440 protein-coding genes, 10 tRNA genes, 1 pseudogene and 2 riboswitches (2 of these 453 cut by a window edge) are annotated in these 461,373 nt (G+C 35.1%); of the genes and pseudogenes, 201 read left to right on the plus strand and 250 right to left on the minus strand.

The window, feature by feature from the left end; genetic code table 11:
• From CEY12_RS12975 to CEY12_RS12990, 4 genes are all read right to left on the minus strand, one after another.
• Window positions 1–556, minus strand: partial view of an RNA polymerase sigma factor gene (locus CEY12_RS12975; RefSeq protein ID WP_089028087.1) — the 5' portion only. The gene continues 35 nt to the left of window position 1, outside the view; only the first 556 of its 591 coding nucleotides appear in the window; its start codon is at window positions 554–556; the stop codon falls past the left edge of the window.
• Between the two features lie 198 nt (window positions 557–754).
• Complete coding sequence (locus CEY12_RS12980; protein WP_172821036.1) at window positions 755–1,246, minus strand: hypothetical protein; 492 nt, start codon at window positions 1,244–1,246, stop codon at window positions 755–757.
• A gap of 84 nt (window positions 1,247–1,330) precedes the next feature.
• A complete protein-coding gene (gene metK / locus CEY12_RS12985) occupies window positions 1,331–2,611 on the minus strand; it encodes a methionine adenosyltransferase (protein ID WP_089028088.1) in 1,281 nt (426 codons plus the stop codon).
• A 236-nt stretch (window positions 2,612–2,847) separates the two neighbouring features.
• The gene (locus CEY12_RS12990; protein WP_089028089.1) at window positions 2,848–3,798 is read right to left on the minus strand and encodes a LysR substrate-binding domain-containing protein; all 951 of its coding nucleotides are present in this window, start codon (window positions 3,796–3,798) and stop codon (window positions 2,848–2,850) included.
• 119 nt (window positions 3,799–3,917) lie between these two features.
• Between CEY12_RS12990 and CEY12_RS12995 the strand changes: the two genes are divergently transcribed.
• The 5 genes from CEY12_RS12995 (at window position 3,918) to CEY12_RS13015 (ending at window position 8,177) form a co-directional block, all read left to right on the plus strand.
• Window positions 3,918–5,405, plus strand: a complete 1,488-nt coding sequence (locus CEY12_RS12995; protein ID WP_089028090.1) for a catalase — start codon at window positions 3,918–3,920, stop codon at window positions 5,403–5,405.
• A 106-nt stretch (window positions 5,406–5,511) separates the two neighbouring features.
• The gene (locus CEY12_RS13000; RefSeq protein WP_089028091.1) at window positions 5,512–6,279 is read left to right on the plus strand and encodes an enoyl-CoA hydratase-related protein; all 768 of its coding nucleotides are present in this window, start codon (window positions 5,512–5,514) and stop codon (window positions 6,277–6,279) included.
• 44 nt (window positions 6,280–6,323) lie between these two features.
• Window positions 6,324–6,764, plus strand: a complete 441-nt coding sequence (locus CEY12_RS13005; protein ID WP_089028092.1) for a deoxycytidylate deaminase — start codon at window positions 6,324–6,326, stop codon at window positions 6,762–6,764.
• Window positions 6,751–7,662: a site-specific tyrosine recombinase XerD gene (xerD, locus tag CEY12_RS13010; protein ID WP_089028093.1), complete on the plus strand. Its 912-nt coding sequence runs from the start codon at window positions 6,751–6,753 to the stop codon at window positions 7,660–7,662. Before CEY12_RS13005 ends, xerD begins: the two co-directional genes overlap by 14 nt.
• Window positions 7,662–8,177, plus strand: coding sequence for an NUDIX hydrolase (locus CEY12_RS13015; RefSeq protein ID WP_089028094.1), 516 nt, complete (start codon window positions 7,662–7,664; stop codon window positions 8,175–8,177). The genes xerD and CEY12_RS13015 overlap by 1 nt, the downstream gene beginning before the upstream one ends.
• Before the next feature lie 136 nt (window positions 8,178–8,313).
• On the opposite strand, the gene CEY12_RS13020 is transcribed toward CEY12_RS13015, so the two are convergent.
• The 9 genes from CEY12_RS13020 to CEY12_RS13060 all read right to left on the minus strand — a co-directional run bounded on the left by CEY12_RS13020 (window position 8,314) and on the right by CEY12_RS13060 (window position 18,380).
• Window positions 8,314–8,772, minus strand: a complete 459-nt coding sequence (locus CEY12_RS13020; protein WP_089028095.1) for a heme-binding domain-containing protein — start codon at window positions 8,770–8,772, stop codon at window positions 8,314–8,316.
• Window positions 8,773–8,777: 5 nt separating this feature from the next.
• Entirely contained in the window at window positions 8,778–10,505 is a 1,728-nt protein-coding gene (locus CEY12_RS13025; protein ID WP_089028096.1) for an Ig-like domain-containing protein, read from the minus strand.
• A gap of 25 nt (window positions 10,506–10,530) precedes the next feature.
• On the minus strand, window positions 10,531–11,793 hold the full coding sequence (locus CEY12_RS13030; protein WP_089028097.1) for a serine hydrolase domain-containing protein: 1,263 nt from the start codon (window positions 11,791–11,793) through the stop codon (window positions 10,531–10,533).
• Between the two features lie 434 nt (window positions 11,794–12,227).
• Entirely contained in the window at window positions 12,228–13,154 is a 927-nt protein-coding gene (locus tag CEY12_RS13035) for a 2-hydroxyacid dehydrogenase (RefSeq protein ID WP_089028098.1), read from the minus strand.
• Window positions 13,155–13,223: 69 nt separating this feature from the next.
• A complete protein-coding gene (locus tag CEY12_RS13040; protein WP_089028099.1) occupies window positions 13,224–13,616 on the minus strand; it encodes a GxxExxY protein in 393 nt (130 codons plus the stop codon).
• Window positions 13,617–13,717: 101 nt separating this feature from the next.
• The gene (locus CEY12_RS13045) at window positions 13,718–14,242 is read right to left on the minus strand and encodes an acyl-CoA thioesterase (RefSeq protein ID WP_089028100.1); all 525 of its coding nucleotides are present in this window, start codon (window positions 14,240–14,242) and stop codon (window positions 13,718–13,720) included.
• Complete coding sequence (locus CEY12_RS13050) at window positions 14,227–14,979, minus strand: hypothetical protein (RefSeq protein WP_089028101.1); 753 nt, start codon at window positions 14,977–14,979, stop codon at window positions 14,227–14,229. Before CEY12_RS13050 ends, CEY12_RS13045 begins: the two co-directional genes overlap by 16 nt.
• Window positions 14,980–15,130: 151 nt before the next feature.
• On the minus strand, window positions 15,131–17,203 hold the full coding sequence (locus CEY12_RS13055) for a TonB-dependent receptor (protein WP_228409695.1): 2,073 nt from the start codon (window positions 17,201–17,203) through the stop codon (window positions 15,131–15,133).
• Window positions 17,204–17,615: 412 nt separating this feature from the next.
• Window positions 17,616–18,380 (minus strand): WG repeat-containing protein, encoded by a 765-nt coding sequence (locus tag CEY12_RS13060; protein WP_089028103.1) that lies wholly within the window; start codon window positions 18,378–18,380, stop codon window positions 17,616–17,618.
• Window positions 18,381–18,826: 446 nt separating this feature from the next.
• Between CEY12_RS13060 and CEY12_RS13065 the strand changes: the two genes are divergently transcribed.
• The 3 genes from CEY12_RS13065 to CEY12_RS13075 all read left to right on the plus strand — a co-directional run bounded on the left by CEY12_RS13065 (window position 18,827) and on the right by CEY12_RS13075 (window position 25,169).
• A complete protein-coding gene (locus CEY12_RS13065) occupies window positions 18,827–21,607 on the plus strand; it encodes a bifunctional aconitate hydratase 2/2-methylisocitrate dehydratase (RefSeq protein ID WP_089028104.1) in 2,781 nt (926 codons plus the stop codon).
• Between the two features lie 324 nt (window positions 21,608–21,931).
• Window positions 21,932–24,199: an aconitate hydratase gene (locus CEY12_RS13070; protein ID WP_089028105.1), complete on the plus strand. Its 2,268-nt coding sequence runs from the start codon at window positions 21,932–21,934 to the stop codon at window positions 24,197–24,199.
• A 130-nt stretch (window positions 24,200–24,329) separates the two neighbouring features.
• Window positions 24,330–25,169, plus strand: coding sequence for a DUF5694 domain-containing protein (locus CEY12_RS13075; RefSeq protein WP_089028106.1), 840 nt, complete (start codon window positions 24,330–24,332; stop codon window positions 25,167–25,169).
• Window positions 25,170–25,256: 87 nt separating this feature from the next.
• Here the strand turns inward: CEY12_RS13075 and CEY12_RS13080 are convergent, their stop codons facing one another.
• Window positions 25,257–28,001: a TonB-dependent receptor plug domain-containing protein gene (locus tag CEY12_RS13080; RefSeq protein WP_089028107.1), complete on the minus strand. Its 2,745-nt coding sequence runs from the start codon at window positions 27,999–28,001 to the stop codon at window positions 25,257–25,259.
• Window positions 28,002–28,306: 305 nt separating this feature from the next.
• Window positions 28,307–28,407, minus strand: a riboswitch (SAM-I-IV-variant riboswitch).
• Between the two features lie 199 nt (window positions 28,408–28,606).
• Here CEY12_RS13080 and CEY12_RS13085 point away from each other — a divergent pair.
• Window positions 28,607–30,829, plus strand: coding sequence for an outer membrane beta-barrel family protein (locus CEY12_RS13085; RefSeq protein WP_089028108.1), 2,223 nt, complete (start codon window positions 28,607–28,609; stop codon window positions 30,827–30,829).
• A 204-nt stretch (window positions 30,830–31,033) separates the two neighbouring features.
• Here the strand turns inward: CEY12_RS13085 and CEY12_RS13090 are convergent, their stop codons facing one another.
• The 11 genes from CEY12_RS13090 to CEY12_RS13140 form a co-directional block, all read right to left on the minus strand.
• Complete coding sequence (locus CEY12_RS13090) at window positions 31,034–31,744, minus strand: HesA/MoeB/ThiF family protein (RefSeq protein ID WP_089029873.1); 711 nt, start codon at window positions 31,742–31,744, stop codon at window positions 31,034–31,036.
• A 9-nt stretch (window positions 31,745–31,753) separates the two neighbouring features.
• Entirely contained in the window at window positions 31,754–32,872 is a 1,119-nt protein-coding gene (thiH, locus tag CEY12_RS13095) for a 2-iminoacetate synthase ThiH (protein WP_089028109.1), read from the minus strand.
• A gap of 13 nt (window positions 32,873–32,885) precedes the next feature.
• The gene (locus CEY12_RS13100) at window positions 32,886–33,659 is read right to left on the minus strand and encodes a thiazole synthase (protein WP_089028110.1); all 774 of its coding nucleotides are present in this window, start codon (window positions 33,657–33,659) and stop codon (window positions 32,886–32,888) included.
• Window positions 33,656–34,276, minus strand: a complete 621-nt coding sequence (thiE, locus tag CEY12_RS13105) for a thiamine phosphate synthase (protein ID WP_317043920.1) — start codon at window positions 34,274–34,276, stop codon at window positions 33,656–33,658. Before thiE ends, CEY12_RS13100 begins: the two co-directional genes overlap by 4 nt.
• A 3-nt stretch (window positions 34,277–34,279) precedes the next feature.
• Complete coding sequence (locus CEY12_RS13110) at window positions 34,280–34,885, minus strand: thiamine phosphate synthase (RefSeq protein WP_089028111.1); 606 nt, start codon at window positions 34,883–34,885, stop codon at window positions 34,280–34,282.
• Window positions 34,882–36,693 carry a phosphomethylpyrimidine synthase ThiC gene (gene thiC, locus CEY12_RS13115; protein WP_089028112.1) on the minus strand — a complete coding sequence of 604 codons (1,812 nt, stop codon included), beginning with the start codon at window positions 36,691–36,693 and terminating at the stop codon, window positions 34,882–34,884. Before thiC ends, CEY12_RS13110 begins: the two co-directional genes overlap by 4 nt.
• A 25-nt stretch (window positions 36,694–36,718) precedes the next feature.
• Complete coding sequence (gene thiS / locus CEY12_RS13120; protein ID WP_089028113.1) at window positions 36,719–36,925, minus strand: sulfur carrier protein ThiS; 207 nt, start codon at window positions 36,923–36,925, stop codon at window positions 36,719–36,721.
• A gap of 64 nt (window positions 36,926–36,989) precedes the next feature.
• Window positions 36,990–37,087: riboswitch (TPP riboswitch) on the minus strand.
• A 114-nt stretch (window positions 37,088–37,201) separates the two neighbouring features.
• On the minus strand, window positions 37,202–37,882 hold the full coding sequence (locus tag CEY12_RS13125) for an RluA family pseudouridine synthase (protein WP_089028114.1): 681 nt from the start codon (window positions 37,880–37,882) through the stop codon (window positions 37,202–37,204).
• Window positions 37,883–37,888: 6 nt separating this feature from the next.
• Window positions 37,889–38,212 carry a hypothetical protein gene (locus CEY12_RS13130; RefSeq protein WP_089028115.1) on the minus strand — a complete coding sequence of 108 codons (324 nt, stop codon included), beginning with the start codon at window positions 38,210–38,212 and terminating at the stop codon, window positions 37,889–37,891.
• On the minus strand, window positions 38,212–39,027 hold the full coding sequence (gene panB / locus CEY12_RS13135; protein ID WP_089028116.1) for a 3-methyl-2-oxobutanoate hydroxymethyltransferase: 816 nt from the start codon (window positions 39,025–39,027) through the stop codon (window positions 38,212–38,214). Before panB ends, CEY12_RS13130 begins: the two co-directional genes overlap by 1 nt.
• A gap of 60 nt (window positions 39,028–39,087) precedes the next feature.
• Complete coding sequence (locus tag CEY12_RS13140) at window positions 39,088–39,801, minus strand: Crp/Fnr family transcriptional regulator (protein ID WP_089028117.1); 714 nt, start codon at window positions 39,799–39,801, stop codon at window positions 39,088–39,090.
• A gap of 90 nt (window positions 39,802–39,891) precedes the next feature.
• Between CEY12_RS13140 and CEY12_RS13145 the strand changes: the two genes are divergently transcribed.
• From CEY12_RS13145 to CEY12_RS13180, 8 genes are all read left to right on the plus strand, one after another.
• Entirely contained in the window at window positions 39,892–42,270 is a 2,379-nt protein-coding gene (locus CEY12_RS13145) for a heavy metal translocating P-type ATPase (RefSeq protein WP_089029875.1), read from the plus strand.
• A gap of 109 nt (window positions 42,271–42,379) precedes the next feature.
• Window positions 42,380–42,604, plus strand: coding sequence for a cbb3-type cytochrome oxidase assembly protein CcoS (gene ccoS / locus CEY12_RS13150; protein WP_089028118.1), 225 nt, complete (start codon window positions 42,380–42,382; stop codon window positions 42,602–42,604).
• A gap of 5 nt (window positions 42,605–42,609) precedes the next feature.
• Window positions 42,610–44,871, plus strand: a complete 2,262-nt coding sequence (gene ccoN / locus CEY12_RS13155; protein ID WP_089028119.1) for a cytochrome-c oxidase, cbb3-type subunit I — start codon at window positions 42,610–42,612, stop codon at window positions 44,869–44,871.
• Between the two features lie 16 nt (window positions 44,872–44,887).
• The gene (locus CEY12_RS13160; protein ID WP_089028120.1) at window positions 44,888–45,085 is read left to right on the plus strand and encodes a cbb3-type cytochrome oxidase subunit 3; all 198 of its coding nucleotides are present in this window, start codon (window positions 44,888–44,890) and stop codon (window positions 45,083–45,085) included.
• Between the two features lie 9 nt (window positions 45,086–45,094).
• Window positions 45,095–45,976, plus strand: a complete 882-nt coding sequence (locus CEY12_RS13165) for a cbb3-type cytochrome c oxidase N-terminal domain-containing protein (protein WP_089028121.1) — start codon at window positions 45,095–45,097, stop codon at window positions 45,974–45,976.
• A 93-nt stretch (window positions 45,977–46,069) separates the two neighbouring features.
• Window positions 46,070–47,524: a cytochrome c oxidase accessory protein CcoG gene (ccoG, locus tag CEY12_RS13170; RefSeq protein ID WP_089028122.1), complete on the plus strand. Its 1,455-nt coding sequence runs from the start codon at window positions 46,070–46,072 to the stop codon at window positions 47,522–47,524.
• Between the two features lie 88 nt (window positions 47,525–47,612).
• Window positions 47,613–48,065: a FixH family protein gene (locus tag CEY12_RS13175; protein ID WP_089028123.1), complete on the plus strand. Its 453-nt coding sequence runs from the start codon at window positions 47,613–47,615 to the stop codon at window positions 48,063–48,065.
• The gene (locus CEY12_RS13180; RefSeq protein ID WP_089028124.1) at window positions 48,056–48,784 is read left to right on the plus strand and encodes a sulfite exporter TauE/SafE family protein; all 729 of its coding nucleotides are present in this window, start codon (window positions 48,056–48,058) and stop codon (window positions 48,782–48,784) included. The genes CEY12_RS13175 and CEY12_RS13180 overlap by 10 nt, the downstream gene beginning before the upstream one ends.
• A 455-nt stretch (window positions 48,785–49,239) precedes the next feature.
• Here the strand turns inward: CEY12_RS13180 and CEY12_RS22285 are convergent, their stop codons facing one another.
• Window positions 49,240–49,722 carry a helix-turn-helix domain-containing protein gene (locus tag CEY12_RS22285; protein WP_157676817.1) on the minus strand — a complete coding sequence of 161 codons (483 nt, stop codon included), beginning with the start codon at window positions 49,720–49,722 and terminating at the stop codon, window positions 49,240–49,242.
• A gap of 611 nt (window positions 49,723–50,333) precedes the next feature.
• On the opposite strand from CEY12_RS22285, the gene CEY12_RS13190 reads away from it, so the two are divergent.
• Entirely contained in the window at window positions 50,334–51,782 is a 1,449-nt protein-coding gene (locus tag CEY12_RS13190) for a hypothetical protein (protein ID WP_089028126.1), read from the plus strand.
• Window positions 51,783–52,399: 617 nt separating this feature from the next.
• Here CEY12_RS13190 and CEY12_RS13195 read toward each other — a convergent pair.
• From CEY12_RS13195 to CEY12_RS13255, 13 genes are all read right to left on the minus strand, one after another.
• Complete coding sequence (locus CEY12_RS13195; protein WP_089028127.1) at window positions 52,400–54,613, minus strand: peptidase domain-containing ABC transporter; 2,214 nt, start codon at window positions 54,611–54,613, stop codon at window positions 52,400–52,402.
• Entirely contained in the window at window positions 54,600–55,907 is a 1,308-nt protein-coding gene (locus CEY12_RS13200) for a radical SAM/SPASM domain-containing protein (RefSeq protein WP_089028128.1), read from the minus strand. The genes CEY12_RS13195 and CEY12_RS13200 overlap by 14 nt, the downstream gene beginning before the upstream one ends.
• A gap of 47 nt (window positions 55,908–55,954) precedes the next feature.
• On the minus strand, window positions 55,955–56,167 hold the full coding sequence (locus CEY12_RS13205) for a hypothetical protein (RefSeq protein ID WP_157676818.1): 213 nt from the start codon (window positions 56,165–56,167) through the stop codon (window positions 55,955–55,957).
• Window positions 56,168–56,275: 108 nt separating this feature from the next.
• Entirely contained in the window at window positions 56,276–58,366 is a 2,091-nt protein-coding gene (locus tag CEY12_RS13210; protein ID WP_317043921.1) for an outer membrane beta-barrel protein, read from the minus strand.
• A 565-nt stretch (window positions 58,367–58,931) separates the two neighbouring features.
• Window positions 58,932–60,200, minus strand: coding sequence for a serine--tRNA ligase (serS, locus tag CEY12_RS13215; RefSeq protein ID WP_089028131.1), 1,269 nt, complete (start codon window positions 60,198–60,200; stop codon window positions 58,932–58,934).
• A 72-nt stretch (window positions 60,201–60,272) separates the two neighbouring features.
• On the minus strand, window positions 60,273–60,779 hold the full coding sequence (locus CEY12_RS13220) for a hypothetical protein (RefSeq protein WP_089028132.1): 507 nt from the start codon (window positions 60,777–60,779) through the stop codon (window positions 60,273–60,275).
• A 24-nt stretch (window positions 60,780–60,803) separates the two neighbouring features.
• Window positions 60,804–62,063, minus strand: coding sequence for a polysaccharide biosynthesis C-terminal domain-containing protein (locus CEY12_RS13225; RefSeq protein WP_089028133.1), 1,260 nt, complete (start codon window positions 62,061–62,063; stop codon window positions 60,804–60,806).
• A gap of 4 nt (window positions 62,064–62,067) precedes the next feature.
• Window positions 62,068–63,198: a glycosyltransferase gene (locus CEY12_RS13230; RefSeq protein ID WP_089028134.1), complete on the minus strand. Its 1,131-nt coding sequence runs from the start codon at window positions 63,196–63,198 to the stop codon at window positions 62,068–62,070.
• Between the two features lie 135 nt (window positions 63,199–63,333).
• Window positions 63,334–63,822: a hypothetical protein gene (locus tag CEY12_RS13235; RefSeq protein WP_089028135.1), complete on the minus strand. Its 489-nt coding sequence runs from the start codon at window positions 63,820–63,822 to the stop codon at window positions 63,334–63,336.
• A gap of 113 nt (window positions 63,823–63,935) precedes the next feature.
• A complete protein-coding gene (locus tag CEY12_RS13240; RefSeq protein ID WP_089028136.1) occupies window positions 63,936–64,721 on the minus strand; it encodes a (Fe-S)-binding protein in 786 nt (261 codons plus the stop codon).
• Between the two features lie 80 nt (window positions 64,722–64,801).
• A complete protein-coding gene (locus tag CEY12_RS13245) occupies window positions 64,802–66,130 on the minus strand; it encodes a (Fe-S)-binding protein (RefSeq protein ID WP_089028137.1) in 1,329 nt (442 codons plus the stop codon).
• An 11-nt stretch (window positions 66,131–66,141) separates the two neighbouring features.
• Complete coding sequence (locus tag CEY12_RS13250; RefSeq protein WP_089028138.1) at window positions 66,142–67,092, minus strand: MlaD family protein; 951 nt, start codon at window positions 67,090–67,092, stop codon at window positions 66,142–66,144.
• Between the two features lie 130 nt (window positions 67,093–67,222).
• Window positions 67,223–69,373 (minus strand): SurA N-terminal domain-containing protein, encoded by a 2,151-nt coding sequence (locus CEY12_RS13255; protein WP_089028139.1) that lies wholly within the window; start codon window positions 69,371–69,373, stop codon window positions 67,223–67,225.
• Between the two features lie 258 nt (window positions 69,374–69,631).
• Between CEY12_RS13255 and lon the strand changes: the two genes are divergently transcribed.
• Together lon and CEY12_RS13265 are read left to right on the plus strand one after the other, a co-directional pair.
• Window positions 69,632–72,037, plus strand: coding sequence for an endopeptidase La (gene lon / locus CEY12_RS13260; protein WP_089028140.1), 2,406 nt, complete (start codon window positions 69,632–69,634; stop codon window positions 72,035–72,037).
• Between the two features lie 208 nt (window positions 72,038–72,245).
• The gene (locus CEY12_RS13265; protein ID WP_089028141.1) at window positions 72,246–73,358 is read left to right on the plus strand and encodes an AI-2E family transporter; all 1,113 of its coding nucleotides are present in this window, start codon (window positions 72,246–72,248) and stop codon (window positions 73,356–73,358) included.
• A 41-nt stretch (window positions 73,359–73,399) separates the two neighbouring features.
• On the opposite strand, the gene CEY12_RS13270 is transcribed toward CEY12_RS13265, so the two are convergent.
• The gene (locus tag CEY12_RS13270; protein ID WP_089028142.1) at window positions 73,400–73,654 is read right to left on the minus strand and encodes a hypothetical protein; all 255 of its coding nucleotides are present in this window, start codon (window positions 73,652–73,654) and stop codon (window positions 73,400–73,402) included.
• Window positions 73,655–73,806: 152 nt separating this feature from the next.
• Here CEY12_RS13270 and CEY12_RS13275 point away from each other — a divergent pair, with 152 nt between their 5' ends.
• Complete coding sequence (locus CEY12_RS13275; protein WP_089028143.1) at window positions 73,807–74,184, plus strand: MauE/DoxX family redox-associated membrane protein; 378 nt, start codon at window positions 73,807–73,809, stop codon at window positions 74,182–74,184.
• A 34-nt stretch (window positions 74,185–74,218) separates the two neighbouring features.
• On the opposite strand, the gene CEY12_RS13280 is transcribed toward CEY12_RS13275, so the two are convergent.
• On the minus strand, window positions 74,219–75,577 hold the full coding sequence (locus tag CEY12_RS13280; RefSeq protein ID WP_089028144.1) for an acyl-CoA dehydrogenase family protein: 1,359 nt from the start codon (window positions 75,575–75,577) through the stop codon (window positions 74,219–74,221).
• Window positions 75,578–75,782: 205 nt separating this feature from the next.
• Between CEY12_RS13280 and CEY12_RS13285 the strand changes: the two genes are divergently transcribed.
• Window positions 75,783–76,694 carry a DUF4349 domain-containing protein gene (locus CEY12_RS13285; protein WP_089028145.1) on the plus strand — a complete coding sequence of 304 codons (912 nt, stop codon included), beginning with the start codon at window positions 75,783–75,785 and terminating at the stop codon, window positions 76,692–76,694.
• Between the two features lie 89 nt (window positions 76,695–76,783).
• Here the strand turns inward: CEY12_RS13285 and CEY12_RS13290 are convergent, their stop codons facing one another.
• The gene (locus CEY12_RS13290) at window positions 76,784–78,523 is read right to left on the minus strand and encodes a T9SS type A sorting domain-containing protein (RefSeq protein ID WP_089028146.1); all 1,740 of its coding nucleotides are present in this window, start codon (window positions 78,521–78,523) and stop codon (window positions 76,784–76,786) included.
• A 350-nt stretch (window positions 78,524–78,873) separates the two neighbouring features.
• Here CEY12_RS13290 and pgi point away from each other — a divergent pair, with 350 nt between their 5' ends.
• The 7 genes from pgi to CEY12_RS13325 are packed head-to-tail and all read left to right on the plus strand — an operon-like array spanning window position 78,874 to window position 85,682.
• Window positions 78,874–80,514: a glucose-6-phosphate isomerase gene (gene pgi, locus CEY12_RS13295; protein ID WP_089028147.1), complete on the plus strand. Its 1,641-nt coding sequence runs from the start codon at window positions 78,874–78,876 to the stop codon at window positions 80,512–80,514.
• A gap of 29 nt (window positions 80,515–80,543) precedes the next feature.
• A complete protein-coding gene (locus CEY12_RS13300) occupies window positions 80,544–81,428 on the plus strand; it encodes a bifunctional 5,10-methylenetetrahydrofolate dehydrogenase/5,10-methenyltetrahydrofolate cyclohydrolase (RefSeq protein ID WP_089028148.1) in 885 nt (294 codons plus the stop codon).
• A gap of 6 nt (window positions 81,429–81,434) precedes the next feature.
• Window positions 81,435–82,064 carry a 7-carboxy-7-deazaguanine synthase QueE gene (locus CEY12_RS13305; protein ID WP_089028149.1) on the plus strand — a complete coding sequence of 210 codons (630 nt, stop codon included), beginning with the start codon at window positions 81,435–81,437 and terminating at the stop codon, window positions 82,062–82,064.
• A gap of 43 nt (window positions 82,065–82,107) precedes the next feature.
• Window positions 82,108–83,478, plus strand: a complete 1,371-nt coding sequence (locus tag CEY12_RS13310) for an exopolysaccharide biosynthesis polyprenyl glycosylphosphotransferase (protein WP_089028150.1) — start codon at window positions 82,108–82,110, stop codon at window positions 83,476–83,478.
• A gap of 35 nt (window positions 83,479–83,513) precedes the next feature.
• Complete coding sequence (locus CEY12_RS13315; protein ID WP_089028151.1) at window positions 83,514–84,266, plus strand: MlaE family ABC transporter permease; 753 nt, start codon at window positions 83,514–83,516, stop codon at window positions 84,264–84,266.
• The gene (locus CEY12_RS13320) at window positions 84,266–85,081 is read left to right on the plus strand and encodes an ABC transporter ATP-binding protein (RefSeq protein ID WP_089028152.1); all 816 of its coding nucleotides are present in this window, start codon (window positions 84,266–84,268) and stop codon (window positions 85,079–85,081) included. The genes CEY12_RS13315 and CEY12_RS13320 overlap by 1 nt, the downstream gene beginning before the upstream one ends.
• Entirely contained in the window at window positions 85,065–85,682 is a 618-nt protein-coding gene (locus tag CEY12_RS13325; protein ID WP_089028153.1) for an outer membrane beta-barrel protein, read from the plus strand. Before CEY12_RS13320 ends, CEY12_RS13325 begins: the two co-directional genes overlap by 17 nt.
• 38 nt (window positions 85,683–85,720) lie before the next feature.
• Here CEY12_RS13325 and CEY12_RS13330 read toward each other — a convergent pair whose 3' ends face one another.
• Both CEY12_RS13330 and CEY12_RS13335 read right to left on the minus strand, forming a co-directional pair.
• Entirely contained in the window at window positions 85,721–86,032 is a 312-nt protein-coding gene (locus tag CEY12_RS13330) for a DUF1049 domain-containing protein (protein WP_089028154.1), read from the minus strand.
• 65 nt (window positions 86,033–86,097) lie between these two features.
• Window positions 86,098–86,904 carry a M48 family metallopeptidase gene (locus CEY12_RS13335; protein WP_089028155.1) on the minus strand — a complete coding sequence of 269 codons (807 nt, stop codon included), beginning with the start codon at window positions 86,902–86,904 and terminating at the stop codon, window positions 86,098–86,100.
• Window positions 86,905–87,010: 106 nt separating this feature from the next.
• Here CEY12_RS13335 and CEY12_RS13340 point away from each other — a divergent pair, with 106 nt between their 5' ends.
• Window positions 87,011–87,550: a DUF4251 domain-containing protein gene (locus CEY12_RS13340; protein ID WP_089028156.1), complete on the plus strand. Its 540-nt coding sequence runs from the start codon at window positions 87,011–87,013 to the stop codon at window positions 87,548–87,550.
• Here the strand turns inward: CEY12_RS13340 and meaB are convergent.
• A complete protein-coding gene (gene meaB / locus CEY12_RS13345) occupies window positions 87,547–88,542 on the minus strand; it encodes a methylmalonyl Co-A mutase-associated GTPase MeaB (protein ID WP_089029876.1) in 996 nt (331 codons plus the stop codon). The two genes, CEY12_RS13340 and meaB, sit on opposite strands and share 4 nt — an antisense overlap.
• A 140-nt stretch (window positions 88,543–88,682) precedes the next feature.
• Between meaB and CEY12_RS13350 the strand changes: the two genes are divergently transcribed.
• Both CEY12_RS13350 and CEY12_RS13355 read left to right on the plus strand, forming a co-directional pair.
• Window positions 88,683–88,976 carry a c-type cytochrome gene (locus CEY12_RS13350; protein WP_089028157.1) on the plus strand — a complete coding sequence of 98 codons (294 nt, stop codon included), beginning with the start codon at window positions 88,683–88,685 and terminating at the stop codon, window positions 88,974–88,976.
• A 19-nt stretch (window positions 88,977–88,995) separates the two neighbouring features.
• Window positions 88,996–89,283 (plus strand): cytochrome C, encoded by a 288-nt coding sequence (locus tag CEY12_RS13355; RefSeq protein ID WP_089028158.1) that lies wholly within the window; start codon window positions 88,996–88,998, stop codon window positions 89,281–89,283.
• A 51-nt stretch (window positions 89,284–89,334) separates the two neighbouring features.
• Here the strand turns inward: CEY12_RS13355 and CEY12_RS13360 are convergent, their stop codons facing one another.
• The 6 genes from CEY12_RS13360 to CEY12_RS13385 all read right to left on the minus strand — a co-directional run bounded on the left by CEY12_RS13360 (window position 89,335) and on the right by CEY12_RS13385 (window position 96,402).
• Window positions 89,335–90,162, minus strand: a complete 828-nt coding sequence (locus tag CEY12_RS13360) for a GLPGLI family protein (protein ID WP_089028159.1) — start codon at window positions 90,160–90,162, stop codon at window positions 89,335–89,337.
• The gene (locus tag CEY12_RS13365) at window positions 90,152–91,321 is read right to left on the minus strand and encodes a hypothetical protein (RefSeq protein WP_089028160.1); all 1,170 of its coding nucleotides are present in this window, start codon (window positions 91,319–91,321) and stop codon (window positions 90,152–90,154) included. Before CEY12_RS13365 ends, CEY12_RS13360 begins: the two co-directional genes overlap by 11 nt.
• 102 nt (window positions 91,322–91,423) lie before the next feature.
• A complete protein-coding gene (locus tag CEY12_RS13370; protein ID WP_089028161.1) occupies window positions 91,424–91,693 on the minus strand; it encodes a class I lanthipeptide in 270 nt (89 codons plus the stop codon).
• A gap of 171 nt (window positions 91,694–91,864) precedes the next feature.
• Window positions 91,865–92,113, minus strand: a complete 249-nt coding sequence (locus CEY12_RS13375) for a class I lanthipeptide (RefSeq protein WP_089028162.1) — start codon at window positions 92,111–92,113, stop codon at window positions 91,865–91,867.
• Between the two features lie 22 nt (window positions 92,114–92,135).
• Entirely contained in the window at window positions 92,136–95,207 is a 3,072-nt protein-coding gene (locus CEY12_RS13380; RefSeq protein ID WP_089028163.1) for a lantibiotic dehydratase, read from the minus strand.
• A 4-nt stretch (window positions 95,208–95,211) separates the two neighbouring features.
• A complete protein-coding gene (locus CEY12_RS13385) occupies window positions 95,212–96,402 on the minus strand; it encodes a lanthionine synthetase LanC family protein (RefSeq protein ID WP_089028164.1) in 1,191 nt (396 codons plus the stop codon).
• A gap of 77 nt (window positions 96,403–96,479) precedes the next feature.
• Between CEY12_RS13385 and CEY12_RS13390 the strand changes: the two genes are divergently transcribed.
• On the plus strand, window positions 96,480–96,734 hold the full coding sequence (locus tag CEY12_RS13390) for a class I lanthipeptide (protein ID WP_089028165.1): 255 nt from the start codon (window positions 96,480–96,482) through the stop codon (window positions 96,732–96,734).
• A 144-nt stretch (window positions 96,735–96,878) separates the two neighbouring features.
• Here CEY12_RS13390 and CEY12_RS13395 read toward each other — a convergent pair whose 3' ends face one another.
• The 12 genes from CEY12_RS13395 to CEY12_RS13450 form a co-directional block, all read right to left on the minus strand.
• Window positions 96,879–97,874, minus strand: coding sequence for an enolase C-terminal domain-like protein (locus CEY12_RS13395; RefSeq protein WP_089028166.1), 996 nt, complete (start codon window positions 97,872–97,874; stop codon window positions 96,879–96,881).
• A 24-nt stretch (window positions 97,875–97,898) separates the two neighbouring features.
• Complete coding sequence (locus CEY12_RS13400) at window positions 97,899–98,414, minus strand: hypothetical protein (RefSeq protein WP_089028167.1); 516 nt, start codon at window positions 98,412–98,414, stop codon at window positions 97,899–97,901.
• Complete coding sequence (prfH, locus tag CEY12_RS13405; protein WP_089028168.1) at window positions 98,401–99,099, minus strand: peptide chain release factor H; 699 nt, start codon at window positions 99,097–99,099, stop codon at window positions 98,401–98,403. The genes CEY12_RS13400 and prfH overlap by 14 nt, the downstream gene beginning before the upstream one ends.
• 1 nt (window position 99,100) lies before the next feature.
• Complete coding sequence (locus CEY12_RS13410) at window positions 99,101–99,646, minus strand: hypothetical protein (protein WP_089028169.1); 546 nt, start codon at window positions 99,644–99,646, stop codon at window positions 99,101–99,103.
• A 79-nt stretch (window positions 99,647–99,725) separates the two neighbouring features.
• Complete coding sequence (locus tag CEY12_RS13415) at window positions 99,726–101,117, minus strand: RtcB family protein (protein WP_089029877.1); 1,392 nt, start codon at window positions 101,115–101,117, stop codon at window positions 99,726–99,728.
• 26 nt (window positions 101,118–101,143) lie between these two features.
• A complete protein-coding gene (locus tag CEY12_RS13420; RefSeq protein WP_089028170.1) occupies window positions 101,144–101,881 on the minus strand; it encodes a hypothetical protein in 738 nt (245 codons plus the stop codon).
• Window positions 101,882–102,330: 449 nt separating this feature from the next.
• Entirely contained in the window at window positions 102,331–104,454 is a 2,124-nt protein-coding gene (scpA, locus tag CEY12_RS13425) for a methylmalonyl-CoA mutase (protein ID WP_089028171.1), read from the minus strand.
• Between the two features lie 142 nt (window positions 104,455–104,596).
• Entirely contained in the window at window positions 104,597–107,590 is a 2,994-nt protein-coding gene (locus CEY12_RS13430; RefSeq protein WP_089028172.1) for a reprolysin-like metallopeptidase, read from the minus strand.
• Between the two features lie 184 nt (window positions 107,591–107,774).
• Window positions 107,775–109,877 (minus strand): prolyl oligopeptidase family serine peptidase, encoded by a 2,103-nt coding sequence (locus CEY12_RS13435; protein WP_089028173.1) that lies wholly within the window; start codon window positions 109,875–109,877, stop codon window positions 107,775–107,777.
• Window positions 109,878–109,970: 93 nt separating this feature from the next.
• On the minus strand, window positions 109,971–110,642 hold the full coding sequence (locus CEY12_RS13440) for a hypothetical protein (RefSeq protein WP_089028174.1): 672 nt from the start codon (window positions 110,640–110,642) through the stop codon (window positions 109,971–109,973).
• A gap of 95 nt (window positions 110,643–110,737) precedes the next feature.
• Window positions 110,738–111,823, minus strand: a complete 1,086-nt coding sequence (gene prfA / locus CEY12_RS13445) for a peptide chain release factor 1 (RefSeq protein ID WP_089028175.1) — start codon at window positions 111,821–111,823, stop codon at window positions 110,738–110,740.
• Between the two features lie 162 nt (window positions 111,824–111,985).
• Window positions 111,986–114,826: an alpha-amylase family glycosyl hydrolase gene (locus tag CEY12_RS13450; RefSeq protein ID WP_089028176.1), complete on the minus strand. Its 2,841-nt coding sequence runs from the start codon at window positions 114,824–114,826 to the stop codon at window positions 111,986–111,988.
• A gap of 230 nt (window positions 114,827–115,056) precedes the next feature.
• On the opposite strand from CEY12_RS13450, the gene CEY12_RS13455 reads away from it, so the two are divergent.
• Window positions 115,057–116,097 carry an alpha/beta fold hydrolase gene (locus CEY12_RS13455; protein ID WP_228409696.1) on the plus strand — a complete coding sequence of 347 codons (1,041 nt, stop codon included), beginning with the start codon at window positions 115,057–115,059 and terminating at the stop codon, window positions 116,095–116,097.
• A gap of 175 nt (window positions 116,098–116,272) precedes the next feature.
• Here CEY12_RS13455 and CEY12_RS13460 read toward each other — a convergent pair whose 3' ends face one another.
• A complete protein-coding gene (locus CEY12_RS13460; RefSeq protein WP_089028177.1) occupies window positions 116,273–118,336 on the minus strand; it encodes a T9SS type A sorting domain-containing protein in 2,064 nt (687 codons plus the stop codon).
• Window positions 118,337–118,486: 150 nt separating this feature from the next.
• Here CEY12_RS13460 and CEY12_RS13465 point away from each other — a divergent pair, with 150 nt between their 5' ends.
• Window positions 118,487–119,359, plus strand: a complete 873-nt coding sequence (locus CEY12_RS13465; RefSeq protein WP_089028178.1) for a helix-turn-helix domain-containing protein — start codon at window positions 118,487–118,489, stop codon at window positions 119,357–119,359.
• 92 nt (window positions 119,360–119,451) lie between these two features.
• Here CEY12_RS13465 and CEY12_RS13470 read toward each other — a convergent pair whose 3' ends face one another.
• The gene (locus CEY12_RS13470) at window positions 119,452–119,730 is read right to left on the minus strand and encodes a hypothetical protein (RefSeq protein ID WP_089028179.1); all 279 of its coding nucleotides are present in this window, start codon (window positions 119,728–119,730) and stop codon (window positions 119,452–119,454) included.
• Between the two features lie 95 nt (window positions 119,731–119,825).
• A complete protein-coding gene (locus CEY12_RS13475) occupies window positions 119,826–121,433 on the minus strand; it encodes a fumarate hydratase (protein ID WP_089028180.1) in 1,608 nt (535 codons plus the stop codon).
• A gap of 137 nt (window positions 121,434–121,570) precedes the next feature.
• On the opposite strand from CEY12_RS13475, the gene fumC reads away from it, so the two are divergent.
• Both fumC and CEY12_RS22290 read left to right on the plus strand, forming a co-directional pair.
• Entirely contained in the window at window positions 121,571–122,965 is a 1,395-nt protein-coding gene (gene fumC / locus CEY12_RS13480; protein WP_089028181.1) for a class II fumarate hydratase, read from the plus strand.
• A gap of 129 nt (window positions 122,966–123,094) precedes the next feature.
• Entirely contained in the window at window positions 123,095–123,238 is a 144-nt protein-coding gene (locus CEY12_RS22290; RefSeq protein WP_157676819.1) for a bacteriocin-like protein, read from the plus strand.
• A gap of 141 nt (window positions 123,239–123,379) precedes the next feature.
• Here CEY12_RS22290 and CEY12_RS13485 read toward each other — a convergent pair whose 3' ends face one another.
• From CEY12_RS13485 to CEY12_RS13540, 12 genes are all read right to left on the minus strand, one after another.
• Window positions 123,380–124,417 carry an outer membrane beta-barrel protein gene (locus tag CEY12_RS13485; protein WP_089028182.1) on the minus strand — a complete coding sequence of 346 codons (1,038 nt, stop codon included), beginning with the start codon at window positions 124,415–124,417 and terminating at the stop codon, window positions 123,380–123,382.
• 28 nt (window positions 124,418–124,445) lie between these two features.
• Window positions 124,446–125,060 (minus strand): hypothetical protein, encoded by a 615-nt coding sequence (locus CEY12_RS13490; RefSeq protein WP_089028183.1) that lies wholly within the window; start codon window positions 125,058–125,060, stop codon window positions 124,446–124,448.
• The gene (locus CEY12_RS13495; RefSeq protein ID WP_089028184.1) at window positions 125,047–125,607 is read right to left on the minus strand and encodes an RNA polymerase sigma factor; all 561 of its coding nucleotides are present in this window, start codon (window positions 125,605–125,607) and stop codon (window positions 125,047–125,049) included. The genes CEY12_RS13490 and CEY12_RS13495 overlap by 14 nt, the downstream gene beginning before the upstream one ends.
• Window positions 125,608–125,721: 114 nt before the next feature.
• Window positions 125,722–126,657, minus strand: coding sequence for a Dyp-type peroxidase (locus tag CEY12_RS13500; RefSeq protein WP_089028185.1), 936 nt, complete (start codon window positions 126,655–126,657; stop codon window positions 125,722–125,724).
• 23 nt (window positions 126,658–126,680) lie between these two features.
• Entirely contained in the window at window positions 126,681–127,388 is a 708-nt protein-coding gene (locus CEY12_RS13505) for an ABC transporter ATP-binding protein (RefSeq protein WP_089028186.1), read from the minus strand.
• Window positions 127,389–127,392: 4 nt separating this feature from the next.
• Entirely contained in the window at window positions 127,393–128,859 is a 1,467-nt protein-coding gene (locus tag CEY12_RS13510; RefSeq protein WP_089028187.1) for a DUF5687 family protein, read from the minus strand.
• 51 nt (window positions 128,860–128,910) lie between these two features.
• Window positions 128,911–130,560, minus strand: a complete 1,650-nt coding sequence (locus CEY12_RS13515) for a DNA repair protein RecN (protein ID WP_089028188.1) — start codon at window positions 130,558–130,560, stop codon at window positions 128,911–128,913.
• A gap of 73 nt (window positions 130,561–130,633) precedes the next feature.
• Window positions 130,634–131,539: a DUF4835 family protein gene (locus CEY12_RS13520; protein WP_089028189.1), complete on the minus strand. Its 906-nt coding sequence runs from the start codon at window positions 131,537–131,539 to the stop codon at window positions 130,634–130,636.
• Window positions 131,540–131,575: 36 nt separating this feature from the next.
• On the minus strand, window positions 131,576–132,781 hold the full coding sequence (gene coaBC / locus CEY12_RS13525; RefSeq protein WP_089028190.1) for a bifunctional phosphopantothenoylcysteine decarboxylase/phosphopantothenate--cysteine ligase CoaBC: 1,206 nt from the start codon (window positions 132,779–132,781) through the stop codon (window positions 131,576–131,578).
• A 122-nt stretch (window positions 132,782–132,903) separates the two neighbouring features.
• The gene (locus CEY12_RS13530; protein WP_034681463.1) at window positions 132,904–133,227 is read right to left on the minus strand and encodes a DNA-directed RNA polymerase subunit omega; all 324 of its coding nucleotides are present in this window, start codon (window positions 133,225–133,227) and stop codon (window positions 132,904–132,906) included.
• A 41-nt stretch (window positions 133,228–133,268) separates the two neighbouring features.
• Window positions 133,269–134,264: an outer membrane protein assembly factor BamD gene (locus CEY12_RS13535; protein ID WP_089028191.1), complete on the minus strand. Its 996-nt coding sequence runs from the start codon at window positions 134,262–134,264 to the stop codon at window positions 133,269–133,271.
• 98 nt (window positions 134,265–134,362) lie between these two features.
• Window positions 134,363–134,992: a TetR/AcrR family transcriptional regulator gene (locus CEY12_RS13540; RefSeq protein ID WP_089028192.1), complete on the minus strand. Its 630-nt coding sequence runs from the start codon at window positions 134,990–134,992 to the stop codon at window positions 134,363–134,365.
• 97 nt (window positions 134,993–135,089) lie between these two features.
• Here CEY12_RS13540 and CEY12_RS22870 point away from each other — a divergent pair.
• From CEY12_RS22870 to CEY12_RS13560, 4 genes and pseudogenes are all read left to right on the plus strand, one after another.
• Window positions 135,090–135,715, plus strand: a pseudogene (locus CEY12_RS22870) (TatD family hydrolase).
• Window positions 135,708–136,433, plus strand: coding sequence for a ThiF family adenylyltransferase (locus CEY12_RS13550; protein WP_089028193.1), 726 nt, complete (start codon window positions 135,708–135,710; stop codon window positions 136,431–136,433). The pseudogene CEY12_RS22870 and the gene CEY12_RS13550 overlap by 8 nt, the downstream one beginning before the upstream one ends.
• A complete protein-coding gene (gene rnpA, locus CEY12_RS13555) occupies window positions 136,433–136,804 on the plus strand; it encodes a ribonuclease P protein component (RefSeq protein WP_089028194.1) in 372 nt (123 codons plus the stop codon). The genes CEY12_RS13550 and rnpA overlap by 1 nt, the downstream gene beginning before the upstream one ends.
• Window positions 136,805–136,926: 122 nt before the next feature.
• A complete protein-coding gene (locus CEY12_RS13560) occupies window positions 136,927–137,535 on the plus strand; it encodes a DUF4126 domain-containing protein (protein ID WP_089028195.1) in 609 nt (202 codons plus the stop codon).
• A 71-nt stretch (window positions 137,536–137,606) separates the two neighbouring features.
• On the opposite strand, the gene CEY12_RS13565 is transcribed toward CEY12_RS13560, so the two are convergent.
• The 12 genes from CEY12_RS13565 to CEY12_RS13620 all read right to left on the minus strand — a co-directional run bounded on the left by CEY12_RS13565 (window position 137,607) and on the right by CEY12_RS13620 (window position 151,611).
• Window positions 137,607–139,568, minus strand: coding sequence for a hypothetical protein (locus tag CEY12_RS13565; protein WP_089028196.1), 1,962 nt, complete (start codon window positions 139,566–139,568; stop codon window positions 137,607–137,609).
• A gap of 1 nt (window position 139,569) precedes the next feature.
• Window positions 139,570–140,121, minus strand: coding sequence for an LptE family protein (locus tag CEY12_RS13570; protein WP_089028197.1), 552 nt, complete (start codon window positions 140,119–140,121; stop codon window positions 139,570–139,572).
• On the minus strand, window positions 140,111–140,809 hold the full coding sequence (locus tag CEY12_RS13575) for a DUF4013 domain-containing protein (RefSeq protein WP_089028198.1): 699 nt from the start codon (window positions 140,807–140,809) through the stop codon (window positions 140,111–140,113). The genes CEY12_RS13570 and CEY12_RS13575 overlap by 11 nt, the downstream gene beginning before the upstream one ends.
• A 2-nt stretch (window positions 140,810–140,811) precedes the next feature.
• Window positions 140,812–142,098, minus strand: coding sequence for a sigma-54 interaction domain-containing protein (locus CEY12_RS13580; RefSeq protein ID WP_089028199.1), 1,287 nt, complete (start codon window positions 142,096–142,098; stop codon window positions 140,812–140,814).
• A 98-nt stretch (window positions 142,099–142,196) separates the two neighbouring features.
• A complete protein-coding gene (locus CEY12_RS13585; protein ID WP_157676820.1) occupies window positions 142,197–142,619 on the minus strand; it encodes a hypothetical protein in 423 nt (140 codons plus the stop codon).
• Window positions 142,620–142,685: 66 nt separating this feature from the next.
• The gene (gene miaB, locus CEY12_RS13590; protein ID WP_089028201.1) at window positions 142,686–144,122 is read right to left on the minus strand and encodes a tRNA (N6-isopentenyl adenosine(37)-C2)-methylthiotransferase MiaB; all 1,437 of its coding nucleotides are present in this window, start codon (window positions 144,120–144,122) and stop codon (window positions 142,686–142,688) included.
• Between the two features lie 123 nt (window positions 144,123–144,245).
• Entirely contained in the window at window positions 144,246–144,974 is a 729-nt protein-coding gene (locus CEY12_RS13595) for a hypothetical protein (RefSeq protein WP_089028202.1), read from the minus strand.
• A 165-nt stretch (window positions 144,975–145,139) separates the two neighbouring features.
• Window positions 145,140–146,873: a thiamine pyrophosphate-dependent enzyme gene (locus CEY12_RS13600; RefSeq protein WP_089028203.1), complete on the minus strand. Its 1,734-nt coding sequence runs from the start codon at window positions 146,871–146,873 to the stop codon at window positions 145,140–145,142.
• Between the two features lie 204 nt (window positions 146,874–147,077).
• Entirely contained in the window at window positions 147,078–148,277 is a 1,200-nt protein-coding gene (lysA, locus tag CEY12_RS13605; RefSeq protein ID WP_172821038.1) for a diaminopimelate decarboxylase, read from the minus strand.
• A 215-nt stretch (window positions 148,278–148,492) separates the two neighbouring features.
• Window positions 148,493–149,716: a PolC-type DNA polymerase III gene (locus CEY12_RS13610; protein ID WP_089028205.1), complete on the minus strand. Its 1,224-nt coding sequence runs from the start codon at window positions 149,714–149,716 to the stop codon at window positions 148,493–148,495.
• Window positions 149,717–150,052 (minus strand): hypothetical protein, encoded by a 336-nt coding sequence (locus CEY12_RS13615; protein ID WP_157676821.1) that lies wholly within the window; start codon window positions 150,050–150,052, stop codon window positions 149,717–149,719. It abuts the gene before it with no gap.
• A 32-nt stretch (window positions 150,053–150,084) separates the two neighbouring features.
• Window positions 150,085–151,611: a helicase HerA-like domain-containing protein gene (locus tag CEY12_RS13620; protein WP_089028207.1), complete on the minus strand. Its 1,527-nt coding sequence runs from the start codon at window positions 151,609–151,611 to the stop codon at window positions 150,085–150,087.
• Window positions 151,612–152,012: 401 nt separating this feature from the next.
• Here CEY12_RS13620 and CEY12_RS13625 point away from each other — a divergent pair, with 401 nt between their 5' ends.
• The 3 genes from CEY12_RS13625 to CEY12_RS13635 are packed head-to-tail and all read left to right on the plus strand — an operon-like array spanning window position 152,013 to window position 154,131.
• On the plus strand, window positions 152,013–153,422 hold the full coding sequence (locus tag CEY12_RS13625; protein ID WP_089028208.1) for an MBL fold metallo-hydrolase: 1,410 nt from the start codon (window positions 152,013–152,015) through the stop codon (window positions 153,420–153,422).
• Window positions 153,423–153,429: 7 nt separating this feature from the next.
• Window positions 153,430–153,813 (plus strand): rhodanese-like domain-containing protein, encoded by a 384-nt coding sequence (locus CEY12_RS13630; RefSeq protein ID WP_089028209.1) that lies wholly within the window; start codon window positions 153,430–153,432, stop codon window positions 153,811–153,813.
• Window positions 153,814–153,831: 18 nt separating this feature from the next.
• The gene (locus CEY12_RS13635; protein ID WP_089028210.1) at window positions 153,832–154,131 is read left to right on the plus strand and encodes a thioredoxin family protein; all 300 of its coding nucleotides are present in this window, start codon (window positions 153,832–153,834) and stop codon (window positions 154,129–154,131) included.
• Between the two features lie 40 nt (window positions 154,132–154,171).
• Here the strand turns inward: CEY12_RS13635 and CEY12_RS13640 are convergent, their stop codons facing one another.
• Window positions 154,172–154,924, minus strand: a complete 753-nt coding sequence (locus tag CEY12_RS13640; protein ID WP_089028211.1) for a nitrilase-related carbon-nitrogen hydrolase — start codon at window positions 154,922–154,924, stop codon at window positions 154,172–154,174.
• Window positions 154,925–155,026: 102 nt separating this feature from the next.
• Here CEY12_RS13640 and CEY12_RS13645 point away from each other — a divergent pair, with 102 nt between their 5' ends.
• The 9 genes from CEY12_RS13645 to CEY12_RS13685 all read left to right on the plus strand — a co-directional run bounded on the left by CEY12_RS13645 (window position 155,027) and on the right by CEY12_RS13685 (window position 166,686).
• Entirely contained in the window at window positions 155,027–155,467 is a 441-nt protein-coding gene (locus tag CEY12_RS13645) for a DUF6646 family protein (protein ID WP_089028212.1), read from the plus strand.
• Between the two features lie 103 nt (window positions 155,468–155,570).
• Complete coding sequence (rseP, locus tag CEY12_RS13650) at window positions 155,571–156,920, plus strand: RIP metalloprotease RseP (protein ID WP_089028213.1); 1,350 nt, start codon at window positions 155,571–155,573, stop codon at window positions 156,918–156,920.
• An 80-nt stretch (window positions 156,921–157,000) separates the two neighbouring features.
• Window positions 157,001–157,077, plus strand: a tRNA-Asn gene (locus CEY12_RS13655).
• A gap of 194 nt (window positions 157,078–157,271) precedes the next feature.
• Window positions 157,272–160,451, plus strand: a complete 3,180-nt coding sequence (locus CEY12_RS13660) for a S41 family peptidase (RefSeq protein WP_089028214.1) — start codon at window positions 157,272–157,274, stop codon at window positions 160,449–160,451.
• An 85-nt stretch (window positions 160,452–160,536) separates the two neighbouring features.
• Entirely contained in the window at window positions 160,537–161,256 is a 720-nt protein-coding gene (locus CEY12_RS13665; protein WP_089028215.1) for an AAA family ATPase, read from the plus strand.
• A gap of 135 nt (window positions 161,257–161,391) precedes the next feature.
• A tRNA-Asn gene (locus tag CEY12_RS13670) sits at window positions 161,392–161,465 on the plus strand.
• A 232-nt stretch (window positions 161,466–161,697) separates the two neighbouring features.
• Complete coding sequence (locus CEY12_RS13675) at window positions 161,698–163,071, plus strand: hypothetical protein (protein WP_089028216.1); 1,374 nt, start codon at window positions 161,698–161,700, stop codon at window positions 163,069–163,071.
• A gap of 14 nt (window positions 163,072–163,085) precedes the next feature.
• The gene (locus CEY12_RS13680) at window positions 163,086–163,658 is read left to right on the plus strand and encodes a hypothetical protein (protein ID WP_157676822.1); all 573 of its coding nucleotides are present in this window, start codon (window positions 163,086–163,088) and stop codon (window positions 163,656–163,658) included.
• A 490-nt stretch (window positions 163,659–164,148) separates the two neighbouring features.
• The gene (locus CEY12_RS13685; RefSeq protein WP_228409697.1) at window positions 164,149–166,686 is read left to right on the plus strand and encodes a DUF5686 family protein; all 2,538 of its coding nucleotides are present in this window, start codon (window positions 164,149–164,151) and stop codon (window positions 166,684–166,686) included.
• An 81-nt stretch (window positions 166,687–166,767) separates the two neighbouring features.
• Here the strand turns inward: CEY12_RS13685 and CEY12_RS22295 are convergent, their stop codons facing one another.
• From CEY12_RS22295 to rplU, 5 genes are all read right to left on the minus strand, one after another.
• Complete coding sequence (locus CEY12_RS22295; RefSeq protein WP_157676823.1) at window positions 166,768–166,935, minus strand: bacteriocin-like protein; 168 nt, start codon at window positions 166,933–166,935, stop codon at window positions 166,768–166,770.
• A gap of 131 nt (window positions 166,936–167,066) precedes the next feature.
• Window positions 167,067–167,234, minus strand: a complete 168-nt coding sequence (locus CEY12_RS22300; protein WP_157676824.1) for a bacteriocin-like protein — start codon at window positions 167,232–167,234, stop codon at window positions 167,067–167,069.
• A gap of 34 nt (window positions 167,235–167,268) precedes the next feature.
• A complete protein-coding gene (locus CEY12_RS22305; RefSeq protein WP_157676825.1) occupies window positions 167,269–167,433 on the minus strand; it encodes a bacteriocin-like protein in 165 nt (54 codons plus the stop codon).
• 187 nt (window positions 167,434–167,620) lie between these two features.
• Window positions 167,621–167,878: a 50S ribosomal protein L27 gene (rpmA, locus tag CEY12_RS13695; RefSeq protein ID WP_007842221.1), complete on the minus strand. Its 258-nt coding sequence runs from the start codon at window positions 167,876–167,878 to the stop codon at window positions 167,621–167,623.
• 18 nt (window positions 167,879–167,896) lie between these two features.
• Complete coding sequence (rplU, locus tag CEY12_RS13700) at window positions 167,897–168,475, minus strand: 50S ribosomal protein L21 (protein WP_089028220.1); 579 nt, start codon at window positions 168,473–168,475, stop codon at window positions 167,897–167,899.
• Between the two features lie 182 nt (window positions 168,476–168,657).
• On the opposite strand from rplU, the gene CEY12_RS13705 reads away from it, so the two are divergent.
• The 6 genes from CEY12_RS13705 to CEY12_RS13730 all read left to right on the plus strand — a co-directional run bounded on the left by CEY12_RS13705 (window position 168,658) and on the right by CEY12_RS13730 (window position 176,198).
• Window positions 168,658–169,539, plus strand: coding sequence for a metalloprotease (locus tag CEY12_RS13705; RefSeq protein WP_089028221.1), 882 nt, complete (start codon window positions 168,658–168,660; stop codon window positions 169,537–169,539).
• A 113-nt stretch (window positions 169,540–169,652) separates the two neighbouring features.
• Window positions 169,653–170,741, plus strand: coding sequence for an acyltransferase family protein (locus CEY12_RS13710; protein ID WP_089028222.1), 1,089 nt, complete (start codon window positions 169,653–169,655; stop codon window positions 170,739–170,741).
• Between the two features lie 63 nt (window positions 170,742–170,804).
• The gene (locus CEY12_RS13715) at window positions 170,805–171,383 is read left to right on the plus strand and encodes a tRNA-(ms[2]io[6]A)-hydroxylase (protein ID WP_089028223.1); all 579 of its coding nucleotides are present in this window, start codon (window positions 170,805–170,807) and stop codon (window positions 171,381–171,383) included.
• Between the two features lie 19 nt (window positions 171,384–171,402).
• Window positions 171,403–172,020: a DUF502 domain-containing protein gene (locus CEY12_RS13720; RefSeq protein ID WP_089028224.1), complete on the plus strand. Its 618-nt coding sequence runs from the start codon at window positions 171,403–171,405 to the stop codon at window positions 172,018–172,020.
• Window positions 172,021–172,110: 90 nt separating this feature from the next.
• Window positions 172,111–173,487, plus strand: a complete 1,377-nt coding sequence (locus CEY12_RS13725; protein ID WP_089028225.1) for a tryptophanase — start codon at window positions 172,111–172,113, stop codon at window positions 173,485–173,487.
• A 275-nt stretch (window positions 173,488–173,762) separates the two neighbouring features.
• The gene (locus CEY12_RS13730; RefSeq protein ID WP_089029879.1) at window positions 173,763–176,198 is read left to right on the plus strand and encodes a TonB-dependent receptor plug domain-containing protein; all 2,436 of its coding nucleotides are present in this window, start codon (window positions 173,763–173,765) and stop codon (window positions 176,196–176,198) included.
• Between the two features lie 42 nt (window positions 176,199–176,240).
• On the opposite strand, the gene CEY12_RS13735 is transcribed toward CEY12_RS13730, so the two are convergent.
• The gene (locus tag CEY12_RS13735) at window positions 176,241–177,458 is read right to left on the minus strand and encodes a PQQ-dependent sugar dehydrogenase (protein WP_089028226.1); all 1,218 of its coding nucleotides are present in this window, start codon (window positions 177,456–177,458) and stop codon (window positions 176,241–176,243) included.
• Window positions 177,459–177,567: 109 nt separating this feature from the next.
• On the opposite strand from CEY12_RS13735, the gene CEY12_RS13740 reads away from it, so the two are divergent.
• The 3 genes from CEY12_RS13740 to uvrB are packed head-to-tail and all read left to right on the plus strand — an operon-like array spanning window position 177,568 to window position 181,435.
• Complete coding sequence (locus CEY12_RS13740; protein WP_089028227.1) at window positions 177,568–177,939, plus strand: BlaI/MecI/CopY family transcriptional regulator; 372 nt, start codon at window positions 177,568–177,570, stop codon at window positions 177,937–177,939.
• 2 nt (window positions 177,940–177,941) lie between these two features.
• A complete protein-coding gene (locus tag CEY12_RS13745; RefSeq protein ID WP_089028228.1) occupies window positions 177,942–179,390 on the plus strand; it encodes a M56 family metallopeptidase in 1,449 nt (482 codons plus the stop codon).
• Between the two features lie 53 nt (window positions 179,391–179,443).
• Complete coding sequence (gene uvrB / locus CEY12_RS13750; protein WP_089028229.1) at window positions 179,444–181,435, plus strand: excinuclease ABC subunit UvrB; 1,992 nt, start codon at window positions 179,444–179,446, stop codon at window positions 181,433–181,435.
• A gap of 425 nt (window positions 181,436–181,860) precedes the next feature.
• Here the strand turns inward: uvrB and CEY12_RS13760 are convergent, their stop codons facing one another.
• The 7 genes from CEY12_RS13760 to CEY12_RS13790 form a co-directional block, all read right to left on the minus strand.
• Window positions 181,861–182,433: an outer membrane beta-barrel protein gene (locus CEY12_RS13760; RefSeq protein WP_089028231.1), complete on the minus strand. Its 573-nt coding sequence runs from the start codon at window positions 182,431–182,433 to the stop codon at window positions 181,861–181,863.
• A complete protein-coding gene (locus CEY12_RS13765; RefSeq protein ID WP_089028232.1) occupies window positions 182,420–183,622 on the minus strand; it encodes a hypothetical protein in 1,203 nt (400 codons plus the stop codon). The genes CEY12_RS13760 and CEY12_RS13765 overlap by 14 nt, the downstream gene beginning before the upstream one ends.
• A 503-nt stretch (window positions 183,623–184,125) precedes the next feature.
• Complete coding sequence (locus CEY12_RS13770; protein WP_089028233.1) at window positions 184,126–184,605, minus strand: cupin domain-containing protein; 480 nt, start codon at window positions 184,603–184,605, stop codon at window positions 184,126–184,128.
• A gap of 9 nt (window positions 184,606–184,614) precedes the next feature.
• Window positions 184,615–184,860, minus strand: coding sequence for a DUF3820 family protein (locus tag CEY12_RS13775; protein WP_089029880.1), 246 nt, complete (start codon window positions 184,858–184,860; stop codon window positions 184,615–184,617).
• A gap of 12 nt (window positions 184,861–184,872) precedes the next feature.
• Window positions 184,873–185,964, minus strand: coding sequence for an AI-2E family transporter (locus tag CEY12_RS13780; RefSeq protein WP_089028234.1), 1,092 nt, complete (start codon window positions 185,962–185,964; stop codon window positions 184,873–184,875).
• A gap of 2 nt (window positions 185,965–185,966) precedes the next feature.
• A complete protein-coding gene (locus tag CEY12_RS13785) occupies window positions 185,967–186,692 on the minus strand; it encodes a beta-carotene 15,15'-monooxygenase (RefSeq protein ID WP_089028235.1) in 726 nt (241 codons plus the stop codon).
• A gap of 71 nt (window positions 186,693–186,763) precedes the next feature.
• Entirely contained in the window at window positions 186,764–187,486 is a 723-nt protein-coding gene (locus CEY12_RS13790; RefSeq protein ID WP_089028236.1) for a hypothetical protein, read from the minus strand.
• A gap of 48 nt (window positions 187,487–187,534) precedes the next feature.
• Here CEY12_RS13790 and CEY12_RS13795 point away from each other — a divergent pair, with 48 nt between their 5' ends.
• Together CEY12_RS13795 and CEY12_RS13800 are read left to right on the plus strand one after the other, a co-directional pair.
• Entirely contained in the window at window positions 187,535–188,512 is a 978-nt protein-coding gene (locus tag CEY12_RS13795) for an aminodeoxychorismate synthase component I (protein WP_089028237.1), read from the plus strand.
• Window positions 188,496–189,122 (plus strand): aminotransferase class IV, encoded by a 627-nt coding sequence (locus tag CEY12_RS13800; RefSeq protein WP_089028238.1) that lies wholly within the window; start codon window positions 188,496–188,498, stop codon window positions 189,120–189,122. The genes CEY12_RS13795 and CEY12_RS13800 overlap by 17 nt, the downstream gene beginning before the upstream one ends.
• On the opposite strand, the gene menD is transcribed toward CEY12_RS13800, so the two are convergent.
• Window positions 189,119–190,795, minus strand: coding sequence for a 2-succinyl-5-enolpyruvyl-6-hydroxy-3-cyclohexene-1-carboxylic-acid synthase (gene menD / locus CEY12_RS13805; protein ID WP_089028239.1), 1,677 nt, complete (start codon window positions 190,793–190,795; stop codon window positions 189,119–189,121). The genes CEY12_RS13800 and menD overlap by 4 nt on opposite strands.
• 86 nt (window positions 190,796–190,881) lie before the next feature.
• Between menD and CEY12_RS13810 the strand changes: the two genes are divergently transcribed.
• Both CEY12_RS13810 and CEY12_RS22875 read left to right on the plus strand, forming a co-directional pair.
• Complete coding sequence (locus tag CEY12_RS13810) at window positions 190,882–191,832, plus strand: isopenicillin N synthase family dioxygenase (RefSeq protein WP_089028240.1); 951 nt, start codon at window positions 190,882–190,884, stop codon at window positions 191,830–191,832.
• 74 nt (window positions 191,833–191,906) lie between these two features.
• The gene (locus CEY12_RS22875) at window positions 191,907–192,062 is read left to right on the plus strand and encodes a bacteriocin-like protein (protein ID WP_410493850.1); all 156 of its coding nucleotides are present in this window, start codon (window positions 191,907–191,909) and stop codon (window positions 192,060–192,062) included.
• A gap of 57 nt (window positions 192,063–192,119) precedes the next feature.
• Here CEY12_RS22875 and CEY12_RS13815 read toward each other — a convergent pair whose 3' ends face one another.
• A complete protein-coding gene (locus tag CEY12_RS13815) occupies window positions 192,120–193,166 on the minus strand; it encodes a PA0069 family radical SAM protein (RefSeq protein WP_089028241.1) in 1,047 nt (348 codons plus the stop codon).
• A gap of 121 nt (window positions 193,167–193,287) precedes the next feature.
• Entirely contained in the window at window positions 193,288–193,482 is a 195-nt protein-coding gene (locus CEY12_RS13820; protein WP_089028242.1) for a hypothetical protein, read from the minus strand.
• A 173-nt stretch (window positions 193,483–193,655) separates the two neighbouring features.
• Between CEY12_RS13820 and CEY12_RS13825 the strand changes: the two genes are divergently transcribed.
• Window positions 193,656–194,006 (plus strand): hypothetical protein, encoded by a 351-nt coding sequence (locus CEY12_RS13825; protein ID WP_089028243.1) that lies wholly within the window; start codon window positions 193,656–193,658, stop codon window positions 194,004–194,006.
• Window positions 194,007–194,024: 18 nt separating this feature from the next.
• Here the strand turns inward: CEY12_RS13825 and CEY12_RS22640 are convergent, their stop codons facing one another.
• The 3 genes from CEY12_RS22640 to CEY12_RS13835 are packed head-to-tail and all read right to left on the minus strand — an operon-like array spanning window position 194,025 to window position 197,509.
• Window positions 194,025–195,323 carry a hypothetical protein gene (locus CEY12_RS22640; RefSeq protein ID WP_228409698.1) on the minus strand — a complete coding sequence of 433 codons (1,299 nt, stop codon included), beginning with the start codon at window positions 195,321–195,323 and terminating at the stop codon, window positions 194,025–194,027.
• 8 nt (window positions 195,324–195,331) lie between these two features.
• Window positions 195,332–196,675, minus strand: coding sequence for a hypothetical protein (locus CEY12_RS22645; RefSeq protein WP_228409699.1), 1,344 nt, complete (start codon window positions 196,673–196,675; stop codon window positions 195,332–195,334).
• A 36-nt stretch (window positions 196,676–196,711) separates the two neighbouring features.
• Window positions 196,712–197,509 carry a DUF2797 domain-containing protein gene (locus tag CEY12_RS13835; RefSeq protein ID WP_089028244.1) on the minus strand — a complete coding sequence of 266 codons (798 nt, stop codon included), beginning with the start codon at window positions 197,507–197,509 and terminating at the stop codon, window positions 196,712–196,714.
• Window positions 197,510–197,598: 89 nt separating this feature from the next.
• Between CEY12_RS13835 and CEY12_RS13840 the strand changes: the two genes are divergently transcribed.
• The 10 genes from CEY12_RS13840 (at window position 197,599) to msrA (ending at window position 213,533) form a co-directional block, all read left to right on the plus strand.
• Complete coding sequence (locus CEY12_RS13840) at window positions 197,599–198,621, plus strand: GDP-mannose 4,6-dehydratase (RefSeq protein ID WP_089028245.1); 1,023 nt, start codon at window positions 197,599–197,601, stop codon at window positions 198,619–198,621.
• Window positions 198,622–198,764: 143 nt separating this feature from the next.
• The gene (locus tag CEY12_RS13845) at window positions 198,765–198,986 is read left to right on the plus strand and encodes a DUF2795 domain-containing protein (protein WP_027382805.1); all 222 of its coding nucleotides are present in this window, start codon (window positions 198,765–198,767) and stop codon (window positions 198,984–198,986) included.
• Between the two features lie 116 nt (window positions 198,987–199,102).
• Window positions 199,103–202,174 carry a preprotein translocase subunit SecA gene (gene secA, locus CEY12_RS13850; RefSeq protein ID WP_089028246.1) on the plus strand — a complete coding sequence of 1,024 codons (3,072 nt, stop codon included), beginning with the start codon at window positions 199,103–199,105 and terminating at the stop codon, window positions 202,172–202,174.
• Between the two features lie 335 nt (window positions 202,175–202,509).
• Complete coding sequence (locus CEY12_RS13855) at window positions 202,510–204,690, plus strand: TonB-dependent siderophore receptor (protein WP_089028247.1); 2,181 nt, start codon at window positions 202,510–202,512, stop codon at window positions 204,688–204,690.
• Between the two features lie 36 nt (window positions 204,691–204,726).
• Entirely contained in the window at window positions 204,727–206,934 is a 2,208-nt protein-coding gene (locus tag CEY12_RS13860; RefSeq protein WP_089028248.1) for a TonB-dependent siderophore receptor, read from the plus strand.
• A 42-nt stretch (window positions 206,935–206,976) separates the two neighbouring features.
• A complete protein-coding gene (locus tag CEY12_RS13865) occupies window positions 206,977–208,179 on the plus strand; it encodes a PepSY-associated TM helix domain-containing protein (RefSeq protein ID WP_089028249.1) in 1,203 nt (400 codons plus the stop codon).
• The gene (locus tag CEY12_RS13870; protein WP_089029881.1) at window positions 208,179–210,296 is read left to right on the plus strand and encodes a TonB-dependent receptor; all 2,118 of its coding nucleotides are present in this window, start codon (window positions 208,179–208,181) and stop codon (window positions 210,294–210,296) included. Before CEY12_RS13865 ends, CEY12_RS13870 begins: the two co-directional genes overlap by 1 nt.
• 50 nt (window positions 210,297–210,346) lie before the next feature.
• On the plus strand, window positions 210,347–211,558 hold the full coding sequence (locus CEY12_RS13875) for a PepSY-associated TM helix domain-containing protein (RefSeq protein WP_089028250.1): 1,212 nt from the start codon (window positions 210,347–210,349) through the stop codon (window positions 211,556–211,558).
• A gap of 86 nt (window positions 211,559–211,644) precedes the next feature.
• Window positions 211,645–212,613, plus strand: coding sequence for an ROK family protein (locus CEY12_RS13880; RefSeq protein WP_089028251.1), 969 nt, complete (start codon window positions 211,645–211,647; stop codon window positions 212,611–212,613).
• A gap of 365 nt (window positions 212,614–212,978) precedes the next feature.
• Window positions 212,979–213,533, plus strand: a complete 555-nt coding sequence (gene msrA, locus CEY12_RS13885; protein WP_089028252.1) for a peptide-methionine (S)-S-oxide reductase MsrA — start codon at window positions 212,979–212,981, stop codon at window positions 213,531–213,533.
• A 106-nt stretch (window positions 213,534–213,639) separates the two neighbouring features.
• Here the strand turns inward: msrA and CEY12_RS13890 are convergent, their stop codons facing one another.
• Window positions 213,640–215,406: a RagB/SusD family nutrient uptake outer membrane protein gene (locus tag CEY12_RS13890; protein ID WP_089028253.1), complete on the minus strand. Its 1,767-nt coding sequence runs from the start codon at window positions 215,404–215,406 to the stop codon at window positions 213,640–213,642.
• Window positions 215,407–215,424: 18 nt separating this feature from the next.
• Complete coding sequence (locus CEY12_RS13895) at window positions 215,425–218,469, minus strand: SusC/RagA family TonB-linked outer membrane protein (protein WP_089028254.1); 3,045 nt, start codon at window positions 218,467–218,469, stop codon at window positions 215,425–215,427.
• 325 nt (window positions 218,470–218,794) lie between these two features.
• Here CEY12_RS13895 and CEY12_RS13900 point away from each other — a divergent pair, with 325 nt between their 5' ends.
• A complete protein-coding gene (locus tag CEY12_RS13900; protein ID WP_089028255.1) occupies window positions 218,795–219,862 on the plus strand; it encodes a phosphatidylinositol-specific phospholipase C1-like protein in 1,068 nt (355 codons plus the stop codon).
• 86 nt (window positions 219,863–219,948) lie between these two features.
• Here the strand turns inward: CEY12_RS13900 and CEY12_RS13905 are convergent, their stop codons facing one another.
• Together CEY12_RS13905 and CEY12_RS13910 are read right to left on the minus strand one after the other, a co-directional pair.
• Window positions 219,949–221,745 carry a metallophosphoesterase family protein gene (locus CEY12_RS13905; protein WP_089028256.1) on the minus strand — a complete coding sequence of 599 codons (1,797 nt, stop codon included), beginning with the start codon at window positions 221,743–221,745 and terminating at the stop codon, window positions 219,949–219,951.
• 75 nt (window positions 221,746–221,820) lie between these two features.
• The gene (locus CEY12_RS13910; RefSeq protein ID WP_089028257.1) at window positions 221,821–222,660 is read right to left on the minus strand and encodes a hypothetical protein; all 840 of its coding nucleotides are present in this window, start codon (window positions 222,658–222,660) and stop codon (window positions 221,821–221,823) included.
• 384 nt (window positions 222,661–223,044) lie between these two features.
• Here CEY12_RS13910 and CEY12_RS13915 point away from each other — a divergent pair, with 384 nt between their 5' ends.
• The 10 genes from CEY12_RS13915 (at window position 223,045) to CEY12_RS13960 (ending at window position 230,520) form a co-directional block, all read left to right on the plus strand.
• On the plus strand, window positions 223,045–223,245 hold the full coding sequence (locus tag CEY12_RS13915; protein WP_157676826.1) for a hypothetical protein: 201 nt from the start codon (window positions 223,045–223,047) through the stop codon (window positions 223,243–223,245).
• A 66-nt stretch (window positions 223,246–223,311) separates the two neighbouring features.
• A complete protein-coding gene (locus CEY12_RS13920) occupies window positions 223,312–224,943 on the plus strand; it encodes a tetratricopeptide repeat-containing sensor histidine kinase (RefSeq protein WP_089028259.1) in 1,632 nt (543 codons plus the stop codon).
• A 14-nt stretch (window positions 224,944–224,957) separates the two neighbouring features.
• Complete coding sequence (locus CEY12_RS13925) at window positions 224,958–225,623, plus strand: response regulator (RefSeq protein ID WP_089028260.1); 666 nt, start codon at window positions 224,958–224,960, stop codon at window positions 225,621–225,623.
• A gap of 137 nt (window positions 225,624–225,760) precedes the next feature.
• The gene (locus tag CEY12_RS13930) at window positions 225,761–226,099 is read left to right on the plus strand and encodes a YegP family protein (protein WP_089028261.1); all 339 of its coding nucleotides are present in this window, start codon (window positions 225,761–225,763) and stop codon (window positions 226,097–226,099) included.
• A 5-nt stretch (window positions 226,100–226,104) separates the two neighbouring features.
• Window positions 226,105–227,175: a type I restriction endonuclease gene (locus CEY12_RS13935; RefSeq protein WP_089028262.1), complete on the plus strand. Its 1,071-nt coding sequence runs from the start codon at window positions 226,105–226,107 to the stop codon at window positions 227,173–227,175.
• A 10-nt stretch (window positions 227,176–227,185) separates the two neighbouring features.
• Window positions 227,186–227,488, plus strand: coding sequence for a hypothetical protein (locus CEY12_RS13940; protein WP_089028263.1), 303 nt, complete (start codon window positions 227,186–227,188; stop codon window positions 227,486–227,488).
• A gap of 27 nt (window positions 227,489–227,515) precedes the next feature.
• Window positions 227,516–227,878 (plus strand): DUF6804 family protein, encoded by a 363-nt coding sequence (locus tag CEY12_RS13945; protein ID WP_089028264.1) that lies wholly within the window; start codon window positions 227,516–227,518, stop codon window positions 227,876–227,878.
• A gap of 6 nt (window positions 227,879–227,884) precedes the next feature.
• On the plus strand, window positions 227,885–228,292 hold the full coding sequence (locus CEY12_RS13950; protein ID WP_089028265.1) for a hypothetical protein: 408 nt from the start codon (window positions 227,885–227,887) through the stop codon (window positions 228,290–228,292).
• Window positions 228,293–228,297: 5 nt separating this feature from the next.
• Entirely contained in the window at window positions 228,298–229,626 is a 1,329-nt protein-coding gene (locus tag CEY12_RS13955) for a beta-carotene 15,15'-monooxygenase (RefSeq protein ID WP_172821039.1), read from the plus strand.
• Between the two features lie 132 nt (window positions 229,627–229,758).
• Window positions 229,759–230,520 (plus strand): hypothetical protein, encoded by a 762-nt coding sequence (locus CEY12_RS13960; protein WP_228409700.1) that lies wholly within the window; start codon window positions 229,759–229,761, stop codon window positions 230,518–230,520.
• Between the two features lie 49 nt (window positions 230,521–230,569).
• Here the strand turns inward: CEY12_RS13960 and CEY12_RS13965 are convergent, their stop codons facing one another.
• From CEY12_RS13965 to CEY12_RS13975, 3 genes are read right to left on the minus strand one after another with little or no spacing between them, the layout of a single operon-like run.
• Window positions 230,570–231,019, minus strand: a complete 450-nt coding sequence (locus CEY12_RS13965) for a GNAT family N-acetyltransferase (RefSeq protein WP_089028267.1) — start codon at window positions 231,017–231,019, stop codon at window positions 230,570–230,572.
• Complete coding sequence (gene yihA, locus CEY12_RS13970) at window positions 231,012–231,635, minus strand: ribosome biogenesis GTP-binding protein YihA/YsxC (protein ID WP_089028268.1); 624 nt, start codon at window positions 231,633–231,635, stop codon at window positions 231,012–231,014. The genes CEY12_RS13965 and yihA overlap by 8 nt, the downstream gene beginning before the upstream one ends.
• 57 nt (window positions 231,636–231,692) lie before the next feature.
• Window positions 231,693–232,454, minus strand: a complete 762-nt coding sequence (locus CEY12_RS13975) for an alpha/beta fold hydrolase (protein ID WP_089028269.1) — start codon at window positions 232,452–232,454, stop codon at window positions 231,693–231,695.
• Window positions 232,455–232,726: 272 nt separating this feature from the next.
• On the opposite strand from CEY12_RS13975, the gene mraZ reads away from it, so the two are divergent.
• The 18 genes from mraZ (at window position 232,727) to CEY12_RS14065 (ending at window position 252,913) form a co-directional block, all read left to right on the plus strand.
• Entirely contained in the window at window positions 232,727–233,185 is a 459-nt protein-coding gene (gene mraZ, locus CEY12_RS13980; protein ID WP_089028270.1) for a division/cell wall cluster transcriptional repressor MraZ, read from the plus strand.
• 36 nt (window positions 233,186–233,221) lie between these two features.
• Complete coding sequence (rsmH, locus tag CEY12_RS13985) at window positions 233,222–234,115, plus strand: 16S rRNA (cytosine(1402)-N(4))-methyltransferase RsmH (protein WP_089028271.1); 894 nt, start codon at window positions 233,222–233,224, stop codon at window positions 234,113–234,115.
• Between the two features lie 71 nt (window positions 234,116–234,186).
• Window positions 234,187–234,552 carry an FtsL-like putative cell division protein gene (locus CEY12_RS13990; RefSeq protein WP_089028272.1) on the plus strand — a complete coding sequence of 122 codons (366 nt, stop codon included), beginning with the start codon at window positions 234,187–234,189 and terminating at the stop codon, window positions 234,550–234,552.
• Complete coding sequence (locus CEY12_RS13995) at window positions 234,536–236,527, plus strand: penicillin-binding transpeptidase domain-containing protein (protein WP_089028273.1); 1,992 nt, start codon at window positions 234,536–234,538, stop codon at window positions 236,525–236,527. Before CEY12_RS13990 ends, CEY12_RS13995 begins: the two co-directional genes overlap by 17 nt.
• An 18-nt stretch (window positions 236,528–236,545) precedes the next feature.
• Window positions 236,546–238,006 (plus strand): UDP-N-acetylmuramoyl-L-alanyl-D-glutamate--2,6-diaminopimelate ligase, encoded by a 1,461-nt coding sequence (locus tag CEY12_RS14000; protein ID WP_089028274.1) that lies wholly within the window; start codon window positions 236,546–236,548, stop codon window positions 238,004–238,006.
• A 46-nt stretch (window positions 238,007–238,052) separates the two neighbouring features.
• A complete protein-coding gene (locus CEY12_RS14005) occupies window positions 238,053–238,424 on the plus strand; it encodes a four helix bundle protein (RefSeq protein WP_089028275.1) in 372 nt (123 codons plus the stop codon).
• A 45-nt stretch (window positions 238,425–238,469) separates the two neighbouring features.
• Entirely contained in the window at window positions 238,470–239,711 is a 1,242-nt protein-coding gene (gene mraY / locus CEY12_RS14010; RefSeq protein WP_089028276.1) for a phospho-N-acetylmuramoyl-pentapeptide-transferase, read from the plus strand.
• Window positions 239,712–239,801: 90 nt separating this feature from the next.
• A complete protein-coding gene (gene murD / locus CEY12_RS14015; RefSeq protein WP_089029883.1) occupies window positions 239,802–241,127 on the plus strand; it encodes a UDP-N-acetylmuramoyl-L-alanine--D-glutamate ligase in 1,326 nt (441 codons plus the stop codon).
• A 92-nt stretch (window positions 241,128–241,219) separates the two neighbouring features.
• Window positions 241,220–242,458, plus strand: coding sequence for an FtsW/RodA/SpoVE family cell cycle protein (locus tag CEY12_RS14020; protein ID WP_089028277.1), 1,239 nt, complete (start codon window positions 241,220–241,222; stop codon window positions 242,456–242,458).
• A 47-nt stretch (window positions 242,459–242,505) separates the two neighbouring features.
• Complete coding sequence (murG, locus tag CEY12_RS14025; protein WP_089028278.1) at window positions 242,506–243,606, plus strand: undecaprenyldiphospho-muramoylpentapeptide beta-N-acetylglucosaminyltransferase; 1,101 nt, start codon at window positions 242,506–242,508, stop codon at window positions 243,604–243,606.
• 15 nt (window positions 243,607–243,621) lie between these two features.
• On the plus strand, window positions 243,622–244,098 hold the full coding sequence (locus CEY12_RS14030; protein ID WP_089028279.1) for a hypothetical protein: 477 nt from the start codon (window positions 243,622–243,624) through the stop codon (window positions 244,096–244,098).
• An 11-nt stretch (window positions 244,099–244,109) separates the two neighbouring features.
• The gene (gene murC / locus CEY12_RS14035) at window positions 244,110–245,474 is read left to right on the plus strand and encodes a UDP-N-acetylmuramate--L-alanine ligase (protein ID WP_089028280.1); all 1,365 of its coding nucleotides are present in this window, start codon (window positions 244,110–244,112) and stop codon (window positions 245,472–245,474) included.
• Window positions 245,475–245,548: 74 nt separating this feature from the next.
• The gene (locus CEY12_RS14040; RefSeq protein WP_089028281.1) at window positions 245,549–246,508 is read left to right on the plus strand and encodes a cell division protein FtsQ/DivIB; all 960 of its coding nucleotides are present in this window, start codon (window positions 245,549–245,551) and stop codon (window positions 246,506–246,508) included.
• Between the two features lie 22 nt (window positions 246,509–246,530).
• On the plus strand, window positions 246,531–247,913 hold the full coding sequence (ftsA, locus tag CEY12_RS14045) for a cell division protein FtsA (RefSeq protein ID WP_089028282.1): 1,383 nt from the start codon (window positions 246,531–246,533) through the stop codon (window positions 247,911–247,913).
• A 78-nt stretch (window positions 247,914–247,991) separates the two neighbouring features.
• Window positions 247,992–249,908 carry a cell division protein FtsZ gene (gene ftsZ, locus CEY12_RS14050; protein WP_089029884.1) on the plus strand — a complete coding sequence of 639 codons (1,917 nt, stop codon included), beginning with the start codon at window positions 247,992–247,994 and terminating at the stop codon, window positions 249,906–249,908.
• A gap of 95 nt (window positions 249,909–250,003) precedes the next feature.
• Entirely contained in the window at window positions 250,004–250,450 is a 447-nt protein-coding gene (locus CEY12_RS14055) for a GatB/YqeY domain-containing protein (RefSeq protein ID WP_089028283.1), read from the plus strand.
• Between the two features lie 428 nt (window positions 250,451–250,878).
• The gene (locus CEY12_RS14060; RefSeq protein ID WP_089028284.1) at window positions 250,879–251,289 is read left to right on the plus strand and encodes a BrxA/BrxB family bacilliredoxin; all 411 of its coding nucleotides are present in this window, start codon (window positions 250,879–250,881) and stop codon (window positions 251,287–251,289) included.
• A 106-nt stretch (window positions 251,290–251,395) separates the two neighbouring features.
• A complete protein-coding gene (locus CEY12_RS14065) occupies window positions 251,396–252,913 on the plus strand; it encodes a GH3 auxin-responsive promoter family protein (RefSeq protein ID WP_089028285.1) in 1,518 nt (505 codons plus the stop codon).
• A gap of 40 nt (window positions 252,914–252,953) precedes the next feature.
• Here the strand turns inward: CEY12_RS14065 and CEY12_RS14070 are convergent, their stop codons facing one another.
• The 10 genes from CEY12_RS14070 to CEY12_RS14115 form a co-directional block, all read right to left on the minus strand.
• Window positions 252,954–253,334 (minus strand): hypothetical protein, encoded by a 381-nt coding sequence (locus CEY12_RS14070; protein ID WP_089028286.1) that lies wholly within the window; start codon window positions 253,332–253,334, stop codon window positions 252,954–252,956.
• A gap of 57 nt (window positions 253,335–253,391) precedes the next feature.
• Entirely contained in the window at window positions 253,392–253,736 is a 345-nt protein-coding gene (locus tag CEY12_RS14075) for a hypothetical protein (protein ID WP_089028287.1), read from the minus strand.
• Window positions 253,737–253,740: 4 nt separating this feature from the next.
• Complete coding sequence (locus CEY12_RS14080) at window positions 253,741–254,706, minus strand: endonuclease/exonuclease/phosphatase family protein (protein ID WP_089028288.1); 966 nt, start codon at window positions 254,704–254,706, stop codon at window positions 253,741–253,743.
• A gap of 74 nt (window positions 254,707–254,780) precedes the next feature.
• Window positions 254,781–255,770, minus strand: coding sequence for an endonuclease/exonuclease/phosphatase family protein (locus tag CEY12_RS14085; RefSeq protein WP_089028289.1), 990 nt, complete (start codon window positions 255,768–255,770; stop codon window positions 254,781–254,783).
• Between the two features lie 9 nt (window positions 255,771–255,779).
• Window positions 255,780–256,514, minus strand: a complete 735-nt coding sequence (locus tag CEY12_RS14090; protein WP_089028290.1) for a rhomboid family intramembrane serine protease — start codon at window positions 256,512–256,514, stop codon at window positions 255,780–255,782.
• Window positions 256,515–256,516: 2 nt separating this feature from the next.
• A complete protein-coding gene (mutL, locus tag CEY12_RS14095; protein ID WP_089028291.1) occupies window positions 256,517–258,298 on the minus strand; it encodes a DNA mismatch repair endonuclease MutL in 1,782 nt (593 codons plus the stop codon).
• Between the two features lie 245 nt (window positions 258,299–258,543).
• Window positions 258,544–259,371 carry a YoaK family protein gene (locus CEY12_RS14100; RefSeq protein WP_089028292.1) on the minus strand — a complete coding sequence of 276 codons (828 nt, stop codon included), beginning with the start codon at window positions 259,369–259,371 and terminating at the stop codon, window positions 258,544–258,546.
• 33 nt (window positions 259,372–259,404) lie between these two features.
• On the minus strand, window positions 259,405–259,899 hold the full coding sequence (locus CEY12_RS14105) for a hypothetical protein (RefSeq protein WP_089028293.1): 495 nt from the start codon (window positions 259,897–259,899) through the stop codon (window positions 259,405–259,407).
• Between the two features lie 477 nt (window positions 259,900–260,376).
• Complete coding sequence (locus CEY12_RS14110) at window positions 260,377–261,780, minus strand: sensor histidine kinase (protein WP_089028294.1); 1,404 nt, start codon at window positions 261,778–261,780, stop codon at window positions 260,377–260,379.
• 3 nt (window positions 261,781–261,783) lie between these two features.
• Complete coding sequence (locus CEY12_RS14115; protein ID WP_089028295.1) at window positions 261,784–262,494, minus strand: response regulator transcription factor; 711 nt, start codon at window positions 262,492–262,494, stop codon at window positions 261,784–261,786.
• Window positions 262,495–262,662: 168 nt separating this feature from the next.
• On the opposite strand from CEY12_RS14115, the gene CEY12_RS14120 reads away from it, so the two are divergent.
• From CEY12_RS14120 to CEY12_RS14145, 6 genes are all read left to right on the plus strand, one after another.
• Complete coding sequence (locus CEY12_RS14120; RefSeq protein WP_089028296.1) at window positions 262,663–263,235, plus strand: helix-turn-helix domain-containing protein; 573 nt, start codon at window positions 262,663–262,665, stop codon at window positions 263,233–263,235.
• A 351-nt stretch (window positions 263,236–263,586) separates the two neighbouring features.
• Window positions 263,587–266,412: a TonB-dependent receptor gene (locus CEY12_RS14125; protein WP_089028297.1), complete on the plus strand. Its 2,826-nt coding sequence runs from the start codon at window positions 263,587–263,589 to the stop codon at window positions 266,410–266,412.
• Window positions 266,413–266,422: 10 nt separating this feature from the next.
• Window positions 266,423–267,721 carry a DUF5690 family protein gene (locus tag CEY12_RS14130; RefSeq protein ID WP_089028298.1) on the plus strand — a complete coding sequence of 433 codons (1,299 nt, stop codon included), beginning with the start codon at window positions 266,423–266,425 and terminating at the stop codon, window positions 267,719–267,721.
• A gap of 12 nt (window positions 267,722–267,733) precedes the next feature.
• Entirely contained in the window at window positions 267,734–268,888 is a 1,155-nt protein-coding gene (locus CEY12_RS14135) for a TIGR03364 family FAD-dependent oxidoreductase (protein WP_089028299.1), read from the plus strand.
• Between the two features lie 5 nt (window positions 268,889–268,893).
• Window positions 268,894–269,562: an HAD-IA family hydrolase gene (locus tag CEY12_RS14140; protein WP_089028300.1), complete on the plus strand. Its 669-nt coding sequence runs from the start codon at window positions 268,894–268,896 to the stop codon at window positions 269,560–269,562.
• A gap of 170 nt (window positions 269,563–269,732) precedes the next feature.
• Complete coding sequence (locus CEY12_RS14145; RefSeq protein ID WP_089028301.1) at window positions 269,733–271,586, plus strand: LamG-like jellyroll fold domain-containing protein; 1,854 nt, start codon at window positions 269,733–269,735, stop codon at window positions 271,584–271,586.
• Between the two features lie 85 nt (window positions 271,587–271,671).
• Here CEY12_RS14145 and CEY12_RS14150 read toward each other — a convergent pair whose 3' ends face one another.
• From CEY12_RS14150 to CEY12_RS14170, 5 genes are all read right to left on the minus strand, one after another.
• Window positions 271,672–272,154 carry a GNAT family N-acetyltransferase gene (locus tag CEY12_RS14150; protein WP_089028302.1) on the minus strand — a complete coding sequence of 161 codons (483 nt, stop codon included), beginning with the start codon at window positions 272,152–272,154 and terminating at the stop codon, window positions 271,672–271,674.
• 12 nt (window positions 272,155–272,166) lie between these two features.
• Window positions 272,167–273,582, minus strand: coding sequence for a PLP-dependent aminotransferase family protein (locus CEY12_RS14155; RefSeq protein ID WP_089028303.1), 1,416 nt, complete (start codon window positions 273,580–273,582; stop codon window positions 272,167–272,169).
• A 42-nt stretch (window positions 273,583–273,624) separates the two neighbouring features.
• Window positions 273,625–273,990 carry a hypothetical protein gene (locus tag CEY12_RS14160; protein WP_089028304.1) on the minus strand — a complete coding sequence of 122 codons (366 nt, stop codon included), beginning with the start codon at window positions 273,988–273,990 and terminating at the stop codon, window positions 273,625–273,627.
• A gap of 124 nt (window positions 273,991–274,114) precedes the next feature.
• A complete protein-coding gene (locus tag CEY12_RS14165; protein ID WP_089028305.1) occupies window positions 274,115–274,816 on the minus strand; it encodes a LytR/AlgR family response regulator transcription factor in 702 nt (233 codons plus the stop codon).
• Window positions 274,809–275,891 (minus strand): sensor histidine kinase, encoded by a 1,083-nt coding sequence (locus CEY12_RS14170; protein ID WP_228409701.1) that lies wholly within the window; start codon window positions 275,889–275,891, stop codon window positions 274,809–274,811. The genes CEY12_RS14165 and CEY12_RS14170 overlap by 8 nt, the downstream gene beginning before the upstream one ends.
• 164 nt (window positions 275,892–276,055) lie before the next feature.
• On the opposite strand from CEY12_RS14170, the gene CEY12_RS14175 reads away from it, so the two are divergent.
• Together CEY12_RS14175 and CEY12_RS14180 are read left to right on the plus strand one after the other, a co-directional pair.
• The gene (locus CEY12_RS14175; protein WP_089028306.1) at window positions 276,056–277,165 is read left to right on the plus strand and encodes an acyltransferase family protein; all 1,110 of its coding nucleotides are present in this window, start codon (window positions 276,056–276,058) and stop codon (window positions 277,163–277,165) included.
• A 60-nt stretch (window positions 277,166–277,225) separates the two neighbouring features.
• Window positions 277,226–277,606 (plus strand): helix-turn-helix domain-containing protein, encoded by a 381-nt coding sequence (locus tag CEY12_RS14180; RefSeq protein ID WP_089028307.1) that lies wholly within the window; start codon window positions 277,226–277,228, stop codon window positions 277,604–277,606.
• Between the two features lie 105 nt (window positions 277,607–277,711).
• Here CEY12_RS14180 and CEY12_RS14185 read toward each other — a convergent pair whose 3' ends face one another.
• Window positions 277,712–277,882 carry a hypothetical protein gene (locus CEY12_RS14185; protein WP_317043924.1) on the minus strand — a complete coding sequence of 57 codons (171 nt, stop codon included), beginning with the start codon at window positions 277,880–277,882 and terminating at the stop codon, window positions 277,712–277,714.
• 259 nt (window positions 277,883–278,141) lie between these two features.
• Between CEY12_RS14185 and CEY12_RS14190 the strand changes: the two genes are divergently transcribed.
• Window positions 278,142–278,753 carry a hypothetical protein gene (locus CEY12_RS14190; RefSeq protein ID WP_089028309.1) on the plus strand — a complete coding sequence of 204 codons (612 nt, stop codon included), beginning with the start codon at window positions 278,142–278,144 and terminating at the stop codon, window positions 278,751–278,753.
• Window positions 278,754–278,906: 153 nt separating this feature from the next.
• On the opposite strand, the gene CEY12_RS14195 is transcribed toward CEY12_RS14190, so the two are convergent.
• The gene (locus CEY12_RS14195; RefSeq protein ID WP_089028310.1) at window positions 278,907–279,875 is read right to left on the minus strand and encodes a GlxA family transcriptional regulator; all 969 of its coding nucleotides are present in this window, start codon (window positions 279,873–279,875) and stop codon (window positions 278,907–278,909) included.
• Window positions 279,876–280,008: 133 nt separating this feature from the next.
• On the opposite strand from CEY12_RS14195, the gene CEY12_RS14200 reads away from it, so the two are divergent.
• Genes CEY12_RS14200 through CEY12_RS14215 form a run of 4 tightly spaced genes read left to right on the plus strand, consistent with a single transcriptional unit; the run spans window position 280,009 to window position 281,799 of the window.
• Window positions 280,009–280,434 (plus strand): SRPBCC family protein, encoded by a 426-nt coding sequence (locus CEY12_RS14200; protein ID WP_089028311.1) that lies wholly within the window; start codon window positions 280,009–280,011, stop codon window positions 280,432–280,434.
• Window positions 280,435–280,447: 13 nt separating this feature from the next.
• A complete protein-coding gene (locus CEY12_RS14205; RefSeq protein WP_089028312.1) occupies window positions 280,448–280,873 on the plus strand; it encodes a DoxX family protein in 426 nt (141 codons plus the stop codon).
• A 56-nt stretch (window positions 280,874–280,929) separates the two neighbouring features.
• Window positions 280,930–281,379 carry an SRPBCC family protein gene (locus CEY12_RS14210; protein ID WP_089028313.1) on the plus strand — a complete coding sequence of 150 codons (450 nt, stop codon included), beginning with the start codon at window positions 280,930–280,932 and terminating at the stop codon, window positions 281,377–281,379.
• A gap of 9 nt (window positions 281,380–281,388) precedes the next feature.
• Window positions 281,389–281,799 (plus strand): VOC family protein, encoded by a 411-nt coding sequence (locus CEY12_RS14215; protein WP_089028314.1) that lies wholly within the window; start codon window positions 281,389–281,391, stop codon window positions 281,797–281,799.
• A 129-nt stretch (window positions 281,800–281,928) separates the two neighbouring features.
• On the opposite strand, the gene CEY12_RS14220 is transcribed toward CEY12_RS14215, so the two are convergent.
• From CEY12_RS14220 to CEY12_RS14245, 6 genes are all read right to left on the minus strand, one after another.
• Window positions 281,929–282,012: transfer RNA gene (locus CEY12_RS14220), tRNA-Leu, on the minus strand.
• Between the two features lie 6 nt (window positions 282,013–282,018).
• Window positions 282,019–282,094 (minus strand) — tRNA-Gly (locus CEY12_RS14225).
• Window positions 282,095–282,102: 8 nt separating this feature from the next.
• A tRNA-Leu gene (locus CEY12_RS14230) sits at window positions 282,103–282,184 on the minus strand.
• Window positions 282,185–282,309: 125 nt separating this feature from the next.
• Window positions 282,310–282,393: transfer RNA gene (locus tag CEY12_RS14235), tRNA-Leu, on the minus strand.
• 6 nt (window positions 282,394–282,399) lie between these two features.
• A tRNA-Gly gene (locus CEY12_RS14240) sits at window positions 282,400–282,475 on the minus strand.
• Between the two features lie 9 nt (window positions 282,476–282,484).
• A tRNA-Leu gene (locus CEY12_RS14245) sits at window positions 282,485–282,566 on the minus strand.
• Window positions 282,567–282,744: 178 nt separating this feature from the next.
• Between CEY12_RS14245 and CEY12_RS14250 the strand changes: the two genes are divergently transcribed.
• From CEY12_RS14250 to CEY12_RS14265, 4 genes are all read left to right on the plus strand, one after another.
• Window positions 282,745–283,122, plus strand: a complete 378-nt coding sequence (locus tag CEY12_RS14250) for a DUF3127 domain-containing protein (protein ID WP_089029886.1) — start codon at window positions 282,745–282,747, stop codon at window positions 283,120–283,122.
• Window positions 283,123–283,183: 61 nt separating this feature from the next.
• The gene (gene aat / locus CEY12_RS14255) at window positions 283,184–283,825 is read left to right on the plus strand and encodes a leucyl/phenylalanyl-tRNA--protein transferase (RefSeq protein ID WP_089028315.1); all 642 of its coding nucleotides are present in this window, start codon (window positions 283,184–283,186) and stop codon (window positions 283,823–283,825) included.
• A 2-nt stretch (window positions 283,826–283,827) separates the two neighbouring features.
• On the plus strand, window positions 283,828–284,721 hold the full coding sequence (locus CEY12_RS14260) for a DMT family transporter (RefSeq protein ID WP_089028316.1): 894 nt from the start codon (window positions 283,828–283,830) through the stop codon (window positions 284,719–284,721).
• Window positions 284,722–284,822: 101 nt separating this feature from the next.
• Window positions 284,823–285,275, plus strand: coding sequence for a cupin domain-containing protein (locus CEY12_RS14265; protein WP_089028317.1), 453 nt, complete (start codon window positions 284,823–284,825; stop codon window positions 285,273–285,275).
• Between the two features lie 119 nt (window positions 285,276–285,394).
• Here CEY12_RS14265 and CEY12_RS14270 read toward each other — a convergent pair whose 3' ends face one another.
• From CEY12_RS14270 to CEY12_RS14305, 8 genes are all read right to left on the minus strand, one after another.
• Window positions 285,395–285,976, minus strand: coding sequence for a Crp/Fnr family transcriptional regulator (locus CEY12_RS14270; RefSeq protein WP_157676827.1), 582 nt, complete (start codon window positions 285,974–285,976; stop codon window positions 285,395–285,397).
• A 118-nt stretch (window positions 285,977–286,094) separates the two neighbouring features.
• Window positions 286,095–287,474, minus strand: a complete 1,380-nt coding sequence (locus CEY12_RS14275; RefSeq protein ID WP_089029887.1) for a tetratricopeptide repeat protein — start codon at window positions 287,472–287,474, stop codon at window positions 286,095–286,097.
• Between the two features lie 209 nt (window positions 287,475–287,683).
• A complete protein-coding gene (locus CEY12_RS14280; RefSeq protein ID WP_089028319.1) occupies window positions 287,684–288,655 on the minus strand; it encodes a zinc-binding alcohol dehydrogenase family protein in 972 nt (323 codons plus the stop codon).
• A gap of 62 nt (window positions 288,656–288,717) precedes the next feature.
• Window positions 288,718–289,305, minus strand: a complete 588-nt coding sequence (locus CEY12_RS14285) for a Crp/Fnr family transcriptional regulator (RefSeq protein WP_089028320.1) — start codon at window positions 289,303–289,305, stop codon at window positions 288,718–288,720.
• Between the two features lie 52 nt (window positions 289,306–289,357).
• Window positions 289,358–290,740, minus strand: coding sequence for a phosphoglucosamine mutase (gene glmM, locus CEY12_RS14290; protein ID WP_089028321.1), 1,383 nt, complete (start codon window positions 290,738–290,740; stop codon window positions 289,358–289,360).
• Window positions 290,741–290,981: 241 nt separating this feature from the next.
• The gene (gene feoB, locus CEY12_RS14295; RefSeq protein WP_089028322.1) at window positions 290,982–293,015 is read right to left on the minus strand and encodes a ferrous iron transport protein B; all 2,034 of its coding nucleotides are present in this window, start codon (window positions 293,013–293,015) and stop codon (window positions 290,982–290,984) included.
• Window positions 293,015–293,287: a ferrous iron transport protein A gene (locus CEY12_RS14300; protein WP_089028323.1), complete on the minus strand. Its 273-nt coding sequence runs from the start codon at window positions 293,285–293,287 to the stop codon at window positions 293,015–293,017. Before CEY12_RS14300 ends, feoB begins: the two co-directional genes overlap by 1 nt.
• 116 nt (window positions 293,288–293,403) lie before the next feature.
• Window positions 293,404–294,309: a GLPGLI family protein gene (locus CEY12_RS14305; RefSeq protein WP_089028324.1), complete on the minus strand. Its 906-nt coding sequence runs from the start codon at window positions 294,307–294,309 to the stop codon at window positions 293,404–293,406.
• Between the two features lie 228 nt (window positions 294,310–294,537).
• On the opposite strand from CEY12_RS14305, the gene CEY12_RS14310 reads away from it, so the two are divergent.
• Window positions 294,538–295,032 (plus strand): DinB family protein, encoded by a 495-nt coding sequence (locus CEY12_RS14310; protein ID WP_089028325.1) that lies wholly within the window; start codon window positions 294,538–294,540, stop codon window positions 295,030–295,032.
• Window positions 295,033–295,089: 57 nt separating this feature from the next.
• Here CEY12_RS14310 and CEY12_RS14315 read toward each other — a convergent pair whose 3' ends face one another.
• The gene (locus CEY12_RS14315) at window positions 295,090–297,774 is read right to left on the minus strand and encodes a carboxypeptidase-like regulatory domain-containing protein (protein WP_089029888.1); all 2,685 of its coding nucleotides are present in this window, start codon (window positions 297,772–297,774) and stop codon (window positions 295,090–295,092) included.
• A 335-nt stretch (window positions 297,775–298,109) separates the two neighbouring features.
• Between CEY12_RS14315 and CEY12_RS14320 the strand changes: the two genes are divergently transcribed.
• Both CEY12_RS14320 and CEY12_RS14325 read left to right on the plus strand, forming a co-directional pair.
• A complete protein-coding gene (locus tag CEY12_RS14320; protein ID WP_089028326.1) occupies window positions 298,110–298,991 on the plus strand; it encodes a cupin-like domain-containing protein in 882 nt (293 codons plus the stop codon).
• Between the two features lie 339 nt (window positions 298,992–299,330).
• Window positions 299,331–300,212 (plus strand): cupin-like domain-containing protein, encoded by an 882-nt coding sequence (locus tag CEY12_RS14325; RefSeq protein ID WP_089028327.1) that lies wholly within the window; start codon window positions 299,331–299,333, stop codon window positions 300,210–300,212.
• 32 nt (window positions 300,213–300,244) lie between these two features.
• Here CEY12_RS14325 and CEY12_RS14330 read toward each other — a convergent pair whose 3' ends face one another.
• The 15 genes from CEY12_RS14330 to CEY12_RS14400 all read right to left on the minus strand — a co-directional run bounded on the left by CEY12_RS14330 (window position 300,245) and on the right by CEY12_RS14400 (window position 311,984).
• Window positions 300,245–301,969 (minus strand): hypothetical protein, encoded by a 1,725-nt coding sequence (locus CEY12_RS14330; RefSeq protein ID WP_089028328.1) that lies wholly within the window; start codon window positions 301,967–301,969, stop codon window positions 300,245–300,247.
• Window positions 301,970–302,132: 163 nt separating this feature from the next.
• Entirely contained in the window at window positions 302,133–302,870 is a 738-nt protein-coding gene (locus CEY12_RS14335) for a metallophosphoesterase family protein (RefSeq protein ID WP_089028329.1), read from the minus strand.
• A 2-nt stretch (window positions 302,871–302,872) separates the two neighbouring features.
• Window positions 302,873–303,415, minus strand: coding sequence for an RNA 2'-phosphotransferase (locus CEY12_RS14340; protein ID WP_089028330.1), 543 nt, complete (start codon window positions 303,413–303,415; stop codon window positions 302,873–302,875).
• A gap of 6 nt (window positions 303,416–303,421) precedes the next feature.
• Entirely contained in the window at window positions 303,422–304,363 is a 942-nt protein-coding gene (locus CEY12_RS14345) for an ADP-ribosylglycohydrolase family protein (protein WP_089028331.1), read from the minus strand.
• Entirely contained in the window at window positions 304,363–305,049 is a 687-nt protein-coding gene (locus tag CEY12_RS14350; RefSeq protein ID WP_089028332.1) for an SIR2 family NAD-dependent protein deacylase, read from the minus strand. Before CEY12_RS14350 ends, CEY12_RS14345 begins: the two co-directional genes overlap by 1 nt.
• Entirely contained in the window at window positions 305,046–305,567 is a 522-nt protein-coding gene (locus tag CEY12_RS14355) for an O-acetyl-ADP-ribose deacetylase (protein WP_089028333.1), read from the minus strand. The genes CEY12_RS14350 and CEY12_RS14355 overlap by 4 nt, the downstream gene beginning before the upstream one ends.
• Window positions 305,551–306,198 carry a DUF4291 domain-containing protein gene (locus CEY12_RS14360; RefSeq protein WP_089028334.1) on the minus strand — a complete coding sequence of 216 codons (648 nt, stop codon included), beginning with the start codon at window positions 306,196–306,198 and terminating at the stop codon, window positions 305,551–305,553. The genes CEY12_RS14355 and CEY12_RS14360 overlap by 17 nt, the downstream gene beginning before the upstream one ends.
• Window positions 306,195–307,010: a TIGR02452 family protein gene (locus tag CEY12_RS14365; protein WP_089028335.1), complete on the minus strand. Its 816-nt coding sequence runs from the start codon at window positions 307,008–307,010 to the stop codon at window positions 306,195–306,197. Before CEY12_RS14365 ends, CEY12_RS14360 begins: the two co-directional genes overlap by 4 nt.
• Window positions 307,000–307,386, minus strand: a complete 387-nt coding sequence (locus CEY12_RS14370; RefSeq protein WP_089028336.1) for an ADP-ribosylation/crystallin J1 — start codon at window positions 307,384–307,386, stop codon at window positions 307,000–307,002. The genes CEY12_RS14365 and CEY12_RS14370 overlap by 11 nt, the downstream gene beginning before the upstream one ends.
• Before the next feature lie 69 nt (window positions 307,387–307,455).
• Window positions 307,456–307,923: a macro domain-containing protein gene (locus tag CEY12_RS14375; protein ID WP_089029889.1), complete on the minus strand. Its 468-nt coding sequence runs from the start codon at window positions 307,921–307,923 to the stop codon at window positions 307,456–307,458.
• A 7-nt stretch (window positions 307,924–307,930) separates the two neighbouring features.
• Window positions 307,931–308,839 (minus strand): NAD(+)/NADH kinase, encoded by a 909-nt coding sequence (locus CEY12_RS14380; protein WP_089028337.1) that lies wholly within the window; start codon window positions 308,837–308,839, stop codon window positions 307,931–307,933.
• Window positions 308,840–308,919: 80 nt separating this feature from the next.
• Window positions 308,920–309,894: an SPFH domain-containing protein gene (locus tag CEY12_RS14385; protein WP_228409702.1), complete on the minus strand. Its 975-nt coding sequence runs from the start codon at window positions 309,892–309,894 to the stop codon at window positions 308,920–308,922.
• Window positions 309,895–310,007: 113 nt separating this feature from the next.
• On the minus strand, window positions 310,008–310,559 hold the full coding sequence (locus CEY12_RS14390; protein ID WP_089028339.1) for a 2OG-Fe(II) oxygenase: 552 nt from the start codon (window positions 310,557–310,559) through the stop codon (window positions 310,008–310,010).
• A 27-nt stretch (window positions 310,560–310,586) separates the two neighbouring features.
• Window positions 310,587–311,129 (minus strand): NADAR family protein, encoded by a 543-nt coding sequence (locus tag CEY12_RS14395; protein ID WP_089028340.1) that lies wholly within the window; start codon window positions 311,127–311,129, stop codon window positions 310,587–310,589.
• A 177-nt stretch (window positions 311,130–311,306) separates the two neighbouring features.
• Window positions 311,307–311,984, minus strand: coding sequence for an NUDIX hydrolase (locus CEY12_RS14400; protein ID WP_089028341.1), 678 nt, complete (start codon window positions 311,982–311,984; stop codon window positions 311,307–311,309).
• A gap of 134 nt (window positions 311,985–312,118) precedes the next feature.
• Here CEY12_RS14400 and CEY12_RS14405 point away from each other — a divergent pair, with 134 nt between their 5' ends.
• Window positions 312,119–312,757, plus strand: a complete 639-nt coding sequence (locus CEY12_RS14405) for a DUF1579 domain-containing protein (protein WP_089028342.1) — start codon at window positions 312,119–312,121, stop codon at window positions 312,755–312,757.
• A 40-nt stretch (window positions 312,758–312,797) separates the two neighbouring features.
• On the opposite strand, the gene CEY12_RS14410 is transcribed toward CEY12_RS14405, so the two are convergent.
• Both CEY12_RS14410 and CEY12_RS14415 read right to left on the minus strand, forming a co-directional pair.
• Window positions 312,798–313,946, minus strand: a complete 1,149-nt coding sequence (locus tag CEY12_RS14410) for a hypothetical protein (protein WP_157676828.1) — start codon at window positions 313,944–313,946, stop codon at window positions 312,798–312,800.
• Window positions 313,947–313,959: 13 nt separating this feature from the next.
• Window positions 313,960–314,412: a T9SS type A sorting domain-containing protein gene (locus tag CEY12_RS14415; RefSeq protein WP_089028344.1), complete on the minus strand. Its 453-nt coding sequence runs from the start codon at window positions 314,410–314,412 to the stop codon at window positions 313,960–313,962.
• Between the two features lie 200 nt (window positions 314,413–314,612).
• On the opposite strand from CEY12_RS14415, the gene CEY12_RS14420 reads away from it, so the two are divergent.
• A complete protein-coding gene (locus CEY12_RS14420) occupies window positions 314,613–314,828 on the plus strand; it encodes a hypothetical protein (RefSeq protein ID WP_089028345.1) in 216 nt (71 codons plus the stop codon).
• A gap of 38 nt (window positions 314,829–314,866) precedes the next feature.
• Here the strand turns inward: CEY12_RS14420 and lepA are convergent, their stop codons facing one another.
• The 6 genes from lepA to CEY12_RS14450 all read right to left on the minus strand — a co-directional run bounded on the left by lepA (window position 314,867) and on the right by CEY12_RS14450 (window position 320,613).
• Window positions 314,867–316,663, minus strand: a complete 1,797-nt coding sequence (gene lepA, locus CEY12_RS14425; RefSeq protein WP_089028346.1) for a translation elongation factor 4 — start codon at window positions 316,661–316,663, stop codon at window positions 314,867–314,869.
• Between the two features lie 80 nt (window positions 316,664–316,743).
• Entirely contained in the window at window positions 316,744–317,763 is a 1,020-nt protein-coding gene (locus CEY12_RS14430) for a hypothetical protein (RefSeq protein ID WP_089028347.1), read from the minus strand.
• 97 nt (window positions 317,764–317,860) lie between these two features.
• Window positions 317,861–318,892 carry a hypothetical protein gene (locus CEY12_RS14435; protein WP_089028348.1) on the minus strand — a complete coding sequence of 344 codons (1,032 nt, stop codon included), beginning with the start codon at window positions 318,890–318,892 and terminating at the stop codon, window positions 317,861–317,863.
• Between the two features lie 95 nt (window positions 318,893–318,987).
• Window positions 318,988–319,500 (minus strand): hypothetical protein, encoded by a 513-nt coding sequence (locus CEY12_RS14440; protein ID WP_089028349.1) that lies wholly within the window; start codon window positions 319,498–319,500, stop codon window positions 318,988–318,990.
• Window positions 319,501–319,508: 8 nt separating this feature from the next.
• Complete coding sequence (locus CEY12_RS14445; protein ID WP_089028350.1) at window positions 319,509–320,045, minus strand: hypothetical protein; 537 nt, start codon at window positions 320,043–320,045, stop codon at window positions 319,509–319,511.
• A gap of 10 nt (window positions 320,046–320,055) precedes the next feature.
• Entirely contained in the window at window positions 320,056–320,613 is a 558-nt protein-coding gene (locus CEY12_RS14450; protein WP_089028351.1) for an RNA polymerase sigma factor, read from the minus strand.
• Between the two features lie 95 nt (window positions 320,614–320,708).
• Between CEY12_RS14450 and CEY12_RS14455 the strand changes: the two genes are divergently transcribed.
• The 4 genes from CEY12_RS14455 (at window position 320,709) to CEY12_RS14470 (ending at window position 325,230) form a co-directional block, all read left to right on the plus strand.
• On the plus strand, window positions 320,709–321,458 hold the full coding sequence (locus CEY12_RS14455; protein ID WP_089028352.1) for a Rossmann-like and DUF2520 domain-containing protein: 750 nt from the start codon (window positions 320,709–320,711) through the stop codon (window positions 321,456–321,458).
• Entirely contained in the window at window positions 321,448–321,966 is a 519-nt protein-coding gene (locus CEY12_RS14460) for a KdsC family phosphatase (protein WP_089028353.1), read from the plus strand. The genes CEY12_RS14455 and CEY12_RS14460 overlap by 11 nt, the downstream gene beginning before the upstream one ends.
• 8 nt (window positions 321,967–321,974) lie before the next feature.
• Complete coding sequence (locus tag CEY12_RS14465) at window positions 321,975–322,529, plus strand: Maf family protein (protein ID WP_089028354.1); 555 nt, start codon at window positions 321,975–321,977, stop codon at window positions 322,527–322,529.
• An 85-nt stretch (window positions 322,530–322,614) separates the two neighbouring features.
• Window positions 322,615–325,230, plus strand: a complete 2,616-nt coding sequence (locus CEY12_RS14470; protein ID WP_228409703.1) for a tetratricopeptide repeat protein — start codon at window positions 322,615–322,617, stop codon at window positions 325,228–325,230.
• A 16-nt stretch (window positions 325,231–325,246) separates the two neighbouring features.
• Here the strand turns inward: CEY12_RS14470 and tsaB are convergent, their stop codons facing one another.
• The 7 genes from tsaB to rpiB form a co-directional block, all read right to left on the minus strand.
• Window positions 325,247–325,927, minus strand: coding sequence for a tRNA (adenosine(37)-N6)-threonylcarbamoyltransferase complex dimerization subunit type 1 TsaB (gene tsaB, locus CEY12_RS14475; RefSeq protein ID WP_089028355.1), 681 nt, complete (start codon window positions 325,925–325,927; stop codon window positions 325,247–325,249).
• A gap of 79 nt (window positions 325,928–326,006) precedes the next feature.
• On the minus strand, window positions 326,007–326,756 hold the full coding sequence (locus CEY12_RS14480) for an SDR family NAD(P)-dependent oxidoreductase (protein ID WP_089028356.1): 750 nt from the start codon (window positions 326,754–326,756) through the stop codon (window positions 326,007–326,009).
• 83 nt (window positions 326,757–326,839) lie between these two features.
• A complete protein-coding gene (locus tag CEY12_RS14485; protein ID WP_089028357.1) occupies window positions 326,840–327,211 on the minus strand; it encodes a YraN family protein in 372 nt (123 codons plus the stop codon).
• Between the two features lie 30 nt (window positions 327,212–327,241).
• A complete protein-coding gene (locus CEY12_RS14490) occupies window positions 327,242–328,171 on the minus strand; it encodes an LD-carboxypeptidase (protein WP_089028358.1) in 930 nt (309 codons plus the stop codon).
• The gene (locus CEY12_RS14495; RefSeq protein ID WP_089028359.1) at window positions 328,168–328,854 is read right to left on the minus strand and encodes a LysE family translocator; all 687 of its coding nucleotides are present in this window, start codon (window positions 328,852–328,854) and stop codon (window positions 328,168–328,170) included. The genes CEY12_RS14490 and CEY12_RS14495 overlap by 4 nt, the downstream gene beginning before the upstream one ends.
• Window positions 328,855–328,920: 66 nt before the next feature.
• Window positions 328,921–331,071, minus strand: a complete 2,151-nt coding sequence (gene rnr / locus CEY12_RS14500; RefSeq protein ID WP_089028360.1) for a ribonuclease R — start codon at window positions 331,069–331,071, stop codon at window positions 328,921–328,923.
• Window positions 331,072–331,319: 248 nt separating this feature from the next.
• Window positions 331,320–331,754 carry a ribose 5-phosphate isomerase B gene (gene rpiB, locus CEY12_RS14505; protein WP_089028361.1) on the minus strand — a complete coding sequence of 145 codons (435 nt, stop codon included), beginning with the start codon at window positions 331,752–331,754 and terminating at the stop codon, window positions 331,320–331,322.
• Window positions 331,755–332,305: 551 nt separating this feature from the next.
• Here rpiB and CEY12_RS14510 point away from each other — a divergent pair.
• A complete protein-coding gene (locus CEY12_RS14510) occupies window positions 332,306–333,496 on the plus strand; it encodes a phosphoglycerate kinase (RefSeq protein WP_089028362.1) in 1,191 nt (396 codons plus the stop codon).
• 67 nt (window positions 333,497–333,563) lie between these two features.
• Here CEY12_RS14510 and CEY12_RS14515 read toward each other — a convergent pair whose 3' ends face one another.
• From CEY12_RS14515 to CEY12_RS14545, 7 genes are all read right to left on the minus strand, one after another.
• Entirely contained in the window at window positions 333,564–334,445 is an 882-nt protein-coding gene (locus tag CEY12_RS14515; RefSeq protein WP_089028363.1) for a C1 family peptidase, read from the minus strand.
• 834 nt (window positions 334,446–335,279) lie between these two features.
• Window positions 335,280–336,101: a class I SAM-dependent methyltransferase gene (locus tag CEY12_RS14520; RefSeq protein ID WP_089028364.1), complete on the minus strand. Its 822-nt coding sequence runs from the start codon at window positions 336,099–336,101 to the stop codon at window positions 335,280–335,282.
• Window positions 336,102–336,213: 112 nt separating this feature from the next.
• Window positions 336,214–338,076, minus strand: coding sequence for a tRNA uridine-5-carboxymethylaminomethyl(34) synthesis enzyme MnmG (gene mnmG, locus CEY12_RS14525; protein WP_089028365.1), 1,863 nt, complete (start codon window positions 338,074–338,076; stop codon window positions 336,214–336,216).
• A 179-nt stretch (window positions 338,077–338,255) separates the two neighbouring features.
• Complete coding sequence (gene ybeY / locus CEY12_RS14530) at window positions 338,256–338,666, minus strand: rRNA maturation RNase YbeY (RefSeq protein ID WP_089028366.1); 411 nt, start codon at window positions 338,664–338,666, stop codon at window positions 338,256–338,258.
• A gap of 4 nt (window positions 338,667–338,670) precedes the next feature.
• A complete protein-coding gene (locus CEY12_RS14535; RefSeq protein ID WP_089028367.1) occupies window positions 338,671–340,827 on the minus strand; it encodes a patatin-like phospholipase family protein in 2,157 nt (718 codons plus the stop codon).
• Between the two features lie 4 nt (window positions 340,828–340,831).
• Complete coding sequence (locus CEY12_RS14540; protein WP_089028368.1) at window positions 340,832–343,279, minus strand: bifunctional UDP-N-acetylmuramoyl-tripeptide:D-alanyl-D-alanine ligase/alanine racemase; 2,448 nt, start codon at window positions 343,277–343,279, stop codon at window positions 340,832–340,834.
• Between the two features lie 139 nt (window positions 343,280–343,418).
• Entirely contained in the window at window positions 343,419–344,009 is a 591-nt protein-coding gene (locus tag CEY12_RS14545) for a thymidine kinase (protein WP_089028369.1), read from the minus strand.
• 61 nt (window positions 344,010–344,070) lie between these two features.
• Between CEY12_RS14545 and CEY12_RS14550 the strand changes: the two genes are divergently transcribed.
• The 4 genes from CEY12_RS14550 to fabG all read left to right on the plus strand — a co-directional run bounded on the left by CEY12_RS14550 (window position 344,071) and on the right by fabG (window position 348,563).
• Entirely contained in the window at window positions 344,071–345,486 is a 1,416-nt protein-coding gene (locus CEY12_RS14550; protein ID WP_089028370.1) for a hypothetical protein, read from the plus strand.
• 8 nt (window positions 345,487–345,494) lie between these two features.
• The gene (gene rsmI / locus CEY12_RS14555) at window positions 345,495–346,169 is read left to right on the plus strand and encodes a 16S rRNA (cytidine(1402)-2'-O)-methyltransferase (RefSeq protein ID WP_089028371.1); all 675 of its coding nucleotides are present in this window, start codon (window positions 345,495–345,497) and stop codon (window positions 346,167–346,169) included.
• Window positions 346,170–347,648 carry a WG repeat-containing protein gene (locus CEY12_RS14560; protein WP_089028372.1) on the plus strand — a complete coding sequence of 493 codons (1,479 nt, stop codon included), beginning with the start codon at window positions 346,170–346,172 and terminating at the stop codon, window positions 347,646–347,648.
• Window positions 347,649–347,819: 171 nt separating this feature from the next.
• A complete protein-coding gene (gene fabG / locus CEY12_RS14565) occupies window positions 347,820–348,563 on the plus strand; it encodes a 3-oxoacyl-[acyl-carrier-protein] reductase (RefSeq protein WP_089028373.1) in 744 nt (247 codons plus the stop codon).
• A 57-nt stretch (window positions 348,564–348,620) separates the two neighbouring features.
• Here fabG and CEY12_RS14570 read toward each other — a convergent pair whose 3' ends face one another.
• Window positions 348,621–349,661 carry a GMP reductase gene (locus CEY12_RS14570; RefSeq protein WP_089028374.1) on the minus strand — a complete coding sequence of 347 codons (1,041 nt, stop codon included), beginning with the start codon at window positions 349,659–349,661 and terminating at the stop codon, window positions 348,621–348,623.
• A gap of 59 nt (window positions 349,662–349,720) precedes the next feature.
• On the opposite strand from CEY12_RS14570, the gene CEY12_RS14575 reads away from it, so the two are divergent.
• From CEY12_RS14575 to CEY12_RS14585, 3 genes are read left to right on the plus strand one after another with little or no spacing between them, the layout of a single operon-like run.
• Window positions 349,721–350,467: a prolipoprotein diacylglyceryl transferase gene (locus CEY12_RS14575; RefSeq protein ID WP_089028375.1), complete on the plus strand. Its 747-nt coding sequence runs from the start codon at window positions 349,721–349,723 to the stop codon at window positions 350,465–350,467.
• 10 nt (window positions 350,468–350,477) lie between these two features.
• Window positions 350,478–350,708, plus strand: a complete 231-nt coding sequence (locus CEY12_RS14580) for a hypothetical protein (protein WP_089028376.1) — start codon at window positions 350,478–350,480, stop codon at window positions 350,706–350,708.
• A 15-nt stretch (window positions 350,709–350,723) separates the two neighbouring features.
• The gene (locus tag CEY12_RS14585) at window positions 350,724–352,127 is read left to right on the plus strand and encodes a radical SAM protein (protein WP_089028377.1); all 1,404 of its coding nucleotides are present in this window, start codon (window positions 350,724–350,726) and stop codon (window positions 352,125–352,127) included.
• Between the two features lie 63 nt (window positions 352,128–352,190).
• Here CEY12_RS14585 and CEY12_RS14590 read toward each other — a convergent pair whose 3' ends face one another.
• Complete coding sequence (locus CEY12_RS14590; RefSeq protein ID WP_089028378.1) at window positions 352,191–352,853, minus strand: GNAT family N-acetyltransferase; 663 nt, start codon at window positions 352,851–352,853, stop codon at window positions 352,191–352,193.
• The gene (gene surE / locus CEY12_RS14595) at window positions 352,853–353,623 is read right to left on the minus strand and encodes a 5'/3'-nucleotidase SurE (protein ID WP_089028379.1); all 771 of its coding nucleotides are present in this window, start codon (window positions 353,621–353,623) and stop codon (window positions 352,853–352,855) included. The genes CEY12_RS14590 and surE overlap by 1 nt, the downstream gene beginning before the upstream one ends.
• Window positions 353,624–353,768: 145 nt before the next feature.
• Between surE and CEY12_RS14600 the strand changes: the two genes are divergently transcribed.
• Entirely contained in the window at window positions 353,769–355,898 is a 2,130-nt protein-coding gene (locus tag CEY12_RS14600) for a carboxy terminal-processing peptidase (RefSeq protein WP_089028380.1), read from the plus strand.
• A 148-nt stretch (window positions 355,899–356,046) separates the two neighbouring features.
• Here CEY12_RS14600 and CEY12_RS14605 read toward each other — a convergent pair whose 3' ends face one another.
• Window positions 356,047–356,550 carry a superoxide dismutase family protein gene (locus CEY12_RS14605; RefSeq protein WP_089028381.1) on the minus strand — a complete coding sequence of 168 codons (504 nt, stop codon included), beginning with the start codon at window positions 356,548–356,550 and terminating at the stop codon, window positions 356,047–356,049.
• A 153-nt stretch (window positions 356,551–356,703) separates the two neighbouring features.
• Here CEY12_RS14605 and CEY12_RS14610 point away from each other — a divergent pair, with 153 nt between their 5' ends.
• From CEY12_RS14610 to CEY12_RS14650, 9 genes are all read left to right on the plus strand, one after another.
• Window positions 356,704–357,606, plus strand: a complete 903-nt coding sequence (locus CEY12_RS14610; RefSeq protein WP_089028382.1) for a GyrI-like domain-containing protein — start codon at window positions 356,704–356,706, stop codon at window positions 357,604–357,606.
• Between the two features lie 93 nt (window positions 357,607–357,699).
• Window positions 357,700–359,943 (plus strand): TonB-dependent receptor, encoded by a 2,244-nt coding sequence (locus tag CEY12_RS14615; RefSeq protein WP_089028383.1) that lies wholly within the window; start codon window positions 357,700–357,702, stop codon window positions 359,941–359,943.
• A gap of 93 nt (window positions 359,944–360,036) precedes the next feature.
• Entirely contained in the window at window positions 360,037–360,687 is a 651-nt protein-coding gene (locus CEY12_RS14620) for a hypothetical protein (RefSeq protein WP_089028384.1), read from the plus strand.
• Between the two features lie 140 nt (window positions 360,688–360,827).
• The gene (locus CEY12_RS14625) at window positions 360,828–362,162 is read left to right on the plus strand and encodes a 2TM domain-containing protein (RefSeq protein ID WP_089028385.1); all 1,335 of its coding nucleotides are present in this window, start codon (window positions 360,828–360,830) and stop codon (window positions 362,160–362,162) included.
• Window positions 362,146–362,445 (plus strand): 2TM domain-containing protein, encoded by a 300-nt coding sequence (locus tag CEY12_RS14630; RefSeq protein WP_089028386.1) that lies wholly within the window; start codon window positions 362,146–362,148, stop codon window positions 362,443–362,445. The genes CEY12_RS14625 and CEY12_RS14630 overlap by 17 nt, the downstream gene beginning before the upstream one ends.
• A gap of 148 nt (window positions 362,446–362,593) precedes the next feature.
• Complete coding sequence (locus CEY12_RS14635; protein ID WP_089028387.1) at window positions 362,594–363,157, plus strand: methyltransferase family protein; 564 nt, start codon at window positions 362,594–362,596, stop codon at window positions 363,155–363,157.
• A 185-nt stretch (window positions 363,158–363,342) separates the two neighbouring features.
• Complete coding sequence (locus CEY12_RS14640) at window positions 363,343–363,642, plus strand: 2TM domain-containing protein (protein WP_089028388.1); 300 nt, start codon at window positions 363,343–363,345, stop codon at window positions 363,640–363,642.
• Window positions 363,626–363,922 carry a 2TM domain-containing protein gene (locus CEY12_RS14645; protein ID WP_089028389.1) on the plus strand — a complete coding sequence of 99 codons (297 nt, stop codon included), beginning with the start codon at window positions 363,626–363,628 and terminating at the stop codon, window positions 363,920–363,922. The genes CEY12_RS14640 and CEY12_RS14645 overlap by 17 nt, the downstream gene beginning before the upstream one ends.
• 64 nt (window positions 363,923–363,986) lie before the next feature.
• Entirely contained in the window at window positions 363,987–364,730 is a 744-nt protein-coding gene (locus tag CEY12_RS14650; protein ID WP_089028390.1) for a LytR/AlgR family response regulator transcription factor, read from the plus strand.
• Window positions 364,731–364,793: 63 nt separating this feature from the next.
• Here the strand turns inward: CEY12_RS14650 and CEY12_RS14655 are convergent, their stop codons facing one another.
• Window positions 364,794–365,690 (minus strand): hypothetical protein, encoded by an 897-nt coding sequence (locus CEY12_RS14655; RefSeq protein WP_089028391.1) that lies wholly within the window; start codon window positions 365,688–365,690, stop codon window positions 364,794–364,796.
• 100 nt (window positions 365,691–365,790) lie between these two features.
• Here CEY12_RS14655 and CEY12_RS14660 point away from each other — a divergent pair, with 100 nt between their 5' ends.
• Genes CEY12_RS14660 through CEY12_RS14670 form a run of 3 tightly spaced genes read left to right on the plus strand, consistent with a single transcriptional unit; the run spans window position 365,791 to window position 367,704 of the window.
• Complete coding sequence (locus CEY12_RS14660) at window positions 365,791–366,525, plus strand: glycine-rich domain-containing protein (protein WP_089028392.1); 735 nt, start codon at window positions 365,791–365,793, stop codon at window positions 366,523–366,525.
• 11 nt (window positions 366,526–366,536) lie between these two features.
• Window positions 366,537–366,908 carry a hypothetical protein gene (locus tag CEY12_RS14665; RefSeq protein WP_089028393.1) on the plus strand — a complete coding sequence of 124 codons (372 nt, stop codon included), beginning with the start codon at window positions 366,537–366,539 and terminating at the stop codon, window positions 366,906–366,908.
• Window positions 366,909–366,912: 4 nt separating this feature from the next.
• On the plus strand, window positions 366,913–367,704 hold the full coding sequence (locus CEY12_RS14670; protein WP_157676829.1) for a hypothetical protein: 792 nt from the start codon (window positions 366,913–366,915) through the stop codon (window positions 367,702–367,704).
• An 83-nt stretch (window positions 367,705–367,787) separates the two neighbouring features.
• On the opposite strand, the gene CEY12_RS14675 is transcribed toward CEY12_RS14670, so the two are convergent.
• Both CEY12_RS14675 and mnmA read right to left on the minus strand, forming a co-directional pair.
• Window positions 367,788–367,985, minus strand: a complete 198-nt coding sequence (locus CEY12_RS14675; RefSeq protein ID WP_089028395.1) for a hypothetical protein — start codon at window positions 367,983–367,985, stop codon at window positions 367,788–367,790.
• 74 nt (window positions 367,986–368,059) lie between these two features.
• Entirely contained in the window at window positions 368,060–369,247 is a 1,188-nt protein-coding gene (mnmA, locus tag CEY12_RS14680; protein ID WP_089028396.1) for a tRNA 2-thiouridine(34) synthase MnmA, read from the minus strand.
• Window positions 369,248–369,440: 193 nt separating this feature from the next.
• Between mnmA and CEY12_RS14685 the strand changes: the two genes are divergently transcribed.
• Window positions 369,441–369,971, plus strand: coding sequence for a hypothetical protein (locus CEY12_RS14685; RefSeq protein ID WP_089028397.1), 531 nt, complete (start codon window positions 369,441–369,443; stop codon window positions 369,969–369,971).
• Window positions 369,972–370,067: 96 nt separating this feature from the next.
• On the opposite strand, the gene CEY12_RS14690 is transcribed toward CEY12_RS14685, so the two are convergent.
• Window positions 370,068–372,599 (minus strand): ATP-dependent Clp protease ATP-binding subunit, encoded by a 2,532-nt coding sequence (locus CEY12_RS14690; protein WP_089028398.1) that lies wholly within the window; start codon window positions 372,597–372,599, stop codon window positions 370,068–370,070.
• Between the two features lie 154 nt (window positions 372,600–372,753).
• Here CEY12_RS14690 and CEY12_RS14695 point away from each other — a divergent pair, with 154 nt between their 5' ends.
• The 5 genes from CEY12_RS14695 to CEY12_RS14715 are packed head-to-tail and all read left to right on the plus strand — an operon-like array spanning window position 372,754 to window position 376,414.
• Complete coding sequence (locus CEY12_RS14695) at window positions 372,754–372,978, plus strand: uroporphyrinogen decarboxylase (protein WP_089028399.1); 225 nt, start codon at window positions 372,754–372,756, stop codon at window positions 372,976–372,978.
• Entirely contained in the window at window positions 372,978–374,072 is a 1,095-nt protein-coding gene (locus CEY12_RS14700; protein ID WP_089028400.1) for a glycosyltransferase, read from the plus strand. The genes CEY12_RS14695 and CEY12_RS14700 overlap by 1 nt, the downstream gene beginning before the upstream one ends.
• Before the next feature lie 45 nt (window positions 374,073–374,117).
• Window positions 374,118–374,537 (plus strand): SufE family protein, encoded by a 420-nt coding sequence (locus CEY12_RS14705; protein ID WP_089028401.1) that lies wholly within the window; start codon window positions 374,118–374,120, stop codon window positions 374,535–374,537.
• 2 nt (window positions 374,538–374,539) lie between these two features.
• Window positions 374,540–375,505 (plus strand): glycosyltransferase family 9 protein, encoded by a 966-nt coding sequence (locus tag CEY12_RS14710; RefSeq protein ID WP_228409704.1) that lies wholly within the window; start codon window positions 374,540–374,542, stop codon window positions 375,503–375,505.
• 3 nt (window positions 375,506–375,508) lie between these two features.
• Entirely contained in the window at window positions 375,509–376,414 is a 906-nt protein-coding gene (locus CEY12_RS14715) for a glycosyltransferase (RefSeq protein WP_089028403.1), read from the plus strand.
• 263 nt (window positions 376,415–376,677) lie between these two features.
• Here CEY12_RS14715 and CEY12_RS14720 read toward each other — a convergent pair whose 3' ends face one another.
• The 5 genes from CEY12_RS14720 to CEY12_RS14740 all read right to left on the minus strand — a co-directional run bounded on the left by CEY12_RS14720 (window position 376,678) and on the right by CEY12_RS14740 (window position 380,304).
• Window positions 376,678–377,136 (minus strand): hypothetical protein, encoded by a 459-nt coding sequence (locus CEY12_RS14720; RefSeq protein WP_157676830.1) that lies wholly within the window; start codon window positions 377,134–377,136, stop codon window positions 376,678–376,680.
• Between the two features lie 12 nt (window positions 377,137–377,148).
• On the minus strand, window positions 377,149–378,546 hold the full coding sequence (locus CEY12_RS14725) for a hypothetical protein (protein WP_089028405.1): 1,398 nt from the start codon (window positions 378,544–378,546) through the stop codon (window positions 377,149–377,151).
• 288 nt (window positions 378,547–378,834) lie between these two features.
• Window positions 378,835–378,909: transfer RNA gene (locus CEY12_RS14730), tRNA-Val, on the minus strand.
• A gap of 35 nt (window positions 378,910–378,944) precedes the next feature.
• Window positions 378,945–379,019, minus strand: a tRNA-Val gene (locus CEY12_RS14735).
• A 40-nt stretch (window positions 379,020–379,059) separates the two neighbouring features.
• Window positions 379,060–380,304, minus strand: a complete 1,245-nt coding sequence (locus CEY12_RS14740; RefSeq protein ID WP_089028406.1) for a bifunctional folylpolyglutamate synthase/dihydrofolate synthase — start codon at window positions 380,302–380,304, stop codon at window positions 379,060–379,062.
• 97 nt (window positions 380,305–380,401) lie between these two features.
• Between CEY12_RS14740 and CEY12_RS14745 the strand changes: the two genes are divergently transcribed.
• The 5 genes from CEY12_RS14745 to CEY12_RS14765 are packed head-to-tail and all read left to right on the plus strand — an operon-like array spanning window position 380,402 to window position 384,620.
• On the plus strand, window positions 380,402–381,742 hold the full coding sequence (locus CEY12_RS14745) for a TolC family protein (RefSeq protein WP_089028407.1): 1,341 nt from the start codon (window positions 380,402–380,404) through the stop codon (window positions 381,740–381,742).
• A 1-nt stretch (window position 381,743) separates the two neighbouring features.
• Entirely contained in the window at window positions 381,744–382,334 is a 591-nt protein-coding gene (locus CEY12_RS14750; RefSeq protein WP_089028408.1) for a SprT-like domain-containing protein, read from the plus strand.
• A gap of 2 nt (window positions 382,335–382,336) precedes the next feature.
• Window positions 382,337–383,419, plus strand: coding sequence for a mannose-1-phosphate guanylyltransferase (locus CEY12_RS14755; protein ID WP_228409705.1), 1,083 nt, complete (start codon window positions 382,337–382,339; stop codon window positions 383,417–383,419).
• Window positions 383,420–383,455: 36 nt separating this feature from the next.
• Entirely contained in the window at window positions 383,456–384,118 is a 663-nt protein-coding gene (locus CEY12_RS14760) for a hypothetical protein (RefSeq protein WP_089028409.1), read from the plus strand.
• Complete coding sequence (locus CEY12_RS14765; RefSeq protein ID WP_089028410.1) at window positions 384,087–384,620, plus strand: GNAT family N-acetyltransferase; 534 nt, start codon at window positions 384,087–384,089, stop codon at window positions 384,618–384,620. Before CEY12_RS14760 ends, CEY12_RS14765 begins: the two co-directional genes overlap by 32 nt.
• A gap of 89 nt (window positions 384,621–384,709) precedes the next feature.
• On the opposite strand, the gene bcp is transcribed toward CEY12_RS14765, so the two are convergent.
• On the minus strand, window positions 384,710–385,159 hold the full coding sequence (bcp, locus tag CEY12_RS14770; RefSeq protein WP_089028411.1) for a thioredoxin-dependent thiol peroxidase: 450 nt from the start codon (window positions 385,157–385,159) through the stop codon (window positions 384,710–384,712).
• A gap of 32 nt (window positions 385,160–385,191) precedes the next feature.
• On the opposite strand from bcp, the gene CEY12_RS14775 reads away from it, so the two are divergent.
• Entirely contained in the window at window positions 385,192–385,812 is a 621-nt protein-coding gene (locus CEY12_RS14775; protein ID WP_089028412.1) for an endonuclease III domain-containing protein, read from the plus strand.
• On the opposite strand, the gene CEY12_RS14780 is transcribed toward CEY12_RS14775, so the two are convergent.
• Both CEY12_RS14780 and CEY12_RS14785 read right to left on the minus strand, forming a co-directional pair.
• Window positions 385,813–386,259 carry a DinB family protein gene (locus tag CEY12_RS14780; protein WP_089028413.1) on the minus strand — a complete coding sequence of 149 codons (447 nt, stop codon included), beginning with the start codon at window positions 386,257–386,259 and terminating at the stop codon, window positions 385,813–385,815.
• Between the two features lie 188 nt (window positions 386,260–386,447).
• Window positions 386,448–388,244 (minus strand): DUF885 domain-containing protein, encoded by a 1,797-nt coding sequence (locus CEY12_RS14785; RefSeq protein WP_089028414.1) that lies wholly within the window; start codon window positions 388,242–388,244, stop codon window positions 386,448–386,450.
• 168 nt (window positions 388,245–388,412) lie between these two features.
• Between CEY12_RS14785 and CEY12_RS14790 the strand changes: the two genes are divergently transcribed.
• The 4 genes from CEY12_RS14790 (at window position 388,413) to CEY12_RS14805 (ending at window position 391,157) form a co-directional block, all read left to right on the plus strand.
• The gene (locus tag CEY12_RS14790) at window positions 388,413–388,874 is read left to right on the plus strand and encodes a hypothetical protein (protein WP_089028415.1); all 462 of its coding nucleotides are present in this window, start codon (window positions 388,413–388,415) and stop codon (window positions 388,872–388,874) included.
• Between the two features lie 177 nt (window positions 388,875–389,051).
• Window positions 389,052–389,756, plus strand: a complete 705-nt coding sequence (locus CEY12_RS14795) for a MotA/TolQ/ExbB proton channel family protein (protein ID WP_089028416.1) — start codon at window positions 389,052–389,054, stop codon at window positions 389,754–389,756.
• A 93-nt stretch (window positions 389,757–389,849) separates the two neighbouring features.
• Window positions 389,850–390,248 carry an ExbD/TolR family protein gene (locus CEY12_RS14800; protein WP_089028417.1) on the plus strand — a complete coding sequence of 133 codons (399 nt, stop codon included), beginning with the start codon at window positions 389,850–389,852 and terminating at the stop codon, window positions 390,246–390,248.
• A 27-nt stretch (window positions 390,249–390,275) separates the two neighbouring features.
• A complete protein-coding gene (locus CEY12_RS14805) occupies window positions 390,276–391,157 on the plus strand; it encodes a ferric siderophore ABC transporter substrate-binding protein (protein ID WP_089028418.1) in 882 nt (293 codons plus the stop codon).
• A 14-nt stretch (window positions 391,158–391,171) separates the two neighbouring features.
• On the opposite strand, the gene CEY12_RS14810 is transcribed toward CEY12_RS14805, so the two are convergent.
• From CEY12_RS14810 to CEY12_RS14850, 9 genes are all read right to left on the minus strand, one after another.
• Window positions 391,172–391,564 carry a hypothetical protein gene (locus tag CEY12_RS14810; RefSeq protein ID WP_089028419.1) on the minus strand — a complete coding sequence of 131 codons (393 nt, stop codon included), beginning with the start codon at window positions 391,562–391,564 and terminating at the stop codon, window positions 391,172–391,174.
• Window positions 391,565–391,600: 36 nt separating this feature from the next.
• A complete protein-coding gene (locus tag CEY12_RS14815) occupies window positions 391,601–393,004 on the minus strand; it encodes a nucleoside recognition domain-containing protein (RefSeq protein ID WP_089028420.1) in 1,404 nt (467 codons plus the stop codon).
• Window positions 393,005–393,054: 50 nt separating this feature from the next.
• The gene (locus CEY12_RS14820) at window positions 393,055–393,567 is read right to left on the minus strand and encodes a DUF6973 domain-containing protein (RefSeq protein ID WP_089028421.1); all 513 of its coding nucleotides are present in this window, start codon (window positions 393,565–393,567) and stop codon (window positions 393,055–393,057) included.
• A gap of 54 nt (window positions 393,568–393,621) precedes the next feature.
• A complete protein-coding gene (gene accD / locus CEY12_RS14825; protein ID WP_089028422.1) occupies window positions 393,622–394,476 on the minus strand; it encodes an acetyl-CoA carboxylase, carboxyltransferase subunit beta in 855 nt (284 codons plus the stop codon).
• Window positions 394,477–394,564: 88 nt separating this feature from the next.
• Window positions 394,565–395,635, minus strand: coding sequence for a class II fructose-bisphosphate aldolase (gene fbaA, locus CEY12_RS14830; RefSeq protein WP_089028423.1), 1,071 nt, complete (start codon window positions 395,633–395,635; stop codon window positions 394,565–394,567).
• A 68-nt stretch (window positions 395,636–395,703) separates the two neighbouring features.
• Window positions 395,704–396,570: an NAD kinase gene (locus CEY12_RS14835; protein ID WP_089028424.1), complete on the minus strand. Its 867-nt coding sequence runs from the start codon at window positions 396,568–396,570 to the stop codon at window positions 395,704–395,706.
• A 1-nt stretch (window position 396,571) separates the two neighbouring features.
• Window positions 396,572–397,222, minus strand: coding sequence for a CBS domain-containing protein (locus CEY12_RS14840; RefSeq protein ID WP_089028425.1), 651 nt, complete (start codon window positions 397,220–397,222; stop codon window positions 396,572–396,574).
• Window positions 397,223–397,407: 185 nt separating this feature from the next.
• Complete coding sequence (locus CEY12_RS14845; RefSeq protein WP_089028426.1) at window positions 397,408–397,938, minus strand: RNA methyltransferase; 531 nt, start codon at window positions 397,936–397,938, stop codon at window positions 397,408–397,410.
• Window positions 397,939–397,942: 4 nt separating this feature from the next.
• Window positions 397,943–398,563, minus strand: coding sequence for a toxin-antitoxin system YwqK family antitoxin (locus tag CEY12_RS14850; protein ID WP_089029891.1), 621 nt, complete (start codon window positions 398,561–398,563; stop codon window positions 397,943–397,945).
• 55 nt (window positions 398,564–398,618) lie between these two features.
• Here CEY12_RS14850 and CEY12_RS14855 point away from each other — a divergent pair, with 55 nt between their 5' ends.
• On the plus strand, window positions 398,619–399,218 hold the full coding sequence (locus tag CEY12_RS14855) for a hypothetical protein (RefSeq protein ID WP_089029892.1): 600 nt from the start codon (window positions 398,619–398,621) through the stop codon (window positions 399,216–399,218).
• On the opposite strand, the gene CEY12_RS14860 is transcribed toward CEY12_RS14855, so the two are convergent.
• On the minus strand, window positions 399,215–400,144 hold the full coding sequence (locus CEY12_RS14860; protein ID WP_317043926.1) for a bestrophin family protein: 930 nt from the start codon (window positions 400,142–400,144) through the stop codon (window positions 399,215–399,217). The genes CEY12_RS14855 and CEY12_RS14860 overlap by 4 nt on opposite strands.
• Window positions 400,145–400,213: 69 nt before the next feature.
• Between CEY12_RS14860 and CEY12_RS22310 the strand changes: the two genes are divergently transcribed.
• Entirely contained in the window at window positions 400,214–400,375 is a 162-nt protein-coding gene (locus CEY12_RS22310; RefSeq protein WP_157676831.1) for a hypothetical protein, read from the plus strand.
• Between the two features lie 114 nt (window positions 400,376–400,489).
• On the plus strand, window positions 400,490–401,365 hold the full coding sequence (locus tag CEY12_RS14865) for a cupin-like domain-containing protein (RefSeq protein WP_089028427.1): 876 nt from the start codon (window positions 400,490–400,492) through the stop codon (window positions 401,363–401,365).
• A gap of 18 nt (window positions 401,366–401,383) precedes the next feature.
• Here the strand turns inward: CEY12_RS14865 and CEY12_RS14870 are convergent, their stop codons facing one another.
• Window positions 401,384–401,914 (minus strand): GNAT family N-acetyltransferase, encoded by a 531-nt coding sequence (locus tag CEY12_RS14870; RefSeq protein WP_089028428.1) that lies wholly within the window; start codon window positions 401,912–401,914, stop codon window positions 401,384–401,386.
• Between the two features lie 125 nt (window positions 401,915–402,039).
• On the opposite strand from CEY12_RS14870, the gene mutS reads away from it, so the two are divergent.
• Window positions 402,040–404,643 (plus strand): DNA mismatch repair protein MutS, encoded by a 2,604-nt coding sequence (gene mutS, locus CEY12_RS14875; RefSeq protein ID WP_089028429.1) that lies wholly within the window; start codon window positions 402,040–402,042, stop codon window positions 404,641–404,643.
• 239 nt (window positions 404,644–404,882) lie between these two features.
• On the opposite strand, the gene CEY12_RS22315 is transcribed toward mutS, so the two are convergent.
• Together CEY12_RS22315 and CEY12_RS22320 are read right to left on the minus strand one after the other, a co-directional pair.
• On the minus strand, window positions 404,883–405,047 hold the full coding sequence (locus tag CEY12_RS22315) for a bacteriocin (protein WP_157676832.1): 165 nt from the start codon (window positions 405,045–405,047) through the stop codon (window positions 404,883–404,885).
• Window positions 405,048–405,218: 171 nt separating this feature from the next.
• Window positions 405,219–405,359 (minus strand): bacteriocin, encoded by a 141-nt coding sequence (locus tag CEY12_RS22320; protein WP_157676833.1) that lies wholly within the window; start codon window positions 405,357–405,359, stop codon window positions 405,219–405,221.
• Window positions 405,360–405,531: 172 nt separating this feature from the next.
• Between CEY12_RS22320 and CEY12_RS14880 the strand changes: the two genes are divergently transcribed.
• The 3 genes from CEY12_RS14880 (at window position 405,532) to CEY12_RS14890 (ending at window position 407,169) form a co-directional block, all read left to right on the plus strand.
• On the plus strand, window positions 405,532–406,020 hold the full coding sequence (locus CEY12_RS14880) for a TlpA family protein disulfide reductase (protein WP_089028430.1): 489 nt from the start codon (window positions 405,532–405,534) through the stop codon (window positions 406,018–406,020).
• 10 nt (window positions 406,021–406,030) lie between these two features.
• Window positions 406,031–406,687 carry a thioredoxin family protein gene (locus CEY12_RS14885; RefSeq protein WP_089028431.1) on the plus strand — a complete coding sequence of 219 codons (657 nt, stop codon included), beginning with the start codon at window positions 406,031–406,033 and terminating at the stop codon, window positions 406,685–406,687.
• 98 nt (window positions 406,688–406,785) lie between these two features.
• Window positions 406,786–407,169, plus strand: a complete 384-nt coding sequence (locus CEY12_RS14890) for a DUF2809 domain-containing protein (protein ID WP_089028432.1) — start codon at window positions 406,786–406,788, stop codon at window positions 407,167–407,169.
• On the opposite strand, the gene CEY12_RS14895 is transcribed toward CEY12_RS14890, so the two are convergent.
• The 4 genes from CEY12_RS14895 to CEY12_RS14910 all read right to left on the minus strand — a co-directional run bounded on the left by CEY12_RS14895 (window position 407,170) and on the right by CEY12_RS14910 (window position 410,424).
• A complete protein-coding gene (locus tag CEY12_RS14895; protein ID WP_157676834.1) occupies window positions 407,170–407,592 on the minus strand; it encodes an energy transducer TonB in 423 nt (140 codons plus the stop codon). It abuts the gene before it with no gap.
• A 6-nt stretch (window positions 407,593–407,598) separates the two neighbouring features.
• Entirely contained in the window at window positions 407,599–408,513 is a 915-nt protein-coding gene (locus CEY12_RS14900) for a YARHG domain-containing protein (RefSeq protein ID WP_089028434.1), read from the minus strand.
• Window positions 408,510–409,148, minus strand: coding sequence for a DUF2306 domain-containing protein (locus CEY12_RS14905; RefSeq protein ID WP_089028435.1), 639 nt, complete (start codon window positions 409,146–409,148; stop codon window positions 408,510–408,512). Before CEY12_RS14905 ends, CEY12_RS14900 begins: the two co-directional genes overlap by 4 nt.
• 67 nt (window positions 409,149–409,215) lie before the next feature.
• Complete coding sequence (locus CEY12_RS14910; RefSeq protein WP_089028436.1) at window positions 409,216–410,424, minus strand: NAD(P)/FAD-dependent oxidoreductase; 1,209 nt, start codon at window positions 410,422–410,424, stop codon at window positions 409,216–409,218.
• 112 nt (window positions 410,425–410,536) lie between these two features.
• Here CEY12_RS14910 and CEY12_RS14915 point away from each other — a divergent pair, with 112 nt between their 5' ends.
• The 3 genes from CEY12_RS14915 to CEY12_RS14925 all read left to right on the plus strand — a co-directional run bounded on the left by CEY12_RS14915 (window position 410,537) and on the right by CEY12_RS14925 (window position 413,212).
• Window positions 410,537–411,031, plus strand: a complete 495-nt coding sequence (locus tag CEY12_RS14915; protein WP_089028437.1) for an acyl-CoA thioesterase — start codon at window positions 410,537–410,539, stop codon at window positions 411,029–411,031.
• Between the two features lie 5 nt (window positions 411,032–411,036).
• Window positions 411,037–412,101, plus strand: coding sequence for a thiamine-phosphate kinase (thiL, locus tag CEY12_RS14920; protein WP_089028438.1), 1,065 nt, complete (start codon window positions 411,037–411,039; stop codon window positions 412,099–412,101).
• 202 nt (window positions 412,102–412,303) lie between these two features.
• A complete protein-coding gene (locus CEY12_RS14925) occupies window positions 412,304–413,212 on the plus strand; it encodes a DUF6268 family outer membrane beta-barrel protein (protein WP_089028439.1) in 909 nt (302 codons plus the stop codon).
• A gap of 1 nt (window position 413,213) precedes the next feature.
• On the opposite strand, the gene CEY12_RS14930 is transcribed toward CEY12_RS14925, so the two are convergent.
• The 6 genes from CEY12_RS14930 to pepT form a co-directional block, all read right to left on the minus strand.
• Complete coding sequence (locus tag CEY12_RS14930; RefSeq protein WP_089028440.1) at window positions 413,214–413,951, minus strand: LytR/AlgR family response regulator transcription factor; 738 nt, start codon at window positions 413,949–413,951, stop codon at window positions 413,214–413,216.
• Complete coding sequence (locus CEY12_RS14935) at window positions 413,938–414,798, minus strand: sensor histidine kinase (protein WP_228409706.1); 861 nt, start codon at window positions 414,796–414,798, stop codon at window positions 413,938–413,940. The genes CEY12_RS14930 and CEY12_RS14935 overlap by 14 nt, the downstream gene beginning before the upstream one ends.
• 273 nt (window positions 414,799–415,071) lie before the next feature.
• Window positions 415,072–415,668, minus strand: coding sequence for a porin family protein (locus CEY12_RS14940; protein ID WP_089028442.1), 597 nt, complete (start codon window positions 415,666–415,668; stop codon window positions 415,072–415,074).
• A 183-nt stretch (window positions 415,669–415,851) separates the two neighbouring features.
• Window positions 415,852–416,091: a hypothetical protein gene (locus CEY12_RS14945; RefSeq protein WP_089028443.1), complete on the minus strand. Its 240-nt coding sequence runs from the start codon at window positions 416,089–416,091 to the stop codon at window positions 415,852–415,854.
• A gap of 163 nt (window positions 416,092–416,254) precedes the next feature.
• Complete coding sequence (locus tag CEY12_RS14950) at window positions 416,255–417,571, minus strand: hypothetical protein (RefSeq protein WP_089028444.1); 1,317 nt, start codon at window positions 417,569–417,571, stop codon at window positions 416,255–416,257.
• Window positions 417,572–417,770: 199 nt separating this feature from the next.
• Window positions 417,771–419,018, minus strand: coding sequence for a peptidase T (pepT, locus tag CEY12_RS14955; RefSeq protein WP_089028445.1), 1,248 nt, complete (start codon window positions 419,016–419,018; stop codon window positions 417,771–417,773).
• 186 nt (window positions 419,019–419,204) lie between these two features.
• On the opposite strand from pepT, the gene CEY12_RS14960 reads away from it, so the two are divergent.
• A complete protein-coding gene (locus CEY12_RS14960) occupies window positions 419,205–420,053 on the plus strand; it encodes a hydroxymethylglutaryl-CoA lyase (protein WP_089028446.1) in 849 nt (282 codons plus the stop codon).
• 45 nt (window positions 420,054–420,098) lie between these two features.
• The gene (locus CEY12_RS14965; RefSeq protein ID WP_089028447.1) at window positions 420,099–420,935 is read left to right on the plus strand and encodes a sulfurtransferase; all 837 of its coding nucleotides are present in this window, start codon (window positions 420,099–420,101) and stop codon (window positions 420,933–420,935) included.
• A gap of 51 nt (window positions 420,936–420,986) precedes the next feature.
• On the opposite strand, the gene CEY12_RS14970 is transcribed toward CEY12_RS14965, so the two are convergent.
• The 4 genes from CEY12_RS14970 to CEY12_RS14985 are packed head-to-tail and all read right to left on the minus strand — an operon-like array spanning window position 420,987 to window position 422,889.
• Window positions 420,987–421,313, minus strand: a complete 327-nt coding sequence (locus tag CEY12_RS14970; protein WP_089028448.1) for an SUF system Fe-S cluster assembly protein — start codon at window positions 421,311–421,313, stop codon at window positions 420,987–420,989.
• Window positions 421,314–421,316: 3 nt separating this feature from the next.
• Window positions 421,317–422,021 (minus strand): 3'-5' exonuclease, encoded by a 705-nt coding sequence (locus CEY12_RS14975; RefSeq protein WP_089028449.1) that lies wholly within the window; start codon window positions 422,019–422,021, stop codon window positions 421,317–421,319.
• 14 nt (window positions 422,022–422,035) lie between these two features.
• Window positions 422,036–422,383 (minus strand): tRNA-binding protein, encoded by a 348-nt coding sequence (locus CEY12_RS14980; protein WP_089028450.1) that lies wholly within the window; start codon window positions 422,381–422,383, stop codon window positions 422,036–422,038.
• A complete protein-coding gene (locus CEY12_RS14985; protein ID WP_089028451.1) occupies window positions 422,380–422,889 on the minus strand; it encodes a hypothetical protein in 510 nt (169 codons plus the stop codon). Before CEY12_RS14985 ends, CEY12_RS14980 begins: the two co-directional genes overlap by 4 nt.
• A 184-nt stretch (window positions 422,890–423,073) precedes the next feature.
• Between CEY12_RS14985 and CEY12_RS14990 the strand changes: the two genes are divergently transcribed.
• Window positions 423,074–423,952 (plus strand): hypothetical protein, encoded by an 879-nt coding sequence (locus CEY12_RS14990; RefSeq protein WP_089028452.1) that lies wholly within the window; start codon window positions 423,074–423,076, stop codon window positions 423,950–423,952.
• Between the two features lie 111 nt (window positions 423,953–424,063).
• Here the strand turns inward: CEY12_RS14990 and CEY12_RS14995 are convergent, their stop codons facing one another.
• Window positions 424,064–424,996: an NADP-dependent oxidoreductase gene (locus CEY12_RS14995; RefSeq protein WP_089028453.1), complete on the minus strand. Its 933-nt coding sequence runs from the start codon at window positions 424,994–424,996 to the stop codon at window positions 424,064–424,066.
• A gap of 271 nt (window positions 424,997–425,267) precedes the next feature.
• Between CEY12_RS14995 and CEY12_RS15000 the strand changes: the two genes are divergently transcribed.
• The 5 genes from CEY12_RS15000 to CEY12_RS15020 all read left to right on the plus strand — a co-directional run bounded on the left by CEY12_RS15000 (window position 425,268) and on the right by CEY12_RS15020 (window position 430,625).
• Window positions 425,268–425,843, plus strand: a complete 576-nt coding sequence (locus CEY12_RS15000) for a DUF4840 domain-containing protein (protein ID WP_089028454.1) — start codon at window positions 425,268–425,270, stop codon at window positions 425,841–425,843.
• Between the two features lie 105 nt (window positions 425,844–425,948).
• On the plus strand, window positions 425,949–426,515 hold the full coding sequence (locus tag CEY12_RS15005; RefSeq protein WP_089028455.1) for an RNA polymerase sigma factor: 567 nt from the start codon (window positions 425,949–425,951) through the stop codon (window positions 426,513–426,515).
• Window positions 426,516–426,543: 28 nt separating this feature from the next.
• Window positions 426,544–427,914: an outer membrane beta-barrel protein gene (locus tag CEY12_RS15010; RefSeq protein ID WP_157676835.1), complete on the plus strand. Its 1,371-nt coding sequence runs from the start codon at window positions 426,544–426,546 to the stop codon at window positions 427,912–427,914.
• 46 nt (window positions 427,915–427,960) lie between these two features.
• A complete protein-coding gene (locus CEY12_RS15015) occupies window positions 427,961–428,932 on the plus strand; it encodes a T9SS type A sorting domain-containing protein (protein ID WP_089028457.1) in 972 nt (323 codons plus the stop codon).
• Window positions 428,933–429,089: 157 nt separating this feature from the next.
• Complete coding sequence (locus CEY12_RS15020) at window positions 429,090–430,625, plus strand: YifB family Mg chelatase-like AAA ATPase (RefSeq protein ID WP_089028458.1); 1,536 nt, start codon at window positions 429,090–429,092, stop codon at window positions 430,623–430,625.
• 143 nt (window positions 430,626–430,768) lie between these two features.
• On the opposite strand, the gene CEY12_RS15025 is transcribed toward CEY12_RS15020, so the two are convergent.
• Window positions 430,769–431,242, minus strand: coding sequence for a DUF6876 family protein (locus CEY12_RS15025; RefSeq protein ID WP_089028459.1), 474 nt, complete (start codon window positions 431,240–431,242; stop codon window positions 430,769–430,771).
• 77 nt (window positions 431,243–431,319) lie between these two features.
• Here CEY12_RS15025 and CEY12_RS15030 point away from each other — a divergent pair, with 77 nt between their 5' ends.
• Window positions 431,320–431,802 carry a hypothetical protein gene (locus CEY12_RS15030; RefSeq protein WP_089028460.1) on the plus strand — a complete coding sequence of 161 codons (483 nt, stop codon included), beginning with the start codon at window positions 431,320–431,322 and terminating at the stop codon, window positions 431,800–431,802.
• A gap of 2 nt (window positions 431,803–431,804) precedes the next feature.
• On the opposite strand, the gene CEY12_RS15035 is transcribed toward CEY12_RS15030, so the two are convergent.
• Genes CEY12_RS15035 through CEY12_RS15045 form a run of 3 tightly spaced genes read right to left on the minus strand, consistent with a single transcriptional unit; the run spans window position 431,805 to window position 432,776 of the window.
• Window positions 431,805–432,062: a hypothetical protein gene (locus tag CEY12_RS15035; RefSeq protein WP_089028461.1), complete on the minus strand. Its 258-nt coding sequence runs from the start codon at window positions 432,060–432,062 to the stop codon at window positions 431,805–431,807.
• The gene (locus CEY12_RS15040) at window positions 432,059–432,508 is read right to left on the minus strand and encodes a hypothetical protein (protein WP_089028462.1); all 450 of its coding nucleotides are present in this window, start codon (window positions 432,506–432,508) and stop codon (window positions 432,059–432,061) included. The genes CEY12_RS15035 and CEY12_RS15040 overlap by 4 nt, the downstream gene beginning before the upstream one ends.
• A gap of 19 nt (window positions 432,509–432,527) precedes the next feature.
• Window positions 432,528–432,776: a hypothetical protein gene (locus tag CEY12_RS15045; protein WP_089028463.1), complete on the minus strand. Its 249-nt coding sequence runs from the start codon at window positions 432,774–432,776 to the stop codon at window positions 432,528–432,530.
• A gap of 674 nt (window positions 432,777–433,450) precedes the next feature.
• Between CEY12_RS15045 and CEY12_RS15050 the strand changes: the two genes are divergently transcribed.
• Window positions 433,451–434,251 carry a T9SS-dependent choice-of-anchor J family protein gene (locus CEY12_RS15050; RefSeq protein WP_089028464.1) on the plus strand — a complete coding sequence of 267 codons (801 nt, stop codon included), beginning with the start codon at window positions 433,451–433,453 and terminating at the stop codon, window positions 434,249–434,251.
• A gap of 85 nt (window positions 434,252–434,336) precedes the next feature.
• Here CEY12_RS15050 and CEY12_RS15055 read toward each other — a convergent pair whose 3' ends face one another.
• Window positions 434,337–436,541, minus strand: a complete 2,205-nt coding sequence (locus CEY12_RS15055; RefSeq protein WP_089028465.1) for a S46 family peptidase — start codon at window positions 436,539–436,541, stop codon at window positions 434,337–434,339.
• Window positions 436,542–436,626: 85 nt separating this feature from the next.
• Between CEY12_RS15055 and CEY12_RS15060 the strand changes: the two genes are divergently transcribed.
• Window positions 436,627–437,061 (plus strand): META domain-containing protein, encoded by a 435-nt coding sequence (locus tag CEY12_RS15060; protein ID WP_089028466.1) that lies wholly within the window; start codon window positions 436,627–436,629, stop codon window positions 437,059–437,061.
• A gap of 83 nt (window positions 437,062–437,144) precedes the next feature.
• On the opposite strand, the gene CEY12_RS15065 is transcribed toward CEY12_RS15060, so the two are convergent.
• The 5 genes from CEY12_RS15065 to CEY12_RS15085 all read right to left on the minus strand — a co-directional run bounded on the left by CEY12_RS15065 (window position 437,145) and on the right by CEY12_RS15085 (window position 442,668).
• Entirely contained in the window at window positions 437,145–437,552 is a 408-nt protein-coding gene (locus tag CEY12_RS15065; protein WP_089028467.1) for a hypothetical protein, read from the minus strand.
• A 6-nt stretch (window positions 437,553–437,558) separates the two neighbouring features.
• A complete protein-coding gene (locus tag CEY12_RS15070; protein WP_089028468.1) occupies window positions 437,559–440,105 on the minus strand; it encodes a beta strand repeat-containing protein in 2,547 nt (848 codons plus the stop codon).
• A gap of 5 nt (window positions 440,106–440,110) precedes the next feature.
• Window positions 440,111–440,590, minus strand: coding sequence for a T9SS type A sorting domain-containing protein (locus tag CEY12_RS15075; RefSeq protein WP_089028469.1), 480 nt, complete (start codon window positions 440,588–440,590; stop codon window positions 440,111–440,113).
• 147 nt (window positions 440,591–440,737) lie between these two features.
• Window positions 440,738–441,442, minus strand: a complete 705-nt coding sequence (locus CEY12_RS15080) for a LytR/AlgR family response regulator transcription factor (protein WP_228409707.1) — start codon at window positions 441,440–441,442, stop codon at window positions 440,738–440,740.
• A gap of 185 nt (window positions 441,443–441,627) precedes the next feature.
• Entirely contained in the window at window positions 441,628–442,668 is a 1,041-nt protein-coding gene (locus CEY12_RS15085; RefSeq protein WP_089028471.1) for an MsnO8 family LLM class oxidoreductase, read from the minus strand.
• 301 nt (window positions 442,669–442,969) lie between these two features.
• On the opposite strand from CEY12_RS15085, the gene hflX reads away from it, so the two are divergent.
• The 6 genes from hflX (at window position 442,970) to CEY12_RS15115 (ending at window position 448,325) form a co-directional block, all read left to right on the plus strand.
• Window positions 442,970–444,196: a GTPase HflX gene (gene hflX, locus CEY12_RS15090; RefSeq protein WP_089028472.1), complete on the plus strand. Its 1,227-nt coding sequence runs from the start codon at window positions 442,970–442,972 to the stop codon at window positions 444,194–444,196.
• Complete coding sequence (locus tag CEY12_RS15095) at window positions 444,196–444,825, plus strand: DUF4919 domain-containing protein (protein ID WP_089028473.1); 630 nt, start codon at window positions 444,196–444,198, stop codon at window positions 444,823–444,825. Before hflX ends, CEY12_RS15095 begins: the two co-directional genes overlap by 1 nt.
• A gap of 15 nt (window positions 444,826–444,840) precedes the next feature.
• A complete protein-coding gene (locus CEY12_RS15100) occupies window positions 444,841–446,127 on the plus strand; it encodes a cation:proton antiporter (protein ID WP_089028474.1) in 1,287 nt (428 codons plus the stop codon).
• Window positions 446,128–446,140: 13 nt separating this feature from the next.
• Window positions 446,141–446,860: a DNA alkylation repair protein gene (locus tag CEY12_RS15105; RefSeq protein ID WP_089028475.1), complete on the plus strand. Its 720-nt coding sequence runs from the start codon at window positions 446,141–446,143 to the stop codon at window positions 446,858–446,860.
• Window positions 446,860–447,189 carry a DUF6122 family protein gene (locus CEY12_RS15110; protein ID WP_089028476.1) on the plus strand — a complete coding sequence of 110 codons (330 nt, stop codon included), beginning with the start codon at window positions 446,860–446,862 and terminating at the stop codon, window positions 447,187–447,189. Before CEY12_RS15105 ends, CEY12_RS15110 begins: the two co-directional genes overlap by 1 nt.
• Before the next feature lie 65 nt (window positions 447,190–447,254).
• Complete coding sequence (locus tag CEY12_RS15115; protein ID WP_089028477.1) at window positions 447,255–448,325, plus strand: calcium:proton antiporter; 1,071 nt, start codon at window positions 447,255–447,257, stop codon at window positions 448,323–448,325.
• Here CEY12_RS15115 and CEY12_RS15120 read toward each other — a convergent pair.
• Window positions 448,322–448,705: a group III truncated hemoglobin gene (locus CEY12_RS15120; RefSeq protein WP_089028478.1), complete on the minus strand. Its 384-nt coding sequence runs from the start codon at window positions 448,703–448,705 to the stop codon at window positions 448,322–448,324. The two genes, CEY12_RS15115 and CEY12_RS15120, sit on opposite strands and share 4 nt — an antisense overlap.
• 125 nt (window positions 448,706–448,830) lie before the next feature.
• Between CEY12_RS15120 and CEY12_RS15125 the strand changes: the two genes are divergently transcribed.
• The 3 genes from CEY12_RS15125 (at window position 448,831) to CEY12_RS15135 (ending at window position 450,718) form a co-directional block, all read left to right on the plus strand.
• The gene (locus CEY12_RS15125) at window positions 448,831–449,805 is read left to right on the plus strand and encodes an ion channel (RefSeq protein WP_089028479.1); all 975 of its coding nucleotides are present in this window, start codon (window positions 448,831–448,833) and stop codon (window positions 449,803–449,805) included.
• On the plus strand, window positions 449,802–450,290 hold the full coding sequence (locus tag CEY12_RS15130) for a YkgJ family cysteine cluster protein (protein ID WP_089028480.1): 489 nt from the start codon (window positions 449,802–449,804) through the stop codon (window positions 450,288–450,290). Before CEY12_RS15125 ends, CEY12_RS15130 begins: the two co-directional genes overlap by 4 nt.
• 119 nt (window positions 450,291–450,409) lie before the next feature.
• A complete protein-coding gene (locus tag CEY12_RS15135; RefSeq protein ID WP_089028481.1) occupies window positions 450,410–450,718 on the plus strand; it encodes a hypothetical protein in 309 nt (102 codons plus the stop codon).
• A gap of 41 nt (window positions 450,719–450,759) precedes the next feature.
• Here the strand turns inward: CEY12_RS15135 and CEY12_RS15140 are convergent, their stop codons facing one another.
• From CEY12_RS15140 to CEY12_RS15155, 4 genes are all read right to left on the minus strand, one after another.
• Window positions 450,760–451,128: an iron chaperone gene (locus tag CEY12_RS15140; protein WP_089029894.1), complete on the minus strand. Its 369-nt coding sequence runs from the start codon at window positions 451,126–451,128 to the stop codon at window positions 450,760–450,762.
• A 131-nt stretch (window positions 451,129–451,259) separates the two neighbouring features.
• Window positions 451,260–452,618, minus strand: coding sequence for an NADP-specific glutamate dehydrogenase (gene gdhA / locus CEY12_RS15145; protein ID WP_089029895.1), 1,359 nt, complete (start codon window positions 452,616–452,618; stop codon window positions 451,260–451,262).
• A gap of 190 nt (window positions 452,619–452,808) precedes the next feature.
• Complete coding sequence (dprA, locus tag CEY12_RS15150; protein WP_089028482.1) at window positions 452,809–453,918, minus strand: DNA-processing protein DprA; 1,110 nt, start codon at window positions 453,916–453,918, stop codon at window positions 452,809–452,811.
• A 34-nt stretch (window positions 453,919–453,952) separates the two neighbouring features.
• Window positions 453,953–454,720, minus strand: a complete 768-nt coding sequence (locus CEY12_RS15155) for a rhomboid family intramembrane serine protease (RefSeq protein WP_089028483.1) — start codon at window positions 454,718–454,720, stop codon at window positions 453,953–453,955.
• A 268-nt stretch (window positions 454,721–454,988) separates the two neighbouring features.
• Here CEY12_RS15155 and CEY12_RS15160 point away from each other — a divergent pair, with 268 nt between their 5' ends.
• Window positions 454,989–455,912 (plus strand): DUF3078 domain-containing protein, encoded by a 924-nt coding sequence (locus CEY12_RS15160; RefSeq protein ID WP_089028484.1) that lies wholly within the window; start codon window positions 454,989–454,991, stop codon window positions 455,910–455,912.
• 68 nt (window positions 455,913–455,980) lie between these two features.
• On the opposite strand, the gene sufD is transcribed toward CEY12_RS15160, so the two are convergent.
• The 5 genes from sufD to CEY12_RS15185 form a co-directional block, all read right to left on the minus strand.
• Window positions 455,981–457,288, minus strand: a complete 1,308-nt coding sequence (sufD, locus tag CEY12_RS15165) for a Fe-S cluster assembly protein SufD (protein ID WP_172821071.1) — start codon at window positions 457,286–457,288, stop codon at window positions 455,981–455,983.
• Window positions 457,289–457,407: 119 nt separating this feature from the next.
• Complete coding sequence (gene sufC / locus CEY12_RS15170) at window positions 457,408–458,151, minus strand: Fe-S cluster assembly ATPase SufC (RefSeq protein ID WP_089028485.1); 744 nt, start codon at window positions 458,149–458,151, stop codon at window positions 457,408–457,410.
• A gap of 18 nt (window positions 458,152–458,169) precedes the next feature.
• Window positions 458,170–458,676 carry a GNAT family N-acetyltransferase gene (locus CEY12_RS15175; protein WP_089028486.1) on the minus strand — a complete coding sequence of 169 codons (507 nt, stop codon included), beginning with the start codon at window positions 458,674–458,676 and terminating at the stop codon, window positions 458,170–458,172.
• Window positions 458,677–458,682: 6 nt separating this feature from the next.
• Entirely contained in the window at window positions 458,683–460,131 is a 1,449-nt protein-coding gene (sufB, locus tag CEY12_RS15180; RefSeq protein WP_089028487.1) for a Fe-S cluster assembly protein SufB, read from the minus strand.
• Window positions 460,132–460,212: 81 nt separating this feature from the next.
• Complete coding sequence (locus tag CEY12_RS15185; RefSeq protein ID WP_089028488.1) at window positions 460,213–460,542, minus strand: HesB/IscA family protein; 330 nt, start codon at window positions 460,540–460,542, stop codon at window positions 460,213–460,215.
• A gap of 212 nt (window positions 460,543–460,754) precedes the next feature.
• Here CEY12_RS15185 and CEY12_RS15190 point away from each other — a divergent pair, with 212 nt between their 5' ends.
• Window positions 460,755–461,373, plus strand: the 5' portion of a protein-coding gene (locus tag CEY12_RS15190; RefSeq protein ID WP_089028489.1) for a GLPGLI family protein. The gene runs 320 nt beyond the window's last position; the window shows 619 of its 939 coding nt (coding positions 1–619); its start codon is at window positions 460,755–460,757; its stop codon lies beyond the right edge, outside the window.

Consider the following 461,373-nt stretch of genomic DNA (forward strand, 5'->3'; position numbering starts at 1 on the left):
TTTTTCTCAAATTGATTAAAGCATATCTTACACGTCCTAACGTAGTATTAATGCTCATATCTGTATGGTCAGCAATCTCTTTAAAACTTAATCCGTCAAAAAATCGTAGTTTAATAACCTCTTGCTGGTTCTGTGGTAAATATTGCAGCATTCGCAATAAATCTTCCTGAATCTGATTAGTTACTAATTGATCTTCAATATTTTCAGAAGGTTCTCTGATGAGATCAAAAATAGAATACTCATCAGTCTCAAAAGTAGTTTCTGAAACCTTGATATTCTTTGATTTTAATCTAAAATGATCGATAATTAGGTTATACGCAATCCTTTTTGCCCAAAGAATGAATTTTCCTTCTTCGTTATAACGTCCTTCTTTCAACATCACAATAATTTTCATGAATGTATCCTGGAAAACATCATTGGCTAGGTCTTCATCATTAATTTTGTAAAAAATGAATGTAAACAGTTCTCTCTGATGACGATGAATAAGAGTTGATAAAGCTCCTTCGTCTCCTTTTTGGTAAAGGGAAATTAATACGCAATCCGATTTTGATTTCATGACTTTCTTCTCAATATATATTTTTTGCCGACAGTTTTTCTTCCAGATATTTTATCTGGTTTCCGCTGTAAATACAAAACAGTTTTTCAGAGTAAAGTCCAATCAATAAGCAGTTCGTTTATTTATGGATGTAAATATAATAAATTTTTAATAACTGTTAACCTATTATTAATATTTAGAAAAATTTTTTAAAAAAAATCACTTAAACATATCATGAATGAAGACAGTTGGGATATTTAATGTAAAATTTACATTCACTCCTTTCAGCTTTTTTCCGTTCAATTCAGCACCACCAATAGGGAAAGCATAACCTGCCGTTAAATCCAGCAACCCAAATAAAGTAACTCCCACTTTTGGCGCAACATATTTATTTGTTCCTTCTACACCCGCTAAAAAATAGTAGGAATGATAGAAATCAACATTTTTTTCAAAATTAAGTAAGACATCTGCCTGAAGTTTAGGCATTATTGCAAACTTTGAATGGGTAGTCCCCATCAATGCCGAGCCGCCAACCCTGTAGATCACATCATCATTTTTCAGGAAAAGTAATTTTCCACCTAGCTCTCCAAAGCTTTGATTTTGATAGGCATATCCTACATTAATCATTTTATGCATGGTATATTGTGCACTTGCATAACTGGACAGAAAGAAAACAGATACAACAGCTATTACCAATCGAAAATTCATCATCTCTTAATTATTTAAGGTGTAAAATTAAAAAAAACTGCCTTATCTAATGAAAGATAAAGCAGTATAAATATCTCAAAGAAAAAATTAAATCCCAAATGCGGTTTTAATCTCTTCTACTTTGTCTAATTTCTCCCAAGTGAAGAATTCCAGGTCTTTTACAGTAAGTTCGTTTTTATGACCCTTATTGAACGTTTTATCTGCAATATAATGATCCTTACCCATATGTCCATAAGAAGCCGTTTCCTGATAGATCGGATTTCTTAGCTTCAGGTTTTCTTCAATAGCGTATGGTCTTAAATCAAAAATGGCAGACACTTTTTTAGCAATCTCTCCATCATGGATATCTACTTTTGAAGTTCCGTAAGTATTAATATACAAACCACAAGGCTCTGCAACACCAATTGCATAAGACACCTGTACCAATACTTCATCTGCAACACCAGCAGCTACAAGGTTTTTAGCAATATGTCTTGTCGCATAGGCAGCACTTCTGTCAACTTTAGAAGGATCTTTTCCAGAGAAAGCACCACCTCCGTGAGCTCCTTTCCCTCCGTAAGTATCAACGATAATTTTTCTACCTGTCAAACCTGTATCCCCATGAGGTCCTCCAATTACAAACTTTCCTGTTGGGTTGATATGGTATTTGATCTGATCATTAAATAAAGCTTTGATCTCCTCTGTTTGCTGAGCAACTACCCTTGGGATCAGAATATTTTTGATATCCTGACGGATTTTACTCAACATTTCTTCTTCAGAAGCAAAATCGTCATGTTGTGTAGAAACAACAATTGAATCAATTCTTACCGGCTTATGATCATCCGAATATTCGATAGTAACCTGGCTTTTCGCATCAGGACGCAAATAAGCGATCTCTTTGTTTTCTCTTCTTACTGCAGAAAGCTCTTTAAGAATAGTATGTGCCAGATCTAATGCCAAAGGCATATAATTCGCCGTTTCATTAGTTGCATATCCAAACATCATTCCCTGGTCACCAGCACCTTGTGCATTAGCCTTACTTTCGAAAGTTTCATCTGCCACTTTTCGGTCAACACCCTGGTTAATATCCGGTGACTGCTCATGAATTGCAGAGATCACTCCACAAGAATCTCCATTGAACATATATTCACCTTTGGTATACCCTATACCATTGATAACCTCTCTGGCAATGGTCTGAACATCAAGATAAGCATCTGATTTAACTTCTCCGGCAAGCACAACCTGTCCAGTAGTAACAAGAGTTTCACAAGCTACTTTTGAAGTTTTGTCGTATGCTAAAAAATGATCAATTAAAGCGTCAGAAATCTGATCTGCAATTTTATCAGGATGCCCTTCTGAAACTGATTCAGATGTAAATAAATAAGACATATTATTCTTTGTTTTTTATTAAATTAAAAATGTGAGGAATAATGTGAATAATTGCATGGAAAGCTCAAAAAGAAATACTGTTTTAGCTTTTTTTTATAGAGGTTGCAATCAGGTCAAATTTTTCCTCGTTCGTAAACTTTCGCAAAGTTAAGGACTATTTTTTAATACCCAAAACTTTTAAGAAATAATTATAATTTTCTTTAAACTAGCAATTTATCAGGATTAAAGGATAAAAACTATTGCGGCTTTATGCTTACGAAATCTTTCGGGCTTTCATTATAATTCAGCCTTTCTTTTAAAGAAGATTGGATAGATGAAGACAATTCATCAATTATTTTCTGTTTGAATGTCGGCTTATAATAAATAATGCTTATCTCTCTGTATGGGAAAGGCTTTTTAAATCTGAAAACCTTACTTTTCTGTTCTTCAGAGAGTTGGCTTAGAGCTAACTCAGGTAATATACTGATCCCGCCCACTTTATCAACCATATGAACCAACGTTTGGATGTTGGAAGCTAAAAAGTCCAGATTTTTAGGCTTTAGTGTATTTTCCTTTAAATGACAAATGTTTTCAAATTGATTTCTCAAACAATTTCCTTCCTCCAGAAGCCAAACTTTTTCGACATTCAGCTCTTCAGGAACAACATAAGAGTTCTTTTTATTTGCCTGAGTATCGGAACTGTAGATCATTAGTTCTTCATTGAATAAGAAGTCCTGGTAGAATTCATCCGCAGTGTCATAAGGAGTAGAAATAATTCCGGCATCCAGTTCACCAGCCTTTAAAGCTTTAATAATACTATCGGTCGTCATCTCTTTTACGTTCATCTGAATTTTCGGGTTCTCATCTAAGAATTTGAAAATTTCGGTAGGAAGAATAAAAGAAGAAACTGTAGGAATAATTCCCAGGTTAATCGTCCCCCCTAAAATGTTATTTAATAGGTTGGCCTTATTTCTCAGTTCATTGACAGATTCTATAATTACCTTCGCCTGATCGATAATTTGAAGTCCAACATCTGTTGTACGGATAGGGTGTGTAGTCCTGTCGAACACCTTTACATCCAGTTCATCCTCAAATTTCTGTATCATTGCACTTAGTGTAGGTTGCGTAATGAAGCATGCTTGAGCTGCTTTTCCAAAATGTTTATACTTATCTACAGCGATAAGATACTCCAATTGCTGAATGTTCATCTGATTAATATTATCTATTACAAAGATATGATGTTTTTGCTATAAGCAATTAAAAATTCGACTAAATTTGATATTTCTTACGTCCCAAACAACACAATAAACAAATCAAATCTAACTATATGGATTCCAAAAAATTAACATTAAGCAGCGGTGCTCCGTATTTTGAGCACCAGGATTCTCAGACCGTAGGGCAGAGGGGTCCTGTTTTATTACAAGACTTTATACTTCAGGAAAATTTAGCCCATTTTGTAAGAGAAAGAATTCCCGAAAGGATTGTTCATGCTAAAGGAAGTGGCGCATACGGAACGTTTACGGTAACACATGATATTAGTAAATATACAAAAGCTAAATTATTTTCATCCGTCGGAAACTCCTGCAGAATGTTTGCAAGGTTCTCTACCGTCGGAGGTGAAAAAGGAAGTGCTGATACTGCAAGAGACCCAAGAGGCTTTGCTTTAAAATTTTATACAGAAGATGGAAACTGGGATCTGGTAGGTAATAATACGCCCGTATTTTTCATTAAAGATGCCAAAAAATTTCCCGATTTTATTCATACTCAGAAGAGAGTTCCAAAAACGAACTTAAAGAGTGCAACCATGATGTGGGATTTCTGGAGCCTCAATCCTGAATCACTGCACCAGGTTTTGATCTTAATGTCTGATAGAGGGACCCCTCATGGCTACAGGCACATGCATGGTTTTGGATCTCATACGTTCTCAATGATCAACGCGAACAATGAAAGAGTTTGGGTTAAATTCCATTTTAAAACAAAACAGGGAATCAAAAACTTTAATAATGAAGAGGCGGTTAAACTTTCAGGTGAAAATCCAGATTTTGCTCAGGAAGACCTTTGCAATGCGATTGAAAAGGGAGACTTTCCAAAGTGGACCCTTTACATTCAGGTAATGACCGAAGAGCAGGCTAAAGATTTCAGATGGAATCCTTTTGACGTAACGAAAGTATGGTTCCAGGGAGACTTCCCGTTAATTGAAGTGGGTGAAATGGAATTAAACGAAGTTCCGGTTAATTATTTTGCACATGTTGAGCAATCTACTTTTTCTCCAAGCAATTTAATCAATGGTATAAGTTTTTCTCCAGATAAAATGCTTCAGGGAAGATTATTCTCTTATCCGGATGCACACCGATACAGAGTGGGTGTAAATGCTCATCAGCTTGAGGTCAACCGATGTCCTTTTGCAACCAACAATTACCAGCGTGATGGGTATATGGCTGATTCCAGAGAGTATGCAGATAAGCCTAACTACCACCCAAACAGCTTTGATGACATCAAACCTGATCCGACCTACAAAAGCTTTGAATATGAACTGGATAGCGCTCATGTTGCCTACTATAACAGAAACGAAAATGACGATGATCATTATACCCAACCCGGTTTACTTTATACAAAAGCAATGAATTCTGAAGATAGAGAACGCCTTGTTCACAACATCGTGGGAAGTATGAAAGGAATCGATGGACCTAAGCGGGATGAAATCATAAATCGACAGCTCTGTCATTTTTTTAGAGCCAATATTGAACTTGGCATGAAAGTAGCATCACAGCTAAACATCAATATTGATAGCAATATGATGAATCATATCAAATAGGTAAACAAAATAATATTTCAACAAAAAAGGAAAAAATATCAACTTTTTTTCCTTTTTTTTGTAAAAAAATGATAATTTGCAACGGTTACTATTTTAAAGTGGAAAAATGAGTTACGAGAATATATTATTAAAAAAAGAAGATAAATTAGCTATTATTACAATAAACAGACCTGAAAGTCTGAATGCACTAAATGCTAAAACCATTGCGGAAATAAGTTCAGCTTTAGACGAATTAGATTTAGACAGCTCTTGTAGAGTTGTTATTCTTACAGGAAGTGGTGAGAAATCCTTCGTTGCCGGAGCCGATATTAAAGAGTTTAGTGATTTCGGACAGGAAAGAGCAGAAGAACTTGCAAAAAATGGTCAGAATTCTCTTTTTAATAAGATAGAAAACCTTTCTAAGCCTGTAATTGCAGCTGTAAATGGCTTTGCTTTAGGAGGAGGTTTAGAACTTGCTATGGCGTGCCATATCAGATATGCATCGGAAAATGCTAGGCTAGGACTTCCGGAAGTAACATTGGGATTGATCCCTGGTTACGGAGGTACGCAGAGACTTCCCAAGCTTGTCGGAAAAGGCCTTGCCAATGAAATGATCTTCTCTGCCAAAATGATCCCTGCCCAGAGAGCTAAGGAAATCGGATTGGTCAATGAAGTATACCCTATTGAAGATTTATTAACCAAAACAAAAGAATTAGCAAACGTTATTGCCTTTAATTCACCAATGGCAATATCTAAGGCAATTCATGCTGTAAATCTGTCAGATACAGATAAAGGCTTTGAAACCGAAATTAAATATTTTGGCGAGCTTTTTGAACTAGCTGACAAACAAGAAGGAGTTGCCGCTTTCCTTGAAAAAAGAAAGCCTAACTTCTAAAAGATTATTTTTTATAAATTATTTCGAAAAACTAATGCTGCGGTATGAATAAGTTTGATAAAGCTTATCTAAAAATGGCTCAGGAATGGGCGAAACTTTCCTACTGTGAGAGAAAACAAGTAGGAGCTCTTATCGTAAAAGATAGGATGATTATTTCAGATGGTTACAATGGAACTCCTTCGGGATTTGAAAATTGTTGCGAAGATGCAGACGGAAAAACACACTGGTATGTATTGCATGCAGAAGCTAATGCCATATTAAAATTAGCTGCTTCTACACAATCTGCCAAAGGAGCAACGTTATATCTAACGCTCTCTCCCTGCAAAGAATGCAGTAAATTAATTTTACAGGCAGGAATTACAAGACTGGTGTATATCAATGAATATTCGGACGACGACGGGATATCGTTCCTGAGAAACCATAATATTGAAATAGAACAAATTTCTGATTGTGAACTAAAAAATAACACAAATGACTTGGGATGAAAAAATTAAGGATTTTGAGATCTTTCTTCGCTTCGAAAGAAATTTTTCAGAAAACACTCTAGACGCTTACGTTAGAGACATTAAAAAATTAAAAGAATACGCTGAAGAAGACCTTGAAAACATTGCACCCGATGTAATCGGATACGAGAATTTACAGGAGTATATCTTCAACCTTTCAAAACAGAAATTCAGTGAGCGATCACAGGCGAGATGGATCTCTTCCATTAAAGCTTTCTTTAAATTTTTGCTTGAAGATGAAGCCCGTGAAGACAATCCGGCGGCATTACTTGAAGGTCCAAAATTAGGATTATACTTACCTGACACATTAAGCCTGGTAGACATCAACAAGATCATCGGAGCTATAGAAGTCTCTTCAGATCTTGGAAGAAGAAACCAATGTATTGTGGAAGTATTATACGGCTGTGGACTTCGGGTTTCTGAACTTATTGATCTGAAAATTTCAAACATTAATTTCAAAGAAAATTACATTAAGGTTACTGGAAAGGGAAATAAAACCCGTTTCGTTCCCTTAGCTGATTACACGGCAGAATTACTAGGGAATTACATAAAGGAGGTCCGTTCAAAAAACAAAATCAATAAAAAATATGAAGATTCATTATTTCTTAACAGCAGGGGAACCTCAATGTCGAGAGTAATTGTATTTCTTATTATTAAAGAACTTACTGACAAGGCAGGTGTAAGCAAAAAAATCTCTCCACACACATTCAGACATTCTTTTGCTACCCATTTATTACAAAATGGAGCAGACCTAAGATACATACAGGAAATGCTTGGTCATTCAAGTATTACAACCACAGAAATATACACACACTTAAAAACGGAAGAATTACGGGATGTAATTTTAAATTACCATCCGAGAAATATTAATCTTGCTTAATGAAAATATTGAAATATTGCCCCAACTGTGGCAAAGAGTCTCTACATTGGGATGGTGAAAAAAAATGGAGCTGCCCACTTTGCAGTTTCACTTTATATAATAATGTTGCCGGTGCTGTAGCAGTAGTTATAAGACATCATGATGAGGTCTACCTTACCAGAAGAAATCAGGACCCTAAAAAGGGAAAACTGGACCTGGCCGGTGGTTTTGTTGATCCCAGAGAAAGCGCAGAAGAAACCTGTAAAAGAGAACTTTTTGAAGAACTGCAGCTCAATATCGATATTTCAAATTTACAGTATATTACAAGCCTCCCTAATATCTATCAATATAAAGAAATTGATTATAATACGATCGATTTATTTTATGAATACAAGGTACAGGAAAAATTCGAAGTTAATATTGCACTGTCCGAGATCTCAGAAGCCCAGTGGATATCATTGAAAGACATTAATCTGGATGATATTGCATTTGATTCTCAAAAGAGATTTTTTGAACAGTATGTAAAGAATTTATAATCAGCTTTTATCGCCAAAAATATAAATAGCAGGGCTTAGGCTCTGCTATTGTCTTTATGGAAGATGAAAAATATTACTTTCCTATTCCAGATTAAATTTATAAAATAGATTCTGTTTCCGGGAATTTAGCATTATTTTAATAGGATTTGGATGTCAGCATTTCCTCAAAATAATTGATGAGTAGCTTCCGTTCAGCTTCTGATAAATTAGCCTCCTTGTGATACACTATATATCCTGGCATCGGCATTGTTTTACTTTGAAGGGTTGGAACAATACTATTAAGCATACTTTCTTTCAGATCCGAATTATAGGTTTGCCAGATGGAGAAATTAAGATGCTCACGCCCCTCATTGACATGACTTTTTATTGACCATGATATCGGCGCAATATAGGAATATTTGGGATAGACCGTTTCATTTGAATGACAGTCATAACAGGCACCTTTTATCAGCTTCGTGATCTTTTCAGGAGTCTTTTTAGCTTCCACAAAATTCACTTTATGATCAATGGGCTTATTGGTCCTATCAATAGGAATAAACTGGATAAGTGCAAAAACAACTAAACTCCAGAATATGATCTTCTTTACCATCTTCATTATTTCTATCTCAAAGGCTGTAATGCCGTATTGTTGGATTTAAGCGTACGGTCGTCTTTCTCCGGAACTTTTTTATTTTCCGGTTTTGGAATATTCAATGTTTTAGTATCCAGTACTCTTGTATCCTTCAGGTCCCACTCTTCATTACTATCCCATAGAGGTCTTACTACCCCAACTTTATAGAAAACATAGGAGTCTTCCGCAAAAACATCATGCTGGAAATCAGCTTCATCCCAATATTTATTATCATTATTATCCACTAAAATCCTAACAATATATTCACCTGGCTTTAAAATATCAAACTTAACCCGATCACCTTGTGTGTATTTCTGATAAATCACTTTTTCTGAAGTATCCAGCAACTGAAACCAGTAATTTGAAGCAGGCGCATTCTGAAGTTTAAATGTCAGGCTACCGTAATTCTCCATTTTGTCTGTTTCAAAATCAAAACGTTTGGAGATGGGATTCTTGTCATAGAATGATAATACCGTCGTTTTTGGGACTACCAACTGATATTTCTTACCTTCAATAAAATCTGACTGTACCAGAATCTGATAGGGGTTCGTTTCGGATATTTTTGCAGTAAAATTCTGAGTGGTTAAGCTATCACTTTTCAGGACCCATTTATCGGTATTAATCTTATCAATGATGTAGTTGGATGTAATTCTGAAATCAGTCTTTGGAGGTAGCAATGCCCCCTCATTATTATCGAGACTCATTGCATTCTTTGCATTATATTTATAAAATACAGACACCGTATCTTTTTTATTGTCAGCATCATAACTGAATTTCAAATTCTCAGTTACATTTTGTCCCACATTATTTTTCACTGCATCAAACCATATCTTTACAGAATCTGATTTCGGACGGTGTGTTACTTTTATATCCTGCAACTTGTCATTAATGGAAAGGACTTTCACATCATTCGGATGCCCCTCAAATGTCATCGTAATTCCTCCCTGCGTTTCCTTCATTTCCATATATTTCAAAGGTTTTTTAGAAGGATAAATTTTTAAATTCAACCCTGATATCGATTTTTCAACGACTACAGGATCTTTTTGGAAACCTACTTTTTCTTTCCCCGGATCATACATAGAGTTTCCATTCTCATCTTCAAAAGCTATAATCTTGTATTTCCCCGGGGATAAATAATTAAGCTCGTAATAACCATCATCGTCAACCTTAGTAATATAATAAGGCTTTTGTTTATAATTCATGGTATCCTGAACCTTATACAATCCTACTACCAACTTATTATCGGCTGTTGTTTCTTTTTTTATCGATACAGCATCTCTTACATCTCCACTTACATACAGATCGTCTAACTTATCTCCTGTTGAAAATGCAAAATTGAAATACCTTAAAACATTAGCCTCGTTATTATCTACAATTGAATTACCGAAATTGAAGTTATAGGTAGTATTTGCCTGTAAAGTATCCTCCCACTGGATAACAAGGTATTTGTTGGCAATATTAGACGGTAAGATTCGTTTGATCTTCTTAATAGGAGGAGAAATAATTAAATTCTTACTAACGTCTTTTAAAGTTACATATTCATCAAAATCAATACGGAGCTGTTTGATATCTCTTCGGACGTTTACTCTGGTCGTATCTATATTTGAGCTTAAAAACTTTGGAGCCAGCGTATCTTTAGGCCCACCGACCGGAGAACCTACCCTTGCACAAGACTGTACAAGAAAACCGATAATGAATAGTAAAAGAAGTCTTTTCATGAATATGTTTAGGCAAAAGTAAACATTATTCTCCAAAAACTTCATGTCCGTTTTTTAAAGAATCCTGATTATCATTCATTACACTATGAAGCTTATCTTTTTGCAAAGGGAAATCTTCGAATAACCCGGATAAAGCCAATGCGGTATAAACCCTGTTGGAATATTTATTTCCGATTGCCACAATCGTTACTTTTGAATTAAGTAAATGGGCAAAAACAGAATTCGTTCCATGCCACCATCCGTTATGATAGGTCAACTTCTCACCATTGTCAAAGATCTTCATCCTGAAACCTAATCCATAATTGTTCATTCCCGCTTTTTCATTACTGTAAGGGGTGAAAACCATCTGCATCAATTCTGGTTTCAGAAAATCTTTAGAATACATTGCTTTAGAAAAGTTAAAAAGATCTCTTGGCGTAGTATATACGTTTTTATCTCCGTAAATAAGATCAAGCCTGTCTAAAGGATATAGCTTACCACGTCCGTAGTAAAAAGACTGTGCTGCTGTTGGAATATCTTTCTCCTGAAAAATATAGGTATTTTTCATCTTTAATGGTGCAAAGACCATCTCTTTCATTGCCTGAGGAAAAGGAGTCTTCGTTATTTTTTCTATTAACAGTGCCAGCAGAGCAAAGTTGGTATTACAATACATAAACCCTGTATTCGTATCTCTTGCCAATTCAGGTTTATATCTGATGATCATATCTAATACATCCTGATTGGTAATAAATGCTTTTGATAGTTCGGCAGGAGCCGGCTGGATCTTAGTAATAAAGTATTCATACTTCGGAAGACCACTTCTCTGTGATAATAAGTTTTGAACAGTAACATTAGGATATGGAAATCCCGGGAAATATTGTGTTAGATGATCTGTTAGTTTTATTTTACCCGCTTCAATCAATTTCATCATGGCCATTGCCGTCATTGTTTTTGAAACTGATGCGACATGCAAAGGTGTATTTTTATCGATAGGCATTTGATTCCCTTCCCTTCCGAATCCTCTGTAATTTTCGTATAGGATATCGTCCCCTTTAGCTACCAATATTCCACCACTTAAATCACCTGCGTCCCATACCTTTTTGTAATACTGATCGATATACTGAACCAAAGAAGCCTTATCAGAAAGCTGATCATCTGCTTTTGTAAACACCTTGCTCAGATCCACATTTCCATAATTGGGAAGATTGGTAACATTTTCAGTTACAGACTCTTTAATTTCGGATTTTTTCTTACAGGAAAACAGGAATGCAAAAACAGCTAAAACAAGGATAATATTGTGCTTCTTCATGAGTATCAAAAATGAGTGGCAATTTAATAAAACTCAAAATAAATAATGAGGGGAGCGTATAAATTATGAATTATTTAACACAAAATAGGGAAAGAGAGAAAAGGATGATCGGTGAAAAGGCTAAATGGCGAAAGAGCGGAAGCGTAAAAGCGTTAATTGGCAGATTTGTAAAATCGCGAATTCGCTGATTCGGAGATGGGCAAAAATGCAGAACGGCTGTACGAGAAAATTTCAATTACAAATAATTTTTAAAATTGTAATATGAAAGCGAATCCTAAACCTCAAAAAAAGCAATTCACCATTCAGCGGTTTTGCCGTTTCGCCTTTACAGAATCATAAAAATATTGAAATACAGAATACTCTGAAAACCACAACTCCAAAGCGAATCCTCAATCTCAAAAAAAGCAATTTCACCATTCAGCGGTTTTGCAGTTTCACAATCTTAGAATTTTATCCACAATTACCTGTGCCAGCTTCTCCTTACTCTGATGAGTCCATCCTGCGATATGTGGTGTTACAAGTACCTTTTCGGATTCCAAAAGATATTGAAGATCTTCATTTTCTCCTATTTCTAAATTTTCGAAAGAAGACTTTTCATATTCAAGAACATCAAGACAGGCACCCTTTATTTTTCCAGCCTTCAACGCCTCAACTAGGCTTTTAGTTTCAATATTTTTTCCTCTTGCAGTATTTACAAAATAGAAATCGTTTTTCATATCAGAAATAAACGGACCGTCGACCAGATAATAAGATTGATCGGTTAAAGGAATATGTAAGCTTAAAACCTCAGCTTGCTCTTGCAGTTCTTTTAAAGAAACCTGTGTTCCATATTCATCAGAAAGACCTAGTAAAATATCATGGAAAATTACTTTACAGCCGAACCCTGAAAGTCTTTTTGCCGTAGCTTTTCCCATGTTTCCATAACCAATTAAACCCACTGTTTTTCCAAGCAATTCATCCCCTCTGTTTTCTTCACGCAACCAAATTCCATTTTTCACTTCCTGAGAAGCAATAAAAAGGCGATGCATCAAAATCAATAGCATTCCCACAACATGTTCAGCTACTGAATCTCTATTTCCTTCCGGAGAATTGATCAATTGAATTTCTAACTTTTCCGCAACGGGAATATCAATATTTTCCATCCCGGCTCCGACCCTTGCAATAAATTTCAGGTTTTTTCCTTTTTCAAGAAAGTTTTTATCCAAAGGAATTCTGCTTCTTATAATGACACCATCGTAGTGGTGTATTTTATGGCAAACCTCATCATAAGAAGACGTGAAGTCCTCTTCTAAAATAAAGTTTTTTGCTAGAAGCTGCTCTGTAATTAGGGGATGGTTTTTATCTAAAAGGAGGATTTTCATTATATTAAAAGCTATGAGAGTTTAAACACTAATGACACAAATTTTCTTCACAAATATCACAAATTAAAATTATAATGTTCCGTTAATTACTCTTTTAACTCCATTTTTAAAATGTAGACTATTGAAATTCATCAGCATTCCTAACTTACAATTACTTAATCGAAGATAAGTAAGGATCTGTGCCAGATGAATATCATGTAGTGACTCCACTGATTTTATTTCTAGAACAAATTTATTTTCAATTAAAAAATCCAGTCTATATCCGACGTCTAGCTTTATTTCATCATAAATCAAAGGCATTGGTTTTTGCTTTTCAATAAATAGTCCATGCTTCTTAAGCTCATAAAATATGCACTCTTCGTAAGCACTTTCCAACAGTCCTGGACCTAAGCTTTTATGAACTAAATACCCAGACTCATATACGATTCTAGATATTTCATTCTCTGAAACATCTGCTTTCATAATTTTTCCATCTTAAAAATAAACACCAATGACACAAACATTTTCATTAATAACTCGAATTAATTTGTGAAAATTTGTGCTATTATCCGTGTTATTTGTGTTTATTTTGGTTCCTGGAATAATTTCTTAAGTTCCACAGATTCCAAAGGTTTCATTCTACCGGAAAGAATTAATGAAAGTTCTTTTCTACGGAAAGCTGCTGCAAATCTTTCTTTTTCCTCTTCAGTTTCAGGAATCATTTCCGGGATCGGGATCGGGCGGTTAAATTCATCTACAGCAACGAAAGTATAAATCCCTTCATTGGTATGAATTTTTTTCTGATTAATCGGATCGTCTAACCAAACATCTACATACACCTCCATAGAAGTAGAAAATGCTCTTGAAACTTTTGATTCCAGAATTACAATACCTCCTTCAGGAATCGGATGATTAAAAGAAACATGGTTCACCGATGCTGTCACCACTCTTCTCTCGCAATGTCTTGCTGCAGAAATTGATGCACAACGATCCATTTTTGCTAAAAGCTCACCGCCAAAAAGGTTTCTTAAAGAGTTTGTTTCATTCGGAAGAACGATATTCGTCATAATTGTCAGAGAATCTGACGCTTTTTTTATTTTTTTTGCCATGTTGCCTTAGTGTTATTTTGAGTGGCTTTAGGATGAACAGCTTTTGCAGCTGGTTTTATTAACGAATCTTTTTTTAAAGAATCTGAAATTTTCATCTGAGCAGAATCTTTTTTAACTTTTACGGTATCCTTTTCTATCCTTCTTGTTTTAGTTTGCACTGAAACAGTATCGAAAGATTTTTTACCGAATAAAAGTTCCTGCTGCGTAAAAGCAATGTAAACTATACCCAGAACCGGAATGATGAAAAGAAAAATCCAAAGAATTGATTTGTTGAACTTATAATCTTTATCCGTTTCTTCAGAGTTTGTTGATTTTGATGTATTGCTTATATCTGATAGCTTAATTTCTTCCAATCCATAATAATCAGGATGATTGAATTCCAATCTGTTTCCTTTAAAGTGGGTTTCCCCATCTTCGATAAAAATAGTACCTAGGTTTTGAATTTCTAAAGTATGATCTGCCTGAAGTTTCTTTTTCCAAAAATCGGTCTGAATCTGTAATTCATTTTGAGCAGATTCCACTGAAATTTGTTTTTGATTACTTATAAAAGAGATCAGTTCTCCGGATTCCAACTCATAATCAGAAGCAAATGCAATCTGACTGGAGGGCGGAAGGATACTGCCATTTTCAGAATTAATGATTGCTTTAGAGTTCTCTAAAGAAAACACACCAAAAGCTGGAACTGTTACAGTTCCAAATTGTTTCAGATATTCTAGAATGTAAGCTGAAATATTCATTTGGCAGCAAATTTATAACTTTTTCAGGACTTTTAGGGACATTTATTTGTATAAAAAAAGACTGCATAAGCAGTCTTACAATCTATAATTTCAGGTTTAAATATATTTTTTACCTATTTGAAAATAAATACCTGTTATTTTTGCATTATCCTTATTGAATTTTCCAACTTATTCCAAACATAAAATTCGTTCCTGCTTGTGAAAAATAATAAGGATCACTTCCATAAACAGCACCATTGTTTACATATTTTTTATTGAAAATATTGTTCACCAACAACTTTAAAGCAATATCATTGTTTAAAATCTTAAATTGATACTGTGCATTAAAGTCAGTAAGAAGATAATCTTTTAGCTGTAAATTCTGATCTTCAGTATTATCCAGGTACTGTTTTCCTACATATTGATTCATCAAAGAAAACTGGAAATTTTTATTAGGATTAAACTTCAAACCTAAATTAGCAATAACATCCGGAGAGAATGAAATTTGCGTATTCCCAAGCTCTTTAACCACTGTTTTGCCCTCTATTTTGAAATCCTGATTTCTGTTTTGACTTAAACTAACATTCCCTGAAATCTCCCATTGTTTTGAAACCTTGGCCACAGCTCCGATTTCAACCCCTCTTCTGTAACTTTCACCGGAATTTGTTCTGATAAACGCTCCTACATTGTTGAGCTCTCCATTTAAAACCAACTGATTTACATAATACATATAGTACAGATTAGCGGTTAAAGAAACTATTCCAACCTGTTTCTCAAATCCGGCTTCAAAATCATGAAGCTTTTCTGCCTTCACATTATTATCCGCAATAAGGTCATCTCTATTAGGCTCACGTTGAGCATGGGCATAGGATAAGAATATTTTCCCGTTTCCGATTCTATAGTTAATACCGGCTTTAGGATTAAAGAACAACCAGTTCTTCTTGATATTAGCTCCTTCACCATCACCTGCCAATATGATCTTCGTATCATAATCTATGTTTCTCAATTGCAAGTCACCAAAGAACTCAAAATCATTTACTCTGTACAATGCCTTAGCAAATCCTGCCACTTCATTCTTTACAGATCGTCCCCTATAATATTCATGTTCATCAATAGGATAAAAAACACCAGTTACATTTCCATAATGTCTTCCATAATATTGATTGGCTACTGCGCCAAAGTTAAGGTCAAGGTTTTCATATTTTCCATATAATGTTGAAACAATTCCATAGAAATCATTGTTCAACCATTTCTTTCTGATAAAATCCGAGTCTTTGATCAACTGTCCGCCATCTAAAATATCCGGCAAATTGTACCTTGAAAAAGGATCACCTTGCTTATAATTTTCGTAATACCCTTTTCCTTTGGTATAATGCAAAGTCGTTTCTAAATTCCAATGATCATTAAACCCTTGTTCCCATAATAACTGATAATGGTTTTGCCTGTAATTATCAGTTTCATTATTATAAAAACTTGTAATATTTCCATCAGTCCCATAGATAGCACCCGAGTAGTTGAATTTAGGATCAGTTTCCCAGGTCTTTCGGTCTATCCCATTCCAGGCCTGATATGTTTTCTCCTTTCCTCCGAAAGCCATTAAACGGATTCTCGTTTTCCCTTCTTCAAATAAAGCCGTAAAATTATAGGAATCTAATCTCGAAGAAGCTCTGTCAATATATCCGTCAGAACTAATATGGGTATACCTTCCCATTAAAGAGAGACGATTGTTCCAGAATTTTCCGGAACCTACCTCAGCAGAATATTTATAAGTACTGAATGACCCATAACTATCATCTGTTTTTACATAAAATTTATCTTCCGGATCTTTGGAAATAACATTGATACTAGCTCCAAAAGCAGAAACTCCGTTATTGGACGTCCCAACTCCCCTCTGAATCACAATCTGCGATGCTGAACTTGTCAGATCCGGAACATTCACAAAAAAAGTCCCCTGACTCTCAGAATCATTGAAAGGCACCCCATTCATCATCACATTAATTCCTCTACCAGCAACACCGCGAATCCGGAAACCTGTATACCCAACTCCATTTCCAGCATCTGAAGTTGAAATTACAGAGGTCTGATTTTTTAAAAGTATTGGTAAATCCTGTCCTAGATTTCTACTATCGAGATCTTTCTGAACATTAATTATTTCCTTGGCAACGGGAAGTCTTTTGGTAAAGTTGACAGCCTCAATTTCCTTAATTTTTAAGGAGTCTGGATTTTGGTTTTGCGCAAAACCCAATGAGCTTGCAGTAAGCCCTAAAAAAATAATCCTTTCATTCTATAAATATTAAAATTTAATGAATAAAAGGGGATCGATAAGATATTATACAATTCCGGTACAAAACCGAAGCGTCCCTAAACAGCATTACCTGTTCCAGGTTCATTGGGTATCATCTCAGCCTATAAAAGCACCCCTTTATTTCAGCCGCGAAATTACGAAAAATATATGATATGGGGTACGAGGTTCGGGATGCAGAGTTATAGGATGCGAGATTCGGGATACGGGGTGCCAGATAAGGGATCGTGTTATTTAATATAGAGATAAAAAATAACAGTTATCCGCAGAATGTAGACAATTCATATCTCGAGACTTCAAACTCTAAACTCGTATCTCGAATCCCGGAACTCGAAACTCGCATCTCGAACCTCCCCTAATACGCTTTATTCTTCGAATCAATATAATAGTAAGTAGTCCCATCCTTCGTCACCTCAAACATTTTCCCCAGCTTCCAGCTGAAGTTTCTTTTGATATTGGAATACTCGAAAGGGATAATGATCTTGTTGTGTACATCGATTACACCAAATCTATCATTATGAGATGCTACGATCATAGGGTCCGATACATCATCTCCTTCCATGATATGCAGATATTCATATTGAGGATAAATCTGATAATCTCTGTAATCAGCTGCATTTACAAATTTTGAAGGTTCAATAATTCCGTAGAAACCATTCAAAATATAAGCCTGATATTGCTGTTGTTTAAATTCGATCTTGCATTTTCCCAAATCAGGATTTTTGTATTGGTAAACTCTTTTTCCTGACTGATCTATTCTATAGGAAATTAAATCTTTTTCAACAGTAGCATACTCTTTTGTCCCAAACTTCCTGATTTTCTCATTCGGAGAATTCAACAAATTACAATCTTCCGCAAAAAATACAGCAATGTGATATTCAGGTTGTATAATAAACTTTCCTTTTTGGTTGACATAGCCAAACTTCCCATCTTTTTTTTGAGGAATAAGTACAGGAACTTCTTCATTAATCACAACCAGATCAGGATTGACTTTAGGTTCCACTTTCTTTTTCACAACTGTTTTCACAGCCTTTTTAGTAGGATATTTTTTCACAGATTTGGTCTGTGAAAAAACAAAAATCGAAATAAAGAGAGACAAAAGCCCCATTGTGTTTTTCATTTTCATCATTCTTTTTGCAAAAGTACAGCCAAAATAGAAAATATAAAAATCATATTTATAAAGAATCTAAATAAATTCATCTTCATAAAATACTAAAAATTCGTATTTTTGGGATCATTTTTAAAAGTTTGATAATTTTAAAAACATTTTTGCGATATTGACAGGTTCAAAAAACGTACAAATGTTATCCAAAGGGAGTTTTTGGCAAGACAGATCACGGGTAAGCCACTTACACTTTCAGAGAAAGTTCTTTACACTCACTCCTTGAACAGGATATTATCTTACAATTTTAAACGAGGTGTAGATTATACCGGCTTTACACCAGTCCGTATTGCGTATCAAAATGCGATAACTTCAAATAGCATTACATTTTTACAGACTGGAAAAGAAAAGAGCAGTATTAATGACTGTTTTTAATCTACCTATAACATTTAAAAGACTTCTATATGAATATTTATAAGGATTACATTAAAGAGATTGAAGAAAGAAAAAACCAGGGGCTTCATCCAAAGCCAATTGATGGTGCTGAATTATTAAGTGAGATCATTTCACAAATTAAAGATTCAGGTAATGCAGACCGATCGGATTCTCTTAAATTCTTCATTTATAACACCCTGCCAGGAACAACAAGTGCAGCGGGTGTAAAAGCTAAATTTTTAAAAGAAATCATTCTGGGTGAATCTGTAGTAGAAGAAATATCTCCAGCTTATGCCTTTGAATTATTATCACACATGAAAGGAGGTCCTTCCATTGAAGTACTTCTTGATCTTGCTTTGGGTAATGATATTTCTATTGCTAAAGAAGCAGCCAATGTTCTTAAGACACAGGTTTTCCTTTATGAGGCGGATACTAATCGTTTAAAGGAAGCATTCAATAGCGGTAATGAAATCGCACAGGAAATTGTTGAAAGTTATGCAAAAGCTGAGTTCTTTACGAAACTTCCGGAAGTTGCTGAAGAAATCAAAGTGGTTACCTATATTGCTGGTGAGGGGGATATCTCAACCGATTTACTTTCTCCGGGTAATCAGGCTCACTCAAGATCAGACCGTGAGCTCCATGGAAAATGTATGATCACTCCTCAGGCTCAGGAAGAAATTAAAGCTCTTCAGGCACAACACCCTGACAAAAGTGTTATGCTTATTGCAGAAAAAGGCACAATGGGTGTAGGATCATCAAGAATGTCAGGGGTAAATAACGTGGCTTTATGGACTGGTAAGCAAGCAAGCCCATATATTCCTTTCGTAAATATAGCTCCAATTGTCGGAGGTACTAATGGTATTTCTCCGATTTTCCTTACGACAGTAGACGTTACCGGAGGTATTGGTCTTGACCTTAAAAACTGGGTGAAAAAGCTGGATGAAAATGGAAATCCTATCCGTAATGAAAACGGGGACATTGTTCTTGAGGAAGCTTATTCTGTTGCAACAGGAACCGTTCTTACGATTAATACAAAAACAAAGAAATTATATAATGGTGATCAGGAACTGATTGACATTTCTAAAGCATTTACTCCTCAAAAAGTAGAATTTATAAAAGCTGGTGGATCGTATGCCATTGTGTTTGGTAAAAAACTTCAAACATTTGCAGCAAAACTTTTAGGAATAGAAGCACCAACTGTTTTTGCTCCATCAAAAGAGATTTCTCATGAAGGGCAAGGCCTTACAGCGGTAGAGAAAATATTCAACAGAAATGCTGTTGGTACCGCACCAGGAAAAGTTTTACACGCAGGATCAGATGTTCGTGTGGAAGTTAATATCGTTGGCTCACAGGATACAACAGGTCTTATGACTGCTCAGGAACTTGAATCGATGGCTGCAACTGTGATTTCACCAATTGTGGACGGTGCTTATCAATCAGGTTGCCATACTGCTTCTGTATGGGATAAGAAAGCTCAGGCAAACATTCCAAAACTAATGAAGTTCATGAACGATTTCGGTTTGATCACTGCACGTGACCCGAAAGGTGAATATCACGCAATGACGGATGTTATTCACAAAGTTCTTAACGATATAACTATTGACGAATGGGCGATCATCATCGGTGGTGACTCTCATACAAGAATGTCTAAAGGAGTTGCTTTCGGAGCTGACTCGGGAACAGTTGCTCTTGCATTAGCTACAGGAGAGGCTTCAATGCCAATTCCTGAATCTGTGAAAGTAACGTTCAAAGGAGACATGAAAGAACACATGGATTTCCGTGATGTCGTTCATGCTACACAGGCTCAGATGCTTAAACAATTTGGTGGAGAGAATGTTTTCCAGGGTAGAATTATTGAGGTTCACATTGGAACACTTCCTGCTGACCAGGCATTTACATTCACTGACTGGACCGCGGAAATGAAGGCAAAAGCTTCTATCAATATCTCTGAGGATAATACTTTGATCGAATCACTGGAAATTGCAAAAGGAAGAATTAAAATTATGATTGACAAAGGAATGGATAATCATAATCAGGTTCTTCAGGGATTAATTGATAAAGCTAACAAAAGAATTGCTGAGATCAGATCAGGTGAAAAACCAGCTTTGACTCCGGATTCCAATGCGAAATATTATGCTGAAGTAGTTGTTGATCTTGATGTAATCGTAGAACCTATGATTGCAGATCCGGATGTAAATAATGATGATGTTTCAAAAAGATATACACACGATACCATCAGAGCTCTTTCTTATTATGGAGGTGAGAAAAAAGTAGATCTAGGTTTCGTTGGATCTTGTATGGTTCACAAAGGTGACTTGAAGATCGTTTCTCAAATGCTTAAAAACATTGAAAGACAACAAGGCAAAGTTGAGTTTAATGCACCACTTGTAGTGGCTGCACCTACTTACAACATCATCGATGAATTAAAAGCGGAAGGAGACTGGGAATTTTTAGAAAAATACTCCGGCTTTGAATTTGATGATAATGCTCCAAAAGGGGAAGCTCGTGTGGAATATAAAAACATGATGTACCTTGAGCGTCCTGGGTGTAACCTTTGTATGGGTAATCAGGAAAAAGCAGAAAAAGGAGATACTGTTCTGGCAACTTCTACCCGACTTTTCCAGGGAAGAGTGGTTGAAGATTCTGAACGTAAAAAAGGAGAATCTCTACTTGCTTCAACTCCGGTTGTCGTACTTTCTGCGATCATTGGAAGAATTCCTAACATTGAAGAATATAAAGCTGCAGTGGAAGGTATTGACCTTACTAAATTTGCTCCGCCTATTAAAGAGCTAGTTCAGGTTGGTCATTAACAAAATTAATTAAAGAATAAGTCGAAAGACTTTTTACATTATAAAAGAAAGATTTTAGTCCATTGGATTTAAAATCTTTCTTTTTTTTATTTAGAACCTTTCCATTTAAGAGTCAAAAGAACTATTTTAACCTATATCAACGATTCAAAAATTATTTTTTCCTTAACTTGATAGGTATTTAAAATGGTAACGATTCATCTTATTTATCCCTCTTTTAGATGGTAGGAATAGTATTTGATGAATTGCGTTTAAGGAATTTTTGCTCCTAATTTTTAAATTAAAGTCCAGAAAAAAATTATTGAAAAAAGAAAAATTAAAATAGATATGACTTTCGACATTGATATGATTAAAAAGGTGTACGAGCGTTACCCGAAAAGAATTGCTGCGGCAAGACAAATCGTGGGAAAACCTCTTACCCTGTCAGAAAAAATATTATACACTCACCTTTGGGAAGGAAATGCTACGGTAGCACATGAAAGAGGAAATTCTTATGTAGATTTCGCTCCGGACAGAGTAGCGATGCAGGATGCAACTGCGCAGATGGCACTTTTGCAATTTATGCAGGCTGGAAAAGCTAAAGTTGCTGTTCCTTCAACCGCTCATGCAGATCACCTGATCCAGGCAAGAGTAGGTGCAGAATCTGACTTACAGGAAGGAATCAACAAAAACTCTGAAGTTTTCAACTTCCTGAGCTCAGTTTGTGATAAATATGGAATCGGTTTCTGGAAACCGGGAGCTGGTATTATTCACCAGGTAGTATTAGAAAACTATGCATTCCCTGGAGGTATGATGATCGGTACCGATTCCCATACAGTAAACGCAGGCGGACTAGGTATGGTTGCTATCGGAGTGGGTGGCGCTGATGCTGTAGATGTAATGGCAGGAATGGCTTGGGAGCTTAAGATGCCTAAATTGATCGGTGTAAAATTAACCGGTAAAATGAGTGGCTGGACTTCTGCAAAAGATGTAATCTTAAAAGTTGCAGGAATCCTAACCGTAAAAGGAGGAACAGGATGTATCGTAGAATATTTCGGAGAAGGAGCAGTATCTCTTTCAGCAACTGGTAAAGGAACGATCTGTAACATGGGTGCTGAAATCGGGGCTACTACTTCGACTTTTGGATACGATGATTCCATGAGAAGATATTTAGCAGCTACAGGAAGACAGGATGTAGTAGACGCCGCTGATAAAATAGCAGAACACTTAACGGGTGATGCTGAAGTATATGCAAACCCTGAACAATATTTTGATCAGGTCATTGAAATCAACCTTTCCGAGTTGGCTCCACACTTAAATGGTCCTTTTACTCCGGATTTAGCAACTCCGGTTTCTGAATTCAGAGCTAAAGCTGAAGCTAACGGATGGCCATTAGAAGTTGAATGGGCTCTTATCGGTTCTTGTACCAACTCTTCTTATGAAGATTTATCAAGAGCAGCTTCTATTGTAGAAGATGCAGTAGCAAAAGGAGTAAAACCTAAAGCAATCTTAGGAATCAACCCTGGATCTGAGCAGGTAAAATTCACTGCAGAAAGAGACGGTTTCTTAAATTCTTTCAGAAAATTTGAAAATGCCAGAATCTTCACGAATGCTTGTGGACCTTGTATCGGGCAATGGGATAGAGAAGGCGCAGATAAAGGAGAGAAAAACTCTATTATCCACTCTTTCAACAGAAACTTTGCAAAAAGAGCAGATGGTAATCCAAATACTCATGCTTTTGTAGCTTCCCCAGAAATGGTAGCAGCAGTAGCAATTTCCGGAAGATTAGATTTTAACCCAATTACAGATACTTTAACTGCAGAAAACGGTGAACAAATAAAACTTGATGAACCAAAGGGATATGAATTACCGGCAAAAGGATTTGCAGTAGATGATAACGGATATCAAGCACCATCTGAAGACGGATCTTCAGTTGTAGTAAATGTAAATCCTACATCAGACAGACTACAGTTATTAGAAGAATTCCCTGCATGGGATGGAAAGAACATTACCGGAGCTAAAGTTTTAATTAAAGCTTTCGGAAAATGTACCACTGACCATATTTCTATGGCGGGACCATGGTTGAAATACAGAGGGCATCTTGACAATATTTCAAATAATATGTTGATCGGAGCTGTAAATGCTTATAATATGGAGACAAACCATGTTAAAAACGAATTAACTGGTGAATATGGTGAAGTTCCTGCTGTACAAAGAGCTTATAAAGCTGCAGGTATTCCTAGTATTGTTGTAGGAGACCAAAACTATGGTGAAGGTTCATCCAGAGAACACGCAGCAATGGAACCTAGACATCTTGGTGTAAAAGCCGTATTGGTAAAATCATTCGCAAGAATCCACGAAACCAACCTTAAAAAACAAGGGATGCTGGGATTAACTTTTGCTAATGAAGCTGATTATGATAAAATCTTAGAAGATGATACGGTTAACTTCTTAGACTTAGATCAGTTCGCTCCAGGAAAGCAGCTAACTTTAGAATTTGTACACGCTGATGGCACAAAAGATATCGTTATGGCTAACCATACTTACAATGATCAGCAGATCGAATGGTTTAAAGCTGGTTCTGCTCTTAATCTTATTAAGAAACAGGAAAACTAATATTATTGGTTTTCAAATTATAAATAAAAAAGCAACTTTAGTTTTTAAAGTTGCTTTTTTCATGCTACTCAGTTCAGCGATGTAACAAAATGACAAATTAAATTGTTTTAATAATATGAATAAAATAATTATGAAAACATTGATTTACTGTTTATTGCTATGCTCCTATCTGAACATTCAGGCCCAGAAAAAGCCATCAGATTATTTTCAAAATCCTAAGACCAAAGTATTAGTAGTTGGTTCGTTTCATTTCAATTATCCCAACCTTGATGCTCATAAAATAAAAAAAGAAGATCAGATTGATGTACTGTCTCCTAAAACAGCAAAAGAGGTAACTGAACTCGTCAATTACATCAAAAAATTCAAACCTACAAAAATTGCCATCGAAGCTGAACCAGAGTGGAATGCTAATCAAAAATTGAAGGAATATAATGATGGTAAATACAGAGATAAAAGAGATGAGCGTTATCAACTTGCTATGCGGATTGCCAATGAACTTAAGCTCAATGAGCTTTTCAGTGTAGATGCTTCTTCCATATTAGGAGATCTTATGCAGCAATTTGGCAAGACAGATTCTCTTTATTTTAAAAATCTTATTAAAGATTATGACTATAAAAGTGATGATCTTATCTCACAACAGTTTACTTCTTTCTATGATGGTTCTGAGCCTAAAAATTTTAAGTCTCTTTTTGAAACTTTTAAATACCTGAACAGTAAGGAATATCATCAGTATGGATATGGCGCATATCTGATTGGAGATTTTAAACTAAGAGAATATGATGGAGCAGATGTATTAGCCATGAATTGGTATGACAGAAACCTGAGGATATTTCGTAATATCCAAAAGATCCCTCACAATGATGAAGATAGGATTCTTGTGATTGTTGGAAATGGTCATGCTGCTGTATTAAGACAATTTCTAACCTATTCTCCGGAATATGAATTTATAGAGTTTTCTTCCCTAAAATAGTTCAGCCCTTCTTAAAATGCAAATCTCCCATTTTTATAAATAAAAAAAACAGAGACTTTTATCTCTGTTTTTTTATTCTTTTTTATTTTAGAATTTAAACTCTACCCTAGCAAATAAAAATCTTCCTCCAATACCATACTGCGATACCTGTCTGGAATACACAAACTGATTATCCGCAGTTAAAGAATTGATTAATGGGTTTTTAGAAGGCATTACATTGAATATATTATTACTCCCTACAGTCAATGAAACATTTTTACTGAAATCATATCCCACGGAAAGATCGGTTACAAAACGGTTATTCAAAACAAAATGTTCCTGACTTCCAGTCACTCCATCAAAATTGGCATCCAGTACATCAGCATCTGTTACCTTACCAAAGAAAGAGTTTCTTACCAAAACATTGAAAGCAGAAAATCTCAGGGCATTTGAAAGAGTCGCTTTTACACGAGGAACCGCTTCTTCAAAATAAATCCTGTTTGGCTCTGAAAAGTAGCTGTCTATCTGGCTTACCAATTTAGGAGAAGCATGAATGTCTCCAATTCTTTTAGTTTGGTTAAGATTCAATCCAAAATTATTTTCTAAACTAATCCCCGAACCTAGTTTCGTCGTTTGAGCAATCGTAAGATCTAATCCTTTGGTCTGTGAATCTATGGCATTGGCAAAAAAGTTCGCTGAACTTGCTCTTGCAAGATCAAAGGCATTTTGCAGAATTGCCTGATCAGATCCTGGAGTAAAGGTTCCTTCCGGACGGGAAAACAAATCCGTCAATACTACTCTATCCTTAATTTTAATATAATATACATCAGCAGTAACAACCAGGTTCAGTTTTGGAACTTTCCAGGTAATCCCCGTGCTATAAGATTGTGATGTCTCTTGTTTTAATTTTGGGATTCCAAGAGCTTGTGCTGCTTCAGAATTGTTTCTAAAAGTTCCTACCTGAGTAGTATTTCCTTGTTGGATCAGCGTAGAAGTCGAACTGTAGTAGATCTGAGCCAAAGATGGAGCTCTGAAGCCAGTAGAAATGGCACCCCTCCAATTGAAATTATCAACCAGCCTTACATTGGTCGCAAATTTATAATTGAAGGTTGATCCAAAGTCAGAATAGTTTTCAAACCTTAGCGCTCCTTCTACCAACCACCAATCGGTTGGCTCCAGTTCAACATCAAGATATCCTGCAACACTATTTCTATTCCCGGAAACTGCATTATCAGGACTGAAACCAGGGAATACCTGCGATCCTGCCGGTCTTGTAACTCCAAAGAAGTCATTTACCAATTCATCTTTAGGGGTGCTGGTCGTTACCACATTTCCATAAATATCATAAGAGGCATATGAGTTTTCTTTACCTGCATTTATTTTATAATTCTCATAACGGTATTCCCCTCCAAATGCTACATTTAACCCGTGTAGTACATCATATTTTTTCGATAGATCAAGGTTAACTGTATTTTGTAAAAATTCTGATCCACCAGCTTTAAAGGTGCGCGGTGAATTGTTTACCAGAGAAGAATTGAATGTATTCACCACACCAAAATCAAATGTATTCTTACCAAAAGTATTACTCAAATCTATATTCCAATCATTCCATTTCCCTTTAATACCCGCCGCATAAGAATAGTCATTGATCGTAGATTCGATCTGAGGCAAATATCCGTTGGGAGTAATAAAATTGACATTTCTCTCTGTATTGGGTAAACGGTAAAAGCCTCCTGCATTTCCCGATCTATAGCTATACCCACCAAAAGAATAAATTTTCCAATCATCATTAATAGGAAGTTCCGAATTGTAATAGATTTGTGCTGATTGAAGTTTAGACTGTCCTGCTCTAATACTGAAATCTTTTCGTTCCAACCCTCTATAAGCAAGTTCACTATTAGTGACATCTCCGCTTAGTAACCCCTGTAATGTTGAAATGCTATTTGCGTTCGAAATGTCACTTTGCAACTGGGATGAAAAATAATTTACTTTTGTTGCATACTGCTTGATTGTATTAATAATCTGCTGGCTATTTGGAGTATTATTTATATTCTTATACAATCCATCTATATCTACTCCATCTTGTGCTGCCCTGTAATTGATCGCATTATAGGCATTATAAATATCTCCGTTTCTCACACCAGCCCTCGAGTAAGGATCGCGAAATTGTGTAGAGGTGGTGATATTAAAAAACCCCTGTTTTCCTAATTTAAAGCCATAATTAAGGTCTAATGAAATGGTTTCTCCATCCAGTCCACCAGAAAAATTATTTGTAACCGGTGAGGCATATCCTCCTAGAAATAGCTGACCTGAAAATCCCAGCCTCTTTTTAAGCCCTAAATTCACTACTCCGGCAATCGCGTCAGATCCATATTGTGCTGAAGCTCCATCTCTTAAAACTTCAATTTTATCTAAAGCAAACGTAGGAATGGCATTAAGGTCTGTTCCTACAGAGCCTCTTCCCGGAGTAAGCGTTACATTGATCAGTGAAGACTGATGTCTCCTTTTTCCATTCAGCAAAACTAAAACCTGGTCAGGACCTAATCCCCTTAATTGGGCAGGGTCTACAAAGTCTGTCCCATCATTTACAGTATGTGATGTCGAAGAAAAAGAAGGGACAATATAATTAAGTGCCTGACTAATATTATTGACAGGACTTTGTTTCAGTATTTTTGAGATATTGATGACATCCACAGGAACCGGAGTATCTGTTAATGATCTACCGGATCCTCTTGATCCCAACAGAACAACCTCATCTATTTTTTTAGATTTTATAGTATCTGACTGTGCATAGTAGAATGTCGAAATAAGTGTTGCTGAAGTGATAATACTTCTATGTTTGAAATTGCGCATGTGTTTTATTTTAAATTTTTGTATTAATAATTAGCTGCTTAAAACTTTTAAGCAATAGAAATCCCCTAACCCAGACATTCGAGGTTAAAAAAAGGAAAACGATAAACGGTTTTATTAGTTAAAAGAAACTGGAAGCTAAGAACAGCAACACATACACATCACGTAATGGCATGAGTAATTATAAGAATAACGAAGCCTTGCCTCAGTATTCGAAAGACAAAAAGTCAAATTCATTGTGGTGTCATTTCCCGTGTTCTTAAACATTGATTTTTACTTTAAAACAAAAATTATAAGATGGGAAGAAATAGAAAAACATTTTTTCCGGAGCTGAGCCGGCTTATCTATTTTAGCACCTTGCTTGTTTTTGCAGGTTGCTATCCCATCTATGAGATTCTTGATAATTATGGGGCAAAGATATAACTATTTTACAAATAAAAAAATAATTCGGAAAAAAATTACATTAATCGCAAAAACTCATCTAGAATAAATTTCAGATAATTTCAATGATTTATAGCTATTCAACGGAATATAGTAGGTCTTAAAAAAATTTATTTGTAACAATTTTTTGTTTTAGCCGTCTAACTGAATAGTAGTAAAAAAACATTATGAAAAAAATTGTATTCGTTTTATCTCTTCTGGGTATCGTAGCTATACATGCCCAGGAAAAGACCAATAACCCCGTAAAGGAAAAGCAGATTGAAGAGGTCGTAATGACCAAAACTAAAAAAGCCGTTGAACAAAAAGCCGACCGGACTATTTTTGATTTTTCTGAGCAACCGCAATTGAATAACGGGAATGTTTTAGAAGGAATCAAAAAACTTCCGGGACTCGTATCGACCGACATTGCAGGAATGATGTATCAGGGTAAAATCCTTGATGTTTACCTTAACGGACGTCCCTTAAATATTACATCTAATGAACTCAATTCCTTTTTGGAAGGGATGCCGGCTAATTCTGTAGATAGAATTGAAGTGATCACACAGCCAGGTGCCGAATTCCCGGCGACTTCAGGAGGTGCGATCATGAACATCATTACGAATAAAAACGCTAATAAATATTTAACGGCAACGTATTCCGGAAATTATTCATTTACCAACTATGGAAAATTCAGAAGCAGAACCAGCAACTCTTTGAATTTAAATGCAAGAAATAAATATTTCGGCTGGCAATTGAATATCGGACAGAACTATCGCGAAAGTATGCTGAATTCGAATCAAAATGATTTATTACTAAGCAACACAGATAGGATTGGTCGTGGTTATTTTGCAAAGTCGGGACTGACCTTTGATCTTGGACAGGACAGATTATTGGTGAACTACGATATCTATCACAATAAGAATAGCAACTACACAGACAGTAATGGTTTTGCCGATCTTCCCTATATACCTGTTAAAGACAGTATAAGAGAAGGTAATTTTCATGCCTTTGATGCTGCTTACACCAATAATTTAAGACAAGAAGCTGTTGTAACCTATCAGAAACGTTTTAGTGATAAATCTCAAAAGCTGGATTTCCAATTTGGGTATACTAAATCAACCAGCAAGTTTGATCAAAACAATATTTTTAGAGATATCACTTATATTAATCCTGAACAATCTATTCCAAGGTTTTCAGATGGCATCTTATTGAATAACGAGTCCGATATGAGGATCGCTAATTTCAAAGTAGATTATTCTCAACCGATCAAAATTCTTGATGGAGGAAAGGTAAGTTTCGGAGGATTGTATGAAAAACAAAATTTTGACACCCAAAGCAGAGGATTAACCAATCTTGATTATCAAAGACAAACAGCATCTACTTATTTAGAATTTCAGGCAAAATTGAAAAAGTTTGATTTCACTTTAGGATCTCGTGCTGAGAACTATGACATTTCTGGAATTACCAGAGTAATTGACAGTACTGGGGCTGTTGTTCAGAAAAACCTTATCCCTTTCAACAAATTCAAATTGTTCCCTAATGCAAGTGTACAATACAGTTTCATGAATCAGGTTTCTATTTCTGCCAACTATAATAAAAAGATCAGTTTACCGAGTATTTCTGCACTTAACCCAAACAATACGACATTCCAGGGACCCAACACTCAGGTTACTGGTAACCCAAATCTGCAACCAACTATCTTTGACAATTACGAAGTAAAGCTTTCAGCTTTTGACTATGCTTTTATCGGATATAGTGTGAGCTCAGCTAAGAACCAGGTGGCACAAATCATCAGAAAGGACGGAAAAAACCTTTTCAATGAACAGGTAAACATTTCGAATATGAGAATTCATAATTTCAATGTCGGTCTTCCTGTTCCTTTTATGATTTTCAGCAAACCGATGAGCGAGATCATGAAGTTTGACTTCAACCCTGACAAGATCAACTTTATGTATATCTACGCAGGCTATCAAAAGCATGAAATAGATAATTTGAACAACAAAGGCTTCTGGATTTTCAATGTGATGACACAATTGATCCTACCTAAACAAATAAAATTAACAGCCAACTACAGTTATTTAACTCCAAAAGCAGGATATTTCTACTTTACGGCAGAAAAACCATTCAGTAATACGGTTGATATTACTTTAACCAAAAAGTTTTTGGATAATCGTCTTACAGTTTCCGTTTTTGCCAATGATATCTTCAATGGACAGGTAATGCAGGTACGCTCCAATCCACCGACAGGAGAAGCCGTTACTTTGAGAACGAAATATGATACAAGAAACTTCGGAATCTCTATTAATTACAAAATACCAACTAAAAACAAATTGGCTAAAGAAGATCCGAATATTCTGAATAGTACGAAGAAGGAAGATAATGGAGGGGTGATGCAGCAGGATAGTAAGTAAAAAAGCGAAATCGCGGATTTGCGAAAGGGCGAAATTGTTAAATCGTTCAATTGTAAATTTGATTTAGGACATATTTGTCATTTCAATGGAGGAGAAATCTTTTGATAATTGAGTTGATTACATTGCCTACTAAAGTAAAGAATTAAAATAAAAATGAGGCAGTATGAATATTCTTACTGCCTCATTTATTTAAAACAATATAATTTAAAAATCGATGGTTTGAAACCTCCATTCTAATGTATCAATAAGGGTCAGTTGATTGATATTTAAAGGTAAATCTGTAATTATTTTTAAGGTGAGATGTGCCATCATACTTCCCACAATCCCCGGTAACGAACCCAAAACACCTAAACTATCACAATCTGGAAGATTTTCCTCAGATGGAGATTCAGGAAAGATATCTCTTAAATTCTTACTTCTATTGTAATTGAATATAGCTACCTGACCAGAAAATCCTAATATACTTCCATAAACCAAAGGTTTTTCTAATTTCACACAGGTATCATTAATTAAATATCGGGTGGTAAAATTATCCGATCCGTCCACAACAATATCATATTCGGAGATTATCTTTTCAATATTTGATGGTATTATTTTTTCTTCGATAGGAACAACATTCACATGATGGTTAAGGTTTTCGACAAAACTAATTGCGCTTTTTACTTTTGAAAACCCAATACTCTTTTCATTATGAATAACCTGTCGGTTCAGATTATGTAATTCCACAAAGTCAAAATCTGCAATCCCCAGTTTCCCAACTCCCGCAGCAGCCAAATACTGAATTACAGGACTTCCTAATCCGCCAGCACCTACAACAAGTACTTTTGCGTTTAAGATCTTCCTTTGTCCTGAAGTGCCTATCTCATCAATGAATATCTGTCGGCTATATCTTGAAAACATTTTTTCGCTATCCATGATCATCTTTTAAAAACCGCTATACACTGAATCCCAGTCTTTCATTACAGGATCATATCCTGAACTTCTGATCATATTTTGAATAACTTGCATGCTTCTTTCATCACTGGTCTCAAATTGTTCAAGAGATTGCGGATCTACAGCATACCCCCCCGGATTGGTTTTTGAACCCGCACTCATAGAAGTAGCACCAAGCGAAACAATATGATTCCTGAAATTCTCATTTTCTCTGGTAGAAATTGATATTTCAAGATCTTCATTCCAAATCCGATAAGCACAGATAAGCTGTAACAGATCTTTATCTTCCATGATAAAATTGGGCTCAATAATGCCTTCTGCCGGTCTTAGCCTAGGAAACGAAACCGAAAATTTACTCTTCCAGTATTCTTTTTGAAGGTAATCGATATGCGCTGCATTGAAAAAGCTGTCAACTCTCCAGTCTTCAAGCCCAAGTAAAACCCCTAAGCCCATTTTATGTATTCCAGCTCTGCCTACTCTATCCGGTGTATCCAGGCGAAATTGAAAATTTGATTTTTTCCCTTTTGGATGATACTGCTTGTACACTTCCTGATGATAGGTCTCCTGATACACCAGAATAGAATGAACTCCTTCCTGGTGTAATAATCTGTATTCATCTTCTGACAGAGGTTGCACTTCAATAGAAATATTGGCAAAATGAGTTTTTAATAAACGAACCGCATTTAGAAAATAGTCAATTCCGACAGTCTTATTCGCTTCACCACTTACCAATAATACGTGATTCACTCCCATCGTTTTGAGAACCGAAGCCTCTATCAGGATCTCCGTATCAGAAAGCGTTTTTCTTTTCAGTTTATTATCTAAACTAAAGCCACAATATGTACAAATATTCTGACACTCATTACTAAGATAAAGAGGAGCATATAACTGTATGACTTTACCAAATCGCTTTTGGGTAATAGCTCTTGTCATACCAGCCATTACCTCCAACTTTGAAGAGGCTGCTTTTGAAATCAGATTAAGAAAGTCATCAAGTGTTCTTTGCCTTTTTTGCAAGCTGTATTCTACATCAGATAAAGTGACATTCTCCAGCTTCCGTCTGATATCATTCCATTCATAGGATGTAAAAACTTCCTCAAAATTATTCATTCTGTAATCTTATTTATTCAAATAAAAATGAAGTCAGGGGACTTGATGCTTCTGCATGAGAACTAATTGCTCCTAGTCCTGCTTCATAGGCTCTTCTTCCTGCAATGACCCCTTCTTTAAAAGCCAATGCCATCCTGATAGGGTCTTTTGCCACAGCAATAGCAGTATTAACCAGAACAGCATCAGCTCCTATCTCCATCGCTTTTGCCGCATCAGATGGTGCTCCTATTCCGGCATCAACGACTACAGGAACTTTACTCTGACTGATAATAATTTCAAGAAAATCTAATGTACGAAGGCCTTTATTAGTCCCAATCGGAGCGCCTAATGGCATTACCACAGCTGTTCCTGCATCTTCAAGACGCTTACATAAAACCGGATCCGCGTGGATATAAGGCATTACGATAAAACCAAGTTTAGCAAGTTCTTCCGTTGCATATAATGTTTCGATAGGGTCTGGTAGTAAATATTTAGGATCAGGATGTATTTCCAGTTTCACCCAGTTCGTTTCCAAAGCCTCTCTTGCCAATTGAGCCGCTAAAACAGCTTCCTTAGCGGTACGTGCTCCTGATGTGTTGGGTAATAAATGGGTGTTTGTAGGCTTTAGCGCCTGAAGCAAATCGTCATCTTGTGAATGAGCATCAATCCTTTTTAGTGCCATCGTCACCATATTACTTTCCGATGCAATGATAGATTGGGTCATTTCTGCTAAATTCCCGAATTTACCCGTTCCAAGGAAAAGGCGTGATTCAAAATTTCTGTCTGATATTGTTAGTATTTGATTCATTTGAATGATTTTATAAATTCATTTGCTATGGATGGCTGATTGGTTATCTGCCCAGAGACAGCTACTCCATAGATTCCAATTTGCTGTAATAATTCTATATCTTCAAGGCGTACTCCTCCTATTGCGAAAATCATTGGAATATCAACTGATCTTGCTTTTAAGTCCTGAATTAATTGCTGATAGCCTTCAAAACCTAAAATCGGACTTAATTTTTCTTTGGTCTCCGTGAACCTTAAAGGACCTAAGCCTATATAATCGCAGGGTTCCTGGATTCTTTGAAGAACATGTTGTAAAGTATTAGCCGTTCCACCAATGAGTTTATTTGATCCTAAGATTTGTCTTGCTTTAAGTATGGAGTCATCATTTAATCCTAAATGCACTCCATCCGCTTCAATTTCTTTTGCTAATTGGATATGGTCATTAATAATACATTTTGCCTGATACTCATTACACAACAGTCTGGCTTTTTCACATAATTCAACCAACTCACTTTCAGATGCATTTTTCCACCGGACTTGAATCCATTTTACACCTGCATCTAAAGCATTGTAAATATTGAATTCCTGTTCTTCTTTTGTTTTCCCCTGGGAGATATATTGTAATTTTTCCTTGATCAATTTTTATTTATTTTGCTCATTATATTTCCTTATTGTCCTCTGACATTTCATGAAAACATCCAGAGGTCCTTCACTTTGCCAGATAGCTCCCAACAAAGCAACTCCTTCTGCTTCCGAATTAAGTACCGTCTCTATGTTATCTTCATGAATTCCCCCTAAAGCAATCAGCTTTACACTTTGGTTATTTCTCATTCTAACTTCTTCCAAAATAGTAGTTTCAGCTCCATATCCTTGTTTTGAAATACTTGGAAAAAATGGACTTAGAAAAGCATATTCCCAATCCTCCTCCAAGGAATTAAAAGCACTCATGGTATGTACTGAAGTAGAGATTGCATAATTTTCAGCATACATTGTATGCAATTCATTAACACGATCATACTCTCTAATATGTAAACGGGAAATACCATACTCCTCAGCCAGCTCAAAGTGGCTGTGCATAACCAAATGTGAGCGGAATGATTTATTAATCTGATCCAAAAAGCTAATCATTTCGTGATCACTGATAAAAGGTTTCCGGATATGAAATAATTCCAATCCTTCCTGAAACATTTCATTAACAGTCTCAGTTTCATCAGGAATGATTTCTTCAGGACTTATAACAATGATCATAAATAGATCTCCTTCCCGTTTTCAATAAACTCCTGAGACTTTACCAACATTCCCATTTCAGCAGACTCGCGTATTTCCTGAGTGATTTTCATCGAACAGAATTTAGGTCCACACATCGAACAGAAATGGGCAATCTTTGCTCCTTCTGCCGGCAGCGTTTCGTCATGGTAAGCTTTTGCGGTCTCCGGATCTAATGAAAGGTTAAACTGATCTTCCCATCTGAATTCAAACCTTGCTTTACTTAAAGCATTGTCTCTATATTGGGAACCCGGATGGCCTTTTGCTAAATCTGCAGCATGTGCTGCCAGTTTATAAGTGATTACACCATCTTTTACATCTTTTTTGTTTGGAAGGCCTAAATGCTCTTTAGGGGTGACATAGCACAACATTGCACAACCAAACCACCCGATCATCGCTGCTCCGATTCCCGAAGTAATATGGTCATAGCCTGGAGCAATATCAGTGGTTAGTGGTCCTAAAGTATAGAAAGGTGCCTCGTGACACTCTTCCAATTGCTTATCCATATTCTCTTTGATCATGTGCATCGGTACATGGCCAGGACCTTCGATCATCACCTGAACATTATGTTTCCATGCGATTTTTGTAAGCTCTCCTAAAGTTTCTAATTCTGCAAACTGTGCCGCATCATTAGCATCTGCTATAGACCCCGGACGTAATCCATCACCCAAAGAGAAAGCAACATCATATTTCTTCATGATCTCACAAATCTCCTCAAAATGAGTATATAAAAAGTTTTCTTTATGATGATACAGACACCATTTAGCCATGATAGAACCTCCACGGGAAACAATTCCGGTTACTCTATTAACCGTAAGATGAATATATCTAAGTAATACTCCGGCATGAATAGTAAAGTAAGAAACTCCCTGTTCCGCCTGTTCAATCAAAGTATCTTTAAAAACCTCCCAGGTAAGATCCTCAGGAACTCCTTTTACTTTTTCAAGCGCCTGGTAAATAGGGACTGTCCCAATTGGTACTGGGCTATTTCTTATGATCCATTCTCTGGTTTCATGGATATTCTTCCCTGTAGATAGGTCCATAATTGTATCTGCACCCCATCTGCAAGCCCAGACTGCTTTTTCCACTTCCTCATCAATACTTGAAGAAACAGCGCTGTTTCCGATATTAGCATTTATTTTAACCAAAAAATTTCGCCCGATAATCATTGGCTCACTCTCAGGATGGTTGATGTTATTAGGAATAATCGCTCTTCCGGCTGCTATTTCATCCCTTACAAATTCCGGGGTAATTTTATTTTTAGGAGTTCTTGCTCCAAAACTATTTCCAGCATGCTGAGAAGCCATTTCTTTGGAAACGGAGTCAAGTTGCTCGATCCTTTGATTTTCACGAATTGCGATGTACTCCATTTCAGGAGTAATAATTCCCTGTTTGGCATAATACAACTGGGTAACTTCTTTTCCTTCTAAAGCAACTTTGGGTTTATGATTATACGAAAAACGTAGATCATCAAGTTTTGGATCCGCCAAACGAGTTTTACCATATTCCGATGATATCCCGTCTAATACTTCTACATCTTTTCTGTCTAAAATCCATTGCTCTCTTATTCTTGGAAGACCTTTTAAAATATCGATCTCCGCATTTTCATCAGTATAAGGTCCGGATGTATCATAAACAGTCACAGGTGGATTGTGCTCAAAGCCTCCTTTACTAAGTTTGGTAGGACTTAAATGAATTTCACGCATTGCTACATTAATTGGATGAATTTGTCCCTCAACATAAATTTTCTTAGAATTGGGAAATGGTGAACATGTAATAGAATGTGCCATAAAATTTGGGTATTGTTATATAGGATTAACCGCCCTGCGTGGCAGTGATAATTAAAATTGAGTCGTTTTCCTGAAGTAAAGTATTCTGCCAGGATGAAATAGGAATAATACTATTGTTTAGAGCAACAGCAATTCCTTTTTTTCGGCCGGGAGCCTCCAAAGCCATTAATGCCTCCAGGTTTTCCGGCGGGACATTGAAAATTTTTCGGGTGTGGTTGATTATAAGTTCCATTCCAAGTTTTTGTTAAACAAATCACTTTAGGAATGGCTATAATTGTACAATAGAATGTACAACAAAAAGTCATCTCACTTTTCCCTACGCTGGTATGATCCAGATCAGGTTCAAAGGGTAAAGTCTCAGTCTGTTTGTACACAGACACCCCTAAAGTATGGAGCGAAGTTAGTTATTTTTTCAGAATGAGCAAAACTTCAACCCCTTTATTAAAATAAAAAAGTCTGCTATCACCAGAATAACAGACTTTTTTATTTTTAAGAAAAGCAATGTATATTACATTTCCTCACAAGCTCTCCAGATCGCATCATTCTGTGGAACAGGTGCTACAATCTCAATCTCTTCTTTGGTGACAGGGTGGATAAATTTCAGCATTCTTGCATGAAGATTTATTCCTCCGTCGGGATTAGACCTTGGTGCACCATACTTTAAATCTCCCTTAATAGGAACTCCAATTTTGGATAATTGTGCACGGATCTGATGATGTCTTCCTGTTTCCAGATCAATCTCAAGAAGCATATAATTATCAAGGGTCTTAATAACATTATAGGTTAAAATCGCCTCTTTTGCTCCATCAGTAACCTTTGGAAAAACGATAGCCTTATTATTCTTTTCGTTTTTCTTCAGATAATGAACCAATCTCTGATTATGCGGGATCATTTCCTTAGAAACGACTGCCCAATATGTTTTTTCGACCTCTCTGTTCTTCACCATTTGAGTAAGACGCGAAAGAGCTTTTGAGGTTTTAGCATAAATGACCAATCCGGAAGTAGGACGGTCTATACGATGTACCAAACCGAGAAAAACATTTCCCGGTTTAGCATCTCTTTTTTTTATAAAGCTTTTAATTAATTCTAATAGTGATTCATCACCGGTTTTGTCACCTTGTACAAGCTGACCCACTTTTTTATTTACAACCAAAAGATGGTTGTCTTCATAAGCAATCTGCTCCTCCATTTTAGTTTAGTTTACCTGTCTTCTATTGGATAAAGAAAGAATAATTCCTCCTAAAAGCCCAAGTGTTTTCATTCCTGCCAGTCTTGATTCTAATGGCAAAAATGCCCCTACAATACAAAGACCCGCAGCAGCATACATTGGGTAGACAAAATTTCTGTTCGACAGAAAAGGCGCCTGAATAGCAAAACTGATCCCTATGATGATATAGAATACTCTTTTAGAAAGAAGATCATTAACTTCTGGTGAAAAGAAATTGAACCAACCTATTGCTAAGCAGATTAAAGCAACAACGGAAATAATCCCCTGTATCGTTTGTTGATTATCTCTCATTAATAACTTTCTTTATCATTTGGAAAACTCACATCTTTTACATCTTTTACATACTGTGCAACCGCGCCTGTAATTTCTGTATAAAGATCAAGATATCTTCTTAGGAATTTTGGACTGAATCCCTGATTCATTCCTACCATATCATGGTAAACCAAAACCTGGCCGTCACAGTCAGGGCCTGCGCCAATCCCAATTGTAGGAATAGAGATACTTTCAGATACTTTTTTAGCCAAATCGGCTGGAATTTTTTCTAAAACAACAGAAAAACATCCAAGTTCTTCTAAAAGCTGCGCATCACTGATCAGTTTTTCAGCCTCTGCTTCATCTTTTGCTCTTACTTTGTAAGTCCCGAATTTATAGATAGATTGTGGTGTTAATCCTAAATGTCCCATTACCGGAATTCCCGCATTAACGATTTTCTTGATTGATTTTGAAATTTCTTTACCTCCTTCAATTTTTACACCATGAGCTCCGCCCTCTTTCATCATTCTTACAGCAGATTCCAATGCCTTTTCCGGATTACTCTGATAACTACCAAATGGTAAATCAGCAATTACTAATGCTCTGTCTACTCCACGGGCAACACTCTGAGCATGATAAATCATCTGATCCAAAGTGATTGGTAAAGTAGTTTCAAAACCAGCCATCACATTGGCAGCAGAATCTCCGATTAAAATAGCATCAACACCTCCCGCATCTACCATCTTCGCCGTTGTAAAATCATAGGCTGTAAGCATTGTTATTTTTTCCTTGTCGAATTTCATTTTACGCAAGGTTTCAGTCGTAACTTTTTTAATTTCAGAATGAACAGACATAATGTATCTATTTTTTAAAAGTTAAAAAGTCGGCTTGCGCCGACTTAAATTTTGTATGGTTTATAAAACTACGTGACCTAGTTTCATTAGTTTGTCGTGATTGAGAATTTTGATATTTCTACCGTCCACCTCTATGAGATCATCCTGTTTGAATTCAGAGATCAAACGAATAGCACTCTCTGTTGCTGTACCAATAATATTGGCAATTTCTTCTCTGGTCAGAGAAATTTTGATAAAACCTTCCGGATCAACCCCTAATTTCTGCTCCAGGAGCAATAAAATTTCAGCTAATCTTTCTCTTACTGTTTTTTGGGCAAGGAAGGTAATCGTATTTGAAGACTCTCCCAATTCATAAGCAATCTTCTGAAGCATTACGAAAGATAATTGAGAATCTACCTCTAAAAGATACATGAAAACATCAGCAGGTAGAAAAGTACATTCAATATCAGTCATTGCTTCAGCCTTAGCCTGAAAATTTTCTCCACAAAGTAAAGATCGGTAACCAATGATATCGCCTTCTTTAATAAATCTTAAGATCTGATCTTTTCCAAAAGCTCCTGATTTCGAAAGTTTAGCTGCTCCATTTTCTAAAAAGTACACTCCTTTTGGAGTTTCACCATCTTCAAAAATAGTATCGTGTTTTTGAAAATTTAATTTCTTCTTTGTGCTAATGTATTTTTCAAAATCTGCGCTTGAAAGTCTTTCCTTAAAAGATTTATCATTAAAAACTCTGGCGAACCTCTCTTCAATTGCAATCTGTTGTTCCTGCGACATTTTAATATGACATTTATCACAAAAATAGAACATTTTAAATCGATAAACAAAAAAAATTGTTATAATTTTGTACCTCAATAATTTATGGAGGTGAACGAGAACTGTTTTCATTGTGGTCAAGGCATAGAAAAAGAAAGAATTCTTTTTGACGAAAAAACTTTTTGTTGCAATGGTTGCAGATCGGTTTACGAAATTCTGAATACCAACAATCTAAGTAATTTTTACGAATTAAATAAAAGAGCAGGGATTCGTCCGAGTGATGAAAACTCTTCTCAGTTCGATTATTTAGACACTCCGGAAATCTTTGAAAAAGTCACTGATTTCTCGGAAGGAAACACCAGTTTAGTCACCTTCAAAGTTCCTGTAATACACTGTTCTTCATGCATCTGGCTATTGGAAAGCCTTCATACCTTAAATAGTGGGATTAAATATTCTCAGGTTAATTTTACAAGAAAGACCTTACAAGTTTCATTCAACCATAACGATCTAAAATTAAGCGAACTAGCTAAATTCCTAACCAATCTTGGATACAAACCGGTTATCAGTTTGGAAACAGCGGAAAAGAATGTTGACCATCTTGACAAATCACTTCTTGTCAAGCTTGCTATCGCCGGGTTTGCATTCGGTAACGGAATGTTCCTGGCCTTCCCGGAATACATTGGAGGCGAGGATTATTGGATGCAGCATTACAAAGGTCTTTTCAGAACATTGATGTTTTTGCTTGCCGTTCCTGTAGTTTTTTATTCTGCTTCAGATTATTACAAATCAGCATGGTACGGTTTAAAAAATAAAATTGTTAATATCGACGTTCCGATCGTTCTAGGAATTTTTGTCCTTTTCGGACGAAGTGCCTACGAAGTACTTACGAATTATGGGCCTGGTTATTTCGATACTCTGTGCGGACTTTTATTCTTTATGCTTTTAGGAAAAACCTTTCAGAAAAGAACGTACAGTGCACTATCTTACGATCGTGATTATAAATCATTTTATCCTATCGCTGTAACTAAAGTTGACTTTAATGGAAAACAGGATAATATTTTACTTTCTGAAATTAAAGTAGGAGACCGAATTCTTGTTAGAAATCAGGAAATCATCCCAGTAGACGCCATTCTGATCAATGGAGAGGGAAATATTGACAATAGTTTTATTACCGGAGAAAGCGAAAGCATCAGCAAACAGCCGGGAGACAAGATTTTTGCGGGCGGAAAACAAATCGGATCATCTCTTGAGCTTGAAGTTATAAAAGATGTTGACCAGAGCTACCTTACCCAACTCTGGAATAAAGAAGCATTCAAGAAATACGAAACCGGGCTGGACACCCTTACTAACAATATAAGTAAATACTTCACCTTTATTATATTGGGAATCGCTTTGGTATCAGGAATTTATTGGTCATTCATTGATCTTGAAAAAATGTTCCAGGTCGTTTCAGCGATATTGATAATTGCTTGTCCTTGCGCACTCGCACTTTCTGCTCCATTTACGTTTGGGCACATTATGAGAATCCTTGGTAGAAATAAATTCTATGTAAAGGATACTTTGACCATTGAAAAAATTGCAAAAATTGACACACTCGTATTTGACAAAACAGGAACTATTACCCACAGAAAGAAAACCAATATCAAATACGACGGCTCACAAATATCTGAGTTTGATTTACTGAACATTAAAACATTACTAAAAAACTCAAATCATCCTCTTTCAAAATCATTGTATGAGTTCATTGATGTAAATGATGATTATTTTCCCGTTGACAACTTCCAGGAGATTTCAGGAAAGGGTTATGAAGCCAATGTACGAGGAAGTAACTATAAAATCGGGTCTGCTAAATATAATGACCAGGAGTCTAAAAATCTTGAAACAGCGGTTTATATAAGCAAAAATGGCGCGTTTTTAGGTAAATTCATTTTCAAGAATGAATACAGAGGCCATCTTAAAAATTTATTTAAATCCCTTACCAACTATAAAATCTTTATCTTAAGCGGAGACAACTCTTCTGAAGAAGGTCAATTAAAAGACATCATTCCAAATTGTAAGGCAATGGCTTTCAACCAAAGCCCTGAAGATAAACTTAATTACATTAAACAGCTACAGGATCAAAATCACAGAGTAGCCATGCTTGGAGATGGTTTAAATGACGCCGGAGCATTAAAGCAAAGTAATGTGGGTATCGCAATCGCTGATGACACCAATAGCTTCACCCCTTCTTCCGATGTTATTATGAATGGTGACAAAGTCGTTACTTTAGACAGATACCTGAACGTCTGCAAAGGTTCGATAACAATTGTGAAAATGACATTCATAATCAGCTTTCTGTACAATATAGTAGGTTTAAGTTACGCTGTTACAGGGCATATGCACCCGCTCTTCGCAGCGATAATCATGCCAATAAGTTCAATCACTGTAGTTGCTTTTACTACAATTTCAACCTGGATCCTGGGTCGGAAATACTTTACCAAAGAGGCGTAGAAGCCCTTATTTAGACTGATTTTAAATTAGCGAGAATCGCTATTTCGTGATGAATGTCATTATTTTTCACTAAATTTGAACCCCGAAAATAGGTTAATTTTGTTGTCTGATGGATATTCTATATTTAATGATCCTATGCAGTGTTTCTTTGGCTGCAATTTTCTTGGTCGTTTTTATAGTAAACGCCCGAAAAGGACAGTTTGAGGATGATGAGTCCCCTGCTGTTCGAATTCTTTTTGACTCTGGTGAAATAAAGGAGAAAGAAAAAGACGGCAACAAAACAAACGAGAAAGAAAAAGGAGAAAATAATAAAATTGAAGAAAAAAGTGAATAGTTGATATGGAGACACAAAAGTTTAGTTATGACAACAGTATTGTTCGGGCATTTCTTTATGCGACCATAGTTTTTGGGCTTATAGGGTTTACGTTCGGGCTTACAGCAGCCTTAATGCTTTTCTATCCCGAATTGCCAGAATTTTTATTTGGTACTGATGACACCACCATTCAGAGTTTAAAGAGTGGTAATATTCAGGGACTAATTAATACCCATGGTGCATTTGGTTTTGGTAGAATCAGAATGTTGCACACCAACACCGTAATCTTTGCATTCGTATGTAATATCGTTTATACCGGTATTTACTACTCTTTACAAAGATTATTAAAGACAAGAATGTACAGTGATACATTATCTTGGTTACATTTCTGGACTTGGCAGTTTATGATTGTTGCTACGTTCATTACGTTCTTTATGGGGATCAATACTTCTAAAGAATACGCTGAGCATGAATGGCCAATCGATATTTTAATTGCTTTCTCGTGGATCATTTTCGGTATCAACATGTTCTTAACTATTGCTAAGAGAAGAGTAAGACACCTTTATGTAGCTATCTGGTTCTATATCGGTACTTGGATCGCAGTAGCAATGCTTCACATTTTTAACAACTTAGAAGTTCCATTATCTTTTACAGGATGGAAATCATATTCAGCATATGCTGGAGTAAAAGATGCTATCGTACAATGGTGGTATGGTCACAATGCAGTAGCATTCGTATTGACAACTCCGGTTTTAGGTTTAATGTATTATTTCTTACCAAAAGCTGCAGACAGACCAGTTTTCTCATATAAACTGTCTATCATTCACTTCTGGTCATTAATTTTCGTATACATCTGGGCTGGTCCTCACCACCTTCAGTATACAGCACTTCCAGCTTGGGCTCAGGCTGTAGGAACAGGTTTCTCTATCATGCTTATCGCACCATCTTGGGGTGGTATGCTTAATGGTCTTCTTACCTTAAGAGGAGCATGGGACAAAGTAAGAGAAAATCCTATTCTTAAATTCTTCGTAGTGGCTGTTACCTGTTATGGTATGGCAACTTTTGAAGGGCCTCTTTTAGCGACAAAAAACATCAACAAAATTGGACACTTTACGGACTGGGTAATTGGTCACGTACATTTAGGTGCACTTGGATGGAATGGTTTCATGGCATTCGGGGTAATCTATTATTTGGTCCCTATCTTGTGGAGAACAAAAATATGGTCTGTAAAATTAGCTAACTGGCATTTCTGGTTAGGAACTTTAGGAATTATTTTCTATGCAGTACCAATGTATATTTCAGGATTTACTCAAGGATTGATGTGGAAACAATTCAACCCGGATGGAACACTATTGTGGAAAAACTGGTTAGATACTGTAACTGCAATTATTCCTTACTTTAAAATGAGATTTGTAGGAGGTCTATTCTATATCTCAGGAGCAATCTTAATGATTGTAAACGTTGTTGCAACGGTAAGAAAAGGATCATTCCAAAAAGAAGTTCCGGCAGAAGCACCTGCTTTAGCTAATATTACTAAAAACAGAAAAGAAGGAGAAGGAACTCACCTTTGGTTGGAAAGAACTCCAATATTATTAGGGATTTTATCTTTCTTAACCATTTCTATTGGTAGTTCAGTTGAGATTATTCCTACTTTATCTCTTAAGAAAAGTGTACCTACCATTTCAGCAGTGAAGCCTTATTCGCCGCTAGAATTAGAAGGTAGAGATATTTATATCCGTGAAGGTTGTAACGCTTGTCACTCTCAGATGGTAAGGCCATTCAGAGATGAGATCGTAAGATTTAACGGTAAAAACGGACAGTATTCAAAAGCGGGAGAGTTCGTATATGACAGACCATTCTTATGGGGATCTAAGAGAACAGGACCGGATTTACATAGAGAAGGAGGTAAAAACCCAAGTTCTTGGCACTATAAGCATATGTATAACCCAAGATCAACTTCAGCAGGTTCTATTATGCCTCGTTACCCTTGGTTAATTGCTACGAATTTGGACAGATCTAAAATGGTTGCTAAAATGGAACTTATGAAAAATACTTTCGATGTTCCTTATACAAAACCTCAGATAGATTCTGCTAATAAGTGGGCAGACAATCAGGCAGCGAAAATTGTAAAAGATATCTTCTCTGAAGCAAATGACTTAAAAGTAGCCTATGCTAAGAAACCTAAAGGTGAATTAGAGAAAAAAGAGGTTGTAGCTCTTATCTCTTACTTACAAAGATTGGGTACTGATATTAAAACAACAGAAATAAAAACAGCAAGTAATAACTAAAAAACATTAAGGCTCAATGATTCCTCAGAACTTTAAAGATATATTATCCAATACAGAAAACGCTGGTTTTTACCAGACGCTGGCTCTGATTTTCTTTATGCTGTTCTTCGTCGCTTTAGTAATATATGTTTTTAGCAGGCCTAAAAAATATTATAAAGAAGAAGAAGAGGCACCTCTGCAGGATGATGAAGATGACTTTAATTTAAAAAATTAAAAATTTATTATGAAACAAAGAACACCGGTTGTTATAAACATCTTGATAATAATTGGACTTTTAATAGTTTTTTATTATTTATTTGTACAAAGCTACTCGTTTTTAGCTTCACCATACTTCTGGGGAACTGTTGTGATAAGTGCTATTCTGGCTTATATTCATAGCTCCATTGGAGACTTAATTGAGAATAATAAATTCAAGAAATTATCTCCTGAAGAAAAAGCGGCTTACTTGGCTGAGAAAAAGATTCCTTTCTTAAGAAGAATGTATGACAGTGCATTCAAAAAGCAATCTGTTACAGAAGAGAAAGATATTCTTATTGACCACGGTTTCGATGGTATTATGGAATTAGATAACCAGTTACCAAAATGGTGGGTAGGTTTATTCTATTTTGGGACTGCTTTTTGTATTGTATATATATGCGCATACTCTTTCACAGATTTCGCTCACCCATTAAGCGAATATGAAAAAGAATATAAAGAGCAAATTGCAAGTATTGCAGAGTATGAAAAAAGCCAACCTCCTGTAACAATAGAAACCGCAAAATATTCAGCGGATAATATTGCAGACGGTAAGGAGCTTTTCAAAACCAACTGTGCATCTTGCCATGGTGAAGACGGAAGAGGAGGAATTGGCCCGAACTTAACAGATAACTATTGGATCAACCAGCCTGAGAAAACATTATTTAAAAACGTTTTCCATATGGACTGGAATGGTTCTCCAACGAACCCTGCTATGAGACCATTTGGTAAGAATGGAGAAGTTTCCGGTGCAGAGATTGAAAAAATTGCAGCTTTTGTATATCACATCAATCAGGAACAACCTCCAATTACAACCGCTCAAGGTGGAGCTGCTCCTCAGGGAACAGAAGCTCATTGGGAAAAAGAATAATTTCAAAAAAAATTAAAACATATGAAAAGCATAATTTGTTATTAAAAAAAATAGTAACCAATTATGCTTTTCTTTTTTTAAACATATTACAAAATGTCAGACATAGAAGAAATAGAAGTACGCGGCGGACAGGGACAGGTTCTGGACCCTGAGACTTATAGAGATTCTATAGGGACGATGGAACAATCCGGAAAAAGAAGATGGGTGTTCCCAAGAAAACCTAAAGGTAAATACACCAACTATAGAAATATTGTAAGTTATATTTTACTACTCATATATTTTGCGGTTCCATTTTTAAAGATCAATGGAAACCCCTTTCTTTTGTTTAATGTAATCGATAGACAATTTTTCATATTTGGACAGCCTTTTTATCCTCAAGACTTTTTTATTCTGACTTTAGGAGCTATAGCATCTTTAATATTCATTATTATTTTTACGATTGCATTCGGAAGAATTTTCTGCGGGTGGATATGTCCTCAGACAATTTTTATGGAATCGATATTTCGTAAAATAGAATTTATTATTGAAGGTGACCGAAACAGGCAAATGAAGCTGGACAGACAGCCTTGGAACACTGAAAAAATATGGAAAAGAAGCTTAAAGTGGACCGTTTATATAATCATATCTCTGATCATCACCCACTTTATGTTCATGTACATTGTTGGATATCAGGAAGTATTCAGAATTGTTTCTGAAGGTCCGTTTGCCCATCCCACAAACTTTATAGTAATGATTCTTTTAACCGCTGCATTTTACTTTGTATTTGCATGGTTCAGAGAACAGGTATGTACATTGGTTTGTCCATATGGAAGGCTTCAGGGTGTTTTAATTGATAAAGATACCATCAACGTTTTCTATGACTTTAAACGTGGAGAAAACCGGTCGAAATGGAGAAAAGGTGAAGACAGAAAAGCTGCAGGAAAAGGAGATTGTATAGACTGTCATCAATGTGTTGTCGTTTGTCCTACTGGAATTGACATCAGAGATGGACAACAACTTGAGTGTGTGAATTGTACGGCATGTATTGATGCCTGTGACGAAGTAATGGAAAAAGTGGGTCTTCCAAAAGGATTGATTCGGTATGCCTCTGAGAATGAAATTGAGAATCAAACAGAATTTAAGTTTACCGGAAGAATGAAAGGCTTCGCAGTAGTTCTTGTCTTTCTTGTTGGATTCCTTGGTTACCTTCTTTACAATCGTGGAGAAATGGAAGCTAAATTCATCAAACCTGCAGGAAGTACATTTTTTGTAAGAGATGGTAAAATCACAAACACCTATAATTATACCTTCCTGAACAAGACAAATGATAAGAAAATTGTCACGATCAAGGTAATGGAACCGGCAAAAGGTGAGGTTATCTACAGTGCATCCAGTAAGATCACAGTAGAGCGCGATAAAATATCAAAAGGAACAATTAATATAAGTTTCCCTGAAGATGCAATGAAGCTATCAAAACAAAATATTACGATAGGCGTTTATGATATGAAAGGGAAATTGGTCGACTCTTATAAAACCTACTTCGAGGGACCATTTAAATTAGATTTTTAATTTTAGAAACCTCTGTGATTCTAGATTTATCTGATAATAATTAAGATCACTCAGGTTGTAATATTTATAAAAGAAAAAACCGGAAGAAATGAAAAACTTTAGTTGGGGACACGGTGTTGTAATTGCGTTAGCATCATTTATTATCTTTATTTTATCAATGTTATTTCTTTTCCCGAATGGACAAAAGAACTCAGAAATGGTAACTGATAATTACTATGAAGAAGAACTACAGTACCAGGATGTAATCGATGCAAAGAAAAGAGCAGATGAATTACAGGAAAAACCTGTTTACACTCAGGATACAAACGGAATAAAAATAGTATTCCCAAAAGAATATAACAATTCTAATACAACTGTGAAGTTTGTTTTAAACAGAACTGATGATCAGAATTTAGATATTAAAAGATCTGAACAGCTGGATGCAAATCAATCATTTGTAATACCCTCCAAAGTATTAAAAATTGGTGGTTATACTTTACGATTGATGTGGACTAAAGATAAGGTCAACTACAGAATGGATTATGACGTGATATGGAAATAGCACTTATTTTATCGGCAATAGGATTAGGCTTCGCTTCCGGCTTTCATTGCATCGGAATGTGTGGTCCTATAGCACTGTCGATGGGATTGACAAAAAAGCAGGCTACTAATTTTTACCTTCAGAATCTTACCTATCAGTTTGGAAGAATATTTACATATTCCCTTCTGGGTGGTATTTTAGGGATTATTGGCCAGGGATTTGAAATGGCTGGATTCCAACAATACTTAACCATTGCCGTTGGAATTCTCTTGATTGTAATGGCCGTTTTTTCTTTCGGAGGAAAAGATTTTGCTTCAAAAATACCTTTCTTTTCAAGATTTTTATTTTCTGTAAAATCGAATTTGGGAAGGCTTCTTCAAAAGGCTGACTACCGTTCAAGATTTACAACAGGTATTCTCAACGGATTTTTACCTTGCGGGATGGTTTATATGGCACTTACAGCGAGTTTAGCAAGCGGAGGGATATGGCAGGGAGCTTTATATATGGCTTTATTTGGATTTGGAACCCTTCCGTTTATGTTTGCTGTTGTTCTTGTCGGAAACCTGATGAATCAGGCTTTCAGAATGAAGGTATTAAAAGCGATTCCGGTTATTATGATCATTTTAGGGGGATTATTCATTGTAAGGGGGATGGAGTTGGGTATTCCCTATCTTTCTCCAAAAGCTGAAGCAATGACTATTTCTAAAGATCATAACCATGACGCCGTAAATTGTCATTGATATATTAAATAAACTAATCTTATTATCTACTGCTCACTTATAATAATCAGATCTGAAAAGGTCCTATTTATAAAAGCTATTTATAACGATATAAAATGAAGAAGTAGTCTACACTTCTTCATTTTTGTTATATCAACCATAGATTTCATCTTTGACATACTTCGTTACTATAAGTCTGAAAAAAAGAAAGTCTACCTGCATTCTCCGAAAATTGTATCATTAATCACAAATAAAAAGTGTAATCATTAAAGCTGAAACAGTGAAATCCTATATTTAACTGTAACAAATTAACATTCAACATATTGATTACCAACACATATGATTCTATCAAGGCATTTTAAAGGATAATGTTTATATCAAAAAATTATTATTAGTACCAATCTCCTGATTAGCCATAAATTTGTTGAATTAAAGCATTATTTTAGGTTACTCATTGCTCTATATATGTCTATAAGTTAGGATTGAGTCTGCTGCAAATATTGAGTTGGAGGAATCCCTTCAATCTGCTTAAAAGCCTTATTGAATGTAGACTGATGTTTGAAACCTGACAAAGTATAAATATGAACTAAAGTATACTTATTGAGTTCATTATTATCAAGTAATTCTTTAGCTCTTTGAATACGGTAGGTGTTAACAAAAGTATTAAAATTCATTTTTGTGAATGTATTAATCGTCTTAGAAATATAGGTTGAATTAGTATTCAGAGAAGCAGCCAGCTGTGAAATACTGAAATCCGCAGATAGAAAGGGTTTCTCATTCTCAAAACACAAAACGACCTGACGGTAGAGCTCTACATATTTTTCTTTTTTTCCAGAAGAATCATTGATCTCACTCTGACTATTTACTTTAGTAAGAGGAATACTTGCAAGACGTAGAACAGAAATTTTATTGCTAAAATACAGAATCATAGAAGAAAGATAGAACACAGAAAGGGTCATCAAAATGTTAACAATCAAAATATAATGGGCAGAGATTAAATATTTTTCACGCAGTCTAAAAGTATCAGGAACGACTAACGTTAAAATTATGAGCGATAATATGTAAAGACTCCAATAAATAATGGTTCTAAAACTGAAAATATGCAAAAGCCCAATAGGGATGAGAAGAAGCCAGGCAAAAGAAATGAAGCTTTGTTTCCAACAAATAAAGATAAACATGTAGATATGAACGGAAAGAAGTAAGAAATAAAGATTAACAAATGGTTTAATCTGCCTAAAAGGTATGTTATAGGTATAAATAAAGATAAATAAAGTAATACCAGCCCATAATCCATTTACACCGGCAAATAGGTAATTATTTTGATATAAAAATAACGCGGCAAATACAACTTGAATTGCAGTAACAGAGCACAAAAAAAATTGAATATATTCCTTCAATACAAACTGTACTTTAGTCTTATAATTTTTCATAATTCATCATTCTGCCACTAAAATAAAAATTCTAAAATTAAGCCCTAAAATGGATATATGTTATAAAGTATATGCTTTTACGAATAGCTTTCCAGCATATCAAATTAATTAATTTAAAAACACAACTAAAATTATATAAAATGAAAAAAAATTATTATCAAAGAACCATTTTTACCCTTGTACTCTTTGTATTTAGTATTTCCTGTTATGCACAGGTAGGCATAAATACAACGTCCCCACATCCCAATGCCCAATTAGAAATATTTTCTGAAAGCAAAGGGCTACAGGTACCACGTTTAACAACTTCACAAAGAGATGCAATGGATCCATCTCCAACACAATCAGCCAACGGAATCATTATATTTAATACCACAACTAAATGTCTGGAATATTACAATGGAACCCAATGGGTAAATTGGTGTGGTAGTGATACGACCAGGGAGACTCTGGTGACTCGCTTAAATTGCTCAGGAACTCAGACTGGACTATTCTCTGCCAATCAGCCAAGTACCGGAACAAAAGAAATCATGTATGAAGGAGGAAATGGAGGTTCATATTCAAGCATGAGTATAGCTTCTACAGGAGTAACAGGTCTTATTGCTACGGCCCCTGCGGGAACATTAGCAAACGGAAGCGGAACGATTATTTTTGACATAAGTGGGGTTCCTACTACAACCGGGATGGCTTACTTTACTATAAACCTTGGTGATAAAACGTGTACGTTCAGTATAAATATTGATTCTGATACCAATAACTTTGATACATATACTGTTATTCAAATAGGAAGCTCCGCCAGAGAACTTCCCAATGGGATCCCTATTATAGGCACGGAAGCAAATAACGGTGGATTTGGAAGTGGCCTTCCTAATGGACCCGGTGTCACTACCGAATTGTTACGCACTGTTTTATCCGGATTAACAAAACCGGTAGAGTTTCTGGGATTGATTCCTAACAATAATTCAATAGAAGGTCTGAGAAAGATATTTGAGAACACTGCTTCGGATAGAAAGAGACGCGAAGTCGTTTTAATATATACAGGCTACAATATTTCAAGCCCTACATTTACCAGCCAAATTAATAGTCTAATCAATGACTATTATGTAAGAAAAGGAAAAATATATCTGACCTCTGCCGATGAAGGAAACTGGAATAGTTATACATTTTTCTCGACTGATAGTTATGGTAAAGTAAACGCATACCTCCCATCATACAGTATAGATGGAACTAAGCTAGTAGAACAAGGAGACATATTTCCTACAAAATACGGGAATGTAACTTCCAGTGGTGTCCTATCTTCAAAATATTGGGGTAATAGCCTGGTTCCACCTACCAATGCTTCAATCGTTTCGCATATTATTTCGTCCAGCACAGCAGGTGCAGTGGGAGCACCGATAATTTTTAAAGATAACAATTACAATGGAAAAGTTTGGGTATTTGGAGATACAGATGCCTACTGGCAAAGGGACACAGCTGTTTTTGGTGCACAACCGTATTTAAATACCAGCTGCACATCCAATGACAGACAAAAGTTTACTTGTAATATGTTTCATTATATTACACGAAAAAATTTAGGACTACCTGTCAATTAAAAAAATGATTATTCTAAGATAAAGCAAAATGAAAACTCCCGATTTAAACAATTAAATCGGGAGCTTTTATTTTACGAGATAACCTGATTTGTTGTACCCTCTATAATATTCAAAAGCTTAAAGTAGGCTATACTTTTGGATATCCGGATCACTAACTTCAAAATCATAGGTCATCGTTGCTGCAAATCCTGTATCTCCACCACAATGTCTTACAATTCTGTATAGCAGCTCAAGATCGGTAAGGATTTCTTTGATATGTCCACCATTTCTTCCAGAACAGCATATGAGTTTTCTGGCTTTTTTTACATTAAGCTACTTTACAAAATCAGATCTTAATTCATTGGAAGGTTTACCAAAAGGAGAAAGGTATTGATAAAACAAAATATAAACAATGATTGGGATGGTAGAACATTAACTATAATACGGAAAATTTCAACCTTAAAAATATCGAAAAAGCCCTTAGATCTAAAACCTCAAAAGATGAATCTTTGGTACTAGAAGCTCAACCTTCAATCACACCAATAAAAAGATGCTCATCATCACAGAATAGCCTTTATTTTCAATCTCCTAATAATATTAATTTAAATTTGGAAACTAAAATTAGATTTGATCCAGAACTAATTACCTAATTCGAGTTGATTTTTAATTAAATTATAGTAATCAGATTTGTTATAAACCAATTCTAAATGATTTCCTATCTCGGCTATTTCTCCATTTTTTAGAACAATAATCTGATCAGCATTTTTAACGGTACTCAATCGATGTGCAACAACGACCACCGTTTTGCCAACAAAAAAAGATTGTAAATTATCGTGTATCATTCTTTCATTTTCAGCATCTAGAGCTGATGTTGCTTCATCAAAGAAAATAAATTGTGGGTTTTTATATACAGCCCTTGCTATAAGAATTCTCTGCTTTTGGCCTCCACTCAATTGAATTCCTACATTTCCAATCTTTGTATTATATCCCATTGGCAATGAATCAATAAAAGAATCAATACAAGAAATTTTTGCCGCCATATCTAATTTTTCGTAATCGACAGCTTCATCAGAAAATATAATATTCTCAGCTATTGTACCACTAAAAATATGCCCATCTTGTAACACAATTCCACATTTAGTACGCCATTCATTTGAATAAACATCTTTAATATTATGATCGTCCAACATTATCTGTCCTTCAGATGTTCTGTAATAAGATAAAAGTAATTTAAGCAATGTTGTCTTACCGCTTCCACTAGAGCCTACTATCGCCGTAATTGAATTCTTTGGAATTTTAAATGAAACATCCTTTAAAACGAAAGGATTATAATTTCCTGGATATTTAAAAGAAATATTCTGTAAGTCAATATTTTCTATAGATTTAGATGCCAGGCTCATCGTTTTATTGATATCTTCGTTATCCGTGTTATAGATTTCTCCGATCCTTTTGTTTGAAATATCAGCATCCTGAGTATCTTTTATAAAACTTACTAAATTCTGTACTGGACCTGCCAGCTGTCCTACCACATACGAAATACTTAACAAAGCACCAAGAGTCATTTTATTATCAATTATCAGTAATGCACATATCCCAACAGATATTATTTCTTTTAATTTAGATATAAAACTAACACCAATTATCTGATATGTATTTAGGAATAAAGATCTTAACTCGAGTGTATTTAATTTTTCCTGAATTTGCAAGATCTTATTAATACTATAAGTCTGCGCATCATTTATTTTAATTTCAGGCATATTCATTACAAACTCATAGATGTGATTATTATTTTCAGACTGCCTTAAAAACATGGCATATTCTATGGTGGCTCTTCTTTTTAAAAAAAATAATATCCATATTACAGACACTATTGAGAGTATAAAGTAAATGATAAAAATGGTTCGGCTAAAATAGAATAAAATTCCACCGAAAATTATGATATTGCACACATTCAGAACGAATTCAATTCCCTTCCAGGTCAGAAAATTCTGGACTCTATTTTGATCGCCAAGACGTTGCAGTGTCTCAGTGTTAAGATTACTATCGAAATAATTTATAGGAAGTAACATCAACTTTTTTAAAAGCTTGTTTTTCAAATTGATACTCAACTTGAAATTAATTTTCGTCAAGGTTATCTGGCTAAAAAAATCAGAGAAAAAATTTGAAATAAATAAGATTAATTGTGCAGCAAGCAGCACATATACAATGTTTAAGTCCTTTTTTGCAATTCCTAAATCAATCACTTTCTGAAAAATAAAAGGAATAAACCAGTTTGCAATCAAACTTATTGCGATTAAAAGGAAAGATAACATATACTTCGATTTGTTATCTTTCACAAAATTAAAAGCTTCTTTAAAAAAAACAGAGTTGTAAAGAGCATTTTTACTTTTCCCCACTTCATTTCCCTCGCTGAATTCTTCATTGGGTTCGGAATGTATTATAATTCCTTTCTCGTTGTTTCCTTTCCATTCTGTAATAAATGTTTCTTGGTCCAAAGAAATTTTACCGTAAGCAGGATCAGCCAAATTAAAAACAGTTTCATTCCTTTTTTTACTAATCTTTTCTAAAACAATAAAATGATCTTGTTTCCAATAAAGAATAGCCGGAAGTGGGATTTCCTCAATTTCATTAACAGATATTTTCAGGGGGCTCATATTAATTCCAAGTTTTTGTGAAACATCAACAAGGTCTTGTATTGAAACACCAATTCTTGTAAATTGAAAAAGCTTCTTTATTTGTTCTAAAGTACAGATCTTACCATGATAACTTAAAATCATCGCCAGACATGCAGCTGCACAGTCTGAACTTTGTAACTGATGATAAAATCTCATACTTCTACTAAGCTTCAGCATAAAGAAATTCTTCTATTTTTTTAATAACAACTTTATCTTTTTCGGATTCAACACCAGAATAGATACAATAGTCTACATCTACATGTTCAATAGCTTGCTGAGAACATCCACCATTGCATAATGGCATTATTCTACAACTCAGACATGGTTTATTTTTAAACTTTGAGAACATTCTTTTATTCTGAGAGTCATTTTCCCAAACAATCTCTCCTTCCTGAGTTAAGTACCCTTCCCTGTTTTTATTTTCAAAATCTCTTGCTGTACATTTGAAAATATCACCATTATAATTAATAACTGAACTATTCAGTTTATCAGCATAACATGAATTTGCCAAATTATCAGGTAGATTAGTACTCACCTTAAATCCTTTAGCTCGAATTTTTTCAACATTTTCGTTTACAATAAGATCTGTATCATCTAATTTTCCATTTTGCCATACTCTATGGAAATCAAATAAAAATTGAGAACTTCTGTTTTCATCTATTATTTCCTGAAAATCATCTGCGATTTTAGAACAATCATGGATATTTTCATCGGTATAGTTTACTCTTGCTCTTACATGGAAATGTCTATGTTTAAGAAGTTTTTTTATGTTCTCTACAATATCAAAATAGCTTCCCCTTTTTTCACTTACAAATCGTACTTTATCATGATTCTCTCTATATCCGTCAAAGGTGATCTGCAAATTGGGCATAAGATTCTTATCAACAAAATAATTGATAAAGCTATCATTGATCAAAAAACCATTGGTTGTAAATGAAGTACTGAAAACTTTGTTGTACTTACGGCATTCTTCAACTGCGTGATCAATAAGAGGTTCAACAACCTGCTGAAAATATAATAAAGGTTCACCACCAAAAAATGCAAGATTAAAATGCTTGATTTCCTCGTCCTGGATCTTCTTTGTGATAAACAATTTGGTAGACTCTAAAACGGTTCTGGTTAATTTTGAACTTTTAATGTGCGTTTCATAGCAGTACCAACATTTAAAGTTACAGTTCATCGTTGGGTTAATGGTCAGAAGATAGCTCGAAGCATTGTAATCTACGGCCTCCCGAATCTTCTTAACTTTTTCTATTTCATCGACCTGAGTATCTAAAATAAACTCTTCAGCGATTAGATAATGATACAAGTCAGGGTGCACATTTTCCAATTCATCAATACCTTCGGTAACTGCAGCTCTAAGTATTTCGGCTAAATCATTTTCCAAAAGAACTACCTTCTCTGTAAAAGAATTATACAAAGCTTGATTCCCATTAGTTCTTACAATACTATTAAATTGACTGTATTTCATAATTTAAAGTAAGGAGGGTTTTAACCCTCCTCATGTTTTTTTAGTGATTATTTTACTCCACATCCAGCAACACAGTTTCCTGTATTACATGTATTCGATGTAGTACAATCTCCAATGTTAGCATTGATATCTGGTAAAATACCGCCTCCTTTCCCAGCCATGAACGCTGTTGAGAAACCTCCTTTTAGCGTTTCACCTTTACTAGATAATGCTTCAAATCTAGTTACATCAAATTTTTTGATTTCTTTGTTCTTTTCCATTTTAATTGATTTTAATTGAACGTTATTAATTAATTTTTGCTTTAAAAAAAAGCGATATTTAAACACTTCCAATTGCATTGCGCACTACAATTAACGTGTGAAAATTATTTAAAAAGTTGCGGCAGGTCCTGCATTATTATTCAGCTTCCTGTTCACTTGTATTTGTTTCCCTTTAGAAAAGTCATAACTCAATCCCAGTATAAACATTGAACGGTTATTCCAAATCTGATTATGACGAGAGTAATTAACTACACTTTCGGGTAAACTTTTCGTTTTATAATCAGAAGGCATTCCGATCCAATACATTCCTGTAGTAAAGGTCCAATCTTTGACTTTATAATTGGCAAGAACATGATTTGCATTTTCATTTGTTCTGAGGAATGCACCATCAAGATTGTAAACAGGAATATTAAATTGATATTGAATATTAAACGATTTATATTCTGAGGAAAGAGAGAAATAATTGGAGATATAATTATTTTTAATTACTGCTCCATTACTCGTTCTTAACGTTTCAGTTGCAGGGGTTAAAACAGCCTTTATGACTAATAGACTATTCCCAAATGGTTTATAAGAGCCCGAAAGCTGCAACCCAAACTGTTGGGCACTTTTTGCATTTTCATACATCAATGCATACCTTGCGGCATCTTCATCCAGTATAAAATATTGGTTGATTGCTCTTTTATTATAGATATAAAATAAATTGGCATTAAGGTCAAACTTCTTATTATTCAATGAATAGACAAAATTATTAGTCCATTTCTGAGAAGATCTTAAATTTGGATTACCACGCTGAACAATATTGGGAGCCCATTGTACAATATTACTACTTAGAGATTCACTGCTAGGGCTTTGCGGCTTATAGCTGCTTACTAATCTAAAATTCTGATTGTTTTTCAGGGCATAGCTCAATATAATCTTGGGAGAAAATACCCATTGGGTATCTGTATTTAATTCAGTTTTATTACTAATATTGGTAATTCCAGCGCTAATTCTATACGAAAACTTATCTTTTTTACCAGTAAACTCGGTATAAAGATATTGCTCAAAATAGTTTACATCATACTTCGAGAAACCTGATAAATTGTTTAAATCGTTAGCAATAAAAGTATTTGAAAAACGATATCCCGAAGAGAGATTACCTTCTTCAAAAGTATGTGTATGCGCAACTTCGCCGATAATTCCGGTTTGTGTTGCATCAAGTTTCATTTCATTGTCATACACTGCAGCGTTAGATAGCACGTTCCACTCTTTTGCACCTTCAGAACTAGAGGTCTTATAATGTGACCCTAAAACATTAATGGTTAGTTCATCTTTCTTCCCAATATTCTTTGAAAAATAAAGATCCAGAGTTGGTGAGGTATAATTCGAATTACTATTCTTAAACATCCTGTGATCTTCCAAAAGATTGTCTTTAAAAAAACGGCTCTCTCCGTTTCCCTTTACAAAATTCGTAGATATGTCGGTAATCAATTTGGCCTGAAAAGTATAATTTTGCAGAATAGAGCGCGTATATCTCAACGTTATGTTCTGGCCCGTATACCCGAAATGATCTTTTCTATTTTCTTCTGTTCTGTAAACTGAATTGCCAAGGTTATATTCATAATTACTCTTTACGGTCCGGTTATTATAATCTCTATAATTAATTGAATATTCCAGCCCGAAATCGTTCTTCCCTTTTGTATAATTTCCATATGCAGAACCATTCAGAAAGCCTGTAGCAACTGCAGAACTTAGGTCCGCACCAAACACATAACCTGTTTCAGGATTTCTAGTAATAATATTCACAACAAGGTCTGCCCTATTTGACCATCTTGCAGGGGGATTGTCAAAATATTCAACTTTTACAACATCTTTTGGCTGTACACTTCTGATCTGCATATCGCTGGCTTCAATTGAATTGATCAGAAACAATATTTTTTGTCCTCTGGTACTTGTAATAGTATTCGAAATGGGATCTAATTGTAATTCGGGAAGCGTTTTCAGAAGATCTTTTGCATATCTTGCTTTTTCTAATGCTTCCTTATCAAAGGTATAAACAGCTTTATCAACAAATTGTTTTTTATGCTGAAATTGTAAGATTACTTCTTGAATATCTTTTGATTGTATCGTATCTGATTTTTTTTCTTCAATATTCTGTGCATCAATTGCCGAAACACTTAACATAAAGAAAAAAACTGCTATGCATTTATTACTCATTCTTCCTATTTTAGATTGCTAATGTAATACGGGTATAAAAGTTTAAAACTTATTATAGCATATATTAAATTACTTTTACAAAATAGCTGTCAATTGATCAAGCTATCCTGATTTGATCTAAAACAAAGATGCAAGAAATAGGATTCAACATCAAATGAAACATATATAGATTCATGAATTTATATCACTAAATTTATGAATCTATAATACTTAAAATACTAATAATCAATAATTAATAGTTATATTCACCTATCTCTTTTAAATAAATTGAAAGTGGGACTCAAGTTCTTTTTTTGAATGTCAATACGAAGGCTTATTCATTATTATAGCCTAACTCTTCAGTAATAAATAGAATTTATACGAACGAAATTTCATATCTCTTGCAAATCTTTTGATAGTATATCAATCTGAAGAACATTCCGCCCCACCGAAAAATTTTTGCCTTTACAAGCATTACTTGAAATGAAGATTTATCATCATCTATTTAAGTAAAAATACAATGTGTTTTATAAAAAGTCCAGCCCTTTCTTTGAAAGGGCTGGACTTTTTATAAATTATCTTTTTATTATTTAATGAGATCAAATTTGGCATATTCAGCGACCTTTTTAGGAAGCTTAATACCTTCTTCTGTCTGATTATTTTCTAATAAGGCTGCCATTATTCTCGGTAAGGCCATAGCAGAACCATTCAGGGTATGAACCAGCTGAGATTTACCATCTGTTTTATAGCGACATTTTAAACGGGTTGCCTGGAATGTTTCAAAATTAGAAACAGAACTAACTTCCAGCCATTTTTCCTGTGCTGCACTCCATACTTCAAAATCATAGGTCATCGCAGCAGCAAACCCTGTATCTCCACCACAAAGTCTTAATACTCTGTAAGGAAGTTCAAGATCGGTAAGGATTTCCTTGATATGTTCCACCATTTCTTCCAGAACAGCATATGAATTTTCTGGCTTTTCAATTCTTACAATTTCCACTTTTTCAAATTGGTGAAGACGGTTCAACCCTCTTACATGAGCACCATAACTTCCCGCCTCTCTCCTGTAACATTGTGAAAAAGCTGTGTTTTTAATAGGAAGGTCTTTTTCTTCCAATAAAACATCACGGTATAAATTTGTTACCGGAACTTCTGCTGTAGGAATTAAATACAAATCATCTGCACCAATATGATACATCTGTCCTTCTTTATCTGGCAATTGACCCGTTCCATATCCTGAAGCTTCATTCACTACATGAGGTGGATTCACTTCCATGTATCCTGCATCCACGTTTTTATCAAGGAAATATTGTACAAGTGCTCTTTGCATTCTTGCTCCTTTTCCTAAATATACAGGGAAACCTGCCCCAGCAATCTTCACACCCAATTCAAAATCGATAAGGTTATATTTTTTTGCCAGCTCCCAATGCGGAATTGCTCCTTCTCCAAGACCTTCCACATCATGAGACTGGTAAATGATTTCATTATCATCTGCAGAAGCCCCACTTTTTACAAGTTCGTTTGGAATATTAGGAAGCTGATATAAAATATCCAATAAAGTCTTTTCCTTTACATCCAATTGTGATTGTAATTCTTTACTCGATTCTTTAAATTGTGCTGTTTTAGATTTTGCGGATTCTGCTTCATCTTTTTTTCCGTCTTTCATTAAAAGTCCAATTTCTTTGGAGATTTTATTAATTTCGGAAAGTTGAGAATCTAATTCAAACTGGATTTTTTTTCTGTCATCATCGGTAGCAATAGCATTGTCTACCAACTCAAGATTTTTGAATTGTCTTTTTTTCAGACCTTCTAAAACGCGTTCTTTATTTTCGCGTAAAAAATTGACTTGTAACATTTTATTTAGATGTTAGTTTATTAAGATGTTAGACATTAGATCTTCTAGGCTAACAGTTATGCAAATTTAAAATTATTTTTCGATGGTAACAACATTTGGAAGACCAGGCTGTTTTGTAAACTCCAGTTTATCGTTATAAAACACCTTTGAAACTTCAAATACTGTGGGAGTCCAATGATACTGGATTTTCAATACATCAGTAGTTACTTCAGGAGGAGTGGTAGTGGATGTAGGTTTTGTAAGTGTTAACGTTATACTGGATTCATAAGTCCTGTTTTCCGGGCTTAACGAATCTAAAGTAATTCTTCTCGCTCCTGCAATATATTCAATATAAAGTGTAGAATCTGCCGTGGCTTTTAATGCAAAACTTACTGGAGCATTATCCGTAAGTCCATTGATATCATTCATTGCAATTGATGCATAAGACCCTGTCTTTTTAGGATTTAAAAGATCCTGTCCCGCACTGTTCTTCATATACAGATTAAAAATCTGATCAATTCTTTGTATGTCATCGTCATCACTTTTGCAACTTAAAAGCGCAAAAAAGACAACCAGAATTCCAAATGCAATATTTCTCATGATCAAACAAAGATAAAACTTATTTTAATTATTCTTTCTTAATACTTTATTCAGCAATAAATTAATTTCAGATTTTGAAATCATAAAATCACGGATACGAAATTCCGTGAGTTCATAAAATTTCCAAAACAGTAATGCAGATGATAAGCAATAGGAAACAGAAGTTACAATACATGCTCCTATAACTCCCCAACGTGGAATAATAAAAAAAGAGGATATTACCGTAAATACAAGTCCTATCACAGACTTGATATTTAAAATTCTAAGTTTATTAATCCCTGCAAAATAATACCCAATAATATTACTTACCGCAATTGCTAAGATACCCGGAGCTAAAAATAAAGTAATTTGCTTTGTTTCGTGAAAATCCTTCCCAAAAACCATAACATAGAACTGTGCAGGTAAAAGTAAAATCCCAATGATGAACAAAAGAGATATCAAAAAACTGATCTTCAACGATATTTTTGTTTTTTCAATGGCGTCGTTATGATCAGAGGTATTAACGACATCTGCATACAATATGATTGAAAGACTTTTACTCACTGTCCAGATGGCCTCTGAAAACGCAATTCCAATAGAAAATATTCCAACGCTTGTAATCCCCTTAAAAAACTCTAAAAAGTAAAATGACAGTCTGTTGCTTAAAAACTGAAAAAAAGAACTTAATTGAATCTTCCAACCATAGTGGAATAACTTGTTCCTGATCTGTCTGGAAAATGAAATGTTAACCATTTTACAATGACGTAAGATCTGGAAACTACTGATGATGAATAAAAGCAGAAAACAACTCATCTGTGCAATAAAGTAGGATTCCACAGAAGTGATCTTAATAATATACACAATTACAACAATGAATAATATATGCACAACCTGTTGTAGGATCGTATACAGATTAAACATCCGTATGTTTTTCTGCCCAACAAATAAATTAATATTAGCCGCCAGAAGAGAAGATAAAACGGATAACCCAACGAGATAATATTGATACTCCATTGGATGGACAAAACTAAAAATAAGCGGAACAGCTATTCCCACCAATAGGGACCAAAGATATGCATACAGCAATATTTGCTCTGTCTTAAATTTAGATGCAAAATAGGTAACGCTGCTTCCAACAAAGATATTACAGAAAAAACCAACAATTGTAAGGTCAGCGATCACTATTGAAATCGTTCCCTTTCCCTCACTACCCCACATATTGGTTGTGTATATGACAAGACCGAAATTTAATATCAATATTAAAAAGCGTGAAATAAAGGTTTTTACAATTGTATTTTGCTTCATCGTATTAATGTATGGATTGTTTGATGAAGTCAGTAAAAAGATTTTTTATGAGATTCCAGTTGTATTTTTTCTCATATTCTTTTCTTGCATTCAATGCATGTCCTCTGTATAATTCCGGATTATCAATATAATTAATAACTGCTTCCGCAATACCATGATCATCTTCAGGATCGATCAAAACACCAAATTTAGAAACGTCTACATGCTGGCGTGTAGCCTTCAGATCCGTATAAATAACTGGTTTACCAGAAGCTGCATAATAGAATATTTTGATTGGCAGACAATGATGATTCTCATAGTTCATTTCCCTCAAATCAAAACATATATCAGCATCTGCATAAGTTTCGGTAAAGGTTTCAAAAGAAGTTGGTCTTTCAATTCTGATATTTTCCCATTGATATTTTGACAACAGATGGGAAAAATATTTCTCATCTTTTTCTTTTCTTGAGGAACCGATGATTAAAATTTCAATCTTCAAAGAGGGTCTCTTTTTCCGAAGCGTATCAATTGCTTTAAAAAAATTTTCAATTCCCTTCTCTTTTGAAATCTGTCCTGTATAACACAAGGTTATTTTATTGGGCTCTAATTCCTTAATGCTCTGATGAATATAAATATCATTTGGGAAATAGGGTAAAATAATATTTTTCTTCAATGGAAAGACGTTTGAGAGTGGAAACTTTTTGGTTTTTTCTCCAAAAATAAAATGGGTACTCAACCATCCTGCATACAATTGAATAAGGAAGAATTTAATGGCATGAACTCCTTTTAAAAAAAATGAGAAATTCTCAACCATCCTTTTGGATGGATACCATTCCGTAATATCGTAGATAATGCTTACTTTCCGCTGTTGCTTTATCTTTTTTGAAGCGACTACAGCAAGAGGCTCAGAACATATAATACAATCCGGCTGAAAATCATCACAGACCTTCTCAAAAATTTTTAGCTTCCTGTTTGTGCTTTCGTCTAAAACAGAATAAGATTCAATCTCAATCCCATCAATTACCCCTTTGTATTCAGAACTTAAACTACAAATTTTCACATCATATCCAAGACCCCTAAGCTCTTTTGCCTGGTGAAAAAAGATCCTGTCATCGTTGTATTTATGTGCTGTTGTTAGAAAGAGTATTTTAGACATGATTTATGAAATGATCAACAGGCAAAAATCTAATTACTTTATAATTAAATTGCCTGATAGGATACAAATATACTTTAAAAAGAAAAAAGCGGAAACAATCCACTTTTCTTTTTCTTTGAGTTATTATCTAACTATTTATTTAATATCTGCCGCCCAACTTTTATCCAGAGGCAAAAGGAAATGACTTAAAAAATCAAGATATGTATTTTTTGAAAAGTCGAATACCTGAATATCTCTTGGCAGCTCTCCATTTCTAAGTTTTGTCTTAAAATCGATAAGCTTTAAAGTTTTTACCTCTCCTTCTTCTACAAAACTTGCTTTCATTCGGTCAAATAAACCTAGTTGATACTCCTGATCGATTTCTCTCATGATCTTTCCCAAAGCATCAATACTACAACCGGAAGCCACTTCTTTTTCTTCATCTACGCATACCACAATAAATTGATTCTTCTCAATCTTAAAAGATGATGAAAGTGGTTTTCCATGTGCTGCCCAACCCGCTAAAAAATCGTACAGTTTTTCTGTAACTACTTTAGCTTCTTTTGTTGTAAAGGGTCTAGAAGCCGGATATATGATCACTCTGTAATCGTTTGTTTCTACTATATTGGATTCTTCAATCTTCATTGTTGTAAATTTAAAGTATAAAATTAAGAATTATAAATGACTTTATCTTTTATATAAATAACAAAAACTCAAGAAGATTCCTGAGCCTTTATATAGAATTTAAATCATTTTCGTTAAAGATCTTCTGCTTCTGCAAGCAGTTCTACGATATCTTTTACTGCTACTTCTTCATTCTTATTGAAGTGCTTCACTCCATCTGTCATCATTGTATTACAGAAAGGACATCCGGTAGCAATTACTTTAGGTTCAAAAGACAATGCTTCTTCTGTTCTTTCAATATTGATATCTTTATTTCCTTTTTCAGGTTCCTTAAACATTTGCGCTCCTCCGGCTCCACAACAAAGACCATTGGTTTTACAACGCTTCATTTCCACAAGTTCGGCATCAAGTTTTTCCAATAATATTCTTGGTGCTTCATATTCGTTATTCGCTCTTCCTAAATAACAAGGATCATGGAAGGTGATCTTCTTTCCTTTAAATGCTCCGCCTTCAATTTTCAGTCTACCCTCTTCCATTAATTTTTTAAGGAACTGCGTATGGTGTACAACCTCAAAGTGTCCACCTAAACTTGGATATTCATTTTTAAGGGTATTGAAACAGTGGGGACAAGCGGTTACAATTTTCTTTACTTCATAAGCATTAAGGACTTCGATATTCGTCAATGCCATCATCTGGAAAACAAACTCGTTTCCAGCCCGTTTTGCAGGATCTCCCGTGCAGCTTTCTTCCTGACCTAAGACTCCAAATTCAACCCCTATTTTATTTAATATTTTGCAAAATGCTTTCGTGATTTTCTTTGCACGGTCGTCAAAACTCCCGGCACAACCCACCCAAAATAAAACTTCAGGTGCTTTTCCCTCGGCAGCATATTCTGCCATTGTTTTTATAGTGAAATCCATCTTAATTGTAAAATGTATTTTGTATTAATGTAAAATATATTTTAAAATCATCAACTAAATCCTGTTGAAAATTTTAAATATTAATCATTTGCCCAGTTTAGACGATCTGCTTGATTATACTGCCAAGGAGCAGCGTTATTCTCCACATTCGTCATCATTAAGTTCAGTTCCTGCGGTGCTGCAGATTGTTCCATCACCAGGAATCTTCTCATTTCAAAAATAATAGAAAGCGGGTCTAATAATATCGGGCAAGCTTCTGTACAAGCATTACATGTAGTACATGCCCAAAGCTCTTCCTTCGTTACATAGTCATTCAATAACTTTTTACCGTCATCTACAAACTTTCCATTTTTATCAATATTCTTCCCCACTTCTTCCAAACGGTCTCTGGTTTTCATAAGGATCAATCTCGGAGAAAGTTTCTTACCGGTAATATTTGCAGGACACACAGAAGTACACCGTCCACATTCTGTACAAGAATAGGCATTAAGTAACTGAACCCGATTTAAATCAAATATATCTTCAGCACCAAATTTAGAAGGAACATCAGCTTCTGCTCCTTCTGCCGGAGCAGCATATGGATCTGCATTCGGATCCATCATAAGCTTGATCTCTTTAGTCACAGATTCTAAATTGTTGAATTTTCCTTTTTTCTCTAAATTAGCATACCATGTACTTGGAAATGCAAGAATAATATGCAAATGCTTTGAATAATAAAGGTAATTCATAAAGAATAAAATACCCACAAAGTGAAACCACCAGGCAGCTTTTTCTGTAAAGAACAAGAATCCATCACTGAAATTACTGAATATAGGGCCTAATAATGTAGAACTGATCGGAAAACTTCCATGTTCAGGAAGAAGTCCTCTCTGCTGTAACACCCAATCTGCGGTATTCATTTTAAGGAATGCTATCATCAATGCAAATTCAATAATAAGAATCCAGTTTGCATCATGCTTTGGCCAACCAAATAGTTCTTTCATTGTTAATCTCTTCACTCCGTAAAAATTTCTACGGATAAAGAAAACAACCACACCTATGATCACCAATAGAGCCAATACCTCAAGTGTTGCCGTGAAAAAACTGTAAAAGCTATGTCCTAAGATTGATGAAAGGAATCTATGAGTTCCAAATATCCCATCAACAACAATTTCAACAAGCTCAATATTGATAATAATAAAGCCCACATAAACGAAGAGGTGTAAAATACCTGCAACAGGACGTTTTACCATTTTACTCTGCCCCATTGCAACACGTGCCATGGTCTCCCAACGTTCTGACTTATTATCACTTCGATTGATTTCTCTACCCAGTTGAATATTTCTGTAGATTTTCAACAGGCTTTTAGTAAACAACCCAAACCCAGCAACTAATAAAATCAGAAAAATAACATTATCGATATACTGCATAAGGTTTATTATTAGTCTTTATTATTCTTACCGAAAACAGAGAAGTTGATATATCTTTTAGGATTCGCCTTCATGTCTTCAATTAATGAGTTCAGATTTGTAGATGCAGAATTCAGATTATTATAAAGCTGCTCATCTTTCATAAGTTTTCCTAAACTTCCCTGACCATTATCAATACCTCCAATAACCTGATTAAGCTTACCAACTGTAGCATCTAAATTAGCAATGGTAGCATTCAGCTTTTTAGTGTCAATGCTTTCTGCTAAGTTTCCATATTTATCTAAAGTAACTTTTCCACTTTGCATCGTAAGACTAGCATCATCCAATACTTTTTGAAGCTTAGGGTCGTTGTGGCCAACTAAATTATTCACGCTTCCAGCTGTGGTCTGCAATGCTCCCACAGTTTTGTTAAGGTTAGAAAGTAAAGCTTTAATTTCAGCTCTATTCTGTCCATCAACAATTAGATTAGCATTTGCCATTAGAGAATCAACACGGTGTAAAACAGACTGCAACTGATCTTTTACCGGGCCAACCTGAGAAGACAAACTTCCCAATGTCCCTAATTTGAATGCTCCCAGAAGGGTATCACCATCTTTCGCGGTGGCTCCACCATACATCAGATTTACTCTCATTTCTTTACCAGACATCAGTCCCGGTTCAAAAATTTCAAGAGTAGAATTCTTTGAAAACTCAAATTTATTATCAACAGTAATTTTGACCACAAAATTGATCTTACCTTCTTTAGTTGTCTGAGGGATGATTTTATCAACCTGCCCAACCTTTAACCCGTTAATAGATACTGGTGATGATTGAGATAACCCTTCAACATTATCATATTTTGCGTAAAATATATTATCGGTAGTAAAAAGACTTCTGCCTTTCATGAATTGAAATAATAACACAAAGCCTACGATAGCTAAAAGTGCAATTACACCAGCTTTTAATTCTTTACTGAACTTCACTTGCTAATTTTTTTCTAATGAGCAAATATAGCACATTTTAAATTAATGTTTCTGTTTATTGCTCTGCGTTAAATACAAAAAAGCGGCATTTTTTATGCCGCTTTTAGTATCTATAAAATTCTTTTTTTTATTATTGCTGATTTCCCAGCTTGTTCCAGATCTCAATTCTGTAATCATCGATCTCTGCATTGTCCTGTAAGCTCTTCAACCAAGACTGACCGAACATCCCTGCACTTCTCTGAGTAACAGACTCTGTAAATTGTTTTAGATCACCAGGTTGCTTATTTACTGTTTCATTCTTTTTAATTAAAACATAAACACCCGTTCCACCTTCAACCGGTTTTGAAAGCTGAGATTTTTTAACTCCAAAAGCAGCACCAGCTACTTTAGGTTCCATTGATCCAGCTACTGATGGGTTTAATAAGTTTACCTGTGCAGATTGTTTAGTGGTTGCAAACAATTTAGCAATTTGATCTAAGCCAGAAGCTTTAGCTGCTGTAATTTTATCAGAAATTTGCTTCGCTGCCAATTTATTTTTAACAACAACTTCGATCTGATCTCTTACAGATTCAGGATCAGCTAAACCTTTTTCCTGTTTTCCATTCAGGTATACTACAATTTTATCTCCTGTTCCATCTACTGTAAAGAATTCGGTATCTCCCTTAGTTCTTTTCTTATCAAAAGCCCAAGCAAGGATGTCCCCATCTTTTTCAGTTCCTAATCCTTGTAATTGACCATCAAATCTCTTAGCAGATTTAGGGTTTGAGAACTGGTAATTTCCTTTTTTAGCAATATTAACGAAATCATTAAATGATTTTCCTTGAACCTGCTGGATAAATCTTCTCGCTTTTTTATCAACATCTGCTTCCGTAGCGTCAGAAGCTTTAATTGCTTTAACAACATTAGCCACTTTATATCCTAATGCTCCCGGTTTTTTATCCTCAATATTAATGATATGGTATCCAAACTGAGTTTCTACAACACCTGTTGCTCCTTTAGGGTTATTTGCTAAATATGTTAAGAATTCAGGAACGAAAGGAGTTTCCGGAGTTGTCCACCCTAAACTACCTCCTTGAGCTGCTGAATTAGGATCGCTGGAAAGTTTAAGGAATTCTGTAAACTTAGCAGGGTTTGCTTTTACAATCGCACCGACAGAGTCAGCTAATTTCTTAGCCGCTTCCTTAGATCTTGTAACACCTTCTCCCGCCGGGCTTCCTTTGAATGCGATCAAAATATGTCTAGACAATGTAGAATCTGAAGTCTTTTTTCCTAAAAGCTTAGAAACAACATAGAAATTCTGTTCTTTATAAGGACCAAAAGTCTGTCCAACAGCTGCAGTTGCAATTTGCGACTGAATTGCTTGTGGCAATTGATTTGGCTTCAAATACTGGTTATTGAATGGCATGTCAGAATTCGCCATTACAAACATAGAATCATTGGTTGTATTTTGAAAATTCTCTTTTCCTCCACTTGCATCAGTACCTCCAGAGAATATTTTAGTGATCTCTTTTTGAGCGGCTGCATCATCAGCAGCGCTAGGTTGAGAAGGGAAAAATGCAATCCCAATATTTCTGCTTGCTTCAGCTTTAAACATCACTGGGTGTTGTTTAATATAATCGGCTAGATCTTCTGTTTTTACTTTGATATTATTTTTCTGAAGATATGAAGTGTAATCAACTTTAACGAAATCAATGTCAGCCATCTGGTCTCTCTCTTTCATTAACTCTTCAGCTTCCTTCTTACCTGTAGTGATTCCTGTTGAAATATTAGCAAAAACCTGTCTTGCCATAATTCTGTATTCAACAGATTTTCTGGTTTTCAACCATTGGTTGTACCCTTCAGCACTTGTAGTTTTTAATTCTTCCACCTGTTTTTTAAGCTCCTGAGTCTTAAAATTACCTTTCTCATCAAAGAATTGTTTGTTCTGAGCAAACATTTGATCATACTGAATCTGACTCCAGAAATAATCATCTGTCATTTCAAAACCCATTTTATCAAACTGCTGCTTGATAAGCTTTGATTGAACCAACAGTTGCCAAGCTTGTTCTTCAAGGCCATTTTTTGGTTGTCCTTGTTGTTCTGCCTGCTGTTGTAACACGAAAAGTTGATCATTAAACTCTTCACGGGTAATTTTTTCACCATTTACTTTTCCTAAAACATCAGGATTTTTTCCAAAAACCTTATCAATGCTATCAGGATTAACTAAAAACGCTAAAAGCGCCAGTGCAATTACTCCCATCAAAAGCCAAGGTCTATTCCTAATCTGTCCTAAAATTGCCATTTTATAAATTATAGTTTTTTATCAGGTTGCGAAAATACACATTTTTAAGAAATTACAGAAATCCAAGTGCTTTTTTTAATTTTTAAAATTTAAATTTTATAAAAAAGGAAATTTTGACCATATTTTTTGGTGAAATACAAATGGCATAGGTATTGTGCATTTTACATGCACATCATATTTTAAGGGTTTCTTAAGTATATTGTGCATAATCATTATAACGATTTAAAACGAGAATGACAATTTGTCATTTGATTGACTATGACAGAATTTGAAGATATTAGTTTAGAGGAAATGATTAACGATGGATTTGATATTGTAGCTGAGGAGATTAATCTTTCTGACTTTTCGGAAACTGATAAAAATTCCGAACAAAGAATATTTCCTATTCTTCCGGTAAGAAACATGGTTATGTTTCCTAATGTAGTAATCCCAATTACTGCAGGAAGAAAAGCATCTATACAACTGCTTGAAGAAGCTCAGAAAAATGGAGACTTTATTGGAATTGTAAGCCAGAAAAACTCTGAGTTGGAGCAGCCTACTGAAAAAGATCTTTACCAGACAGGAACCTTAGCCAAGATCATTAAGATCATTAAACTTCCTGAAGGAAACATTACCGCAATTACAAAAGGTTTTCACAGGTTTAAGGTAAAAAAATTCATTGAGAGCCAACCTTATTTCAAGGCAGAAATTTCTAAATTAAAAGATACAAAAGCCAAAAATGAAGATGAGTATGAAGCATTATTAGATAATATTAAAGATCTAGCTTTAAAAATAATTGAACTGGATCCCAATATTCCTAATGCTGCTAATTTTGCAATAAAAAACATCAACAACAATGATGATTTATTGAATTTCATCTGCACCAATGCCAATTTCCCTTCAGCCGACAAACAAAAATTACTTGAGGAAAAAAGCCTCATGGAAAGAGCTAAAAGCTGTTATGAAAAGATGCATGAGGATTATAGAAAGCTGGAGCTGAGAAATCAGATCCATCAGAAAACTTCAAAGGATCTTGACAAACAGCAAAGAGAGTATTTCCTTAACCAGCAGATCAGAACTATACAGGAAGAGCTTGGTGGCGGATCCGAAGGAGATGTTGAAGACTTAATCAATAAGGCAAAAGCCAAGAAATGGAGCAAAGAAGTTGAAGAACATTTCCAAAAGGAGATCAACAGACTTCAAAGACAAAACCCCAATTCCCCAGACTACAATGTTCAGAGAAATTATCTTGATTTCTTTACTGATCTACCATGGGAAACTTATACGAAAGACCTTTTCGACATTGTTAAAGCTGAAAAAGTGCTTGAAAAAGCCCATTTTGGATTAGAAGATATCAAGAAGAGAATTCTGGAACACATGGCTGTTTTGAAACTGAAAAACAACATGAAATCTCCAATTCTTCTTTTAGTGGGGCCTCCAGGAGTTGGAAAAACATCTTTAGGTAAATCTGTCGCTGATGCTTTGGGAAGAAAGTATGTAAGATTATCTTTAGGGGGACTTCATGATGAAAGCGAAATTCGCGGGCATCGAAAAACATATATTGGAGCAATGGCTGGAAGAATCCTTCAGTCTATTAAAAAATCAGGAACATCCAATCCGGTAATCGTATTAGATGAGATTGACAAAGTAGGGCAAGGCATCCATGGTGATCCAAGTTCTGCACTTTTAGAGGTTCTTGACCCTGAGCAGAATAATGCATTTTATGACAACTTTCTGGAAATGGGTTACGATTTGTCTAAAGTAATGTTTATTGCCACCGCTAATTCACTTTCAACGATACAAACCCCACTTCTTGACCGAATGGAGATCATTCAGATCGCAGGTTATACCATGGAAGAAAAAACTGAAATAGCGAAGAGACACCTCATCAAAAAGCAGCAGGAAGAAAATGGATTAAATCCTAAATCTTTCAAGCTTGGAAATCCTGAGCTCAAACACATCATTGAAGCTCACACTTCAGAAAGTGGCGTAAGAACATTAGAAAAGAGAATTGCATCAATTGCAAGATGGGTAGCACTACAAACCGCCCTGCTTAAAGAATATGATCCGAAAATCTCTATTGAAAAAGTGGACGAGATCCTCGGAGTTCCAAGACCTAAAAGCTTATCTGAGATCACAGGTGTTCCTGGAGTAGTTACCGGACTGGCATGGACAAGTGTAGGGGGTGACATTCTATTTATTGAAAGTATTCTAAGTAACGGGAAAGGTACCCTTACCATGACTGGTAACCTTGGAACTGTAATGAAAGAATCAGCTACGATCGCTTTAGAATATATCAAGGCAAAGCATAGAGAGCTGGGAATTGATCAGGAAGATATTGAAAAGAAAAACATTCACGTTCACGTTCCTGAAGGGGCAACTCCAAAAGACGGCCCTTCGGCAGGGATTGCAATGCTTACATCAATGGTTTCTTCATTTAAGAATAAGAAAGTTAAACCTCATCTGGCAATGACGGGAGAGATCACATTGAGAGGAAAAGTACTTCCGGTTGGAGGAATTAAAGAAAAGCTTCTGGCTGCAACGAGAGCAGGAATTAAAGATGTTATTCTTTGCGAAGCCAACAGAAAAGATGTTGAAGAAATTAAAAAAGATTACCTGAAAGACCTACAGGTCCACTACGTCAATAGAATGGAAGATGTTGTAGACATTGCTATTGAAAAGTAATCAATGACATATAATACTATAAACACGCCTTATGGATAGGGCGTGTTTTTTATTGAAAATCTTTCGCCCGGATCAGAACAACACAGATATTAATCACCTTTCTGAGTGCATTTGAATTGGCTGATACTATAAAAATAATTTAAGTTAACTAAATAAAAACCCTTTAATTCAAAGGGTTTTATTATTTTTATACTACAGATTATGAGTTATGAATTTTTTTAAGCTTCCCTTTCTATTAAAACTAACCCTTGTCATTATTTCCATTATAGGTATAGGATACCTTTTAGAGCTGGGACAAAGCATTTTAGCCCCCTTTTTTCTTGCATTTCTAATGGCAATGTTATTTTTACCTTTTGCTAATTTTTTAGAAAAAAAAATTAGATTTCCACGTTCGGTTTCTACGGTGATCTCTGTACTGTGTATGCTGGTCATCTTAGCAGGTTTGATATTTTTCTTTGGGTCTCAATTATCCAGCTTTACCAAAGATCTGCCCCATTTAAGAATGCAATTTGATACTGTTTTCAATGGTCTCCAGAATTGGGTATCTCATACTTTTAATGTTAAAATCCATGAACAATTAGACTATATTGATCAGGCATTAAACAAACTCCTGTCATCATCAGGAGTTATTCTAGGATTTACATTTGGAATATTTTCGACAGGTTTAGGCTTTCTGATATTTTTCATTCTGTTTTTTATCTTCATTTTAAATTACAGAAGAATTTTAAACAACTTTATCGTTAATGTCTTTAGCGAAAAACATAAAGCAAGCGTACAAGAGGTTGTATCTGAAGTCCGTGTAATGACTAAAAAGTACATTATCGGGCTTTGTATTCAGATCATTATTGTTTCCAGCCTTACTTCAATTGTATTGGCCTCGTTAGGAGTAAAATATGCAATTCTTTTAGGGGTCTTAACAGGATTACTTAACGTTATTCCTTATTTAGGAATTTGTATTTCACTTTTAATTTCATGTTTTATTGCTTTTGCAACTGCTACCCCTTCTACCTGTATTTATGTGATCATAGGTTATATTGGAGTACACGTAGTAGATGGAAATATTGTGCTTCCATTTGTTGTAGGTTCAAAAGTTAAGATCAATGCATTATTTTCTTTTATAGGAATTCTAGTAGGTGAACATCTGTGGGGAATTTCCGGAATGTTTCTTTGTATACCGGCAATCGCTATTATCAAAATTATTTTTGAAAGAGTGGATGGTCTGAAACCTTGGGGAAAATTACTTGGAGAAGATCAAAAACCGCATAAAAAGAAAAAAAGTTATAAAATTTCGAAGAATATCACTTTAAAAGAAATGGATTAAAACAAAAAAATAAGCCCTCTGAATACAGAGGGCTTTAATTTTTATCCTATTGCACAAAGAGGGCTCATCCCATTTGGGCAAGATTGATTACAAGGGATATACGTATGACTATCCGGGCAATATCCAATATCAGTTCCCGGTCCCGGGTCACCTGGATTACCACCTCCAAGACATGGATCACCAGGAGGAATTTTGCATGGACATCCAATAGGACCAATATCACAAGGGCCAATTCCTATTCCCCCTATAATTTCTTTTAGATCATTACGATTAAGTTTCTGACGATTTTTTAGCATAGAATTATTTATTTAATTTGTCTAACAAATATATAAATTCAAATAATAACAAACGAACATATTCACTCAAAACATATATTATATTTAATTTTTAGCTCAAATATATTTATTAACAATATTTTTGTTTTACATTTGATGAAAATCCATCAATCATGAAAATAATAAAATTTATCATTTGTTTGCTTTTCGGGCTTATGTTTCTCAACGCCGGACTTGACAAATTTCTTCATTACAATCCAGTGCCAAAATTGACTGAAGCACAAATAAAATTATATTCTGCTTTTAATGAAATTGGCTGGGTACTGCCATTGGTAGGTACAGTAGAAATTGTTGGCGGGCTTCTTTTTATCTTTCCAAAAACAAGAGCCTTGGGTGCCATTGTTATTTTACCTGTAATGGTAGGTATTGTATTGCATAATGTTTACAGAGATCCTTCGTCAACAGGAATTACCATTTCCCTGATTCTTTTTCTGATCAACATTTGGATAATCGCCGACAACAGCAAAAAATACAAAGCTTTGGTAAGCTAAAAAAAAGACTGCAATATCTTGCAGTCTTTTTTATTTATACAAATGCGCTAAAGCCTGTAATCGACCGGCCTACGATCAGCGAATTGATTTCTTTTGTTCCTTCATATGAATAGATCGCTTCGGCATCCGCCACTAACCTTGCAACGTCATATTCAAGTAAAATTCCATTTCCACCCATTACCTCCCGAGCCCTGGACACTACATCTCTGGTTCTCAATGTACAAAATACTTTGGCTAAAGAAGCATGCTCGTCTTTTAAAATTCCTTCATCTTGCATTTCAGACAATCTGAAAACCAATGTCTGCATGGCTGTAAGATTTGATAACATTTCTACCAGATGCCCTTGAATCATTTGAAATGAAGCAATAGGCTTTCCAAACTGTTCTCTTTTTCTCGTATAATCTAAAGCACTTTCGTATGCTCCCCTTGCACATCCCGTAGCCATCCATGCTACCCCTGCTCTTGTCATCCTTAATACTTTGCCTGTATCTTTAAAAGAGTTGGCATTTTGTAATCTGTTCTCTTCTGTTATTAAACAATCTTTTAAGGTAATCAATCCATTCTGAACAATGCGAAGGGCCATTTTACCTTTAATTTTCTCTACAGAAAATCCCGGATTATCTTTTTCCACGATAAATCCTTTAACTTCTCCGCTATCAATATCTCTTGCCCAAATGATCACGAGGTCCGCGAATGTTGCATTTCCAATCCATTTTTTCTCGCCATTTAAGATCCACCCCTCAGGAGTTTTCTTGCACGTCGCGGTTAATCCCCCGGCCGCTCCTGATCCAACCTCGGGTTCTGTTAATCCAAATGCTCCTATTTTTTCAAATTTTTGCATTTGGGGAAGCCATTTTTGTTTTTGCTCCTCAGAACCGCAGATATAAATAGATCCCATTGCCAGTCCTGATTGCACTCCAAAAAAAGTAGCTATTGAAGCGTCAATTCTCGCCATCTCCATTGCAATAACGCCTTCCATTAAAAAAGGCATTCCGGGACAACCATATCCTTCGTAGGTTACTCCACAAATATTAAGTTTCTGGAATTTCGGAATCAGTTCAAAGGGAAATTCATCCCGCAACCAATAATGATTAACCAAAGGTTTTACTTCCTTTTCCATAAAGGCTCTTACTTTAAGCTGAATCTCCCTTTGCTCTGGAGTAAGGGTGTGATAGATATCGTAAAAATCACCATCAATGGGAGGAAGTTCTTTTTTCTTTCTGTCCGAGTCCAGCATTTTCATCAATCCCCCTAATTGTTTATCATCTAATTTTGAGAAATTCTGCATCAGCTTAGGAAGATCCACTTTTCTGGATATTGCACTTAATTGATCAAAATCTATTGATCTGAATAATTCTATTGCGTTTCTGATTTTGGAAAAAGTATTAGACATAGTTACTGTTGTGATTTAATTTGTAAAAGATATACAAAAATCACTCCGAAATTTCGTTCCCTTAACAAATTACATTTTACAAATCAATGATTTACAGGTAATTAAATCTAATTTTTTATTTACAAAGTTTTTACCTGTGATTTTCAAACATTACAAGTGATTCCGTCTCAACTTTGGTCTTAGCAAAACATTAAAAATCAACATTATGAAAACTACTTACACTACATTGTCATTATCCGCTATCCTTTTACTAAGTATTTATTCTTGTAAAAAAGGAGAAGCAACTGCTATTGACTATGAAGCTTCAGCAACTGCCGATTCAGCTTCCGTTATTGTTTCCGACAGTATTTCTTCTGCTGCAACAATGAATGTAAAAGACAAACAGTTCATTAAAACCGCCGATGTAAGTATGGAAGTGAAAGATGTTTACGAAGCAACAATTTCAATTGAGAAATCGGTTCAGGACTTAGGTGGATTTGTAGCACACAGTAATTTACACACTAATGTCATTTCAGAGGACACTTACAACACTTCTACTGAAAATGCAATGCTTGTCAAAAAATACCAAACCGAAAACAGAATGCAGGTACGTGTTCCCACAGCCAAACTGGGTGAACTGTTAACACTCATCAACAGCAAAAAACTTTTCCTGAATTCAAGATCTATCAATGCTGAAGATGTGACCTCAAATATAAAATATGCAGAACTTGAAGCTAAAAGAATTAAAAAAACAAGTGAAAACATTTCCCAACTCAAAACCAATAAAGACAAGGTGAAAATGGGTAATGATAATATGTCTGAAGAAAATTTACAACAACTTTCCAATCTCAATGTTACCGACAATATTAAATACAGCACCGTTGACATTTACATTAATGAACCCAAAATTCGTATTGCCGAAATCGCTGTTACCAATACAAGGAATATAGATAACAAATATAAATTCAATTTCATTTATGACGCCAAAAATGCTTTTGTAGAAGGATTTTATCTGATTCAGAAAATTGCAGTAGGATTGATCACCATCTGGCCCGTTTTATTAATTGCAGCAGGAATCATTTATCTCATAAGAAAACGAAAATCATTTAAAAAACCAACACAACATATTTCAGAATAACAAAATGCTATCCTAACCTTTCGGTTATCATCATAATTTTAGATTTTACAACCCCCGAAAATCGGGGGTTACATTTTCCATAATAGCCATTATCTTTTGATACTCACTTTTTTTGTCATTACAGAATTATTACTTTCTATCCTAACGAGATAAATACCTTCCTTCAGCTCTGATAGATCAATTGAAAATTGGTTTGCTAAAAATTTGTATTTTTTTAATTCCTTTCCGTTTAAGTCGTAAACGCTAACAAGATTTGAATCTTTTCCAGATTCTAATTTAAAATTAAAAATACCGCTTGACGGATTAGGAGAAACCGTTCCAAAATTTAAAATTTCATTTGTTTTAGTCCCTAATGTAGCAGTGTATTCACTTGCTCCCATGTCGATTATTGTATTTGAAATTCTACCAGATCCATAAAAATCCAATTCTCCTGCGGAAATGACAGTGGAAGGTTTCCCTTTATTGATACAAGGACTTGCTGCATTTAAGTGCAAATCAGGTATTGTACTTGAAGGTGATACCAAATTTGGGTTGGCATAAATAGAATTTGCATCTTGACCTGTTGCTGTTTTATAAGCTGAAAACGAAGTATAAGTTGCCCCTTTCCACTTAATCATTACGCTATTTTGATTATTGTTTGGAGTATACCAACAATTATAATTAAATGTATTATTCGTTTGTGGATTAATCGGATCGACAGACATTAAAACATTTTTCGAACTTGTATAAAAAATATTATTTTCGAAGATACAATTCGATGCTTTGGTCATGGTAATTTCTCCTACTCCCTTATTTGCTGTGTCGTTTTGAAAAAATGTATTATTTCTAATAACACAATTAATAACCTGCCCGGTAGTATCAGGATCAAATCCTCCTATTGAAAGACCTACTTCATTATTCTTGTATAATAAATTGTTTTTTACCGTAATTTGTTGAACCACCCCATCTTGCTCTGCACCAACCTCAATTCCATATCCATTCTGATAACTTCTATTTCTCTCTACCACAATATTTCTTGCCCCATCAACATAAATCCCTGCAGAAGTCGCATATTTCGAAACATTATTATAACATTCATTATTAGTCACTACTCCATTTCTCGCCTCATCCAAAGATGCATTGGACGCTGTTCCCTCATGCCCCAATATATCAATTCCAATATTTGTATTATCGTGTACCACACAGTTTTTCACTGTAAATCCATCCACATTTCCATTTACAGCTAATGCTTCACTATATCCTAAATAATTATCAAATACTTTACATCCGTCTATAGTAAGGTTGGTTATACCTCCATTTCTACCATAAACAATAAGACCCTGAGCATTATCATTCTCAGTTACGGGTTTATTCTTATCGGCATTCCATTTGATATTTTTTATGGTGATATTTTTAAAAGTCAGATCTGTTGATGAATTTGTTCCTGTAGTTTCAACAAGTATACCTTGTGCGTCGTTTACTGTTTTATTTTGAATCGTTAAATTTTTAAATTTTAAATAGCTTTTATTGGTAACGGTTAGCAAAGTAGAGCCTGAAGTCCCTGTACCATCAATGATAACATTATCATTTGAGTAATTTTTAAAGGTAATATAGTTCCCACTGGTTCCACTCACATTGATTACCACATTCTCGTTGTACGTACCCGCTTTAATATTGACAATACTATTCGGTGTAGCGCTATTGGCTGCTTTTTGTATTGTTTTCCAAGGTGCTGTAGCACTCCCGTTATTTGCATTATTTCCGGATGCTTTATCCACATAGTAGTTGACTTGGGAAAACCCCAGATTGTACACAAGTACTAATACTGTGATCAGAGTGATTTTTTTCATTGTACGGTTATATTTTAGTGATGATTTATTTCACGATTTCATCTCTATTAATGACTTAATGAGTAATGTCAGAGAGGTATTTAATTGAATCGCATACGGTACGTAAGAGCACAAAATTAGTATAAATATCTAAATCCCAACCTATAACATATTAAAAATTAACAAAAAATAATCACAATACCTAGCAGAACAATCGTCTACCCATTATAACTTTTCGTCTATCATCATAATTTTATATTTTACAGGGGTCAATTTTTCCCGGAGGTTTTATTTTTCCTTAAATTTGCATTTTAATTTCAAGATTCCATTAAGTTTATTGATTTTCAACCTTGAATTTTAACTTTGAATATATGCTATCAAAAATAAATCCTATACAAACGAACAGCTGGAAAGCACTTGACGAACACTTTGCAGGAAATGATTTCGACTTAAGAACTCTTTTTAAGTACAATGAAAATCGTTTTGAAGAATTCTCATTAAAAAGAGATAATTTTCTTTTTGATTACTCTAAGAACCTGATTGACTCAAGAACTAAGGAATTGCTTTTAAACCTGGCTGAAGAATGTCAGCTAAAAGATGCAATATCCAAAATGTTCAGTGGAGATAAGATCAATGAAACAGAAGGCAGAGCAGTTCTCCATACAGCTTTGAGGGATTTTTCAGATAAAGAAATTTTGGTTGACGGTGAAAATATAAAACCGCAGATTAGAAAAGTACTTGATCACATGAAGTCTTTCTCCGAGAAAATTATTTCAGGTGAACACAAAGGTTTTAGTGGAAAAGAAATCACAGATGTTGTAAATATCGGAATCGGAGGTTCTGATCTTGGTCCCGTAATGGTTTGTTCAGCTTTAAAGCATTTTAAAACAAGATTAGATGTTCATTTTGTATCTAATGTAGATGGGAACCATATTGCAGAAGTTGTTAAAAACTTAAATCCTGAAACGACTTTATTTATTATTGCATCAAAAACGTTTACTACCCAGGAAACAATGACCAATGCTAATTCAGCAAAGGACTGGTTTTTGAAAGCAGGAAAACAGGAAGATGTCGCTAAACATTTCGTAGCCTTATCCACTAATATTGAAGCCGTTAAAAAATTCGGAATCGCAGAAGAGAACATCTTTGAATTCTGGGACTGGGTTGGTGGAAGATATTCCCTTTGGAGTGCAATTGGATTAAGCATCGTTTTAGCAGTAGGTTATGAAAATTTTGAAGACCTATTAAAAGGTGCTTTCGATACGGACCAACATTTCCAAAATACAGATTTCTCTGAAAACATCCCTGTTCTAATGGGGCTTATAGGAATATGGTACCGCAATTTTTATGCTGCAACAACCTATGCTATTCTTCCGTACTCCCAATATCTTGACAGGTTTGCTGCTTATCTACAGCAAGGAGATATGGAAAGTAACGGAAAATGTGTGGATAGAAATGGAGAATTCGTTGAATATGAAACGGGCCCAATTATTTGGGGAGAACCGGGAACAAACGGACAGCATGCTTTTTACCAGCTTATTCACCAGGGTACCGAATTAATTCCGGCAGATTTTATTGCCTATGCAAAAAGCAGTAATAAAGTTTCTGATCACCAGGATAAGTTGCTGGCAAACTTTTTTGCACAGACAGAAGCCCTAGCTTTTGGTAAAAACGAAGAAGAGGTAGAAGAAGAATTAAAAAATTCCGGGAAATCTGACGAAGAAATTGACAGATTATTAAACTTCAAGGTTTTCCATGGAAACACACCTACTAACTCAATAATATTCAAAGAACTAACTCCTTTTTCACTGGGACAGTTAATTGCAATGTATGAGCACAAAATATTTGTGCAGGGAGTAATTTGGAATATTTTCAGCTTTGATCAATTTGGGGTAGAGCTTGGAAAAGTTTTAGCGAACAAAATTTTACCCGAACTCGAAAGTAATGGATCTATTGATTCGCATGACAGCTCTACAAACGGGTTGATCAATTATTATAAAGGAAATAAGTAAAAGAAAGTAATATCTAATAAAAAAGTAAAATGGCAGAAATTCTTGACGGACTAAAAATATCCAAAGAAATCAAAGCGGAAATCAAGGTTGAAGTTGAAAAAATCCTTGAAAGCAAAAAAAGAGCACCACATTTAGTGGCCATTCTTGTTGGAAATAATGGAGCCAGCAAAGCTTATGTCAATGCTAAAGTGAAAGATTGTGAGGAGGTAGGATTTCAGTCGAGCCTGATTAAATTTCCGAGTACGGTTGCAGAATCTGAATTGTTGGAGAAAATCGAGGAATTGAATAAATCTAAAGCAGTTGACGGATTCATTGTTCAGCTACCTTTACCTGACCAGATCGATCAGGAAAAAATCATTAATGCTATTGATCCAAGAAAAGATGTTGACGGCTTCCATCCTGAAAATTTTGGAAAAATGGCACTGGAAATGGATACCTTCTTGCCTGCAACTCCATTTGGAATTTTAACGCTATTAGAAAGATATAATATTGAAACAAAAGGTAAGGACTGTGTAATTATCGGCAGAAGTAAAATTGTAGGGAGACCTATGAGTATTTTGATGGGAAGAAAAGATTTTCCCGGAAACTCTACTGTAACGCTTACACACTCTTATACCAAAGACATTGAAGAGTATACTAAGAAAGCAGACATCGTAATTACTGCGTTAGGAGATCCTCACTTCTTAAAAGGTGAAATGATCAAAGACGGAGCGGTAATTGTAGATGTAGGAATTACAAGAGTAGATGATGACTCTCCTAAGGGATATTACCTTGCCGGTGATGTAGATTTTGACAGTTGTGCTGCAAAGGCAAGCTGGATAACCCCTGTTCCCGGTGGAGTTGGTCCTATGACAAGAGCTATGTTGATGAAAAATACCATCATCGCTTACAAAACTTCAGTCTATAATGACTAATTTAAAATGAACAAAGAAGAAGATATTTTATTAAATGAAGGTAAAATGCTCCCCGTAATGGAGCATTTTTACACTTTACAGGGAGAAGGAGCACACACTGGAAAAGCCGCCTATTTTATCAGATTAGGAGGTTGCGATGTGGGATGCCATTGGTGCGATGTAAAAGAGAGCTGGAATCCAGATTTACATCCACTAATGAATGCGGTAGAAATTGCTGAAACAGCAGCAAAACATTGCAAAACAATTGTATTGACCGGTGGCGAGCCATTGATGTGGAATTTAGATATTTTAACTTCAAGGCTAAAGGAATTAGGATGTACTGTACACATTGAAACTTCAGGAGCTTATCCTGTAAGCGGGCAATTGGACTGGATTACCCTTTCACCTAAAAAAACAGGGCTTCCAAAAGAAGACGTGTATGAAAAAGCAAGTGAGTTGAAAGTGATCATTTTCAACAATCATGATTTTGCTTTTGCACAGGAGCAAGCGGCTAAAGTTTCAAAGGACTGTAAACTATATCTTCAAAGTGAATGGAGTAAACGTGACGAAATGTATCCAAAAATTACTGATTTTATTTTAGCGAATCCGGAATGGCAGGCATCAGTTCAGACGCATAAATACCTTAATATCCCATAAAAATTACATATATTAGTCCCTCATATCCCTTATATAGTGATAGATGCAGAGAATTCGGTACTCTAGATATTTAAAATCGATTATCCTTTTGCTTGACCTTGTGGTTATTGCATCTGTATTTATATTCTTTTTTTTAAACAGAAATCAGGACCTGATACATGACCGGGATAGCTGGTATGAAAATTCATTTCCTTTAATTCTGCTTATATCTTTCTGGATTCTATTGAGTGGAAGGACCAAAATTTATAATATAAGAAGAAATCTTACCTATATTATTTTTATAGAACGCATTATCACCCATTTTATACTATTTGTAATTGGTTTGGTACTGATAAGAAAAGTAAGCAACAATAAATTTTTCAGTTCAGAACTGTCCTGGCTTTCATTATATCTGTTTTCTTTTATCATTATTACAAAATCTTTTATTTATTTTGGAATAAAATATTTAAGATCCTTAGGTATCAATAATCGAAACGTGATGTTTCTCAACGAAAACAGCTCTACCGATATTTTAAAGAACATCCTAAAAGAAAGAAAAGATTTTGGATATAAAATTTTTGAGTACCATAATAAGAAGATCTTCAAAGATGAATTGCAGTCTTTTTGGAAAAGCAATGGTATCCATACCTTATTTTTACCTCTGGAAAATACATTTGAACCTCATACAGAGGATGAAATATTCAGATTGGCAGAGGCAAACAAAGTACATATATCGCTGATCCCCAATATATCACAAACGGACCTGTTTACTTATGATTTAGGATACGTTCAGACACAACCGGTTTTAAACCAATCGAAATACCCTCTGGATTATTATTCTAATTACCTTCTAAAAAGGCTTTTTGATATTATCTTTTCGGTGTTAATTATTGTATTCATATGTTCGTGGTTGTTTCCACTTATTGCCATTTTTATTAAACTATCATCTAAAGGGCCTGTTTTTTTCATTCAGAAACGGTATGGTTTTCATGAGGAAGTATTTGGCTGTTTAAAGTTCAGAACCATGGTCGTGAATGCGGAATCAACTACGAAAACCACATCGGACAATGATTCCAGAATTACAGGAATAGGCAAATTTTTGAGAAAAACAAGTTTGGATGAAATGCCTCAGTTCATCAATGTATTAAGGGGGGAAATGTCTGTTGTAGGTCCCCGTCCCCATATGTTGGTTGTTGATAATTATTACAAACCCAAAATTGGAAGATACAGCCTTAGAAGTATGGTTAATCCGGGAATTACAGGTTTGGCACAGGCAAACGGATTAAGAGGAGATTCCGGAGATGTGGAAATTGAAATGAAAAAACGGGTACTGGCAGATACTTTCTATGTTAGAAATTGGAGCTTTGCTCTGGATCTGGTCATTATTTTGAAAACTATTTTAGTGGTTATAAGTGGAGATAAAAACGCAAAATAGAGAATTGCTTAATAAAAAAAGTCTAATTTAGCAGAATGTTAAAAAAGTTTTTTACAGCTGTAGGAGAATACATTATCCTTCTTGGTAAATCCATGCAGAAGCCTCAGAAAATGAGAGTTTTCTGGAAGCTGTTCATGAGAGAAATAAACGATTTAGGAGTCAACTCTTTCGGGTTGGTTATATTCACATCTATATTTGTAGGAGCCGTAGTCGCCATCCAGATGTTCAATAATTTTGACGCTTCTTCTTTTCCGATTCCTACTTCATTTGTGGGATATGCAACAAAGGCCGTTTTGGTATTGGAGTTTTCTCCAACTATTATCAGTTTGATATTGGCAGGTAAAGTTGGCTCATATATTGCTTCGAGTATTGGAACAATGAGAGTATCGGAACAAATTGATGCATTAGATATTATGGGGGTGAATTCTCCCAACTTTCTGATATTACCTAAAATAATTGCGTGCGTTATTTTTAATCCTCTTCTTATTGCCATCAGTATCGTATTTGGTATTGGAGGTGGGTATGTTGCTGGATTATTAACAGGAAACTGGACCGCATCGGATTACGTAACCGGTATACAGATGTATATGCCTAATCTGTTCGTGTATTATGCATTTATAAAAACAATTGTTTTTGCTTTTGTCATTGCAACAGTTCCTTCTTATTTCGGGTATTTCGTAAAAGGGGGTTCACTGGAAGTGGGTAGAGCAAGTACACAAGCGGTGGTTTGGACAATGGTATTTATCATTATTTCTGAATTAATATTAACACAATTAATATTAAGCTAATGATTGAGGTAAAAAATCTTAAAAAAAGTTTTGAAGAGGTTGAAGTCCTTAAAGGAATTTCCACTTCTTTTGATAAAGGAAAAGTAAATTTAATTATAGGACAGAGTGGATCAGGGAAAACAGTTTTCCTTAAGAGTCTGTTGAATGTTTATCAGCCATCTTCGGGAGAAATTCTTTTTGATGGTAAAGATATCAACACGATGTCCAGAGATGAGAAGCAGCACCTGCGTTCCGAAATTGGGACGGTATTTCAAGGCAGTGCGTTATTTGACTCCCTAACGGTTGAGGAAAATATTATGTTTCCTTTGGACATGTTTACAAATTTAACTTTCAGGGAAAAGAAAAAAAGAGTTTTTGAAGTTATTGGAAGGGTACACCTGGATAAAGCGAACAGAAAATATCCATCTGAGATTTCCGGGGGTATGCAAAAAAGGGTAGCTATTGCAAGAGCTATTGTAAACAATCCCAAATATTTATTCTGTGATGAGCCAAACTCAGGATTGGATCCTTATACATCGAATGTCATCGATGATCTATTGCTTGAAATTACCAAGGAATATAACACAACGACTATCATTAATACACATGATATGAATTCCGTAATGACAATAGGCGAAAAAATTGTTTATTTAAGATTAGGAATCAAAGAATGGGAAGGCAATAAAGACATTCTCATTACAGCAGGCAATAAAAATCTGATCGACTTCGTTTATTCATCAGAACTATTTAAGGAATTGCGAGTGTATTTACTCGAGAATAATAAAACTATAGAAAATACGATCACAAAACTAGACGAAAATGAAACAAATATTTAGTATAGCACTATTAGGTTTATCAGTATTTGCTTCAGCGCAGCTTTCTCTTGCCGCTAAAGCAAACCTGATTTTTCCAACCGGATCTCCTTCTTGGAAGAATATATCTAATACCGCAAGTGCAGCAATAGACAATACAGGTAAAAATAATGTTGGATTCAATGTTGGACTTTCCCTGAAAGCGAATCTTCCTATGGCATTTTTTTTAATGCCGGAATTGTACTACACCACATTTAGGAACGAATTTACAGACCCGGCTTCTAATACGACATTCAAGATTAAAAACAATCGTATTGATCTACCTGTTCTTGTTGGGCACAAGGTACTAGGAGATATGCTGGGTGTATTTATAGGACCTGTAGCAAGTTACAACCTAAGTAAGGAAGATACATTCAACGATTTTAAAGAAAATGCAAGAGATAATTTCACCGTTGGTTATCAATTTGGAGCACAGGTTGAAATAAAGAAATTACTCATCAATGCAAGATACGAAGGCGCATTTAGTAAAGATCAAAGGAATTTTATAAACAGAGTATCTGGTGAAGAGATCAGATATGATAACCGTCCCAATCTATTTATGGTAGGTGTCGGATATAAATTTTAATCGAAAGAAAATAACAACTACAAAAAAATCCTCAAATATTATATTTGAGGATTTTTATTTTGATTTTCCAGTTCTATTTGTCTTTTAGCAATTTCTGCTGCCTGCTTTTCCAATTCTTCTTTATCTTTTTGCAGCTGCTTAAATTCTTTTCTTTTTTGCTCTTCTTTTATAGCACTGCCTTTACTCAAATACCCTACCATTCCGCCAATGATGAGACCAATTCCGATCCCTCCCATAATTCCCATTATGTGGGAAAGTTTGATCTGTTCAACAGCAAAGTCTGTCGTTAGGTAAAAAAGTAATGCTGATACTGCTAAAAGTATAAGTCCTGTAATTGATATACTTTTCATAATGTTGTGTTTTGGTGATTTAAAGCTTTACCAATTTAGTGAAATTTTAATAAAGCTAATTCTGGTTATATTTTCCCGCCGGCATTTTTATAATACTCCAGTGCCTTAGGTAAGTTTTTCTGAATATCAGAGATCCTTGTTTCAGGATTTGGGTGAGTCGATAAAAATTCAGGTTGCCTGTTTCCTGAAGATGCAGCTTCCATTCTATTCCAGAAAGGAATGGCTTCTCTAGGATCATAACCTGCCATAGACATTAATTGTAATCCCATCTGATCAGCTTCTGATTCCTGATTTCTACCATACTTTAGTAAAGCAACCTGAGAGCCAATTGGATATACCTTCTGAAAAATACCTGCCCACTGTGAATTGGAAATCGTTCCGCCTAAAATACTACCACCATACTGAGCGACCATAGCCTGCGAAATCCTTTCATTTCCATGACCAGCCAAAGCATGGGAAACTTCGTGACCTAATACAACCGCTAATCCATTATCATTTTTAGTTACAGGTAAAATTCCGGTATACACGGCTACTTTTCCACCAGGCATACACCAGGCATTCAACTCATTACTCTGAAGAAGATTAAACTCCCAGCTATAGTTAGCAAGATCAGCTGATCTACCTATACTTTGATAATATCTTTCAGCAGCACTTTTTATCCTGCTACCAACGCTTACTACCCTTTTTGCATCTGCAGTTCCTGAAATAATTTTAGATTTAGCCAATGTCGTTTTATACTCCTGAGAAGACATTGTTAATATTTCGGAATTATTCGCTATCTGTAAAGAAGATCTACCCGTAATAGGGTTTGTGGTACAGGCTATAAGTGATAAAGCTACTGCTCCTGCTCCTAATAGATAAGTTATTTTCATAGTTTAAGTGTTAATAATTCAACTTTAACAATTATTATTCCAAAAAGTTTTACAACCTATATATTTGCATACATTTTGCTATCTAAATTTAATAATATTTAAGGTTATGAAAAAATATATTTCACTTATATTTATTTTGGGACTTATCTTCTTTTTCCAAAGCTGTTCATCTCAAAATACAGGTGATTCTAAAATGGTAGATGCACTTGTAAGTTCTGAGGAATTTACATTTCATGCTGAACGGGCAAATCCTACCAATTATGATGTTATAAAGGTCATGAATTCTATGCCGAATTCGACCTCAACCAGGATTCTGCAACTCAATGGAGACTATACTGTTGAAATTAAGAAAAATAATCTGGATGTCACTTTACCTTATTTCGGAAGACTATTTAATCCTACTTATGGCAATACGAACAACAACAGCTACCGATTTACTTCAAAAGATTTTACCATTAATAAATCGCAGAATAAAAAAGGAAACTGGACGCTAAGGATCAAACTTAATGATGTGAACAATGTTGACGAAATTAATATTGAAGTCTATAAAAACGGGAAAGCTTTTACTTCAGTAAGAAGCAATGACAGGCAACCGATAACATACGATGGATTTGTTTCTAAGAATGATCCTGAACCGGCTCCTTAATCTTTATCACTTCCATCGGATAGAAACCTTTCAACAAACAATTTAGCTTCGGTACTTGGATTAGAAACCATTGCCGAAGCATTTTTTTTGTGCTGGAGATACGCTTCTTCAACCGAATTACTCTTTTTCAATGTTGCCAGAATATATTCCTGTACCCAATACTCGAATCTTTTTTCTGCCTGTTGGGTTCTCACACCTTCAAAACGTTCGTTTTTTTTCTTTTGATTGATAAATTCATCAATTGCATTATAAACATCACCTAATCCTTCATTACGAAGAGCAGAACCAAGTAAAATGGGAACTTTCCAACCTTCCTCTTTAGGCGGAATAAAATCCAGGGCTCTTTTCAATTCTAGTTTTGTATTTTTTGCCTTTTGCAAATTACTTTCATCTACTTTATTAATGAAAATAATATCTACCATTTCCATTATTCCTCTCTTGATGCCCTGAAGCTCATCTCCCCCTCCAGTAATTTTCAGAAATAGAAAAACGTCTGTAATGTCGGCTACCAGAACTTCAGACTGACCCACTCCAACGGTTTCTATAAGAATATAATCATAACCTGCAGCCTCACAAATCATCATGGTTTCAAAAGTGGTGTTGGCAACTCCTCCCAAAAAGCCGGAACTTGGAGAAGGCCTGATGAATGCATTTTCTTCTTTTGCCAATTCTTCCATCCTGGTTTTATCTCCCAGGATACTTCCTTTGTTGATTGCTGAACTTGGATCAATTGCAAGAACCGCGACCTTTTTATGATGGGCTATAGCTAATCGTCCGAAATTTTCAATAAATGTGGATTTACCGGCACCGGGAACTCCCGTGATACCTACCCTTACAGATTTTCCGGTATAAGGCATTATTTCCTTAAGCAATTCTTCTGCTTGCAGGCGATGTTCAGCTTTTTTACTTTCAACTAAAGTAATAGCTTTTCCGATAAGGCGTTTATCTCCTGATCGTATTCCATCTATTAAGTCTCTGGTAGAAAATTTCATTGATTCAAAAATATAAAAATAAGTATCAAAACTCAGCATAAATACCCTTTAATTTTATTTCTTCTAAATTAAAACTACAGCTGATTTTATCAATGAGATAGGGAATTTATTACATTTGTTATTAATCAAATAAAGAAACAATGAAAAGAATAATCGCTATAGCATCTTTTACTGCTGTTTTGGTAGCTTCATGTACCCCAAAATCATCAACAGCAACCTCCGCTATAGGCCCTGCCGTATCTACTGCCGAACAAATTGCCCAGGGAAAAACAATTTTTGAAAGCTCTTGTACAAGATGTCATAAACTGCCGGATCCCACTTCACATAATTCTGTTCAATGGGTAGGCATTATGAACTCTATGGCTCCAAAAGCAAAATTGACCGATGAACAGCACCAATGGGTTTATGATTATATTGTTTCTGTGAAAAAGTAATCACTCTAAAAATATTACAATGAAAAAGTTAGTTTTAAGTATTGTTTTAGGTTCGGCTTTTATGGTTTCATGTGGACCGAAAAGTGTAGCAGTAACAGGACCGAAGTATACAGCATCTGAACAGCTTGCTCAGGGAAAAACTGTTTTTGAAAATTCCTGCAACAAATGCCATAAATTGCCAGACCCGGCAAAGCATGATGATCAGGGATGGATAAAAACATTAAGCAGAATGGCTCCAAAAGCTAAACTGACCGATGACCAGCACCAAATGGTTTATGACTATCTGATTTCCGTAAATAAAAAATAAGCTTTCCTGGGAAAGCTTATTTTTTATTTATACAGAATTTCTCCAATCCTACTAAGGATATATAATAGCTCTATCCAATTCAGCAGGGTTATTATATTTTTTTATCCGTGCACGTAAATTTTGGTTGATATCCCTTAAATTGTTTGAGTTGACTTTTGTTCCGTCATTTAAAAAAAACTGATCATCTTTTGAAACCGGCATTCCATTTCTAATAAAACCGATCGGGGACTCATAATATTTAAGACGAGTACTCTTATATTTTTCCCATGTTACAGGGATACTCATTTGTTTGGACATTGTTATAAACTGATTTTCTATGATTTTGTCAACTTTCGTTGATCTTACCAATTCAAATCTATAATTATTTTTAGTATCATATACTTCAACGATTAAGCCTGGTAACCCATGAAACTTAAAAGGTCCCTCTTGAAATGGGATATCAGATGTGAACCAGGCAATCCAGGTTCTTCCTCCCCAGTTGGTTGTAGCTTTTTGTACGCTAATGTTCTTTAGTTTTTTTTTTTCATCCGTTAGTTTCCAATTTTGTGAATTATCTGTCTGAAGTTTTAAAACGGTGTTTTCAAGGAGATCATATTCATCATAGCTATTGCTTCCTATTTTGTGTGAAACAATATTGGATGTATTTAATTTCATCTCTTTAGGAAATGGAATATTGTTTGTGATAAGGGAATCAGCAACGTAGAAATCTCTGGTGTAGTATAATACCTCATTCTTCCCAATGTCTAAAATATAGTTTTCCTTTGTAAGAATGTTAGATGTTGAATCCTTTTTGTACAAGACATCATAGACAAATCTGTGGGTTTGAGATTTTGCCATAACAACAAAAAAGATAAGAATGAGTAAAATATTATTTTTCATTTCCAGAAATATTTAAAAAATTGGCTTCTTCTTCAGATAAAATTACGGTACTTGGTTTTTGTTCATTATTAGGAACATTTTCCCAAAAATCCTTTGTAAAATCAATCCTTGGATTAAGCTGATCTCCATTTGAAGGATTAAAGGTATTATAAGTAATTTGTCTACTGAATTTTTTAAGGTGTTTCTGACCATCTATGATGATCAGAAAGTTGTCACCTTCAAAGTTATATTGAGATGGAATATATTTGCCATCTTTTAGATAAAAATCAAAAATCATTGACGCTATCCCCATTTTATAATCAAATGCTCTCCCATCAACAGATTTTTTCTTTAAAATTGGAAATTCAGTTTGATCATAGCTTATCTTAAATCTGGAAATAGCTTTATTCAAAGTATCATAAGTGAACTCACCAGAAATATTGGTTCCATCAAGCTTTTTTATCTTGAAACTAATCATCTGAAAGCTTCCCTCCTGATATATTAAAGTGCCAAAATTTTTATTGTTATCGGATTTCAAAATACCTATTAAACGAGACAATTCATAATTAAAAAAAAAGTTCCCGATTATCTCATGTGAAAATTCGTTTGTTCTACCCGTTAAAAGGGTATCCTTATTTGTGGTTTTTAAGTATTTAATGGTATTTAGCTGCATCTGTAAAATCTCATCATACTCTTTCTTTAATCCATACTTGAAGTTATATTGATTGGTTTTAGTCCATAATTTTGCATCCGCGATGACAAGAAAGGCTAATGTATTATCGTAAAAGTTCTTTTGTTTATAGACAACATCATAAATAGAAGGTTTATCATAATATATTTTACCATAATCTTTTAACACATTCTCAAAGATCTCTCGAATATCAACACTAACTATTTTGACTTCATCAATTAATTTATAGACTGGTTTTAATCTAATTTCAGAACCGGGTTTTTCAAATTTCTGAGTTTGGAAATTTGGTGCTGAGACTTCACCTCCTTCTATCCTCTCAGGTACAATCGCAAAACCATCATCATTCGTATAAAAAACCTTATTACCCACTAAAACCCTAGCATTATTAATTGCTTTCAGGTTTTCAGAATCAACAATTTTTATTTTCAAATTTTGTGCGGAAAGTACTTCAAAGAACAGGATAAATAAAAAACTATAATACTTCAACATAATTACAACACATTTGGATTAAAACAATATCAATTGATTATTCAAAAACACAGCCATACAAAAGTCAGTATTTTTTCCGAATGGCTGTGAATTCAAATAGATCTAAGGACAGCTTACACAAGTCAGCTGTCCTGCACTCATTGGGTTTGTAGTATTCGTATCTGTAGGACAAGTACTCCCGCAACTTTCTGTAGGCTGTGGTCCACCACCAGTGCACCAGCAACAAGTAAAGTCATGATTAGAACTTCCCACACTTCCAGGAGCCGTTTTAGCGTTAGGATCTCCCAGCCCACCTTTAATAGATTGCATGTCTGAATTTGTTAAAGATGAGATTTTCTCTTTCTTTAGAGATAGTTTTTTCACTTTTTTCATAAAATTAAAGTATAGATTAACAGTAATTTGTTTTCACAGAAATTTGTTTTTAGTTTTAAGTTCCATGTAATATCTGATTTATTTTCAATAATCTATCATTATATGGATTACAAAACACCGCTATTCAAAAGTTTAAATATTTAATTTCGAATAGCGGTGAATCAGATCGTTTTAAGCACAAGTATTTTGCAGCGTCAGACCTGTATCAGGAGGGCAGGTGTTTCCACAACTTTCTGTAGGCTGTGGGGTATTTCCTCCGGTACACCAGCAACAAGTAAAGTCATGATTAGAACTTCCTGCGCTTCCAGGAGCTGTTTTAGCAGTAGGATCTCCTAATCCTCCTTTAATAGATTGCATGTCCGAGTTTGTTAAAGAAGAGATCTTCTCTTTCTTTAATGATAGTTTTTTCACTTTTTTCATAAAATTAAAGTATAGATTAACATTATTTTGTTTTCAAAGAAACATGTTTTTTAGTTTTAAGTGACTTAAATAGAAAAGAGTAAATCAAATATTCATACGATCTATTTTCGTTTTGGACGACCCTAATTATATGCATATGGATAATATTACTTAAATGCATAAAGATTTTATCTTCATTTTCACTTTTCAGTTTTCCAATCAGTTCTATTATAGCTTTGAGATGTTTATTTTTAAGACTTAGACTATAGGTATTCTGGATTACAGTATCAAGAATATCTTTACTATGTCTATCATATTTTGAATTAATAGATTTAGTGGTAAACTTGTTGGCATTAAATTCTTTATCGAATGTACCCTTCATCAATTCAACATATTTATATATCATTTCATCGTCTTTCAAAACGTTTTCCAATAGTATATAAATATATTCCAAACAATACATCCATACAGGCTTATTGTTCAACCTCCCTTTTTTAATCATTTCAATTGACAGAATACTATCATGAAAAAAGATGCTTTCAAAATCGACTATTTTCTCTCCCGCATATCTTACAACTTCTCTTTCATAAGTATCAATTGAAAATTTTACTATTTGTTTATTAGTAATATATTTTTCAATAAACGGAACAAAAGTATTTAAAAGGGTTACGTAATTTTTTATATCAGTGAGAAGAAATCTAATTCTCAACTGAAAAGAAGCTTCAACATATTTTATAAAGAAGAACTGCTTAATTACTTCTTGAGTAAGTAGTTTTTTTATTACTGGATTCAAACTTAACAGGAAGTTATCCACTGTTTTATTTCCTATATCTATTTTAAAATAAACCCATTCCGAATACGGAAGCATATTAGCCGTTATCGTATTCGTTTTAAGACTCGTGTTGGATCTTACCTGAAGCTCAGTGTTACTTTTATTCTTTTTCAAGAACAAAAATTCATTATTATAATTTGAATTATTTTCAGGAGACTTAATTATTGAGTTCAGCTCATTGGGTAACCATTCGTAAATGATCAATGATTTTTTCTTTTTAATATCATTAAAGAAAATCTCCAAAGCCAAAATATTCTCATAATTTATAACCAATTCATTATCACCATCAGCAATAATAAAATTTACTGGAATATTTAATTTTTGCAGGTGATCTCTAATATCTTTGGACAAATTTTCTGTAAAGACGGTTTCTTTCGAAATCTTCAAATTTTCCATTGAAATCATCCAACTTTCCCGATGTATTATCGTATTATTAATTGCAATTCTCGGAATATGATTTAGAAAAGCATGGTAATGTTTTATATCGAAAAAGCTCACGTTAGAAGCTTCAAACTGGTTGAGAATATCTACAAGCAATTCAAATAATGGTAAATTTTTAGGATGCCCAATATTAAATGCATTAGAAAAGAAAGGCAATATTTTTTCACCCTTTTTAGTCAAGAGTACTACTTTATTATATTCAATTTGAATTAATAGATCATCGATTAGTATATCCTGCTCAACTCCTCCTAAAAAAGACATTTTAAAATCTCTAAACTGGTCTCTGTGAATCACATTTCCAAGAGAAGATTCGGGAATATAGTCTAATTCCGCACAAATATAGTCTGAGTAATGGTTAGTTTCATATTTAGAGATTTCCTGAGCCAGCTCCTTAATATCTTTATTCCCATTTGTAAATCTTCCAATCAACTTGGTTGCGTTTCCGCCTACACTGTTTAAATAGATATATTTCTTTTCCCGTTCATCTTCATAAATATTGCACATAAAAGAAAATGTCGCGCCCTCATAATTCCGGTTTTGATTTTTTTCTTTAAACTGCTGAAGTTCCTTTTCCTGAATTATAATTTCTTTGGAGTTGGACTCATTTTTTATTTTATTGATCAGAAATAAATCTACCTCACTTAAATCTATTGTTGGAAAACTACTAGGACTATTTTTTAATCCTGTTAATATATTGCTATCATCAATACCTCCGGAATTTAAGAAATTACCATAGCCTATACCAGATTCGATGTCTAATACATCTGTTAGCTTTCGAATGGTATCGCCATAGCGCTTTCTGTAGGCATCCACAAATTTTGAAATTCGGGTATTTGAAGGATTAACTTTTTGCCCTATAAAACTTAAATGATCGACTGCATTTTTTATTAGCTTTGAGCTTTCAAAGTCATATTCTCCGGAATCAAAGTATACTTCTTTATGAAAGTATATACTATCATTTTTTGGAGGAGTCTTAGTTAAAAGCAGGGTTTCCAGCTCTCGGGTTTTTGTAAAAGATGTTTTAAAATCAGATTCATCAATATGATTAATTAAATCATTTACTTCATTCAGAAATGTAAATTCTCCAGAATCTTCTTTTTTCTCATATTCTCTCAATAAAAACTTCTCAGGAGCATCTCCAATGGTTGATGTCGAAAAATTATTGATGATAACCTGCGATTCAATTAATGAAATGATGTACTCTTTAGATTCTTCTATCTCATACCCCTCATCTATTACTATTTTTAAAATATCATCAATATACGCCCCTTTTTTACATAACCTGATAATTCGATTGAGTATTTTATCGGATTCAATTTGCGATAAAATATACTTTCTCTTACCTGAGTCGCTATCAGAAATATATTCTGTATATCGGTATACATTTCCTAGTTTATATAAACTTGTGTTGGTGAAATATTTTAAATTAAGATCAGGATCCTCACTAAAAGACTGGTGCAGTACATTGTAATAATTAGAATCCAGTCTTGTATGGGTCTTTATTTCTCCATTCCTAACGATGTGATTATTTTGATTATTTTTTTCGTGTTTTATAGCATTAACCCCCGAAAACAAGCCAAATGGTACGCATCTGGTACACATTCTACTATAATATTTATAACAGCTTAACAATATTTTATTGTGAAGTTTTTCATCAAAATCCACAATGGAAATGAAAGTATTATATAAGTCTGGCGAAGAAGTATATAAAGCATATAAAAAAAAATCGTCTTTCTTTAAAAAATCAAATAAAGCTCTTTTATCTAATGACAAGAGAACACTATAATCCTGCAAAGAATACACAGGTGTTCTTAAAATACTTTTTGAAAATAAATTGTTCATTCCTTTAAATTAAAAATAGATCATACCACGATTTTCTTTCCATATCAGCAGTATCCAGAAGAAGAAGACCAACACCGGAAATACCTGTTAATATTCCGTAACTCTTCTCATATTCATAATTAATAACCGCTCTTTTGTATCCTGCAACATTTTCCTCATTTTCTTTCTGAGCCAGCAGGTCATCCATGAAAAAAAGATAGTTTTTGTAGAAAGACTCATTTCCGGTCATGTTAAACCATATTTTATTATACAAGGCAACAGAACCTACTCCGTGGCACATCATATAATCATAAAAATTTTCATCTAATAAAGCTTTCTTAATAGAATCTCTTTTTATCCAATGATTTGCAATATCCGAGGAGATTTGTTTTAATTCAGGATTGTTTTCGAAGGTTGATATATTATACAGAAATGTAGAAATCGTTTGATCTCCATAGCACCATCCAAGATGAACAGGATGTTTAGCCGCATTATTATTAAAATCTTTAATTGGAGAAATACTAGGGAATAATGACGGCAGGCTAAAATCTATTTTAGGAGTAGTAAACATTTCGCAACATAGATTTAAGCAATATTTAGAAGTCTCACAATGTTCATCAATATTCTCTAAATATAATTTTATAATGTTCATTATTGAACCTAAACCATGGGCTAAGCCATAGTTTATTTTTGATTCATCATTTGTTTTACCTCTGTTGATGTAAGCAATAACACTATGGATATTTTTTATATAAAGCGATTTAAATTGGGAACTTTTTTCTTTGTAAAAAACAAAATAGTATAATAGTCCAAATGAACCGTGTAAAAAGTCCGTATTTATATCCTCCTGTTCAGACATTTTTTCCAATCCATCCAGTAAAATGGAATCCAGATCATCCAAGAGGTCATCTAGATCATAATCGTATTGATTAAGCAGTGCTTGGTATTTTTTAAGTATAAATGCAGTTCCGCATAATCCGTCACAGTAGGTAAAAGAGTAATGTTCTCCATTTAATTTCTCTACCAATAGTTCGATTAGATAAACAAAAAATTCTTTGTCTTTTTCGGTCGCATATTTAGAATTTATCTTCTCAAAAAAAAAAAAAGATATGCCTCCTATTCCTTCAAACAGTGAAATTGGCATCTTTTCGTAATTAATATCATATAAAGAATTGGTGATCTCATTTATTTTATCATTTAATAAAATACTATCCATTTAAAAGTTTTTTTTTAATTGTTCACAAAAATATATATTTTTGTCAAACAATTAACATTAAAATTGTAGCTAATCTTATGAAAAAAACAAAAAAACTATCATTAAAGAAGGAGAAGATTTCTTCTTTAACAAACTCAGACATGCAATCAATTAAAGGAGGAGAGGGAGACCCAAATGCTAAAACAGCTCCTGGAAGTGCTGGAAGCTCTAATAATGACTTTACTTGCTGCTGGTGTACAGGGGGACCTAACTCAACAACATGTAACACTGGTCCAGTAGGCCCAACTAACCCAACAACTGGAGGAAATCTTACTTGCGTAAGCTGCCCTTAAGATCATATTGATTTATTACAAATCAGGGAAGGCTATCTTTAAAGATAGCCTTCCCTTTTAATTTCAGGTATATACAGTCTCATAAATCCATCAACTAACTGATTATCTGATTTTTGTAAATAAAACAAGTTTTTATAGGAAAGCTTATTTTTTTAATTCTATTCCTAAACCTGGTTTTCCGGATAATTCTATTTTTCCATTTTCTACAAAATTACCTGTTGCATAATCATTGGAGATCAGATTTGCCCCATCAAGATCTGTATAGTCAACGAGACCCGTGAGTACACACCCGGCAGAAATCCCTACACTGGACTCCGTCATACATCCTATCATTATTTTATAACCCAACTCCCTCGCTTTTATAATCATTTCCAAAGCAGGTGTTAAGCCCCCACATTTCATTAGTTTAATATTGACGCTTTTATAATATGGTTTCAGTTTTTCTAAAGAGCCTAAATTCTGGCAGTCTTCATCGGCCATCCAATTTGCGGATCCATTTTTTTTTAAAATATGATAATGCTCAATAGGCCTTGGCTGCTCAAGATAGGTAAACCTTTGAATGTCTGCCTTTTCCTGAAGCCAAATGCAATCTTCATCATTAAAACTTGCATTGGAATCCAGAGCCATATTTCTGTCTAATTGCAAAAGGCGGGTTACATTATTTTTTTGTAAACCTTTACATTTCACTTTAAATTTGTTCCAACTGCTCTTTTCAATCTTCCTTATCTGCTCATCAATATTGCCGACAGATATGGTAATGGAACTATCCACTAAGTTCTGAAAAGGAAGGTCATTAAGCTCCATAAAACTTTTATTTTCGAGTTTACCAAAAAGATCCCAGTAGGCACAATCCAAAGCAGACCTTAAAAATGGAGGCAGATCCAAAAGAACCAAAAATTTATAAAACGCTTCAGGGTGCTCTATCTTTCTGGCTTCAATTTCTTTCTGAAATTCTTTTAACTTAAAAACGAAGCCTCCGAGGTCTATCTTGTAATAGTCTATTGCAACGCACTCTCCATATCCATAACAGTTCTGATGGGACAACCGGATAAGCAACGTATCCCGGCTATCGTAATCGCCATAGGCAATGGAAAATGTTTCTTTTAAATAAAGCTTTTTAAGTTCAAAGTGAAGTTTCATACATAAATCTACAAAAAAGGAGACTTATTCCGTCTCCTTCTTCTTTTTAGTTTGTTTTTTCTTCGGCATTTTAGATTTCACAAATCTCTCACGTTCTTTTACTAATTCAAAACTGCCAGATGTAAAACAATACTTTCTGGCTTCCTTTAAAAATTTCAATGCGTTTATTAAACTTCCTCTTTTCTCAGAAAGCAGGGATCTATAAAGCCATATCGTTGATTTATCAATCCCTTTAATTTTCAATGAAAATCTAATGAGCTTTTCAGCTTCATAGAAATCTTCATTGTCTAAAAGACATTTAATATAATACTGTGGAACATTTAAGTTCGTCACATCACAAAGCATGGCTTCTTCAAAATATAGCTTTGCTTTTTCATAATCCGTCAGCATTTCACTGTAGATCCTTCCCATTAAACAAAGACTGTCTGCGTCTTCCGGATCGTAGGACAATGCATAATTTAATGCTTCCAAACAATCTGGAAGACTGTAAGGATAATTATCCAGCGCCTCAAAGTAATATTTATTTTTAGTTAAGGTCATTTTTTAAGTTTTTAAGTTCGTTTTTAAGGGTACTTCTTGTTTTTTTGAAAGATTTATCCTTATAATTATTTTTAAAATCTGTTCCGGAAAATGTACGAATCGGGTTTCCTCTCTGCACCTGCAGGTGATTGTTCCAGGTTTCCTGCATTCTTTTTTCCAACTGCTGAATATGCAGCTCCAATACCTTTTCTTTTAAACGGATAATTGAAAGCTTTTTATTCTCCAGTTGAGATCGGGAATCCTGTGCAAAAACACTTTGTCCGGTGGGCAAATGGGTTGCTCTGACAGCAGTATTTACTTTATTTACATTTTGGCCACCACTTCCCTGGCTTCTCGTAGTCTGAAATTGAATATCTTTTTCATTAAAACTGATCTTTTCAGTGTCTTCAATTTCAAAGATCCCAATAAACCAGTTGCTTCTTTTGTGCAGTTTTCTAAATGTACTTTTCCCTGTCCAGCAAATACTTCCCAACCAATTTTTTAAAAACCCTGAAAGTTCTTTCCCTTTTAAAATCAAGGTAACCGATTTCAGGGTCAGGTTTTCATCGCCATTTTCCCGATGGATGATTTCGTATTCTATTTTTTCCTGTTTTAGTTCTTCAAGGAAAACCTTTAGAACTTTTGATACCACCCACTGGCATTCTAAAGGTCCTCTTCCTGAAGTAATCTGTATTATTTTGTCCATGTTATTTTGGCATTTCACTCAATCTGGGGTGGCCAACTGGATCAATTCCTTTTTCCAACAAATCTTTCGCAGCCATTACCGCCCAACATTTGTCACTGGAATGAATGTTTCTGTAAAAAGTAAGCAACAGCTCAGGTTTCACTACAGTAAAACCATTGGCCGGAATCGTTTCCAGATCATCTCTTTCAAAAAAGTCGATGGTAATTCTATGGAATTTTCCGTTTTCCAACTCGATTGTTTTTTCATACCTCCGGAAATTTTCTTCACTGGGTAAATGATCATATCGAGTCCATACTTTCTGAAAATCTTCCTGCTGAAGGATGATAACAACCTCAGCTACATTTTCTTTTTTCACAAAAACATCAATGTCCTTATGATCGTGAGCATGCTTATATTCTGTGTGTCCAGGTTCGGACATACAGTGCCAAGCCCATCCTCCAGATAAGATGACTTTATTTTTTAATTTTTCTAAAATTTCAAGTCCGTATTGAATTCTAAATTCCGGCCAGACTTCGCCGTATCTCTTTATATTATGTGGTGCTCCCATTGTATTATTTTTAGTTAAGAATTGTTGGTTGATAGTTGTCGGTTTGATTATCAACCGACAACTCAACCTATCAATTTAATTATCTATCCATTCTCACAATTCGCGGTTGAAAAGTTCCCAGAATATCCACAAGTTCACTTTGTGCATTCATCACTTCATGGATATCCTTATAAGCCATGGGTGCTTCTTCTGCATTCCCACCCATTAATACTACATTCTTGAGTTTAAGCTCTTTTTTGATATCATTTTGTGTGAACAGATTCCGGCACTCTCCCCTGGAGTGAGCTCTTCCTGCCCCATGTGACGCTGAATTCAGTGAATCTGGATTTCCTTTTCCTTTAACAATAAATCCTTTTGCAGTCATGGACCCGGGAATCATCCCCAATTCATTTTCATTGGCTGGCGTAGCTCCCTTTCTGTGAACGATCACTTCTTTTCCATTGTGGATTTCTTTCCACGCAAAATTATGATGGTTTTCAATCCTCGCTTTTACTCTCCCTCCAACTGCTTTTACCAGTCTTCTGTGGATATCATCGTGACAAGCAGAAGCATAATCTCCGGCAAGATTCATCGCCGTCCAATACTCCAGCCCCATATGGGTGTTCAGATCCAGCCATGCAAAATTCTGAGCTTCTCTAGGTAATGGACACTGTTCTGTTGCGACTCTGGAATAATATTGTGCTATTTCAGCCCCCAATCCACGCGAACCGCTGTGTGAAAGAATACCAAGGTATTTTCCTTTTGGAAGTCCGATCTGCTGATCTTCTTCCGTTATTTCAACCTCTCCAAATTCTACAAAATGATTTCCTCCACCTGAGGAACCCATTTGTTTGATCGCTTTCCCCTTTAATCTTCTTAAAATTGGAATCAAATCAAAGGTGTCCCGGTCAAAGATCTCATGCTCAACATGAGATTTATGGGTTTCATACATCCCGAATTTGGTATGTTCAGCCAGTGCTTTTTCGTATTTATCTTTAGCACCGTCGAGATATGAAATAGGCGTATCCAAAATGCTAAGGCTCATTCTACAACCGATATCCATGCCTACTCCATAAGGGATCACTGCATTTTCAACCGCAAGAACCCCTCCAATCGGAAGGCCGTAACCGCTATGTGCATCCGGCATTAAAGCTCCCTGAACAGCTATTGGCAATTTCAAAGCAGTATAAAGTTGATTCATTGCCTCTTCAGAAATATTATTTCCGAATATCTGGAATGAAGCACGCTGGGTATTCAGCATTCTTTTTTCGGTTTTCTTTGATGAAAGCAGAGCTTCTGCAATTTGCCCAAAAGTCAAATCTTTTTCAAAATTTTCCGGATGGAGCATAATTTCCTTTAAGATCCCTTTTACATGATGAATATTCTTAGTTGCAAAGTTCCTTTTCATAACTTCCAGTGCAATATTGACACTTTGATTATTTGGATAGCCTAATTTCAATATATCTTTTCCTTTAAGTTTTAAATTTCCCATTGTTTTTATTTTAAACATTTTCGGACTTATAGGTCCTGTAAATAATCTGCAAATTCTGTTGCAGACATGGTGTAGTGAAAGTATTTTATACTTTCGATAAGATGAGTTTTTCTATCATCGCATCTCCATTTACACGATTTTCCATATATTTTTTTTAAAACAATACCTTTGATCTTATGCTGGTCCAAATAGGATCCCAGTGCATCATATTCTTTCTCCAATTCAAGATCCAGAGGTTTGTAATGCGTGATCATGTTTGGTCTTATTCTTAGGATAAATCGCCAGGGTTCGATGAATTCGTAGTAAACTTCAGTTGACTTTCTTACAGGACAATAATTCTCTCTTTTCAAAAAATACTGCCTTTCCCGTAGAGTCAATCCTAATTTTGGACTGTTCCACTGATAGGGTGAAAGTCGACCGAGCTTTTGCTCTCTCGGCACATATATTCTTCTTCCGAATTTTCTCTTCTTTTTTAGAAATTTCCGGCTTTCAGAATAACTATATGTGTTGATCTTTTTTAAAATTCCTTCAAAGAAATCTCCATCCCTGGATCTTTTTACATCTTCTCTTACAACAAAGAATCTGACAAATCCCTTCTGATAGGGTTCTCTTAGAGGAATTAAAGGAATATTTCTCCTTATCTGGCAAAGCTCATTACTCCGTTTATACTTTTTTCTTATCTGTTTTTCTACATCTTTTTTAATTATTCTTTTTCTGCTTCTAACGGTTCTTAGCCGGTGAAACAAAAGGTTATTATTTTCCACTGCTGTTTCGATATCCGATCTTAGATTTTAAACATTTTATACCGGATTCCATCCAACTAAAAATTTAGTTGATTTTAATTAATAATGATGAACATTTGTAACAGAACCATTTAAGTTTCTTTTACCTGTTCAGAATAACACAAAAAAGATTTCGGGAGAAACTGAAGTTTGAAATATTGCGCAATAAAAAACCCGAAATCTCTACGACTTCGGGTTTTGATATTTCAATATACTATTGTTCTATGAGTGTACCAAATCACGAAGCCTTGCCACCATAAGGGGCAATCCAACTGTAGAATTCTTTTGAAATTTGAACATTGCTTCGTTGTTTTTAATTGGTTAAACTTTATTTTCAGGTGCAAATATATAAATTTTTCTGAAAACGTATGTTTTTTTTAATAATTTTTCAAAATACTTTAAAGTATAGAGAAAAAATAAGGAGTAAATTATTATTCTTTATTAAGAAATCTGTTGAGTATCTCTACGGCACATTTAGGAAGGTTGGTTCCCGGCCCAAAAATGAAATCAGCACCGTTTGCGTATAGGAATTCATAATCCTGCTGAGGGATCACTCCACCTACTACAATTGTCACATCATCTGCACCGAGTTTTTTCAATTCTTCCACGACCTGAGGAACCAATGTTTTATGACCCGCAGCCAAAGAAGATACTCCTAAAATATGAATGTCATTTTCTACGGCCTGCTTTGCCACCTCTTCCGGTGTCTGAAATAAAGGAGCTACATCAACGTCAAATCCCATATCAGCAAATGCCGTTGCCACTACTTTTGCTCCCCGATCGTGTCCATCCTGCCCCATTTTAGCAACCATTAATCTCGGACGACGACCTTCTTCTTCCTCAAACGTTTGGGTTAAGTGAAGGGCTTTTTCAAAATATTCATTTTTACCTGCGTTCATAGCATAAACTCCTGAAATTGTTCTGATATTTGCTTTATATCTGCCAAAACTCTCCTCCATCGCATCACTCATTTCACCTAGCGTTACCCTTCTTCTCGCAGCTTCAATGCATAAAGCCAAAAGATTTCCATTTCCTGTTTTTGCACTTTCTCTGATCTGATTCAAAATCTGATCAACATCTTCTGAATTTCTCGATTCTTTGATAGAATCCAGTCTTTCGATCTGCTTTCTGCGAACTTCTGTGTTATCGATATCTAAGATCTCGATAGGCTCTTGTTTCAAAGAAGATCTAAATGAATTAACACCAATAATAAATTCTTCGCTGCTATCTATTTTCGCCTGTTTTTTTGCGGCTGCTTCTTCGATTCTCATTTTAGGAATTCCGGCTTCAATCGCTTTTGTCATTCCTCCCTCCTGCTCCACCTCATCAATATATCTCATTGCCTCCTCAATCATCTGCTGGGTAAGACTTTCCACTAAGTTACTGCCGCCCATCGGATCTACCACATCACAAATTCCACTTTCCTGCTGCAAAATAATCTGAGTATTTCTGGCAATTTTCGCCGAATAATCTGTTGGTAAAGCAATCGCTTCATCCAAAGCATTCGTGTGTAAAGATTGTGTACCTCCTAAAGCTGAGGATAATGCCTCAATAGCAGTTCGGGTAATATTATTAAAAGGTTCCTGTTCTGTAAGCGACCATCCTGATGTTTGAGAATGGGTTCTCAGTGCTAAAGATTTCGGATTCTGAGGATTGAACTGTTTTAAAAGATTCGCCCAAATATATCTTGCTGCACGCATTTTGGCAATTTCCATGAAATGGTTCATCCCAATCGCCCAGAAAAAAGAAAGTCTCGGTGCGAAATCGTCTACATTCATGCCGGCTTTAATTCCTGTTCTTACATATTCCAATCCGTCGGCTAATGTATATGCCATTTCCAGAACCGGAGTAGCCCCTGCTTCCTGCATGTGATATCCGGAGATAGAAATAGAGTTGAACTTCGGAATATTTTTAGAGGTATATTCAAAGATATCTGCAATAATTTTCATTGAAGGTGCAGGTGGATAGATATACGTATTCCTTACCATAAACTCTTTCAAAATATCATTCTGAATCGTTCCTGAAAGCTGGTCCTGTTGTACTCCCTGCTCTTCAGCTGCCACAATATAAAAAGATAAAATAGGCAAAACAGCACCATTCATCGTCATAGAAACGGAAATCTGATCCAAAGGGATCTCATTGAACAGGATCTTCATATCTTCAACAGAGTCGATTGCAACTCCTGCTTTTCCAACATCCCCAACCACTCGTGCATGATTGGAATCATACCCTCTGTGTGTAGCGAGATCAAAAGCCACTGAAAGACCTTTTTGTCCTGCTGCTAAATTCCTTCTGTAAAATGCATTAGATTCTTCAGCTGTAGAAAATCCCGCATATTGACGCACCGTCCATGGCTTCTGAACATACATCGTAGAATAAGGGCCTCTTAAATAAGGTGAAATCCCGGGAGAAGTCTCAGTAAGTTCTTTATTTTTAACATCTTCATGGGTATAAGAGGATTTTAATTCTAAACCATCTTTTTCGAAATTGTAAATTTCACCTTCTTTAGGTAAAATATGCAGATCCAGTTTTCTTACAGAAATTGTCTTTCGCATTTCAATAATTTTATCTCCGTAAAGTTAATTTTTTTGAATGAAACACGAAACTACTGTTAAACTACTGAACATATAGTTATTAACAAATAAAAGACCGGACAATGCCCAGCCTTTTATCATAAAATTGATTATTATTATTTTATTATTTCTTAATCAGTTTAGTATTAAATGTTTTAGTTTCAGTAGTAATCGCGATGATATACATTCCTTTCACCAACGAAGCAACATTTATTTTCTGACCTTCTAATTTTCCATTTTGCACCAATCTTCCTTCAGCATTGTAAATTTTATAATCTGCTTTTCCTTTTACGTTTTTAACCTCAACAAATGTATCTGCAGGATTAGGATAAATAGATATTTCGGATTTATTGTCCTTTATTTCATTGACAGCAAGAGTAGCATCATCTGAAATCTTAACAGAAAGATCCATTATTCCTCCATTTTCCATCTGCCCGCAAGCATTATCGGATACAGGCACATCACCATTAACAACAATTCTCATTCTTAACAATTTATCTCCAGCATATGCTGTAGCTGGCACAGTAAAATACATATCATCAACTTCGCCAATTGCAATACTTGTATTATATGTATTATTAATTATCTTCTCTGCCGCTTCAAAAATCCCATTCCTATTATAATCTATCCATGCAATAATATTGAAATTTGAGAGACCATCTATACCATCAAGTACATATCCAACTGTCAAATTATATTGATTCTCTTTTGTCACATTAATTATTTTCGCTGTATCACTGCTGAAATCTTTGTATGTCTTCTTGATCAAAGCATCATTAGGTTCCTCATAGTTAATATTTGCAACTTTAACCCCCGTAATCGCACCATAACCAGATGTTCCAGAATTTAGTATACAATAATCAACTCCTGTTAAAAGACCCTTAGTTTTAAAAGTAAAACTATTGGAGAATGTTCCTGGAACAGAGTTTACTACAGTAGCAACCTTCACCTCATACTTCGTCTCATCTTCAAGATTATTCAATACCACAGAATTTGTAGTACTTGTAGTATTAGACCAGTTTGTGGTACCTATTTTTTTATAATTAACAGAATAAGTTGCACCCGGCATATTATTCCAGGCAATCCTTGCTGTTGTCTTGAAAATTTCCGCATCAATAGCAGAAATTCCTGTAGGAGCATTGTTCGTTGAAGAAGGAGCCGATCCTACAGTAATTGCAGGAGATACAGCATAGAACACATTTCCGATTGCAGATATTCTCAGTTTAATTGGTCCAGTTAAGCTGCCAGGCATCTGAACAGAATAGCTTCCTGTATTTGGAGTAGAACCAACTAAATCAGTCCATGTCCCACCATCATTGGTTGTATAATCTATTTTTACAGCTGTAACATTGTAAGGCCCTGCATTGGTATTGGCAACCTCCCAGTAAATTGTATTTGAAACATCATTATATAATATTGATGTAGAGGTAAGCCCATTGAACTTAAATGGTCCGTCATTTCCAACAGTTACAGTTGTTTCAGAAGAAGACAACATTGGTTTTACATTATTTGCATCCCTCACCGTAACTGCATATTTAAGTGTTCTCGGAATATAAGAGACCGTTTCCCATTTAGTTTTATCGGTTAACTTTCCGGACATAACTATTGGAAAACTTGGAAAATACCTTCGTCCGCTTGCTGTTCCAAAATAAGATCGTGCTAAAGCACCTTGAGAATTATATCCCCAGCCTGTATCCCCGGAAATTGTAGTTTTGTCATCTACACTGTCATATTGTTCCCATGTATAAGTCAAAGGATCATTTTGTACATCTGTCGCTGAAGCATCTAAATAATATGCTGTCCCTTTTGGAATCGTGTAACTCAGGAGAGGGGAAATTACAGGAGGAGTATTTGTCGTAATATTCTGTGATATCCCACAAGATGGCTTATTGTCTAAACGAGTTAGCACCTGATCAATAGTAGAGTAATGGAAATAAGCATCTGCATTGTCCTGTACATTATCACTTGTAATCCCTGCATATCCCATAATCGTTGTTCCACTTCCAGGTTCGACATTCACACCTGTTCCTTCAGAATCGTAAGAGAACGTATGGTTCCCTCCCAATTGGTGCCCCATCTCATGAGCAACGTAATTAATGTCAAAAGAATCTCCGGCAGGGAGAGCACCAATCATCGATGAAGTATACCCGGAACCTTTACCATTTGGTTCCGCGGTTGTAGGATTATTACAAATACTGCCAATGCTGCCCGCATTACCCCCTCCTCCTCCTATAGCAAAAAGATGCCCAATATCATAGTTAGCATTTCCGACATCATTAGTTAATGTATTTTGTAGTTCCAGATTCCAAGCATCATTCGAAGGTAAATTACCCGGAGAATATGGGTCAGTATCTGCATTTGTATAAATAAGATCTGGTAAGTCCAGAACCAGTAATTTTACTCCAAAATCTTTTTCAAATACCCCATTTACACGAGTCATTGTATTATTTATTCTGGTAACTGCATCCGCAACAGTTCCACCCACTGATTGTGTATACTCGCCTGTAACTGATAGGGCCAATCTATACGTTCTGTATTTTGTAAAAGAAGACCGGTTTGTGATCCCAATATTAGAAAGCTTCTTTTTTCCATTGTTTTCTAATAACTTTATATCCTTCTTATGGGTAGAGCATTCAAATCCATGTTCTCCTTGCCCTCTATTTGTTTTATAAAATACACCATATGTCTGTTTATCAGATGAAATAGGTTCTATAAATTGGAATACTCCATCTTTAATGATCATTGATTCCATTTCAGTGGGGGAAGTACTAAATCTCACATATTTAGAAGGATCACTAATCCCTACTCCTACATATGATCCTAACTGATATTTATCTGCCATCGATTTCTCTACAACTGGATTATTGTAAACAGCAAACTTTTCAATTTTACCATCAACCGTGGGTAAAGAGATGACTACAGGTTTAGCATTATTTCCGGTTTCAACTGCGTCTTTTAAAAGATATCTTAGTGATGCTAAGTCTACTTTATAAGCATGTTTAACATCTACTTCTTTTCTTAATCTGGAAGTTTTCTGCGATACAGACTCCCATCTCTGTGCATATGTACTGGTAAAACCACTTGCTAAAACACAAACAAGTAAAATTTTATTTCTCATAAATATTTATTCTCGGTCATATTATCCATTAATTCACCAAAAATAAAAACTAAAAAAATGTTTCTTTTTAATCTTTCTTAAAAAACACATCTCCTACCATTATTATATTTTTCAAATAAAAATCCGGAAGACAGATCTTCCGGATTGATAATTATTTTCAAAATAGTAAAATTTACTATGTATATTACTTTTTAATTCCCATCTCAAAAAGAGCAAAAGAAAGTAAATCTGCATTTTCACCAATTACCTGTTCAGTAGATCTACCCGCCCCATGACCTGCATTTTTCTCAATCCTCAATAAAATAGGATTCTTACATGCCTGTTTCTCCTGTAGTTCTGCACCAAACTTGAAAGAGTGAGCCGGAACAACCCTGTCATCATGATCACTGGTAATAATCATGGTAGAAGGATAGCAGGTTCCAGCCTTCACATTATGTACAGGTGAATAAGATTTTAGGTAGTCAAACATTTCCTTGTTATCTTCTGCTGTTCCATAATCATAAGACCATCCAGCTCCAGCAGTAAATTTATTGTACCTCAACATATCCAATACTCCAACTCCCGGAAATGCAACTTTCGCAAGATCAGGTCTCATTGTCATCGTAGCGCCAACAAGCAGTCCTCCATTTGATCTTCCGGAAAGAGCCATATATTCTTTTGAAGTATATTTTTTACTTTGCAGATATTCTCCGGCTGCAATGAAATCGTCAAAAACATTTTTCTTCTGCATTTTAGTTCCTGCATCATGCCATTTTTTACCGTATTCACCACCACCACGAATATTTGGAACAGCATAAATACCTCCGTTTTCCATCCATATGGCATTGACAACAGAGAACGCAGGTTGTAAACTGATATTAAAGCCACCATAAGAGTAAAGGATCGTAGGATTTTTACCATCCAGTTTAGTTCCTTTCTTATAGTTGATCATCATTGGAATCTTCGTTCCATCTTTTGATGTGTAAAATACCTGCTCAGAAATAAAATCTTCAGGATTGAATTTTACTTTTGGCTTTTGATAAACTTCTGATTTTCCAGAATCTACATTAAATTTATATATCGTTCCAGGAGTAATATAATTGGTAAAGGAGAAGTAAATATCTTTCTCTTTTTCCTTCCCTCCAAAACCTGAAATATTTCCTTTTCCCGGAAGTGATATGTCTCTTACTAATTTACCCGTTTTATCATATTGCTTTACCTGATCAATTGCATCTACCATATAAGTTGCAAAGAAGTATCCACCCCCCGTAGAAATTCCCAATACATTCTCTGTTTGAGGAATAACATCTTTCCAGTTTTCAGGAGAAGGATTTTTGATATTTGCTTTTACCAAACGCATATTCGGAGCGTCTTTATCAGTCGCTATAAATAGGTCATCCCCTTCCGTATCTACAATGTTTGCATTAATATCAAACCCTTTGTTAATCTGTACGAAATCTCCGCCATTCTTCAGATCTTTTATGTATAACTCATTTCCGTTTGTCGCATCTGCTGCAGAAATAATAAGATATCTTTGATCCTCAGAAACACCGGCACCTAAATATCTTCTTGGAGTTTTATCACCTCCAAAAATTAACTGATCAGAAGATTGTTTTGTTCCCAGTTTGTGAAAAAACACTTTATGCTTATCTGTCATTCCAGAAAGCACCGTTCCTTCTTTTGGCTTATCATAGCTGGAATAATAAAAACCTTCATCTCCCTGCCATGAAATCCCACTGAATTTCACATCAATCAATGTTTCATCGATCTGCTTTTTGGTAATGGCATCTATGATAATAATCTTGTTCCAGTCGCTCCCCCCTTCCGAAATCGAATAGGCAGCTAAATTTCCTTTTTTATTAAACGAAAGCTGTGAAAGAGAAGTTGTCCCCTTTTCAGAAAACTTGTTCGGATCAAGGAATACCTCTGTGGCTTTGGTTGTATTATTTGTTCTATACAGAACCGATTGTGCCTGCAATCCATCATTTTTAGAATAATAAGTAAAATCACCTTCCTTGAAAGGAGCTGAAATTTTTTCATAATTCCAGATGTCTCTTAACTGATTTTTTATTTTTTCTCTGAAAGGTATTTTTGAAAGATAATTCTGACTGAAAGTTACTTCTTCATCCACCCATTTTTTCGTTGCTTGAGAGTCATTTTCCAAATCTCTAAACGGATCTGCCACAGCAGTTCCAAAATAGGTATCAGTCTGATTTCCTTTTAAGGCTTTAGGGTAAGTCATTTTTTGCGAATAAAAAGACGCTGAAAATAAAACTCCAGCTGTTAGTAATAAAGGTTTAAAATTCATTTCAAAGGATTTTATCAAAAATACATAATCTCATTAAATAAAAAAAACCTCCGAACTCGGAGGTTAGTATCTAAATTGGAGGTTAGAAATACATTATTTAATTCCAAAACCTTCGAAGTAAAAATCAATGAGGGATGAGGTAATTTGATCTGGACTTCCATTCCAATAATACACCTTTCCGTCCTGGTTAAGACCATATAAACTAAATTCCTGATCTGTCGTTACTGTTTTATCTGCTTTTTTAAATTTCTCAATAACCTGAGATAAAAACTTCTTTAAGTCTTCAGATTTGGCTTTCTGAGAATCTGGAACAATCACTTCAGATAATTGTGATGGAACTTTAAAACTGACTGAATAGGTTACCTTGGCAATTTTCTGATCTGGAACATACTCGTTTTGTACGAGGTCTATTTTTTTGACAGACATTTTTCCATTCTGGAAATTTTCATATAATACTCTGAAATAATCTTCAGATTCTTTTTTACATGCAGCTGCTACATCCTTAGGAAACACTGATAAAAAATTCTCTGCACTTGTTTTTATCATTTCTTCTGAGACATTCTTCAAATTAACCTGATAAGCATCCTTTCCGGCTACTGCCGGCTTCAGATAATCATTAAGCTTTGTAAGCGCCTGATCATCATATCTGACAAAAACATCGAAATAAAATCCAAAAACCTCTATTGGCTTTTTAACTTCCTGTGCATTTAAATGCTGTGCGAAAACAGCTAACAATAAAAATAAAATAACTTTGTACGTTTTCATAATCTTTATTTTGATTTGGTGAGTGTAAAGTAGATATTTAAAAACAAAAAGTCCCTGTTTTCCAGAGACTTTAATATATATTTAAGAAAAAAGAATTAATAATTATCTTCTTCTCCTTTCATTTTTTCTGCATTTTCAGCCATGATTACAGCGTCAATCATTTCAGAAATATCACCATTCATATAAGCATCCAGATTATACATGGATTTGTTGATTCTGTGATCCGTTACTCTACCTTGAGGATAATTATAAGTTTTAATTTTTGCTGAACGGTCACCTGTGGAAACCATTGATTTACGTTGTGCAGCAATGTCACCCTGAACCTTTTGTAATTCAATATCATACAATTTGGTTCTTAGCATTTCCATCGCCAATTCACGGTTAGCTAACTGAGAACGAGCCTGCTGACAAACAACAACCATCCCTGACGGTTTGTGAGTCAGCTGAACTTTAGTTTCAACCTTGTTTACGTTCTGACCTCCGGCTCCCCCTGAACGGGACGTCTGCATTTCGATATCTGCTGGATTCAGTTCGAAATCTACTTCTTCAGCTTCCGGCAATACTGCAATCGTGATGGCAGAAGTATGTACTCTTCCCTGAGATTCAGTTTCCGGTACACGTTGAACACGGTGAACTCCGGATTCGAATTTCATGATCCCATAAACTCCTTCTCCTTCTACCTTCATAATGAGTTCTTTATACCCCTTCGCAGCTTCGTTAGAATCGGTCACCTCATGTCTCCAACCTTTTGTTTTGAAGTACATCGTATACATTCTGTAGACATCCTCAACAAAAATAGCAGCCTCATCACCACCAGTTCCTGCACGTAATTCTACAATGACATTTTTATCATCTGCAGGATCTTTAGGAATCAATAATACTTTTAATTCCTCTTCAAAACCCGGAAGTTTTGCCTGGGCTTCTAATTTTTCTTCTTTTGCAAGATCAACCAAATCTCTGTCTGAACCATCAGCAATGATTTCATCGGATTCTTCAATTGTATCCAGAGCTCCTTTATACTGGTCGTAAACTCTAACAATTTTTCCCAGATCGCTATATTCTTTATTCAGAGAAGAGTATCTTTTCTGATCTGAAATAACATCAGGCTGTATAATAAGGTCTGCAACCTCATTATATCTTTGTTTTATGGCTTCTAATTTTGGAATTAATGACTTAGACATTATAGAAATTTTGTGGCTGCAAAGATATGAATTATTAATTCAATTTGAAACTCCTTTAGTTTTCTGATTTAGAAAGTCTTTGGTCCAAGAAATACTTCTTGCATTTAAGACGGCAATTCCAAGGGAAGAACTGTCACGAAGATTACAACTCAAGACTTCAATCTACTTAACGATCATCTTTTGAATTGCAACTCCAGAATCAGACTTCAAATGAATGAGATAGCTTCCTTCAGGATAATTTACTTTTAAGTCATAAAACCCGTTTTCATCTGTAAGCCTGAATGCATCCACTTTCTTACCACTCATATCATAGATCATAATTTCTCCATTCTTAGCTTTATAGTACCGCAGTTTAGCCATGCCATTTTTCACTGGATTGTCTACAATCTGAAGTGATAATTTATGGGTGGCATTTTCATCAACTGTTGAAAGATTTCCCGTATAGTTTCCAAAAATTCTGAATTCACCCGGCTGAAGGGTTATAGGAGTTGTAGTAGATGTAATATTTGAAATGGTGTGATCCATTAAATTCTGCCATTGTCCTGCGTAAGGGAAATAAGGCACTACATTCTTTGCTGCTGTGTTGTAATTAGCCAGTACTACAATATTCTTCACTCCGTTAGTCAGCAAATTATCATACACAAAAATCCTCGTGATCAGCCCATCCGGATCATTAGAGAGATTATTAGATTCTATTGTATAGGTTTTTGATTTAAATACCGGATAGGTGTTTCTGATTGTAATAATCTGTGCCCAAGTATCATAAACTGCTTTTCTATTGATATTATTATCATATCCCAGGTCAAAAGCAATTGGTTTTTCATCTGTTCGGCACCCGCTATTTACAGACCCATCTGCACACCTGTTGATACTGAACTCATATCCCAATTCTCCGAATTGCCAGATCATTTTCGGGCCAGGAATGGTAAAAAATGTTGCTCCAAAAGTTTTCATCCTGTTAAGAGCCGTATTCAGATCTTTAACGCTATATGATCCGTTGATTGCTCCGTACTCCAGGTTTTTAAACATCAATCTTTCTTCATCGTGGCTTTCACCATATCCGACTGTACTCATTTTATTGAATCCATGAAGCTGATGATTCATGCGATCAAAATTACTCCCATCCTTATATCCCATTGTATTCTGGTTATAAGGTTCTGTCTGTTTATTCCAAAGCATTACCCCTTTTCCTTCTGCAATTCTGTAATTGGCCCACTGCTGTTCTTCTGCGTCAGTTCCCAGATGCTCGAAAATCATGTAGGAATCAGGATCGATTGCCCATTGTTTATCTGCATAATATTTTAAAATATCTACACGATCCTGCTGATAAGCATTCGTACAGTTTTCATCATTTTCAGAACAGTTTTGGGTGAAACCCTTGGTAAGATCCCAACGGAAACCATCAATTTTATATTCTGTCAGCCATTGTTGTAAAGTTCTTTCCACATAATATCTAGTTGCAGTACTTGTATGATTGAAGTCATTAAAAACATTGTAAGAATGCTTGGGCACCTGATTGAAATAAGGGTTATTAGGAGCAACATCACCATATCCGTCACCATCAGGATCAACATTCCATAGTCGTACTAATGGAGATCTGCCCGTTGCATGATTAAATGCTACATCCAAAATCACAGCGATTCCATTTTGATGGCATAGATCTATAAATTCTTTAAACTTTTCCGGTGTTCCGTAAGCCTTATCCAAAGCATAATGGAAAGAAGTATTATATCCCCAGGAAAGATTGCCTTCAAATTCCATAATAGGAAGAAGCTCAATGGCATTGATCTTTAAGTTTTTTAAATAGGTAATTTTATTAATAAGGGATTGCCAGTTCTTTTCCTGTGTAAAATCTCTCAGTAACAATTCATACACAATCAGATCTTCTTTATTTGGCCTTTGGAAATTAGTTACCTGCCAGTTATAAGGAGTCTGTCCTGTTTTAAATAAGGAAACTTCAAAATCCTGCCCAGCCGGAAAGGGTGGTAAATTGGGATAAGTAGAAGCAGGAATCCACTGATCATCATAAGAGGAAAGGATTTGTGGAGAAAATGGGTCGGCCACTTTTTTCAGATCATTTGTTCTATACTGAAAAGTGTATAACTGTTGTGGAGTAAGACCATCGATTTCAATCCAATACAAATCAGGATTTGTCGTATCTCTTTTCATTAAATAAGCATCATCCACCAACCAATTATTAAAGCTCCCTATCACATGGACAAAATTTTTATGAGGGGCATATAAGGCCAGACCTACCTTTGTGTTATCATTTGGAGCATAGTTGATCCCCTGTCTGATCCATGAAGGTATTGCCTGAGAGATAACATTTCTCGGTAACTGCACGATGAAACCTGCATTTTTAGAATTTGAACCCGCATCCATAGCAATCAGCTCCATAGTAGCATCTGCAGACACGGTATAGTTATAGGAATAGGATGTTGAAGGAGTTGTCGTAGAATTGACAACCGATCCATTGGCCTTTAATTGAAATGTAGCATCTACATTTGTAGTCGCAGTAACTGCAATAGAACTTCCTGAAGCTATAGTTGTTAAACTATTGGGTAAAGGGTTTGTCAGGTTTAAATTCAGCACCCCTACATTAACAAAAATATCCGGTGAAGTCTGATGACTCCCACCCTTATCTTTTAATAGAAATCCAAATCTGCCAATTCCTGTTCTTCCGAAAAAAGAAGTAGGAGTAAAAGTTAATGAATAGGTGTCTGTCGCTGAATTATAATTCAATTTATTTAAATCATCTGAATTATTCCAACTGCCATTTGAAGGACAGTTTTGGCTATTCCCGTAATTGGTATCCAGTGACCAGGACCATATATAAATGGCGTGGTTATTAACTCCCCAGGCAGATTCATCGATTTGATTACCAGGAACCGCTAATGTAATCTGATCTGTTTCATTAAACGGATTGGGTGTAATGGTATAATTGATTTGACCAAATACAAAAATACTGATCAGCAGTACTATACCGGAATAAATTTTCTTCATAAAAGCTCTTTTTTTCTATTAATACTATACTAAAATAGTTTATTTTCCGAAAAGTGTTTTATTTAAGAATAGGAATATCATTGGATACGGTTGATCTTTTAGGTTGTAAAATGACTCCTTCACTTTCCAAAATGTCCGGCTAAGCTGTTTAGTAATTGTTATGCTTCAACGATCCCCCTACTTTTGAATCAGAAATTAAAATGATTTTCAAACATTTAAAACAAAAAGCTATGTCACAAAAACAAACACTTAAGTCTCAGAACATCATCATGAAATTGATCGTAGGTGCTTTTTTCCTGGTCATTTTTACGATAGGATCAGCTAACGCACAACAAAAAGTAAAACCCATTTCTAATAATGAAAACCAGAAAAATTCATTAGGTACCTTAAAACAAATTGATGCCGGTGTCCTTAATATTGGATATACTGAAGCTGGACCAGCAAAAGGTACTCCTGTTATTTTACTCCATGGATGGCCGTACGATATCCACAGCTACAATGAAGTAGTTCCTATCCTGGTATCAAAAGGATATAGAGTCATTACCCCGTATTTAAGAGGATCAGGAACCACTCATTTTATTTCCGAAAATACAATGAGAAATGGACAGCAATCCGCCGTAGCGAGTGACATCATTGCACTTATGGATGCGCTTAAAATAGATAAAGCGGTCGTTGGAGGGTTTGACTGGGGCGCAAGAACAGCGGATGTTATGGCTGCACTTTGGCCTGAAAGAGTGAAAGCTTTGGTTTCCGTAAGTGGTTATCTTATTACTAATCTGGAGGCTAATAAAAACCCTTTGAACCCAACCGCTGAATATGGCTGGTGGTATCAATATTATTTTTCTACCGACAGGGGAGAAAAAGGATATCGTGAAAACACTTATGAATTCAACAAATTGATCTGGAAGCAGGCTTCACCAAAATGGAATTTTGATAAGGCAACCTACGATCAGACGGCTGCTTCTTTTAACAACCCTGACCACACAGCAATCGTTATTCATAATTACCGATGGAGATTATCGCTTGCTAAAGGGGAGTCTAAATATGATAGCCTGGAAGACCGCCTTGCAAAACGACCTGTAATCACTGTTCCTACCATAACTATTGCCAGTGATTTTGATGGTCCGGCAGCAGATGGAAAGGCTTACGCCAATAAATTTACCGGCAAATATTCACATAAGATCTTTAATGGAATTGGCCATAATGTCCCGCAAGAAGCTCCAAAAGCATTTGCTGAGGCTATTATCGAGGCAGATTCATATGCTAAATAATTCAATTGAATAGGTAATCAAAACAAAACCCGCAGCATACTACATAGGATATACTGCGGGTTTATTAACTAAAAATGAACTTTCTTTTATTCTGTAGCCCAAAAATTAATCGTGAAGGTAAAAACAAAAGGCTTTTTTCAAAGCCCTCTGTAAATAATCAATCAATATGGGAACATTAGTTTTTAATAATCTTTTTTGAGAAGGATTGCCCGTTCTTTAGTTTTAATTGTACAATATAAACTCCGTTTGGAACCTTTTGCATATTAATCATATTATTAAAGAATTGAACATCCATTACTTGCCCTACAACGTTGATCACCTGCACATTTTCTATAGCAGAATCCGCTTTGATGTTAAGAATCCCGTTGGTAGGATTAGGATACATTCCTATTGTATTAAGTTTGATTTCAGAAGTGCTTAGTGAAGAAGCATCTTTGATACATCTTACAGATTGCCCCTGACCTCTTGGTCCTCCTGCATTAGGATTTCCGATCGTAGTCCCAATGTAAAAATATTTAGCCCCGAAAGATGAAGGAGTAGAACTCCAGTAGTATCCCCTTTGACCAACAAATGTAAAATCTCCTGCTGATGATCCTCTGTATCCCGCTGCCGGTAATTTTAGAGTACTGCTGTAAGCAGTTGCTGGGTTATTGATTATCTCAGCATTTTGCAAAGCGACCCAGTCTGCCTGACTTGGCATTTTCCAATCCTGGCTTATCGCTTTACAAGGATCATATCCATTCCCTGAGTTCACGGCAGTCATATTGTTCGCACTCCATTGATCGGTTAATGAATTAGCATCCCACCATGATCCGGTAATAAATGAAGTGATTCCTGCTAACCCATCAGGAGAATTGGGTGTTGGCAATCCTGCTGTCAATGAATTTCTTTTCTGATGACCATCATCCCATCTTCCCCATTGGAAAAGATCTCCGTATGAATCTTCATCGGTCATTGAGTTAGCGACCTGGGTACTTCCTAAATTCTGTTGCAGCCATATTTTTCCGTCCTTTCCTCTTACCGTATTATAAGAAACCTGACTTCCTTTATAATTGAAAGATACACAGCCTATATCTCCAGGATTATTTCCCGGATCTGTATTTGTACACGTTTGAGATGAATTGGCAATGGAGATCCTTTTCACCTTTGTTCCATTCTCCGAATAAGCTAAAACAAGATATTTATTTAATTTATCAATAGCCAGATCATTAAAAGTAGCACCAGTGTCAGAAACAAAGTCTCCTCCAAAAGAACCCCAGGTTTGAGTTGCAGGATCTAATTTATAAACGGTGTTTCTTAATTGGTTATCATTTTCCCAGCGACTTACTGCTACGTAAGGCTCGCCAGTAGGTGTTACAGCGATAGCAGTGTATTGCACAGCACCTGAAGAAAAATAAGCATTTCCAAGCTGTACCCACGTACTGCCATTAAACTTTTTGACATTTACTTTCCTTCCATTAGCTGCATTGGAAACATAAGCTACATACAAATTATTGTTACCATCAATAGCAATATCGGAATAATACTGCTCTCCGGACGAAGAAGCATCAACAGTACTTCCTCCTACCAGTGACCAATTATCTGAAGCCACTGCTGTAGCAGAGTTTTGATATACATTCACCCCATTTGCAACACTGCAGGTATAGACTTTATTATCAGTACCTATGACCATTTCAGCAAATGAAGCACCATTAGAAAAACCTGTATTTCCTACCTGTTCCCAGGCTCCGTTTACGTAACGTTTAACAGTTCCGGAGTCATAATTACTGTATGTAAACAGAACATTTGAAGGAGATACAGCAGAGGCCTGGTAATTAACGGAGCTTGATGTCACATTCGGCAATTGTGCCCACGCAAGACCGGTATATTGTCTCACCTCAAGACCGGAACCTGGATAACCGATTTGGTTGGTATAATAAGGATTTCCGGCATTATCTAATGTCAAAGAATTATAAAGAGCCGATCCTGTCGTTATTCCGGCAGCCCCCCCTACATATGACCATGCAGCCCCATCAAATTTCTGAACAGATCCTTTTCCAACAGAGGTATCATAGTATGATAAGTAATATTTCCCTGAATTATCTATAACTAAATTATTATTACTGCTTCCACCTGCGGAAACCATTGCAGATCCACCGACATTTTCCCACTGCTGAGCATATAAAAAACTACTGGCAATGCTGAGCAACCCTAATCCTACTCCCAATTTTCGCATTGCAAAATGTAAATTTTTGAACATAATGAATATTATTTTTAATTATTCTAAATTTAATTTAACTTTGCGCAAAAGTACTGCACTCTCTCAACCTTAAGTTATCATTTCCAAACTTTTTGTTATCTGATGTTTTACTTTAATATGAATGTACCATGATTGTAAAAGGATTGTCACATGCAAGACCAATCTAGAAAGGGAATATTATTCCAATCCGAAGACATTAAAATACTAATGCAGGAGGAATTATGTCCCGATAAATATCCAAAATCAGTAATGATTGAGGAGAAACACAGCTTTAATCTTATCTTTTTATTAAGTCCAAATATCCATTTGAATAGTCCGGACGCCAATACAAAGTTTCTGTTTAAAAAAAACCAGTATATTCTTCACTATTCCTCTCAGGAAAATGTTTCACAAATCTTGGGAGAAAATCACGAAATTTTGAAATATCTTCAAATTCAGATAAATTATCAGTATATATTCAAACTGATCAACCCGGACATCAACAAAGAAGGGGCTGAAATATTGGAGGATATGGTCCGCAACAATTATATCTTTCTTCAAAAAAATACTCCTCCTTCAATGACCGTTGAAATGCATATGATCCTGAAAGAAATTATAAGTAATTCTAAAAAAGGGTTTATGCAGAAACTACTGATTGAGGCTAAAATTATTAAACTACTGATTTTAATCTTCGAACAGTTTCGGGAAAAAACTACAAATGAATCCTCATCTAAAACAGCATCAGTTATCAAAAAATATATTGATGAAAATTTTCATCGGAATATTAAAGTAGGGGAGATAGGAAAATTGATCGGAATTAACCAGAATTCTATCCGAAAAGCCTTTAAGGCTCAATATAACATTACTATTACAGATTATATTTCAGAATTGAGAATGCTTAAAGCCAAAAAAATGATCATCAATAAAGAAATTATGATCAAGGAAATTTCTATTGAATGTGGGTATGAATATGTACAAAACTTTACAAGAGCCTTTAAAAAGAAATTCGGCCTATCTCCGGAAAAGCTAAGAAATGACCAATAAAAAACCACCTAATAAATTAAGTGGTTTCGTATATGTTGTTTTGCTTTGATATTACTTTTTCAGAATTAAGGTGAAAAAGCAATGACAATCAATTAATGATGTCCGTGACTATCGTGTAAAAAAGGACCGTTGCCTTTAGGCTCGTTGAAGATCACCTGTACTCCTTCCTGCTCATATACTTTCTTTCTTCTGATATCTTCCGGATCAAAAGGCTTCACTTTACCGAAGTATTCCATCAAACCTTCACTTAACCACATTGGGATTACCAATCCAAAAAACATAAAGATACACCAGAATCCTACCAGGAACATTGTGAAAAAATAAATGGTCCAAAGGAACTGATAAAACGGCCAAAATGCTGATAACATCATCTTTCTTATAGATTTTAGGCAAAAATAGAACTTTTTTCTTTTTTACACAAAAGATACAGGCTCTATTTTTATTATTTATTTTGATTTTAAACTAATTAATGAGCAAGGTCTGCGAAAAAATCGTTCCCTTTGTCATCTGTAATGATGAATGCAGGAAAGTCCTTGATTTCTATTTTTCTTACCGCTTCCATTCCTAATTCCGGGAAATCAACGACATCCACAGATAAAATATTGTCTTTAGCAAGAATAGCAGCAGGTCCTCCAATAGATCCAAGATAGAACCCACCATACTTTTTGCAGGCATCAGTTACATCTTTACTTCTGTTTCCTTTTGCCAGCATAATCATACTCCCGCCATGACTTTGGAATTCATCCACATATACATCCATTCTTCCTGCTGTCGTAGGTCCAAAACTACCGGAAGCCATTCCTTCTGGAGTTTTTGCAGGTCCCGCATAATAGATAGGGTGATTTTTGAAGTATTCAGGCATTGGCTTTCCACTGTCAAGGAGTTCCTTGATTTTTGCGTGAGCAATGTCTCTCGCTACGATCAAAGTTCCATTCAGTTTTAACCTCGTTTTGATTGGGTATTTAGAAAGGTCTGCTAAAATCTCAGACATTGGTTTATTTAAATCCACCTCTACTGCTTCTTCAAGATGAGGAGCTGTATCCGGTAAAAATCGTTTTGGATTTTCTTCCAATTGTTCAAGGAAGATTCCATCTTTATTAATTTTTCCTTTGATATTTCTATCAGCTGAACAGGAAACCCCCATTCCTACGGGACAAGATGCTGCGTGACGAGGCAGTCTTATGACTCTTACGTCATGCGTTAAATATTTTCCTCCGAACTGTGCACCAATAGCACTTTCCTGACAAATTTTCTGAACTTTAGCTTCCCACTCAAGATCTCTGAAAGCTTGGCCGCCTTCATTTCCGGAAGTCGGAAGATTATCGTAATATTTTGCTGATGCTTTTTTCACGGCAGCTAAATTAGCCTCTGCAGAAGTTCCTCCAATGACTAAAGCCAGGTGATATGGTGGACAAGCAGCAGTTCCTAAGTCTGAAATTCTCTCTTTAATAAATTCTTCAAGAGATTTCTCGTTCAATAAGGATTTGGTCTTTTGGTATAAAAAAGTTTTATTGGCAGAACCACCTCCTTTAGTTAAAAATAAAAATTCATATGAATTTCCTTTTTTAGCATATAAATCAATCTGAGCAGGAAGATTCGAACCAGAGTTTTTCTCTTCAAACATGTTCAGAGGTACGATCTGAGAATATCTTAGGTTTCTTTTCTGATAGGTATTATAAATTCCCTTGCTCAAATACTCTCCATCATCTACACCGGTATACACGTTCTCTCCTTTTTTCCCCATTACAATAGCAGTCCCGGTATCCTGGCAGGAAGGCAGGGCTCCTTCTACAGCTACCGCTGCATTCTGTAATAAATTGTAAGCAACAAAACGATCATTATCAGTAGCTTCAGGATCATCAATAATTCGTCTAAGGCTTTCAAGGTGAGAAGAACGAAGCATAAAAGAAACATCTGCCATCGCTTCTTCTGCCAACAGCTCCAATCCTTTAGGATCTACTGTTAAGATTTCTCTTTCACCAAGTTGCTCAACTTTTACATAATCTGATGTAAGCTTTTTATACACCGTATCATCTTTTTGAATCGGATACGGATCCTGATATCTAAATTCCATTCAATTTTTTCTTTGTGCAAAAATACGGCTTACCTAAAAAAACATGAGTAAAATCACCAATATCCATTGATATTTATAACCATTATAAATTGCGAATTTTACAGTTTATGATTAACTTTATAAAAATTTCAATCACAATGAATTACAGAATAGAAAAAGACACCATGGGTGAGGTGCAGGTACCTGCTGATAAATTTTGGGGGGCACAAACGGAACGTTCAAGAAACAATTTTAAGATCGGTCCGGAAGGTTCAATGCCACACGAAATCATTGAAGCTTTTGCTTACTTAAAAAAAGCAGCCGCTTATGCCAACACTGATCTGGGAGCTCTTCCTGCTGAAAAAAGAGATATGATCGCCAGAGTTTGTGATGAAATCCTGGAAGGAAAATTAAATGATCAGTTTCCTTTAGTTATCTGGCAAACAGGTTCCGGAACACAATCCAACATGAATATTAATGAGGTTGTATCGAACAGAGCTCATGTTAACAACGGAGGAACACTTGGAGATAAGTCTGAAATACATCCGAATGATGATGTAAATAAATCCCAGTCTTCAAACGACACTTATCCAACAGCGATGCACATTGCCGCTTACAAAAAGGTTGTTGAGGTCACTATTCCTGCAGTTGAAAAACTAAAAAATACGTTAGCAGAAAAATCAAATGCTTTTAAAGATGTTGTAAAAATCGGAAGAACCCATTTAATGGATGCCACTCCTTTGACTCTTGGACAAGAATTTTCAGGCTATGTTGCTCAATTAGAATTTGGTCTCAGGGCTTTAAGAAATACTCTTCCTCATCTTTCCGAACTCGCATTGGGAGGAACTGCTGTTGGAACGGGCCTGAATACTCCTAAAGGATATGATGTAACAGTCGCTGAATATATTGCAAAATTTACGAATCATCCATTTATAACAGCAGAAAATAAATTTGAAGCACTTGCTGCTCACGATGCTATTGTAGAGTCTCACGGAGCTTTAAAACAATTAGCTGTTTCTTTATTTAAGATTGCTCAGGATGTAAGATTGTTGGCTTCAGGACCGCGTTCAGGGATCGGAGAGATTCATATTCCCGAAAATGAACCGGGATCTTCTATCATGCCAGGAAAAGTAAATCCTACCCAAAATGAAGCATTGACTATGGTTTGTGCTCAGGTTTTAGGAAATGACACGACTATTTCTTTTGCCGGAACGCAAGGAAACTATGAGCTCAACGTTTTCAAACCTGTGATGGCTTATAACTTCCTGCAGTCTGCACAATTAATTGCTGATGCATGTATTTCTTTCAATGACCATTGTGCTGTTGGTATTGAGCCCAACTATGAGAGAATTAAAGAATTGGTTGATAAATCTTTAATGCTGGTAACGGCTTTAAATACTCATATCGGGTATGAAAATGCTGCTAAAATTGCCAAAACAGCCCATAAAAACGGGACAACCTTAAAAGAAGAAGCCGTAAATCTCGGTCTTTTAACCCCTGAACAATTTGACGAGTGGGTAAAACCGGAAGATATGGTGGGAAGCCTGAAATAATAAACTGAAAGCCTTGAATCCATCAAGGCTTTTATTTTATAAGTGCCTGAAATATTTCATTTTACCATACTAAGTATCAATAATTTTTCATAAATTAGTGACATATACAAATCTTTTAAAGAAACTATTATGAAAAATCTAACCAAACTAAACAGAGAGCATTTAAAAAAGGTCGTTGGCGGACATGTATGTCCAAGCGGAACCCGTCACATTATCTATAATGGGTATCACGGCTGCTGCCTGTCTGCCCCTTCAGGAAATCCATGTACTTAAGGAATGTGTTTCGTAGAAGCAGATATGTGCTCTGAAGAACCGACATAAGAAAACATAGATCAATAAAAAAATATTTCAAAAAGAAAGGTCGGAAAATAATTTTCCGACCTTCTCAATTGATGTATGAATGTTTATGTGTTTTTACCACCATATAGCGACACCAAAAATCAATGCTTTATCATTTTTAAAAGCGTCGTCTTTAAAGAAATTATTAAAATCTTTTTTCACAAAAATACTGTAATCATTGTAGGACAATGTAAGCTGTGCTCCATATATCAATGGATTTACCTGATAATCTCCTCTGTTTCTAGAATTGACACCGTCGACTTTGATAATGTTGTTACTGGACATTCTTACTCCTCCATAAACGTTCGCTCCAACTTTGAATCCTTTATTATAATCTCTATACTGAATATCCATTCCTGCACTTTTCAGCTTTGAAAAGTTATATTGCAAACCTAAAGGAACAATTATATATCCAGTCCTGAGTTTACTTTTATCTACATTTCCTCCCGCAGACTCCACATGAACATTCCCATTCGTATCTTTCCCAAAAACCATATTATGATCCAGACGAACAGTTCTCCATGAAAATCCTACTCCCGAAATAAGCCCCCAAGGACTTGTTCTGCTAAACTGATAATTAAATTTCAAACCAAATTCAAAATTATTGGCGTAGCCAGTATTTTTATCCAGTGCATTATCAGAAAGATTATTAGTCAGCGTCATCGCTCCATAAGAAATATACCCGCTCACATTTTTTGTAGCCCGAAACTTTTTCAGAAGTTTATCTTTCAACTCTTCTTTAGAAGTAACATCTGAATTAAGAAGTGAATATCTCACCTGTTTCTGAACAACTCCATCCAGATCAAAGCCTAATGCTTCTATTCTCTGATCAATCTTTTCAGAGAAACGATCGGCAATTTCAGCTTTCTGTTTATTAAACTCTGTTTTATCTAACCCCTTACTCTGAAGATTCAAAAGTTCAGTTTCCATAAGCTTTTTCTCTTCCTGAATAATAGTATTGATTTTTGTAGCATACTCTTCTACTTTTTCTTTTACCATAGGACTTACTTCTGTTTCTTCTTTTGAAGGAAGATTAAATGTTGGCGTTTTTTGTGCGTATGCTGAGGCAGAAAAAAGGCACACGAATCCTATCAGGATAAATTTCTTGATCATAGTATTATTTTTTTTTCGTTAAAATTTATTATTTGCCGTTCAGATCGATGGTTGCTACATTACTTTTGCCTTTGGTCTTTTCAATGGCATCCTTATGTTCCACTGAGAACAGTAAAGTAGAAGGGTCAACATATCTTTTCCTGCCCGTAGGTATTTTTGCAGAATCAGTCTTTGCAATAATTTTTACTGGAGGAGTTTCTGAGATATCCGAAGTTACCGGTGGAATATTCTCTTTGACGACCAATGCGTTTTTATGATCTGCTGATGCTTGCACTGCAGGAGCTTCTATTTTCCTGATCGGTTCAGTTTTTTTTATTTCAACTGCATCTTTTTGATCATGAGCTACTAAAACATCAGGTTGACTTTCAATCTCCTCAGTATTTTTTTTAATCGCAGGTGAATTCTTTTTTCCAACCATCTGTACTTCTGGCTGCCCGGATTTATTATAAAAAAAGAGTACAGAACCTAAACTGCACAGAAGAATCAGGCATGCGGCTACCAGAAACCAGTTAAGTTTTGATTTTGGGCGATCATTCTGAGTTTGATTCTTTATTTCAGACCACAAATCTCTTGAGGGGGTTATTTCCCTTTCCTCGATCTGTTTTTTGATCTGATTGTCGAAATTATTTTTAATAGTGTTCATTTTTTAGTGTTTTCTGTTGTTGAAAATAAATCTTTCTCATTTTTTCTTTTGCCCTGAATAATTGTGTTTTACTCACAGCAACTGAAATCTGCAGCGTATCAGCGATTTCCTGATGGGAATATCCTTCCAGAACATACAGGTTAAAAACCATTTTATATCCATCCGGCAGCTGATCCAATAGCTCCTGGGCATTAAAATCAAAGACTACATCGTCATCATTGGCCTCTTCCATAAAAGACTGATTGATTTCATCGAGATAAAAGACTGTTTTACGACTTTTAATAAAGTTTAAACATTCATTGACAACAATTCTTCTAGCCCATCCTTCAAGATTACCATCCCCTCTGAAACTTTCAATATGTTTAAAAATTTTACAAAATGCTCTGATCAGGCAATCTTCCGCCTGATACAAATCACTGACATAGCTTTTACTTACACTCAGCAATTTTTTTACATTCTGATCATAAAAGAATTTCTGCGCTGCCGCATCCTGTTTTTTCAGGCGGCTAAGCAAATCTTCTTTTTTATTTCCGAATAAAAGTTTCATTTTAGATTAGTTTCTACTATAAAGACAGTAAGAATTAAAAAAGGTTACACAAAAAAAATATTTTTTTAAAAATTTTTACATTATTATACAAACAGCACTCTGCTTCTTTACCTATTATCCGGAAAACTCATCCAGCATATCCCTTGTAGGAGCAAAAAACAGTGTTCCGGTCTTCGCCGTACTAAAATCTAAAATCCGATCATAATTCCCCACCGGATCTCCTATAAACATATTATCCAGCATTTTCTTGACTGTTGTAAAAGTGCTTGCGTAGGCAATAAAGTAGGTTCCGAATTCATTCGTTGACGGACTTCCAAATGGCATATTATCCCGGACGATCTTTAATTCCTCTCCATTTTCACCCTCAATATTTGCGAGGGCAATATGAGAATTTGACGGTTTTACGTCATCGGACATTTCAATATCATTTTCTTTGGATCTTCCGATTACCTTTTCCTGCTCGTCCGTTGAGAGTCCTTTCCAGGCATCCATATTATGGAGGTATTTCTGAACAAAAAGATAGCTTCCTCCTTTATATGAAGGATCTTCATCTCCAACTTTAGCAAAATAATCACGATCTTCTCCATGTGGATTTTCAGTTCCATCTACAAAACCTAAGATTGAACGTGCATCCCAATATTTAAATCCATGAATTTCTAAAATACTTTCAGCAACAGAACTTAATAATTTGGAAATCTCAATGGCCATGTCAAAACAAATACTGTTATTATCTGCTCTGAGGTGAAAATGAAGATCACCTGAAGTAGCTACGGCAGTATGTTTTATTCCTTTTATTTCATTAAAATTGACAAGTTCTTTAGGAAGAGGTACTGGCAGATCTAGTTTTTTCCATGCTTCATATCCGATTCCCATCACACAACTGGCTCTGCTGTCCGGAAATCTGTTAAATACTGAATTATTAAGGTTCAAAACCAATGCACACAACTGTCGGAAGATACTTTTTAACTGAGGATCATCCTTCAGTTTCCAGACCATAAAAATGGTATTGCTATTGGGATAATCCGTAACATTCTGCGAATCAAAACTCATTTGTATTAATTTAAATTTTATAATTATAAAGAAACCTGATCTGCGAAATATTGTTCGAGATCCTGAAGGGTTTCAGGATTGGTCTGGATATCTTTAACCATTTTCCCTTTATTTACGACTACAATTCTGTTACAAACCTCTGTTGTATGCGAAAGGTCGTGACTGGAAATAAGAAAGGTTACTCCGTCCTGTTTGGACAATTCTCTTATCAGATTTTTAAGCTTTATCTGTGTGGATGGATCAAGGTTTGCAAAGGGTTCATCCAGAATTATGATCTCAGGATTCCCTATAATGGCTCCCACAATTCCTACCTTCTTCTGATTACCCTTTGACAGATCACGCACATATTTTCCTGAATCTAATATCTCCCCATTAAATAAATCATGAAACTGTTTTAGGAATTCATCTACAGACGCTTTGTTTTGTCCCCTAAGTTCTCCAATAAAGTAAAAATATTCCTCTGGAGTTAAATAGCCTATTAAAAATGTATCATCCACAAAAGCAGAAACCTTACTTTTCCATGCCTCAGATTCATTTACTTTAATATCATCAATACTTACAAAGCCTGTTGTAGGCTGAATCAGGTCAAGCATTAAACTAAAGAGTGTCGTTTTTCCGGCACCATTATTTCCAACCAATCCAAATGTTTCTCCTTTTGGGATTTCAAGATTTTCGACGTCAAGAACAGTTGCTGTACCGTATGTTTTAGATAAATTATGTATAGTAATCATTGTATTAATCTTTATTTTTGAATGCCGTTAATGTGCTGTATTTTTCCTTTTTGTAATGCCTTACGATGATATCAAAAATTTTCTCTCTGAATAAAAAACCAATCATTCCTAAGACGGCAATACTTACCACACCTCCCGTTATTCCAAAAAGATGTTTAGAGACTGCAAATACGAGCATTGGCACCAGCATTTTAGGAATAAGCAGCAGCATAGATTTCAAATTAAAACTATTTTTCTGCCCTATTCTTTTTTCTTTGGAATTCAGATCGATCTGCATTTTATTAAATGCTCCCGACCAAAGGGTAAATTGTGAGTTTACACCAATATTGTATAAGCCTGCAGCCAAAAATGTAATGTATATCTCCCAACCAAAATAAGCATAAAACAAAGCAAGCACCATTGAAAGGCAAGTTATAATATTGATCAACCACCATTTTGCCTTGAGATATTCTTTGTAGGGAACGTTAAGTGTCATCATCAGAGGATAATAAGAGCTGTCGAAGGCAGGAACCCTTTGTCCGAATAAAAACTGAAATCCGCCAGTCACAAATAACCCCATAAACATCATCATGGCGGGTGTCTTATATACCGGGGAAGTAAACATCAGAAGACCATAGAAAACAAAAAAGAAACTCCCTAATAAGATTCCCTTTGTTACTTTATTACGTCTCAACATTTTAATATCATTATTAATAAAAGTCCCTAATGCACCGTATTTATTTAAAAATGCAATATTTTCAGTTTTACCTACCGTTTTTTTAGCTTCAAGCCCTTGATCGAGATAGAATTCTTTACGAACATATTTAAAACAAATCCACCATAATCCTAAAAACAAAACTAAAGGAATAAGAGCAATATAGGGCTTTTCATAAAAGCTGTAAAAAACAATTTCAGAATAAGATAGCACAGGAATAATCTGGTAATATCCTAAAACTCCGACCCCAACAAAGAGAACTGCAACTATGATAGCAACGGTCTCTTTATCATTGAAAAAAATATTGATAAAATTATTAAGATAGAAAAGCGAAGAAATTCCTATAAACCAGGCCAGTATTTCTAAAAAACCATACCCGTTGAATAAAGCAATAATAGAAAATGTAATGAAGAAAAGGGAATTCAACCAGCTGAAAGCCGATAAAAATGTCTTGATCAGCATATAATTTACTAATGTCTTCTTTGGAATATTAAGCGTAAGAAAAGGCTTTATGTTTTGGGTTGGCATTTCCTGCCAGATGTATTTTACAATAAGATCAACAACCCAAGCGATGATTAAAAATTTAGAAACTACTTTTAAAGGGTCCTGATGCAGCTCTTCCTGCACATAGAAGAATGCACCGAATGCACCACCTACCAAACATGCCATAAAATAAAGAATTCCCATAGAACGGAGAATCTTCATTGCCATATTAATCCCAACGGAAGTACCACGAAAAAAACTCTTGATCTCTAACCTGAGGAATTTTAAAAACATATCGTATTCTTTTTTACATTAGTAAATATAATGTAAAAAATGTTACAAAAATTAGCCTATAAGCTCCTTTGCTTGCGCTAAAGCAGCTTCCGTGATCTTACTTCCGGAAAGTAATTGGGCAATTTCACTAAGCTTTTCATCATCACTTAATGGGATGATTGTAGATTGTGTTCTTCCGGAAACATCCTGCTTTACGACTTTATAATTATTATTTCCTTTGGCAGCTACTTGTGCCAAATGTGATATGACAATAAGCTGCATGTCTTCTGACATTTCGCGCATCAGATTTCCAATTTCTTCAGCCACTTTCCCTGAAACTCCGGTATCGATCTCGTCTAAAATAAGGGTTGGAAGCTCATCACTTTCTGCAATAATTTTTTTGACAGCCAACATAACTCGGGATCTCTCTCCTCCTGAAATAGCCGTTTGAATTGGTTTTAAAGGGAATCCTGAATTGGCCTGAAATAAAAGCTGAATATTCTCCTTACCAAACATATTGAAGTCTGATGATTCTTGTAGCTCTATATCTACTTTTGCTTTTTCAAGACCTAATTTTTTTAATAATTCCTCCGCTTTTTTTATGAATACAGGAACACTTTTTTTTCTGTTTTTGGATAATTTTTCAGAAAGTGATTGAAGTGATTTTTCTTTTTTCAGAATATTCTCTTCAATTTCAGTAACAAGAGCTTCGATTTCAGAAGCCCCTTTTTGTTCTCCTGATAACTGATCCCTGATCTCTTTTAGCTCATTGATTTCTGAAACATTGTGTTTTAGAAGTAAAGCATTTAATTTATTATTTAACTCCGATAACAGGGCTAAATTTTCTGGATTGATCTCAATTTTTTCGGCTTCATTTTCCAATTCAGAAATGATATCTTTTACTTCGACAAAAGATTCATCCAATCTTTTATCAAGTTCAGAAAAACCCTGGGAAACTTCGGCTATCCTTGAAAGCTTATTTTTAGCTTCATTAAAAAAAGAAAGAATCCCCATTTCTTCCTGATGAAATCTTGATAAAATCTGAGCCAGATTTTCTGAGATCATTTCCGCATTTTCCTGGATCGAAAGCTGATTTTGCAAATCTTCATAATCAACATCATCTAGCCGCAAATCATCCAGTTCATTCAAGAGAAACAATTTATAGTCACTTTCCTTATTGCTTTCAGAAAGTTGGGTCTGCAGTTTTTTAAGTTGGGTCTTTAAACTTTGAAATTCTGAAAACTCGTATTGATAATCTGAGATCAATTGTTTATTTTCAGAAAGACCGTCAATAATTTTAAACTGATATTCTGAAGTGAAAAGATTGGAAGTTTCAAATTGGGAATGAATATCGATAAGCTGAGAGGAAAGTTCTTTTAAAATATCCAAAGTCACCGGGACATCATTAATAAAAGCCCTTGACTTTCCGGATGGTAAAATTTCTCTTCGGATAATGGTCTGATGTTCATAATCAAGATCATTTTCAATAAAAAATTTTTTAAACTGATTATTTAGAGAAAACTCCGTTTCAACAATACTCTTTTCTTCGGTTTTTGAAATGGATTTTAAATCTGCCCTTTCTCCTAAAATAAGTCTTAATGCCCCCAGGATGATCGATTTACCAGCACCCGTCTCACCGGTAATCACCTGTAATCCATTGTGCAGTGAAACTTCAAGAGTATCAATTAAAGCAAAGTTTTTAATAAAGATTTTAGAAAGCATAAATTTCCAGCAGATTAGTCCTGCAAATATAAATTTTAGAATTAAGAATTTAAGATATTTATGATCTTAAAATTTATTTCCACTTATTCCATTTATCATTATACTTCGGTGCAAAAACCATCATCATTTGTTTGAGATCATTTAAAACGATTCCCCCATTGTTATTGGAATTGAAAATATTGAAAATTTCATCATTCTTTACTTCAAGAAAAAGATTCAGCGCATAGTTCTGCTGAAAACTATTCTCGTAGGTTTTTAATTGCATTAAGGCATCAAAAATAATTTTCTTGGGCTGTGTCTGGTCCTGATTGTACAAATTATCTAATCCGGCTCTGTGATAGGTATAATATAAAGAACGAAGCTGGCTTAGGTTAGGACTAGTTAACTGACCGATCAGAACACCCCTGGTTCTCGGCCCCTCACTTCCAATCTGTGCCCATCCTTTATACCCTCTATTTTGAGCATTCTGACCAATTTGCTGTGCTTTAGCGAACCACTGTGTTCCACCCATAGACTGAAAACTATCTGCATCATATCCTAAAATAAGATATACATAGAAGCTAATAACATCAATCAGGTTCTTTCCTGAAAACTGACGTTCATTGAATATCAGGTTCTCATTTTCAACATATTCGAATTCAAAATTAGCATCCTGTAAATTAATAAGTGGAGATTCATAATTTGAATTATAGACCGGTCGAACAGCCTGAATAACGATATTCCCTCCATATTTATTTCCGTCTTTAGACGTGAGTACAAGTGCAAAATTTGATTTTATTTTTTCAAAATTCTGAAGTTTTTTACCTGTCCAGCTCGTATTGTTTATAAAATCCCTGAGACTTTTTTCCAGTGTTTTAAAAGCCTGCTGGTTACTTCCTCCCAATTGCTGAGCATTGACCTGAACGGTAGACAACAATTCTTGAGAAAAGCTGACATTATAGATGAAAAGCAGTAAAAATAAACCTATAAGTTTTTTCATTATCTATTAAAAATTGAGAACGGAAATTTATTAAAATTATTTTGAAAGTTGATACTCAACAAAATTGAGAATATCTTTGGCCACATCATCTTTCGATTTCAGCTCAAATTCTTTCTTCTCTGTTTTGGTAAATATTCTTATTTTATTGGTATCGTTTTTAAATCCCGCTCCTGTATCGCGAAGGGAATTCAAGACAATCATATCCAGATTTTTCTTTTCAAGTTTTCCTTTTGCATTCTCTTCTTCATTCTGTGTTTCCAAAGCAAACCCAACTAAAAACTGATGTGTTTTCTGATCCCCCATCGTTTTCAGAATATCTGGATTTTTCACCAGCTCTATCGTGAGATTATCGTCATTTTTTTTGATCTTCTCTTTTGCTACTTCTTTAGGAGCATAATCAGCTACTGCAGCACTTGCTATTGCGATATCTACATTTTCGTAAAACTCAAATACCTTATCCAGCATTTCTTTTGCAGAGGTTACTTTATGGAGCTCTATGTTCTGCGAATGAATATTCTGAGAACTCGGACCGGAAACCAAAATAACTTTTGCACCTCTTTTTGCCGCTTCTTCTGCTAATGAGAACCCCATTTTACCGGAGGAGTGATTTCCTATAAACCGTACCGGATCAATTGCCTCATAGGTAGGCCCTGCAGTAATCAGAACTGTTTTCCCTTTGAAAACTGTATCTTCATTGTTTTCGTTAAAAAACTCATCAACAGTTCTAAAGATGGTTTCCGGTTCTGCCATTCTTCCTTGTCCAATTAAACCACTGGCCAGTTCTCCACTTTCCGCGGGAATAATAAAGTGACCGAAATCTTCTGCTAATTCTAAATTCTGTTTAGTTGTAGGATGGTCATACATATCGAGATCCATTGCAGGAGCAATAAAAACCGGGCATTTTGCAGACATATAAGTGGCTAATACCAAATTATCACACATTCCGTGTGTCATTTTAGCCAGGGTGTTGGCAGTACAGGGAGCCACGATAATGACATCCGCCCATAAACCTAATTCGACATGGCTGTTCCAGCTTCCATTTTCAGTATAAAAATCGGAATAAACAGGCTTTTTAGACAAAGTGGAAAGACTTAGCTTTGTAACAAAATGTTCTGCATCAGGAGTCATGATCACCTGCACTTCAGCACCATTTTTTATAAAATCTCTGATTAAAAAATGGATTTTATACGCAGCAATTCCCCCAGAAACGGCAATAAGAATCTTTTTCCCGGAAACATTCATTTAGTTTTAATTTTTTAAAACACTAAATTACTTATTTTTTCCCACAACAGGTTTACAAACGACAAAGGTCATAAAGAAATTATTCCCTTATGACCTTCATTTATAAAAAATACAAATGATTTTTATTTTCTCTCTTCAGTCTTTCTGAAGTAAACATCTTCGTTCAACCATTCTTCAATAGCAATAGAAGTTGGCTTTGGAAGTTTTTCGTAATGTTTAGAGATTTCAATCTGCTCTCTGTTTTCGAAAACTTCTTCCAATGTAGAATTATGAACAGCAAATTCATCTAATTTGTTATGCAACTCAGTACGAATTTCCGCATTAATTTGCTCTGCTCTCTTTCCCATGATAACAATAGCTTCATAGATTGAGCCTACTTTATCTTCAATCTTATCTTTATCGTAAGTAATTGTATTTACTTCTGCTTTTGTATCTTTTACACTCATTTTGAGAAATTTATTTATTTATAAGTTGGCAAATTTACGAATTATCTTTTAATTTTGAAAGTCGCAGCTGGAGGAGGTGTTTGAAGTGCAGCACTATCCCTCTGAATTTTCAATGCTTTCTTCTCTGTAGCAACCTGATCTTTAATCTGCTGATCGGTCTTATTAAGTGCTTCCTGCTTTTCTGCTTCCTTCTTTTGTCTCGCGGTTAATGTTGCCATTCTAGCTTCTGTTTGCTTTTTAACCACTGCAAAATTTTGTTTTTCTCTGTCCAGTTTCTCTCTCAAATCTGCTGCTGTTTTAGCATATTCTGTATTTGGAAGATCTTTTTCTACCTGTTTTGTAAAAGATAAAGCACTTTCAATACGCTCTTCTTTAAGACCATATATTGAATTTTGAGCTAACAGATAACGGGACTTCATCATATAATCATAGATTTTTGGACGAAGTTTTGTACTTGGGAAATCTTCAAGAACATTTTCTAAGGCAACAGTGGCTGATTTATAATCACCCATTTTATAATATTGTCTTGCATTCTCGTAAGACTTAAACTCTAATTTATAGCTTAGTTCATCAATAAGCTGATTGATATTTTTAGATCTTTCAGAATTAGGATAGTTGTTCAGGAAATCCTGTAATTCATTCACAGCCAATTCCGTACTTGTTTGATCTAAATTATAATCCATAGACCCTTCATAGTAACATAAAGCAGACATATATGCCGCTTCTTCAGCTCTGGGATCTTTAGGAAAACTTATTGCAAAGTTCTTAAACTGATGCCCCGCAAGCTTATAGTTTTTATCGTAATAGTTTGCATAAGCAGTGTTAAATCCTACATTCGGAAAATCATCTGTTCCTGCAACAAGATTAGCAAGCCTGTCGTAGAGAGCCAAAGCATTTTTCCATTTCTTTTTAGCAAAATTTTCATTAGCTGCTTTTAAGATGAAAGCTTTATCAGCACTTTTCAATGCTTTTTCCTGCTGACTTGCACATGATGAAATTACAGCTATGGCAAAAAGACCTAAAATATATTTTTTCATATAAAAATTCAACCATCCCGGATTATTCCGATCTATTAATTTGCAAAAATATAACTTTTTTATCAATAGATTTTTTTTTATGATTATTTAACGTAATTTTAGTCTGCAGCGTATCCCAATATTGCAAAAACACTTAATAAAAGATTCATTCTTACTTTTTTCTCTGCTTCTTTAGCATATGTTTCTTCGTTTTTACTAGGTACATATAATTCATAAAAGTTTTTATTACGAATTACAAATAATGTGGAACCGATAATTGTGGTAAGTATGTCTTCAGGCTTTGGAGTAAACGTAAAGACCCCAGATGCAACCCCCTTTTTGATTACCTCATCCAGCTTTTTAACAAACAACTGGTAAAAGTCCAGTAATTCAACTTTTAGATTTTCGGTATGCCTGAGCTCCTGAGTAACAAATCCATGAAAATAATTATATTTAAATAATTGGGAGACAATATATTTTATGATCTCTTTCATTTGCATTTCAGGTTTTCCATCTTTAATGGTATCTGCAAATTCTGAAAAATTCTCTCTCGTTTTCAGGACTCTATATTGATAGAGATAAGACATCATTTTTTCTTTGGAACCAAAATAATAAGAAATCATTGCTACATTAATATTCGCTTTAGAACAAATATCCCTGACGGAAGTCCCTTCATACCCCTTTTTCGCAATTAATTCCTCAGCAATATCCAAAATATGGATTTGTTTTTCGGTAAATTTTTTCTTCATAAAGTGTCGATTTGAGTAAAGTTAAGAAATTTTTAACATATTTATAAACGTTTGTTTAAAAATTTTAGGTTAATTGCAAATAATAGTATTTTTGGCCATGGAATTTTTTGATTTTCACCATCATAAAAAAGAGGTATTTTTTGGAATTTACAATGTAAATATTGAAGATACATCTCCTCATGTCACCTACTCTGCAGGGATCCACCCAAAGGACATCCTCCCTAATTCGATTGAAGAACAGTTCAAATGGCTGGATTCCGTAATTGATGAAAATTGTTTTTCCATTGGAGAATGCGGCCTTGACAGTTTAGTTCCCATTGAAATGAAAATCCAGGAAGAGGTGTTTGTGAGACAGATCAAACTTTCTAATGATCTTAAAAAGCCTTTGGTTATTCATTGTGTGAGAAATTCCAGGAAGTGATTTCATTAAAAAAGAAGGCACAGCAAGCCATGGTTATTCATGGTTTTAATAAAAAACAAAGCATTGCAGAAGACCTGCTGAAAAATAATTTCTATTTGAGTTTTGGAAAAGCTGTTTTGTATCAATTATCTTTGCAGGATACTTTGAAAACAGTTCCTTTACATATGATGTTTTTAGAAACTGACAATGATGATTTTAATATAGAAGAATTGTATCAGAAAGTATCGGAAATAAAAGGAATTTCCCTGGAAAGGCTTAATGAACAAATTAAAGAAAATTTAGAGATAATAAAAAATGGATAAATACTGGTTGGAAAGAACGGAACTTCTTATTAAAGAAGATGGATTGGAAAAGCTCAATAGAGCAACTGTCCTTGTTGTTGGTTTAGGGGGTGTGGGTTCTTTTGCAGCCGAGTTTTTAGCAAGAGCTGGTGTAGGAAATATGACCATCGTAGATGGTGACACAGTAGACATTACCAATATCAACCGACAGCTTCCTGCATTGCGTTCTACCGTGGGAAAGCACAAAGTGGAAGTAGTTGCTGAAAGACTTTTAGACATTAATCCTCATCTTAATTTAACAAAAATCAATGAATTTCTAAATCCGGAACGAATGGATGAAGTACTCGATTCAGGAAAATTTGATTATGTTCTGGATTGTATCGACAGTGTAACCCCTAAGGTAAGCTTAATGATCGCAGCCCGAAGAAGAAAAATAAAAATGGTAAGCTCAATGGGTGCCGGCGGTAAAATGGATCCCAGTAAGGTTCTTGTAAGAGATATCAGCAAAACTCAAAACTGCTATTTAGCAAAAGAGGTAAGAAAACGACTGAAGAAAGAAAAAATAGACAAAGGAATCAGATGCGTTTTCTCAAACGAACTGCAAGATGAGGAAAGTTTAAAAATGACAGATGGCGCTAATTTTAAAAGGTCTTTCTATGGAACCATAAGTTATATTCCGGCTATCTTTGGTCTATATGCAGCCGCTGAAGTGATTAATCATTTAGCAAAAAAAGCATAATGCAAGATTTCAGATATCCTAAAGAGGAAAAACTAAAAAAAACGACTGATATTACCCTGCTTTTTGAAAAAGGTAAGTGGAGGACGAATGGAAATCTGAGAATTATTTTACTTAAAGACAAACCCAATTTACCTGTAGAAAGTTCTAAATTCGGAGTTTCCGTTTCCAAAAGATATTTCAAAAAAGCAGTTAACAGGAATCGAGTAAAAAGACTCCTGAGAGAATGCTATCGTTTACATAAAGATCTGTTTAAAGAATCTTTTGGAGAAAAGACCATTGCCATGCTTTTTTGGGTTTCTCCGGATATGCCAGGGAAATTCCAGGACGTTGAATCCCAATTTATTAAGCTTTGCCAATCACAGAAAAAATAGGCAACTCATCCGTTTCATTCTCTTTTGGACTGAGTACATGACCCCAAATATTGTTTATATTTATTAAATCAGCTTACAATAGTTTTTGTAACTTAGGGAAAACAACTTAGCTGAAAATTAATATGTTAGACAACATTCCCTACTTTCCATATATAGTGAGCGCATTTATTGGCATCGGTCTTTCTGCTGCAACAGGTTTTAGGGTATTTCTCCCCATGTTTGCAGTAAGTTTAGCGTCCTATCTACATTGGATTCCAATGAACGAGCACTTTGAGTGGCTTGCGGGTCTTCCTGCACTGATTACTACCGGTATTGCTACGATAGCAGAAATTTTAGCCTATTATATCCCGTTTATCGATCATTTGTTAGATACGATTTCTGTTCCAATGGCTACAGTTGCAGGATCCATATTATTTGCCAGCCAATTTGCAGATTTCGGCACATTTCCACAGTGGGCATTAGCAATAATTGCAGGAGGAGGAACAGCAGCAACGATCAGTTCCGGATTTGCAGGAATCAGAGCTGCTTCAACAGCAACAACTGGCGGCCTGGGTAATTCAGTTGTCGGAACCACTGAAACAGCGGGAGCTGGAGTGATGTCTGTACTAGCAATGGCAACACCTATTATTGCCGCTATTTTGGCCGTTATTTTAGTAATTCTTGTTATTGTAATGGGTCGTAAAGCATGGCGAAAACTAAGACGAAAAAAAGAAGTAACTGATAAAGTATAAAAATAAAAAAGGTTGAATTTACATTCAACCTTTTTATGTTATATCCTATTAGGAAGACTATGTTTTTATACTTAGTTTTTTCCTCTTAGATCCTTTACTTCCTGAATTTTTTCTTCGAAATAAGATTTTTTCCCAGGATGCTTACCTGCTAATATCTCAAATGCTTTTATTGCTTTCGTATATAGTTTTTGTTCGATATACAACTTCGCCAGGGTCTCTGTCATTAAGTGTGAAATATCATCATTTTTTTCCTTTACCACAAAGGTACTTTCATCTTTTAACTGGCTTATTTTTGGATTATTCTCTATAAAGGATTCAATAACTTTATTCTTAATTTCCGTGATATCTTTTTCTGGTTCTTTTTCTGTGCGGTCAATTTTTAACCAGCTCTGCCAGGTATTTATAAATCCAGGAACATTACTGTCAACAGGATCTGCACCTGTTTTTTCTGTCGATTTTTCCTTTGATTCAGTATTTTCTTGTATATCATCAGCATCTTCTCCTGTGTTATTTTCCTGTGTCCAGCTTGAAATATCAGAACTAAAGAAAGAAACATTCAAGACCGGAGCTTCTTCTTTATTTTCTTCTGTAATATCATCGCTCTGAATCGTTTTTGCCTCTTCAGTAGAAAGTTCTTCGGGTTTCTCCTCAGTAACTTCTGAAGTTGCTTCTATTGTTGATGCTGGTGTATCTGTTTCTTTTGGAAGTTCAACTTTTGCAACTTCTTCTTTTGGTTGAATAGCTACAGCAGGCTTATTAATTAGTGAATCTGGAATATGAGATTCAAAACTCATTGGTTTCCAATCTGATTTCACATCTGTATTCACTTTAGAATCACTAACTTCTTCTTTAATCTCCTCTTTCTGGATTTCTGTAGGATTAACTTCAGCTACATTCTTATTACTCAACTCCGGTTCAGGATTTACTTCACTTGCTTCTACGGGATGAAAATCTTGTGTTTCCGCAAAGTTGATATCGTGATTGACTGTTTCTTTCTCAACCTCTTCTTTTTCAACGACTGCTTTGTTTGCCATCATTTTCTTCTCTACTTCTTCAATCAACCTTCTCATTTCATCTTCATGCTTATTGAAAGTGGGTTGAGAGACATCAGATATAGCAAGACTATCACTGTTTCCTGATTCAATCTTAACTTCCGGCATAAATGAGTCAGTTCCATGGAAGCTTAATTCAGAATCATTGGAAACCTCTTCTTTTTCAACAACTGAAGTAATTTTATCTTCATTAATGATTTCTTCGGGTGTAAACTTCTCTGATTCGGGCTCTTTAAAATCAATGCTTTCCTCTGAAGGAGTTTGTACTTCAATATCATTTAGATCCGCCCCCGATTCTGAAGAAACCGCTATTTCAATTTCATCCTGAGGAGTTTCCTCCACTTCTTCAGCTCTACTTACTTGATTTTCCCCATTCAGAACATTCTCGTCTTCACTAGCAACAGTTTCAGAAACTGGCTCATCGGAAATAATCTGATCTTGCTTTTGAGTTATAATTGTTCCTGATTCCAAAGTAGATTCTAAATCAATTATTTCATGATTGTTTTCTTCAAGGAAATTTTCTTCTCCCTCAAACAAGATCCTGTTTCGCTCGCCATTAATGTAAACATGCTTCATTTCCGGCAATGAAGCTGGAGCCGGACAGGCTGATTCTTCCTGCTTCACCTGTGTCTTCTCAGGCAATTCTTCCCGCTTGATAGGGAAACTCTTACTTTTTGGAAAATATCTTAATTTACTTTCAGTTTCCGTTATAATTTTACTTTCCGGAACCTCAGGCCTTGCTGTTTTTTGAATCTTACCATTAATCAGTTGATAAAGGATTTTTTTATCTGTAGTATATGCCGCAGTTGTAGATAGCTCTTTCTGATAATTTTCCTGATCATAAAGATGAACACCATACAAATGTAATGCTCTGATATTTTGAATATAGGGAAAAGAATTTATTTCCTCTTTCAGAAGATTAAGATCTTCTGACTGAATGTTTTTTGGGTTCTTTAATAGTTCTAAAACTCTACTATTCATCTTACCAGTTCGCTACAATATCGTTAAATATCTTATTAATGATTCTTTCGTTTACTATTTTCACCTGTGTCGCTTCTATATCGCTTTGAGATAGGCTACTGTTAAATACAGCTTCATCCGAATATGTTCTGTCAAAACTTAATTCAGTATGTAATTTATTCTCGTAATGCACTTTTACAGTGATTGTTAATTTGTTTTGGGAATCCTGTATAACTCCACCAGTCGATGTCGTTTGTGTATTGGAGCTAATGGTAGTGGGAGTGATTGAATAATCGGTAATTTCCCCTTCTACTAAAATATCAGCATTTTCTTTAGTTCCCTTTAAAGTTGTTCTTTGTAAAAAACGATTCTGAATATCAGTAGAAAACTGCTGAGCCAAAGTAGGATTTACCAAAGCTGCATTATTTGGAAATTCATTAATCTGAATTGTTTTTTCATCCTTTAAAGAAGATCCGGTAAAGCTATAGCAAGAGTTTAAAGTGCTCAGGCCAAGCAATAAAAGGACGACAACCGTAGGTTTCATTATATTGATATTCTTAATTTTAAAATTCATTTTTCGATCCGATTTCTTTTATTTCGTCATATTCTATTTGCTGAATGGCATCCTCAAATGCAAAATAATGCGTTGTATAAAAATAAGGCATTGTAATCAATAGACCAATACCGCAAAGAAGTATTCCTAACTGAGAAAGAAATCCGACAACAATTGCAAACAAGAAAATAGATAACAAATTGTTTTTTGTCATTATTCTCGACATACTCCACGCTGTTTTAATATCATAAACTTTTTTAAGTGATATCAATCCCGGGATATAAAATCCTACTAAAGCTACAATAAAAACAGCAATAACGATTACAAATATGTAAGGTATCATAAAAATAGCAAAAGCCGGTGAGCCGCCATCTTCACCAGTCAGAGCAGCTAAAGGAATAAAAATAAACATTGGAATGTAGAGAACTATAACCCCAGCTATTATAATGAGCTGTAGAATAAAATAAGGCATAAAGTCATCAAAATTAAAAATTTCACCAACACTAGCCTGCTCTCCTTTGTTTACTTTTCTGCAATATTTATAGAAATTACCCATCGCCAAAAGTCCACAAAAAGGAATGATCGACATCACAGCGCATAATATGTAAGCAACCAGAAAGTTTCCAAAATCCTTCTTCAGAAGCTCCATACCCTTATTCAGGTATTCATTTAATTTAAACTCGATAGGCTTTACCTTACTATTCATCATAATTAATCTTCTAGATTGTATTGTTTTATTTTCCTGTATAATGTTCTTTGAGAAATACCCAGCTCATCTGCTGCCTTATTCCTACGTCCTTTATGCTTTTCCAAAGCTTTGATAATCAAATCTTTTTCATTATTCTGAAGCGAAAGTGATTCGGGTTTATTTTCTTCAATCTCTATATCTTCTATATCTTCGTAACTATCATCAGGCGTTGAAATAATTGTTGGCGTCTGAACTACGGGATGGCTGTTATCTTCAAAATACAGCAAAGAATTTGAGTTTGAGTTTTGCTGGGGTTCCGGCGTATAAAGCCTGTTGATTAAAGTTTTTTCCTTAGAGCTTAAATCTCCTGCCCCACGATTTTTTATTAATTCCGAGGTTAAAGACCTCAAGTCATTAATGTCGTTCCTCATATCGAAGAGAATCTTATACATAATTTCTCTTTCGTTTCCGAAGTCACTTTGTTTCTGTCCATTAGGAGCATTTACAACCATTGGTAAATGGGTTTCCATAGGTATATATTCTGCGAGTTTCTCAACGCTCACACTTCTTTCCCGCTCTACCACTGTCATCTGCTCAACTAAATTTCTCAATTGCCGAACATTTCCAGGAAAGCTATAATTTTCAATATAATGAACTGCATTAGGCTCTAATACCAGCTCCGGCATTCTGTATTTTTCAGCAAAGTCTATTGCAAATTTTCTAAATAATAAATGAATATCTCCCTTTCTATCCCGTAAAGGGGGCATATCAATCTGGACAGTATTTAAACGGTAAAATAAGTCTTCCCTGAATCTTCCATCCTGAATGGCTTTCATCATGTTAACGTTTGTTGCCGCAACAATTCTTACATTTGTTTTTTGCACTTGCGAGGAACCCACCTTCATAAATTCTCCACTTTCAAGAACTCTCAATAGACGTACCTGCGTCTGTAAAGGAAGTTCTCCAACCTCATCAAGAAATATCGTCCCACCATCTGCCACTTCAAAATATCCTTTTCTGGTTGCAGTAGCTCCGGTAAAGGCTCCCTTTTCATGACCAAATAATTCGGAATCAATAGTTCCTTCGGGAATTGCTCCACAGTTAACGACGATATAGGGCTGATGTTTTCTTCTGGATTCTGAATGAATAATTTTGGGAATAAATTCTTTCCCTACACCACTCTCTCCAATAACCAAAACGGAAATATCGGTTGGTGCTACCTGAATAGATTTTTCTAAAGCACGATTTAAAGCAGGAAAATTACCAATTATTCCAAATCGATTTTTTATATTTTGTAACTCGTTACTCATAAGTAAATTAGATTATTGATCTTAAGTTTTGCCTACATTTCAAAACATGGTATGCAGACTTCATTAATTTGTTTAAATAATAGTTTTAAATTTTAATTTTAACTTATTAAATCCAAATAATCTTTGTTTCTGACTTTTGATACTTTTCTTTTAAAAAAGAAAGCCTCCGCCAGTTCATATTCTTTACTTTGTTTCTCAAAAGCCTCTAAGACCTGAAAACGTATTTCCTTTTCCCAATTGCCCGTAAACTTATCCTTGAATAATCCAGACTGTTTATGGGAGTGAATATCAATAAGACTTCCAGCACATTGCTTCTGATGTATTGTATGATACTGGATGAGCTTTTTCTTCTCAGTAAGACAGGATTCTTTACAATCCTGAGAACTTAAAAATTGGGTATAGACTTCATAAAGCCTTTTATAAGTATCCTTTTCAATAGAACAGTTTTTGCTCTGTGCAGAAATATTACTGCAAATCATTACCAATAAAACACTCAGGCAATATTTATGAAGCTTTTCCATTGTCTATTTTAAAGTTATTGATAATATTTATTTCTAATTAAGGTTTCTGAATACTGAAAAAAGAGGTTACTTTACCGTTTCCCCTAAAAGTGTGCCCTGTGTATTGTCAAATACAAAAACATCCACAATGTCACCCATTTTCTGTCCTTCAAGCATATCGAATACACAAACTGCATTTTGAGAATTCCTCCCTTTCCACTGTTTTTTATTCTTCTTTGAAATTCCTTCTATTAAAACACTGTGAACACGGCCAACATATCCTGCCATTCTTTTTCTCGACAGCTCTCCCTGCAATGCAATAACTTCTGCTAAACGTCTTTGCTTAACATCTGCAGGAATATTGTCTTCCATTTTTTTATGAGCAGGAGTTCCGGGTCTTTCCGAATAAGAGAACATATAACCGTAATCATATTCTACCTCTCTCATCAGGCTTAAAGTATCTTGATGATCTTCTTCCGCCTCATTACAGAAACCAATGATCATATCTTGAGAAAAAGAAATATCCGGAACAATTTCTTTTGCTTTTTTTATCAAATCCAGGTATTCTTCACGTGTATGCTGTCTGTTCATCGCTTCTAACATTCTATTGCTTCCACTTTGAACAGGAAGGTGAACATATTTACAAATATTGTCATGTTTCGCCATAATTCTGAATACATCTAAACTCATATCCTGAGGGTTTGATGTAGAGAATCTTATTCTCATTTCAGGAACGGCTTTAGCAACAAGATCCAGTAATTGGGCAAAGTCAACAGCGGTAGCTTTCTGCATTTCAGAAGCTTTAGCAAAATCTTTTTTAGGACCACCTCCGTACCAGAGATAAGAATCAACATTCTGTCCTAAAAGAGTAATTTCTTTATAGCCATTATTCCACAGATCTTTACATTCTTCAAGAATAGAATGTGGATCACGGCTTCTTTCTCTTCCTCTTGTAAATGGAACTACACAGAAAGTACACATATTATCGCAGCCTCTTGTAATCGTTACAAAAGCAGTAACTCCATTTCCACCTAAACGAACCGGATTGATATCTGCATAGGTTTCTTCTTTAGAAAGAATAACATTGATGGCATCTCTACCATCCTCTGTTTCCTTTAATAAATTAGGAAGATCCCTATAAGCATCTGGACCAACAACCAGGTCAACGAGCTGTTCTTCTTCCAGAAATTTAGTTTTCAATCTTTCAGCCATACATCCTAAAACGCCCACCGTCATATTCGGTCTTTCCTTTTTAAGATTTTTGAACTGTGCCAGACGCATTCTTACAGTTTGTTCCGCTTTCTCACGGATAGAACATGTATTTAAAAGGATAAGATCTGCTTCTTCAACTTTTAAGGTTGTATTATATCCCTGTTCATTTAGGATAGAAGCAACAATTTCAGAATCTGAGAAATTCATCTGACAGCCATAACTTTCCAAAAATAATTTTTTAGAATTTCCGACTTTTTCAGCAATAGCAAAAGCCTCTCCCTGTTTTGTTTCGTCTATATATTTTTCCTGCACGATAATCAATTTAAGTTTTAAATCACAAAGCTAAAGCACTCTTATCACAACTTTGAATTTTGAACGCCAAACTTTAAATGATGAATTTGCAAAGATACAAAATATTGTGCCAGAATGGCAGAATTATCTTTCTTGATACGTTACCTCAAAATTTAAAGGAAATCCAATTCTTTGTTTAATCGGAATATTAGAGTATAAAGCTGGTTTCCAGGTTTTTTTCAATCTTGCCAGAGTTCTCATAAAATCCAGATTAAAGTTCCTATTAAATATAGATGGATATATTCGAGGATTAACAATATTTCCTTTTTCACTAACATAGAATTCTAAATTAATAGAACCATGTATTCCGTAATCCATAAAAAGTGACATAAAATTATCGTGAAAATCTTTCTCAAAAGCTTTCTGTCCATTTGGATATTGAGCGTTCATCACAAAATTATTAGCATTATAATTTTCTTTATAACCACTCATCACATCTTTTGGATAAAAAATAAATTCTGCAATTCCTCCTACTTTTAGTTCTTTAACTTCAGCTGGCTTCCAATTTTTTAGATTTTTAATAAGATCCATAGATAGATTATAAGCACATCTATTTTTTGCAATATTTGCAGTATCATTGTCTTTCACCAGCTTCACCAATCCTTCTTTCGTTATAAGAATTCTTGGCTGATATATTTCTTTTGGATCACATTCTTTAGAGTTATTACGGGTAAGGTAATCATGTGCTTCCTTATAAAAGCTAACCATCCCTCCCTTGTAGAAATCCTGATTCGCAGGATATTCATCTAAAACCTGAGCTTTAATAAAGAACGAAAAGAATATGGTTGTTAAAAACAGAGAAACTTTACTCATAATTACTGAAATATTTTGCAAAGAAAAAAATTCCAATAGTATCCTGCAATAGATCAAAAAAATAATATTCACATTCTAATTACCAATAAACTCTATACCTTCGCATAGAGTTTATAAATAGAATTTGTTTTGTTGTTAACGTAAAGATCCGCTTAGAATTACAGTTTACAACAGTCCCTTGATATGCTTATAATTACTTTTCACAGTTTCCAAAACCTCTTCCATTTTCCCACCCAACATCAGCTGCGCCATAGACTTGGTCATTCCTAACACCTGATCGAAATCTATTTTCGGAGGCAAGGCCAAAGCATTAGGATTAGTGAAAATATTTAAAAGGTATGGCCCATTATAATTCAAACATTCTTCTATAGCAGACTCTACTTCTTCCGGTTTGTGAACATTTTTTCCAGGATATCCCATTGCCTGAGCGACCATTGCAAAATCGGGATTAATCATATCCGTTTCATTATCCGGCATTCCCCCTACTTCCATTTCCAGTTTCACCATTCCTAAGGTTCGGTTGTTAAAAACAATCAGTTTTACAGGCAGTTTATATTGAAAAATTGTTGCCATATCACCGAGCAACATTGACAGTCCCCCGTCTCCACACATTGCAATCACCTGTCGACCGGGATAAGCTAGTGATGCACCAATTGCCATCGGCATTGCATTCGCCATAGAACCATGGTTAAATGATCCCAACATTTTACGCTCCCCGGTTCCTGTTATAAACCTCGCTCCCCAGACACAGCACATCCCCGTATCTACGGTGAAGATCGCATCACTCTTTGCAACGCGATCTAAAGTATGTGCTACATATTCAGGCTGAATGGCATTTTCTTTTCCAAAATCTTTTACATAGGCTAACTGGTTTTCTTTTACCTTATTATAAAACTCCAGCTGCTGATTCAGGAAATGATCATCTGTTTTTTCTTTTAATAATGGCAGTAGTGCTTTAATCGTTTCTTTTACATCTCCTGTTAAACCAAGTTCAAGCTTAGCTCTTCTTCCTAACCTCTCTGGACTTTCATCAATCTGTACAATTTTATTCTTTACCGGCATAAATTTTTGGTAGGGGAAATCTGTCCCTAAGAGAAGAACAAGGTCAGCGTCATGCATTGCATGATATGCGGAAGGGAAGCCCAACAAACCTGTAAGACCAACTTCATTTGAATTGTTGGGCTGGATAGCCATTTTACCTCTGAATGAATATCCTACCGGTGCTTTTAAAATCTGTGACAATCGCACTACCTCAGAATTGGCTTTTTCAGCTCCAATTCCACAATAGATAGTTACTTTTCCACTTTCATTGATGAGTTTGGCTAAATCGTTTAATTCTTCATCCGAAGGACGAACAACAGGATTGGTTCTGAATATTTGATTTGATGTTGTAGCTTCTTCTGCATCCATTTCTGCAACGTCACCCGGCAGCCCGATTACAGATACTCCTTTTTTAGAAATTGCATGCTGGATTGCGGTTTGAACTGTTCTCTGCACCTGTTCAGGTCTTGTGATCATTTGGTTATAATAACTGCAATCATCAAATAACTTTATGGTATTGGTTTCCTGAAAGTAATCTGTTCCCATTTCATCGCTGGGAATTGTAGAGGCGATAACCAACATAGGAACATGAGATCGGTGTGCTTCGTATACTCCATTGATAAGATGAACATGCCCAGGTCCACTGCTGCCCGCACATACAGCAAAACCATCTAATTCTGCTTCTGCCGCTGCAGCATATGCCCCTACTTCCTCATGTCGAACATGAATCCATTTGATGCTGCTTTTTTTTACCGCAACATTCAAATGATTAAGGCTGTCACCTGTTACTGCATAAATCCTTTTTACATTTGCTTTTTCAAGCATTTCAACAATCTGTTCTGCTATATTTTTTGCCATAATTACTATTTTTGTGTTTGTTATTTGTGTTCGAAAACATAAAAATGAATATCAACTGACTACTATTTTTTCAGTTTTGAACATTCACATCCTATAAATTTAATTAATTATTTTAGGATTTCCATAGAAGCTATCTGTTAATTTATTGTAATTAACATCAAAAAAAGACTCCGCAATTTCTTGCGGAGTCTTTTATATTTTGATTTAGATTACTTCAATTTGATTTCTCAATAAATCTTCAAATTCATCTCTTTTACGGATAAGATGAGCCTTACCATCCAGGAAAAGCACCTCAGCAGGTTTTAATCTCGAATTGAAATTAGAACTCATTTCAAAGCCGTATGCTCCTGCTGTATGGAAAGCAAGAATATCACCTTCTTTTACTTCATTCAATTTTCTATCCCACGCAAAGGTATCTGTCTCACAGATATTCCCGACCACAGTATAAATTCTCTCGGGCCCTTTTTGGTTTGATAAATTTTCAATGGTGTGGTAAGAATCATAAAACATAGGACGGATCAAATGATTGAATCCCGAGTTAACCCCCACAAAAACGGTAGCAGTAGTCTGCTTGATCACATTAGCTTTTACTAAAAGATATCCGCTTTTTCCAACTAAAAATTTTCCAGGTTCAAACCATAATTCAAATTTTTTCCCAGTTTCTTTAGAGAAATCAGAAATTACTTTCTCTACTTTCTTACCTAATGTTTTCACATCAGTCTCTATCTCACCTTCCTGATAAGGGATTTTGAAACCGCTTCCCATATCAAGATATTTTAGATTAGGGAAATGCTCAGAAAGTTCAAGCATAATTTCTAACGCCTGTAAAAAAACGTCTGGATCTTTGATTTCACTTCCCGTATGCATGTGAAGACCTTCTACATTAAGATTGGTACTTTTCATCACCCTTTCAATATGGCGAACCTGATGAATTGAAATACCAAATTTACTATCGATATGTCCTGTTGAGATTTTATAATTTCCTCCTGCAAAAATATGAGGGTTGATCCTTACAAGAATTGGATACGTATTTCCATATTTATTTCCAAACTGCTCTAGAATAGAGATATTATCAATATTAATATGTACTCCGTGCTGCATTGCCTCTTCAATTTCAGCAAGATCTACACAATTGGGAGTAAACAGTATTTTTTCTTTAGGAAATCCGGCTTTTAAGCCAAGCTTTACTTCGTTAATAGATACACAATCCAAAGAAGCACCCAAGTTCTTGACATACTTTAGAATATTGATGTTTGTTAACGCCTTTGCGGCATAAAAGAACTTTGTGTGTTTTAAAAAAGAAGATGTAAGTTTTTCGTATTGGGTTTTGATGGATTCAGCATCGTAAACATACACCGGGGTGCCAAACTCATTGGCGATCTTTAATAATTCTTTTGAATTCATAATTTCATTTTAACATAAAAAAAGGCAGAATCTTTGCTCAAGAGTCTGCCACATTAATTATTTTTATGCAAGACAACTCTTCTACATGTTCCAAACCTTAGAAAACCTTACGGCTCCCTTTTTTCCAGTTTTGATTTGTTTAAAATATTGCATTGCTTATTTTTATTTTTTGCAAAAATACTATTTATTTTTTATTTTAAGAAAAATGATTTTTATCATTTGGGTAATGGTAGTGTCTCAAAATCACCACGAAGCAGAGCCAACTGCAATTCATTATTCAAATCCGCAGAAGATAAAGGAAGGTCAATTTTCAATTTAGCTAACTTACTCAAAGTTTGTATCTGGGTAAATAACTCATAAAAACCAAAAGATATAACCTTTCCGTTTTCAATAATTAAAAATAACTTTTCACCCAGCTTTCGTCCCGGCCCCAGCCAAAGTTCATTCCTTTTTTTAAAATCAATTTTCTTTTTAAAGACATTCACATCATCATATTCCTTTTGACTCCCAATAAATTGAATTGCTTTTGCCCCCTGTGTAAAAGATCTGAATCTCAAAAGAGGTCTGGAGTCTTTATTCAAAGTATTCTTCTCTACAATGTATTTATTATTTTTATAATAAAGTCCAAAAGGTAACACTTCCCTTTTCTTTATATTTTTTGAATTAAGTATCAGTTTCGCAATAATATCATTTCCAGTTAATTCAAAACTAATTTGTTCTACATCATTTTGGATAAGTTCCCACTTTTTAGATTTTGAATTAAAAACTTTCTTTGAGAATTTATTGATGTCCTGAACATATTCAGAAAATATAATTTTACCGGTTTCACTCTGAAAATAAACAAATCCTTTCTCATTAGGTAAATCCTGCGTTAACTGCTTGATTTTATTGATATACGTTTTTGCGTTAGTCTCATCATGATGTTCCTGTATAATTTCATTTTCCGTGTCTTTTGAAATTAAAAGTTTAAAAAGCTCCAATGTTGCTCTGGCATCTCCGTCTGCACGGTGATGATTCGTTAAAGGAATTCCCAAAGATTTCACAAGCTTCCCAAGAGAATAGCTCGCCTCATTCGGAATTAGTTTTTTAGCCAAAGGAATAGTATCTAAAGTATTGATTTTAAAATCATAACCAAGGCCTTTAAACGATTGGCGGAGCATCCTGTAATCGAAGTCGATATTATGTCCTACCAGGGTCGTATTTTGGGTAATTTCAATAACTCTTTTTGCAATTTCATGAAATTTCGGAGCCGTTTTGACCATTTTAGGAGTTATACTGGTCAATTTCTGAACAAATGGTGTTATATCACTTTCAGGGTTGACCAGAGAAATAAACTGATCAACAATTTTTTGCCCATCGTATCGATAGATGGCAATATCTATAATGCATTCATGTCTATATCCTGCACCATTACTTTCTATATCTATAATTGAATACATTTAACTTGATGTTATAATAATATTTTTTATACGGCTTTTTCTAATAGTACTATTCATTAAAAATCCAAAGCCAGGTGTCAAAAGACTTAACACATAATCCATGCCATAAGCTCGGAGAGGCTGCTTCCATTTATTCAAAGCTAAAATAATGCATACATTAACAAAAGAAATTATTCTCCCAAGCAATTGATACATCCGTTTTTCATTGATCAACAAAGGCAATCCGGCTAAAATAATAAAAAATATATCAAAAAAAAGAAATTCATCATTAACAATAACTCTAATCGGGCTAAGCATATTTAGCCCAGTAAAGTAAATTGATGATAAATTTTCCATGGTTATTAGATCTGAACTTTAATCAATTTTCTTTATCTTCTTCTGCCTCCTAGCCCAAACATTCCTAAAACAGCTTTTGCTCCCTCTCTCATTAATGTAGAAGTAAATGTTCTTCCCGCTTTACTTTGCAACACTTGCTCAAACATACCAGGCTCTTCTTTTACCTGTCTTGATTTTTGAGTAGGAGCTGGATTCTGCGCAGCTTGTTCCATTCTGTTAGTCAGCATTTCGTAAGCAGATTCCTTGTTTATATCTTCCTGATATTTAGCAACTAAAGCAGATTTACTTACCAGATCAGAAACCTCCGCATCATTCAGAACATCCATTCTGGATTCCGGAGAGATCAAATAGGTATGAACCAAAGGTGTAGGAATTCCTTTTTCATCTAAAGCAGTCACAAAAGCTTCTCCTATTCCTAAATTTTGAATCAGGCTTGAAGCATTATAGAATTCTGTTGTAGGATAGTTTTCAACAGCTTTAGAAATTTCTTTTTTATCTTTTGCTGTAAATCCTCTTAAGGCATGCTGGATTTTTAATCCCAACTGAGAAAGAACATTTTCTGGAACATCCCCGGGAATCTGTGTAATAAAATAAATTCCAACACCCTTTGAACGGATTAGTTTTACCATTGTTTCTATTTGGGAAAGCAATGCTTTAGAAGCTTCATTAAAGATTAAGTGGGCCTCGTCAATAAATAATACCAATTTTGGTTTCCCACTATCCCCTTCTTCAGGAAAAGTCATATAGATCTCTGCAAAAAGAGACAGCATAAATGTAGAAAACAACTGTGGCTTATTTTGGATATCAGCAACTCTTAAAATATTGACCACTCCTTTACCATCTCTTGTCTCAAGCAAATCCTGAACGTCAAAACTTAACTCTCCAAAAAATCCAGCCGCTCCCTGTTGTTCCAAAGCAACAATTGATCTTAAAATTGTCCCCAAAGATGCTGATGCAATCGAACCATAATTAGCAGATAGTTCTGCCTTACCCTGAGCGTTATCAGTAACGTACTGCAATACTTTCTTTAAATCATTCAGATCAATTAAAGGAAGGCCTTTATCATCACAATATTTGAAGACTATGGACATGATACTTTGTTGGGTATCATTTAATTCTAATATTTTACTTAATAAAACAGGGCCAAATTCAGTTACCGTAGCTCTTAATTTCACTCCTGCACCACCGGAAATACTCATCAACTCTACCGGAAATGCCTGCGGATTATATGGAAGTCCGGTTTTTGCATACCTTTCTTCGATGATAGGATTCATTTCACCAGCTTCTGCAATCCCTGAAAAATCCCCTTTAATATCTAAAACTAAAGAAGGAATTCCTGCATGAGACAGTTGTTCTGCAAAAACCTGCAAAGTTTTGGTTTTACCGGTTCCTGTTGCCCCGGCAATAAGACCGTGACGATTGATGGTTTTCAAAGGAATAGTTACATTCACCTCCGTAATAACCTCTCCATCAAGCATTCCCTTTCCTAATATTATGTGTTCTCCTTTTGGAGTATATCTTGCACTTAATTCATCAATAAATTGTTTTTTATCTGCCATTTGATTTTTTTTAACTTATAAATATAAAATTTTTTATAAAATATTATGCCATTAAAATTGGATTCTTAGTTACTTATTAAATTAATTCACTCCCATCTAATTCATGTACAGCAGCATAATTTGACCACAACAAAGAAATAAACTGATCAGGCACAGCCTTTAAATGCTTAAAATCTCCACCTTACATAAATATTTTTGCATTCTAAACATGACAAAAAACAGTCTACCAATTTGGTATTTTTATCATCAATCCTTTCTGTTTGAAAATAAATAACTTTCATTCCCTACAGCAGCAAAAAACAATCTAAATTGAAAGAAACTATCATTCAGATTTAACATTTCGTTTACAATTCATCTAATACTTCGTATCTTTAACTAAAATTTAATTTAAAATAGAGCCAATGAAAGTTGAACAAATATATACGGGCTGTCTAGCTCAGGGAGCCTATTATATTGTATCAGAAAACGAAGCTGCAATTATAGATCCTCTAAGAGAGGTAAAACCATATCTGGATCGTCTTGAAAAAGATAATGTAACTTTAAAATATATTTTCGAAACTCACTTCCATGCTGATTTTGTTTCAGGGCATTTGGACTTAAGCAAAAAGACAGGAGCTCCAATTATTTATGGACCCACAGCTAATCCCAAGTTTGAAGCAATAATAGCTGAGGACTTCCAGGTTTTTAAGGTTGGAAAAGCAAAAATAAAGGTTCTTCATACTCCCGGCCATACCATGGAAAGTACGACTTATCTGTTAATAGATGAAAATGGTACAGAAACGGCAATTTTTACAGGAGACACCTTATTTTTAGGCGATGTAGGAAGACCCGATCTTGCTCAGAAAGCAACAAATCTTACCCAGGAAGACCTTGCTGGAATTCTCTATGACAGTCTCCACAGTAAAATTATTCCTTTAGACGACACCATTACGGTTTATCCTGCTCATGGAGCGGGCTCTGCCTGTGGAAAGAACATGCAGAAAGAAACAGTAGATACGCTTGGCAATCAAAAAAGAACTAATTACGCATTAAATCAACCCGATAAAGAATCTTTCATAAGAGAAGTATTGGATGGACTTACTGCTCCTCCCAAATATTTCGGGATGAATGTCGCTCTAAACAAAGGAGGCTATGAAAGCATAGATACTGTAATGGATAAGGGTCTGAATCCGATCTCTGTTGAAAATTTTGAAAATTTTGCAGAAGATAGCGGAGCTTTAATTTTAGATACAAGAGGTGCTGCTGATTTTCACAAAGGTTTCATTCCCAATTCTATAAATATAGGTTTAAAAGGAGATTTTGCCCCTTGGGTAGGAACATTAATTGTAGATGTAAAACATCCTTTGTTATTAGTTACAGATGAAGGAACGGAAGAAGAAGTAATCACCAGATTAAGCAGAGTAGGATTTGATAATGTTTTGGGATATCTTGAAGGAGGATTCAGATCGTGGAAAGATTCAGGAAAAGAAATTGATGAAGTAAAAAGAATCTCCCCTGCTGAATTTGTAGAACAGTTTGATGACAAAGCTACTGTAGTTGACGTCCGAAAACTTACTGAATATGCAGCTGAACATATTGATAATGCATTTAACAAACCATTAGATACAATTAGTGATTGGGTAAGCTCAATTAATGATTCCGAACATTTTTTCCTTCATTGTGCGGGCGGATATAGGAGCATGATTGCTGCAAGCATACTTAACTCACACGGAATAAGAAATTTCACTGAAATAGAAGGTGGATTTAACGGGATTAAAAAGACAGAAAAATTACCTACTTCAGACTTTGTCTGCCAGTCAAAAACGTTATAATGAACGTATGAGGAATCAAATCTGGGGATTTATCTTTGTAACATCTGCTCTTTTAAGTGCTTGTAAAACATCAACTACAGCTACAGCACAAAACAACGCTTTACCCAATATTAAAGAAGTGGTTAATAGCAATGATGTTACTTTAGTAGATGTAAGAGTCCCTGAACAATATAAAGAAGGAACCGCAAAAAATGCGATTAATATTCCGTTGGCAGATATTCAAAGCAATATCGGCTCTTTAAAAGGCAAAAAAGTAGTTGTTTTTTGTAATAAAGGAATACAGGCAGATCAGGCTGTGCAAATTTTAAAGAAAAATGGCGTGGATGTTTACGATGGAACAAGCTGGAAAAATGTAAAAGCCATCCAGGAAGAAAACGCCGCTCCCAAATAATAAAAACACCAGAAAATCATGTCAGAAAAATTTAAAGAACTTATTAATTCCGAACGACCTGTTTTAATTGACTTTTTTGCTACATGGTGCCAGCCATGTAAAGTCCAGTCATCGGTATTAACTACAGTAAAAGAAAATGTTGGCGAGGCAGCACGAATTATCAAAGTAGATGTAGATCAATATCCTGCAATCGCCTCACAATACGGAGTAAGAGGAGTTCCGACTCTAGCTATATTTAAAGAAGGAGAACTTCTGTGGAAGGAAAGTGGCGTCCATGATGTCAATACTTTAACCCAACTCTTAAAACAATATGAATAAAGCTGTGAAATTTCACAGCTTTTTTTATACTACCTCTCAATTAAATTTGAATTGAAAAATGATCTCTGTCATTTAAAAACTGGAAATGTTTTCTGAAGTCCACAAGCTCATCGATACTCAATTCTGCAGATACAATGTTCTTATCCTTCTGAGCAATCTCTTTTCCGTCAGCAAAAAAACAATGTGAGCTTTCCTGATAGAATAAGTTATTTCCGTCTGTTCCTATTCTGTTTAATCCAAAAACATAAGATAAATTCTCAATAGCCCGGGCTTTTAACAAATGTTCCCATGCACCTACTCTCTTATCCGGCCAATTGGCCACATACAGAATTGCATCATAATCATCATTATTCCTTGCAAAGACAGGAAAACGGAGATCATAACAAACCTGTAAAAAAAACCGGATTCCTTTATATTCCACGATTACTCTTTCTTTTCCAGGTGTATACACTTTATCTTCTCCTGAGAAAGAAAACAAATGTCTTTTATCATAAAAAACAACTGTTGAATCAGGTTTCACAAAATACATTCTGTTATAGAAATTTCCATTTTCTGCTACAGGGGCGCTACCACAAAATGCTGTATTTTTTTGTTTTGAAATCTTCTTCAAAAACTCCAGGGCTTCCTCATTTCTATCTGAAACTTCAGAAGCATCCATACAAAAACCAGTAGAAAACATTTCAGGTAAGAGAAAAAGATCAGCCTCCTGATCATTCAACTCTTCTTCTATTAAACGAAAGTTTTCATTTTTATCTTTCCAGACAATATCTAAATTTAATCCCTTAATTTTCATAAAACCATTCAAAATCTTGTATAAAAATAGGATTTTTAATCGATTTCGGTTCTATTTTTGCAGCTGATTATTATCAAATAATAGATCTAAAGTTTAAAATTTATGAAGAAATTGGTTTTTATATTTATGGTAATCTTTTGTGGAGCTACCATAAATGCTCAGGCATGGAATGGAAAGGGAGATCAGAAAATACAGCTTGGTTTTAGTGCCTGGGGCTATGGAACAGGGATTACAGGAACTTACGATTATGGTCTCAATAAACTCATCTCCGTAGGAGCGGGCTTAAATGGTTATTTTAGCGGATATAAGAACAACGATAATGATAACAGAGTTTTCATTTTTGGAAGAGTCAATTTTCATTTAAAAGAAGCATTACAACTTCCTGAAAAGTTAGATATTTATCCGGGTGTCGATCTGGGTATCCTGGGAAAAGATTTTGGAATTGGTGCTCATATTGGTGCCCGCTACTTTTTCACAGAAAAAATCGGGGTATTTGCGGAAGTTGGAAACAATGGCAGCCTTGGAGTTTCTTTAAATTTGTAAAAACAGTCTTAATATATGACAAAGCTTCTCTATATGAGGAGCTTTTTTATTTGGCATAGTTTTGATAATTGTTACCTTTGCAAATTAAATCTAAAATTTATTAATGGAATTAGCAATTAAAATTTTTCAATTCATATTAAGCATTTCTATCTTAGTTATTCTTCATGAACTTGGTCACTTTCTACCAGCTAAATGGTTTAAAACCAAAGTAGAGAAGTTTTACCTATTTTTCGATCCTTACTTTTCTATAGTAAAGAAAAAAATCGGTGAGACTGAATATGGTATCGGATGGCTTCCTTTTGGAGGATATGTGAAAATTGCCGGAATGGTGGATGAAAGTATGGATACGGAGCAATTGAAACAGCCTGCACAACCATGGGAGTTTCGTGCAAAACCAGCTTGGCAGAGATTAATCATTATGATGGGTGGGGTTACTGTAAACTTTTTCCTTGCCTGGTTAATATACAGCTGCCTTTCTCTTTTTAATGGAGAAATGTATACAGATCTTACCAAATTTGATAATGGTATCGGTGTAACGGAAGCTGGTAAAAAAATGGGATTCCAAAGTGGTGATAAAATCGTTTCTATAGATGGAAAACCTGCAGAAAGATTGGAAAATTCGGCTATTAATATACTTTTCAGTGACAAGGTTACTGTTCTTAGAAATGGAAAAGAAGTAACATTCAAAGTAAATGAAGATGGTGTAGCTGATGTGATCAAACAAAGAGAAGCAAAGCTGTACATTACACCTAGAATTCCGATGATCATTGACTCTTTAGCAACTCCTTCTTCTAAAGCATCCGGATTGGCTAAAGGCGATAGAATTATAGCAATTAATGGGAAATCTACCCCCTTCTTCGATGAAGTAAGTTCAACATTAGCAGAAAACAAGGGAAAAACAGTCAGTATCGAGGTAACCCGTGGTGCTGAAAAACAGACCATCTCTGCACCGGTAGATAAAAATGGTAAGTTGGGAATTGCAGTTGATCAAAAAAGTCTTGCAAGTGTAGTAACGGATAAAAAATATTCTTTTGGAGAATCTATCCCAAGAGGACTTGAAAGAACAATTGAAGCTTTAACTATGCAGGTAAAGCAATTCAAAATCATGTTCAATTCTAAAATTCAAGGATACAAAAATGTAGGCGGACCTATTGCAATTGTGAAATCGATGCCTGTAAACAAAGCTGCAGATGGTAGTTTTGCGATTAACTGGCCAGCGTTTTGGAGCTTTACAGCAATGTTCTCGATCTGGTTAGCATTTCTGAACCTTATCCCTATTCCAGGGCTTGATGGTGGACATGTTATTTTCACATTATATGAAATTATTGTTGGAAAACCAGTTCCTCAAAAGGTATTGGAAAACGCACAGATGATTGGTGTTATCTTCCTGTTAGGCTTGATGTTACTGATTTTCGGAAGCGACATATTCAAAATATTTACAGGAAAATTATAAGATTTTTCAAATTTTCAAAAGAAAAATTTGTGTGGTATAGATATTCGTCCTATATTTGCACCACTTAAAAATAAGGACATTCCTCCTTAGCTCAGTTGGTTAGAGCATCTGACTGTTAATCAGAGGGTCGCTGGTTCGAGCCCAGCAGGAGGAGCCAAAAGACTTACAGAAATGTAGGTCTTTTTTTTTGCTTTATATTCTTCAAATTCCTATAATTTAACTGCCCGGAACTCTTTACTTTTTTTTAAAAAATACTAGATATTTGTAACTTATTATTAAGTTTTCATACTCTTTAGTAAAGGGGTTTTTAGAACCCTCTTTTACAATCTTGTATACATATTGAAATATCCCATGAGAAAAATTTTTGTTTCGGTATTAGCTGCTTTTGCCGCTATTCAGGTTTCAGCCCAGGAAAAGTCTTATTTTTTATCAAGTCCATCATTAAGCCCTGATGGAAAAACTGCTTATTTTGCTTATGACGGAGATATCTGGAAAGTAGATTCCAATGGTGGAAATGCTTCAAGAATTACCGCTTTGGACGGAGAAGAAATCAATCCACGTGTTTCACCTGACGGGAAATGGCTTGCATTCAGCTCCAATCAATATGGAAATTATGACGTTTACGTAATGCCTGCTGAAGGAGGTACGATCAAACAACTTACTTTCCATACCGGAAAAGACGAAATAGAAAACTGGGGATGGGATAGCAAAACCATTTATTTTACATCTAGCAGAAATAATAATTTTGGAAGTTTTAAAACGAGTATTGTAGGAAAAACCCCGCAAAAACTTTTTAACAATTATTTCAACAATACGAATGGGCTTGCCGAGACTCCTTCAGGCGAATATCTTTTCACCAATTCATCAGAAAGTGCGAACCAAGTTCACAGAAAACATTACAAGGGAGAAAACAATCCTGATATTTTAGGGTTCAACCCTAAGAATAATACCTTCAAACAGTATACAAACTACGAGGGGAAAGATTTCAATCCAACTGTAGATAAAAACGGGGTGATCTATTTTATTTCCGATGAAAATAACAATGAATACAATTTATATAAAATTGAAAATGGGAAGAAGGTAGCGCTAAGCCAGTTCAGCACTTCTATCAAAAAGCCATTTGTTTCTGCGGACGGATCTAAAGTAATTTTTGAAAAAGATTACCAACTTTATACGTATGATGTCGCTACAAAGAATACAAAATCACTGAGCATTAGCTTAAACACCAACAAAACACTGGAAAAAGAGCAAAACTTCATGACCGAGAATAATATTTCTTATTATGACGTTTCTCCAGATGGAAAAAAAATGGCCTTTGTAAGCAGAGGTGTTTTATTTGTTTCTGACATTGAGGGCAAGTTCACCCAACAAATTTCCAATGGGAAAGAACGCGTCATGGAAGTAAAATGGCTGAAAGATAACCGCACATTACTTTTTAATCAAACTGATAAAGGATATCAAAACTGGTTTAGCATTTCTGCAGACGGTAAAGGTGAAGTAAAACAATTGACAAAGGATTTGCGTAACAACCGTAATTTAACCCTTAATCATGATCTGACAAAAGGAGTGTATTTAAGTGGAAGGGACGAGGTAAGGTTAATAGATTTAAAAAATTTCAATTCTACCACGATCGTAAATGATGAAATCTGGGCTTTTCAAAATTCAATCCCTTCATTTTCTCCCAATGATGAATATGTACTATTCTCAGCAAAAAGAAATTTCGAACTGGATATTTTTATTTATAACATTAAAAAAGGTCAAACGATAAACCTTACCAATACCGGTGTTTCAGAAGAAGACCCTTACTGGTCTCCCAATGGAAAGTATATTTATTTTACCAGCGACAGAACCAGTCCGTCTTATCCTTTAGGAATGCAAAAATCCAATATTTACCGAATGGCGCTGGATTGGTTTGATGAACCCTACAAATCTGAAAAATTTGACAAGCTTTTTATTGAAGAGAAAAAAGAAACCAAAACTGACGAGGATAAAAAGGATAATAAAGAAAAAAAAGGTGAGAAGGAGGAGGAAAATAAAGAGAAAAAGGAAGCAAAGGAACCCATTGTAAAAGAACTAAGGGTTAACCCTGAAAATGCATTGGAAAGAATCGAGATGGTTACTGACAGATATGGATATCAGGATGACCCAATTGTTTTTGCAGATGACAAGAAAGAAATCTTGTTTTTTAATTCCAATCAGGATAACGGAAAAAAACAGCTTTTCAAAAAAGTATTTACTGATTTCGAACCTGCCAAATCTGAGAAGGTTTTCGATAAGGCGGCTAGCTATATGACCAAAAACGATAAAAATCTTTTTGCATTAATAGAAGGCAATATCTATAAAATGACACTGGCGGCTTTAAAGCCGGAGAAAATAAGCATCCAGTACACTTTTGATAAAAATCTGGCATCAGAATTCACTCAAATGTTTGACGAAGCCTGGACTGGTGTTGAAGAAAACTTTTATGATCAGAAGTTTCATGGCATTGATTGGAAAGCAAAAAAGGAACAATATGCCAGATACCTTCCTTATGTAAATAATAGAAATGATCTGAGAATTTTATTAAATGATCTTTTAGGTGAACTTAACTCTTCACACATCGGGTTTGCTTCTACCGGAAAAGAAGAAACCAGGTACCTGAATTATTTTACCAACGAAACCGGAATTATATTTAAGAAAGATGAACCTTATACCGTAGAAAGCATTGTTCGTAAATCTCCGGCATTCCGCTCAGGTGTTGATATTAACCCGGGAGACAAATTGTTGACTGTAAATGGGAAAAACGTTGATTCTAATGAAAACCGTGAGGCTTATTTCACTAGTCCAAAAAAGCAGGAAGAGTTGATCCTTAGCTTTAGTCGTAGCGGCAAAAACATAACCACCAAAGTGCATCCTGTCTCAAATATGGAATTAAAAGGATTGCTTTATGATGACTGGATCTTTAACAACCGTCAACGTGTTAATACTCTCAGCAATAACCGTATTGCTTATTCATACATGAAAAATATGTCTACTGATGAATTGGATCATTTTCTTTTAGATATGGTAGAGCAGGAAAACAGAAAAGACGCCGTCATTCTTGATCTCCGTTATAATACCGGTGGAAATGTACATGATAAAGTATTAAATTTCCTTGCACAAAAGCCTTATTTACAATGGAAATACCGTGAGGGAAAAATGACTACACAACCAAACTTTGCCCCTTCAGGAAAACCTATTGTTTTGCTTATTAATGAAGGTTCACTAAGTGATGCTGAAATAACTGCGGCTGGTTTCAAAGCTCTAAAACTGGGAAAAATTATTGGTCAGGATACCTATCGCTGGATTATCTTCACTTCATCAAAAGGTCTCGTAGATAACTCTTCTTACAGACTTCCTTCATGGGGTACCTATACTCTGGACGGGCAGAATCTGGAAAAAACAGGTGTAAAGCCGGATATTTATATTAAAAATAGTTTTATGGACCGTCAGTTGGATAACGACCCTCAACTGGAACGGGCAGTTCAGGAAATACTTAAAGATTTAAAATAAAAATAGGGCTTACATTTCTGTAAGCCCTATTTTTTGCATATAATTTGCTTGACAGAGATTAACAATAGTAAATAATATAGATACAATGCCTTACTTATCCCGGATCTATTTAAATGATGATCATCCAAAAGATTTCCCCTTCAATCTTCCTTTTCTAAGCAACGGATTGGATCTTAAATTTAGAAGTAATGTCACCTTTTTCGTTGGAGAAAATGGAATTGGCAAATCGACATTATTGGAAGCCATTGCAGAAAAATGTGGGTTCAACGTATCAGGAGGCAACCGAAATCACAATTATAGTTCCCACAAAACAGAATCTGAACTATCAGAATATCTGACACTTTCATGGGACACAAAAACCGCACAAGGTTTTTTCATGAGAGCGGAAAGCTTTTTTAACTTCGCTACCTATATTGACGAGGTAGCACAGGAAGACAGGAGGGTTCTGGATGCTTATGGTGGAAAATCATTGCATCAACAATCACATGGCGAAGCATTCTTATCATTATTCCACAATCATTTTCAGAAAGGCATTTATATTCTCGATGAGCCAGAGTCTGCCCTTTCCCCGCAAAGACAGCTTTCCCTATTATCGATTATTCATAAATTAGAAAAGTCCCGACAAGCTCAGTTTATCATTTCCAGCCATTCCCCTATTTTAATGAGCTATCCCGATGCAGAAGTTTATCTACTGGACGATAAAATTCAACAAATCCATTATAAAGAAACCGAACACTATCAACTTACAAAGAGTTTTTTAGAATCCCCGGAGCTGTATTTTCGGCATTTATTTGAAGATATTTAAATTTCATTACAAAACAGGTTAAATATTTCTTATTGAAATTCACATATTTAGTCTAAAATCACTGATAATTGCGTGTAAAACTTGCTTGATATTAATATTCATATTATATTTGCACCACTTAAAACAAAGGAAAATTCCTCCTTAGCTCAGTTGGTTAGAGCATCTGACTGTTAATCAGAGGGTCGCTGGTTCGAGCCCAGCAGGAGGAGCAAAAAGACTTACAGAAATGTAGGTCTTTTTTTATGCCTACTTAATTTCCGTGAGTATAGATTAAAATCTAATACGTCAAGTCTTGGCGCACTCAATTCCTAACTTTACTTTATAATAGATAGAAAAGTAAAGATTTCCATAGTAAAACATCTCAATTAAAAGACACAGAAAACCCTATACTGTGAATTAAAAAATATTTTTATATTAGCAAAGTAAAAACACAAACAATCAATGAAGAAAAATTTAATTATTCGGCTGGTGCTTTCCATAGCACTGGTTACCTTTATGGGCTCCTGTAGCTCTGAAGAAGACCTCTTCATCAGGAAAGAAGAAAAGTATTCAAAAAAATTTCAGGTATTTACTTCTAAAAAAGAGGAAGCTGTTAACTATGGGAATGGCTTTAAAACTTTATTAGAACGTTATGATGAAATCAAGAATGTTCAACACACTTTAAAATCAATTAAAAAAGCTTGGAAAAATTCATCAAAAATAGCTGATGAATTTGTAGAATTTAATATTAGGTCTCAGGACATAACAACTAATAATAAAGAAAAATATACTCTTTTTCCTCTAATCAAAAATTATACTGTAGGAGGAATAATTATCGCTGTTTTAAAAGAGAATGATACGCAGGTAGAATTTCTAAAAATGTCTTCTGATGCTGACAATTATAATGAAATATTAGGATTATTCCGGGCTCAATACTTAAAAAGCAATTTAAAAAATAAAAATTTAAATAAAGGAGCTGGAGGACCATGTGGTTTTGATGGTGCCCCTCCATGTGATATAGAAACTGTAGTTATTACCATCGGAGGAGGGGGTGGCGGAGGTTCTTTACCTCCAGGAGGCGGCTGGGTTCCGCCAGGAGGATGTGGACCTTATGAAGATTGCCTACATAATCCTGACGCAGGAGGAACTGCTGGAAGTGGAGATACTCCTAATAATAATCAAAATGCAAATCCTTGTGAGAAAACCAAAAGTAACTTAGAAAATCCTAACATAAAGTCAAAAATTGCTGAACTGAAAACACAATCAACACAGGGAGGAGAAAAAGGTGTGATGTTTAAAGCAGATGGTACTCCTTCAGCAACAAAACTCGGCGGTGATCATAATGTGGATTTTGGTAATAAAACAGGATATCAAGGAGGCTATCATAATCATACACCCACGGGTATACCAATGCTTTCCCCTCCGGATATTGATCAACTTTTGCAATTTGCATTAGCACAAGGAAATGGAAACCCTACAAATGCTAGTAATGCATATATAGGAATGGTAGCTCCTAATGGCATGCATTATGTGATATCTTTTAATGGAACTTATAATGATGCATTAGTAACTTTTTCACAAGAACAACTAAAACAATTAAAAGATGATTATAGAGATTTAGCCAATGATTTGACTTCAATCATAGTAAGCGGAACACAATATATTAATAGTGATGGTTCGATAAATCATCTAGGAGCAGAAAAATTATTTTTTACTATTTTAAAAAAAATGAATTTAGAAGGGAAGATCAATCTACAAAGAATTGAAAGCACGGGAACAATTCAAAACATAAATTTGAATAGTAATAACCAACCTACTCCAACTCCATGTTCTTAAATAAAAATAAAAATATGAAAATAATAACAAATTTCAAGACCATACTATTATTCAGCTTCATTATTAGTGCTCTATCATGCGAAGCACAAATAATCCCTTTGAATACAGGAATATTGAGCATTCCTGAAAATGCATATGTTAAAGATTCAAACAACGAATTAATGCCTTACATAGGTACATATAAAGCTAATTTTCAAGGAAAAGAAATTACTTTATTTATTAATAAAGAAGAAAAAAGAATAGTCAAAAGAATTGACAAACAATTCTATAGAGATGCATTAGTGGTGAAATACATTGTGAAAAATGCTACAGGAACGATTTTGCAAGACACTCAAAACAATAACAGTCAAGGCATCTATCTTATTAGTAGTAATATGAAATCGGGAAATACTGTTAGATTAATCTATAGTGGTACTAATTGTGGTGTAGGTTGGGGAGATATTTTCTTAAAAAAAATCAATTCAACACAAATCTCTTGGGAATATCGTCCAGATGATATCATAATTGATAGTAGTAAATGTCCAAGTGGTACAGATATAAATATCTATTTACCTGAAACAAAGGACTTGATATTTACTAAACAATAGAACTGTTTATTTTTTTAAATAATTAAAGACCTTTATCTATTTTGGTAAGGGTTTTTAGTACATCTAACAGAAAAAAAAGCCTTCCTTAAAAGAGACTTGAAGAACAAGGCCTTTAGGCATTAATATTGCTGCGGCAAACTGATTAGCTTCCATTTCAATTTTGTAGTCTTTGCCTTTCAAGCTTGTTTTTCTAAACATATACGTTTATGCTATCTACAAATACCTCTTGTTGTTTGTTTTTATTTTTATGAAGCATATAATGACTACCTGCAGCCACATAGAGTTTGAGTCCAGCAGGAAGAGCTAAAAAACCTACATTTCTGTAGGTCTTTTTACTTTGTTGTTTGCTAAAGCCACAGGTAACAAATAACCAAATTCATCCTATTATTTTTGCTACATTTGCATTTTTGTAAACAAACACGAAATTTTTTTAAACCTTATCCGTTTTAAATGCATAAACAGCATGCTTTTTGTTTATGCTAAATGCTTGATGAAATACCTAATGTTAATTAATAACCCCAAATACCATTACCTCTATCTTTTTCTATTATTTTCCAGCATTGTCTGTGCCCAAAATACAGCAAGTGGTAAAATTGTTGATGCAAAAACCAACAAAGAAATTACAGGGGTTGATGTTTTCATCAATGATAGTAATAATCCTCTATTAACAACAACTACAGGAAACTTTAGTGTTCAGTCGGACAGTATTATTTATAAATTAAAGTTCTTAAGAAAGAGTTATGCATTACAAAGCGTGGATGTTACCCCGGAAAATGCGAACAATATATTTGTAAAACTCTCTAAGGAGAAAGTAGAAAGCATTCAGGAAGTTGTTATTCATAACGAAAAAACAAAATTCAAGAACAAGAAAGAAAATCCGGCTTATGCAATTATGCAGGAAGTATGGAAACGGAAGAGAAATAATGGTTTAGATAAATTTGATACGTATACCTATAAGGAATACGAGAAGATTCAATTTGATGCGAATAATCTGGACAGCACGTTCATGAAAAGAAAGATCTTTAACAAACTGGATTTCATTTTTGACTATGCCGACTCAACGGCCAGTGGTAAAATGGCTCTCCCAATCTTTCTCAATGAGGCTGTTTATAAAAATTATGGTGAAAACAAACCCGGCAAAAAAACAAAAAAACTCCTCGTAGCCCAGAAAACTTCAGGGTTTCAGGATAATCAGATTGTTACTTTAACCGCAAAAAATCTATACCGCGACATCAATATCTATGATAATACCCTGAATTATTTTGATATTGGATTTCCAAGTCCGGTAGGAAGTGACGGCTTTAGTACTTATGATTATAACTTAATTGATACCATCTCCATGCGTGGAGAGAATGCTTATAAAATAAGGTACCAGCCTAAAAGAACAGAAATCCTGGCTTTTCAGGGTTACCTTTATATCGACACTGATACATATGCCGTTTTAGGTGCGACATTAAAGTCAACCCAAAAGATGAACGTTAACTTTGTCAATGGAATTTCCACAGAACTGGAATATGATAATCCTGACGAAAATACATTCTTGCCTAAAAAGTTTGTAACAGTTATAGAAATGACTCCTTTTTCGAAAAAGAAAACATCAAAAAGTATTATTGCTAAAAGAACTGTCGATTATTCTGAGTACGAATTTAATAAACCTCTCGAAGCTTCAGTTTTTAAACGAAGCGAAGAGGAGTACGATAACAAGTTTGTAGATAAGGATGATTCTTATTGGGTGAAAGCAAGACCTGATTCATTATCCAAATCAGAACAAGGAGTTTATGACATGCTTGAGAAGCTTCAGCAGGTTCCAAAATTCAACCGGATTGTTAAATTATACGAAACCCTTGGGTCGGGTTATTACAATGTTACAAAAGGGATTGATTTAGGTCCTATTTTTTCAGTATACGGAGTAAATGAGGTTGAAGGAGACAGAATAAGATTGGGAGCAAGAAGCTATTTCTCTATGAATGACCCATGGAGAGTACAGTTCTATACTGCTTACGGATTTAAAGATCAGAAATTCAAATACGGTGTAGAAGCGAAATACATGTTCAACAGGGTAAACCGATTCACGATTGGAGCCGGAACGAGAAGGGATGTTATGCAGCTTGGAGTTCAGTTAACAACGGATGATGGAATTATGTCGCGAACATTTGCCTCTTCCACTGTATTTGCAAGAGGAGACAATGCCTCTCTAAGTTCTTTAAACCAAACCAACATTTTTGCTTCTATAGAGCCATGGAAAAACTTCCAGGTCAGAGTGGACGGAACCATGCAAAGTATTAAATCTGCTAATCCCACGGGATTTAACCTGATGTACTACCGAGATGGAGATCTAAGAAAAACAGTGAATGATTCCCACGTAACGGTCAGCTTAATCGCAAGACCGGGAGCAAAATTTTCACAAACCGGAGTTGACAGACACGAACATGGGACATTAGCACCAACTATTGTTTTAAAGTATACAAGAGGTCTTGAAGGACTTTTTAATGCAGATTTTAATTATAATAAATTACAGTTTCTTTTCTATAAACCGGTCCTGATTGGAAGCTGGGGAAAGACTTTAATTAATTTTGAGGCCGGAAAAAACTTCAACACTGTTCCATTGGCCCTACAGAATGTAATTCCTGGAAACCAATCTTACAGTCTGGTCGGAAATACTTTTGCACAGCTTAATTACTATGAATTTGTAGCAGATACCTATACAACGCTTCATTTAGAACATCATTTCAATGGTAAGATTCTTTCCTATATTCCTTTAATTAAAAAACTTAAATTAAGAGAAATTGCATTCATAAGGGGCGCATACGGAACATTAAGCAATGCTTCTAAAGCGATCAATGTAGACAGTTCTAAATACTCTGCTCCAAGTGATCATATTTATTATGAATACGGATTTGGTATTGAAAATATAGGATTTGGAAATCTTAGAATCTTCAGAGTCGATTTTAACTGGAGGGGAAATTACCTGAACAGACCCGATATTTCTACATTTGGAGTAAAGGCTGGATTCCAGGTTGGTTTTTAAAACACTCATTAATAATTACATTTAATAAGATAAAAGCCTCAATAATATTGAGGCTTCATATTTTTAATTGCTGGAATCAGATTAGCATGAACATGGATCTATATCAAGAATCATATTAACGCAACGAAGCTGTTGTTGAGGAGTCCATGCGCACCATGCTATACACGTTGTCCCTGGTGAAGGGCAAATCATTAAACCTCCATCTATTGATTTCAATTCTCTTTTTGTAAGTCTTTTTAAATTTTTCATAATACATTAGTTTTAATTTATCGCCTACTCTATATGCTTTTCGGCTCTCGCATGGTTTTAGCTCATATATAAAATGACGGAAAATATAAAAAGCCCCAACGATGCTGAGGCCTATTATTTTTACATTCAAATTAGCAAGGGCAAGGATCTGGATCCATAACCATATTAGGACAACGGAGTCTTTGCTGCGGTGTCCATGAGCACCATTCCGAGCAAGTAGTTGCAGGTGCAGGACATGCCATAGCACCTCCATCGATTGATTTCAATTCTCTTTTTGTAAGTCTTTTTAGATTTTTCATAAAAATAGATTTTTTAATTTGCTACAATTTATAATTAACAGTCACATGGTGCATCGATAACAGAATTGATACAGTGAGCTTTTTGCCAGGCTGTCCATGAGCACCATTCCGCACACCAAGAAGCAGGAACCGGACATCTTTCAGCACCACCAGCTATTGATTTCAATTCTCCTTTTTTTAATTTTTTTAAATTTTTCATAATACATAGTTTTAATTTGTTGCCTACTCTATTTGCTTTTCGGCTACCGCAATGATCTATTAATTAAACGGTAACAATATAAAAATATTTCACAAAATATGGAATACCATCAAAAATTTTTACTTACATCAACAAAAAAAAGCCTCAACAAATGTTGAGGCTTTTAATTTTTTATGAAACGCTTATATTACGCGTTCGGTTCTACAGATACAAAAGATCTGTTATTTGCTTTCTTTCTGAAAACTACTTTACCGTCTACCAATGCAAACAAAGTGTGGTCTTTACCCATTCCCACGTTTTCACCTGGGTGATGTTGAGTACCTCTTTGTCTGATAATAATATTACCGGCAATAGCTTCTTGTCCACCGAAAATCTTTACACCTAATCTCTTAGAGTGAGATTCTCTACCGTTTTTGGAACTACCGACTCCTTTCTTGTGTGCCATTTTATTTGTAGATTATTATTACTTGTTAAGTGCTTTAAATTGATCAATATTCTTAACGATAGCAGCATCTACTTCTTCGTGAGTAAGAATATTTTTTTCCAATTCAACTTTAACTGCTTTTCCTAAAGTAATTAAAGTTTCTCTGTTTTCTTTAGACTGAGACAGGTTGTTTTTCTTTAAGTGATAATTCAATTCATGATCTTCACTAAAGTTAACCGTTGCGTTGTCTGAAAGAACTTCAGCTTTTTTTACAGTTTCTTTTTTAGCAGTCTTTTTTGCTCCACCTTCAAAACCAGTGATTCCTGTAATTTGAATTTGAGTTAAAGATTGTCTATGACCGTTTTTAACTTCATAACCTTTTCTTCTTTTCTTTTTGAAGATGATTACTTTATCAGCTTTAACATGGTCTAAGATCTCTGCATCTACAGTGATCCCGCTTACAGCTGGGGCGCCTACAGTGATTGTGCCGTTTACAGTAAGAAGAACTTTATCGAAAGAAACTTTTCCTCCTTTATCTCCTTTTAAACGGTGTACAAACAACTTTTGGTCTTGCTCAACTTTATATTGAAGCCCTGCTATTTCTACAATTGCAAACATTGTTTATAAATTTTTAGTTATTTCGAGGTGCAAATATAAGAATTATTTTCTAATTACCTTACAATCAAAACAATGTTTTTCTAAAAAACACTTTTTCACCACACTAGGAATAATTTTAACTATTTATGTATTAATATCTAAAAAATAATTTATACCTTCGTTTTCACCAAAAAATATTTTATATGAAAAATTTTAAATTCTGCTTTTTAGCAGGAGCTGTTGCTGTGTTATCCTTAACAGCATGTAATGACGACAAAATGGAAGACAATGTCTTACCTAATTCCCAAACAGAAAACGCTAAAATTGAACAACCCGGAGAACTGCAAAAAAGCTGTTCCTATGTAGATCAATACTGGAGTTCTACAGCCGTTCTTCTTACGGGTCTGCAAAATTCTGCCGACACTAACTTCATGAATGGACAAATGACAAAAATCGCAAGCATGTGGGGAAGAAGCAATCCTACGCTAAGATTTGTAAATGACCCATCCAATTTCAACTCAACCTACAATGCAATTTCCTACTCTAACGGAAAAATCTATTATGGATATGCAATCTACGCAGATGCTAAAAATAAAGGGGGAGACATTGTAAACGCAATGATTTTAGCTCATGAATACGGGCATCAGTTGCAATATGCTTTCAACCTACCTTCAGTGAATGAATCTACTGCCAGACCAAACGAACTGGAGGCAGATGGTTTTGCAGGATATTACCTGAGAAGACCAAATGGGTATAATAAAACCCAATTCTCTGAAATTGCTGCTGCTTACGAGTTTGCACAAAGCATTGGGGATTACCAAACATCAAGTGCTAATCACCACGGAACTCCGCCACAAAGAAGATCTGCTGTTCGTTTAGGTTTCTTATTAGGACAGTATAGTCTTTCTGCAGCCGACTTCGATTATAACTTCTTCTACTATTATCAAGGTGTTCTAAACGGAACATACAAAATGGGTAAAAACTCAAGAAATCCTGAAATTGATGCTTACATGAGTCAATATATGGATGAGTTGAGAAAAATCCAGACCGGAGAAATCTCTGCTGAAGAATACAGAAAACTGTAAACATTCATTTTTAACATATTTAGAAAAGGAGGTAAAGTTCATCTTTACCTCTTTTTATTTATCATAGATTATTACCAAAGTTTATTTATTTTTGACCCATACCATATATTATAATGAACAGGGATCTTTACATCGACTTCGCAAAAGGGCTGGCAACCCTTTCTATCATATTTATCCATACTGCGTTCTGGTCCGGACAATTTTACATACCCGCTGAAGTAAGAGTTTTTTCTCTGGTTTTTGATGTGGCCTTGTTTTACGCATTAAGCGGAATTACTTCCGGATCCAATATTGAAAAAACATTCTATCGGTTATTGAAACTGCAAATCACTTACATGATCTTTGTGACTTTTCTATTCTTCCTCGATTATTTTTTTAAGGTCTTTGGGTTGAACTTTTTTTCAATGGAGTGGTTACAGAAGTTTTACTCAACCTTTGGGTCTAAATATGCAACAACAAATATATCAACAGAACCTCAATGGCAGAATCTGGGCAATTGGTATCTTCATCAATACACCAATGCAGACACATTTCCTGTAGTCATGGGAAGCTTCTGGTATTTAAAAGTATATTTTATACTAACTGTTTTTGGGGTCCTGGTTTTACGGTTTTTTCCTAAACATATTAATTGGTTTATCGGATTATGTATTGCCTTAACCCTGATATTTAATATTTTCCCATGGTTGTATCCATCCGGACAGGTAGGTTATGTCGCATTTTATTTTGCCGTATTTTTAATTGCCAACAAGATGAAAGGCAGGAAAATCCCCTCTAAAATGATTCCCGTACTCTATGCTTTAGTGGGAATTTTATTGGTATGGATGTTCTCATATTATGGATCTGATATATTTTATAAGATCAATAAAAATAAATTTCCACCTCAGATACCTTATATAATATGGACATTGTTCTCACTTGTAACTTTGTTCGTTTTCTACAACCGCTTAAAAATCATAAAAGAAAATTTCATTACCTATATTGGTAAAAATGCAATATTCTTTTATTTCGCACAGGGAATAAGCTCTTCTCTCGTTTATTTTCTGGTTGTTAATCTGAATGAAAAGATGTCTTGGTGGATTCTGATGATCTTAATTTATATCATAAATATAATCCTGGCAACAGTGATATCAAAGGCATTAAAGAAGATAGATACTTTAGGATGGACCATTCTGGAATTTCTTCGAAGAAAAACAGCATCTTAAATAACTGAAATAAAACAAGATTTGTTATTGTAATTTAATTTAAATTTACAAAAAATTTAAAACATGTTTAAGTTGAAACTTCCTACCGATCCAAGGTGGGCAAACATTGCAGAGGAAAACATTGAAGAAATTTTAACAGACCATGCCTGGTGTGAACAAAAAGCCACAACTAATGCTATTTCTCTGATCATGATGCTTCCGGAACGTGCTGAAATTGTTACCGAACTTCTGGCTATTGCAAGAGAAGAGCTGGAGCATTTTACTCAGGTTCATGAGATTATCAAGAAAAGAGGCTATACATTTGGTCGAGCCAGAAAAGATGATTACGTCAATGAATTGGCAAAGTTTGTTGTTCAGGGTAAAAGAGAAGACCTTATTGTAGACAAAATGCTATTTGCAGCCATGATCGAAGCAAGAAGCTGCGAAAGATTTAAAGTACTTACTGACAATATTAAAGACGAAGAGCTGAAAACGTTTTACAAAGAACTGATGATTTCAGAAGCTAATCATTATACTACCTTCATTGGATTTGCCAGACAACTGGGAGATCCTGAAAAAGTAAATAAACGTTGGGAAGAGTGGCTGGAATACGAAGCAGAGATTATTAAATCTTATGGAAACAAGGAGTCTATACACGGCTAAATCATAACGAGTACAGAAGTTGAAAAAACTAACTTTCGAAAATATTGCCAATTTTTTCCTGAAAAATTTCTTTCAGGGACTTGTCATTATTGGACCTATCGGACTTACTATTTTTGTAATATGGTATATTGTTACTTCAATTGACAATATAATTCCATCTATTGCTAAAGAGATTCCGGGTTTGGTTTTTGTATCGACGATTCTGATAACTGCACTTTTAGGATATCTGGGAAATAAGTTCGTTGTCGGAAGATTCTTTTTCGACACCATGGACAGCCTTTTAGAAAAAACTCCCGGAGTAAAACATATATATACCCCAACGAAAGATGTCATGTCTTCATTTGTGGGTGATAAGAAAAAATTTAATGATCCCGTTTGGGTAAAGACCAATGAGAATCCTGAAATCTGGAGAATTGGGTTTTTAACTCAGAAAGAAATGGCAGATGTAGATAAACACAATTATGTTGCAGTTTATCTTCCTCACTCCTATGCTATTTCCGGATGGGTAATTGTTACCGAAGAAAAAAACATCAAACCTGTAGTGGGCATGTCTGCTGCTTCAGCAATGAAATTTGCTGTAAGTGGTGGAGTCGCAGGTTTTCACTCTGATGAAAATATATTTAAAGCTCCCGAGTAGTATTCTTTACTCTTTTTAAATATACTTGATGAATTGAAATTATTTTCAAACAAATTTTCTTTAAAAACAATCAAATAAAATACTTAACTCATGAATTTACCGTACGCGGAACCTTTCCGCATTAAAATGGTTGAAGAAATCCGTCAATCAACAAGAGAAGAAAGAGAACAATGGCTTAAAGATGCCAACTATAATTTATTTAATTTAAAGTCTTCGCAGGTTTTTATCGATTTATTAACCGATTCAGGAACCGGAGCAATGTCTGACAGACAATGGGGAGCATTGATGACTGGAGACGAAAGCTATGCTGGTTCCCGTTCATTTGAAGAACTTCATAATACTGTAAAAAGTATAACAGGTTTCCAATACCTTTTACCAACACACCAGGGAAGAGCTGCAGAAAACGTTTTATTTTCCGTTCTGGTAAAAGATGGTGATGTAATTCCCGGAAACTCTCACTTCGATACAACCAAAGGGCATATTGAATTCCGTAAAGCACATGCTATTGATTGTACAGTTGATGAAGCTTTTGATATCAATGATCCTCATTTATTCAAGGGAAACATCAATCTTGAAAAACTGGAAGAGGTTTATAAAAGCCATCCAAAGGAAAAAATTCCTTTTTGTTTAATTACGATCACGTGTAATTCATCAGGAGGCCAGCCGGTTTCTTTAGAAAATATGAAAGCCGTAAGAGATCTTTCCAATCAATATGGAATTCCTGTTTTCTTTGATTCAGCGAGATTTGCTGAAAATGCATACTTTATCAAAAAAAGAGAAAAAGGCCAGGAAAACAGAAGCATCAAGGAAATCTGTAAAGAAATATTTTCTTACGGAGATGGAATGACGATGAGCTCTAAAAAAGATGGACTAGTAAATATTGGAGGGTTCATTGCATTAAACAATGAAGAGGTTTTCAGAAAAGCCTCCAGCTTCACAATTATCTATGAAGGCTTCATTACTTACGGAGGTATGGCCGGAAGAGATATGGCAGCACTGGCAGTAGGATTGAATGAAGCGACAGAATTTGCTTATCTGGAAAGCAGAATTTCTCAGGTTGAATACCTTGGACATAAACTGATAGAGTATGGAATCCCAGTTCAAAAGCCAATTGGCGGCCATGCGGTTTTCATCGATTCACTTAATTTTCTCCCTAACGTTTCCCGTGAAGAATATCCGGCCCAAACATTAGGTCTTGAAATCTATAAAGAAGCAGGAATCAGAACGGTTGAAATTGGCACTCTGCTCGCGGACAGAGATCCTGAAACAAGACAGAACCGCTATCCAAAACTGGAATTAGTTCGTTTAGCGATTCCTAGAAGAACCTACACCAACAATCACATGGATTATATTGCTGCTGCGATCAAAAACGTTTACGAAAGACGTGATGAAATCGCAAAAGGTTACAAGATTACATGGGAGCCAGAGCTTTTAAGACACTTTACAGTACAGCTGGAAGAAGCATAAATTGAAAACCGGGAATTGAATCCCGGTTTTTTTATTTTTCACCGTCTTAATTTCAAATAATAAAAAATATTCGCCATAATTAACAATACAATAGATATTGTTTTTAGATTCTATAATTTTAACTTATTTTGGCTATTTAATTAAAATTTTTCATTTAATTATGCATTACATTTATTTTTCATAATACTTTTCAAAGAATAGTGATTTTTAATGATGATTTAAAAGTAAAAATCAATACTTTTGATCGAATTACCAATCACCGAAACTTGATTTATATGAAAATTAAATACTTAAGTGCCTTATTTCTTGGCACAACTGCCGCATTATATTCGCAGCAGATTAATGATACCATTTCCAAGGAAGCAAAAATTGAAGAAGTAGCCATTACCGGTAGTCGAAACAAAAAAAGAACGGTCATAGACACTCCTGTACCTATTGATGTCATTGATATCAAACAAGTAAGCCAGTCTACAGGACAAGTGGAAGTGAACCAACTTTTGCAATTTGCAGCCCCTTCTTTCAACTCTAATAAACAATCCGGTTCAGACGGAGCCGACGCCGTAGACCCGGCAACCTTAAGGGGACTAGGTCCTGATCAAACACTACTTTTATTGAACGGTAAAAGATATCACCAATCCTCACTTATTAATCTTTTTGGCACCAAAGGAAGAGGAAATACCGGGTACGATATGAATACGATTCCTATTGGCGCAATCAAAAGAGTAGAAGTTCTTCGTGATGGAGCATCTGCCCAATACGGCTCCGATGCTATTGCTGGTGTTATTAATATTATATTGAATGATAGAAATAAAGGATTTGAAGGCAATGTGTTTTCCGGAATGAATTTATTTAAAAGCCCGGGAAACAATGATGTCGTTTCAGATCATAAAATAGATGGACTTACATTTGATTTCAATGGTAATTACGGCACAAAAATAGGAACACAGGGTGGTTTTGCTAATTTTACTGCAGAATTTATTAATAAAGAATACTCCATCAGAAATGCCAATCCGGCAATCTATGATGCCCCAAGACAACGTTTTGGAGATGCCAAATCACAAAACATCTATTTTTTCGGAAATATTGAAGTCCCGCTTTCGGATAATTTGAAATTTTACTCTCATCCTGGATTCTCACACAGAAAGACAGATGCTAATGCATGGACAAGAAAAGCAGATGCCGACGGAAACGTTCCTGAAGTATATCCTAATGGCTTCAATCCAATTCAAGGAACGAGTATAACCGACTTCACTTTTGATAATGGTTTAAAATTCAAAGTTCTGGATTGGGATATTGATTTTTATAATGCTTTCGGTAATAACCGCTTCACTTATCAAATTGACAATACAATTAATGCAACTCTGGGAGCAAAATCACCAACTACCTTTAATGCCGGTGGACATTCTATCCTGCAAAATACAACAGGATTTAATGCTACAAAACAATTTAAAGTACTGGAAGGGCTTAATATTGCATTTGGATCCGAATTCAGATATGAAAAATTCGAAGTGATTAAAGGTGAAGAAGCATCTTATGCGATGTATGATATTAATGGAAATATTGTAACAGCGAGTACCCCTCAAAATCTGTTAGTGGTAAATCCATTATCTGGAAATACAAGACCTGGTGGATCACAGGGTTTCCCAGGATATTCTCAGGAAGTTAACAAAAGTAGAAACAACTTCGCAGCATATGTTGACACTGAACTTGATATTACTAAGAAATGGATGGTAAGTTTAGCGGGAAGATTTGAAAATTACAACGACTTCGGCAGTACGATCAACGGAAAGTTCGCGACAAGATATGCCATAACTCCACAATTTGCTCTTCGTGGTTCAGTTTCTACCGGGTTTAGAGCTCCTTCTTTAGCTCAAAAATATTATGCATTACAGTTTACTAATTTTCAAGGCGGTAATCTGGTAACGATCCAGTTAGCATCAAATGACAGTGATCTTGCTACAAGAGCTGGAATTTCGCAATTAAAGCAAGAGACCTCATTAAACGGAAGTGTTGGGTTTACCTTCAACACCGGAAAATTTACAGCCACTGTCGACGGATACTATATTAATGTTAAAAACAGAATTGTACTGACAGGAAACTTCGCAAGAACAGATTTACCACCAGATGTCCAGGTAGATTATCCTTACATTGACCAGGCACAGTTTTTCTCAAATGCGATAGATACAAGAACAAAAGGAGTAGATGTGATATTAAGTTATAATGAAACTTTAGGAAATGGAAAGCTCACCGCCACTTTAGCAGGAAACTACAATGAAATGGAAATCACATCTGTAAATGCTTCAGATAAATTAAAAGGTAAAGAAGATATTTATTTAAGCCCAAGAGAGCGGGCATTCATTTTAGCTTCCGCTCCTAAAACTAAAATTAACTTAAGCCTAAACTATAAAATTGCTAATTTCAATGCTAACCTACAATTAGTAAGGTTCGATAAGCTTACACTGATTGGCTATAATGGAGCAGATGATTTCCAAACCTACAATGCAAGAGTGACCACTGATTTATCATTCGGATATGATTTTTCAAAAAGTATCACCTTAACAGTTGGAAGTAAAAACCTTTTCAACAGATATCCGACGCTACAAACAGCTGCTGTTTCTGATGGAAATACGGAATCGGGAGGAATTTTTGACCCTGTACAGATGGGCTTTGCCGGAAGACAGGTCTTTGCAAGATTTAATTTTAGATTTTAAAAAACAAAAAAGGCTCCAGAGATTATCTGGAGCCTTTTTGATTTATTTCTTAGAAATCCGATATAATTTTCCACTGTCACTAATTGCATAAATATTGCCATCCATTCCATCCAATACATCCCTGAACCTCTCTTTCTGATCTGCTAAAAGACGTTCTTCACCAACCACTTTCTTATCTTTCATTACAATCCTGTTGATGTGTTCGCCACTTAGACAGCCAATGAATAAATTACCCTTCCATTCTTCTATGTTTCCGGTATAGAACATCACTCCACTCGGAGAAATTACAGGATCCCAATAATAAACAGGCTGTTCTGTACCTGCTTTCTGAGTGATCCCTTCTCCTACTTTTGCTCCCGAATATTCAATCCCATACGTAACATCACCCCATCCATAGTTTTTACCCGGCAGGATTAAATTTATCTCATCTCCTCCTCGTGGTCCCATTTCTACGTCCCAGAGATTTCCTTGTGGATCAAAAGCCAAACCTTGCGGGCTTCTTATGCCATAAGCATAAATTTCAGGTTTAAACCCAGCTTTTCCAATAAATGGATTTCCAGGGGCTGCCTTACCATCTTTTGTAATTTTAAGTATTTTGCCTAAATAATTATCTGTTTTCTGAGCATACACCCTTGTTTCTTTATCCGATCTTTCTCCGGTGCTTACGAATAAATAACCATCCTTATCAAAAGCCAATCTGCTTCCATAATGTTTATCTCCATCATAAGATGGCTCTGCACGAAAAATAACTTTTACCTCTTCAATATTTTTCAAATCTTTGGACAGCTTTCCTTTAGCAACTGAAGTTAGATTTCCTTTTCCAAATGGTTCTGAAAAACTAAAATAAATCATATTATTTGTTTTAAAATCGGGATCAAGAGCAACATCCAGCATCCCTCCCTGTCCTTTTGAGTCCACCTTAGGAAAGCCTGAAATCTTGGAAACCAATTTTCCATCCTGAGAAACAACATTCATATAACCCGATTTCTCTGTAATTAAAAATCTTCCATCCGGTAAATTGATAATCCCCCATGGCCTGTCAAATTCTTTATTTAAAACCTCAACATTGTATGGTGTTGATGTTTTTACTGCTTTAATTCTTGTTTGCCCTGCAAATGCCGGTTTATAATTAGAATTCGGTTTTTCAGTTTCTACACTGCCATCATTACTCAATTTCTGAGCATTCGCTGTATTCTTTTTACAAGAAGATAAAACTAAAAGAAAACTTAAAATGGGTACATAAAACTTTTTGACTCTCATAATATTGTGATTATTGGTTAAAAAAAAGAATGGAAAAATAATGCCATAAAAATTTGCAGGCTTAAAATTTTACTCTACATTTGTAGAACAACATATCAAAATGTAGAATATGAAAGAAATAAAATTAACAGATTCTGAAAAAGATCTCATGGAAATTATTTGGGCTAAGCAAAAAGTATTCATGAAAGATATTTTAGATCTTTATCCCGAACCGAAACCCGCCTCAACAACAATCGCAACGCTACTTAAAAGAATGCAGAATAAAGATCTGGTGGGATATACACTTTATGGAAATTCTCGCGAATACTATCCGAAGGTAGCTAAAGGAGAATATTTCAAGGAGGAAATGACCTCAATGATTGACCGTTTTTTCAACAGTTCAGTGACTCAATTTGCTTCATTTTTTACATCTAACACAAAATTGACACAGAAACAGCTGATAGAACTACGAGAAATAATCGATCAACAAATAAAAGAATAAAAATGTTTTACATTATTATTAAAATAATTCTTTGTTCTTCACTGCTTATTGCAATCTACCATTTATTGTTGGAAAAAGAAAAGATGTATGGGTTTAACAGATTCTTTTTACTGTTTTCAATCGTATTTTCCTATTCAGTTCCTTTTCTTACGATTACGACAGGAGAAGCAATCCCAACAAAAAGTCCGCAATTAATTTTTGAAGAAACAACTCAACAGGTATTATCACTATCTCCGAAACAGGAGACCTTCAACTGGACTCCTATTCTTTGGATCATCTACGGAAGCATCACCTTCTTTTTTTTGGTAAGAGCTTTACTTACTATTTTAAAAATCCAAAACATTAAAGGAAATAAACAGTACCATGAACAGTATAAAATAGTTGTAACCGAGAATAATTTTTCACCATTTACCTTTTGGAAAACAATCTATCTGGGGAAAAACTATTTAATCAATGGACAAATAGATTCAAGAATATTATTGCACGAGAAAGCCCATTTGGATCAAAAACATAGCTGGGATTTATTATTTATCGAGATATGCAAGGCGATAACATGGTTTAATCCTGCCATCTATTTTTATAAAAGAGCAGTTATTACCAATCATGAATTCTTAGCTGATGAATGTGTTTTGGAAAATAATTTTAATGTTAAGGAATATCAAAACCTGATACTTACTGAGATCATTGGCACTCAAAAACTTGAATTTACACACTCATTTAATTTTAACAATACCAAAAAACGATTTATTATGATGAACACGAAAAGGTCTAAATTTATTGGGCTAAAGAAAGCTGTAAGCATCCCAATATTAGTAACAGCATTTGCCCTGTTTGTACAAAAAACTTACGCAAACAATCCCCTTTCAAATAACGATCCCACAGCAAATACTGCTAAAGAGGCCGGAGCATCTCTTTTTACAGGAACATTGCAAAAAATGGTTTCAGAAAAGAAAAAAATATTCGATCAAAAAGCAGTTTTTGATACGGTCCACCCTACAAAAAAAATGACCGCTAAAAAACCAAAAAAAAATGACAAGCCCCTTCCCCCACCTCCGCCACCAATCGAAGACAGAAAGGCAAGAAATATAAATAACCAACAAAACACCAATGTTCCAGCTCCTCCCCCTCCATCATCTTCTTTTGTTCAGGCAAAATTTCCTCAAGGAAATGATGAATTAAGAAACAGGGTTTCACAAAATTTCGATGGAAGTGTTTTTAAAGGAAACGAAGGACTCGTGAAATCCACAGCATATATTTCAATTAAAGCAGATGGTACAGTCGATAAAATAACAACCAGCGGTGATAATAAAGTTTTTAACAATGAAATCTACAGAACCCTGAAATCTGTCACCGAAAATGTTAAATGGGAGCCAGCTACAGACAATGGACAACCCACGGCGACTGTTTTCAAACTTCCAATGACGATGTCATTTGAAAACGGAAAAAAATGATAATAATTACAAGAGTCCTAAAAAGGACTCTTTTTATTTCATAAATTTGATGTATGAATTTCAATCTTCACTCAGAATACAAACCAACCGGAGATCAGCCACAAGCTATTGAAAAACTTACCGAAGGAATTGAAATCGGTGAGAAATATCAGACTTTGCTTGGGGTTACCGGATCGGGAAAAACATTTACGATAGCCAATGTTGTAAACAATATTCAGAGGCCAACACTGGTTCTAGCCCACAATAAAACTTTGGCGGCACAGCTCTTCATGGAGTTTAAAGAGTTTTTCCCTGACAACGCTGTTGAGTATTTTGTAAGTTATTATGATTATTACCAACCAGAAGCATATATTGCCACTACAGGAACTTATATTGAGAAAGATCTGAGCATCAATGAAGAAGTGGAAAAATTACGTCTTTCTGCAACTGCAAGTTTGCTTTCCGGAAGAAGAGATGTATTAATTGTTGCTTCTGTTTCATGCATCTATGGTATTGGAAACCCTACTGAATTTCACAAATCACTTATCTCGATTGGAATTGGAGAAAAAGTGACCCGGACAGCCCTTCTACATTCTCTTGTCAGTGCTTTATACGCAAGAACGCTCAATGAGTTTCAAAGAGGAACCTTCAGGGTGAAAGGAGATGTTATTGATGTTTTCCCTGCATATGCAGACGACGCTGTAAGAATCCAGTTTTTTGGTGATGAGATTGAAAAAATTCAAAGTTTCGATCCTGTTACGGGAAATGTTACTTCTAATTTTGAACAAATCCAGATCTATCCTGCCAATCTTTTCGTTACCTCAAAGGAAACCTTAAACGGAGCGATTAGAAACATCCAGGATGACATGGTAAAACAGGTAGACTTTTTCAGTTCGGTTGACAAACCCCTGGAAGCAAAAAGACTGCAGGAAAGAACAGAGCTCGATCTTGAAATGATCAAAGAATTGGGCTATTGTTCAGGAATTGAAAATTATTCAAGATATCTTGATGGGAGACAGCCTGGCTCACGCCCTTTCTGCCTGATTGATTATTTTCCTAAAGACTTTCTCATGGTCATTGACGAAAGCCATGTAACAGTTCCTCAGGTTCACGCGATGTATGGTGGTGACAGAAGTAGAAAAGAAGCCCTTGTAGAATACGGTTTCCGTTTACCGGCCGCAATGGATAACAGGCCTTTGAAATTTGCTGAATTTGAAACGATGCAGAATCAGGTGATCTATGTTTCCGCAACTCCCGCAGATTATGAATTAGAAAAAACAGGAGGAGCTTATATTGAACAAATCATTCGACCTACAGGACTTTTAGATCCCATAATTGAAGTGAGACCATCATTAAATCAGATTGATGATCTTATGGAAGAAATCCATAAGAGAGCTGCTGATGATGAAAGAGTCTTAGTGACTACCTTAACTAAAAAAATGGCAGAAGAACTCACGAAATATTTTACAAAATTTGGAATCAGAACAAGATACATCCATTCGGATGTTGAAACTCTGGAGCGTATTCAAATTATGCAAGATTTAAGGCTTGGCGTTTTTGATGTTTTAATCGGTGTAAACCTCTTGAGAGAAGGATTGGATTTACCCGAAGTTTCATTGGTTGCCATTTTAGATGCTGACAAAGAAGGAATGCTAAGAAGCAGAAGATCAATGATTCAGACGGTTGGGCGTGCTGCGAGAAACATTAATGGTAAGGCCATCCTGTATGCGGATAAGATGACAAAATCAATGCAGGCCACCATCGATGAAACAGAATACCGCCGTGCAAAACAGATGCAGCATAATACAGATAATGGTTTGGTTCCAACTGCTTTAAATAAAAAGATCTCGGAAAATCTGGTGGGCCGAAGCAAAGACTTTCCCGATTCAAAATATACCCAAAAAGAAATCATACAAAAAGTTGCTGAAACAAAAGCAAATTACGCTACAGAAGACATCGAAAAGATGATTGAACAAAAGCAAAAAGAAATGGAAGCCGCTGCGAAAAATCTTGATTTCATAAAAGCAGCAAAACTGCGTGATGAAATCGCAGGTTTGAAAAATTAAATGCAGCAAGAATGGAAACAATCATCATTATATGCGGAATATATTCTTTAATACTTGGTGTGTTTCATCTATTTTTTTGGAAATTTTTTAATTGGAAGAAAGATTTGATTAAACTCTCCCCCGTTAACAGGGGAATTATGCAAATCTTAAATATTCAGATGATTTTCGTTTTCTTCGCGACTGGACTATTATGCCTTTATTTTAATAAAGAAATAATAGAAACAAGCTTGGGCAGATGGTTTCTTTTAGCCAATTCTGGATTCTGGGCTTTAAGAATAATTAATCGGTTTCTCTTTTTAAGAATCAACGATTACAGAGTTCACCTTTTAACGTTTGCTTTCTTTATTGGATGTATTCTCTTTTTAATTCCCGTAATGTATTGAAATAAAAAATTGGCAGTATTTTTTGATACCGCCATCTCTTTCTTAGTTGAAGAAATAAGTTAGCCCAATTCTGTAAACATCTCTGCGCGCTTGATAATAAGTTAGTGCTAATTGGTCAAATTGTTTAGTAAATCCTTTCGAGAAATTTCCTTCTACAAGAAAACGTTTAGAGATTTTATAATCCAATCCAATATCACCACTTATTCCAAATCTTCTGCGAAAAAAATAAAGATTATTATATTGTTCATCTGGAATATAATTTAATTTAGGCCCTGCCAGAAATGAAAAATTCTTATAAAAATTATACTTAAAATAGAGAGGTAACTCTATAAAAGTAACAGATTCGGTGTAAGAAATAATTGAAGAGACCTGTATATAAAATTTTTGAGAAATTTGTTTTTCCAATATAACTCCAACATAAGCTTCGTCAATTATATCACTTGTATATCCCGAAGAATTTCCATTTTCATCAATGGCATTAACACTAGAATAATTCCAGCCTGCTTTTACTCCAAACCTTACTGGATATCTTTGCGAATAAATAACAATTGACAACAACAAAAATAGAATATTGAGGGATTTCCCCTCAATATTCAGACTATTAATATACTTCATTTTGATACGAATTTCCCTCCTGTTTGTGCACACTAAAGAACTCATCTTGTTTTACTGAAATATCTCCTATGATATAACTTCTTTCCTTAATTTTCTTCCTCCTTTTTTCTTTACCGGTTAATGGCTCATTCCCAAAATCAGTACATTGTACCGGAATAGACGTTTTCCCATAATATCCGGTAAAAATAGTAGCTCTGAATCTTTTCCATTTACCTTTTTTCTTACCAAAAGATTTTGTAAAGGTCTTCATGAGGGTGGTTCCAGAAGTATTTGGAAATTTAGCATCTTTCAGTTTGTGTTTCCATAATATTCTTCTTTCAGAACTAAATAAGTGCTGTCCTTTATTTTTCACGCCGTCGCGACAACTTACGGATTGTGACGATGAAGGATTTGTCACAGTAATAGTATAGTTTATCTCTCTAAATGGTTTTAATCCTCCAACTACCTGATCTTTCGTTGCCCCTCCTATATTTATCGGCTGCTGGGTTGGATTGCTGATAGTATTTAGCGCAGTTAATACTGCAATTGTTGTATTCACATTTGTAATAGGAAAGCTTACATATCCCCAATCATATCTTTTATATAAAGTATATCCACTTTTACAATCCCCAACTATAAACTCAGAGCCCAAGCTTAATAAAGCCCTTTCAGTTTCATCATCAATATAATATTCATCTGGCGACGTGTCTAAGTTCCACATTCCATCTCCTTGCTGAGCTATCCAGGCATTATCCAATCCTAATATATGCTGTCTTAAAGAACAAAAATCCAATTCTCTTTCAAAATCTACTAAAGGCTTATTTTCATCAAATGAAATAGATTCTGCATAATCATCAGCTTCAACATCTGTCATGTTTATTGTCTGTTGATCAAAGTCATCATTATATCCTTCAATTTTCTTATCCAGTAAAAGAATAGCCTCTTCATAGCTTTTAAGAGTAGGAAAAATTAAAATATTGTTCTTACATGTTGTGGAAACACCATTATCAAGATAAACCGAATTTACGCCAGAGATCATTGAGCTCTCAACTTTAGAATCAAAATAATCACAAGGAGAATCTTTTGAGCTCCTTTTTAATAAAGATTTATCAAGAGTTTTACCGTTATCCCTTTCTAAATCAGAAGAGCAAGAATAAAATAACGAACCTGCAATAAAGCTCATTACAATCATTAAATAATTTTTTTTCATATAAATGTTTTCAAGCAATATATAGACAAAAAAACATTTAAAACAAGACCAACTCACTGAATCATACTTAATTAAAACATAAAACTCTCATTCAAGTGATAAAATACGTTTTACTTTCAAAATCCAAGAATAATATAAATTTATATGATATCATTTAAATAGACAAAAAGAACATTTGCAATCATTTTATCGTTTAATTTAATGCTTATTATATATTCCCGACTTCAAACAAGTGCTCCCTTACTTTTATTGAATCATTGTATGTAAATATGAAAACCAAAGATTGAAATCAAAAAATCAATATATTTTAAACACAAAAAAGCTGCTTAAAATTTAGGCAGCTTTATAACAATATTCTTTAATTTTTATTGATCTTTATTTTATGACAGATAATTTATTTTTTTCAAATCTATACTTACATTTGAAAAGTAGCGAAATTTGTGATCATAGCATTAAAAAATTAGTGCACCCGCACATTCCTTCATAAACATTTACTTAATAACTTAATGCGTAAATTCTTCGATTACTTCTTTCAAACTGGGATATTCTTGTAATAACACATCTCTATCTGCCAATTCGAAGTCTAAAAAATCAAATCCGGGAGCAACAGTACAGCTCACTAATGAATATCCATTACCTCCTAAAATTTTAGCCCCAAACCATAAATTCGCTTCAATTTTTAACTGAGGAACCTCTCCGTTTTCTAAAGAATTTCCTAATAAGACGGTATGCAATTCTCCATTTTTAATAAAGACAATCTCCAAAGGCTCTCCCTGGTGAAAAAACCACAATTCATCAGACTTGATTCGATGAAAAGATGACTTTTTTTTATTTTCCAGCAAATAATAAATAGCAGTGCTTACATTCCTTACCTCACCTCCTTCTAAAGCCAACGTCTGCTCACTCCTGTAAGTTTCTTTAAAATAGCCTCCTTCTGGATGTGGCTCCAATTTCAAAATATCAACTAGCTTTTTATAATCCATCTGTTTATATTAAAATTTATGAACTTTATTTTTAGGTGCTCCATATACCTGTCTAATGGGTGTAAGTAAATCCATTAAACCATTTAATTTGATTTCATATATGGTAGAAAGCTGCATTCCCAATTTTCCCTTTGGCATTCCCTGTCTGTAAAACCATTCGAGATAACTTATTGGCAAATCAGCCAGTATTGTTCCTTCATACTTTCCAAAAGGCATCTTTACAACACAAATCTCCTTTAATATTTCTGAGTTTATTCCTTCCACAATTTATACTATTAAATCAATTTTATTTTCTACATCGTCATCATCATCCGGTAATTTCAGGTCAGGATGCGTTTCAGTATCTGAAAATTCATTTCTATACACCTGAACAAGCAATAGGGTCAGCGAGATCAAAATAGGCCCGAAAATCAATCCCATAAAACCAAAAAGGTTCATCCCCATAATAATACCGAATACCGTATTAAGAGGATGGATATCTTCCAGTTTTTTCAATAAAGTAAAACGAAGTAAATTATCCGTCAACCCAACTACAACAAGGCAATAGGCAGCCAGTCCAAGACCAGGTCCTGTATCTCCAACCGCTATCATATAAATACATACGGGAACATAAACGATGGCAGCGCCCACAACAGGAATCATAGATCCTGCAGCAGTCAGCGCAAAAAGTAAAACAGGACTTGGTGCACCAAAAACAAAATACCCAATTAACGCTACAACACCTTGCCCGATTGCTACAACAGGAATTCCTATTGCATTGGCTATAATCAGCTTTCTCATTTTATCCCCGATCAAAGAGACGTTAGCTCTTTTTAGCGGAGCAGATGATGTAAGTATTTTTTCAAATAATCTCGGTTTTTCAAGCATAAAGTAAAGAATGAAATACATGGACATGATCACAGTGAGGGTATTAAAAGTCCCGCTTAATGCAATCGTAGAGATTTTTCCTACCGAACCTTTTACCTTATCCATATTCTCTTTACTTAGGATATCAAATCCAAATTTAGTATCAATATAGGTATGTATTTTTTCTAAAAATATATTGAACTTTGCCATATATGCCTGTGCATTCCCCAGCTTGTCTATCAAAAGATCGGCAATAAAATAAATCGGCAAAATCAGAATAACCAAACTAGCCAACATTAAAACAAATGACGCCAGCCAAGGTTTCCAATTTTTAACTTCCTGCAGATAAAAATTATACTTGCGGCATACTACATAAATTGTAATTGCACCCAATACTGAAGGAATGAAAAGTGCCAGGTTAAAACAAATCAGTCCTGCCAACACCAAAATAATAACAAGCAGGAAAACCTGCTTTATTGCAACACCGCTTATTTGTTTTTCTTTATTTATCATAATTATTTAAACATTATTTGCCTTGGTTTTCCCAAGAAAGCACAATAGGCAGAATACATAACCACCATAATAAATGGGGCTGTTATAATAAGACCGATCCCACAAAGCACTACACCCGCTACCGATATTAAAATTCCGACAAGAGTAGTCCCAAGGAAAATCCCGTAATTCTCTTTTGCAATATTGAAAGATTTCCCAAGAGCTTCCGTGGCAGAAGCATTTTCAAACAGCAGAATTGGATATCCCAGAAGTAACAAAGGATAAACAAAGAAAAATGGCAAAAAGCAAATAGAAAGAGCTACACTGGATATAACCCCAGATAATAAACTGTAAATCAATATATTTACAAAATTCTGACGATATCCGATAAATAGATCTGAAAATTCAATTGGATTCTTCGTATTGTATTTATTTACAATGAAGATCAGGCCTACATATAGAGGCGCCAGAAGAATACCTAATAATCCAGACAGAGTAAGATACAAGGAAAACCCGGGAGCATTCCAATAGCTGAATCCACTTCCTGCATCTCTCATTTCTTCTACCATAGATGCAGAATTAAAACCTGAGACTGACTGAATAACAATCCCCCCGATAATGTATATTATCATTGCAACAATAGCATAAAGGAAAACCCCTTTATACATTTCGAAAGCATGCGAAATAATTGAGCCCGTATCTCTATTGGGAACGGAGCCTTGCTGATCAAATTCGTCGAATCCAGACATTGTTTAGTTTTTTTAATGTTTTACCAAATTTAATTTTTTTTGATAAAAAAAGCATTAAACAAAGCTAAATTTTAATTTTTTTCCGAAAAAACAGTCTTATACAGTGAATATATAATAGCATTCCAAAATGGAAAAGTAAACAACCCGCCTACCAGAAATAAAGCAAATCCCACATATCTGAATATAAATGCAACGATAACGCAGACCATTATTTCTACAAAATACATCTTCAGAGCCTTAAAGTTCAAAGTAATCGCTTCAAAAATTCTTTTATCCGTAAAAAACATCAATGGAGCTACAAAAACAGTAACAAGAACCCAAACAATACCAAGGATAATGGTTTGCGCAGTAAGTAGATAAACAAAAAACCAAAACAGGAAATAGCTGACATATTTGAAGAAATTAATCCCATTATATCCGACGAACAAGTCTCCAATTTCAATTTTCTCATTAAGATCCATCTTTCTGAAAATCTGAAAAAGCCCAAGGTTTAAAGGATAAAGAAAAACAATTGTTCCCAATATAGCATAGCTGAAATTCTGATATTCTTTGGTTGCACTTATAGCTGCCACTTTTTCCATGTAAGCTTTAGTTCCTAACTTAAAAGCTTCCGCCAGTTCCTGATTTTGCTCCCAGATCCCAAATCTTGAAGCGAAGAAAAACATTCCTGTAAAAAATATCGCAAAGTAAATGATGGAAAACATCAGTTGAAAAATAAGAGTTTTATTCCAGTAGAAAAATGCCTGCTTCAATATAAAATCAATTCCCGGTTTCTGAGGATATTTGTTCTCCATGTAAAAATATTTTGTGCAAAAGTAAACATCAATAAGTACTTTTGTCGAATGTTTTCAGTGAATCATCAAAAATTTATCAAAATGGACGAGCTTTCCCTCGAGAAGACGCCCTTTTTTTTCATCATCGACTTCCTTTGTGAGAATGTTGAAATATACCTCGAAAATGAAATTGAAAAATCAGGCTTATTAATTGATTTTCAATCATTTTCAACATCAAAAACAAACAACAAACTCACTAAAAAAATTGAATGGAAATCTTATCCCGAAACTTTACAAAGCTTCAAAACAGGATTTGACAAAGTTCAGAAAAATATTCACCGTGGAGATTCTTATTTAGTTAATTATACTAGAAAAACTAAAATAGAAACAAATTTATCCTTAGAAGAGATATTTCTTCACTCTGATGCGAAATATAAAGTTTTTTATAAAGATTTTTTCGTATTTTTTTCTCCAGAAACTTTCGTAAAGATCATTGACGATAAAATTTCTACATATCCAATGAAAGGAACGATTGATGCTTCAGTAGAAAATGCAAAGGAAACCCTGAAGAATGATAAAAAAGAAAAAGCGGAGCATTATACCGTCGTGGATTTACTGCGAAATGATCTTAGCATGGTATCAGATGATGTGACTGTAGATCAGTTTCAACATATCGATCTTATTAAGACCCAGCAGAAGGACCTCTATGCCATGAGTTCTGAAATTGTTGGAAATATAAAACCTGAGTTTAAAGGGAAAATAGGAAGTATTATGAAAAAACTACTTCCTGCAGGTTCTATTTTAGGGGCACCAAAGCTAAAAACCCTGGAAATCATTCTGGAGGCCGAGGCATATCAAAGAGGATATTATACCGGCGTTTGTGGCTGGTTTGATGGTAAAAATGTTGACAGTTGTGTTATGATCCGTTTTATTGAAAAGGATAATGACACTTTATATTTCAAAAGCGGAGGCGGAATTACGCATATGAGCAAATTAGAAGATGAGTATCAGGAAATGAAAAACAAAATTTATGTTCCAATTTATTGAAAGCATTAAAGTAGAAGATCAGGAAATCTTCTTATTGGACCTTCATCAAAAAAGAGTAAACGAGACATTTGCCCATTTTGGAAAAGAGGGATCTATCGATCTGTCTAAACTGTTTAAAAATCTTGACCATGATGAAGATGGTCTTTTCAAGCTGAGAATTGCTTATGATCTGGATAAAAAAGTCAGAACAAAAATGATTCCCTACGCTATTCCGGAAATACAGGATTTTCAATTGGTGGAAAACAATACATTCGATTATTCCTTCAAATTTGAGGACCGTAAAGAGCTGGACAAAATGAAAATGAAGTCTAAAGCTGAAGAAATCATTATCGTAAAAAATAACCATATTACAGACACCTCATTTTCCAATCTTCTATTTATGAAGGGGAAAGAATGGTACACCCCAACAACCTATCTTTTGAATGGTGTTCAGAGACAGAATCTTTTGAAGAAAAAGAAAATAAAAGAGATGGAAATCACTTTGCAAAACATTAAACAATTTTCTCATTTTCAATTGATCAATGCTTTGAATGACTTCGACGACATGTTTATATACCCTATTGACAGGATCAACAATTTACCCGGCAATGAAGAATATTTGGAAATTTAACTTTCCTGCATGAATTCGAAATAACCTTTTAACACATCTGCACTATTCGTCCCATGCGTATTGATTTCCAATATCTTAGGCTGATTATCCGGTTTAAAGAAATTATCTAGCACCCGATCCAGTGTCATATCATCTTCTACTTTAGTGTATGAGAACCCAAAATGTTTAGCCAGATGCTCTGCATTTTTGTGATGTTTCGTAGCGATAAATTCATCAAGCGTATTAGGGTTTGCATTACCTGGTCCTGGAATAATTTTAAAAATGTTTCCTTCTCCATTATTAAAAATGATAATTCTAACAAATGGTGGAATATATTGATTCCAAAGCCCATTAATATCGTAGAAAAAGCTTAAATCCCCTGTAATTAATAAGGTCGGATTAGCGTTTTTTATAGCAAATCCCATTGCTGTAGAAGTGGATCCGTCTATTCCGCTTGTTCCTCTGTTGCAATACATTTTTCTTTTTCCAAAATCAAAGAGCTGTGCGTATCTTATTCCTGAACTATTACTGAAATGAATGTTATAATTTTCAGGTACTGTCTGAGAAGCCTTATTGAAAAAATAAAAATCAGAAAACTCAACAAGATTCAAAAATTTTTCATGTTTAGCGTCTTTTTTATCTCTAAGAACATCCCACAGGTTATAATAAGGTCTTGGTTCAAGGTTGATAAATTTCAATAACCTTGAGAAGAAAATTTCAGGTTTTACTTCGATCTTTTCAGTTAAAGAAAAATACGTATCCGGTTGCCAAACTTCGTCCAAATGCCAATGCTGTTTCGGACGAGCTTTTCTAAGGAATTGTTTTACTTTTTTTGAAACTACATTTTGCCCCACCGTAATCAATAAGTCTGGAGCATACTTTTTATAATCTTCCTCTGTAAAGTTGAAAATATAACGATCTATAAACCGGAAGAATTTTTCATGATATACGTTGGAATTAGCTTCACTTAAAACTACAGCAGTATGATTCTTAACCAGCTGTGACAATTGGTTTTCAAGCTCAGGAATATAATCCTTTGTCCCCACCAAAATTAAAATACGTTGTGACGTATTCCAGTCTGCAACTAAATTGGAAGGAATTTCATATTCTTTCTTCTTTATTGTTTTTTCAACAATTGGAAAAGTAGGCAGCTCAGAAACCAAATCATAAAGAGGTTCTTCAAGAGGAATATTAATATGTACAGGCCCTTGTTTTTCAAAACAAAGTTCGATTGCTTTTTTAATTGTCTCAAAATTAATATCCTCAGCATTTTCTTCCTTATCTTCTAAAAGTTGGAAATCTCCATAAGAATGCTGATGAAAAACATCCTTTTGCCTGATGGTCTGTCCATCAAAAATATCCACGAAATCCACTGGCCTGTCAGCAGTTAACACCAAAAGGGGAACATTCTGATAAAAAGCTTCTGTTATAGCAGGATAATAGTTCACCGTCGCAGAACCGCTAGTACAAGTAATGGCAACAGGCTTCTTTTCACTTTTTGCCATTCCTAATGCTACAAAAGCAGCACTTCTTTCATCTACAATACTAAAACAGTTAAAATGATCTATTTCTGAAAAATGAATTGCAATGGGTGCATTTCTTGATCCGGGAGAAATGACAACATCTGAAATCCCGTACTGCTGAAGAAGATTTGCAAGTATCTGAATGCTTCTTTTAGAAGAATATTTTTTCATATCACAAATGTAGTTCATAAATACTTAATTGTAAAATCATTTAATTTAAAAAAGACGTAATTTAGCGCCACGTTAAATTTCTAAAAATGGACAAAATACCTAGTGTAGACCTGCGTGATTTCCTTTCGGGTAACCCGGAACGCAAACAGAAATTTGTAAATGAAATCGGAAAAGCTTACGAAGAAATTGGTTTTGTAGCCTTAAAAGGGCACTTTCTTGATGACCAATTAGTAGGTGATCTTTATGGTGAGGTGAAAAACTTTTTTGAACTTCCTACGGAAACGAAACAGAAGTATGAGATTCCCGGAATTGGAGGACAAAGAGGTTATGTAGGATTCGGTAAAGAAACCGCAAAGGGTTTCAAAAAAGGAGACTTAAAAGAATTTTGGCATTTCGGACAGTATGTGTCTGATGATTCAAAATATAAAGATGAGTATCCTGACAATGTGATCGTTGATGAACTTCCGAAATTCAACGAGGTAGGTAAAGAAACTTACCAAATGCTGGAAAAAACAGGAAAGTCTGTTTTAAGAGCCCTAGCACTGTATCTTGGTTTGGACGAGTTTTATTTTGATGACAAAATAGCAGAAGGAAACTCTATTTTAAGACCTATTCATTATCCGCCAATTACTCAGGAACCTGATGATGCTGTAAGAGCTGCTGCTCACGGAGATATCAACTTAATTACCCTTCTAATGGGCTCTCAGGGAAAAGGACTACAGGTACAAAATCATAATGGAGATTGGATTGATGCAATTGCTGAACCAGATGAATTGGTGATCAATGTTGGTGATATGCTTTCGAGGCACACTAATAATAAGCTCAAGTCTACGATTCACCGTGTGGTAAACCCGCCAAGAGAATTATGGGGAACTTCAAGATATTCAATTCCTTTCTTTATGCATCCGGTAAGTGGAATGTCACTGAACTGTCTTGAGAATTGTGTAGATGAGACTCATCCGAAATTATATGAAGATACAACAGCCGGAGAATTTTTACACGAGAGGCTTATTGAATTAGGATTAATTAAAAAATAATTTCAAAAGTTCGTTTTTCATGTCAATTTTTAATTATATATTTACTTTCGTATCAAATTTTTAATTAAAACAGTATGAAAAACTTAAAAAAACTAAACAATAGTCAATTAAAGACTATTGCTGGAGCGGGAATCAAACCAGTAGAAGATTTCTGTATGTATTATTGCGATGGGGTTGTTATTTGTGCAACTTGCAGCGATGATTTCAAATGTCCGGATAATACAATGTAGAATATTACATTCTACACAACACTACAAAACCGTTCCATTATTTGGGACGGTTTTTATTTAATCAAAAAGTCTCAACTGCTGATCTTTTGCTCCTGTAAAATTGGCTGTTGAAAGTTTCGGAAATACCTTATCTGAAAAATACTTTTTCTTCCCGATTTTAAAAGTATTATGAATCATCTCCGCAATATTCCCTTCTCCCTTATATCTGTCAAAATATCTTTTTTCCCCCAATTTCCCGCCGCGCATTGACCGGATCAGATTCAGTACTTTTTGAGCCCTGTCCGGGAAGTGGGTTTCAATCCATTTCACAAACACCGGTTCAACCGTGTCGTTTAACCTTACCAGCGTGTATCCAAACCCCAATGCTCCCGCATCTGAAATAGCCTTTAAAATGCCTAGGGATTCATCACTGGTTAAACCAGGAATCACTGGAGCCACCATTACATGGACAGGAATCTTGTTTTCAGATAAGATCTCAACTGCTTTTAATTTATTTTTAGCAGAACTGGTTCTTGGTTCCATTTTTCTGCGTAAATCTTCATTTATGGTTGGAATACTTAAAGAAACAGAAACCAGATTTTGTTCAGCCATTGGTTTCAATATATCCAAATCCCTTAGTACCAATGCATTTTTTGTCAAGACATTGACAGGATGTCTATAATCAAGACAAATTTGCAGGAGTTGCCGTGTGATCTCAAATTGCCTTTCTGCCGGCTGATAGCAATCTGTATTTCCTGACAGCAAAATAGGCTCGGCCTTGTATCCTCTTTTCTGAAAAAAATTTTCAAGTAATTGAGGGGCATTCTTTTTTACCATGATCTTTCTTTCAAAATCAATCCCCGCACTATATCCCCAATATTCATGAGTTGGTCTCGCAAAACAATAAGAGCATCCATGCTCGCATCCCTGGTAAGGATTCATAGAATACTCCATAGGAAGGTCTTCACTTTTCACCTGATTAACGATCGTTTTAGGAAAAACTTCGGTGAATGAAGTTTTTACTGTTTCGAAATCTTCATCCTCAGGTTCAAAGGTATACCTCTCGAAATGATTAATTACATTTCGCTGAGCTCCCTGACCTTTTATGATATTTTCGTTCTGCATTCTCATGTAAATTTAGAGTGGTTTTCTTTAATAATAATTAATTTTAACACTAAAGTTTTCCACAAAAAAATCCAGCACATTCAAAGTGCTGGATTTAAACAAAATTAGATATATCGTTTTACTACTTCACTGCACAAAATTCGACACCGTGATATTCATCTTCATGCTCCTTCCCATCGAAGTGTCTGTGATAATCTGAATAATAATCACTGTATTTTTTATCTTTTTTATTTAAAATCTTTTTTATTCCTAAGAAACTTAATACTGCCAGAAGTCCAACTCCTCCTGCCAATAAAACTCCAATTTCTTTTTTCATATTCTGTTCGATTTATTAATGTCTGTATTGCAAAAAATGTACCTTTTCTATTTTAGGCAATTATAAATTTTGTTAACATTAAAAAATAAATTTGAACAAAGAATACATCATACACAGGAGAAATTCATAAAAATAATGGTTTAATTATTGTACTACCTGAGAAAAGCATTACTATGGATAATTCAGAAAACATTGACAGAATGACTACTCTAAGCCAGGTTATGAATACCTTATCTGAAAGAGGAATAAAAAGAGAGTTCAGAATGAATGAAGATTGTGAAATGAAATTTGAAAATTCAGACAAAAATTACCAGCCTTCGGATTTAACCATTATAAAAACATATCGTTTTGAGGGAGAAAGCGACCCCGACGATAACGCCGTTCTTTACGTACTCAAAGATACTGCAGGAAATATAGGGATGATGATCGATTCTTATGGGGCAGACAGTAATTATCCTGGTGAAAAATTTGATGAATTTCTAAGGGAAATCCCCGTTAAGGAAAGTGATGAATTCAATTTTTAAATAGATATAAACCCGAAATTATTCTTTTTCGGGTTTCTCTTTTTTCTTAAAGACATTTTTTAGAAATCCTTTTTTAGGTTTGTCTTCTTCAACCTTTTGGGAGCTTTCTTCTTTATTATTATCCTGTGTTGTTCCTTTAATCTCTTTAATTGATTCTTTTACATCTTTAACCGCAGAAACCGTTTTCTTAACTGCCTTTTTTGCTTTATCGGTATTAACTCCTATTAATGTTTTCTTTAACCCTTCCTGAATACCTTTCCAGAACAAGTTAAAAAAAGATTTTGTTGGATCCCTTTCTACATTTTCTACCATAACGGAGTCCGGAAACTGACCAGAGTTTGATTTTATAAACAAGTTTGCAACGGCCGTTAAAAAGCCTTTCTTCTCTTCATTATTCTTATTTAAAATGGCAATTTTAAGATCTTTATGCTTAAGATTAAAAGTTCCTCCCAATCCTTTTGGATTTCCTCTAAAATTGAAAAGCATCTCCTGAATAGTACCTGTTGCTGTAATATGAAGATATGGTCTGATGAAAGGGTTGATGCCTTGTGCTGGTAGATTAACTGCCTTACCGGAAATCGTAAAATTATCATGCTGATCCGCAACATTAAAATTCCAATCGACAGCTAAAGGCGCAAGATTCATAAACGAACAATCAATTTTTATTTGTACCTGAGTTGGTTTTCCTTTAAACTTTGCTGAATTCAGGTTTTTGACATTCATATTAAAATTGCTAAATGTTAATTTTCCCGGTCCGGAGCTTTCCGGAGTATCTTCTTCATATACGAGAACTGAATTCTTTAAATCAAGATTATTAATATACATCGGAATTTTAATAGATCTCAGAAGCCTTGAGTACAAAGGTTTTTCTTTCGGATCATCCTTGGGGATCTTACTTCTGAAAATATTAGCATCCGCAGATTGAATGACAACATGAGACGCATTAATAAATTTGTTACTGGAAAATAACTCCCAATTACCTTCAGCAGTAATCTGGCCCGCTTTCAGATCATACAAATCTTTCTCCACCGGGATCATTTTAATAAATTGAGCTCTCGAAACAAGTGGTTTCATTGCAAAATTATTAACCTGAACTTTATTCTTACCTACTTTCAAAAGTCCAACACTCATATTGTAGAACTTTGTTTTGTAAGCAAAATTTTTCGTGGTAAGCTGATAATCTTTTACGGTAACTCCAAGTCCTGAATGATCTGCTTTTGGCTTCAGTTCTATATGATTTATTGTAGCGTTGAGATCGTTAAAAGTTAGTGGTTGATCTCCTTTATCATAAATAATATTTGAGTTTTTGACTGTCACCTTTCTTATTACCAGAGGAAACTGAATTCCTGTAAAGTCAGCTTTCTTTTTTGCGCAGCATCCCGGGCTTTGATCTTTCCATATATGCCATCCACAAGAACGTCCTTTACATCAAGATTAAGTTTTTTATCAATAAATTCCCATTTATTGATATTAAAAGCGATGTGATTAGCTTTAAAATCCAGTGATGTTCTGGAATCGGTAGGTAAGGCAACAATATTTCTAATTTCTCCACTTTTCGGATTCAGCGCCACACTTCCAACAGTAATATTCTGTTTATCTGTATAATGAATATCTTTCCCTGAAAAATTAAAATCATTATAATTTATCGGGATTATATTTTCAGAGGATTCTTTATTAAATGCAAGCTTATTAATAGTCAGATTTAAACCTTGTCCATATAAAAGTTTATTTCCATCTGGCTTAAAAACCTGCACCGCTCCGTTACTTAATTTAATATCTTCAAGATTCAATCCGAAGCTCACTGGTTTATCACTCTTCTTTACGACAGCTCCTGTTGTATAAACGGTCAGTAATGGCTTTTGAAAATCCGCATTGGATAAAGAGATGTTATTTTTCTTCAACACCACATCTTTAAATTCCATTTTTTGGATATCAAACTTGAAAAGTTTATTTTTTTGGGGGTAAAACTTTTTAAACTGATTGAAACTCAGCAATGGGATGAGTTTAAAATCCTCAACAAGCATCTGTCCGTTCGTCGTACTTATTCTTTTGATTGTCAGAGCATAAACATTGTCGAGACGGAAGAAAAAATCTTTACCCTTAATATCATATTTATCGAACACGACTGGTAATTTATCTTCAACCGACTCTTCTGTCATCTGAAGATTTTCAACAAATAAATTGAATTGCTTTACCCCTAAAAATTTCTGTTTATTATATTTAAAGATATTTATGTTGCCCTTATTGATCCTGATATTTTCAAACAGGACAGGATTTCTTTTCTTGCCGTTTTTTTTATCGACCGGTTTTGCCAGGGTAACATTCAGATTAGGATTTGCCAGTAACAGGTCCGTAGAACTTATAGTCTTGTTAACGACAGCATCATAAATTCCCAAACGACTGATCTTCAAAGTATCTATTGTTCCCTGAAGACCAATAACATTCGTATTTTGTGGATTTTTGCTGTTTATTGTAATTCCCTTTGCCAGAATATTTCCACTCCCTATATCTACATCCAATGTTTTGTAGGAAACTTTATAATCTGTATTGTTCTTGATGTATTTAGGAAGCTGGGTTTTAAGCCAGATATTTAATCCAAAGTTAGCTAGCAAGAAAATTATTGCTAAAACTCCGAGACCAATTAATGACTTTTTAACCCATTTTTTCATATTTGTGATTTGGACTAATTATATCTAAATATAATATTAATTTTTTACACTTAGCTCTATTACATATCCCTCATGTCCTCTTACATTAATAAAATCTCCACCTTGAAAGCTGAGATACTGTCCTTTTATTCCGTTTAACCGGCCTGTAAATTCGGGTTTTTTATCTAATGTGAAGGAACTTACTTTTTCGGGTTTATCAAAGGGATAATCAAATTTCCAAAGTTCTTCCCCTTCACTATAGAATTTCTGGAAATCCTCCGGAAAGTATTGTTTTATTTTTTGCTGAAAATCTGCAAGGTCCATTTCACCTTCAAAATCATCCTGCAACATCTTTTTCCAATTGGTTTTATCAGGCAAGTGATCTTTCAACGCTACTTCAATCATTCCAGCTTCATAGCGATTCTCAGTTCTTGCAATAGGTAAGGCAAAAGTTGCTCCCTGATCAATCCACCTTGTTGGGATCTGGGTATTTCTTGTCACTCCTACTTTTACATCTCCTGTATAAGCAAGATACACTGTGTGAGGTTGGAGCTGAATTGATTTCTCTATCTCCAAATCCCTTTCGGCAACTCCGAGATGAGCCGTTGAAAGTTCTGGACGAATAATGGTATCACTCGCATAAGGGCTTTCAAAAAAACAATTTTTACAGAATCCCATTCTGTAGATGGGTTTATTTTCTCCGCAGTTTACACATTGAAATCCGGTATGTTTTAGAGTCAGCTCTTTTCCGAACAATTCATTCATATGAATTAAATCTCCTGAAAGATTAAGATAGTATTGAATAGGCTTGTCATCGTAGCTCGTCATTTTTAAAATTTGTCCTTGAAACTGCATATTAACTTTATATTACTTTTTTAAGTAAATTTAATGATTATATTTTCAAGAAGTAAATTTTATATTTTTGTGCTAATAAAAAAACACGAATGACATATCTTATAACTGGAGGGAGTGGATTTATAGGTTCTCATTTAATAGAACACCTATTGAAAAATGGACAATCTGTCATAAACGTAGACAACTTTGATGACTTTTATAATTATCAGATAAAAGTTAAAAATACATTAGAATCCTTAGATAAAGATCCAGGTTTTGAATTTTCAGATAAAGAAAGTGACATTGACAAATTAATCTCACTCACGAAATCACATCATTATACCTTGTATTACCAAGATATCAGGTACAAAAACAAACTTGAAGAGATATTCAGGACCCATAAAGTAGATATGGTGATCCACCTGGCCGCACTAGCTGGAGTACGCCCTTCCATAGAAAGACCATTGGAATATGAGGAAGTAAATGTGAGAGGAACAATGAATCTTTGGGAGCTTTGTAATGAATTCAATATCAAAAAATTCATTTGCGCCTCTTCTTCAAGTGTTTATGGAAATAATCCCAAAACCCCTTTTGCAGAAACCGACAATGTAGACAATCCTATTTCTCCTTATGCAGCGACAAAAAAATGCGGGGAAATTCTTGGTCATGTATACCACCATTTATATGGTATTGATATGTTACAACTGAGGTTTTTTACCGTTTATGGTCCAAGACAAAGACCTGATTTAGCCATCCATAAGTTTACTAAATTAATTTCTGAAGATAAAGAAATCCCTTATTACGGCGATGGAAATACAGCAAGAGACTACACTTATATCGATGACATTGTCGATGGAATTATGAAATCGATCACCTATTTAGAAAATAATTCCAACGTGTACGAGATTATCAATCTGGGAGAAAGTGAGGTGATCTGTTTATCGGACATGCTTTCTGCCATTGAGATGGCACTAGGGAAAACAGCTCATAAGAAAATACTGCCAATGCAGCCTGGAGACGTAGAAAAGACCAATGCAGACATCACAAAAGCCCGGACCTTAATTGGCTACAAACCAGCCACAGACTTCCAAAATGGCATAAAAAAATTTATGGAATGGTTTTTGAGAAAATGACAACAAATGATTGGTTGGCAGTAGTTTTTTCAGAGAAGTATTGCACGCTATGAACAAAAGTTAACAAAAAGAATTGAAAATCAAGTATAAAAAAGGTTATTATATAAGCTAATTTTATACTTTTGCAAAAAAAATAGAAAATTATGTACTGGACATTAGAACTAGCTTCGTATTTAAGTGACGCACCTTGGCCAATGACAAAAGCTGAGCTTATTGATTATGCAATCAGAACTGGTGCACCTATGGAGGTCGTAGAAAATCTTCAGGCAATCGAAGATGAAGGAGAGATCTATGATGCCATAGATGAGATCTGGAGCGACTATCCAACGGATGAAGACTATCTTTGGAACGAAGACGAATACTAAAATCACAAAAGCTTTAAGCTCTATGTTTAAAGCTTTTTTAGATATACCATAAACACCGGTAAGGTGTAATAATTAAATGCTCAAGGCTTAAGTTTTGAGCCTAAATCAAAATTTTTATGAGTTTTTTAAATAAAGTTCTTAAGGGGTTTTTGGGAGACAAGAAAGCGCAGGACCTAAAAGAAGTAAAAAAAGTTGTAACAAAAATCAAATCTGTTGAATCTGGTATTCAGCAATTATCTGATGATGGTTTAAGAGAAAAAACTGCTGAGTTTAAAGAAAAAATCAAATCAGCAACCAGCAACATTACCACACAGATAGAACAGATTAAAGAGCAGATAAAAAACTCAACAAATGTTGATGAAAAGGAAGCTCTTTTCACCAAAATTGAGTCTCTTAAAAAAGAATCATACGAAATTGAAGAAAAAGTTCTTGCTCAGGTTCTTCCTGAAGCTTTCGCATTAATAAAGGAAACAGCAAGAAGGTGGGCAGAGAACGGAGAGATCCGCGTAACTGCTACACCAATGGATAGAGAATTAGCCGCCGCTAAAGATTTTGTAGAAATACAGGGAGATACAGCAGTTTGGAAAAACTCTTGGGATGCAGCCGGAACTCCAGTTGTTTGGGATATGGTGCATTATGATGTTCAGTTTATTGGAGGGGTTATTCTTCACAGTGGTAAGATTGCCGAAATGGCAACCGGTGAAGGTAAAACTTTAGTAGGGACGTTACCTATTTATTTAAATGCACTTCCGGAAAGAGGAGTACACGTGGTTACTGTAAACGACTACCTTGCAAAAAGGGACTCCGCATGGATGGGACCATTGTATCAATTCCATGGAATGACTATCGACTGTATCGATAACCACCAACCTAACTCAGACGGAAGAAGAAAAGCATACAACTCAGATATTACCTATGGAACCAATAACGAATTTGGTTTTGATTACCTGAGAGATAACATGGTGACTTCACCTTCAGAACTTGTACAAAGAGAATTGAACTTTGCTATCGTGGATGAGGTTGACTCTGTGTTAGTAGATGACGCAAGAACACCTTTGATCATTTCAGGTCCGGTTCCTCAGGGAGACAGACAGGAATTTGATGTTCTAAAACCTTCTATCGACAGAATTGTAGAAGTTCAGAAAAAAACAGTTTCAGTTATTTTTAACGAAGCTAAAAAATTAATTGCTGCCGGAAATACAAAAGAAGGAGGATTCAAATTACTTCAGGCTTACAGAGGTCTTCCAAAAAACAGACAATTAATCAAATTTTTATCGGAAAGCGGAAACAGAGCATTGCTTCAAAAAGTTGAAGGTCAGTACATGCAGGATAACAACCGTGATATGCCGATTGTAGATAAAGATCTATACTTTGTAATCGAAGAAAAAAACAATCAGGTTGACTTGACGGATAAAGGAGTAGAATACATGTCTCAAGGAAACTCTGATGCAAACTTCTTCGTTCTTCCGGACATCGGAACTGAAATTGCAGAATTGGAAGCTAAAAATTTATCTAAAGAAGAAGAATTTGAAGCTAAAGAAAGATTATTCTCCGATTTCGCTGAAAAATCTGAGCGAGTACACACGATGAGCCAGCTATTGAAAGCATATACATTATTTGAAAAAGATGATGAGTATGTAGTAATTGACGGAGAGGTAAAAATCGTTGATGAGCAGACTGGGCGTATCATGGAAGGACGTCGTTATTCAGATGGTCTTCACCAGGCTATTGAAGCTAAAGAGAATGTAAAAATTGAGGCAGCTACTCAAACTTTTGCAACGGTAACGCTTCAGAACTACTTCCGTATGTACAATAAACTTGCGGGGATGACCGGTACTGCTGAAACGGAAGCTGGCGAGCTTTGGGAAATCTACAAATTAGATGTTGTGGTAATTCCTACCAACCGCCCTATTTTAAGACATGACAGACAAGATTTAGTTTTCAAAACTAACAGAGAAAAATACAACGCCGTAATCGAGGAAATTGAAAAACTAACCGCAGCAAAAAGACCTGTTCTTGTAGGTACAACTTCTGTTGAAATTTCTCAATTACTTTCAAAGGCGCTTCAATTAAGAAAAATCCAGCACCAGGTATTGAATGCTAAACTTCACAAGAAGGAAGCAGAAATCGTTGCCGGAGCAGGACAGCCTGGAGTGGTAACTATTGCAACCAACATGGCAGGTCGTGGTACGGATATTAAACTTTCTAAAGATGTAAAAGAAGCTGGAGGTTTAGCAATTATCGGTACAGAAAGACATGATTCAAGACGTGTTGACAGACAGCTGAGAGGTAGAGCCGGACGTCAGGGAGACCCTGGTAGTTCACAGTTCTACGTATCTCTTGAAGATAACCTTATGCGTCTATTCGGTTCTGAAAGAATCGCTAAAATGATGGACAGAATGGGTCATAAAGAAGGCGAGGTTATTCAGCACTCTATGATCAGCAAGTCTATTGAAAGAGCTCAGAAAAAAGTAGAAGAAAACAACTTCGGAATCAGAAAGAGACTTCTTGAGTATGATGACGTAATGAATAAGCAGCGTGATGTAATTTATAAAAGAAGAAAGAACGCTTTATTCGGAGATCACCTGAAGTATGATATCACCAATATGATCTTCGATGTTTCTAATTCTATTGCTGCAAGAGGTAAAGCGAACGGAAACTTTAAAGATTTCGAATTTGAAATCATTAAGCATTTCACAATGGGATCTCCTGTTTCTGAAAGTGACTTCGGTAATAAATCTGTTCAGGATCTTACCAATATCCTTTTCAAAGCAGCTCAGGAAGACTATCAAATGAAATTGAACCTATTGAAAGAGAAATCATTCCCTATCATTGAGAATGTTTATCAAAATCAAGGATCAATGTTCAAAATGATTCAGGTTCCTTTTTCTGATGGACATAAAACTTTGACTATCGTTACTGATCTTAAAGAAGCTTATGAAAGTCAGTGTGACACATTGATCAATGATTTTGAAAAGAATATTACTTTATCAATCATCGATGAGAACTGGAAACTTCACTTACGTGAAATGGATGACTTGAGAAGATCTTCACAGGGAGCTGTTTATGAACAAAAAGATCCGCTTGTTATTTACAAACAAGAATCTTTCCACCTATTCAGCGAAATGGTAGATAAAATGAATAAAGAAATTATTTCATTCTTATATAAAGGAGAGATTCCAGCGTAGGAAAGAATTAACACTATAAAAAAAGCCGTATCAAGAATACTTGATGCGGCTTTTTTATTAACACCTAAACGCAGAATCTGGCATCGTTTTTAAAAATAAAAATTCATTTATATTCAGTTTTTTCATATCTCTATCTGTACGTCACACAATTAATATAGTTAATAGAAATAAGAAATTTTTACTAAAAAAATAAGTTAATACTTCATAAAAAGCCCCATTTAATAGACTTAATGGGGCTTTTTGTTATTCATTAAATACCTTTTACATGATAAATATCAATTTTATGATTTATTTAGAATAATTAAAAACAATATATTTGCAAAAAAATTGCTTTCATGAAAAATGTACTGATTGGTGTTTCAATGTTGGGTTCCATATTCGCTTTTGCACAAGAAAAGGATTCAACAAAGGTGGAAAAGATTGATGAAGTTATTATGAATACCTACATCAAAAAAGACAGTGATTACTCAAATAAAATGTCTTTAAAAGCTATTGAAAACCCTCAGGTATATTCAAGTATTGACAAAGCAATTTTAGAAAACCAGGTTATTTATACTGTTGATGCAGCATTTCGAAATATTCCAGGATTACAAACCATGTGGACAGCTAATGGAAGAGCCGGTGACGGAGGCGCTTACGTAAATCTTAGAGGATTCGTGGCTTCAAACTCTTTAAGAAACGGTGTTTTAGGATCAATTACGGGAACGATAGACGCTGTTAACCTTGAAAAAGTAGAAGTACTTAAAGGTCCATCAGGAACGTTATTCGGAAGTTTATTAACAAGCTATGGTGGTGTAATTAACAGGGTTACAAAAAAACCATTCGATACATTTGGCGGAAATGTGAGCCTATCCGGAGGAAATTACGACACTTACAGAGCATCAGTTGATATCAACACTCCCCTTACAAAAGATAAAAAATTATTGTTCAGATTAAATTCTGCATACACTAATGAAGGAACTTTCCAGACTGAAGGATATAGAAGAAATTTTGCTGTAGCTCCAAGTCTTACTTATAACCCCACAGACCGATTGAATATCAATTTTGAAATGGAGTTATTCAATATGAAAAGTATGAGTGATCAAACTTTTTTCTTTTATGGTGGTGATTATTTAAAAAAGGTTAATAACGTTAAAGATCTTAATCTGGATTATAAAAATTCTTATCTCGGAAAAGATCTTAACAACACAGGAAGAAGTATCAACTTTTTCGGACAGGTGAACTATAAAATATCCAACACAATCAAATCATCAACAAATATCAGTACATCTTCCAGTTACTCTGATGGATTTATGCCTTACCTGTATTTTAGTGGTGATGATCCTACGAAAATGTACAGAAGTGATCAATCTACGAGGGATAGTAGAAAGAAAGCAATTAATTTCCAACAAAACTTTAATGGTGATTTCCGCATTGGAAACTTACGAAACCGTGTGGTTTTAGGGTTTGATTATTTAAGAATTAATAATGATCAAAATTTTTATGATGTAAACGGCTTTGATAAAGTGAATGGAGTTTCTGTTCCTGTTCCATTACATCAGCCAGGATTTGATTATACTAACTTTAATGGTACTGCACTACAAGCACAATATGATGCGATGGCAGGAAATGAAACTCCATATTTGATCAAAAGCATACAAAACAATTATGCTGTATATCTTTCCAACGTCTTGAACATTACAGACAATCTGAATGTTTTAATGGCCCTTAGAGTAGATCGTTTTTCAAATAAACCAGGTATTGTAAATCCTCAAACTTTAGAAACAGCTAAGAGCTCTAATCAAACTTTTTTCTCTCCGAAACTTGGAATTGTGTATGAAGTTATAAAAGATAAAGTTTCCTTCTTCGGAAATTACCAGAACAGTTTTAAAAACCTCGATTATTACACCAATACTGATGGCCAAATGACAACAGCCGTTCCAGAGCAGGCAAACCAAATGGAAGGAGGAATAAAGACCAGCTTATTCAATGGAAAAATTTCATCTACATTAAGTTACTATAATATTAAAGTAAAAGATGTTTTAAGAAATACACCAAACCCAAAATTTAATAGTGCACAGACTCAAGATGGTACTATTGTAAGCAAAGGACTTGAACTTGAGATCAATGCTTACCTTGTAAAAGGCTTTACTGCAATTGCAGGTTTCACCTACAATGATTCAACTTTCACACAAGCAGATGAGTCTGTTTTAAACAGAAGACCCAACACTTCAGGATCTCCTTATTTAGCAAATTTATATGCAAGCTACCAATTTTTAGATGGGAAACTTAAAGGTCTTGGATTTGGTGTTGGTGGAAACTATGCAAGTGAAAATAAAATCTATAACGCAACCGATGGGGTATTCTCTTTACCATCTTACGTTGTACTAAATGCTAACGCATTTTATGACGCTAAGAAATTCAGAATAGGTGTAAAAGTAGACAACTTCACCAACCAACATTACTGGATTGGCTATACTACCGCCAACCCACAAAGATTGCTTAATGCTTTGGGAAGCGTGACTTACAAGTTTTAATTAAATAATTCAACACACTTAAGGATAATATAAACAATGAGAAAGGTAATAATAGGAGCCGCTTTACTATCATCAATGATGGCATTCGCTCAGGAAAAAAAAGATACCATTAAATCAAATGATATTGAAGAGGTTGTAGTGAGCGGAAAATACTACAAAAAATATGTAGAAAAAGAAGGTTCTTCCTCGATGCGTTTAGATGAGGCACTCATTAAAATTCCTCAAAACATATCTATTATTACCAATAGAGCTTTAGAAGATCAGCAAGTGACTACATTAAGTGACGGGGTTCTTAGAAACGTTGCTGGAGCACAAAGATTGGAGCACTGGGGAGATATGTATACAAGAGTTAACATGAGAGGTTCAAGAGCAGCTGCTTTCATGAACGGAGTTAATGTTACTTCAAACTGGGGACCTCTAAGCGAAGATATGAGCTTTGTAGATCACATAGAATTCATCAAAGGACCTTCAGGATTCCTGATGTCGAATGGAGAACCAAGTGGTATTTATAATATTGTTACTAAAAAACCAACAGGACAATCCTTAAACGGATCTGCAAGGGTAACTCTTGGAAGCTTCAATATGTACAGAGGTGAAACGGATATCGATACAAAAATTACTGATAAAGTTGCTTTCAGATTGAATTTAATGGCTCAGAATAAGAACAGCTTCAGGGACTATGAATTCAATGACAGATATATTATTAACCCTTCATTAAAAGTTAAGTTGTCTGATAAAACAACTTTAACAGCAGAATATATCTACCAAAAAGCAAAAATGTCTGAAGTCGGTTCTGCTTATGTTTTCTCTTTTGAAGGCTACAGAGCAAAGCCAGTTGGATATACTGTTACCGATCCAAGCATTGACCCCACTAAAGTAGATAACAATACAGTTAATATCAATTTACAGCATAAATTCAATGAAAACTGGAAATTAACTTCTCAGCTAACTTATGTAAATGAGTACACGATGGGTAGTGATATCTGGCCAAGTAATTTCGAAAACGGCTACATGATTCGTCGTGTAAACTATTGGGAAGCGGATAACACGATGAAATTTGGACAAGTATTTTTAAACGGTTACGTTAAAACAGGATCTGTTTCTCACAAAATTTTAGCTGGCCTTGATTTAGGAAGCAAAAAGTATATGGCTGATTGGTCTCAGGGATATAATTTAGATAAGTTTAATGCTAATGGAGACGCTTCTGCTACCAATACAGTTGCTGACCATAACTATTGGTACAATACCAATACTGGTAATTATGATATCAATGGGATAAATGGGTATTCTGGACCTAATAATACAGAGAACTACAAAGCCTTCAATAAAAGCACTCCTCTTTCTACCAGAGCAGGTGCAGGAAGTACTATAGACCAAAATTATACTGGTTTATATTTACAGGATGAATTAGGGTTCTTTAATGATGCTTTAAGACTTACCCTTGCTGCACGCTATACCAATGTAAAAGAGATCAATTATGGAACAAAATCTGAAGCTAACAGAATTACTCCTCGTATTGGATTAAGCTATTCAGTAAATGAAAGCTTAGCGGCCTATGCTTTATATGATCAAACTTTTGTACCGCAGGCTGGTTTATTTAGAGATGGAACAACAGCAACACCATTAACTGGTAGCAATATCGAGGTAGGGGTAAAAAAAGACTGGTTCTCAGGAAAGTGGAACACCACATTATCATTATATAATATTAATAAAAATAATGAAATTACAGGAGACCCTGACCAGACAAATAACCCGAATGGAAGATATTCAATCCTTCTTGGAAAGACAAGAGTTCAAGGGGTAGAATTTGATCTTAAAGGAGAAATCGTAAAAGGGTTCAATGCCATCTTTAATTACGCCTTCACCGAAAATAAGTTTACGGAAACCACAGCAAAAGCAAAAAAAGGAGATAAAGTTCCTGGATATGCAAAGCATACAGCAAACGGTTGGTTAAACTATACCTTTACTGATGGTTTATTAGAGGGGTTCGGATTAAGTTTTGGTGGAACTTATTTAGCTGGCAGAAGCAGCTGGGATTGGGGAGCTACAAACTCTCTACAAATGGGAGATTATGTGAAATTTGATGCTGGTGCGTCTTGGGAGAATACCAAATTCAGAGTGGGAATTAATGTATTCAATGTATTCAACAGATACTTGTATTCAGGTTCTCCATATGGGAATTATTATTATTATCAGGCAGATGCTCCTAGAAACTTCAGAGTATCTATAGGATACAAATTCTAAATAAAAACAAAAGTTAGCCGAATATTCGGCTAACTTTTTTCTATGCATAAAAAACATCATCATAAAAAGAAGCCATCTGCTTCAAAAAAATGGTCTGCAAAGCTGCATTTGTGGTTTGGTTTATCTGTGGGTTTAATTGTATTTATTGTTTCCTTATCGGGGACTTTATATGTTTTTAAAGATGAAATTCAAAATGTCCTTCGTAAGGATGCCATTGAACTCAGGAAAGAAACTATAAAAAACCAACCTTTATCCGTTGAGCTACTGCGAGAAAAAGTGACCTTAGAACTTAATGAAAAGTATCCCATTAGCTCTGTTGAAATCCCATTGGACAAAACTAAATCTTATGGCTTCTTATACTATAAAAAAGGGAAGAAAGGCTGGAATTACTTTCAGGATGTCCTTATTAACAAACAGGTATATGTCAATCAATATACCGGTGAAATTTTAGGAGTCTACAATGAAAAGTATGACATCTTTCCGATTCTAAAATCACTTCACTGGAGTCTTCTTCTGAAATCTGAATGGGGGCCTTATGTTGTCGGAATACCTGTCGTTCTTTTTATTATCATGCTGATTACCGGAATTATTCTTTGGTGGCCACAAAATAAAAAGGCGAGGAAAGGACGTTTTTGGTTCAACTGGAAAAATGTAAAAACCTGGAAACGGAAAAATTATGACCTTCATAATGTTTTAGGCTTCTATGCTTCCTTTATCGCTTTATTAATGAGCATTACGGGAATCTATTTTACGTATCCCTATGTGAAGAATGTATTCAACTTTGCATTATCCGGTTCAATGACTCTTCCCAAAGAAAAAGAGATCAGATCCCCGGATTCTTTGGCTGCAAAAAACAATTCAGTTTTTGATCTGGCTGTACAAGAAACAAGAAGACTCTATACTTCTTCTTCAAGTTTTCGATTTCCATTAAATGGGAAAAATAAAAAAGGAAAAGATCTTAAAAATATTCCTGTGACCATTTACCAAAAAGACGGGAGATTTAGTGAAAGAAATGTTCTGATATTCGATAAATACTCAGGAAAACTATTAGCAAACAGACCTCATCAGAAATTATCAACAGCTGAAAAGTATTCCAATGCCAATTATGACATTCATACAGGATCTTACTTTGGGTTATTTGGTAAAATAATCTGGTTTATAGCCGGGCTCATCTGCACTTCATTACCTGTAACAGGATTTTTGGTATGGTGGGGAAAAAGAAAGAAACAAGGGAAAAAAATATAATGAAAAAAACTTTTTTATCAATGGCATGCCTTGGAACAGTGGCTGCTTTTGCACAAAATAAAGATACTTTACAAACAAGGAATGTTGAGGAAGTTGTATTAACAGCTTCCAGGAAAAAAGAAAGTATCAAAGAAGTTCCGAGTTCTATTACAATTGTTGGAGAAAAACAGGTTCAGTCTCAACTTACCGTCAACTCAGATATTTCAAGTATTCTTCAATATACAGTTCCTAGTTTAGGACCGAGCTCAGGGCAAACTTCCAATTCAGGACAAACGTTGAGAGGGCGCCAGGTTTTAGTACTTATCGACGGAATTCCTCAGTCTACCCCATTGAGAAATGGAGCAAGAGATATCAGATCAATTGACCCATCAGTTATTGAAAGGATCGAAGTCATTAAAGGGGCATCATCCATCTATGGCAATGGAGCAGATGGTGGTATTATCAACTACATTACCAAAAGAAGTAAATCTGATCAGAAGATTTCAGGTATTTCTCAGATTGGCATCACGGGCCAGCCGTATGGCGGAACATTAGGCTTCAGGGCAAGTCAGCTTTTATCCGGAAAAATCACAAACAAGTTCGACTATGTAGCCTCACTGGCTTATGAAAGAACAGGTTATATGAAAGACGGTGATGGCGTAAGTCTGAGTCCTACCTACAGCACCGCCAAAATGGACAACTACAATGGAATGTTGAAATTAGGTTATGATCTTAATCAAAATCAAAGAATTGAAGCTTCCTATATCGGTTATGCATCAAAATCTGATCTGGATCTAGGCTTAAAAACAGGGAAATATGGGATCACCCCTACCATAGGTGAAGGAAGAGGAAAAAATCTGGAAACAACTCCACAGGGAACTCCACGAAATCACAATTATAAATTAAGCTACGATAATAAAAATCTGTTCGATGGAACATCCCTGAATGTAAACCTTTATTATCAGGATTTCAGAACGGTATATGGATACAGTGATACTTTTCTGAATGGGGGTCAATCAAATGTTATTTCAAAGAAAAAAGGAGCCAGAATTAACCTTGACACTCAACTTTGGAATGCTCAAAATTCTCAGGCGGAAATCATTTATGGAGTTGATATCCTTAATGACCAAACTGTCCAGAAACTGGAAGACGGCCGTTACTGGACACCGGACATGAATATGACCAATATTGCTCCTTTTGCTTTAGTTAAAATTGATCTTTTAAAAAAGCTAACCATCAAAGGAGGAGTTCGGTATGAAAATATAAAAGTAAAAGCCGGAGATTTCAATACGTTATCATCCATCAAAAGTGACGGAACTTTCACACAAAGTATTTTTGTACAAGGAGGAGATCTGAAATACAATGCCTTTGTGGGAAATATTGGAGTTCGTTATAATATTGAAGATTATCTTAATCTATTCGGAAGCTTTTCACAGGCATATTCCATCAATGAACTTGGCCGAATCTTAAGAACTTCTACTCAGGGAACCATACAGAATCTTGAAACAAAACCGATTATCGTCAATAACTACGAATTCGGGGCAACGGGACAGATTTCAAAATGGATCAATTATGAAATTACATCATATGTAAGTACATCAAAACTAGGGGCATCATTTGTCCAAAGCCCTGATCGTGCATTGACGATTCAAAGATCTCCCGAAGTTGTGTATGGGGTGGAAGGCTTTTTACATTTTACTCCCGTTAAATGGATCAATTTCGGTGGAAGCTATAGCTGGATGGAAGGAATTACTTCGATAAAAAATGACGGAGACTATTCAGCGAAGATTAATAACAGCAGAATCTCAGCTCCGAAAGTCCTGGCTTATGTGCAAATAAGACCCATAAAAACGCTATCCGTAGCCTTTGATATGCTACACTCCTTTAAACAAGACAGATTTGAGCCTAATGCAAAAACCGGACAGTACGCTTATGGAGAAGGAAAAGTTGCTGAATATACTGTTTTCAATTTCAGATCAAGCTACGAAGTAAGTGACAATTGGAAGATTTCTCTAGGGATAGAAAACTTATTTAATAAGCTATACCAACCCTCAATTGCATGGTGGTCTGCACGAGACAGTGAATTTATCAACTCATTAGGAATGAGAGGAACTTTCATGATTGAATATAAATTTTAATTAAACTAAATAAAAGTTAAGCGTTATCTTTGCCAGACTTTCTATACGATATGAAGAAAAAGCATCATCCTAAAAAAAAGCCGGGATTTTTTAAAAAATGGTCCGCCAAACTGCATTTGTGGTTCGGACTGGGAATTGGTTTTTTAATTTTCATCATTTCCATTACCGGAGCATTATATGTTTTTAAAGATGAAATTGAAAATATAACGCGAAAAGATGTTATCTACCACAACGAGCAGAATATCGATCAAAAGCAGATCCTACCTATCAGGGTACTGGAAAAATCTGTTACACAACAGGTAAAGGAAAAATATCCTGTTCATTGGGTCAACATCCCTATTGACAAAAAAATGTCCTATGTTTTTTACTGGTATGAGCATAATAATAATGCATGGAACTATTTTGATGAATTTCCAGTTTACAAAGCAGCCTATGTAAATCCTTACAACGGAAAAGTCTTAAGAACTTATGATGAAAAGAATGGATTTTTCCAAATTGTAAAGATGATCCACTGGAGTTATCTGCTAAAGCAGGATTGGGGAACGTATGTAGTAGGAATTCCTGTCATTATCTTTGTCATCATGCTGATCACAGGAATTATTCTATGGTGGCCTAAAAATAAAGCTGCAAGAAAACAACGTTTTTCGTTTAAATGGAAAAACATTAAAAGCTGGAAAAGAAAGAATTATGACCTCCACAATATACTAGGCTTTTATGCCTCTATCTTTGCCTTAATATTTTCTATTACAGGGCTATTTTATGCATTCTTTGTTGTACAGGCTGCTATTTATGTTATTTTCTCAGGCGGAAATACCGTTTACCCGGACTTTTCGAATATTAAAACAAAAGCTCCTATAGAACTCAGAACGGAAGGAACTTTAGATAAGATCAGCAATACCGTTAAAGCAAAGTATCCTGATTCTTTTGGCTTTGCTATCGATCTGGGGCATGAACATATGGATGATCATGAACATCCAAATTTTGAAGTCTACGTAAAGCATCTTTCGTATTCTTACCATAAAAGCAGCAGTTTAATTTTTGATGAAAATTCTGGTGAACTCCTTCATACTCACGATCCTAAAGACAAAAATTTCGGAGAAAAAACGGTAGGAGCTAATTATGACATTCACGTCGGATCTATTTTAGGCCTTCCTACAAAGATCATTGCCTTTATTGTGAGTCTTATATGTGCCTCATTACCAGTGACTGGATTCCTGGTTTGGTGGGGAAGGAGAAAAAAGAAAACACCCAAAACAGCTTAAAAAGTTTTTTTAATAAATTCTCACTTAATAATCTATTAATACAATCTTTTTTATAATTTTAACCCTTTAGAATTATAAAAATAGAAATGTCATTAATAGATTTATCAAAACATGTTGCTCTAGGAATTGATATAGGAGGAACCAATACAAAGTTTGGAGTGGTTAACCACAGAGGAGAGGTTCTTGAAAAAGGAAACCTGAGAACGGACGAATATGAGAAGGTTGAAGATTTTATCGATGCTTTATATGAGAAGGTTCATCCCTTAATTGAAAAATACGGTGATGAAATCAACTTCGATGGAATTGGAGTCGGTGCTCCTAACGGGAACTATTATACAGGAACTATAGAACAGGCACCCAATTTACCTTGGAAAGGAGTTGTTCCCTTTGCAGAGTTAATGACAGCCAAATTCAATATGCCGTGTACCATTACCAATGATGCCAATGCAGCAGCTTATGGAGAAATGCTTTTCGGAGCAGCGCGTGGAATGAAGGATTTTATCATGATTACTTTAGGAACAGGAGTAGGAAGCGGAATTGTTGCCAGCGGAAAACTGATCTACGGACATGATGGATTTGCCGGAGAACTTGGCCACACGATTGTAAAACCAGGTGGAAGAAAACATTGGAGTACAGGTTCTGAAGGAAGTTTAGAGGCATACGCATCTGCAACGGGAATTGCGATTACCGCTAAAAAAATGAGAGCTGAATTTCCTGAATCAATCTTAAACCAATATCCTGAAGAAGCTATTAATTCTAAAACAGTGCACGAATGTGCTTTAAAAGGGGATCCGATAGCTATTGAAGTATTCAGATACACTGGACAGAAATTAGGTGAAGCTCTTGCTAACTTTGTGATGTTCTCTTCACCTGAAGCCATTCTTCTATTTGGAGGCGTTATCAAGGCTGGAGATTTTATTTTAAAACCGGCTAAACTTCATATGGAAAGAAACCTTCTTTCTATTTTCAGAAATAAAGTAAAGCTGGTTTTCAGTGAGCTTGATGAAGCAGATGCTGCTATTCTTGGAGCAAGTGCTTTAGTTTGGGAAAAATAATTGATCCTTAATTTATTAGATATACTGAGCATCCTTTAGGGGATGCTTTTTGTTTTCTCTCACCGATTTTGTGGATTGAGCAGATGTTTCTGTTTTATTATTCGTGCTTATTTGTGAAACCATTTTGTGCCATTTGTTTTTAAAACGTAGATTTCGAGAGCCTCAGTCTACAACAAGTATAATAATATCTTTAGATACAACAACAAATAACAATAGATAACGAGTATAAAAATCATGTTTTCTTGTTGATTAAGGAAGAGGAATTTCGGCGAAAAATGAAAAAGTTTTTCTTACTTTTGATTAGTTTTTTTCATTATCCTACCATGGATAAATAAAAAAAATGTAACCTAAACAATCAACTTAAAATGGATAACAATAATTTAGAGCAGATCACTTTCGGAGGCGGATGCTTCTGGTGTGTAGAAAGCTGTTTCAATATGCTGAAGGGTGTTACATCTGCTATTTCAGGATATTCCGGAGGTCACAAAAACAATCCAACTTATGAGGAAGTATGTACCGGAGAGACAGGTCATGCTGAAGTGGTACAGATCACTTATGATCCTGCCATAATATCTTATGAACAGCTTATGGATGTTTTCTTCTTCCTTCATGATCCGACCCAATTAAACAGACAGGGAAATGATATCGGTACACAATACCGTTCAGTTATCTACTATAAAGATGACGCTGAAAAGGCAAAAGCTGAAGAAGCCATTAAAGTATCTGAAGCATCAGGAAGATGGTCTGGAGAATACGTTACAGAATTGACAAAATTTGATACTTTCTGGCCAGCTGAGCAATACCATCAGGGATATTACAACGAAAACCCTACGCAACCTTATTGTAGTGCAGTGGTAGGTCCTAAAATTCAGAAGTTCAAAAAATATTTCGGAGAACTGGGAATGTTGAATGAGGAATAATTTTTAAGTTTTGCTTAAAAGCTGTGCCATTAATAAAATAATAAAAGCGAAGAGATATTTCTCTTCGCTTTTATTTGCAAAAAATAATCTGTTTATATGAGTAAAATTAGTATCCAGGGTTCTGTTTAAAATCCGGAGACGCATCAAGCGTTGCCTGAGGGATCGGGAAGATTCTTCTGTAAGGTTGAGAAGCAGGCTTAGCTGTTCCCGGAAGATCAAATTTATTGAATCTGATCATCGCTTTTCTTCTGTACATTTCCCAATACAATTCGTATCCCGATTCTTTAAATAAAATATTAGCATCTAAAGAGGCAATTGCAACTCCAGGAGCACTGTTGTATAAAGATTCACGGGTTCTGCTCGTTCTTAGTTTATTAACGTCAGCCAACGCAGCCCCCACGTTTCCGCTTCTGAAAAAAGCCTCTGCTCTCATCATATAAATTGTTCCCAATCGGTATAATGGTACATCCATTCCGCTTGTTCCGTTGTTTCCATAGCCTGGGTCAAATTCAAATTTGAAGTTTCTTACCCCTCTGTTAATCTGAGCCTGTGTAAATACAGATTCTGAAGGATTATCAAAATTCAGCTCAGGAGTAAAATCTGCAGCAAGCGTTGTGTTTTTTTCTGTAAACAATTTATATACCTTAATTCTTCCGTCAGGAGTCAGATCAAAGTTTCCATTCTGAAGAATTTTAGGACCATACTGCTGCCCAACCTGCAAACCTCTGTTGAAATGAAACCAAGGTTTTCCTGTTCCTTCTACCTTACTTGTTGATGGCACACTTACGTCTGTTCCATCATTTTTAAACCATGTTCCGTCTTCATATTGATAGGTTCTCTGGAAACGGGGATCATCATGATTTCCATCCCATGAATAATAGAATTCCGGAGTAATACAATTTGCATTTGTTCCTCTGTTGTCCGGTGACGGCTTCTGAATTCTTTCCATTGACATATAAGCCAGATCATTGTCTGAACCTTTGTCTGAACTCGCAATTTTTTTCTGAACAATAGTAAAGATCATTTCCTTGCTTGTATCATTATTGATATCAAAATTGTGGAAATAATTAGATTCTAAGCTGAAATTAGGATTATTAATCAACAAATTAGAATATGTAATCACTTTATCCATATCTGTTCCACTTCCACTCACTGCCGGCTCTAAAAAGTTGTAATTACTGGTTGCTTTATTCTTTATAACAGTCCTGTTCAGATACATATCTGCTAAAAGTGCATAAGCTGCCTGTTTTGTGAATCTTCCGGCATGTGTATTTTGAGTTTTAATATCTGCTAAGTTGGGAATAAGCCCTTCAACTTCAGTAATTAAAGCATCAATTGTAGTTTCCGCTTTTCGGATCTCAATCGGAGCATTGATATTGTCCGGGTCTCTATAAGGAGCCTGTCCAAACAAATCAATTGTAGTATAAGTATAATAAGCCAACAATCCTTTTGCCTCCGCTAAAAACAAAGCTTTATTGTTTCCATTACTTTTGCTGGCACTTGATATGGCTGTTAATGACTTTGTAATTCCAAAGTTCAATTGATTCCAGGTTGTCTTTACAACATCACTGTTCGCATCCCACGTAAATTCGTGCATTGCTCTCCATTTTCCACCATCTCCCCAGTCACTTCCTCTTGTAGGCAACAATGCCTCATCCGTAGAATATTCCTGTAAAGCAAAAACACTTCCATGGTCTACAAAAGTTCCTTCTCCAAGCTGGCTATAAGCAGCAGCCAGAGCAGCTTCAGGGTCCGCAACTTCAGAACCCAAAACCTCATCGATTACTTTTTCATCCAGATTTGTACATCCAACTAAAGCCAGTACAGAAACGGATAAAAGGATGGTATTAATATTTAAAAATTTAGATTTCATGATTTCTTTTAACTTAAATTAAAATTTAACAGTTGCCCCCAAAATGAAAGTTTTTGCAGACGGATATGTTGTATAATCAATTCCCAAAGACTGATTTCCTCCAACCTGTTTGTTGGTATCTACAAGTGGATCATAACCTGTATAGCTGGTAATTGTAAATAAATTCTGTGCACTTACATACAGATTGATGCTTCTTAAAAACTTCAGTTGGTGGATATCGAAAGTATACCCTAGTCTTACGTTGTTCAAACGAAGGAAATCAGATTTTTCAAGATATAAAGAAGACAATTGTGGCTGATTGGTAAAGCTTGCCCCTGAATCATAGAAGTTTTTCAAAACGTTTCTATCTGAAGCTAAGTTGTTGATATTTAAGTCCAATGCAGTATTATTTACCAAATACCCTCCTGTTTGTCCAATGAAAGAGAATGAAAAATCAAACTTCTTGTATTTCATATAAGAATTGATCCCAAACGTGAAATTCGGAATAGCACCTTCGAAAATCTTTCTGTCATTCTGATCAATTCTTCCATCTCCATTTATATCTTCATAAATATATTTCCCATTCGCATCAACCCCTAAATAATTATACATATAGAAAGATCCTGCTTCATATCCGTTTTTATAGATATTGGCAGTCACCCCGGAAAGTCCAGGTCCTGATACCTCACCTGAATAAATGGCGGAAACTGGAAGATTTTTCACCTCATTATTTACCGTTGCCCCATTTACATCCATGGTCCATGTGAAATTTTCATTTTTAATAATTTCTGAACCTAAGGAGAATTCAAAACCTTTATTGACGATTTCAGCATCAACATTTTTCCAAACAGTACTTGTAGGGCTTAGTGGTCTTGAAGGGATATTGAGGATAGGATCTTTGGTGGTCTTGTTGTAATATTCCAATGATCCATACAATTTGTTTTTCCATAGGCTGAAATCAGCACCAATATTCGTTTGCTCTACAACCTCCCATTTCAAATCAGGATTCACGGTTCTGTTGATCGAAACTCCATTGATCAAATCTAAATTTGGATATAAATAATACCCTGAAGCCTGTGTCAACGAAGAACTCGCCTGTGTAATTTTATTCGGAACTTCCTGGTTACCTGTCTGTCCCCAGCTTCCTCTCAATTTTAATTCATTAATGATTTGAGAATCTTTCAAGAAGTTTTCATTAGAAATCGTCCAACCTACGGCAACAGAAGGGAAATATCCATATTTGTTATTCTTTCCAAAACGGGTAGAACCGTCTGCTCTCAATGAAGCCGTTAATAAATATTTCTTATCAAAATTGTAATTTACTCTCCCGAAATATGACTGCAATTCATTTTCCTGAGCATAGCCAGCTCCCGGGACAAAAGCAGTTCCTGAGTATCCAGGATTAATTTCCGGAGCAATTCCCGCTCCCTGCGCAGCAATATCTTTTACTCCAAAATAAGTTCCTGTAGATTTGAATTTCTGATAAGAGAAACCTCCTAAGGCACTAAAGTTATGTTTGTTGAAGTTAAAATCATAGGTCAAATAATGTTCTAAAAGTATATTATATGAATCAAGATTTGCCTGAACATATACTCCTTTTGGCGTTCTGTCCGTAATGTTCGGATACATTGTTGTATTTCTTTCAGACATTGTTTTATCAATCCCTAAATTGAATTTATAATTTAATCCCGGCAAGATCCTCAACGTTGCTTCCGTATTTCCCAGTACTCTGAATGTGTTGGTTTTATCATTATAAACACTCAGTAAGTACAAAGGATTGTAATGAGCGTTCATGTTGAAATTTGTGTAATTTCCATTCTGGTCATATACAGAACGGGTAGGATTCGCCATCAATGCATGAATAATTACCTGACCATCAGACCCAGCATTTCCGCCATTAGGGATTCCGGTTTCTCTAATATCACTCGCCGTAAGATTTAGTTTAACCTTTAATCTCTTATTATCAAAGAAAGATTCTTCAGCATTTAAACGGGCTGTTGTTCTTTTAAAACCACTATTCAGAACGATACCATCCTGATCCATGTGGGAAATTGAAGCAAAATAATTTCCCGTTTCTGTAGATTTTGAGAAAGATACTGAGTGATTCTGAGAAACTGCATTTCTATAGATCTCATCCTGCCAGTCTGTATTTCCACCATGATCGTAAGATTTATCTATTCCAGCTGCCCTGTATTGATCCGCTGACATTAAATCAAGCTTTTTAATCACTGAAGAAAATCCCAGATAGGTATCATAAGTAAACATTGGATCTCCTTTTTTCCCTCTTTTCGTCGTTACCAAAACAACTCCATTCGATCCTCTTGCTCCATAAATGGCCGCAGCAGAAGCGTCTTTCAAGACAGTGATTGATTCAATATCTGATGTATTCAAAAAGTTCAATGGGTTTTTTGCCCCTGCATTTCCTAAACCAACGTTTGGTCCCGACGCGCTTACTGCATCATTACTCAAAGGAACCCCATCTACAACAAACAAAGGGGTGCTTCCACTTCTGATCGAACCAATTCCCCTGATGGAAACATTCACTCCCGCTCCCGGCTCACCGCTTGATTGTACAATACGAACACCGGCAATCTTGCCCTGCATTAAGTTATCGACAGAAATGTTCATTCCCTCTTTGAAATTTTCGGCCTTCAACTGACTTACAGCTCCTGTCAAGTCAGATTTTTTCTGAGAACCATATCCTACTAAAGTCACTTCTTCAATGGAAGTCGCTGCTTTTTTAGATTTTAAACTAAAAGAAATAGTGGTGCTTGAGATTTTTGTTTTTTGAACTTCATAGCCATCATAAGAGACGGATAAGGTTTGTCCGATAGATGCCGAGATCGTAAAGTTTCCCGATGCATCAGAGGTAGCTGTAACTCCCGTTTCTGCAACTGTAATTTTTGCGCCTTCTATAGGTGTTCCCTCCTGATCCAGAACGGTTCCGGAAATGGTCTCATTTACCTGTGAGTAAACAGGGCTAATTCTGGTAAACCCTTCTGCATTAGCCTGATTGGCAACCAGAAAGATTAATGCTATTGGAATTAGCTTTTTAAATTTAAAAAAATTAATTTTGTGGTACATATCATTAAGTAAATTGTAATAAACATTGCTTAATCAAAAGACCGCTGTTGTTCCCGCAACAGTGGTTTTTCTCAACTCTTTCACAGCTTATTTTCGGCATACAAAGTAAATTGATTTCCTTAAAAACTATTTTAACATAATATTATCTTAAAGTGAATAAAATATAAATATCTCAAAATGAGAAAATAATATTGAATTAACTATCAATAGATTACAAACACCAAATTTTATCCTATTCACATAATCTTAAAAAATTATTAACATAATATGTAAATCGTCTCATGTTAAGACTCGTTAATTTCGCTCCAATAAAAAATGACTCGAAATGAAAAAGGCAGCCGCTCTATTTCTCTATTTAACTCCACTTTATCTGGTATGGTCACAAAAGCAGAATTTAGATGATCTGAAGATGAATGAAATCCAGGTTATAGGTTCACATAACAGCTACAAAAAAGCAATTCTTCCTGAAGTTTATTCTTATTTGGCAAAAAAAGACAGCTTACATGCTTTGCCTCGAATTCAATATGAACATATTGCAATACCGAAGCAATTAGATTTAGGATTACGCAACCTTGAAATTGATGTATATGCTGACAGCAAGGGTGGAAAATATGCACATCCAAAAATTTTAGATCTTGTAAAAACAGCACAGCCTTTCGATTCTGAAGGGAAAATGAAAAAGCCGGGATATAAAATGATTCATATCACAGATATTGATTATCAAACATGGTATTACACTTTAGAAGATTGTTTGACAGATTTAAAAAAATGGTCTGAGGCACATCCAGACCATGATCCCATTTTCATTACATTGGAGCCCAAAGATGGCAAAGCCAACAGATTCGGAACAGAACCGGAACATTATACATCAAAACTCTTTGATGATCTCGATAACGAATTAAAAAAATATCTTGGTAGAAATAAAATTATTGCACCCGACGACATTCGGGGTTCTTACAAAACCCTAAACGAAGCTGTTCTTCACAAAAACTGGCCAAAAGTAAAAGAAGTCAAAGGAAAATTTCTATTTGTACTGGATAACAATGGAGAAAACCGGGATGTCTATATGAAAGGACATCCTTCACTAAAAGGAAGAATGGTATTTACCAATTCAACTCCGGGAACCCCTGAATCAGCTGTTTTATTTATGAATGACCCAAGTTCGAAAATCAACGAGTTGGTACAACAGGGTTATATTATTAGAACAAGGGCAGACGCAGATACAATGGAAGCAAGAAGTGAGGATTATTCAAGATTTGAAAAAGCTAAAGAAAGTGGTGCTCAGATCATCTCCACCGACTATTATCTACCTAGCAAGCTTTTCAAATCCAATTATAAAATCAGTTTTGAAGACAATACCTACGAGAGAAGAAATCCAGTAAACGCACAATAATTACACACGTTTTCATTCATATCAAATGGGAAAGGCAATCTTATTACGGGTTGCTTTTCTTTTTTTTCTCTCGCAGATCTTACAAATTACAATCTTTTTATCGCCTGCTTTTTCAGGTTAATTTCAAAATGATCAGAAGGATCTCCAGTCGATAGAAGTGACAAGATCCTGAAAACAGATTTTATTTGTAAAACAAAAGGGTCCTGAGATTTACTTTGTTCAAAGGATTTGATAAGAATCTGATACTCTTTCAACCTTTCTTTCGAGATATCTTTCCTCGCCAATTCATCTGCAGATTGAAATTTGTACAGATCAAGCAACAAGTCTTCAAAATGCCATCTCTCAAGTGAATTCATATCTATTCCCTTTATTGACAATTCAGATTTTGAATTTTGAGAAAGGAAAAGCAGATCTTTCCCACTTAAAGATGTTGTCTTTTCTATAAAATCTTTTGGCCAGTCATCCGGGATCATTCGTAACCGAACCAATTCTTTCAAATGAAACAACATGAAATCGTGATAAGATTTTGTCTTTAGAATATCCTTGTTCCACAAAATTTTATCCTGGCTTCTTTGTAAAGCCTCATATTCCTTTTCATACAAAGGAAATAGCTCGTTAAAATGAGGAACATTATTTACAACTTCGGTCTTAACTTCTAAGATATCCTGAGAATGAATTGTAAGTATTTTATAGCTGGGTAAATAAGCAGCTAATGAAGGAACCTGAACATTGACCAACATCTTCCCGCCTCTCTTGCTAATTCCTGTATCATTGATGTGCATATGTCCAGCAAAATGAATCTGTAAACCAGCATCTAGAAATTCCTTTGCAACCTCCTCTTCGGGAACTCTTTCCAACTGCCATTTCTTTTCGCCTAATAGATTTTTAATCTCATGTGTTGCTCCATCATTAAAATCGATCATAGGATAATGCGTAAACGCAATTAAGGTTTTACCATTAGTTTTTGCTTCCTTCACAATCTTTTTTACCCATTGAATCAAATGTTGCTTATGGGTCAAAACATTATTGTATCCAATACTCGCTCCCTTATAATTTCCAGCATCTTCAGGCCTGCGTTGACGATCTTTAGGAATATAGGTATTTCCATCAATTGCAATCATCCAGACTCCTTTTACAGGCTCTACTACATAACTCAGATCAGGAACCGAAAACCCCTTCGAAACCTCATACATTCTATTCGAATAATCTGCGTAATGCTGCGCGTTATCATAAGAATAGTTCGAATAAGGATGATCATCAAACGGAGTACTCCAATACAGATTTTCTTTTCCAGGATAAAAACCAAAGTCTTTTAATTCATCCAGAATTTCAACATATCCTGACTCTGCAATATCTTTCGTGATGATATGATTCTTTGTCCTGGTAAGGTTTTCTTTACTGTAAATTGCTAAGGGTGATCCGTCTTTTCCTAAAAAATCATCTTTCCCTGCATCCTGATGAAAAGGTCCTACTGGATCATGATTCCCTGTAGTCAAATAAAAATTGATCCCATATTTTTTATGATATGAATCAAGAATTCGGTGCAGTCCACGTAAATTATACGTTTGCCCGTCATCCGAAAAATCTCCAGGCATAGCAACAATTTTAATTCCTTTTGCGGCAATATCATCCAGTGCTTTTAAAAAGGCAAAATAATTTTCATTAAAAACTCTGGTAGAATGTAGCTGAGAATTCATGGTTCTCAAAATAGTTGCTTTTCCTGTTTTAGGATTAACAATTCCTTTAAAGTCATTATCAGAAAAACGGCCATACAAATCCTGAAAATGTACATCTGAAAGAAAAGCAATTTGCACTGGTTTTTGTTGTGCAGATAAATAAGTAAAAGCAAAAAGTAAAGTAGAGAGAATTCCTTTTTTAAACATGGTAAAAATAACCCGAAAATTAGGGGATTCTTTTAGAAAGTGTTTTAAGGGAATTTTAAATATTTGTGAAAGAAATTATTCTTCAATTTGTATTGAATCCTCTGGTTTGCCCGCATACTTAAAAATAATAAAAGGAGTCGATTTCCTAAGCTCCCTTCCATTGTTCGGATCTATACCGTCATCCGTAAAAAATTCTACAACCCCATTATATTTTGAATACCAGGTTTTTCCTAAAGCATTTTGCTCCGTTAAAGTGTCTTTGCGGGTAATCCTTTTAAAATATTTCATTTGAATAGTATCAACAGGTTTTAAATCGAGATGTGGGTTTTTAGCTTTGCAGTCAGCTAACTTATATTCACTTCCATCCCAATACATACATTCCATTGAAGGTATTGAATTCAAACCAGACATAAATCCTAATTGAGGAGCTTTCTTACTGTTTGAAAAAACAACGTTTCCCGTAACAAGACAAACCAATAATAAGATTTCCATAATCCCCAATCCATTTTGCTTTATGAATTCAGGCATTTTAAAATGCTGCTCATTACTGATATTAATAATAATATTTGACAGCTTTTCTGTTAAGGATTCTTCGTCTCGATCAACACTTATCTTAACTGTTGTCTTATTGGTGTCTTCATTCTTTTTAATAAAAGTTCTTGAGAAATCTAAAAAATCCTTATAACCCAGATACTCACTTAACTTGTCTAGCTTAACCGGTTCTATATTCGTGTCACCTGATTCTTCAATAAAAGTTTCATAGTACCTGCTAAATGTCTTATCTGATATTTTAAATGATAATTTATCCTCAAACCGCGACCATAAGTAAGCTGCCAAACCATTTTTTGTATCCTTTCCAGATTCCTCTTTTGCTTGTTTAAATACCTCCTGAATGAGTAGTTTTCTTTTGGACATAATTAGTTTTTTAAGAGCATTACAAAATAGCTGATTTTCTACCGTGTCGCATTACGGATTACCGTAAGGATATTCCTGTCCATTTCCTGTCTATCGATGTCTATGTTTTGTCTAACACATGCGTCACCTGTTGTCGCATCTTTGTCTCAGAAATCAGTTGACAAACAAAACATTATAAAAACAAATTTACAAAACTGATTTCTAAATCACCAGATAAAACGGAAGAAAACTCCGGGTTGGGAAGCAGATGTTTCTCTTCCGTTTTTGAAGGTTCTACTTCCCAAAAAATTTAAGAAGCGCTTCAAATTTTTTACCGTGTAAAACTATCTGCGATCTGTTTCGCAGGGAAGAACACGAATGCTTTAACAATAAATTTTTTGAAAAATGATTCAGTTTATATTAATGCTACTAGGCTTAGCATTTCCAAATAATAACGCTAACTCAGCATGTCATAATAACCCTACACAAATTACAACACAAACAAGTAGTGATCCAGGTGAGGGATTAGATCCGGGAGGACCAGGAAACGGTGGAAGCACAGGAGGTAATACGGGACAAAACCCTCCTCCATTTACAAATCCATAATTAATTAAAGAGCAGATTTCATACATCTGCTCTTTTTTCTTACTTTACGGGACAAAAGTAAACACCATGAATAGAATTTTATTATTGTTATTATTAGCAATACTATTTTCCTGTACAAAAAATAATTCTCAAAAAAACATTTACTATGATAAGGCCAAGGAGTTTAGAGATGCTAGTATTACCGATTCTGCTTATTACTATTTTAATATCGCCAAAAATTCATTTTTAGAAAGTCACGATTCTTCAGGAGTGGGAAGGTCATTAGTTAACATGGCTATCTTACAACAAAATAAAGGAGACTATTATGGTAGTATTGAAACTTCTCTCGAGGCCAATAAATACCTTAGAAAAACACAAGACAGTATAATCAGATTTACACTAGGCTCTAACTATAATAACATGGGAATTTGTTCATCATATCTATATGACTTTGATAATTCTGTGAAATTTTATACTCAGGCATTGAGGTATGTAAATGATCCTGAAAGCAAGTATCTTTATTCTAATAATTTTGGCGACGTTTTAACAACCTTAAGAGATTATAAACAGGCTCAACAAAATTTCAAAATTGCACTTCAAACAGTTAATAAGATTAATTATGCAAGAGCATTAAATAATCTGGCAAAAGCCAAATATTATGAGAATAAAAACTACAACCCTCTTCCTGAGTTTTCTGAAGCCCTAAAAATTAGACAAGAACAAAATGATCCTTATGCACAGAATTCAAGCTATGCCACTTTATCTGAGTATTTTTTTGACAAAGACAAGGCAAAATCTCTTGATTATGCTAGAAAAATGCTAGAAATATCAATCCAAAATAGAAGTAAAGAAGATCAATTACAAGCTTTGCAAAAAATAATAAATTTAGATAGTAAAAATTATTTAAATTATTTTAGACAGTTTCAGATATTAAACGATAGTGTCCAAATATCAAAAAGTAAAGCTAAGAATCAATTTGCTGTAGTAAGATACGATGTCGAATTGAAAAACACTGAAAATGAAAAATTAAAAACTAAAAGCTTTAAACAGGATATTGGTATTGCTGCATTATTACTTTCTTTAATTGGAGGTTGGCTGTGGTATAAAAAAAGAAGAAAGATACTTCAACAAGAAAAAGAACTAGAAATAAAAAACACTCAGCTCAAACTCTCCAAAAAAGTACACGATGTGGTAGCCAACGGAATTTATCAGGTGATGACCAAGATTGAAAATCAGGAGAGTTTTAGCAAAGATGAGGCTTTAGATGAACTAGAGTTTGTCTACGAGAAATCCCGGGATATTTCCTACGAAAAAACAGACCTTAAAAATGATGAAAGGAATTTCAGCGAAAAAATATCGGAACTTATTGGATCTTTTAATAATAACAATGTAAACACTTATCTTGCCGGAAATGATGAAAGCATTTGGATGGATTTAAAAGAATCAACATTTGCAGAGGTTTATCAGGTTTGTCGTGAATTGCTTGTCAACATGAAAAAACACAGCAAAGCAGATCGGGTTGTTTTCAGGTTTGAAAAAGAAAATAACCTCATCAAAATTTATTATACAGATAATGGAATAGGCATTCCGGGAGACGTTATCTATAAAAATGGTCTGTCCTCTACGGTTTCCCGTATAGAAACAATCAAAGGAGAAATTATTTTTGACACCAAAACCGAAAGAGGACTGAAGATCAACATTTCATTTCCTGTTTCTTAAAAACTAAAAAAAGAATGTTCAAAAAAATTTTAATCGCTGAAGACCATGAAAGTATTAACCTTTCGGTACAAAAAACACTGGAGGATCTTAACATTCCGAATGTTGATTATGTATATTATTGTGATGACGCATTGGCAAAGGTTCAGAAATCAATCCGGGAAAACGAGCCTTATGATTTATTGATTACCGATTTATATTACGAAGAAGACCATCGGGAGCAAAACATTAAAGACGGAAAAGAATTAATCCAAAAAATTAAGGCAATTCAACCCTCTTTAAAGGTCATTGTTTTTTCTGCCGAGCACAAATCGGGAATCATTGATTCTCTTTTCAAAGATGATCACATCAATGGATATGTTCGTAAAGCGAGAAATGATTCCAAAGAGCTGAAAAAATCAATTGCCTCTGTTTACATTAACGAAAACTACCTCTCTCTCGATTTAAAACAGGAAATAAAAAAACTTAACAGCTATGAGTTTTCAGCTTATGAAATCACCCTTGTTTCACTTCTTTCAAAAGGAGTCCTGCAAAAAAACATTCCTGATCTGCTGCAGGAAAAAAACATAAAACCTCATAGTTTAAGCAGTGTAGAAAAAAAATTAAACAGTTTAAAGGAGGATCTTCAGGTAACAAGTAATGAACAACTGGTTGCTTTTTGCAAAGACCTTGGAATCATTTAAAGACAAATTTTCCATTCTCATTTAATAAAAACCTTTCAAAAAATTGAAAGGTTTTTTCTTTTTTGCCCGTTTTACGGATTCCCGTAAGGATTGATTTTGAAAGGGTTATACTTTTGGAATGTTAAACAAAAACAATCATGGGAAAATTTGTAATTACTCAGAGAATTAATAATGAGTATCAATTCAATCTTAAGGCCGGAACCGGAGAAATTATTCTAATGAGTGAAGGCTATATGCAAAAAGCATCCTGCCATAAAGGAATAGAGTCCGTAAGAATCAATTCACAAGATGATTCAAGATACGACAGAAAAGTTGCTGTAAATGGTAAAGATTACTTCGTTCTGAAAGCCAGAAATGGAGAAATCATTGGTAAAAGTCAACTGTACAGTTCAAAAACAGCAATGGAAAATGGAATCCATTCCGTGAAATCCAATGCTCCTACCGCAGAAATTATTGATGAAACCCTTAACAACTAAAAGCAATGGATCTTAAAATAAAACTTGAACAACTACAACAGAAAGTAGCGGGTTTAAAAGAGCAGATTAATACAGAGGAAGCTACAAAAAATGCCTTTGTAATGCCGTTCATCCAAATTTTAGGGTATGATATTTTTAATCCTACTGAAGTAGTTCCCGAATACATTTGTGATATCGGAACTAAAAAAGGAGAAAAAGTAGATTACGTTATCAGACACAACGACAATCCAATTTTTATTATAGAATGTAAGCATTGGAAAGAAAGTGCAGATGCGCATAATTCCCAACTCCACAGATATTACCATGTTTCAAAAACAAGATTTGGCGTACTGACCAATGGAATCGTGTATAACTTTTATACAGATCTGGAAAAGCCCAATATTATGGATGAAAAACCATTTTTCACCATCAATATTGAAGATCTGAAAGACAGCTCTATTAAAATTCTCGAAAGCTTTACCAAAAAAGATTATAATCTCGAAAGTATTTTAGATTCCGCCGAAGCTCTAAAATATATCAAAGCAATCAGAAGAGAGTTTGAAAAAGAAATCGAAAATCCCTCTGATGAAATGGTGAAACTTTTAGTCAATCGATTTTTTGAAAAACCATTAACGGCCAACAGGATGATTTCTTTCAAAGAGTACACAAAGAAAGCTTTGACAACATCAATCAATGAATCCATAAGCTTCAGACTTAAATCTGCATTGAGCATTAACGAACAGATTGAAAAAAGGGATGAAGCTGTAAAAACACCACAATCTATTGATGAAAATAATGACTCTAAGATTGTAACAACAGAAGAAGAACTTGAAGGGTTTCAAATTGTGAAAGCAATCCTGAGGGAAAAGGTTGCATCCTCCAGAATCGCTTACCGAGATACCCTATCTTATTTCGGAATCCTATTCGACGACAACAACAGAAAACCTCTTTGCCGATTGCATTTTAATACCACCAATAAGTATTTGGAGCTATTCCACAATGGAAAAGACTCTGGAGAAAAGATTTTATTAAATAGCCTCGATGAAATCTACAATCATAGAACAGAACTACACAAAACATTAGAAAATTATAATTAAAACAATCACTATGAAAAAACTAATCTTTACAAGCCTACTCGGCTTAGGTTTATTATTACCTGCAAACTTTTCAGCATCCACAAACAGCACAACGTCAAAAACTGAATTCTCTTCTAAAAAGCCAAAGAAAAGTAAAACCAGGAAAAGCAGAAAAAGCAGAAGTGGAAAAACAAGTTCAAAGATTTACTCCAAAAGTAGAGGATGTACGTACAATGGCTATCCTTTAAATGTAGGTCCAAGAGGCGGTTGCTATTACTATTCCGGAAGTAGTAAAGAATATGTAGATAGGTCTTACTGTTCCGGATGTAACTAATTTTTAAATTCCTATAAAAGCTATATCATGAAGTACTTAATTATTATTGCTGCACTCTGTTGTTTCATTGGCATAGTTGATTTACCAATTGGTTACTACACTTTCCTTCGAATAATCGTTTCTTTTATGGCTTTAATTATTATTGTCAATGAATTCAGGAGCCGGAGATTTTGGTTCATCGCTTTTGTACTGATCTTTATCTTTTTCAATCCATTCATACCAATCTATTTCTATTTAAAACCTTATTGGATTGTCCTTGATATCATAGTCGGTCTCTTACTTTTCATTTACTTCTTAAAATTAATTCCGAAAACTAAAATAAAACAACCTGATATTATAGATATCGAACACGAAGAAATTCCCCGAACCCGGGACAGAATAATTAAATAAAATAATATGGAAACAATACAAATACCGGAGAATCTTAAAGCTCATTTTCTAAGATTATATCAGATGGCAATCTGTGATGATGATTTCAGTGCATCAGAGCTAAAAATGCTTTATAAATCTGCGGAAGAAAGAGGAATTTCAGCAAAAAACCTGGATGAAATTCTCATGAACCCTATTAATTCAAAATCATTAATTCCAGAAACCCTGAAAGAAAAAGTAGAATACCTCTATGATCTTACTGTAATGGTATGGGCGGATGGAATCGTATCCCCTAATGAATACTCAGCCTTGAAGAAATATATTACGATGTTCGGATTTATGGAAGAAAACGTAAAAGATATAGCAGATTATTTTATCGAAGCTGTAAAAGAAGGAAAAACTAAAGACAATATTCTCAATGACCTACAAAATTAATCTCAATGAACGCAATGACAACCAATATCAAAAACCTGTTTCGTTTAAAAACAGTTCCACTTGATGATCCTCGTGATCAGCTTCCAAAAATAGAATCTATAAATAGTGAATCTACTGAGGAAAGCAGAAAAAGAACTTATCACGAAACGGGATACAGAGACAGCACGAGAAATAATGGAAATCACACCGCATTATCTATTTGCCTTGATGCCATTTATTCGAAATTTCAAAATGAGGAAAAAGAACTTGTTGAAAAGCAAAACAAGTTAAAAGAACCTTATCTCAACGAACAAAAAAATAAAGAGACAGAGATCAAAGGATTGACCGTTTCTTTAGACAACAAAGATGATCAATTAAAGAATAATGAGACAGATATCGAGAACGTCCAGGATAAAATTGAAAAACTGAAATTCGAAATCAATGATCTCCCAAGAAATCCGGAAATATACAATGTAAAAGCCACTAAGGGAGCATCTACAAAATTCTGGATTGGGTTGATTATCCTTATCCCAATAAGTTTATATCTTTTCACTTTTTATATATCCACGTCCTACTCTGCTTTTTTTAAAAGCTTTGATGCAAATGGTAATATTATTCAAAGTGTCCTGGATGCACAGGCATTTAATAAGGCATGGGATGAGGGACCTCTCGAGGGTGCATTTGTTACTTTAATTCCATTTGTATTCCTAGGCCTTGGGTATCTGATTCATATGTTTGGGGAAAATAAAAGTATGGTAAATTACTCTAAAGTTACTCTCCTTTTCATGATAACATTTGTTTTCGACGCTATTCTGGCTTATGAAATAGAATCCAAATTATATGAGCTAAACAGGACTTTCAACTCTCCTCCTTTTGATCTCTCTATAGCATTTACAAAAAATCAGTTTTGGGGGATTATTTTTGCAGGATTTATTGTATACATTATTTGGGGGCTTGTCTTTGACTTTGTAATGAAAGAAAATAAAGAAAAGGATAAGATCAGGCATGAACAAACCAGGAGACAAAAAGACATTCTCATTCATCAGGAAAGGATTGAAGATCTCAAAAAACACAAAGAAGAAGTAAGAAACAATATAGGAAGTATAAAAGAGCTTATCGCAAAGGCAAAGGGCAGGATCGAAGAACTCCAAAATATTATTGATGGGGTTATAATTCCAACTAAAGATTATAAGCTTTATGCGTCTGAGTATATGCAGGGTTGGATCACCAACATTAATGAAAGAATTCATTCTCAGAAACTTGTGGATGAGTGTATGGAAAGATACAATGAAAATCTTAGGAAAGTCGGAGCAAATTCCGATAGCCAGAACTCAGTTTATATGTCCATCTTATAAAAAAATTATGAAAAAATATTTTATGTACTCATAGCAGGTCTTCTTTTCATTCAATGTGGAAAACCAAAAGAAAAGCTTTTAGTTCAATCAACTCCTGCCAGCAATTCTTCTAAAAATCTAAATATTAGCATCTTGATTGATCTTTCCGATAGAATTGATCCCGAAAAAAATACGAATTCCACTATGCCGTATTTTCAGAGAGATGTTGAATACATTAAATCAATTGATAAAGGTTTTTTAGATCATATTAAATCTAAAAAGGTTATTCAGCTCAATGACCAGATGCAGGTTTTCTTTAATCCAGAGCCATCGGATCCTAAAATGAATGATCTTACTAAACAGTTGAAAGTGTCATTTGATAAAAACACCACAAAAGATAACATTAGTCTTGTAGACAAGCAATATTCAACACTTCCCTTACAAATTTATCAGTCTGCAATTAAAGATAAGCAATATGTAGGATCAGATATCTGGGAATTTTTTAAAAATAAAATAGCGGATTATTGCATCAAAGAGGATCATAGAAACATTCTTTTCATTCTAACCGATGGATATATCTACCACAAAGATTCTAAATTCTCAGAAGGAAAGAAAACATCTTATTTAACTCCTGAATTAATAAAATCATTAAAACTGACCTCCTCTGATTTTAAAACAAAAATGCAGGACAATGGTTTAGGATTTATTAAAGCAAATGAAGATTTAGAAAATATTGAGGTAATAGTCCTTGGCATTAATCCTTCCAAAGGAAACCCATTCGAAGGAGATATCATCAAAGAATACTGGGAAAATTGGTTCAAAGAAATGAAGATCAAAAACTATCAGATCAAATCAGCAGACCTTCCTTCCAATCTGGAGCCAATTATTTTAAAAGCCATCACGGGTAAAAACTAAAAACACTTTTACATATAACCACAAAAAAAGCGAAGATTAATCTTCGCTTTTATTTTCTTATCATTTCCGTATGGGGAATATCATCCTCCAGGTATTTATTTCCTGTATCTATAAATCCGAATTCAGAATAAAAACGCAATAGATAATCTTGTGCAGAAATTTTGATTTCAGAAGTATGGAATCGATTTTCTATCGTATCAATAGCATATCGTATCAGCTGTTTCCCTAAACTCTTGCCTCTTGCCTTCTCAGTCGTTAAAACTCTTCCAAAAGAAGTTTGATCATACTTTACCCCTTTATCAAAGACCCTGCAATAAGCAAGGATCTCTCCATCTTCTTCAGCCCAGATATGAACCCCCTTTTGATCATTATTATCAAGATCCGGATAAGGACAGTTTTGTTCGATAACGAAAACATCAATACGTGCCTTCAATATCTTATACAATTCAGGAACCGTAAATTCCTCAAAAGTCTTGATTTTCCAGATTATATTACTCATCGAAGTTGACACTGTTATTTTTTAAAAACTCATTGGTTGTCTGGATAAAATCCAGAATTTTATCTCCACCTTCCTTTTTCTCAGCCGAAGTAACATACAGTTCGGGAAGGTCTTCCCATGTTTTATGAAGTTCAGCTTTGTAATCTTCTACATTTTTTATCACAACATTGGGCTTCAACTTATCTGCTTTTGTAAAAACAATTGAAAAAGGAACTCCACTTTCACCACACCACTGAATAAATTCTAAATCGATCTTCTGTGGAGTATGCCTGGAATCCACCAACACAAAAAGGTTCACCAGGTTTCTTCTGTTCAGGATATAATTGGTAATCAGTTTTTCAAAATCTTTTCTCTGAACTTTTGAAACTTTAGCATATCCATATCCCGGTAAATCTGTAAGATACCAGCTTTCATTAACTAAAAAATGGTTAATCAGCTGTGTTTTTCCCGGAGTTTGTGATGTTTTCGCCAGGTCTTTATGGTTCATCATTGCATTAATCAATGATGATTTTCCTACATTCGACCTTCCAATAAAAGCATATTCAGGAATATCCGGTTCCGGGCATTCCTGCCACTTCCCGCTACTTTTTACAAATTCTGCTGTTTTAATTACCATTTTGAATTATTTTAAGAAAAACAAACCATTAAGATAGCTCTTAATGGTTTAAGTTATTTACACTTTATCTTTTAACCAGCTGTAGAGAATTTCATTAAACTCATCTGGTTTTTCCATCATTGCTGCGTGGCCGCATTTATCAATCCAGAACAAATCCGAATTTGGGATAAATTTATGCATATCCTCGGCTACTTCCGGTGGTGTTACATTATCCTGCTTCCCCCAGATCAGACATGTCGGTGTCAGAATCTTTGGAAGATCATTCAGCATATTGTGTTTGATAGCACTTCTTGCAAGCATTACGGTTTTTATCCCTTTCATTCTATCATTCACTACATCAAAAACCTCATCGACCAGATCCTCTGTCGCTACGGCAGGATCATAGAAAACTTCTTCTGTTTTCTTCCTTATATATAGTCTGTCGCTTTTTCTGGGAAAGCTGTCTCCAAATGTCCTCTCATATAAACCGGAACTCCCGGTCAAAACAAGATTTTTAACAAGATCAGGTCTTGCCAGAGCTAAGATAAGCCCGACATGTCCCCCCATTGAATTTCCAACGATCGTTACCGGTTCGGAAATATGGCTCTCTATAAACTTGATAATATATTTTGCAATAGTAGTAAGATTGGTATTGAGTACCGGCAAATCATAGATTGGCAGTTGAGGTACATAGACCTTAAATCCTTTCTCCGAAAAAAAATTCACCATCTTATCGAAATTACTCAAGCCACCCATTAACCCGTGCAACAGCACCAATGGATGTCCTTCTCCCGCTTCTACAAAAGTATATTTCTTTTCTTTTTTTGTACTAAATATCATAAAACGCCTTAATAAAGCCCTGCAAAAATACAAATTAAACCTCAAAAATATTTTGATATTCCTAATTTAAGATAAAAATAATATAATAAAGACTTTTTACAGATCTTTTTTAGTGTCCTTTTTATTATGGGACAAATAATACAATTTACAATCCAATAACTATCAACCACTTACACTATCAACGTTCAATCTTTGATAAAACTTATTAACATTAAGTCAAAAAGTGGGAAAAAGTGGGAAGTTTTGGAAATATTTATATAAATTTGTCCCAAATGAAGAATTTCATTGGAACATATGAGTGTAAAATAGACGACAAAGGTCGCTTAAAAGTACCTGCATCGCTGATCAAGCAGATGGAGAACTTTGAAGACAAAGCCTTTGTAGTCAAACGTTCCGTGTTTCAACCTTGCCTGGAAGTTTACCCTATGAAAGCATGGGATCAACTGATGGGCAAAATTAATAAACTAAACAGATTCATTAAAAAGAATGCTGATTTCATTAGAATGTTTACAGCAGGAGTAAAAACAGCAGAGTTGGATAGTGCAGGCAGATTGCAGATTTCTAAAGACCTCACCCTTTTTGCAAGTCTTCATAAAGACATTGTGATCACAAGCGCAGGTGAACTATTTGAAATTTGGGATAAAGATGCCTATGAAAAAGTAATTTCAACGAACGAAACTGATTTTGCAAGCCTGGCTGAAGATGTGATGGGCTCTTTCGATGAAGAATAACGGCGTTAATTAAAAAACGTAAAAACACAAGTAAACATGTATCATAATCCCGTTTTGTTGAAGCAAAGTGTTGATGATTTGGTGACGAATCCAGACGGAACATACGTGGACTGTACTTTTGGTGGTGGGGGCCATTCAAGAGAAATTTTGAGCAGGCTTTCTGACAAAGGAAAATTATTCAGTTTTGACCAGGACTTAGATGCTCTTAAAAATAATATTGATGATCCTAGATTTACTTTGATCAATCAGAATTTCAGATTCCTGGAAAACTCCTTGCTCATGTATGGAATTTCCCAGGTAGATGGCGTTTTGGCAGATCTTGGTGTATCATCACATCAGTTCGATGAAGCTGAAAGAGGATTCTCGACAAGAAGCAATGCTCCTTTAGATATGAGAATGAATGTAATGCAGGGCCTTGATGCTAAAAGAGTGATCAATGAATATGAAGAAGAGCAGCTGGCAGACATTTTTTATTATTACGGAGAATTAAGAGAAGCCCGGAAATTGGCAAGAGATATCGTTCATCACAGAAAAAGTAAGATCATCAATACAACAGAAGATCTAAAAAAACTGTTTAGCTATCTTCCACCGCATAAGGTAAATAAATTTTATGCCCAGCTTTTTCAGGCCATCAGAATTGAGGTAAACCAGGAGCTCGAAGTTTTAAAAGAAATGCTTGTTCAGGCATATCAGGTTTTAAAACCGGAAGGAAGATTGGTCGTTATTTCTTACCACTCTTTAGAAGACCGCCTTGTCAAAAGATTCCTAAAGAACGGAATGTTTGAAGGAGAACCGACCCGGGATATTTATGGGAATTATAAAAAAGCATTTGAACTGCTCAAGAGCAAAGCAATCATTCCTGATGATAAGGAAATTGAAGAAAACTCAAGAGCAAGAAGTGCAAAAATGAGAACAGGAATAAAAATATAAATGATAAACCATTATTGGTAAATGATATAGACAATCAATCATCATTTATCAATAATCAATTATAATAAGGTTTGGCAAAAAGAACAACAAATCGCCCACAGAAGAGATTAACTTTTATAGATATTGTAAAAGGGAATTTCCTGAACCGTGATGAGATAAAAATACATTACAAGTATTTTTTATTGCTTTTTGTCCTGATGATGGCTATGATCTATACGAATCACCTGGTGAATAAGAAGATCAAAATTGTAAATGCTTTAAAAGAAGAAACAGAAGAATATAAATCCCGAAATGCTTATGCCCAAAGCAAACTGATCAAAGTAAAAATGGAATCAGAACTGGGAAAAGAAGTAGCACGGGATTCTTTAATGACATTAGAAAACCACCCTCATAAACTGCTAATAAAATTAGATAGTACAGATGCAAAAGCAAAATGAATACGACAACAAACGTAAAAAAACGTTAAGGTGGGGCTACCTCTTCGCAGTGGTAGCTTTGTCCGTGTTTGTACTTTTTTTAGCAAGGATTGTCATCTTACAAAACACTAATGTTCAGGAAATTAAAGATGATTACATCAATAAAAATTATCGTGAAGCTACTCTAAAGGCCGCACGTGGAAATCTATTTGCATCAGACGGTTCCATTCTGGCCACTACAGTAATGCGCTATGATATCTTTCTCGACTTCAAAACCATGAAAGATACGGTGTACAGTAACAATATCGGGGCACTGACGGATTCTTTAAGCAAAATGTTTGGAAAGCCTAGAAGTGAATTCAGACAGAAATTTGATGAGCAGAAAAGAAAGAAAAACCAATACTATACTTTAGCCAGAGGATTGGATTTTGATGAATATGATAGAATAAGAAACTTTCCCATCTTTAAAAAAGGAAAAAACAAAGGTGGATTTATCGTTGATAGAAATTACAAAAGAGAATTGGCAACTTCAGAGATCGGTGCCGGTACTATTGGAATGGATAACAGTGAATATAAGTCCGGACTGGAAGGTGCTTTCTCAAAATATTTGACCGGAACCGATGGAAAAAGGCTAGAGCAAAGAATTAATTCTTCACAGTGGAAACCCATTGACTTTTGGAAAGTTCAGGAACCTGTTGATGGAGAAGATGTCTATACGACCTTAGATCTTAGAATTCAAGACATTGCGCACTCTGCTTTAGAGAAGCAACTAATCAATTTTGAAGCAAAACACGGCACCGTGATTGTTATGGAGGTAGCAACCGGAAAGGTTCGCGCGATGGTTAATTTACGAAGAACAGATTCCGGAGATTATGAGGATGCCTATAATTATGCTATAAAAGATAATATAGAACCTGGTTCGACTTTCAAAACCATTTCACTCTTAGCAGCAATGGATGATGGTTTTATTGACGACAATACAACTGTAAATGTTGGAAACGGAGTTTGGACCTATGCTAAACAACGAATCTCAGATGGCCACGGTGGTGGAACTTATGACATTAGCGATGTATTGGCAAAATCGAGTAATGTAGGAACAGCAAAACTCATTACAAAATATTATGCTGATAAACCTCAGATATTTCTGGATCATCTAAAACGCTGGAAACTATTTGACAAAATGGACATCGAGCTTCCAGGGATCACAAGACCTAAGATCGTAACTCCACAAAACAAAAGATGGAATGCAGCGACGCTCGCTTCTATTTCTTTTGGATATTCTTCGAACATCAACCTATTACAATTAGCAACTTTCTACAATGGAGTTGCTAATAATGGTAAAATGCTTAAGCCTCTATTCATCGACAAAATTATGAAAGATGGTAAGGTGATGTATAATGCAAAACCAGAGGTAATGGTTAACAAAATGGCTTCAGAAAAAGCCATAAAAATGATGACCAACGCTCTAACAAAAGCAGTGGAAAAAGGAACCGGTAAAAGTATTTTCACTCCAAATCTTAGGATGGCAGGAAAAACCGGAACGGCAAGATTTGAATACTGGTTGCCTGGTCCGATGAAATACCGTGCCTCTTTCGCAGGGTTTTATCCGGCCGACAATCCGAAGTATACTTGCTATGTAATGGTCAGCGAGCCAAATACAGCAAAAGGATTTTATGGCGCTACAGTTTCAGCCCCTGTTTTTAAAGAAATTGCTGGAAAGACATTTTTAAAAACACCTCAAAATATTGAAAAAGAAATGCTTGTTGACAAAAAGGTAAACCTCAATAAAATGGTGGAACCTAATGTTAAGATAGCAGTAAATGATAAACAAATGCCTAATGTAGTAGGACTGATCGGTAAAAATGTAATTCCACAATTAGAAAACCTAGGATACCGCGTCGACTACAAAGGGGTTGGAAGAATAAAAGAACAGTTTCCTTTAGAAGGAACCAGTATCAGCAAGAATCAAAGAATATATTTATCCCTTCAGAATTAAAAAATAAGCATCAAGGAAATGCAATTAATTGAATTATTAAATAGAATCCCAACTTTAGAAATTCATGGTGATAACACCCGTGAGGTTTCCGAATTGGTTTTTGACAGCAGAAAGGTTACAGAGAATTCTCTTTACATTGCAGTAAGGGGGACGGTTGCAGATGGGCATTCATATATTGCATCTTCTATTGAAAAAGGAGCTAAGACTATTGTTTGTGAAGAATTTCCTGAGCATCTGGATGCCAGCATCACTTATGTAAAAGTAAAAGATTCTTCTAAAACCCTGGGACATTTAGCTTCAAATTTCTATGGTAATCCATCGGAAAAATTAAAGCTCATTGGAGTTACCGGAACTAATGGAAAAACTTCAGTATCAACTTTATTATTTGATGTTTTCAAAAACCTGGGATATGATTCTGCATTGCTTTCAACAGTAGAAATCAGAATTGGAGATAAAATAATTCCAGCAACCCACACCACTCCTGATGTGATCACAATCAATCAGATACTGGCAAAAGCAGTTGAGGAGGGATGTGAATTTGCCTTCATGGAAGTAAGCTCTCATGGAATTTCTCAAAACAGAATTGAGGGGTTGCATTTTAAAATAGCAGGATTTACGAATCTTACCCATGACCATCTGGATTATCACAAAACATTTGATGATTATCTGAAAACGAAGAAAAGGTTTTTTGATGAATTACAGGATACTGCGATTGCTATTACGAATGTCGATGACAAAAATGGCAATGTAATGCTTCAAAATACCAAGGCTACCAAAAGGTCTTATGCGTTGAAAACAATGGCAGATTACCATGGAAAAGCCTTAGAAATTGACTTCAATGGAATGTTATTGAACTTCAATGGAAAAGAATTCTGGACTACTCTGACAGGTAAATTCAACGTATATAACCTGTTGCTGGTTTTTGGAATCGCATCAGAATTAGGATTTGAACAAAGTGAAATTCTTCAGGCAGTAAGCATGCTGAAAAGAGTTTCCGGAAGATTTGAAACCTTTAAATCTGATGGAGGGATCTTCTTTATTGTTGATTACGCCCACACTCCGGATGCATTGGAAAACATTCTGGACAGTATTAATGATATCAGGACAAAAAATGAAAGACTGATTACCGTTTTCGGTTGCGGAGGCGATAGAGATCATTCTAAAAGACCGGAAATGGGAAATATTGCAACGAAGAAATCCACGTTAGCGATTATCACTTCAGACAATCCAAGGACTGAAGATCCGGCAGTTATTATAAAAGAAATTGAAGCAGGCGTTGAACCTCAAAACTTCAGCAAATACACTTCGATTCCAGATAGAAAAGAAGCCATAAAAATGGCGATCAAGTTTGCAGAACCAAAAGATATTGTTCTTGTAGCCGGAAAAGGCCACGAAAACTATCAGGAGATTAATTGCGTAAAACACCATTTTGACGACAAGGAAGTAATTAATGAGCTTTGGAAATTGATGAGCAAATAAAACTGATTTAAAGATTGAATCATTTAAAGATTTAAAAATTCAGAGAATGACAAAAAATTTCGAAGACTTTCCAGTTTATTGTAAAAGTTTAGATTTAATTGAAAAGATCTATATATTTCTTCGAAGTCAGGGATTGGAAAAAGAATTTGAATTTAATAACCAAATAAAAAGAGCCAGATTTTCAATATCAAATAATATTGCTGAAGGCTCAGAATATAATAACAACAGACAATTTATTAAATATTTAAAAATTGCAAAAGGCAGTTGCGCAGAAGTAAGAAGTATGATGATTGTAAGTAAAAGATTAAAATTAGGGAATGAAATTATGGCAGAAGAGGCAATTAATCTATCAAGAGAAATTTCTTCTAATATTTCAAATTTTATAAAATATTTAAAAGAGAATATTGAGAGAAAATAATCTTTAAATTCTTAAATCAATTAAATCTTTAAATTAAAAAAGGACATGTTATACTACTTATACGAATACTTAACGAACCACGGAATTCACATCCCGGGACTTGGAATGTTAAAATACATTTCATTTCGTGCCGGAATGGCAGTTCTGTTGTCTCTAACGATCGCTCTTGTTTACGGAAAAAGAATTATCAATTACCTGAGAGCTAAACAAATGGGAGAACTGGTTCGTGACCTGGGACTTGATGGACAGAAGCAAAAAGAAGGAACCCCTACTATGGGAGGGCTGATCATCATTCTTGCTACCCTGATTCCCGTACTGCTCTTAACCAGAATAACCAATGTATACATTGTTCTTCTTACGATCTCTGTTTTATGGATGGGAGCTATTGGTTTTGTAGATGATTATTTAAAGAAAGTAAAGAAAAATAAAGACGGATTAAGTGGCAAATTTAAAATTGTAGGACAGGTTGGCTTAGGGCTAATCGTCGGAGTTACAATGTATTTCCACCCGGACATTACTGTAAAGAGAAAATATGCTGACGCAAAAGTGGTCAATAGAAATAATGTAGAGCAAAATTTTATGCCTACAGAAAAAATTACCGTTTCTACTGTACCTTTTGCTAAAAATAATGAGTTCGACTACAGTGGAATGTTATTTTGGATGAATGATAAAGATGCTCACGAATGGGCATGGATCGTTTTTATTCCGATTGTCATTTTCATCGTAACGGCAGTTTCCAATGGAGCTAATATTACAGATGGAATTGACGGACTCGCCGCAGGTACAAGTACTGTCATATTATTAGCATTGGCATTTTTCACCTACGTTTCCGGGAACATCATTTTTGCAGACTACCTCAATATTATGTTCCTTCCCAATATGGGCGAAACCACCATTTTTGTCGTCGCCATGGTGGGAGCAGTTATCGGATTCTTCTGGTATAATACCTACCCTGCACAGGTGTTTATGGGGGATACAGGAAGTTTGATGCTTGGAGGGGTAATTGCAGTTTTAGCCATTATTTTAAGAAAAGAGCTGATGATTCCGGTATTATGTGGAATTTTCTTAATCGAAAACATGTCGGTAATGCTGCAGGTTGTTGTCTTCAAATACAGAAAGAAAAAATATGGGCTGGAATACGCTCAAAATAATAGATTATTTAAAATGTCACCATTACATCACCATTATCAGAAAGACGGTTTCCACGAAAGTAAAATCGTTAACAGAATGATTATCATCGGTGTAATGCTGGCTATAGTATGTCTGATCACATTGAAAATGAGATAAAACTTTGTAAAAAGTAAAATGTATTAACGTATGAATGATTTTAAAATACATGAATACAATGTACGTCAATACATAAATACAAAAAAGAATATGAAAATAGTTGTTTTAGGAGGTGGAGAAAGTGGCTGCGGAGCTGCATATTTAGCTAAAAAGAAAGGTTTGGAAGTATTTCTTTCAGACAAGGGAGCTATCAAAGATAACTATAGGCAGTTTCTTACCGACAACAACATTGAATTCGAAGAAGGAAACCATGATGAAGAAAGAATTTTAAATGCAGATTGGATTGTTAAAAGTCCTGGAATTCCTAAAAAAGCAGATATCATTTATAAAATTAATCTGCAGGGAATCCGACTTTCGTCCGAGATCGAATTTGCCTCTGAGTTCACCAATGCTAAAATCATTGCGATCACCGGAAGTAATGGAAAAACAACAACCACTTCTCTAATCTACTATATCCTGAAAAATGACGGATTGAAAGTAGGCTTGGGAGGAAATATAGGATACAGCTTCGCTAAACAAGTAGCAGACGAAAACCATGAATATTATGTATTGGAGGTGAGCTCTTTCCAACTGGATGATATTCAGAATTTCAGACCTTACATATCGCTGTTGTTAAATTTATCTCAGGATCACCTGGATCAGTACAATTACAACTATGAAGAATATGCCTTGGCAAAGTTCAGAATAGCTGAAAATCAGGAAAATGATAATTTCTTCATCTACAATAAAGATGATGAGATGAGTAAGAATATTCTTGAAAAATTAGAAATAAAAGCAAAAATGATCCCTTTTTCAACAAAAGAAAAATTGTCTGAAGGAGGTTTTATAGATAATGATAATATTGTGGTACAATTAAAGGATGCCTTCTCAATGAAAATTGATGAACTTTCTTTATTAGGAAATCACAATGTAGCCAATAGTCTCGCGGCTTCAATTGCCAGCAAAATACTGAATGTTAATAATGAAAGCATAAGAAATTCATTAATGACATTCCAGGCAGTAGAACACAGACTGGAGTTCGTTTCAGAAATCGATGGTGTAAAATACATCAACGACAGTAAAGCAACGAATGTGAATGCAACATATTATGCTTTAGAAAGCATGAAAACCCCAACCATTTGGATTGTTGGAGGGCAGGATAAAGGCAACGATTATACAGAGATCGAAGATCTTGTCAAAAGAAAAGTAAAAGCAATTGTCTGCTTAGGAATTGATAATCAAAAAATTATCCACTTCTTTAAAGACAAAAAAGAATTTATATATGATACGTCAAGCATGGAAGAGGCTGTAAGAATTTCAAAATCTATTGCTAAAAACGGAGAAACAGTTTTACTATCTCCTTGTTGTGCAAGTTTTGACCTTTTCAAAAGCTATGAAGACAGAGGACGACAGTTTAAAGAGCAAGTATTAAAATAATTGTACTCATGTAAAATGTACCAAAGTATTAATGATCTCAACCGGTCAAAGTACATGAATACATTTTACATCAATACATGAATACATAACGTATGAACGAACAGGACACAGAAAGCAGATTTGAATTTCTAAAGGGAGATAAAGTACTTTGGATGGTCATTCTTGTGATTTCTATTTTCTCTATTTTCCCTGTATATTCTGCAAGTTCGAATCTGGAATATATCGTAAATAACGGGACTACAACAGGTCACGTTATCAAACACATGTTCTTTGTGGTCTTAGGTTTAGGAATCATGAGATTGGTAGGAACCGTAAAATATGAATACATCGGAAAGCTGAGCAGCATATTGCTTGGTCTGATGATTATTTTGCTTGTTGTCACCATGTTTACAGGACAAACTATCGATGGAGCCAGTGCTTCAAGATGGTTGAAAATTCCGGGAACTCCGATTTCATTTCAGCCATCATCATTTGCTTTCCTTATGCTGGTCATTTATCTGTGTAGATATTTAACCAAAAAGATTACGCGAGAAAGGCTTCCGATAGAGAACATTATGTACATCTTCGGCCCTATTCTTCTTGTCTTTATATTAGTGGCAAAAGACAATGGATCCACCGCTTTAATGATTCTAATGGTCTCAGTTATTGTATTGGTTATCGGACAGCTTCACTGGAAATATATTGCAGGTTTTATTTCTGCATCATTTATAGCCATCGTTCTGTTTTTACTGGTTGCCCTGAATACCAATTTAATTGGAGGAAACCGTGTTCATACGTGGATGAGCCGTGTGGAAACATTTACCTCAAGTAAGGCCAAATCAGCTGATGTTGACGATGAAAGTGTAAAAGCAAAAAATTATCAGGTCATGCAGGCTAAGGCAGCCATTGTGCATGGAGGAATTACAGGAATGGGACCAGGGAAAAGTGCTTTGAAGCAAATGCTTCCACAATCTGCGTCCGACTTTATTTTTGCCGTAATTGTTGAAGAATATGGGCTAATTGGAGCCGCATTCCTTATCTGTATGTATTTGATCATGGTGATCCGGATCGTAATGATAGCCAGTAAAATGCCCGCATTCTTTGGGTCATTACTCGTTCTCAGTCTCGGTGTAATGATCTTTATACAGCTCTCCGTGAATATTGCTGTGGCCATTAATCTTATCCCGGTAACAGGACAGCCATTACCTTTGATCAGCTACGGGGGTACATCGATGTTGGTTACTTATTTGCAGTTAGGAATTATTTTAAATATAAGCTCAAGGATACAGATTTATGATGAAGAAGGTATGGGCAAAAAACAAAGTATCTCAGAAATAAATGATATCGCTTAAGTCATTGCGAAAAACAAAATGAAAAAGCAATCTCAAAATTGGAAAAAATGAACAAGAAACTAAAAGTATTATTATCCGGTGGCGGAACAGGAGGACATATCTTCCCAGCTATCGCTATTGCTGATGAGATCAGGAAGAGATTTCCGGATACAGAATTCTTGTTTATAGGCGCCAATGGAAAAATGGAAATGGAAAAAGTTCCACAAGCTGGTTATCACATTGAAGGAATTGATATTGCTGGTATCGACAGAGGTAACCTGTTATCCAATTTAGGACTGCCTTTTAAAATTTTAAAAAGCTTATCCAGATCAAAAAAGATCATCAAGCGCTTTGCTCCTGATTTCGCCATCGGAACAGGTGGATTTGCAAGTGGTCCCGCTTTGTATGAAGCCAGTAAATTGGGAATTCCAATTTTTATTCAAGAGCAAAATGCACATGCAGGAGTTACGAATAAAATTTTAAGTAAAAAGGCAAAAGCTGTTTTTACAGCCTATCCTCAGGTAGAAGGCTTTCCCACTGAAAAAATTAAGTTTCTGGGCAATCCTATTCGTGAGAATATTATTTCCGGAATGGAAGAAACTTCCCAGGCAAAAGAAAAAATGGGATTAGATAAAGACAAACTAACCATCCTTTCTGTGGGAGGATCTTTAGGATCCAGAACTTTAAATAATGCCTGGAAATCTCATTTCGATGAAATTATAAACAAAGATTATCAGCTGATCTGGCAAACCGGAAAGCTTGATTATGCAGCTATTATTGAAGAAACAAAAGATAAAACAAACAGTAACATCCAGATTCTTGAATTTATAAAAGATATGGAAAGAGCTTATTCTGCGGCAGATATTATTGTTTCAAGAGCAGGGGCTATTGCCATTTCAGAACTTGCAGTGGCACAAAAACCTGTGTTATTGATTCCTTTCCCGTTTGCGGCAGAGGACCATCAAACGAAAAATGCAATGAATCTGGTTGAAAAAGACGCCGCCAGAATGGTAAAAGACTCTGAAATGCAGGAAAAGTTCTGGAATACACTTCAGGAAATCTGTGAGAGTGAAAATATAAGAAAAGAAATGTCTAAAAATTTAGAATATTTCGCTAAACCTAATGCAGCAAAGGAAATTGTCGATGAAATTTTTATAAAACTACAATAACCAAAACCAAAAAGTATGAAAACCAAATTACTAACAGTATTGTTCTTTTGCTTCCTTACTCATTGGGTAACAGCACAGACACTTATAAAGCCTGCAGACTTTAAAATTGCAGCAGTGGGTACTTTCCTGAAAAGTAAAGGATACGAAATACTGGAGCAAGAAGAGACTTTTATTAAAATAGGAAATAAAGACAAAGCCACCCTATTTATGGACGTGGATTCAGGGAAAAAGTATATTAATTTTAATGTAAATATCCTTTTAAATAAAGGCGTAAGCAAAGATAAGATTGATAGTTTATTAGCTGAAATCAATAAGCTTGCAATGATAAAGGCAGAATATCTGCCAACCCAAAATTCAATTGGTTTCAAGTACTATTTCTGGATAACAAACGGATTTACAAATGAAACTTTAGAAGATGCAGTAATGGAGTTCTTTTTATATCAGGGAGATGCTTATGGACTGGATAAAGAAAAGATTTTCAATTATCAATAATTAAATAGAAGATGAAATTATTAGAAACATATCAGACTTTTTACTTCGTGGGAATCGGAGGCATCGGCATGAGTGCCCTGGCTCGTTATTTTAATGCCTCAGGTAAAAAGGTTTTAGGTTATGATAAAACCAACACCAAGCTTACTCAACAATTGATGAGTGAGGGAATTGATATTGTTTTTGAGGATTTGATCGGTGAAAAGGTAACTTCTCTTCAAAAAGAGAATACACTGATCATTTATACCCCGGCCATCAAAATATTAGGGATTTTAGATTATTTTAATCAAAATGATTTTAACGTTTTAAAGCGTGCAAAAGTATTAGGGTTAATTACTGAAAATACAGACTGTATAGCAGTTGCAGGAACTCACGGTAAAACGACAACTTCTACTTTGGTTTCTCATTTATGCAAAGAAGCAGACTTACCATTTTCATGTTTTCTGGGAGGTATTTCAGAAAATTTCAAATCCAACTTTCTGTATAACGGTTCTCAATATTCTGTGGTAGAAGCAGATGAATATGACAGAAGTTTTCTCAACCTTTCTCCGGATTGGGCAGTGATCACTTCTACGGACGCAGATCACCTGGATATTTATGGAGATAAAAATCATATTGAAGAAGGATTTCGCCAGTTTGCAGCTTTAGTCCCTGAAGATAAAAAGCTCTTTGTAAGAAAAGGAATTGAAATTGGAAGAGACCATCAGACATACGCTGTTAACGAAAAGGCTGATTACTATTCCGACAACCTTCGTATGGATCATGATAAGATCTATTTTGACTTTCATACTCCAACAGAAACCATAAAAGATTTTATCTGGGAGATTCCGGGAATCCATAATGTGGAAAACGCTACAGTTGCTCTAGCAATTCTCCACAATTTAGGAGTAGATTTTGAAACACTGAAAAAAGCAATTGCCCGTTTTAAGGGAATTAAAAGAAGATATACAAAACATAGCTATAAGAGCGGTAAAATATATATTGATGACTATGCCCACCACCCTACAGAGATCAATGCGGTGGTAAGTTCTATCAAAACTTTTTATCCAGATAAAAAATTATTGGTTGCTTTCCAGCCTCACTTGTTCAGCAGAACAAGAGATTTTGCAGATGGCTTTGCTGAAAGCTTAAGCAATGCAGATGAGTTGATCTTATTAGATATCTATCCTGCAAGAGAGTTACAGGAAAATTTTGAAGGAATTACTTCAAAATGGTTGCTGGAAAAAGTGACATTAGATAAAAAAGAGGGTTCAACATTGGCGGAAGCCTTTGAAAAGATAAAAGAAAAAGATTTTGACATCCTGCTTACCGTAGGTGCCGGAAATATAGACACCCTATATGATCCGATATGTGAATGGTTGACTTTAAATGATAATTAGTAGTAATGTATGAGCTAATGTAACCCATGAAAATCATGAATACATTTTACTTTAATACATGAATACAAAAAAATATGAAAAATAAATACAGAATATTAAAAATTGCTATCACAGTAATCCTTCTTGGTTTTCTGCTGAGTTTCTCTTTAAAGAAATTTAGTGGCCAGAAGATTACGGATAATAAGATATCTGTAAAATTAAGTGAAAAGACTCCTGTTTATTTTGTTGATGAAAAAGATATCAGAGAGATTGTAAAAAAGGAAAATCCATCCGGAAAAGTAGGAGATCTTAACATTCCTTCGCTGGAAAAAAAGATCAATGCGCTTCCGGCGGTAGATAGTGCTAATGTCTATTTAAACTTAAATGGAAAACTTAATCTGGATATAAAACAAAGAGTTCCTGTTTTCAGATTAAATAAAGAGGGAAGAGACTTTTATGTAGATGAAAAAGGAGTGGAATTCCCCATTTCGAAAACCTATTCACATCCATGTATGCTCGTGACAGGAAATGTAAAACCGGATGAGTATGAAAAACTGGCTGAGCTGGTAGGAAAAATTGATAAAGACGATTTCAGTAAAAGATACTTTATTGGGATCTCAAAAGATAAAGATGACTACAACCTTCTTACAAGTGAGGGAAATTATAAAGTGGAAATCGGAGATTTAGATAATATAGAATTTAAAGTAAAAGGTTTTAAAGCTTTTGTTGAGAAATATCTTGTGTATCAGGATCCTCAGAAGTACAATATGATCTCTGTAAAATATCAGAATCAGATCGTAACCACTTTAAATCCTTATTTTAAAGAAAATGACAGTATTCTGAATGCCGGACGTAAAGAATTGGCAAAGGCTCCAATCGCAACGGCCATGAAGAAAACTGAACCTAAAACAAAAACGAAAGAGGTTAAAAAGCAAAACTCCACTTCCAAACAGAAGGAAAGTACAAAACCAAAAACGACCCAACCAAAGGAAACAAAAAAGATCGCTGAGAAGAAACCGGCAGCAAAGCCAAAAGGAAAAGTTAAAATAGAATAAAAAATCAAATCGATATAAACAAATGGAAAATCAAGAGTATTCAGTAGGTCTGGACATCGGGACAACAAAGATAGTCGCGATTGTCGGAAGGAGGAATGCACACGGGAAAATAGAAGTTCTCGGTGTAGGAAAGGCCAAAAGTCTTGGGGTTCATAAAGGTATTGTGAATAACATTTCACAAACCATTAATTCAATCAAGGCTGCTGTGTCTGAAGCACAATCCAGTGCGGGAGTTCCTATCCGCAAAGTCACGGTAGGTATTGCAGGAAAACATATCCGTTCTCTGCAGCACTCCGATTATATTATGCGTGAGCATCCGGACAAGTTTATTACAGACGACGACATCGAAGCACTGAAAGATCAGGTCAAGAAGCTGGTCATGCTACCCGGTGAAGAAATTATTCATGTACTTCCTCAAGAATATAAAGTGGATTCCGAAGGTGAAATACAAGAGCCTGTAGGTATGCACGGAAAACGTTTAGAAGCTAACTTCCATGTGGTCGTAGGACAAATGGGCAGCATCAGAAACATCGCAAGATGTGTAAGAGAAGCCGGATTGGAAATGGAAGCACTTACTCTGGAACCTTTGGCATCTTCTGAAGCAGTTCTTACAAAAGAAGAAAAAGAAGCTGGTGTTGCCATTGTAGACATTGGTGGAGGTACAACAGATATTGCTATTTTTAAAGATAACATCATCCGTCATACCTGTGTAATTCCTTACGGAGGTGGGATCATTACTGAAGATATCAAAGAAGGCTGCTCAATTATCGAGAAACATGCAGAACAACTGAAAGTAAAATTCGGATCCGCAGTTCCGGAATTGGAAAAAGACAGCACATTTGTAACGATTCCTGGACTTCATGGCAGACCTGATAAAGAGATCTCCCTTAAAACATTAGCACAGATCATCAACGCAAGAGTTGAAGAAATTCTGGAAATGGTGAATACCGAGCTAAAAGCATATGGGGCATTCGAGCAGAAGAAAAAACTGATCGCCGGAATTGTTCTTACAGGGGGTGGCTCTAACTTGAAACACCTTCGCCAGCTTGCCAATTATACAACTGGTTTTGACAGTAGAATTGGTTTTGCTAATGAATATATTGCCAATGATAAGAACCAATATCTAAAAGGTCCTGAATTTGCAACATCAATTGGATTGCTGATGGAAAGTTTAAAAATCAGGGACAAAAAGCAGGTAATCATAGAAGAAGAGATTGTTCAGGAAAAACAGCAGCCAGAAGTTACAACCAATACCGTTGAAACGAATCCGGTTGCCCATCAGGCATCTGTAGTTCAGGAGCAGGAAGAGGTAAGAGAACAGCAGGAAAATAAAAAAGCGGCCAGATTAACTTTCGGACAGTCGCTTATGGAAAAAGTAAAAAAATTCTTTGAAGAAGTAGAATAAATTATAAAATGATGAATGATAAGCGATACCCGATTATTCCTTATCACTTATCATGAGTCAATTTTAAAAAATATAATTATGGAAAATATAGGTACACAAGGGTTTTCATTTGATTTGCCAAAAGGAAATTCATCAATCATCAAAGTAATTGGTGTTGGTGGCGGTGGAAACAACGCCCTTAAACACATGTACGAGAAAGGGATTCACGGTGTTGATTTCGTGATCTGCAATACGGATGCTCAAACTTTGGATAATAACCCCGTCTCCAATAAGGTTCAGTTGGGAACTACCATTACTGAAGGTCTTGGAGCTGGTGCTGATCCTGAAGTTGGGGAAAAATCAGCTATTGAAAGTATTGAAGAGATCAAGGCTGCAATGGGACAAAACACGAAGATGGTTTTTATTACTGCAGGAATGGGTGGTGGAACCGGAACGGGTGCAGCTCCTGTTATTGCTAAAGTAGCCAAAGACATGGGAATTTTAACAGTAGGTATTGTTACGGTTCCATTTAGCTTCGAAGGCAAAAGAAGGCTTGAACAGGCTGAAAATGGTCTCGATAAATTAAGAAACAATGTTGACTCATTAATTGTCATCAATAACGATAAATTAAGACAGCAATTTGGTAATCTTGGATTCAAACAAGGATTCTCAAAAGCCGATGAAGTTTTAACCAATGCAGCAAAAGGTATGGCAGAGGTTATTACTGGTTACTTCGATGTAAACATTGACTTTAGAGATGCTAAATCTGTACTTCAGAACTCTGGTACGGCTCTTATGTCAACGGGTACCGCTTCAGGAGAAAACAAAGCAGAAGAAGCAGTAAGAAAAGCTCTTGACTCTCCATTATTGAATGACAATAAAATTACAGGAGCTAAAAATGTACTATTATTGATCAGAAGTGGTGCTGAAGAAGTGACCATGGATGAGATCGGTATCATCATGGATCATATTCAAAAAGAGGCAGGAAATACTGCTGATATTATCTTTGGAGTTGGTGCTGATGAAGAATTAGGAGATGCAGTAAGTGTTCTTGTTATTGCTACAGGATTTTCAAATGAAGACAAAAAATTTGCTGGTCCTACGGAAAAAATCAGAATCGGTTTAAACGATAAATTGGATTCTTATAAAGCCTCTCCATTTAAGACAAGAGAAGAAAGAGAAGTTGCCCCTGAAGAAGGCTATACTTTTGGTGGAAAAAATCTTTTCAGATTGGATGATGAAGACCAGGATAATACCCAGTTCAAGACCTCTACTGAAAAAAAAATGATTATTGAGGATGAAGAAGTTAAAACAGAAATAAAATTCTCTGAAAGAGAGGAAGATACATTAGACAGCCCTATTCAGAATTGGAGAAACGAAGAAGAAGAGCAGGATGCTTACAACTTATTTTCTTTTGATGAGGATAACGATCCAAATGATCTGGAAATCCAGTCTTTCTCATTTGAAACTACAGAAGAAAGAAAAGACCAGCCTTCCAACAGTTCTTCTGTTTCATCTTTTTCTGAGGAAAAACCGGTTGAATTCAGCTTCTTTGTGAATGAACCTGTGAATGAGCCGAAAGCAGATTATGGTCAGCCAAAAGCAGAATATACTCCTTCCAATACAGTGAGTCAGATCGTAGAAGAGCCTGTTCAAAAAATTGAAACATTCTTTCAGCCGGTAAAAGAAGTTCCTGCTGTTGAAGACAAACCTGTCGTAGAGAATAAAGTAGAAATCGAAACTCCGAGCTCATCAGAAAGCGAATTTACGTTCGTTAATAAAACTATTGATCAGGAAAGAGTTATCGAAAGAAGAAATAAATTAAAGGAATTCAACTCCCGCTATCAGAGCTTTGATAATGTGAATGAGTTCGAATCTATTCCTGCTTTTAAAAGAAAGAATATCTCTATTGACGGAACCAATGCTTCAGATCAAAATATCAATACTTATTTATCTGAAAATAATGGTTCTATGCAGATTAGGGAAAACCGATTTTTAAATAAGGACGTAGACTAATTAATATAACAATGTAGAAATGTACCAATGTAACAATCGCCCTTTGATCAACAATTGGTAAACTGTTACATTGATACATTGTTAAATTTGAAAAAATGAGTTTAGAAAATATAATAAGCGAGGCTATAAAAACAGCGATGAGAGCAAAGGACAGAGTTGCCCTGGATTCTCTTCGTGCTGTAAAATCTCAAATTCTTCTTTTACAAACCGAAGCGAGAGGAGCTGAAGTTTCAGCAGAACAAGAGATTGCCATTTTACAGAGAATGATTAAACAACGTAAGGATTCTTACGAACAGTTTTCTGCTCAGGGAAGAACAGATTTAGCAGAAGTGGAAGAAGCTCAGATGAAAGTGATTGAGAAATTCTTACCTCAGCAGCTTACTTCAGAAGAGCTGGAAGTAGAAATTAAAAATATTATTTCTGAAACCGGAGCTGAATCCATAAAAGATTTAGGAAAGGTAATGGGAATTGCTTCAAAAAATTTGGCCGGGAAATCAGATGGAAAAAGTATTTCCGAAATGGCCAAGAAGCTTCTTTCGTAGAGAGGCGTGATCCTTGTTTCGGGACTTAAAACCGATCCGAAATCACCAAACTCTAACACCAACCGAGGATATCCAATATTTGCATATCGATTTGATTAGTAAAGCCCGAAATTAATTTCGGGCTTTACTTTATGCATAAGATGCTTAAGATGTCTGTAAATGACAGACTTAACTGGACGCACCTTTTAAGTCGAGGGAATGACGTAAAAAATGCCTTTTCATGGTTGGTTGTTTTTAGAATCATTTCAAATTTAGCAAATATTTTCTGTTATACATAGTTTTAATTTATTTTTTTTCGAATATTATTAAAACATTAATATTGTGTAACATATTTGTATCATCCACATTTCCTAATTGATCAATAGTTTTTATAAGTTGATGAAACATAAATAATTTTTTACCTTTGTAAAGATTAAAAAAAACAAAAAATGTATCCATCAGATTTAGTAATGCCTATGAAGGCTGAACTTACAGATAAAGGTTTTGAAGACTTGACAACTACAGCTCAGGTTGAAGAAGCATTAAAGCAATCAGGAACTACTCTATTGGTCATCAACTCAGTATGCGGATGCGCTGCGGGAGCTGCAAGACCAGGGGTTGTTTACTCTTTAACAGGAGATAAAAAACCTGATCATTTAACAACAGTTTTCGCAGGTTTCGATACTGAAGCAGTTTCAGAAGCTAGAAAACATTTAGCTCCATTTCCTCCAAGCTCACCTTGTGTAGCTCTTTTTAAAGATGGTGAATTGGTTCACATGTTGGAAAGACATCACATTGAAGGAAATCCTGCAGGAGCAATCGCTGCAAACCTTCAGGCAGCTTACGATGAATATTGCTAGAAAAACAATATATTCAGATAATCAACCGTTACAATATTTGTAACGGTTTTTTATTTTAAGCCATAAAAAATTCTCTGAAAATTCAAATATCATTATATTTGTTGAAATGGCAACGAAAGCACTCTTCAATACTGTGGTCAATTGGTTTATCCGTCAAAGGATAGATCAGATCCAGAATTTCATGAACCATCCTATTGAAACACAGAAAGGTATATTATTCTCTCAGTTGTTTCATGCTGAAGACACTGAATATGGTAAGAAGTATGGATTTAATTCAATTTCGAGTTATCAGGACTTTAAAAACAAAGTTCCGGTAGTTACCTACGAAGACTTTGAACCTTATATCGAAAGAGCCAGACAAGGCTATAAAGATGTAAGCTGGCCAGGCTATATTAAGCATTTTGCAAAATCCTCAGGAACGACTAATGCAAAAAGTAAATTCATCCCTATTTCCGCTGAAAGCCTCGAATATTGCCATATGAAGGCCGGGAAAGATATGGTATCAATCTACGCCAACAACCATCCTGAAAATCAACTTTTCACTAATAAAAACTTGCGTTTGGGAGGAAGTTCTGAACTGTATGCCGACTTCAACACTAAATTTGGTGATTTATCCGCTATTCTTATAGACAACCTTCCTTTCTGGGTGGAAATCACTACAACACCAAGCAAAAAGGTTTCATTAATGTCAGAATGGGAAAGTAAGCTTAAAGCTATTATCTCGGAAGTTAAAAACGAAGATGTAGGAAGTCTTCTCGGAGTTCCCAGCTGGATGCTCGTTTTGCTGCAAAGGGTTTTAAAAGAAACAGATGTGCAGAATATTTCCGAGCTGTGGCCTAATTTAGAAGTATTTTTTCACGGCGGAATAAGCTTTAAACCCTATAAAGAACAATACAGCCAGATCATTGGAAAGAGCATTAATTACTACGAAATCTACAATGCTTCTGAAGGCTTTTTTGGTATTCAGGACAGATCGAACAGTGATGAAATGCTTTTAATGCTTGACTATGGAATTTTTTATGAATTTATTCCTATGGATCAATTTCATCTTTCTGATCCTCCGGTAGTAAGTCTTGAAGACGTTGAAGTTGGAAAGAATTACGCAATGGTCATCACTACCAATGGCGGATTATGGAGATATCTGATTGGAGATACAGTCGTATTTACTTCCGTTAATCCATTCAGGGTAAAAATTTCAGGAAGAACTAAACATTATATTAACGCCTTTGGAGAGGAACTTATGATTACTAATGTAGAATTAGCACTTTCCAAAGCCTGTCAGGAAACAGGAGCGGCCATTACAGACTTTACAGGAGCCCCTGTTTTCATGAAAGAAAATGAAAGCGGTGCTCATGAATGGATATTTGAATTCAGTAAAAATCCGGACAATCTGGAAGGTTTTATCGCAGCTTTCGATGATAACCTTAAAGCGGTAAATTCTGATTACGAAGCTAAAAGATATAACGATATTACATTAAAGAAGCCAATTGTTCATATTGCACGTCCCAATTTATTTTACTGTTGGCTGGAATCGAAAGGAAAACTGGGTGGGCAAAATAAAGTTCCCAGACTTAGTAACGACCGGGAATATATAGATCCTTTATTAGAACTCAACAAAAACTAATGCATAAAAAAACCGCAGCTTTCAAGTGCGGTTTTATTTTTTATTTCTTCAAATCTTCTTTTAATTTTTTAGCTCCTTCTTCCACTTTTCCGGCTCCTTTAGCTGCAGCATCTTTTACATCTTTTCCGATTTCTTTTGCACCGGCTTTAATATCTTTCCCGGCTTCATTCAGATCTGATTTCGCTTTCTGCGCTGCATTATCTATTTTATCCCCTGTTGCATCAACTTTAGCTTTAACGTCCTCTTTTGCCTTATTTACCTTAGAACTATCGATAATATCAGCTGGACTTTGGGTTACTGTAGTGCTTGTTGTAGTTATTGATCCATCCGGATTTTCAACCTGCTCAGTTTTTGTCGTTGATTTAGTACATGAAACGGCTAATAGACCAACCATAAGTACTGTTACAATTTGTTTTTTCATTTTGATATTTTTTAAGAGTGTTTTTAAAATTATAAAAAACTGCGAAAGTTTTATTCTTTACACAGAAGCTTTAACAGGAGCCTTTTCCTTATCTTCTTTTTCTGTTTTCTTCTTTTCTTCTTCCTGCTTCTTTTTATTCTCCTTCTCAAGCTCTTCTTTAATACGCTTTTCTTCTTTCTGAATTCTAAGCGCTTCCTTTAAGGAATCCTGGTATCTCTGAGAGGACATCCTGATTTGCCTTACAATGTCTACTGATGTTGCTCCGGCAGAAAAGGAATCAATAGCAGTTGTATCATACTGCATTTTTATATTCTGATTATCATCTACGGGGGCGGGTTCTCTTTTAGAGCATGAAATAAATAAGATGGAGAAAGTTCCAGCCACAAAAAATAAATTTTTCATGGAACTAATTTAACTGAAATTCTGCAATTACCGGATAATGGTCTGATAATTTTACAGATTGATCTATTTTATAGCTTATCGGGATAACATCTTTAGAAGTAAAAATATAATCAAGCCTTAAAGGAATCTTATAATCATGAAAGCTTGTAGACACCCCATTTCCTACGGTCAAAAAAGCATCATCTAAGTTCTTTCCAAGGTTATAATACTCGTAAGAATTTGGGACAGAGTTAAAATCTCCTGCCAATATCACCGGATATGGAGAAAAATCAATCGCTTTTCTGATTTTTGTTATTTGTTCTTCATGTGCTCTGAAGGTAGGAGTCATATGAGATAAAAGAAGATGTAGCTTATTGGATCCTTTTCCTAAATCAAACATAGATTTATTCAAACGAAATGGCTCCAGATAGACATTGACTATTCTTACAATCTTTCCATTGATATCAATATCAGCATAAAAAGAATTCCCTCTTGATTTATCTTCTATTAATTCAGCCTGTCTTAGAATCTTATGTTTGGTCTTTAAGATCACAACAGGATACTTAATCATATCTTTTCTTATGACCCTGTTTGTGTCTTTTTCCTGTACTAAAATAATATCTGCATTCTGATCCTGAATATATCGCTTCACTTTATCCCAGCCAAACTCACCATATTTAACATTAAATGTCAATATTTTAACATCCCGGATCGATTTATAATTTTCAGTTTTAGGAGAAAAATTAACCCAGCGTCTGATTGGGTTATAGAAAATAAAAGTACTTAGGATAAAAACAACCGCAATTTTATTTCTTTTGATGATCCACACTAACGTCAGCAAAATATGCAATAGTACGAAATAAGGAAAGCCAAGAGAAAGAAGATTTAAGCCAGCGATAAAGTTAGGAGGTATCCATGCATTCCCTAAGGTGCACAGTAGTAATACGATAACTGCAATATGCAAAAATAACAATATCTGGTTCGGCTTCATGAAAAAAAACGGTCTAGCCTATTTTTCATCAAAAATCTTACCAAGGTTAAAACTTTTAACGTATTTTATGATTATTATTTTTTTAATTTGAATGTTGCGATCACAGGATAATGGTCTGAAATTCTGACAGAACGGTCAACTTTATAGCTTAAAGGCTGTATAGACTGCGAAGTAAAAACATAATCAATCCTTATCGGAAATTTATAATCATGGAAGCTTGTTGCACTTCCTCGTCCTGATTCTACAAAGGCATCTTTCAAACCTTTTCCTAAGTGATAATACTCATAAGAATTAGGAACGGAGTTAAAATCACCTACCAGTATCACAGGATAAGGAGACTCATCAATCCCTTTTCTTACAGCAGCTACCTGCTCCTGATGCATTTTGAAGGTCGGAATTAGTCTTTTAACAATATCTTTAACTTTCTGCTCATCCTCATCACTATTTCCTTTCAGCTTTACCATATTTTTTTCAAACTTAAACGGCTGAAGATATACATTGATAAATCTATAGGTATTTCCTTTTATTTCAATATCCGTTTGATTGGCGTAGGCATTATTCGTTTCAGAATTACTTTCAATCAGCTCCTTCTGGTCTATAATTTTATATTTTGAAAAAATTGAGATAATCGGATCTCCCTTTCCTTTGCCTAAGCCTTCAAAGTTATAATCCCTTACATGCTCTTGCATTAAAACAATATCCGGGTTTTGGGCATTTATATAATCTTCAATATTTTTGATCCCCAACACTCCTCCTTTGGCATTCAATGAAATAATCTTCAAGTCGGATGCTTCCCTATTTTCAGAAGAATAATTTACCCATCTCTTAACAGGATTCACAAAAAGAAAACCCAAAGCAATAAATACAATTGCCCTCTTTTTCCAGTTAAATACCCAGAAAACAGTTAACACTACGTAAGCGATTATTAAAACCGGAAACCCTAAAGATAAAAGATTAAACCAGGGATATACTTTAGGGGGTACATAGGCATTTAGTAATGTTCCCAATAAAAGAAACAATATTCCCAAATGGGCAATTAAAAATATAAGGCGGACTATCTTCACAGGATTACATTAACGGAATCTATACAAGTGCTTTTTCCATATTAAAGCTAAAATAAATCCTACAATAGCTCCCCCCACGTGAGCAAAATGAGCAATTCCGCCCACATTTCCGGAAATACCTAAATAAATAGAAATAACGAGTAATATCGGCAGCAGATACTTTACTTTAATGGGTACAGGAATAAACATGATTCCAATTTTTGAATCCGGATACAGGGTCGCAAAAGCTGCAATAACCCCAAAAATAGCTCCCGAAGCTCCAACCATAGGAGTTCTCAGTGCATTATATAGGTTTTGAGATAATTCTTTTCCTTCTGCCGTTGTTGCGCTGATATTCATATCCCCGGCGTATCCTATTGCTGCCTTTTTATAAATTTCAGCAGCATTTAATCCTAATCCTTCAAGACTGGAAGTGATTTGTTGAATCTCAATAAAATTCCACAAATTGAATAGGAAAAATGCGCCTAAACCACTCACAAAATAAAGGATCAAATATTTTTTCTCTCCCAATGACTGCTCCAAAATAGGACCAAAACTCCACAATGTCAACATATTAAATAAAATATGTGTAAGACCACCATGCATAAACATATGGGTTATAATTTGCCACGATTTAAAATTAGGAGAAAATGGATAATACGCTGAAAGAGTATTATAGAGCTGAGGAAATATATAGCATGCAATAAATACAATAATATTTATTATAATTATATTTCTTGTGATCGGTGGTATATTGTTAAACATTTTTAAAATTTGTTTTTAAAATCATTGAAAGGAACTTCATAAAAGCATCTCTTCCCGTTAGGTAAAAATTCAGGAAACCCTAATGCTGTGAAGTCCTTAATTAATTGCTCAGCATCTTTTTTATAAATAAAATCAAATCTGGATTTTGACTGCATCTTGGTCCACTGATTCTGATAATATTGGGCAAACTCTTCCTCTGTTTTATATTCCAGGACCTCAAAAAGGTCTTCAAGAAATTTCATTACCTGCGTTTCTTTCAGTCCCTCGGGAACTGCGTCTATTCTTAAAACACTTTCATGGGCCACTTTCATATCGAACCCAAGTTCCGGAAGGTATTTTTTGATCGATTTATATTTATTCTTCTCAATCTCATTCATGTGATATTCTAAGGAGAAAAGAAGTGCGTGGCTATTCGTTGCCCCTTTTTTTGTTGGCTTACTGTTTTCGGAAACAAAAAGCCTGTGCATTCTTCCCAAATCTAACATCAGGGTTCTGTCTCCTTTATTGAACAGCCAATATCCATTAGGAAGCCTCATAAGATCTTCATCAAAATCTTCATCTTCAAAAAGGTTAATCTTTGAAGGTTCAGCAGAGATATTCTGATGATACATTTCTGCAAGGTTTTGGATTTCAGCCTGCCTTACTCCCCGCTCTTCTAAAAAAGGATTGTAGTCTTTATCGACAACAATTTCAGGCATTTTTATAATCCCGCCACTGTTTCCTTTGCTTGGAAAAGTCTTTTGCATAAGCTCATCCAGCTGAGGATCTTTCTCAAAATCAAGACTTGGAGCCACATTATAGATCCCCAAAGATCTTTTTATCGTAGAACGGATCAGCGCAAAAATAAGATGTTCATCCTCAAATTTAACTTCTGTCTTTTGTGGATGGATATTAACGTCTATTTTCTCAGGATCCAACTCCAGAAAAAGAAAGAATGTTGGAATATATCCGGGTAGAAGCAATCCCTCAAATGCCTCCTGAACTGCTTTATTAAAATAGGGGCTCTTAAAGAATCTTCCATTAACGAAGATAAACTGTTCTCCACGTGTCTTTTTCGCTCCTTCCGGCTTTGCTACAAACCCATGAAGTTTACACCAGATGATATCTTCCTTGATGGGAATAAGCTGCGGCTGCAGTTTTCTTCCAAAAATATCAACAATGCGCTGCATCTGGCTTCCTTTTCTCAATCGGAAAACAGGTTCATCATCATGAAATAAAGAGAATTCTAAATTTTCATGAGCCAGGGCAACCCGTTGGAATTCATCAATAACATGTCTGAATTCAATATTATTATTTTTAAGGAATTTTCTTCTTGCCGGAACATTAAAGAAAAGATTTTTCACTAAAAAGTTGGACCCATCAGAAGTTTGAACAGGATCCTGAAATTGAAAAACACCGCCTTCAATATAGATATTGGTTCCGATATTCGTTTCTTTTTGCTTTGTCCTAAGCTCTACCTGGGAAACCGCTGCTATGGAAGCCAGAGCTTCACCGCGAAACCCTTTCGTTGCAATCTTGAAAATATCTTCTGTCCCCCTGATTTTAGAGGTGGCATGTCTTTCAAAAGCCATTCTGGCATCTGTTTCTGACATCCCTTTTCCATCATCGACCACCTGTATCAGATTTTTTCCAGCATCCCTTACGATCAGTTCAATTTTAGAAGCATCTGCATCGATAGCATTCTCCAATAATTCTTTCACAATGGACGCAGGTCTCTGCACCACTTCTCCTGCCGCAATTTGGTTGGCTACATGATCCGGTAAAAGCTGAATAATATCTGACATAAAAAACGTTAAATCAACTTACAAAAATAGTCAATGAAAATGGGAATAAAAACAATAAAAACGTGAATTAAAATTTAATTATCCATATGCAAAAATTCTGCCTTTTCTAATGAATTCAAAAATCCCTTTATTTTTAACCCTTTTTTAAAATACAATCCCCTAATTGTACGAGACAAATAGAGGATTGATTCACAGCTTGTTTACACAAAATTAATACTGATAGATTCTTTATTTTTTCTTATATTTTAATCATCAAATACAAGTCTTCTTTTTTCTTTGGTTTTGCTTCTTCCATGGATCTTATCATAAAGATTAGCTAAAACACTTGGCTTTTTATAGATCTTATTATATCTGTAACGTGTATTGAAGTGTCGGATATTGATGGTATAAAAATCATACCCAATAACCACTAAAAGACATACACTGATAACATAAAACACCCTGAATTCCAGATAGTAATAAGTTAACCCCGAAAACACAGCCCCCAATACATACGCCAGCATAATACTTGAAAGTAATTTCGCTCTTGCAATCAATTCCGGGTTCTTTCTGTATTTTTTATGAGTAAACATGGATACCAAAATTCCTAAGTCAGTGGTCGTTCCTGTAAGGTGGGTGGTCTTTACGGAGAAGTTCGAAATACTTGCCGTCAAACCATTCTGTAAACCTGTAGCAAAAAGCATCAAGGCTACAAGATATTCTGTTTCTTCCACTGTTCTCTGATAAAAGAACTGTCCATAAATCCCGACAAAGAGCAAACACATAATTTCCAATATAATAGGCATTGCATGCGCAAAATATTTGCTTCTTTTGTTAAAATTAATAACGAAGAAGTTGGCAACAAAACTTCCAAAAAAGAAAAGGAAAATCCACGCACCTACTACTGCCACCTGAGTCCAGTTTCCTTTACTTATTTCTGCTGCAAAAATAGCGTAGTGCCCTGTTACGTTTGAGGTAAAAGAGAGAAAAATTAAGAGAGATGCTATATTTATAGTTCCCGCCGTAAAGGCCGTCAGCGTCCCCAATCTGATATTGTCTCCCAATGTCCTGCTGTTACTATAATTTCTTAACATTTTTTTTAATTTAAATAATTGAACTGTATATATTTATACCTCGACAAAAATCTCAGCAAGTCTTCCTCTTTCCGGAAGGCTTTGAGAAATTTCCAGAACGATCTCATGTGATTCAAGATCTTTACATTTTTTGATAAATGGAATGATGTCAAACTTTCCTTTACCTTTGCTTTTAACAGATGGTGAGTAATAAGCTTCGTCAATTTTTTCTGTTGCTACATAATTATTGAACGTTCTTTGAAAGCTTCCTGTGAAGATATCGCAGGTCATCTTATTAATCAGGTGTGGATATTTATTTTTGATAATGCTGAATGCATCACAAAATTCCTGGGATCTTATCTTATTAAATATGTGACTCTTTGTTGTGAACAAAAGATCTCTAATAGAATCTCCCATATCATACCCTGATACGAATACTATGTTGAATTGTGTTTCTTCTTCTTTTCTGTTTTTCTCTTTAAGTACTTTTTTCAATATATTCAATGACTCAAGAGAGTAGTCTGTGGCAATTAAAATAGTTTTGGTCATACTTTTATGATTTAGTTTGCTATTATTTTTTTTGATAATACAAAACTATAGTGACCAAATTAGAGGTTCTTTGGAATGGAATTAAAATGTCATTAAAGAGATTAAAATGAGATTAGAAAATTGTTAAGGGGAGTTAATATTGGGGAAAGGCAAAAAGGCAAAAAGGCGAAAAAGCTAATAGCTTTTGTAAAATCGTTAAATCGTGGATTTGTAAATTTGTAGATGGAAGTCGCCGTAAACAAAAAACATTTTGAATAACACCTTCCGTCCGAGAACTATAATACTAAAGCGAATCCTCAATCCCAAAAAGCGATTTCGCAATTCAGCAATTTCGCCTTTTCACAAATCTAAAACACTCTACCTTCGAAAATGATAATAAAAAACGGAATCCTCAACCAAAGAAAGCGATTTCACGATTCAGCAATTTTGCCTTTTCACAAATCTAAAAACACAAAACATTGAATTACAGATCCCTTTTTACAAGTCCTCCGCCTGCGTCGTATAGAAATTCGGAAAACGAAGCTGAACAGTCGTACCCTGATTTTCATGAGAACTTACGATCAGTTCTCCATGGTGCATTCTGACAATATTTCGGGCTAATGGCAAGCCGATACCATATCCTTCATAGTTTTTGGTGTTGGAGGCTCTGAAAAACGGGTCATAGATCTTATTCATTTCCTCTTCGGGGATTCCTATCCCGTTATCTTTGACAATGATATAAACATCTGTATCTGTTGCTCCTAACGAAACTTTCACCTGTTGGAAATTAGAATATTTACATCCGTTATTAATAATATTAGCTACCGCAAGATGCAGCAACTGCTCATTTCCACGAACTTTCAGTTTTTTAGGATTTTCAGGCAACATGCTGATGTCTAAATAAATATTATTCCGGGTATCGATCTTTCTTAGTGTTTCAATCACATCCCATAGCAGCTGATCGATCCTTACTTTATCTATTTTCTGAATTTTACCATCGAACCCTGTTTGGGCAATCATCAGCAGGGCTTTAATTTTTTTATCCAGCTTTTCCGCTTCATCCAGAATAACCTCCAGTGTTTCTTTATATTCATCAGCCGTCCTGTTAATGGAAAGGGCAACATCAGCTTCTCCCATAATAGAGGTGAGTGGAGTTCTTAATTCATGTGACACATTTCCGATCAGGTGATTCTGTGTTTCAAATGAAGTTTCAATGCGGTTGAGCATATCATTGAAGGTATCTGCCAACTCGTTCAGTTCTTTATTATCCGGATGTGGTTCCAATCTTAGATGTAGATTTTCGGAACTGATCTCTTTTACTTTTCCTGTGATCTTTAGGATCGGTTTAAATAAAGTTTTAGACAGATAAAAAGAGAAGATCATGCTGAAGAACAGGGAAAGTACAATACAGGTGACCAGTGTTCTTTTGAGGAATCCAAGATAGTAAATCAGATAATGGTTCTTAGCGGAGGCTATTGCTATATATTCTTTATCATGAAACTTAAAGGATTGTCCTATATAATAGAACTCTTTATCATTAAAATTGTCCTCTCCATTTTTCATGATATTTTTAAAAAATGTAGCCGGAATATGAACTTCCTGGGATATTTTTTTAAAGTTGGAATCCGCCGGAACCATAAACACATAGTCCTTTTCCATCGGAAGCTCTTCGTCATTAAGGCTGTTCAGTACATAATTTTCGGGAAGATCAAGATGCTCTTTTCCTTTTTCTATTTGTACGATAGTGGTTGTCCGGATTTTAAGCAGCTCGTAAAACCTTTGATGTGAAAAGTTGACAATAGAGAAGTACACCAACCCTCCGAACAATAATATAATCGTCGTAAAAACGACCATTAAAAGAACCATTGTTTTGGTTTGAGTGGTAACAACTTTATTGAACATCCTTTATGGTTTTTTTAGTACATATCCCATTCCTATTACTGTGTGGATCAGCTTTTGATCTTCCTGGCTGTCGAGCTTTTTCCTTAAATAATTCACATATACATCAACGACATTGGTTCCCAGCTCATAATTGACACCCCAAACTGCATCCAGGATTTCTGCTCTGGAAATTACTTTTTCAGGATTATTCAGGAAATACATCAATAATTTATATTCTGTAGAAGTAAGGGAGACCTCTTCTCCTGCCCGCGTTATTTTTTTAGTATAATCATTCACGATCAGATCTGAAACCTGGTAAATATATTCGTTATCTACCTCCGGCTCTGCAGTCTCCAGGGTCGCATTATTGCTGATACTCCGTCTCAATAAAGATTTGATACGGGCAACGAGCTCAATAAATTTAAATGGTTTTACAAGATAATCATCCCCGCCGCTTTCAAGGCCCAGAACAATATTTTCTGAAGTTCCCAATGCGGTAAGGAAAAGGATGGGAACATGCTGATTGGTCTTTCTTATTTCTTTACAGACATCAAGACCATTCATTTCAGGCAGCATAATATCTAAAATTACCAGATCAAAATCATTGGCTTCTACCAGCTGTACACCTGTACGTCCGTCAAAAGCTACAGAAATTTCATAGCCTTTTTCCTGAAGTCCTTTTTTAATAAAAGAGACCACACTGGTTTCGTCTTCGATCAGAATAATTTTTTTCATAAGTAACGAATTTCACAAAAATAACAAAAAGATAGGAAACAGAGGGAATCCATGATTCATGAGATTTTCAATGAAATGATTTTAAAGTTATTGAAAACTATAGAGAATAATACTACATTTGCTGTGATAAGCAAATAATGAAAACTGTTTAGGTTAAATTTTTAAAGTATGAATGATTTTTTAATAGGCATCGGTAAAAGATTAAAAGATATTAGAAAGAAAAATAATTTAACCATCAATGAACTGGCTTTCAAGGCTAATGTGAGCAATGGTCTGGTATCCCGAATTGAAAACGGGAGAACGATTCCTTCTCTTCCTGTTCTTTTAGACCTCATCCAGTCCCTGGAAATCGATGCAAGCTTTTTCTTCGAAGGGGTTGAAAAAAAATCAAACGCTAAATTCATTTATTTGCCTAAAGATAATCAGCAGCTTATTGAAAAAGAAGTAGAGGCAGAAGGCTTTAAATATGTTCATATTTTCAGCAAAAGTCTTCATTCTTTGGGTTTTGAAGCCGTTCTACTAACCCTGGAACCCAATTCAAAAAGGGAAAAGGTAATTACAGATGCCTGGGAATTCAAATATATTCTGAAAGGAGAAGTAAAATACCTGATCGATAATGAGGAAATCATTTTACACGAAGGAGATTCACTGTATTTCAATGGGAAATTACCTCACGTACCGGTAAGCATCAGCAATGAAAGCTGTATCATGCTGGTTCTTTACTTCTACTCTGATAAATAGTTTTATATTCTTATTTTCTATCCAATATCGGAGGTCTGTTTTTATTCTTAATTTAATAAAAAAGTTTACAAATATTCAACTTTTGCATTCTAGGGATTTACTAAAATGAATGCAGAATGAACGAATTCTTTGTTTATTTCGCCACTCAGTTCCAATCCAAACTATTTAACAAAATTGCTAAACCTACTGTTTTACAGTATTAATTACACTTTTATCTTGTTTTTTAAGAAAGATTTCATGTAACACCCTCTTAACAATTTCGTGTTATTTGTTAATTATTACTTAATACTAAATATTTACATATATTAAAATTATTGGCTTGATTTGCATAAAAATTTAATATTTGTAAAAATGAAAACAAAATTGAAGAAATTATTACTCCTTATGTTTCTTTGTTTCATTGGTTGGGTATCTGCCCAAAAACAAACGGTTACAGGAATTGTATCCGACGAGAATCAGCCCCTTCCTGGTGCGACCATCAAAATAAAAGGATCATCTAAAAATATTATCACTGATCTTGATGGTAAATTTACGATCAGCGACCTTAAAACGGGTGAATATAATTTACAGATCAGCTATATAGGATACGAAAACAACAATATTTCAGTACAAATCCAATCTGAAGAGAATACAGACCTTGGTGTCATCCGATTATCCCAAAAACATAAAAATATTGACGAGGTAATCGTTACAGCAACTTTAAAAAACAGTGAAGCAAGAGCTTTAAGCCTACAAAAGAACGCAATAAACATTACCAACGTGATTGCTTCTGATGGTATCGGGAAGCTACCGGACAGAAATGCAGCAGAAACGGTTCAGCGTGTCCAGGGAGTTTCCATTGAAAGGGATCAGGGAGAGGGAAGATTTGTATCCATCAGAGGACTCCCTCCATTCTGGGCGTCAACAACGATCAACGGAAACAGGCTCCCCACAGCAGAAGAAGAAACAACCTCAAGAGCAACAGCATTTGACTTTTTTCCAACAGAACTTATTTCCTACGTTCACGTAAACAAATCTTTTACGCCAGATATGGAAGCAGACGGTATAGGAGGCGGAGTCAATTTCATCACGAAAACTCCTCCTATGAAACAGGAGCTAAAAATCACAGTTGGAAGTGGTTACAATGCAAAATCTGATAAAGGCGTTTATAATCTGGGACTGTTATATGGAGGAAGAACGAAAGATAAAAAATTCGGTTATCTTTTTAATGTTGCTCATTTTACCAGAAACTGGTCTACAGATAATTTTGAAGCAAGAAGAAGTGGTGATGAAGGAGTTTTCAGATTAGAATTACGTGATTATAACGGGGTAAGAAAAACGACCGGGATCAATACCGCTTTTGAATATGTGCTGTCTCCAAAGAGTACTTTATATTTAAAAGGAATGTATGGAACTTTGTCTGATGATGAAACCCACTACAAGCACAGAATAAGATTCGACAAATTCAGTTCAGGCGATCATACAGCAAGAGTTGAACTGCAGAACATCCACAATCTTTTAATTACAGAGCTAACTTCTGTTTCTTTAGGTGGAATTCATCAGTTAAATAAGGGAAAAATTGATTGGGACCTATCCTATTATGATAATAAATTCAAATATGGAAACATTCCTGACAAACAGAATAATTCCTATTATGTTATCAAATACACCCAATCCGGAGTTGGAATTGACCCCAGCTATATTGCAGATCACGGAAACGGACCAAGAGCCTACTGGAAAGCCGATGGCGGAAAATTAGATTATAAAGACCCAGATGCTTTATTTGGTTTTTACAGTGATCCAAATTTTAAAATGGACGCCTCAAAGATGAGATTTACCGATCTGGAATTCTATAAAGTTTTTATTGATGAGAAAGATAAAATTGTCGCTGCTTTCAATCACGAATTGAATATTTCTGACCGGCTAACCTTAAAATATGGTTTTAAATACAGGGATAAAGAGCGTACGGCAAAGTTCTCTGATATTTTCTATAGCTGGAATAACGGAACAGCCCCTCTTCTCTCTGATTTCGGACAATACATTACAACGCAACCGAATGGTCCTAAATACTTAAGTGAAATGAATGCCCATATTGGAAATACTTTCGGACCCGTTTTATCAACCACAGGGATGAATCAGTTTTGGTTTCAGAATCAAGGGAATTTAAAAATAAATCCCGCAGATTCAGAATCTCTTGAATACAACAAAGCTTTAGGAAGAAATTTCGATGTCTTTGAAAAACATGCAGATGCTTACGGAATGGGGACTTTTAAATTGAATGATAAAATTACGGTTTTGGGTGGAATCCGGTTATCAAACACCAACACCAAAGTACGGGGATACAATGTAGTTGATGACAAATTAGTTTCAGTTGAAAACACCAAAAAATACCTTGCAGTTCTACCGATGCTACACATCAAGTACACCTTAAATGACAAAACAAACCTTCGTTTCGCTGCTACAAGAACATTCTCCAGACCTAATTTCGGAGATTTAACTCCGGGCGGAACTTACATTGAAGCAGATAATGAATTCAAAGGAGGAAACCCCAATCTGAATCCTACATATTCATTAAACTTTGACCTCATGGGAGAATATTATTTCTCTAACGTTGGGATCTTAAGTGGTGGGGTCTTTTATAAATCAATCACAGATCCTGTTTTCCAAGACTCTTTTATCGGATCATATAATGGAATAAATGGTGTACAATATACCGCTCCCAATAACGGAAAGGCAGCTTCTTTAGGAGGTGTAGAGCTTGGCCTCAACAGAAGGTTTGATTTCCTTCCCGGTTTCTTACAATATTTCGGAACCCAGCTGAATGCTACATTTATGACTTCAGAAATGGAAAAGCCAAGTGGTAGAAAAGTGGCGCTTCCCTATCAGGCAAAGCAGTTATATAATGTACAGTTATTCTTCGAAAAGAAAGGGTTCAACGCAAGGCTGGCTTATAACTACAAAGGAAAATATGCGGTCGAATATGCTGAAGATGATATCAATGATACTTATTACGGGAAATACAGCAGTTTAGATTTTGGAGGCTCTTATCAGTTTACGAAACATTTAATGTTGTACGCAGACGTAAATAACATTCTGAATAAACCTTTGATCTATCATTTCGGAAAAAATGAAGATAGACCTGAACAGGTAGAATACTATGGTGTAAGATTCAATCTGGGAATTAAACTGAACTTCTAAGAGCATCAAGATGGCAGATAACACTCGTAAAAACACAATGGTAACACTGAAAGCAGCATTTTCTGCTTTCGGTGTTTACTTCTGCATGTATGGGTTTAGAAAACCCTTTACAGTAGCCTCTTTCGAAGGACTCGCCTACTTTGGCGTTGACTATAAAGTATTGATCATTATCGCTCAGGTTATGGGATATTTTATTTCAAAATTTATTGGAATACGATTCATTTCTGAGCTTAAACCTGAAAAAAGGATTTTCTTTCTTTTTACTTTTATTGCCATTGCAGAACTTGCCCTATTAGGTTTTGCTATTGTTCCAGCTCCTTACAATATACTATGTATGTTCATTAACGGAATTCCGTTAGGGATGATCTGGGGCATTGTATTTTCCTACATCGAAGGACGGAAAACAACAGAGATTATCGGGTTGTTTTTATGTTCAAGCTTTGTGGTTTCGTCCGGATTCACTAAATCTGTTGGAAAATTTATCATGGATACCTTTGGGGTTTCAGAATTCTGGATGCCCTTCACAGCGGGTCTGTTTTTTATCATTCCATTAATCATCTTCGGTGTTTTATTAAATAAAATTCCTCAGCCTTCCGAGGAGGACATTTTATTAAAAAACAAAAGACTTCCATTGGATAAACCAGCCAGAAAAGCATTGATCCGCCAGTTTTTTATTCCGATGATGTGTATTACTGTTTTGTATATCAGTTTGACGATTCTCCGGGATTTCAGAGACAATTTCAATCGTGAGATCTGGGATGCCCTGAATTTTAAATCAGACAGTTCAATTTTCACGATAACGGAAATTCCTATTGCTATCGTTGTTCTTCTGGTGTTAAGCTTAATGGTCCGGGTTAAGAACAACAAAAGAGCTTTCACCTATTACCATTACATTCTTTTCGTGGGGATCGGAACCGTAGGTTTTTCCACCTATTTTTTCCAGCATCATATGATGTCACCTTTTTTATGGATGATGCTTTCTGGATTGGGAATGTATCTATGCTATATTCCCTTCAACGGAATTTACTTTGACCGGATGATCGCTGCGTTTGAAATTAAAGGCAATGTCGGCTTCCTTATTTATTTCGTAGATTCATTCGGATATCTGGGAAGTGTTCTGATCTTGCTTTATAAGAATTTCGGATCTTCCAAAACCACCTGGCTGAATTTTTATATTCACCTCAATTACTTTATTGTGATCATTGTTTTGATTTCTTCAATCATTGCTTATGTAGCGTTCAAAAAAAAATCAAAACCTAAATTAAATAACAATCAATATATCAATTTCGACGCATCGAAAATGGTTTAAAACAAAATTAAAATGACAACAAAATTTGACCTTATTGTTGTAGGAGGTGGGATCCTGGGAACATTCCACGCTTATCATGCATTAAAAAGAAACCTGAAAGTAGCTTTAGTGGAGAAGAATTCTTTGCCTCAGGGAGCTACCGTAAGAAATTTCGGACAAGTGGTTCCTTCAGGAATGGATCTTAAATGGCAGAATTTCGGAAGGGAAAGTTTAGCGATCTATAACGAACTGCAATCCCAAACCGACCTGACGATACGAAAGAATGGCTCCGTTTATTTAGCCTCCAACGAGGAAGAACTTCAACTGATCCATGAGCTTCATGATATCAACCAGAAAAATAGTTATGAGTCTGTTCTCCTCTCAAAAAATGACTGTATGAAAAAATTCGATGGTTTGCGATCCGATTATTGTAAAGGGGGGCTTTTTTTCCCTGAAGAGCTTTCTATAGATTCTGGTGAAATGATCGTAAAACTGCACCGTCTTTTACAGGAAAAATTAGATTTAAAGATTTACTACAATACGACAGTTGTAGAGACTTATGAAACTGACAGTCAATGCACTGCAATTACAGCTGACGGACAGGAACTTCATGCAGCAAAAATTATTATCTGTGGCGGACACGAGTTTAAAACATTATATCCTAATGTATTCAATGAAAGCGACTTAGTAGTTACCAAACTTCAGATGTTACAGACAAAACCGCAGGGCATTTATTCCTTACAGGGAAATATCCTTACCGGTTTATCTATCCGGAGATACGAATCATTTCAGGAATGTCCTTCTTTTGAAAGTATCAAAGCATTAGAAGATCCTCATTCTTTTGAGAAAAAATTCGGTGTCCATATTTTATTTAAACAGGCTCTTGATGGTTCAATTATTCTGGGAGATTCCCATGAGTACGCGAGTGCAAAAGATTCGGATGATTTGGGGTATGACCTGAATATGGAAATTGATGAATTTATGATCAGTGAAGCAAAGAAGATTATGGACCTTCCTACTTACGAGATCCAAAGAAGGTGGTTTGGAATCTATTCCCAATGTAAAACAAAAGATATATTCGAACACAATCCATCTTCCAATATTCATATTATCACAGGTATCGGAGGAAAAGGAATGACCGCAAGTGGCGGTTTTTCAAAATTTAATATTGATAAAATTTACGCATAAAAATAATGAAGAACATAGAATTATTGGTTCTGGACATGGCCGGAACTACAATTAATGAAGATAATGTAGTATATAAAACTTTAATGCATGCCGTTAATGATTACGGCTATGGAGTGAGTCTTGAAAAGGTCTTGTCCAGCTGTGCAGGAAAGGAAAAACTGGAAGCTATCAGCAGCTTATTACATGAAATCGGGGGTGATAAAAATGAAGCTCTTCCCATCTTTGAAAATTTCTCAGACCAGCTTAAAACAGCCTATCAAAATTTAGAGGTAAAACCGATTGATGGAGTTGAGGATTTTTTATTAAAAATGAGATCCAAAAATAAAAAAATTATTCTCAATACAGGATACAGCCATGAGATTGCGCAACAACTCCTGGATAAATTAGGCTGGAAAGAAAACGTATATTATGACGCGCTTATTACCGCTAATGATGTATCTGAAAGCCGTCCAAGTCCTGAAATGATCCATCTGGCTATGCAGAAATTCAATATCCGTGATCCGCAAAAGGTATTAAAAGCAGGTGATTCGGTCGTTGATATTGAGGAAGGAAAAAATGCACATTGTGGATTAACGATCGCTGTTCTTTCCGGAGCTCAAAAAAGACCTGAACTGGAAAAATCCAATCCGGATTATATATTCAATACCATCTCTGAGGCTGAAGAAATTATCTAGCATATTTTTTCATCTTACTACTGATCATTCAGCCTCAGTTTCTTATTGTTTTTTTATCCTTTAATTAACTTTAAGTTCATACATGTTTACAAATAGTAAATTAATTTTACAAATAATAAAATATAATTACTATTTGTAAACATTTTCATTTCTAAAAACAAAAAATTTCTATGAAAACAAAACTATTTTCAATGGCCCTGGTCGCGAGCTGCTTTATAAGTGCTCAAACGAAAAAAGTCCTTTTTATTGGTATTGACGGATGCCGTGCAGATGTCATGATGTCATCCAATACTCCCAACATCAAGAGCCTGATTACAAAGTCTGTTTATTCCCTGGATGGCCTTTGTGCTGCAACTACCTGGAGTGGAAACGGATGGAGCACGATGTTAACGGGCGTATGGCATACAAAACACAATGTTCAGGATAATAATTTCACCAATCCAAACTACATTAATTATCCGGATTTTCTAACCCGTGCGGAAGCTTACAATCCAAATTTAAGAACCATTTCACTGGCACACTGGGCTCCGATCAATGATATTATTGTTAAAGACGCAGATGTTCAGACCAACTTCGGAACAGATCTGGCAGTAAAAAATGCAGCCGTAAATGCTTTACAGAACGATAATCCTGATATTCTATTTGTGGATTTTGATGATGTAGACCATGCCGGGCATTCGTATGGATTTTCTTCCACAGTTCCCCAATATGTTTCATCAATGCAGACTACAGATAGTTATATCGGAGAAATTGTAAATGCAATGAAAACCAGAGCCACTTACAATAATGAAGACTGGCTGGTGGTTTTAACAACAGACCATGGAGCCGTTAATGATGGTCACGGTGGAGGAAACCTTTCTGAAAGAAACATCTTTACCATATATTCTAATCCAAATCTTACTCCACAGCAGATAAGCAAGACGGAAGTTAACTCAAATATTACTCACAACCAGCTTAATTTCCCAGCAGGAACATATGCTAAACCTGTTAATCAGGTTCCGTTTAATTTTGGAAGCACACAGGATTTTACCATTGAATTTTGGGTAAAACCTAATGCAAGCTTCTCCAGTGATCCCGTAATGATCAGTAATAAAAACTGGAACAGCGGAAAAAACAAAGGATTCGTTATTTCAGGATACTCAGGGCAGACGTATAAAGTAAATATTGGTGACGGAACTAACAGGATCGACCTGGTAGGTGGTAAAATGGAAACCAACAAATGGAAACATATTGCCGTAAGCTTTGATAGAGATGGTCTTGTAACCTTATATGAAGATGGTGTTCCTGTCACTTTTGCTAAAATGAATACGATCGGAAATATTGATTCCGGACTTCCGCTTACGATCAATCAGGACGGGACCAATACTTATGGACAAAACCTTGCTGCTTCTTATAAAGACATCAGAATCTGGAAATCTGCACTTCCAAATGATGTCATTGTTAATTGGGCTACCCAAAGTATTACCTCATCGCACCCTAACTATTCCCAATTGTTAGCAAACTGGAAGTGTGATGAAGCTTCAGGAAATACGCTAACTGACTCAAGTTCAAACAACAACAACAGCTCTATTACCGGAAGCCCAACCCGTAGCCTTAACACTGCAAACAATTTCAAAATTTACAATTACTTATCTACCACAAGAGAAACAGACCATCTGCCAACTGTATTGAACTGGTTATGTATTCCTGTTCAGAGTTCATGGGGAATTGACGGGGTAAACAGACTGCCTAACTGTCAGGGCAATACTTTATCTGCAAGAAACATTGAAAAATCATCTGAGGATTTCGCTATTTATCCCAATCCTGCGGATCAGAAAATCAATGTAAAATTCAAATCAGAGGAAAAAGAAATAACCCTGCAGGTAATCGATACTAAAGGAACTATAGTTTCTTCTAAAAAAGTGAAATCATCATTTGGACAATATGATGAAGTATTCGATATCAGTACAGTACCAAGTGGTATCTATTTTATAAAACTTACAGGAACTCAGAAGTCTTTCACTAAAAGTTTTATTAAAAAATAAAAAGAAAAATTTCAGTACATATCATTAGTAGATTTAAATTGGATATTAGAACGAGGATTGCTCCAAGTTCTAATATCTTTTTTATTTAATCCTTAAAAATCAGTTCCATTTGTGTATCACACCGATCATAAGCCGAATGACTAATCGCAATATGCTCAAAGCCTAGCTTTTCGTATAACTTTATAGCAGGAACTAAAACGGAATTTGTCTCAAGGAATATTTTTCCGGCTTTCAGTGCTCTTGCTTTATCTACTAAAGCCTGTCCTAGTAGATATCCAATCTTTTTACCTTGTGCTTTTGGGCTTACCGCCATCTTTGAAAGTTCATAGGTAAGAGGATCCTCAGTTTTTACTAAAGCACAGGTTCCTACCACCTCGTTATCCAACAATGCAAATACGATGTGACCTCCTTTGTCAATAATATATTCTTCCGGATTATCCAGCAGTTTATAATCTCCACTTTCCATAACGAAAAATGTTTTGATCCATTCTTCATTCAGGGCTTTAAAGGCTTCTTTGTATTCAGGTCGATAAGCCTCTATCTTTACTTCATTATTCTGGGTATTCATATTTTTATCGTATTATAATTTATTTTTTATCATATTTCCTAATTTCTTAATATCACTTTCTACCCTGTCGGTCCATTCGAGAGCGTAATTCAACCGCATGCAGTTCTTGTATTGGTCATACTGGGAAAACATTCTTCCCGGGGCAAAATTGATCTTCTGACTGAAAGCTTCATCAAATAAATCTTCTGTACAGATCCTTTTATCCAGTTCCAGCCACAGCATAAACCCTCCTTTAGGTTCTGAAATTTTCGTATTGTCCGGAAAGTAAGAGGTGACTGCTTTTTGGATCTGAAGATAATTAGAGTACATTTTATTTCTAAAGTTCCTCAAATGATGATCATACCGGCCATATTCAAGAAAATCCGCGATCACATCAGAATATAATGACGGACTGCAAACCGTCTGAACCAATTTTTGGCGGATGATCCGATCTTTAAATTGCCCCGGCGCGACCCACCCCACCCGGTATCCCGGAGCCATGGTCTTGGAAACAGAACCCACCCACATTACCAATCCTGCTTCATCATAAAACTTACATGGTTTTGGGCGTTCTGATCCAAAATATAAATTACCATAAATATCATCTTCGATCAACGGAACATTATAATGAGTAATCAGGCGCACTAATTCTTTTTTATTTTCATCAGGCATCTGAAATCCCATCGGGTTATTGAAATTGGTTACAAAGCAGCATGCTGATAATTTGGGTAATACCTTCTTCAGGGCATCCAGGTCTACTCCGTACACAGGATGAGTAGGAATTTCCACGGTTTTTAATCCCAACAGCTGGATCGCCTGTAAAATCCCGAAATATGCCGGGCTTTCGACCGCAACAGAATCTCCGGGTTTAGTAACTGCCATCAAACTATTGTAAATAGCATTCATCGCCCCGGAAGTTATCACAAGATCATCTTCTGTGATTTTTCCTTCCATAACGATAGACCATTTCGCAATTTCACGGCGAAGGTTATGGCTTCCCTGTACGGGTTCATAATTTGTTCCAAAATCATTCTTAGACTTGATCACATTGATAATGGATTTCTTCATTTTGGCCAAAGGCAGAAAGTTTTTCCCCGGAATCGCTAAGGCAAACTGGGTAAAATCCGTTTCTGAAATTGTTCCAAATACTTTGTCAATGAGATCTTCGTTAGTTCCCTCTATTTCAAAGTCTTTGATCTTTGTTACAGAAGGAAGTGCCAGTTTTCGCTGTGAAGTATGACTTACAAAATACCCAAACTTAGGTCTTGATTCAATTAAGGAATGACTTTCCAGCTCCATATAAGCCAGCTTTATGGTATTCAGGCTTACATTATACAACTTTTGGGCACTTCTGAGCGACGGGAGTTTGTCTCCAAACTGTAAGGTTTCAGTTTGAATCTGCTCCATCATTATCTTTGCTATTTTTAGGTATAAAACTTCTTTACCCATACACTGAATGTTTTTAAAATCTACAGAACAGAATTGTTCGTATTAACCGTTGATCCAATTGATCAGCCTGCTGATCGTACTTTTTAATTGTTCCGGATCATAATAATTAGCAGAAGAATTTTTCTTACAATGTTCTTCAACATACGCTCTAAAATCCTCCTGTTCTTCTGCATTCAGATCTTTCGACCCATAGATCATAAAGTCTATTTTATTATCGGGACAGATCACCAGGCATGCAAAAGCAATAATGAGATCCTTTTTCTTTGCCAGAAGAAAAGGAAGTCCAAAATCTTCATTCACGATCTTTGAATCCTTCTTCTGCATAAATATTTGCTTTAACAGTCTCAGATCAGATATATAAACCTCATCATATCTGAGATTATTCGTGTGCTGAAGGCGCGTTTCCATAGTGTTTACATTAGGATGTAAAATTATAGAACTGTACCCAAAGGATACAGATACAGAACTTACAATTATTCTGGGTACAGCAAAATTATTAAAAAGGAAAATACGATCAGATCACAATGCGTACTTAATTGATTTTATTCTTAGAAAAATGTGTAATAAACTCGTCAAATTCTCTTTTGTAGGTTCTCCCGACAGGAATTGAGTTCCCTTCTACGATGACCTCATCATTATTAAAAGCAGTAACATAGCGAGAATTGATCATAAAAGACCGGTGCACCCGTATAAAACCTTTCCCGGATAATACACTTTCCAGTTCCGAAATTTTATCTTTTGCAATAATGTCCGCATTTCCCTTTAAAAAGACCTTAACATCATTGCCACTGCTTTCAAAATAAATAATATCAGCCAGCATTATTTTCCTTTGCAGTCCTCCGGACCTGAGAATCACAAATTCTTCGTGCTCCGTCTCTGTGCTGTCTTTTCTCAACACCCTATCTACAGATCTGAAAAAACGTTCAAAAGAAATAGGTTTTAATAAATAGTCCACCGCCTCCAGCTCAAATCCCTCAATGGCAAATTCACGATAGGCAGTTGTAAAAATCGTTTTGGGTTTTGTGTGGAGTGTTTTTAGAAAGTCGATCCCGTTTAAATCGGGCATCTCAATATCCAAAAACATAAGGTCCACCGGGATTTCCTGTAAGACCTTATATGCATCTATTGCATTTTTAGCCGTCCCAACTAATTTCAGACTTTCTATTTTTGAAATATGACTTTCCAAAAGTTGTATTGCCAGGGGTTCATCGTCTACTATGATGCAATTAATCATGATATGCAGGTATCTTTATTGTAATGGTAAACCAATTGTTCTCTTGTGTTATTGTAAGCTCAAACCGGGTATCGAAATAAAGCTGTAGCTGTTCCTTAATATTTTTTAAACCAAGCCCTTCCTTCTCCTTGCTATTGATTTCTTTACAGGTATTTTCAACTTTTAAAACAGATTGATGGATATCTGTTTTGGCCGATATATTAATTTCTACATCCCCGGAAGTCTTTCCCGCTCCATGCTTAAAAGCGTTTTCTACCAGTGAAAGAAACAATAACGGTGGAATCGTATTTGAAGATTCCAGCTTTTCGAATGTACGGACTTTTAATCTTTCATCATACCTTAATTTTTCAAGTTCTATATAATCATTGATAATCAAAAGCTCATCGGAAATAAGAACCGTTTTCCGCTGTCCTTTATATAAAACATAATCCAGGATATCCGAAAGCCGGTGGATCGATTCTGAAGTCCGTTCAGAGTTTGTAAGGGAAAGAGAGTAAATATTATTCAGGGTGTTAAACAAAAAGTGTGGATTCAGTTGTGATTTCAATGCTTTTAGTTCCAGTTCAGCTTTTTCTTTAAAAAGCCGGGCCGTATTTTCCTTTTCATCCCTGTAGCGAAGCATAAACATCGTAGCGATGAAAATAAAAGCTCCGGTAATGATTGAAAATATATAATGAAACAGCAGGTAATTGAGATCGGTAAAAATATCATATACGCTGTCCTTGGGATAATTCATGAAAAGGGGTTCCACCGCATACACAATAAAAATCCGGTTCACCACAGAAATCAGATAAAGACTCAGAATAAGGCTGAGCGAAAATAACAGATATTTTTTCCGGTTAAACAGTGGCCCGATCAACACGTAATACATAAAATTGGCTGCTATGATCTGAAAAACCCAATGGCTGAGTTCATAAATAAAGATCTCTTCCCAATTGGTGCCTTCATACTGCCCATAGTTTTTCGCCATTCCAAACAACAACAGCCCTATCCAGAAAATAATCTGGTAGCCAATATCCTGTTGTATTCTTTTCTTTTTGGTCATCTTTACAAGACCCAAAAATATGAAATCCATTTCGGGGAAAACACAGCAGAACTTTAACAAAATGAAATTCATGACGAATGCCTGTATTTTTCATTTGAACGACAAAAAACGCTTTCTGCAATGAATTGGCTTCATTCCAACACCGGAGTTCGTATAATATCCGGTTTTTAAGAACATTTGCACAAAAAAGAATAATGAAGACATCTTCTGAACGATTTTATGGATTGGATCATTTAAGAGCACTCGCTATAACCCTGGTTTTATTCTATCATTCCCGCTCCTTTGATCACCCCGCATGGGTGGATGAATACGGAAGATTTGGGTGGACCGGTGTCGATCTCTTTTTTGTCTTGAGTGGCTTCCTTATTTCCAATCAGCTTTTTAAAGAAATAAAGAACCATGGAGACATCAACCTCAGGTCTTTCTTTATTAAAAGGTTTTTCAGAATTATTCCACCGTATCTGTTCACTGTTTTACTGTACTTCTGCATTCCTTTCTTCAGGGAAAGGGAAAGCTTAGCACCCTTATGGAAATTTCTCACTTTTACTCAAAACTATGGGCTTGATGTCATCAGCAAAGGAACATTTTCCCACGCCTGGTCCCTGTGTATTGAAGAGCAGTTTTACCTGATCCTTCCTTTTTCATTGCTTTTGTTTCTAAAAACAGGAACTTTCAGGTATTTAAAATATATGATCCTTTTTACGCTGATCTTCTGTATCATGATCAGATGGTTTTCATGGGAGCTGTTTGTCGTTCCCAACCTCAATACCGATAACTTCTGGAAGGAATGGTATATGAAAATCTACTATCCTACTTATACCCGCCTGGATAGTTTGGCCATTGGCGTATTGATCGGTTATCTGTTCCGGTTTTCAGCTTCTTTTAAAACTTTCATCAACAAGCATGGAAACCTTTTTCTTGTCATAGGAGTTCTTCTTCTCGGCTTTTCATTCTGGTTTTGTAATGAGCAGACCGAGAAAAATGCCTCGATATTCGGATTTTTGGCAGTGGCGATAAGCTATGGACTGATCGTTGTGGCTGCAATTTCCCAATCTTCATTACTCTCCAAATCCGGATCCTTTGTTACCAGTCAGCTTGCCGGCTTGTCTTATGCAATCTATCTTTCCCATAAAGGTATTATTCATATGGTACAGATCGGATTGAAATCATTAGATATTCAGATGCCTGAAAACATCATTCTTTTCGTTTGTTTATTCTCCTGCATTGGTGGCGCTTTGATCTATCGATATGCTATTGAAAACCCTGCATTAAAGCTTAGAAAAAGATTTTTAAAGAGATCCTGAAAAAATACTCAAAACAACAATTTTCGTTATATTTGTGGAAAGCACATTTAAGAGATCACTATGGAAAAGCTAAGAAGTTTAAGAAAGCAAAGAGGATATACTCAGGAATACATGTCGAAAATTTTGGCTACAGATGTTTCTAATTATTGCAGAAAGGAAAGCGGTGATGTAAAGATATTTGAGGATGAATGGGAGAAGCTGGCTAAAGCTTTGGATGTTCCTGTGGAGGATATTAAAGAAGAAAGAACCAATGGCGTTGTTCAAAACAATGACAATTTAACTTTTAATGATAGTAGTACTTTTCAACAAACTGGAAATACAAACCAATATTATAATATTCCGGATTATATGCTGGAAAACCATAAGGAATATGTTGATATGCTAAAGGATAAAATCCAGGCTTTGGAAAAGGAATTGGAGAAGTTTAAATCCGGGAAATAAAATAAAGATTAGGATTAAATAAATACAAAAGCCTCTCACAAAGTGAGAGGCTTACCATTTTGAATAGGGTTGTAAAGCTTCCTACCTTACTGGAATATATTTCAATTAATCTTCAACATATCTTTTGCCTGCAGCTTTGAAGCCAAAGAAAAACATCAAAAGTATAGCCGCTACGAGAAAATAAAAAGAGCTTTGCCAACTTGAATCCATATCATGTAGTTTCCCAAAAACAGGAGGTCCCAGAGCGGCAATTAAATATCCAACAGATTGTGCCATCCCAGACACCTTGATCGCATTGGCGCTAGATTTTTTTCACCAAATTAGTTTTAATACGCCGAGTTTTGTCGCTACTCGCGTGTACTTTTGTATCAGTAATTAATAATAAGAGTCCTAGGTTGTTATTTTTTACTAAAAATAATTCCATCAATAGATTTCTGTTTTGTATGTGCACAATACGAATATGAAAATATCGATCATTAAAACTCTCTGCCGGGAGTATCCGGCAAAAAATTAATCATTAACAATTTAAAAAAATATGGAAAACAATATAGGAGAAGCGCATAACGAACTTTTAACTTTTATGATGAAAAATCATGATATATCAACGCTGAATACTTTTGATAAGTATATAGAATTTCAGTATGATCATTTAAGTTCGCAATATCCTGAACTTTCAAAATATGACAAAAGTGAGTTTGTTGAACTTGTATTATCGACTCTTAATTCAAATGATATCAGTGAATTTGACTATAAAGAAAGTTTAGCAATCACTTTAAAAAGGGCTTTAGATTCGGAGATCGTATCTGATACCTTTTATTCGGAAACGATTCGAGTATTAAATGATGAATCAGTAGATGGGAACAATATCGAAGAGAAGATTGGAAGTTTAGACGCTGCTAATGAATTCGAAAAAAATTCCATTTCTTACTTTTTAGAAATCGCAAAATCATCACAAGAATTTTGGGGAGCTACTGATGTTACCGCTAAAAGAAACTGGGTTGTTTGGGGAGCAGACGCCTGGGGAGGATTTGTAGCTGGAACTTTGACAGGTACACTTACCGTAAACCCTGTAGTAGGATACTTAGCAGGCTTAGCGGGTGCAGAATTGATGTCTGCTTGTGTTGGTGCAGCCCAAGGACATCATTAATCAAAGAAGACATTCAACAGTTTGCATGAAAATTCAAACGATAACCGCTTTACAATGTAAAGCGGTTTTTTCTTTTACCAGCAAGAACTGTATTTTAAGTTTTTCCCATAATCAGAAAATATACAGGAAACACACCGAACTTCCTGTTATAGCTTAATAAACTTTGGCAAATTTATTCCGGTATTCAATGGGCGTAAGTCCAGTGATTTTTCTGAAAATATCACGAAATGCTTTCGTATCCGTATAGCCTACATCATACATTACTTCCGAAACATTTTTCCGTGAGGCTTCAAAAAATTTTTTAGCCGCCTCTATCCGTACCCGCTGCATGTATTCTACAGGGGTATTGTTCGTAGCATCTTTAAACCTTCTTTCAAAAGTACGGCGTCCTGTCCCGGCATATGCCGCAAGATTTTCAACCGTTATTTTCTCTTCATAGTGCTCCTCTATAAAATCCTGAACCTTCTTAATCTGTTCATCCGTATGATTTCTCTGGCCCCGGAAAATAGCAAATTGTGACTGGTTGTCCCTGCTGATGTCTAATGCAAAATATTTTGAGATCATAATAGCCGTTTCCCTGTCTGAATACTTCTCTACAAGGTATAGTATCAGGTTCCATAAGCTGTTGGCTCCGCCACTGCTGTAAATATTATCATGTTCTGTTATAATAGCGCCGTCTTCTACTTCTACCTGCGGATACCTGTTTTTAAACTCGTTGATATAAGCCCAATGGGTAGAGCATTTATTGCCGTCAAGAAGACCTGTTTCTGCAAGAAGGAAGGCTCCGACACATAAACTGGCAAGGCTTGTTCCTCCGAAATAAAGTTTCCTGAAATAAGGAATTGCATTGGCATTGGCTGTTATGCCCTCATCCATACTTCCAAAAGTAGGAGGAATAATAAGCAGATCCGTATGGCTAACATCCTGAAGAAGCCGGTTGGTCTTGATCGTATACTCGCCACTATTAGCCGGGACATATTCGTTTAATCCTACATATTCTACTTCAAAAATGGGCTTTTTCCCAAACACGGAAAGAAACTCATTGGCAGTATGAAAAGTCCTGAATGCCGGGGTGATGGCTTCAATCGTACCATATTGAGGAACAAAAACTGATATCTTCATGCCTTTTATTTTGTTATAAAGATACTTATATTTTTTGTCGTAATCCACCCCTTAAGTTGTCGTTTTTACAACAGCCTTGTTTTTATTATCTGTGCGAACTTTGTCATAACAATAACAACAAAAAATTAAAACAATGAAAGAACAAGTAAAAATTAAGGTACAAGCTGAAATTAATGCTCCTGTAGAAAAAGTATGGAAAATGTGGAATTCACCGGAAGATATTATGAACTGGAATTCAGCAGATCCAAGCTGGCATTGTCCTAGTAGTAATAACGATCTCAGAGTAGGAGGTACATTTACAAACAGAATGGAAGCCAGAGATGGAAGTTTCGGTTTCGATTTCTCAGGTACCTATGATAGGGTTGATCAAAACAAGGAAATTGCTTATACTATGTCTGATGGTAGAACAGCTTCCACCATCTTCGATGAGCAAGACGGAAAAACGTTGGTAACAACAAGCTTTGATGCTGAAACCGAGAATGATCCTGAATTTCAAAAACAGGGCTGGCAGGCAATTCTGGATAATTTTGTAAAATATACAGAGTCATCTAATAACTAGTAAATCCCGAGACATGAAAAAGAATAGAATAATTTTCTGGGCAGCTACTATTGTCCTGATCCTTTGGGAAGGCGTTATGCCTGCTGCAACCTTATTGTTTGCAGCGGAATATGTAAATGCAGGAACAAAAGCCCTGGGATATCCGGACTATTTTGCCTACGCATTAATTATCTGTAAAATAGCAGGAATTGTGGCGATATCTCTTAATAAAATACCGGATAAAATAAAAGAATGGGCCTATGCTGGTCTGGCATTTAACCTGGTATTTGCATTTATAAGCCATGCATGTGTTGACGGGAATCCGGGATATATGATTATGCCTCTTATATTTCTGGCTTTGCTTGCAGTTTCTTACCGCTTCCGGAAATGGAATGTCCGAAAAGAAAACTTAACTACTTCCGGAACGGCATCCTATGATGAAATATCTGCGGCACAATAAGGCTTTAGATCAATATAAAAAACTGAAATATATTCAAACACCTAAAATCAACCAAAATGACAAACAACAGCGTTTCATTACACAGAGTAATCCAGGCTTCTCCGGAAAAAGTTTTTCGTGCATTTGCCGATGTGACAGCCTATGCGTCCTGGATTCCACCTTATGGATTTATATGCACTGTACAGCAGGCAGATTTTAAAGAAGGCGGACAGTTTAAAATGACTTTCATAAATTTCAGTACCGGTAACGGGCATTCCTTTGGGGGTACATATGCTGAGATCAGAGAAGGGCAGTTCCTTAAATATGTTGAGCAGTTTGATGATCCTGCTTTGCCCGGAGAAATGACTACTACCGTCTCATTCAATAAAGTATCATGCGGAACAGAAATCAGAATTGAACAAACCAGTATTCCTGAACAGATACCTGCAGAAATGTGCTATCTGGGCTGGCAGGAATCTCTTGATAAATTAAAAAGGCTTGTAGAGCCTGAAATTCCCGACGCTTAATGTAACCATATGCTTACACAACAAAATAAATCTGCAAAATTCGGAATATTCATAACGCTGGCAGGGAATTGTAAAGAAGCATTTACTTTTTACCAATCATGCTTCGGAGGCGAGCTTTCTTTTGAAATATTGGAAATGCCTTTAAATCAATATCCCAATAAACCGGTGATCAGTGGTTCTCTAATTTCTGAACGCATCGTTCTTCATGGTTCCGACCTTGTTCATGATGAAGGATATCAAAAGGGAAACCACCTTGCAATTTATTTTCCCTGCCTGAATATATCCGAACGGTACAGGCTCATCATACAACTTGTAGGGGACATAAAAGAGCCTTCTCTGGAAACAAAAAAGCAAAGACTCATCGAAATAACAGATCTTTTTGGAGTTCGGTGGATATTGGGTCTGGTTCACGAAAAGTAAAAAAAGAGTCAAAAATAAAACCGATCCATTTGGCTTTGAAGTCAAAAAAAACCATTAAATAAAAAAACAATAGAATTAGCACCTCCTAAAAACAAAAAACCCTCCGTAACAAAGTTACAGAGGGTTTTGTACCCCAGACGGGACTTGAACCCGTACGTCCTTGCGGACACAGGATTTTAAGTCCTGCGTGTCTACCAGTTCCACCACCAGGGCATGGAGTGGAGCGAAAAACGGGACTCGAACCCGCGACCCCAACCTTGGCAAGGTTGTGCTCTACCAGCTGAGCTATTTTCGCATACTGTGTGCGGATGAAGGGACTCGAACCCCCACGCCTCGCGGCACCAGATCCTAAGTCTGGCGTGGCTACCAATTACACCACATCCGCTGGTCCTATGGATCTGCTTTACAGATACCATCAGCATTCTTATGACAAATGTAAGAAATCAGTTTTAAAATGACAATCTTAAAAAAACAAAAAAAATCCTCCGTAACAAAGTTACAGAGGATTAGTACCCCAGACGGGACTTGAACCCGTACGTCCTTGCGGACACAGGATTTTAAGTCCTGCGTGTCTACCAGTTCCACCACCAGGGCATGGAGTGGAGCGAAAAACGGGACTCGAACCCGCGACCCCAACCTTGGCAAGGTTGTGCTCTACCAGCTGAGCTATTTTCGCAAAACGTTGTGCGGATGAAGGGACTCGAACCCCCACGCCTCACGGCACCAGATCCTAAGTCTGGCGTGGCTACCAATTACACCACATCCGCATTGTTTTATTAAGTCGTATTTTAAAGAACTTCTTTCGTTTTTGTGAGTGCAAATATAGGGCAATTTTCTATAATTGCAAGGCTTTTCTCAAAAAAAAATATTTTTTTTACAAAATTCCTTTTGAGCTCCTTTTATTACATTTCATTTTCTTACTTTTACATCGTTAATATATACGATATGGAATTACAAGGAACGGTAAAGAAACTTTTTGATGCTCAGACATTTGCAAGTGGATTTCAAAAGAGAGAAATGGTTATTTTAACTCAAGAGCAGTATCCACAGCCGATAAACATAGAATTTTTGTCTGATAAGATTAGTTTATTAGATAACCTTAAAGAAGGCGAAAATGTAAAGGTAGGAATCAACATCAGAGGAAGAGAATGGACTTCTCCTCAAGGTGAAACCAAATACTTTAACTCTATTACAGGATGGAGAGTAGAGAAAGTTTCTGATATGGGATCAGAACCTACTCAGGCTAGCCCTTCTCAATCAGGATCTCCGGTTTCAAATGAAAATCCATTTGCAGCAGACGAGGACGATGATTTACCTTTTTAATTAAAATACAACAATTAAAAATATAAATCCTGCTTTTTAAGTGGGATTTTTTTTCCTCAACATGGTTCGATTAGACGAAAACGAGATTTCATTTCCTGATCCGGAACTTTACGACGGACACGAAGGCGTTATTGCTTTCGGAGGGGATTTATCTGTAGAAAGGATCTGGTTTGCCTATCAGCTAGGTATTTTTCCCTGGTTCAATCCCGGGGAGGAAATCCTTTGGTGGAGCCCTGATCCTCGTTTTGTTTTATTCCCCAATGAATTAAAGGTTTCAAAATCGATGCGGAAAATACTCAACAGGGGTATTTTTACATTCACTGAGAATAAAGATTTCAGAGGAGTAATCAAAAACTGTCAGCAAATAAACAGAGTTGGGCAGGCAGGTACCTGGCTTTCCGATGAATTGATGGAATCGTTTATTACCCTTCATGAATACGGATTGGCAAAAAGCATCGAAGTATGGAAAGATGAAGAACTGGTAGGCGGATTTTATGGCCTTCAGATCGGAAATGTCTTTTGTGGAGAGAGTATGTTTGCCAAAGTAAGCAATGCTTCCAAAGCAGGTTTTATCTATTTTGTAGAATCCTATAAAGATCAGCTTGATCTCGTAGACTGCCAGTCTCATACCGAACACCTGGAAAGCCTGGGGGCAAGGATGATTCCAAAAAAACAATTTTTACACCATTTACACCAAAAATAATAATGAAAGCAGACAAAGAAAAATGGATCCTCCTACTTGTGCTCAGCCTCATTTGGGGATCTTCTTTTATTTTAATTAAAAAATCTTTAGAGCACTTTAATCCTTTTCAGGTCGGTGCATTGAGGGTACTTATAGCCGGAATTATCTTGTTTCCGGTAGCGATTTCAAAGCACAAACTATTTCCAAGAAAACATATCAAATGGCTTATTCTGGCTGCTATCACGGGAAATTTCATTCCTATGTTTCTTTTTCCTATTGCAGAAACAGAGGTAAGCAGTAGTATTGCTGGTATTATTAACTCTATGATGCCTATTTTTGTAATTATTGTAGGTGCTTTAATCTGGAAGTTCGAAACCACAAAACAACAGATCATTGGCGTATGTATAAGCTTTACGGGCGTATGTATCCTGGCTTTTGGAGGGGGCGACAGTGCTAATTTCAAACTGATCCCTATTTTACTTCTTCTCTTAGCGACTTTGTGTTATGCAATAAGTACGACGACTGTAAAGTCCAAACTTATGGGATTGTCTTCCGTAATTTTGTCGGCATTTATATTCTCTTTTGTTTTGTTTTTTCCATCCATCGTTGCATTGGCACTAACCGGATTTTTCTCAGAATTTAGTTTTTCCGAGGACAATATGATGGGGCTTCTTTTTGTAGGTTTATTATCCATATTCGGAACAGGGCTGGCGATGACCATGAACTACCGCTTACTGAAAGTTTCTTCACCCCTCTTTGCGTCGACGGTAACATTATTGATGCCTATCGTTGCCATTATCTGGGGTATTTTAGATGGCGAAAAATTGACGGCCTTACAATTTATAGGTGCAGCAATTATTATTGGAGGATTGATCTTCTTAAGAACCAAGCCTGCCACAAAAAAAATAGAAGCATAATATATTTTCCTCCATTTTTTTCTCCATTCTTATTACTTAACAATTATCAAGTCGAATCTAAGGTTTACTGCATTTCTTTGTTGTCACAAAATTTAAAACAAATGAAAAAACAGTATTGGCTTTTCGGCGCTAAGGTGAGCGTTTTGGAGCACGGAGAAAATACGGAATCACGATTTGACTGGATAGAAGGTAACTTTTCTGTGGGCTCACAGTCTCCTCTGCATGTACATACCAAGTATTCTGAAACATTTTATGTCCTGGATGGAGAGGCTCTGGTAGTAACCCCCGGAGTAGAGAAAATATTAAAATCCGGAGACAGCTATTTTATTGCAGCAAATACCCCACATGCTATTATAAACACTTCCAGTGATCAAGAGCTTAAGGCATTGGTAGTAGCCTCTCCAAGTGGCTTTGCAAAACTTATTCATTCTGCGGGTATTGAAGTCGTGGATGGTGAACTTACACAACAAAAGCCTCATGATATGAAGTTGGTAGAAGAACTGCTCGTAGAAATCGGAGATGAAATTTTAGGTCCTCCGGGAGCACGTCCTTAATAATACTATAAGTCATATCTGTAACCTTAATTAGATCATAAGGCATTACAGATATGGCTTCTGTATGAAACACCACCTATTATCAAAAGATAGAAACCCTATCTTGAAATCCAGGCTGATTATTCTTTTTTATGATGCTGAGACCTGATTCTGCTCAGGGACTCGGGAGTGATCGATAAGTAAGATGCAATATCCATTTGCATGACATAAAGAGCAACTTCAGGTTGTTTTTTTAGCAGAAGCTGGTATTTTTCCCTGGCACTTCCTGCCAGATAATTATTTCGGATGTTGACCATCTCGGTCATCGAAAGATATGCAATGTGATCGATTAGCGGTTTAAGATAGGGTAAATTCTTATAGAGAGTAAAAAGCGATTCTTTATCAATTACACTTAACTCCGTATCTGTTGCGGCCTGCAATCCCTGAAGGGTAGGTACATTACCGTACATACTGTAAAGAAATCCCATAAACTGATTTCCTTCCATAAAGAAATAAACCAGCTCATCACCCCCTTCATCTGAAATAGTAATTTTTAGAATCCCTTCATGCATAAAATAAAGCTTCCTGCTTAACGTTCCTGCTTTTGACAACCACTCTCCCCTCTTAAATGTTACCGGTTCAAATGCTGCTAAAATCATCTGTGCATCAGCCTCACTTATCTCACCATAATCACGAAGGTACTCGATCAGATTCCTTTTCATTTTTATTTCAATTGATTTTGATTGAACTGTATGCATCCATTTTATAAGATAAAAAAGCCGGTTTCACAAATTGTGAAACCGGGTTCTTATTTCAATGATCATTTAGTATAATGATGCGTTAGTTTTTTTTCTTCACTTTAGCCTTAACCTTTTTCACCTCATCTTTTATAAAAGGATATTTTTTCTGCATATCCTGTACAAGGGTTGGGTCTAATTCTAATGCCTGTTTAAGTGATTCAATTCCTTTTTCCTGTTCTCTGAGGTTAAAGTAACAGTTGCTCAGCTGATAATACAATTCTGCTCTGTTGTGATTTTCTATCGCTTTATATAAAATCGTAACCGCTTCTTCATATTCACCCAAAAGCATCAATACTTCTGAGTATGCATACCAATTGTAAAATCTTGAAGCTTCCGATGCTACTAATTTTTTCAAACAAGCAAGACTTTCTTCAAACTTCCCTGAATCAATGAACAAAAACGCCAGCCTTTTCTGATAATCCAGATTGCTGTCATTCAGATGGGTTGCTTCTTTTGCAAAATGCAGTGCTTCTGCCATTCCCCCCATTTCTTCATACAAATATGACTGCTCCATCATAGAAAGATAGAACTGAGGATCTTCTCTCAATGATTTCTGAAAAGAGTTTAATGCTACAATTGGCTGTTTCAAAGCTTTATAACACAACCCGATTTTATAGAAAGTGAATGCTTTGGTGTATTCCAACTCGAGCATTTCCTCATATACCTCGATTGCTTTTTTATATTGTCCTAACGCTTCGTAACAAGCTGCTTTATTTGCATATACTCCCACAGAAGATGAGTTGATCGCCAAAAGGTAATCAAACCCCTTGATCGCTTCCTCATAATTCTTTCTGTTGAAATAGAACTGTCCGTATTCATACCAAGCGGTTTCAGAATAGGAAAATTCATCTAAATATTCATTCAAAAAGGCAATTGCCTCCTCACTCTTTTTCAGATCGTTAAAGCAGATCATACAGTTTTCCAACGAATATTCATCCGTTGGGTCTTCTTTCAATGCTTTTCTGTAATGTTTCAGAGCGTTGAAAGGGTCTCCTAAATTCACATATTCATCCGCAATAAAGTTGTGAAGGAAGTTTTCTTCTTCTTTCAATTCTAATGCTTTCTTACAAATTTCAATGGATCTTCTAGGGTTTCCCAGGTTCGAATAATACTTGGCGTAGCAAACTAAAAAGTCCGTGTGCTCCATAGATGAAGCCTTCAACTCGTCTATTAGCTCTTTTGCCGTATTATAATCCTCCCATTCCAGCAGAACTTCAAGTTTTTTAATCTTGATATCCAGTGAATTGGGATGAAGCTTTAGGCCATAATTAACAGCATTATCTGCATAGTTAAAATCGCCCAGCTCCAGATAATAAACAATAATGTCTTCCAGTTCTTCTGTATCGAAATAGAATTCATCATTGTTCTCAATCATTTCTTCGAACTTTTTTACAAGTTCATTACCAAAATATTCTTCCAATATAGTGTCTCCTCCGTCAGCCAATGCCCGAATTTTCTTGCGAACCTCGGCAAACTTATTTTAATTAATATACTACTTCTGAATTAGTTATTCAAAATTACTGCAAATTTGCGACTTTTTTTTGAATAATGTTTTCGTAATTTTCTATCCTAAAGATAGTAAAAAGAAGAATATAATAAAAGAATTGTGGATAAAAAGAGGTATTCACATTAAATTAACACGACTAATCTTTTTCTGTTAGGAATTTCATAATGCCAAATCCGTTCAATGTCTTTTAAATCAACATCTTCCGTTTCTATTTTTAGTTTTCCATCTGCAGCCGCCTGAAACATTTGGGGAATAATTTCTGTAAGCAATATCCTGAATTCTTCAGGAGTCCAGCTTCCTAATCCTGATCCTGAAATCTGAATATCGGTTCCTCTCAGGATTTGTGATGACAGCTGGATGGTATCACCACTCATTCCGCCCACTGAAACCAGTCTTGTTTTATGGGAAAAATTTCCATCTCCCTTTATAGCGGATAAAAGAAGTTCAATGGAATGCCCCCAAATGTAATCGAGTACAACATCAATAGGTGTTTCAGCATGGATCTCTTTTATTTTTTGTTTAAAATCTGCATCTTCAAGTTTCAGAGAGATAACCTCATCTGCTCCCAATTCATAAAGGGACTTTAAAGCTTCCTCATTCCGTCCGGTAGCGATGACTCTTTTAGCACCAAACAATTTGGCCACCTGAATGGCAATCTTACCGGTTATTCCGGTTGCCCCATTGATCAGGACGGTCTCTCCTTCTTTTAACTGGGTTTTAAACCTCAACCCCATTGCAGAGCCCATTACCGCATTAGGTAAAGCTGCCGCTATGGAAAAATCCAATCCCTCAGGAATGGGAACGATCATTTTTTTATCTGCAACGGCTATTTCAGAGACTGTCCCTTTTTTACTGAAAAAATAAGCCTTCGAACCATCTTCCAGTAATCCTGCCCCGTCACTTCCTATAATTGTTGGCTGATGTTCTTCATTTACTGTAGAATAATGTTTTCCACTGGCTCTTGCCCTGTCAAGATGTTTTATAGATGCTGCTTTTACATAGATCAACTGCTCATCTTCGTTGGTAATTTCAGGTTCCTGAAAATCTGCATATTGGGGAATTCCTCCTTTTTCAAATACGACTGCTGCTTTCATTCTATTTAAATTTTTATACAAAATTATGTCGAAAGCAATTCGTGCTGCAATAACATTTGTTATCAGTTGGATTCTTTATTTTCTTTTAAGATCTTGCTTTTGATCCTACTGAGATGTACGGTTGTAATTCCAAGGTAAGAGGCAATATAATGCTGGGGAACTCTTTTAATGATTTCCGGTTTTTCTTTGGTAAGGCTGAGATATCGCTGCTGGGGACTGTCTTTAATAAAAGAGAAGAAGTGTTTCATATAATCGAAAGTCCTCTCAAACACCGAATCCATAAATTGGTTTCTTAATTGAGGGTCCTCATACACTTCGGCCAGAATTTTATCAACAGTCGGCTTATCTATTTTCCATAAAATGCAGGGCTCTATCGTCTCGAAAGAAACCATACTTGGCAATCCTTTTCTAAAACTCTCCAAAGAAGAAAACATTGTATTCTCCATAAAAAACTGGAACGTAACATCTTTCCCATCATTGTTGTACCATGCTCTTGCGATTCCCTTTTCAATATAGTAGGCATGATGAGATACTTCACCTTCTTTCAGGAGTACTGTTTTTGCCGGAACCTCCATCCGCTCAAAGTCCTTCACAAACTCTGCACGTATTGCTTTCGGAAACGGAAATTTGTTTTTGAGATGCTCAAACATATTACTGCTATAAAAAAAGAACGGAACTCAATGCTCCGTTCTTTTTATTTTTTTAAATCAAACTATTTATTTTAGCGATGATCTGATCAGCCAACTGATCCGCTTCTTCCTGAGATTTAGCTTCAGTATATACTCTGATAATAGGTTCTGTATTTGATTTACGAAGATGAACCCAGTTGTTTTCAAAATCTATTTTCACCCCATCAATGGTAGAAACTTCTTCATTCTGATATTCTTTTTCCATTTTGGCTAAGATATCATCCACATTAATTTCCGGAGTCAGTTCAATTTTCTTTTTCCCCATAAAATAGCTTGGATAGCCAGCTCTCAATTCTGAAACCGTTTTATTTTCTTTTGCCAAATAAGTAAGGAAAAGTGCTACTCCTACTAAAGAATCTCTTCCATAATGAAGATCAGGATAAATAATTCCACCATTTCCTTCACCTCCAATAACGGCATTCTTTTCTTTCATCAAGGTAACCACATTCACTTCTCCTACAGCACTCGCAAAATACTCCGAGTTATGATTTTGAGCGATATCTCTCAAGGCACGGCTTGAAGAAAGATTTGATATTGCCACCCCATTTTTATGTTTTAAAAGATAATCCGCGATCGCAACCAATGTATATTCTTCACCAAACATTTCTCCTTTTTCATCGATCAAAGCCAATCTGTCTACATCAGGATCTACAACCACTCCAAAATCTGCCTTTTCTTTTTTTACCAGTTCGCAGATATCACCTAAATGTTCTTTTAATGGTTCCGGGTTGTGTGGAAAATGTCCATTAGGCTCACAATATAATTTTACCGTTTCACATCCTAATTTATCCAATAACATAGGGATTGCAATTCCTCCTGTAGAATTTACAGCATCTAAAACGACTTTGAAGTTTTTTGCTTTGATAGCCTCCACATCTACCATTGGTAAATCAAGAATCTGCTGGATATGAATATCAAAAGCATCATCTCTTGTTTCATATTTTCCTAAATCATCTACTTCCGCAAAGTTGAAATCTTCTCTTTCAGCGATAGCCAGCATCTCTGCGCCATTCTCTCCACTGATGAATTCTCCTTTCTCATTCAATAATTTAAGGGCATTCCACTGCTTTGGATTGTGAGAAGCTGTAAGAATAATTCCTCCATCTGCTTTTAGCTCAGGCACCATAATCTCAACAGTAGGTGTCGTGGAAAGCCCAAGATCAACCACATTGATCCCTAACCCCTGAAGAGTTGCTGTAACTAAAGAAGAAACCATTCCACCAGAAATTCTGGCATCTCTTCCTATAACAAGCGTTAAATCTTTTTTGTTTTTATTATTCTGAAGCCAAGTTCCGAATGCTGAAGCAAATTTTACCACATCGAGTGGCGTTAAGTTATCATTTACTTTTCCTCCGATCGTTCCCCGGATTCCTGAAATACTTTTTATTAATGACATTGTAGGTCTTTTGTAAGTTTAAATTCTATTTATATTTTGCGTAAGGCTGAGCAAAATTAGAAATTATTTACATCATTTGTGTCACAAATTTATGAACAACCACAATCTTTGTCGCAGCCACCTCCTTTGGAGTTGAATTTTTTAGGTGCAAAATTCTTTCTCAGTACTCTAAATAAAGAGTAACAAGCGAATCCTACGATAAGAAATACGATAACGTATTGAAAAATTAATGAAGAGTTCATTATTTTAGAATTTGATAGATAAACATCGACACAAAGTATGCCAAACCTGTCATCATGACTACCTGAAAGCCTGTCCATTTTAGGCTTTTGGTCTCTCTGTAAACTACTGCCAGTGTGGAAACACACTGCATTGCAAATGCATAAAATAAAAGTATGGATATCCCGGTTGCAAAATTAAACACTTTTTCACCATTTGGCTTTACGTCGTGTCTCATTTTGTCAATTACTTTTACTTCAGGAGCATCATCACTCAAACTATATAAAGTAGACATTGTGCCTACGAAAACTTCTCTTGCCACAAAGCTTGTAATAATTCCTACCCCCATTTTCCAGTCGTATCCCAATGGAGCAATTGCAGGCTCGATTGCCTTACCCATCTTTGCGAGATAGGAGTGATCAAGCTTAACATCCGTTGCAACCATTTCGTTGGTTTTTTGTGATGGACCAAAATAACTAAGGACCCAGATGATAATACTTACAATGAAAATTATTTTTCCTGCTCCTGTAATAAAGTCCCAGACCTTACCGAGAACCATTTTAAAATCGTATCCGAATAACGGTTTTTTATAGGTGGGTAAATCCATCACAAGGTATGTTTTACCTTTATCCTTAATAAATCTTTTTAAGATTGCAGCTGAGAATAAAGCCACCAGGAAACCTAATAAATACATTCCCATTAATACCAGTGCTTTATATTTTATTCCCAGGAAGCTGTGGTCTGAAATCACTAGCCCAATAACAATACTATAGACAGGAAGTCTGGCAGAACATGTCATAAAAGGTGTTACTAAAATCGTTAGCAACCTTTCTTTTACATTTTCGATATTACGTGTTGAGATCACTGCCGGAATCGCACAGGCCGTTCCTGAAACCAATGGAACAATACTTTTTCCATTTAATCCAAAAGGCCTTAAAAACCGGTCCATCAGGAAAATTACTCTTGCCATATATCCTGAATCCTCAAGTAAATATAAGAAGTACAACAAGATTCCAATTTGTGGAGCAAAAACCATGATTCCTCCTAAACCTGGAATAATTCCGTTGGAAACTAATGAATTAAGAGGTCCTTCAGGAAGATGTTCGCCAGTGAAGGCTGAAAGCCATGAGAAGAAACTTTCGATCCAGTTCATTGGGTATTCTGCAAGAAAGAAAACGCTTTGGAATATGATCAGTAAGATGAGCATAAAAATAATATATCCCCAAAATTTATGTACTAAAACCTTATCCAGCTTTTCTGTCAACAATTCTTTGAATTGTGGTTTTTTAGTAATTACATTGGCTAAGATCTTATCAACATTCTGGTACCTTCTTACTGTTTCCTGAACCTGCAGTCTTTTAGGAACCAGACTTTTAGCATCCGGTCCATTCAATATGTCGTGTACAGATTCTATTTTGCTAAGCTCGGTTCCGGAAGATATGCTCATCCATGCTTTATAATCACTGTCCAGACCTTTGTGAGCGGCAATTTTTGCAATAAAATCCTTATGTTCATTCGGGACCTCGAAAGAAGCCCTATCTGTTTTTTGAAAATCACTGTTAAAAACAGCTTCTCTTATTTCATCTATTCCAATCTGTTCTTTAGCGTTGGTTTGAATAATTTTAATATTCAATGAATTTGAGAATTGCTGGATATCAATATTAATTCCACGTCTCTCCGCCTGGTCGATCTGGTTAACCACTAAAATAAGAGGAACACCTAAGTCCTGGATTTGTTGGAATAAAAGAAGACCTCTTTTTAAGCTTAATGCTTCAAGAATATAGACTACCCCAGCATAGTTTTGCTGTTCATCGATCAGAAATTTAGAAAAAATAGCTTCGTCCTCAGAGCTTGGATATATACTGTAAGAGCCGGGCAAATCTACCACCTCAACCTCTTCATCCTTATAGCTATAATTCCCCGAATAGCTTGCAACGGTAACACCAGCATAGTTTCCCGTCTTCTGCTTTTTATTACAGAGTGTATTGAAAACTGTGGATTTCCCTACATTCGGATTTCCAACTAAAAGTACCTGTTTTTTCTTATTTTCCTGCATTAATCCAATTCTTGTACAATAATATAATCTCCTTCTTCTTCTCTAAGAGCAATACGGCTTTTTTCATCCCCAAACTCCACATACATAGGACCATTAAACGGAGCCTGATACAAAATCCTGAAAACAGTTTCGGGTAGAAGACCCATTTCTATGATTTTGTTCGGCATCTTTAGATGATCATTATCATAACCCAATATTTTCCCCATTTTGTTCTTAGGGAAACTGCTTAATTTATGTAAATCCTTCTCTTTCAAAGCCTGCTTTTTGTACATGCAAATGTACGCTATTTAAATTTAATCTAAATAACCTCTTCCTTAAAAAAAATAAACCCAAATGCATTAAAACATTTGGGTTCATTTGATAAAATATAATTTAGTTAATTGAATGTCTATTTTTTCTTTTTCTCTGTTGCCTGTACCTTTTCAATTGGATTATCATTGGCATTAAAGAATTCTTTGTATTGCTTTTCCTGTTTCTTCATCATATCTCCTATCGTTCCATCCATCCCTGGTATTGTCTTGGAAAGCATTTCCTGAGTCATCATCGGTCTCATGGTTGCAAAAGGGTCTTTCTTAAAATCATTGTATGTCTTTTCAAACTTTTCTCTTGTCAGTTCATTGACCTTTCCTCCTTTCGCCTGCATTATATTTTCAACATACGAGTATTCGGTATAATCTTTTACTTTCTTGTTTCCCTGAAGTACCCAAGAATAATCTTTTGCGTCGTCTTCTATTTTTACGATCAAACCTGGAAGACCAGAGAATTTATAGGGTCCATCCTGAAAAGGCAGATCAGTAGTGAACCATGCTGTCCATTTTCTTCCTCCGAATTCTGTTGTTGCTTTTTGTGTATTATAGGCTCCGATCTTCTGTTTGTCTGTCAGAATATTCCAGTTGAATTTCGGTTCTTCGTTATATCCAATATTGCTGGGTGTGAATCCACTTGCAATTTTATCTACATACTGAACTCTCATGCTTGGGTAAAATTTGTATACTCTTGCAGAGATCTTAGGTTGTCTGATTGTTTTAGAGAGATCTTTCATTACCCCTGCCTTCTGCATTGCTTCAATCTCCACTTTCAGGATAGAATCCTGAGCAATAATTGTATAATCCTGATAAATAGATCTGTTTTTATCTGTAATGTCCAAAATGGTGATTACTTTTTCTATTTTCGTAGAGTCCTTTTTAGGTTTAAAAGTAAGCTCATAAAAGAAACGGTTCGCAGTTTCTTTAGATTCCTGAGCATTTGCAAGCGCAAAAAGAGCAATTAAGAATACTGAAAGCAGCTTTTTCATTGTAATAATGTTTACTTATTAGTTACTATTTCATCAAAAATGTTACAGCTTATTTTAATTTATTTTCTAAACCCCTCATTTTAATTCATTTGAAAAATTCAAAATAGGATCAGATTCGAATAAAGCCTGTTTCGGATTTTACTTATTGATTTTTAAAGATTATTATTCTGTTAAAACATTAATCACTATAAAAAGTTTAACTTTAAATACCTAAAAACAAAAATTAATATGGACACATTAGCTCAATTAAAATCTGAACTCGATAGCGAGTACCAAACAACCAGGAAATTTTTCGATATCTACCCGGATAACAAAAATGAGTATGCTCCCCATGAAAAGAGCATGAAAATGAAGTCACTCGCCAATCATCTTGCAGATGTTTTTGAATGGCCTAACACAATGCTAACAACTTCTGAACTGGACTTCGGTACAGCCCAACAACCGACATTGTCTTCAACAAAAGATGAACTCCTGAAAAAGCTGGATGAGAACTATAAATCCGGTATTGATGCATTGGAAAACGCTAAAGAAGAAGATTTGAATTCTACGTGGGCCTTGAAACATAACGGTCATGAATTGGCAAAATGGACCAAGTATGCTTCAATCCGCCATAGTTTAAATCAGATCACCCATCACAGAGCACAATTAGGTGTATATTACAGACTCAATGACCTTCCTTTACCTGGAAGCTATGGCCCGTCCGCAGATGTACAGAGTTTTTAAAACATTATAATAAAAAAGCCAATCTCTGGAGATTGGCTTTTCTGTTTATGCTATTTATTATTTGAAGTTGAATTTTACAGTAAACATAACCTGGCTTGGGCGAAGCTGATACCTTGTATATTTAATATCTGTTGTGCTGATATCATAGGTTTCAAATACTTTTTTATTGGCAATATTCATCCATTTCAATTCAAAATCAATTTTCTTTTTAGCCCAGGTAAATTGATATGATACATCATAGAATCCGTTATGGTACTTTTGATTAACTGCATTTGTATTCACCTGGTCCCAATTGAATCCAATCGTATGGTTTTCTATAGGATAGAAGAAAAGTCCCAGGTTATGCGTAAATCCTGTTCTCGTCGCATTAGAATTTACATTCCCAACACTGGTTTGTTTCGTTCTGGAAATGCTTGCATTATAATCTACACTCATCCAGCTGAAATAGGTGTTATTGAATTTAATTCCATATGATTGACTGGTGTTCTTGTTTGTAAAAGATTTATTATCCAGGAATGCATCTGATTTCACTGTATTATTGCTGTAAGTAAGGGAAGCATTTGTCTTAAATTTTGGAAAATATTTTCCAACCTCTAAATTGTATCCATTATTTAAAACGTGATTATCCTGTTCTTTATAATTCATTACTACATATCCAGCACCTTTAATTGTTGGATTGGAAATCAGGTTTCTTTTCGCATCAGAATATCTGTAATTAATATTAAAGAATAGATTATTCAATGGGTTTCTATATTCAATTCTTGTTCCTGCAGATTTATTATTATTTTGAGGAATAGGATTATTGGCATCCATTGCACCAATTCCGTTTGGTGAAGTCATCAAAAACCCGGAATAAGCAGTATTGATTTCCCCAAAATTATTATTAATATTTGCATTTACCGATGCCTTCCAGAAAGAAGCAAACGTATATTGTGCAAAAATACTTGGTTCAAAAGTAACTTTATTCACTGTTTTTGAAACATTTCTCAGTGGGTCTTCAGCTTTAATATTATTGGAGTTTACCGGAAAGTTGGCATAAAGCATCCAGGAATCATTCTTGTAGTTTATCCCTAAACTTCCATAAGGTGTTGCCGTAGTATACTTCAAATCATTACTGTAAGCAGAAGGATCAGAAGCCGGGTCAGTTACTATATTAGATAAATCTGACACTAAGTCTGTTGTTTTAAAATTAAATCCTACCTCCGGAGTAAAGGTCCAACCTTTCGTTGAAAACCCAATATTGGCAGAATGGTTTGCCTCAAAGGTTTTAAGTCTTAAATTTTGTCTGACAAAATCTTTATTGGGGATCACTTCAAATCCCGGAACGTCTAAATAAGATGTTGGAGAAACTTCCAAAGTTTGTCTATCCGTCTGATAGCTAAGGAAAGATAAAACATTAACCATTTTTTCTTTCCAAGGAATAATCGTACTTAATGAGTTTTGGAATGATGTAGTTGGAGATTCTATTCCTTCATTTGCGTGTCTTTGCTTACCGCTATCAACATCTGTTCTATCTACAAGACCTCTGTCTGCGTTCCAATATTGAGAAAAGCTTGTTGTATTTTTAAAGAATCCCTTTTTAGCATTTTTGGTAAAAATCAACTCACCTTTAGCTTTATCAGTATAAAATTTATTAAGAATATTGGTTATATTAGAACCGATTCCTCCAAAATAATCCTGTCTGCTATAAGCCTCTCTCTCCACTGCATTATTGGTATAATTAGCATTGGCTTTAAGCTCCCATTCTTTTTTCTTGTCAATGTTCGTCAAATAGTTTGCTGACACATAATGAACACTATTCATTAAGTACCTTTTTACAGGTAAATTAGGAGTACTCGCATTTTCAACATTCAGCCAGTCATTTTGGGAAGCATTAATTCTTTTTCCTTCAAATCTACTTCCGAAAGCTAAAATATTCCCTTCGCTTTCCACTTGTTCCCCCATGTTATTGGTTTTATAATTAACCACCCATTGGCTTTTTTGTCCAAAGAACATTGGGGTTAATTTTACATTCCAAAGCCATGGATCTCCAAAACCTGTTCCTACTTCTCCTCTTCCGGTCATGGTAACAGCGTTTTTCAGTTTAATATTAATCGCAGCCTGGTCAGAAGGAACTTTATCCTGAAGTATTTTTACGGGCTGGTGATTTTCAAGAACCTCAACTTTCTGTACGGCATCTTTTGGAAGCGAGTTATTGATGGTTCCATATCCGCCTTCCATGAGATCTTTCCCATTTACATAGAATTTGTTAATGGCATTTCCCTGGTAAAGGATGGTTCCATCCGTATTTACTTCAATCCCCGGGATCTTTTTCATCACATCCGCCAGCGTCCTATCACTTTTACTGTCAAAAGCTTTGAGGTCATAGGCAATGGTATCTCCTCTGGCAGTGATCATTTTAGTTTTCAGCTTCACTTCCTTGATCTCTGTTGCTTCAGATTCCATTTTAAAGCTTAAGGTCTGATCGCTGTTGCTTATCTGTTTGGTTAAAGGTCTCTGATTAAATGCCTTTACTTTCAAATCTACGTTTGACTCTGCACTTGTAAAAGTTACTTTATATTCCCCTTTTGAGTTGGTAATTCCATATGCTAAAATTGCATCTTTTCCAGGCTCTTCAATAGTTACACTCGCACTTGGAATAGGAACACCATCTTCGTCTGTGATTTTCCCAGTCACTGACTTCTGTGCATAAGTAAGCACCGAAAGAAAAATCATCAGAAATAAAGTAATATTCTTTTTCATAATTCTTGTTATTTGCTTAATTAGTTTGTGTTGTATGTTTTTTGTTACACCTCTATAGAGATGCATTTCAGCCGAATAAGTTAAACCCTTGTGTTTCACTATGTTTTTAGTGATATTTTTTTTCAAAAATTTTCTCTCTTTTTAATCATCATTTTTATCTTATCCTTTTTCTTCCTATGTATTGCTAAATTATTTTCTTTTTTCCATCAACCTGTTGATTAGTATTTTTTTATTTTGACTAAATAAAAGTGCTATAAATATAATAGATTAATAAAATCTTAAATTTTTTATTGTAAATATGCAATTCATAATTTTGTAACATAAATTTTATAAAAATGGGAGTCACTTTAAAGCCAATTGATATTGTAGACGACATCACAAAAGAAGAATTTTTTGAAAAATACCTAAAGCCGAGAAGGCCTGTCGTTATTAAAAATATGGCAAAAAAATGGCCTGCCTACCAAAAATGGACGATGGATTATATAAAGGAAACAGTAGGAGATGTAGAAGTTCCCTTATATGACAGTTCAAAGGCTGATCCTTCAGCTCCCATCAATACTCCTACTACCAAAATGAAATTTGGAGATTATATAGATCTTATTCAAAGAGAACCAACTGACCTGAGGATTTTCTTTTTTGACCCTATTAAATATGCGAATAGATTATTAGAGGATTATATTTCTCCAAAAGATCTCATGGGTGGCTTTCTTGATAAATATCCTTCTATGTTTTTTGGGGGAAAAGGTTCTGTTACTTTCCTGCACTATGATATAGATCTTCCGCATATTTTCCATACCCATTTCAATGGGAGAAAGCATGTCATTTTGTTTGAAAATAAATGGAAAGAGAGGCTGTATAAAATTCCTTATACTACGTATGCTCTGGAAGATTATGATATTGAAAATCCTGATTTTGAAAAGTTCCCTGCCTTAAATGGTATTGAAGGAATTGAATGCTTTCTCGAACATGGAGACACTTTATTTATGCCTACAGGATGGTGGCATTGGATGAAATACCTCGATGGAAGTTTCTCTCTTTCTTTGAGAGCCTGGGACAAATCATGGGCGGTGAAAGCCCATTCTATCTGGAATCTTACCGTTCAACGTAAATTTGACGATATTATGAAAGTCAATTTCAAGAAAAGATATATGGACTGGAAAGAAAAAAGAGCTGTTAAAATAGCTGAAAGTGCATTAAAAAGAGGGCTTCCCAAATAAAAATATTAAAAAAACACTAAACGTATGGTTCCAAACAACTATACGTTTTTTTTTTGCTAAATTTCATCTTAATCTTTGATTCCCGGTAAAATTTCCAAGAGCTTGTAAATTCTTATTAACGCTGGACAATAAATGATATCATTGTTCCACTTTCTCTATTTCCCGTTTCACTTATTTTTGATATATTCCTTCTATTATTGTTCAGCTATAGTATTAGATAAATCTGCTTCCATTATGCCTGAACATCGAAAACATTGATTAGAATCATAGATTAAAAAAAACTTAAACCCGGCATCATATTTATTTATTTAATAATTTTGTAACATAAAATTTATAATAATGGGAGTAATTCTAAAACCTATAGATATTGTAGACGACATTACTAAAGAAGAATTCTTTGAAAAATATCTAAGACCCAGAAAGCCGGTTGTCATTAAGAATATGGCAAGAAAATGGCCCGCCTATCAAAAATGGACGATGGAATATGTAAAAGAAGTAGTAGGAGATGTTATTGTTCCTTTATATGACAGTGCCAAAGCTGATCCGGCTGCTCCGATTAATGCACCAACAACGGAAATGAAGTTTGGAGACTATATAGATCTTATCCAAAGAGAGCCTACCGATCTGAGGATCTTCTTTTTCGATCCTATTAAACGGGCAAACAAACTATTAGAAGATTATATTTCTCCCAAAGAACTTATGGGAGGATTTCTTGATAAATATCCCTCTATGTTTTTCGGAGGTAAAGGCTCTGTTACTTTCCTGCATTTTGATATTGATTTAGCTCATATCTTCCATACTCATTTCAATGGAAGAAAACATGTCCTTCTTTTTGATTATAAATGGAAAGACAGATTGTATAAATTACCATACGCAACCTATGCTCTGGAAGATTATGATATTGAAAACCCTGATTTCAAAAACTTTCCGGCATTAGATGGTGTAGAAGGGATTGAATGCTTTCTTGAACATGGTGACACTCTATTTATGCCTACCGGATGGTGGCATTGGATGAAATACCTTGATGGAAGTTTCTCAATTTCATTAAGAGCCTGGGATAAATCCTGGGCTGTAAAAGCAAATTCACTGTGGAATCTTACTGTTCAAAGGAATTTTGATAACTTCATGAAAGGTCGTTTCAAGAAAAGATATATGGATTGGAAAGAGAAAAAAGCGGTTGAAAGAGCTAATTATGCTTTAAAAAGAGGATTACCAAAATAAACAAAGGCGTTTCAGATGAAACGCCTTTGTTTTTATAAGATCCTGTAAACAGGGTATTGCCTGAAGGTCTTTTCTTCAAAATAAGGAGAATGCCTGTAAACCCAGTCCAGCTGTGCTGCTCCATCCTCTGCAAATTTTTTATCCGATAATTTTTTATTGTCAAGTTCCTTTCTCAGCCCCATATCCTTCTTCAACAATTCCGCAGCAGTATCTTCAAATATATACGCTGAGAAATATTCTTTTTGTGCTAAAATACCATCAAAAAAATTCCAGTTAAAGAAAGAATCCAAAGCCTCCGGTTCCAAAGTTTCTATAATATACTTAACCCCGGGCTGTTGGGTTGAAACGATATAATCTCCTGAAGAAAAAGTAATTTTTTTGTTTGATTTATCTACGGTCGTTTCATAATGAAGATAATGTCCTTCATATGGATTCTTAACCGTTTTGAAATCACTGATCTTATAAGACTCTACCGTTATCGTACTATCTTTCTGAATAGATCTCATTGCAATTTTATTTCTCTTCAATTCTTCAATAACCCTGTATTGAGATTGTGGGATCACATAGTATTTAGGAATTGTAATATATCCTGTGGGTACCGCCGTTGTAAAAAGTTTTATCTTTTTTGTAAAAGGACTGTTTCTGTCATAATATAATCTTGGTTTCCCTGAAATTTCACTTGGTTTATACTTTCCTTCATACCCTTTAAAATCCATCGTAGAAAACTTTGTAGAATCTATCTTCCATCGAATTCCATATTCTTTTCCTGCCTGATATTGTTTTAAGTTTTCGATACGGTAATCTTTAATTCTTTTATAATCTTTATCCAGATTCTGAAGGTTGACAAGCATATATTTATAAGTTGCATCTACCCGCTTATCGTAAGGCTTCAGCATATGGGTTTCCGGAACTGTTCCTAATGAATTAAATAAAGAGGTATAGCCTGTAGAATACCGGGGAGAGTCTTCAAAAGCAGCAAATCCAATTTCAGGAACATCTCCATGAATATTAACGTAAGGCGTGCTTTCATAACCCAGCTTTTTCAAATCTTCAAGGTTTTTTGCCTGGTAATCATTATAAAAATAATTCCCTAAAACATTTCCTAAACGTTCTTTAAAGGTTGATATATAGGTAAAGGTATACTGATAATCAGCTCCATTACTTACGTGATTATCGATAAAAACATCTGGTTGTAACCATTGGTAAATTTCCTGAAAGCTTCTGGCATTTTTAGAATCTGACTTGATAAAGTCCCTGTTAAGGTCATAGTTTCTGGCATTTCCCCTAAACCCGTACTGCTCCGGACCATTTTGATTGGCTCTGGAATAAGAACCTCTGTTAAGCATTCCGCTGACATTATAAGCAGAAATAGCGGCAACTATGAAATTCTGCGGCGCTTTAATCTTTTTTGTTGCCAAATCTCGCATCAGCATCATCGTGGCATCAATTCCATCCGGCTCACCTGGGTGGATTCCGTTATTCACAAAGAGCACTGCTTTATCTTTTCTCAGTTTTTCAATATTTTTTTCAGAAAATGGGTTATAGATAACTACATAGATGGGTTTTCCATTATCATCTTCTCCTTTCTTCAGGTATTGAATACTCGGAAATTTTGAGGCAAGATCCTGATAATAGCTATTCATTTCATCATAGGTCGTGGTCTGGTTGCCATTTCCTTTTTCAAAAGGAGTCTGATACAACTGTTGTGAAAAAAATAAAGAAGAACTTAGAAATAATAGAAAAGGTATAAGTTTCATGGAGTAAAATTTCAGTTCCTAAATTTACTGAATTTATTCTTTGGTGTTACCGGGGGAATTGGGTGTTTTTCGTTAATTTCAAATACATGTTTAGTATAAAAGAATGTTATTTATACGTGATGATAAAACCTTTGCTTCTAAAAAATATCTGTGTTTTTAGGGACTAACGATCACTATTTCTACCCATTTCATCAGGATATAAGGCAGGAAGCGGATCACTCTGCCAGAATTCTTTGGTATCAACATCCATGATGGATAAAGCTCCCGTATAAGCGGCACCGGTATCCAGATTCCAGATATTTGCGTTATTTAACGGTTCATTACTTCCCAGATCAATTGTAGGGGTATGACCGATGAAAATTTCTTTATATAGAAGTAATCTTTTAGGATATAACTCTGAACTTTTTTTCAGCTTTTTATCCATTGAAACAGCAGTTTCCCAAAGCGTCCTATCCCATCTGTAATTACTGGAGTAGACTTCTTTTTCAGGACCATGCATAGAAGAATATCCCGCGTGAATGAATAACCTGTTTTCATCATCTACATAATAGTTTTTCATCCGCTGAAAAAATTCTAAATGTTTTTCCTGTTCATCCGGAGAATATCCTTCATAACTTTCAATCGTTTTTTGTCCTCCGTTAAAAAGCCATACGTTAGGAGTATCTCCTCCGGAAAGCCAGTCTTCACACCAGGCATCATGGTTTCCCTTGATAAAAATGCAGTCTTGTTTTTTAGAAAGTTCTATTAAAAAGGTAATGATCTGAGAGGATTCACTCCATCCGTCTACATAATCTCCAAGAAAAATCAACTGATCATCAGCTGTTACTTTTGAGCGTTCTATGATCTGTGTCAAGGCTTTAAAGCCTCCATGAATATCTCCTATTACTAACTTTCTTTTCATTTTTACTTTGAAATATATTTTGCATCAACAAAATCCGTCAGCCATACTCCGTTATTGGAGAGATAAAACTGAATTCCCTCCTCAAACATTTTGCCTGTCCGGATTGTTAAAATTACAGGTTTTCCATGACGCATTCCTACTTTTGTAGCAGTATCTTTATCTGCACTCAAATGAACGTGTTGTCTGCTTCTTTTCTCAATTCCCTTTTCTGTAATAGATCCAATATTGGCTTCCGCCGTTCCATGATAAAGGAATTGGGGTGGCTGCTGAGGAGTTAATGCCAGATCGATATCAATGGAATGTCCCTGGTTTGCCCTTATCTTCGTTTTATCTTCATTAAAGGCAAATCTTTTTTTATTGTTTGTCTCAACGATTTCATTTAATTCTTCTGATGTAAAATACATCCTTTTGTTAGCAGATTTTGTGATCAGTTCTTCCACATCTGCCCAACCATTTTCATCCAATTCCAGATGGATGGTCTCCGGTTGGTGTCTGAGAATCAAGCTCAAAAATTTGCTGATCCTTTTATTTTCTATTTCGTTCATGATTTTTTATTTTACTAATTTACTTTCTAATTTGATACAGAGATTTTCAATATCGTTTTTTCTTACCAGTTCTGAAATCCATTTTTCCGGAATATTTTCAAAACCATAATAAATTCCTGCAATACCACCGGTTATAGCAGCAGTGGTATCGGTGTCTTCTCCCAAATTGACAGCTTTCAATACCGCTTCAGAATAGCTCTCCGAGTTCATAAAACACCAAAAAGATGCTTCCAAGCTGTGAAGAACATATCCACTACTTTTAATTTCATCTTCAGCATAATTTGAAATATTATTCTTTAAAATTCTCTCAAAAAGTTCAACTTCTTTTGAATTAAACCCGCGAGTTTCCACATACTCTAAAATCGTTTTTTGCATAATTTGATATGCTTCCTTTTTATTTTTCCCTTTTATTAATTGAATAGCAAAGGTTACATAAATAAAACACGAAAAGACAGAACGAAAGTGCCCATGAGTAATTGCTGAGACCTCTTTTATTACTTGATATAATATTTTTTCATCTTCTTCATCTTTAAGATAAAAAGCTAAAGGAAGAATTCTCATCAATGAGCCATTGCCATTATCTTCTTCAAAAATATTCCCTGAGAATTTAGCACTTTCTCCCTTGATTAATCTGGCAATTGCGTGCCTTGTGGTTCCTCCAATGTCAAAAAGTCTTCCATGAGCAGTCCAATGTCCATACTTATTCCACTTGACAAAACTTTGAGCTATTCTTTCTAAATCATAACCATTCGAAAGTTCTTCTGCGAGACATAATGTTAATGAACTATCATCACTCCAAGTACCTCTGGGTTGATTCCAAGACATATATTCTAAATATCCAACAACAGGAGATTTCATTAAATCTTCCCTTTTCTTAAATTCCACAGGAACTCCTAAAGCATCTCCAATGCAAACTCCAAAAATTCCTCCTTTTACTGAATCTTTCATTACGCCATATTTACCAGCTTATCAAACAATAATTTCATCCCTTTTGTTGCGTTTTCTTTCATTACCACTGCTCTTTTCCCATATCCGAATTCTGTTTCATTAGGATTAATAACGATCAAAAGACAGTCATCTTTAATTTCATGAATCAGACCTGCTGCGGGATATACCTGCAAAGAAGTCCCGATAACAATTAATATATCCGCGTCTTTTACCTTTTCTCTTGCTACACTATACAATGGGACATCTTCTCCAAACCAAACAATAAATGGTCTTAATTGAGCTCCATCTCCCGCTTTATCACCAAGGTTAATATCATCCTTTTGTTCATAGATAAGACTTTTGTCATTACAGGAACAGGACTTAAACAATTCCCCATGAATATGTAAAATATTAGTGGAACCTGCTCTCTCATGCAAATCATCTATATTTTGAGTAATGATTTGTACATCAAAATACTTTTCAAGCTCAGCTAATAAATGGTGAGCTTCATTAGGATGAACTTCATGAAGCTGGCGACGCCTTTGATTGTAAAACTCTAGTACCAGAGCTCTGTCTTTTCTCCAGCCTTCAGGACTTGCCACATCTGTTACATTATGATTTTCCCAGAGACCATCTCCGTCTCTGAATGTTTTTATTCCACTTTCCGCACTAATTCCTGCGCCGCTTAATATGGTTAGTTTTTTCATTGTTTTTCGTTTAATAGTGTCCTGTAAATTGCTTCATTTTCCTCATCAAAACAAACAAAAATGATTTTCTCAATATTTTGAGTCTGGAAATTCTGAACTTCCTGAACAGCAATTTTTGCAGCTAATTCCTTAGGGAAATGATAAATTCCTGTACTGATATTTGGAAAAGCTATGCTTTTCACACCGAGATTCTCTGCAAGTTTTAAAGAGTTTCTATAACAACTGGCTAAAAGTCTTGATCCTTTTTCTTCATCATTATTCCACACAGGACCGACTGTATGAATAACGTATGTTGCATCAAGATTTCCAGCAGAAGTTACAACGGCTTCCCCTGTATTACATTTCCCCTGCCTATTTCTGATCTCAATACATTCATCCAATATCTGTTTTCCACCTGCACGATGAATTGCACCATCTACACCACCTCCTCCAAGTAAGGAAGAATTAGCTGCATTCACAATCACATCAGCATGTATTTTTGTGATATCTCCTTTTACTAATTCAATAATTGCTTGCATCAAGTTTCAGTTTTTTATTCAGATTATAATCTTCAAATATCAGAGACTTTTCATTAGGAATGATTAAGTTTTCCAAATCATTATTTAAAACAAATTGATGTTGCTCCTTCACAAAATCAGAAATATCTTCGATCAGAAGAATATCCTCTTTAGCAAATGAATGAATAAAGTTATTTCTTAATCCGATTTGTATCGCCCGTCTTTCTATTTTATTTCCAAACGGGTCATGATCAGGATCCCATTGTAAACGTACAGAGGATTCGCTAATTTGATTTTTCCATTCTTCTTCGGATACTTCCAGACTTTTATCATATGAAGAATAAACTGCATTTTCCAGATATCTTTTAAATGCTTCCATTTTGAGATGAATTGCCAAAACACATTCTTGTCCCTCTTTCGATCCCCATCCGTTTCGGTACATCATCCAAAGAAAATTAGGTTTAATCCACGTCATTCTTTCTAAACTGAATTCCCCTCCAAAATATTGATTTCTAACGGCAAATTTGCCGATCTCTTTTCGATAAGATTGATAAACTACAATTTCTTCTTCATCATATTGCGCCATGATGTAATATCCTTTCTGAGGCCACTCCTTTAATTGTTCTTTATATTTTTTTAATTTGAGTTTCATTTGATTTCTTCAAATAGTTTCATCACTTCTTCGTTTTTAGTTAGTACAGCAAAAACAATTCTTTTAAACTTATTCTTATATTTCTCTTGCAAATGCTTCCTAAATAACCCTGCTATATCTTTTGGATCATTCCTAAAAACACCACAACCCCAAGCTCCTAAAATTAGAGTTTCATTCCCTTTATTTAAAGCTAAAGCAAACATTTTATCCATTCTTACATCCATTGCAGGTAGAATTTGATTTGCCTTTTCTGGTTCTTGTCTTTTGACTACTCCAGCATTTACTGCCGCAGAAGTGATGAAATTACACAGAACTGGTTGCTCTAACAATTCCCCTTTATCTTTTCTAAAAACTGGAATATTTGGGCTATAAATCATACTATCCGTATAAAAGCACGACTTCATTCCACGATGTGTTTTATAAAAATTTTCTGCTTCAAGTTGACTAACATAAAGAGCTGAAGTTCTTGCCAGACTTTCTTCTTGAGCTTCTGCTCCACTTATAAATCCACCACCTGGATTTTTAGCAGAGGCAAAATTTAAGCACATTAGACGTCCTTGATTTTCTTCTTGAGCCAATTGTAAAATGGCTTTTAATGAGCTACAGTTCCAAACTTCAATTTGAGTTTTAAAATTATTCTTATTTTCTAGGTCTTCGGCTAATGTTGAAAGTTCTTCGGAGCTAAATAAAACAGTTCCTTTTTTACAACTTTCAATCTTAAAATTTAAATCTACTTTTTCCCTTTCAGGACTTATATAATATTTCTTGGCCAAGATCTCTAATGTATCTTTAGCCATCCCTTTATTTGTCATTCCTTTTTATTCTTAATTCTGATATCAAGCCTTCTATTTCCGTATTCTCAGATTGCTTAAAATCATCTCCCACAAATACTTTTATAACATTAATCTTTCCAATAATAGCTTGATTAAATTCACTTAATTTTTCAGCTGGCACCCATAGTTCATTATGATTTTTTGCCCCAACATTCTCTGCGGGATATTTACTTACTTCATCTTCTTTAACTTCAAATTGTGTTACGAATCCAAGATAATTTCCAGACTGATCTCTTGTATTCCACTTTTCGGCAATTTCTGAAGCATAATCTTTGTCAAGCACTGGATAGAAAATGGGTTGCCATTCTAATCTTGGAGGAAAATTTTTATAATCACTTTCAATGATTAATATCATTTCCTTTTCTCCTACTGGTCTGTAAAGTATTATTTTTTTTCATTGCTTCTAATTTTATCTGATTGATTTTTATTCAAAATCATAAACATATACTTCAACACCGTTCTTAACCAATGTTTCCTGAATAATCGGTTCAATTTCTTCCCATTTACCTCCTGCTAAACCACAACCAATTCTAGGCATATGAATACTTGCATTTAATTTCAAAGCTTCAGAAGTAATTCTTTTCAAACACTCTTCTACTGCTTTATATCTAATAGGAGGGATACCTTGAGAGTTTGTATTTACTTTATGTTGTCCAATCATATTAGCAATCCATATTTCTGATTCAACATTAATCAATTGAATCTCTCCAAGATTGAAATTGATATCTGATTTAAACCAATTTCTATATTCCTTTTCTGGTGTCTTCCATTTTTTGGAAATAGCCAATACAAAACCTTTTCCCCATCCTCCTATATCATTGCAAATATGTGCAATGATTTTATTTCCTTCTTTTTGCGGATCTGTTGCATCTCCTTTTAAATATTGAATCATCATTTCATTATTTTATTACTAAAACCGCCTCTTCATCAGACAGCCTAATTTCTACTGTTGCCCCGCTATTGAACTGCAGGAAATCCTGTTCAATTCCATCACTAAATATAAAACCATTATTTGGCATTAATGATTCTATGATAAGCTTATTTCCTCTTTTTATACAACCACTGTAAATCTCCGTCTGCGTTGCTTTACTTTTAAATGGCTCTCTCACTGCAAAGTATAGATCATCCTCATTGAGATCAGGATATTCCAAGTCTTTTGATCCTAAAATCCCATAGGCCATATTGAAAATTGAACTGAGCCATCCGGTACTTCCTGTCTTCGTAGAAACAATAATACCACTGGAAGAATGCATCTCTTCTTTTCCATTCACCAGCAGCTTATACCTTGCTGAGCTGTGAGAAGAAACACCAATGAAAAGATCGTTCACTGCGAGGAGCTTTTGTCCATCATTCAATACAGCTTCTGCAAACTTCATTTTCTTTGAACTAAAACTTTCGTTTATTACAGATCGAATGCCATTCAGGAAATTTTTTGTATTAAAAGGAAGCAGTATTCCATCGTATCTTTCCTGATCCGGATTGATCGCTACAATAGGAATGTTCTTTGAATATTTTGCCACATTAGCTACCAAACCATCCTGTCCTACCACTACAATAACATTTTTTTCAGAAAAAATGTAGGAGGATACAAATTCTCTTTCCACCACCTTATTTTTGATCACTGTGGAAAGCTTGGTCTGAACTTCCAGAAATGACTGATAGAACTTTTCATGCTCATTAACATATTCCTGGAAGTTTCCTCCTGAACGTTCAATATAAAACTGAGCCTGGGCTTTGGTATTGAATCTTTCAATCAAAGATTCCAATCTCGTTTTATTCTTAATGATGATGGCATATTCTGGTTTCATGGCTTTATTTTAATTGTAAAATGTACAATGTATTAATGACTGCTTCGATTGGTTATTTTACCCAATTACTTCCCCTTCAATTAGTGCTCTCTTAGAAGGCCTTCCAATAGATCCGGACTTATATTGAGATTTCCTATTTTTCCTGCATTTTCAGCCAATTCCCTGAAGGCAAGGGCAATATTTGATCTTGCATCCTGGTTTCCACTTAATGCACTTAGCACTCTCCAGTCCATTTCTTTATATGGTTTTAAAGAAGTCTCCAATACATAGCCTTGAGTTTCTGCTTCTTTTCTGTCGTTTTCGGTTTTTTGTTCGATCAGTTGTTTCCTTTGATTTTCAACTGAGATATCAGCAGCGATCTTCATTTCTCTTAGGATCTTGTTATTTTCTTCCTGCTGAATTTCAGTTTCCATCCTTTTTTCTTCGATCTGTTTTTGCTTTTCTTCAACAGCAATTTCCGTATTCAGCTCAGATTCTTTAATCTTTCTTTCCTGTTCTACAGCAAAATTTCTTCTTTCATAAATCGCTTCATCTGCCTGTTGTTGTAGTTTTTCCCTGGTCTCTGTTTCCAATGCTCTCGCCATTTCCGGTGTGGTTTGAACCGCCAGGATACTTGCTCCTAAAATTTCAATTCCCATGGTCTGGATTGTTTCAGAAGTTTTAAGTCCTTCTAAAATATGTTCTTCAATCTTTTTGGCAGAACGAATGGCATCCTTTAAATTCATTTCATGAATAAATGAAGATGTGGAAGTCTGAGCCAGGTTAATGATCCGCTGGTTAAGCTTTTCGACATCATTTTTCTTATAGACCCCAGATTCGTTGACAGTAAAATCTAATGTATTCGACAAAGTTTTAGGATCAATGATCTTATAACTGATCTGCCCCTGGATTTTTACAGTTTGATAATCAAATGTATCTTCATTAAAAATAAACGGCAGGTCGTTACTTCCCATCGGAATCGCTACGATAGAACTGTTTGGAGCAAAATAGAAGAATGATAAGCCTCTACCTTCTCTTACGGTTTTCCCATTTTTAAAATGAAGAACGTAAGTCATTGAATCGAATTTGATGTGTCTGAAACCAAACATAGCTTTAAGTTTTAAAAATTAATATTTGTGTCGTTTTTACGCTAATTAAAACAGACACGAGTTTACATAAATTGTATGTGCTATTTTTCATTAATGTACATGACATCTGTACGAAGCACATATTTTTCTCCAGTGATCAGTGTGTTTCCCTCATGTCGTAAAGGGTGATGAAAAACCAACGCTGTCCCTTTCTTAGGAGTCACGGTAAACAGGTTTTCAAATTCAGTTTCACCACCTTCAAAATCATCATTCAAATACATTAAAAAGGTGTAGAAACTTTTCTCATTTTCGTTTCTGATATAGCTTCCGTCTCTGTGCATTTTAAATCTTTGCCCGGAAGAATATTTATAAACCCTGAACATTTCATTAAAATCCTTGATCATATAAACACCGTGATTCTGAGGAAGAAATTTAAGGGCTCTCGTAAACAAGGACTCTGCTATTTCTTTGTCAAAGATCATTAACCTGTCATTGTTTCGAATCCCTTTATTCATAAGCTGCTGCCCATTCATATTGATTTTTGCCTCTTCAAAAGACCTTTCGTCGGACATTCTGATATAGGTTTCACATTCTTTATCGGTAAGAAAATCCTCAATCAGAAAGATTTGCGGGTGTAATTCGATCTTTTCCATGATTTCTATTTTGTAATTATGATTGCGTTATATTTTTAGCTCATCTCTAACTTCCATCAAAGCAAACCCCAAAAGATTTTCTCCTCTCCATTGGTTTGGATTCTCTGCTTTAGCATCTGATTCCAGCATTCCAATACCCCAGATTGTGTCATAAGGACTTGCTTCAACAATAATCTTATCTCCTGTTGATAAAAGAAATTCTTTGAGCTCTGCATTCTGTGAAAATTTTAAAAAATTCCCTTTTTTTACAATTTCATATTTCTTCTTATCCCAAATATGAGAGTCAAAGTTCTTGATCTTTCTTCCCAGACCTTTTACCTCCTTCGGATCTTCTATTTCAATAATAATCTGTCTCGTTCCTTCGTCATTAAACAATCTTGCTTTTTCTGCCATCATGTAATGTTCTGCTGTTTTGTATATCATCCCCTCATCTTCAAATTCGGCAGGAAACCATTGACTAAAACAAGATTTTGTAATCTTATCTTTCACAGTATGTCCCCAGAAGAATAGAAAATCTGGTTGTTCTTTATTTTGGAATCTTTCGATGATATTTTGCAAGTTGTATTTCATGATTGCGTTATTATTACACAAATATAGAAAGATATCATATTTCCATCCAAATTTATTTGCGTTTAATTTACACTAATTAAGTAACACATTGGTTTACAGCTTATTTATTTTAACTTCCTTAAATGACAAAATAAAAAAACGGGCTAAAACCCGTTTTTGTTGATATAAATTTTTAATCTATTTAATCTCAAAATAAAATCCCTGCTCTTCAAGTTCCTTGTACTTCTCTTGATTGAACGTAAACAATTTTCCCGGTCTTCCACTTCCTTCTTTTTTCAGATTATTGGTCTCATTAAGAAGTCCATAACTCATTATTTTCTTCCGAAAATTTCTTCGGTCAATTTCTTGTCCAACGATAGTTTTATAAAGGTTCTCAAGATCTGAAAATGGGAACTCCTCATTAAGAAGATTAAAACCGATAGGATGGTATTGAATTTTTGTGCGAAGTCTTTTTAAAGCAATATCTATTATACTTTTATGATCAAAGGCCAGTTTTGGTAATTGGTTCACACTGAACCATTGGGCATCTTCTGCATCAGAATCTGCAAAAAGTTCATGATAAGAAGGATTAACCAGCCCTAAATAAGCCACAGAAACCACTCTGTTTCTCGGATCCCTACCCACATTACCAAAAGTATAGAGTTGTTCTAAAAAATCGGGTCTTATGCCCGCTTCTTCATGCAATTCCCTTTTTACAGCATCATCCAGGTTTTCATCATCCAAAACCAATCCTCCGGGTAAAGCCCAGCCTCCTTTAAAAGGATCAATTTTTCTTTTTATTAAAAGGACCTGAAGATCTTTTTTATCAAAGTATCCAAATATAACAGCGTCTACCGCTACTTTAATATCCTGCATAATATAGTTTGCGTTGTGAGTACACAAAGCTACAGTTTTGAATTAAAATTTTCAGTATCAAAAGAATAAAAAGTGACAAAATAAAATTCCTTACCTTTAAGTTAAGATTATAACCAACTTAAAATTAAATATTTATGAAAAATCTAATGTTCATTTTATTCGCTGCATTTTTATTAACTGCATGTGAAAAAGGAAAGCCTGGTATGGGTAAAGAGTCCGGTACACCCACAACCGACTCTACAACGTGGAAACCTGTAGATTCTGCTACGGCAATGAAAGCATGGATGGAATATTCTACTCCCGGAGATATGCATAAAATGCTAGCCAAATCCGACGGAATATGGTCCGGAGAAACAACAATGTGGATGGAGGAAGGAGGAAAACCAATGAAAAGTACATCTGAGAGTACCAATAAGATGATCTTTGGCGGACGTTATCAGGAAAGTGTTCACAAAGGAAATATGTGGGGAATGCCTTTTGAGGGAAGAAGTATCGTCGGATATGATAATGCAACAAAGAAGTTTGTAAGCACCTGGATGGATAATATGGGAACAGGAATCATGTATACTACCGGAGAATGGAATGCTGCAAAAAAATCAATTGAATTTAAAGGAAAAATGCCAGACATTACAAGACCCGGAAAAGAGTGCGATGTAAGGGAGGTCTTTACATTCGTAGATGACAATACGCAAATTATGGAAATGTACGGTCCCGGATCAAAAACAGGAAAGGAAATCAAAACGATGGAAATAAAATTCACCCGTAAGAAATAGAATAAAAAAAACCGCTTCTTTTTGAAGCGGTTTTTTTATCTTAATTTGTTTCTGACGAACTTGTTACCGGAACGCTGAAATTGTTATTTAAATAATTAACGTTATAGATCTGATTACTCCATGTTCCTGTCTTCGAATTGAACACATAAACTTTCCTGTCATACTTATCAATAAAGATGAAATTCCCGTTTGACCCTGTTACATCAGGGACAATCATGTTATTGTTATAATAATTAATGTTGAATACCTGTGAAGCCCATGTCATTGTTTTGGCATTGAATACCGAAACCTTATGATCATATTTATCCGCGAAAGCAACATTACTTCCAGAAGTAACAGCCACAGGAGTACTGCCATTGCTGTTATAATTACCATTAAAGACCTGTGATGACCAGTTTCCGCTTACATAGTTGAAAACATACATCTTATGATCGTATTTGTCAGCAAACATCAGGTTTCCATTGGACAATGGAACCAAAGTAGGAGTGGAAAAGTTATTATTTAAATAATTAACGTGATAAACCTGCGATGCCCATGCTCCTGTTCTGGCATTAAAAACATATACTTTTCTGTCGTATTTGTCGATAAAGATAAAGTTTCCGTTGGTTGAAGTTACCTCAGGGACTGCATAATTATTATTGGCATAATTAACGTTGTAAATCTGAGGAACCCACGTTCCGGTTTTAGAATTAAACGCATATACCTTACGGTCATATTTATCTGTAAAAGAATAATTTACACTCTTATTCTCTATAAGGTCATTCCCCAAAGAAGAATCCGAAGAAGAAAGATCGATCTTTTTAGCAACATATGCATAAGGAACACTCATTAGCTGATTAGTCCCAACATTCGTATAATTACTTCCTCCTGCTGCATCCATCTCTACTTTAACAAATTTAGCATTTGTCGTCCAGTTGATCCCCGAAAACACTCCTGAAACTGCAGTGCCCTGCCCAATATTGAGATTGATAAGACCTTTTGAATTCGTTGTTTTTGAGTGTGTTTCAGTATAGAGGTTGGTTCCTGTCGCAGAATTATCAAGGATGCTGATTTTTAAAGATACTGGTCCATTGACAACTGGATTTCCGGAAGAATTGAAAGCAACTGCCTGATAAGCAAAGCCATTTGGAACCTGAGCGAATAACATGGTTGTAAAAAGCCCTAAAAGGACTGTATATATTTTTTTCATGATATAGTATAGTTTATTTTTTAATAATTTTTACGGGTTTCAATTCGGAGTTATTGAATTTCAAAATATAAACTCCCTGAAGAAGGAAAGACAAGTCAATTCTATTATCAACGATCTTCTGCCGGGAAACGAGTTTACCGGATACATCGTAAACAGAAACTTCGTCCAGTTTAGTGACAGAGGATACTTTAAAATTAATATAACCCGATGTAGGATTTGGATAGATCCCTACTCCTTTATCAGAAACAATCTCGCTGACTCCCAGAACATTTAAAACAGTTTGATAAAGCACTCCCATTGTTCCGGAATTCTGATCATCAGGATTGGTGGGGATCACATAGATCTCTCCTACAGTATGCATGAGGTTTTCATTAGAAACTCCTCCGGAATTCACTCCCCCTATAAGACTTTGGGAACAAACGGAAACAGAAACTAAAAAACCTCCCAATAAGTAGATTTTTTTCATTTAAAATAAATTTTTCACAAATATAATACAAAGAACGTCACTTTAACCAGCAAAAAACATTAAGTTAAGAATCGTAAAAAACACACCTCATTTTCAGTGATTTACCTGAATAACCCTTTGTTTTTATTATAGAAATTTGATCTAAGAAAAGGTCAGGCCGACAACCTTAAAAGTGGGTATAAAAACTAATTAACAATATCATGAATGCAAAAAACTTATTAAGAGTACTTATTGTAATTATCATCATCATTGGAGGAGTAATTATCATTGTAATAGGTAAGAAACCATTTCCGGAACCAGAGTGTATCGTTTGTGGAACTAAATTGATCACTATGCTTGGAATCGTAGAAGTGATCCTTGGCTTAGGAGCATTAGTCGTTCAGAGAAGCCTGTTTGATAAACAGAGAAATCTTTAAAAATAAAAAGACCGATATGATATCGGTCTTTTTTATATTTAATCGTTTAGCTTTAATACGGCCATAAATGCAGATTGCGGTACTTCTACCCTTCCAATCTGTTTCATTTTCTTCTTACCTTCTTTCTGCTTTTCCAAAAGCTTACGTTTTCTGGAAATATCTCCTCCATAACACTTCGCGGTAACATCTTTTCTTAATGCTTTAATGGTTTCTCTCGCAATTACTTTAGCTCCTAAAGCTGCCTGTACTGCAATATCAAACTGCTGTCTAGGAATCAGTTCACGAAGTTTTTCACACATTTTTTTACCAATATAATATGCATTGCTGTCGTGAATTAATGAAGAAAGTGCATCCACCATATCTCCATTGATCAGAATATCCATTTTCACCAATTTAGAAGAACGCATTCCAATTGGAGAATAATCAAAGGAAGCATATCCTTTTGAAATGGACTTAAGTCGGTCATAAAAATCGAATACAACTTCAGCCAAAGGCATATTGAATGTAAGTTCTACTCTGTCTGATGTTAAATAACTCTGGTTAACAATTTCCCCTCTTTTTTCAATACAAAGGGTCATTACGGGGCCAACAAAATCTGATTTCGTAATAATAGATGCCTTAATAAAAGGCTCCTCCACTCTATCAAGGATTGATGGATCCATCATTTCTGATGGGTTATTAATTAAAATCGGAGTTTCAGGATCTTTTTTAGAATATCCATGGTATGAAACGTTAGGTACCGTAGTAATAACGTTCATATTGAATTCTCTATCCAAACGTTCCTGTACAATTTCCATGTGAAGCATTCCCAGGAATCCGCAACGGAATCCAAATCCAAGAGCTGCAGAACTTTCCGGTTCGAAAACCAGAGAAGCATCATTTAGTCTTAGTTTTTCCAGAGAGAATCTTAATTCTTCAAAATCTTCTGAATCAATTGGATAAATTCCGGCAAAAACCATTGGTTTTACTTCCTCAAATCCATCGATTGCTTCAGCAGCAGGATTTTCAAATGAGGTAATAGTATCCCCTACCTTTACTTCTCTTGCATCTTTAATCCCGGAAATAATATAGCCTACATCACCGCATTCAATTGTTTTCTTTGGAACCTGTTTCAGTTTTAAGGTTCCTACTTCATCAGCACCATATTCTTTTCCTGTCGCAAAAAACTTAATTTTTTCGTTTTTGGAAATACTTCCGTTTACGACTTTAAAATAAGCTTCAATCCCTCTGAAAGGATTATAAACAGAATCAAAGATCAATGCCTGTAATGGAGCTTTTGGATCTCCAACCGGAGCAGGAATCCTGTCAACAATTTGTTCCAGCAAATCATGCACCCCTTCTCCTGTTTTTCCGGATACTCTTAAAACATCCTCAGGCTTACATCCTAAAAGTCCAACAATTTCGTCAGTTACTTCTTCCGGATTAGCTGAAGGAAGATCTATTTTATTAAGAATTGGAATGATTTCCAAATCATTTTCCAATGCCAGGTAAAGATTACTAATTGTCTGTGCCTGAATACTTTGAGCTGCATCCACAATAAGAAGCGCTCCTTCACAGGCAGCAATTGATCTGGAAACTTCGTAGGAAAAATCCACGTGTCCCGGGGTATCGATCAGGTTTAAAATATATTTTTCCCCTTTGTATTCATAATCCATCTGGATGGCGTGAGACTTGATTGTAATCCCACGTTCTTTCTCCAAATCCATATCATCCAGGGTCTGAGACTGTAATTCTCTTTGGCTAACTGTATTGGTATATTCCAATAAACGATCCGCCAAAGTACTTTTACCGTGGTCAATATGAGCGATTATGCAAAAATTTCGTATGTTTTTCATTTAAGAACCTTGTAATTTGCAAAGATAAAAAAAAGCAAGACAATTCCTCTCTCTTAATTTTATTGGGTGAAATTAATTTATTATTCGGTTGGAAAATCATATTCCCCGGTTAAAGGATCAATATATATTTCAGTTTTATCACCCTTCTTCATTTTCTTTTGTTCGGCCCCCTGTTGAATAACATCAGCGACACTTCCTATCAAACCAAACATTCCAAGTCCGCTGCTTCCTGCAGGAAACAGATACCCTCTATTGCTGACAATATAAAACCCTTTTTCATTTTGATTTAATTCTAAAAAACCGGATAGTACCCTCTTATAAGCTTTCCCGTTCTCCACATATACAAACATTTTGTATGCTGATATCTTGTTCTTCTTACCATTTTCTTCTTTGATGGCTTTTGTTACCTCTCCTTTATCGTTTTTTTCAAGCAGATAATTCCCGGGTTCCGGCTTTTGATTAAAAAATGAGACATGATCAAGATAAACTCCATCTTTTAATTGATCCCTTTTATAGACTTCATAATTGTTTTTCAGATAAGACTCATAGTCTGAAAGTTCATTCACGGATACTGTATTTCCTATAGGTTTTGCATGATATGTTTTAGTAATAAAAACAGAAAAAATAGTTGATATATTTTTAACCATAAATTCTGCAACATCTTTATGACTCAAAGTAAATACGGTATCTTTTTTATAAAGAAAACGATATTTAGAACCTTCTTTTGAGAAGGTCTGTGCCGAAAAATCAATAGTTCCTATTGTATTTTTTCCTACAGTTTCCCCTACATTTAATTTAAGCTTTTTTAAAACCAGAACCAAAACCGATTCAGATTTTCGGCCTTCATCATTGCTTTTTGAATACCAGCTTCCAAGATCATTCTCCGGAGTTGTAGGAAAAGCTACCTCTTTCATTTCTTTCTGATCTCCAAAAGGAAGTGTTCCTATATTTTTGTCTTCTCTCTGATCAATAACAGTTAAGGATTTATAGGTCTCATTTTCATAATTCCAGATATTCCCTTTAAATTTAATTGTTTCTTTTCCCTGAGAGAAAGTAGTAATTATCATAAAAGAGCATACAATCTGCAGCAGTTTTTTCATCTTTTTAAATTTTCGCAAAAATAGGGATAACTTCCAATTAAAATAGACCTTATGACAAGATTCATAAGGTCCATTATTGATAAGCCGTTATGATAATTTATTTTGAAAAAATATAGGATCCAGTGATAGAATCCAGATAAACATTACAGAACGTTTTTGATGCAAATCCTATATAAATAGCATCTTTATTCGGGTTAGAGCCAGAATCAATTGCTGAGCCAATAATTGCTCCAACTAATCCACCGGCAACAGCCCCAATGACTACTCCCTCATGGCGGCTTTTAGGAATAAGCTCTGCCCGGGAAGAAGCCACCAAAAATCCTTTATCATCTTTTTCCATTTCCAAAAATCCAACAGGCGTAAAGAGATACCCTTTCCCTCCTTCCACATAACAGAAAACTTCATTTATTGAAACAAGTTCTCCTTTATTCTTAACTCTTACCACCTTCCCTTTCTTATTTTTCTCGACATAATGATCCGGTTCGGGCTCCTGATTATAAAAGCTTTTGAAACTCTTGTAAACCCCGTCCTTTAGTATCGGATTATTAAATGCTTTATAACTTTTCCTCAGATACTCATCATATCTTCCTATTTCACTTTCAGGAATAACCAGACCAGAAACAGGACTGGTATAAGAAAGATTAATAAATTGTGTCAAAATACTGGAAATAAGATCCGACAGATAGCCCGGCACACTTGATGTTCTTTGCGGATCCGAAACAATAATACTATCAAAGCGATCAAGAAAGTAATACCTCCCATTTCTTTTGATAAAACTGGAAATTTTAATTTTAGCCTTGCCATAGATATTTTTTTGGTCAGGATCCTGTTCATCGTATACCTTTAGTTCTTCAAGAATAAGAACGATATCAGTTTTTCCCTTGACCTTATTATCTTCATCAAACCAATTTGATATCTGCTTATTCAGATTTCCATCTGCAAACTTTACTTCAATTTTTTCATTTTTCCGCGAAGCTTTGCCCACTATCGTATCCATCCTCTGATCTATTAAAGTTAGGGATTTTGTCATTCCACTCCTGTCTTTAATGTTTTGTGTAAGCTTGATCAGTTCAATCTTCTGGGCAGATACCGACAGCGAAAAAAGAAAGAACAGTAAAAGTTTTCTCATGGTTAATTTTGGGCAAAAATATCACTTTACCTTTAAAATCAAACGACTCTTACAAAAGATTCGTAAGAGTCGTCCAACATTAAAAAAATAAACTATTATGGGTTTTGTTTGGGTGTTCCCGTATTGTTTTCATGATCGTGTGGCTTTCTGTCATTCATTTTATCTCTCATCTTCCACTCTAATTGAAATAATTTCAATACTTTTTGGCAAGGAATCACCTGCTGCATTTTCTCAGCATATTTTCTTCTATTATCCAGTAGTTTTTGCCCAAGGTCAAAACTTTGCTGTAATTTGATCTTTGCTTCCTCATCCGACATCTTATCCGGGTCGTAATTTGGATCAAACTGGCTCTTTATTTGTTTTTGATTTTCTATATATTCATTATATATAGCAGTAAAAGCAGCTTTATCTTTAGCATCTACATTCAGATTGTCCAACATCATATTGTCTCTGAATTTCTTTAAAAGCTCTTTTCTTTCCTCTGGAGAAAGGTTATTTATTATTTCTTTTCTTTGTTTAGGATCCATTTTCTTCCAGTCATAGTCCGTCCTTTGAGCATGTAAAGAAAAACCGTAAATAATAAAAAGGGTAAATAATATCTTTTTCATCTTTCTTGTTAATTATATAAATCTAAATAAACGTCTTCCGTTGAATTCTTAGCTAATTCAGCAATCTCTGAATTAGAGAATGAATCCAAGTATTCGCTCATTTTAGCATCTGTTTGTTTTGAAGCAATCTTTCCTTTCTGAGGCTGTACAACATCTTCTGCTTTATTTTCCTGAGAATACTCTGTATTTTCAACTTTTTTATTTTCAACGATCTGATTTTCACTATTCACTGAATTTAAATCAGATTTCAATGTCTCATAGGCAATCTCGCTTTCACTTTTTGGAGTTGGGTCATTCTGAGCATAGTTCACTTGTGAAATACCCGTATCTTTTATTGTTTTTTGATCTGAATTAAAAACAAAAGTAACTCCAAAGATAATAGCTAATGACGCAGCTGCCGCATAGACCCAATTTAGTTTAAATATGGGAGCTTTTTTATTTGCTTTCACGTCATTCATTACTCTTTCCTGTATGCTATCAAACATATTGTCAGGAACTTTGTAAATGTTTTTACGTTCTAATTTTTCTATATCGAACTCTTTCATCTTTTGTTGGTCAAAAATTATTTTCGTAATTTTCTTTTATATAATCTTCAATCTTTTGTTTGGCATAATGATAATTGGTTTTTAACGTTCCTACAGACATATCTACAATTTTAGATATTTCTTCGTAAGGTAAATCATCATAATACCGCATCATAAATACAAGTTTCTGTTTTTCAGGCAGACTTTGTATAGCGTTCTGTAATAAAATCTGTATTTCGTCGGCATCTTTCTCTGCATTATCTGCTACAAGATTTTGCATATGATATTCAGCATCTTCATCAGTTTTCTGCATTTTTTTCATTTTATTGATTTGCTGTAATGCTTCGTTGGTAGCAATTCTGTACAACCATGTGTACAGCTGACTATCGTTTTTGAACTGATGAAAATTCTGATATGCCTTTATAAATGTGTCCTGCAAAATATCCTGAGCAGCATCACCATCTATAATAATTCTTCTAATATGCCAATACAATCTACTTTGATAAGCATCCATCAAGGCACGAACTCCTTTATCTTGAGTTCGAGGGTTTTGCATCAGCGTAATAATTTCCGCGTCCTTAATCTTCATAGATGCTTTCACTGTTTTGGATTACAAAAATATCTAAAAGTTAAATACTTTGTTCAATTTTCAGTCCAAAACTCATAAAATATTATCTTTGTTATATGCAAATTGTAATTATAGGTTCCGGGAATGTGGCATTCCATCTCGCAAAAGCCTTTGTTCTGAATAACATTCCGTTAGCTCAAATTTTTGGGAGAAATGAAAAGGATTTAGAAAAAATAGCTCTGGAATTACAGATCCCTTATTCAACGGAAAAGTTGGAAGATGCAGATTTATACATTATCTGTGTCAGTGACAATTCTGTAGAAAGTGTTTCAACGATCATTACTAAAAAAGATTGTCTTGTTGCTCATACTTCAGGTTCACTTCCTAAAGAAATTTTAGTCGGGGAGTATAGGAAAGCAAGCTTTTATCCATTACAGACTTTTTCTAAATCTAAAGCGTTGGATTATAAAAAAATTCCTTTTTTTATCGAAACAGATGATGAGAAAGACAAGCAAGTGCTTTTTGAATTAGCAGGGAAAGTGTCTGAAAATGTAATGGAAAGCAGCCATGAAAAAAGAAAATATATCCATCTTACAGCAATTTTTGCCTGTAATTTTGTAAATCATCTTTTCTCCAGGGCTAAAGAAATTTCAGATTCTCAGGAAATCCCGTTCGATTATTTTTTACCAATAATTGATGAAACAGTACAAAAAATTCATGAAATCGATCCTAAGCTTGCCCAAACGGGGCCTGCGGTAAGAAACGATATCCGGGTTTTGGAACTTCACGAAAAACTTTTAAAGGACGAGAGCCTTGAAATATATAAAACAATGAATCATTCTATTAAAGAAATGTATGGGTTATAAAGAAAAATTAAAAGATATCAAAGCATTCGTGTTTGATGTAGACGGCGTATTTACAGATGGAAGTGTATATCTGATGCCTGGAGGAAATATGAGCAGGGTCATGAATGTATTAGATGGTTATGCTGTAGTTAAGGCACTCAAAAACAATTATATAATAGGAGTTATTACTGGTGGAAATGATGAAATGGTAAAACATAGGATCAACTATCTGGGTATTGAGGATTATTATGCTAAATCACATAATAAGATGGTTGATTTTGAAGATTTTAAAAAGAAACACAATCTTAAAAATGAAGAAATCCTGACCATGGGAGATGATCTTCCTGATCTGCACATTATGGAAAATTCTGCAATAGCAGCATGTCCTGAAAATGCAGTTCCTGAGATCAAAGGTATTGCTGATTATATTTCAACAAAACAGGGTGGAAGCGGGGCCGTACGTGATGTTATTGAACAGGTAATGAAAGTACAGGGAAACTGGCACGACGACAATACACAATCGGTATAATTTAAAATATGAAGATCCTTTTAGCATCACAATCACCAAGAAGAAAAGAACTGTTATCCAGTCTTGGATTTGATTTTGAGGTCGTAAAAATAGACTGTGAAGAAATTCTTCCGGATGATATTTCAATAGAAAATGCAGCAGCTTATCTTTCCAAATTAAAAGCTGATACCTTCCGACCTCTTCTGGAGGGAGAGGTTTTATTAACTGCTGATACTGTTGTGGCAATAGATAATCAAATCCTTGGAAAACCAAAAGACACATCTGATGCAAGGAACATGCTGAATATGCTTTCTGGAAAAACCCATCAGGTCTTTACCGGAATTACAATACAAACTTCAGATAGGGTGTTCACAGAAACAGATGTTGCAGATGTGGAACTGGACGAAATATCGGCTGATGAAATTGATTATTATATTGATCATTACAAGCCTTTCGATAAAGCCGGAAGCTATGGAATCCAGGAATGGCTGGGGATGGCAAAGATCACAAAACTATCGGGAAGCTTCTATACCATTATGGGACTTCCCACCCATTTGGTTTACAGAATTTTGAAAGAAATATAAATTTTTCAATATAAAATTTTATTATTTTTACAAAATCATCAAATTGCTGATAATAAAAAGTAGATTAGCAAGTTATATTGAAATAATGAAAAAGAATATTTTATTCCTTTTAGCAACATGCTTTGTTGTTTCCTGTGCTACTAAAGTAAAGAAGCCGGAACAGCGATCAAAGTTTTTAAAAGGTTTTAACACATATTATAACACATTATTTAATGCGAAAGATGCATTAAATAGTGAATTCACGAGCAGGGATAAAGGGCATAAAGATAATTTTTATGCACCGTATATTCCTATACTTACTTATGAAAATCAGCCGTTAGGAAGTGATCTTGGACAGTCTACAGCATTTGCTGAAAATTCTATGAAGATGGCTGATGTGAATAAAGCATCTACAGAAAAAGGAGCGGGCAGGAGTGGCCCTCCAGGTAAGCCAGGGCTTCAGGATATTCCTGGAATGGTGAAAGATAAGGTAAATTCTACGGCATCAGGAATATTGGGGAATGATCCCAATCAGCCTGAAGTAAAAGGAGCCACTACACTTCAAATTGCTGAAGCAAAAGCCTTAAAAGCCATTAATAAATATTCTGTTATCCGAAACGGTGAGGAAAAAAATAAACAGATCTTTGATGCTTATATGATTCTTGTACAATCAAGAATTTATCAAAATAAATCTTTGGAGGCTCTTGATGCTTTAAATTACGTTTTCACCCACATGAAAGAAGATAAGAGATTGCCTTTGGCTAAAGTCTATCAAGGTGAAGCGTACGCACAAATCAAAGATTATCATAAAGCCCAGGAAATTTTCTCAAAATTAAAAGGAGAGGGGATCAGTAAGACTTATGATAAACTACTGAGTATTTATAATTCTGAAGCTCTTCTGGATGCAGGAAAAAAAGAAGAGGCAGTAAAGGAGCTGGACCGGGCCTATGAACTGAACGGCAACAGAAAACTAAAAAGTAGAATTTCTTTTTTAAGAGGTCAGATATTAGAAGGTTTGGGACAAAATGAGAAAGCCAGAGAAAGCTTTATGGCAGCTTATAAATATGCCAATGATTTCGAATTCGAGGTTAAATCTCAGATAGAAATTGCCAAGACATTCAATGGAAAAGGAGATTATAATGGTGCTAAAAACTATTTAGAAAAGATCAGTAACAAGGGAACCTATATGTCCAGAAAAAATGAATTTTATTATGCTTTAGGATTAATGGCCAATAAAGCTGGTAAAAAGGATGAAGGGCAGCAATTCTTTAGAAAATCCCTGGTTGAAAAAGTCTCAGATCCACAGATCCGGGGTTTGGCTTATTATGAGATAGGGAAAAATTATCTTGATAAGAATGATTATATCGGTGCAGGAAGTTATTATGATTCAGCTCTTGCTGTAATGACTTATGAGCCGTCAAAAATTCTTTTACAGGGTCAGTCTGAAAATATAAAAAAGATCTCAAAGAATTATTATCTAATCAAAAAGAATGATAGTATACTCTCTTTAGCAAGAATGACCGATGATCAAAAAAAGGACTTTTTTGCTAAACATATTGCAAAGCTAAAAGCAAAGGAGGAAAGGGAAGAACTGGAAAGACGACGCGCTGAGAGAAGCAAAGGATTTGATACCGGGGATTACAATTCTAATTCAATTTTTGCCAACAGTTCTACTTCTTTCGAAGATTTTGGAACAGCCCCAAAAGGATTTTATTTCAGCAATACTGGAACCGTGAGTAAAGGTACCTCTACGTTTAAGCAGGTTTGGGGAGACAGAGCATTAAGTGACAACTGGCGGTTTTCAAAAAAAATGTCTTCTATTGATGATATGAAGAATGAAGCATTAGGAGTGACTTCTGTTCCTGATCCGAGACGTTTTGAACCTGCCTTTTATATTGAACAGATTCCTACAGATGCCGGAAAATTAGGCCAATTGAAAAAAGACCGGGATACTGCTTCTTTAGGGCTTGGAATTATGTATCAGAATTATTTTACCAATACTCCGCTAGCAACAAAAACATTGTATGACCTTGTGGATGTAAAGCCTGAGGAAAAGGTAATGCTACAGGCGCTATATGAGATTTTTGCAATGAATTATGAAAAAAGTCCTCAGGCAGGAGAAAAGGCAAAACAAATGCTACTGACTGATTATCCTTATACTTCATATGCTGAATTTGCAAGAAATCCTAAGAACAATACTTTTGTAAAATCTTCTGAAGAGGTTGAAAATGAATACAAACGAGCCTATGCCTTATTTGAAACTGAAAAATTTGGAGAAAGTAAGGATGTAATTGATCAGACAATTCAGAAATATCCTAAGGATGCCCTGGTTCCGAAATTGTATTTATTGAATGCTTTTAACACAGGAAAATCCAGTGGTAAGGAAGTAATGATTCTGCAGCTGGAACAAATTGCTCTAAACTATGCAAAGACTCCTGAAGGCATAAAGGCCAAAGAGATGCTGAACTATCTTAAAACTGAGCTGGCTTTCCAGGCCACAGACAATAAAGGAAATGCAGTTCCTCAAAACCAGAATAATGTCCCTACACAGCCAGGATCTAACTTAAACAATAACGTTCCTCCTGTTCAGGATAATAATATTCAGAATCCAAATACACAATCTCCGGTCAATAAAACGCCGAAAAAGATTGGAAATCCGGATCAGGCTAAACAGGATCTCAAAATGCAGAATCCAAATGCACAACCTGCAAAACCAAAATAAAATAAAAAAGCGAAGATCAATCTTCGCTTTTCTTTTTCTTTACTCCATGAAAGTCTTTTAAATAAAAAGGCTCAAAGTAAGCAATATCTTCAAAATCTTTGTTATCTATTTTTTCAAGTGTTTTCTTTATCAGATGCTGTGCAGAAGGGTAGATGTCTTCGTTATATTCAGCATTGGGAAGCTGTAAGATCTCTTTTGCTTTTTTAGCACCATCACCAACGAAAAGTATTTTTTTATCAATCAATTCGATAAAAGAATTTTCATCCAGGATCATAGCTTCTGTTGCAGAAACTTCTTCTCCCGTAGTTCCGTCATAAACAGCTGTATAAACCTCCATTCTTCTTGCATCGACTAAAGGGACTATAAAATCATAGTTTTGACCTACAAAGGGCTCTTTCATGCTTTCTAAAGAATTTACTGCGATAAGCGGAATTTTCAATCCATAACAGAACCCTTTTGCTGAAGCTGCACCGATTCGAAGACCTGTATAGGAGCCGGGGCCTTTACCTAATGAGATCGCCTCAATCTCTTTCATTGAAATCCCTGCACCTTCCAATGCCCATTCTACAAAGGTATGTAAGCTTTCAGATTGTTTATAGTTTTCAGAAACTTCCTCACACGCACACAAAAGCTTTTCCCCATCTGAGATGGCCACTGAGCAGTTTTTGGAAGAGGTTTCAAGATATAATATTTTCATTTTTTTCAGGCTTAACTGCAGATTTTACTAATGGGTAAAATGCTTTTAAATAATCTCTGCAAATTTAATTCTTTTAAATCTATTTTCTATAGATTGTTCTCGGTTCACTTTGAGCACTGGGATAAATCGTCATGTCAGAAACATTCACATGCTTGGGAGCATTCACACAATAGACAATAGCATCAGCAATATCTTCAGCTTTTAAAGGTTCATAACCTGCATATACTGTGGAGGCTCTTTCATTATCTCCTTTAAATCGGACTAAAGAGAAATCTGTTTCTACAGCACCAGGCTGAATATTAGTTACCCTGATTCCGAATTCCGTCAGTTCTAAACGCATCCCTTCAGAAATAACGTCCACTGCTTTTTTGGTTGCACAGTATACGACACCGTTTATATAAGTCTGCCTTGCAGCTACAGAGCTGAGATTAACAATATGACCGGAGTTTCTCTCTTTCATTCCGGGAATAAGCATTTTAGACACGTATAAAAGTCCTTTTACGTTTCCATCGATCATAGAATCCCAATCATCTGTTTTTCCTGCTGAAAGAGGATCTAAACCATGAGCATTTCCAGCATTATTAATCAGAACATCAATATTCTGCCATTCTGCCGGCAAAGAGTTGATGGCATTTTCCACTTGTTCGAGGTTGCTTACATCAAATTTTAAACTTATTACCTCTGTAAAAGCGGATAGCTCAGTTTTTACAGATTCCAGTACTTCACTTCTGCGTCCACAGATGATGATCCTGTTTCCTTGTTGAGCAAATAATTCGGCTGTTGATTTTCCTATTCCGGAAGTAGCTCCGGTTACTAATATGGTTTTCATAAGATTTTTAATTTTTTATATAACAATCTAACGCTGAAAAAATCATTGGTAAACTGTTAAATTGATATGTTGTTACCCTAACGTCAGTTGGCATCAAATGATTCAAAAGCATCGGCTATATGTTCAAGAACCAGTTTCCTTTTTTCATCAGGCAGAACTGATATGATGTCAAAGCGAACTTCCTGATCTTTGTTAAATTCCTCCAGATAATGATTAGCTGCTGAAACAATAGATCTTATCTTCGTTTTTGTAACAGCTTCCTGAGGCAAAATAAAAGCATCTGTAGAACGTGCTTTTACTTCGGTAATAATGATGAGATCATCTTTTTCGGAAATAATGTCGATCTCTGCTTTTTGAAATCGAAAATTTCTCGCCAGAATCTTATGTCCATTCTTTTGCAGATATTCTACAGCCATATCTTCTGCTAATTTTCCAAAATCATTGTGAGTGGCCATTTTTATTTAATTGAAAGATTACCTGATAATTTAAAACTCAATTTTAACCTTAGTTCCGATCTTCATCTTCACATTTCCACCGATAATCAAGGGTCTGTTATCTTTAATGTGTCCATTTGGAAATCTAAAAACTGTAGGAAATTTATATTTCGAAATTCTTTCAGAAATCAACTGATAGGCAAAACCATCAAAACTTTCTTCGTAGCTTTTATTATCTTTTTCGTCACCCATATTCGTCATTCCCCCTACAATGAGTCCTTTTATCTTCTTGAATACTCCCGCCAATTCCAGGCTCATGATCATTCGATCAAGAGCATAAAAATTCTCGCCGATATCTTCAATAAACAATACTTTATCTTTAAAATCAAAAGAGTAGGGAGTCCCTAACAGAGCATAGATAAGAGCAAGATTTCCTCCAATCAGCTCTCCATCAACCTCACCTTCTTTATTGAATTGATTTTTACTGATCGTGTAGTGTAAGGATTTCCCTTTCAAAACATCAAAAAGAAGATCATAACTTGCACTCGTAACTCCAAAACTAGATGTTTTAATAGTCTGTCCGTGAATAGATGCAAACCCTTTTTTAAGAAGATAGCTCTGGATGACGGTATTGTCTGAATATCCAATATACCATTTAGGGTTTTCAGTAAATTTCTTAAGGTTTAAATGCTGAACCAGATGCTGGCAGCCATATCCTCCTCTGGAAGCCCAGATTGCAGAAATATCAGGATCATTTAAAGCCCAGTTGATATCATTTAATCTTTCCTTTTCTGTTCCTGCATAATTATATCCATTTGAAAATCTGGTATAAAGATGTTCTCCTAAAACAGGTTCAAAACCTTTTGCCTTGATCATTGCAATTCCTTCTTCAAGTTGGGAAGCATCTACAGCTCCAGCAGGGGAAATAACAGCTATTTTATCGCCTTTTTTCAGGGACTTCGGAAAGATATTTTTTTTCATTTTGTTTTTTGAAATTTGACTTCTTTTTTCTCAGCTTCTTCTAATCTTTTATCAAATTGATTAAATTTTTTAAAGCTTTGCAAAAAGATAAAGAAACTAAAAACGATCAGGATACATCCAACAATTCTTCTGATTTTGTTGGCTAAAGTTTGCGTCAATTTGTCGTGGAACTGCTTGGCAAGAAATATTTTAGCCAGGTCAATACAGAGATAAGTCCCGATTACTAAACCGATATAAAGGATAAAATTACTAATATCTGGATATTGATTTCTGACAGAAATTACAGTTACTAACCAGAAAAGAATAACCCCTACATTCAAAAGGTTAAAGAAAAAACCATTAATAAAAGTCTTAAAATAATTTTGATTAATGATTCTTTCTTCTCCAGGCATATGCATCTTTGTTTTGGTAACCAGCATAACGATCCCATACACAAAAATAAGAATGGACGTTATCCTGTAAAATCCGGGATGCTTATCTATTAAACTGACTAAATCTGCACTCGCATAATAAGCTGCCACGATACACAACAGATCTGCTGTAATAACTCCGAGATCAAGAGCCAGAGCATGCCGAGGACCACGTGAGAAGCTGGTTTCAATTAAAAGGAAAAAAATAGGTCCTATAAAAACCAGGCTTAACATAAATCCTAATATGACCGCAGATAGTACAAGTTCAAACATTTAATATGGCTTTAAAATGGAAAAATATCCATCTCATTTTGTACAAATTTAAACTTTATGATTTAATTAATCAACAATCTTGAAATCCAGTTGTTTCTGAATTAAGTTCGCTTTCACTACTTTGATCTGAACTTCATCTCCCAACTGATATTTTTTACCTGTCCTTGAACCATATACTGCATGGGTTGCTTTATCATAAACATAAGAATCATCTACTAGATCTCTCAATTTGATTAATCCCTCTGCACCATTGTCAGGAATTTCAACCCAGAAACCAAATTCTGCAACTCCGGAAATAACTCCTTTGAAATTTTCTCCCAGGTGTTTTTCCATGAATTTTACCTGCATGAATTTAATAGAATCTCTTTCTGCATCCGCAGCTAATCTTTCCATCGCGCTACAGTGCTTTGCTTTTTCTTCCAATTCATTTCTATCCGGAGATTTTCCACCATCCAGATAATGCTGTAGCAAACGGTGAGCAAGTAAATCAGGATAACGACGGATAGGAGAGGTGAAGTGAGAATAATATTCAAATCCTAAACCATAATGTCCGATAGGCTCAGTGGAGTAGACTGCTTTACTCATACTTCGCATGGCTAAGGTTTCAATCATATTTTCTTCTCCTTTCCCTTTTACATCATACAATAACTTATTCAAAGATTCAGCTACTTTCTTTGTGTTGGCAAGATTCATCTGATATCCAAATGTAGAAACAAAATCTCTTAATGCTTCTAATTTTGCAGGATCCGGATCATCATGAACTCTATATATAAAAGTATTGTTCGAAACTCCTCCTTTGTTCGTTAAAGAAACAAACTCTGAAACTTTTTTATTGGCTAAAAGCATAAATTCCTCAATCAGGTGATTTGAATCCTTGCTTATTTTAAAGTAAACGCCAATAGGCTGATTATTTTCATCCAGATTAAATCTTACTTCACTTCTATCAAATGTAATGGCTCCATTATTAATACGTTCCTGACGCATAATTTTAGCCAGTTTGTCCAGTACAAGAATTTCTTCCGTTAAATCTCCCTGCTGGGTTTCGATACGTTCCTGAGCTTCTTCATAGGTAAATCTCCTATCCGAATGAATAACCGTTCTTCCAAACCATTGTTTCTGAATTTCTGCATTGTCATTCAATTCAAAAACAGCTGAGAAGGTATATTTATCTTCGTTCGGGCGAAGTGAACATACATCATTACTTAATACTTCCGGTAACATAGGAACTACACGATCCACCAAATACACTGAAGTAGCTCTTTGATAAGCTTCATCATCTAAAATAGTTCCAGGAACTACATAATGAGAGACATCAGCGATATGAACACCAATTTCCCAATTTCCATTTTTTAATTTTTGGATGGATAATGCATCATCAAAATCCTTTGCATCTTTAGGGTCAATTGTAAATGTGCAGACATTACGCATATCACGACGTTTTGCAACTTCATCATCCGTAATCTGTCTGTTGATCTTATCTGCATCCTGTTCTACTTCTTCCGGAAAATCATATGGCAAACCATATTCAGCTAAAATGGAGTGTATTTCTGTTTCATGTTCTCCCGGAGCCCCTAAAACTTTGATGATTTCTCCTTCAGGGTTTTTATCTCCAGGTTTCCATTCCGTCATTTTTACGACTACCTTATCTCCATCTTCAGCACCTCCAAATTTTCCTTTAGGAATGAAAATATCTGTATTGATCGATTTTTTATCGCAAACAACAAATCCAAAATCTTTATGGGTAACTACCTGCAGGGTTCCTACAAATTCGGTTCTGGTTCTTTCCAAAACTTCTAAAACAGAGCCCTCAAGTTTTTTACCTTTATACGTATATGTTACTATTAATACTTTATCGCCTTGCAAAGCATCTTTTACATTTTTCGAATGGATAAAAATATCATCTTCCATTCCATCTACATTCACATAAGCATTTCCGGATTGATTGAAATCAATAACTCCCGTTAATGTTCCTGCAATATTTAAATTGATAATGTATTTTCCTTTATCAGTTTCTTTAATTTTTTCTGAAGACTGCAGCTTATGTAAAGCCTGGATCACCATTTCCCTCTGTCTGGGATTCTTGTAATCGATTCCATCAGCGATCTGTTTATAATTATAGACTTTTGATGAGTTTTCATTCATAAATCTGAGGATCAATCTCCCGATCTCCATTAATTTATGGTCATTTTTTTGACTTATATATTTTCTTTTTTTCATTTTTTAAAAATTATTTTCAATATCAACAGCATTATTTTCCTTCCATTCTTTTAATAACGGGAGTTTTAGTTCGTATAAATTTAATACAAAAAAGGAGAAGAGGGGGTGAAAAACCTATTATAAATAAATTTAATATTATCAATAGAGATTTTGAAGGAAATATAGAATGTGTTTCTATTTGTTGTTGCAAAGATAGGTAATTTAAAATAAATAAGGCTTGCAATTTGATTTACAAGCCTTTATATTTTTTAGCAAAATGCTATTTTGTCTACTCTCGTCTGATGTCTGCCACCTTCGAAATTGGTAGAGAGAAATTTCTCAACGATTTCTATAGCCAACTCCTTAGATATGAATCTTGCTGGCATTGAAATCATATTAGCATCATTATGCTGTCTCGCCAGCGAAGCAATTTCAGGCATCCAGCAAAGTGCGCAACGGATCTTCTGATGCTTGTTAGCAGTGATCTGCACTCCATTTCCACTTCCGCAAATAAGGATTCCTAATTCGTTTTCCCCATTTTCTACAGAAGTTGCTGCAGGATGCACAAAGTCAGGATAATCCACACTGTCTGTGGAAAACGTTCCAAAATCCTGAATATCAAATCGTTCTGAAAAATAGTTTTTAACAATCTCCTTATATTCAAAACCTGCATGATCGGCTGCAATCGCAATTTTTCTTTTCATAGTAGTTGTATTAGACTTTATATAGATTTATTTCCCTACAAATTTAAGTATTAAAAATCAATTGTTAGTTTATCACTAGTTAATTGTGAAAAGCAATGTGAATAACTGTGGAAAAGTTTTATAAACTAATTATTTTTCCAACGCTAAAATTAACTAATGAGAAAAATCCTCGGAAAGTCAACACAAAATTTTAAAAATCTTTTTTGGAGGAATTCGTTAACTTTTCCATAAACGAGTAATTAATAATCAAAATTGTTAACAACTAATCCATTTTTGTTAGTAACCCTCTGAATAATCAGATTTACAAGAAATTATATTGTGAATTAAATATGAATTATATAAAAATTTAGTGTTATCAACTTTTTGGCATAAAGTTATCCCCGAAACTCACAACACTCAACAACAATACTCATTCTTCTTTTCTTCAAAAAAAAAAAATATTGGTTAGTGAGTGTTGGGCTTGTGGGAAGTTTTTTGAAAACTTTTTTTGAATCAATCTTTTCCAAAAGTTTAAAATCTTACATTTGTGAAACGAAAATTCTAAGATATTTATGAAAACAGTCAATGATTTCAATTTTAAAGACAAGAAGGCTTTAGTGAGGGTGGATTTTAATGTTCCGCAAGATGATCAGCTTAAAGTTACAGATAATACAAGGATTGCGGCTGTAAAGCCAACTATTGATAAAATTCTTAATGATGGTGGATCGGTAATTTTAATGACTCACTTAGGAAGACCAAAAGGAGAGGCGAAAGACGAATTTTCTTTGAAGCATATTCTGGGAGAAGTTTCTAATGTCTTGGGAAAAGAAGTAAAATTTGTAGACGAGTCTATAGGAGCAAAAGCTGAGCAAGCTGCTTCTGAGCTTAATCCTGGAGAAATTTTGTTGTTGGAGAATTTACGATTTCATAATGAAGAGGAAAAAGGGGATAGAGGATTTGCTGAGCAGCTTTCTAAATTGGGAGATGCATATGTGAATGATGCTTTTGGGACTGCCCATAGAGCTCATGCTTCTACAGCAGTTATTGCTGAATTTTTTAATTCAACTAAATTTTTCGGTTTACTAATGGCTAATGAACTTAAAGCTATTGATAAAGTATTAAAGAGTGGTGAAAGGCCTGTTACAGCGATACTTGGTGGATCAAAGGTTTCAACTAAAATTACCATTATAGAAAATATTCTTCCGGCAATCGATAATTTGATTATTGGTGGCGGGATGGCATTTACATTTATTAAAGCACTTGGTGGTAAGATTGGAAACTCACTGGTTGAAGAAGATAAATTACCATTGGCTTTGGAAATTTTAGGTAAAGCAAAAGAGCATAGTGTAAAAGTTTATCTTCCTTCTGATACGATCATAGCGGAAAGTTTTAGTAATGATGCGGATAGGAAAGAAGTGGATATTTATGCAATTCCTGAAGGTTGGATGGGATTGGATGCAGGTTCAAAATCAAGAGATCAGTTCAATGATGTTCTTCTTAATTCCAGAACAATTTTATGGAATGGTCCGATAGGAGTTTTTGAAATGTCTAATTTTGCTGGTGGAACTGTTGCACTCGGTGACAGTATAGCTGAGGCTACGAAACTGGGAGCTTTTTCTTTAGTAGGAGGTGGAGATAGTGTTGCTTTCGTTAAGCAATTCGGATATGGAGATAAAGTAAGTTATGTATCTACCGGAGGGGGTGCAATGCTTGAAAGTTTGGAAGGCCTGGAACTTCCTGGTATTGCAGCTATTAATAAGTAAAAACTGTTATTATATAAATAAAGTAACCTTCCCATAACAGGAAGGTTACTTTTTATTTTATATTAACTTATTGAACATAAGCTACATAACATTCATTGATAGCACCATTATTTGTTTTAGCAAAGAATGAATAATCTATCCAAAAATACCCGTTATTTCCCCAGCTGGTTCCCCATTGGTTTTGTACTTTGAATGCTTGTTTATTGTCATCATATCCAATCACAGCAATTGCGTGTCCTCCACGTGAATTTCCCGAGTGTGAGCTCCATATCCATCCATTTGAGGAACTTAAATGATCAAAACTGTAATCTACTGTAACTGCGATAATTATAGGTAGATTCATACTTAAAAGCGTTTTTACATTGCTTAGGTTTGTTTTGTCCACAGTTGCCCATGTAGTAAATTTGTGTGTACTGGCTGCATTTTTCTGAGAAGTGTTTGGCTGAGTAGAACATCCGGTATCGTTGTAAGGCATCTCAGCCCAACTACAAACCCCTTGATTTTTGATGAGATTTAACCCATCACTTACATAAGCACCTGCATCACATGATCCCAGCTTGATCTGGTTGTACACGTATTCAGGACTTCTTTTTGCGGTCACCCCTTTAAAGTTGGATTCCAGTGAACTGGCTGTTGTGTAGGCTGTTGCCCATGCAACGCAAGATCCTTCGGCGCCTTGATCACCAATGGCGGGTAAGCCAGGAATAAAATAGCTTGATGCTAAAGCATTTTTAGCAGCTGATTCAGTCTTTCCTTTTAATTTCAAGGTAAGTTCATTGATGTTTACTTTTGCGAAATTGTCATAAGTTGTCTGATCTATCAGCTTTGCTCCTAAAGAATGATTTTTTTGTGCTTCATTAGAAGTAGTGTTGAGATCTTCGTCTCTTTTTTCGCATGATGTAACGGATAGCATTCCTATTGCTATCATTACGATTTTGAAATTTTTCATTGAATAATATTTTAAATGGTTCTGTGAATGTATATATTATTTTCACATATAGATGATTTATTTTTATGTAAACATATTATTTATTAAACAAAATGCAATAATTAATATTTTTTACTGATATATTTTTATTTTGGTTTATTTTGTTATTATTAATTTTAATTTTTTTAAATATTTTTAATATTTGATGCATTTTTATTAATTTTTAATATATTTTATTAAAATTTTTTTTGAATTTATATATATTATTAAATTATTTATTTTATTTCGTTCAATTATTGTAATTTTTTTTTGATCTTTTTAGTGAAAAATTGAATTTTGTTAATTATTTTTCAATATAAAAGTGAAAAAAATGACCTTTAAGTATTGTTTTTTGTAATATTTTAAATATCTCTAGTAAATTAGTGGTGTATTTCTTATCTGTTATAATCTGTTCTAAAAGCGTATATTTTATTACAACGGATTACATCTCTGATTTAAAAATGGTGTTTTATATGGTTAATCTAATTGGAGGTAATCCTGGGAAGTGGAAATAGGGTAGAAGTGTAGGATTGCAAACTTTAGTGAAGCATGTTATGATTTTATTGAAAGATCTAAATGAATTATCCTTGAAATATATGTGATCATAAAAAATCTTAACATATAAACTGGAACATAAAATTTAAGAATTGAAAATAAGTATGAAAAAAAATAGTTCGACATTTGTCGAACTATTTTCATTTATGATGATTCTAATTTGTTAAGATTTTTATTGAATCCCATTTATGTCTGGTTTTTTAGATTTTAGTATAAAAACGGTGAAAATTGACCTTCACAAATGGGTTAAAAATCGACTTTCTATCTTTTTTCGATAATGTATATCAAACTTGAAAATTCGTTCGAAAAAAGTGCTTTTATGTTAGAAATCGTTCCATGGATTACTGCTTTTAGCCAAAAAAGCGGTGATTTTTTATATTTTTCGCTTAACATTGAGATGTAATACGAATCGAGAACAAGGGGTTTAATCTTTCTCAATTTCCAGTCTGGGTTTTTTGAAATTAGATTTTCCATGCCCTTTTTAGAAAAATGAAAGATATGTCTGGGAACATCATAAGCTGCCCAGTATTCTTTATAATGTTTTGCATCATAAGATGTAGGGTTGGGTACTGCTATAATCAGTAGACCTTTTTCCTTTAATTTGTTATGAAATATTTCCAGCATTTCTGACTGATTTTCGATATGTTCAAATACATGCCATAAAGTGATGGCATCTAAACTTTTATTTTCAATTACACTGATATGATCTAAAATCGTAGCAGAGGTTACTTTATTTTCTGCAGCCTTCCTGGCATCCGGATCCGGTTCGAATCCAAATGTTTGAAAATCTTTTTCTATAAATTTTACAAACTCTCCTGCACCACATCCGTAATCAAGAACTTTTGAGTTCTTTTGTAATCTGTCGATCAGAATTGTTTTTTTATACTGAAGATTGAACGATTGAAGAAATTTATACAATTTTTCTTTTAAACTTCCTGAATCCTGATGATGGGAGATATACTCTTCGCTTTCATAATATCTTGAAATGTTAGATGGAATAGGGGAGGTTTTAAATACTCCTTTCGTTTCTGTTTCTTCAATTTCAAATATTTCCTGAGTCAGAAAGTGATCTTTAATTTTCATTAAAATATTCTTTTATATTAAAAATTAAGATATTCAGAGTTGGCAAAGAAGCTCATAAATACCTTAATTTTTGTTTTTTCATAAAATATGTTTCACGTGAAACATAATGCAATTATCGTCCTAAATACACCAGTAAAACATTAATATCAGCAGGGGAAACACCACTGATTCTTCCAGCCTGAGCAATTGTTTTTGGTCGTACATTATTCATTTTTTGCTTAGCTTCAGAAGATAGGCTGGCTAATTTTAAATAATCGAAATCTTCTGGGATTTTAATATTTTCTAGGCGATTAAGTTTAGAGACATTTTCTTTCTCTTTTTCGATATAGCCTCTGTATTTAATATTTACTTCTGCCTGTTCTCTTACTTCATCTGAAAAAGTTGATGATACTTCCTTGATTGCTTCAATACCTTCCAGTTTTTCTAAAGTAATATTAGGTCTGGTAAGGAATTGAGCGGCTCTGTAGGCTTGATCTACCGGATTACTATCCATACTTTCTAAAATAGGATTAATGATTCCTGGTTTTAAAGAAGTTTCTCGTAAAAAGGTTTCAAGTTCCTCACTTTTAGCTATTTTATCTTGAACTCTAATTAATCTGTCCTCTTTAGCTAAACCAAGCTCATATGCTTTTTCAGTTAATCTGATATCTGCATTGTCTTGTCTTAATAGTAGTCTGTATTCTGCTCTCGAAGTAAACATTCTGTAAGGTTCTTCCGTTCCTTTTGTAATGAGATCGTCTATTAGTACACCAATATAAGCTTCATCTCTATTTAAAATAAATTCATCCTTATCATGTACTTTATTGTGGGCATTAATTCCTGCCATCAGGCCTTGGCCTGCGGCTTCTTCATATCCTGTTGTCCCATTAATTTGTCCTGCAAAATATAGATTGTCGATCAGTTTTGTTTCTAAAGTATGCTTTAATTGGGTAGGAGGGAAGTAGTCATATTCAATAGCATAGCCCGGGCGGAATACTTTTACGTTCTCGAATCCTGGAATATGCTTCATTGCTTTGATCTGTACGTCTTCCGGTAATGAAGAACTGAAACCATTTACATAAATTTCAACTGTTCTCCAGCCTTCCGGCTCCACGAATAACTGATGTCTTGTTCTTTCTGCGAAACGATTGATCTTATCTTCAATACTAGGGCAGTATCTTGGACCTAGACTTTGAATGGTGCCATTGAACATTGGGCTTCTGTCAAAACCTTCCCTTAATATATCGTGTACAGTTTCGTTTGTATAAACGATGTGGCAGCTTAATTGTTTGGTTAACCTTGGAGTGTCTAAATAGCTGAATTTTTGTGGTTTTTCATCTCCTTTTTGTTCTTCCATTTTAGAATAATCAAGGCTTCTTCCATCTACTCTTGGTGGAGTACCTGTTTTCATTCTTCCTGCTTCAAAACCTAAAGAAACCAATTGTTCTGTAATACCAAATGCTCTTGGTTCTCCCATTCTTCCACCTCCTAATTGTTTATCTCCAACGTGGATCAAACCATTCAGGAAAGTACCGTTTGTAAGGACAACAGATTTGGCTTTAATGGAAATTCCCAGGGAAGTTACAACTCCGGTTACTTTATTGTTTTCGACAATAAGTTGTTTTACCATATCCTGAAAGAAATCAAGATTAGGAGTATTTTCTAATGCTAATCGCCATTCCTCAGCAAACAGCATTCTATCATTTTGTGTTCTTGGAGACCACATTGCAGGACCTTTTGATAGGTTAAGCATTTTAAATTGGATGGCAGATTTATCGGCTATAATACCTGAATAGCCTCCCATTGCATCTATCTCGCGAACAATTTGTCCTTTTGCGATACCACCCATCGCGGGGTTGCAACTCATTTGACCAATAGTCTGCATGTTCATAGTGACAAGCAATGTTTTTGATCCTAAATTAGCAGCAGCAGCAGCAGCTTCACAGCCAGCATGGCCAGCACCTACTACTATTACATCATATATTTCTGAAATCATTTTATTACCTATTTTAAGGCTTAAATTTTAATCTTTTTACTAAATGTTTCACGTGAAACATTGTTTTAAAACAAGGCTTAAATGAGCCTCTATTGGGTGTTATTTGCCTTATTGATATTTCATTTTATCCTAAAAATGAATTAAAATAAAGGCAATGCTATTATAAATGCTAAAAAATATCAATCAATATATTTAGCTAAATATAAATCTTCTTTACTGCGCATTTCTTTTTCTTCGTCCTCTGTTTTATCCTTATATCCGCAAAGATGAAGGATGCCGTGTCCTAAAACTCTTCTTAGCTCTTCTTCATAATTTTTGGATAGGGTAGAAGCGTTATCTGAAATGCGCTGCAAAGATACGAAAATCTCAGCGCTTATTGTTTTGCCTTTAACATAATCGAATGTGATGATATCAGTATAGTAATCATGCTGCAAATAATCCTGATTGATCTTGAGTAAATACTCATCATCGCAAAAGATATAGTTGATTTCACCCATTTTTTTTCCTTCCGAAAGAATAATTTCTTCCAGCCATTTGGTATAGTCTGTATTGACAGATTCCGGTAAATTTTCGTAAAAGAATTGTATCATTGTTTTAAAACCAGTGTCCTAATATAACACTGAATATGCCTTTTTGATTGTTTTTTAAAGAGTGACTGAAATTAACTTTAATCTGTCCGAAAGGAGATTTATAGCCTGCCGTTATTCCCAGAGAACTATAATTAAGTTTTGCTGCATTTTCAAAGGTAATATCATTCGAGAGATTAGCAAAAGAGAAGTTACCACTTATAAAGTAATTCTTGTTGAATTTAAACTGGAGATCATTTGAAATCAAGACCACATTATTAGTACCTAATTGCGCAAAATAAAATCCGCCAAAGCTTTTAAAGTTAATTACATTCTGCTCAAAAATTCCTCCTAATCTATATTTATAGAATTCCGGAAGATGTTCCCCTAGTGTTATTCCTCCATACAAGTTCAGTCTGTAGGTAAAATGTTTTGCCAAAGGAATGTTCACTCTTATATCTGCTTTAATCTGAACCACTCTTTTCTCCAGCTCAGATTTCATAAGATCGATTACCTTTCCTTCAGCTGATATATATATTCCTTTCGTAGGAAAGTCCTTGTCATTTTGAGTGTCACTTTTAATAAAGACATAAGGATTTAAAAATCTACTTATTCTCTCGTTGGTGCCGTTGGTGTCAGCACTAAAATAATCATGACTTATACCGCCTCCTATTGCAAACTTATCTTTCCATACAGATTGGATAAAAGCCTCATTTCTGAGCCATTTCCAGGTATCGGAATCATAATTGTTCACGTCTTTTAGTTCGACAGTCATTCCGGAGGAATAGAGTCCAAATCCTGGTATGTAGCCGTTATCAATAAAATAGTTCAGATAATACCGCGGTTGATCTCCCACAATAACATCTAACGACAGGTTTGAGTTTTTAAATAAAAGGCGCTTTGCAGAATAGTTAAGAAGCAATCCGGTTTTAAAGACATTATCATAATGGAGTCCAAATTTGAAAAAATGTCTTGCGTCATCCTCCGTTACATATAGTTTTAAATAATTGGCATTGTTTTCTGATACGATATCATAATTGATAAACTTATAATTATTGGTAGCGACTAACCTGTCAATTTTCTTATTTATACTTCCATATGTTTCCATGGAGGGGAGATGTAATCCCATTTTCCCCAGAGTGTAGTTTTTACCATAAATTTTACTTCCAATCAGAGAGATGCTATCGATCTTATAGACATTAGAATATATTGGATTTACACGCTGTCTGAGGCGGTCAAAAGATCGCTTTGGTAATTGATCTAAAATGTTGACATATTTCATCCCTTCTACATAACCACTATCCAGAATTTTTTTCTTTTCATCATAGCTGGTGGCAGACATCCCTTTAAGATTTGGTTTGATATTGATGTCTGTATATTTATACTGCCGTCTGGTATCTTTATGGATATTCATATCGATAACCTGGTTTAGAATGGCAATGATATTGTTTAAATCCTCTCTTTTCGATAAGTCCTGGTTAAGGTCCACACCGATTACGATATCAATTCCTTTGTCCTTTAATGGCTTTGAGGGATAATTTACCGTCATAGCCCCATCGATATAAATACTGTCACCGACTTTTACAGGATCCATTAAAGAGGGAAATGCCGAGCTTGCCATAATTGATTCTACAAGATCTCCTTTTTCAAAGACCTGCATATTTCCACTTTCCAGATTCGTTGCTACACACATAAAGGGAATAGGCAACTTTGAAAAGTCATCAATATTGGAAACGTTTTTAAATAATTCCTTTAGTAAATAAACATTCTTTTGTCCTGTACTTATAGAAGAGGGTAGATTTATTTTCCCGTTTTTTATGGGAATGGATAAAAGATATTTGTCTACAGATTTATTGAAGAATGTACTTTCTTTCCTGGATTTCGGATCCATGATCAAAGAATAGAAATCAGTATCCATTACAATTTTTTCAATCTCTTTTCCTGAATATCCTGAAGCATACAAGCCTCCTACAATGGCACCCATACTTGTTCCGGCAATGTAATCTACTTTTACACCTAAGGAATCTAATACTTTCAAAACTCCAACATGAGAAAAACCTTTAGCTCCTCCTCCTGCAAGAGAAAGTCCTATTCTGGGATTTTTTGGAATTACCAGGCCCTTTTTTACTTGCGAATGCATGAAAAGTAGCTGGAATAAGAGTATAAGAATGAGGGATTTTCTCATAGGATTAGTCTTTTATATAAATCCGTTTCACCCGGGGTGAGATGGAAGTTAATACTTCATAGGTTATCGTTTTGCAGTACTCTGCGAATTCTTTTAAACTTGGCTTTGAATTAAATACGGTCACCATATCACCCTCTTTTACATTAGGAATATGATCCACATTGATCATCATCATATCCATACAGATGTTTCCTACAATGGGAGCTAATGTTTTATGTATTCCTACACTCCCGATTTGATTTCCTATCAATCTTGGGATACCATCGGCATAACCCACAGGAATAGTAGCTATTCTTGTTAGATGATCAGTCTTATATCGTCTGCTGTAGCCAATAGATTCTCCATTTTCTACCGATGAAATCTGAGAGATTACTGTCTTAAAACTGACTGTAGACTGAAGCTGTTTTTGTATTTCACTATTTGGTGATTCACCTAACATTCCTATTCCGATCCTTACCATATCATATTGATGATCAGTATAGTTTGTTATACCAGATGAGTTTAAGATGTGTCTGATGGGTTGATATCCAAGCTTTCCAATCAGGTAATTTGAATTTTTCTCAAAAGTATCAAATTGATTAAAAGTAAATTCTCTTTCTTCCGGCATATCCGAAGATGAAAGGTGTGTTAAAATACTTTGAACCTTCAGATTTTTGTTCTTTAATATTTCACTTAAATGATCCAGTTCAAATTCTTTAAAACCAAGACGATGCATTCCTGTTTCCAGTTTGATATGGATTGGGAATTTCTGATCATATCCTGATTTTTGAACAGCATCATTAAATAATTCCAATACCCTGAAACTATATATTTCAGGTTCAAGATTATACTGTATAATGGCATCATAGCTGTGCTGTGCAGCATTCATGACCACAATAGGAGTTGTGATCCCTTTTTTCCGCAGCTCTACACCTTCATCTGTATAGGCAACACCAAGGTAATCAATATGGTGGTGCTGTAAAAATTCTGAAATTTCATAACTACCAAGTCCATAAGCATTTGCTTTTACCATAGCCATGACTTTGGTTTCCGGTTTTAGCAGGGATTTATGATAGTTGATGTTATGGAGGATTGCATTCAGATTGATCTCTAAAACAGTATCATGTTTTCTAAGTTCAAGAATATCCTTTAATCTTTCAATCTCAAATTTCCTTGCCCCTTTTAAAAGAATGATCTGGTTTTCGATATCGGTAAGATGTTTACTTTCAATTAATTCCTGAGTGTCAATAAAAGTGTAGGTTGTAGATCTAAAAAGATCGCTAAATGCAGTTATCTCACTTCCAACGAGGAATAGGGAATCAAATTTCTGTTCATTAACAAGTTCAGAAACTTCTTCATACAATTCCTTAGAATTTGAATTGACTCCAACAATGTCTGTTAGAACAAGTGATTTTTTGGGTTTATTGTATTCATTCAGAAATTGTAGCGCCGTTTTTAAAGAATCCAGATCAAGGTTAAAAGAATCATTAACAATAATATTATTCTTATTTCCCTCGATAGCCTCCAGTCGCATTTCAACGGTCTTTAAAGCGTTGATTTTTTCGATGATCTTTTGATTATCGATATTCAACTCCTTTAGTACAGTAATAAGGGCCAGAGCATTAGTTAGCGTAGCTTCATCTCTTTGATGAACCGGGAAACTTATTTCCTCATCAATATATTGGACAATAATATTTTCATCCCGGGAAATATTACTTTTGATAAAGACCTGGTTTTCATTTTTAAAACCGTAGGATATCAATTTTTTGTCAGCGTATAATTCTTTTATTTTTTGTTCAACAAGGGAATTGTCGCCATTATAAATAATGACCTGTGAATCTTTGAACAATTTGATTTTTTCATTAATCAGCATTTCTTCAGACTCAAAATTTGCAGCATGTGCTGTCCCGATATGCGTAAGAAGACCAATCTGAGGGCTGAAAATATTTTCAAGCTTATCCATTTCATTGGGCTTGGAAATTCCAACTTCAAAAATTCCAAGTTCATAAGAATCATTAATTTGCAGAAGAGAAAGGGGGAGCCCGATTTGTGAATTAAAACTTTTTGGGCTTTTTACCGTTGAAAACTCGTTCCATAGGCATTGATATAACCATTCCTTTAAAATGGTTTTCCCATTACTTCCAGTAATTCCAATTGATTTTAAATGGGAATGTTCGAAATGGTACTTAGCGAGTTTTTGGAGAAATTCCACAGAATTATCTACTATGATCCAGGTTATGTCTTCAAACTGAGGAAAAGCATGTTCTGAAATAATAATTTTTATACCTCTGCTTATGGCAGATTCAATAAATTTTTCCCCTGAATTTTTTTTAGTATTAATTGCGATAAAAGCAGTATTCTTGATCGAATATATAATTCTGCTGTCGAAAGCAATATTTTTAATGATAGCCTGAGTATCTCCAATAACTTCTGCATTGGTGATATCTGCAATTTCCTGTATCGTGTAGTTCATTGGTGCCTTTCTACTATGTTTTTTTGGGGCGAAATTGTCGAATTGCGAAACAACAAAAAACTGTATAATTATGTAACAATTTTACAGTTAAACAATTCGGCAATTTTACAATTCGGCGATTTCGCCTTTATAAATTTAATTATTTCTTCTTTTTTAAAAGGACTTCATCAATGAAGACCCTACGGCTTACTGCCTCATAACTTTCGGTTTCTCCTAATTCAACCAAACTGTCTCCCTCGGAAGTTCTCATGGAATAATTAGCAAGATTCCCTGTTCTCTTACAGATAGCATGTACTTTGGTTACGTATTCAGCAGTCGCCATAAGATTGGGCATTGGCCCAAAAGGACGTCCTAAAAAATCCATATCCAAACCTGCAATAACAACTCTTATACCACTATTTGCCAATTGATTGGCAATTTCAACAATGCTTTCGTCAAAGAACTGGGCTTCATCAATTCCTACCACATCACAATTAGAACCCAATAAGAGAATTTCATTTGGGTTTTCTACTGCTGTACTTCGGATTTTATTCTGATTATGTGAAACCACATCCTCATCAGAATACCTTGTATCAGTTTTTGGTTTAAAAATTTCCACATTTTGCCCTGCCATTTCTGCTCTTCTAAGCCTTCTGATCAACTCTTCAGTTTTTCCGGAAAACATTGAGCCACAAATAACTTCCATCCAACCGCTTTGTTTGGAGTGATTAATTGTATTTTCTAAAAACATTTGTTAAATTAGCCGTAATATTTTAAGATCAAAAGTAAGCAATTTTTAACAAGAATCTTATATGCAGAATATCCAAGATTTAAAGGAAAAAATTTTTTTCGAGTCCAAGAACATTATTGATATCCTCGAAAAAATAAACAATGTGGATGAATTACTTTCCAAGCAAGATCTTGTGGATGAACTTGCCAATAGGATTTCTTTTTTAAGAATGCTGGAAAAGAATATTGAATACTTTATACCCGCTTCTTTACCACAAAATTCGGAAAATCAAATCAATACAGCTTCTGTAAATGATGATTTTGAACCTCAGGATTCAGCTCATGAAGTAACAGAAGAAGAAGCCATCTTCAATAATGAATTGAATGAAATCGGCGAGGATGAGGATCCCGGATATCAGGAAGAGATTGAACAGGGACCAGAAACGGAAGAAGAAGAGGAAGAGATTTTCAATAATCAACTTGAAGAGATTGTTGAAAATGAATACCATGAGAATAGAGTAAGTTTTGCTGAAGAAGGTTTCAATGATCAAAATCCGGAAGGTAAATTGGATGATGATCAGATGGAAGAAGAAGTCATTTTTACAAATCAATTGAATGAGATCAATGAATTTGAAAATGAACCTTCAGATTATCAGGAATCCAGCTTAAATTCTTTTGACGAAGAAGAAAACATTCAGAATAATCTGGAAGAAGATGCAAAGTCTGATCAAGCAAAAGCCTTTGCCAATAAGGGCGATGAATTTTCTGAAGTTAATGAGAAAATGCCAAGTATTTTTGATACTGAAGTCTTGGAAGATGACGAAATGCTGATCGAAGAAAATGAATCCCAGTTTATATCTTCCAATGTAGCTATTGAGCAGGGTGAAATGGTAATGGAAACTTCTAATGTAGAAAATATTCTGAACGAAATAAAAAATGATGCTCAGGTTGAAGAAAGACGTGAGGAACAGGCTATTTCAGAAGAAAATAATAAGAGAAAAATCGTTGAGATCGATAATGGTCATCAGGAACATATCCAGGAGAAATACCCTTCAGATGAAAGTTTTGAAAATCTTGATGAGTATAATCAGGAGAAGAAAATTAAGCTGGCCAATATTAAAGGATTAAAATCCATACAGTCATTATTTGATGATGATCCTTTAGACCGTGAAATTCCTCAGGAAAGAGGGAAAGGGGAATCGATCGTAAAAGAAGATAATGGAAGCTTACTAAAAAATAATATTCCTACTCATTTTATGGAGGCTGAAAAGTCTAAACCTGTGTTTAAATTGGATCTGAATGACAGGATTGCATTTTCAAAAATGCTGTTTGAAGGAAGTCAGTCTGAGCTGAATGAAGTGATTTCAGAACTGAACAGCTTTAGAACGCTTGAAGAAGCAAAGGAATATCTAAGTGATCTGTATTACTCCAGAAACTGGAGAAAAGTAGATGAATATGCCCAAAGATTATGGGTATTGGTGGAAAATAAATTTTTATAATTTTAATTTTGAGTGGAATCCTATATTTTGTTCCTACCCCTGTTGGGAACTTAGAAGATATGACTTTCAGAGCAGTGAACGTCCTGAAAGAAGTCGATTATATTTTATGTGAAGATACAAGAACCTCTGGAGTTCTTTTAAAACATTTTGAGATTTCTAAACCATTGAAATCTTATCATTTACATAATGAACATCAGGCTACGGAAAAAGTAATTTCTGACCTGGAAAGCGGCCAGAATATTGCGATTATTACTGACGCGGGAACACCTGGAATTTCGGATCCTGGATATTTACTGGCAAAAGCAGGATCTGATCATCATATTGAAATGATCTGCCTGCCTGGGGCAACTGCCTTTGTTCCTGCCCTGGTAGTATCTGGTCTTCCGAATAATGAGTTTTTATTTGCTGGTTTTCTTCCTCAAAAGAAGGGAAGGCAAACAAAGCTTAAACAGCTTGCTGAAGAGAAGAAAACAATCGTTTTATATGAGAGTCCTCATAAAATAAATACAACACTGGAACAGATTAAGGAGTTTTTCGGAGAACATACGAAAGTAAGTTTGAGCCGTGAGATTTCTAAAAAATTTGAAGAAACTAAAAGAGGAACAATCAACGAACTAATCGAATTTTCCAAAAGTAAAACTTTAAAGGGAGAAATTGTTCTTATCGTGAATAATTCTATTTAATTGAAAAAGCTATTTTTTATACTGCTATCATCAGTTTGTATTGCACAACAGACTGATCAATACAAACAGATCTTATTATCAAAACAATTAGGGAAAGAAGTACGCTTTTATGCTAATGGATATGGAATAATTTCAGATACAGGAAAATCAAGTATCGTAGATTCTTTAGGAGTCGTTACTGCTGCTTTTCCCTACAAAAATGAGATACTAAGACTTACTAAAGACCGGTTTATATTAAAGGTTAAAGAAGGGACTTTTAATGGAAAAACAGCGTTAATAGATGCCAAAGGAAATCAATTGATCCCCCTCGATAACTTTAAGTTCAGGACCTGGGAGAATAAGGAAAGACTTATTTACTCTAAAGGAGGGAAGGATTGTGTGTATGATTATAATGGAAAGCAGATAACCCCATTCTTTGATAAAATTGAATTCGCTAATGAAAGCAGGCTTTTTATTAAAACAGGAAAGGTCTGGAAAATCTATGATTTTAATGGTCAACAGATCTCTGATAGAGAATTTGATGATCATCTACATTTCTATAAAGGAAGGGTATATATTATTACAGGGTTTAGAAAAGGAGAAGTGATAGATTATAATGGAAAAACGATAAGTTCCATCTCCAACCATTATGTCGATGGGATTGTTTCTTACCCTTTTCTGGTAACTAAAAATATATCCAAAGATAAGTATGGGATCATAGATGCTGATGAAAACGTTCTGGCAGAAGAAATTTATGATCAGGCATTTGTGGGGACCGAATATATTTATCTTATAAAAGACGATAAAGTAAGTATTTTTTCTAAAAAAGAGAAAAAAGTATATCCTACAGAATTTGCCTATGTAAATCATTTATTTGATGGCTTATTTAAAACAGTTCCGGAAAGTAGAAATCAAAAAATAAAAATTGCGATAATCAGAACGAATGGTGATATTGTCCTGCCTCAGGAATACGATGAAGCAGATGATCTTACAATTTCTGGTGAAAATTTTATTTACCTGAAAAAAGATAATATAGAAACACTACTGGATAAAAATTTAAAAAATGTTTTAGACGAAGGGTACGATATTGAGAAAATATTTTCTAATTATCTGATTGTTAAAAAGGAAAATACTTTTTATAGATTCTCACCAAAGGACAAAGAATATAAAGAATTACCGGATATTGTTTCGATAAAACCTTTTGGTGTATTACCAGGGATAATTTATAAAAACAAAGAGAATAAGTACGGGATGATCAATGAAAAAGGGGAAGAAGTTATTCCATCTGTTTATGATGACATCACGCCGTTTCTTTTAGCGAATGAGTTGATTATAAAGAAAGGCAATAAATTCGGGGTTACAAATCAGAGAAATGAACCGCTCAAAGAGGTGATATATGATAGCTATTCTTCTGACAGAAAAGGGCTGAAACTCACAAAAGGGAAGAATTCTGAATATTTATATTTTACTCATTCAGAGGATAAAATACTTTGGGAATAAAAGCATTTAAATCAAAAAGGAAGGAAATATCGAAGTAATTTGTGATTAATAATGCATTGAATAACAAATTATAATATCTTTGCGGCTGTTTATTTTACCAAAAATAAATATCTTAAATTAGCCGTCAATCAATAGGTTAGTAAAATAGAAAAGAAAATAATTGTCATAGATATGAAACTATTAGAAGGAAAAGTAGCATTAATTACGGGAGCTACAAGAGGAATTGGGAAAGGGATTGCTGAAGTTTTTGCTCAACAGGGAGCAAAAGTAGCATTTACTTATGCCGGTTCTGTAGACAAAGCAAAAGAATTAGAAGCAACTTTGAGTTCTGTAACTCAAATAAAAGGATACCAATCTGATGCATCGGATTATGATGCAGCTCAAAAATTAGTGGATGATGTAATGGCCGATTTCGGTAATATTGATATATTGATCAATAATGCTGGAATTACCAGAGATAACTTATTGTTGAGAATGTCTAAAGATGATTGGGATACCATTATTAAAGTAAATCTGGATTCTGTATTTAATCTTACAAAGGCGGTTATCAAACCGATGATGAAGGCAAAAGCAGGTTCTATTATCAATATGACATCAGTAGTTGGTGTAAAAGGAAACGGAGGACAATCCAATTATGCAGCTTCTAAAGCTGGAGTTATTGGTTTTACTAAGTCTATTGCTTTGGAGCTGGGATCAAGAAATATCCGTTGTAATGCGATTGCACCAGGATTTATTGAAACTGAAATGACTGCTTCTTTAGATGAGAAAACCCTTAAAACATGGACAGATGGAATTCCAATGAAGAGAGGAGGACAGCCACAAGATGTTGCTAATGCATGTGTATTTTTAGGAAGTGAAATGTCAACTTATATTACAGGACAAACGTTACACGTAGACGGTGGAATGTTAACATAAAAAATAGCTTTTAGAAGTTATAAAGAAGCCAGATCATTTGATCTGGCTTTTTGGTTTTTAATCTTTAAAAATTTGATTTTCCTGTTCCTGAACTCTTATAAAAGTTGTTCTTTTGGACAATTCCTTTAATTTGGAAGCTCCTACATAAGTACATGTAGATCTTACACCCCCTAAAATGTCTTTTACCGTTTCAGAAACCGGACCTTTATAGGCTGCTTTTACCGTTTTACCTTCGGATGCTCTGTATTCTGCAACACCTCCGGAATGCTTATCCATTGCTGTTTTAGAGCTCATCCCATAAAAAAGACGGTATTTCTTTCCGTTTTCTTCGATCATCTCGCCACCACTTTCATCATGTCCGGCAAACATTCCACCCAACATAACAAAGTCTGCACCACCTCCAAAAGCTTTGGCAACATCTCCGGGAACTTTACAACCGCCATCCGCAATAATATGGCCTCCAAGTCCATGAGCGGCATCGGAACATTCGATAATAGCTGAAAGTTGTGGATATCCAACCCCTGTCTTTACACGGGTAGTACATACTGAACCAGGGCCGATACCGACTTTAATGATATCTGCTCCTACTAAAAGAAGCTCTTCAACCATTTCTCCGGTAACCACATTCCCTGCCATGATGATTTTATCAGGAAAATTAGCTCTTGCCTGCTTTACAAATCCAACAAAATGCTCAGAATAACCATTGGCTACATCGATACAGAGAAACTCGATTTTTGGGTGTCTTTCAAGGATTTGCTTAAGCTTTTCCTCATCTGCCTTTCCAGTACCGGTACTTAGGGCTATATATTGATGAATACTTTCCGGCTGGCTTTGTAAGAACTGATCCCATTCCTCCACAGAATAGTGCTTATGAATGGCAGTGATAATTTTGTCTTTAGCCAATTCTACAGCCATTTCAAAAGTACCTACTGTATCCATATTGGCTGCAATAATAGGAGTTCCTTTCCATTTCTTCTTTGTATGTCGGAAAGTAAATTCTCTTTCTAAATCTACTTCAGACCGTGATTTTAAAGTAGATCTTTTAGGGCGGAACATGACGTCCTTAAACCCTAGTTTTATCTCATATTCTATACGCATTGTAATTATTTAGGATATTAAAATTAGCAAATAATATTAAATATAGTATTTTTGAAAGGATGGATTTTCCGGTTACTTTTCAAATATTTGGTAAAACAATGTTAGCGCATCCTATTTTTGAAGCGCTAGGAATGTTTATGGGAATGCGTTATTATTTTTATTTAAAAAGAAAATCTTCCGAAAAACTTTCTTTCAATACGTCCGCTGCGGTACTTATTGGGGCTACAGCCGGGGCATTAATTGGATCAAAACTAATTGGAAACCTTGAGAACCCTTATAAGCTTTTTGAACATTTTAACTTTAAGAGTATCTGGTCCAATAATACCATCGTTGGGGGACTTGCTTTCGGATTAATAGGGGTAGAATTGGCAAAAAAAATTGTCGGACATAAGGAAAGTACAGGAGACCTGATCGTGTATCCTTTACTTCTGGCTATAATTATTGGAAGAGTAGGTTGTTTTCTTACAGGAGTTGATGAGGAAACTTACGGGGTACCCACCCAATCTATCTTCGGAATGCATCTCGGAGATCAATATCTCAGACATCCGGTAGCTCTTTATGAAATCGTATTTTTACTGGGTCTTTGGGTTGTTTTAAAAATCAAACAGAGTACAGCAGATTATCCGTCTGGTTATATCTTTCAGATTTTTATGGTAAGCTACTTTATATTCAGGTTCTTTCTGGATTTTATAAAGCCAAGAGTTGAACTTATTGGAAATTTTGGGACAATACAGCTCGTTTGTCTAAGCGTAATTATTTATTACATTTTTAAAATCAAAGAAACAAAAACCGTAAATTCACATTAAAATATTTAAAATGAAACTGTTAAGTCTTTTAGAGGTAGGAAACCTGGGTGGGTTAGTTGCTATGATTATTCTCATAATGGTATTGGGGGGGCTTTTTATATCTTTTATCATTACAATGATTGTAAAGATCTCTTACGAATGGAAAGGGGATAAAAAGTTTACTAAAAAGCAGTTTATTCAAAGCATGCTCATTTGCCTTTTAATCTGCGGTTTAATTAGTGGATACATTTGTGGAGCTTAAATTTAAAATACTATTATGCCAGTAAGAAACTATACCTATTACGATTATACGATCAGTCTTTGCCCGGAATGTCTGAAAAGGGTAGGAGCAAAGATAATCATAGAGGATGAAGCTGTTTTCATGACAAAAAGATGTCCCGAGCACGGTTTTTTCAAAACAAAAATAGCCTCTGACGTCCACTATTATAAAAATATCAGAAACTACAACAAGGCCTCTGAAATGCCTTTACATTTCGGAACTGATGTAGAATATGGATGCCCTTATGATTGCGGGCTCTGTGTAGATCATGAGCAACATAGTTGTTTATCTATTGTAGAGGTTACAGATCGTTGTAATCTGACATGTCCGACCTGCTATGCGATGTCGTCTCCACATTATGGAAGTCACAGAAGTTTAGAAGAAATAGAGGCAATGTTTGATGTCATTGTTAAAAATGAAGGACAGCCGGACGTTGTTCAGATCAGTGGAGGAGAACCGACAATCCATCCAGAGTTTTTTAAGATCATGGATATTGCCAAATCTAAACCCATCAAACATCTGATGCTGAACACCAACGGGGTAAGAATAGCCAATGATCCCGGATTTGCAGAAAAACTGGCTACATATGCTTCCGAGTTTGAAGTCTATCTTCAGTTTGATTCTTTTAAGCCTGAGGTTTTAATGGACTTCAGAGGAAAAGATCTTACAGATGTGCGAATGAAAGCTCTGGAAAAACTCAATGAGCTGAATCTTTCAACGACCTTGGTTATTGTTCTTCAACAGGGAAAGAATATTGATGAGATCGGGAAAATTATTGAATTTGCATTGAAACAAAAATGTGTGCGGGGAATTACCTTTCAGCCTGTAGAAATTGCCGGAAGAAACAGGGAGGATTCGGCGCATGAGAAAATTACGTTAACAGAAGTAAGGCAGGAAATTTTGAATCAATTTCCTTTACTGAATTCAGATGATATCATTCCGGTCCCTTGTAATCCGGATGCTTTGGCAATGGGTTATATTTTAAAGTTAGAAGGTGAAATAATTCCTTTAACAAGATATATCAATCCTGCTGATCTGCTGAATAATGAATCACGGAATACAATTGTATACGAACAGGATGCAGGACTTCAAATGCAGCTGCTGGATATTTTCAGTACAGGAATTTCAGTAGATAAAGTAAAGCCTAAGGTGAACCAGTTACTCTGTTGTCTTCCTGAAGTTTCCGCACCTGATTTGGATTATGACAATCTGTTTAGGATTATCATCATGAACTTCATGGATGCTCATGATTTTGATGTTCGGGCAGTAAAAAAATCTTGCGTTCACATCGTGAATAAAGATTTGAAGTTAATCCCTTTTGAAACCATGAATCTTTTCTATCGCGATGGGAAAAAAGAATATCTTGAAGAATTAAGAAAGGAAGATAAAGTCCTGTTTTAGTATAGTCCAGAACTACCTTTCTGAATTAAAGTATAATGGTCAACAGAAAAAAGGGGTGAAAAACTATCGTTTAACACCCCATAAATTTATGGTTCCTCTGTGATCGAAACCGAGTTTCTCATAAAGTTTTTTAGCTCCTGTATTTGTTTCAGCAACATGTAGAAAAGGGGTTTTGTTATCTTCAAATATCTTTGAGGAAACAAATGCAACCAGTTGTTTCGCATAGCCTTTTCCCAGATAATCAGAATCTGTAATCACAGCACTTACTTCAGTCATATCGTTCATCTGCATTCTCTCACCCGTTACCGCAACCAGTTTATTATCCTTAAAGATTCCAAAATAACGACCTAGTTCGGGAGTTCTGTTTTTGAAGTAATGAGGATAGAATTTTTTGACAAATAAAAGAAGCTCAGTCTGATTTTCTTCTGTTAGAAGAAGGATGTCTTCTGTAAGCTCCAGATTGATTTTCTTTTCTAAAACGTACTGATCACAGACAAGCTGAGATAATTCTGTTTTAAAATTGCCAATAGGTTTAGCACCAAACATTAGAAAATCATCACAGATTTTTGAGTATTCTGCGATGTCATTTTCTTTTCCAGCTTCTAATGCTCCTCCAAAGGCAGCTACTTCCGGATTATAAAACTTAGAATCACCAAAGTTTAAGCAAAACTTCTCATGATGCTCATTAAGTGAATGATAAACAGGGTTATCGAGCTTACTATACATTAGTCAAAATTCATAACCTCTTCCAGGGTCTTCATATATTCGTAGGCTGTTAAATCAAATTTTACAGGAACGATAGAGATATATCCGTTGGCCAAAGCTGTTTCATCAGCATCTTCAGATTCATCCATATTGTTGAAATATCCTGTCAGCCAATAGTATTTTTTTCCATGTGGATTTACCCTTTCATCAAAGCTTTCTTCCCATTTTGCATTAGCCTGTTTGCAGACTTTAATTCCTTTTATTTCTCCGGCAGGAAGTTTTGGAATATTTACGTTAAGAACGATTCCTTTGGGCATTGGGTTTTCCAGGGTTCTTTTTACAATATTTTGGATAAATTCTTTTGCCTGTGTAAAATCTGCTTCCCAGCTAAAATCAAGCAGCGAGAATCCAATAGCGGGAATCCCTTCTACGCCGGCTTCTACAGCAGCAGACATCGTCCCGGAATAAATAACATTAATCGATGAGTTCGCTCCGTGATTGATTCCTGAAACAACAATATCCGGTCTTCTTGTCAAAATTTTGTCAAGAGCCATTTTTACACAATCAACAGGAGTTCCGCTACAAGAATAATCAGTTTGTGGACCATCAAGTTTTACTTCTTCATAACTTAAAGTAGAATTGATAGTAATAGCATGTCCTTTTCCACTTTGCGGAGAGTTGGGTGCTACCACAATCACTTCTCCGATTTCATTCATAAAATTAATAAGATTTCTGATACCAGGTGCTGTAATTCCATCATCATTAGTTACCAGAATAAGTGGTCTTTCCATAAAATATTTTTATTTTAACAAAAATACTCAAAACTATCCGATATTTGTAAATAAGGTATTAAATTTGATAGTTTGTAACAGTAATTTAAATGTTACTACTAATTCATATAATTTAGAAAAAATTAATAAAATACATTACAGATTTATGTGGAAAAATTTTAAACTCAATAAATTTTTACTCCTAATTCCATTGACAAGTCTAATGTTTTGTTTCAACTCGCCTAAGAATGACGATGAAAAGATGCAGACGATAATGGTAAGCGTGAAGAATACACTTTCTTATTTACATTACAGCCCAAAACCTATCAATGATGCCTATTCAAAAGATGTTTATAAACATTATTTTGAAATGGTAGATTCCGGGAAAAGATATTTCCTTCAGTCAGACATGGATGAATTCAGCAAGCATGAAACAAAACTGGATGACTATCTGAACCTTGGAGACTTAACCTTCTATAAACTTACCATTGACAGATTGTATCAAAGAGTAGATGAAATTGATCAGATTACTCAGGATATTTTCAGTAAACCAATCAATTTAGAGGAAGATGAAACACTTACTTTAGAGCCTAAATTGAAAAAGGTTCCAGCTAACAAGCAAGAACAGTATAACGAATGGAGAAAGTTTATTAAATATAATATCCTTCAGGAAATTGAGTCGATGAACAGTAAAGAACAGGCTCAAAAAGAGAAGAAAGATTCTGTTCAAAAGTACAATCTTAAAGATACCATTAAGCTGAAGATTCTTAGTCCAGACGAGAAAAGACTAAAAGCAACAGATGAAGTTAAAGATCTTGTGAAGGAAACTTTTACAAGATTTAAAAAGAGAAAAAAAATGGATTGGTTCACAGTATATATGAATGCATATACTGAGGTTTTCGATCCTCACACAAATTATTATTCTCCAAAAGATAAAGAAGACTTTGATACTCAATTTGCAGGAAAGGTAATTGGTATTGGAGCGATTATCCAGGAGAAAAAAGGATATCTCTACTTAGGGGCTCTAACGATTGGTGCTCCGGCCTGGAAATCAAAACAATTGTCCGAAGGGGATAAGATTTTGAAAGTGAAGTCTAAACCGAAAGAAGATGCTGTAAATGTTGTAGGGATGCTTTCAGATGAAGCGGTAAGATTAATCAGAGGTGAAAAAGGAACTCCTGTGACGCTGACCGTTCAGAAAAAAGATGGAACCATAAAAGAAGTTACCATGCTTCGTGAAGAGGTAGCTATTGAAGATACATTTGCAAAAAGTATTGTTGTGAATTCTCCGAATGGAAAGAAATATGGGTTCATTAATTTACCTAGTTTTAACGCTGATTTTGAAGATTCTAAAGGTAGAAATGCCTCAGACGATATTAAGAATGAGATCATTAAATTGAAAGCTCAGAATATCGAAGGGATTATTTTAGATTTAAGAAATAATGGCGGAGGATCATTAACTGAGGTTGGTGATATTATGGGATTATTCATGAATGCAGGTCCTTATGTTCAGGTAAAAGATGGAAATGGAAAAATCCAGACCCTAAAAAATAAAAATGAAACTCCGATCTGGACGGGACCATTGGTAATCATGCAAAATGAACTTTCAGCATCAGCTTCCGAAATTTTAGCGGGAGTAATGCAGGATTATGGAAGAGCTGTTATTATTGGTTCTCCTCAATCTTTTGGAAAAGGAACAGTACAGACTTTTGTTGATCTGAACAGGTTCTTGAATACAGAAGATGATTTCGGATCTTTAAAACTAACAATTCAAAAGTTCTATAGAATTACAGGAGAATCAAATCAAAGAAAAGGAATTGTTTCTGATATTCAAATGAAGGACTTTTTCACCTATGCTGAGATCGGAGAACGTTATGATGATTTTGCATTAGCTTGGGATAAAATTCCAGGAACACAGTTCCAGAAATTAAATTATTTCAATATTCAGGCACTGGAAAAGGCAAGCGCTGAAAGGATGGCTAAAAATGCAAATTATCAGCTCTTATTGGAATCTGCGCAATGGAGAGAGAAATTGGATAAAGAAGAGACCATTACGCTGAACATTAATAAATTCAATGAGGTCATGAAGCAAAGAAAAGCTCAGATTGAAAAATTCAAGGCGTTGACTAAATTTGTGAATGGACTTCAGTTTACAATGTTTCCAAGTGAGATTGAAAGGGAGAAAAAGGATGAAGCATTCAAGAAGAAGTCTGAAATGTGGATCAAGAACCTTAAGAAAGATACTTATCTTCAGGAAGCAATGAATATTGTTGCCGATATGAATGTAAAATCATAAATCATAAATAACCCGGTATAAGAAATACCGGGTTATTTATTGATCGAAAACAATAAAAATAAAATCGGAACCCAGAAGGGTTCCGATTTTATTTTCAATAATTAGGCTATTGGGAGCCTATTCCATTTACTTTTCGGGCTTTGAAATGTTATTTGATCTCTACACATCCTACACGGCCTCCGGCATTTCCTGTTGGCTGTGTGTGAAAGTCATCTGCTGCTGCATGTACAATAAGACCTTTTCCAATAATATTCTTAGACTCATCGGCACATCCTACACACCATTTATTGGTTTTGAATGTTAAAGTTGCTGTTCCACTCTGATCAGCGACAAGGTTACCGATGTCTCCCATATGGAAATGTTCCGCTCCCCATTTTCCGTGATCATCTTTTGCAGGATTCCAGTGTCCTCCTGTAGAAGTTCCATCAGCAGCCGAGCAATCTCCTTTTTCGTGAATGTGTACGGCATGGATTCCCGGAGTTAAATTAGTTACATCAAGCTTCATGATAACTTCATCTCCTTTCTGGGTGAACTTAGCAGTTCCACCAGTATTCGTTCCGCTTTTAGCATTGACCATGTATGTGTTTGTTGTTCCACAAGAAACAGCAAATAAGGCCAATCCCGTTAATAATGCAAATTTTTGTACTTTCATTTTAAAATGATTTTAAGTAATTTTTATAATAACCTAAAATTAGACATAATTTTTGAAACCACTTTATGATTCCCGTCTGTTTTAAAAACATTCCGCAATAAAAGACAAATTCACTCTGTTTAATCTTGTTATTTTTGTGAGTAAAAACAATAATTGGAAGCGTACAAAAAAAGAATTGTAAAAATTATTCAGTATATAGAGGATCACCTTGATACGGAGCTCAGCCTTGAAAAAGTTGCAGAGATCGGGGCTTATTCACCGTTCCATTTTCACAGGGTTTTTAAACTTATTACGGGAGAGACACTCCAAAACTATGTGACCAGAAAAAAAATAGAAAAAAGCGCTTTATATCTTTCTTTACGAAAGGGAATACACATAAAAGAGATCTATTTGGAGCTTGGATTTGCCAACCATTCGGTTTTTAATAAAACATTTAAAAAATATTACGGAAAGTCTCCTTCAGAATTTCGAAGATCTGCACCGGATAGTTTTCACAAGATTTTACAAATCGAAAGCAAGAACGGACAAGTTGATACGGTTTTTCACCAATACCTTTGCAAGGTAGAAAACCTATTAAAATGGCGAACCATGAATTTAAAAATTGAAGTAAAGCAACTTGAAGAAATGCATCTTGCATCCGTAATGAGCCTGGGCCTTAAAAACGTAGAGCCTTCTTACGGTAAACTAATTAGCTGGGCCACAGAAAAGCGTCCTTTTCCCGCGGATCACGTAAAAATGATCTCTGTATATCATGATAGTTTTAAAATAACGCCGCCGGATAAAGTAAGAATCCATGCCAGCATGCTTCTGGAGACTCAACTGAAAGGGCAGGAAGGTGAAATTTTTCCCGAAACTATTGAGGCGGGGAAATTCATCGTAGGAAGTGGAGAAGTAACCTTAAATGACTTTGAACAATGCTGGGCATCCTTATTCCTGTGGATGAATGAAAATCATTATACTATTAGAAAGGCTTTTCCTTTTGAAATCTATCATTCTAACTTTAAAGAACATCCCGAGGGGAAAATGATCGTCGATTTTTGTATCCCGATACATTAATTTCCGACTCAGGACGCAAACTTTACCTTTCAGTAATATTTTTTTTACTGAAAGGTATCTTCTATAGTATTTTTGATCCGAAAATTAATAACAATGAAAACTCAAAAACAAAAACTATTATTTCTCTTTGCTTTTCTCTCGTTTCTACTGAGTGTTGCTCAAGTTAAGATTACTGGAAAAGTAACTTATAGAAATAAAGGGGTTGGGGAAATCAACGTCACTTTAAAGGGAACCTACGATGGAGCAACGACGGATGCAGGAGGTAAATTCTCTTTTGAGACGACAGAAAAAGGAAACCAGACCCTTACTTTTACCCATCCAAAATACAACGATATTGAAAAATCAATTGTTATTGATAATCAAGATATTTCCGTAGATGCAGAGTTAAAAGAACAGATCAATGAAATTGATGCAGTGGTGATTTCTGCCGGTTCAATAGAAGCAAGCGACAAGAAAAGAGCGACAGCATTATTGACACCGATAGATGTTTATACAACGGCAGGTGCTGATGGGCAAATTTCATCTGCATTAACCTATCTTCCCGGTGTACAAAAAGTAGGAGAATCTGAAGGACTCTTTATTAGAGGCGGTACAGGAACGGAATCTAAGATCTTCATGGATGGAAGTCTCATCAACAACTATTTCTCGAGCTCAGTTCCCGGGATTGCGGGAAGAGACCGATTTAATACATCGCTTTTTAAAGGAAATGTTTTTTCAAGTGGTGGATATTCTGCATTATATGGGCAGGCTCTTTCCGGTGCATTAATGCTTGAAAGTGTCGATCTGCCAGATCAGAGTTCTTATGATTTTGGGATTTCACCGATCTTTTTGAGTGGTGGGTTTCAGAAATTGAGTGAGGATAAAAACCATTCCTACGGGGCAACTTTAGGATATTCTCTTTTAAGTCTTATGCAAAAGGTGCTTAATTTCAACACAGATTTTATAAATGCACCAGAGGGGCTTAACGGAGATGCTAATTTTAGAATTAAAACAAAATCCGGAGGGTTTTTCAAGTATTACGGAATGTACGATACCAATAAAATGGGAGTAAGAGCAGCAAGTTTGGAGCCGGGATCGGACTATGCACTGGTTAGAATCAATGGAAAAAATACCTATCACAATTTGTCTTTTAAACAGAAGTTCGGAAAGTATCTGTTGAATACAGGAGCTTCCTATTCGTATAACAGGTCTGATCTTAATTTTTCCGGGGAAACGAATGATATTGAATCTGCTAAAACCCAACTTTTAACCACAGGTAATTATATCAATTTTAAGGCTGTGTTAGAAAGGAAGATCAATAAAATAAGTGCAGTACGTGGAGGGTTTGAATTAAATAATACGGACGAAAAACTGAATTTTGAGGACGTAAAAAAACATTATCAGGATTTTATATCTTCTGTTTTTGCAGAAACGGATCTTGGGTTTAGCAACCAACTCTCAGCAAAGATAGGAGTAAGAGCAGAAAATTCTTCCTTTTTAAATAAAAGTAATATAGCTCCCCGCTTAGCATTAGCTTATCGTTTAGCTCAGAACTGGACGACTTCATTTGCCTATGGATTGTTTTATCAAAATCCTGAAAGTAAATATATTAATGGCCCGGCCAGCTTGGACTTTCAAAAATCACAGCACTATATTTTACAGTTGCAAAGAACATCTGAAGGGAGAAGCTTAAGATTGGAGGCTTTTTATAAAAAATATGACCAGCTGATAAAAGTGAAAAACATTGCTAATATTGATAGTCAAAATCAGCCCGTACAGACTGCAATTAATAACGATGGCTATGGATATGCAAAAGGATTGGAGCTATTTTGGAGAGATAAAAAAACATTTGAAAATATTGATTATTGGATCAGCTACTCGTTTTTGGATTCTAAAAGAGATTTTATGAATTATCCCGTTAGCTTAAAACCCAATTTTGCATCTGAACACACCCTTTCAGTAGTGGGCAAAAGATTTATTCCGGAATGGAAATTAGGCGTTAATCTTTCATATACCTATTCTAAGGGGCGTCCTTATTATGATATCGCCAGCAAGGATGTCAATGGAAATGTGGTGAACTTTACAAGGAATGAAGGGAGATTAAAAGATTATAATGCATTAAATTTAAGTTTTAATTATCTTCCAAATCTCGGAAAAAAAGATTCTAAAGTATTTACTGTTTTCGTATTAAGTGTATCCAATGTGCTGGGGACAAAAAATGTATATGGATATAATTTCTCACAAGATGGATCACGAAGTTCTGCTGTAGTTCCTCCGGTAAATACATTTGTTTTTGTTGGTGCATTTATCAGTTTTGGGGTCGATAAAACCCAGGATGCTATCAATAATAATTTATAACAAAATAAAAAGATTGTATGTTTAGTTTCATCAACATGAAAATGAAATCATACCTTTCAATAGAATAAAACAAACCCTAAAAATTAAAAAACAATGAAAAAGTACCTATTAAGTTTTGCTTTAGCTTTTATGAGCTTAACCGCTTTTGCTCAGGCTGATTATGAAAAAATAATGTCTGAAAAGATTGCAAAAATCGAAACCTGTAAAACAGTGGAAGATTTCCAGACTTTAGCGAATGATTTCCAGAGAATAGGAAGTAAGGAAAGCGGGAAATGGCTTCCAAGTTATTATGCTGCTTTTTCGTACATACAGAAGGGACGCGTAATGATGAGAGAAGGAAAAACACAGGATCTTGATGAGGTAGCCAATCAAGCTGACAAACATTTGGCAACTGCTCAGAATCTTGCGGGAGCAGATAATGCAGAGATCCATCTACTAAAAAAAATGGCGTATTCTTTAAGAATGATGGTGAATCCGCAGCAGCGATATATGACGGATGGGATGAAAGCAGCAGAAGAACTTCAGATAGCGGAGAAATTAGACCCTACAAACCCAAGAATAGCTTTGATCAAAGCAGAAGATATATACTTCACACCAGAACAGTACGGAGGAAGCAAAACTAAAGGAATTGAAATGTTTAAGAAGGCCGCAGATCAATACAATTCATACAAACCGAAATCTTCAATGGATCCAAATTGGGGAAAAGGAGAAGCCGAATATTTCATCAGCCAACCTGCAAAATAGCCGTAAAATATAATATTAATGAAGTCTTCCCAATCGGGAAGACTTTTATTTTGCCTTTCAGTAAAGGAAAATGACGATTCAGTGAAAAATAATTTTTGCTACATTTATTATCGACTAATTTTGGACCAAGAAATAAACTCATGAAACGCAAAAGCCTTATCGTTCTGCTTTGGGTATCCATAGGAACCGCACTATTTTTCTTTTTAGTTTTTACAAAAGAGAAAACAATAGAAAATTTCATGCTTTCCTTTCTGATTTCCGGTCTTTATTCCTTTGTCCTGGGAATAGGAAACGGTTTAATTAATGATTATTTAAATAAAAAGATTCCCTGGTCAGAAGCGACTACCAGAAGAGCGATTATAAGTGTAGTTTCGATCCTTGTTGCCAATATTATTTTAGTGTATGTATGTAATTACATTAATTTTGTGATTTTTCAAAGGGCATCAACATCACAAGAGTTCTTTTCAGGAAAATATAATTTTACCAATTGGTTTATGGTGAACATTGCCCTTCTTATTTCAGCTTTTCTGCATGCCAGAGGATTTATGGAAGAGCTTAAAAAGACCTCCAAAAAAGAAGTCGTAGAGCAGAAACTGATTGCAAAATCAGCTAATGCCCAGTTTGAAACACTTAAAAACCAATTGGATCCCCATTTTCTGTTCAATTCTTTAAATGTTCTTAGTTCTTTAATTGATGAGAATCCAAAACAGGCACAGAAGTTTACTTCTTCAATGTCAAAGATTTACAGGTATGTTTTAGAGCAGAAGGATAAAGAACTGGTGACGGTAGAAGATGAGATAGAATTTGCTAAAATTTATTGCGAATTACTGAAAACCAGGTTTGAAGACAGCGTGGATTTTATTTTTGACGTCCGGAAGGAAGATTATAGGCGATATGTGGTTCCTCTTTCTCTACAACTGCTGTTGGAGAATTGTATCAAACATAATTATGCAACTTCGTCAAAGCCTTTAATGATCAGGATATTTTCTGAAAATGATACGTTGTGTATAGAAAATAACCTGCAGATAAGAGAACAGATCAAAGAAAGTGCAGGTATTGGATTGGCTAATATTGTCCAGCGATATTCTCTCCTTACAAAGAGAAATGTTTTTATTGAAAAATCTGAAGATTATTTTAAAGTAAAACTTCCGGTTCTATCTGATAAACCAAATGATATCAGTATCAAACCTGAAGATCATGATAAAGCGTATAAGAGAGCACAGAAAAGAGTAAAAGAGATTAAAGGGTTTTATGCAAACCTGACTTCTTATTGTATTATTATTCCTTTTTTAATTTTTATTAACCTTTATACACAAAGCAATTACCTGTGGTTCTGGTGGCCCTTGTTAGGATGGGGAATAGGAGTTGCCTCTCATGCATTCCAGGTTTTTGGTATAGGTGAGCCATGGCAGGAAAAAAAGATTCAGGAGATTATGGATAAACAAAAAAAACAAGACAATGGAAACATTCGATGAAAATGATATTCGATATCAACAGGCTAAAAGGCAAGTAGAGCGATTAAGGGGTTTTTACGGACATTTATTCTCTTATATTGCTGTAAATATTTTGATTGCTTATTTTAATTACACCAATTTAAAGCCCGGAGAAAGTTATTTTGAGTTTAAAAATTTCTTTACCGCAACATTTTGGGGAATAGGGCTTCTGGCGCATGCATTATTTGTTTTTTTACCCAATATCAGTTTTGCAAAGAAATGGGAAGAAAAGAAAATTAAAGAATTTATGGATAAGAATAAATGAAAAAGCAAAATTGCCAATTTGCAAAATCGTAAAATTGCTAAAATGTGATATTCATTTATGATTCAGCAATTCGACAATTTTACAATTTTACGGTTTCACAATTAAGCTTTTCGGCTTTTTTGCCCTTTTACCAAAAAACGATAATACGATGAATTTACAAATACTATTCTACGCTTCAATGGGAGCTTGGTTATTGACTGAGATCATTTACAAGCAAAAGCTGAAATCTGCAGATAACGATCAGAAGAAAGACCAATCCACACTTAACCTACTCTGGGTTGTTATTATTCTGTCAATTGCTGGAGCTGTGACCACTTCAAATATGATTAGTTTTCCTATTAGTGATTCTGGCTGGATCTTTTATCTTGGTGAAGGTTTGATTCTTTTAGGAATCGTTTTTAGACTAATTATTATCAGATCTTTAGGGAAGTATTTCACAGTTGATGTTACCATAAAAGAAGATCATAAAATTAAAAAGGAAGGTTTCTACAGATACCTTAGACATCCATCTTATGCTTTTTCATTATTAACTTTTCTCGGACTAGGCTTATATTTAAATAATTGGCTTTCCCTGGTCATCGCATTTATTCCGCCTTTTTTAGCATTTAGTTACAGGATTAAAATAGAAGAGCAAGTTCTTATACAGCGATTTGGTGAAGAATACGTGCAGTATAGAAAAATCACAAAGAAATTGATCCCTTTTTTGTACTAAAAAGGGAAAACGGAAAAGACGAAAGTGTTACATTTCTTAGGTATAAATAAATCCTGATTTCAATGAAGTCGGGATTTTTGCAACTCAGAACCGAAATTCAACGGTTCAGTAAGATATAGTTGATTTGAAGATGTTTTTCAGCATACATTTGATTCAAGAAAATAAATAAATCAAAATTCAATAGTATGGAAACACTATCATTCAACAAAGAAAACCGCGCGTATGAAAAAGCGGCAAAGAGAGTAAAAGAACTTAAAGGATTTTATGGAAACCTTACATCTTATTGTTTAGTCATTCCCTTTTTATTCGTTTTAAACCTTTTAACATCACCTTATCATTTATGGTTTTACTGGCCAATGCTAGGCTGGGGGATCGGTCTCGTGGCTCATGGAATAAATGTTTTTGGAATTGGAAAAGACTGGGAAGAGAAGAAAATCAAAGAACTAATGGAAGCAGACAAAAGAAATCATGGAAAAATACTTTAATACCAATACGATGGATTACAATCAGGCATACGAACGAGTGAGAAAGCTGAAAAACTTTTACAAAAGCCTTTCTTGGTATGGTATAATAGCAGGAATCCTGTTTTTCAATGAGTATTTTGAACATGGAACAATAGATTTTTCATTTTATCATGGCTCAATACTTCTGTTAATCTGGGGAATTATTCTGGTTATAAAAGGGGTGAAGTTATTTGTATTTGACTCTTCCTGGGAGCAAAGAATTTTAGATAAAGAACTCAGAAAAAGCAAACCAAAATTATAAATCAAAATTGAATTCTTTTATCTACTTTTAATACCGCTATTTTAAAAACTAAAACTACTGTTCTATGATCAAAACTGTCATTATTGAAGATGAAAAGCCGGCTTCAAGGAAATTAGAAAGAATGCTCAGCATATTTCCTGACATTGAGGTTGTTGCGAAAATTGAATCAGTAGAAGAGGGAGTTGCCTGGTTTTCTGAAAATGAACATCCTCAGCTTATATTTTCGGATATTGTTTTAGGTGATGGATTATCTTTCGATATTTTTGAAAAGGTGCCTTCAAAAGGGTTTATTATTTATACGACAGCTTTTGACCAGTATACATTAAAGGCATTTAAATTAAATAGCATTGACTATTTATTAAAACCAATTTTGGACGAAGATCTAGCGGGCGCGATAGAGAAATTCAAATCATTTCTTCCTTCTGACAATTCGGTGAGTGGACAGGATATTAAGCAACTAATCAAAAAGGATAAATCCACTCTCTCCAGGATTTTGGTTAAGATAGGATATAATCTGAAAATCATTCAAACTCAGGAGATAAGCTGTTTTTTCAGTGAGAATAAAATTGTTTATCTTCAAACTAAAGACAGAACATATCCTTCAGATTTTACATTGGATGATCTGGAGGAGACTTTAGAAGGTAAAAAATTCTTCCGGGTGAACAGGCAATTTATAATCAATTCAGATTATATTAACAACATTCACACTTCACCTAATTATAAGGTAGAATTGGAATTTCAGCCCAGTGAAGAAATTACAGTAAGCAGGGATCGGGTTAAAGATTTTAAAGATTGGCTTGTGGGTTAATTAGGAATCAGAAAAATCTTCTTCTGTTAGCTTTCATCCCTCAACTTTCCATTCTCAACTCATCTATTTGTAATCTATCCTGTTAGCCTCTGTATCTTCAAGCTGTTTAACGATAGAGATTGGGATTTCGTCACTATCAATTGGGAAGCTGATAGAATCGGGAAGAAAGTTTTTACGATCTGCCTTTTGGAAAATTTCGAATAGAGCAATAGGCTCTTGATTAAAACTAATACATGTACTTATAAAATGCAATTCATGGAGTTTGTATTCTGGATTTTTAAGCTTTTCGTTGATATCTTTTATCCTTGATATAAAGTGTCTTTGCCGTATAAAAGTATTGCTGTTCATGATGATGAATACATAATCTGAATATGCCGTTACTTTTCCGAAGTATTTATGGTGATCACCCCCACTTCTTTCAATGAAATATTCCCCAGATGTTTCAGATTTGTATATTTCCATGGCAGAGCGCCAAATCCGTTCCTCTTTTGCTTGTAAAGGAGTATCGGGTAAATTTCTGTTGTACGAATACCAACAACCGATAAGTTTATCCAGAAGGGTCGTATTCTGCTTTGCATTGTTCATATCGATCCGAAGATCATTGAAGTTAAATGCTTCCGTATTCGAATTAATGAAATCAATATAATTGGAGTATCCTAAAGCCCTTACGATGACGCTTAACTTTGCCAGATTGGGTTTACTGATACTGGCATTTTCATTTTGATAATATTTCTTTAACTTATTAATGATCAGATGTTCATACAGATAGTTTGAACCTAAAATATCTACTTTATTTTTAATGTGATTGGCAGTTTCAGAGCTTACTATCAGTTCGTTAAGTTCGTCAACAATATAAGACCATTCTGTTTTGGTAATATCTTCCCAACTTCCTTTTTTTAGAAAGTAAAGACCTAAATAATTCATTAATTTCTCAAGATGTAAAATATCTTCTTTTTTCATAAGACTAATTTAAGATTTTTTTAAAACCAAATGAGACTCTCATAAGACTTTTATATTTTATAATCAATGCATATTTGAGTAGAAATAAAAAGTTGAAACAATGGAAACAAAAATGATCATAAAGAATGATGCTCTGTGGAACAGAATTCAGGATTTTTCTTTAGATGTTCCAGATATTAATTTTCCTTTCTCTAAAAAACTCGCTAAAGAGGAAAACTGGACCTTGGACTTTACTCAAAAAGCAATAGAAGAATATAAAAAGTTTGTTTATCTCTGCTGCATTCTTCCCAATGGAGCTTCTCCAAGTGAAACCATAGATAAAGTATGGCATATGCACCTGATCTATACTCAAAATTACTGGGAGGAATTTTGCCCCGATATTCTCAAAAGAAAACTGCACCATCACCCATCTAAAGGAGGGATAACAGAAAAAAATAAGCATGTTAGTTGGTTTTCAGATACTTTGAAGTATTATAAAGAAGTCTTTCAGCAAGAAGCACCTGTAGAAATCTGGCAGAATTCCAAGCCGAAAAATATTCTATTTAGAGGTTGGGGAAAAAAAATAAAACTAATCTCACTGTTTATGATTCTTTTGATGCTCTCATCGTGTTTAGGTAATGTTTTAGACACTTTGGTCATCCTGTTTATAGCGATTCTCGGAATCATAATTTTTGGATCTATTATCTCTTTATTTGAGGATCCTGACCATAAAGGATCCGGAGATAAAGCTGATGGAGGAGGTACCGGAGGTTCCGGTTGCAGTAGTGGAAGCAGTTGTGGAGGAGGCTGCGGTGGATGTGGTGGATGTGGAGGTTGCGGGGGTTGCGGGGGTTAAAATAAATACTTATGAAAAAGATAATATTATATGGAGTTTCACTGATCATAAGTATGATGTGGCTCATTCTTAATCATCAGACTATTGATCCGTTTTCCTTGAAAGGTCCGGAATTCTTAAAATTCTATTTGATTTTTTTATTTGGGTTTTATACTTCTGTAATAATCATGAAATATTTTAAAGAACAAAGATCAAACACAACAATCTTCTTTATGATTTTCATTCTGGCAATTGGAATTATAAAACTGATAAAAGGGCTTATTCTTGGAAAACCCGTTGGATATCTCGTAATACTGTTGGGTATAGAATTCATTGTAATTTTATGTCAGTCTACTTTAAAATCCGGTGAGAACGGTAAAATGTCTAATCGGATCAAAAAATAATATCATGATCAGAAGATTTACAGAAAGAGAGAAAAATATTTTGTACAAGAATATACCATTACAAAAGCAAGGGAATGGAGTGGGCTGGGAAGCGATTCTCTTTATTGTTTTGAATATGTTGCTTATTATATTTGGATTTAAACTGCTCATTTTTGATTATAATCCTTTTTTTGAAGATGCAGAGGATACGGTTGGATCATTCATTTACTTCATGATCACTTTTATAGCGATTGGATTTTTTTCTTTTGTAGGAGTTGCCCTCTTATTTAATCTTATAAAAAATATATTGGTTTACCCCAAATATGGAAAATATGCGGTGGAAAAAAGTATTGAAACAGAGAAGATAAATATTCTTCAGGGAAATGAGGATGAAGATTGTATAGTAGAGATTTTCAGTACCCACAGAAGAAAAATAGAAATAAAAGTATATCTGAAGATTGCTGTAGAATTGTCTTCAAAAACAAATTTCTTAGAAAGAATTGAAGGATACAGGGTTTCAGGGTCTGAAAAAATTGATATCCCTATCTATAAAATTTTGGAAATTACGGATAATCAGCTTTTTTGGCCAATGGGTAGCATAAGAATATCTGATTTTTCTACAGGAGTAAGATTGGATTCCAGCCAGGAGATAAATTCCTTCAATGATTTTCTGAAGACAAAATACAAGCTGGTTTATAGTAAAAAAAGCAATGAATTGTTGTTTATCAATTTTTATGGAGAGGATGTCGAAAAGAAAATAGATATTCTTATAAGGGACGTTGAAAGTAAGATCATTTATTTTTCAGCTCAGGAATAACTTTAGATCAGTTTAATTTTCAATTTATAAATCAACTATTTACAAAAAAAAGAGTTCTGAAATATTTCAGAACTCTTGTGAGTTTATTTATCTTTTGTCTGCTTATAACCATATTCCCGACACATAAACAAAGTAATTGCCAATAGAATAATGCTGAGTATCAGATGTGATTTATCAGGATGTACAATTGCCTGATAAAGATTGTATCCGAAAACAAACGAAACCAAAAATATTAAAATTTGGTTGGTTTTGGCATATTGATTTTTCAAAGAAGTTTTCATAATTAATGATTTTTGTTGTTATTTACAAAGTAAGTATCACTTTTGAAAATAGGTTACAAAAATCATTTTTTTAATTATGCAATAACTCCGCTTCCTAAAAGTTCATCATCAATATACCACGACGCAAATTGTCCTTCTGCAATCGCAGATTGAGGTTCTTCAAACTCCATATAAAAAGCATTTTCAAACTGATAAATCGTTGCTTTCTGAAGAGCCTGTCTGTAACGGAATCTTGCCATCACTTCCATCGATTCACCATTGGCAAGTCTTAGATCTTCACGAACCCAGTGAAGTTCGGAATTATCCACTTTTAAAGCTTTTTTATGTAATCCCGGAAAACTGTGACCTTCTCCAACGAAGATTATGTTGTTTTCCATGTCTCTTGATACGATAAAACAACTTTCTTTGTGTCCTCCGATTCCTAACCCCTTGCTTTGTCCGATCGTGAAAAATTGAGCGCCCTGATGCTTTCCAATTACTTTTCCGTCAGATTTTTTATAATTGATCTTTTGAGATAAAAATTCCAATTCCTCTTCTTTTGAAGAAAACGCAGGTTTTTCTCCTGAAAATAATGGAGAATCGCTGAATATTTCTACAATTTCACCTTCATTTGGTTTTAATTGCTGCTGTAAAAATTGAGGAAGACTTACTTTCCCGATAAAACATAGACCCTGAGAGTCTTTTTTATCTGCTGTAACCAGACCGATTTCTTTTGCAATCTCTCTTACCTCAGGCTTCGTTAGCTCACCAATCGGAAATAACGCTTTAGATAATTGATCCTGATTCAGCTGACATAAAAAATAGGACTGATCCTTATTGTTATCTTTTCCAGCTAGAAGATGGAAAATTTCTTTTCCGTTCTCATCAAAAGTTGAATGTACTCTTGCATAATGCCCTGTTGCAACCTTGTCGGCTCCCAAAGACATTGCTGTTTTCAGAAAAACATCAAATTTAACCTCTCTGTTACATAGAACATCAGGATTTGGGGTTCTTCCTTTTTGATATTCATCGAACATGTAATCAACAATACGTTCCTTGTAAAGTTCACTCATATCAATGACCTGAAATGGGATTCCAAGTTTTTGAGCAACCATTAATGCGTCATTACTGTCTTCTATCCACGGACACTCATCTTCCAGTGTTACTGAAGCATCATTCCAGTTTCTCATAAACAAAGCCACCACTTCGTGGCCCTGCTGCTGAAGCAAATATGCTGTAACGCTGGAATCTACACCTCCTGAGAGGCCTACTACTATTTTCATTGTATTTCAATTTTACGAAACTCTTAACGGGAGTTCTTAGTTTGACGCGGCAAAAATACGACTAAAAAATTCGGAAAAAAACCATAATTTTAAACATTGATAAAAACGATGTTAGTATAAGATCACGAAATTTTTGACCTCAGTGAATGAATATACTTTCGTATAGTCTTTAAAAACAATTAATTATCTGAATATGAAAAAAATAATTATTCCATTGATGCTGATGTTCTCAATATCAATATTTTCCCAGGTTTCAGTAGGAACTCCTTCTGTAGCAGAAACCAACAGATGGACTTTTGGTGGTGGGATTGGTTTAGGGTTTGGAAGTAATAGTGCATTCTCTCTTCAGGCGGCTCCAAGAGTAGGATACAGATTGACCGAAGATCTGGAAGGGGGAGTGGTAGGAAGTGTTTCCTGGCAGACATCCAATTATTACAGGTCAACAATGTTTGGAGTTGGTCCTTTTGTGAATTATTATTTTGCAAGATCATTTTATGTAGGAGCAAACCTTCAACATTATTTTATTAATTATCATGATAAGTTTTACGACTACAAAGATAATAGAGAAGAAACAGCGCTCTATCTTGGAGGAGGATATATGCAGAGGATTGGTGGAAATTCTTTTATGCAGTTAGGATTGATGTACAATGTTTTATGGAAAGAGAATTCAAGTATTTTCTCAAGTGGATTAGTTCCTAATATAGGATTTGTGGTTGGATTATAATAATCGATACGGATAAAACCAAATGGTTTTGGCTTATATATAAAAAGCATCGGAATATAGATATTCCGATGCTTTTATTTTAATAAAATTATTTATTTATTGAGAAGACTTTTCAGTCGTCTTTTTTGTCTTGTGAGGTTTTCCTGTTAACCCGTCTTTAGCTTCATTCACGTCAAGAACGATGGTCTCTCCTTCACTTAATTGTTTATTTACAAGCATTTCTGCTAATAAATCCTCAATGTATTTCTGGATGGCTCTTTTCAGTGGTCTTGCACCGAAATCTTTATCCCATCCTTTTTCAGAAATAAAGTCTTTAGCTGCATCAGTTAAATCAACTTTATATCCTAGTTTTTCAAGTCTGTTGTAAAGCTTGTTCAATTCAAGATCAATGATCTTCTTGATGTCAGTCTGCTCAAGAGAGTTGAAGATCACGATGTCATCAATTCTGTTCAGGAATTCAGGAGCAAATGCTTTTTTAAGGGCATTTTCAATCGTGCTTCTTGCTCTTGTATCTGAATTTGTTTTCTTAGCAGAAGTTCCAAATCCGACACCGTCTCCAAAGTCTTTAAGATCTCTGGTACCGATATTTGAAGTAAGGATAATGATCGTATTTCTGAAATCAATTTTTCTACCTAAACTATCAGTAACATGACCCTCATCCAGAATTTGTAATAAAATATTGAATACGTCAGGGTGAGCTTTTTCAATCTCATCTAAAAGAACCACAGCATAAGGTTTTCTTCTTACCGCTTCTGTTAACTGACCCCCTTCCTCATATCCAACATATCCCGGAGGCGCACCGACCAAACGAGATACTGCAAATTTCTCCATGTATTCACTCATGTCAATTCTGATCAAAGCTTCATCTGAATCGAAAAGCTCTCTTGCCATTACTTTTGCAAGTTCAGTTTTACCAACACCCGTAGTCCCCAGGAAAATAAACGTTCCGATCGGACGGTTTGGATCTTTAAGACCCGCTCTGTTTCTCTGAATAGCCTTAACAACTTTTCTTACAGCATCTTCCTGTCCAATTACTTTTCCGTTTAGATTGCTGTCCATCTGAGCTAATTTATCCAACTCATTTTTACCAACCTTGGTCACTGGAACACCACTCATCATAGAAACCACTTCGGCTACATTTTCTTCTGTAACGGTTTCTTTTTTCTCTTTTACATCTTTATCCCACTGATCCTGTGCTGCATTAAGCTCCATCTGAAGACGTTCTTCCTCATCTTTAAGCTTTCTTGCCTCAAGGTAATCCTGAGCTTTTACAGCTTTCTGCTTCATTTCTTTGATGTCCTCAATTTTCTTTTCGAAATCAATGATTTCTGTTGGGACTTTCATGTTTTTAATATAAACACGGGAACCTGCTTCGTCCATTGCATCAATTGCTTTGTCCGGTAAGAAACGGTCTGTAATATATCTTGATGTCAAATTCACACAAGCTAATATAGCTTCTGGTGTATAAACAACATTGTGATGCTCTTCATACTTATCTTTGATCTGATTTAAAATCTGAATGGTTTCATCAATATTGGTTGGTTCCACCATTACTTTCTGGAACCTTCTTTCCAATGCTCCGTCTTTTTCAATATACTGACGGTATTCATCTAAAGTTGTTGCTCCGATGCATTGAATCTCGCCTCTTGCTAATGCTGGTTTGAACATATTGGATGCATCCAAGCTTCCAGTAGAGCTTCCCGCACCTACAATAGTGTGTAACTCATCGATGAATAAGATGACGTCGCGGTTTTTTTCAAGTTCAGTCATGATCGCCTTCATTCTCTCCTCAAACTGACCACGGTATTTTGTTCCTGCAACTAAACTTGCAAGATCCAAAGTGATCACTCTTTTTCCGAAAAGAACTCTTGACACCTTTTTCTGTTGAATTCTTAAAGCCAGCCCTTCTGCGATGGCAGATTTACCAACTCCAGGTTCTCCGATAAGAAGTGGATTGTTTTTCTTTCTACGAGAAAGGATTTGAGACACACGCTCAATTTCTTTCTCACGGCCGATTACAGGATCCAATTTCCCATCTCTTGCCAAAGAGGTAAGGTCTCTACCAAAGTTATCCAATGTAGGAGTTTTGCTCTTCGCGGCACCTAAGTTGCCGGCAGGCTTTCTCATTTGCTCAAATTCCTCTCTTTCGTCGTCATCGTCATATGCACTCATTTGAGGTGACTGGCCAGAGTTTTTAAGCATGGTTTGATATTCTCTTGAAACTCCTTCATAGTCAATATCGTAAGCTCCTAATATATTTGAGGTTGGATCTTCATATTTATAAAGAATGCCTAAAAGTAAATGAACGGTATTAATTTCATTACTTTTGTATTGTCGACATTCTAATTCTGCACGTTTAACGGCATGATCTGCCATTTTAGTGAAGGAAATATTGGTTACCTCCTCAGAAATAGGATTAAGACTTGCTGTATTTAGAGTTTCAATTTTTCTTCTGATTTGTGTTAAATCGGCATTAAGGTTTTGAAGGATTTCTTTTGCAGAGTTTTCTGTTTTTATAATACCTAAAAGTAGATGTTCTGTATTAAGAAATTCACTTTTCAGCCTTTTAGCTTCATTTTTGCTCTGTTTGAACACCTGGCTCAAACCTTGTGAAAACTTATAATCCATAATATATCTCAATTAGAATAAAGATGGAAGTATCTTTTATTCATTATTCTAAATTACAAATATTTTACCAAAAATCAATTAATGACTTAATGGCAGAAAAAAGTTTTATTATCTTATTGAAAATGACTAAGTTTGTGTCCCTAAAATTTTTCTGATGAGTCCCGAAATTGCTACTTATGTTGGATATTCTGCTTCACTTTTTATAGTTTTAAGCTTTATATTAAAAGATGTAAGAAAAATTAGAATCGTTAATATGATAGGCTGTATTTGTTTTGTCATTTATGGTATATTTAGCGGAATGCTTTGGCCGGTGATTATCCCGAACGGATTGATCTGTTTTATACAGATTTACCATCTGATGGCTGGAAAGAAAAGCTAATGAGGAAAAAAATAATTACATCTGCTTTCAGTAACCTTTATACAGATCAACGAATAGAAAAGGTCTGTAAGACTTTGCATGAAAACGGCTATCAGATAGAGCTGATCGGCAATGATTGGGGAGGAGCCTCAGAAATGAAAAGACCTTATTCTTTTTCAAGGATCTCATTGATTTCTAAAAGTTTAAAGACCGCTTATTTTGAATTTAACTGGAAGCTGTATAAAGAGCTAAAGAATAAAGCGGATAAGCATACCATTCTCCATGCTAATGATATTGATGCTTTGCTTCCTAATTATCTTATCGCTAAAAAATTAAATATTCCTTTAATTTTTGACAGTCATGAAATTTTTTCCGAAATGCCGGCAATTCAGGGCAAAATGTCACAAAAAATGTGGCGCTACCTTGAAAAGAAGGTGCTTCCGAAATTAAAATTCATGATAACGGCTAGTGGAAGTTATGCACAATGGTTCAAAGAGAAGTATAATATTGATCCTGTTGTAGTTCAAAATTCACCAAGAAGAATGAGTTTTTCAATAGATATTCCTGAAAACAAGCCAAAAATATTTTTGTATCAGGGTGCAATCAATCCATTTCGGGGAATTGACAAAGCAATTTTGGCGATGCATCATCTCGACCATGTTATCTTTAAGATTGCAGGTGATGGTCCCAGAAGGAAAGAATATGAAGATTTGGTTGTAAAGGAAAGTTTGCAGCAGAAAGTTCAGTTTTTAGGGAAACTAATGCCAGAAGAATTAAGAAAAGTCACCCTTACAGCTGATGTTGGAATGAGTATAGAGGAAAATGGAGGAGACAGTTATCTATATTCTCTTCCTAACAAGGTCCTGGACTGCATCCAGGCAAGGGTTCCTTTAATTATGGCAGACCTTCCGGAGATGCAGAATATTAAAAGGCAATTTGATGTCGGAGAAATTATTAAAGATCACCAGCCCGGAAATATTGCAGAGGCAATCAATAAAGTTTTAAATAGGGGGAGAAAGAACTATCAGGACGAATTGGAAAAGGCATCAGAAGTACTTTGCTGGGAAAATGAAGAGGTAAAGCTATTGGAGGTTTTTCAAAAAGCATCTCAATAAATTATCTTCACAAAATTGGTATCTTTGCATAAAGATTGTTAAAAAATGACCATTAAAGAAAAACAGCAGGAAATAATTGACGAATTTGCATTTCTTGAGGATTGGGAGCAGAAGTACGAATATATTATTGATCTTGGGAAAGAATTAAAAGGACTTTCAGAAAGCAAAAAAAACGATGATAACCTAATTAAGGGTTGTCAGAGTAAGGTTTGGATTGATGCTGAATATAAAGATGGCAAGCTCTATTTTGATGCAGACTCTGATGGTATTTTGCCAAAAGGGATCGTTTCTTTACTGGTTAGCATTTATAGTGGACATTCTACGCAGGAAATCTTAGATTCAGATTTCCAGTTTATTTCTGAAATCGGATTACAGGAGTTTTTATCTCCTTCCAGAGCTAATGGTCTAATGGCAATGACTAAACAGATCAAGTTTTATGCAGTTGCCTATCAACTGAAATCATAATTGTGACAAGAATTCTAGCATATCGTTTTTCCGCTTTTGGTGATGTTGCGATGACAGCACCTGTTTTTCGTGAATTTCTTGAACAAAACCCAAATGTGGAGATCATAATGGTTTCCAGAAAAAATTTTGAAAGTCTGTTTTCTGATATCCCGAATATTATCTTTAAGGGAATTAATCTTGATGATTATAAAGGGTTTTTTGGTTTAAACAGATTGGCTAATCAACTCATAAAGGAGTTTAAACCTGATTATATTGCAAATTTACACGATGTAATCAGAACTAAGATCCTGGATAAGATCTATCGAAGAAAGGGATATACTGTATTTAAAATCGATAAAGGTAAAGAGGAAAAAGAAGCCCTTACCGACATTTGGAACCTTGATAAAACACAGCTAAAACGTACTGTTGAGCGTTATGCTGATGTATTCAGAGAGATGGGATTTAATATAACATTATCGAATCAGCTAAGGCCACTTACGAATCAAAAATCAGGGATAGGTTTTGCTCCTTTTGCACAGCATAAGGGAAAAATGCTTCCTCTGGATAAATCTTATGAGCTCGTAAAAATATTAGCTCAAAAAGAAAAAATATACTTTTTTGGGGGTGGAAAAAATGAGACTGAAACTCTTGAGAAATGGGAGCATGAAATTCCTAATACAAAAAGTCTGTCAGGTAAATTAAATCTTAAACAGGAATTAGACAAGATTGCAGAGTTGGAACTCATGATTTCCATGGATTCTGCAAATATGCATTTAGCAAGTCTTGTTGGGACAAGATGTGTTTCCATATGGGGATCTACACATCCTTATGCTGGATTTTTAGGGTTCGGGCAAAGTGAAAATGATGTGGTACAAATAAAGGACCTAACATGTAGGCCATGTTCCGTATTTGGAGATAAAGAATGCTTTAGGGGAGATTGGGCGTGTCTGGAAGAGTTGAATATTCAGAAAATCATTGAAAAAATCTGATTAATGAAGATTACCATCTGTATTCCTGTGTATAATTTCGATGTCAGGGAGCTGGTTTCTGATTTAAAAAAAGAGATTATAGCAAAGGATTTTAATGCAGAAATTATATTAATAGACGATCAATCGAAAGAAGAATTTAAACAAATCAATGAAGTTCTTCAGAAGCAGGTAGATCAATTCATCTATCTTGATAAAAATATAGGAAGATCCAAGATTCGGAATCTATTTCTTACTTATTCTAAAGGAGACTACTTACTTTTTCTTGATTGTGATGGCAAAGTGACGGATAATAACTTCGTTGGAAATTATATTCAATTTATTAATGAAAACCCAGGCACAAAAGTTATATATGGCGGCAGAGTGGTGTCAGAATCCAATCCGGATCGGGATCATTATCTGAGGTGGAAATTTGCCGTGGAGCGTGAAAACCTGCCGGTTTCAAGTCGACTGGAAAATCCCTATCTGAGTTTTCAGACCAATAATTTTATCATCGGAAAAGAGGTATTCCAAAAAATTTCTTTTAATTCTGAATTTCAGAAATATGGTTATGAAGACCTTTTATTTGCAATGGATCTGAAATCCAACAATATAAAGATTGACCATATTCATAACCCTATTCTTAATATTGATGTAGAAGACAATAGGCTTTATCTTGAAAAAGTAAAAGAATCAGTGGATAGCTTATCTAAGATGCTGGCTGATGAGGAACTCAATTCCAAGATGTCAGAGGTCAAGTTGGTAAAAGCGTTTAATATGATCTGCAGAATAGGGTTAAAAAGAGCATTTATTGTTCTTTTCAAGATAAATAAGCCTATGGTAGAAAAAAAACTTTTAAAGGGAAAGGGAAAGATTAATCTACGATATCTCGATTATTATAAGCTGGGATTGCTGTTGCAGAAAACAGAATAGGGGTGTTTTAAAACCCCATTTATAAAATATTTTCTTAAATCTCTTTACTTTGTAAGACACTTTTGATAAAAGTTGAAATAAAAAACCTTTACCAAAGCTGATAAAGGTCTTAAGTTATTAATAAAGTAAGGAGTTCTATTGTCTTGTAAATATCAAGTCTTTTGTTTCAGGTAGGTAAACTGCCTTATCTGTACTTGCAGGACAAGTAGCACTATCAATTAGAGAGTCATTTGCTTTATATACCCATGACAGCTGTGTTGCATTTATTTTTTTAATAATATCTTTCCCCAACCAATTCCACAATTAGTCCCTCCATAATATAGCAGTGCTAAATTTTGACTTGGGCTTGTTCCGAAACTATAAATTGTGTGAATAGTTTGAGTTGCAGGAATAGACATGTTTTTCGTGTCCTGTAAAATTTGACCACTTGCATTCTTGACAATGTATCTTATGGAAAGAACATCCTGAAAGTAATTTTTAGTTTGTAGATTAATAGGCTTTTTTAACTCTTTTGTTATAAATAAGTTAATTGTCTTACCTTCAAAATTTGCAGTAAAATTTCCCACGTAGCTATCAAGTTCATTATTCACATCTTTCAGATAAGAGTTAGCAATAATATCTTTCAAATTAGTATTTAGAGGTTGTATTTGTTGTGCTTTACAAGCAGTTATGTTTATAAATAATTCTAAGATTATTATAACTTTAAAAAATATTGTCTTCATAATTTTCATTTTTTATGGGCATGGGGTGGCTGTTGTAGTAGCACCACCACTGTTTAATGTTATGTTTTTCACTGCTCCATTGTCTTCAATTCTCTGCAAATTTACTTTTCCTTCCATTCCCATGCCTCTTAAAGTTTCAAAAAAAAGTTTCTCTAATCCTTGGGCATTTAGGTCAGCTCCTAAATAGTCAACATTTGACAAATCTAATGCCATCTGCCCCTCTAATATCTGAAATTCTGTTTTTAATTTATTGAGATCCCAGCTCGTGTTATATAAAAATTGTGATAACTCCTGTGAGGTGCCACTAAAGTTAATGATGTAATTGTAATATCTAATACCTCCAGGACAACTACTACATGATTCAGAACCAATCATTCCCATAAAACCATTTCCAATATTTCCATTAGGTTGTGCAATTGAAAAATCAAAAAGTTTAATAATATCTGGTGGGGAGAGCATTTTAATGCCATTTGGCGTATGATTGTGATAACCTCCTTGATACCCAGATGTATCTCCTAAATCCACTTCATGTGTGCCACCAAGGATTGTTGTACTCGTTGTTCCATCTGATTTTATTTTTACTCCAATTTCTCCACCTTTAGGAGCTTGAGTTTTTAGTTCCTTGATTTTTGCTTGTACTTTGGGATCTGATAATATACTTTTTGTTTTTTCGCAAGGATTTGCGTTGGGGCTATTATTAGGATTATCATCACTACCAGCAGTTCCTCCTGCGTCGGGATTATTGAGACAGTCTTCATAAGGGCCACACCCACCTGGAGGAATCCAACCACCACCTGGAGGCAAAGAACCACCACCTCCTCCACCACCTCCAATGGTGATTACAACAGGCTCTATGTCACATGATGGATATCCATCAAAGCCACATGGACCACCAGCAGCCTTATTTGAAGATTTATTTTTTGAATTGCTCTTTATATACTGAGCTCGAAATAACCCTAATATTACATTGTAATTATCAGCTTCTGGAGACATTTTTAGAAATTCTACCTGAGTACCATTCTCTTTTAAAACTGCAATAATAATTCCTTCTACTGTATAATTTTTTATTAGTGGGAACAGGGTATACTTTTCGTTATTCTTAGTTGTAATATCCTGAGATCTGATATTAAATTCGACATATTCATCAGCTATTTTTGATGAATTTTTCCAAACGTTTCTAATTGCTTTTAAAGTATGTTGAACCTTATTAATTTCATCATAACGTTCTAGTAAAGTTTTAAAGCCATTACCATAGTTAATTGTTTCTTTTTTTTTAGCTGAAAATACCTGAAACTTGTTTGAGAGTTTTTCTTGTTTATTGTTAAGAAAATCTTCTTCAGAACTACAGGAGTTCAACCACACAACTGATGCTGTCAAAAGCATTAGCCGAATAATTAAATTTTTCCTCATTTATTGTTTTTATTTTGCTAATATAAAAATATATTTTAATTCACAGTTTGGGGTTTTCCGTATTGTTTAATTTAGATTTTTACTACATCAAGCCTTTGTTTTATTTTCTATTATATTAAATAGTATTCATACTTAATTATATTAATAAGGGTTTGAGTGGATAACGTCAGTTTAAATTTATTTTGTGAATTTTTTAGAGAATAATTTACAGAGAGATCAAAAATCTATGTAAACTACTATGAATAGGACTAAAAAGAAAAATCTCTCAATTTCTTGAGAGATTTTCTGTGGGCCCTGAGGGATTCGAACCCCCGACCCTCTGGGTGTAAACCAGATGCTCTGAACCAACTGAGCTAAGAGCCCTGAAATTTTTTGAAAGGCTTCAGTTTCCTTTTTTGTGGGCCCTGAGGGATTCGAACCCCCGACCCTCTGGGTGTAAACCAGATGCTCTGAACCAACTGAGCTAAGAGCCCCACATTCGATTTCTCGTTTTGAGTGGTGCAAATATACGACTTATTCCTTTACTCGCAAATTTTTTTCTAAAAATTCTCCCACTACAAAGTTGCTTCCGCCTATAAAAATCATTTCTTCATTTGTACATTCTTGTTTTGCAGCTAAATACGCTTCCTGTACTGAATCGAAAATTTTATAAATTATTTTTGCATTCATCAGCAAATCCTCATAATCTTTTGGGTGTCTTCCTCTGTGGATCGAAGGTTTGGCAAAATAAAATGTAGAATTTTCAGGTAACAAATTCATTACTTCATCTATTTTTTTATCGTTCACAAATCCTAAAATAATATGCTTGCGACGATCGATAGAATTAAGCTGGGAAAAAACCTGTTCTAAGCCTGCTTGATTATGAGCCGTGTCACAAATTGTTAAAGGGTTTTGAGAAAACTCAAACCATCGTCCGATGAACCCGGTATTTTCGTGAACGTGGAGCAGTCCATTCTGGATATTTTTGTCAGAGATTTTAATATGTAATTTGATCAGCTCATCAGTTAGTCCCAAAACTACTCTGATATTCTTTTGTTGATAATTGCCTTTAAGGTCTGATTGTAAGTCTGATTGAAACAGAGAAGCATCTATAAATGGGGCATTATTCAGATTCGCTTTGTCACGGATAATTTTTTTAACAGCCTCATTTTCATCACCCGAAATAATAGTAACTCCCTCTTTGATTATGCCTGCTTTTTCACCTGCAATTTCTTCAACCGTATTTCCTAGTATATTTTGGTGGTCCAGTTGTACATTGGTAATGGCCGAAACTAAAGGCCTTATAATATTTGTAGAATCTAATCTTCCTCCCAGTCCGACCTCTATGATCGCAAAGTCTACCTGTTGCTGATAAAAATATTCAAAAGCCATGATGGTTGTAAATTCAAAGAAAGAAGGGAGAATGTCTTCCGGAAGCGTTTTCAACTTTTGAATAAAACTAAACACAAATTCTTTATCACAGTTTTTGCCATTTACTTTTATACGCTCCGTAAAGTCAATAAGATGTGGAGAATTGTATATTCCTACTTTATAACCGGCATCCTGAAGTATAGAAGCCAACATATTGCTTGTTGAACCTTTACCATTAGTTCCTCCAATATGGATGCATTTTATTTTTTCCTGAGGGTTGTCAAAAAATGAACAAAGCCTCGTTATATTGCCTAAACCAGGCTTATATGCCTTTTCTCCGTCGATCTGATAGTTGGGTGCCTGCACGAAAAGCCAGTCAACGGCTTCTTGATATTCTTTGGTTGTCATGATGCAAAATTCTCAAAAGTTTTATTAAAATGAAACATTAATTTTTAAATGTGTAACTTTTTTATCTTTGGGGCGTCTAATATTGTAAAATCTTAATATGAAAAAAGTTTGGATCATCGTTTTCGGATTAACTTGCCTGGGTATGAATGCTCAGAAAAAATGGTCCTTAAGAGAATGTGTAGATTATGCAGTAAAGCATAACCTTCAGGTTATCCAAAATGAATATTCTAAGCAAGTTCAGGATTCTAATCTAAAAATTGCAAAAAAAGGATATTTACCCTCTGTATCTGCCAGTGTTGGAAACACAGTCAGTTTTGGACAAGCTTCATTAGGAACTGGAAGTATTCGAAACGACAGGTTTAGTAATAATGGAAACCTGTCGGCAGATGTTTTAGTTTACAACAATGGACGACTTGAGAAAACAATTAGAAAATCGCAATTTGATGTTGAAGCAAGTCAGTATGATATTGAAACGATAAAAAATGATATTTCTTTACAGATCGCACAACAATATCTGACTACATTGTTGAAAAAGGAAATAATAAAAATATCACAAAGTGCTCTTAACAATGCTCAAAAACAGTATGACAGAGCAAAAATAACGACCCAGGTAGGTACAACTGCTGAGACTGTATTGGCAGAAGCACAGTCTGCTTTAGCCAGAGAAAAGCAAAACCTTAAAACGGCAGAGATTGATACAGGAAGAAGCTTATTTGCTCTTGCCCAACTTCTGCAATTACAGGATTATAAAGATTTTGATGTTGAGGATGTAAACGTATCTGATGAGCTTTCTCCACAATTGAAATCGGTAGATGATGTCTTAAGTACGGCGTATGATACTCAGCCACAAATAAAAGCAGCTGAGAGCAGAATTCGATCTGCCGAAGCTCAAACTGAGGTGTCTAAAACCGCTTTTTGGCCTACTGTAACAGCAAGTGCAGGAATAGGAAGTTTTTATAATAACTTACTTAACACGGATAATGTAGGAAATTCATTAGTTTACATTAAAGAACGTAATTTTTTCCAGCAATATAAAGACAACTTTGGTCAGCAGGCAGGATTATCTGTGAGTATTCCCATTTTCAATAAAGGAATTACAAAATTACAGGTAGAGCAATCCAGAATCAATGAAAGTGTCGCCAAAAATACATTGGAACAACAAAAACAGACTGTACGACAAAATGTACAGAAAGCACAGTTTGATGTAGAAGCAAACTATGAATCTTATATTGCTGCAGTAGAAGCAGCAAAAAGTACAAAGCTTTCGCTAGACTTTGCAGATAAAAGCTATACAGCAGGAAGAACGACTATTTTTGATCTGAACGTAGCCAGAAATAATTATGCTAATGCACAGGGCTCTGTAGCTCAGGCGAAATATAATTATCTTTTCAGTCTTAAATTATTGAATTTCTATGCCGGAATTCCATTAAGTTTGTAAAATGTCGATCCAATCATTAGAAAAATATTTACCACAGAATACACTTCAATATTTAAAAATCTGGTTTTCAGATTACTATATTCATATCAAAATTACACGAAATAGGAATTCGAAACTGGGAGATTACAGAAAACTCCCAGATCATTCCCATGAAATAACGATCAATTCGACACTCGCACCACAGCTTTTTTTCTTTGTGCTTACTCATGAATTGGCTCATCTTATTGCCTTTGAAAAATATGGAAGAAGAATTTCTCCCCATGGAAACGAATGGAAAGACACTTTCAGGCGAATGCTTCTGGAAAGTGTGGAGGTATATGAAGACGCTTTAAGACCTATCATCATAAAGTTTTCAAGGTCTCCAAAGGCTAACTTTATGGCAAGTCCGGATTTGGTAAAGTATTTTCATATTGAGAAACAAGATGATAAGCTTCAATTCATAGAAGAGCTAGAAAAGGGTGATTTCTTTATGTACAGAAACGAAAAGTATTTTTTAGAAGGTCTGATTAAAAAAAACTATCTTTGTAAGAACCTGGCTAGTGGAAGGAAGTATTCTTTTAAACCTCTGGCAAGGGTAGAAAAATGTAGTTAAATATGTCAAAATCAGATAAGTACTGTGTTATCATGGCTGGTGGAATTGGAAGCAGATTCTGGCCTATGAGTACTCAGAAATTTCCAAAGCAGTTTCAGGATATTTTAGGTGTTGGACGTACAATGATTCAACAGACATATGACCGAATCAGTAAAATTATCCCTAATGAAAATATATTCGTTATTACCAATAAGGAATATGTAAGCCTTTCTCATCAACAATTACCCGAGATTCCTGAACATAATATTGTCGGAGAACCGCTGATGAAAAATACAGCAGCCTGCAATCTTTATATGGCAAACAAAATTGCTGAAATTAATCCTGACGCGACAATTGTTGTTTTGCCCGCAGATCATCTTATATTAAAAGAAGAAACATTCCTTGAAAAAGTACAGCTTGCTTTTGATCTTGCATCAAAAAACGATTACCTTGTTACATTAGGAATTACGCCAACAAGACCAGATACAGGATATGGTTATATTCAATTTGTGGATAAAAAAGGAGCAGAATATTTTAAAGTTAAAACATTCACTGAAAAACCAATTTTGGAAATAGCCCAGAGTTTTCTGGAAAGTGGAGATTTTCTTTGGAATGCAGGGATTTTTATTTGGAGCGTTAAAAGCATTCATCGTGCTTTTGAAACACATCTTCCAGAAATGGCACAGCATTTTATGGCTTGCGAGTATAACTCCTCCAGTGAAGATAATTGTATAGAGCTTATTTATCCGAAGGTTCAGAAAATTTCTATAGATAATGGTATTCTGGAAAAGGCTAAAAATGTATATGTAGTGCCTTCTGATCTCGGATGGAGTGATTTAGGAACATGGACTTCTGTTTATGAAAATGCAGAAAAGGATGATAATGAAAATACAGTAAAATTAAAGTACCTTTTAGCTTACAACTCGAAAGGAAACATTGTTCGGATGAAAAGTAACAACAAAGCTGTTATTATAGACGGACTGGAAAATTACATTATTGTAGATACAGATAAAGCATTGCTTATTTGTCCGAGAGACAACGACCAGCTGATAAAAGACTATGTTCTGGATCTGAAAAATTTTAAAAAAGGAGAGAAATTTATGTAATTATCAATTCTCTTTTATTAACTTCCGAAATATGCTATGGGAAAATTGAGTTCAAAAATTATCATATTCACTTTTATTCTTTTGGGAGTATTGTCTTATTCTCAGACAAAAAAGAAATTTTCAAGCATTCCAAATGTTCTTCAGGGGATCCAATCGGATGATAAGATTGACTTTTGGGTATTAAATTACAATACCTATGGTAAAGATCAGGAAATAAAAATTTCGGGAACTAAAAAAGATTATGTGCCGCAATCCTCCGGGTTTGATATGTTTCCCGATGAAGATAGTTTTTATTATATTGCTTATTCTTCAGGTGGGAAAATAGAGTATGTAACAAATTTAGAGGGACTGAAAAAGTTTATTGGAAAAATAGATAATGTACAGGAGGCCGCTATTGCAGCTACGGCGGATGGATATATGATAGATGAGGAATTTACTGACGTTGCAGGAAACTACTATGAAGATAAGACAAACTATTATCTCGACTTAGGAAAACTAACATCAAAAGCCTGCCCATATCAGAAAACACATTATACGCTTACGGTAAATAAGACCAGTGGAGCTGTTACCAATGTGAAGGATAATGGAACATATATAGAACTCTATAATAAGAAATGTGCGAATAATCCGAGGCTTTTGAAAATTGAGAAAAAAGAAGAACCAAAAGATGAGCCTAAAAAACCAAGTAAAAGAAAATAGTTTTTACGAAACAGAAAGACTGATCCTTCGTCCGATATCTTTGGAGGACGGAGCATTTATATTTGACCTTTATAACAGGCCAAAATTTATCCAGTTTATTGGAGACCGTAACCTTAAAAACATTTCTGATGCTGAAGAGTATATCAAAAATAGATTTCTTCCTCAGCTGGAGAATTTAGGATTCGGAAACTACCTTGTTGTGACTAAAGATAAAAATGAAAAAGTAGGCGCTGTTGGAATTTTTGAACGCGAGGGGCTTGATGTTGTCGATATTGGATTCTCTCTACTGGATGAATTCGAGGGAAAAGGATATGCGTATGAAGCAGCTGTAAAGGTTAAATCTATCGGAATGGATGAATTTGGATTGAAAAAAATCTCTGCCATTACTTCAAAGGATAATTTTTCTTCCCAGAAATTGATTGAGAAACTAGGATTAAAGTTTCAAAAACACATAACTCTTCCTAATGATAGTGAAGAACTCAGATACTACGAGACCGAGTAGATTGGTAACAAATAACACAAATCTCTAAACTAAACAAAGGTATTTAATGCAGTTGTTAGTGAAAAGATTTGTGTTATTTGTCTTAAAAATTATCCCTCCAGAATTTGATCGGCTGCAGTCTTTGAGGTAACCTTTTCAATAACTCTTGTACAGATTCCTTTTTCATCAAAAATAAAAGTGGTTCTTACAATTCCCATATAGGTTTTGCCGAACGTTTTTTTCTCCTGCCAAACACCAAATTTTTCAATAATATTACGGTTTTCATCTGCGATAAGATCGTAAGGAAAAGCAAATTTGCTGTGAAAGTTTTTCTGTTTTTTTACGGAATCTCCGCTGATTCCTAAAAGCTGGAATCCTGCCTTCTTTAGCTGCGAATAATTGTCGCTTAAATTGCAGGCTTCCACAGTACAAGTGGGGGTATTAGCCTGAGGATAAAAGAATATAACGAGCTTCTTTCCAATTAACTGGGATGAATTTATCGTTTCTCCATCCTGATTAGTTCCTTCAAATTCCGGTAATTTGTCTCCTACTTTCAGCATAATGTTTATTTTTGTTCAAATTTAGTGGTTAAATGACAAAAAAGCAAAGAGCTGAACTTGTTCAGCTTGAATTAGAAAAATTATATCCTGAAGTTCCCATTCCTTTAGCACATACTGACGCTTATACGTTGATGGTTGCCGTAGCGCTTTCTGCACAGACAACAGATAAGAAGGTGAATGAAGTAACACCCGAGCTATTTAAAGTGGCAGGAACTCCAGAAAAGATGGCTAAGCTTGAAGTTTCAGAGATTAAAGAGCTCATCAAAGAGATTGGACTTTCCAATACAAAAGCAAAAAACCTGAAAAGAATGGCCGAACTTTTACTGGAAAGACATAATGGAGTGGTTCCTCAGACATATGAAGAATTAGAGGCATTACCTGGTGTCGGACATAAAACAGCTTCTGTAGTAATGAGTCAGGGGTTTGGGTTTCCTGCATTTCCGGTAGATACACATATTCACAGGCTAATGACCCAATGGAAGCTTACTTCCGGGAAAAATGTAGTTGAAACCGAAAAAGATGCCAAAAATATTTGGAAAGAGGGGGTATGGAACAAACTTCATCTCCAGATCATCTTCTATGGAAGGGAATATTCTCCCGCGAGAGGAAAAGGAGAGAAGGATTTTATTACAAAGATGATGTTTGAAAAGTAATTAGTTGTCCAGTAGCCTTCTGTGATAATTAATTTGACCCAAATGATAACTCAAATGTCCCATTAAATGAATCAGAAAATACTCAGTGGTCATCTTATACCCTAAAGGCTCGAGAGGATAAGCTTTTTGGAGATCGGATTCTGTTAATTGATCAAGGGAAGATTGTACAATATCAATTGTACTTTCTATTTGACGAATGAGTTCAGTACGTGGAATATCTTTTAATGAAAATTCAAGTTCTCTGTTCCTTACATATCCAGAGTTTCCAAGTATTGCCCCCACAAAGTGACAGAGGTTTCCAGCTAAATGTAACGAAAGGTTTCCAGCAGAATTTGAAATACTTTTATCGGTCTTCCAGATTGATTCTTCGTTTTGATACGCTTCAATTTCTGTTTTTAATTTATTTAAATCTCTGATAAAAAGAGATTGTAGTGATTCTGTTATCATTTTTTATTTAATCAAAATTTTATTTGAGGATAACTGTTGGTATAATGGCTTAGTTGTTATGAATTTTACTTTTCTTAAAGTCTTAGGATCAGTATCTTTATCTAAAATATTCCTTGTTTTATTTAAAATATAAATGTAAAATAAAAAAGCCACAAAAATCAATTTGTGGCCTTCATATTTTGTTTAAATTACTTCTGCTTTTTCGCCCAAAGCTCCATTTTTCTGTTTAAAACATCTAAAGGAAGACAGCCCTGGCTCAATACTTCATCATGGAAGCTGGCAAGGTTGAATTTCTTTCCAAGTTGTTTTTGATACTGATCCCTCAATTCTCGTATTCTTAAAGATCCAATTTTGTATCCTAAAGCCTGACCAGGCATTGCCATATATCTTTCTACTTCTGCTGTAGCTCCTGCCTCGTCATAAGAGATATTACTTAAAAAGTATTTGATTGCCTCTTCTCTGGTCATTTTTCCTGTATGTAAACCAGTATCAACAACAAGTCTTACCGCTCTCAACATTTGGTCACTTAAATACCCCATTTTTTGATAAGGATCGGTGTATAACCCAAATTCAGGACCTAAAGTCTCGCAGTAATGTGCCCAGCCTTCTCCGTAAGCTCCAAACCATCCGAATCTCATGAACTTTGGCAGTTTTGTGTTTTCCTGCTGAAGAGAAACCTGATAGTGATGCCCCGGAATGGCTTCATGTAAGAAAAGAGATTCCATTCCAGAAGTAACATTGAACTTGGCAGGATCGGGAAGAGGGACATAAAAGATACCTGGTCTTTTGCCATCAGGAGTTCCCGGAGTATACTCTGCACTTGCACTTGCCTCTCTGAACTTCTCCGTCTGCCTGATCTCGAATTTTGTTTTCGGGGTTACATTGAACATGGTTTTTAGCTTCGGAGTAATTTTAGATAAAATCCCATTAAAACCTGCTAAAACTTCTTTTGACGTTTTGTAAGGCATTGCCTTAGGATCTGTTTTGACAAACGTTATAAATTGTTCCAGACTTCCTGTGAATCCAACCTGTTGCTTTACTTTTTCCATTTCGGTACGAAGCATAGCCACTTGCTGAAGTCCAATTTTATTGATTTCTTCAGGAGATTTGTTGGTTGTGGTCCAGCTTTTTACATAGTATTGATAGATTTCGTTTCCTTTAGGTAGACTGTTGTAACCATCTGTGTCCCTTCCTTTAGGAAGATATTCCTTTTCTAAAAAGGTGCCCATTTTAGTATAGGCAGGAATGATTTTTTTCAAAATAGCCTCCTTATAAAGGGCTGTAAATTTTTCTCTCTGAGATTGTGAGAAATCTTTTGGAAATTTTTTAATAGGCCCATAGAAGATATTCTTTTCGAAATCCGGGGTAATGATTTCTTCAGCTTTCATCTGTGGGATCATTTTTACGATAAGCTTTTTAGGAAGAACTATTTTATTATTAATCCCTTCTTTGAAGTTTTCAATGGCGCTATCCATCCATAAAGGGAATTTATTCATTCTTTGTAGCCAGTCAGTATAATCTTTTTCTGTTTTGAATGGCTGACTTCCTTCACCACTTCCAAATAAAGGGAAATTTAGAGGCAGACCTGTAAATTGGCTGAATGGGATATATTCGGGATGGTAGGCGTAAGCTTCAATTTTATCTTTTAGGGTGTAATCTAATACATCATAAACGACTTTGTCTTCATCTGAAAGACTTTTATAATCCACTTTATCTAACTGATTTTGAATTGAATTGTAAAAGGCAATTTCTCCTGAAATAAAATCTTTATCGATATTGATGGATAGTTGGTCGTTATATCTGGTATCTCCCTGCGAAGTAGCATCTAGTGGATACAGTTTCAAATATTGTTCATAATAATTTGACGCAATCGAATCAAGATTGGTGGGCGTTACCTTTGTGAGGGGAGAATCGGACTTTTTACAAGACATAAGGCCTACAGTCAGGCCCAGACATAAAATACTTTTAGACAAAACGTTTTTCATTTCAGAATCTTTATAAAAACAAAAGTAAGTAATATTGGAAAACTAAATTGAGACGGATCGCTGATTTTAGAAAAATAATTTTCAAAATATTTTTCAAATTCAATCTATTTTTTATCTTTGCTTAAAACATTTAACAATCATATTATTACAGCTCTTTTTTAAGAAATAATGAAAGGGATTTTAAAAATTTACCATCCGGACGAAACATTAAAATACAATATAAGAAGCACTTATTGCAAGGCTATTTATAGTAATCAGCAACATTTCCTTGAAGTTGAGGTCATTACGGATGATGGCTTGGATCACGTAGACGATGATTCTTTACAGTATAACTTTCCACAACTTTCAATGGAAGTTTTCGATTTTCCAATAGATTCTGCGGATATTGAAGGAAAAACAATTAGAATCAATGATTCTGATGAAGAAACTTACACAGAGGTAGATCTATTTGATGATGAAGACGCCTTTATCTATGATAATGAGCTCTTATTTGAGAAAAATGAAGAAGGAGAATTGGAACTGATCTGGAAAGGAACCATTGATGATTTCTATACGGGATCAGATACCCCCATTGCTTTCAGGCTTAAATGCGAATTTAAACAGGATAATATTGAGGTAGACGAAGATTAAAATCGGTCTTATTCAATCCTTTATATTCAAATTTCTTTTCAAATTCTTTTTGGAAAGAAATTTGCTATTTATGTCTCGGTGGAAAAATTTAAGTTGTTTTTAAGCATTTTTTAAGACACGAATTGATAATATTCCATTACTTTTGTCGTTTAAAATCATTATAAAATATTCACATTAATGCTGTTAACGGAACTTACTCAGATCTTATTTGCGCAAATTGCAACACCCGCAGTTGCCACAGACAACTTAGAATTTTCATTTTGGAATATCATGTTCCACGGAGGGGCTTTCGCTAAAATAGTGATGGTTACCGTGTTACTACTTGGTGTGTTTTCGGTATATCTGTTTTTTGAGCGTTTTTTCTTTATTAAAAGATTGTCTTCAAAGACGGATTCCAATTTTATGAATAATATCGAAGACTTTATTAAAGAAGGAAAAATTGAGTCGGCAGTGGATTATTGCAGAAGACAAAATTCTCCGGAAGGAAGGATATTGGAAAAAGGGATTTCAAGATTGGGAAGACCTGTTTCAGATATTGTAAGCGCAATGGAGTCACAGGCTCAGGTAGAAGTAGCAAATATGGAAAAAAATCTTAACCTTTTAGCTGTGGTACCGAGTATTGCGCCGATGTTGGGACTTTTAGGAACAGTTATTGGGATGATCATTGCCTTCTTTAATTTGTCTCATGCGACAGGGTCTTTCTCTCCAAAAACACTTTCGGAAGGGATCTATACAGCTTTGGGGCAAACGGCTGTTGGTTTGGCAGTAGCTATTCCGGCTAACTTTTTCTACAATATACTATTAACAAGAATTGATAAATTTGTTCTGAAAGCTCAGAATATGTCGGGTGAATTTTTAGACCTTATCAATAAACCTTTATAAATCTTTCTTATGAAATCGTCATCAAAAGAAACTTCATTTGTAAGAATTAATTGAGCGATTCCATCTGACCATTAAAAATATTAGAATAAACAGATGAAAATTCAAAGAAGAAATAAAGCAAATCCGGAATTTAGTTTAGCAGCAATGACTGATGTTATTTTGCTTATGCTAATCTTCTTTATGATAACGTCTTCAGCTGCCAATCAAAGTGCGATTGATGTAAATTTGCCAAAAACGACTACTGCTGACGATAATATACCCAATCCACTTACGGTAACAATTAAACCTGATGGAACTTATTATATTGATGATAAGCTTGTTGCCAGAGAACAGCTTGAACAGGCAATCGTTAATAACCTGACAAATCAAACGAATAAGTCTTTTACAATTAGGGCGGATGAAAATACACTGCATAAAGATGTTGTTTTTGCAATGGAAATTGCAGAGAAATACAAGTTTAATATTGCTCTTGCAACTGTTAAAGATAAATAAACCGGATACTGGTAAGTATTAAAAATAATGAAAAGCTATAGTGTAGACAAAAACGAGGAAACCCGTGATCGGATAAAAAGTGGAATACTTTCTATTTTAGTCTGGTCTGCAATCCTGCTTTTTGTTTTTCTTTATAAGTTAAAACCGGATCAGAATAAGGAGCCCGAAGTGGTGACGACGATGCTGGTCAACTTTGGAGATAACCGTAATGGAAAAGGGATTGAAGAACCTGCAGAGCAGGAGGGCAGCTTAGCATCCAAAACAGAAGAGGTAACTCCTGAACCTGTGGAGGCTGTTGTTCCTGAGACCAAAACAGTAGTAAAGCCGGAACCAAAGACTGAAACTAAAAAATCAGAACCAAAAGAAAAGGTAATAACCGGAAACAGTAAAAAAACAAGTGTCCCTAAAAAGGAAGAATCAAAGTCTAATAAAAAAGAAACGACAAGCGCTTCGGCTTCTAAAAATAATAAAAAAAGTTCTGGTACAACCGCTAATTCTAAAACCGGAAACGGAGATGGAAAAGGCAATGCTGCTATCGGAAATCTTATAAAAGGAAGAGGGACAAAGGCTGGTAGTCAAGGCACGGGGACGGGTGTTGGAAACAATGGAGATCCTCTAGGGGGAGACGGTAATGGAGACAGTAAAGTCGGAATCGACAGAAAGCTGATTGGTTACATACCGGGAACAATGGGCAGAGGAGGAGCACAGCCACAGCATAGTTGTACAGCAAGCGGATCCGTTACTGTTGCCTATACAGTAGATAAAGCAGGAAATGTAGTCTCTGCAAGAAGAGTAGGTGGGATATCAGATCCATGCGTTTCTTCAACCTCAGTGGCTTGGGTGAAAAAATATGTAAAAGCTGAAAAGGCAAGTACATCATCAACGGGAAGTTATAAGATTACATTCTAAAATACAAAAGCACTTTATTCAAGTGCTTTTTTTATTTCATTAATTCTGTTGATAATGGGAAGGGCAAAAATTCCGCTGGTCTGGAGATACAATTCGTAAAATGTTTTTGCTTTATCCAGAAAATTGTGATTGTTCGTTTCTTTTCCTTTAAAATAGAAAAGATTTCCAAGCATTTCGTAGTAATCTTTATGATCTCTCTCTTGCCTTTCATTAACGATCTCTATTATTTCCTCTTTTGATTTTGATGATATTTCGACAAAGTCTATCTTGAAGATATCCTTCATTAAAGAATCAAAATCAAGTTCTTTTTGCATTAAACTTTCTTCGGGTTTGTCTAGAATAAGTTTTTCCAATGCCTGTGTTAATTGACGAATCAATCGCAAGGTGAATTCTTTATCTGTAATCATTTCTTTTGATTTTGTTGTTCAATTTTTTTTTAAATGCTAGGCGAAAAATAAATAAGCTAACGCAATAGATGTAATAACGCCTACTAGATCCGCCAGAAGCATAGCAATAACAGCATATCTGGTGTTTTTAACGGCTACGGCTCCAAAATAAACTGCAATGACGTAAAAGGTCGTATCTGAGCTTCCTTGAAGGACTGCAGCAAGCTTTCCTTGAAAACTATCAGCTCCGAAAGTGGACATGGTGTCAACCATCATTCCTCTGGCTCCTGAACCCGAAAGCGGTTTTATTAATGCCGTTGGTAGTCCATCTACAAATCTGGCATCTAAATTAGCCATGTTGGCTACCCATTTCATTCCGTCAATAATAACATCAAAAACACCTGAAGTTCTGAGAAGTGAAATTGCTATTAACATTCCTACCAAATAAGGAATGATTTTAACACAAGTGGTAAAGCCTTCTTTGGCTCCATCAATAAAGGCATCAAAAACATTGATCTTTTTGTAAACGGCTCCCAGTACTATTGCTAGGAAAATAAATAAAATAAGTCCGTTACTTAAAACCTTGCTGAAAGTATCCAATTCATCCTTACTCAGTCGAACAAGATACAGAACTAATAGTCCGATAATAGCCGAAATTCCTCCAACATATGCAATTACTATTGGCCGCAGAAGATTGATCTTTTGATATAGAGAAACAATAATCATTGCAGCCAGTGTTGCAGTAAACGTAGCAATCATGCATGGGAGAAAGATATCAGTCGGCGTTTTTGAACCCATTGAAGCTCTGATGGCTATAATAGAAACCGGGATCAGAGTCATTCCTCCTGCATGAAGACAAAGAAACATGATCTGAGAGTTGCTTGCGGTATCTTTGTTTGGATTTAATGTTTGCAAACTTTCCATTGCTTTCAGCCCGAATGGAGTTGCAGCATTGTCAAGCCCAAGAAGGTTTGCGCTGAAATTCATCAGCATATGACCAAATGCAGGATGGTTTTTTGGGATGTCAGGAAATAATTTTGAAAAGAATGGTTGGATCAGTCTGCTTAATAAGTTAATTCCACCTGCTTTTTCAGCAATACTCATAAAACCCATAAATAAGGTCATAATACCAATCAATCCGAGACATATTTTGACAGCTGTTTCTGCGGTTCCTATAACACCATCTGCTTCCTGTACGCGGTATACTTTAACCTCTTGTTTTATTGAATCTGTTTTATAATGAATTCTGTTATCGGCAAAGTCAGACTTCTTCATGAGACTGTCTTTAATGATCGGAGAGAGTGTATTCATTTTTTGTGAAGCAATCTGTACCGTATCTCCTCCTTTTCCAACAACCATATCATTGAAAATAGTATTATAATGACTCGAAGAAATATATTTTATACTAGCGATAGCAATAGCGATAATAATAAAAGCGGACCAAATTCTGCTGAGAACCATCTGTTTGAATTAAATTTTAGAAAAGATAATAAATTAAATGTTATGAAAAGTTATTTTTCATCGAGATACACCAAATACCCCTCAAAATCATCATCCAGATTTTTCAGAACTTTTGCATCATCCATTTTTTTAATTAATGCGTCTATAAAGAAGCTTTTTTCAAAAAACTGACGATGGATCCCTGGGAGAATCTCCATAAAATAATCCATTCCAATCTTATTGTTGTGAAGATCCATTTTTGTTTCCAAAGGTTTGTTGGGGAACAATTCTTCGTGCAGATCAGTTATTCTTTTACAGAAGTCGAGTGCTTTTTGAGGTGAAGAAATTTTAGAGCAGTACATCAGAATAAAACAGCACCAAAGGGCATGTCTGAATGCATTACCTATTCCGTTATTGGAAGCGGTTTCAGGAAAACGTTTTTGAGCAATGGTAAAGGCTTTCGCGGTAGCATGAAAACTTAAAATCGAGAATAAGGGATGGGGCATAACGAGAGATAAAAGACGCATAATCTTTTTAAAGCTCATTGCCCGGATCGTATCGAAAAATATTTTAAAAGTTCTCATAAATAAAAATCTCTCCCTAATTAGAGAGAGATTATATTGTATTTGTTACAAAATTTAAGCATGTACTGCTAATAAATTTACTGTTTTAGAAACAACATCTTTAATCTCAGTTCTTTTTACGATAAAGTCTACAAATCCTTTTTCCTGAAGGAATTCCGAAGTTTGGAAACCTTCCGGTAAATCTCTACCAATTGTTTCACGGATAACCCTAGGTCCGGCGAAACCGATAAGTGCTTTTGGTTCTGCCATAATAATATCTGCAGTCATCGCAAAAGAAGCCGTAATACCTCCAAAGGTAGGATCACATAAATAAGCGATATACAAAAGACCAGCTTCTGAAAGCTGAGCCAATTTAGCCTGTACTTTTGCCAATTGCATTAGTGAATAAGTCGCTTCCTGCATTCTTGCACCTCCGGACTGACAGATAATCATATAGGGAAGTTTATGAGCGATACAGTAATCTACAGCTCTTCTGATTTTTTCACCCATTACAGAACCTAAAGATCCTCCGATAAAAGCGAAATCCATACAAGAAACCACCATCTCAGTTCCTTTTACAGTCCCGACAGCATTTCTGATAGAATCTGTAAGTTTTGTTTTTGCTTTTACCTCTTTCAAACGGTCTGCGTAAGCTTTTGTATCTTTGAAGTTTAGGATGTCTATACTTTCGACACTAGCATCTAGTTCAGTGAATTTACCCTCATCAAAAAGGATATCAAAAAATTCTGCACTTCCTATTCTTACATGAAATCCATCTTCAGGAGAAACGTAATTGTTTTTCCTAAGCTCTTCGTGTTCCACTATTTTTCCTGATGGAGTTTGGTGCCAAAGCCCCTTAGGAACATCCTTTTTTTCATCAGTAGAAGTGGTAATGTTTTTTGCTTTTCTTTTAAACCAGTCGAATGCCATTTTTCCTTGTATTAATGTATAAATGTAAAATGTATTAATGTAAAGGTATCCTAATGAATACTTTTTACATTAATACAAATGTACAGTCTTATTTTAAAGTATTTACGTTATTTAAATCTTCAAAAGCTTTAACTAATCTTGTAGAGAAAGTTTCTTCACCTTTTCTTACCCAAACTCTTGGATCATAGAATTTCTTGTTAGGTTTTTCTTCTCCCTCAGGATTTCCGATTTGAGCTCTTAAATAATCAATATTATTAACCATATAATCTCTTACACCTTCTGTATAAGCAAATTGAAGATCGGTATCGATATTCATTTTAATTACACCGTAATCGATTGCCTCTCTGATTTCTTCTAAAGTAGAACCAGAACCTCCGTGGAATACAAAGTTTACAGGTTTCGCAGCAGTTCCGAATTTCTCCTGAACGAATTTCTGAGAATTATCTAGGATTTTTGGAGTAAGAACTACGTTTCCTGGCTTATATACACCATGTACGTTACCAAAAGCAGCAGCAATAGTAAAGTTATCAGAAACAGCTTTTAGTTTTTCATAAGTATAAGCTACATCTTCTGGTTGCGTATATAATTTAGAATTATCTACATCAGAATTATCAACACCATCTTCTTCTCCTCCTGTTACACCTATTTCTACTTCTAAAGTCATTTGCATTTTAGCCATTCTTTCAAAATATTGAGCAGAAACTTCTATGTTTTCTTCTAAAGGCTCTTCAGAAAGATCCAGCATGTGAGATGAATACAAAGATTTTCCTGTTAATCTGAAAAATTCTTCGTTAGCATCCATGATACCATCGATCCATGGCAATAATTTTTTTGCACAGTGGTCAGTATGTAAAATTACAGTAGCTCCGTATGCTTCTGCAAGAGTGTGGATATGTCTTGCTCCGGCAATCGCTCCCAAAATAGCAGCCTTTTGTCCATCATTGCTCAATCCTTTTCCTGCATTGAAAGCAGCTCCACCATTTGAAAACTGAATAATAACAGGAGAGTTTAATTTTGCTGCAGTCTCCATAACAGCGTTTACGTTGCTAGAACCGATAACGTTTACAGCTGGTAACGCAAATTTATTTTCTTTAGCATACTGAAAAATATCAGTAACCAATTGACCTGTGGCAACTCCTGCCGGAAAAATTCTGCTCATGTTTTACTTTTTAAATAAATTATTAGGTGTTTTTAAAGTTTGTAAAGGTAAGAAAATTTGTGTAATCACTAATTTCTTTTATCCCGCCCCCAAAGTAATTTCTGACGGATGGTTTCATAAAAACTTAAGTTATTAGGCTGAACCAGAAGGATCTGAAAATCAGCCTTTTTTATAATGATTTCTTTATCCGTTTCTATATGTATCAGTCTCGAATCTAAAGAAAGGGAATACTGAGATACCCGGCTTTCTACTTTGAATTTTATCTCAACACTGTCATTAACGACTAAAGGCCGCACATTTAAGTTATGCGGGGCAATAGGGGTTATGACAAAATTTTCATTGTTAGGAGAAATGATCGGGCCGCCGCAGCTTAATGAATATGCGGTGGAACCTGTAGGAGTAGAGACGATCACTCCGTCTCCCCAAAATACATTTAGGAATTCATCGTTTATAAATGAATCTACTGTAATCATTGATGTCGTTTCTTTTCTTGAAACGGTAACGTCGTTTAAAGCGTAAGGAAAAAATTCTTCTGATCTTGGAGACACGACTTCAATTACAGAACGACGACTGGTTTTTACATCTCCTTTTAAGATAGCATCCAGTTCCTTAAAAGCCTCTTCCTTGGTAAAGCTGGCTAAAAACCCTAACCTTCCTGTGTTTACTCCAACAATCGGGATTTCAAGATCTTCGATGAATGTCAAAGAATTTACAATCGTTCCATCTCCTCCAAAAGTGAAGAAAAGATCCACCTCCTTTTCGATAAGGTCCTGCTTGTTGTTGAACGTTTCAAATATTTTTGAAAATTGAAGGGCCTCAGCCATTTCATCAAACAGGACAGATTTTACGCCTCTGCTCTCAAGTTCTGAAACGAATTTGCTTAAATATAAAAAAGTATCGAGATCTTTTTTTTGAGAATATATAGCTGCCTTCATGTTATATTTCTATAAATTTTTGGAAAAAACCGAATCGGTCTTTAAAAAGATCCGTTTTCTCGTCGGAATAGAATTTTTCAACAATTCTATAATCGTATCGATCAAAAGTAGCATCAATTGACGCCAGGTTTTCATTGCTGATCTTTATGGTAATACGAACCACTTCTTCAGACATAAAACTGATAAAGCCACCATAAAATTTGGAATTGTTACTCTCCACAATATTGGCAATTTCTGTCATTGAATACTTTCTTGCAGGTGCTTCTACCGTAAGAATAGCACCGGATTCAGAAAATAAAGGATATCTTGATAAATCCTGAAAAACGTCTTCACAGGTGATATATCCCAAATATTTTTCAGTTTTATTGATGACGGGAATCACGTTGGAATTAAAAGTGTAAAACAAACGGATACTGTCCATGATATTATTATCTTCGAGAATCGCGAACCTTTCAACCTGATGCTCCAGATCTTTAAGTATTCCCTCAGTTTCGTAAAGAAAGTCTTTGGCAATAGCCCCATAAAAATGATGAGACTTTTTAATGAAAACATGCGTATATCCAAAATCTTCTAATGTGCTTCTTGCTGATTCTATCGAGTCAGTCAGGCTAAAACATGGGAAATCCTTTGAGATATAGTCCTTGATAAACATTGTGCTAATTTATAAAAAATTAAACGAAACTGTTTTGTAATATTCGGTTTTTTTTTCGGGAAAATGAAAAATGCGATCCTAAAATTTGTTTGTAAATAAAAAAAAAGTATCTTTGTCGCCTTTCATTTTTACTTTTTATTAGATTTATTTCAAACTGCACTGTCTCTTAGACATATGCAGTTTTTTTATTTTAGGGCCTTGGCGAATTCCCACATCACCAGCCCTCCGCATACACTTACATTTAAAGAATGCTTCGTTCCCAACTGAGGAATTTCTAAGAAAACATCAATGTTTTCTAATGCTTCATCACTAATCCCATCTACTTCATTACCCAGAATTATAGCATATTTTTTAGATTGATCAATTATGAAGTCCGTAATCATTGTACTATTGCTGGTTTGTTCTATGCCTATAATATCAAATCCCTGACTCTTCAAATCCTGTATTGCGGTATTAATATCGCTTTCATATCCCCAGTCTACACTTTCTGTTGCCCCCAAAGCAGCTTTGTGAATTTCCCGGTGAGGAGGTTGGGGGGTAATTCCACAAAGGATTATTTTTTCAATTAAAAAAGCATCTGCCGTTCTGAATGTGGCGCCCACATTGTGCATACTTCTTACATTATCCAAAATGACGATCAAAGGAATTTTTTCAACTTTTTTGAATGTTTCTACATCTATTCTGTTGAGTTCTTCCAGTTTTAATTTATGTACCAATATATTATTTTGTAGAGATTAATTTTCCGTCTTTGTATATTTCTGTTTTTTCTATACTTCCATCTTCACGGTAGTGAACTCTCGTTCCATTCCACTGGTCATTGGCAAATTCAGTTTCACGCTGAACTTTTCCAGATGGATAAAGCATTTTCCATTTTCCGGTTGCCAGTCCGTTTTCATAATAGCCAATCTGCTTCACAGATTTTCCGTTTTCATAAAAAACCTTGCTTTCTCCATTCAGTTTTCCTAGTCTGTAATTGGAAATTTCGGTAATGGTGCCTGAAGGTGAATAAAAAGTTCCTGTTGAACTGTTGTCATACACGTTTTTTTCGCCGTTTCTGAAAACTTCTTTAGAGGTTAAGACTCCATTTTTGTCGTAGTAAGCCCATTCTTTTATTTTATAGTCCTTTTTGTATTCCCCTTTTGCCTGAACTTTTCCGCTTTCATAATAGAAAACGGCGTCACCATCCAGCTTTCCTTTTTTCCATTCGGCAACCTCTTTTACCTGGCCGTTTTCAAAGAATTGCTTGCAGCTTCCTTCTTGTAATCCATCCTTAAACCCACAAGGTTTTTGTGCAAAAACCAGCGAAGATGTAGAAAATAATAAAAGAAAAATGTATTTCATAGATATTTTTATTTCAAAAATAGTAAAATAGTTATATTTGATTAAAAAATATGACATGAAAAATTTACTTGTAATTATAACGGTAATGTCCGCTGTTATATTATCAAAAGCCCAAAATACCTACTATCCGCAGGCTTTCTTTGATAAAAAATTAGCTCAAAGTATGATCGGTTTCGGGAATTCTACGATTGAAGGAGTAGCATCTACAAAGCAAAAAAATAGCTGGGGAATAAAGCCTCTATTGGGTGAAAAACATTACGCCCGGGAGGGGACTGTGGTCATGCTTTTTCCTGTAACTCCATATTTTGAAGAGTTTTATAGTATGAGAAAGAAGTATGAGAACAAAAAGACAACCGTTTATATGTCCGAAGAAGCCTTTAAATATAGAATAGAGGCATTAACAGATGCGCATGGAAGATTTAAATTTGAAAAACTGAAACCAGGCAAATATTATTTAGAAACGATTGTGAACTTTACGGCTACTGCAAACTATCAGCAGCAAACCGGACAATCAAATGCTTATAATGCTTATGGAAATTTTTTATATTCCACCCCAATATATCAGACTTTTTTCTACAATTATGCCTCCTCAAACAGAGAGAGTAAATTTGTAGAAATAAAGCAAGATGGCGAACTAAAAGAAATCAACCTTTAAAGGTTGATTTTATTTTTTAATCCCATGATCTGATGAACATTCTTTTCGATATTCTGTGCTATGGTCTCCATCGGAATGTCATTCTCATCATTATTGAAAGGATCCTCAATTTCTTCAGCAATAAGTTCAAGGCTCATTAATACATAATATACAAAGACAGTAAGTGGGATCATAAATAGACCAATACTGATAACGTACGCAACCGGCAACGCCAATACATAAAGTATGATGAATTTCTTTACAAAGGAAGAATAAGAATAAGGAATTGGAGTATTTTTAATCCTTTCACATCCACCACATATATCCAGAAATCCGGAAAGCTGACTATCCAGATATACCATTTCTACATCTGAAATTTTTCCTTCTTTTTTTAATTGATTCAATTTGTGGCTAAGGAGAATGACAATTTCACTGGGTCCGTGATGCTTAAGAGAGTTCTCAATTTCAGAATAATCTTCATCCAATGCCAGTCTTGTGGACTCTTTGGACAGATGTTTTGCCAGGAAATGAGGAAAGAATTTTAAATATCTTGCTATTTGCTCTGCACTTTGCCGGTCATTTTCAAGAATCAAATTGATCTTAATGGCAATGTTTCGGGTGTCATTAACAAGTTTTCCCCATAGTTTTCTTCCTTCCCACCATCGGTCGTATGCCGTGTTTGTTCTGAAAACCAATAATAGAGAAAGTACAAATCCAAGCAGCGAATGAATCATCCCCACATTGCTTACCGCTGATTTTGTTGTGAGATGAAGGTATTCAACTTCCAGATATTCGATTCCATATGAGTATATTCCAACAAGGATCATTGTTGGGAAAAGAATTTTCATAGTATCACTTTTGTGAAGGCTGAAAAGAATTTTCAGGAAATGCTTGGTATTATAAACTCTCATAAATTTAGTTGATACTACAAATATAATTTTTTTCATTTTATGGCTTCTTTACGGGAATCCACAAATTTGTCTGCGCAACCCTCCTTTTCTTTGTGAAAAAATAATATGGGATATTACAGAAAAGGACATTATAAAAAAGACGGAACATGGGTAAGCGGACACTACGTCAGCAAATACAGTAAAAAGAGTTTTCAGAAAGGAGGGAATGGCTGTGCTGTCATCTTTTTTTGGGGAATGATTTCTATATTGATTTATTTCCTCTCATAAGCATATTCTTTCTTTAATGCTGATTTTTAAATAGTAAAGGGAAAATGTAAAAGCAAAAATTTTTCTAAATTTCAAAAAAGCACTACTTTTATTTCGCATTAAATCAACAAATAAATGATTCTCGAAAAAGTAGATGTGGTTAATGACATCAGTAAAGAAGATTTTCAAAAAAAATATTTTACTAAGAAAAAACCTCTATTGATCAAAAACTTTGCAGCCAGATGGGATGGTTTTGATCTGTGGAGTCTTTCTTATATCCGTGAAAAAGCTGGAGAACAGGAGGTTCCTTTGTATGATAATAAGCCGGCTAATGCATCCAAAAGTTCGGATGCTCCGGCAACCCATATGAAGATGAAGGATTATATTGATACCATTAAAAGTAAACCTTCAGATCTCCGTATCTTCTTTTATATCATTACTGATAGACTGCCGGAATTATTAAAGAACTTTACCTATCCGGATCTTGGAATAAAATTTTTTAAAAGACTTCCCACATTATTTTTTGGAGGGAGTGAGGCCCATGTTCTGATGCATTATGATGTAGATCTGGGAGATTTTATGCACATTCATTTTGAGGGAAGAAAAAGGATCTTGCTTTTTGATCAGGAGCAATCTGCTTTTTTATATAAAGTCCCTTTATCTGTACATACAGTATATGATGTAGATTATGAAAATCCGGATTATAAAAAGTTTCCAGCCCTCCAGTACGCAAAAGGATATGAGATTTTTATGGAGCATGGAGACGCTCTTTTTATACCTGGAGCATTCTGGCATTTTAACAGGTATCTTGAGCCTGGGTTTTCTTTATCACTTCGGGCACTTCCAAACAAGCCCAAGGTTTTTGCAAGCATGCTTTATCATGTATTTATTATGCGATATACAGATAAACTTTTAAGAAAGCTTTTTAAATCAAAATGGGTAAATTACAAGCAGAAATGGGCTTATAAAAAAAGTACAGAGGCGCTGGAGAAACATTTGAGAAAGTTATAAATAAAACTATTGCCGGTTCTATTCTTTTATAAGTCCAAAAATAGTAGCATCTACAAACTTTCCCTTTTCAAAGAAAAAATCACGCATGGTTCCTTCTTTCTGAAAACCGGTTGAAAACAGAAGTTTTTCAGAAGAGATATTAGCAGGATCAATGAAGGCCTCTATTCTGTGAAGATTCATTTTTTCAAATCCATAAGATAAAATAGGCTGTATGGCCTCTTTCATGTATGATTTTTGCCAGTATTTTGGATTCAGTTCATAACCTATTTCAGCCTTGAAATGCTCGTGAAACCAATTATGATAACCACATGTTCCTATGACCTTTTTTTCTTCTTTGAGTTCAATAGCCCATCTAAATCCTTTTTTATTCTCAAACTCTGTATTGAAGGTATTGATCACATTTTCAGCTTCTTCAATTTGAGTAAATGTGGCCAGATCATAATATTCCATAACGATATCTAAAGAAAAGTATTCAAATAAATCTTTAGCATCATTAGCTGTGAGTTGTCGTAAAATTAATCTTTCAGTTTCTAATATTGGAAAATCCATTACTCAATTTTACCGAAAAATACAATAAAAAATTAATTTCGGCAAAGCTGTTTCCGGAAAGATTAATCCCAAAACAATTTTCTAAGCCTGAATTTATTTTTTAAATTTGACGTTCATTTTTTACTATGGCAAAAACAAAGAAGGAATCTCCCTCGAAAAAGGAAACTCCATTAATGACTCAGTATAATACCATCAAGGCAAAATATCCTGATGCTCTATTGTTGTTCCGGGTAGGAGATTTTTATGAAACTTTTGGACAGGATGCAATTCGGGCTTCTCAGGTTCTGGGTATTGTCCTCACCAAAAGAGCCAATGGAGAAGGTCATATTGAATTAGCTGGTTTTCCTCATCATTCAGTAGATTCTTATCTGCCAAAATTAGTTAGAGCAGGACTTCGCGTCGCTATTTGCGACCAATTGGAAGATCCAAAAACAGTGAAAGGAATAGTAAAAAGAGGAGTTACGGAACTGGTTACTCCCGGAGTTACATTCAATGATCAGGTATTAAGTTCGAAAAAGAATAACTTTCTTCTTTCTCTGCATAAAGAAAAAGAGAAATTTGGGATGGCTTTAGTGGATATTTCTACCGGAGAATTTTTAGTAAGCGAGGGAAATCTTGAAAAACTCTTGCACATTGTGGCTACTTTTGATCCAAGCGAGATTATTTATCAAAGAAGTGTTCAGATTCCTGAGCAATTAAAGAATAAAAGTGCTTTCAAACTGGAAGACTGGGCTTTTCAATATAATTTTGCCTATGAAAAGCTGACCAGCCACTTTAAAACCAATTCATTAAAAGGATTTGGTATAGAAGGATTTTCCCTGGCGATTACAGCAGCGGGGGCTATTTTTGCTTATCTGGTAGAGGATACTCATCATAATCTGTTAGCTCATCTTACTAAAATTAAAGTGATTCCTCAGGATGATTTTTTAATGATGGATAATTTCACATTGAGGAATCTTGAAATTGTTTATCCCAGTAATCCACAAGGAAAATCGCTTTTAGATATTATTGATAAAACAGCCACCCCAATGGGAGGAAGGTTGCTAAGAAGAAGGATCATCCTTCCTTTAAAATCAGTTAACGAAATACAACGGAGGCTTTCACTGATCGATTTTTTAAATGAAAATGATATATTAAAATATGAAATCTCCCAGTTACTAAGATCCATTTCTGATTTAGATCGTTTAATGGGTAAACTAGCGGCTGAAAAAATATCGCCTAAAGAAATCGGATACCTGCGTCAAAGTTTAGTTAATATCCATACAATCAAAGGATTGCTTCATCCGTTTGCTGATGTGTTGGCATGGTTAGAGCCTTTGTATGATTTAAATGAACTTATTAAATTTTTACAGGATCGCCTTAATGATGAGCTTCCGGTAAATATTTCAAAAGGGAAGGTAATTAAAGAGGGCATTTCAGAAGAATTAGACAGGTTAAGAAACCTCCAGAGTAAAGGGCGTGGTTTTCTGGATGAGATGTGCCAACGGGAAATTGAAAGAACAGGAATAACAAGTCTTAAAATAGATTTTAACAACGTTTTCGGATATTTTATAGAAGTTCGGAATACGCATAAAGATAAGGTTCCAAGTGATTGGTTAAGAAAACAGACCCTGGTAAGTGCAGAACGTTATATCACTGAAGAATTAAAAGAATATGAAAGTCAGATTCTTGGGGCTGAAGAAAAGATCAGTGTTTTGGAGAATGAGCTTTACAGGAATGTTTGTTCTGAAACCATGGTGTATATGGATCAGATCCAGGAAAACTCAAATATTATTGCACAGCTTGATGTCGCAGTAGGTTTATCGGAATTAGCCGTTTCTGAAAGCTATACGAAACCGATCTTGAATGAAAGCTATATTGTTGATTTAAAAGAGGCAAGACATCCAATTATTGAAAATGCACTTCCGTTAGGGGAGAAGTATATTCCTAATGACATATTTCTAGACAAAGATTCTCAGCAAATTATAATGGTAACGGGTCCCAATATGGCGGGTAAGTCTGCGATCCTTCGTCAGACGGCTATAGTATGTCTCTTAGCTCAAATAGGAAGTTTTGTGCCTGCAAAATATGCTGAAATCGGAGTTTTAGATAAGATCTTTACCAGAGTAGGGGCTACAGATAATATTTCTGCGGGCGAATCAACTTTTATGGTTGAGATGAATGAAGCCGCCAATATTTTGAATAATATTTCAGAAAGGAGTTTAATCTTACTGGATGAAATTGGTCGTGGAACATCTACCTATGATGGGGTTTCCATTGCGTGGGCTATTGCAGAGTATCTGCACCAGCATGCAAGTCAGGCAAAAACTTTATTTGCTACCCACTATCATGAATTGAATGAGATGACCGTGAATTTTGAAAGGGTAAAGAACTTCCACGTTTCTATTCAGGAAAACAAAGGGAATATAATTTTCCTTAGAAAGCTTGTTCCAGGCGGAAGTGAACATAGTTTTGGTATTCATGTAGCAAAGTTAGCGGGGATGCCTGCAAAAGTCGTAAATAGAGCTAATGAAATTCTAAAAACATTGGAAGCAAGCCGTACTCAGGGAACTTCATCAGAAAGCATTAAAAGAGTAACCGATGAAAATATGCAGTTGTCGTTCTTTCAGTTAGACGATCCTGTGTTGGAAAATATCCGGGAAGAACTTACGAAAATAGATATCAATACTTTAACACCTATTGAAGCTTTAATGAAGCTGAATTCGATAAAGAAAATGATTGGAGGTTAGATATAAATAAGAAAGAAAGTTTGTTATAACTTTCTTTCTTATTTTGTTAGCAGCATCCTCCTTTTATGTCGCATAGACCAATGTAAGGGTTTCCTTCAGGGCTAGTACATAAACATTGCATATCACACATATTAATTATACCGCCTTTAATTTCTTTTAACTCTCTTTTAGTCAGTTTTTTCTGAATGATTATTTTTTTCATAATAAACGAATTTAATTTCTTTGAGGTTAAATTTTAATTAACAACAGTATCCATCTTGTATTCCCTGAACCCCTATTAATTCTTCACCCGTATTACGGTCAAAGCAGCTAAACACGACAGGGCAATCATGACCGATTCCGCCATTAATTTTTTTCAACTCTTTTTTAGTTAATTTCTGGATTTTAGTGTTTGATTTTTTCATAATTATAACATTTAATTTATTTGAATTAAAAATACATTATTTATTCAATAATTCAAGTTGTTGTGACTAAAATTGTGGTAATCTTTTACTTTAGATAAGAAAAAATGACACCAGCATGTAGTGTCATTGCAGATTTGTTATTATTTGATTTGCTAAACAATCTCTAGCTAATTAGCAGCAATAATCGTCTTGAACTCCTGGTACTCCGCCTCTTTCCTGACCTGTCCGGCGGTCAATGCAGCTGATTACTATTCGGCAGACTACTTTACCTCCGTTAATTTCTTTTAACTCTTTTTTAGTTAATTTTTGCATTTTAGTGTTTGATTTTTTCATAATAAAAACTTTTAATTTGATTAAACTAAATTACATTTTTAATTTTGATATATCCATTATTAGTGAATGAAATTCATGAAAAATACCTGGATTCAGGTATATTAATGAGTTGAAAATCATAGATAAACGAAACTTTTTATTACTTTTGAATATGAAGCATTTACTGAAAGTTTTACTTTTATTATTAGGCGTTGCAATTTCAAAGGCGCAGCAGACTGAAATTTCTTCTGTGAAATATGAAGAGCTTGAAAAACGGATTCAAAAAGAGCATGATAAGCTGCTTGTAGTGAACTTTTGGTCGACTACTTGTGCTCCCTGTGTAAAAGAACTTCCTCACTTTATGGAAGTAAATAATAAAAATAAAGACAATCCAAAATTTAAAATGATCCTGGTTTCGTTGGATAGGGTGGCAGATAAAGAAAAAGTGACTAAATTCATCAAAAATAAAAACCTGACGGCTGAGGTTGTTTTATTAGATGATATCAAAAGAATGAATACATGGATTCCCCGATTTGAAAAAGACTGGGATGGAAATATACCGGTAACTTTGTTTTATAAAAGCGGAGAGAAAATATTTTTTAATGATGGAGAAATGAGCAAAGAAGAGTTGGAAAACATAATTAATAAAAATTTACTTTAAACTAGATACGATGAAAAATTTAAAAATAATCATAATGGCTCTGATTGTTGGTGTTGGATTACTAAGCTTCACTACGGGGAATGAAATAAAAGAAGAGGGTAAACGCCATATATATACAGTCAAAAAAGGGTATGAAGTAGGTGACGCAGCAACGGATTTTAAGCTGAAAAATATCGATGGGAAAATGGTTTCTCTTAGTGATTATAAAAATGCTAAAGGGTTTATTATCATTTTCACATGCAATCACTGTCCATATGCTAAAAAGTACGAAGACAGAATTATAGAACTTGACAGAAAATATAAAGATCAGGGATATCCAGTAATTGCGATTAATCCAAACGATCCAAACGTACAGCCAGAAGACGGATATAGCCAAATGATCGAAAGAGCTAAGGAAAAAGGATTTACATTTCCTTATTTAATAGATGAAGGGCAGAAAATCTATCCTCAGTACGGAGCGACCAAAACACCTCATGTTTTTATTTTACAAAAGGAAAATGGAAAAAATATTGTGAAGTATATTGGAGCTATAGACAACAATTATGATAATCCAAACGACGTTTCTGAATATTATGCTCAGGATGCTGTAAATGCTTTAATAAATGGACAACCGATAAAAATGACAAAAACGGTCGCTATAGGATGTACAGTTAAAGTGAAAAAATAATTTTAATTATATACACAGATCAATATCAAATATGAGCGGGCTTTAGCCCGCTTTATATCCATTAATACAAAGGCTTTAGCCAAAATAAATATCATAAAATGAAATTGCAGTTCAATCTAAAATATTTCCTGCTGACTATTTTGTTGTTTTTCACAGAAGTGTTGATTGCTACCAAACTAAAAGATATTTTCTTTATCAGAGCCTATTTAGGAGATGTTATTGTTGTGATCCTTCTCTATACTTTTATCAAAAGTTTCGTTGTTGTGGATAATAAAAAACTTATTATAGAGATTTTCATATTTTCCTGCCTGATTGAATTTGCCCAATATTTTAATATCGCAGAAAAATTAGGCTTCCAAAGGGGAAGCCTGATGTATATTGTTATTGGAAATTCATTTTCCTGGGTTGATATTGCGTGTTATGCCATTGGCTGCCTATTGCTATATTTAGGGCTAAAGCTGAACAGCTTTAGTAGAAAGTAATTATTCCAGTCTAAAAATAAGGGGTTGCCTCATTTTCATTCTTACTTTCTCTCCTTTTATTTCTCCGGGTGTCCATTTCGTATTTACACTTTTAAGCGCTTTTAGGAACTCTTTCTTTATAATTTCATTTTCATAAGATTCTATCTGTATATCACCCATGCTTCCATCTTTTTCAACTACAAATGAGGCTACAGCTTTTACACTGGAGATATTGAGTCTGGCAAGCACACCAGTTTGAAAATTGTTTAAGATTTTCTTTACAAATGCCTGATGCCCTCCTGGAAATTCAGGATTTTTGGATTCAGAAAGCTCGGCAGGAGAGATTACTGTTGGCGTTTTTTGCATCGATGTGGAATCCTGCTGCGCGGAAAACAAAACAAAACAAAAAAAGGATACGATACATGTCAGGTACTTTTTCATCATTTTCTGTTATCTTCCAAAGCTATCATATTTATCTTCAGCATATTTGATGAAGCGATTCAATAATGCTACATTGTCTTTTTCCATAGGAGAAAGATCGTTGTCTACATTATTAGACACAGGAATATACCAATCTGTACGCTCAAAAAAGTTTCTATAGGTATCTTTTTTGAAAGAATATCCATGTCTGGCAAAAACAGAGTTTTTAATGATCTCCATATCCAGCTTTCTTAGATTTTTGATATCCTTTTCTGTTAATTTTTGCTTTGAAGCATTAATCTTAAAAATAGCCTCAGTAGCTACTCTATTTTTTGATGCCGTATAACTTTCTGTCTTCCCTGTTTCTTCGTCTTTGTATTTCTCTACAAAGCTTTTAGGGTTTGTCCAGTCGACCAGATCAGAATCCTCATCCAGCATGAAATTGGGATTGTATACAAAATCCCTTTTTGCCAATTCTAAAGATTTGCTAGGTGCTTTTACGGCGCTTTTATTAAATGCGGTCCATTTTCCTAATAAGCTATCATTCTTTATTTTGACTTCAAACCTTCCGTCCGTCTTATCATTTCCCGGCTCATCTAAAACAAAAGATTGGGTACCCTCATTAAATATACCTCGAAATGGCCGCTGGTTACCATTCACAATGCTTTGTCCGTATACGCTGTCTTTGGTAATCTTGTTTATTTTTAAAGATATCTTTTTATTTTCTTCGTATTCGCCTTCACTATCCATTGCGGTAGCAATATGAATTGCACCGAAATTACCGGTATAAATCCCATAATATTCTTTATGAACTTCAGGGATGATAATAGAGTCCTTCTTTGCCGTCAATGAATCTGCAGAAGAGTTTGTATTTTTGGCGTCTTTTTTACAGCTTAGTAAGGAGGATGCCAATAAAGGGATCATGACATAATTTAAAATTTTCATAGTATTTTTTTTGTGATTAAGATTTCAATTAATAGGATATTGGGAATCCAGCCCAGCCAGGCAATGATCTGATAAACGTCCATTGGGTTGGGATGAAATAAATATACGATAATAACTTTCCACATTCGTAGAGTGATCGCAGATAACGTTAATGCAAAACTTCTCCACATCCATTGTTTGTGAAGGGTAAATTTTTTTTGTTTTGCGTATTGATATGCTTTAAAGGTAGTAACCCACCAAAGGCAGCCGAGAATAACAAAGGATGCCTTGGAAAAGAAGCCGCCGTTTGCAAATACACCCATATAAATTCCCGCAGGCGCAGAGAAAATAAGTAATAATAGAATGTAAATTTTCCCAGCATTTCTATGGAAGTTTTTAAGTCCAAAATCCTTTCTCAAAATAGCAAAAAAGCCAAACAATAAGACAAAGATACTGGTGTAAATGTGAGTGTAAAAAATTGGAAGATATTCAGGTCTGTGATCAACTTCTGTTTGCTTGATCATCAAGAAACTAACATCTGCTCTTAACGGGATATATTCTAATGTAATTTGTAACATGAGCCAAAAGAAATACCCGAATCCTAAAATTAAAAGGATTTTAAGAGTATTGGAATATTTCTTTTTCGTTAAAAGCACATTATACTTATTAGTTTTAAGTTTCGTTTGTTACGAATTTATTTAATTTTCAATTATTAAAAAAACATCATGATGATTTTAGATTTAAATCCTGTGCGATCAGCCATGCTTCACTCCAGCACGCCTGAAAATTAAACCCTCCCGTTACGGCATCTATATTTAAAACCTCTCCGGCAATATAAAAGTTAGGTAAAATTTTAGAAGACATATTTTTAAAATTGATTTCTTTCAGATCTACTCCTCCTGCAGTTACAAATTCATCTTTAAATGTTGATTTGCCGGTTACCTGTAATTTTTTTTTGCACAGGTTTTCCAGAATAGCCTGCATTTCCTTTCCAGAAATATTGGAAACCTGCTTATTAAGATCAACTTTAGAGATCTCTAAAATTTTCTGCCAAAACCGATTGGTTATTTCGAAGATTTTTGATTGTCCGATTGTTTTCTTAGGATTACTTTGCCTGAAGTTTTGAAATAAGCCTTCTGCCTCATCTATAGTTTTTGAAACGAAATTGACTTCAATTTCAAAATTATATTTGACCTTAGCCAGGTTGATGGCCTCCCAGGCTGAAATTTTCAGGACCGCAGGTCCGGAGAGTCCCCAATGTGTTATCAGTAATGGCCCACTTTCTTCTGTTTTTAATTTAGGTATAGAAACCTCGGCATTTTCAAAACTTGTTCCGGGAATATCCTTTAATAAATCATTTTTAATATTGAATGTAAAAAGAGAAGGAACAAGATCAATAATTTTATGCCCTAAATTTTCAAGAATTTTTAAAGATTTGGGAGAACTTCCGGTGGCATAAATGATGTAGTCTGCCAGAAAATCCTCAGAATTGGTTTTAACAATATATTTTTCATTTTCCGTTACAATTTCCTTTACGACACTTTTTGTTTTCACGTCAACGTTTTTCCGACGAATTTCATTGAGAAAACTGTTGATAATAGTCTGGGAGGAATTGCTTTCAGGGAAGATTCTGTTATCATTCTCTATTTTCAACGAAATATTTCGTTTGTCAAACCAGTCCATGGTATCTCCTGGTTGAAATTTTGTAAAAACACTTAGGAGTTCTTTGTTTCCACGAGGATAAAACTGAACCAGTTCCTTCGGATCAAAGCAGGCATGGCTCACATTACAGCGTCCGCCTCCTGAGATTTTTACTTTCTGAAGGACGTCTGAGTTCTGCTCGAGGATAGTAATTTTATATTTTGTTTCGTCGAGGTTTGATGCACAGAAAAATCCTGCTGCCCCGCCTCCAATAATGATAATTTGTTTCATGTATCTGTAATCCTATGCTGAAGATTATTTTTTCAAAAGTACAATTTTTATAAACCATCTTATTTGAGTATTTTTGAAGATTATAATTTTATTATTCTAAATACGATTTCAAATGACATTCTACCATACCTTCGAAGTGCGTTGGAGCGATCTTGATGCCAACAAACATTTAGCCAATTCATCTTATGTACAGTATTGTGCACAAACCCGGATGGCTTTTATGACAAAAGAAAAAATGGGAGTTACCCAGTTAAGCAGATGGGGGATTGGTCCTGTTATGCTTCATGAAAGATATTCTTTCTTTAAAGAGATCTATGCAGACCAGACAGTAATTGTAAGTTTGGAAATAGACGGGTGCTCAGAAGATTCTTCGATCTACCGTTTTCTTCATAAATTCTATACACCAGACGGAGTACATTGTGCAACGTCTGAGGCTACAGGGGTTTGGATTGACATGATGTTAAGAAAAATGACCACTCCTCCAGATGACATTGTAGAAGCTATGAATAAATACAAAACAGCTGAAACAGAAGTTTTATCCAGAGAGGATTTTAAAAAATTCCCTTTCCATCCTCATAATATAGACCCATCAGAGTTTAATAAATAAAAGATATGTTTGAAGATAAATCTCAGGAATTGACACCCATCTCAAAATTAGGAGAATTTGGTCTGATTAAACATTTAACAGAACATTTTCCTTTATCCAATGAATCTTCAGAACTTGGAGTAGGAGATGATGCTGCAATTATAAATCCGGGGAATAAAAGAGTAGTTCTTACCACGGATGTTTTAGCTGAAGGTGTTCACTTTAATTTAGGATATGTTCCGCTAAAGCATTTAGGATATAAAGCAGTGGTGGTAAATCTTAGTGATATTGCAGCAATGAATGCTACACCCACACAGATTTTAGTATCCCTGGCGGTTTCAAACCGTTTTCCTGTGGAGGCATTAGAGGAACTCTATTCCGGGATTCAGGCCGCTTGCTCAAGATATAAAGTAGATTTAATAGGGGGAGATACAACAAGTTCAAATACAGGATTGGTAATGAGTATCACGGCTGTAGGGATTGAAGATGAAGAAAATCTTGTCAAACGAAATGGAGCAAAAGCAAATGATCTGCTTGTTGTAAGCGGAGATTTAGGAGGAGCGTATATGGGACTTCAAATTTTAGAAAGAGAACATGCTGTTTTCTTAGCGGACCCTAATATGCAGCCTGAAATGGAAGGCTTTGATTATATTCTTGAAAGACAGCTAAAACCCGAAGCAAGAACGGATGTTAAGACAATCCTGAAAGAATTGGATATTAAGCCAACTTCAATGATAGATATATCTGATGGACTGGCTTCTGAAATTCTGCATCTTTCTGATCAGTCGAAAGTAGGTTTCAGATTATATGAAGAAAAAATTCCTATGGACAGTCTTACCATTTCTACCGCAGATGACATGAATCTAAACCCTGTAATGACAGCATTAAGCGGTGGTGAAGATTATGAATTATTGTTCACTATTTCACCGAATGATTTTGATAAAATTAAAAATCACCCTGACTTTACAATTATTGGTCATGCCGTAGAAAAAGAGGAAGGGAACTTTATGGTAGCAAGAGGATCTAATCAGTTGGTTTCTCTTACAGCACAAGGATGGGATGCCTTTTTAGGCAATCAACAGGAAGAATAAGTTATACTTAATTTTTAAATATTGTTAGACCACTGCCACTTGCAGTGGTTTTTTTTGTTTCACTGTCATTGCGAGGAGCGAAGCGACGAAGCAATCTCTTTAATACGAATCATAGATTCCATTCATCATAATATATAAACACTTAATCAAGTAATTTTTGTTTGGCATTCCGAAAAACTTCTCTTTGTGAAAATTTTAAATTATGAAGAAAGGTCTTTTGACGGTCTTTTATGGGATTACTCATCTGAGTTGCATGGTTTATGCACAAACCGGGATATCCGGAGAGTTTAAAACGGAATATATTCCTTATTCAAGTTATATCCGTCCGGAGGATAGTGTAAAAACAAATTCTAAAAGTGATTTTAAGAGAATGGATATAAACCTGAATATTCCATTGTCAATGGAAAAAACAAAAGATGGGAAGGTCAAGGGCTGGTCTTTATTACTGAATGGCGCTTATGCTAAAATGTCCCATAAGAATTATGAAAACAGCTTATTTCCGGATCAGATGCTGAACGCTCAGGTCGGATTACAGCATATAAGGCCATTAGGAGGAAAATGGAGTATGATGGCCTCTGCCTCTGTCGGAGTTTATACTGATCTTGAAAATGTTACTTTTGATGATGTTTTAGGGCAGGGGGGAGTTGTGTTCATCAAGAAATTTAATCCAAATCTGGCTCTTGGTGCCGGGCCGATTTTGACCACTGCCTTTGGGGTACCCATGATAATGCCCTGGATTTATTTTGATTGGAAGACAGGGAATAAAATTAAATTTAATATCAATTTTCCACAAGGGATGGAAGCAGGATATCAATTCTCAGATCAATTTGCTCTAAAAGCGGTAGTAGACTTAAATGGAATGACCGTAGAAAGAAACAAAGGCGGAAAATCAATATTATTAGGGTATCAACAAATTACAGCAGGCTTACGGCCAGAGTTTCAGCTCAACAAGAGTGTAAGCCTGAGACTTACCGGAGGAACAGCGTTATTAAGGAGCTTTACCGAAAACGACCGTAAGATCAAAAGTATTTTTAAGACAAAAAAAATGGAAGATCCCAGGTTTGCAAGTACTTTTTATATGGCACTTTCATTACGCTGGAACCTTCCATAATCTATTTACTGATGAGCTTCTTGTAAACCACCTGATTAAGTAATTCCTCTTTACGGGTCCGGGAAATGGGAAGCTCTGTTTTATTAATGTACAATCGGCCTCCGGAAATCATTTCAATATGGGTGATATTGATTAAAAATGACTTGTGAATTCTAAAGAAATGCTCCGGTGATAACGATTCTTCTATAGCCTTCATGGTCTGATGGATAACAAGAGATTTATCTTTAAAATGAAGCTTAGTATAGTTTTGCATACTTTCTATGTATAAAATATCAACCCAGGATATTTTTATAAAAGTATCAGATTGGCGGATGTATAAAAAAGGATCATCCAGTTGGGTATTCTTTTTTGATTTTTCAGATAAAATGAATTGTTGCTGTGCTTTATTTACAGCCTGGTAAAAACGATTGAATGCAATAGGTTTCAAAAGATAATCCACAACCTGAAGTCTGTAGCCTTCCAAAGCATATTCAGAATAAGCAGTTGTTAAAATACATAAAGGTGGATTTTCCAATTGTTCCAAAAATTCAAGTCCGGTTAAATAAGGCATGTTTATATCCAAAAAAATCAGATCGATCTGATTGTCTTGTACTTTAGAGTTTGCTTCTAATGCTGTAGCACAGGTATCTATAACTTCTAAAAAGTCTATTTGGTCTGCCATATCCTTCAAATGGAATCTTGCTAAAGGTTCATCATCAATAATTAAACATTTCATTTTAGGAAGATTATTGTTCGTCATTTTCTTGAGATAGTTTTAGAGTTAAAGAAACTTTGTAAATGTTATCATTTGATTCAATCTTTAAAGTATGAGAATCCGGATATTGAAGACCCAATCTTTTTTGTACATTCTCAAGCCCAATTCCATGAGCTCCGTCTTTCTTTTTGTGAGTGTTGAGATTGGAATAAGAATTTTCTACATAAAACGATAATGTATTATTCTCTTCTTTACATGAAATAATAATATATCCTTTGTGTCCGGGTAATCGGCAAACATATTTAAAAGCATTTTCTATAAAAGGAACGAGAAGAAGAGGGGCAATAAACGCCTTTTTATTACTGATCTCCCATTTCGCTTTTACATCCAGTTCATTACCCCATCTTAATTTCTCGACCTCAACGAGATCCTGAAGGTATTGAATTTCTTGACCGAGTATAACCTGATTTTTATTACAATGATATAATTGATAACGCAGAATGTCAGAAAACTTCAAAAGAAGAAAAGAAGCCAGCTCGGTGTTGGTTTTCATCAGGATATGGATATGATTAAGGATATTGAAAACCAAATGTGGATTAATCTGGTCTTGCAATAATTTAAGCTGATTTTCCAGATGAGCTTGTTGTAACAGGATATGATCCCGTTCAATTTTCCCATGCTCCTGGTAAAACGTTATTCCACAGGCAGTTCCGTTAATGAGAAAGGACGCTGGAAGAGCTAAATAAAATCCTTTCCATAAAACGGGAAGATGACTTTCAAGACCAGAGGATAGAGGAGTTCTTGAGTCTACTTCTATATAAGCAAAAACGAAAGAGTAAATAAAGCTTAGTAAGAGAATCATAATTGCTGCCTGAAACAAGAACTTTTTCATTTTCCTTTGTTTTAAAGCTTTCGGAAGCAAGTTTTTTGTTAAAAACTGAGTGAAAATAAAGGAGCTTATTACAATGGCTAATGTCTGAATGAGTGAGTTGTATCTACCGGAATCTGCCTGAAAATTAATCCACATGGTTATTCCAAAAACCAACCAGAAGCTAATAATGAATAGATGTTTTCTTTGGATGAGAGGTTTAAGCATATTTTGTATATGTAAAAAATTAGAAACCGCATTCCTGCAGTTTCTAATGAGTAAAGATAATTTAAGTTTTTAGAACAGGAAATATCCGATTCCCAGCGAAAAGCTGTGAGGTCTTGATTTAAATTCCTTGCTGATGCTTGTCAACCCTGTTTCATACCTCAAATCTACCGTGAAATTCTTATAATCCACACCGATTCCTCCTGTAATTCCTATATTGGATTTATCAAATTTTTTAAATCCTGCAAGCAGTGCTTTTGAAGTGGAAATATTATCATTAAAAGCATAACTGTAAACGCCACCCGCAAATATCCGGAAATTAAAATCGGATGAGTTTACTATTTTATAACCCACTACAACAGGAACATCGATTGAATTCCATTTTAATTGTGAAGAACTCCCGTCTTTAAGATCATACGAGGTTTTTCTTTTGTTGAATACCGCTTCCCCCTGAAGATATAAACGGTTAAAGTCTACCCTCGCCATAACACCAGCCTGGTAGCCCAGTCCGTATTTTCCTTTAAGATCAGAGGATTCTGATGAAGTTTTAGTAAAATTTGTTCCTGCTTTAACTCCAATGTGAATAACAGGGGTTTGTTGTGCATTGGTTTCCACTGAGCAGGTAATGCAAAGCAATAAAGAGCATACCGCTAAAAAATGTTGTTTCATAAAAATAAAATGTATTAAATCTGATGCAAAACAACGGATGTAAAAAGCGGAATAAAATTTTATTTGATGAATGGCTTGGAGCTTAGGATAAATGGAAGTTTTTATTTGAGGGACATTCTCAACTTAAAAGAAGTAAAGTACACAAAATAAAAAATCGGAAATTTTATTTCCGATTGGTTATGATTAAAAAGGTTCTTCTGTGCAGATTATTCCCGGAGGACATCCTCCGCCCGGGTTTCCACCTCCTCCAGGACTTCCAACGCTAACGCAACTTCCCGGATTTCCGTCGTCAAGCATTTCACAAGCTTTTCCATAAGTACATTCACAATCTGTCCAACAATACGCTGAATCTCCGTTGCTATGACACTCATTTATTCCATTGCCTAGAATTATTAATAGGTCTTTTCTTAATAGTTTTTTCATAGTATAGTTTGTTTTAAAGATAATAAATATAGCAAAAAAATGAATTGATTTGAGGGTATTTAGTTTTATTTCAATCTGTTGCGTGGAAATGTTGAAACTTCACCAAATAAAAAAGCCACAGCAATTGCTGTGGCTTCCCATTTTTATTTAAGTGATTGTGTTTTTAGAATGCTACTTCTTTATGATAAATCGGAAATTCTTTCTGGAAAAGAGGAATGGTTCCTTCAACTCTTAATGGGAACACTCCAAATCCATAGAACATGTCTGCCTGAATTTTTGCTTTTACATCTAGGATGCCTTTTCTCTGAGGAATCAGCTGAACGCCTAAAGATGAAATGGCAGAAGCTCTGCCTCTTAATCCTGAGTTAGCGATAGGAACGGTTAGGAATTGCAGCCCTACAGCACCTTTTGCTTCTAATCCTACTTCAGCTGATAAGATGCCTTCAAGAGACGTTATGCTAACATCGGATTTTTTTTCAAGGCTAATGTTCAAAGCTGGGTTTTTAGATACCAGGAAATTTGCAGTTCCTCCAACATCAAGAAGGTTTACTTTTGCTTTTCCCGTAGCGGAAACTCCGGCAAATGGTCCTGCGGATATGGTAGGACTTAATATAAGTCCCGTTGGTCCTAAAACAATTGGAGCGATCGGAATGTTTATAAAATCGGTGGTACTAACAGTATATCCCACAGATGCCTGGATATCCGCAGTAGACTGTAACCTAATATCATCCATGATAAAATTTACAGAGAAATCAGTTAAATGACCCCACGAAAAACTAATATTGTAGTCAATTTTAGGAGTTACACCCCCTTTTACATTAACACTTGAAGCTAAGGCCACTGGCCCTACCTGTTGGCTAAGAGGGAACGTTTTATCAAAGGTAAAACGATTGAAAGTAATAAGCTTTTGATTGCTTAGGTTCTTAGACTCAATATTAATAATTTTATTATTCAATTCCTGAGAAATAAATCCCTCTACAGGAATATAATTGACCATTTTACCGTTAACATCAATGGGTGCTTTCCCGGATGGATCATATACCCCGCTTAAAGTCCCGCTATAAATAAATTCTTCAAGTTTGGCGCTTGAGGTCTGTACAAAATACTGATTGTTCGTTTTGGTAACAGAAGTTACTTTAGAAAGGATTGTTTTAATTTGGTCTCCTTCTACTTTTGTTCCAACCAATACAGACCCTGCTTTGATATCGTCTGTTTGATCTGTAGATCTAGTGAATGTAATATTCTGATTATTCAGGTTAGAAATGGCAGATACAGATTCGTCATCCAGAATGATAACATCTTTTTGTAAGGTAAGACTTCCTAGAGTTTTAAGATTGCCGGACTCTGGAGCCGGAGCTACAGGGTCTTCATTCAAATTATCCTGAGAACAGGATGTTAAGATCAACGCAGTGAATATAGAAAGAAATACAAAATTGAAAAATCTTCTATACATTTTGAAATAGTTAAAATTATTTTTCATAATTGTGGGTTTTTTGTCCTTCTAAGTTACATATTAATTTTAGTTATTCACAAGGAAGAGAAGTAAAAATTTAAAAACTGTTATGTGTGTAATAGTTTGTTAATGAGTTTATTGTATTTATTATGCTGGTAAAGTAATGTTTCGGCCAATAAAAAAGCCTCTGAATTAATCAGAGGCTTTTGTTCACTATTTATAGGAATTATTTTTTTACAATATTAATAATAACTTCGGTAGCTTTCTCCATACTTTCCAATGCCACATACTCATATGGGCCATGGAAATTGATTCCACCAGCGAAAATATTTGGACAAGGAAGTCCCATATATGACAATTGAGCCCCATCAGTTCCTCCTCTGATCGCTTTGATCTTAGGTTCAATATTGGCTTCTTTCATTGCTTTAGCGGCGAGGTCGATAATGTGTATTTTACCCTCAAACTGCTGTTTCATGTTTCGGTATTGCTCTTTAATTTCTACCTCGGCAGTTCCTTCACCATGCTTTTGATTAAATTCGGCAACTTTTTCTTCCATGAATTTTTTTCGTGCTTCAAATTTTTCTTCATCATGGTCACGGATGATGTACTGAAGCTTAGCCTCTGAAATATCAGCTGTAATATCCATCAGATGATAGAAACCATCGAATCCTTTAGTCGTAGAAGGAGTTTCATTAGCAGGAAGAGTCTGAGCAAACTCAGCAGCTAAAAGACTCGCATTGATCATTTTTCCGTAAGCATAACCGGGATGTACGCTTAATCCATGTATTTTTACAACAGCTCCCGCAGCGTTAAAGTTTTCATATTCCAATTCTCCAACTTCTCCACCATCCATCGTGTAGGCCCATTCTGCCCCGAATTTCGCAACATCAAACTTGTGTGCTCCTCTTCCTATTTCTTCATCAGGGGTAAAACCAATAGCAACTCTGCCATGTTTGATTTCCGGATGAGCAATCAGGTATTCTGCTGCTGTTACAATCTCTGCACAGCCTGCTTTATCGTCTGCACCAAGAAGAGTGTTTCCGTCCGTTGTAATTAAAGTCTGGCCAATATATCTTTTTAAACTCTCAAATTTTGATGGGGATAGGGTAAATCCTGTTGTCTGATTAAGAAGCAAATCTCCTCCATCATAGTTTTCCCAAACCTGAGGTCTTACATTTTCACCGCTAAAATCGGGTGAAGTATCATAATGTGAAATAAATCCAATGGTGGGTTGATCATCATTTTCAAGATTGGAAGGGACATAGCCCATAATGTAACCGTTGTCATCAATAGAAACATTTTCAAGACCGATTGTTTTTAATTCTTCAACAATATATTTAGCAATGTCCCACTGTCGGGGAGTGGAAGGAGTTGTTTCACTCTCTGCATCACTTGTTGAATATATTTTTACATAGTTAAGAAAACGATTCAATAACTTCTCTCTCCATAACGGGTTGAATTCTATAGTACTCATTAGACAATATAAATTTTAACAAAGTTAGCGAATTTGATGCTCAGAATACGTTATTTGTAATCGAATATCAATTATTGAAATTTTTAATCAGATATAAATAATTGAAAATCAAAATTATGTTAGCTTTGTATTGACCGTAGATAAACTTGTTTAGTTTTATTATATTTGAGAAAATCTAAAGTGAAAATGTTTCTTACTGAATGTCCTAGAGATGCCATGCAAGGCTGGGGAGAATTTATTCCCACAAATAAAAAAATAGATTACATCAACTCCCTGATGGAAGTAGGTTTCGATGTATTGGATAGTCTGAGTTTTGTGTCTCCAAAAGCCATTCCACAGATGGCTGACTCTGATGAGGTTGCTGAAAATATTGACAAATCCCTCTCAAACACAAAAATTTCTGCCATTATCGGAAACTATAGAGGAGCTGAGAAAGCGTTGAAGCATCAATCAGTAGATATTTTGGGGTTTCCGTTTTCTATTTCTGAAACTTTTCAACATAGAAATACCAATAAAAATCAGGAGGAAGCTTTTAATGAGGTTATTAAAATGCAGGAATTGGTAAAAGCTGAAAATAAAGAGCTGAACATTTACTTTTCAATGGCATTTGGAAATCCATACGGAGAAATGTGGAAACTGGAAGATGTAGAGTTTTGGGCTCAGAGGTTTTCGGATATTGGAATTGAAAATATTTTATTATCTGATACCACAGGAGTTGCAACTCCGGAAACAATTGCTCTTTTATTCGAAAAAATACCGGTAAAACATCCTGAAATCAATTTTGGAGGTCATTTCCATAATCGGTATGAAGATTCTTATTCCAAATTGAAAGCAGCTTATGATAAAGGATGCAGAAGATTCGATAGTGCTATAAAAGGCATTGGGGGATGTCCGATGGCGGAAGATGACTTGGTGGGGAATATGCCAACGGAACAGGTGATCAATTTTATGAGCGTTGAGAAAATAGATCACAATCTGAATCTCTTGAATTTTGAAAGCTCATACAATAAAGCAAAAGACATTTTTCATTTTTAAATATAAACCGTCTGGATTTAGCCAAAACTTAATGATATCAGATATATGTCTCCAATAATTTCAGCTTCAGAATTAAAGAATTTACAAAACAAAAATCTCATCATCCTTGATGCCAGAGTGGGTAAAGATGTGTATGCTACCTATCTGGAAAAACACATCAAAGGAGCAAGATTTATCAATTTAGATAAAGATCTTGCTGAAATTGGTGAAGATGCTGCATTTGGTGGAAGACATCCTCTTCCTAATGTTGAAAAATTTGCCCAGACACTATCTGAATTAGGGATTTCTGAAGATGCTCACATTATTGTTTATGATGATAAAAGTGGATCTAATGCTGCTGCAAGAGCGTGGTGGATGTTGCGTTCTTTTGGATTTGAAAATGTTCAGGTTTTGGATGGTGGGTTTCAGGCTGCAGAAAAAGAAGGACTTGAATTTACATCAGGAGCAGAAACTTTTGAGCGAGCTGTTTCAATTAAAAAAGACGGTTGGCTTCTTCCTGTTGTAAGGCTGGAAGATGTTGAAAATGAATTAGAAAACAATTTTTCTACCGTAATTGATGTAAGAGATGCTTACCGCTATAAAGGGGAATCAGAGCCTATCGATTTAGTTGCAGGACATATTCCGGGAGCAATCAATATTCCTTTTTCAGAAAACCTTGATGAAAATGGAACGTTTTTGCAACCAGATATTTTAAAAGCAAAATATGCTGTATTGTTGCGTGATAAACCTGAGGATTTAATCATTCATTGTGGTTCTGGAGTAACGGCATGCCATACGATTTTGGCTTTGGATTATGCCGGACTGCCAATTCCAAAATTATATGTAGGCTCCTGGAGCGAATGGAGCAGAAGAGAAGGAAAAGAAATTGCAAAAGATATATAAAAACAAAAAACCGCAGAATTTCTGCGGTTTTTTTATGTTCTGTTTTGATGATTAAAGCATTCCTAATTCGAATTTGGCTTCTTCGCTCATCATATCTTTATTCCAACTAGGTTCAAAAGTAAGTTCTAAATCTACACTATTTACTCCTTCTACACTTTGGACCTTATCTTTTACCTCCTGAGGGAGTGTTTCTGCAACAGGGCAGTTTGGAGTAGTAAGGGTCATAATAATCTTTACATCTCCATCTTCGGAAATCTGTACATCATATACAAGTCCCAGCTCATAAATGTCTACAGGAATTTCAGGATCATAAACGGACTTTAGTACTCTTATAATTTCTTCTCCTATATCAGCAATTTGATCGTCTGTAAATTTCATTTTTTAATCTAGATTGATATTTCTTTTCAATAAATCTTCCTGCCGCATGCGGCGGAAAATATTTGCCAAAGTTAAGACATCTTTTTCACAATAGTCAACTATTCTTTGCAAGTCTTTTTCTATGTAGTAGATTGATGAAACCATTGAGCCATCTATATCATCTTTTGGGGTCGGAATACCAAAAACATGAGCCAGCAACTCCAGGGAAATAAAGCTTTTATAGTCCCCGAACTTCCAGAGTTCCATGGTGTCGATATGAGGGATTTCCCATGGTTTTTTTCCAAACATCTGAAATGGTGAAGGAGGTTGCATTCCATTAATTAAAAAACGGCGGGCAATCCAGGGAAAATCAAACTCTTTACCATTGTGGGCACAAAGAATAACATCCCGGAGTCTTGGGCTGTTAAATATTTCTCCAAACTCTACCAAAAGTTTTTTTTCATCGTGATGGGCGAAACTTTTAATTTTTAATGTGTCATTCTTCTCGACCATTCCGATCGTTATACAAATGATCTTACCAAATTCTGCCATGATGCCAGCCCTTTCCGGGTAGAATTCTTCAGCAGATACTTCGTCTTTTCGTTGAAATCTTGTTTTTTTATCCCAGAGCTTCTGATCTGTTTCAGATAAATCATCCCATGTCCCAGCATTTGGAACTGTTTCTATATCAAGGAATAAAATCTTTTCTAAAGGAATGTGTTGTATCATTGGTGTTTTGTATTTTATCCTACCTGCATCCCATTTTTTACAGGAAGTGATGGAGCCAGAAGAGTTACGTCACTTTTATCCTCGCCATATACGCCTAATACCAGACACTCGCTGAAGAAATTGGCTATTTGCTTCTTCGGGAAATTGACAACTGCCAAAATTTGCTTTCCGATTAAATCTTCTTTTTGGTAAAGTGTTGTAATTTGAGCAGAGGACTTTTTGATGCCTAAGCTTCCAAAATCAATTTCTATCTGATAAGATGGGTTTCTGGCTTTTTCAAAGTCATTTACGGAAATAATGGTTCCGCATCGGATGTCTATTTTTTCAAAATCTCCCCAGGATATTTCTGGTTTTATAATCATGATAATTTGTTTATTAATTGTTCTACTTCTATTTTCTGTTCGGCATATTTTTTCTGTAAATCTGAACCTTCACCCATTCTTTTATAATATTCCAAAGCTTTATTGGCAAAGAATTTTTTATGAAAATCTGAAACATCCGGGATTTGAGGAAAAACTCTGTGAAAGAGCATTTCGGAATACGCCTGGAATTCCCTTTCATTCTTATCTTCAATAAAGTTGCCTGGAGCTTTCTGTCTTACATGAAGCATTTCATGAGCTACCATATTCAGGACAAGATTTAACTCGAAATCAAATAAATTCTTTGGGATCATTACTTTTTGAGGTTGACCTAGTTGACCTTCAGCAGTTAAGAGCATAGAGGTAGGGGATAGCTCTTCACGAAAGCCGAAACCTGCAAAATTTTCATGCTCTAAATTAAAAGAATGGATCAGATAATTGGCCGCATCTATGATCTGGTCATGTTCTTTATAAGCGTCGAGGTGTAAATTGATCTGCTCAAGGTTCATTCAAATGATGTTTTTAACAAATGTATTAAATTAAAATTTATATGATCTAATCAAATACAAGCGTTCTATTAATAGTAATTTTTTAATAATCGATATAATTATTAAAAAAAAATTAAAATTGATAGAAAAGAAATAAACAATCGAAAATCATACTATTTTTGTTTTGATAAAAAACACACATCTAATGAAAAAAAAAATTACATTAAGTCTTTTTTTGGGGCTGTTATGTTCTCAATTAAACGCACAGGTTGGGATTAATACGAATTCTCCTTCCGCTACCCTGGATATTTTAAGTAAGGGAAATACCAGTGCAAGTAAAGGGTTGAAAATTAGCGATTCTTCTTCTAAAGAATTGGTAACCGTCCAGGACAATGGAAATGTAGGGATCAACAAAACAAGTCCAAATGGAAAATTACACATTGTAGGAGATACCGGAAATGGTGACGTTTTGTACCTGGAAAATCTAAAAGGTGAAAATGCCACAACAGGATTCTCTAATCTCTTAGTTGATAATTCAACAGGGAAAGTGGTAAAAGCTGTTGGTTTGGGAACGGTAATGACAAACTACAGGTCCACGATTCAACAGGTTTTGGATCGAAACAGTACTTCAGCACAGCTGGTCGAACTTTCTTCTAATGATAAGCTTATTGAAACGGCAACATCATTTGATGAAGCGACTTCCACTTTTACCATTCTGGAGGATGGATATTATTCGGTCTCTGGTTTTGTGGGTTTTAATGGATTCAGAAATGATTTTACGTCGGTGAATCAGTTTGTTGCGATGAATTTATTTTTTGAACTTTCCACAGATGGGGGAGCAAGCTGGACCCAATTGACGGGAACACGAAATTCGTTTGTTGGTGGAGCTGCGGGTGTAGGGACTACAATAGCCATATCTCCAGTGGCATCTTACTTAAATGCAAGCTCAAAAATACGTCTTATCATTCAAAGGCCGCAAATATCTGGTAATATGACATTAGGAACACCTTCCGGATCAAATGGACATATCAATTTGCCAACGGGGCAGTCGTACTCAAAGTCCGTTCTTATTATCAAATTGTAAGAGTACAGTATTCTATAAATAACAAACGAGGTCGCTTCAATTTTGAAATGACCTCGTTTTTCTATTTATCGTGGTAAGACAATTGATGCGTGGAATAAAAAAGGTTTTTAGTTAAGGAATTTCAATAACAATTTTTCCTTTGGTTCCATGGGTTTCGATTTGTTGATGCGCTTCTGCTATTTGTTCCATAGGAAATTTTTTTTCGACGAAAACTTTTACAAGCCCCTTCTCAAGCAATTCGGCAAGAGCTAATAAATTTTCTCTTTTAAAAGAGAGCATCGTCCACATTAGATTGATATTTCTATTTTCTGACAATTCAATTGCTTTTGGGTCATCTTTAGTATAAGAAGGTAAACAAACAACTCTTCCCCCGCGTTTCACACAATTGATAGATCCATATAATACTTCTCCCCCCATGGTATCGAGAGCAGCGTCAAGGTCTGATAAGATGTCTTCGAATCTCTCGTTTTTATAATCGATAGGTTGATCTACTCCCAGACTTTTTATAAATTGAATATTTTTACCCGAAGCTGTGCCACTAACAAATGCATCCGCTATCTTTGCCAACTGTACGGCGAAATGTCCCACACCTCCGGCTGCAGACTGAATTAAAACGTGCTCGCCGGGTAAAACTTTTAAATGGTCATAAATCGCCTGATAGGCTGTAAGACCTGCTAAAGGAGCTGCTGCAGCTTCTTCAAAACTAATATTGTCCGGCTTTTTAGCAATAAATTCAGGACTAACAGCTATATATTCGGCATAGGTTTGTGCAGCAAGACCGAAAACAGCATCCCCTACGTGAAAGTTTTGAACATTTTGACCAACCTCTTCGATAACTCCACTAAAATCCTTCCCCAAAATAGCAGGAAGCTGGAGTGTTTTAGACGAAATATGAGATCCGTTCCTGATTTTTGTCTCAACGGGGTTGATACCAACTGCTCTTATTTTTACTAAAACCTGATCTGCACTGATTGTCGGTTTTTCTATGGTGATAATTTCAAGCCGGTTGGCTTCTCCAAATTCTTTTATAACAATTGCTTTCATACGTTTTTTATGATGTTCTAAGGTAGGGATTTTATAGATCTATGGGCAGAGATTACGATGCATTTTAAATATATAAAAGATTGATTATGGATAAAGTATTCTATCGCGGATAAAATTTTAACATGAATGTGATATATTTTAGCATTGATAGTCAGTGATTTGGCTGGTATTTCTTTTTTATTTTAAAAATTCATGCAAGAATCAAAAAAAAGAGGGTTTATATAAATGAGTACTCAAAATAAAAAAATGTTTAATGCAAGAAATTTAAAAAATGAAAAAATTTATAGTACTTAAAGCTTTTGTGGCTGTATTAATCTGTTTTGTAAGTCTTAGCTTACTTTCATGTAATGATGATGGTCCAGATATTCCGCCTGTAAAAATACAGGATGTCATAGGAAATTATAAAGGAAAATTAATAACAACCCAGGGAACGAATAAGGCTGAAGCAACAATTGGTTTTACAGTAAAAAAGGATACCCTGAAATTTACAGATCTGCCGGTAAAAGAAATTGTAAAATCTGTAGTAAAAGACCCTGTAAAAACAGAAGCTGCACTTACGGCAATTGGGAAAGTAAAGTATAATATAAATTATACAGCTGTAGTGAATGCTAATTATAATGCTGTAGAATTTACGTTTACTCCAAAAGTATTGGAAATTAATATTCCTATGGATGGAGCAATTAAAAAAACGGTCGTGACTTTTGCGGCAAAAGAAAAAGGATTTTATGTTGGACAGAATTATGCAATGAAATTTGGATTGGTTGGAGAAAAAATAACAGTTGATGGAGTAGTATTAACCCCCTACGAAGTCATTAAATATGATTTCCCATATTGTATAAAAAATTAAGTAATAGTTAGAAGCAAGTTTAAAATAGGTTGCGCTTTGTAATGATGCAACCTATTTTTGCATCAGGATTAATTATTAAAGTAAGGCATCAGTGTAACGTAATCAATGGAGGCAAGTAAGGAGCAGATTTTAGTGAATCGTCTTCTGTTAAAAGAAGAAGCTGCATGGAAGGAGCTTTTCGGAGTATACTCCGGAAATCTTTCTTATGTGTGCTCTCGCTATATCATTGGTAAAGATGATGTTCATGATGTGTTACAAAATAGTTTTATCAAAATGTTTCGCTCCATAGATTCATTTGAATATAGAGGAAAGGGTTCTCTAAAAGCGTGGATCACCCGGATTGTCGTGAATGAATCATTAAAGCATATCAGGCAATATTCAGATTTTAAAGTAGTGACGAGTGATTTTGAGATTCCTGATATGACAGATGAAGAAGAGCCTGATCTTGAAGAAATACCTCAGGAAGTTATTATGGAAATGATTCGATCGCTGCCTGATGGGTACAGAACAGTATTCAATCTTTATGTGTTTGAGAGCAAAAGCCATAAACAGATTGCAGAACTGCTGGGAATAGCTGAGAATTCATCAGCTTCACAATTCCATAGAGCCAAAGGGTTGCTTGTTCAGAAAATTAAAGAATATAAAATGTTAATAAAAGCGCAATATGAATAATCGGTGGTTAAACGACCTGCGCAAGAAGATGGAAGATCATACTAATGATGTTCCGGATGGAGTATGGGATGATATCAAAGACGAATTGTTCAATAATGAAGATGAAAACTATATTGTTGGGATTCCTGCAGAAGAACATGATATAAAGGGAGAGGAAGAGCGAGTTTCAGGTAGGAAAAACAGAGCTTTAGTCTATAGAATTGCTGGTATCGCTGCCGCCATTGTTTTATTTATTGTCGTTGGAAAACAGCTCTTTAAAATAAACGATAAGATAGAGCCCGATCCAAAAGTTGCTCTTTTAAAAAACGATAAAACATTAAATAAGCAGGATAATGTAGGAGATAAGGAAAAGTCTTCTACTGATAAAAAGGCTGATTATAATGATCAAATTTTATCAGCTAATGCAGCAAGTGGGGAGTCTGCTATTTTAAGCAAAAATATTTTAAACAATAGTTTGGCTCGGCAAACGGGAAAATATGTGAATGCGGAAAAGAGTTTGCTTTCAGGTGTCAGAGATTTAGAACCCTTACAGGGATTATTCACGCAAAATAAAGGTTTCATACAAAAACCAAATGCCCCTATTGAAAGTGGAAACAAAATTATTGACCGCGCTACGGAAGTGGACCGACTTATTTCTGAATCTGAAATAGGCCAGCAAAATAAGTCTATTGCAAGTGCTACAAAAGAAAAGAAACAAAAGGCTAAAAAGTCATGGATGCTAAGTTTATTGACTGGAAAGGCTTCATCCAATTCTCAGCAGTTCCCAGGTTATGCAACAATAAATGGTGAATCACTCACTTTTGACCAGGTATGGAGTGCCTCAAGTTATTCTGAAGACCCGTTTGTGAGAATTCTGGTTGCTAACCAAAGCCAGAATGTAGAGGCCACGGTAAGACATAAAGTCCCTCTTAATTTAGGAGTTTCTTTGTATTATAATTTAGGAAAAAAATGGGGGATCGGAACAGGGTTGAATTATACCAAATTATCCTCTGAACTTCACTCGGGAAGTCAGTCCAATTTTGTGAAAAGTGAACAGACGATCCATTATATAGGAATTCCTGTGCAGGTTAATTACAATGTGATTCAGAAGGGAAGGTTTACTGGATATGTTACTGGGGGAGCCCTTGTTGAGAAGCCTGTAGCTGGACGTTTTAAGACGAAATATGTAGTTGAAAATGTAGTGACGGATGAGACAAGTGAGCGATTAGAAAAGCAGCCGGTACAGGTTTCATTAAATACGGCATTAGGAGTACAGTTAAAACTTGTGGATAAAATAGGGGTCTATGCGGAGCCGGGCATTGGCTATCATTTCAAAAATGATGGTTCATTAAATACAATATACAAAGAGAAACCATTAAACTTTAATATCAAATTCGGGATCAGGGTATTGCTTGACTAGTTCTATCGGATCCATTGTTTACTAATCAACCAAGAAAATATTATTTATGAAAACAAAACTAATTTTTTTATCACTGTTCTTATTTTTGAGTATTTTAAAGATAAGCGCGCAGTGTACATTTACACCAACTATTACCAGTCCTAGATTAGGAACTCAATTCCCCAATAAAATCGTGTTCTGTAACACAGAATCTGAAGTCCTTTCAACACAAACTTACGACAGTTACCAATGGTACAAACAGGAGTGGACATGGCAGTCCCCCAATACTAATCCTTGGGTTCCTATTTCTGGGGCAACTTCTCAAACCCTTACTATTAATGGAGGCAGTGATATGCTCTATTACTTCAAAGTAGAGGTTACCCTTAATGGATGTACTGCACAAAGTGCTGAAATTATGGCAGATGGGTTTGCCTATGGACTCCCATCAATGATGACGACATTCACCCCGGGAACATATGAAAATATAGGACCTGGTGAGTATAATATTTGTGAAGGAGCATCAGTGCAATTTGACGATACATTCCCTGACTTATATGGCGTTCATACATGGTACAAATGTGCCCCAACTAATGTGCCTCCAACTCCTGATGCTTGCATCGTGCAGGGAGCAACAGGTGATACCTATATTGCAACCCAGTCTGGAGAATATGGTTTCTATGCCTGTACTGCCTATTGTCCTGATCAATGCGAATTCCTGGGGCTTGGCTCATTTGTAAAACTAAATTTTGGGAACTGGAATTTCTGTAATCTCGGAACAGGGGAAGTTGATCCTAAAAAAGGAAATAACTTAAGTGTATACCCTAATCCCGCGGCACAGTTTATATTTATTGGGAAGGATTCTGATAAAGTATATAAAGAGGTTACTATTATTGATGCTTCCGGACGACTTGTTTTGCAAAAGAAGAATCATACGTATAATCAACCGATAGATATCAGTGAGCTGGCTGTCGGAACTTACATTATAGTTTCTAAGGATTCTAAAGATAAAGTTTATAAAAATAAATTCATCAAAAAGTAAAATGTGAGTGCCCCCTTATGAACTCATGTTAGTTTTTTCAGTAATTGTGGAGTCGGTGTAGGATTTATCCTGCACCGGTTTTTTTTATCCATTATAACCACAAATGTAAAAATGGGATTCAAGAAAAATTGAATTATATTTACATTAAAACACACTTATGCTGATCAAAATTTATGGAAGCGCAATTCACGGAGTTGCAGCTCAGACTATTACTATTGAAGTCAATGTTGACACTGGTGGTGTCGGTTATCATCTGGTAGGACTTCCCGACAATGCTATTAAAGAAAGCAGTTACAGAATTTCAGCTGCCTTGAAAAATGTAGGATTTAAAATTCCGGGTAAAAAAATTACGATCAACATGGCTCCTGCCGACCTTCGAAAAGAAGGCTCTGCTTATGATCTAAGTATTGCTCTAGGAATATTGGCTGCTTCGGATCAGATTTTAGCTGAAAATATACAGGATTATATTATTATGGGTGAGCTTTCGTTGGATGGAAGTTTACAGCCAATCAAAGGTGTTTTACCCATAGCAATGAAGGCTCGGGAAGAAGGTTTTAAAGGAATTATTTTACCGAAACAAAATACCCGTGAAGCGGCTGTGGTAGAAGGGATTGATGTATATGGAGTGGTTAATATTAAAGAGGTGATTGATTTCTTTAATGAGGGCATTCCCATTGAAAAGGTGATTTTAGACATCAAAAAAGAATTTCAGGAAAAAATTGATCAGTTTCCATTTGATTTTTCCGAAGTGAAGGGGCAGGAAACTGCAAAAAGAGCTATGGAGATTGCGGCGGCAGGAGGACACAATATAATTTTAATAGGACCTCCCGGAAGTGGAAAAACAATGCTTGCGAAGAGGGTTCCCAGTATTTTACCTCCTCTTACTTTAAAGGAAGCTCTAGAAACAACAAAGATCCATTCTGTAGCGGGAAAAATTGGAACTGAAACTTCCTTGATGACTATCCGTCCTTTCAGGTCACCTCATCATACCATATCTGATGTTGCATTGGTTGGTGGTGGAAGTTACCCTCAACCTGGTGAGATTTCTCTGGCTCATAATGGAGTTTTATTTCTTGACGAGATGCCAGAATTTAAACGTACAGTTCTTGAGGTTATGAGACAACCTCTTGAAGATCGTGAAGTTACTATTTCAAGGGCAAAATTTACAGTCAATTATCCCGCAAGCTTTATGCTGATTGCGTCAATGAATCCCAGTCCAAGTGGGTATTTTCCGGATGACCCCAATAATACGTCAAGTATTCTGGAGATGCAAAGGTATATGAACAAACTATCAGGTCCTCTTTTGGACCGGATAGATATTCATATTGAAATTCAAAAAGTAGAATTCGAACAGTTGACAGAAAAAAGGAAAGGTGAAAATAGTGAAGAGATCAGAAAAAGGGTATTAAAAGCACGCGAGGTGCAACAGGACAGATACCGCAATTTAGAAATCAGTTATAATGCACAAATTGGTTCCAGGCAAATAGAACAGTTTTGTGCATTGGATGAGGCTTCTTTTTCGTTGATAAAACAAGCGATGGAGAAGCTGAATTTATCGGCAAGGGCCTATGACAGGATTCTTAAAGTAGCCCGGACAATTGCTGATTTGGAAGGGGATCAAAATATTCTGTCACATCATATTTCTGAAGCAATACAATATAGAAGCCTTGACCGTGAGTTTTGGAAATCTTAATGAATATAAAATTCTAAAACTTTGAAAAAGAGTAAGAAAGCAGACTGTAAAATCTGAAGTTAACGGTTGTAAGATCTTCAAGTATAATAATTCAGTAGGTAAAAAACGGGTTTATTTTCAATCTTCCAAATGGAATGATCCGGTTAATAAAGATTTTCCTCTGTTGGAAGGCAAAATAGTTTGTCCTTTTTTATAACAGTTAGGTCATCAAAATAAAAGTTTGCCTCCAGATTTTTTATTTCTGCCAACTTATGTCCTGATTTGTTCTTGCAGGTAAGCGTAAAAGAATTTGGAATCGTTCTTTTTAGAATCCATATTTGATTTTCAGAATTCAAGTTAAGCTGTTCATCCAATATCATTTCAAATAACCAACTGCAATCTTCGAAAGTTACCAAATCATTGATTCCTTCTGTTAATTTATAGCCATCCTTATAGTCGTGTAGATCCTGAGAGTACGAATAAACATCGTATAGCTCATTGGCAGAATTTCTTCTTAGATGGTGTTTGTTACTCATGGTTTTTGATTTTAAAACGGAAGGAGAACTTGGTGTATGAAAAGTCCCTGTTGTCTCAAAATGATTATAAAAGGCACTTGTAGATTCTGTGAAATTTTTCATAATTTAAATATTTATGTTAATTTTGTTTTATTATCTTTGCACAAATATAGTCAAAATTTAGACCAAATAAAATATAAATGGACAAAATAACAACCATTAAGGAAAGAATATTATTTTACTTGGAAGAAAAAAATATTAGAAAGGAGTCTTTTTATAGAGAAACAGGTATGTCCGCCTCTAATTTCAAAGGATCCGGACTAAAAAGCGACCTGGGAATTGACAAGGTGGTTAAGGTTTTAACGGTTTATCCTGAATTGAACAACCACTTGCATTGGCTTATTAAAGGTGAAGGGGTATTGGACTTAAATGCTCCTGAAGAACATACAACAGAAAAAAAAGATTCCCAATCTGGAAATCTTTTATATCAAGGTTTTAACGAAGAAATTGGTGACCTATTGGCAAATATATTTGCACAATACAATACGCAAGACAAGAGCTTACTCTTTATCCAAAATCAGATCTCGAAAATGGAAAAGAAAATGGAAGCTGCTATTGTAAAGCAAAATAAGAATATTGAAAGACTTTTAAGCCTGACACAAGATAAGGTAGACTTAAAATAATCTTAATTCTTATTAATTATAATTTTTTCGGAACTGGCCATTAATGTTTTAGTGGGTGCACTTAAGATCAGGTAACCCAGTTCACTGGTGAAGATTTCTAAATCTTGCATGGTACCAATAAAGCCATTATTGATCTCTTTCTTTACTAATCGCATTTTTTCCAGGTATTGCTCTTCGGACAAAATTTCTTCAATATAATCCTCCCACAGTTTATCACTAAGAGCAACAAGAATCTTTAAGCTTTCTCTATGATTACTCATTTTTTTGTGATGTCATTACGTTTAAATAATATTGAAGAAAATCTTTCTAATGTACTATTGTTAAATTTATCAATTACATTCATTTCCCTGTAGTAATTATCTAATCTGTAGATCAGGTAAACTATAAGGGCAATAATTACTACAATCGCGATATCGGCATATCCGGATATTATATTTTTATTAAAAAATATAAATTTAATATACGTCGCTAAATGAAAATAGCCAGAAACCAGAACAACATAAAATGTATATCTGTGTGCTTTAAATAACCCTCCTAATGCAAGAAGGATTATACATGACGGAATTGATAGAAAGTAAATAGCTGAATCTAAATCCAAACGTCTTTCGCCAGCATTATTGGCTAACTGCACATTTACATCTATAAAATAACCCACAATGTTATTCAAAAATGGTAAAATAGCAGAGATCAGCACAAAAGCTGACATGACGATTTGGATCGCAAGCTTACCTAGGCCTATCCGGCTTCGTCGGGTCGATTGTTTCGTTTTTACCTCCATTTGCTGAATTTGAGTCATTTTGGATTGCTGGTATTTTCACGGAATCACTGACAGGCATCGCTGTTTTTGAGCTTGTCATATCTATTTTAGTATTCTTAGACTGTAAAGTAGTAGAGGTTTCTTCATTACTTCTGTCTTCGCAAGCTACCAAAAGAGCTATCAAAATGACCCCGGATAAAATTAGTTTTAGGTTCATAACAATATATTTTTTTTAACAATTTAAAGATAAGCCATAAAACTTAAATTTAGCTTAAAAAAAATACGATAATATTTTTCATTTTTTAATAATATTCCAAATTTATGGTTCATAAACGTTATATCACTACGCAATGAAATCAAAAATAGTAAATATATGTTTACATTCCATTATTTTTTAGTTAATTTTTCATATTAAAATAAATTGTATTGAATTGATTTTATTAATTAATCCTTTTAGAGTGATTAAATTCTTTTAGGAAAGTTAGCTTTCCCGTTATCAGTAAAGGTTAAGCAATTGGTTTATCCTGTCAAATAATACATCGTATTCTATTTAAAAACTAAAATATTGTGTCTTTTTTAAGTTAAAAATCTGGTATTTTTATTTTTTTGGAATAAAATATTCCTATATAATTGATATTGTATCGCAGATGTTGTATCTTTTTTGGGCCACCGATTATCATCTGGATCATTTTTCTTTTTTCTTGGGTTTCAATTTTTTAGCCTGCCCGATCCTGTGGATATAATCCTTTTTAACATGTTTTTAGCTCTAAATTGAGATGTCTCAATTTAGTCTTTTCGCAATGTTGTTTGGTTTAATTTAGTTAAAACCCATTATTATTGTGTAATCTACGAAAAATTCGTTAAATTGTTTTGAAATTAAAAATATTTGCCATGAAAAAAATTTTACTTTCTTTAGCATTATTACCTTTATTGGCTAATGCACAGGTTACTACTTTCCCATGGGTGGAAACATTTGAAACGTCTTCCTCTACAGCTTCTTTATGGACTCAGGTATACGAGTCAGGGAGTAAGCAGTGGAGTACTGTTCAAACAGCATATGCTGGTTACACAACTGGACCATACCAAGGTTCTTTAATGGCTGAATTTGATATTACTTCATTTACTGGAGCGACTACGAAATATGTTAGTCCGGTACTGGACCTGTCTTCTGTATCAAATCCTTCTTTAGAGTTTTATTACAGAAACAGAGATTGGGGAGGGGATCAGAATGAGCTAAAGGTTTATTACAGAACTTCATCTGCGGCAGCATGGACTTTAATCAGTACATATAATTCTAGTGTATCGCCTTGGACGTCTTCTGGAGTATTGCCTCTTCCTTCTCCCTCTGCGACTTATCAAATTGCCCTTGAGGGGGTTGCAATGTATGGATATTCTATTAATGTTGATGAAGTTACGGTAAGTGCAGGGGCACTTTCAACTTCTGAAGTAAATCACAAAAAAGATTTGTTTAAGTTATATCCGAATCCAACATCTGATTATGTAAATATTACATCAGAGACTAAAATTTCAGAAATCTCGATAATCGATCTGAGCGGGAAGAAGATGGGTACCTTTAGCGTTGAGGGGTTGACGGCCAAGATTTCTGTACAGGAACTGCCATCCGGAAATTACATTATTAAGGTTAATAATGCTGATGGATCAGTGTCTTCTCAGAAGTTTATCAAAAAATAGGACTAAAAACTGACTTTATTTATTTCTTTACACAAAAAAACCGTGAAACTTATTTCACGGTTTTTCTTTTATATATCGTAGATGATTATTTCTTATTTTTAGCTGCTTTTACGTGCTCTGCTTTTGCTGGACGGGTTTTTGTATCAGCAGGAGTGTTTTCACTTCTTACTAACTTTAACTCGTCAATCAATCTTCTTGCACCAGCGTATTTGTCAATAGTCCACAATACGAAACGAACATCAACGTTAATTGTTTTTTGCCATTCCTGTTCAAAAACAATGTCACCACTTAATGCTTCACTGTTTCCGTCAAATGCAATACCAATAAGGTTACCGTCACCATCAATTACTGGTGAACCAGAGTTTCCTCCTGTAATATCATTATTAGAAAGGAAGTTCACTGGCATGTAGCCTGCAGCATCAGCATACTGGCCGAAGTCTTTCATGTTGTAAAGGTCAATTACTCTTTGAGGAAGATCAAATTCTTCATCTCCTTTTTTGTATTTACCAACTAAACCGGTCATATCGGTATAATAGTTGTCTGTAACACCAAAATAGTTTCTATCAGTTCTGATTGGTAATTTGTCTACTGTTCCATAAGTTAATCTCATAGTAGAGTTTGCATCAGGGTAGAACTTTTTCTCAGGCATTGATTTCATTAAACCAGCCAGGAACATACGGTTGTTCTTCGCAAAGTTATCATCAATTTTAGAGAATTTTTCAGAAGATAACCTCTGATCTGTCGCAACGCCATTAGCTATTTTTAAAAGTGGATCTGCGTCAAGTTTCAGACGGTCCGGATTTAAAATAAAGTTGGTTACAGATGTTTTATTGGCAAAAATTGAAGAATACGCAACGTTTGAAAGATTCTTAGAATCTAATGCCATAATAGTCGGAGAGGCAACATCTTTATCTACTCTGGATTGGTAAAGGCCAACCATTGAGTTAAGCATTTCTCCTTCCAGTTTAGTGTTGAAGTTTTCGTAAGCTGCTTTTACAGAAGCTTCTACTTTTGCTTTCATTGCTAATCTTCCAGCCATATCTTGTTCAGCGTAAGACTTAAGGACAGAGCCAACCTGGAAAGCTAGGCTGATATATTTTGCATTTCTTGAAAGTTGAGAAGCATAATTTCTTTCAACATTTCTGTTAGAAACCTGCTTATAATAGATAGAAATATCATCTAATACACCATCATATTCTATATTGGCAGGTTGTAAAGACCATTGCTTGAAATTAGCTTCAATCTTTTGTTTGTCTGTAATCGTTCCGTTTTTGATCACGGCGTCGATTGTTCCCTGTCTGTTTTTCCAGTAGTTAGCTACTGAAGCATACTGAGAAGCATAACTAAGCTGAGTTCCTTTATCTTTATCCATGTACTTCTTCATCACATCCATTGCAAGTTTAGATGCTTCTACCCAAGCTGGATAATCTTTGTTTACCATCTGTTGGATCCCGTAAGATGTTAAATAACGGTTTGTTCTTCCCGGGTATCCTAAAATCATAGAAAAGTCACCTGGCTTAATTCCTTTAAGAGAAACAGGTAAGAAATGTTTAGGCTTTAAAGGAGTATTGCTTGGAGAATATTCTGCCGGATTTCCTGCAGCATCAGCATACACTCTGAAAACTGTAAAGTCTGCAGTATGTCTTGGCCACTCCCAGTTGTCTGTATCCCCTCCGAATTTACCTAATGAAGAAGGTGGAGCACCAACCAATCTGATATCTTTATAGTCTTGATAAACAAAATAGTAGAACTCGTTTCCGTTAAAGAAATCTCTTACTACTACCGTATATTTTCCGTTTTCAGAGTTTTCAGCCTGAATTGCTTTTATTTCAGCATCAATCACAGCTTTTCTTTCCTCACCGGTCATTTTGTTGTTTAGTTTGGCGTTGATTCTTTGTGAAGCATCATCCATCCTTACTAAAAATCTAACGTACAGATCTTTAGCGTTAAATTCGTCTTTTTGCTTCATTGCCCAGAAACCATTTTTCAAATAATCTTTTTCTGGAGTAGAAGCTGCAGCAACAGCACCATAACCACAGTGGTGGTTTGTGAAAATAAGTCCTTTATCGGAAACGATTTCACCTGTACAGAAGCCTCCAAAGCTTACAATAGCATCTTTTAAACTTGAATTGTTTACCGAGTAAATTTCTTCAGGGGTTAAATGCAAACCTTCTTTTTGCATGTCAACACCATTTAATCTTTTGATGAGCATTAACAGCCACATACCCTCATCCGCTCTCATCTGGGCAAAGCCCAATAAAAAAGTGAATAGTAGAAATAGTCTTTTCATTTTATAAAATAATTTTGTGTCGCTAATTTACTAATTTTTACGATATTCTGCCTGTGATTGGTATGAAAATGGAAGGATTGATTTCATGAAAAAAATATTTATTAGTCTTTTTGGAATTTTGTTTTTGGGAATGATGGTTAATTGTTCTTCGGTACCAGACAAGAATCCATCGATTCAAAGAGAATGGATGCTTATTTCTTTTGGAAATTTCAGTAAGGATCAGATGGTTAAAAGTAGAGCTGGGATTAATCTCACTGCAAAAATGGAAGGAGGTAAAATTCGGGGCGGAGCTTTTATGGGATGTAATAGAATGTTTTTTACAGGAGAATTTAAAAATAACGGCAAAATGAAGATTTCAGGAGTTGGAAGTACGATGATGGCCTGTCAGGATATGAAGCTCGAGCGTGCATTTGTGAATAGCTTTGAAAGGATTACCCAATATTCTGTAGAAGGTCACTTTCTTACTTTGTCAGATAATAAAGGAGTGGTGATGAAATTTGTAGCTTCGGATTGGGATTGATCATGAATTATTTAACTAAAATGTCTATATGAAAGAAGTCCGCAATTTTGCGGACTTCTTTTTGTTAAAAATCTTATGGGTTATTAGTTTTTAGGAATAGTTTTTTTTATTTCTGCGAGAGTTGCCGTATTAGATAACCCGGTAGTGTTTTGCTTTTTAAAAGTACTTGCCTTACGTGATGAATGTCGATTAGGAATTGTAGCAAGAACCTCTTCAAAACTAGCAGTGTTGGGAAGTAGCTTTCCGGAACTTTCTGAGGGAGCTTTAGATTTTGAGGTTTGTTTTTTAACCTCAAGACCTTGATCTGATGCCAGACCTGTTTGTGCTGTTTTTTTGTCGGCATTCTGTTGCAGGTCTTTCAAAACCTGAGCTTGCTGTTCTTTTGCATTTTTTAATATTAATGTTTGATCTTGTTGGTCGGAAGTTTTACTTTCCTGTGCGTAGATCCCTATGCTTAATAATAGTAATGCTACAGTATATAGTGATTTCATAGTTTTTTATTTAATGTTTACAAGTACTTTAATTTTTCCTGTTTCATTCTGATTGTAATCCTGAAGAGCTTTACCAATAACTTGTCCTATTTTTACCTTTTTAGGATTGGCTTTCATTGCAATTCCTGGTTTTGACGAGGTTACCAAAAGATCACCCCTGCTGATTTTCCCGCCTTCAAGACAAACCTTTGTTGGAATAACTCCAATCACACCCATAGGGACTTTGTCGGAAAGATCTGCGTCAATATGTTCTTCAGTTAATAAAACTCCCGGTTTGGTAGCATAAACTCCGGCAACCAGAGTAGAATAAGGTTTAGAAGACTTCTCTACCGTTCTGTCAGAATCTAGGGAAATTACTAAAATGTCACCCGGTTCATATTGCGATGTTTTTCCTTCGACATCAAATGCTTCGGCAACGTCGGCTCCGCTATTCTGGGTTCCTCCGTTAAAAAAGCCTCTTCCTGCCTTATTGATACGGGCAACGTTCACTGAAGCACTCTGGTAGACTGAAATATTACCAGAAGGTCCCTGGTGGTTAATAAGTAAGGTGTTTCCAGTACCTGTAGTGGTAACGTGTACCACCGGCTGGCCGTTAGCGTTGTTGAAATTAGCAAACCTTCCGGCTTTACCTGTACCAAAATTAGGGATAAACCCTGAAATAGCATTTCCTGTACCATCACAAGAAGCTTCTATACCGTCACCTGTGCCACCGGCATTCGCGGTAATCGCGTTTCCGTTTCCGTCTGTAAGAGCTAAGACAGAAGGGCCATTTCCCGAAGCATTAGAAGCATAAAATAAACCGGCATATCCACCCGTGCCTGATGAAAGACCATATATACCTGCAGTACCGAAATTGGCAAAAATTGAATTTACTTCGCCTTTTACAGCTGCTGAGGTACCGGTAGTACGATCAACCTTGAAGTTACCTGCGATACCATTACCAACAGTTTTTACAGATATTACTTCATTGTCATTATCTTCATTAAAAATCTCAAACCTTCCTGCGCGTCCAGTTGCGAAACTTGGAACCCATGCGTATAAAGCATTTCCTCCACCATCAATATTGGTTTCTACACCATTTCCATCTTTACTCGCATTTGCGGTAATTGCATTTCCGTTTCCATCGGTAATTGCCACTAAAGCAGGGCCGTTTCCAGATGTATTGGAAGCATGAAACAGACCTCCGAAACCACCTGTTCCGGATGAAACTCCAAAGATGGCCGCAGCACCAAAGTTGCCAAATATTGTTTTTACTTCTCCTCTTACTGCTGCAGCGACACTGTTATTGTTGTTAACAAGAAATGACGATGCATTTCCCTGAGTATTGTCAGGAATATCTCCATTTCCATTAGTTTCTACTTCAAGGGTATTAATTAAATTGGTTTGGTTATTGTTTTCAAATCGACCCGCGCGTCCTGTACTGCTATTAAGTCCAACCTGGCCAAATACACCAATCGCGGTTCCTGTAGTATTGGTTGATATAAATCCCCGTACACCATATCCGCCACCATCATTTCTCCCAACAACTGCTCCCGCAATGTCACTTGTTGTTCTTCCTACTAAAGCTTCGCCATTTCCATTGTTATCGGCCACGACGCCGGCGGAAGACTGTTGGCTGGCTATCCCGTGTACTGCAAAACCAGCTCCTGTGCTGCTTCGAACTCCGGCTCCGTTTCCTGTAGATGAGACATTAACGACCGTTCCGGATCCTACAGTCGAAGCAACAATTACATTGTTATTGTTAGCATTATTAGATATTGAAAAATTAGCAGCTATACCATTGTTACTCGTTGCATTAAGTCCGGTTCCTGTGTTGCTGTTTGCATATACACCGAAGCCATTTCCTGATGAGTTTCCATATACTCCCAGGCCGCTAGGAGAAGTTCCGTAAACACCCCATCCACTTCCATCCTGGCTTCCCCATACACCTACTCCCAGACCGCCTGTTCCATTATTGATACCACGGACGCCTGTTGAAAAGCCACCTGGAGTAGTGCTGCTTACGATACCTCTTACAGCAGCGATACTTGATGTGGTCGTGTTATTAGTACCTTCAATTGAAGTGCCGTCACCATCATTTGTTAATGCAAACAAACTTGCCGCATTATTAACTGTTGCTGAGTAGGGAAGAGTGAAGCTTCCGCCACCGCCGCCTGCTGATTTTGCATACATAGCGTATGGGACACTAAGCAGCTGGCTTGTTCCTGTTATGGTGTAGCTTGTTCCACCAAGTGGATCTGTTTCTGTTTTTAAATAGTAGTTCCCGGTGGTCCAGTTGATTGTTGCAAATGTACCAGAGAGAACGGTTCCAGTGCCTATTTCAAGGGTAATGAGGCCGTTAGCATTCGTGTTTCCTGTCAATCTTTCAGAATAGACCACGGGGCCTGCTGCTGAGCCCTGGAGGACGCTTACTTTTACAGCAATACTTTGATTAACTGTTAGCTGCCCGGCAAGATTCCGGATGACGGCCTGATAGCTCATTTTTTCGGGTACTTGTCCAAAAGCTGAAAAACAGCCCAGGATCAGTCCCAGTATAGATAGAATTTTTTTCATGGTAGTTATTTTTTGATGATTTTGAATGTTTTGATGTTTTTACCTTCTTGGTTAATTCTGATGATATACATCGCTGACGGAAGAGAAGAAAAGTTGAATTCAGATTTTGCCTGAGTGATCTTATCTTTTCTGATCAATTTACCCTGAGCATCGAATAGCTGATAATCCGAATCCTTATAACTGTTCACGGTAAAATCCAGATATAAGTAATCTTTAAACGGGTTAGGGTAAAGTAAAATGCCATCTTCTGTTGAAGTTGTCTCATGAACACCGAGTGTTATGATCTCAAAGGCTTGTTGTACCCCTTCCATAACTTGAGAGCCGCTACCTTTAGAAAGGTAAGTGATTTGCCCAACGCTATAAGAGAGGGAGCCGTTACCTCCTGAAACACTTGTTCCTGTCGCTAGAACTGCTGATTGAGCTTTTAGCTGTCCGGTTACGATAAGCATAATGAAAAGGAGGCCAAAAATAGATGTTCTTTTCATGTGGAGTCTTTTTATGGTTAGTAGCTGTAAATTCTTTCATTGAATTTTGGAAGACTAAATTACCATATAAAGAAACCGGATATCAGGAAAATAGATAAACAGCAGGAAAAATCGACGAATGACATTTCCTTGTAAAAACATTGAAGATCAGAGGGATTGCTGATTGTGCGTGTCGAAAAATGCGAGATTGTTTTTGTAGGTTCTACCTATAGGAAGTTTGATTTGATGGGTCAACTCTACCTCGTGAGGTGTTTTGCTGCGGATCAGGTATTTGGGAACGGCGTAGCTCCGGTGTATTCTTACGAAAGAATCAAAATAGTTTTGATGGAGAAGGTTGCCGATAGAATCGAGAATGCAGTGTTTTTTTTCAGGAGTTACGATTCGTGTATAATCTTTTAGTGCTTCCAGATAAAGGATATCGGTTATTTTGATTTGAAGGATGGTGCTTCCTTCTTTTATTTTAATATTATTTTCTCCCAGTAAGATATCAAGGCATTCACTTTTTTCTTTCATTTCCAGGAAATCAAAAAGTTTCTGGATAGAGTGATGGAAGCGATCTGCCTTTAAAGGTTTTTTAATAAAATCTAGAATATCAAGCTCGAAAGCTTCTGCGGCAAATTCACAATGAGCGCTTGTAAAAATACAAATAGGGATTTTATAGGCTAATTTACAAAATTCAATTCCGCTCATTCCTGGTAGTTTGGTTTCAATAAATAAAACGTCTATAGGAAGGTCAAGGTAAGGAATTGCTTTTTCGGCTGAATCAAAGGAAGCAACGATTTCTATATGATCGTATTGGTTGATATAGTGGTGAAGAACGAGTCTGTCCAGTTCGTTGTCATCAATAATCATACATTTGATGTTGGCGGTCATGAGTCTCTGGATATTAATTAGTTTTTTTGGATTCAATGTAGATAAAACAATAATCCCTTTATAAAGTTATTAAAATAATATATATTATGCGAATTATATATAATTTTTAACATAAAAACTAATTATTAACAATAAAAGTCACAAATTAGTGAAGGATTATTGTTTCATGGTGTATGGTTAGCAATCCATTCATAATTCTTGAATCGAAGCTCTTTATCATAGATATTGCTTAGGATTATCAGCTTATTTGTTTGATAAAAATCTGTAATTTCAGAGAGCTTTTTGTGTATGGTGTCTGGTGTAGCAATAATAATATTTTTCAAAACATTGTTGAAATCATTTTTGTCTTCCGGAGTGAATATTCTGTCTTCCACTTCATCGGGATGCATCAGTGGGCTGGGGGCTAACCCTCTTCGTGCTTCTAAAAACTGGTACGTCATCGGGTAAGCATTTCTCTTTGCTGTATCAAAGTCTTCTGCTACTGAAACGGATACTGCTATTTGCAAATGTGGGATCTTCATGATGTTTCCCGGCTGGAATTGATTTTTATAAATATTGGTACTTTCATTTTCGCGCTGGTCTAATAAAAAGTGTGAGTAAGAATATCCCAATCCATTTTTTGCGGCTTCTTTTGCTGAATTGCTTCCGGATCCCAGCCATAAAACTTCTGGTTTTTGATGAAGGAACTGAGGTTGTGCTATCAATTCACCATAGCGTTCCTGAGTGACCGTCGCATCATCAGATAAATAGGCCACAATGTCTTGTAACTTTTCGCTAATGGTGCTTACGGTTGGAAGCTTGTCGTTATTCAGGGCCAGGGAGGACATTTTAAGTCCTCCGGGAGCTTTTCCTAAACCCAGTATGAAACGTCCTGGAAAAACGGAAGCCAGTAATTTTGTTACTTCTGATATCTTGTAAGCCGAATAATTACGAAGCATAATACCTGCTGTGCCCACTTTTATTTTTTTTGTTTTTCCCAATACGATAGCGGCAAGGATTTCAGGACTTGAGCTTGCATAGGCGGGAACACCATGATGCTCCGAAAACAGAATGCTTTCATAATTTAAATATTCTGCCCACTGGGCAAGCTCAACGCTGGTGTTCAGGGTGTCTTCCGTATGGGTGCCCGCAATTACGGGAGACTGATCCAGAATGCTCAGTTTCATGATTTTCTTTTCTGAAATGTTTTCTGTTTGATCATTCATAGCATATTGCTTTAAAAAGTTTTACTAAATTATTCAATAATAATCAATAAAAGCATCCTGATTAATGTTGATAATGGAGGAGCTTATTATTCAGTGCAGTTTGTTCTTGTGTTTTTATTGTTTCTTTACTTTTTACGTTTGAAAATAAGAAATGACACCTCATAATATGATTAATTTTCTATAAATCAATATTATTATAAGCTTAAATTAACATTAAAATTTCTTACCAACTAAAAAATCATTTTGTTTTTTATCCTTAAAAAGGGTATCTTGTAAAACTCACAAACATAGATAGAACTTAATGCTAGAAAAGAAAGAACATAATTACGAGAAAGCAGTTTTAGTAGGTGTTATTACTCAAAATCAGGATGAAGAAAAACTGATGGAGTATATGGATGAACTGGAGTTTTTGGCTTTCACGGCAGGCGCCACAGTACAAAAGCGTTTCACACAAAAATTAACTCAGCCAGATTCCAAAACCTTTATCGGAAGTGGAAAGGCACTGGAAATAAAAGAATACGTAAAAGAAAACGAAATTGGAACGGTAATTTTTGATGATGAGCTCTCGCCATCACAGCTTAAAAACCTGGAGAGAGAGATGGAGATCAAGATTTTAGACCGAACCAATCTTATTCTTGATATTTTTGCCCAGCGGGCACAAACCTCCTATGCAAGAACTCAGGTAGAACTGGCTCAATATCAGTATCTTTTACCGAGACTTACCAGGATGTGGACTCACTTGGAGCGTCAGAAAGGGGGGATTGGGATGCGCGGTCCCGGTGAAACGGAAATTGAAACTGACCGCCGTATCATCCGCGACAGAATTACTTTGTTAAAAGACAAATTAAAAACCATTGATAAGCAAATGGCGACTCAGCGTAATAATCGTGGGAAAGTTGTCCGTGCTGCTTTAGTGGGATATACCAACGTAGGTAAGTCTACCTTAATGAATTCTCTTTCAAAATCTGAAGTCTTTGCTGAAAATAAATTATTTGCAACACTGGATACGACGGTTAGAAAGGTTGTAATTGGGAATTTGCCATTTTTGCTTACGGATACGGTAGGGTTTATCAGAAAATTACCGACACAATTGGTAGAATCGTTTAAATCTACTTTGGATGAGGTTCGTGAGGCAGATCTGCTCATTCACGTGGTTGATATCTCTCATGAAAGCTTTGAAGATCATATAGAATCTGTAAATAATGTATTAATGGAGATCAATGCTCATCAAAAGCCAATGATTATGGTTTTTAATAAGATTGATGACTTCAGTTACGAGAAAAAAGATGATGATGATCTTACACCATCCACAAAGAAGAATATTTCGCTTGAAGAATGGAAAAAAACATGGATGGCCAGATCCAAATATCCAGCTGTATTTATTTCCGCACTAAAAAAAGAAAACTTTCCGGAAATGAAGAAATTAATTTATGATGAGGTTATGAAAATTCATATTTCAAGATTTCCATATAATGATTTCCTGTTTGAATACTTTGATAATGATGAAGAAGAAGAAAACAACGATTAATGAAATATTATTTTTTCCTGCTGTTACTTTGTCTATCGGTCCCGGGTTTTAGTCAAAAATCAAAGATCGATTTTAAAAGTATAGAGAAGAATCTTAAGAATTCCGAATCAGTTTACAATTATGACAAGCTGATTTTCAAGTATAAAGGAATTCCAAAGTCATTAGATAGCATAGAAGCGCAATATTTGTACTATGGTAGAAATTTTGAGGCGAATAAATTGTCTACTGCAGATGATGATTTTAAAAGCCTGGCTGAAGCGTTTAAGAACGGTAATTTTGATGATTGCATAAAAATAGGGAAAGTTTTGTATGGTAAAGATCCTACGAATATGGATGTTTTACTGATTTTACTCCGGGCCTATGATTACAAAAAAGATGTAAGCAATTTCACTCATCATTTATCGCAACTTCGATTGCTTGCAGATGCTATAAAGAGCTCTGGTGATGGAAAGTCTGAGAAAACTGCTTACCAGGTCAATTCTGTTGGAGATGAATATATTTTTTTAAATATTCTGAATCTTGGGGAAGGATATACTAGAAGTTCAAAAACAATGAAAGATGGGGTTCTCGACCTATGGGAAAAAGAGAATACAAAAATATACATCAAAGTCCTTTATTTGGGTTTTTAATTTAAAAATAACTTAGTGGAATTATATTATTCATTTTCAGCATTAATAGTTTTAGCATCGATATTCGCCTATCTTAATTACAGGTTTCTTAAGCTTCCAAGTACGATCGGGATCATGGTTATTGCGATCGTGGTTTCAATTTTTCTGGTTTTGTTTGGGGAAACCGTATTGCCGAGAACTTTTGGGCATCTTCATAAATTAATGAATAGTATTGATTTTACGGAAGTGCTGATGGGGGCTATGCTTAATTTTCTATTGTTTGCCGGAGGAATTCATATTAATATCAATGATCTTAAAGAGCAGTTCAGGCCTGTTCTCATATTTTCAACCGCTGGAGTTGTGATTTCTACATTTATTGTAGGATTTGGAATGTTTTACTTACTGCCTTTGGTAGGAATCAAACTTCCGTTTATCTATTGTCTTGTTTTTGGGGCCTTGATATCGCCTACAGATCCGGTTGCAGTTCTCAGTATTCTTAAACAGGCAAATGTCTCAAAGTCTCTTGAAACTAAAGTTGCTGGGGAGTCTCTTTTTAATGATGGGATGGCGGTTGTGGTGTTTACTGTTGTATTGCAGTTGGCCATTGGAAAAGAAGTGGATTTAGGTGTGGAAAGTATTGGTCTGCTTTTGATCAAAGAAGCTGGAGGAGGCTTGTTGCTGGGTGTTTTGCTTGGTTGGATAACTTCCAGATTAATGCGTGAAGTTGATGATTATATTATTTCGGTGCTGGTGACTCTTTCTGTAGTAATGGGAGGTTATCTTATTGCCCGGCAGATGCACATATCCGGACCGCTTACGATGGTTGCAGCAGGTTTGTTTATGGGTAATTTTAATGTGAGATTCAAAATGAAATCGATCACACAGGATTACCTTATTAAATTCTGGGAGCTGATCGATGAAATCCTGAATGCTGTATTGTTTTTATTTATTGGGTTTGAACTTTTGATGATTAAAGATTTGAATCATTTTATTATTCCTGGGCTTATTGCTATTATTGTGGTTTTGGCGGCAAGATTCATCTCAATTTGGGGTCCGACAAAGTTTATGTCTTTCAGAACAAGGTTTAGCCCGCAAACGATAAAAGTTTTGTTTTGGGGTGGAATCAGGGGTGGTGTTTCTATTGCATTAGCCATGTCCATTCCTAAAAGTGAATACAGTAATATTATTTTAAGTATTACTTATTGTGTAGTGGTATTCTCCATTGTTGTGCAGGGACTTACAATAGCAAAAGTTGCCAATCCAAAGAAGATTGCTAAAGAAGAGCAGGAACAGGAAAGTATTGCTTTAGATGATACTGTTTAATTAATTGATTATAATGAGCAATATAATTAAAGATATACACGAAGCGTTAGCTGTTCTTTCCATTCCGGAAAAAGCAGCATTTTTTCCAAAATTCTTCAAAACCGGAAAAGGTGAATATGGAGAGGGAGATGTTTTTCTGGGAGTAAAAGTTCCTGATCAGAGAATGGTAGCAAAGGAGTATTATGCTAAAATTTCTTTGAAAGAACTCAGTGAATTGCTTTCATCAAAATTTCATGAGCATAGGCTGACAGCATTGTTTATACTGATCCATCAATTTGAAAAAACAAAAGATCAAAAGAAGAAAAAAGAAATTATAGACTTTTATCTTGATCATTTGAAATATGTCAATAACTGGGATCTGGTAGACTCCAGTTGTTATAAAATCTTAGGACGATATGCTTTCGAAAATAAGAAAGAAGACTTGTTGAGAGAGTTATCGCATTCCAATGAAATGTGGCACAAAAGAATTGCGGTAGTTGGCACAATGCATTATATTAAAAAAGGATCTTTTGATCTTACTAAAGAGTTTGTAACGACAAATCTGTTGCATACCCATGATCTGATGCATAAAGCAAATGGTTGGTTGTTAAGGGAAATGGGAAATAAAAATGAAGAAGAATTAATTGTTTATTTGAATACCCACTATAAGGAAATGCCTAGAACATGTCTGAGATATGCGATTGAGAAATTGGATGAAGAGGTAAGACAGGATTATTTAAAAGGCAGAATCTGATGGATTGTTTATTTTGGAAAACCGGAGTGCATTATTTCCTCCATCTGATATTTCCCGTTTTTATCGCTTTAATTTTTTATAGGGATCACTGGAAGAAAGTGTATCTTATTTTACTGGCTACGATGTTGGTGGATTTGGATCATTTGTTTGCCAATCCTGTTTTTGATCCGACGCGAAACAGTATTGGATTTCATTTTTTACATTCTTATTATGCAATTGCGGTGTACTTTTTGATGCTTTTTTTTAAAGGAAATATCAGAATTATAGGCATCGGACTTTTGTTACACATGGTGACCGATTTTCAGGATTTTAACTTCTGGTGTCATTAAAATATCATTAATATTTTCTTTTAAGATTTTAATTTTCATCGATTTTTTGTATTTTGTAAACACTTATGAAATTAAAAGAACTTTTACATTATACCTTTATTTTTCCTGTACTCGCTGTAGGATACTATTTTTCAGGATTAATGGAAAACGGTGTTGTTTTTGAAATTATTGCAGGAATTTTACTTACCGGGAGTGTATTGTCGGCTGTTCACCATGCTGAGGTAGTCGCCCACAAAGTAGGAGAGCCCTTCGGAACAATTATTCTGGCCCTTTGTATCACTATTATTGAAGTTGCGTTGATTATCTCATTGATGGTTGCAGGTGGTGACCAGGCTATTACCCTGGCAAGAGATACCATTTTTGCGGCCGTAATGATTATTCTTAACGGGATATTAGGAATTTGTATTTTGGTAGGAGGTGTAAAATACTATGAACAGTTTTTTGCAAGAACTTCGGCAACTACCTATTTGGTAAGCATTGTTTCCATACTTGTTTTGACATTAATTCTTCCGAACTTTACATCAAGTGTAAACGGGCCTTTTTATAATACTGCTCAATTGATCTTTGTTTCCATAGCTTGCTTAGTGATTTATGGCGTTTTCTTAATGGTTCAGACCGTAAGACATAGAAATTACTTTATCACTACGGATGATGATCCGGATTCGCATTACATTCCATCAAAAATTGCAACCATAATAAGCTTTATATTTCTGGTCATCTGTCTTATTATTGTTGTTTTAATGGCAAAGGGTCTTTCTGCTACAATTGAAGATATGGTACAGAGTGTAGGAGCTCCAAAATCCCTGGTTGGGGTAATTATTGCAGCCGTTGTTTTACTTCCGGAGGGAGTTGCGGCAATTAGGGCTGCGAGAAACAATCAGATACAGTCCAGTGTCAATCTTGCTTTGGGTTCTGCATTGGCGAGTATCGGATTAACAATTCCTGCAGTATCTGTAGTTTGTATCATGTATGATATCCCTTTTGTATTGGGACTTGACAGGAAGGATATTATTTTGCTTTCTTTATCAGTATTTATAGTGATGCTTTCTTTAAGCAGAGGAAAAACCAATATTTTGTATGGAACCGTTTTACTGGTGAATTTGGCGGCTTATATTTTTACCGTAATAGTTCCTTAATTTAATTTACGGGCCATTTCCATCTTATAAGCCATGAGCTTTGCAATGTTTTCAGATTTATAGATTGCCATATCTGCGTTTTCACCAACGAAGTTTTCTTCTATTGTTTTCTTCCAAAGTGAAAGCCATTGTTCAAAGTGCTTTTTTTCCATTGCCTGGAGTTCATTAATAGGAAAGTGAACTGCCATTGGATTTCCCTTGTAACTCATTTGGCCGAAAAGTATGGTCTCCCAAAAAGAATACATTTTCGGAAGGTGTTTTTCCCAATTTACTTTAATAATATCTTTAAAGAAAAAACCAATAGTCTCATCCTGAATTACTTTTTTATAAAATGAATTGACCAGCAATTCAATATCTTCTCTTGATTCAAGCTTTTTCATAACCCAAAGTTAATTTAAAATCAATTGACAAATTCAATCGTGAACTTGATAAATTTCATGAAAACAATATTTTATCTTTGCATAGTATGACGGGGCATCTCAACAAAAAAGAATGATTAAAAAAAATGGCAGGAGGATTTAGACAAAAAATTAGACAGAAAAATACCGATAGCAGTGGTTTTGGGAGCAGTGCTTCGGGAAGATTTATCAACAAAGATGGGTTGCCAAATGTTTATAGAAAAGGCGGCAATGTTTTTAATAGATTGAGCTGGTTTCATACGATGCTGAATCTGTCAAGATTTCGGTTTATTTGTTATTTGGTAATTGGTTATATTGCAATTAATATCATTTTTGCTCTGATTTATTATTCTATAGGAGTTCAGCATCTTACGGGAATTGATAAAAGTGATCCGGTTAACGAGTTTATTGATGTATTTTTCTTCAGTTCACAGACCTTTACTACTGTTGGGTATGGCAGAATAGCTCCCGTAGGTTTTTTGGCCAGCTTAGTGGCGACCTTTGAGGCTTTTCTGGGGTTGCTTGCTTTTGCTATTGCAACGGGTTTGTTCTATGGACGGTTCTCAAGGCCAAGAGCCTATCTAAGGTTTTCTGATATTGCTGTTGTATCACCTTTTCAGGAAACGACAGCTTTGATGTTCAGATTGGCTCCTTATAAAAATAACGCACTTACTGATGCGGATGTTATTGTATCTACAGCTATTGAAGTTATAGAGGACGGAGTCCCAAAGAGTAATTTTTACAGACTGGAAACCAGGTTAAATAAGATCAGTACGTTGGCATTGAACTGGACCGTTGTTCATATAATAAATGAAGATTCGCCTTTTTATGGCTTTTCTGAAGAAGATTTTAAGAATATCGATATAGAAATTATTGTACAGGTTCGGGCTTTTGATGAAGTGTTTTCAAATACAGTGGTTCAGAGGTCGTCCTATGTGACCGGAGAAATTATTTATGGGGCTAGATTTGTTCCAATGTATTATCCTAACAAAGATAATTTATCGACAATTTTAGATCTTGATAAAATTAATGAACACCAGAAAGTTGAGATTCCAGCAATGGTGGTAGAAAAAGGACAATGAATATAGAGCTTTATAAAACACAGGCTTTGCAGAAGCAGAAGGAACACAAAAAGTTTTTAGACGGTCTGAAGAAAAAACCGCCAAAAAACCTTGATTATGTTGTTCAGGAGACCCACGAAGAAGTATTTGAAAAGATAGACTGCCTCCAATGTGCCAATTGTTGTAAAACAACAGGTCCTCTATATACAGAAAAGGATATTGAACGTATTGCTAAGCATTTGCGTATGAAGCCACTCGATTTTGAGTCAAAATTTTTGAGAGTGGATGAGGATAATGATAAAGTGCTGCAAAATCTGCCCTGTTTTTTTCTAAATGATGATAATACCTGTTCCATATATGAAGTGAGGCCAAAAGCCTGCAGAGAGTATCCACACACCGACAGAAAGAAGATTTATCAGATCAATGCGTTGATGATAAAAAATACAGTTATTTGCCCTGCTGCATATGAATTTGTAGAGAGAATTATGAAAAATTTAGGAAAATAGCCTATAATCAAAATTCATCTTAAAAAAACATAAAGTACGTTAAATAAGAACTTTAGATATAATTTAATGAAATAAATGGCGTTTATAGAATACCAAACACCCATTTAAAATATTAGAATATGAAAAAGTTAATTTTAACAGCAGCATTCTCTTTAGCAGGAGTGGTTGCTGTATCAGCACAGACTGAGACACAAAAGAAAGTTGAGCCTAAGCAGACGGCGACTCAAACGCAGCCGCAAACAATGCAATCCAATACAACTGCGACTACGCCAACCCAAAATGCGAGTACAACAGCTACTGTTGATAAATCGGCAAATGTAACAATGACTACAGATGCCGGAACGACAATGAGTACTGAGACTAATGCTACTAAGCCTGCTGATGTAGTAAAAGAAGAGAAAAAGGACAAAAAGAAAAAGTCGAAATAAATTGTTAAAAAGTAGAAATGAGCATCCTGAAATATTATATTTCAGGATTTTTTTTGGTTTATTGTGGTTATTTTAAACGCAACGATTTTCCTGATCAGGGCTAAAGGCATTTCCTTATCAAGGGGAAACTGAACAGCTCCCTTTGAAAATGGATATCCGTTTTCTACGAAATCCTTCTCAAAGTTTTTGATCCCCTCGTCTCCGGGATAAAACCCTATATGTTTTTTGTAGCCTGCAAAATAAACCAGAGGTTTTCCTTTGTATCTGAAAGCGGGCATTTGATAGCCAATATATTCTTCTAACTCTGGGTTTTCAGAATGAATGGTTTCTCTTAGTTGATCCATTGTCTTCTGTATGGCCTCAGGAAATAATAAGATATATTCATCAATATTTTTAAATGTATTTTTCATCTTTATAAAAATAAAAAAAGCATTGATTATATCAATGCTTTCTCCTTTCACTTTTTACTTTTTTCCCATTTTCCCGGGAACAGGCTATAAGAAAAAAGGTCGGGAATTTTCCCAACCTTTATATTTTTGTTCTATACAACTCCCTGAGCTAACATTGCTTCTGCAACTTTCACGAAGCCGGCAATATTGGCACCTTTTACATAGTTTACATACCCGTCTTCTTCTTTTCCATAATCTCTACAAGCTTTATGGATTCCGATCATGATTTCTTTTAATCTTGCATCTACTTCCTCAGAAGTCCAGTTCAGACGAATAGAGTTTTGTGTCATCTCTAATCCTGAAGTAGCTACACCACCAGCGTTAGACGCTTTACCAGGAGAGAATAATACTTTGCTGTCTAAGAAATAGTTGATTGCTTCTAATGTTGAAGGCATGTTGGCAGCTTCAGTTACACAAAGCACACCATTTCCTACCAATACTTTAGCATCTTCGAAATCTAGTTCGTTTTGAGTAGCAGAAGGAATAGCAACATCACATTTTACTTCCCATGGACGTTTTCCTGCGTGGAAAACAGCAGAAGGATATTTTTTAGCGTAGTCTTCAGCTCTGTTATTACCAGAAGATCTTAGTTCCAATAGATAATCGATTTTATCACCATCGATACCATCCTTATCATAGATGTATCCATCAGGTCCGGAAATAGTTACTACTTTTCCTCCTAATTCAGATACTTTTTTGATAACTCCCCAAGCTACGTTACCGAAACCTGAAACAGAAACTATTTTATCTTTAAATGTTTGATCGATTGTCTTAAGCATTTGCTCAGCGAAGTACACAACACCATATCCTGTAGCTTCAGGACGGATCAATGAACCACCATAAGCAAGACCTTTTCCGGTAAGAACACCCGTAAACTCGTTTCTCACTTTCTTATACTGTCCGAATAGATATCCGATTTCTCTTGATCCTACTCCGATATCTCCAGCCGGAACGTCAGTTTCCGGACCGATATGTTTGCATAATTCCGTCATGAAAGCCTGGCAAAAACGCATTACTTCCATATCAGATTTTCCTTGTGGATCAAAGTCAGAACCTCCTTTACCACCTCCCATTGGAAGGGTTGTTAATGAGTTTTTAAATACTTGTTCGAAAGCTAGAAACTTAAGAACGGACAAGTTTACAGTAGGATGGAAACGGATTCCTCCTTTGTATGGTCCAATCGCAGAGTTCATTTGAATTCTGAAACCTCTGTTTACCTGGATTTCCCCTTTATCATCAACCCATGGAACTCTGAAAATAATAATTCTTTCAGCTTCAGCCATTCTCTCAAGAAGCTTCATTCCTGTGTATTCTTTCTTGGTAGCGATAAACGGAATTACAGTAACTGCAACTTCTTTTACGGCTTGTAAAAATTCTGGCTCGTTAGGGTTTTTTGCCTCAATTTTTGCAATAAACTCCTGGATTTTCTGGTCAATATTATATTGTTCCATATAGTAAGGTTGAATATTATTGCCAACAAATTTAATTTTTTTTTCAAGATTCACAACACCTTAATTGATGATTGTTGAAAATTTAATAATTATGATAGAAAATATTATTAAATTGATAATTTGCATTTAAATTTTATTAAAAATTAAATGTTATTTGTGAAATAATGCAATATTAAGAAATAGTTAAATTTCAAATTGCTACAAATTGTCTCCCGGAAAATGATTTCACTTTCCCTAAAAGCTCTAATTCTAAAATTATGGGTAAAATTCTATAGGTTGGAAGCGATATTTGCTGTGCGAGGTCGTCTAAATTGATTTGCGGATTTTCCGCAATAAATGTGTAGATTAATCTTTGATTATCAGATAGTTGATTTGTTGTTGAAGAGAGAGGGAAAAGTTCTTCTATTTTTTCCTTTGGTTTATTAAATCCAAGGTTGGAAATGAGATCTTTAATCGTAGAAATAGTAGATGCTTTATTTTGAAAAATGAGATGATTACAACCTTGGCTATAAAGATCAGTGATTTTCCCGGGAAGAGCAAAAACGTCTCGGTTGTAGCTGTTCGCAAATGTAGCAGTGCTTATAGATCCTCCTCCAAAAGCTGTCTCAACAACGATTGTTGCAGGAGAGATACCCGCAATAATTCTGTTTCTTTGGATGAAATTTTCCCTATCCGGTTTTCTGGAGGAATTAAATTCGGTAAATAAAACACCTCCCTCCTGTAAAATCCTGTCGGATAGTTTTTTGTTTTTTGCAGGATACATAGTATGAAAGCCATGCGCTAAAACAGCAGCGGTTGGGATTTTATATTGTAAAGATTGGTCGTGAACTTCCTTGTCTACTCCTAAGGCCAATCCGCTTACTGAAATGAAATCACAGGATTTAGTTTCTTCAAAAAAGGTATTAATAAACTGTTTACCGTAGTTGGTCATATTTCTGGTCCCCACAATACTTAATGGTTGCAGTATATGTTGGTAGGTTCCTTTCTGATATAATATAGCAGGCGCATCCGGACATTCACTAAGTAGATCGGGGAGTTCATTAAGATGCTGCAGGGTAATCTGAATCTCATTGTTTTCACAGAATTTCAGTTCTTTTTCAGCGAATTCTAAGTGAAGTGGATTGCCGATATCTGAAACTATTTTCTGCCCAAATCCTTCCAGCTTCCTATATTCTTTCTTAGCATTTTCCCAGGCATTTTTTGCGCTTCCAAATACTTTTATAAGTTTAATAAAATTGATATCACCAATTAAGTTACACTCGCGTAATGCGATTGCATAAAGATGTTCTTCGGAAATCATGTGTGCTTTTTATTCAAATGTAATGAATTAAGTTCTATTTTTTTCTTAGTTCATCCAAATGATCCCAGATATCATCTCTCTTTTTATAAGGCAATTCTAAAAAGTCTTCAGGGTGATTCTCCTTATATTCCTGCCAAAGTTTGTCATCTTTTTCACTGTAATAATTGGGAAACTCCCAAATGAATTTTTTCTTTTTTTCACCAATATTTTTAAAAGCAAATGCAATTATACTTCCTACGACCGCTCCTGAAAGGTGAGCCTGCCAGGATATTTTGCTGGGTTCCTGTAGATTGTAAAACAATTCTTCAGGAAACATTCCCCAAACCAGACTTCCATAATATAGAACAACCAGTAAAGAAATGGTTAGAAGTGTCATATTCCATTTGAATACTCCGCTAAAGAACAGAAAAAATGCAAGAACATAGACAATACCACTTGCTCCGATCGTGCAGGTATACATATATTCGCCAGTCATTATATCCACAGGAGGAAGAAGCCATAACAGCAAGCCTGTCGCGAGCCAGCCGATAATAAATACCTTATTAGCCACCAGTGGGTAAAACTGGTACAAAAGAAACATAAGCACAGCGATAGGAATGGAGTTACTGATGATATGATCCATATTTCCATGTAAAAGAGGAGAGGTTATTATTCCCAGCAAGCCTTCCGGCAATAAAGGGATGATCGCTCCAAAGCAACTTTGAAAAAAACCTTGCGTCTGTAAAAAGTAGCCAAGCCACATTGCGGCAAGCATTAGCAATGGGCTTATAAGAGCTCTTTTGGAAATTACATTTTTAAACATGGAGAAATAATGTCAAATCAAAAGCCAATAGTAAATTTCGGAAAATTTGGCGATGATTTTAGTCTACGTCGTTTATTTTCAAGACAAAAGGTAATGATTTTAATCAGCATTTTAATTTTAAAGAAATATTTTGAGTTTTATTGAATAAAGTGGCTCGTTTTTAGTTAGTTAAAAAATGATTTATAGAAAAAACCTGTTCTATACTGTATAAATTGTGGGTTTTCACAAATTATATTTTATACTTTTGTAATTGAAAATTTTTTATTTTATGAAGAAGTTTTTATTGCTTGTGGGCATTTCGATCCAGATTTTTGTAAATGCTCAGGATATAAAAAAAGATTCGGTAGTTGTAGATACTATAAAACATTGGTCCGTTTTAGGAAAAAATACCTTAATGTTTAATCAAGCCGCTTTTTCAAATTGGGTTGGTGGGGGAGCTAATAATGTTGGCTGGCTCGCTGGTATTGATTATAACCTTACATATGAAAAAGATAAGGACCTATGGGAAAATATCATCATCATGGGTTACGGTGAGAATAATACAAAAGGAGTAGGGACGAGGAAAACCCAGGATGTGCTTAATATATCTACAAATTATGGGCGACAGTTTTCTAAAAGCTGGTATATTTCGTCAGGAGCAAGTTTGCAGTCCCAGTTTTCTGCGGGATACGAGGATGGAAATAATCCTGAAGCAAAGAAAATCTCCAATTTTATGGCTCCAGGATATTTTAACATGGGTTTGGGGGTTACCTACCGGCCTAACGATAATCTAAGTGTCACTTTACGTCCTGTCAATGCTAGATGGACTTTTGTTTTAGATACAGACCTTCAGAAAGCTGGGAATTATGGTTTAAAAGCAGATGGAGATAGTTCTTTACTGCAATTTGGTTTTTTAGGGAATGCAGTGTATAAAGTGAAGTTGATGGAAAATATTAACCTGACGAATACGGCTTCTGTATTTTCCAACTATCTCGATCATCCTGAGAGGTTAGTGTTGGCTTACGGAGCTGTTTTAAATATGAAGATCAACAAATATATTTCTTCTAATATAACAGTTGATGTATTATATGATCATAATCAGATTCAGAAGACACAGCTTAAGCAGACTCTAGGAATTGGATTTGCTTATACGGTTAATAATGGGGTAAAACGATCAGATAGAAAGGATAATCAATGGTGGTTGAAAAAGTAAGATCACAACCTGATAAAAAACAAAAAGCACTTCATTTGAAGTGCTTTTTTTGGTATCAATTTATTTTCTTAGAATTCAATGTCTACTTCTAATTTTTCTGCCAGTAATTTTGAAATTTTCTCTTTTAAAGGTTCAATATCAATATTCTGCATTGCATCATTGGCAAATGCGAATAATAGCAGCGCCTGAGCTTCTTTTTTAGAGATTCCTCTTGCTCTCAGATAGAATAAAGCGTCTTCATTTAGCTGGCCAACCGTACAGCCATGAGAACATTTTACATCATCGGCAAAGATCTCCAATTGAGGTTTTGTATCAATGCTTGCCCCTTCACTCAGTAAAACATTATTGTTTTGCTGGTAGGCATTTGTCTTCTGGGCTATTTTATCAACGAAAACTTTTCCATTAAATACCCCATGGGCTTTATCTTTAAATATACCCTTGTAGTTTTGATAGCTTTCACAATTAGGCTGATTGTGGTGAACCGCCGTGTGGTGGTCTACCAACTGATCCTTCCCAATGATTGTGATTCCATTCATGAATGAATTAATATTCTGTCCATTATGAATAAAATCCAGATTGTTTCTTACCAGTTTTCCTCCAAAAGAGAAGGTATTTACAGTGGTTAAACTATCTTTTTCCTGTTTTGCAAAAGTATTATCGATAAGATATGATGTATCATTATCATTTTGAAGCTTATGCCAATCTGCTTTTGCATTTGGATAAGTAAAGATTTCTGTGACTGAATTGGTCAGTACAAAAGTATCATCAAAATTGTGGTGACTTTCAATAACTTCCACCTTTGCTCCTTCCTCTACAATAAGTAAATTTCTTGTATTGTAGAACGTGTTTTCTTCCTGGTTTTGAGAAAGATAGAAAACATGGATTGGTCTTTCAATCACTACATTTTTAGGAACTTTCAGAAAGAAACCATACTTGCAGTAAGCAAGATTTAAATCGGTAAAAGCTGATTTTTCGGCAGCAATTGTGTTGAAATATTTATCAAAAACTTCTTTGTGTTTCTCATCATTCAAAGCATAGTTGAATGAAAGGAATTCTATATTTTCAATAGAAATCTTTGATAATTCCTTATGAAGTTTACCATTTACAAAAACGATCCAGTCAAAGTTCTCCTCACCAAGATGCAATTGTTCCAATTGTTCTTTAGTGATATTGTGACCTTCCTTAGGGAAAAAATTATAGCCCTTTTCTGTGATCTCTTTTAGATTGGTATATTTGTATTCTTCGTCTTTTTTGGTCGGAAAACCAATACCCTCGAACGCTCGAAGAGCAGATTTTCTATCCTCATCCAGAAATCTGTGACGAAGACTTTCCAAAAACTCATCGTGGTTGTCAATAATTTGATCGTATAAAGCCATTACTGAAATTTCGGCCATCACACCTTTTTTATGTATTTAAAAATTGTATTACTATTTGCGGTTTTTCCGCGTAAACTTTTAGCGAGGATTGATAAAATCTGTACTAAAAATATTTCTTCTTAATTAAGAAGCCAGTCGTACCCTTTTGCTTCCAATTCTAAAGCAAGAGATTTGTCTCCAGTCTTTATGATTTTCCCGTTAGCAAGAACGTGTACAAAGTCTGGTTGAATATAGTTCAGCAATCTTTGATAGTGAGTAATCAAAAGAACTGCATTTCCTTCATTTTTAAAATGGTTTACTCCGTCTGCAACGATTCTTAAAGCATCAATATCCAATCCTGAATCCGTTTCATCAAGAATTGCCAATTTAGGATTAAGCATCATCATTTGGAAGATCTCATTTCTTTTCTTTTCACCTCCTGAAAATCCTTCATTTAGCGATCTAGAAAGAAAGTCTTTTTTAATTCCTAATTTTTCAGACTTTTCACGAATCAGAGCAAGCATTTCTTTTGCAGGCATTTCCTCTAATCCGTTTGCTTTTCTGTTTTCGTTTAAAGCTGCTTTAATAAAGTTAGTTACAGAAACTCCAGGAATTTCTACAGGATACTGAAAAGAAAGAAATATTCCTTTATGTGCTCTTTCTTCAGGAGCATCTTCGTTGATGTTTTCACCTTGAAAAATGATTTCCCCTTCAGTAACTTCGTAATCTTCTTTTCCTGCTATAATAGAGGAAAGCGTCGATTTTCCAGCACCATTAGGTCCCATAATAGCGTGAACCTCACCTGGTTTTATTTCAAGATTAATACCTTTTAAAATTTGTGCGCCATCCTCAATCCTGGCGTGTAAGTTTTTTATTTCTAACATTTTATTTGCTTAAACAAATTATTTTTGAATTCTATATACTAAACTTTCCGGCTGATCTGGTACATCATTAAGTTTTCCTGTCTTTTCCATTCCTGCTTTTTCCAATACTTTGATGGAAGCCACATTATCAGGACGAACGACACCGAAAATTTCCTTTACATTTAAATCATTAAAACCGAAGTCTATAGTTTTTTTTGAAAATTCTGTTGCATATCCCTTTCCCCAGGCTTCTGGAGCAAATCGATATCCCAGATTTAATTCTTCTTTTTCTCCATACATTTTAAAGCTTAATCCACCAAAACCTATGATTTCTTCCGGATTTTCCTTTTCTAAAACTGCCCAGGCACCAAAATTATTTTGATTCCAATGCTCAAGCATTCTATTAAATGTATTTTTAGCTTTTTCAAGACTCATCGGCCCACTTGGATTATACAAATTGGTTTGCGGATCTTTATTAATTTCAAAAAATCTTTCAAAATCTTCTTTTTGAGGTTTTCTTAAAATTAATCTTTCCGTAGTTTCCATTGTAGCTTATCCTACTGATCCTTCTAATGAGATCTCTAATAATTTTTGCGCTTCAATAGCAAACTCCATAGGAAGTTTGTTAAGAACCTCTTTACTGAAACCATTTACGATCAAAGCAATTGCTCTTTCTGTATCGATCCCTCTTTGATTACAATAGAAAATCTGATCTTCTCCGATTTTTGAGGTTGTAGCCTCATGTTCTAATTGTGCTGTAGGGTCTTTGATCTCAATATATGGGAAAGTATGTGCACCACATTCATTACCCATCAACAGAGAGTCACACTGAGAGAAATTTCTTGCCCCTTTTGCAGAAGGCATTACTTTTACCTGTCCTCTGTAAGAGTTTTGAGATTTTCCTGCAGAAATACCTTTTGAAATAATCGTTGATTTGGTATTTCTTCCGATATGGATCATTTTTGTTCCGGTATCAGCATATTGGTGATTGTTGGTCACTGCAATAGAGTAGAACTCACCGATGGAGCCATCACCTTTCAAAATACAAGATGGATACTTCCATGTCACTGCAGATCCCGTTTCAACCTGAGTCCATGAGATTTTTGCATTTCTCTCACATAAACCTCTTTTTGTGACAAAATTGAATACCCCTCCTTTTCCTTCTTCATTACCAGGATACCAGTTTTGAACCGTGGAATATTTAATTTCAGCATTATCCATTGCAATCAGCTCTACAACGGCTGCGTGTAATTGGTTTTCATCTCTTGACGGTGCTGTACAGCCCTCAAGATAAGAAACGTAGCTTCCTTCGTCTGCAATCACAAGAGTTCTTTCAAACTGTCCTGTTCCTGCCTGATTTATACGGAAGTAAGTGGAAAGTTCCATTGGGCATCGTACTCCTTTTGGAATATAGCAGAAGCTTCCGTCAGAAAATACTGCAGAGTTTAGAGCAGAATAGAAGTTATCTCCTCTAGGAACTACTTTTCCTAAATATTTTTTCACCAGGTCAGGGTGATTTTTTATCGCTTCAGAAATAGAACAGAAGATAATTCCTTTTTCTGCTAAAGTATCCTGGAACGTAGTTTTTACAGAAATAGAGTCGATGACAATATCTACTGCTACTCCCGAAAGTCTTTTTTGTTCCTCGATATTAATTCCTAATTTCTCAAAAGTTTTCAGTAATTCCGGATCTACTTCATCCAGACTTGCAAGTTCTGGATTCTTCTTTGGAGCTGCATAATAACGGATAGCCTGAAAATCTGGTTTTTCATATTTAATGTTTGCCCAGGTAGGCTCTACCATTTTAAGCCATATTCTGAAAGACTCCAAACGCCATTCTGTCATCCATTCCGGCTCTTCTTTTTTAGCAGAAATAGCACGAATGATATCTTCATCTAAACCAATTGGGAAATCTTCGTAATCGATCTTTGTTTCCCAACCGAATTCATACTTTTTATTTTCTAAATCGACGCGTAAATCGTCTTCTGTATATTTGCTCATTATTTTTTTTAGATTTCAGATGTTAGATTTCAGATTTCAGACCAGGTCTTTATCTGACATCCAGCATCTAATATTTTTTCTCTATAGAGAAAAACTTTCTCCACAACCACATGTTCTGGATGCATTAGGATTGTTAAAAACAAATCCTTTTCCGTTCAAACCTCCTGAATATTCAAGAATTGTACCTGCTAAATAGAGGATAGATTTTTTGTCTACAACGATTTTAACATCATTGTTGACAATAATTTGGTCTGTTTCTGCTTTTTGGTTGTCAAATTTTAAAACATACTCCAAACCAGAGCATCCTCCACTTTTCACCCCCACTCTTATATAATCTTCAGCAGGGTTAAAGCCTTCTTCCGTCATCAACTGGATGGCTTTTAACTTCGCTTGATCTGATACTGTTATCATTGTATTTATTTAGAATGATTTAATCCTGCAAAAATACGAACTAATTTCCGCAATCTCAAATTGAAGATATCTATTTTAATGATGCGAATCTTAATAAGATCATAATTCATATGATTATTAGTGTTAAAAAATGTATAAATTTTCTAGTGCAAATTTAGTGATTCTGTTTTTCATTTAACTTTGAATAGTATTTTTTATCTATAAAGAATATTATGAAGAAAAAATTACCGGTCTTTTTTATATTGTTTTTAGCTGCAATATCTTATGGACAAACCACGCGCTATATATACGAAACCTCAGTGAATCCAGACTCAATTAATCTTGTGACGATGAAAACTGAACGGACTTTTTTGGATATTAAAGGAGGTCGGTCGTTATTTATAAGTGAACATAAATTAGTAAAAGATTCACTTGTAAATGTTTTTAAACAGGAAGGTAAGATAGAAAAGAAAGAAGGAAAAGATTTCTCAAAACTAGGTTTGGGAAAGTTTAATGCTGAATCTTTTTTTGATTATTTTATCATTAAAAATATTGCAGAGCAACAGGTTTTCTATTATGATAAAGTGAGAGGAAGACAGATTTACTATCAGGAAGACAGGCCTGTAAAATGGGAAATAACAAATGAGGTTGGAAAACAAAACGGATACCCTGCCCAGAAAGCAACTGTCGATTTTGGAGGAAGAGTGTGGACGGCATGGTTTACAAAAGACATTAATATTTCCGATGGACCGTACAAATTTTCCGGATTACCGGGGTTAATTGTAAAGCTTGAAGATGATAAAGGAGATTATAAATTTGATCTTGTCAAAAAAATTAATATTAAGAATTCTT

The organism is Chryseobacterium sp. T16E-39, from assembly GCF_002216065.1.
GTDB lineage: Bacteria > Bacteroidota > Bacteroidia > Flavobacteriales > Weeksellaceae > Chryseobacterium.

Bases quoted from the DNA above. Each gene is read 5' to 3' on its own strand.
- CEY12_RS14150 (WP_089028302.1), bottom strand. From the start codon at position 272,154: ATGAATACCCAGAATAATGAAGTAAAGATAGAGGCTTATCGACCTGAA.
- CEY12_RS13415 (WP_089029877.1), bottom strand. From the start codon at position 101,117: ATGGGAAATTTAAAACTTAAAGGAAAAGATATATTGAAATTAGGCTAT.
- CEY12_RS15045 (WP_089028463.1), bottom strand. From the start codon at position 432,776: ATGAACCTAAAACTAATTTTATCCGGGGTCATTTTGATAGCTCTTTTG.
- CEY12_RS14415 (WP_089028344.1), bottom strand. From the start codon at position 314,412: ATGAAAAAAATCTACTTATTGGGAGGTTTTTTAGTTTCTGTTTCCGTT.
- CEY12_RS14670 (WP_157676829.1), top strand. From the start codon at position 366,913: ATGATCAGAAGATTTACAGAAAGAGAGAAAAATATTTTGTACAAGAAT.
- CEY12_RS14695 (WP_089028399.1), top strand. From the start codon at position 372,754: ATGAGTCCCGAAATTGCTACTTATGTTGGATATTCTGCTTCACTTTTT.
- CEY12_RS13890 (WP_089028253.1), bottom strand. From the start codon at position 215,406: ATGAAATCTAAATTTTTAAATATTAATACCATCCTTTTATCCGTTTCT.
- CEY12_RS13325 (WP_089028153.1), top strand. From the start codon at position 85,065: ATGAAACAAATATTTAGTATAGCACTATTAGGTTTATCAGTATTTGCT.
- CEY12_RS14190 (WP_089028309.1), top strand. From the start codon at position 278,142: ATGGAAAACAATATAGGAGAAGCGCATAACGAACTTTTAACTTTTATG.
- CEY12_RS13330 (WP_089028154.1), bottom strand. From the start codon at position 86,032: ATGAAAAGTATATCAATTACAGGACTTATACTTTTAGCAGTATCAGCA.
- CEY12_RS14865 (WP_089028427.1), top strand. From the start codon at position 400,490: ATGATTCTCGAAAAAGTAGATGTGGTTAATGACATCAGTAAAGAAGAT.
- CEY12_RS13910 (WP_089028257.1), bottom strand. From the start codon at position 222,660: ATGTCCAAAAGAAAACTACTCATTCAGGAGGTATTTAAACAAGCAAAA.
- CEY12_RS14175 (WP_089028306.1), top strand. From the start codon at position 276,056: ATGAAGACATCTTCTGAACGATTTTATGGATTGGATCATTTAAGAGCA.
- gdhA (WP_089029895.1), bottom strand. From the start codon at position 452,618: ATGGAACAATATAATATTGACCAGAAAATCCAGGAGTTTATTGCAAAA.
- CEY12_RS14855 (WP_089029892.1), top strand. From the start codon at position 398,619: ATGAAAAATTTACTTGTAATTATAACGGTAATGTCCGCTGTTATATTA.
- menD (WP_089028239.1), bottom strand. From the start codon at position 190,795: ATGAAAAAATATTCTTCTAAAAGAAGCATTCAGATACTTGCAAATCTT.
- CEY12_RS13240 (WP_089028136.1), bottom strand. From the start codon at position 64,721: ATGGATTTCACTATAAAAACAATGGCAGAATATGCTGCCGAGGGAAAA.
- CEY12_RS13175 (WP_089028123.1), top strand. From the start codon at position 47,613: ATGAAAAACTTTAGTTGGGGACACGGTGTTGTAATTGCGTTAGCATCA.
- CEY12_RS13385 (WP_089028164.1), bottom strand. From the start codon at position 96,402: ATGGATAGTATTTTATTAAATGATAAAATAAATGAGATCACCAATTCT.
- CEY12_RS13995 (WP_089028273.1), top strand. From the start codon at position 234,536: ATGCAAAAGCAAAATGAATACGACAACAAACGTAAAAAAACGTTAAGG.
- CEY12_RS14740 (WP_089028406.1), bottom strand. From the start codon at position 380,304: ATGACAACCAAAGAATATCAAGAAGCCGTTGACTGGCTTTTCGTGCAG.
- rnpA (WP_089028194.1), top strand. From the start codon at position 136,433: ATGCAAGATTTCAGATATCCTAAAGAGGAAAAACTAAAAAAAACGACT.
- CEY12_RS14390 (WP_089028339.1), bottom strand. From the start codon at position 310,559: ATGGAAAAGATCGAATTACACCCGCAAATCTTTCTGATTGAGGATTTT.
- CEY12_RS14180 (WP_089028307.1), top strand. From the start codon at position 277,226: ATGGAAAAGCTAAGAAGTTTAAGAAAGCAAAGAGGATATACTCAGGAA.
- CEY12_RS14990 (WP_089028452.1), top strand. From the start codon at position 423,074: ATGAAAAAAAAAATTACATTAAGTCTTTTTTTGGGGCTGTTATGTTCT.
- ccoG (WP_089028122.1), top strand. From the start codon at position 46,070: ATGTCAGACATAGAAGAAATAGAAGTACGCGGCGGACAGGGACAGGTT.
- CEY12_RS13485 (WP_089028182.1), bottom strand. From the start codon at position 124,417: ATGATCAAGAAATTTATCCTGATAGGATTCGTGTGCCTTTTTTCTGCC.
- CEY12_RS14355 (WP_089028333.1), bottom strand. From the start codon at position 305,567: ATGCAAGCAATTATTGAATTAGTAAAAGGAGATATCACAAAAATACAT.
- thiS (WP_089028113.1), bottom strand. From the start codon at position 36,925: ATGGAACTTATAATCAACCACACCCGAAAAATTTTCAATGTCCCGCCG.
- CEY12_RS13465 (WP_089028178.1), top strand. From the start codon at position 118,487: ATGCAAGACCAATCTAGAAAGGGAATATTATTCCAATCCGAAGACATT.
- CEY12_RS14510 (WP_089028362.1), top strand. From the start codon at position 332,306: ATGAAAACAGTCAATGATTTCAATTTTAAAGACAAGAAGGCTTTAGTG.
- CEY12_RS14600 (WP_089028380.1), top strand. From the start codon at position 353,769: ATGTGGAAAAATTTTAAACTCAATAAATTTTTACTCCTAATTCCATTG.
- CEY12_RS14540 (WP_089028368.1), bottom strand. From the start codon at position 343,279: ATGAACTACACGATACAGGAAATTGCAGATATCACCAATGCAGAAGTT.
- CEY12_RS14880 (WP_089028430.1), top strand. From the start codon at position 405,532: ATGAAGCATTTACTGAAAGTTTTACTTTTATTATTAGGCGTTGCAATT.
- CEY12_RS14360 (WP_089028334.1), bottom strand. From the start codon at position 306,198: ATGAAACTCAAATTAAAAAAATATAAAGAACAATTAAAGGAGTGGCCT.
- CEY12_RS22645 (WP_228409699.1), bottom strand. From the start codon at position 196,675: ATGAAAAAATGGGTTAAAAAGTCATTAATTGGTCTCGGAGTTTTAGCA.
- CEY12_RS13435 (WP_089028173.1), bottom strand. From the start codon at position 109,877: ATGAATTTTAAACCTTTATTACTAACAGCTGGAGTTTTATTTTCAGCG.
- CEY12_RS14575 (WP_089028375.1), top strand. From the start codon at position 349,721: ATGGATTTTCCGGTTACTTTTCAAATATTTGGTAAAACAATGTTAGCG.
- CEY12_RS14615 (WP_089028383.1), top strand. From the start codon at position 357,700: ATGAAAACTCAAAAACAAAAACTATTATTTCTCTTTGCTTTTCTCTCG.
- CEY12_RS15065 (WP_089028467.1), bottom strand. From the start codon at position 437,552: ATGAAATCACTATATACTGTAGCATTACTATTATTAAGCATAGGGATC.
- CEY12_RS14120 (WP_089028296.1), top strand. From the start codon at position 262,663: ATGAATGATTTTTTAATAGGCATCGGTAAAAGATTAAAAGATATTAGA.
- CEY12_RS14650 (WP_089028390.1), top strand. From the start codon at position 363,987: ATGATCAAAACTGTCATTATTGAAGATGAAAAGCCGGCTTCAAGGAAA.
- CEY12_RS13820 (WP_089028242.1), bottom strand. From the start codon at position 193,482: ATGAAAAAAGAAATTGGAGTTTTATTGGCAGGAGGAGTTGGACTTCTG.
- CEY12_RS14775 (WP_089028412.1), top strand. From the start codon at position 385,192: ATGACAAAAAAGCAAAGAGCTGAACTTGTTCAGCTTGAATTAGAAAAA.
- CEY12_RS15115 (WP_089028477.1), top strand. From the start codon at position 447,255: ATGAAATTAAAAGAACTTTTACATTATACCTTTATTTTTCCTGTACTC.
- CEY12_RS13090 (WP_089029873.1), bottom strand. From the start codon at position 31,744: ATGGATAGCGAAAAAATGTTTTCAAGATATAGCCGACAGATATTCATT.
- CEY12_RS14135 (WP_089028299.1), top strand. From the start codon at position 267,734: ATGACAACAAAATTTGACCTTATTGTTGTAGGAGGTGGGATCCTGGGA.
- CEY12_RS13065 (WP_089028104.1), top strand. From the start codon at position 18,827: ATGAATATTTATAAGGATTACATTAAAGAGATTGAAGAAAGAAAAAAC.
- CEY12_RS15070 (WP_089028468.1), bottom strand. From the start codon at position 440,105: ATGAAAAAAATTCTATCTATACTGGGACTGATCCTGGGCTGTTTTTCA.
- CEY12_RS14705 (WP_089028401.1), top strand. From the start codon at position 374,118: ATGACCATTAAAGAAAAACAGCAGGAAATAATTGACGAATTTGCATTT.
- CEY12_RS15125 (WP_089028479.1), top strand. From the start codon at position 448,831: ATGGCAGGAGGATTTAGACAAAAAATTAGACAGAAAAATACCGATAGC.
- CEY12_RS13355 (WP_089028158.1), top strand. From the start codon at position 88,996: ATGAAAAAGTTAGTTTTAAGTATTGTTTTAGGTTCGGCTTTTATGGTT.
- prfA (WP_089028175.1), bottom strand. From the start codon at position 111,823: ATGTCTAAGTCATTAATTCCAAAATTAGAAGCCATAAAACAAAGATAT.
- CEY12_RS14850 (WP_089029891.1), bottom strand. From the start codon at position 398,563: ATGAAATACATTTTTCTTTTATTATTTTCTACATCTTCGCTGGTTTTT.
- CEY12_RS14195 (WP_089028310.1), bottom strand. From the start codon at position 279,875: ATGAAGATATCAGTTTTTGTTCCTCAATATGGTACGATTGAAGCCATC.
- mnmG (WP_089028365.1), bottom strand. From the start codon at position 338,076: ATGATTTCAGAAATATATGATGTAATAGTAGTAGGTGCTGGCCATGCT.
- CEY12_RS13550 (WP_089028193.1), top strand. From the start codon at position 135,708: ATGGATAAATACTGGTTGGAAAGAACGGAACTTCTTATTAAAGAAGAT.
- CEY12_RS14965 (WP_089028447.1), top strand. From the start codon at position 420,099: ATGTCTCCAATAATTTCAGCTTCAGAATTAAAGAATTTACAAAACAAA.
- CEY12_RS13640 (WP_089028211.1), bottom strand. From the start codon at position 154,924: ATGAAAATTAAGGGATTAAATTTAGATATTGTCTGGAAAGATAAAAAT.
- CEY12_RS14625 (WP_089028385.1), top strand. From the start codon at position 360,828: ATGAAACGCAAAAGCCTTATCGTTCTGCTTTGGGTATCCATAGGAACC.
- CEY12_RS13855 (WP_089028247.1), top strand. From the start codon at position 202,510: ATGAAAAATGTACTGATTGGTGTTTCAATGTTGGGTTCCATATTCGCT.
- CEY12_RS15035 (WP_089028461.1), bottom strand. From the start codon at position 432,062: ATGAGTAATCATAGAGAAAGCTTAAAGATTCTTGTTGCTCTTAGTGAT.
- CEY12_RS14925 (WP_089028439.1), top strand. From the start codon at position 412,304: ATGAAGAAAGGTCTTTTGACGGTCTTTTATGGGATTACTCATCTGAGT.
- CEY12_RS13320 (WP_089028152.1), top strand. From the start codon at position 84,266: ATGATTGAGGTAAAAAATCTTAAAAAAAGTTTTGAAGAGGTTGAAGTC.
- CEY12_RS13275 (WP_089028143.1), top strand. From the start codon at position 73,807: ATGAAAATAATAAAATTTATCATTTGTTTGCTTTTCGGGCTTATGTTT.
- CEY12_RS13470 (WP_089028179.1), bottom strand. From the start codon at position 119,730: ATGATGTTATCAGCATTTTGGCCGTTTTATCAGTTCCTTTGGACCATT.
- CEY12_RS14935 (WP_228409706.1), bottom strand. From the start codon at position 414,798: ATGAAAAAGTTCTTGTTTCAGGCAGCAATTATGATTCTCTTACTAAGC.
- CEY12_RS15075 (WP_089028469.1), bottom strand. From the start codon at position 440,590: ATGAAAAGAACATCTATTTTTGGCCTCCTTTTCATTATGCTTATCGTA.
- CEY12_RS13490 (WP_089028183.1), bottom strand. From the start codon at position 125,060: ATGAACACTATTAAAAATAATTTCGACAATCAGATCAAAAAACAGATC.
- CEY12_RS15080 (WP_228409707.1), bottom strand. From the start codon at position 441,442: ATGATTATTGATGACAACGAACTGGACAGACTCGTTCTTCACCACTAT.
- CEY12_RS15160 (WP_089028484.1), top strand. From the start codon at position 454,989: ATGAAGAAGTTTTTATTGCTTGTGGGCATTTCGATCCAGATTTTTGTA.
- CEY12_RS13860 (WP_089028248.1), top strand. From the start codon at position 204,727: ATGAGAAAGGTAATAATAGGAGCCGCTTTACTATCATCAATGATGGCA.
- lon (WP_089028140.1), top strand. From the start codon at position 69,632: ATGACAGAATTTGAAGATATTAGTTTAGAGGAAATGATTAACGATGGA.
- CEY12_RS14700 (WP_089028400.1), top strand. From the start codon at position 372,978: ATGAGGAAAAAAATAATTACATCTGCTTTCAGTAACCTTTATACAGAT.
- CEY12_RS13945 (WP_089028264.1), top strand. From the start codon at position 227,516: ATGAAGTACTTAATTATTATTGCTGCACTCTGTTGTTTCATTGGCATA.
- sufD (WP_172821071.1), bottom strand. From the start codon at position 457,288: ATGGCTTTATACGATCAAATTATTGACAACCACGATGAGTTTTTGGAA.
- CEY12_RS13530 (WP_034681463.1), bottom strand. From the start codon at position 133,227: ATGAGTGTAAAAGATACAAAAGCAGAAGTAAATACAATTACTTACGAT.
- CEY12_RS14580 (WP_089028376.1), top strand. From the start codon at position 350,478: ATGAAACTGTTAAGTCTTTTAGAGGTAGGAAACCTGGGTGGGTTAGTT.
- CEY12_RS14660 (WP_089028392.1), top strand. From the start codon at position 365,791: ATGGAAACAAAAATGATCATAAAGAATGATGCTCTGTGGAACAGAATT.
- CEY12_RS13125 (WP_089028114.1), bottom strand. From the start codon at position 37,882: ATGGAGGAGCAGATTGCTTATGAAGACAACCATCTTTTGGTTGTAAAT.
- CEY12_RS14215 (WP_089028314.1), top strand. From the start codon at position 281,389: ATGCTTACACAACAAAATAAATCTGCAAAATTCGGAATATTCATAACG.
- CEY12_RS13935 (WP_089028262.1), top strand. From the start codon at position 226,105: ATGGATCTTAAAATAAAACTTGAACAACTACAACAGAAAGTAGCGGGT.
- CEY12_RS13680 (WP_157676822.1), top strand. From the start codon at position 163,086: ATGAAAATAATAACAAATTTCAAGACCATACTATTATTCAGCTTCATT.
- CEY12_RS14835 (WP_089028424.1), bottom strand. From the start codon at position 396,570: ATGAAGGCAGCTATATATTCTCAAAAAAAAGATCTCGATACTTTTTTA.
- CEY12_RS14305 (WP_089028324.1), bottom strand. From the start codon at position 294,309: ATGAAAAAGCTGCTTTCAGTATTCTTAATTGCTCTTTTTGCGCTTGCA.
- CEY12_RS13235 (WP_089028135.1), bottom strand. From the start codon at position 63,822: ATGAAGATTGAAGAATCCAATATAGTAGAAACAAACGATTACAGAGTG.
- rsmH (WP_089028271.1), top strand. From the start codon at position 233,222: ATGTATCATAATCCCGTTTTGTTGAAGCAAAGTGTTGATGATTTGGTG.
- CEY12_RS13310 (WP_089028150.1), top strand. From the start codon at position 82,108: ATGCAGAGAATTCGGTACTCTAGATATTTAAAATCGATTATCCTTTTG.
- murD (WP_089029883.1), top strand. From the start codon at position 239,802: ATGAAAATAGTTGTTTTAGGAGGTGGAGAAAGTGGCTGCGGAGCTGCA.
- CEY12_RS14105 (WP_089028293.1), bottom strand. From the start codon at position 259,899: ATGACCAAAACTATTTTAATTGCCACAGACTACTCTCTTGAGTCATTG.
- CEY12_RS13800 (WP_089028238.1), top strand. From the start codon at position 188,496: ATGTTCCAATTTATTGAAAGCATTAAAGTAGAAGATCAGGAAATCTTC.
- CEY12_RS13725 (WP_089028225.1), top strand. From the start codon at position 172,111: ATGAATTTACCGTACGCGGAACCTTTCCGCATTAAAATGGTTGAAGAA.
- serS (WP_089028131.1), bottom strand. From the start codon at position 60,200: ATGTTACAAGTCAATTTTTTACGCGAAAATAAAGAACGCGTTTTAGAA.
- lysA (WP_172821038.1), bottom strand. From the start codon at position 148,277: ATGAATTCAAAAGAATTATTAAAGATCGCCAATGAGTTTGGCACCCCG.
- mraY (WP_089028276.1), top strand. From the start codon at position 238,470: ATGTTATACTACTTATACGAATACTTAACGAACCACGGAATTCACATC.
- CEY12_RS15185 (WP_089028488.1), bottom strand. From the start codon at position 460,542: ATGATAACAGTATCAGATCAAGCGAAGTTAAAAGCCATCCAGTTGATG.
- CEY12_RS13925 (WP_089028260.1), top strand. From the start codon at position 224,958: ATGTTCAAAAAAATTTTAATCGCTGAAGACCATGAAAGTATTAACCTT.
- CEY12_RS14170 (WP_228409701.1), bottom strand. From the start codon at position 275,891: ATGGATTTCATATTTTTGGGTCTTGTAAAGATGACCAAAAAGAAAAGA.
- lepA (WP_089028346.1), bottom strand. From the start codon at position 316,663: ATGAAAAACATACGAAATTTTTGCATAATCGCTCATATTGACCACGGT.
- surE (WP_089028379.1), bottom strand. From the start codon at position 353,623: ATGGAAAGACCACTTATTCTGGTAACTAATGATGATGGAATTACAGCA.
- CEY12_RS14450 (WP_089028351.1), bottom strand. From the start codon at position 320,613: ATGAAGATTAAGGACGCGGAAATTATTACGCTGATGCAAAACCCTCGA.
- CEY12_RS13760 (WP_089028231.1), bottom strand. From the start codon at position 182,433: ATGAAGTATATTAATAGTCTGAATATTGAGGGGAAATCCCTCAATATT.
- CEY12_RS13845 (WP_027382805.1), top strand. From the start codon at position 198,765: ATGTACTGGACATTAGAACTAGCTTCGTATTTAAGTGACGCACCTTGG.
- CEY12_RS14380 (WP_089028337.1), bottom strand. From the start codon at position 308,839: ATGAAACCAGAATATGCCATCATCATTAAGAATAAAACGAGATTGGAA.
- CEY12_RS14460 (WP_089028353.1), top strand. From the start codon at position 321,448: ATGGGTTATAAAGAAAAATTAAAAGATATCAAAGCATTCGTGTTTGAT.
- rnr (WP_089028360.1), bottom strand. From the start codon at position 331,071: ATGAAAAAAAGAAAATATATAAGTCAAAAAAATGACCATAAATTAATG.
- CEY12_RS13900 (WP_089028255.1), top strand. From the start codon at position 218,795: ATGAAAAAGGCAGCCGCTCTATTTCTCTATTTAACTCCACTTTATCTG.
- CEY12_RS15050 (WP_089028464.1), top strand. From the start codon at position 433,451: ATGAAAAAAATTTTACTTTCTTTAGCATTATTACCTTTATTGGCTAAT.
- CEY12_RS14285 (WP_089028320.1), bottom strand. From the start codon at position 289,305: ATGTTTGAGCATCTCAAAAACAAATTTCCGTTTCCGAAAGCAATACGT.
- CEY12_RS14860 (WP_317043926.1), bottom strand. From the start codon at position 400,144: ATGAAAAAAATTATATTTGTAGTATCAACTAAATTTATGAGAGTTTAT.
- CEY12_RS14325 (WP_089028327.1), top strand. From the start codon at position 299,331: ATGGGAGTAATTCTAAAACCTATAGATATTGTAGACGACATTACTAAA.
- CEY12_RS14785 (WP_089028414.1), bottom strand. From the start codon at position 388,244: ATGAAAAACGTTTTGTCTAAAAGTATTTTATGTCTGGGCCTGACTGTA.
- CEY12_RS13620 (WP_089028207.1), bottom strand. From the start codon at position 151,611: ATGGCAGATAAAAAACAATTTATTGATGAATTAAGTGCAAGATATACT.
- CEY12_RS14630 (WP_089028386.1), top strand. From the start codon at position 362,146: ATGGAAACATTCGATGAAAATGATATTCGATATCAACAGGCTAAAAGG.
- sufB (WP_089028487.1), bottom strand. From the start codon at position 460,131: ATGAGCAAATATACAGAAGACGATTTACGCGTCGATTTAGAAAATAAA.
- CEY12_RS14155 (WP_089028303.1), bottom strand. From the start codon at position 273,582: ATGGGTAAAGAAGTTTTATACCTAAAAATAGCAAAGATAATGATGGAG.
- pepT (WP_089028445.1), bottom strand. From the start codon at position 419,018: ATGAGTACTATAGAATTCAACCCGTTATGGAGAGAGAAGTTATTGAAT.
- CEY12_RS13735 (WP_089028226.1), bottom strand. From the start codon at position 177,458: ATGAGAGTCAAAAAGTTTTATGTACCCATTTTAAGTTTTCTTTTAGTT.
- CEY12_RS14490 (WP_089028358.1), bottom strand. From the start codon at position 328,171: ATGAAAAAAAATATCTTTCCGAAGTCCCTGAAAAAAGGCGATAAAATA.
- CEY12_RS14495 (WP_089028359.1), bottom strand. From the start codon at position 328,854: ATGTTTGAACTTGTACTATCTGCGGTCATATTAGGATTTATGTTAAGC.
- msrA (WP_089028252.1), top strand. From the start codon at position 212,979: ATGGATAACAATAATTTAGAGCAGATCACTTTCGGAGGCGGATGCTTC.
- CEY12_RS14160 (WP_089028304.1), bottom strand. From the start codon at position 273,990: ATGGAAACGCGCCTTCAGCACACGAATAATCTCAGATATGATGAGGTT.
- CEY12_RS14125 (WP_089028297.1), top strand. From the start codon at position 263,587: ATGAAAACAAAATTGAAGAAATTATTACTCCTTATGTTTCTTTGTTTC.
- CEY12_RS14405 (WP_089028342.1), top strand. From the start codon at position 312,119: ATGAAAAATCTAATGTTCATTTTATTCGCTGCATTTTTATTAACTGCA.
- CEY12_RS13870 (WP_089029881.1), top strand. From the start codon at position 208,179: ATGAAAAAAACTTTTTTATCAATGGCATGCCTTGGAACAGTGGCTGCT.
- CEY12_RS13230 (WP_089028134.1), bottom strand. From the start codon at position 63,198: ATGTCTAAAATACTCTTTCTAACAACAGCACATAAATACAACGATGAC.
- yihA (WP_089028268.1), bottom strand. From the start codon at position 231,635: ATGGTAATTAAAACAGCAGAATTTGTAAAAAGTAGCGGGAAGTGGCAG.
- CEY12_RS14455 (WP_089028352.1), top strand. From the start codon at position 320,709: ATGCAAATTGTAATTATAGGTTCCGGGAATGTGGCATTCCATCTCGCA.
- CEY12_RS13955 (WP_172821039.1), top strand. From the start codon at position 228,298: ATGAACGCAATGACAACCAATATCAAAAACCTGTTTCGTTTAAAAACA.
- CEY12_RS14685 (WP_089028397.1), top strand. From the start codon at position 369,441: ATGAAAAAAATAATTATTCCATTGATGCTGATGTTCTCAATATCAATA.
- CEY12_RS14950 (WP_089028444.1), bottom strand. From the start codon at position 417,571: ATGAAAAATAATTTTAACTATTTCAAAATGTATAGAAGATTTTTCAAT.
- CEY12_RS15175 (WP_089028486.1), bottom strand. From the start codon at position 458,676: ATGGAAACTACGGAAAGATTAATTTTAAGAAAACCTCAAAAAGAAGAT.
- CEY12_RS14335 (WP_089028329.1), bottom strand. From the start codon at position 302,870: ATGAAAAGAAAGTTAGTAATAGGAGATATTCATGGAGGCTTTAAAGCC.
- CEY12_RS14995 (WP_089028453.1), bottom strand. From the start codon at position 424,996: ATGAAAGCAATTGTTATAAAAGAATTTGGAGAAGCCAACCGGCTTGAA.
- CEY12_RS13810 (WP_089028240.1), top strand. From the start codon at position 190,882: ATGGACAAAATACCTAGTGTAGACCTGCGTGATTTCCTTTCGGGTAAC.
- CEY12_RS14550 (WP_089028370.1), top strand. From the start codon at position 344,071: ATGCAGAATATCCAAGATTTAAAGGAAAAAATTTTTTTCGAGTCCAAG.
- CEY12_RS13430 (WP_089028172.1), bottom strand. From the start codon at position 107,590: ATGAGAAATAAAATTTTACTTGTTTGTGTTTTAGCAAGTGGTTTTACC.
- CEY12_RS14675 (WP_089028395.1), bottom strand. From the start codon at position 367,985: ATGAAAACTTCTTTGAAAAATCAATATGCCAAAACCAACCAAATTTTA.
- CEY12_RS13315 (WP_089028151.1), top strand. From the start codon at position 83,514: ATGTTAAAAAAGTTTTTTACAGCTGTAGGAGAATACATTATCCTTCTT.
- meaB (WP_089029876.1), bottom strand. From the start codon at position 88,542: ATGAAATTTTCTACCAGAGACTTAATAGATGGAATACGATCAGGAGAT.
- CEY12_RS14205 (WP_089028312.1), top strand. From the start codon at position 280,448: ATGAAAAAGAATAGAATAATTTTCTGGGCAGCTACTATTGTCCTGATC.
- CEY12_RS13305 (WP_089028149.1), top strand. From the start codon at position 81,435: ATGAACAAAGAAGAAGATATTTTATTAAATGAAGGTAAAATGCTCCCC.
- CEY12_RS15135 (WP_089028481.1), top strand. From the start codon at position 450,410: ATGAAAAAGTTAATTTTAACAGCAGCATTCTCTTTAGCAGGAGTGGTT.
- CEY12_RS13285 (WP_089028145.1), top strand. From the start codon at position 75,783: ATGAAAACTACTTACACTACATTGTCATTATCCGCTATCCTTTTACTA.
- CEY12_RS14755 (WP_228409705.1), top strand. From the start codon at position 382,337: ATGTCAAAATCAGATAAGTACTGTGTTATCATGGCTGGTGGAATTGGA.
- CEY12_RS14930 (WP_089028440.1), bottom strand. From the start codon at position 413,951: ATGACGAACAATAATCTTCCTAAAATGAAATGTTTAATTATTGATGAT.
- CEY12_RS13765 (WP_089028232.1), bottom strand. From the start codon at position 183,622: ATGAAAAAAAATTATTTAATGATTGTAATGAGCTTTATTGCAGGTTCG.
- CEY12_RS13380 (WP_089028163.1), bottom strand. From the start codon at position 95,207: ATGAACAATTTATTTTCAAAAAGTATTTTAAGAACACCTGTGTATTCT.
- feoB (WP_089028322.1), bottom strand. From the start codon at position 293,015: ATGCAGGAAAATAAGAAAAAACAGGTACTTTTAGTTGGAAATCCGAAT.
- CEY12_RS14400 (WP_089028341.1), bottom strand. From the start codon at position 311,984: ATGCAGGATATTAAAGTAGCGGTAGACGCTGTTATATTTGGATACTTT.
- accD (WP_089028422.1), bottom strand. From the start codon at position 394,476: ATGGCATTCGACTGGTTTAAAAGAAAAGCAAAAAACATTACCACTTCT.
- thiH (WP_089028109.1), bottom strand. From the start codon at position 32,872: ATGAATAATTTTGAGGAAGTTTTTACATCCTATGAATGGAATGATATC.
- CEY12_RS13645 (WP_089028212.1), top strand. From the start codon at position 155,027: ATGAAGAAATTGGTTTTTATATTTATGGTAATCTTTTGTGGAGCTACC.
- CEY12_RS14270 (WP_157676827.1), bottom strand. From the start codon at position 285,976: ATGAAAAGGAATCTGATCGAGTACCTTCGTGATTATGGTGAGATAAGT.
- CEY12_RS13835 (WP_089028244.1), bottom strand. From the start codon at position 197,509: ATGCAGTTTCAAGGACAAATTTTAAAAATGACGAGCTACGATGACAAG.
- CEY12_RS13635 (WP_089028210.1), top strand. From the start codon at position 153,832: ATGTCAGAAAAATTTAAAGAACTTATTAATTCCGAACGACCTGTTTTA.
- CEY12_RS13370 (WP_089028161.1), bottom strand. From the start codon at position 91,693: ATGAAAAAAGTGAAAAAACTATCTCTAAAGAAAGAGAAAATCTCATCT.
- CEY12_RS14720 (WP_157676830.1), bottom strand. From the start codon at position 377,136: ATGAAGACAATATTTTTTAAAGTTATAATAATCTTAGAATTATTTATA.
- CEY12_RS14280 (WP_089028319.1), bottom strand. From the start codon at position 288,655: ATGAAAGCAGCAGTCGTATTTGAAAAAGGAGGAATTCCCCAATATGCA.
- CEY12_RS13210 (WP_317043921.1), bottom strand. From the start codon at position 58,366: ATGAGTAATAAATGCATAGCAGTTTTTTTCTTTATGTTAAGTGTTTCG.
- aat (WP_089028315.1), top strand. From the start codon at position 283,184: ATGGTTCGATTAGACGAAAACGAGATTTCATTTCCTGATCCGGAACTT.
- CEY12_RS13300 (WP_089028148.1), top strand. From the start codon at position 80,544: ATGGCAGAAATTCTTGACGGACTAAAAATATCCAAAGAAATCAAAGCG.
- CEY12_RS13710 (WP_089028222.1), top strand. From the start codon at position 169,653: ATGAACAGGGATCTTTACATCGACTTCGCAAAAGGGCTGGCAACCCTT.
- rplU (WP_089028220.1), bottom strand. From the start codon at position 168,475: ATGTTTGCAATTGTAGAAATAGCAGGGCTTCAATATAAAGTTGAGCAA.
- CEY12_RS14725 (WP_089028405.1), bottom strand. From the start codon at position 378,546: ATGAGGAAAAATTTAATTATTCGGCTAATGCTTTTGACAGCATCAGTT.
- CEY12_RS13825 (WP_089028243.1), top strand. From the start codon at position 193,656: ATGGATAATTCAGAAAACATTGACAGAATGACTACTCTAAGCCAGGTT.
- CEY12_RS14820 (WP_089028421.1), bottom strand. From the start codon at position 393,567: ATGAGAACTTTTAAAATATTTTTCGATACGATCCGGGCAATGAGCTTT.
- CEY12_RS14080 (WP_089028288.1), bottom strand. From the start codon at position 254,706: ATGAAGCCGAACCAGATATTGTTATTTTTGCATATTGCAGTTATCGTA.
- CEY12_RS13685 (WP_228409697.1), top strand. From the start codon at position 164,149: ATGAAATACCTAATGTTAATTAATAACCCCAAATACCATTACCTCTAT.
- CEY12_RS14545 (WP_089028369.1), bottom strand. From the start codon at position 344,009: ATGTTTTTAGAAAATACAATTAATCACTCCAAACAAAGCGGTTGGATG.
- CEY12_RS13365 (WP_089028160.1), bottom strand. From the start codon at position 91,321: ATGTTGAAGTATTATAGTTTTTTATTTATCCTGTTCTTTGAAGTACTT.
- CEY12_RS13950 (WP_089028265.1), top strand. From the start codon at position 227,885: ATGGAAACAATACAAATACCGGAGAATCTTAAAGCTCATTTTCTAAGA.
- CEY12_RS13625 (WP_089028208.1), top strand. From the start codon at position 152,013: ATGAAAGTTGAACAAATATATACGGGCTGTCTAGCTCAGGGAGCCTAT.
- CEY12_RS15000 (WP_089028454.1), top strand. From the start codon at position 425,268: ATGAAAAAATTTATAGTACTTAAAGCTTTTGTGGCTGTATTAATCTGT.
- CEY12_RS15030 (WP_089028460.1), top strand. From the start codon at position 431,320: ATGGACAAAATAACAACCATTAAGGAAAGAATATTATTTTACTTGGAA.
- CEY12_RS13395 (WP_089028166.1), bottom strand. From the start codon at position 97,874: ATGAAACTTCACTTTGAACTTAAAAAGCTTTATTTAAAAGAAACATTT.
- CEY12_RS22300 (WP_157676824.1), bottom strand. From the start codon at position 167,234: ATGAAAAATCTAAAAAGACTTACAAAAAGAGAATTGAAATCAATCGAT.
- CEY12_RS15130 (WP_089028480.1), top strand. From the start codon at position 449,802: ATGAATATAGAGCTTTATAAAACACAGGCTTTGCAGAAGCAGAAGGAA.
- CEY12_RS14210 (WP_089028313.1), top strand. From the start codon at position 280,930: ATGACAAACAACAGCGTTTCATTACACAGAGTAATCCAGGCTTCTCCG.
- CEY12_RS14365 (WP_089028335.1), bottom strand. From the start codon at position 307,010: ATGACAAATAAAGGGATGGCTAAAGATACATTAGAGATCTTGGCCAAG.
- CEY12_RS14030 (WP_089028279.1), top strand. From the start codon at position 243,622: ATGAAAACCAAATTACTAACAGTATTGTTCTTTTGCTTCCTTACTCAT.
- CEY12_RS13630 (WP_089028209.1), top strand. From the start codon at position 153,430: ATGAGGAATCAAATCTGGGGATTTATCTTTGTAACATCTGCTCTTTTA.
- CEY12_RS15040 (WP_089028462.1), bottom strand. From the start codon at position 432,508: ATGTCAGCTTTTGTGCTGATCTCTGCTATTTTACCATTTTTGAATAAC.
- CEY12_RS14765 (WP_089028410.1), top strand. From the start codon at position 384,087: ATGAGCCTAAAAAACCAAGTAAAAGAAAATAGTTTTTACGAAACAGAA.
- CEY12_RS13895 (WP_089028254.1), bottom strand. From the start codon at position 218,469: ATGTACCACAAAATTAATTTTTTTAAATTTAAAAAGCTAATTCCAATA.
- CEY12_RS14570 (WP_089028374.1), bottom strand. From the start codon at position 349,661: ATGCGTATAGAATATGAGATAAAACTAGGGTTTAAGGACGTCATGTTC.
- CEY12_RS13920 (WP_089028259.1), top strand. From the start codon at position 223,312: ATGAATAGAATTTTATTATTGTTATTATTAGCAATACTATTTTCCTGT.
- CEY12_RS14430 (WP_089028347.1), bottom strand. From the start codon at position 317,763: ATGAAAAAACTGCTGCAGATTGTATGCTCTTTTATGATAATTACTACT.
- CEY12_RS13880 (WP_089028251.1), top strand. From the start codon at position 211,645: ATGTCATTAATAGATTTATCAAAACATGTTGCTCTAGGAATTGATATA.
- CEY12_RS14485 (WP_089028357.1), bottom strand. From the start codon at position 327,211: ATGGCCACTCACAATGATTTTGGAAAATTAGCAGAAGATATGGCTGTA.
- CEY12_RS14640 (WP_089028388.1), top strand. From the start codon at position 363,343: ATGGAAACACTATCATTCAACAAAGAAAACCGCGCGTATGAAAAAGCG.
- murG (WP_089028278.1), top strand. From the start codon at position 242,506: ATGAACAAGAAACTAAAAGTATTATTATCCGGTGGCGGAACAGGAGGA.
- CEY12_RS13740 (WP_089028227.1), top strand. From the start codon at position 177,568: ATGAAAGAAATAAAATTAACAGATTCTGAAAAAGATCTCATGGAAATT.
- CEY12_RS13705 (WP_089028221.1), top strand. From the start codon at position 168,658: ATGAAAAATTTTAAATTCTGCTTTTTAGCAGGAGCTGTTGCTGTGTTA.
- CEY12_RS12980 (WP_172821036.1), bottom strand. From the start codon at position 1,246: ATGATGAATTTTCGATTGGTAATAGCTGTTGTATCTGTTTTCTTTCTG.
- bcp (WP_089028411.1), bottom strand. From the start codon at position 385,159: ATGCTGAAAGTAGGAGACAAATTACCGGAATTTGAAGGAACTAATCAG.
- CEY12_RS14260 (WP_089028316.1), top strand. From the start codon at position 283,828: ATGAAAGCAGACAAAGAAAAATGGATCCTCCTACTTGTGCTCAGCCTC.
- CEY12_RS13585 (WP_157676820.1), bottom strand. From the start codon at position 142,619: ATGGAAAAGCTTCATAAATATTGCCTGAGTGTTTTATTGGTAATGATT.
- CEY12_RS14200 (WP_089028311.1), top strand. From the start codon at position 280,009: ATGAAAGAACAAGTAAAAATTAAGGTACAAGCTGAAATTAATGCTCCT.
- CEY12_RS14655 (WP_089028391.1), bottom strand. From the start codon at position 365,690: ATGAAAAAAGAAGATATTTTACATCTTGAGAAATTAATGAATTATTTA.
- CEY12_RS14385 (WP_228409702.1), bottom strand. From the start codon at position 309,894: ATGACTTACGTTCTTCATTTTAAAAATGGGAAAACCGTAAGAGAAGGT.
- CEY12_RS13140 (WP_089028117.1), bottom strand. From the start codon at position 39,801: ATGTCGCAGGAACAACAGATTGCAATTGAAGAGAGGTTCGCCAGAGTT.
- CEY12_RS14665 (WP_089028393.1), top strand. From the start codon at position 366,537: ATGAAAAAGATAATATTATATGGAGTTTCACTGATCATAAGTATGATG.
- CEY12_RS13255 (WP_089028139.1), bottom strand. From the start codon at position 69,373: ATGGCAATTTTAGGACAGATTAGGAATAGACCTTGGCTTTTGATGGGA.
- CEY12_RS14815 (WP_089028420.1), bottom strand. From the start codon at position 393,004: ATGGTTCTCAGCAGAATTTGGTCCGCTTTTATTATTATCGCTATTGCT.
- CEY12_RS22310 (WP_157676831.1), top strand. From the start codon at position 400,214: ATGGGATATTACAGAAAAGGACATTATAAAAAAGACGGAACATGGGTA.
- CEY12_RS14065 (WP_089028285.1), top strand. From the start codon at position 251,396: ATGGCAACGAAAGCACTCTTCAATACTGTGGTCAATTGGTTTATCCGT.
- secA (WP_089028246.1), top strand. From the start codon at position 199,103: ATGAGTTTTTTAAATAAAGTTCTTAAGGGGTTTTTGGGAGACAAGAAA.
- CEY12_RS14960 (WP_089028446.1), top strand. From the start codon at position 419,205: ATGTTTCTTACTGAATGTCCTAGAGATGCCATGCAAGGCTGGGGAGAA.
- CEY12_RS13360 (WP_089028159.1), bottom strand. From the start codon at position 90,162: ATGAAAAATAATATTTTACTCATTCTTATCTTTTTTGTTGTTATGGCA.
- CEY12_RS13875 (WP_089028250.1), top strand. From the start codon at position 210,347: ATGAAGAAAAAGCATCATCCTAAAAAAAAGCCGGGATTTTTTAAAAAA.
- CEY12_RS13045 (WP_089028100.1), bottom strand. From the start codon at position 14,242: ATGGCAAAAAAAATAAAAAAAGCGTCAGATTCTCTGACAATTATGACG.
- CEY12_RS14330 (WP_089028328.1), bottom strand. From the start codon at position 301,969: ATGAAACTTATACCTTTTCTATTATTTCTAAGTTCTTCTTTATTTTTT.
- CEY12_RS13780 (WP_089028234.1), bottom strand. From the start codon at position 185,964: ATGATAAATAAAGAAAAACAAATAAGCGGTGTTGCAATAAAGCAGGTT.
- CEY12_RS13020 (WP_089028095.1), bottom strand. From the start codon at position 8,772: ATGAAGATGGTAAAGAAGATCATATTCTGGAGTTTAGTTGTTTTTGCA.
- CEY12_RS13290 (WP_089028146.1), bottom strand. From the start codon at position 78,523: ATGAAAAAAATCACTCTGATCACAGTATTAGTACTTGTGTACAATCTG.
- CEY12_RS14100 (WP_089028292.1), bottom strand. From the start codon at position 259,371: ATGTTAAGAAATTATAGTAACAGCAGGACATTGGGAGACAATATCAGA.
- CEY12_RS13030 (WP_089028097.1), bottom strand. From the start codon at position 11,793: ATGAAGAAGCACAATATTATCCTTGTTTTAGCTGTTTTTGCATTCCTG.
- CEY12_RS14800 (WP_089028417.1), top strand. From the start codon at position 389,850: ATGAAAATTCAAAGAAGAAATAAAGCAAATCCGGAATTTAGTTTAGCA.
- CEY12_RS13930 (WP_089028261.1), top strand. From the start codon at position 225,761: ATGGGAAAATTTGTAATTACTCAGAGAATTAATAATGAGTATCAATTC.
- CEY12_RS13040 (WP_089028099.1), bottom strand. From the start codon at position 13,616: ATGAAAGCAGATGTTTCAGAGAATGAAATATCTAGAATCGTATATGAG.
- CEY12_RS13815 (WP_089028241.1), bottom strand. From the start codon at position 193,166: ATGCAGAACGAAAATATCATAAAAGGTCAGGGAGCTCAGCGAAATGTA.
- CEY12_RS14265 (WP_089028317.1), top strand. From the start codon at position 284,823: ATGAAAAAACAGTATTGGCTTTTCGGCGCTAAGGTGAGCGTTTTGGAG.
- CEY12_RS14585 (WP_089028377.1), top strand. From the start codon at position 350,724: ATGCCAGTAAGAAACTATACCTATTACGATTATACGATCAGTCTTTGC.
- CEY12_RS14075 (WP_089028287.1), bottom strand. From the start codon at position 253,736: ATGAAAAATTTATTTTTTGTGGCTGGAACTTTCTCCATCTTATTTATT.
- murC (WP_089028280.1), top strand. From the start codon at position 244,110: ATGAAATTATTAGAAACATATCAGACTTTTTACTTCGTGGGAATCGGA.
- CEY12_RS13270 (WP_089028142.1), bottom strand. From the start codon at position 73,654: ATGCTAAAAAATCGTCAGAAACTTAATCGTAATGATCTAAAAGAAATT.
- CEY12_RS13005 (WP_089028092.1), top strand. From the start codon at position 6,324: ATGAATAAGTTTGATAAAGCTTATCTAAAAATGGCTCAGGAATGGGCG.
- CEY12_RS13940 (WP_089028263.1), top strand. From the start codon at position 227,186: ATGAAAAAACTAATCTTTACAAGCCTACTCGGCTTAGGTTTATTATTA.
- CEY12_RS13110 (WP_089028111.1), bottom strand. From the start codon at position 34,885: ATGATCATTGTTATAAGTCCTGAAGAAATCATTCCTGATGAAACTGAG.
- glmM (WP_089028321.1), bottom strand. From the start codon at position 290,740: ATGTCATTAATAAAAAGTATTTCAGGAATCCGGGGAACGATCGGAGGA.
- CEY12_RS13560 (WP_089028195.1), top strand. From the start codon at position 136,927: ATGTTAGACAACATTCCCTACTTTCCATATATAGTGAGCGCATTTATT.
- CEY12_RS13075 (WP_089028106.1), top strand. From the start codon at position 24,330: ATGAAAACATTGATTTACTGTTTATTGCTATGCTCCTATCTGAACATT.
- CEY12_RS13795 (WP_089028237.1), top strand. From the start codon at position 187,535: ATGTTTTCAGTGAATCATCAAAAATTTATCAAAATGGACGAGCTTTCC.
- CEY12_RS13035 (WP_089028098.1), bottom strand. From the start codon at position 13,154: ATGAAAATCCTCCTTTTAGATAAAAACCATCCCCTAATTACAGAGCAG.
- CEY12_RS13220 (WP_089028132.1), bottom strand. From the start codon at position 60,779: ATGAGAAATATTGCATTTGGAATTCTGGTTGTCTTTTTTGCGCTTTTA.
- CEY12_RS15095 (WP_089028473.1), top strand. From the start codon at position 444,196: ATGAAATATTATTTTTTCCTGCTGTTACTTTGTCTATCGGTCCCGGGT.
- CEY12_RS14590 (WP_089028378.1), bottom strand. From the start codon at position 352,853: ATGTATAGTAAGCTCGATAACCCTGTTTATCATTCACTTAATGAGCAT.
- CEY12_RS13410 (WP_089028169.1), bottom strand. From the start codon at position 99,646: ATGGGAGCACCACATAATATAAAGAGATACGGCGAAGTCTGGCCGGAA.
- fumC (WP_089028181.1), top strand. From the start codon at position 121,571: ATGAATTACAGAATAGAAAAAGACACCATGGGTGAGGTGCAGGTACCT.
- thiL (WP_089028438.1), top strand. From the start codon at position 411,037: ATGTTTGAAGATAAATCTCAGGAATTGACACCCATCTCAAAATTAGGA.
- CEY12_RS14645 (WP_089028389.1), top strand. From the start codon at position 363,626: ATGGAAAAATACTTTAATACCAATACGATGGATTACAATCAGGCATAC.
- fabG (WP_089028373.1), top strand. From the start codon at position 347,820: ATGAAACTATTAGAAGGAAAAGTAGCATTAATTACGGGAGCTACAAGA.
- CEY12_RS13015 (WP_089028094.1), top strand. From the start codon at position 7,662: ATGAAAATATTGAAATATTGCCCCAACTGTGGCAAAGAGTCTCTACAT.
- CEY12_RS14370 (WP_089028336.1), bottom strand. From the start codon at position 307,386: ATGATATTAATCATTGAAAGTGATTATAAAAATTTTCCTCCAAGATTA.
- CEY12_RS13500 (WP_089028185.1), bottom strand. From the start codon at position 126,657: ATGAGTTTTGATTCGCAGAATGTTACGGATTATCCCAATAGCAATACC.
- CEY12_RS14340 (WP_089028330.1), bottom strand. From the start codon at position 303,415: ATGAACGAAATAGAAAATAAAAGGATCAGCAAATTTTTGAGCTTGATT.
- CEY12_RS15005 (WP_089028455.1), top strand. From the start codon at position 425,949: ATGGAGGCAAGTAAGGAGCAGATTTTAGTGAATCGTCTTCTGTTAAAA.
- CEY12_RS15020 (WP_089028458.1), top strand. From the start codon at position 429,090: ATGCTGATCAAAATTTATGGAAGCGCAATTCACGGAGTTGCAGCTCAG.
- CEY12_RS14915 (WP_089028437.1), top strand. From the start codon at position 410,537: ATGACATTCTACCATACCTTCGAAGTGCGTTGGAGCGATCTTGATGCC.
- CEY12_RS14605 (WP_089028381.1), bottom strand. From the start codon at position 356,550: ATGAAAGTACAAAAATTTGCATTATTAACGGGATTGGCCTTATTTGCT.
- CEY12_RS13660 (WP_089028214.1), top strand. From the start codon at position 157,272: ATGAGAAAAATTTTTGTTTCGGTATTAGCTGCTTTTGCCGCTATTCAG.
- dprA (WP_089028482.1), bottom strand. From the start codon at position 453,918: ATGATTTCCGAAGAACATCTTTATGCAATCGCATTACGCGAGTGTAAC.
- CEY12_RS15155 (WP_089028483.1), bottom strand. From the start codon at position 454,720: ATGTTTAAAAATGTAATTTCCAAAAGAGCTCTTATAAGCCCATTGCTA.
- CEY12_RS14985 (WP_089028451.1), bottom strand. From the start codon at position 422,889: ATGAACCTTGAGCAGATCAATTTACACCTCGACGCTTATAAAGAACAT.
- CEY12_RS13350 (WP_089028157.1), top strand. From the start codon at position 88,683: ATGAAAAGAATAATCGCTATAGCATCTTTTACTGCTGTTTTGGTAGCT.
- CEY12_RS14020 (WP_089028277.1), top strand. From the start codon at position 241,220: ATGAACGAACAGGACACAGAAAGCAGATTTGAATTTCTAAAGGGAGAT.
- CEY12_RS13520 (WP_089028189.1), bottom strand. From the start codon at position 131,539: ATGAAAAAACTTATAGGTTTATTTTTACTGCTTTTCATCTATAATGTC.
- CEY12_RS14635 (WP_089028387.1), top strand. From the start codon at position 362,594: ATGAATTTACAAATACTATTCTACGCTTCAATGGGAGCTTGGTTATTG.
- panB (WP_089028116.1), bottom strand. From the start codon at position 39,027: ATGTCTGTTCATTCTGAAATTAAAAAAGTTACGACTGAAACCTTGCGT.
- CEY12_RS22315 (WP_157676832.1), bottom strand. From the start codon at position 405,047: ATGAAAAAATCAAACACTAAAATCCAGAAATTAACTAAAAAAGAGTTG.
- mnmA (WP_089028396.1), bottom strand. From the start codon at position 369,247: ATGAAAATAGTAGTAGGCCTCTCAGGAGGTGTAGATTCCAGCGTTACA.
- CEY12_RS13770 (WP_089028233.1), bottom strand. From the start codon at position 184,605: ATGGATTATAAAAAGCTAGTTGATATTTTGAAATTGGAGCCACATCCA.
- CEY12_RS13085 (WP_089028108.1), top strand. From the start codon at position 28,607: ATGAAAAAAATTGTATTCGTTTTATCTCTTCTGGGTATCGTAGCTATA.
- CEY12_RS14145 (WP_089028301.1), top strand. From the start codon at position 269,733: ATGAAAACAAAACTATTTTCAATGGCCCTGGTCGCGAGCTGCTTTATA.
- CEY12_RS14440 (WP_089028349.1), bottom strand. From the start codon at position 319,500: ATGAAAAAGATATTATTTACCCTTTTTATTATTTACGGTTTTTCTTTA.
- CEY12_RS13975 (WP_089028269.1), bottom strand. From the start codon at position 232,454: ATGATATTTAGTACAAAAAAAGAAAAGAAATATACTTTTGTAGAAGCG.
- CEY12_RS14910 (WP_089028436.1), bottom strand. From the start codon at position 410,424: ATGAAACAAATTATCATTATTGGAGGCGGGGCAGCAGGATTTTTCTGT.
- CEY12_RS13580 (WP_089028199.1), bottom strand. From the start codon at position 142,098: ATGAGTAACGAGTTACAAAATATAAAAAATCGATTTGGAATAATTGGT.
- CEY12_RS13865 (WP_089028249.1), top strand. From the start codon at position 206,977: ATGCATAAAAAACATCATCATAAAAAGAAGCCATCTGCTTCAAAAAAA.
- CEY12_RS13565 (WP_089028196.1), bottom strand. From the start codon at position 139,568: ATGAATAGTAGAGTTTTAGAACTATTAAAGAACCCAAAAAACATTCAG.
- pgi (WP_089028147.1), top strand. From the start codon at position 78,874: ATGCTATCAAAAATAAATCCTATACAAACGAACAGCTGGAAAGCACTT.
- CEY12_RS14900 (WP_089028434.1), bottom strand. From the start codon at position 408,513: ATGAAAATTTTAAATTATGTCATGATCCCTTTATTGGCATCCTCCTTA.
- CEY12_RS14970 (WP_089028448.1), bottom strand. From the start codon at position 421,313: ATGAAATTTACAGACGATCAAATTGCTGATATAGGAGAAGAAATTATA.
- CEY12_RS14895 (WP_157676834.1), bottom strand. From the start codon at position 407,592: ATGATGAAAAAGTACCTGACATGTATCGTATCCTTTTTTTGTTTTGTT.
- CEY12_RS13665 (WP_089028215.1), top strand. From the start codon at position 160,537: ATGCCTTACTTATCCCGGATCTATTTAAATGATGATCATCCAAAAGAT.
- CEY12_RS15015 (WP_089028457.1), top strand. From the start codon at position 427,961: ATGAAAACAAAACTAATTTTTTTATCACTGTTCTTATTTTTGAGTATT.
- CEY12_RS14375 (WP_089029889.1), bottom strand. From the start codon at position 307,923: ATGATTCAATATTTAAAAGGAGATGCAACAGATCCGCAAAAAGAAGGA.
- CEY12_RS14420 (WP_089028345.1), top strand. From the start codon at position 314,613: ATGAATGCAAAAAACTTATTAAGAGTACTTATTGTAATTATCATCATC.
- CEY12_RS22295 (WP_157676823.1), bottom strand. From the start codon at position 166,935: ATGAAAAATTTAAAAAGACTTACAAAAAGAGAATTGAAATCAATAGAT.
- CEY12_RS14975 (WP_089028449.1), bottom strand. From the start codon at position 422,021: ATGATACAACACATTCCTTTAGAAAAGATTTTATTCCTTGATATAGAA.
- xerD (WP_089028093.1), top strand. From the start codon at position 6,751: ATGACTTGGGATGAAAAAATTAAGGATTTTGAGATCTTTCTTCGCTTC.
- CEY12_RS15010 (WP_157676835.1), top strand. From the start codon at position 426,544: ATGGAAGATCATACTAATGATGTTCCGGATGGAGTATGGGATGATATC.
- CEY12_RS13440 (WP_089028174.1), bottom strand. From the start codon at position 110,642: ATGAAAACGTACAAAGTTATTTTATTTTTATTGTTAGCTGTTTTCGCA.
- CEY12_RS14940 (WP_089028442.1), bottom strand. From the start codon at position 415,668: ATGAAACAACATTTTTTAGCGGTATGCTCTTTATTGCTTTGCATTACC.
- CEY12_RS15105 (WP_089028475.1), top strand. From the start codon at position 446,141: ATGAGCAATATAATTAAAGATATACACGAAGCGTTAGCTGTTCTTTCC.
- CEY12_RS14535 (WP_089028367.1), bottom strand. From the start codon at position 340,827: ATGAGAAAATCCCTCATTCTTATACTCTTATTCCAGCTACTTTTCATG.
- ftsZ (WP_089029884.1), top strand. From the start codon at position 247,992: ATGGAAAATATAGGTACACAAGGGTTTTCATTTGATTTGCCAAAAGGA.
- thiC (WP_089028112.1), bottom strand. From the start codon at position 36,693: ATGGCACATTCTATTACATGTTCACCATTTCCCAATTCTAAGAAAATT.
- CEY12_RS14315 (WP_089029888.1), bottom strand. From the start codon at position 297,774: ATGAAAAAGAATATTACTTTATTTCTGATGATTTTTCTTTCGGTGCTT.
- CEY12_RS14300 (WP_089028323.1), bottom strand. From the start codon at position 293,287: ATGTACAAAAAGCAGGCTTTGAAAGAGAAGGATTTACATAAATTAAGC.
- CEY12_RS14885 (WP_089028431.1), top strand. From the start codon at position 406,031: ATGAAAAATTTAAAAATAATCATAATGGCTCTGATTGTTGGTGTTGGA.
- CEY12_RS22875 (WP_410493850.1), top strand. From the start codon at position 191,907: ATGAAAAACTTAAAAAAACTAAACAATAGTCAATTAAAGACTATTGCT.
- CEY12_RS13160 (WP_089028120.1), top strand. From the start codon at position 44,888: ATGATTCCTCAGAACTTTAAAGATATATTATCCAATACAGAAAACGCT.
- CEY12_RS14465 (WP_089028354.1), top strand. From the start codon at position 321,975: ATGAAGATCCTTTTAGCATCACAATCACCAAGAAGAAAAGAACTGTTA.
- CEY12_RS14140 (WP_089028300.1), top strand. From the start codon at position 268,894: ATGAAGAACATAGAATTATTGGTTCTGGACATGGCCGGAACTACAATT.
- CEY12_RS13245 (WP_089028137.1), bottom strand. From the start codon at position 66,130: ATGCAGTATATCGATAATGTTATTTTTCTGATTTTATTAGTTGCTGGG.
- CEY12_RS13600 (WP_089028203.1), bottom strand. From the start codon at position 146,873: ATGGCAAAAAATATAGCAGAACAGATTGTTGAAATGCTTGAAAAAGCA.
- CEY12_RS13510 (WP_089028187.1), bottom strand. From the start codon at position 128,859: ATGTTTTTAAAATTCCTCAGGTTAGAGATCAAGAGTTTTTTTCGTGGT.
- CEY12_RS14810 (WP_089028419.1), bottom strand. From the start codon at position 391,564: ATGATTACAGATAAAGAATTCACCTTGCGATTGATTCGTCAATTAACA.
- CEY12_RS14410 (WP_157676828.1), bottom strand. From the start codon at position 313,946: ATGAAAAAAATATATACAGTCCTTTTAGGGCTTTTTACAACCATGTTA.
- tsaB (WP_089028355.1), bottom strand. From the start codon at position 325,927: ATGAAAATATTATATCTTGAAACCTCTTCCAAAAACTGCTCAGTGGCC.
- CEY12_RS14005 (WP_089028275.1), top strand. From the start codon at position 238,053: ATGACAAAAAATTTCGAAGACTTTCCAGTTTATTGTAAAAGTTTAGAT.
- mraZ (WP_089028270.1), top strand. From the start codon at position 232,727: ATGAAGAATTTCATTGGAACATATGAGTGTAAAATAGACGACAAAGGT.
- CEY12_RS13715 (WP_089028223.1), top strand. From the start codon at position 170,805: ATGTTTAAGTTGAAACTTCCTACCGATCCAAGGTGGGCAAACATTGCA.
- CEY12_RS13745 (WP_089028228.1), top strand. From the start codon at position 177,942: ATGTTTTACATTATTATTAAAATAATTCTTTGTTCTTCACTGCTTATT.
- CEY12_RS13335 (WP_089028155.1), bottom strand. From the start codon at position 86,904: ATGAAAATAACTTATCTATTAGGAGCAGGAGCAGTAGCTTTATCACTT.
- CEY12_RS13730 (WP_089029879.1), top strand. From the start codon at position 173,763: ATGAAAATTAAATACTTAAGTGCCTTATTTCTTGGCACAACTGCCGCA.
- CEY12_RS13070 (WP_089028105.1), top strand. From the start codon at position 21,932: ATGACTTTCGACATTGATATGATTAAAAAGGTGTACGAGCGTTACCCG.
- CEY12_RS14795 (WP_089028416.1), top strand. From the start codon at position 389,052: ATGCTGTTAACGGAACTTACTCAGATCTTATTTGCGCAAATTGCAACA.
- CEY12_RS15085 (WP_089028471.1), bottom strand. From the start codon at position 442,668: ATGAATGATCAAACAGAAAACATTTCAGAAAAGAAAATCATGAAACTG.
- mutS (WP_089028429.1), top strand. From the start codon at position 402,040: ATGGCAAAAACAAAGAAGGAATCTCCCTCGAAAAAGGAAACTCCATTA.
- CEY12_RS22320 (WP_157676833.1), bottom strand. From the start codon at position 405,359: ATGCAAAAATTAACTAAAAAAGAGTTAAAAGAAATTAACGGAGGTAAA.
- CEY12_RS14435 (WP_089028348.1), bottom strand. From the start codon at position 318,892: ATGAGAAAACTTTTACTGTTCTTTCTTTTTTCGCTGTCGGTATCTGCC.
- CEY12_RS13450 (WP_089028176.1), bottom strand. From the start codon at position 114,826: ATGAAGAAAATTTATTCCGGTATAGTACTGCTGATCAGTATTTTTGTA.
- CEY12_RS13195 (WP_089028127.1), bottom strand. From the start codon at position 54,613: ATGCTGAAGCTTAGTAGAAGTATGAGATTTTATCATCAGTTACAAAGT.
- CEY12_RS14250 (WP_089029886.1), top strand. From the start codon at position 282,745: ATGGAATTACAAGGAACGGTAAAGAAACTTTTTGATGCTCAGACATTT.
- CEY12_RS14345 (WP_089028331.1), bottom strand. From the start codon at position 304,363: ATGAAAGATTCAGTAAAAGGAGGAATTTTTGGAGTTTGCATTGGAGAT.
- CEY12_RS13400 (WP_089028167.1), bottom strand. From the start codon at position 98,414: ATGACCTTAACTAAAAATAAATATTACTTTGAGGCGCTGGATAATTAT.
- CEY12_RS13675 (WP_089028216.1), top strand. From the start codon at position 161,698: ATGAAGAAAAATTTAATTATTCGGCTGGTGCTTTCCATAGCACTGGTT.
- CEY12_RS13790 (WP_089028236.1), bottom strand. From the start codon at position 187,486: ATGGAGAACAAATATCCTCAGAAACCGGGAATTGATTTTATATTGAAG.
- CEY12_RS15110 (WP_089028476.1), top strand. From the start codon at position 446,860: ATGGATTGTTTATTTTGGAAAACCGGAGTGCATTATTTCCTCCATCTG.
- CEY12_RS12995 (WP_089028090.1), top strand. From the start codon at position 3,918: ATGGATTCCAAAAAATTAACATTAAGCAGCGGTGCTCCGTATTTTGAG.
- CEY12_RS13225 (WP_089028133.1), bottom strand. From the start codon at position 62,063: ATGAAGCAAAATACAATTGTAAAAACCTTTATTTCACGCTTTTTAATA.
- CEY12_RS14690 (WP_089028398.1), bottom strand. From the start codon at position 372,599: ATGGATTATAAGTTTTCACAAGGTTTGAGCCAGGTGTTCAAACAGAGC.
- CEY12_RS13915 (WP_157676826.1), top strand. From the start codon at position 223,045: ATGATTCAGTTTATATTAATGCTACTAGGCTTAGCATTTCCAAATAAT.
- CEY12_RS14070 (WP_089028286.1), bottom strand. From the start codon at position 253,334: ATGAAAAAACAAATTGTAACAGTACTTATGGTTGGTCTATTAGCCGTT.
- CEY12_RS13205 (WP_157676818.1), bottom strand. From the start codon at position 56,167: ATGGAAAAGAACAAAGAAATCAAAAAATTTGATGTAACTAGATTTGAA.
- CEY12_RS14445 (WP_089028350.1), bottom strand. From the start codon at position 320,045: ATGAAAGAGTTCGATATAGAAAAATTAGAACGTAAAAACATTTACAAA.
- ftsA (WP_089028282.1), top strand. From the start codon at position 246,531: ATGGAAAATCAAGAGTATTCAGTAGGTCTGGACATCGGGACAACAAAG.
- CEY12_RS14945 (WP_089028443.1), bottom strand. From the start codon at position 416,091: ATGAAAAAACTATTAAGAAAAGACCTATTAATAATTCTAGGCAATGGA.
- CEY12_RS13595 (WP_089028202.1), bottom strand. From the start codon at position 144,974: ATGAGTAAAGTTTCTCTGTTTTTAACAACCATATTCTTTTCGTTCTTT.
- CEY12_RS13535 (WP_089028191.1), bottom strand. From the start codon at position 134,264: ATGAAAAAATATATTTTAGGTCTTTTTGCCATAGCTGTAATTTCATCA.
- CEY12_RS14110 (WP_089028294.1), bottom strand. From the start codon at position 261,780: ATGTTCAATAAAGTTGTTACCACTCAAACCAAAACAATGGTTCTTTTA.
- CEY12_RS15055 (WP_089028465.1), bottom strand. From the start codon at position 436,541: ATGAAAAGACTATTTCTACTATTCACTTTTTTATTGGGCTTTGCCCAG.
- CEY12_RS13390 (WP_089028165.1), top strand. From the start codon at position 96,480: ATGAAAAAAACAAAAAAACTATCATTAAAGAAGGAGAAGATTTCTTCT.
- CEY12_RS14350 (WP_089028332.1), bottom strand. From the start codon at position 305,049: ATGAAAAAACTAACCATATTAAGCGGCGCAGGAATTAGTGCGGAAAGT.
- mutL (WP_089028291.1), bottom strand. From the start codon at position 258,298: ATGTCAGATATTATTCAGCTTTTACCGGATCATGTAGCCAACCAAATT.
- CEY12_RS14480 (WP_089028356.1), bottom strand. From the start codon at position 326,756: ATGAAAACCATATTAGTAACCGGAGCTACTTCCGGAATAGGAAAATCA.
- CEY12_RS13505 (WP_089028186.1), bottom strand. From the start codon at position 127,388: ATGATTACTATACATAATTTATCTAAAACATACGGTACAGCAACTGTT.
- CEY12_RS14130 (WP_089028298.1), top strand. From the start codon at position 266,423: ATGGCAGATAACACTCGTAAAAACACAATGGTAACACTGAAAGCAGCA.
- CEY12_RS12990 (WP_089028089.1), bottom strand. From the start codon at position 3,798: ATGAACATTCAGCAATTGGAGTATCTTATCGCTGTAGATAAGTATAAA.
- CEY12_RS14320 (WP_089028326.1), top strand. From the start codon at position 298,110: ATGGGAGTCACTTTAAAGCCAATTGATATTGTAGACGACATCACAAAA.
- CEY12_RS13165 (WP_089028121.1), top strand. From the start codon at position 45,095: ATGAAACAAAGAACACCGGTTGTTATAAACATCTTGATAATAATTGGA.
- CEY12_RS14790 (WP_089028415.1), top strand. From the start codon at position 388,413: ATGAAAGGGATTTTAAAAATTTACCATCCGGACGAAACATTAAAATAC.
- CEY12_RS15060 (WP_089028466.1), top strand. From the start codon at position 436,627: ATGAAAAAAATATTTATTAGTCTTTTTGGAATTTTGTTTTTGGGAATG.
- CEY12_RS14745 (WP_089028407.1), top strand. From the start codon at position 380,402: ATGAAAAAAGTTTGGATCATCGTTTTCGGATTAACTTGCCTGGGTATG.
- coaBC (WP_089028190.1), bottom strand. From the start codon at position 132,781: ATGAATGTTTCCGGGAAAAAGATTCTTATTGCCGTTTCTGGGGGAATT.
- CEY12_RS22305 (WP_157676825.1), bottom strand. From the start codon at position 167,433: ATGAAAAATTTAAAAAAATTAAAAAAAGGAGAATTGAAATCAATAGCT.
- CEY12_RS13905 (WP_089028256.1), bottom strand. From the start codon at position 221,745: ATGTTTAAAAAAGGAATTCTCTCTACTTTACTTTTTGCTTTTACTTAT.
- CEY12_RS13540 (WP_089028192.1), bottom strand. From the start codon at position 134,992: ATGAAGAAAAAATTTACCGAAAAACAAATCCATATTTTGGATATTGCT.
- CEY12_RS14870 (WP_089028428.1), bottom strand. From the start codon at position 401,914: ATGGATTTTCCAATATTAGAAACTGAAAGATTAATTTTACGACAACTC.
- scpA (WP_089028171.1), bottom strand. From the start codon at position 104,454: ATGCGAAAGACAATTTCTGTAAGAAAACTGGATCTGCATATTTTACCT.
- CEY12_RS14780 (WP_089028413.1), bottom strand. From the start codon at position 386,259: ATGATAACAGAATCACTACAATCTCTTTTTATCAGAGATTTAAATAAA.
- CEY12_RS14840 (WP_089028425.1), bottom strand. From the start codon at position 397,222: ATGTTTATCAAGGACTATATCTCAAAGGATTTCCCATGTTTTAGCCTG.
- CEY12_RS13060 (WP_089028103.1), bottom strand. From the start codon at position 18,380: ATGAAAAACACAATGGGGCTTTTGTCTCTCTTTATTTCGATTTTTGTT.
- CEY12_RS14890 (WP_089028432.1), top strand. From the start codon at position 406,786: ATGAAATTGCAGTTCAATCTAAAATATTTCCTGCTGACTATTTTGTTG.
- CEY12_RS13280 (WP_089028144.1), bottom strand. From the start codon at position 75,577: ATGTCTAATACTTTTTCCAAAATCAGAAACGCAATAGAATTATTCAGA.
- CEY12_RS13615 (WP_157676821.1), bottom strand. From the start codon at position 150,052: ATGGAAAATTTATCATCAATTTACTTTACTGGGCTAAATATGCTTAGC.
- fbaA (WP_089028423.1), bottom strand. From the start codon at position 395,635: ATGAGCAGAATTTTTCCGGCAGGAGTTGCCACAGGTCAATTGGTTACT.
- rseP (WP_089028213.1), top strand. From the start codon at position 155,571: ATGGAATTAGCAATTAAAATTTTTCAATTCATATTAAGCATTTCTATC.
- CEY12_RS14980 (WP_089028450.1), bottom strand. From the start codon at position 422,383: ATGATTATAAAACCAGAAATATCCTGGGGAGATTTTGAAAAAATAGAC.
- CEY12_RS13840 (WP_089028245.1), top strand. From the start codon at position 197,599: ATGACATATCTTATAACTGGAGGGAGTGGATTTATAGGTTCTCATTTA.
- ybeY (WP_089028366.1), bottom strand. From the start codon at position 338,666: ATGATACAATTCTTTTACGAAAATTTACCGGAATCTGTCAATACAGAC.
- CEY12_RS14055 (WP_089028283.1), top strand. From the start codon at position 250,004: ATGAGTTTAGAAAATATAATAAGCGAGGCTATAAAAACAGCGATGAGA.
- CEY12_RS22290 (WP_157676819.1), top strand. From the start codon at position 123,095: ATGAAAAATCTAACCAAACTAAACAGAGAGCATTTAAAAAAGGTCGTT.
- rpiB (WP_089028361.1), bottom strand. From the start codon at position 331,754: ATGAAAAGAAAAATTGCGATTGCAGCCGATCATGCAGGTTTTGAATAT.
- CEY12_RS14520 (WP_089028364.1), bottom strand. From the start codon at position 336,101: ATGAAAATTAAAGATCACTTTCTGACTCAGGAAATATTTGAAATTGAA.
- CEY12_RS13025 (WP_089028096.1), bottom strand. From the start codon at position 10,505: ATGAAAAGACTTCTTTTACTATTCATTATCGGTTTTCTTGTACAGTCT.
- CEY12_RS13965 (WP_089028267.1), bottom strand. From the start codon at position 231,019: ATGAGTAATATAATCTGGAAAATCAAGACTTTTGAGGAATTTACGGTT.
- CEY12_RS13455 (WP_228409696.1), top strand. From the start codon at position 115,057: ATGTCACAAAAACAAACACTTAAGTCTCAGAACATCATCATGAAATTG.
- CEY12_RS13340 (WP_089028156.1), top strand. From the start codon at position 87,011: ATGAAAAAATATATTTCACTTATATTTATTTTGGGACTTATCTTCTTT.
- CEY12_RS13180 (WP_089028124.1), top strand. From the start codon at position 48,056: ATGGAAATAGCACTTATTTTATCGGCAATAGGATTAGGCTTCGCTTCC.
- CEY12_RS14060 (WP_089028284.1), top strand. From the start codon at position 250,879: ATGTATCCATCAGATTTAGTAATGCCTATGAAGGCTGAACTTACAGAT.
- CEY12_RS13460 (WP_089028177.1), bottom strand. From the start codon at position 118,336: ATGTTCAAAAATTTACATTTTGCAATGCGAAAATTGGGAGTAGGATTA.
- CEY12_RS13495 (WP_089028184.1), bottom strand. From the start codon at position 125,607: ATGAAACTTTTATTCGGAAATAAAAAAGAAGATTTGCTTAGCCGCCTG.
- CEY12_RS14620 (WP_089028384.1), top strand. From the start codon at position 360,037: ATGAAAAAGTACCTATTAAGTTTTGCTTTAGCTTTTATGAGCTTAACC.
- CEY12_RS14185 (WP_317043924.1), bottom strand. From the start codon at position 277,882: ATGGCACAATCTGTTGGATATTTAATTGCCGCTCTGGGACCTCCTGTT.
- CEY12_RS13570 (WP_089028197.1), bottom strand. From the start codon at position 140,121: ATGAATTTTAAAATTAAGAATATCAATATAATGAAACCTACGGTTGTC.
- CEY12_RS14395 (WP_089028340.1), bottom strand. From the start codon at position 311,129: ATGAAATACAACTTGCAAAATATCATCGAAAGATTCCAAAATAAAGAA.
- hflX (WP_089028472.1), top strand. From the start codon at position 442,970: ATGCTAGAAAAGAAAGAACATAATTACGAGAAAGCAGTTTTAGTAGGT.
- CEY12_RS22285 (WP_157676817.1), bottom strand. From the start codon at position 49,722: ATGACCCTTTCTGTGTTCTATCTTTCTTCTATGATTCTGTATTTTAGC.
- CEY12_RS14805 (WP_089028418.1), top strand. From the start codon at position 390,276: ATGAAAAGCTATAGTGTAGACAAAAACGAGGAAACCCGTGATCGGATA.
- CEY12_RS13200 (WP_089028128.1), bottom strand. From the start codon at position 55,907: ATGAAATACAGTCAATTTAATAGTATTGTAAGAACTAATGGGAATCAA.
- CEY12_RS14715 (WP_089028403.1), top strand. From the start codon at position 375,509: ATGAAGATTACCATCTGTATTCCTGTGTATAATTTCGATGTCAGGGAG.
- CEY12_RS14515 (WP_089028363.1), bottom strand. From the start codon at position 334,445: ATGAAAAATTTCAAAATCGTAATGATAGCAATAGGAATGCTATCCGTT.
- CEY12_RS13050 (WP_089028101.1), bottom strand. From the start codon at position 14,979: ATGAATATTTCAGCTTACATTCTAGAATATCTGAAACAATTTGGAACT.
- CEY12_RS14750 (WP_089028408.1), top strand. From the start codon at position 381,744: ATGTCGATCCAATCATTAGAAAAATATTTACCACAGAATACACTTCAA.
- CEY12_RS14165 (WP_089028305.1), bottom strand. From the start codon at position 274,816: ATGATTAATTGCATCATAGTAGACGATGAACCCCTGGCAATACAACTT.
- CEY12_RS14115 (WP_089028295.1), bottom strand. From the start codon at position 262,494: ATGAAAAAAATTATTCTGATCGAAGACGAAACCAGTGTGGTCTCTTTT.
- CEY12_RS14470 (WP_228409703.1), top strand. From the start codon at position 322,615: ATGAAAAAGAATATTTTATTCCTTTTAGCAACATGCTTTGTTGTTTCC.
- CEY12_RS13080 (WP_089028107.1), bottom strand. From the start codon at position 28,001: ATGCGCAATTTCAAACATAGAAGTATTATCACTTCAGCAACACTTATT.
- CEY12_RS14760 (WP_089028409.1), top strand. From the start codon at position 383,456: ATGGGAAAATTGAGTTCAAAAATTATCATATTCACTTTTATTCTTTTG.
- CEY12_RS14000 (WP_089028274.1), top strand. From the start codon at position 236,546: ATGCAATTAATTGAATTATTAAATAGAATCCCAACTTTAGAAATTCAT.
- CEY12_RS13575 (WP_089028198.1), bottom strand. From the start codon at position 140,809: ATGATGAATAGTAAGGTAAAGCCTATCGAGTTTAAATTAAATGAATAC.
- metK (WP_089028088.1), bottom strand. From the start codon at position 2,611: ATGTCTTATTTATTTACATCTGAATCAGTTTCAGAAGGGCATCCTGAT.
- rpmA (WP_007842221.1), bottom strand. From the start codon at position 167,878: ATGGCACACAAGAAAGGAGTCGGTAGTTCCAAAAACGGTAGAGAATCT.
- CEY12_RS13130 (WP_089028115.1), bottom strand. From the start codon at position 38,212: ATGAGAGATAATCAACAAACGATACAGGGGATTATTTCCGTTGTTGCT.
- CEY12_RS15025 (WP_089028459.1), bottom strand. From the start codon at position 431,242: ATGAAAAATTTCACAGAATCTACAAGTGCCTTTTATAATCATTTTGAG.
- CEY12_RS15120 (WP_089028478.1), bottom strand. From the start codon at position 448,705: ATGAAAAAGCTTGAATCAAGAGAAGATATTGAATTGCTGGTCAATTCA.
- CEY12_RS14310 (WP_089028325.1), top strand. From the start codon at position 294,538: ATGGACACATTAGCTCAATTAAAATCTGAACTCGATAGCGAGTACCAA.
- CEY12_RS14040 (WP_089028281.1), top strand. From the start codon at position 245,549: ATGAAAAATAAATACAGAATATTAAAAATTGCTATCACAGTAATCCTT.
- CEY12_RS13190 (WP_089028126.1), top strand. From the start codon at position 50,334: ATGAAAAAAAATTATTATCAAAGAACCATTTTTACCCTTGTACTCTTT.
- prfH (WP_089028168.1), bottom strand. From the start codon at position 99,099: ATGGACAAAATAATACAGATTACTTCAGGAAGAGGACCTTTAGAATGC.
- CEY12_RS14090 (WP_089028290.1), bottom strand. From the start codon at position 256,514: ATGTTTAACAATATACCACCGATCACAAGAAATATAATTATAATAAAT.
- sufC (WP_089028485.1), bottom strand. From the start codon at position 458,151: ATGTTAGAAATAAAAAACTTACACGCCAGGATTGAGGATGGCGCACAA.
- CEY12_RS15140 (WP_089029894.1), bottom strand. From the start codon at position 451,128: ATGAAAAATACATTTAAAAATATTGATGAATATATCTTATTATTTCCT.
- CEY12_RS13375 (WP_089028162.1), bottom strand. From the start codon at position 92,113: ATGAAAAAAGTGAAAAAACTATCATTAAAGAAAGAGAAGATCTCTTCT.
- CEY12_RS13265 (WP_089028141.1), top strand. From the start codon at position 72,246: ATGAATTTTTTTAAGCTTCCCTTTCTATTAAAACTAACCCTTGTCATT.
- CEY12_RS13100 (WP_089028110.1), bottom strand. From the start codon at position 33,659: ATGAATCAAATACTAACAATATCAGACAGAAATTTTGAATCACGCCTT.
- uvrB (WP_089028229.1), top strand. From the start codon at position 179,444: ATGAATTTCAATCTTCACTCAGAATACAAACCAACCGGAGATCAGCCA.
- ccoS (WP_089028118.1), top strand. From the start codon at position 42,380: ATGGATATTCTATATTTAATGATCCTATGCAGTGTTTCTTTGGCTGCA.
- CEY12_RS13475 (WP_089028180.1), bottom strand. From the start codon at position 121,433: ATGGAATTTAGATATCAGGATCCGTATCCGATTCAAAAAGATGATACG.
- CEY12_RS13000 (WP_089028091.1), top strand. From the start codon at position 5,512: ATGAGTTACGAGAATATATTATTAAAAAAAGAAGATAAATTAGCTATT.
- CEY12_RS13785 (WP_089028235.1), bottom strand. From the start codon at position 186,692: ATGTCTGGATTCGACGAATTTGATCAGCAAGGCTCCGTTCCCAATAGA.
- ccoN (WP_089028119.1), top strand. From the start codon at position 42,610: ATGGAGACACAAAAGTTTAGTTATGACAACAGTATTGTTCGGGCATTT.
- CEY12_RS13610 (WP_089028205.1), bottom strand. From the start codon at position 149,716: ATGTATTCAATTATAGATATAGAAAGTAATGGTGCAGGATATAGACAT.
- CEY12_RS13515 (WP_089028188.1), bottom strand. From the start codon at position 130,560: ATGCTTTCTAAAATCTTTATTAAAAACTTTGCTTTAATTGATACTCTT.